Genomic DNA, 401834 nt, shown 5'->3' on the forward strand with positions numbered 1-401834 from the left:
CCCCGTCGAGCGCATGATGCGCGACGCCAAGATCACCCAGATCTACGAAGGCACCAACCAGGTCCAGCGCATCGTCATGGCCCGCAACCTCCCGTGATCAACCCCTCGTCGAAAGGAGACAGGCCGTGACCCTGAGGATCGCTGTCTGTGTGAAGTACGTGCCCGACGCGACCGGCGACCGCGGTTTCGCCGACGACCTGACCGTGGACCGCGACGAGGTCGACGGTCTGCTGTCGGAGCTCGACGAGTACGCGGTCGAGCAGGCGCTGCGGATCTCGGAGGAGGCCGACGACGCCGAGGTCACCGTCCTCACGGTCGGCCCGGACGACGCCAAGGACGCCCTGCGCAAGGCGCTGTCGATGGGCGCCGACAAGGCCGTCCACGTCAACGACGAGGCCATCCACGGCTCCGACGTCATCGCCACCTCCGCCGTCCTCGCCAAGGCACTGGAGAAGACCGGTTTCGACCTGGTCGTCTGCGGCATGGCCTCGACCGACGGCACCATGGGCGTGCTGCCCGCGCTCCTGGCCGAGCGGCTGAACCTGCCGCAGGCGACCCTCCTGTCGGAGGTCTCGGTGGAGGACGGCCTCGTGAAGGGCCGCCGTGACGGCGACGCCGCCACGGAGCTCCTTCAGGCCCCGCTGCCGGCCGTCGTGTCGGTCACCGACCAGTCCGGCGAGGCCCGTTACCCCTCCTTCAAGGGGATCATGGCCGCCAAGAAGAAGCCGGTCGAGGAGCTGGAGCTCGACGACCTGGACATCGACGAGGACGAGGTCGGCCTGGCCGGCTCCTGGACCCTGGTCGAGTCGGCCCACGCCCGCCCGGCCCGCACCCAGGGCACGATCGTCACCAACGAGGACGGTGACGGCGGCAAGCAGCTCGCCGCCTTCCTCGCGTCCCAGAAGTTCATCTGACCGCCCGTCACCCCACCTCAGGAGCAAGGAATCATGGCTGAGATCCTGGTTCTCGTGGACCACGCCGACGGTGCGGTCCGCAAGCCGGCCCTCGAACTGCTCACCCTGGCCCGCCGCCTCGGCGAGCCGTCCGCGGTCGTCCTGGGCGCCGGCGAGGCCGCCGCCTCCGTCGCCGCCACCGCCGCCGAGTACGGCGCGGCCACCGTCTACGTCGCGGACGGCGCCGAGTTCGCCGACCGGCTCGTCGTCCCCAAGGTCGACGCGCTCACCCAGATCGCGAAGGAGAAGCAGCCGGCCGCCGTGCTGCTCACCTCCTCCGGCGAGGGCAAGGAGATCGCGGCCCGCGTCGCGCTCCGCCTCGGCTCCGGCCTCATCACCGACGCCGTCGAGCTGGAGGCCGGCGACGAGGGCCCCATCGCCACGCAGTCGGTCTTCGCCGCCTCCTACACGGTGAAGTCCCGCGTCTCGCACGGCGTGCCGGTCATCACCGTCAAGCCGAACTCCGCCGCCCCCCAGGCCTCCCCGGCCGCCGGCACGGTCGAGGAGGTCACCGTCGCCTTCACCGGCAACGCGGCCACGGTCGTCTCCCGCACCGCGCGCGTCTCCACCGGCCGCCCGGAGCTGACCGAGTCCGCGATCGTGGTCTCCGGCGGCCGCGGCGTCAACGGCGCCGAGGGCTTCGAGGTCGTCGAGAAGCTGGCCGACTCGCTCGGCGCGGCCGTCGGCGCCTCCCGCGCCGCCGTGGACGCCGGCTGGTACCCGCACTCCAACCAGGTCGGCCAGACCGGCAAGCAGGTCTCCCCGCAGCTGTACGTCGCCGCGGGCATCTCCGGCGCCATCCAGCACCGCGCCGGCATGCAGACGTCCAAGACGATCGTCGCGGTCAACAAGGACCCCGAGGCCCCGATCTTCGACCTCGTCGACTACGGCGTGGTGGGCGACCTCTTCGAGGTGCTGCCGCAGCTCACCGACGAGATCGGCGCGCGCTGACACCACCGGAACGCGAGAGGGGGGTGGCACAGAGTGCCACCCCCCTCTCGCGTGGGCGCGTCTTCAGATCCAGCCGTCCAGCGGGACCTCCTCGCAGAGCCGGACGACCGGCCTGCGTCCGGTGTCGGCGGCGCTCTTGAGCTTGACCCGGACGCCGGGGCGCACGGCGTGCGGCGGTCCGTCGACCCGGCAGCGGACCACGAAGCCCTCGGCCATGTGGACCGGCCAGAGGTCCGCCTCCGCCGCGGTGTGGGCGCGGCGCACGGTGATGACGCCCTCGCCGTCGCTGAGCTGCGGCGCCAGGTCGGTCGACCCGCAGGTCGGACAGAGCAGGCGCTGGAAGGTGGTGGTGTGGCACCAGGCGCAGCGCTGGAAGTAGAGATCCGCGCCCTCGGCCGATTCCTCGGTCCGGACGGCGCCGGGGTTCCTCAGTCCCGTGTGGAACACGATGCCTTCTCCTCGCACTCGGCGGCTCGACCGTGCATGGAGCCCCAAGATATGGCACTGAGTGCCAGCAAAGAAAGACCTGAGTTCCCTCAATTTGAGATACTGAGGACCCTCAGCTCTCGCCGAGGCTCGACTCCACCTCGCGCACCACGCGCCACATCGGGGTGGAGCGCCTGGTGATGACGACGACCACGTCGTCGTCCCCCTCGGCGGAGGCGTCGCCGCCGGCGCCCGGCGCCGCGTCGGGGCTCCAGGTGGCGCGGACGAACTCCAGGGCCCGGTCGACCTCGTCCAGCGGGTCGCCCTCGCCGCCCGAGCGGAGCCAGTGCCGCAGGGCGTGGTTGTGGGCGGCGACGACGGCCGCGGCGGCCACGTTGGCGCGCAGGGTGCCGTCCCTGCGGTCGGCCCAGCGGGTCCGCAGGTAGTCGCCGAGGGTCTTCTCGTACCGCCAGACGACGGAGAGTTCGTACGCGCGCAGTCCCGCGACCTCACGGGTGAGGCGGTAGCGCTGGACGGAGAAGGTGGGGTTCTCGGCGTACATCCGCATGACCAGGCGGGCGGCACCGCAGACCCGGGTCATGGGGTCGTCGGTGTCGGCGCTCGCGGCGAGGAAGCGGGTCATGTCGTCGAGGCACTGGTCGTGGTCGGGGAAGACCACGTCCTCCTTCGACGGGAAGTAGCGGAAGAAGGAGCGGCGTCCGACCCCGGCGAGGGTGACGATGTCGTCGACGGTGGTCTGCTCGTAGCCCCGCTCCAGGAAGAGCTGGAAGGCCGCGGCGATGAGGGAGTCCCGCATCGCGGGCTTCGGGGGGGTCGGGGGGTTCGTCGCCGCTGCTGCCATGCCACGAACCTAACATCCGAACGCCCTTCGCGCGGCACTCGGTGCCGGAATTCTCCGGCACCGAGTGCTCTCACGCGGGAGCCCCGGAGGTCAGCGGGCGGCCATCCGCAGGGCGCCGTCCATCCGGATCGTCTCGCCGTTGAGGTAGTCGTGCTCGGCGATCATGGTGATCAGGCGGGCGTACTCCTCCGGCCGCGCGAGGCGCTGCGGGAAGGTGACGCTCGCGGCCAGCCCGGCCCGGACCTCCTCGCTGAAGCCGGCCATCATCGGGGTGTCGACGATCCCGGGGGCGACGGTGACGACCCGGATGCCGAACTGGGCGAGGTCGCGGGCGGCGGTGATGGTCATCCCGGCGACGCCGGCCTTGGAGGCGGCGTAGGCGATCTGCCCGACCTGGCCCTCGAAGGCGGCGATGGAGGCGGTGTTGACCACCAGACCGCGCTGCCCGTGCTCGTCGGGCTCGTGCCGGGCGATGGACTCGGCGGCGAGCCGCATCACGTTGAACGTGCCGATCAGGTTGACGTTCACGACCGCGCGGAAGAGGTCGAGGTCGTGCGGGCCCTTGCGGCCCAGCACGCGGGCCGAGGGGGCGATCCCCGCGCAGTTGACCGCGAGCCGCAGCTCGGCCCCGTCCGCGTCGGCGGCGGCGAGCGCGGCGCGAACCTGCTCCTCGTCGGTCACGTCGGCGGCGACCAGCCGGACGCCCTCGGGCACGCCCTCGGCGGCGGCGACGGCCTTGTCCAGGTCGAGGCCGTAGACCGTGGCGCCCCGGGCGGCGAGCGCGGCGGCGGTGGCGGCGCCGAGCCCGGAGGCGGCGCCGGTGACGAGAGCTGCGGAGCCGGCGATGTCCATGGAACTCCTCGTGTGTCGTGCGGGTGTCCCTGCCGGCGGGTTGGCCGCCGGGCCGGGGGCGCGTCCCCGCGGGGAAACCGCGCGGTCCGCGCGGTCTGCGCCGCTCACCATAGAACCCGGTCCGGCGCGGTCACGGGACGGGGGTCATCCGATCGGTGGACCCCGGGGTCGGCCGATCCGCCCGCGGCCCGCAGCCGGTGCGCCGACCACGGGGGCCCGGAGGCGGCCGGAGGATGAGGCGTCAGTCGATCTCTCATCCCCGACCCCGTGGAGCGACAGCCCTATGAAGCACGTGAAGAAGGCCGCCCGGACCCGTCTGATGACCGGCGGCGCGATCGTCGCCCTCGGCCTGGCCGGGGCCGGCGCCTACTCCGCGAGCGCCGGCGGTGAGGACACGGCCGCGGCCCCCGCGGCCGTCACCGAGGCGAAGAGCGGGAACACGGCCACCACCGGCCGTCTGACGATCGCGGCGGCGACGAAGGCGGCCGAGGCCGTGCTGGACGCCGCCGAGAAGGAGAACCAGCGCGTCTCCGTCGCGGTCGTCGACCGCGACGGCAACACGATCGTCACCCTGCGCGGCGACGGCGCGGGCCCGCAGTCCCACGAGTCGGCGGAGCGGAAGGCGTACACGGCCGTCTCCTGGAACGCCCCGACCTCCGAGCTGGCCGAGCGCCTGGAGCAGGCCCCGAACCTGAAGGACATCCCGGGCACCCTCTTCCTCGGCGGCGGCGCCCCCGTCACCGCCGGGAACGCCCCCGTCGCCGGCATCGGCGTCGCGGGCGCGCCCTCCGGCGACCTCGACGAGAAGTTCGCCCGCGCGGGCGTGGCGGCACTGGAGCGGTAGGCGGCAGGCGCTACCACACGCGGGCCGGCACGCGCGCGTACCGGCCCGGAGAGCGCCGAACCCCCCGGAGAACGCCGAACCCCGGTGCGCCTGAAACGGGGGAACACAGGCGAACCGGGGTGGCTGCTCCGATCATAGACCCGGTTTGGTTCAAAACGAAATCACCGGAAGTCCGTCAGGTCCGGGACGGTTCCGCGCCGGGCCTGGGCGCCTCGGCGTCCCGGCGTCCCGGCGTCCCGGCGTCCCGGCGTCCCGGCGTCCCGGCGTCCCGGCGCCTAGGAGGCGGCCGGCGGGGCGACGAGGAGGGTCGCCTTGCCGATCAGGACGCGGTGGTCGGAGCAGGGCGCGGTGGCCAGGGGGTCGAGGGCGCCGTCCTCCTTGACCTTGACGCAGTTCGGGACGGCCTTGGAGTCGGCGGAGTAGTCGGACGAGGCGAGCCGGTCGGCCCGGACGAAGATCATGTCGATCTTGGGCCTCTCCATGCCGCAGGGCAGCTCGGCCACGGGGTTCAGCGAGGTCTCCTCGCCGTGTCCCGGGCAGGAGGCGTCCATGTCGTCGAGCTCGCGGTGGTCCCCGGCGTTCGGTGCCTTCGCCCGGGTGCCGGAGGGCTCCGGGACCTCGGTCGAGTAGAAGCGGTTCAGACGGTCGTAGTCCGGCTGGGCGTTGAAGTCGCCGGCGATCATGTAGGTCTGCCCGGCGGCGGTGAACCCGTCCAGAACGGTGTCGAGTTCGACCAGCTGGCGGTAGCCGTACGGCTTCTCCGTGGTCGAGATCGGGCCTATGTGGACCGAGCAGAACCTCATGTTCGGCCGCTCGGTCAGCGGCGCGCAGAGCAGCCCGTTCGTCACCGGGTGCTCGACGCCGTCGGCGGACCGGTAGAACAGGCCGCTCTCCTGCGCGAACGTCCGGTACTCGGCGACTCCGAGCTGGTGGCGGCTGAAGAGGGCCTTGCCGAAGGACTCCCCGCCGCAGATCTCGCCGTCCCCGTTCGTGCTGCCCGCGGGGATGGACTCCTGGAAGCGGGCGTAGCTCGGGTTGTCCGGGTTCCAGGAGGCGAGCTGCGCCCTGATGGCCCGGTACTGGCTGTGGCAGATCTCGTTGAACGAGACGAAGTCGACGGCGTTCTCGGCCCGTCTGATCGAGCCCACCGCCTCCTCGACCAGACCGTTGTCCGTCCGCCCCCGGTTCATCTTGTGACCCGACACGTTCCAGGCCCACGCCGTGTACGGAACGGCCTCCGCCGTCGCCGTGACGGCCGTCGGCGTGACGGCCGTCGCGCCGGCCGTGTTCGTCAGCAGTGCCGCCAGCGCGAGCGCGCCTGCGACCAGTGCCTTCCTCATCGGTCCCCCCATGGAAAAGGACGGGCGCGTCCGCGCCCGCCAAAGACGATCAGTCTAGGAGCGGGCGGGTCCGGGCTGGCCCGGGGCAGCGCGCCTCTGGAAGGATCGGCCCTCCAGTACCGCGAACCCGGGGGAACCGTGCACGACTTGCAGCCGGAGGATCCGGCCTCGATCGGCCCGTACCGCCTGTCGGCGCGGCTCGGTGAGGGGGGCATGGGCCAGGTCTTCCTGGCGGTCTCCCGCAGCGGCCGGCGGCTCGCGGTGAAGGTGATCCGCCCCCAGATCGCCGCCGACCCGGGCTTCCGGGAGCGCTTCCGCCGCGAGGTGTCGGCGGCGCGGACGGTCGGCGGCTTCTGGACCGCGCCGATCGTGGACGCCGATCCGGACGGGCCGGTGCCGTGGGTGGCGAGCGACTACATCGACGCCCCCGATCTGGCGGAGCTCGTACGGGACCGGGGGCCGCTCCCCGAGGCGGCGGTGCGGTCCCTGGCCGCCGGCCTCGCCGAGGCCCTGGAGGCCGTCCACCGGGCCGGTCTGGTCCACCGGGACCTGAAGCCGTCGAACATCCTGGTCACCGGCGACGGGCCGCGCGTCATCGACTTCGGCATCTCGAAGGCGGTGGAGGGGGCCACGGCCCTGACCGACACGGGCCTGGTCGTCGGCACCCCCGGCTTCATGAGCCCGGAGCAGGCGATGGGCGAGCCGGTGGCCCCGTCGAGCGACGTCTTCTCGCTGGGCGCGGTCCTGGCCTTCGCCGCGACCGGCCGGGCCCCCTTCGGCGAGGGCCCCGTCCCCGCCCTCCTCTACCGGGTCGTCCACGACGAGCCGGACCTGGACGGGGTGCCGCCGGGGCTGTGTCCACTCGTCGCCGACTGCCTGGACAAGTCCCCGGACCTGCGCCCCACCCCCTCGGGGGTCCTGAACGTCCTGCTGGGTCCGGCGGCCGCGCCCCGGCCGGCTCCGCCCCGGTCCCACGCCGACGCGGTCCCGCGGGGCGACGGCGCGGCCGGGAGGATCGTGGAGGTCACCGCGGGGATCGTCGAGAAGCCGACCCGGCGCTCGGAGCGCGGCGGCTGCCTCGCGATGCTCGGGATCGCCGCCCCGTGCGTGGGCGTCCCCCTCGGTCTCGTCCTGTCGCTTCCGGTCGTCACCGCGACCGCGGCGCTGCTCGGCCTGGCGGCCTTCGTGGCCGGCGTCGTCCTCACCGGCGGCCAGCCGCTGGTGAGGCACACCGTCCAGCTGACCACCGACCATCTCCACTGCCGGGCTCACGACCGGCGGTGGTCCTCGCCGTGGGCCGACGTCTCCCGCGTCACGGTCCAGTGCACGAGGCCGGGGGCCCGGGGAGAGCGCCGGTGGCAGCTGGCCGTCTTCCTCCACGCGGGCGTCCCCGTCCCGAAGGGCTTCTCCGGCAAGGGCGGGCGGGAGGCCGTCATGGCACTCCACTTCGACCCCTCGGAGGACCCGGCCCCGGCGCTGCGGCACCTCGACGCCGGGCTGCGCCGCTTCGCCGGGGAGCGCTACGCCCCCGACGCCGTCCTCACCGCGTTCCTGGACCGGCCGCCGACCGCTACTTCTCCGGCCGGGCCAGCCCCCGGCTGATGACCAGCCGCTGGATCTGGTTGGTCCCCTCGAAGATCTGCATGATCTTGGCTTCCCTCATGTAGCGCTCGACGGGGAAGTCGCGGGTGTAGCCGTAGCCGCCGAGGACCTGGACCGCGTCCGTGGTGACCTTCATCGCCGTGTCCGTGGCGATCAGCTTGGCGGCGCTGGCCTGGCGGCTGAAGGGGCGGCCGAGGTCGCGGCGGCGGGCGGCGTCGAGGTAGGTGGCGCGGGCCGCGTCGACGGCGGCGGCCATGTCGGCGAGGAGGAAGCCGAGGCCCTGGTGGTCGACGATCCGGCGGCCGAAGGTGGTGCGCTCGTTGGCGTAGTCGACGGCGGCGTCCAGGGCGGCCTGGGCGAGGCCGGTGGCGCAGGCGGCGATGCCGAGGCGGCCGTTGTCGAGGGCGCTGAAGGCGATCTGGAGGCCCTGGCCCTCGGTGCCGACGAGCCGGTCCTCCTCGATGAGGGCGCCGTCCCAGTAGGCGGAGGTGGTGGGGACCGCCTGGAGGCCCATCTTGCGCTCGGGGGCGCCGAAGGAGAGGCCCTCGGTCTCGCCGGGGGCGAGGAAGCAGGAGATGCCGTGGCCGCCGGGCGCGGTGCGGGCGAAGAGGGCGTAGAAGCCGGCCTTGCCGCCGTGGGTGATCCACGCCTTGGTGCCGGTGATCCGGTAGCCGCCGTCCTCCTGGCGCTCCGCCTTGCAGGCGAGGGCGGCCGCGTCGGAGCCGGCCTGCGGCTCGGAGAGGCTGTAGCCGCCGACGAGGCGGCCCTCCAGCATCGAGGGGAGCCAGCGCTCCTTCTGCGCGTCGGTGCCGAAGGCGTACAGCGGGTGGCAGGCCAGCGTGTGGACGCTGGTGGCGACCGCGACGGCCGCCCAGCGGGCGGCCAGCTCCTCCAGGACCTGGAGGTAGACCTCGTACGGCTGGCCGCCGCCGCCGTACTCCTCGGGGTAGGCGAGGCCGAGCAGGCCGGCCCGGCCGAGCGTGGCGAAGAGACCCTCGGGATAGGTCTCGGCGGCCTCGTGTGCGTCCACCCGCGGAGAGAGCTCGTTGTTGGCGATCTCACGGGTGAGGGCGATGAGGTCCGCCGCCTCGGGGGTGGGAAGCAGGCGGTCGACATCCATGGCGACTCCATCGGCGCGCAAAGTGGTACTAGGACGGGTACTCCAGTACCGCTAAAAATAGCGCACAGCTCGCCGGGGGACATCCCCCCGGCCGGACGGCCCGGCATACTGTTCGGGTGATCGAGACCTCCGCCGCCGACGCCCCGAAGCTCACGGGCCGCGGAGCGGCACGCCGCTCCGCGCTCTTCGAGGAGCTGGTCGCCCTGCTCGTCGGCGAGGGCTTCGCCCGGCTGACCCTCGACGACCTCGCCGCCCGGCTGCACTGCTCCAAGCGCACCCTGTACGGCCTGGCGGGCAGCAAGGAACAGCTGGTCAGAGCGGCCGTCGTGTACTTCTTCCGGCGCGCCACGGCCCGGGTCGAGTCGGTCCTGGCCGCCGCGAGCGGACCCGCCGAGCGGCTCGCCGCCTATCTGCGGGCCGTCTCCGCCGAGCTGGCGCCGGTCTCCCCGCAGTTCTTCGACGACGTGGCCGCCTTCGAACCCGCCGCCGAGGTGTACGAGCGGAACACCCGGGCCGCCGCCGGCCGGGTCAAGGAGATCATCGAGGAGGGCGTCGCCGCCGGCGTCTTCCGGGAGGTCCACGTGGCCTTCGCCGCCGACGTCATCGCCTCCGTGATGGTCCGCATCCAGCGCCGGCAGGTGGCGTCGGCCACCGGGCTCGCGGACGCCGAAGCGTACGACCAGCTGGCCGAGCTGCTGCTCAGCGGGCTGCGCCGGGCCTGAGGCGGCCGCCGGATGAACCGCCCGAACCCGTCCCACCGCCCGATGGACCACGACCGCGAGGGGCCCCAGTGACCAGACCGAACGGCCGGACCGTGCGGGACCTGCGGCGCGAGAACCGCACCGCGGTCCTCCGGCGGCTCTACTTCGACGGCCCGATGAGCCGCTTCTCGCTCGGCCCCGCCACCGGACTCAGCTCCGGCTCCGTCAGCAACGTGGTCGCGGAACTGGTCGCCGAGGGGCTCGTCGAGGAGGCCGGCAGCGTCGACTCGGCCGGCGGCCGCCCCCGGATCCTGCTGCGGGTCGCCCCCGCCAGCGGCCGCATGATCGGCGTCGACGTGGGCGAGACCCGCGTCCGGATCGAGCTCTTCGACCTCACCCTCACCGAACTCGCCCGCGCCGAACGCCCCCTGTCCCCCTCGGCCGAGGGCGGCGAGCGGTACGAGGTCGGGGTCGTCGTCGACCACATCCGCGAGGGCATCGCCGAGGTGCTGCGCACGGCGGAGGTCCCCGCCGGATCGCTGCTCGGCGTCGGCGTCGGCGTCCCCGGCATCGTCGAGCACCCCCCCGAGAGCGGCCCGGACGGGCCGGGCGGGGGCGGCGGGGCGGTCGTGCACGGCCAGACCATCGGCTGGGACGCGGTGCCCCTGGAGCGGCTGCTGCGCGAGGCGGTCGACCTGCCGCCCGAGGTCCCGTACCGGATCGACAACGGTGCCCAGACCCTGGGCCAGGCCGAGATGTGGTTCGGCGCGGGCCGGGGCGCGGCCAGCGCGGTCGTGGTCCTCTTCGGCTCCGGCGTCGGCGCCTGCGTGACCACCGATCCGCTCGGCCCCGGCCGGGCGCTGGAGTGGGGCCATCTGAAGGTGCGGGTCAGGGGGCGGCGCTGCCGCTGCGGCGCCCAGGGCTGCCTGGAGGCGTACGCGGGAGCCGCCGCGCTGCTCGAACGGTGGCGGGAGGCGGGCGGGGAGCCGCCGGCCGGCGCCGGCGAGGAGGCCGCGCTCGCGGCGATGGCGGCGGCGGCGCGCCCCGCGGACGGCGGAGCGCCGGACCCGGCCGCGCTCGCCGTCCTGGAGGAGACCGCCGAGTACCTGGGCGCCGGTTTCGCCGACCTGATCAACCTCTTCCAGCCGGAGCGGATCCTCGTCGGCGGCTGGGCGGGGCTGCTGCTCGGCCCCCGTTTCCTGGAGTCCGTCGAGGAGCACGCGCGCGCGTACGCGCTGGCGTACCCGGCGGCCCGGGTCGTCCTCGGCATGGGCACGCTCGGCCCGGACGCGGTCACCGTCGGCGCGGCGATCCTCCCGCTGGCGGACTTCTTCGCCCGCGGCGGGCGCCGCGAGGAGCCCGGCCCCGTCGGGGAGGCGCCCGCCTGGGCGGAGACGGTGCGGGAGCGCACCGCGCGCCGACCGGGTGGCCCGCCCGGTCCCGTCTGAGTACCCGCACTCAGGCGGACCGGCCCGTGCCCGCCTACCGTCGGCTCCAGGACGCGCGGACGGCCGCGCGCGGCGGCGGGGGTGAGCCTCATGGCACGGTCACTGCGGGACGCGGCACGGCGGCTGGCGGGGGTGCTCGCCCTGGTCCTGGCGGGCGCCGGCCTCACGGGCTGCGGGACCTTCTCGACCGGCGACGACCGGAAGCGCGCGGAGGAGATCGCCGAGCGGGTCGCCCCCGGCGCGCTGGAGGTCGTCGGCGTCAGGAACCTCTTCCCGCAGACCGGCGGCGCCGAGGTCAGCTTCCGGATCAAGGGCGACGCGGACGCGGTGGTCCGGCTGCGGGTGGACGCCGGGAAGGACGACTGCGAGGGCAGGAGCTGCGACGAGCGGCTGACCGCCGCGATCGCCCGGGCCCGGCTCGCGGCCGGTGACTTCCGGGTCCTGCGGCGGGAGTTCGGGGCCTGCGGGTACGAGGTGCACGCGCTGTCCGCCGACGGCACCGGCCCGTGGATCTCGGCGCCCCTCGGGGCGGACACCGTACGGCCCCTGGTGGCGTCGGTCGGGGAGTGCCTGGACCGCCTGGCCCGGGCCCGGGGCGGCCCCGCGCCCGCGTACCTCTCCGTGAAGGTGGCGCCGCCGGACCGGGTGGCGGACCTGCCCGGCGACCCGGGGCAGCCCTCCCTGATGCGGCTCACCGGCGGCGAGCGGCTGGGCGCGCTGGCCGGGGGGACGTACCACCGGGTGGGGTTCCGGGCGGGCCCGGACGGCCGGGTCGACCGCGCCACCGGCGAGGTGGACCTCGTCCAGCCCTTCTCCGAGCGGCAGCGCTTCGGCGACGCGGTCCGCGCCTCGGCCGAGGAGTGGCTCCGCACGGAGGCCGACCCGCCGCTCCCCCGGGCGGTCGCCGCCGAGTACACCGGCGTCTGGAAGCTGCTCCCCGGCCGCGTCGACCGCGTCGGCGGCTGGGTCCTGTACTGCGAGCGGCCCGAGGGCCAACGCCCGGTCTGCCTCGGCCGGCACGCCCTGGCGGTCACCGCCGGCCTCGACGGCTCGCTGACCGCCGAACCGCGCGTCTTCCACGGCGTCCGCGAGGGCGACGGCCCCCTCGGCCTGCCGACCGAGGAGGACGGGGCCCCGTCGTACGCCTGGCCGCCGTCCTAGCCCCGGGGGCCGGAACCCCGGCTAGGCGACGGAGCCTATGCGGCCCGCCACCGGGGAGTCCGGGCCGTCGTGGTGGATGGGGGTGTGGGCGCCGGTGAGGGAGGCGCCGGTGCCGCCGCGGCGGTTGGCCACGATCTCGGCGCCGATCGACAGGGCGGTCTCCTCGGGGGTGCGGGCGCCGAGGTCGAGGCCGATCGGGGAGCGGAGGCGGGCGAGTTCGAGTTCGGTGACGCCGACCTCGCGGAGCCGCTCGTTGCGGTCCTCGTGGGTGCGGCGGGAGCCCATCGCGCCGACGTAGGCGACGGGAAGCCTCAGGGCGGCCCGGAGGAGGGGGACGTCGAACTTGGCGTCGTGGGTGAGCACGCACAGCACGGTCCGGGCGTCGACCTCCGTCGACTCCAGGTAGCGGTGGGGCCATTCGACGACGATCTCGTCGGCCTCGGGGAAGCGGAGCTTCGTCGCGAAGACGGGCCGGGCGTCGCAGACGGTGACGTGGTAGCCGAGGAACTTGCCGACCCGCACGAGGGCGGAGGCGAAGTCGATGGCACCGAAGACGATCATGCGGGGGGCCGGGACGGAGGACTCCACCAGCAGGGTCAGCGGCCGGCCGCAGCGGCTGCCGTCCTCGCCGATCTCCACCGTGCCGGTGCGGCCGGCGTCGAGCAGCGCGCGGGCCTCGGCGGCGGCGGTGCGGTCCAGCTCCGGGTGGCCGCCGAGCCTTCCCTCGTACGAGCCGTCCGGGCGGACCAGGAGCGCCGCGCCGAGCAGGTCGCCGGGGCCGGAGACGATCCGGGCGAGGGCCGCCGCCTCCCCCGAGGCGGCGGCGGCCAGAGCGGCGGGGAAGACCCCGCCGCGGACCGGGGTGACGAGGATGTCGATGATGCCTCCGCAGGTCAGGCCGACCGCGAAGGCGTCCTCGTCGCTGTAGCCGAAGCGTTCGACGACGACCTCGCCGTCGTCGAGCGCCGTCCGGCACAGCTCGTACACCGCCCCTTCCACACACCCGCCGGAGACCGAGCCGATCGCCGTGCCCTCGCTGTCGACGGCGAGGGCGGCGCCGGGCTGCCGGGGCGCGCTGCCGCCGACGGCCACCACGGTGGCCACGGCGAAGTCGCGTCCCTGCTCGACCCACCGGTGCAGCTCTTCGGCGATGTCCAGCATGTCGGTCTCCTTGGCTGTGGGAAGGGGGCGGGCGGGCGTCAGCTGACGCCCAGCCAGCCCTCGATCGGGTGGAGGGCGAAGAACACGATGAAGACGGCGGTCAGGCACCACATGAACGCGCCGACCTCCCGTGCCTTGCCCTGCGCCACCTTGATGACGGTGTAGGCGATGACGCCGGCCGCGACGCCCGGGGTGATGCTGTAGGTGAACGGCATCAGGACGACGGTCAGGAAGACCGGGATCGCGACGGAGCTGTCGCCCCAGTTCACGTGCTTGGCGTTCATCATCATCATCGCGCCGATGACGACCAGGGCGGCGGAGCCGACCTCGCGGGGCACGATCTGGGTGATCGGCGTGAAGAAGAGGCAGGCCGCGAAGAAGAGGCCGGTGATCACCGAGGAGAAGCCGGTGCGGGCGCCCTCGCCGACGCCGGTGGCGGACTCCACGAAGACGGTCTGGCCGGAGGCGCCGGAGACGCCGCCGATCGCGCCGCCCGCGCCGTCGATGAACAGCGCCTTGGACAGGCCGGGCATCCGGCCCTTGTCGTCGGCGAGGTTGGCCTCGGTGCCGACGCCGATGATGGTGGCCATGGCGTCGAAGAAGCCGGCCAGCACCAGGGTGAAGACGATGACGCCGACGGTGATGTAGCCGACGTCGCCCCAGCCGCCGAAGGAGACGTCGCCGAAGATCGAGAAGTCCGGGGCGGAGACCGCGCTGCCCTTGAGCTCGGGGGCGCCGTTGGCCCAGGCGCCGGGGCCCTTGGCCGGGACGTCGGCGACGGCGTTGACGATCAGCGAGATGACCGTGCCGCCGACGATGCCGATGAGGATGGCGCCGGGGACCTTGCGTGCCTGGAGGGCGAAGATCGCGAGGAGGGTGACCGCGAAGATCAGGACGGGCCAGCCGACGAGTTCGCCGCCGGAGCCCATGGTGACGGGCGGGCCGAACTGCGGGCCGGCGCCGACGAAGCCGGCCTTGTTGAAGCCGATGAGGGCGATGAAGAGGCCGATGCCGATGGTGATGCCGTGCTTGAGCGGCAGCGGGATGGCGTTCATGATCATCTCGCGGAGACCGGTGACCACCAGGAGGCAGATCACCAGGCCGTAGACGACACACATGCCCATCGCCTGCGCCCAGGTCATCTGCGGCACCACCTGGGTGGCGAGCACACCGGAGACGCTGAGGCCGGCCGCGAGGACCAGCGGCACCTTGCCGACGAAGCCCATCAGCAGGGTGGTCACCGCCGCGGCGAGCGCGGTCGCCGTGATGACGGCGGAGGAGGCGAGGACGTGCTTCTCGACGTCCGGGCCTCCGAGGAGGATCGGGTTGAGCAGGAGGATGTACGCCATCGCCATGAAGGTGGTGACGCCACCGCGGATCTCCGTGCCGACGGAGGATCCTCTCTCCGAGATGTGAAAGTACCGGTCGAGCCAAGACCGTCCGGCGGGGTTGCGCGAGCCGGAGCCCGCGTCTTCCGCGGCGGTCTTGGGCTCCACAGACGACTGGGTCATGGGGCCTACTCCCAAGGTTCAAAGGGGCACCCGCATCAGATGTCGGACTCTGACGGTGGAAACGCGGGATTTGGGATATTTCGTTGGCTGCACGACCCGGGGGACGGCCCGAGGCGAACGGGATACTGCGGGGCACTTCGGGTACTGCGGGTACTGCCGGTACTGCGGGGGGGTACGACTCCGGGCGGTGCGGGCGGGGGAAGGTGTGACGTTCCTGGGAGGCGCACACCGCCCGGAGGGTCCTACAGGGTGCCGGTGAGCGCCTCGGGGCGGACCGGCGTCTTGTTGAGCTCCAGGCCCGTCGCCGCCCGGATCGCCGCGAGGACGGCCGGGGTGGACGACAGGGTCGGGGCCTCGCCGATGCCCCGGACGCCGTACGGCGCGTTGGGGTCGGCCAGTTCGAGGTAGTCGACCGGGATGGTCGGCGTGTCGAGGATGGTGGGGATCAGGTAGTCCGTGAAGGAGGGGTTGCGCACCTTCGCGGTCTTCGGGTCGACGATGATCTCCTCCATCACCGCGACGCCCAGGCCCTGGGTGGTACCGCCCTGGATCTGGCCGACCACGGAGAGCGGGTTGACCGCCTTGCCGACGTCCTGCGCGCAGGCCAGCTCGATGACCTTGACGAGACCGAGCTCGGTGTCCACCTCGACCACCGCGCGGTGCGCGGCGAAGGCGTACTGCACGTGCCCGTCGCCCTGGCCGGTGACGAGGTCGAAGGCCTGGGTCGGACGGTGCCGCCACTCCTCCTCGATCTCGACGACCTGGTCCTCCAGGACGTCCGCGATGGTGGCGAGGGCCTCGCCGCCGTCGGTGACGACCTTGCCGCCCTCCAGGAGGAGTTCGGCGTTGGCCCACGCCGGGTGGTACGAGCCGAACTTGCGCCGGCCGATCTCCAGGACCTTCTCGCGGACGAGCTCGCAGGAGTTCTTGATGGCGCCGCCGGTCATGTACGTCTGGCGGCCCGCGGAGGTCGAACCGGCCGAGCCCACCTGGGTGTCGGCGGGGTGGATGGTGACCTGCTGGACGCCGAGCTCGGTGCGGGCGATCTGGGCGTGGATGGTGACGCCGCCCTGGCCGACCTCCGCCGCGGCGGTGTGGACGGTGGCGACGGCCTCGCCGTTGATGACCTCGATGCGGATCTTGGCGGTCGAGTAGTCGTCGAAGCCCTCGGAGAAGCCGACGTTCTTGATGCCGACGGCGTAGCCGACACCGCGCACGACGCCCTCGCCGTGCGAGGTGTTGGACAGGCCGCCCGGCAGCGCGCGGACGTCCGCGCCCTCGCCGGCGGTCTCCCACTGGCGCTCCGGCGGCATCGGGCGGGCCTTGACCCGGCGCAGCAGCTCGGCGACCGGGGCCGGCGAGTCCACGACCTGGCCGGTCGGCATGATCGTGCCCTGCTCCATGGCGTTGAGCTGGCGCAGCTCCACCGGGTCCATGTCCAGCTCGGCGGCGAGCTTGTCCATCTGGGCCTCGTAGGCGAAGCACGCCTGGACCGCGCCGAAGCCGCGCATGGCGCCGCAGGGCGGGTTGTTGGTGTAGAGGCCGATCGCCTCGATCTCCACGTCCTCGACGACGTAGGGGCCGATGGAGAGGGAGGAGGCGTTGCCGACGACCGAGGCGGTGGACGACGCGTACGCGCCGCCGTCCAGCACGATCTTGCACTTCACGTGCGTGAGCTTGCCGTCGCGGGTGGCGCCGTGCTCGTAGTAGAGCTTCGCCGGGTGGCGGTGGACGTGCCCGAAGAAGGACTCGTACCGGTTGTAGACCATCTTGACCGGCTTGCCGGTGCGCAGGGCGAGGACCGAGGCGAGGATCTGCATGGAGATGTCCTCGCGGCCGCCGAAGGCGCCGCCGACGCCGGCCATGGTCATCCGGACCTTCTCCTCGGGCAGGCCCAGGCAGGGGGCGATCTGCTTGAGGTCCGAGTGCAGCCACTGGGTGGCGACGTAGAGGTCGACGCCGCCGTCCTCGGCCGGCACGGCGAGGCCGGACTCGGGGCCGAGGAAGGCCTGGTCCTGCATGCCGAAGGTGTACTCGCCCTTGACGATCACGTCGGCGCGCTCGGCGGCGGCCGCCGCGTCGCCGCGGATGATCGGCTGGCGGTGCACGATGTTGGGGTGCGGGACGTGGCCGGAGTGGTGGTCGTCGCGGTTCTCGTGGACCAGGATCGCGTCCGGGGCGAGGGCGGAGGCCTCGTCCGTGATGACCGGGAGCTCCCGGTACTCGATCTTGATCTTGGCGGCGGCGCGGCGGGCGGTCTCCGGGTGGTCGGCGGCCACGAGGGCGACCGGCTCGCCGTGGTGGCGGACCTTGCCGTAGGCGAGGACCGGGGTGTCCTGGAACTCCATGCCGTAGTTCTTCGCGGCCGGCAGGTCCTCGTGGGTCAGCACGGCGTAGACGCCGTCCATCGTGAGGGCTTCGGAGGTGTCGATGGACACGATCTCGGCGTGCGCGACGGTGGAGCGCAGGATCTGGCCCCACAGCATGTCCTCGTGCCACATGTCCGAGGAGTAGGCGAACTCGCCGGTGACCTTGAGGGTGCCGTCCGGGCGGAGCGTGGACTCGCCGATGCCGCCCTTGACGTGGTTCTGGGTGACGTCGGTGGGCGTGCCCACCGGTACGGTACGCGTGTTCTGAGCCATCGTCAGACCGCCTCTCCCTGGCGCTCCTGACGCGCGGCCGCGAGGCGGACGGCGTCGAGGATCTTCTCGTAACCGGTGCAGCGGCAGAGGTTGCCGGAGAGCGCCTCGCGGATGTCCGCGTCCGTCGGGGACGGGTTGCGCTCCAGCATCTCGTCGGCCGCGACGAGCAGACCGGGGGTGCAGAAGCCGCACTGGACGGCTCCGGCGTCGATGAACGCCTGCTGGATCGGGGAGAGTTCGACGCCCTCACCGGTCTGCGAGTCCTGGGCGGGCTTCGCCTCCCACTTCCTGGCGGCGTCGACCGAGGTGCCGCCGCAGGCGCCGGAGGCGCAACCGCCGTGCTCCTCGCGCTGCTTCGCGTACTCCGCCAGGCCCTCGACGGTGACGACCTCGCGGCCCTCGACCTGACCGGCGGCGACCAGACAGGAACAGACCGGCACGCCGTCGAGACGGACCGTGCAGGAACCGCACTCGCCCTGCTCGCAGGCGTTCTTGGAGCCGGGCAGCCCCAGGCGCTCGCGCAGGACGTAGAGGAGGGACTCGCCCTCCCAGACGTCGTCGGCTTCCTGCGGACGACCGTTGACCGTGAAATTGACGCGCATGGTTATGCAGCTCCCTCAAGCGTGCGGCCGGCGCCGCGGTACTGCTCCCACGTCCAGCCGAGCTGGCGGCGAGCCATGATGCCGACGGCGTGGCGCCGGTACTTGGCGGTGCCGCGGACGTCGTCGATCGGGTTGGCGGCGGCCGAGCACAGGTCGGCGAACTGCTTCGCGATCGAGGGGGTGATGATCTTCCCGTTGTCCCAGAAGCCGCCCTCCTCCAGGGCCGCGTTCAGGAAGGCCTCGGCCTCCTTGGCGCGGATCGGGGTCGGCGCGGCCGAACCGATGCCGGTGCGCACGGTCCGGGTCTCCGGGTGGAGCGCCAGGCCGAAGGCGCAGACGGCGATGACCATCGCGTTGCGGGTGCCGACCTTGGAGTACTGCTGGGGGCCGTCCGCCTTCTTGACGTGGACGGTCTTGATGAGCTCGTCGGGCTGGAGCGCGTTGCGCTTCACGCCGGTGTAGAACTCGTCGATCGGGATGAAGCGGCTGCCGCGGACGGACTCCACCTCGACCTCGGCGCCGGCGGCGAGGAGGGCGGGGTGGGCGTCACCGGCCGGGGAGGCGGTGCCGAGGTTGCCGCCGACGCCGCCTCGGTTGCGGATCTGCGGGGAGGCGACCGTGTGGGAGGCGAGCGCCAGGCCGGGCAGCTCGGTCCGCAGGTTCTCCATGATCTGCGTGTACGGAACGGAAGCGCCGAGTCGGACGTTCTCCTCGCCGACCTCCCACTCGCGCAGCAGCTCGACGCGGTTCAGGTCCAGCAGGTACTCGGGGCGCCGGTGGTCGAAGTTGATCTCGACCATGACGTCGGTACCGCCGGCGATGGGCACGGCTGTGGGGTGCTCGGCCTTGGCGGCGAGCGCCTCCTCCCAGCTGGCGGGGCGAAGGAAGTCCATGGTGGCTCTCTTCTAGTGATTCTGGTGGGGGTCGGACGTCTGGGCCCTGGGGGACGTTCGGCCCTCGACTTCGGTGTTCATGTCCTGTTCACGCGGTGTGTGGCCTAGTACACAAGCCACGATGGCCGGGGTGTAGCCACCGAAAACATGAAGGAGTTGGCCGGTGCCCGTGCACGTCTTGTAGATTCGAACGAAAGGCGGGGAACGGAAACCTCGCCGTTTTCCCCTGGAAACGGTGGCACCACCCCCACCGGCCCCACCGTCGAATAACCGACAACCCCACCACCCACTCGAAGGAACGGCGGCGACACGATGCGGCTGCGCGCACTGCTGGAGAACGACGCGCTCGGGCTGCGCCTGCTGGGCGGCGAGGACGAGCTGGACCGCTCGGTCCGCGGCGTGATGACCACGGACCTCAAGGATCCCAGCCGGTACCTGTCCGGCGGCGAGCTGGTCCTCACCGGCCTGGCCTGGCTGCGGGAGCCCGCCGACGCCGAGCCCTTCGTGCGGATCCTCAGCCAGGCGGGGGTCGCCGCGCTGGCGGCGGGCGAGGCCGAGCTGGGCGACATTCCGGACGATCTGGTGGAGGCGTGTTCGCGCCACCGGCTGCCGCTCTTCGCGGTCAACGAATCGGTTGCGTTCGCGACGATCACCGAGCACGTCGTTCGACAGGTCTCCGGCGAGCGGGCCGGCGACCTGGCCGCCGTCGTGGACCGGCACCGGCGGCTGATGACCTCGGGACCGGCCGGCGGCGGCCCCGAGGCCGTCCTCGACCTGCTCGGCTCCGACCTGGACCTGCGGGCCTGGGTCCTGTCCCCCACCGGACGGCAGATCGCGGGCGCCGGAGAACCGCTGGACCCGGCCCTCGCCGCCGGCCTCGCGGGCGAGCACCTGGCCGCCACCCGGACCGGCCGGCGCGGCCCGCACCGGCTGACCGTGCACGGCACCGCGTACTCGCTCTTCCCCATCCGCAACACCGGCCGGGCCGCCGCCCCCGCCTCCCGGGACGTCCGCGAGACGGTCCTGTCCGACTGGCTGCTGGCCGTCGAGGCCGACGCCGGGGACTGGCCGGCCGCCCGGCTGGACCTGCTCCAGGGCGTCACCCAGCTGATCTCCGTCGAGCGCGACCGGCGCGACGCGGCCCGCACGGTGCGCCGCCGGCTCGCCCAGGAGGTGCTGGAGCTGGTGCAGACGGGCGCCGCTCCCGCCGAGATCGCGGCCCGGCTGCGGGTCGCCGCCCCGGTGCTGCTGCCCGGTCTGGGCGCGGCCCCGCACTGGCAGGTCGTCGTGGCCCGGGTCGAGTGGGACCAGGACGGCGGCCAGGCCCCGGTGGAGCCGGGACCGGTCACCCAGGCGCTCCTGGAGGAGATCCTGGTCGACCCGGCGACCGTCGGCGCCGAGTCCGCGGACCGGATCGCGGTGGCCCACACCGGCGACGAGGCCATCGCGCTGGTGCCGCTGGCCGCCGGACCGCTGCCGGAGAGCGAGGACGACGGCCCCGCGCCCGCCCTGGGCCTGCACGCGGACGCCCTGCTCGCGGCGGTACGGGCTCCGCTCTCGTCCGGCCTCGCCGACGACGGGCGGCTCACGCTGGGCGTCAGCGCCGCCGTGCACTCGGCGGAGGGGCTGCGCGGCGCCCTGGAGGAGGCCCGGCACGCCCGCCGGGTGGCCGCGGCCCGCCCCGGCCGGGTCTGCGCGGCCGGGCACCACGAGCTGGCCTCCCACGTCCTGCTGCTGCCCTTCGTCCCGGACGACGTGCGGCGCGCCTTCACGGCCCGGCTGCTGGACCCGCTGCGGGACTACGACCGGCGCCACCGGGCGGAGCTGATCCCGACCCTGGAGGCCTTCCTGGACTGCGACGGCTCCTGGACGCGCTGCGCGACCCGGCTGCACCTGCACGTGAACACGCTGCGCTACCGCGTCGGCCGGATCGAGCAGCTGACCGGCCGGGACCTCTCCCGCCTGGAGGACAAGCTCGACTTCTTCCTCGCCCTGCGGATGAGCTGACGTCCCCGCGGGGGTCCGCGCGCTTGCGGAATTCACTCCTTCGGTTGAGTCCGGAGGAGTGAGAGCGGACCCCTCGGACCGCCCCTCCGGCGCGGCCCGGCGAACCACCCCCCTCCCTGATCACCGCCGTGATCACGGGCCCCCGCGGCCCCCGGGGCCCCGCCGGACCCGGTCCCGGCGGGGCGTCACACCCGCCCCGCGGCTTTGTGAAATTTTTCACCCGACCCCTTGGCCGGGTACGGCCGTTCGTGCTGAGATGCCGTCCTACTCAACAGCTCGATGGCGCGCTCGGGGAGGGCAATGTGGCGGACACCGCCATGTCTGGTTCCGAATCAGGGGGCGGCGGAAGTCCGTCCCCCGCCTACGGCAAGGAGACTCCGGTGGAGACCGCCATATGGCGGCTCCGCTCCCGCGGCTGCTGGGCCGACGCGGCGGCACTGCTCGCCCCCCGCGCCCACGAACCGGCCGCCGCGCTCGAACGGGCCGCGCTGCTGATCGAGCGCTGCCTCTACACCGAACAGGGCTGGGCCGAGGCCGAGGAGGCGCTGCGCGCCGCCGAGGCGGTCGCGAGCAGCGACGAGGAACGCGGGGCGGCGGCCTGCGAACGCGGCTATCTCGCCTACGCCTCCACCCTGTTGGGCGTGCGGGACCGCGCCGACGAGGCCCGGATGGCGCTCGGCCGCGCGGCGGCCCTGATCGCCCCCTCCGAGCCGGGCCGCCCGCTGCTCGACTACCGGCGCGGGCTGATCGCCCAGAACCTCGGCGACTCCCCGCAGGCGGCCCGCGCCGCGTACCGCCGGGCGCACGCCGGTGCCACCGCGCAGGGCGACTCGCTGCTGCTCTCCTCCACCTGGCGCCATCTCGCCGGGCTCGCGCTGCGCGAGGGCGAGCTGGCGGAGGCCCGGCACGGCTTCGCCGAATCGCTGCGGATCCGCGAGGAGTTGGGCTATCTGATCGGTACGGCCCCGGCGCTCACCGCGCTGGCCGACACGGAGACGGAGCCGGAGGCGGGCCGGCTGCGCGCCGAGGCCCGGCGCCTCTTCCGCCTCCTCGGCGGCGTACCGACCTGGCTGGCGGGGCAGTTGACGCCCCGGACGGCCATGTGACGCCGGTGCGGGGCGGTAGGCGCGGGGCGGGGTCCGGTGACCGGAAGTCACCGGACCTTCCTCCAGGACGGTCCGTCAGTTCCCGTACGGCTCCAGGCAGATGAGGCTCTCGTCGGTGCCGACGAGGAGCGCCCCGGTGGCGGTGACCGCGACCGCGCGGACCGCGGGGCCCGGCCGGAAGGCCCGGCGCCGGCCCCCCTCCGCGGGGATCAGCTCGACCCGGCCGTCGGCCCAGGCGGCCGCGACGAGCGGGCCGCCGGGGGCGGGGGCCGCGTGCAGGGCGACGACCGGCGCCCGGCGCTCCGCGAGCGGTTCGGGGACCGGGGCGCGGCCCGGGGTCCAGAGCCGTACGGTGCCGTCGGCGCCGCCCGAGCAGACGAAGGGGGTCTCCGACTCCACCGCGGTCACGGCGGTGACCCGGCCGCTGTGCGGGGCGGCCTGGTGCAGTCCGGTGACCCCGAAGGCGTGGACCGAGCCGAGCCGGTCCCCCACCACCACCGAGCCCGCGATCGCCGCGAGCGCCGTGCCGGGATGCCGGGACAGGGTGGTGGAGACGGCGTCGGTGAGCCGTTCCAGGTACGGCGGGCGGGGCGCCGTGCCCCGCACCGTGTGCAGCCGGCCGCGCTCGTCGAGCAGCAGCACCGTCCCGTCGGCGGTCGGCGCGAGGGCGGTGATCCGGCCCTGGACCCGGTGGGCGAGCCGGCCCTCGACGGCGGCGTCGGCCTCCCGCAGCAGCCGGACGGTGCCGGTGCGGTCGCCCACCAGGAGGAGGTCGGCCGAGGGCCCGCCGGCCGTCGCGCCGAGCACCCCGACCGGCCCGGGCCACGGCGGGGAGACGTCGCCCCGGTGCCGGGCCCAGCGCATCCGCCACGGCGCCGGGGCCGCCTGCCCGGCGAGCGCGGGCCGCAGCCGGGGGTCGGCGGCGTCGCCGAGGGCGGTGAGCAGCGCCAGGGCCCGGCCGGCCGGGCCGTCCGCCGCGCACAGCGCCTGCCCGGCCCGCAGCCAGGCGTCGCGCAGCCCGCCGTGGTCGTCGGCGGGGTCCGTCGCGTATCCGGTGGTGACGAGGAGGGGATCGGCGGCGCAGACGGCGGCCGGGTCGGAGAGGTCGGGGAGGCCGGGGAGCGGCGGGGCCGGCGGCGGCGGGCCGGGGTCCGCGTCCCCTTCGAGGTCGACCACGGTGGTGCGGGCGGCCCTGGGGGCCCGGGTGCCGGTGCGGGTCTCCACCACGAGGCGGATCCGGCCGGTCTCGGCGAGCCCGGCGAGCAGCTCGGCCACGGCGTCCGGTTCGGCGGCGGCGTGCAGGTCGGTGAGGAGCAGCACGGTCCGGCCGGTGCGGCGGGCCTCGCTGGTGGCGAGCGCGTGGCCGAGGTCGGCCGGGGTGCGGGCGACGACGCCCAGGCGGTTCGCGAGCGTCCAGGCCAGGCCGAGGGCGCCCTGCCCGGCGAGCGGCACGAGGATCCGCTCGGTGCGGCCCCGTCCGCGCCGGCCCCGGGTCGCGTGGGCGGCGAGCCGGCCGAGGAGGGCGGTCTTGCCGCTGCCGGGGCCGCCGGTGACCAGGCACAGCCGGGGCGCGTCGGGGTCGGTGAGCCAGCCGAGGAGCGCGGCGGCCCCGCGTTCCGTGCCGGTGCGGGCCGTCCCCCGTTCGAGCGGGGCGGGGAGCCCGGTGGAGGGTCGGCGTCGGTCCGCGGGGGGCGGGGTCGCGGACGGCATGGGGCACCTCACGGGCGACGCGGTACGTACGAACGGCTGTCGCCCCCGACCTTAGTGGGCGCGGACCCGCCTGACCGCCCCCTCGTGGGGGTCAGGCGCCGGCGCCGGTGAAGTGCTCGCGGACCAGGGACTCGACGACCGGGAGGTCCTGGGCGCCGAGGGCGTCGAGGAGGGCTCCGTGCTCGGCGGCGTCGGCGACGAGGTCCGCGTGGCGCGGGACCGGGGCGCTCAGCAGCGGCCACTGGGAGCGCCGGTGGAGGTCGTCGGCGACGACGAGGAGCTGTTCGTTCCCGGCGAGGGCGAGGACCGCGCGGTGGAAGGCCCGGTCGGTCTCGGCGTAGTGCGCGCGGTCGCCGCGGGCGGCGGCGGCTCCGGTGGCCTCGGCGAGCGGGCGCAGCGCGGCCCACCGGCCGGCCGGGACGGTGCGGGCGAGCCGCAGCATGACCGGGACCTCGATCAGGGCGCGCACCTCGGCCAGCTCGGCCAGCTCGCGGGGGGTGCGGACGACGACGCGGAAGCCGCGGTTGGGGACGACCTCGACGGCGCCCTCGACGGCGAGGCGCTGCATGGCCTCGCGGACGGGGGTAGCGGAGACGCCGAAGCGCTCGCCGAGGACCGGGGCGGAGTACACCTCGCCGGGCCGCAGCTCGCCGGCGACGAGGGCGGTGCGCAGGGCGTCGAGGATCTGGCCCCGGACGGAGTGGCGCCGCACGGCGGCCGGGCCGCCGGGGAGGGGCAGGGGCGTCTCGCCGTGGGTGTGCTCGCCCCTGACCTGCTCGGGGACGCGCGCGCCGCCGGTGCCGTAGGGGTCGGACCCCGGGGCGTGCCGGCCCTTCCCGGCGCCGGTCCCGTACGGGTCGGTCCCGGGGTCGCCGAATCGCACGGACGATCCCTCCGTCGTCCGCTCGCGCGCTGCGCCCTGCTCCACCCGGGTCCTCCTGCGGCCTCGTGCCGGGCCCGGCTCGCGATACCGGGGTCCCCTGTGCACCATAGGCGAACGGACCGTTCCGTGGGACCGCGCCCACGATGCGCAGGTGGGAGCGGGTCCGCAGGTGGTGAGACGCGAGGCCGTTTCGGGTAAGGTAAGGCTAACCTGCTAACGATCGCGATTCGGTGGTCCCCATGACCGTCCCCGCCCTGCTGCCCACCCCCCTCGTCTCACCCGTCGCGGCCTCGTACGCCCGGCTGGCCGAGGCCTTCCCCGGCCTGCGGACCGAGGAGACGACCGGGGACGAACGGCTGCCGCACGGCGCCGGCTGGGTCCGCGCCGAGGAGCTGGCCGCCGGCGGCGCCGCCCTCGACGCCTTCCTCGCCTGGGACGACGCGCAGGTGCTCCGGGACTACGGACAGCAGGCCCGCCCCGACGTCGTCGCCGGCTTCGGCCTGCACCGCTACGCCTGGCCCGCCTGCCTCCTGGTGACCGTCCCCTGGTTCCTGCACCGCCGGGTCCCCCGCCTCCCCGTGGAGGCCGTCTCCTTCCAGCGGGCCCTGGGGCGGATGGCGGTCCGGGTCGAGGAGTTCGCCTGCCTGCCCGGCGACCCGGCCGCCGCCCTGCCCGGCGCCCGAGTGGTCTCCGGCGAGGACGCCCTGCGCGCGGAGGTCCGCGCCTCGCTCGCCGAGCACTTCGAGGCCCTCCTGGGCGGCTTCGGGCCGCGGATGCGACGGGGCAGGCGCGCCCTGTGGGGGATGGTGACGGACGAGATCGTGGAGAGCCTCTGGTACATCGGCGCCCTGCTCGGCGAGGAGGAGCGGGCCATGGCCGAGCTGGAGCTGCTGCTGCCGGGGAGCACCGGCAGGACGGAGAAGCCGTACGCGGGCGGGGCCGGCTTCCGGCCGCTGCCCGGGGCCGAGGCGCCGGACGGCACCCCCCGCGCCACCCGGGACCGGGTCGCCTGCTGCTTCTTCTACACGCTGCGCCCCGAGGACACCTGTCTCACCTGCCCGCGCACCTGTGACGCCGAGCGGGTCCAGCGGCTCGCCGCGACCGCCTGAGCCACCCCTCGCCCCGGACGGCTCACACCACCCTCACGAGTGACGTGAATCGAACGCAACTCCGGCCCCACTGGCCGCCGTTCGACCAGAAGGTACCTATTCGTATGCCGCGGGACCCCGTTGGCGTGCTCTTGCCCCGAAACCCCGTGGGCCCGCCGATCGGTCGGACAGTATGGGCGGCCAAACGCCCCACTGCGATGCGAGGGACACCGCATGAGACTGACCGACATATCGCTGGACTGGCTGCTTCCGGGCGGCGTGATGGTGGCCGGAGTCCTGACGGCGGTGGCGGTGCTCGCGCGCGGGAAGCGCGCCGGTGACCAGGCCGCGGCCGAGGACTCCTGGGAGCGCAGCGAGGAGCGGCGCAGACGCAAGGAGGCCATCTACGGGTTCGCCTCGTACGGGCTGCTGTTCTGCTGCGCCGCCGTCGCGGCGGCGCTCTCCTTCCACGGACTGGTCGGCTTCGGCCGGCAGAACCTCAACCTGACGGGCGGCTGGGAGTACCTGGTGCCGTTCGGCCTCGACGGCGCCGCCATGTTCTGCTCGGTGCTCGCCGTCCGCGAGGCCAGCCACGGCGACGCGGCCCTCGGCTCCCGCCTCCTGGTGTGGCTCTTCGCGGGCGCGGCGGCCTGGTTCAACTGGGTGCACGCGCCGCGCGGCCTGGGCCACGACGGGGCCCCGCAGTTCTTCGCGGGGATGTCCCTGTCGGCGGCGGTCCTCTTCGACCGGGCGCTGAAGCAGACCCGCCGGGCGGCGCTGCGCGAGCAGGGCCTGGTGCCCCGCCCGCTGCCGCAGATCCGGATCGTCCGGTGGATAAGGGCCCCGCGGGAGACCTTCGCCGCCTGGTCGCTGATGCTGCTGGAAGGCGTACGGACCCTGGACGAGGCCGTGGACGAGGTCCGCGAGGACCGGCGCGAGAAGGAGCAGAACCGGATCCGCCGGCGCGAGCAGGCCAAGCTCGACCGGGCGCAGATCAAGGCGCTCAACCGTCAGCACCGGGCCTTCGGCCGGGGCGGCGGGCGCCAGGTGGAGGTGGCGGCGCTGTCCGCCGCCACCGGGGCCGGCGGGGGCCAGGCCCCCGGGGCCGGGCCGGGTTCCGCGACGGCGGCGGTGACCGCCGCCGTCGCGGAACCCGCCATAGCGGACCCGGGACAACTGCCGCTTCGGCCCCGGCCCTCCCTGCAAGCCGTCAGGGGCAGTGAGTCGCGGACGGTGGACCTCACCGCCGAGGACGACACCCAGTCGATGCCCCGGTACGCGTTCGACTCCCTGGAGGCCAAGCTCTCCGAGATGGAGCGCAAGCTCGGCTAGCGGGACCGCACCACCCCCACGGCGGGGCCGCCCCTCAGGCGGCCCCGCCGTTCAGTTCGAACCAGACGACCTTGCCCGTGGCGCGCTCCTCGACGCCCCAGGAGTCGGCGAGTTCCCGCACCAGGAAGAGCCCCCGGCCGTGCGTACCGTCGTCGGCGGGCGGTACGGGCGGCGCGGTGAGACCGGGCTCGAAGTCGCGCACCTCGACCCGGAGTTGCCCCGGGTCGACGGTGGCGGTCACCACCGCTCCGTGGTCGGTGTGGACCAGCGCGTTGGTGACCAGTTCGCTGGTGAGCAGTTCGGCCACGGCCCCGGCATCCGGACCGCCCCAGGCGCCGAGGAGTTCGCGCAACGCGTGGCGGACCTCCGGCACCGCGGTCAGGTCGGCCCCTCCCACCTTTCTCAGCAGTTGAGTCGGCTGTCGTGCCTTCCCGGCCATAGCCCCCACCCACGCGGTCGCTTCGAACAGGCTCACGGAAGAGCCTGCCCCGCGAGCCGGTCCGCATGCGCCGCCCCCCGGCCCCCTCAGGGGCGGGGCACGTTGCGCAGGTTGGAACGGGCCATCTGGAGCATCCGGCCCACTCCCCCGTCCAGCACGATCTTGCTCGCGGAGAGGGCGAAGCCGCCCACCATCTCGGCGCTGATCTTCGGGGGGATGGAGAGGGCGTTGGGGTCGGTGACGACGTCCACGAGGGCGGGGCCCTTGTGCTTGAAGGCGTCCTTGAGGGCGCCCGCCAGGTGCTTGGGCTTCTCGACCCGGACCCCGTAGGCGCCGGCGGCGCGGGCGACGGCGGCGAAGTCGGGGTTGCGGTTGCCCGTGCCGTACGAGGGGAGGCCGGCGACCAGCATCTCCAGTTCGACCATGCCGAGCGAGGAGTTGTTGAACAGCACGATCTTCACCGGGAGTTCGTACTGGACGAGGGTGAGGAAGTCGCCCATGAGCATGCTGAAGCCGCCGTCGCCGGAGAGCGTGACGACCTGCCGTCCCCGGTCGGTGAACTGGGCGCCGATGGCCTGCGGCAGGGCGTTGGCCATGGAGCCGTGGCTGAAGGAGCCGATGATCCGGCGGCGCCCGTTCGGGGTGAGGTAGCGGGCCGCCCAGACGTTGCACATGCCGGTGTCGACGGTGAACACGGCGTCGTCGTCGGCGAGTTCGTCGAGGACGGAGGCGACGTACTCGGGGTGGATCGGGGTGTGCTTCTCGACCTTGCGGGTGTACGCCTTCACCACGCCCTCCAGGGCGTCGGCGTGCTTCTTGAGCATCTTGTCGAGGAAGCGGCGGTCGGTGCGGGCCCGGACCCGGGGCGTGACGCAGCGCAGGGTCTCCCGGACGTCGCCCCAGACGGCGAGGTCGAGCCGGGAGCGGCGGCCGAGGTGCTCGGGGCGGACGTCGACCTGCACGATCCGGACGTCGTCGGGGAGGAAGGCGTTGTACGGGAAGTCGGTGCCGAGCAGGATCAGCAGGTCGCACTCGTGGGTGGCCTCGTACGCGGCCCCGTAGCCGAGCAGTCCGCTCATGCCGACGTCGAAGGGGTTGTCGTACTGGATCCACTCCTTGCCCCGCAGGGCGTGTCCGACGGGGGCCTTGAGGCGCTCGGCGAACTGCATCACCTCGGGGTGGGCGCCGGCGGTGCCGCTGCCGCAGAACAGCGTCACCCGTTCGGCCGCGTCGATCATCCGGACCAGGGCGTCGATCTCGGAGTCGCCGGGGCGGACGGTGGGGCGCGCGGTGACGAGCGCGCTGCCGGCGGACTTCTCCGGGGCGGGCTGGTCGGCGATGTCGCCGGGGAGCGCGACCACCGAGACGCCGCGGCGGCCCACGGCGTGCTGGACGGCGGTGTGCAGCAGCCGGGGCATCTGCTTCGGGCTGGAGATGAGTTCGCTGTAGTGGCTGCACTCGCGGAACAGCTGGTCGGGGTGGGTCTCCTGGAAGTAGCCGAGCCCGATCTCGCTGGACGGGATGTGGGAGGCGAGGGCGAGGACGGGGGCCATCGACCGGTGGGCGTCGTACAGCCCGTTGATGAGGTGGAGGTTGCCCGGACCGCAGGAGCCCGCGCAGGCGGCGAGACCGCCGGTGATCTGCGCCTCGGCGCCCGCGGCGAAGGCGGCGGTCTCCTCGTGCCGCACCTGGACCCAGTCGATGGCGGGATTGCGCCGGATGGCGTCGACGACCGGGTTCAGGCTGTCGCCGACCACGCCGTACAGCCGCTGCACGCCGGCGCGGACGAGGATGTCGACGAACTGCTCCGCTACGTTCTGTTTGGCCATGGGTCCATCAACACACGACCCGGCCGCTCACGCCTCCCAGACCGCCGCCCCCGTACGGTCATCGGCGTACCCGGTCACCCTCAGCTGGGTGTCGGCGAGGAAGGCGGCGAGGCCGGGGGGTTCGGCGCCGGCCCAGCGCTCCGCCAGCTCGCGGGCGAGCTCGGGCTCGCCGCGCATCGGCTCCGCGAGCCCGGGCGAGGCGAGCAGCAGGGTGTCGCCGGGCCGGGCCACCGAGGCGCGGAAGCGGAAGGGTTCGGCGGGCGGCGGGACGGGCTCCTCGATGACCGGCCCGGGTGCGGTGGTGATGCCGAGGTCCATGGTGAGCCGGTCGCCCTCCTCGGTGGCCTCGGGCGTTCCGTGCGGCGGCGTCGAGCCGAAGCCGAGGACGGGCGCGCCGGTGACCGAGGCCGGGTCGGGCAGCAGCGGCTCGATGTCCTGCCAGGCGCCGTCGCGGAGCCGGAAGAGGCCGCCGCCGCCGATGCCGAAGAAGACCCGGGTGCGGCAGTCGGGATCGGCGGGGATGAGCAGGCAGCGCAGGGTGGCGGTGTACGTGTCGGGGGCCAGGCCCCGCTCGGCCGCGCGGGCCCGGAGCCGGCCGTAGGTGCGGTCGGTGAGCCGCTGGAGCCCTGACTTGAGGTCGCCGCGGCGGCCGGAGCGGATGTCCTCGGAGAGCCGGGCGTGGCTGCGGCCGACGGCCTCGCCGATCCAGCGGCAGACGTCGCCGGCCGCGAGGTGGGCCTCGTCGGCGGCGCGGGAGCCGGCCGCGACGGCGACCAGGACGAGCGCGGTCTCGTCGTGCCCGAAGCGGGCGGTGAGGAGGGCGTCCCTGCGGGGTTCGCCCCGGTAGCGGGCGGAGTCGCCGCGGACGGAGGCGGCGCGGAGGGTGGCGGTGCCGTAGCGGGCGCCGTCGAGGACGGTGTCGGCGACCAGGTCGGCGAGTTCGCCGGGGCGCGCGGTGGGCAGGGCGGTGGGCTCGGCCTCGTAGGTGGGCGGCCGGCTGCCGACGAAGCCGGTGCGCGGCCGGGGCACGGACGCGGGCAGCGGCACCCGGAGCGTCGGCTCGTGCCCGGCGGGCAGCCGCACCCGCACGGTGGCGTCCCCGGGTGCCGGCTCCGCACCGGCCGCCGGTGCGGGCTCCGGCTCGGGTTCCGTTTCCGGTTCCGGTGCGGGCGGCGGGGGCGGCGCCGGGAAGGTGCGGGGTCCGCTGACGGGGGCCTCCCAGGGGGCGGGCCCGAGGACCGCGGGCGGGGCGGCGGGGCGCACCGGCGGCGGCAGGACCGGTCGCGCGGGCGGGGGCGGGGGCGCGCCGGCCGCGGTGCCCGCGGGCGCCGGGGGCACGGCCGGGTGGGCCGGCGGCGGGGGCGCGCTCGGACGGGCCGGCGGGGGCGCGGACGCCTCGGGCGCGGACGGTGGCGGTGGCGGTGGGGCGGCGGGATCGGGCGCGGTGGCCCGGGTGACGGAGGCGAAGCGGGCGTCGAGGGTGTCACCCGAGGCCGTCGGGGCGGGATCCTCCGCCGCTTCGTCGTAGAGCGCGTCCCACCAGTTGTCCCCCTGCTGCGTCATGCCCTTATTGTCCACCGTGGGCGGCCCGGGAAAACGGGACACGAGGAAAACCGTCGCCTCGAATGGGTGGTCCGCCGGACGACCCCACCCCCCACGGGAAGGACGTCCGGCGGACCGGCGTGGTCAGCGCACGTCGTAGGCGCGGACCACGGTCTGGGTGACGGAGTTGCCGTTGGCGTCCGTCAGTTCGGTCCTCAGCGTGACCGGCTTGCCCGTCGCGCCCGTGTGGTCCACGGTCGCGGTCCAGGTGCCGTCCTGCCGGGAGACCTGCGCTTCGGTCCAGGTCGTACCGCCGTCATAGGAGTACGAGAGCGTGGCCGAGGTGAGCGCGGCGGGCTGGTAGCCCGCGTGTCCCGTCGCGGTCAGGCCGATCTTCTGGCCACCGGTCGCGGCGAGGGTCTTGAGTCCGTCCTCCGGCAGGTCGTACCGGGGGAAGAGAATCGGGATGCCCTGAGAATAGACGGTCTCGTCGAGCTGGGAGGTGAATTTCCAGACCGACCGCACGGAGGTCGAGCGGGCCCAGACCCTGCTGCCGATCTTCGTGGTGTTCTGCTCGATCTCGTAGGTGCCGCGCTCGGCGGGCACCTCGAAGGCTCCGAAGGGCCACGCGTTCTCGCCGATCAGCTCGCCGTCGCGGCGCAGCCGCAGGTTGCCGATGTCGCCGAAGGAGCCGGGCTCGGCGTGGTGGGAGTTGTCGCCCCACATGGCGGCGGCGAAGCCGATGAGGTTGCCCTGGCGCTCGGCGGCCAGCACCGGGGCGCCGGTGGTGTCGCGCGGGGCGGTGGGGGCGAGGACGCCGTCGTACCAGTTCTCGGTGCGCTTCTCGCCGGCGGTGTAGGCGTGCCGGGTGCCGGACATCAGCTCGCCGTACGGGAAGCTGCTGCCGACGTACTGGTGCCAGGTGGTGTCGCCGGGCGTGTAGTACTCGGTGCGGCGGCCGGGGGCTGGGGCGGCCTCCAGGCCGGAGAAGGAGACGGCGAGGCCGTTCGGGCGGTACGCGGCGGGGAAGTTCATGAAGTCCGCGGCGATGCCGGCCGAGCCGAAGGCGGCGTCGGTGCGGCCGAGACGGGCGTCCCGGGGGCGGTGGACCCGGTCGTCGTCGACCTCGCCGGTCTCCGGGTAGGCCAGGTTGTAGACGTACGCGGGCCGGGCCTCGGCCTTCCAGGCCAGGGTGACCTCTCCGGCGGCGAGCTCGCCGAGGAGCGCGGTGGCCTCGGCGGCCGGGATCCCGAGGACGGGCAGGCTGTTGCCCGTGAAGCCGCCGGTCGGGTACCAGCGGGCCGGCGAGGCGCGGTGGACGACGACCGCGACCGCGCCGGCGGCCTTGGCGTCGCGGGCCAGGGCCGAGACGTTGGTGGCGGTGTCGGGGAGCTTCACCAGGGCGAGGCGGCCCTGGACGCCGGCGGCCTTCAGCTCGTCGGGGGTGCCGGTGCCGGCGTCGACGAGCGCGGCGGAGCCGGTGCCGTCGAGGTTGTCGGAGCCGGTGGACGCGGTGACCGGGTGGAGCTCCAGGCCGTCGCCGGTGCGCAGCGAGGAGAGCTGCGGGGCGGCGGCGCGCCAGTAGCTGCCGGACTCGAAGGCGCCGTCGCGGGCCTCGCCCTCGACGGAGGCGTAGTAGGAGCGGATGGTGCGCGGTCCGGCGGCGGTGCCGGCGTGCGTCCAGACGTCGTCCCAGGAGCGGGCGAAGGCCAGGGTGGCGCCGCGCAGCTCGGACGGCCGCTCGGTGCGGACCGAGAGCTTCGACGCCCTGCGGGCGTCGAGGACGACGGTGGTGTCCTTGGTGATCTCCAGCTGCGGGCGGCCGAGGTAGCTGAGCGAGTCGGTCAGCGTGGCGCCCTCGCCCGCGTCGGGCGTGGTGACGAAGGAGGAGAGGAAGTAGCTGCCGGGGCGCACGCGGAAGACCTGGTCCGCCGAGCCCTCGTTGAAGCGGCGTTCGCCGGAGGCGGTGTCGGTGCCGATGACGTCGAGCGAGGAGGCGCCGTCGGCGGGCTTGCCCAGGCGGTCGATCAGCTTGACGCGGAGGGTGACCGTCTCGGGCTCCACGTAGAGCGAGAAGGGGGTGGAGACGTGGACGCCGCCGCGGGCGGTGGCGACGACCCTGCCCGTGACGTCGCCGTACTGCGCGCGCTGCAGGCGGGCGGTGGGGTCGACGGCCAGCGGGACCTCGACGGTCTGCCCGGCGGGGACGGTGACCGCGCGCCTGCCGAGGCGGGCGACGCCGGACCGCACGGCGGAGCCGTCGTTGCCGGTGACCTTCTCGACGGCGAGGTCGAGGGTGACGGGGGCGCCGGAGGTGTTGGTGTAGGGGATCGTGACCGTGGTGCGGTCGCTCTTCGCCTGCGGCCAGTGGAAGGTGCCGCCCTGGACGGCGGGGGCGGACAGGACCGTCTGGTCGATCGCGGCCTTGACGTCGAGCCGGCCGCCGCCGGTCTCCCGGACGTCGCCGGGGATGCCGGTCTCGGCGGAGGAGACGAGCGCGGCCTTCAACTGCTGGGCGGTCCAGTCGGGGTGACGCTGCTTCAGGATGGCGGCGGCACCGGCGACGTGCGGGGTGGCCATCGACGTGCCGGACATCGCCTGGTAGGCGTAGAGGCCCCGGCCGCCGGCCGCGGCGGCGGAGATGCCGACGCCGGGGGCGGCGATCTCCGGCTTGAGGGTGTGGGCCTCGTTGGCGACCGGGCTGCGGCTGGAGAACCACGCGGTGGAGTCGTCGCGGTCGGTGGCGCCGACGGTGAGGACGCTGGGCGCGCAGCCGGGCGAGGAGACCGAGTTGAGGGACGGGCCGGTGTTGCCCGCGGCGACCACGAACAACGTGCCCTCGTTCTGGGCGAGTTGTTCGGCGGCGGCGCTCATCGGGTCGTCGCAGTCGGTCTCGGAGGGGTTGCCGAGGCTCATGGAGACGACGTCGGCGCCCTGGGCGACGGCCCACTCCATGCCGGCGATGATCCACGAAGTGGCGCCGGATCCCGAGTCGTTGAGGACCTTGCCGTTGAGGAGTTCGGCGCCGGGGGCGACGCCCTTCTTCTTTCCGCCGCCGGCGGCACCCGAGCCGCCGACGGTGGAGATGGTGTGGGTGCCGTGGCCCTGGAGGTCGTCGGCGGTCGCGGAGTCGGTGAAGTTCTCCGAGGCGGCGATCCGGCCCTTGAGGTCGGGGTGGTCGGCGTCGGCGCCGGTGTCGAGGACGGCGACCTTGGTGCCGGTGCCGTCGTAGCCGGCGGCCCACGCCTCGGGGGCGCGCACCTGCCGGGTGGACTGCTCCAGGGTGGCCTCGACCTTGCGGTCCAGCCACAGCTTCTCGATGCCGGCGGAGGCGGAGCGGGCCGCCGGGGCGGAGACCTCGGACCAGAAGGTGGCGGCCTGCTTCTTGTCGGCCCGGAGGGCGACGCCGCCGATGGTCCTGAGGACCTGGCCGCGGCGGGCGCCGCGGGGGGCGGCCGGGGCGGTGCGGGCGGTGGCGCCGGGGCCGTAGACCGCGATGAGGGGGAGGGTGGTGGTGGAGGCGTCGTCGTAGCCCTGGCGGACCAGGCCTGTGACGTTGAACAGCTCCTCGTCGACCAGGTCGGCGGCGAGCGCGCCGGTGGCGCCCTCGGGGTACACGTAGAGGTCCTGGCCGGAGCGGCGGGTCTGGACCAGCGGGACGGTGCCGTCCTCGCGGGGCAGCACGGTGGCGGCGGGGTTGCCCCGCTCGTCCCTGCTGACCAGGACGCGGTCACCGGTGACCAGGGTCACCATGGCGGGCCTCCCCGAGCCTTCGGCCGGGGGGACCCCCGTCCCGCTTCGCTCCCCCGAGCGGGCGTGGGCCTCGCCGCCGACCAGCGGTCGTTCGGCGGAGCCGCCGGCCGGCGGCTGGGCCGCGACGGACGGCAGGGCCGCGGTGACGGCCAGGACGGCGGCGGTCGCCGCCCCCAGGGCCGTACGCGAAATCGGACGCATCGCTCTCCCCATCAGAATCCGGACAATGGGCACAAGTCGCCCTCATCCGGAGGCGGTTGGTGCTGCGGTGGCGCCACATTGGCAGAGGTGAGGGCGGTACAGGGATGATGGGAGAGGCGGGAATACGCCGTGGCCGTTTCCCGCCAGGTCACCAACGGAACGAATGCCTCCGGAGAACACCCGCGGAACGGCGCGCGGACCGCCGGAGGCACGGCGAGGGGCGGGAACCGATGCTGGGTGCGATAGGACTGGACGAGCGGCAGGAGTCCGCGTACCGGGCGCTGGTCGCGCTCGGGGCGGCGGAGGTCACCGACCTGGCGCACCGGCTCTCGCTGCCCGAGCAGGACACCGAGCGGGCGCTGCGCCGCCTGGAGGCGCAGGGCCTCGCCGCCCAGTCCTCGGCGCGCACCGGCCGCTGGGTGGCGGCCCCGCCCGGGGTCGCGCTCGGCGCGCTCCTCACCCAGCAGCGCCACGAGCTGGAGCAGGCCGAGCTGGCGGCGGCGCTGCTGGCGGAGGAGTACCGCGCGGAGGCGACCGAGCCGGCCGTCCACGACCTGGTCGAGGTGGTCACCGGCGCCGGCGCCGTCACCCACCGCTTCCTCCAGCTCCAGCTCGGCGCGACCGAGGAGGTCTGCGCGCTGGTCACGGGCAAGCCGATCGCCGTCTCCGGCCTGGAGAACGACGCCGAGGAGCTGGCCGCCGGGCGGGGCGTCGGCTACCGGGTGGTCGTCGAACGGGAGGTGCTCACCCTCCCCTCCGGGCTGCTCGAACTGTCCGCGGCGCTCGGCCGCGAGGAGCAGATCCGGGTCGTCGACCGGGTGCCGACCAAGCTGGTCGTCGCCGACCGCAGCCTCGCGATGGTCCCGCTCACCGGCCGGGGCGCCGAACCCGCCGCGCTCGTGGTGCACGCGAGCGGCCTCCTGGAGTCCCTGATGGGCCTCTTCGAGGCGGTCTGGCGGGAGGCGCTGCCGCTGCGGCTCGGCGCGGGCGCCCAGATCAGCGAGGACCAGGCCCCCGGCCCGGACGTCACCGACCTGGAGATCCTCTCCCTGCTGCTCGCCGGCATGACCGACGCGAGCGTGGCCAAGCAGCTGGACCTCGGCCTGCGGACCGTCCAGCGCCGGGTGAAGGGCCTGATGGAACTGGCCGCCGTGACGACCCGCCTCCAGCTCGGCTGGCACGCCTACGAGAAGGGCTGGGTGGCCCGCCGCTGACGGGCGGCCGTGGAGGCCGCGGGTTACGGGCTACGGGCTACGGGCTACGGGGCAGCTGGCCACGGCTCCTGGCTCCTGGCTCCTGGCTCCTGGATCCCGGCTCCCGGCTCCCGGCTCCCGGCTCCCGGCTCCCGGCTCCCGGCTCCCGGCTCCCGGCTCCCGGCTCCCGGCTCCCGGCTCCCGGCTCCCGGATCATGGATCATGGATCATGGATCATGGATCCAGGCTCATGGATCCATGATCTCAGCCACCAGCTTCTGGATCCCGGATCCCGGATCCCGGATCCCCGAATGGTCCTCGCGACCTGCGGGAACGGCCCGGGTGGGGGAGGCTGGGCCCGTGGGTGTGTGGCAGCTCCTGATGGTCGCGGCGGTCATGCTGCTCGGCCTGTTCGGGGTCCTGGCACCCGGAGTGCCGGGCAGTTGGCTGGTGTGGGCCGCCGTGCTGTGGTGGTCGCTGCACGAGCAGACCGGCCTCGCCTGGATCCTGCTCGTCTCCTCGACCGCCCTGCTGCTCCTCACCCAGGTGGTCGTCTGGCAGCTGCCGGCCCGTCGCTTCCGGGGCGTCGGCCTGACCCGCCGGACCATCGGCTACGCGGGCATCGGTGCCCTCCTGGGCTTCGTCCTGGTCCCCGTGCTGGGCGCGGTGCCCGGCTTCGTGGGCGGCGTCTACCTCTCCGAGCGGCGGCGCCTCGGCGGCCACGGCCAGGCCCGCGCCGCCACCCGCGCCCTGATGCGCGCCGCCGGCACCAGCGTCCTGGTGGAGCTGTTCGCCTGTCTGCTGATCGTGGGGGCGTGGGCGGGCGCGGTCATCTCCGGCTGATCTCCAGGTACCGTCGGGCGTACGACCTCCAGGGCGCCCACTCCGGCGCGTCCGGGCCGACCGGGGACGGCACGTCCGGGTCGGCGAGGGAGCGGGCCCGGATCAGGGCGGCGGCGCGGGCGTCGACGCCGGGTACGTCCGCGAGGGCGCGGGCCGCCTCGTCGCGGTCGGCGCCCGGGTCGAGGCGCAGGCCGCCGCCGTCGAGGGCGCGGGCGAGCGGGCCGGCGACGGGGTGCGCGGTGAGCGCCCCGGCGGCGGGGAAGAGCGCGCGGAGGGTGCCGTCCGGGGCGTCCAGCGGGGTGCCCAGCCCGGCGAGGACGCGGGCGGACTCCGCCGGGCCGAGGACGGTCCGCAGGGCGTACTCCTCCGGGTCGGCGGCGCCCGGCGAGCGGACGCCGGGCCGGGCGGCGACCGCGGCGGCGAGCCGGGGGTCGGCGCCGAGCCGCTCGGCGACCGCGTAGGGGTCGGCGTCGAGGTCGAGGAGGCGGCGCAGCCGGTGCACGGCGGTGGTGAGGTCGCGCAGCTCGGCGAGGTGCAGCCGGGCCTCAAGCCAGCGGCCGGGCGCCCGCTCGTCGACGGCGACGACCCCGGGGCCGTACGGCAGCCGCAGGGTGCGCCGGTAGGTGCGGGTGCCGGGCGGTCCGGTGACCTCCTCGACGCCCGGCAGCGCCTCGGCGGCCAGCAGGTCGAAGACCTCTGCGGCGGCGTACGGCCCCCGGTAGGCGAGGCGCAGCGGCACGCCGGTGGCGGGGGCGGTGCGCGGCCCGGAGGTCTCGGCGCGCAGCTCGGTGGGGGTGCGGGCGTAGACGGCCCGGATGGTGTCGTTGAACTGCCGCACGCTGCTGAATCCGGCGGCGAAGGCGATGTCGGTGACCGGCAGCGCGGTGGTCTGGAGCAGGACGCGGGCGGTGTGGGCCCGCTGGGCGCGGGCGAGCGCCACCGGTCCCGCGCCCAGCTCGGCGGTGAGCTGGCGCTGGACCTGGCGGGTGCTGTAGCCGAGGCGGACGGCGAGGCCGGGGACGCCCTCGCGGTCCACGACGCCGTCGCCGATCATCCGCACGGCGCGTCCGACGACGTCGGCCCGGACGTTCCACTCGGCGGAGCCGGGCACCGCGTCGGGCCGGCAGCGGCGGCAGGCGCGGAAGCCGTGTCCCTGGGCGGCGGCGGCCGTCGGGTAGAAGGCGACGTTCCGCCGCTTGGGGGTGATGGCCGGGCAGCTGGGCCGGCAGTAGATGCCGGTGGTCCGGACGGCGAAGAAGAACTCCCCGTCGAAGCGCGCGTCCCTGCTGCTCACCGCCTGGTAGAGGGTGTCGCCCTCGTCGTCCGTCATGCCTCCAGTGTGCGGCGGCGGACCGCCGCACACCGGCGGGATTCGGACACGGCGTCGGGGCTACCGCAGCCGGCCCTCGCGCTTGAAGGCCATCGCGGCCCGGCCCTCGGCGCCCTTGCGCTTCCAGTCCTTGCGGATCTCGTGGCGCATCCGGGCGTCGGTCTTGGCGACGAGCCGCTGGTTCTCGCGGAGCAGCTTGCGGTAGCTCTCCAGGCGGCGCGCGGAGAGGGTGTCGTCGTCGAGGGCGGCGGCCACCGCGCAGCCCGGCTCGGACTCGTGGGAGCAGTCGTGGAAGCGGCACTCGGCGGCCAGTTCCTCGATCTCCGCGAAGGTCTGGCCGACGCCGGCCTCCGCGTCCCACAGGCCGACGCCGCGCAGCCCCGGGGTGTCGATGAGGACCCCGCCGCCGGGCAGCACGAAGAGGTTGCGGGTGGTGGTGGTGTGCCGGCCCTTGCCGTCGACGTCACGGGCCGCCCGCACGGTCATGACGTCCTCGCCGACCAGCGCGTTCGCGAGGGTGGACTTGCCGGCGCCGGAGACGCCGAGCAGCACGGTGGTGCCGCCGGAGACGACGGCCGAGAGGACCTCGATCCCCTCCCCCGTCGCCGAGCTGAGCGGCAGTACCGTGACGCCGGGCGCGGCGGCCTCGACGTCCTCGACGAGGTGGGCCAGGACGACCGGGTCGCCGACCAGGTCGGCCTTGGAGAGCACCACGGTCGGCTGGGCGCCGGACTCCCAGGCGAGGGCGAGGAAGCGCTCGATCCGGCCGAGGTCCAGCTCGACGGCGAGCGAGACGGTGATGACGGCGTGGTCGACGTTGGCGGCGAGGATCTGGCCCTCGGAGCGCTTGGACGAGGTGGACCGGGCGAACGCGGTCCGCCGCGGCAGGCAGGCCCGTACGTACCGGGGGTCGGAGGCGCCCTCCGGGTCGACGGCGGCCCAGTCGCCGGTGCAGATGACGCGCAGCGGGTCGTGCGGCGTCACGAAGGCGGTGTCGGCGCGGACGGTGCCGTCGGCCGTGGCGACGTCGCACTGGCCGCGGTCGACCCGGACGACCCGCCCCGGGACGAGCCCCTGGGCGGCGTACGGCGCGAAGCTCTCGGCCCAGCCGGAGTCCCAGCCGTGGGCGTCGAGGACGGAGGAGACGGAAGAGGTGGTGGAGAGGGAGGACAGCGGGGAACGCGGGAAAGACAAGGGGAACCCTTCACAGGGGTGGCCCCGGCGATGCGGTGTTTTCCGGTGGGGTCAGCCGGTGGCCACGGAGGTGGTGTGAACGAACTTCTGCGTGCGGGCAAGGCCCTTCGTGACGACAGCCATCGGTCACACCTCCTGTGTCTTTCCCCGCGCACGGCGCGCGTGCGGGGTCCGGCGGTCCCGGACGTGCGCCACCCTAGCCGGGGCCCTTCGGGCGGCGCCACCGGTTTTCGCCGTGTCCGATCCGTACAAGACGGGGGCCCGCCGGCGGCCTAGCGTCGGGGGCATGAAGACACCTCGACTCGACCTCATCGGCCTGGTGGTCGCCGACATGGCCGCCTCGCTCGCCTTCTACCGGCTCCTGGGCCTCGACTTCCCGGAGGGCGCGGAGGAGGCCCCCCACGTGGAGACGGTGCTGCCCGGGGGGCTGCGGCTGGCCTGGGACACGGAGGACTCCGTCAGGTCCTTCGACCCGTCGTTCCGGCGGACGGAGGGGAGCCGGGCGGAGCTGGCCTTCCGGTGCGACACGGCCGGGGAGGTGGACGCGGCGTACGCGGAGCTGACGGGGGCCGGTCACGAGGGGCACCTGAAGCCGTGGGACGCGGTCTGGGGGCAGCGGTACGCCGTGGTGCGCGACCCGGACGGCTACGGGATCTCGCTGTTCGCCGACACCTCGGCCGACACGCGCGCGTAGGCGCCCGGCGTCGTCCCCGCCAGGGCGCGGGTGTCGCGGGTCAGGTGGGCCTGGTCCGCGTAGCCGGCGCGGGCGGCGACCTCGGTGAGCGGGAGGCCGGTGCGCACGAGTTCCAGGGCGCGCTGGAGGCGCAGGACGCGGGCCAGTGTCTTGGGGCCGTAGCCGAAGGCGTCCAGGGAGAGCCGGTGCAGGCGGCGGGCGCCGAGGCCGAGGGCTTCGGCGGTCTCGCCGACGGGGCGGCCCGCGCCGAGCCGGGCGGCGACCGCCCGGGTGAGCGGGTCGGCGGGTCCGGTGCGGGCCGCCCGGCGGAGCGCGTACGCCTCCAGGGCGGCGGCCGGGTCGGGGGCCGTGCCGATCCGCTCGGCGAGGCGGCGGGCCGTGCCGTCGCCCCACAGGTCGGCCGGGTCCACCCGGCGGTCGCGCAGTTCCGCGGCCGGGACGCCGAGGATGCGCGGGGCGTCGCCGGGCGCGAAGCGCAGCCCGGCGTAGCGGGCGACGGCCTCCGTCGAGCGGTGCGCGCGCGTGTCGGCGCCCGCGACGAGCAGCCGGCCGTCGGCCCAGATGAGGTCCATGCAGCCGTCGGGGACGACGAGGGCCTCGGAGACGACGGGGGCCGGGGCGGTCCGGGTCCACAGGACGGCGCCGTCGAGCCGGGCGGGGCGTTCCTCGTACACCATCCTCCCAGTCTCGCCGGTCCGTCAGTCCTTCTCCCAGCCGGTGTGGAGGCGGGACTTCACGTCGTCCGGGGGGAGGAACCTGGACCAGCGCTCGGGGAACTCGGAGGGCATGTCGGGGTCGTCCTCGTCGACGTCCTCCGCCTCCGCGCGGATGCGGGCGACGAGCTCGGCCGCCTGGACGGCGCGGGCCCGTTCGTTGGCCTCGCGGGCGGCGGCGGTGGCGACGGACGGCCAGACGCGGTCGATGGCCGCGTTCACGGCCGCGCCGACGAGGACGGCGAAGGCGGACACGCCGATCCACAGGAGGATGGCGATGGGGGCGGCGAGGGAGCCGTAGATGGTGGGGCCCTCGACCTGGCTCGTCAGGTAGATCCGCAGCAGGAAGCTCCCGAAGGCCCACATCGCGAGGGCGACGAGCGCGCCCGGGATGTCCTCGATCCACGGCGATCTGACGGGGACGGAGACGTGGTAGAGCGTGGTGAGGAAGGCGACGGAGAGCAGGATGACGGCCGGCCAGTAGAGGACGGCGACGAGGTCGGTGCCCCAGGGGACGAGTTCGACGACCCGGTCGGGGCCGACGACCGCGAGGGGCAGGACGACGGCTCCGATGAGCAGCGCCACGACGTAGAGGAGGAGGGCGAGCAGCCGGGTCTTGACGATGCCCCGGTGGCCGTCGAGGCCGTACATGACGGTGATGGTGTCGATGAAGACGTTCACCGCGCGGGAGCCGGACCACAGGGCGATGGCGAAGCCGATGGAGATCAGGTCGGGCCGTTTCGCGCGGGTGATGTCGTCGAGGATCGGCTGGGCGATCTCGCCGACGCCCCGCTCGGAGAGGATCGTGCCGGCGGCCCGGAGGATGTTCTCCTCGATGCTGGCGACGGTGTCGGTGTTGGTCCAGTCGTCGGCGTAGCCGAGGACGGCGATCAGGCCGAGCAGCAGGGGTGGCAGCGACAGCAGGGTGAAGAAGGCGGCCTCCGCGGCGAGGCCGAGGATCCGGTACTCGATGCACGAGTTGACGGTGTCCTTGAGGAGCAGCCAGACCATCTTCCGCTTGGAGACGTTGCGGTAGAGGACGCGGGCGCGGTGGAGCCTGCTCCAGGGGCGCCGCTCCGGCCGTTCGGGTGTTTCGCTTGCTGCCTGCACCTGCTTACCGTATCGGCATGGAAGCACGCTCCCGCACCGTGACCAATCAGGCTCCGCCCCTGGTGGGGTACGACGTCTTCAGCTGCGACCGGGCACTGTCGGAGGCGGTCGCCCGCCACCTGCCCGAGGAGCTCCTCGACGGGGTCCGCGAGGAGTTGCGGGGGCTGGGCCGGGCCTCCAGTTCGGACCAGGTGCGGGAGTGGGGAGAGCTGGCGAACGCCTTCCCGCCGCGGCTGCGGACGCACGACCGGTACGGGCGGCGGATCGACGAGGTGGACTTCCATCCGTCCTGGCACCGGCTGCTCGGCAAGGCGGTGGCGGCCGGGCTGACGGACGCGTGGGGGCGGCCGGGCGGGCACGTGCGGCGGGCCGCCGGGTTCCTGGTGGCCACGCAGGCGGAGGCGGGGCACGGCTGCCCGGTGTCGATGACGCACGCGGCGGTGCCGGCGCTGCGGGCCGAGCCGGAGCTGGCGGCGGTCTGGGAGCCGTTGGCGGCCTCCCGGGTGTACGAGCGGGAGCTGCGGCCGGCCGCGGAGAAGGCGGGGGTGCTGCTGGGGACCGGTCTGACGGAGAAGCAGGCCGGCAGCGACCTGGGGGCGGTCACGACCTCGGCGCGGCCGCTGGCGGAGGACGGCGGGTACCTGCTGACGGGGCACAAGTGGTTCTGCTCGGCGCCGATGTCGGACGCCTTCCTGGTGCTGGCGCGGGCGCCCGGCGGGCCGACGTGCTTCCTGGTGCCGCGGGTCCTGGACGACGGCTCCCGCAACGCGTTCGCGCTCCAGCGGCTCAAGGACAAGCTGGGCAACCGGTCGAACGCCTCCGCGGAGGTCGAGTTCGACGGGACGACGTGGGCCCGCCGGGTCGGCGAGGAGGGGCGGGGGCTGCGGACCGTGCGGGACGTGGTGGCGGCGGCCCGGCTGGACCGCGTGCTGGGGTCGGCGGCGCTGATGCGGCAGGCGGTGGCGCAGGCCGTGCACCACGCCTCGTACCGCTCCGCCTTCGGCGGTCTCCTCGTCGACAAGCCGCTGATGCGGAACGTGCTGGCGGACCTGGCGGTGGAGTCGGAGGCGGCGACCGTCCTCGGGATGCGGCTGGCGGCGGCGTACGACTCCGGTGCGGAGCGGGACCTGGCGCTGCTGCGGATCGCCGTGCCCGCGGCGAAGTACTGGGTGACCAAGCGGTGCGTGCCGGTGGTCGCGGAGGCCCTGGAGTGCCTGGGCGGGAACGGCTACGTGGAGGAGTCCGGTCTGCCGCGGCTGCTGCGGGAGTCGCCGCTGAACTCGGTGGGGGAGGGCGCGGGGAACCTCCAGGCGCTCGACGTGCTGCGGGTGCTGCGGACGGAGCCGGCGGCCCTGGACGCGTATCTGCGGGAGGTCGGGGAGGCGCGGGGCGCGGACCCCCGGCTCGACCGGGCGATCCGGGGCCTGCTCACCGAACTGGCCGACCTGGAGGGGGCCGAGGCCCGGGCGCGGCGGCTCGCGGAGCGGGTGGCGCTGGTGCTCCAGGGCGCGCTGCTGGTGCGCTGGGCCCCGCCGGAGGTGGCGGACGCGTTCTGCGCGGGCCGGCTGGGCGGGGACGCGGGCTCGGCCTTCGGGACGCTCCCCCACACGCTGGACCTGCGCGCGGTGGTGGAGCGGGCGCGGCCGGTGGAGTGAGCGGGTCCGGCCCGGCCGGGGGCACGAGCGGGTCGGGGAGGGCCGCGTGGGGACGCGTGCGGGAGGCCGGGAGGGGCGGCGCGGTGCGCGTCCGTGCGGGGGCGCCCGGGAGGGGCGCGGGAAGCTGGGCCGCGCGTACCAGGGGTGGACCTCGCGGCCCGCGGAGCGGGCGCGGGGACGGCACGCGCGGAAGGCGGGGGTGGTGCTGCGCCGACACGGCACCACCACCCGCCGTCACCACCCTCGCCCAGGGGGGCGGGACGGGGCCAGAGTTGCAAAGGGTTGCAGGATTACCCGAACCGGGCTCCGTGGAGGCCTTCCGGACGGCACGATGGACCCGCGACACTGCGCACCACGGCCCGGGATGACAATTCGGTCGGGGGCCGTACGGCGCTCACCACGCTCCGGTCATCCGCCCGGACACTGCAGAACCGATACAGCACACCGGGTGGCGGGGAGGGACCGATGAACAACACGCGGCTCGACATGAAGCGGCTGGCCACCATGGACGCCGCCCAGGCGGCCCGGCTGCTGCACCGCGTCCGCGAGGAGACCCTGGCGGGCCGGACGCCGCCGATCGCGCCCCGCGCGGAGATCGACGCCTCCTGGCAGCGGATGGCCCGGCTCGGGCTCGACCCCGACCAGGGCACCAGCAGCGTGCTGCTCCGCCGCGACGAGCTGGAGCGGCGCCGGCGGGGCACCCTGCTCGCCGAGGTGATGCAGACGCTGAGCTCCGGCCTGGCCGGGATCGCCGACGCCTCCCTCCAGATCATGGTCGTCACCGACGAGCAGGGCCGGGTGCTGTGGCGCGAGGGCCACCCCTCGGTGATGCGGCAGGCGAACGGCATCTGCCTGGAGGAGGGGGCGGCCTGGACGGAGCACACCACCGGCACCAACGCGGTCGGCACCGCGCTCGCCACCCACCGCGCGGTCCAGGTCCACTCGGCCGAGCACTACGTGCACGCGCTGCACAACTGGACCTGCGCCGCCGCCCCCGTCCACGACCCGCGCGACCAGCGGCTGCTCGGCGTCCTCGACGTCAGCGGACCCGCCTCCACCTTCCACCCCTCGATGCTGGCCCTGGTGGGTTCCGTCGCCCGGCTCGCGGAGGCCGAGCTGCGCGAGCGGCACCGGGGCACCGTCGAGCGGCTGCGGGCGGTGGCCGCGCCGATCCTGTGCCGGGTGGGCGGGCGGGCCGTCGCGGTGGACGCCCACGGCTGGACGGCCGCCGTGACCGGGCTCGCCCCGGTGGACCGGATCGTGCTGCCGAAGAGGCTGGGGGCCGGCCGGGTCTGGCTGCCCTCGCTGGGCCTGTGCGCGGTGGAGCCGCTGCCGGGCGGCTGGCTGCTGCGGGTCGAGGAGGACACCGCGCCGGCCGGTACGGAGTCGGGGGCGGCGAGCCGCGTGGTGCTGGACCTGAGCCGGCCGCGCCGCTGGACCGTGGCGGTCTCCGGGGCGGCCGGGAGCTGGCAGCAGGAGCTGAGCCCCCGCCACGCGGAGCTGCTCTACCTCCTCGCCCTGCACCCGGACGGGCGGACGGCCGCCGAGCTGGCCCAGGACGTCTTCGGGGACCGGACGAGGACGGTGACCGTCCGGGCCGAGATGTCCCGGGTGCGGCGCACCCTCGCGGGGGTCCTGGCCCACCGTCCGTACCGCTTCCGCGAGGAGATCGCGGTGGAGGTGCGGCGCCCGGAGTCCCCGGTCGACCTGCTGCCCCACTCGACGGCCCCGGCGATCCGGGCGAGCAGCCGGGTCTAGGGCGGGTGGCCGGGTCCGGGTCCGGGGCGGCAGCGGGCTGGTCCGGGGCGGCGCGGGGCGGGTCCGGGGCGGCGCCGGGCGGTCGGGCGGCACCGGGCAGGTCCCGGGTGGTCGGGCGGGTTCGGGCGGCGTCGGCGTCGGCTGTCCACATGTCGGACAGGGCGTCCGGCGGGGACGCCGGGGCGCGCCGTCGTGAGGGGTGAGGAGCAGGAGGCGGAGGAGAGCCGACGGAGCGGACGACGACGGGGGCGTCGGAGCACGCGCCGACGGGGGGCGTCGGAGCACGCGCCGACGGGAGACGGCGCGGGCGGCGGCGAGGGCGTCGGAGCGAGCGGCGACGGGGTGTCGGAGCGGGCGGCGGGGGGTGTCAGGGTGACGACCGCGACCTTCGTCCGGCCTGGGAATCCGTCGCTCCGCATGATGCGATAAGGGCATGAGCATCACTCTCACCACGTGGTCCCTGGAACAGACCTCGCCGGACGACCTGCGTCCGGCCCGGGTCCCCGAGGGCGACGACATCACCGTCCGCCGGGCCGGGGTCCCCTCCCCCGAGTTCAGCCGCTTCCTCTACACCGCGGTCGGCGGCGACATCCACTGGGGCGACCGGCTGCCGCTCACGTACGCGCAGTGGAAGGAGATAGCGGAGAAGCCGGGCGCCGAGGTCTGGGTGGCCTACGACCGGGGGACGCCGGCCGGCTACGTGGAGTTCGACCCGCAGGACGACGGCGTCGTCGAGATCGTCTACTTCGGCCTGATCCCCGCCTTCCGGGGCCGGGGCATCGGCGGCCACCTGCTCTCCGAGGGCGTCCGGCGCGCCTGGGACCTGGCCGAGCGCTGGCCGGACCGGGAGCCGACGAAGCGGGTGTGGCTGCACACCTGCTCCCTGGACGGGCCGCACGCGATGGCCAACTACGAGCGCCGCGGCTTCCGCCTCTTCGACACGAAGACGGAGACGGCCGAACAGGGCGAGACGCCCGGGCCGTGGCCCGGCGCACAGGCCTGAGCCACCGCCGGTTCGCCGCGAAGGGGCCCTGATCAGGGCCCCTTTTGCGTGACCCAGACCACACCGTCTCACTGAGCGAGACTTTCATGTCCACATAACGGACGATGCTGGACTGGGTCCAAAGTCCCGTGACACGCTTCCGCCATGCCTGGAACTGGAACTGCCTTGGTGAGTCGGCGGCACGTCGACCTCGGCCGCATGTCCAGCGCCATCTGTCCGGCGCGCTGAGCAAGCCCAGCACCGCCGCATTCCCTCTCTGCCCGACCCTGCTGCGCACCGCCGCGCCACTCTCTGTTCTGCGCGCGAGTGTGCAGGTCAGAGCCGCCCTCCAGCAGTCCCGAAGGACAAGACGCCATGGCCGCCACCCCGGAAAACCCCACTCCCGCCGCCGCCCGCCGCAAGACCGGGCGCCACCGCGGCGAGGGTCAGTGGGCCGTGGGGCACTTCACCCCGCTGAACGGCAATGAGCAGTTCAAGAAGGACGACGACGGTCTCAATGTGCGGACACGCATTGAGACGATCTACTCGAAGCGCGGATTCGACTCGATCGACCCCAACGACCTGCGCGGCCGCATGCGCTGGTGGGGCCTCTACACCCAGCGCAAGCAGGGCCTGGACGGCACCAAGACCGGGGTCCTGGAGCCGGAGGAGCTGGACGACGAGTACTTCATGCTCCGCGTCCGCATCGACGGCGGCCGGCTGACCACCCGGCAGCTGCGGGTGATCGGCGAGATCTCCGAGGAGTTCGGCCGCGGCACCGCCGACATCACGGACCGCCAGAACGTCCAGTACCACTGGATCCGCATCGAGGACGTCCCCGAGATCTGGAACCGCCTGGAGGCGGTCGGCCTCTCCACCACCGAGGCCTGCGGCGACACCCCGCGCGTCATCCTCGGCTCGCCGGTGGCCGGCATCGCCGCCGAGGAGATCATCGACGGCACCCCCGCCATCGACGAGATCCAGCGGCGGATCATCGGCAACCCGGAGTTCTCCAACCTGCCCCGCAAGTTCAAGTCCGCGGTCTCCGGCTCGCCGCTGCTCGACGTGGCGCACGAGATCAACGACATCTCCTTCGTCGGCGTCGTCCACCCGGAGCACGGCCCCGGCTTCGACGTCTGGGTCGGCGGCGGTCTCTCCACCAACCCCAAGCTCGGCGTCCGCCTGGGCACCTGGGTCTCCCTGGACGAGGTCCCCGACGTCTACGAGGGCGTCATCTCGATCTTCCGCGACTACGGCTACCGCCGGCTGCGCAACCGCGCCCGCCTGAAGTTCCTCGTCGCCGACTGGGGCCCGGAGAAGTTCCGCCGGGTCCTGGAGGACGAGTACCTGAAGCGGAAGCTGACCGACGGTCCCGCGCCCGCGCAGCCGGCCGGCCGCTGGCGCGACCACGTCGGCGTGCACCGGCAGAAGGACGGCAACTTCTACGTCGGCTTCGCCCCGCGCGTCGGCCGCGTGGACGGCCCCACCCTCGTCAAGATCGCCGCGATCGCGGAGGCCCACGGCTCCGGCCGGGTCCGCACCACCGCCGAGCAGAAGATGCTCGTCCTCGACGTCGAGGAGGCGCAGGTCGACTCGCTCGTCGCCGCCCTGGAGGCGCTGGACCTGCGGGTCACGCCGTCCCCCTTCCGGCGCGGCACGATGGCCTGCACCGGCATCGAGTTCTGCAAGCTGGCCATCGTCGAGACGAAGGGCCGCGGCTCCGCGCTCATCGACGAACTGGAGCGCCGCCTGCCGGAGTTCGACGAGCCGCTCACCATCAACATCAACGGCTGCCCCAACGCCTGCGCCCGCATCCAGGTCGCGGACATCGGCCTCAAGGGCCAGCTGGTCCTGGACGACGAGGGCAACCGCGTGGAGGGCTACCAGGTCCACCTGGGCGGCGCCCTCGGCCTGGAGGCCGGTTTCGGCCGCAAGGTCCGCGGCCTCAAGGTCACCTCCGCCGAACTGCCCGACTACGTGGAGCGGATCCTCACCCGCTACCAGGCGGAGCGCGCCGACGGCGAGCGGTTCGCCACCTGGGCGGCCCGGGCCTCGGAAGAGGCCCTGTCATGAGCGAGCGCGCCGCCCCGTTCTTCTGCCCCTACTGCGGGGACGAGGACCTGCGGCCCAGCGAGGAAGGGCACGGGGCCTGGGAGTGCGCCGCGTGCAGCCGAGCCTTCCAGCTGAAGTTCCTGGGGCTCCTGGCCCCCGGCGCTTCGAACGACACCAAGGGAGGGGAAGCGATATGACGGCCACTCAGGGAATCGAGCGGGCCACCGACGCGGAGCTGAAGGAGCTCGCCGAGCGGGCCGGCCGCGACCTGGAGGACGCCTCCGCGCTGGAGATCCTCCAGTGGGCCGCCGCCACCTTCGGCCCCCGGTTCTGCGTCACCTCCTCCATGGAGGACGCGGTCGTCGCCCACCTCGCCTCCCGCGCCATGCCCGGCGTGGACGTCGTCTTCCTCGACACCGGCTACCACTTCGAGGAGACGATCGGCACCCGTGACGCCGTCGAGGCCGTCATGGACGTCAACGTCATCACCCTGACCCCGCGTCAGACCGTGGCCGAGCAGGACGCCGAGTACGGTCCGGGGCTGCACGACCGCGACCCCGACCTGTGCTGCGCGCTGCGCAAGATCAAGCCGCTCCAGGAGGGGCTGACCGCGTACACCGCGTGGGCGACCGGACTGCGCCGCGACGAGTCCCCGACCCGGGCGAACACCCCGGTCGTCGGCTGGGACGAGAAGCGGCGGAAGGTGAAGGTCTCCCCGATCGCCCGCTGGACGCAGGACGACGTCGACGCGTACGTGGCGGAGCACGGAGTCCTCACCAACCCGCTCCTCATGGACGGTTACGCCTCCGTCGGCTGCGCCCCCTGCACCCGCCGCGTCGAGGCGGGCGAGGACGCCCGGGCCGGCCGCTGGGCCGGCCGCGCCAAGACCGAATGCGGGCTGCACGGCTGATGACCACCCCCGACACCCCCCTGGAGAATCACGTGACCGGTGCCACCGTCTGGCTCACCGGCCTGCCGAGCGCCGGCAAGACCACGATCGCCTACGAGCTGGCCGGCCGGCTGCGCGAGGAGGGCCGCCGCGTCGAGATCCTCGACGGCGACGAGATCCGCGAGTTCCTCTCCGCGGGCCTCGGCTTCTCCCGCGAGGACCGGTTCACCAACGTGCAGCGGATCGGCTTCGTCGCCGAGCTGCTCGCCTCGCACGGCGTGACCGTGCTGGTCCCGGTCATCGCCCCGTACGCCGACAGCCGCGAGGCGGTCCGCAAGCGGCACCTCGCCGAGGGCACCGCCTTCGTCGAGGTCCACGTGGCCACCCCGGTCGAGGTCTGCTCGGTCCGCGACGTCAAGGGCCTCTACGCCAAGCAGGCGGCGGGCGAGATCGCCGGCCTGACCGGCGTCGACGACCCGTACGAGGCGCCCGAGAGCCCCGATCTGCGGATCGAGTCCCAGAACCAGACCGTGCAGCAGTCCGCGGCGCAGCTCCACGCGCTGCTCACCGAGAGGGGCCTGGCATGACGACGACCGTCGCGCACACCCACGACACCACCGACAGCCCGTTCGCGCTGTCGCACCTCGACTCGCTGGAGTCCGAGGGCGTCCACATCTTCCGTGAGGTGGCGGGCGAGTTCGAGCGGCCGGTGATCCTCTTCTCCGGCGGCAAGGACTCCATCGTCATGCTGCACCTGGCGCTGAAGGCCTTCGCCCCGGCGCCGGTCCCCTTCACGCTGCTGCACGTCGACACGGGCCACAACTTCCCCGAGGTCATCGAGTACCGCGACCGCGTGGTCGCCGAGCACGGGCTGCGGCTGCACGTCGCCTCCGTGCAGGAGTACATCGACCGCGGCGCCCTCAAGGAGCGCCCGGACGGCACCCGCAACCCGCTCCAGACGGTGCCGCTGACCGAGGCGATCCAGCAGCACCGCTTCGACGCCGTCTTCGGCGGCGGCCGGCGCGACGAGGAGAAGGCCCGCGCCAAGGAGCGGGTGTTCAGCCTCCGCGACGAGTTCTCCCAGTGGGACCCGCGCCGTCAGCGCCCCGAGCTGTGGCAGCTGTACAACGGCCGGCACGCCCCCGGCGAGCACGTCCGGGTCTTCCCGCTCTCCAACTGGACCGAGCTGGACGTCTGGCAGTACATCCAGCGGGAGGGCATCGAGCTCCCGGAGATCTACTTCGCCCACGAGCGCGAGGTCTTCGCCCGCAACGGCATGTGGCTGACGGCCGGCGAGTGGGGCGGGCCGAAGGAGACCGAGCAGGTCGAGACGCGGCTGATCCGCTACCGCACGGTCGGCGACATGTCCTGCACCGGCGCCGTCGACTCCGACGCCACCACGCTGGACGCCGTCATCGCCGAGATCGCCGCCTCCCGGCTCACCGAGCGGGGCGCCACCCGGGCCGACGACAAGCTGTCCGAGGCCGCGATGGAAGACCGCAAGCGCGAAGGGTACTTCTAAAGATGAGCACGTCCACCGAGCAGCCGGCCGCCGAGCTGGCCGCCACCACCCTGCTGCGCTTCGCCACCGCCGGCTCCGTCGACGACGGCAAGTCCACCCTGGTCGGCCGCCTGCTGCACGACTCCAAGTCGGTCCTCGCCGACCAGCTGGAGGCCGTGGAGCACGCCTCGCGCTCGCGCGGCCAGGAGGCGCCCGACCTGGCGCTGCTCACCGACGGCCTGCGGGCCGAGCGGGAGCAGGGCATCACCATCGACGTGGCGTACCGCTACTTCGCGACCCCGCGCCGGCGGTTCATCCTCGCCGACACCCCCGGGCACGTGCAGTACACCCGGAACATGGTGACCGGCGCCTCGACGGCCGAGCTGGCCGTGGTCCTGGTCGACGCCCGCAACGGCGTCGTCGAGCAGACCCGCCGGCACGCCGCCGTCGCCGCGCTGCTCCGCGTCCCGCACGTGGTCCTGGCGGTGAACAAGATGGACCTGGTCGAGTACCGGGAGTCCGTCTTCGCCGCGATCGCCGAGGAGTTCACCACCTACGCCTCCGAGCTCGGCGTCCCGGAGATCACCGCGATCCCGATCTCGGCGCTCGCCGGCGACAACGTGGTGGAGCCGTCCGCGAACATGGACTGGTACGGCGGCCCGACCGTCCTGGAGCACCTGGAGACCGTGCCGGTCAGCCACGACCTGACGGCCTGCCACGCGCGCTTCCCGGTGCAGTACGTGATCCGCCCGCAGACCGCCGAGCACCCCGACTACCGGGGCTACGCCGGCCAGATCGCGGCCGGCGCCTTCCGGGTCGGCGAGCAGATCACCGTGCTCCCCTCCGGGAAGACCTCGACGATCACCGCGATCGACGCGCTGGGCGAGCCGGTGGACATCGCCTGGGCCCCGCAGTCGGTCACCATCCGGCTGGCCGACGACATCGACATCTCGCGCGGCGACCTGCTCGCCCCGAGCGCCGACGCCCCGGCCACCAGCCAGGACGTCGAGGCGACGGTCTGCCACGTGGCGGACCAGCCGCTCACCGTCGGCCAGCGGGTGCTGCTCAAGCACACCACCCGCACGGTCAAGGCGATCGTCAAGGAGATCCCGTCCCGGCTGACCCTGGACGACCTCTCCCAGCACCCGGAGCCCGGGCGGCTGGTCGCCAACGACATCGGCCGGGTGAAGGTCCGCACCGCGGAGCCGCTGGCGCTCGACGCGTACGCGGATTCCCGCCGTACCGGTTCGTTCCTGCTGATCGACCCGGCCGACGGCACTACGCTCGCGGCGGGCATGGCGGGCGAGTCGTTCGCCACCGCCAAGGCGGTCGTGTCCGTCGACGACGAAGAAGGGTGGGACTTCTGACCATGGGTCAGGACTTCTACGGCACCTTCGCGAAGGAAGGGGGCCGGGTGGGTTCCGGCGCCCTCGGCGCAGGCAGGGGAGGTGTCGCGCGATGTGCGTGCTGACCGCCTCCGCGCACGGCTGTCGCCGTGCGACGCCGCTCCACCCGCACCGTCGCAAACGCAGACTCCAGACCCAGTGAACCGAGGGGAAGACCTCCCGTGCCTGCCACCACCCGTACCACCCCGCTCCGCGGCCTCGCCGCCGCCGCCACGCTGCCGCTGCTGATCGGCGCACTCGCGTCGTGCGGCTACGGCTCCGAGGCCAAGAACGACGAGAAGAAGGTGGCGGCGACGGGCGAGAAGCTCTCCGTCGACACCGTACGGCTCGGGTACTTCCCCAACCTGACGCACGCCACGGCCCTGGTGGGCCACCAGGAGGGCATCTTCCAGAAGGAGCTCGGCGGCACCGAGCTGAACGTCTCCACGTTCAACGCAGGCCCCTCCGAGATCGAGGCGCTCAACGCGGGCTCGATCGACATCGGCTTCATCGGTCCCTCGCCGTCCATCAACGGCTACACCAAGTCCAAGGGCACCAACCTCCGCATCGTCGGCGGCTCCGCCTCCGGCGGCGTGAAGCTGGTCGTGAACCCGGACAAGATCAAGACCCTGGACGACGTCAAGGGCAAGCGGATCGCCACCCCGCAGCTCGGCAACACCCAGGACGTGGCCTTCCTCAACTGGGTCTCCGAGAAGGGCTGGAAGGTCGACGCCCAGAGCGGCAAGGGCGACGTCTCCGTCTTCCGCACCGACAACAAGGTGACCCCGGACGCCTACAAGTCCGGTTCCATCGACGGCGCCTGGGTCCCGGAGCCGACCGCCTCCAAGCTCGTCAGCGAGGGCGCCAAGGTGCTCCTCGACGAGTCGACGCTGTGGCCGGACGACAAGTTCGTCATCACCAACATCATCGTGTCGCAGAAGTTCCTCACGGAGCACCCGGACGTGGTGGAGGCCGTGCTGCGCGGCTCGGTGAAGACCAACGCCTGGATCAACGCCAACCCGGACAAGGCGAAGGAGTCGGCCAACTCCAAGCTGAAGGAGCTGTCCGGCAAGCCGCTCGGCGCCGAGGTCATCGACGGCGCCTGGCCCTCGATCGGGTTCACCGACGACCCGCTGGCCGCCACCCTGCAGGCCCAGGCGGACCACGCGGTGAAGGCCGGTCTCCTGGAGAAGCCCGACCTCAAGGGCATCTACGACCTCACGCTGCTCAACAAGGTCCTCAAGGCCGAGGGACAGCCCGAGGTCTCCGACGCCGGTCTCGGCGTGAAGTAACCGACCCGAACCAGGAGGTGACGACCATGGCCACGCCCACGACGCTCGCCAAGGCCGAGGACCGCGCGACCCCGACCGGTCACGCCGCGCGCCTCGCGCACGTATCCAAGTCCTTCGGCGGTCCCGCCGGCGGCCAGCTCGTCCTGGACGACATCTCGCTCGATGTCGCCCCCGGCGAGTTCGTCACCCTCCTGGGAGCCTCCGGCTGCGGGAAGTCGACGCTGCTCAATCTGGTCGCGGGGCTCGACCGGCCGTCCGCGGGGTCCATCGAGACCCCCGGCGGCCGGCCGGCCCTGATGTTCCAGGAGCACGCCCTCTTCCCGTGGCTCACCGCCGGCAAGAACATCGAGCTGGCGCTCAAGCTGCGCGGGCTGCCGAAGGCGGAGCGCCGCCCCGAGGCCGAGCGGCTGCTCGAACTCGTGCGGCTCGGCGGCTCGTACGGCAAGCGGGTGCACGAGCTGTCCGGCGGCATGCGGCAGCGCGTGGCGCTGGCCCGCGCCCTCGCGCAGGCCAGCGACCTGCTCCTGATGGACGAGCCGTTCGCCGCGCTCGACGCCATCACCCGGGACGTCCTCCACGACGAACTCACCCGGATCTGGCGGGAGACGAACCTCTCCGTCCTCTTCGTCACCCACAACGTGCGCGAGGCCGTGCGGCTGGCCGAGCGCGTCGTCCTCCTCTCCTCCCGGCCCGGCCGGATCGCCCGGGAGTGGACCATCGACATCCCGCAGCCGCGCCGCATCGAGGACGCCGCCGTGGCGGAACTGTCCGTCGAGATCACCGAAGAACTGCGTGGGGAGATCCGCCGCCATGGCCAGCACTGAGACCACCGTCCGCAAGGGCGACGACCTCGCGGGCCTGGAGGCCGGGCTCGACGCGCTGGACAGCGTGCAGATCCGCCGCACCCCGCTGCGCGAGGTGCTGCTGAAGAAGGTCCTGCCGCCGGTCCTGGCGATCGTGCTGGTCCTCGCGGTCTGGCAGCTGCTCGTCACCCTGGAGGTCACCGACGCGGGCAAGCTGCCCTCGCCCGGCGCGGTCTGGCACAGCCTGGAGACGATGTGGCTGCAGGGCACCCTCCTGGAGGTGCTGTGGACCAGCGTCTCCCGCGCGCTCCTCGGCTTCCTCCTCGCCCTGGCGATCGGCACCCCGCTGGGGCTGCTGGTCGCCCGGGTGGGCGTGATCCGCACGGCGATCGGCCCGATCCTGGCCGGTCTCCAGTCGCTGCCGTCGGTGGCCTGGGTGGCCCCCGCGGTGCTGTGGCTGGGCCTCAACGACTCGATGATGTTCGCGGTGATCCTGCTCGGCGCCGTCCCGTCCATCGCCAACGGCCTGGTGGCCGGCGTGGACCAGGTGCCGCCGCTCTTCCTGCGGGCCGGGCGGACGCTCGGCGCGACGGGGCTCAAGGGCGCCTGGCACATCGTGATGCCGGCCGCGCTGCCCGGCTACCTCGCGGGCCTCAAGCAGGGCTGGGCGTTCTCCTGGCGCTCGCTGATGGCCGCCGAGATCATCGCCTCCTCCCCCGACCTGGGCCTCGGCCTCGGCCAGCTCCTGGAGAACGGCCGCAACAACTTCGACATGCCGGGGATCTTCCTCGCGATCTTCCTCATCCTGCTCGTCGGCATCGCCATCGACCTGCTCTTCTTCAGCCCGCTGGAGCGCGCGGTGCTCCGCCGCCGCGGCCTGCTCGTGAAGGCCTGATCCGATGACCGCGTCCCCGGCCCTCCTCGTCGTCGCCCACGGCAGCCGCGACCCGCGGCACGCGGCGACCGTCCAGGCGCTGGTGCGCCGGGCCGGCGCGCTGCGGCCGGGGCTGCGGGTGGAGACCGCGTTCCTGGACTTCAACCTGCCCTCCGTGGCGGGCGTCCTGGACCGGCTCGCGGCCGAGGGGGTGCGGGACGTGGTGGCGCTCCCGCTGCTGCTGACCCGGGCCTTCCACGCGAAGGCCGACATCCCCGCCGTCCTGCGCCGGGCGCCCGCGACCCTGCGGATCCGCCGGGCGGAGGTCCTCGGCCCGTCCCCGCTGCTGCGCGCGACGGTGGAACGGCGCCTGTACGAGGCCGGGCTCACGCCCGGCGACAAGAGCACCACCGGGGTCGTCCTGGCCTCGGCGGGCTCCTCCGACCCGGAGGCGATCGCGGCGATCGCAGAAACGGCGCGGGAGCTGCGGCGCACCGGTTGGTGCTCCGTGCGACCCGCGTTCGCCTCCGCTGTGACCGCAGGGAGCTTCCCCCGGACCGAGGACGCGGTACGGGCGCTGCGCGCCGAACCGGGCGTCCGCCGGGTGGCGGTGGCGCCGTACGTCATCGCCCCGGGCCGGCTGCCGGACCGCATCGCGGCCGGCGCGGCGGACGCGGACGTCCTCGCGGACGTCCTCGGCCCCTCACCGGAGCTGGCCCGGCTCCTCGTGGAGCGCCACGCCGAGGCGGTCCGCGCCCCGGAGCGGGTGACGGTCGCGGCCGGCTAGCCGGCGGCGGTCATCTCGACCAGCTTGCGGACCGTGTTCCAGTTGCGGGCGGTGGCCACGACGCCCTTGTTCAGGGACGGGCGCATCACGGCCTCGGCGAGCTTGGAGCGGCCGAGGCCGTCCGGCGTGTAGAGGTACAGGACGCGGTCGCCGAGGGCGAAGGACTCGGGGCGGTGCGCCTCGGCGTCGACGGCGGCGAAGCGGTCGGGGGCGACCGGCGCGGAGTAGTAGACGGCGTGCAGCTGCCTTCCCTCCAGTTCCGCGGCGGGGAAGGGGCAGGCCTCGGCGACGGCGGCCAGGTAGGCGCCGTCGCGGACGAGGCAGTCGCAGCGGAAGCCGAAGCGCCGCTCGATCGCCTCCTCGACGGCGGCGGCGAGGGTGTCCTCCGGGGCGTCCCCGTCGGTCGAGAAGACGGCGTTGCCGCTCTGGAGGTAGGTGCGCACGTCTCCGTGGCCCAGGCCTTCGAGGAGGGCGCGCAGGTCGGCCATGGGGACCTTGCGGTGGCCGCTCACGTTGATGCCGCGGAGGAGGAGCGCGTACGTCGTCGTCATGCGGCCACCTTAGGCAGCCACCGCGCCTCGTGGGGGGTGGCGCGGTGGCTGGTTGGAACCCTCTCCGATGGACGACGGGCAGCGGAAGGGTCTTCACCCATCTGTGACTTATTGAACAACCCTTCGTAATGCCGGGGGGTGTGTCCGGGGGTGGGAGACTGCTTCACGCACACGGACCACCGGGCAGGGAGAGAGTGATGGACGAGGCGCGGGCGCGGGAGATCCTGGCCGCGGCGGGGCTGCCGGCCGGCGGGGCACGGCTCCTCGCCCTGGGCGAGAACGCGGTCTTCGCCGTGGACGGGCTGGTCGTCAAGGTCGGCCGGTCCGCCGAACTCTTCGAGCGGGCCCGGCGGGAGGTGGCGCTGGCCGCCCTGCTCGCGGAGGCCGGGGTGCCGGCCGTGCGGGCGGCGGAGAAGGAGCCGCGGCTGGTCGAGGGGCATCCGCTGACCTTCTGGCATCCGCTGCCGGAGGCGGTCCGCCCGGCCGAGCCGCGGGACCTGGCCCCGCTGCTGCGCGCGGTGCACGCGCTGCCCGAGCCGGTGGACCTCGCCCTGCCGCGGCGGGAGCTGCTCGGCGGGGTGGAGCGGTGGCTGCGGCTGGCCGGGGAGGCGATCGACCCGGCGGACGCGGCCTTCCTGCGGGAGCGGCGGGACGCCTTCGCCCCGGCGGCGGCCGCGCTCACCCCGCGCCTGGCGCCCGGGCCGATCCACGGCGACGCCCTGCCGCGCAACGTCCAGGTGGGCCCGGACGGGCCGGTCCTGATGGACCTGGAGACCTTCTCCTCCGACCTGCGCGAGCACGACCTGGTGGTGCTGGCGCTCTCCCGGGACCGGTACGGCCTGGACCCGGCGGCCTACGACGCCTTCACCGAGGCGTACGGCTGGGACGTGCGGGAGTGGGAGGGGTGCGCGGTGCTGCGCGGGGCGCGGGAGACCGCGAGCTGCGCCTGGGTGGCCCAGCACGCGCCGCACGACCCGAAGGCGCTGGCGGAGTTCGAGCGGCGGGTGGCGTCGCTGCGGGACGGCGACCCCGAGGTCCGCTGGTACCCCTTCTGACCGGCGCCCGCGCCCTACCGGCTGGTACGCCCTCCGGCCGGGCTGCCATCATGAGCCGCGTCGAACCGGCCGGCGGGAACGGGGTGTCGTGATGCGCGTGCAGCTGTCCGAAGTGGGTCTGGACGTCGAGGTGAGCGGCGAGGGACCGGTGGTCCTGCTGCTCCACGGCTTCCCCGACAGCCACGCGCTGTGGCGCCATCAGGTCCCGGCGCTGAACGCGGCCGGCTTCCGGACGGTCGCCCCGACCCTGCGCGGCTTCGGCGGCTCGGACCGTCCGGAGGGCGGCCCGGAGGCGTACCACCCGGGCAGGCACGTCGGCGACCTGCTCGAACTCCTCGCCGGGCTCGGCGTGGACCGCTTCCACCTGGTCGGGCACGACTGGGGGGCGGGCATCGCCCAGGGCCTGGCGTCGGTGGTGCCGGACCGGGTGCGGAGCCTGAGCCTGCTCTCGGTCGGGCACCTGGCGTCGATCCTGTCCTCGGGCTGGGAGCAGAAGCAGCGCTCCTGGTACATGCTCCTCTTCCAGATCGCCGGGGTCGCCGAGGAGTGGCTGGCGCGGGACGACTTCGCGGGGCTGCGGGAGATGCTGGCCGGGCACCCGGACGCGGAGGCAGCGATCGAGCCGCTGCGCGCTCCCGGGGCGCTGACGGCGGCCCTGAACATCTACCGGGCGGGGCTCCCGCCGGAGGTCCAGTTCGGGGCGGCGGTGCCGGTGGCGCCGCTGCCGGAGCCGGTCCCGGTCATGGGGGTGTGGTCCACCGGGGACCGCTTCCTCACCGAGGACTCGATGTCCGGCACCCACGCGCACGTCCTCGGGCGGTGGCGGTACGAGCGGCTGGAGGACACCGGGCACTGGATCCCGCTGGAGCGGCCGGAGGCCGTCAACGGCCTGCTGCTCTCCTTCTTCGAGGAGCACTGACCCACCGGGAGGCGCCGGGCGGGCGGCCGCGGGGCCGGGGCGGCTGACGGGGGCAGCCGGCCCCGGCCACGGCCGCCCGGCGGGACCGGTGTGTGCCGGGGCCGCCCGGGCGGGCCGCGGGACGGCGCGGCGGAAGGCCGCCGGCGCCGGGCGCCGTCCCACACGGGGATCGTCCGGCCCGCCGCGCGGGGCGCTCAACCGGCGGCGCGGGAGTGTGTCACAAGCGCCGGGCCGCTTTGAGCCCCCTTTGACCGCCCGTCCGCGCAACCCCTCGGACGCTCCCGCCCACGCTGCGCTTTTGTCCGGGATTTGTGCGTCCGTTGAGCGGCGTCGCGGATGATGGTGCGGACCGGCCCCGCGGCAGGGGACGGCGTACGAGGGAGACGGGGGTGGGCCGCGTGGACAGCGAGTGGCTTCGGAGGTTCGCCGTTCCCGGTGGGGACTCCGCGGCGGCGGGCGGCACCGCCCTGGTGTGCTTCCCGCACGCCGGCGGCGCGGCGAGCGCCTACGTGCCGCTGGCCCGGGCGCTCGCGCCGGACGTCGCGGTGCTGGCCGCGCAGTACCCGGGCCGTCAGGACCGCAGGCACGAGGCTCCGCTCGACGACATCGGCGAACTGGCCGACGCCCTCGCCGCCGAGGTGCGGCGCGGAACGGAGGGTCCGTACGCCTTCTTCGGGCACAGCATGGGCGCGGTCCTCGCCTACGAGACCGCCAGACGGCTGCGGGCGGCCGGACAGGCCGGTCCCCGCCACCTGTTCCTCTCCGGCCGGCGGGCGCCGGCCCTGGACCCCAGCCCGCACGACCGGATGCTCACCGACGCCGACGTGATGGCGGCGGTACGGCGGCTGGGCGGGACGACCCCGGCGGTCCTGGACGACCCGGAGCTGCGGGAGATGGTGATGCCCGCGCTGCGTGCCGACTACCGGGCGGTCGGGAGGTACGCCTGGCGGCCGGGGGCGCCGCTGGACGTGCCCATCGGGGTGTTCGTCGGCGACGGCGACCCGGTGGTGACCGTGGAACAGGCCGGTGCCTGGCGGGACTTCACCACCGCGGCCACCACCCTGGAGGTCTTCCAGGGGGGCCACTTCTACCTCGACCGGCACCTGCCGGCGATCGCCCGGTCCGTGACCGGCGCCCTGGCGGCCCCGGCCGGCGGGCCGGCGGCGCGCCCGGGCGTCCGTTCCTGACGCCGCCGGCTCCCGGGACGGCCGGCTCCCGGGACGGGGGCCTTCCGAGGGCGGGGGCCTTCCGAGGGCGGGGGCGAGGCGATCGCCGCCGCCCTCCCCCGTGCCGTGACCGAACCCCGCGTCGCGCGGGTCCTCGGCCGGGTTCCGGCCGGGTTCCGGCCGGGCACACGGCCGTCACCGAGGGTTCTCCCGCCATCACTCGGCGTTCCGCTGCCGTGCGCGCGGTGGCGGTAACCTCTGCCGTGCGTCCTCTCACGTGACTTGGTCGAGAATTGGTCCGACCTGGGCCGAGTCCTTGCGACACCGACCAGAAGGATCTTGGCGAATATGTGACGCAGCGGAAGTACCGGGCGTCCGCCGGCAGGGCGGGTCGCGGTACGGGTTGCCTGATGGGGGAGTTCGATGCAGTTCCGATTACTCGGTCCGATGGAAGTGCTGGACGACGGCAGGCCGGTGGGGCTCGGGGGCGCCAAACAGCGCGCCACGCTCGGCTTCCTGCTCCTCCACCCGAACAAGGTGGTGCCGACGAGCAGACTCCTGAGCGCGCTCTGGGAGGGCGACGAGGCACCGGTGACGGCGCGGAAGATCCTCCAGAACGCCGTCTACGGACTCCGCGGCGCCCTCGCCTCCGGCCGCGGCGCGAACGGCCCGGCCGCCCCCGCGCTGCTGACCCGGCCCCCCGGCTACATGATGCGGGTCGATCCCGGACAGGTCGACCTGCACCACTTCCACGCGCTCGCCGGCCGGGGCCGCGACCGGCTGGCCGCGGGCGCCCCGGAAGCGGCGGTGGCCCTGCTGCGCGACGCGCTGGCGCTGTGGCGCGGGCCCGCCCTCGCCGACCTCGTGGAGAAGGACGTCGCCTGGCCGGAGCTGGCCGCCGTGGAGAGCGCCCGGCTCGACGCGATGGAGGACTACGTCGAGGCCCAGCTGGCCTGCGGCCGCCACCACGGGATCCTCGCGGAGCTGGAGGCGATGGTGCGGGCCGAGCCGCTGCGCGAGCGCGGGTGCGGCCAGCTGATGCTGGCGCTGTACCGCTGCGGCAGGCAGGCCGACGCCCTCTCCGTCTACAGCCGGGTGCGGGCCGTGCTGGTCGAGAGCCTGGGCCTGGAACCGGGGCACGGCCTCCAGGCGCTCCAGCAGCGGATCCTCACCCAGGACCCCTCGCTGCTGCTCCCCCGCGCCCCGGCCCGGCCCGGCGCCGCCGAGGACGGGGGAGCGCGGGACCGGCTCGTCCTCGCCCCGGCCGCGCCCGGCCGCCCGGCCGGCGGACGGGAGTCCGGGGAGCGCGGGACGGCGGGCGGGAGGACGGCGGAGGGAAGGGCCGCGGACGGGAGGACGGCGGGGCGGGGGGCGGACGGCCGGGGGGCCGAGGGCCGGGGACCCGGCACCGAACGCCGCCAGGTCAGCGTGGTGTCCGTACGGACCCGGATCGCCTCCTCGCTCGGCGGAGGCGCCGGCGACCGGGAGCTCGACGACCTGCTGGACGGAGCCGAACTGCTGGTCCGGGAGCAGATCGAACGGTTCGGCGGCGTCGTGACCGCCGCCATCGGCTCCATCTCCGTGGGCCTGTTCGGGCTCGAAGCCCCCCGCCCGGACGACGCGCACCAGGACGACGCCCGGCGGGCCGTGCTCGCGGCGCTCGCCATCCGCGACGTCCTCGACGTGCCCGACCCGGCCGACACCGGGACGGAGCGGTCGACGGTGCACGTCGTGGTGACCACGGGCGAGGTGATGCTCCGCAGGCGCGGACGGGACGCGGTCCCCGCGGTCTTCGGCGACATCCTCGACGAGTCCCAGGAGCTGCTGTGCGAGTCCCCCGCGGGTGAGGTCCGGGTCAGCGACGAGGTCCACCGGGCGAGCGAGCACACCGTCCGCTACCGCCGCTCCGACGCCCACGCGCTGGAGTGGCAGGCCGTGGCGGTCCGGGACGACGGGCGCGGCGGTACCGGCGGGGGCGAGCTCTCCGTCGAACTCGACGTGCTGCGCGGCCTGGTGAAGCGCACCCGGCAGCGGGCCGTGCCCCACCTGGTCACGGTGATCGGCGAGCCCGGCACCGGGAAGACCCGGCTGCTGGCCGAGCTGCGCCGCTCGGTGACCGAGGAGGCCGACGGGCCGCTCGTGCTGTCGGCGCGGGCGTCCGGGAGCCCCGGCGAGTCCCCGCTGGCCGTCCCGGGCCGGCTCCTCGCCGCCTACTGCGGCACCGGTCCCGAGGACTCGCCGGAGGCCGTGCGGGCGGCCCTGGAGCACGCCTCGCGCGACCTGTACCGCTCCGAGGCCGTGCGGGAGCGGCGGCTGCCGCTCCTGTGGCCCCTGCTCGACCCCGGGGGCGAGCCCGCCCCCGGCACCGTCCGCCAGACCGAGGTCCTGGACGGCTGGCGGGAGTTCCTGCTGCTCGCCGTCCAGCGGCGCCCCCTCGTGCTGTGCCTCGACGACCTGCACCTCTCCCCCGACATGGCCCTGGACGCGGTGGGCGACCTGGTCGAGTCCGCGGGCGAGGGACCGCTGTTCGTGATCGCCGCCGCCCGGCCGGAGCTGCTGGAGCGGCGCCCCTCCTGGGCCGGCGGGAAGAGCCACACCATGACGGTGACGCTGGCCCGGCCCGAACGGATCACCAACGAACAGCTGGTGGAGTTCCTGCTGTCGGCGGTGCGCAACGAGAGCCTCCACCGGCTCGACGGCTCCCGCGCCGGCTGACCCCCGGCCCCCGGTGACGGCCCCCCCACGCGGGTGCGCGGGGGGGGCCGTCACCGCTTCCGGACCGGGGACCGTCACTCGAACTCGTCCACCAGGGCGAACAGTTCCTCGTCGGCCGCCGCGTCCAGATCGCCGTCGAACAGCGTCTCCGGCACCTGGCCGGCCCGGCCGCCGTCCGGCGCGCCGCCGACCAGCTCCCGGAGCCTGCCGATCGCCTCCGGCTCCAGCCGCCCGTCCCGGATCAGCGTCTCCAGCTGGTCCAGGAGGGGAGCGGTCCTGGCCGCCGCCAGCACGCCCCGCACGTACCCGGCCAGGGCCGCCGGGGTCGGGTGGTCGAACACCAGGGTGGTGGGCAGCCGTTCACCGGTGGCCGCCGCCATCCGGTTGCGCAGCTCGACCGCGGTCAGCGAGTCGAAGCCCAGCTCGGTGAACGATGCCTCCGAGGCGATCGCGGAGGGGTCCTCGTGCCCGAGCGCCGCGGCGACCTCCCGGCGGACCAGGTCGAGCACCGCGCCCGGCTGCTCCCAGGCGAGGGCGGCGCCCGCCGCCTCCGGCCGCCCGGTCGCCGGCGAGGGCGCCCCGGCGGGCGCGGTCCGGGGCGCGAGGTCCCGGAGCAGCGCGGGCGGCCGGGGGGAGGCCGCGAGGGCCGCCCGGTCGACGCCCGTCACGGCGAGCACGGTGCCGTCGGACCCGCCGGCCGCCGGGGCGGCGAGCGGCGCGGTCGCGAGGTCGAAGGCGGCGAGCGCCTCCGGCTCCGCCAGGGCGCGCAGCCCGAGGCCCCGGATCCGCCGCAGGTCCGCCTCGGCGAGAGCGCCGCCCATGCCGGTCTCCCACAGGCCCCAGGCCAGCGAGACGGCGGGCAGACCGAGCGCGCCGCGGTGGGCGGCGAGGGCGTCCAGGAAGGTGTTGCCGGCCGCGTAGTTCGCCTGGCCCGCCGTGCCGAGCAGGCCGGCGATCGACGAGAACAGCACCAGCGGCTTGTCCCCGGCCAGTTCGTGCAGGTGCCAGGCCGCGTCGACCTTGGGCCGGAGCACCGTGTCGAGCTGGTCGGGGGTGAGCCCGGCCAGCGTGCCGTCGGCGAGGGTGCCGGCGACGTGGACGAAGGCGACGGGGCGGTGCCGGGCGACGACCGCCGCCAGCGCGTCGCGGTCGGTGGCGTCGCACGCCTCCGCGAGCAGCCGGACGCCGTCGTCCAGGTCCTCGACGGCCGGGGCCGTACCGCTCCGGCTGAGCAGCAGCAGCGAGCGGGCGCCGTGCCGCTCCACCAGGTGGCGGACGAGCGCCGTCCCCAGCGCCCCGCTCGCGCCGGTGACCAGGACGGTGCCCTCCGCCCAGGGGACGGAACCGCTCCCCCGGTCGTCGGGCCCGGCGACGGCCGGGCGGTGCCGGACCAGCCTCCGGGCCAGCGGCCTCCCGTCGGCGATCCGCACCTGCGGTTCGGCGGCGAGCGCGGCTCCGGCCTGGGCCAGGGCCGCGGCGACCTCGTCGCGGACGTCGCCGGTGCCGTCCCAGTCGGGACGGTCCACCAGGAGGAACCGGTCGGGGTGCTCGGCGGCGGCGCTCAGGACCAGGCCCCGGACGCCGGCGTGGGCGAGGTCGGCGCCGACCACGACGGCGAGCCGTCCGGCGGTGTCGGCGGCGAGCCGCTCCCGCAGCACGCCGAGGGTGTGGTGGACGGCCCGCCGGGCGCGCTCGGGCAGCTCGCCCGGGCCGGCGTCGACCTGGGTCACCTCAAGGGCCCGGTCCGGCGCGGTCGTTCCGGCCGGTGCCCCGTCGAGGGGCCGCCAGACCGGTGCGTACAGCAGGTTCGCGCCGGCCGAGGCGGCGGTCGGGAGGCCGGTGAGCGGGCGGAGGACCAGCTCCTCGGCCTCGAAGCGGACGGTTCCGTCGGCGTCGCTCACGACCAGGCGCACCGACTCGGGTCCGGTGGGGGTGATCCGGGCCCGCAGGACCGTGCCGCCCGGCGCTCCGGGTCCGGCGTGGAAGCGGACGCCCGACCAGGAGAACGGCAGCATGGCCGGCCGGTTGTCGTCGGCGACGCCGGGGAGCAGCGGGTGCAGGGCCGCGTCGAGGAGCGCGGGGTGGACGGCGAAGCCCTCCGCGTCCTGGTCGGCGGCGATCTCGGCGAACAGCTCCTCGCCGTGCCGGTGCAGCGAGCGCAGGCCCCGGAAGGCGGGGCCGTAGCCGTAGCCGTGGCCGGCGACCCGGTCGTACAGGCCGTCGAGGTCGATCCGGGTCAGGTCCTCCGGCCAGGGGGCGTCCCCGGCGGGGGCGCCGCGGTCGGCGGCGAGGGTGCCGACGGCGTGCCGGGTCCACGGGAGGCCGTCGGAGTCCGGGTCGTCGCTCCGGGAGTGGAGCGTGAGGTCGGAGCCGTCCACCGTCAGCTGGAGCACGAGCCCGCCGGTCTCCGGGACGACCACCGGTTCCCCGAGGGTGAACCGCTCCAGCGGTCCGGCGGTGGCGGCCAGTTCGACCAGGGCGGTGCCGGGCACGACCACGGCGCCGCCCACCCGGTGGTCGGCCAGCCACGGGTGGCCGGCCAGGGAGATCCGGCCGGTGGACACGGTCGTGCCCCGGCCGCCGTCCTCCCCGGTGCCGCCGCCGCTTCCGGTGGCGGTGCTTCCGGTGCTTCCGGTGCTTCCGGCGGCGAGGTCGACCGCCGCCCCCAGCAGGGGGTGGCGCGTGGCGCGCAGTCCGGCGCCGGTCACGTCGCTCCCGCCGACCGGGGTGAGCCAGAACCGCTTGCGCCGGAAGGCGTAGGTGGGCGCGTCGACCGGGCGCGCGCCGGGCAGGACGGCGCTCCAGTCGGGCTCGGTGCCCCGGGTGAACAGGGTGCCGACGGCCTCCGCGAGGGTCTCCGGCTCGGGCCGGCCCTCCCGCCGCAGCGGCACGCCGACCGGGCTGTCGGCCTCCTCGGCGGGGAAGGCCGCCGCGATCATGCCGGTGAGGACCGCGTCGGGTCCCACTTCGAGCACCGTGCGCACGCCCCCGTCCCGGGCGGTGAGCAGCGCCTCGTGGAAGCGGACGGTCGCCCGGACCTGGTCGACCCAGTACTCGGGGTCGGTCCACCGCTCGGCGGGGCCGCCGGTGACGGTGGAGAGCGCGGGGATCACCGGCGGGTGGTAGGAGAGCTCCCGGGCGACCGCCCGGAAGTCCTCCAGCATCGGCTCCATCAGCGGCGAGTGGAAGGCGTGGCTGACGGCGAGCCGCTTGGTGCGCCGACCCCGGGCCGCGAACTCCTCGGCGGCGAAGGCCAGTACGGGCTCCTCCGCGCCGGAGAGCACCAGCGAGGCCGGGCCGTTGACGGCGGCGACCGTGACGCCGGGCGGCAGTTCCCGCCCGTCCAGCTCGGCGGCGGTCGCCTCGACGGCGACCATCGCGCCGCCGCGCGGCAGCGCCTGCATCAGAGCGCCCCGGGCGGCGACCAGCCGGGCGGCGTCGGGCAGCGTCAGGACGCCCGATGCGTGCGCGGCGGCCAGTTCGCCGATCGAGTGGCCGAGCACCAGGTCGGGCCGGACGCCCCAGGACTCCACGAGCCGGAAGAGCGCGACCTCGACGGCGAACAGCGCGGGCTGCGCCGTACCGGTCTCGTCCAGGTCCCGTCCGGTGGCGATCGCCTCCCGGACGGCCGTGCCGAGCGCGTCGCCGAACTCCGCGCAGACCGCGTCGAAGGCGGCGGCGAAGACGGGGTGGGCGGCGGCCAGTTCGCGGCCCATGCCGACGCGCTGCGCGCCCTGGCCGGTGAAGGCGAAGGCGAGGCCGCCGCCGGCCGGGCGCACCGGGACGGCGTCCCGCAGCCCGGCCGCGCTGGTCGCGGCGATCCGGTACGGCAGCGCGGAACGGGTCGCCAGGGTGTACGCCTCGTCCGGCGTCCGCAGGCCGGCGACGCGCTCCGCCTGGTCGGCGAGGGCCTGCTCGCCGCGGGCGGAGAGCACCCACGGGAGCGGGACCCCCGGGAGCGGCGCCGGGGCGGTCTCCGTCTTCGTCCCGGGCTCCGGCTCCGCCTCCTCGACGATCACGTGGGCGTTGGTGCCGCCGAAGCCGAAGGAGGAGACGCCGGCCCGGCGGGGGCGCTCCCCGCGCGGCCAGGGGCGGGCCCGGTCGAGCAGTTCGACCTTGCCCTCCGCCCAGTCGACGTGCCGGGACGGGGTGCCCAGGTGCAGGGTGGCCGGGGCGAGCTCGTGGCGCAGGGCCTGCACGACCTTGATGATGCCGCCGACTCCGGCGGCCGCCTGGGCGTGTCCGATGTTCGACTTCAGCGAGCCCATCAGGACGGGGTGTTCCCGGTCGGAGCCGTAGGTGGCCATGACGGCCTGGGCCTCGATGGGGTCGCCCAGCCGGGTGCCGGTGCCGTGCGCCTCGACCAGGTCGACGTCGGACGGGGCCAGCCGCGCGGAGTCGAGCGCGGCCCGGATCACCCGTTCCTGGGCGGGGCCGTTGGGGGCGGTGAGTCCGTTCGACGCGCCGTCGGAGTTCACCGCGGAGCCGCGCAGGACGGCGAGGACCCGGTGGCCGTTGCGGCGGGCGTCCGACAGCTTCTCCAGCAGCAGCATGCCCGCGCCCTCGGCCCAGCCGGTGCCGTCGGCGTCGTCCGAGAAGGACTTGCAGCGGCCGTCTTCGGAGAGTCCGCGCAGCCGGGAGAACTCGATGAACGGCGTCGGCGTGGACATCACCGTCGCGCCGCCCGCCACCGCGAGCTCGCACTCCCCTCTCCGCAGCGCGCCTGCCGCGAGGTGCACGGCGACCAGCGAGGACGAGCAGGCGGTGTCGACGGTGAGGGTCGGCCCCTCGAAGCCGAAGGTGTAGGCGAGGCGGCCGGAGGCGATGGAGCCGGCGCTGCCGCTGTAGAGGTAGCCCTGCACGCCGTCGGAGGGCAGGCCGGGCCGGGAGCCGTAGTCGCTGTACATGACGCCCACGTAGACGCCGGTCCGGGTGCCGCGCAGGGCGCCCGGCTCCAGGCCGGCGTTCTCCACCGCCTCCCAGGTGGTCTCCAGGAGCTGGCGCTGCTGCGGGTCGAGCGCGGACGCCTCGCGGGGCGAGAGGCCGAAGAACTCGGCGTCGAAGAGGTCGGCGTCGTGCAGGAAGCCGCCGCGGCGGGTGGTGGAGGTGCCGGGGTGGTCGGCGTCGGGGTGGTACAGGTCGCCCGGCCAGCCCCGGTTGACGGGGAAGTCCGAGGTGGCGTCGCGTCCTTCGGCGACCAGCCGCCACAGGTCCTGCGGGGAGGCGACGCCGCCCGGGTAGCGGCAGGCCATGCCGACGATCGCGATCGGCTCGTCGTCGCCGTCCGTCGCGGGGCGCCGCCCGGCCGGGGCCGCCGCGTCGCGCGCCGGGGACGCGCCGTCGGCCTCGGCCAGGCTCCACAGGTGGGCGGCGAGCGCGTCGGGGGTGGGGTGGTCGAAGACGACGGTGGCGGACAGCCGCCGTCCGAGCGCGGCGCCGAGCTGGTTGCGCAGCTCCACGGCGGTCAGCGAGTCGAAGCCGAGCTCGCTGAAGGAGCGCCCCCCGTCGACCTCGCCGGGGTCGGCGTACCCGAGGACGGCGGCCACCTGGCGGCGGACGGCGTCCTGGAGTCCGGCCCGGTCGAGGACCGGGGCGGTGTCGGCGTCCGGTCCGGGGCGGCCGGCGGCGCGGCCGGTCCCGGGGGCGGCGGCCGGTCCGGCCAGGTCGCGCAGGAGCGCGGGCAGTCCGGTCCGGCCGCGCAGGGCGGGGCGGTCGACGCGGGTCAGCGCGAAGACCGGGGTGCCGGTGCCGCCGAGCCGTTCGACGGCGGCGTCGAAGAGGCCGAGCGCCTCGGCGGTGTCGAGCGGGCGCAGCCCGGTCCTGGCCAGGCGCTGGAGGTCGACCTCGGTGAGGTCGCCGGAGATGCCGCTGCTCTCGGCCCACAGTCCCCAGGCGAGGGAGACGGCGGGCAGGCCGAGGGCGTGGCGGTGGGCGGCGAGGGCGTCCAGGAAGGTGTTGCCCGCGGCGTAGTTCGCCTGGCCCGCCGTGCCGAGGAGGCCGGCGACGGAGGAGTAGAGCACCAGCGGCTTGTCCCCGGCCAGTTCGTGCAGGTGCCAGGCCGCGTCGGCCTTGGGCAGCAGGACGGAGTCGAGCTGTTCGGCGGTGAGGCCGGCCAGGGTGGCGTCGGCGTTCACGCCCGCCGTGTGCACGACGGCGGCGGGCCGGTGGGCGGCGAAGACCGCCTCCAGGGCCGTGCGGTCGCTGACGTCGGCGGCGACGAGGACGGCCTCGGCGCCCAGTCCGGCCAGCTCGGCGCGGAGTTCGGCGGCGCCGGGCGCGGTCTCGCCGCGGCGGCTGACCAGCACCAGGTGCCGGGCGCCGTGGCGGACGACCAGGTGGCGGGCGAGGAGCGCGCCGAGGGTCCCGGTCGCGCCGGTGATCAGCACCGGGCCCGCGCTCCAGTCGACGGCGGTGCCGGTGCCGGCCGCGGCGGGGCGGCCGAGCCGGGGCAGCAGGAGGACGCCGTCCCGGATCGCGAGCTCCGGCTCCGGGGAGCGCAGGGCCGCGTCGAGGAGCTCCCCGGTCGCCGTGGCGTCGGCCTCGACGAGCTGGATCCTGCCGGGGTTCTCCGCCTGGGCGCTGCGGAGCAGGCCGCGGACGGCGGCGTGCCGCAGGCCGGGGGCGAGCACGAAGGCGTGGCGGCGCTCGTCGTCCTCGGCCAGGACCCGGCGGAGCAGGCCGAGCACGGAGTGGACGGCGGCCCGGGCCCGCGCGCCGACGTCGCCGGTGCTGCCGGTGCTGCCGGTGTGTTCGGTGCCGCCGTCGCCGTCGGCCGTGGCCGCGGTGAGGTCGTGCGCCACGGACGGTTCGGCGGCCGGCGGGGCGTCGGTGCCCGCCGGGCGCCAGACGACCGCGTGCAGCCCGGCCGGCGTCCCGCCCTGGCCGAGCGGCAGCAGGGCCAGCTCGTCGACGGTCAGGACGGGCTCGCCGTTCCCGTCGTGGGCGGTCAGCCGGGCCGTGCCGCCGCTCACGGTGACCGTGGCGGTCAGCGCCGCGGCGCCGGTGGCGTGGCGGGTGACGCCGCTCCAGGAGAAGGGCAGCACGGCCGGGGCGGCGGGATCGACGACACCCGGGAGCAGGACGTGCAGGACGGCGTCGAGCAGGGCCGGGTGGAGGCCGAAGCGGCTCGCCTCGGCCCGCTGCCGCTCGGGGAGCGCGACCTCCACGAAGCGGTCGTCGCCGTCGCGGCGGACCGTGCGGAGGTTGCGGAAGGCGGGGCCGTAGTCGTAGCCGTGTTCGCTCAGCCGCTCGTACGCCCCGGTCAGGTCGACCTCGGCGCCGGCCGGTGCGGCGGCGGCGGGCGGGGCGGCCCGGCCGGGCACCAGGACGCCGTGGGCGTGCGCGGTCCAGCCGCGGTCCTCGCCGCCGTCGGCGCCGTCCCCGCCGTACCCGTCGCCCTCGCCCGGTGCGGGGCGGGAGTGGACGACGACGGTACGGGCTCCGGCGCCGTCCGGCGCCTCGACCCTGACCTGCACCGCGGCGGGCCCGTCGGCGGGCAGCACCAGCGGGGCGGTGAGGGTGAGTTCGGCGACGGTCGGGCAGTCCAGCAGCTCGCCGGCGTACAGCGCCATCTCCAGCAGCGCCGTGCCGGGCACCACTGCCTCGCCGCGGATCCGGTGCTCGCCGGCCCAGCCGGAGGCGGAGGTCTCGCCGGTCAGCAGCGTCGTGCCGTCGGCGAGTTCCACGACCGTGCCCAGCAGCGGATGTCCGGAGGACGGGGCCTCCAGCCAGTAGCGGCGGTGCTGGAAGGGGTAGCGCGGGAGGGGGACCTGACGGGTCGCCGGGAGCAGCGCGGTCCAGTCGACCGCCGCGCCCCGCACGTGCAGGGCGGCGAGGGCCGCGTAGGCGGTCTCCACGTCGTCGCGGCCGGAGCGGAGCATCGCGACCCGGGCGCCACCGGTGGTGCCGGGGGCGTCGTCGTCGGCGAGGGCCTGGGCGACCATCGCGGTCAGCACGGCGTGCGGGCCGAGTTCGACGAACTCGGTGACGCCGTGGTCGCGCAGGGTCCGCACGCCGTCGGAGAAGCGGACGGCCCGGCGGACGTGGGCGACCCAGTAGTCGGGCGAGGTGAGCTGCCCCTCCTCGGCCAGGGCCCCGGTGACGTTGGAGACGACCGGGACGGCGGGCTCGTGGAAGGTGACGGCGTCCAGCGCGGCCCGGAAGCCGTCCAGGGCCTCGTCCATGTGCGCCGAGTGGAAGGCGTGGCTGACCACGAGCCGCCGGGTGCGCCGGCCGAGGGCCGCCCAGTGCCCGCTCGCCGCGGTGACCGCGGCCTCGTCGCCGGAGACCACCACGGAGCGGGGGCCGTTGACGGCGGCGATCTCCGCGCCGGCCGGCAGCGCGTCCAGGACCTCGGCCTCGGTGGCCTCCAGGGCGGCCATCGCCCCGTCGTCGCGGGCCGACCGCATGGCGGCGCCGCGGGCGGCGACCAGGCGGCAGGCGTCGGGCAGGTCGAACACCCCGGCCACGTGGGCCGCGGCCACCTCGCCGACGGAGTGCCCGAGGAGGTAGTCGGCGGTGAGGCCGTGGTGCGCGGCGAAGCGGTACAGCGCCACCTCGACGGCGAACAGCGCGGCCTGGGTGTGGTCGGTCTGGTCGAGCAGCACGGCGTCCGCGCTGTCCGGCTCGGCGAAGACGACCCCGGTCAGCGGGTGGCCGAGCAGCGGGTCGAGGTGCGCGCAGACCTCGTCGAACGCGGCCCGGTAGACGGCGGAGCGCTCGTACAGTCCGCGTCCCATGCCGAGCCGCTGTGCGCCCTGGCCGGTGAAGAGGAAGGCGGTCGCGCCGCGTCCGGTGCCGTCGCCGCGCACCACTCCGGGTGCCGTGGCGGTGCCCTGGGCGAGGGCGTCCAGGCCGCGCAGCAGGGCTTCCCGGTCGGTGCCGAGGACGACGGCCCGCCGGTCGAGCCGGGCCCGCCGGGTGAGCAGGGTGCCGGCGACGTCGGCCGGGTCGAGGCCGGGGTGGGCGTCGAGGTGGGCGCGCAGCTCGGCGGCCCGGGTCCGCAGGGCGTCCTCGCCGCGCGCGGAGAGCGCCAGCGGCAGGACCGGCGGTGCGGCGGGGTCCGGCGCGCCCGGGGCGGTGGGCGCGGCCGGGGTGCGGGGGGCGGTGGCGGGGGTCTCGGCCTGCTCCAGGATCACGTGGGCGTTGGTGCCGCTGATGCCGAAGGCGGAGACGGCGGCGCGGCGGGGCCGGCCGAGCTCCGGCCAGTCCTGCCGCTCGGTGAGCAGCTCGACCGCTCCGGCCGACCAGTCCACGTGCGGGGACGGCTCGTCGAGGTGCAGGGTGCGGGGCTGGACGCCGTGGCGCAGCGCCTGGACCGCCTTGATCACGCCGCCGACGCCGGCGGCGGCCTGGGCGTGTCCGATGTTCGACTTCAGCGAGCCGAGCCGGACGGGCTCCTCGCGGTCCTGGCCGTAGGTGGCGAGCAGGGCCTGGGCCTCGATGGGGTCGCCGAGGCGGGTGCCGGTGCCGTGCGCCTCGACGAGGTCGACGTCGCGGCCGGACAGGCCGGCGTCGGCGAGGGCGGAGCGGATCACCCGTTCCTGCGAGGGGCCGTTGGGGGCGGTCAGGCCGTTGGAGGCGCCGTCCGAGTTGACGGCCGAGCCGCGGAGCACGGCGAGGACCCGGTGGCCGTTGCGGCGGGCGTCGGAGAGCCGCTCGACGAGGAGCAGGCCGACCCCCTCCGACCAGCCCGTGCCGTCGGCGGCGGCCGAGAAGGACTTGCAGCGGCCGTCGGTGGAGAGGCCCTTCTGGCGGGAGAACTCCACGAAGGTGCTCGGGCCCGTCATCACGGTGACGCCGCCGGCCAGGGCGAGGTCCACCTCGCCCTGCCGCAGCGCGTTCGCGGCCAGGTGCAGGGCGACGAGCGAGGAGGAGCAGGCGGTGTCGACGGTGATCGCCGGGCCCTCCAGGCCGTAGACGTACGCCAGCCGGCCGGAGACGACGCTGGAGGTGTTGCCCGCCAGGAGGAAGCCCTCCACCTCGCGGGGGGTGGCGGGCAGCCGGGCGGCGTAGTCGTCGTACATGACGCCGGCGAAGACGCCGGTGCGGCTGCCGCGCAGACCGGTCGGGTCGATGCCGGCGTCCTCGAAGGTCTCCCAGGCCGTTTCGAGGAGCAGGCGCTGCTGCGGGTCGGTGGCGAGGGCCTCGCGCGGCGACATGTCGAAGAAGGGCGCGTCGAAGAGGTCGGCGTCGTGCAGGAAGCCGCCGTGCCGGGTGTAGCTGGTGGCGGGGTGGTCCGGGTCGGGGTGGTAGAGGCCGTCCAGGTCCCAGCCCCGGTTGACGGGGAACTCGGAGACGGCGTCCCGGCCTTCGAGGACGAGCCGCCACAGGTCGTCGGCGGAGCGGACCCCGCCGGGGAAGCGGCAGGCCATGCCGACGATGGCGATGGGCTCGTCGGAGCGGGTGCCGGTCCGGCGGGCGGCGGGCTTCCGCTCCCCGGCGGCCCGGGCCGAGGACTCGGCCAGGAAGAGGGCCAGTGCCTCCGGTGTGGGGTGGTCGAAGACCAGGGTGGCGGGCAGCCGGCGTCCGGTGGCGGCGCCCAGGCGGTTGCGCAGGTCGACGGCGGCGAGCGAGTCGAAGCCCTGCTCGCGGAAGGCCTTGGAGAGGTCGAGCAGGTGCGGGGCGGGCAGGGCGAGGACGGCGGCGGTGTGCGTCCGGACGAGGTCCCGGGCCTGCTTCTCGGTGAGGGCGGCGCCGTCCGGTCCGGCGGGGGCCGGGGCGGCGGGCTCGCGGCGCCGCCTGACCAGGCCGCTCAGCAGGGCCGGCACCGGCGCGGCGGCGGGGATCCCGGAGAGCCGGAGGGCGGCGGGGACCGGCAGGGCCGTCGCGGCGGTCACCGCGCGGTCGAAGAGGTCGAGGCCCTGGGCGGCGGTGAGCGGCGCGAAGCCGGAGCGGGTCCAGCGGTCGAGGTCGGCCGCGCCGAGGGAGTGGCCCATGCCCTCCTGCCACAGGCCCCAGGCGAGCGAGCTGCCGGGCAGGCCCTGGGCGCGGCGGTGCGCGGCGAGGGCGTCCAGGTAGGCGTTGGCGGCCGCGTAGTTGGCCTGGCCGGCGGTGCCGAGCAGGCCGGAGACGGAGGAGAAGAGGACGAAGGCGTCGAGCGGGAGGTGGGCGGTCAGTTCGTGGAGGTGGCGCGCCGCGTCGGCCTTGACGCCCATGACGGTGCGGACGCGTTCCTCGGTGAGCGCGGTGATCGTGGCGTCGTCGAGGACGCCGGCGGTGTGGACGACGGCGGTGAGCGGGGCGTCGGCGGGGAGGCCGTCGATCAGTTCGGCGAGCGCGGCGCGGTCGGTGACGTCGAGGGCGACCACGCGGGCGCCGTCGAGTTCCGCCCGGAGTTCGGCGGCGCCGGGCGCGGCGGGGCCCCGGCGGCTGACCAGCAGGAGGTTGCGCAGGCCGTGCCGGTGGTGGAGGTGCCGGGCGACCAGCGCGCCGAGGCCGCCGGTGCCGCCGGTGACGAGGACGGTGCCGCGGGGGTCCCAGCCGAGGCCGGTTGCGGGGTCGGTGGAGCCGGTGGCGGGGCCAGTGGCGGCGCCGCCGCCGGGACCGGTGGTGGTACCGGGCTCGGCTGCGGGCGCGGTGGCCGGGGCCGTCCTGGTCAGTCGGGGGACGAGGAACACGCCGTCGCGCAGGGCGAGTTGCGGCTCTCCGGTGCGTACGGCCGCGTCGGCGGCGGCCCGCACGTCCCGGCCGCCCTCCGGGTCGACGTCGAGGACCACGATCTGGTCCGGGTACTCGCTCTGGGCGGTGCGCGCCAGGCCCCAGACGGTGGCGGCGGCCGGGTCGGCGAGCGCCGCGTCCGGGGCGGCGGCCACGGCGTCGCGGGTGACGAGGACGAGCCGTTCGGCCGGGTCGTGATCGCCGGTGACCCACTCCTGGACGGCGCCGAGCGCCCGGCCGGCGGCGGCGGTCGGGTCCCCGCCCGGGTCGATCTCCACGACCGTGGGCGCCGCGGCGCCGTCGGCGGGCGCGGGGGCGGGCCGCCAGGCCACCTCGTAGAGCGGTTCGGTGCCGGTGCCGCCGGAGGCGGCCGCCCGCAGGGTCAGCGCGTCGACGGTGGCGACGGGGGCGCCCGTCGCGTCGGCGAGCAGCAGCTCGTAGGTGTCGGGGCCGACGGGGGTGATCCTGGCCCGCAGTTCGGTGCCGCCGGCGACGGCCCGATGGGTCCGCACGCCGCTCCAGACGAACGGCAGGCGGGTGCCCTGCGCGCCGTCGGCCAGGCCGAGGACGACGGGGTGGAGCACGGCGTCCGTCAGGGCCGGGTGCAGCAGGAACCCGTCGGCGGCGCCGAGGTGCTCCTCCGGGAGCCGGAGCTCGGCGTACAGCGTCTCGCCGTCCCGGTGGACCGCCCGCAGGCCGCGGAAGGCCCCGGCGTAGGCGTAGCCGCGGCCGGCGAGGAGCTCGTAGGCGTCCTCCACCGGGACCGGCTCGCCGGCCGGCGGCCACGCGCCCGGGTCGTCCGCCGCGGGCTCCGGCGCGAGGCCGGGCGCCTGGAGCAGGCCGGAGGCGTGCCGGGTCCACTCCCGCTCGCCGTCGCGCCGCGAGTGGACGGTCAGCCGCCGCTCGCGGACGGTCACCTGCACGGTGACGGAGCCGGTGGCCGGGAGGGCCAGCGGGGACTCCAAGGTCAGGTCCGCCACCTCGGGCAGGCCGACCCGCTCGCCCGCGAAGAGGGCGAGTTCCAGGAAGGCGGTGCCGGGCAGCAGGACGGCGTCGCCGACGACGTGGCCGGCGAGCCACGGGTGGCCGGCCAGCGAGACGGTGCCGGCCAGCACGACCTCGTCGCGGTCGACGAGTTCGACGACGGAGTCGAGCAGCGGGTGCTCGGAGGCGGCGCGCGCGGGGCGGGGCGGCAGCCAGTACCGGTCGCGGAGGAAGGGGTGGGTCGGCTCGGCGCCGTGGATCCGCTCCAGGGCGGCCCGCAGGACGTCCGGCTCGGAGCCGGTGGAGCGGCCGAGCGGGACGACCCGGGCGACGCCGGCGGAGCGGATGAGCGGGGTGAGGGCGGCGGACGGGCCCGCCTCGACGAACAGCGCGGCCCCGGCCTCCCGCAGGGCGAGGACGGCGTCGTGGAAGCGCACGGTGCCGCGGATCTGCTCGGCCCAGTGGTCGGCGTAGCCGTCGGGGTCGGCGGGCAGCGGGCGGCCGGTGACCGTGGAGACGACCGGGACGGCCGGCGGCCGGTGCTCGACGGTCCTGGCCACCGCGCGGAACTCGTCGAGGACCTCGTCCATGTGCGGGGAGTGGAAGGCGTGGCTGACGGTCAGCCGGGTCGCCCTGCGGCCCCGCTCCCGCCAGCCGGCGGCCACGGTCTCGGCGGCCTCGGCGTCGCCGGCGATCACCACCGACACCGGTCCGTTGACGGCGGCGACCACGACGCCGTCGACCAGGCTCGCGGTGATCTCGGCCTCGGTGGCCTCGACGGCGATCATCGCGCCGCCGGAACGGGCCCGCTGCATCAGCCGGCCGCGCGCGGCGACCAGCTTGGCGGCGTCGGGCAGCGAGAGGACCCCGGCCAGGTGCGCGGCCGTCAGCTCGCCGATGGAGTGCCCGGCGAGCAGGTCGGGGACGAGGCCGTGCTCCATGGCGGTGCGGGCCAGCGCCACCTCGTGGGCGAAGAGGGCGGGCTGGGTGTAGCGGGTCTGGTGCAGCGCCGGGTCGTCGCCGAACATCAGCTCCTTGAGCGGCCGGTCCAGGTGCGGTTCGAAGGCGGCGCACACCTCGTCGAGGACGCGGGCGAAGACCGGGGAGGAGGCGTGGAGTTCGCGGCCCATGCCGGCGCGCTGGGCGCCCTGTCCGGTGAAGACCAGGGCGGTGGGGGTCCGTTCGCCCTGTTCGAGGACGAGGTGGGCGTTGGTGCCGCTGATGCCGAAGGCGGAGACGGCGGCGCGGCGGGGCCGGCCGGCCTCCGGCCAGGGCCGCTCCTCGGAGAGCAGCTCGACCCGGCCCGAGGTCCAGTCCACCCGGGGGGTGGGGACGTCGGCGTGGAGGCTGCGGGGCAGCACCTCGTGGCGCATGGCCTGGACGACCTTGATGACGCCGGCGACGCCGGCGGCGGCCTGGGTGTGGCCGATGTTGGACTTCAGCGAGCCCAGCAGGAGCGGGGCCTCGCGGTCCTGCCCGTAGGTGGCGAGGACGGCCTCGGCCTCGATGGGGTCGCCGAGGGAGGTGCCGGTGCCGTGGGCCTCCAGGAGGTCCACGTCGGCGCCGGTCAGTCCGGCGTCGGCGAGGGCGGTGGTGATGAGGCGCTGCTGGGAGAGGCCGCTGGGGGCGGTCAGTCCGTTGGAGGAGCCGTCGGAGTTGACCGCGCTGCCCCGGATCACGGCGAGCACCGTGTGGCCGTTGGCGCGGGCGTCGGAGAGGCGTTCGAGGACCAGCATGCCGACGCCCTCGGCCCAGCCGGTGCCGTCGGCGGCGTCCGAGAAGGGCTTGCACCGTCCGTCGGCGGCCAGTCCGTGCTGCCGGGAGAACTCCTCGAACATGCCGGGGGTCGCCATGACGGTCACGCCGCCGGCCAGCGCCGCCGACGCCTCGCCGGACCGCAGGGCGCGGACGGCGAGGTGCAGGGCGACGAGCGAGGAGGAGCAGGCGGTGTCGACGGTGAGGGTGGGGCCGACGAGGCCGAGCTGGTAGGCGATGCGGCCGGACAGGACGCTGGTCGTGGTGCCGGTGAGGACGTAGCCGGCGACCTCGTCGCCCGCCTCGTGCATCCGGGGGCCGTAGTCGGAGGCGGTGCCGCCGACGAAGACGCCGGTACGGCTGCCGCGCAGGGCCTTCGGGTCGATTCCGGCCCGCTCCAGGGCCTCCCAGGAGGTCTGGAGCAGCAGCCGCTGCTGCGGGTCCATGGCCAGCGCCTCGCGGGGCGAGATGCCGAAGAAGGCGGGGTCGAACTCGGCGGCGCCGGTGAGGAAGCCGCCGACCGGGGAGTAGCCCTCGCCCGCCGTCCAGCCGCGGTCGTGCGGGAACGGGCCGATGACGTCGCGCTGTTCGGCGACCACCCGCCACAGGTCCTCGGGCGAGGCGATGCCGCCGGGGTAGCGGCAGGCCATGCCGACGATGGCGACGGCGTCCTCGTCGGCGGCGCCGGTCCGCGCGGGGGCGGCCGGGCCGGTGCGGGACGGGCGGCGGGCGGCGGGGCCGGTGCCGGTCGCGGTCGCGGCGAGGTGGGCGGTGAGTTCCCGGGGCGTGGGGTGGTCGAAGAGCAGGCCGCTGGAGAGGTTCCGGCCGGTGGCGGCGGAGAGGCCCTCGATGAGTTCGACGGTCATCAGGGACGAGAAGCCGAGGTCCCGGAAGTTGGTGTCCTGGTCGACGGCGTCGGGGTCGGTGGCGCCGAGGGCCGCCGCGATCTCCGCCTTGACCAGGGCGGCGGTACCGGTGTCCGTACCGGCCGCGCCGGTGGTCCCGGCGCCGTCCCGGGGGGCCGGGTCGGTGCCCGTCCAGTACCGCTCGCGCTGGAAGGGGTAGCCCGGCAGCCGCACCCGCCGGGCTCCGGGCGCCGCGTAGAGCACCGTCCAGTCGACGTCCTCGCCGCGGACGAACGCGGCGGCGAGCCGGGCGGGTTCGCCCGCGTCGCCGGAGTCCTCGGCGGGCGCCCCGGCTCCGTCGGCCGCCGCCTCCGGAACCGTCCCCGAATCCGGCTCCGCCCCCGCCCCCGGCTCCGTCTCCGGATCCGTCTCCGTCCCCGGATCCGGCTCCGGGCGGGTGATCACGTGGGGGGCCGGGGTGTCCGTCGCGAGGGCGTCGAGGCCGGTGCGCAGCTCCTCGGCGTCCGAGGCGAGGACGACGGCCCGGTGCCGGAAGGCCGTCCGGGTCGTCGCCAGGGAGTGCCCGAGGTCGTACGGGGCGATCCCGGCGTCCCTGAGCAGCGCGGCGTGCGCCCGCAGGGCCTCCGGGGTCCGGCCCGAGACGGGGACGGCGACGGGGAGGGACGGGGCGGCGGGTTCCGCGGCCGGGCGCTCCGCGGGGGCCGGCGGTTCGGCGAGGACCACGTGGGCGTTGGTGCCGCCCATGCCGAAGGAGGAGACGCCGGCGACGAGCGGGCGGTCGGGGCGCGGCCAGTCGGCCAGGGCCGTGTGGACGCGGAGCCCGAGGTCGTCGAAGGGGATCGCGGGGTTGGGGGTCTCGAAGTCCAGGCTCGCCGGGAGGCGGCGGTGGCGGATGGCCAGGACGGTCTTGAGCAGGCCGGTGATGCCGGCGGCGCCTTCGAGGTGTCCGACGTTGGTCTTGACCGAGCCGACGAGCAGCGGGTCCTCGCGGCCGGTCCCGTCCGCGGCGCGGTCCGCGAAGACGGCGCCGAGGGAGGCCGCCTCGACCGGGTCGCCGACCGGGGTGCCGGTGCCGTGCAGCTCCACGTACTGCACCTGGCCGGGGGCGGTGCCGGCGCGCCGCAGCGCGGCCCGGATCACGCGCTCCTGGGCCTGGGGGCTGGGCACGGTCAGGCCGGGGGTGGCGCCGTCGTTGTTGACGGCGCTGCCGCGGATGACCGCGTAGACGTCGTCGCCGTCGGCGAGGGCGGCCGTGAGCGGTTTGAGGACCAGCACGACGGCGCCCTCGCCCCGGACGTATCCGTTGGCGCGGGCGTCGAAGACGTAGCTGTGGCCGTCGGGCGAGAGGCCGCCGAAGCGCTTCGCGCCGAGCGCGCCCTCGGCGAGGAGGTTGAGGTTGACTCCGGCGGCGAGGGCGACGGGCGACTCGCCCGAGCGGACGCTCTGGGCGGCCAGGTGGACCGCGACGAGCGAGGAGGACTGTGCCGTGTCGACCACGACGCTCGGCCCGCGCAGGTCCAGGGCGTAGGAGACGCGGTTGGCGATGACCGCCCGGTGGGTGCCGGTGTTGGTGTGCTGGGTGATGGCGGCGTCGCCGCCGCTCAGGACCAGGCCGGCGTAGTCGTCGCGGAGCGAGCCGACGAAGACGGAGGCGGCGCTGCCCGCCAGGGCGGCGGGGACGATGCCGGCGTCCTCCAGGGCGGACCAGGCGAGTTCGAGGACCAGCCGCTGCTGCGGGTCCATGGCGGCGGCTTCCCGCGGGGAGATCCCGAAGAAGGCGGCGTCGAAGTCGCCGACCGCGTCCAGGAACGCCCCGAAGCGGGCCCCGCCGTCGAAACCGACCGAGCCCGATATTCCGTCCCGCCGGTCCTCCGGTATTTCGGTGACGGCGGTGCGTCCGTTTCTCAGGAGCTCCCAGAATTCCTTCGTCCCGGCCGCTTCGGGCAACCGGCAAGACATTCCGACGATCGCGACGGAATCGTCGCGAACATCCCCGTGACCGTCATGTCCTGTCGTCATGTGAGAGCTCTTTCCTTGATGAGAGTTCAGACAACCGCGTTGCAGTTCCGGGCGCGTTCCCCCGCGCCCGGAATTCCCCACCGGTCCATGGATCCGCCGGGCGGCGGCTAGCCCGCCGCAGGCGGCAGGAGCGCGTCCCCGTCCTGGTTCCTCAGGAGCGTGAGCAGGGCGCGCAGCCCGGTCTCCAGGCGGTCGGTCTCGGCGTCGGTGAGGTGGACGGAGGGTTCGAGGCGCAGCGTGTCCGTGGCGCTGGCCGTCGGGAGGATCCGCAGGTCGTGGACGCGCAGCAGATAGCCGGCGAGCGCGTATCCGAGGAGGCCCGCGCGGGACTGCTCGGCGATCGGGGCGGAGGAGGAGCCGGACTGGTCGTGGAGGGCGAGGCCGATCATCAGGCCCCGGCCGCGGACCTCCCTGACGACGTCGGGGAACTCCTCCTGGAGGCGGCGCAGCATGGCCGTGAGGTGGGCGCCGCGCTCGGCGGCCCTGCGGTAGACCGCGCCGCCGTCCGCTTCGAGGAGTTCCACGGTGCGGCCGGCGATCAGGGTGGAGAAGGCGTCCTTGGCGAAGGTCGAGCTGTGCACCAGCTCGAACTCCTTGCGGTAGCGGGAGGTGCGGACCAGGGTGAGGGCCGCCTTGACCAGGCCGCCGCCGAGGCTCTTGGCCAGCGTGATGTAGTCGCCGCGCAGGCCCAGCGGGGCGGCGGCGAAGAAGGTGCCGGTACGGCCCATGCCGCTCTGGACCTCGTCGACGATGACCGGGCAGTCCGCCGCTGCGCAGGCGTCCTGGATCCGCCGGACGGTCTCCCGGTCGAACGGCCTGATGCCCGCCTCGCCCTGGACCGGTTCGAGGACGAAGGCGGCGATGACCGGCAGTTCGTGCTCGACGACCCGCACGCCGGCGGTGTCGGACACGAGGCCGAAGAGCGTCCCGCGCTCCGCTTCGAGGGCCTTGGCCACCGCGTCCGGCTCGTGCACCGGGACGAACCTGCACTGCGCGGCGAGCGCGCCGAAGGGGGTGCGGAAGCCGGCGTTGTGGGTGAGCTGGACGCTGCCGACGAGCTTGCCGTGGAAGGAGCCCTCGGGGGCGAGGAAGACGGGGGCGGCACCGGCCGTGCGGGCGGCGTTGATCCGCCGGATCCCGTCGATCAGCTCGTCGGCGCCGGCGCCGGGGGGCAGTCCCGCCTCGGTGGTGAGCCGGCGGTGGGTGTCGTCGGCGACGAACGGCGTGCCGCCGGCCGCGGCCGCGCGCGCCCGCTCGACGGAGGCGTCGATCTGCGCCGTCAGCTCGCCGAGCCTCATGATCCGGTCGAGCTCGGCGTGCTTCATGGCGATCTCGACGGCCTCGGCGCCGCTGTTCGCGAAGATCGCGGCGTACTCCTCGGCGGGGCCGAGCTCGCGCTTGACGATCGCGTCGATCCGCAGGGCGAGGTCGTTGGCGTAGGGGTGCCGGGAGAACTGCGCGTGCACCGGGACGCCCCGGTCGAGGAGCTCCTTGGCGTAGGCCACGAGCTCGGGGGCGTTGTGCCCGAGGATCGTCGAGCCGTAGCCGCCGACCAGGTCGAGGACCGCCCTCTCGCGGCCCTCCCCGTCCAGGCGGAAGAGCGTGTCCTTCTCCGCCCTGACGTATTCGACGTTCAGTCCGAGCGAGGCGAGCAGGCCCCCGAGGTACGCCTCGGCGAGGTCGCGCTCTTCTGCTTCCGGTGCTTCCGGGCTCATATTCAATCCGATCCCCACCTGAGACGGTCCACTGTGCCTGGAACCGTATCGGCGGGCCGTAACGGCTCCGTAATCCGTCACCCACTGGCACATAAGCCGACGGTCACCGGATTCTTTCCGGCGGCCGGCGACCGGGTAATTACTGGCCGACGGCGGGGACCGGGCGAGAATGCCGAGGAATATGGACTGCATGAATTTTTCTCCGGGAAAGGAAATGACGACCGTGCATGGTGCAGAGGAGTCGGCGGCCACCTCCCCCGAGGCGATCCGGGGAGCTGAGGGCGCATGAGCACCGACGAGAACCAGCTCCGCCAGTACCTCAAGCGCGCCGTCGCCGAGGCGCACGCCGGCCGCAGGAGGCTGCGCGAGATCGAGGAGAAGGAGCGCGAGCCCATCGCCGTCATCGGGATGGCCTGCCGCTACCCCGGCGGCGTCGACTCGCCGGAGCGCCTGTGGCAGCTGGTCGCCGGGGGCGTGGACGCGGTGTCCCCCTTCCCCGAGCACCGAGGCTGGCCGCTGGACCGGCTGTACGACGCGGACCCCGACCGGGTGGGCACGTCCTACACCGACCAGGGCGGGTTCCTGCACGACGCCGACCGCTTCGACCCGGAGTTCTTCGGCATGTCGCCGCGGGAGGCGCTGGCCACCGATCCGCAGCAGCGGCTGCTCCTGGAGACGGCCTGGGAGAGCTTCGAACGGGCCGGCATACCCGCCGACTCCGTGCGCGGCAGCAGGACCGGCGTGTTCGTCGGTTCGATGTACCACGACTACGGGGCCCGCCCCCACCTGCCGCCGGAGGAGTTCGAGGGCTACCTGTACAGCGGCAGCGCGGGCAGCGTGGCCTCGGGCCGGCTGTCGTACGTGTTCGGCCTGGAGGGCCCGGCCGTCACGGTCGACACGGCCTGCTCCTCCTCGCTGGTCGCGCTCCACCTGGCGGCCACGGCGCTGCGCCGGGGCGAGTGCGACCTCGCCCTGGCCGGCGGCGTGACCGTGATGTCCACGCCCCAGGCGTTCATCGAGTTCTCCCGGCTGCGCGGCCTGTCGGCCGACGGGCGGTGCAAGTCCTTCGCGGCCTCGGCCGACGGCACCGGCTGGGCCGAGGGCGCCGGCCTGCTCCTCGTGGAGCGGCTCTCCGACGCCCGCCGCAACGGCCACCGGGTGCTGGCGGTGATCTCGGGCTCGGCGGTCAACCAGGACGGCGCGAGCAACGGGCTCAGCGCCCCCAACGGCCCCGCCCAGGAGCGGGTGATCCGTCAGGCGCTCGCCAACGCGGGCCTGTCGGCCGACGACGTCGACGTCGTCGAGGCGCACGGCACCGGCACCCCGCTCGGCGACCCGATCGAGGCCAACGCCCTGCTCGCCACCTACGGGCGGTCCCGGCCGGACGGCCGGCCGCTGCGGCTGGGCTCCCTCAAGTCGAACATCGGCCACACCCAGGCCGCCGCCGGCGTCGGCGGCGTCATCAAGATGGTCCAGGCCATCCGGCACGGTCTGATGCCGAAGACGCTGCACGCCGAGGACGCCACCCCGCACGTCGACTGGGACACCGGCGCCCTGGCACTGCTCACCGAGGCCCAGGAGTGGCCGGACCTCGACCGGCCGCGCCGCGGCGCCGTCTCCGCCTTCGGGTTCAGCGGCACGAACGCGCACGTCATCGTCGAGCAGCCGCCGCTGCCCGTCCCCGAGGAGGGCCGGGAGGAGGCCCCGGTGGCGGCGCCCGCCGGGCGGCGGAGCCCGATACCGCCCGCGCCGGTCCTGCCGTACGTGCTGTCGGCCCGCTCCCCCGAGGCGCTGCGGGCCCAGGCCCGCCGGCTCTGCGCCTTCCTCGCCGAGCGGCCGGAGCTCGACCTCACCGACCTGTCCCGCTCGCTCGCGACGACCCGCACGGCGCTGCGGCACCGGGCCGTGACGCTCGCCGGGGACCGGGACGAACTCCTGGCCGGTCTCGGCGCGTTCGCCGAGGAGGGCACCGGGGCCGTCCTGGGCGCCAAGGGCGAGGGAAAGCTCGCCTTCATGTTCACCGGCGGCGGCGCCCAGCGCGTCGGCATGGCCCGCGAACTGTGCGCCACCTTCCCGGCGTTCGCGGCGGCCTTCGACGAGGTCTGCGACGCGCTGGACGAGCACCTGCCCCGGCCGCTGCGGGAGGTGATCGCCACCGGCGACGAACTGGACCAGATCGACTACACCCTCGCCGCCCTCTTCGCCGTGGGCGTGGCGCTCTTCCGCCTCCTGGAGACCTGGGGGGTGCGCCCGGACCATCTGGTGGGCCACTCCACGGGCGAGCTGATCGCCGCGCACCTCGGCGGCGTGCTGTCGCTCCCCGACGCCGCCGTGCTGGTGACCGCGCGCGGCCGGCTGATGCGCGCGCTGCCCGAGGGCGGCGCCATGGTCGCCGTCGAGGCCACCGAGGAGGAGGTGCGCGAGACCCTGGACGCCGAGGGACGCGCGGTCATCGGCACGGTCAACGGCCCGCGCGCCGTGGTGCTCTCGGGCGACGAGGACGCCGTGCACGCGGTCGCGGCCGTCTGGAAGGAGCGCGGCCGGTCCGTCAAGGTCCTGCCGATCCTCCGCGCCTCGCACTCGCACCGGATGGACCCGATGCTCGACGAGTTCCGGTCCATCACCCGGGAACTGACCTTCCACCGGCCGAAGTTCGGGATCGTCTCCACGGTGACCGGCGAGGTCGAGAACGGCGACCGCTGGACCTCCGCCGAGTACTGGGTGGAGCAGATCCGCAACCCCGTGCGCTTCCTCGACGCGGTCCGCACCCTGGAGTCCGAGGGCGTGACCACGCTCCTGGAGCTGGGCCCCGACGGCGTCCTGTCGGCCATGGCCGCGGCCGGCGCGGAGCGCGAGGAGACGCTGGCGATCGCCGCGCTGCGCCGCAACAAGCCGGAGCCGCAGACCCTGGTCGCCGCCCTCGGCACCCTGCACGCGCGGGGCGTCCCGGTCGACTGGACGGCCTTCTTCGCCGATTCCGGGGCGGAGCCGGTCGAGCTGCCGACGTACCCCTTCCAGCGCGAGCGGTACTGGCTGGAGCCGCTGGCGGGCACCGCGGCCGGGCCGGGCGCCGACGGCCCGGGCCCGCTCGCCGCCCTCCACCGGCTCGACTGGGTCCCGGACGAGGTCCGGCCGGCCGACGGCCCGGCGGCGTGGGCGCGGCTCGGAGCGGCGCCCGGCGGCGGGGCGGACGGCGTGCCCGTCCACGAGGACCTGCCGGCCTTCGCGGACGCGCTCGCGGCCGGCCGCTCGTACGACGCCCTCGTCGTGCCGCTGGACGGCGGCGGGCCGGGTGCCGGGGACGCGCGCGGGCCGGTGCTGCGGACGGCGCGGCTGCTGCGCGACTGGCTGGCCGACGACCGGTTCGCCGGCGTCCGCCTGGTCCTGGTCACCCGGGGCTCGGTCACCGCGGCCGGCACCGGGACGACCGACCCGGCCGCCGCCGCGGCGTGGGGCTTCGTCCGCTCCGTCCAGGCGGAGGCGCCGGACCGCGTCCTGCTCGTCGACGCGGACCCCGCCGCCGGCCCGGACGCGGAGCCGGTGCCCCCGGCGCTCCTGGCGGCGCTGCTCGCCGCCGACGAACCGCAGGCCGCCGTCCGCGACGGGCACCTCTGGGTGCCGCGCCTGCTCCGGATCCGCCCCTCCGCCCTGCGCGGCGGGGCCGGGCAGCCGGTGTGGGACCCGGAGGGCACCGTCCTGATCACCGGCGGCACCGGGGCGCTCGGCGCCGCCGTGGCCCGCCGGCTGGTGACCGGACACGGCGTCACCCACCTGCTGCTCGCGAGCCGTTCCGGCCCCGGGGCGGCGGGCGCCGGGGCCCTGCGGGAGGAACTGACCGCCCTCGGCGCGACCGTCACCGTGGCCGCCTGCGACGTCGCCGACCGGGACGCGCTCGCCGCGCTGCTCGCGGGCGTCCCGGCCGGCCGGCCGCTGCGCGGCGTCGTGCACGCCGCCGGCGTCCTGGACAACGGCCTGGCCGCGGACCTGACCGAGGAGCAGGTGAACGCCGTGCTGCGGCCCAAGGCCGACGGCGCCCGCCACCTGCACGAGCTGACCGGGGGGACGGACCTCACGGCCTTCGTGCTGTTCTCCTCCTCCGTCGGGCTCCTCGGCGGCCCCGGGCAGGCGAACCACGCCGCCGCGAGCGCCTACCTCGACGGGCTCGCCCAGCACCGGCGCGAGCTCGGCCTGCCGGCCACCTCGGTCGCCTGGGGGCCGTGGGACGCCGAGGGCGGCATCAACGCGGGCCTGGGCGCCGTCGACCGCGCCCGCCTCGCCCGCGACGGCTTCGGCACGCTGGACGTCGCCGGGGGCACGGAGCTGTTCGACGCGGCCGTCGCCGCGGAGCCGGCCCTGCTGGCGGCGACGCCGCTGGACCCGGAGGTCCTGCGGGACCTCGACCGGGTGCCCCCGCTGCTGCGGGCGCTGGTCCCCGCCCGCGACCGGGCGACGGCCTCCCGGGGCGAGCCGTCGATGGCCGAGCGGCTGGCCGGCATGGCCGGTTCCGAGCGCGCGGACTTCGTCCTGGACCTGGTCCGCGGCCGGGTCGCCGCGGTCCTCGGGCTGGGCGACCCGACGGCGGTCGACCCCGGCCAGCCGTTCCGGGAGCTGGGCTTCGACTCCCTGACGGCGGTCGAGATGCGCAACCGGCTGGGCGCCCTCACCGGGCTGCGGCTGCCGGCCACCTCGGTCTTCGACCACCCCACCCCGGCGAAGCTGGCGGCGTTCCTGCTCGGGCTCCTCGGCCCGCGGGACGAGGAGCCCGGGCGGCCCGCCGCGCTCGTCGCCCTGGACGGCCTGGAGGAGGCGCTCGCGGACGGCGGGGCGGCCGCCGGCGCGGACCGCGACGCGATCACCGTCCGGCTGCAGACCCTGCTGTCCCGGTGGCTGGAGACCGGCGCGGCCCCGGCGGACCCGGACGGCGCGCCCGCGGCCGACGCCCTGGAGGCGGCGTCGACCGCCGAACTCCTCGCCTTCATCGACAACGAGCTCGGTCGCGGCCGGGACTGATCCCGCCCGATCCCAGAACAGGTGGACCTTCCGATGGTGGATGAGAACAAACTCGCTGAATATCTGAAATGGGTCACCGCCGACCTGCACAAGGCCCGGCAGCGGATCGCGGAGCTGGAGTCCGGCCGGTCGGAGCCGATCGCGATCATCGGCATGGCCTGCCGCTACCCCGGCGGCGTCCGCTCCGCCGACGACCTGTGGCGGCTCGCCGCGGAGGGCCGCGACGCCGTCACCGGCTTCCCCTCCGACCGGGGCTGGGACGTCGAGGCGCTGTACGACCCCGACCCGGACGTGCCGGGCACGACGTACGCCCGCGAGGGCGGCTTCCTCGACGGGGCGGCCGAGTTCGACGCCGGGTTCTTCGGGATCTCCCCGCGCGAGGCGCTCGCCATGGACCCCCAGCAGCGGGTGCTCCTGGAGACCGCCTGGGAGACCTTCGAGCACGCGCGGATCGCCCCGGCCTCCGTCGAGGGCTCCGGCGTGGGCGTGTTCGTCGGCGCCGTGGAGCAGTCCTACCTCGGGCTCGACGGGCCCCGGGAGCTGGAGGGGTACCTCCTCACGGGGAAGCTGGGCGCCGTCGCCTCGGGCCGGCTCTCGTACTCCTTCGGCTTCGAGGGCCCCTCGATGACCGTGGACACGGCCTGCTCGTCGTCGCTGGTCGCCCTGCACCTCGCCGCGCAGTCGCTGCGCTCCGGCGAGTCGTCCCTGGCGCTGGCGGGCGGGGTGATGGTCGCCGGCACCCCCGGCGGCTTCGTCGACTTCTCGCGGCAGCGCGGCCTGGCCCCCGACGGCCGGTGCAAGTCCTTCGCGGCGGCCGCCGACGGCACCAGCTGGTCGGAGGGGGCCGGGCTGCTCCTGCTGGAGCGCCTCGGCGACGCGGTGCGCAACGGGCACCGGGTGCTGGCGGTGCTGCGCGGCTCGGCGGTCAACTCCGACGGCGCCTCCAACGGCCTGACCGCGCCGAGCGGCCCCTCCCAGGAGCGGGTGATCAGGGCCGCGCTCGCCGGCGCCCGCGTCGACGCCGCCGACGTGGACGCCGTCGAGGCGCACGGCACGGGGACCCGGCTCGGCGACCCCATCGAGGCCCAGGCGCTGCTGGCCACCTACGGGGCCGCGCACACCAGGGAACGCCCGCTGTACCTGGGCTCGCTGAAGTCGAACATCGGCCACTCGGTGGCCGCGGCCGGCGTGGGCGGGGTGATCAAGATGGTGCAGGCGATCCGCCACGGCGAGCTGCCGCGCACCCTGCACCTCGACGAGCCGACCCCGCTGGTCGACTGGTCGGAGGGGACGGTCGAACTGCTCGCCGAGGCGCGGCCGTGGCCGGAGACGGGCGGCCGGCCCCGCCGGGCGGCGGTCTCCTCCTTCGGCGTCAGCGGCACCAACGCGCACGTCATCATCGAGCAGGCCCCGGACGCCGGCCGGGAGCCGGACCCGGAGCCGGCCGGGGGCGCGGCGCCGCCGTTCCTGGCGCTGCCGCTGTCGGCCGCCTCGCCGGCCGCGCTCGCCGCGCGGGCCCGCGGTCTGCTCCCGCTCCTCGCGGACGGCGCCGGGCCGTCCCCGGCCGACCTGGCCCTCTCCCTGGCCACCACCCGCGCGGCGCTCCCCCACCGGGCCGTGGCCGTGGGGGCGGACGCCGGGTCCCTGCGCGACGCGCTCGGACGGCTCGCCGGGGACGGGGCGCGCACCGCGCCGCCGGTGGCCGCCGAGGGCGGCCGGCTCGGCTTCCTCTTCACCGGCCAGGGCGCCCAGCGGGCCGCGATGGGCCTGGGGCTGTACCGGGAGTTCCCGGTGTACGCCGCCGCCTTCGACGCCGTGTGCGCGGAGCTCGACCCCTACCTGGACGCGCCGCTGCGCGAGGTGATCGAGGACGAGGACGCGCTGGCCGGGACCGGTGTCGCCCAGCCCGCCCTGTTCGCGATGGAGGTCGCGCTCTTCCGGCTCTTCGAGTCGTGGGGGGTGGTCCCGGACGTCCTGGTGGGGCACTCGATCGGCGAACTCGCCGCCGCCCACGTGGCCGGGGTGCTCTCGCTGCCCGACGCGGCGGCCGTGGTCGCCGCCCGGGGCGGGCTGATGCAGGCGCTGCCCGGGGGCGGTGCGATGGTCGCGCTCCAGGCCACCGAGGAGGAGCTGGAGCGCCTGCTGCGGGACCACGGCACGGTGGCGCTCGCCGCGGTCAACGGCCCGGTGTCCACGGTGGTGTCCGGCGAGCGCGCGGCGGTCCGCGAGATCGCGGCGACGGTACGGTCCTGGGGCCGCCGCACCAAGGAGCTGCCGGTCGGGCACGCCTTCCACTCGCCGCTCATGGACCCGATGCTGGAGGAGTTCGGGCAGGTGCTGCGGAAGGTCACCTTCCGCCCACCGGCCGTTCCGATCGTGTCCACGCTCACCGGACGGCCCGTCACGGCGGAGGAGCTGTGCGCGCCGGAGTACTGGACGGCCCAGGTGCGCCGGCCGGTCCGGTTCCACGACGCGGTCCGCGCCCTCGCCGGGCAGAACGTGGCCGTCACGCTGGAGCTGGGCCCGGCCGGGGTGCTCTCGGCGCTGGTCGCCGAGGCCTCCCCCATCACGCCCGTGCCGGCCGTGCGCAAGGGCCCGGACGAGGCCCGGGACGTGGTCACGGCGCTGGGCGGGCTCTGGTCCGCCGGGGTGCCGGTGGACTGGACGGCGTTCCTCTCCGGCACCGGGGCGCGGCCGGTGGACCTCCCGACGTACCCCTTCCAGCGGGAGCGGTACTGGGTGACGCACACGGCCCCGGCCGGGACGGCGCTCGGGGAGGCGGCCGGGGAGCCGGTCGAGGAGGCGGTGTTCGGGGTCGGCTGGACGGCGCCCGGCCCGTCCGGAGCGGCCGCCCCGCCGGTCCTGGCGGCCCTGGACCCGGCCGGCACCGCTCCGGCGGGCCTGCCGGAGCCCGCCGGCGGCGTCTTCGCCGGGGTCGCCGAGGCGCTGGCCGCGCTGGACGGGCCGGAGCCGTACGACGCGCTGCTCGTGCCCGTGCTCTCCCCGCCGGACGCGCCGGACGGCGACCTGCCGGCCCGGGCCGAGGAGACCGCGGGGCGGGTGCTCGCGCTGGCCCGGACGTGGCTGGCGGACGAGCGGACCGCCGGCACCCCGCTGGTCGTCCTGACCCGCGGGGCGGTCTCCGCCCTGCCGGACGGCTCGGACGTCACGGACCTGGTGGCGGCCCCCGCGTGGGGACTGCTGCGGTCCGCCCAGTCGGAGGCGCCCGACCGGATCGTGCTGGTCGACGTGGACGACGACGAGCGTTCCGCGGCGGCCGTGCCCGCCGCCCTGACGACCGGTCAGGGCCAGCTCGCCGTCCGCTCCGGGCAGGTGCTCGTCCCCGGCCTGACCACCCTCCCGCGCGCCGGCACCCCGCCGCGCGGCAACGGGTGGCGCCCCGGCGGCACCGTGCTGATCACCGGCGGGACCGGGGCGCTCGGCGCCCTCTTCGCCCGCCATCTGGTCCGCGCCCACGGGGTGACCCGGCTGCTGCTGGTCAGCCGCCGGGGGCCCGCCGCGCCCGGCGCGGACGCGCTGGCCGAGGAGCTCACCGGACTCGGCGCCGAGGTGCGGATCGAGGCCCGCGACCTCGCCGACCGGGCGGAGGTCGCCGCGCTCCTGGCCGGCGTACCGGCGGAGCACCCGCTCAGCGCGGTCGTGCACGCCGCCGGCGTGCTCGACGACGGCCTGGTCCAGGACCTCACCCCGGAGCGGCTCGCCACCGTGCTGGGGCCGAAGGCGCACGCCGCCTGGCACCTGCACGAGCTGACCCTCGGTCAGGAGCTGGACGCCTTCGTCCTGTTCTCCTCCGTGGCGGGCGTGGTCGGCGGCACCGGCCAGGCCAACTACGCGGCGGCCAACACCTTCCTCGACGCCCTCGCCGGCCACCGCGCCGGACTCGGCCTGCCGGCGGCCTCGCTGGCGTGGGGGCTGTGGGCGCACGAGGACGGCATGAGCGGCCACCTGACCCGTACCGAACTCGACCGCATCGCCCGGTCCGGCCTGGGCACCATCTCCGACGGGGCCGGCCCCGCGCTGATGGACCGGGCCCTGCTGGCCGGCCGGCCCGCGCTGGTGGTCACCCCGCTCGACCTGGCGGCGCTGCGCTCCCGCGCCGGCCGGGCGCCGCTGCTGCTGCGCCGGCTGGTCGCCCCCGCCGACGGGGCCGCCCCGGCCGGCGGGGAGCTGCTGCCCGAGCGGCTGGCGGGGCTGACGCCGGAGGGCCGGAGCGAGGCGGTGGCGGAGTTCCTCCGCCGCGAGGTCGCGCTGGTGCTCGGCCACTCCGCCCCGGGCGCGGTCGACCCCCGGCAGCGGTTCGCCGCGATCGGCTTCGACTCGCTCACCTCGGTGGAGCTGCGCAACCGGCTCGCGGAGGCCACCGGGCTCAGGCTGCCGCCCTCGCTGGTCTTCGAGCACCCGACGCCGGGGGAACTGGCGGACCACCTGGGCGCGCTCCTGGCGGCCACGGCCGACGGCGCCGCCGGGCCCGCCGGGGTCGACTTCGCCGCCGAGGTCCGCCTCGACGAGGACGTCCGCCCGGCCGGAAGGACCGACCTCGTGGCCACCGACCCCGGGGAGGTGCTGCTCACGGGTGCCACCGGCTTCCTGGGGGCCTTCCTGCTGCGCGACCTGATGCGCTCGACCCGGGCGGTGGTCCACTGCCTGGTGCGGGGCGACGACCCGGAGGCGGCGGCCGCCCGGCTGTGGGAGGGCCTGGCGTGGTACCGGGTGGCGGACGAGATCGACCCGGACCGGGTCCGCGTCGTCGTCGGCGACCTCTCGGCGCCCCGTCTCGGCCTGTCCGAGGAGGAGTTCGACGGGCTCGCCCGGCGGGCCGACGCCGTCTACCACGCCGGCGCGACGGTCAGCTGGGTCCGGCCGTACGCCGCGCTCGCGGCGGGGAACGTGGGCGGGACCCGGGAGGTGCTGCGGCTGGCCGCGGCCCACCGCACCGTGCCGGTGCACTACGTCTCGACGACCGGCGTCTTCCCCGCGCCGGGTCCCGGCGCCGCCCCGGCGGCCGTCACGGACCCGACCGGCCCCGGTCACCTGCTGCACAACGGCTACCTGCAGAGCAAGTGGGTGGCCGAGCAGGTCATCGGACTCGCCCGGGAGCGCGGCGTGCCGGTGTCGGTCTACCGCGTGGACGTGGTCTGCGGCGACCGCGAGACGGGCGCCTGCCAGACCAAGGACTTCGTCTGGCTGAGCCTCAAGGGGCTGCTGGAGACCGGCGCGGTGCCGGACGGCCTGGCCGGCGTCCTCCACATGGTGCCGGTGGACTACGTCAGCGGGGCGATCGTGACGCTGTCCCGCCGGAGCGACGCGGCGAACCGCACCTTCCACCTCTACAACCGGCAGGACCAGACGTTCACCGACTTCGTCGGCCACCTCCGGTCCTTCGGCTACGAGCTGCCCGAGCTGGACTGGGAGTCGTGGTCGGCGCGGGTCCGCGCGGACCGGAGGAACGCGGTGGCCCCGCTGCTCGACTCGTTCGAGGGCATGAACGCGGGTGCGGGCACGACCACCTATCCGCCGATCGACGTCTCGGAGACCGAGCGGGCCCTGGCGGACACCGGTCTGGTCTGCCCGCCGGTCGACCGGGCGCTGTTCGCCACCTACGTGGACTTCTTCGTCCGGGCCGGGTATTTCCCGCCCCCGGGCCCCGCGGGGGACCGCGCTTCGGAATGACCTCATGAATTCGGCCGCCTTCCGGACAATCGTCCGGGAGGCGGCCGAATTCTTTCCCGTTGATTCCGGGCACACCTGACGAAGGGCCACGAAGAATCCCGCGGGCCGATTCCCGGCCCTTGTCCCTGTTGTAGCCTGCGGATATGGACAAGAAGGCCGCGACCCTACTGGTCGAGAAGTACATCGCGATGTGGAACGAGACGGACCAGGGACTCCGGCGGGCCCTGGTCGCCGAGGTCTTCACCCCGGAGGGCACCTACACCGACCCGGTGGCGGACGCCGCCGGGCACGCCGAGGTCGACGCCTATCTGGCGTCGGCGCAGAAGAACTTCCGGGGCATGGGCTTCACCTTCGGCACCGTCCTGGCCCACCACGACGCCGTGCACTTCACCTGGCGGGTCGGCCCGGCCGGCCGGCCGCCGGTGGCCAGCGGCTCCGACGTCGCCTGGGTGGCGCAGGACGGCCGGATCGGCCGGCTGTACGGCTTCTTCGACGGCTTCTGACGGACGGCGGACGGTTTCCGGCGGACGGTTTCCGACGGACGCGGCCCCGGCCGACGGACGCGGCCCCGGAGCTCTGGTGAGCTCCGGGGCCGCGCGCGTGCCGGGACGGGACCGGCGGGTCAGGAACCGGGGGTCCGCGGGGGACCGGACCGCAGCGCCGCGAGGACGCCGGCCGCGGTGGCGGCCAGGACCAGGCCGGCCGCCGCCAGCGTGGTCCCGTCCGGGTCGAGCAGCGCCTGGCCGCGCAGCGCCTGCCAGAGGATCAGCGCGAAGACCGCCGCGTACGCCCCGGCGGCGACCAGCACCAGCCGCAGCCGCACCCGGTCGTCGGCGAGCCGCGCGAAGCGCGGGGCCAGCACCGCGAGCAGCAGCACCAGCAGCGGCAGCAGCTGGAGCGCGTGCATGCCGAAGAAGTGCGGCACCCGCAGGTCCCCGCCGGCCGTCGACCAGCCGGTCAGCGCCATGCCGGGGCCGCCGTCCGGCACGCCGACGCTGTGCGCGCCCACCACGTCGGTGACGCCCGCCTCCTGTCCCGGCGCCGGCCGGTCCATCAGGAAGCCGACGGCGGTCCCGGCCAGCGCCAGCACGATGCCGCAGCGCATCGCCCAGGCCGAGGCCCGGTCGGCGAGCCGGGCCCGGACCAGCAGCACCGCGAGGGTGAGGGTGGCCAGCCACAGCAGGATGACCGTCCCTCCCATCACGTTGTAGAGCGTCGCGTCGAGCGGGGTGGCGTAGTTGAAGTGGCTGCGCCTGCCCCGCGCCGCCTGCCCCGAGATGATCACGATCTCGATGACGCTGCCCGCCGCGACGACCGTCCCCGCCCACCGGACGAGGCGCCGGCGCCCGGGGACGAAGGCCACCATCCAGGCCAGGGTGAGGCAGAAGGCGGCGAAGGAGAGCGAGAACTTGAACGGCTTGAGCCAGATCGGGGCGTCGAGCAGGACGCGGTCGTCGACGACGAGACCCACGGCGGAGACGACCGCCGCGGGCACCATCACCGCCGCCGCCAGCAGGAGCGGCCGGTGCCACGACCGCCACCCGGCCGGCGCCTCCCCCTCCGCGGGGGGCGCGGAGGGGGTCACGGACGCGGAGGGCTTCGATGACAAGGACATGACTTCCTCGGATGCGGTCGGCCGGCTCAGCCGGAGACTCGTACGGGCAGCCGCCGGGGGCAGATGATCTGCATCGGGTCCTCGAACTCGACGCCGGCGGCGTGGTCCACGGTGATGCTCTCGAAGCGGTCGAACAGCGCGTCGAGCGCGATCCTGGCCTGGAGCCGGGCCAGCGGGGCCCCCAGGCAGAAGTGCGCGCCGAGCCCGAAGGCGATGTGCCCGCTGGTGTCGCGGTGGATGTCGAAGCGGTCCGGGTCCGGGAAGCGCCGCGGGTCGCGGTTGGCCGCGCCCGACCAGAGCGTCACCAGCTCGCCCTCGCCGATCGTCCGCCCGCACAGCTCGGTCTCGGCGGTGGTGACGCGCACCAGGCGGGCGAAGGGCGGGTAGAGCCGCGTCAGTTCCTCGACGGCGTTGGGCAGCAGCGTGCGGTCGGCGCGCAGGGCGGCGAACGCCTCGGGGTCGCGGTCGAAGGTGAGGACCGCGTTGCCGAGCAGCGCCATCGAGGCGGCGTGGCCGGCGAAGAGGGTGAGTCCGATCAGGCCGATCAGGTCGCCGTCCCGCAGGGGCGCGTCGTCGATGGTGGCGCGGGTGAGCATGGTGATCACGTCGTCGCCGGGGTTCTCCCGGCGCCTGCGCACGTGTTCCAGGATGTAGGCGTTCATCTCCCGCAGGGCGGGGACGATCTCGCCGGCCATCACCTCGGGCGGCACCGTGGCGGCGTCGAGCGCGCCCAGCGCGTCGCCCCAGCCCCGGTACATCGGGACGTCCTCGGCCGGCAGTCCGAGCATCTCGGCGACGACCAGGATCGGCAGCGGGTAGGCCACCTCCCCGATGAGGTCGAAGCCGTCCGAGTCGGACACGGCGTCGAGCAGTCCGGCCATGGTCCGCTCGATCCGCCCGGCGAGCCCCGCCACGGCGCGCGGGGTGAAGGCGCCGCTGATCGCGCGGCGCAGCTTCTTGTGGTGGGGGGCGTCGCTGGTGACCAGGTTGCCCATGAGGAAGAGGTCGAAGTCGGGCTGGGGGTCGTTGTACAGCCGGACCGTGTCCGAGGAGAAGGTGGTCGGGTCGGTGAGCACGCGGGTGATGTCCGCGTGGCGGAAGAGCTGCCAGCCGTAGGTGTCGTCGTGGTGGACCGGGTGCTTCTCGTGCATCTCGCGGAACCAGGCGAACACCTCGTCCACCGGTTCGGTGACGGATCGCTGGGACGTCGTCATGGTCACCCCTGTGGTGAGGTCGTGGACGGTCAGAGGCCGATCATCGAGCGGTAGACCCTGCGGTCGACGCGCGGCACCGCGATGCCGTGGGTGGCGGGGGCGGCGGCCGGCAGCGGGGCCAGGGTGGGCGAGCCGGCGACCCGCAGGCCGGACTCGATGGCGCCGTCCATGTAGCCGGTCCAGCCGAGGGCCAGGTCGTCGCCGCAGAACTTGATCCTGCCGAGCGGCTGGGCGATCGCCCGGTGCAGCGCGGTCAGCTGGCCGGGGCTGCGGTAGGTGGGGCCGCCGAGGGAGAACTCGTCGGCCTGCCAGTCGCAGGCGGTGTACGAGCGCAGCGTCGCCGAGGGGACGACGCGGCGGACGGCGGCCTCCACGGCGGCGTGGCTGGCGAGGTCCAGGGTGGGGTCGACGGTGAAGGCGACGACGGGGGCGTCGTCGTTCATCCGGCCCATGATGACGAAGGGGTGGTCCTCGGGGGCCTCGGCGAGGAAGCGGTCGGTGGGCGTCGCCAGGTCGAGCCAGACCTTCTTCTGCCGGGGGACGCCGTAGCCCTGCTGGGTGGCCGTCCGGTGGGCCTGCGGGAGGCCGGGGCTGAAGGTGATCCGCTTCCAGACGTTGACGGGGACGGCCATGACGACCTCGTCAGCGCGGTAGGAGAGGCCGGCCCGGGTGACGACGGTGACCCGGCCGTTCGCCTCGGTGACGGAGGCGACCGGGGAGTTCAGCTTGAGGTCGGGGCGGCCCTCCGCGAGGATCGCGCCGGCCAGCGCGGCGGTGCCCCGCTCCATGCGGTAGGTGTTGATCCCGGAGAAGCCGGTGTAGTTCCAGCCCGCCAGCGCCCACCACTGGGCCAGCTGGAGCAGGGAGCCGCGCGCGGTCGGCGCGCCGTACAGGCCGGTGGTGCTGGTCATCCGGATCTCGTCCTCGGGCGCGTAGGCCAGCTGGTCGAGCCGGTCGCGCAACGAGAAGCCGTCGAGCGGGGTGATCAGGTCCTCGCGGGTGAAGGGCGCGTAGGGCCGGGGGAAGTACTCGCGCGCACCGTCGAAGAAGGGCGTGAACAGCTCGCCCTGCCGGGTGTAGGCGGTGACCGGGTCGGACTCGGCGAAGCCCGTGGTGGTCGGCATGAGGACCCGCTCGGGGCCGGCGTCGGCGACGACGTTCAGCCGGTAGCGGGATATCTCGCGCCAGACGTGCGGCTGGAGCGGGTCGACCCAGGCGCCGCCGCGCTCGATCTCGTAGTCGTTGAAGCGGTCGGTCCAGGTGCGGCCGCCGATCCGGTCGCGGGCCTCCAGGAGGAGGACGCGGCGGCCCTTGGCCCGCAGTTCGCGGGCGGCGACGAGGCCGGCCAGGCCGGCGCCGACGACGATGCTGTCGTAGGTGGTGCGGGCGGTGAGGTCGGCGCCTTCGGCGGCCTCGGCGAGCGTGGGCAGGCCGGTGGCGAGCGCCGTGCCGGCGATGGCGAGGCCGCCGGACCTCAGCGCGGCTCTGCGGGATATCGCCGAGCGGGAGGTGGCCTTCGGGCCACGGTCGGTGAACATGGATGGATCCCCCGTGAACATGTCGGTTGCGGTGTGGGTGTCGGACGGACGTGGGCACGGCGGAGCCGGGAATCCGGGGCGCGGCGGGGCGTCGACGGGTTCCCGGCTCGTGGTGCCGGTGTGCGGTTCGGGATCAGGCGGAGGGCTTGCGGAACTGCTTGATCAGCGCGGCGTAGCTGTTCTCCGCGTCGCCGGCGGCGACGGCGCGCTTGGCCAGCTCCAGGAAGAAGCGGGGCATCTCGGCGTTGACGCCGAGGGTCTCGCTCTCCTCCACCAGGTGCGTCATGCCGCCCACGTGGACGTTGACGGTGGCGTCGGTGGCCGGGTACTCGCCGGCGTCGATCTGCTGGGCGTAGGCGGAGGCGTACTCGGCGGTCACGTTGATCGCGGTGACGGCCAGCTCCGCGAAGGTGGACGCCTTGACGTTCGCGGTGCCGAGCAGCGCGGCGCCGTGGAGGAAGCTGTTGAGGACGCCCCACATGATGCTGAGCACGGACAGGTCGTAGAGGGCGGACAGGCCGTGGTCCTCGTCCAGGTAGACGGTCGCCTCGGCGCCGAGCACCTCCAGGGTGGCCCGGTGCTCCTCGAACGCGGCCTGCGGGCCGGCGTACAGCAGGGTGGCCTCTTCGGTGCCGATCGCGTGCGGCAGGGCCAGGATGGCGCCGTCGAGGTAGGCGGCGTCGAGCTTCTTCGCCCACTCGGCGGTCTCGCGCGCCTGGGTGGAGCTGGCCGTGGTCAGGTTGACCAGGGTGCGGCCGGCGAGCGAGCCGCCGACCGGGCCGAGGAGCTGGTGCACGGCGTCGTAGTCGGAGACGCAGACGACGACGAGCGGGCTCGCCTCGACCGCGCTCTCGACCGAGTCGGCGAGGACGGCGCCGCGGGCGACGAGCTCGTCGGCCTTGGCGGCGGACCGGTTCCAGACGGTGGTGGGGTGGCCCTTGGCCAGGAAGGCGCCGGCGAGGGCCTGGCCCATGAGGCCCAGGCCGATGACGGTGACCGGGGTGCCGGAGGCGGGAAGGGTGGACACAGGGGTACTCCGTACGTCGTGCGGCGGGGTGCGCCGCGTCGGTTCTGATCGGTGGTGGGGTTCGCTCCCCGGCGGGCGTCCGGGCGGGCGGTCAGCCCTGGGCCGCGCCCTCGGCGTCCCAGGGGCCGCTGACGCCGAACGGGTTGTCGACGACGTAGCGCCAGTAGCCGTCCTCGCCGCGGTGCAGGACGTCGATGGCCACGCCCTTGAGGAGCTCCGGACGGCCGTCCTCGTCGAGCGCGGCCATCTGCCACTCGACCACCAGCTGGGCGGTGTCGCCGACCACCAGCTGCTGGCGGACCGTCGCGTCGACGGTGGGCCTGCGCTTCTTCAGGAACTCGACCACGTACTCCCGCCGGGCATCGCCGTAGAGCGGAAACCCGGGCTCCCACATTCCGAGCGCATTGTCGACGTACATGGCATTGACCGCGTCCGCGTCGCCGGAGTTGAACGCTATTCCGAAAGCCTCCTGGTGCTTTTCTATGTCGGTCACCAGCGTGTAATTGGCATCGGTCACGGCGCATTCACTCCATTCATGTCTGCAACACCTGCGGAAATCCGATCCGGACGATACCAGCGGTCCCTTCCCACCCCGGTCTCCTGCCAGTAATCGCCCTTCCTCCCGTCATCGGGGTTTCCGATTACCGGGGAATGACCACCGGTCGGGTTCGGTGGGAACCGGGTTCGCCGAAAGCGGTTCGGCGAACCGTCGGCAGACGAATGCGCGGGGGCGTAGGGGAAATGCCAGGCCGAACGGGGGACCACGCGGAGGGGGCGGGCGCGGGGGCGACGGCGCTCGGGCGGAGCTTCGCGGCGGCGTTGTCCGAGGGGCTGTCGCGGTCGGTGGCGTCGCGCGCGTACGCGCTGCCCGGGAGGCCCGCCGCCGGCCCCGCGCTGCCCGACCCCTACGCGGACGCGGTCCTGCGCCGCTTCGTGGAGGCGCTGCCCGCGGTCGCCGCCGGGGACGGCCGGTACGGCTCCGGGGCGCGGGCCGCGTCGGTGCGCCGGGCCCGGGAACTGCTGCGGGGCGCCTTCGGGCTCGCCGCGCCGGGCGGGCACCCGGGTCCGTCCGCGCCGGAGGGGACGGCCGCCCCGGACGGGGCCCCGGCCGCCGGGGACGAGGCGGCGGTGGTCACGCTGCTGCTGGAGTGCGCGGTGCGGGCGGTGCTGGAGGAGGGGCCGTTCGAGGGGTCGGCGCGGCGGCCGCCGGAGCTGGTGCGGGCGCTCGGGCGCCGGCTGCGCGAGGTGTCGCGGGAGCCGGTGCGGGGCGGCTGAACGGCTCCTCGGGCCGGCGGCGGGTCAGCTGGCGGCGGCGGACGGCCACAGCGGGGTGACGTGCGGCTGCGGCCCCACTCCCCGGCGGGCGACCGTCCGGCTGCCGTCCTGGTCGGCGGAGTGCAGGATCTCGGCCTGCAGGCGCCGCAGCTCGGCGGAGGGTTCGAGGCCGAGCTCGCTCTTGAGGATCGTGTAGAGGCGCCGGTACGCGTCGAGGGCCTCGCCCCGGCGGCCGGCCCGGTGCAGGGCCGAGATGAGCTGGCCGTGGAACCACTCGTGCAGCGGGTGGTCGTTGACGAGGGTGCGCAGTTCGGGGAGGAGCTCGCGGTGGCGTCCGAGCCGTATCTCGGACTCGACCCACAGTTCCAGGGCGCGGATCCGCAGCTCCTCCATGCGGGCGACGCGGCCGGTGAGCACCGGTCCGACCTGGACGTTGGACAGCAGGGGGCCGCGCCACAGCCTCCTGGCCTCGACGAGGCGTTCGGCGGCGGTCTCCGGGAAGCCCTGGGAGAGTTCCCGCTGGGCCTGCCGCACGAGCCGTTCGAAGACGTGCGCGTCGGTCCGGCCGCCGTCGATGTCGAGCCGGTAGCCGGGGACCTGGGTGAGGAGCGGCCGGTGGTCGGCGGCGGGCAGGGCCTCGTCCAGCATGCGGCGGGCGTGGTAGACGTGGGTCTGCAGGATCTTGGGGGCGTTCCCCGGCGCGTTCTCGCCCCACAGCTCTCTGATCAGCGTGTCGGTGGCCACGGCCTCGCCCGGCTGGAGGGCGAGCACGGCGAGCATCTGGCAGATCTTCGGGGCCTTCGGCGTGTGGGTCCGGCCGTCACCGGTCACGATCTCGAAGGGGCCGATGAGGTTGAACTGCACGGAGCGCTCCTACTCCGGCGCCTGGGCGCCTGGTGGGGGTCCCGGCATCGTAGGAACGGTTCGCGCGCCGGCACGGGCGCTCCGGACCGAGAATGTCACCTTGCCGGACGGGCAGTGGGCGGTCGTCCGCGCGCCTCTCCGGTCCGGCCCCCTTCCGCCCCTGAGCCGCAGGTCAGCGGGTGCGCACCGGCTCGCCGCGCAGCGGCCACACCGGGTCGACGACGGCGTCCGGGTCGCCCTTGCGCCGCAGGAAGTCCTGGAAGTCCTCGGCCCAGGCGCGGTACCAGCCGATCTGCCGCTCGTGCAGTTCGGCCGGGGAGAGGGCGGCCACCTTCGGGTGGCGCCCGGCTATCGCGAGGGCGACCCGGACGGCGGCGAGGGCGTCGGCGGAGGCCTGGTGGGCGCTGGTGAGCTCCACGCCGTACTCGCCGCAGACCGCTTCCAGGGTGCGCTTGCCGCGCCGGTAGCGGTCGACGGCCCGGTCGATGGTGTACGGGTCGAGGACGGGGCCGATGCCGGTGCCGCCCAGCCGCTCGGCGAGCGAGGGCAGTCCGTGCCGGCGCAGCTCGGCGGAGAGCAGGGTGAGGTCGAAGGAGGCGTTGTACGCGACGACGGGGACGCCCTGGGACCAGTAGCCGGTCAGGGTCTCGGCGATCTCGTCGGCGACCTCGCGGACCGGGCGGCCCTCGGCGGCGGCGCGCTCGCCGCTGATGCCGTGGATGGCCGCGGCCTGCTCGGGGATGGGGACGCCGGGGTCGGCGAGCCAGTCCCGCTGCCGGACCACCTCGCCGCGGTGGACGCCGACGACCGACGCGGTGACGATGCGGGATTCGAGCGGGTCCGTCCCCGTCGTCTCCAGGTCGAAGCCGACCAGTGGTTCCCCATGCCAGGCCATCGGGTCCTCCTTACGTGATCTCCCCCGTTGGTGTTGACACCTTCGCACGCGCCACTGACAACGTCGCCGCGGGGTGCGGGGCGGGGGGTCAGGAAACGGGGCGGGAGTCGAGCCAGACGGACTCGAACTCCTCCCGGTAGGTCTCGAAGAGCCCGTGGTCCGCGTCGCGTCCGGGGGCGTCCTGGCGGACGACGGTCCGGCCGCCGCCGCGCAGCACCAGGACGGGCGCCTCCATGCCGCGGGCCCTGCGGAGGTAGGACTGGACGACGCCGACGCCGTCGGGGCCGTCGCCGTCGACGAGGTAGGCGGTGAAGCGGGGGGTCTCGTCGAAGACGTGGATCTGGAAGGCGTCGGGGTCGCGGAGCTTGGAGCGGACCCGGCGCATGTGCAGGATGTTCATCTCGACGGAGCGGCTCAGCTCGCCCTTGCGGATGCCGAGCTCCCGCTCCCGGCGCTTGACGGCGCTGCTGGCGGGGTTGAGGAAGAGGAGCCGTATCCGGCAGCCGGACTCGGCGAGGCGGACCATGCGGCGGCCGGAGAAGTTCTGCACGAGCAGGTTCAGGCCTATGCCGGTGGCGTCGAGGCGGCGGGCGCCGCCGAAGAGGTCCTCGGCGGGCAGCTGGCGCTGGAGCCGGACGCGGTCGGGGTGGACGGAGACGACGTCGGCGTACCGGTCGCCGACGAGGTCCTCGACGGCGTCGACGGGGAGCCTGTCGGCGGAGGGGACGCCGGCGCCGCTGCCGAGGATCTCCAGGATGCGGGCGGAGGCCCGTTCGGCCTGGGCGAGCACGGTGGGCGACAGGGCCCGGTTGCGGGAGACGACGTTGCGGGTCACCTCCAGCTCGTCGAGGGCGAGCTCGACCTCGCGCCGGTCGTCGAAGTAGGGCTCGAAGCAGGGCCAGTGCTGGACCATCAGCTCGCGGAGCTGGGGCAGGGTGAGGAAGGAGAGGACGTTGTCGTCGGCGGGGTCGAGGAGGTAGCCCTTGCGGCGGGAGACCTCGCGGACGGCGACGGCCCGGCGGACCCATTCCTGGCCCGCCGGACCGGCGGCGGCGACGACCCACTCGTCGCCGTGGACGGGTTCGTAGACGGGTCTGAGGACGGCGGCGACGACGGCCCGCATCCGCTGTTCGACGAGGTTGAGCCAGATGTAGGCGCGGCCGGCGCGCTGGGCGCGGGTGCGGACCTCGCTCCACGCCTCGGCGCCCCAGTCGAGCTCGGCGCCGATCTCCACGGGGCGGGCCACCGGGACCGCGCCGGGGGGTGCGGCCGGGCCCGCGGGGAGGATCACCGTGGGCGGCGCCTCCCCGGGGTCGGCCGGTCCCCCCTCGTGACCCGCGTCACCTGGGGGCAGCTCAAGACCTCCCGAGCCCACCCGCGCACCGCCTTCTGCTCCGGACCCTCGTACCGATTCTTCCGACAAGATCAAGGAAGGGTACTCCGCGAGCGGGAGGCGGTGCAGCAGGATCGGTCGTCGGAATGTTCAACTCCGGTTGTCGGGCTGTCCGTTCTGCGAGGCGAGATCGGCCGGAGTGAGGGGATTCATAGCGGTTGCGTCCCTGGGGGCGAGCTGGAAGCCCTGCCAGTGGACGGGCATGGGCTGCTGGTCCTCGTCCCGGGCGATGTGGTGGAACCCGATGTTGACCCACACGGTCGGTTTGGCCAGAGTCTCCCCGTTGACCCATTTGTCCACGCTGTCGCCGGCACCGGCCGGGCAGTTGCCGATGTTGTCGCTGGCGTACTGCTCGCAGGCGCGGGACTGGGTGAAGTAGACGTCGTGCTTGGTGAAGCCGCGGCCGGCGTGGGTGTCGGTGCGGCCGGGGACGATCTCGTAGCTGCGGGCGTGGCCGTCGGCGTTCTTGCCGGTGCCGCTGACCACCCGCCACCAGCGCATGTTCTTCGCGTCGCCGGCGAGCTCCTTGGTGACGGCGGTGCGCCGGGTCTTCACCGTGGGGCTGCCGTCGCCGGTGGGCGGGGTGACGGTGGAGTCGTACTGCTCGATGCGGTCCTTGCCGCCGTCGAGGCCGAAGTCGAGCTTCCAGAAGACGTTGTGGGCGTGGCTGGTGGCGTAGCCCCGGGCGCCCTTGCCGATGGGCCAGCCGCGGCCGTCGGTGGCGTTGTAGTCGACGGGCGAGAGGCTGCCGGTGGCGCCGACGTTGGCGCCGATCGTGCCGTCGGAGGAGAAGCGCCACTCGGAGATGTACTCGTACCAGCCGACCTTGTTGACGGTGTAGACGAGCAGGTCCTTGGCCTGGGCCTGGTAGACGCCGGAGCCGCTGTCGCTGGCCATCCGGTAGGCGTGGCCGCGGGCGCGGGTGGTGGTGCAGAGGCCCTTGACCGTGCCGGCCTCGGGGACCTTGACGGAGGAGAGGGTGCCGCCGGGGCATTCGGCGGGCTTGAGGTCCTGCAGGCCCCAGCCGAAGCCGGCGCCGGTGAGGTCGTCGTACTCGGCGCCGCCGTCGTCGTAGGGCACGTGGATCTGGGCGAGCCGGGCGGTGCTGAGGACGCGGACGGGGGCGCCGCCGGGCGGCTGGTAGGTGACCCGGTCGAGGATCAGGCCCGCGTCGGTGCTGTAGCGCCAGCACATGTCCCAGGACGCGCCGCCGTCGAGCTTCTTGGTGATGCGGTACGCGGGCGAGCAGGCGGGCTGCTGGGGCCGGGCGGTGGGGCCGGGGGCCGGCGCGGCGGGCGCGGCGGGCGCGGCCGCGGCGGTGGCGGTGCCGAGGAAGGCGGTGGCGGCGAGGGCGGCGAGGATCCCCCTGGCTCGCCGGTGGTGCCGGTCGGTCATGCGGACGTGCTCCTTGCGTACGGGCCCCGCGGACGGGGCGGGTGACGACGGCGGGCGGCGGTGGTCAGCCGACGCGGACGACGTTCTTCGCGGAGAGGTCGACGATCAGGTTGCGGGTGTCGATCCAGGCGCCGTTGCGCACCTTGGTGACGAGCCGGACGCAGCGGTGCTCGCCGCAGCGGGAGAGCGCCTCGGGGACGTTCCTCTCGCGGTGGGTGCGGTAGACGTCGCCGTTGAACCAGAGCTGGTCGGGGCTCTTGAGTTCGGTGCCGGTGGCGTCCCGGTAGTCCTCCGCGACGCCCTTGCCGAGGGGGCTCGCGAGGATGAGGCCGAGGGCGGCGCGCAGTTCCTCGGGGTGGGCCGAGGGCTGCACCCCCCGGCTGGTGGCGGTGGCCACGACCTTGCCGGTGGTCAGGTCGACGGTCCGGGTGACGAGCTCGTCGCGCGCGTAGTCGTAGGAGCGGACCTGGGCGCGGCGGTCGCCCTCCCGGCCGGGGACCGGGTCGGCGAGTTCGGTGCCGAGGTGCTGCGGCCGGCCGCGGTCGCCGTCGACGTCCTGCCGGGCGGCGGTGTCGGACGGGCCGAGGGCGAGCGTCCGGGCCCGGGCCAGTTCGGTGTCGGTGAGCGGATCGGTGCCGGTGCCCCGGTCGCCCTCGGCCGCGGCCGGGGCGACGGTGGCGGGGGCGAGCGCGGCGGCCCCCCGGCCGCCCGTTCCCTCCGCGCCCCCGGCGCCTTCCGTCCCCCGCGCGCCGGCCGGCGCGCCGGTGCCGGGCGCTGCGGCCGGGCCGGCCGCGCCGCCGGCGGGGGTGTCCTCCGCCCCGGCCGTGCCCGGCAGGCTGATCGCGACCGCGGCGGCGGTGCCGGTCACCGCCATGGCCGCTCCGGCCACCACCTTCCCCAGGTGGCGGCGCACTATTTCGTACACATTTCCCCCTCTATCCCCCGCTTGGTCTGCGGTCACCCGGTAGGACGGGGCGAAATCCCGGGAGGTTGCGCCTCTTTCGGGCAGGATCTGGCCGAAGAGCACCCCCGTACCCGGACAGAAGAGGAAGATTCCATTCATGCAGGTCTGGCCGGGACAGGCGTACCCCCTGGGCGCCACCTACGACGGAGCGGGCACCAACTTCGCGGTCTTCTCGGAGGCGGCGCACCGCATCGAACTGTGTCTGATCGACGACGACGGCGCGGAGACGTCCGTCGAACTGCGCGAGACGGACGCCTTCGTCCGGCACGCGTACCTGCCGGGCGTGATGCCCGGGCAGCGGTACGGCTTCCGCGTGCACGGGCCGTACGCGCCGGAGCGCGGGCTGCGCTGCAATCCGGCGAAGCTCCTCCTCGATCCGTACGCGCGGGCCATGTCGGGCTCGGTCGCCTGGGGCGAGGCGGTGTACGGCTACCCCTTCGGCCGGCCGGACGCGCGCAACGACGCGGACTCGGCCCCGCACACGATGACCTCGGTGGTGGTGAACCCGTACTTCGACTGGGGCGACGACCGGCGGCCGCGCACCGAGTACCACCACACGGTGATCTACGAGGCCCACGTGAAGGGCCTGACGATGCTCCACCCGGACCTCCCGGAGGAGCTGCGGGGCACCTACGCGGGGCTCGCGCACCCCTCGGTGATCGGGCACCTGAAGGAGCTCGGCGTCACCGCGCTGGAACTGATGCCGGTGCACCAGTTCGTGCACGACCACCGGCTGGTGGACGCGGGGCTGTCGAACTACTGGGGCTACAACACGATCGGCTTCTTCGCCCCGCACAACGCCTACGCGTCCTGGGGCGACCGGGGCCAGCAGGTCCTGGAGTTCAAGTCGGCGGTACGGGCGCTGCACCAGGCGGGCATCGAGGTCATCCTCGACGTCGTCTACAACCACACGGCCGAGGGCAACCACCTGGGCCCGACGCTCTCCTTCCGCGGCCTGGACAACCCCTCGTACTACCGGCTGGCCGACGACCCCCGCTACTACATGGACACCACCGGCACCGGGAACTCGCTGCTCATGCGGTCCCCGCACGTGCTCCAGATGATCATGGACAGCCTGCGGTACTGGGTGACCGAGATGCACGTGGACGGCTTCCGCTTCGACCTGGCGGCCACCCTGGCACGGCAGTTCCACGAGGTGGACCGGCTGTCGTCCTTCTTCGACCTGGTGCAGCAGGACCCGGTGGTGAGCCAGGTGAAGCTGATCGCCGAGCCGTGGGACGTCGGCGAGGGCGGCTACCAGGTGGGCAACTTCCCGCCGCTGTGGACCGAGTGGAACGGCAAGTACCGGGACTGCGTACGGGACCTGTGGCGGGGCGAGCCGCGCACGCTGGCCGAGTTCGCCTCCCGGCTCACCGGCTCCTCCGACCTGTACCAGGACGACGGCCGGCGCCCGCTCGCCTCGGTCAACTTCGTGACCTGCCACGACGGCTTCACCCTGCGCGACCTCGTGTCGTACAACGAGAAGCGCAACGAGGCCAACGGCGAGGGCAACCGGGACGGCGAGAGCCACAACCGCTCGTGGAACTGCGGCGCGGAGGGCGAGACCGACGACGTCGGGATCAACGAACTGCGGGCCCGCCAGATGCGCAACTTCCTCGCCACGCTGATGCTGTCGCAGGGCGTGCCGATGCTCAGCCACGGCGACGAGTTCGGGCGGACCCAGGAGGGCAACAACAACGCCTACTGCCAGGACGGCGAGCTGTCCTGGGTGCGGTGGCCGAAGGAGAACAGCGAGGCGGAGGCGACCCTGCTGCGCTTCACCCGGGCGATGGTGCGGCTCCGCCGCGAGCACCCGGTCTTCCGGCGGCGGCGCTTCTTCCACGGCCGGCCGGTGGAGGGCACGCACGACGAGCTCACCGACATCGCCTGGTTCACCCCCGAGGGCGAGGAGATGACGGCCCGCGACTGGCAGGCCGCGCACGCCCGCGCGCTGACCGTCTTCCTCAACGGCAACGCGATCTCCGAACCGGGCACGCAGGGCGAGCGGATCGCCGACGACTCCTTCCTGCTGATGTTCAACGCCTCGTCGCAGGAGCTGGAGTTCGCGGTGCCGGACAGCCACGGCCGGTGCTGGCGGACGGTGGTGGACACCGCGGAGCCGGAGGGGATGCCGCCCCGGGAGGGGCCGGAGATCGCGGCGGGCGAGCGCGTCACCCTCGCGCCGCTGAGCCTGGCGGTGCTGCGCCGTCCGGCGTGAGCGCCCCGCGCGGCGCCTTCGGACGTGCGGTCCGCACCGTCCAGGAGAGCGCCGCGCAGGCCGCGGCCGCCCCCACCGCCACCGCGAAGGCGGCGGGGGCGCCGTGCTGTTCGGCCAGCCGTCCGGAGAGCGCCAGGGCGAGGGCCTGGCCGCCGACGATCCCGCTGGTGAGGAAGGCCATGGACTCGGCGAGCCGGCCGGCCGGGACGGCCCGCTCGGTGAGGGCGAAGACCGTGATGAGGTGCGGGGCGTAGGCGGCGCCGAGCACGGTCACCACCGCGTACAGGCCGACGAGGGAGTCGACGGCGAGCAGCGGCAGGGAGAGCAGGACGAGCCCGGCGGTCGCGGCCCGCCAGCGGGCCGTGAGTCCGATCCGGGCGGGCAGGGCGGCGAGCGAGAGGCCGACGGCGGCGCTCATCACGCCCATCGCGGCGTAGACGAGCCCGGCCTGAGAGGGGGCGCCGAGGCCGGCGGTGAGGGCGGTGATCCCGGCCTGGGAGGCGCCGAACATGGCGCCCTGGAGGACCATCGTCACCCGGAGGGCGTAGGCGGAGGCGGGCAGCCGGGGCCGTTCGGCGGCGCCCGTACGGGTGGTGGACGCGCCGGCTCCGGTCGCGGCGGCGCGGGCGGTCGGGTGGAGCGCGAAGCCGGTGCCGCAGACGGCGAGCAGCAGGGACGCGCCGAGCAGGGCGGTCCCCGGGTGGGCGAGGGCGGCGGCGAGGCCGACGAGGGCCGGGCCGAGGACGAAGGACACCTCGTCGAGGGTGCCCTCGAAGGAGAGGACGGCGCCCACGGTCCGGTCGTCGGCCCCGGCCCGGCGGGCGAGGGCCACCGAGCGGGTCCGGGCGAGCGGCCCGATCTGCGGGACGGTCGCCCCGGCGAGCAGGGCCGCCGGCACGAGGAGCGCGGTGGGGGCCTCGGCGACGGCGGCGAGGACCAGGACGGCGACGGCCACGGCGTTGGCGAGGGAGGCGGCGAGGACGGGTCCGCGCTGGCCGCGCCGGTCCGCGAGCCGGCCGAGGAGCGGCCCCGCGACGGTCTGCCCGGCGGCCAGCGCGCCTCCGGCGAGCCCCGCCGTGGCGAGGGAGCCGCTGGTCTCGGCGACCAGCAGGACGCTGCCGAGCTGGCACATCGCGGTGGGCAGCCGGCCGAGGAAGGAGAGGACCGGCAGGGCGGGGCCGAGCAGCGAGAGGGTGTCGCGGTACGTCCGGAGCATCGGCCGAAAGTAACCCGATGCACCCGAACGGGTGCATCGGGCGATGACACGGAAGCTTCCGTACGGGGTACGTACGTTCGCATGACGTCCAACCGGTCCGCCCGCCCGCCGTCCCCCGCCGACCCCGCCGTCGCCTCCGTCCCCGCCGTCCCGGTGGTGCCCACCGCCACCTACCGGCTCCAGCTCCAGCCCGCCTTCCCCTTCGCCGCCGCCGAGCGGGCCGTGCCGCACCTCGCCGGGCTCGGCGTCTCGCACCTGCACCTCTCCCCCGTCCTGGAGGCGGTGCCCGGCTCCCTCCACGGGTACGACGTCACCGACCACCGGTCGGTCCGGGCGGAGCTGGGCGGCGAGGCGGGGCTGCGGGCGCTGGCCGCGACGGCCCGCGCGCACGGCCTCGGCCTGGTGGTGGACCTGGTGCCCAACCACATGGCGGCCTCGCCCCGGCACAACCACGCGCTGCGGGAGGTGCTGCGGCACGGCCCGGACTCGCCGTACGGCCGCTGGTTCGACATCGAGTGGGACGCCGGGGACGGCCGGGTGCTGCTGCCGGTGCTGCCCGCCCGGCTGCACGAGGTGAAGGACCGGCTGCGGGTCGAGGACGGCGTACTGCGCCTGGACGGGCAGGAGTTCCCGCTCCGCGAGGGCACCGAGGGGCTGCCGCTCGACGCGCTCCTGGACGCCCAGTGGTACCGGCTCGGCTGGTGGCGGCTCGCCCGCACCGAGCTGGACTACCGGCGCTTCTTCACCGTCTCCGACCTCATCGGGGTGCGGGTGGAGGACCCGGAGGTCTTCGCCGGGAGCCACGCGAAGATCCTGGAGCTGGTCGCCGACGGGGTGATCGAGGGGCTGCGCATCGACCACCCCGACGGCCTCGCCGACCCCCAGGGCTATCTGGAGCGGCTGGCGGAGGCGACCGGCGGCCGGTGCTGGACGGTGGTCGAGAAGATCCTCACCGGGGACGAGACGCTGCCGGACGCGTGGCCGGTGGCGGGCACCACCGGGTACGACGCGCTGCGGCTGGTCGACGGCGTCCTGACCGAAGCCGCCGGTGCCCAGGAACTCACGCGCCTCTACCGGGAGTTCGCCGGACGCTCCGCCGACCGGGGCGGCGACTGGGAGGCGACCGCCCGGCGCGCCGCGTACGAGGTGGTGCGGCACGACCTGGCGGCGGAGACGGCCGCGCTGACCCGGGCGGCGGTACGGCTCTGCGCCGCCGACCCCGCGCTCCGGGACCACGCGCCCTGGGCGCTGCGGACGGCGGTCGAGGAGCTCCTCGTCCGCGTGCCGGTCTACCGGCCCTACCGGACCGGCGTCGAGCGGGTGCTCACCGCCGAGGCCGCCCGGGGCGCCCGGGCCGCCTTCGCGGTGCCGGAGGAGGCCGCCGCCGTGGACACCGTCCGGGGGCTCCTGCTCGGCACGCTCGGCGACTCCCCCGGCCACCGGGCCTTCCGGGCCCGGTTCGCGCAGACCTCCTCGGCGCTGCGGGCCAAGTCCACCGAGGACACCGCCTTCTACCGGTACGCCCCGCTGCTCTCGGCCAACGAGGTCGGCGGCGATCCGGGACGGCCGGCCGTCGGCGTCGCGGAGTTCCACGCCGCCTGCGCCCGGCTCGTCCGCGACTGGCCGGCCACCGGCACGGTCCTCACCACCCACGACACCAAGCGCAGCGCGGACGTGCGGGCCGCGATCGCGGTCCTCGCGCAGTGCCCGGAGGTGTGGGCGGGGCTGCTGTCCGAGACCGCCTCGGTGCCGGCGCCCGACCCGCACCTCGCCTGGACGGCCTGGCAGACCGCCTTCGGCTTCGGCACGCCGGACCCGGAGCGGATCGGACCGGCCGTCCTCAAGGCCGCGCGGGAGGAGGGGCTGCGGACCTCGTGGACCGAGCAGGACCCGGCGTACGAGCGGGCGGTGGCCGACTTCGTGGCGGCCGGGCCCGGGCGGGTGCCGCTGCGGGCCGCGTCCGAGGCGGCGTTCGCGCTGGAGCCGCACATCCGGGCCCAGGCGGACGGCGCGGCGCTGGTCCAGCTGACCATGCCGGGGGTGCCGGAGCTGTACCAGAACACCGAGCGGGAGTACCGGGCGCTGGTCGACCCCGACAACCGGGCGCCGTTCGCGCCGGGCCCGGACGACGGCCGGACCGCGCTGGTCCGGGCGGCGCTGCGGCTGCGCCGGGAGCGCCCGGCGGCCTTCGGCCCCGGCTCCGGGTACGAACCGCTGGCCGCCGAGGGGCCGGCCGCCGCGCACTGCCTGGCCTTCGCCCGCTCCGGCGAGGTGGTCACCGCGGTGACCCGGCTGTCGCTGCGGCTCGCGGAGGCGGGCGGCTGGCGGGACACCGAGCTGGTGCTGCCGGACGGGCGCTGGGCCGATGTCCTGGACGGGGTCCGGGAGTTCACCGGTGGCGCGGCGAGCGAGCTGAAACTGGCGGAGCTGTTCGCCGACCGGCCGGTCGCCCTCCTCGCGCGGATCGGGGACTGACCGCATACTGGGCGGCACCACGCCCGGGGGCGAGGAAGAACAGACGAACGGGCGAACGGGCGGACAAGGGGGGAAGACATGACGCTGTGGGTGTTCTTCGGAGTCCTGGGGGGACTCGTCGTGCTCCTGGTGGGGGTGCTGCTGCGCCGGGGCTGGACCCGCACCGAGCACGCGGAGGGCCTGCGCATCGAGGAGCGGGCCCGTGTCCAGGCGGCCCAGGACCGGACCTCGTACAACTCCTGGGCGGTGCACAACGCCCCGCCGAACCAGACCGACGCCTACCAGAGGCGCCGCTGAGGGAGGGGGGCCGGGCGGGGCGGTCCGTCGGACCGCGCCGCCCGGCCCCCGTCCGCGGGTCAGATCCGGCTGGCGCGCGTGACCTCGCACTTGGTGTACTCGGAGCCGTCGCCGGTGCCCGGGTACGGGGTGGTGAGCTCGGTGCTGACGGAGGCGCCCGCGGTGACCGCGATGCCGGTCTTCACGGCCGTCGCCGAAGTGGCGCCGGTGCCGGTGAACTTCATCGTGACGCTGTAGTCGTAGTCGAGCGCGCCGTCGTTCTTCACCGTGATCTTGGCGGTGAGCTTCTTCGTCGCCGCGTCGTAGGCGCACTTGTCGATGGTCACGTCGCGGGCGGCCTTGTCGGCGCTGCCACCGCCACCGGGCAGGGAGCCGCCCGAACTCGCGTTGCTGTCGCTGTCGTTGTCGCTGTGGCTGCCGCTGCCGCCGGAGCTGGAACTGGAGCTGGAACCGGAGCTGCTGTTGTCGCAGCCGCCGCCGCCCGAACCGCGGGCACCGGTGAGGGCGATGACGGCGATGCCGAAGACGGCGATCGCGCGGGCATGACGAAGCTTCACGTGTCTGATTCCCCGTTGGACTTGACTCGAATGAACGGCTCGTTTGACGAGCGCACGTCACCCTAGCAGCGGGGCGGAGCCGCTCGTCTCAGCCGTTCGGCCGGACGACGAGCGCGCGCGGGGCACGCGTGATCAGACCGGTCGGCACCGGACGGAAGCCGTCCGCCAGGCGCAGCCGGGGCATCGCGCGGAAGAGCGCGCGGAGCGCGTACTCCGCCTCCAGACCGGCCAGGATCACCGCGGGGCAGAAGCCTGGGCCGTACGTGAGCTGACCGGGGTCGTCGCGGAGCGGATCGAAGCGGTCCGGGTCGCGGAACCGCTCCGGGTCCCGCCCGGCCGCGCCGACCAGCAGCGCCACCGAGGAGCCTCCCGGCAGGATCCCGCCGCTCACCGGCACGTCCTCCCGGGTGCGCCGGACGGCGATCTGCACCGGCGGATCGCGGCGCAGCGACTCCGTCCACGCCCGGGCCACCAGGCCCGCCGGGGCGTCGCGCAGGGCGGCGGTCTGGTCGGGGTCGGCGAGGACGTTGCCGAGGAAGGAGGCGAGCGCCTTCTCCCGCACGGCGATCTGGCCGCCGCACTCGCCGGCGAGCGCCGTGGCGGCCCGGCCCCTGACCAGCCGCATCATGTCCCGGTAGGGGACGCCGACGGCGGCGGCGACGGTGCCCGCGGGCAGCCAGTGGCAGAAGTCGGCGACCAGGTCGGCCTGCGGGCGGTCGGCGATGCGGCGGGCCAGGACGTGGGCGGTGCGCTCCGCGACGGCCCGCAGTTCGGCGAGGTTCACGTCGGTGTGGGCGCGGGCGCAGGGCGGGTCGCCGGGCCGGTGGCCGTGGGTGAAGCGGGGGTCGGTGAGCGCGCCGGCCACGTCCGCGTACCGGCTGAGCACCCAGGCGCGCAGCAGCGGGTCGTAGGTGAGCGGGAACTCCTCGCGCAGCCGGCGGTGCACGGGGTGCGGGTCGAGGGCGGCGCCGGGGTCCAGGGGGCTGGGGGCGACGGTCCGTCCGCCGGGCGGCGCGGGCGGTCCCGCGGCCGGGTCGGCGACGGGCCGCACCCGGCCGGGGGCGGGGGCGGCGGTGGCCCCGGCGGGGGCCATGGCGGGCAGTCGCCGCCAGGGGTCGTCCGCGCCGGGGGTCCCGGCGGGTCCCGTCCCGCGGTTCGGCTCGTCGCGCATCGCGCCCCCTGTCGTTCGGCCGGTTCGCCTCGTCGGCGGTGATTGCCGCGGCCGGGATCCTGGCGCGCGTCCCCCCAGCCCACCATCCAGCGCCCGCCGCCGCCCGCCACGTACGGCCGAACGGGTGAGGGCGCACCGCGCTGACCTCGAAGGACCCGCCGGCGGAAGGCCCGGTCAGCCGAGGCGGAGGAGCCGGTCAGTCCAGGGAGAGCCGGAAGCTCATCTCGCCGAAGCCGACGACGTCACCGGCGCGGACCACGACCGCGCCGGTGACCCGGCGGCCGTTGACGGTGGTGCCGTTGGTGGAGCCGAGGTCGCGCAGCACCCAGAGGCCGCTCTGGAGGGAGAGCTCGGCGTGCAGCCGGGAGGCCGTCTCGTGGCTGAGCCGCAGCCCGTTCACCGGGTCACGGCCGATGCGCAGCGGGTACGGCCCCGGCTGCGGCAGCAGCAGCTTCGGGAGCCGCTCGGAGTGCCAGGCCCTGCCGATGCGCGCGGTGAACGCCGACACGCGCTCGACCGCGCCCACCACCCGCCGGGTCCAGGTGCCCTCGCCGCGCAGGTCGGCGGTGAGCACGGCGAGTTCGTCGGGGCGGCGGGCCTGGAGGGCCCGCTCCATCCGGAAGAGGAAGGTGTCGTGCGAGAGACGGCCCTGCGCCGCGCCCTCCCGGAGCATGCCCAGCGCGCGGTCCCGCTCGGCGTCGGTCAGCCGGGGGGAGTGCGCCGGGGGCTCGTACGGGGTCGGGGTCGTCACACGGTGATTGTCCGGGTGTCCGGGCCGGGCTGTCCAGAAGCCTCCTGTACCGGGCCTGTACCAGCTCCGACGGCCCGTCGCCGCCCGTCGCCGCCCATCGCCGCTAATTGCCGCGCCCGCCCCGGAAGATCGCTGCTACGGTCTGCGGGCTTCGACCGACCGTACCCCTGGGGGAACCACCGTATGACCGACGACCTCGTCGTCCGCCCGCTCGCCGGGCCCGAGGAGCTGGACCTGTTCCTCGGCCTCCGCTACACGCTCGACCACGAACTCGCCGACGACCTCGGCACCGGCCGCCGCCGCCCCGAGTGGCTGTGGGTGGCCCTCCGCGACGGCCGGCCGCTCGGCCGGATCGCCTGGTGGACCAACAAGGAGGGGGGCGAGCCGCTGGCCCTCGACTTCTTCGACCTCGACCCGGAGCTCCCGGCCGGGGAGGCGGCGGAGGTGGGCCGGCGGCTGCTGGCCGCCGCCGTGCCCGCCGTCGTGCCGGCGGGCACCGTGCCGCCGGAGTACAACCGCTACCTGCCCGCCGACTGGCGCGAGGTCCCGGAGACCCGCGAGCGGGTGGAGCTGTTGTTCTCCCTGCTGGCGGAGACGGGCGCCCGGCCGCTGGTCGAGCGGCTGCGCCTGGAGTGGCTGCCCGGCACCCCGGTCGCGGAGCCGACGGGCCGGCTGGTCTTCCGTCCGGTGCGGGACCGCGAGGACCTGGTCACCCTGATGACGCCGGTGATGGAGGGCACGCTCGACGCGCACGGCCGGGCCGACCTCGCCGAGGGGCTGACCCCCCGGGAGGCCGCCGAACGGCACTACGACGAGGAGTTCCCGCACTACACCTCGCCGCGCGAGTGGTGGCGGGTGGCCGAACTCCCGGACACGGGCGAGGCGGTCGGCTTCGTCGTCCCGGCCCGCAACAACTACAACCCGATCATCGCCTACATCGGGGTGCTCCCCGCCCACCGGGGCCACGGGTACATCGACGAGATCCTCGCCGAGGGCACCCGGATCCTCGCGGAGGCCGGGATGCCGCGGGTCCGCGCCGCGACCGACCTGGGGAACGTCCCGATGGCGGCGGCCTTCGCCCGCGCCGGGTACGTGAACTTCCAGCGTCAGGTCGACTACGTGTGGGACGCGCCGGGCGCGTCGCGGTCCTGACTGCCAGGATGGGACCGAGGTAGCCGACCGTACCGACGTCTGCGAGGAGAACCGCCGTGCTCTTCGAGGTCTGGGCGCCGCACGCCCGCGACCGGGTGACCCTGGAGCTGAACGGCACCGGGCACCCCCTCGACCGGGACCCCCTGAGGGACGGCTGGTGGACCGGCACCGTGCCGGCCTCCGACGGCGACCGGTACGGCTTCCGTCTCGACGAGGGGCCCGTCCTGCCCGATCCGCGCGGCCGCAGGCTGCCGGACGGGCCGGACGGGCTCAGCGCCGTCGTCGACCACGGGGCCCACACCTGGCTCCACGAGCCGCCCCGGCTGCGGCTGCGGAACGGGGTCCTGTACGAGCTCCACGTCGGCACCTTCACCCCGGAGGGCACCCTCGACGCGGCCGCCGCCCGGCTCGGGGAGCTCGCCGGGCTCGGCGTCACCCACGTGGAGCTGATGCCGCTCTGCCCGTTCCCCGGGGTGAACGGCTGGGGGTACGACGGGGTGGCCCCCTGGGCGGTGCACGAGCCGTACGGCGGCCCGGCGGCGCTCAAGCGCTTCACGGACGCCGCGCACGGACTCGGCATGGGCGTGGTCCTCGACGTGGTCCACAACCACCTGGGCCCCTCCGGGAACCACCTCCCGCCCTTCGGGCCGTACTTCACCGACACCCACCACACCCCGTGGGGCGCGGCGGTGAACCTCGACGCGCCCGGCTCGGACGAGGTGCGGGCGTACTTCCTCGGCAGCGCGCTCGCCTGGCTGCGGGACTACCGGATCGACGGACTGCGGCTCGACGCGGTGCACGCCCTCGCCGACGACCGGGCCCTCACCTTCCTGGAGGAACTCTCCGCCGCCGTCGACGAGTTGGCGAAGGAGCAGGACCGCCGGCACTTCCTGATCGCCGAGTCCGACCTGGCCGACCCGCGCACCACGGCGCCGCGCGCGCTCGGCGGCCTCGGCCTGCACGCGCAGTGGAACGACGACTTCCACCACGCCCTGCACACCGCGCTGACCGGCGAGTCGCAGGGCTACTACGCGGACTTCGCGCGCGCCCCGATGGCCGCGCTCGCCAAGACCCTCACCCGGGTCTTCTTCCACGACGGCACCTGGTCGTCCTTCCGGGGCCGGCACCACGGCCGCCCGGTCGACCGGGAGCGCACCCCGGCCCACCGCTTCCTGGGCTACGCCCAGACCCACGACCAGATCGGCAACCGGGCTCTGGGGGACCGCCTTTCGGCCTCCCTCTCCCCCGGCCTGCTGGCCTGCGCGGCGGCGCTCGTCCTCACCGGGCCGTCGGTGCCGATGCTCTTCATGGGCGAGGAGTGGGGCGCCCGCACCCCCTGGCAGTACTTCACCGACCACACCGACCCCGAGCTGGCGGAGGCCGTACGGCGGGGCAGGCGGCGGGAGTTCGCGGAGCACGGCTGGGACGAGGGCGAGGTGCCCGATCCGCAGGACCCGGCGACCCGCGACCGCTCGGTCCTCGACCGCGCGGAGCGCGAGCGCGACCCGCACCGCCGGATCCTCGCCTGGCACCGCGAGCTGATCGCCCTGCGCCGCACCCTGCCGGACCTCACCGACCCGGACCTCGGCGGCGTGCGGGCCGCCTTCGACGAGGAGGCCCGCTGGCTGGTCTTCCGGCGCGGCGACGTGCGGGTGGCGGTCAACCTGGGGAAGGAGCCGGCGGAGATCCCCCTGGGCTCCAACGGCCGCGACCGCGTCCTGGCCGCCTGGGAGCCCACCGAACCCCCCGCCCGGGACGGCCTGCTGCGCCTGGCCGCCGAGTCGGCGGTGGTGCTGTCCGACGGGTGAGGGCGGCGACGGCTACTCGACGATCGCCATCTCGTGCGGGGTGGCGTTGAAGCGCCGGCCGGTGCCGTCCTCGGCCATGGTCACGATGTCCTCGATGCGGACGCCGAAGCGGCCCGGGAGGTAGACGCCCGGCTCGATCGAGAAGCACATGCCGGGGACGACGGGCCGCTCCTCGCCCTCGATCATGTAGGGCGGTTCGTGGGTGGTGACGCCGATGCCGTGGCCGGTGCGGTGGATGAAGTACTCGCCGTAGCCGGCGTCCGCGATGACCTTCCGGGCCGCGCGGTCCACGTCCTGGCAGGCGATGCCGGGCCTCACGGCCTCGAAGCCGGCCTGCTGGGCCTCGCGGACGAGGTCGTGGACCCGGCGCTCCTCGTCGGTCGGCTCGCCGACGTGGACGGTGCGGGTGGTGTCGGAGCCGTAGCCGTGCTTGAGGCCGCCGAAGTCGAGGACGACCATGTCGCCGCGCTCGATGACCCGCTCGCCGGCCTCGTGGTGCGGGTCGGCGCCGTTGGGGCCCGAGCCGACGACGGTGAAGTCGACCTGGGAGTGGCCGAAGTCCATGAGCAGCCGGGCCAGGTCGGCGGCGACCTCGGTCTCCCTGCGCCCCGCGAAGCGGACCTTGAGGATCTCCTCGTACGCCCGGTCGGCGGCGGCCCCGGCGGCGGCGATCCGGGCCAGCTCGTGCGCGTCCTTCACGGCCCGCAGCATGGGCAGGGCCTCGGTGAGGGAGACGTACGAGGTGGAGGGCAGGGCCTGCTGGAGGCCGAGGAGGTGCATGGCCCAGGTGTTGTCGCTGACGCCGAAGCGGCCGGTGACGTCCAGCAGGGGCGCGGTGACGGCGTACGGGTCCTTGCCGTCGGTCCAGTCCCGCAGGGTGAGCGCGGGGGCGCCGACGGCCTTCCGCGCGTCCGGCGCCTCCAGGGTGGGGACGACGAGGACGGGGTCCTGGCCGGGGGCGACGACCAGGACGGTGAGCCGTTCGGTGATCGCGGTCGGCTGGTAGCCGGTGAGGTAGACCAGGTCGGGGCCGGGGGCGACGAGCACTCCGGCGAGGCCGGCGTCGGCGGCGGAGGCGGCCGCCCGGTCCATCCGGGCCCGGTAGTCGTCGGCGGTGAAGGGCGTGGGGGCGTCGCCGGAGGCTTCGGAGGCTTCGGCGGGGGTGCTCGGCATGGGGTCTCTCCTTCGCGGCGGCGGCCGGACGGCGGGCGGTCCGTGGTCGGGCGTCCTTCAGCATCCTGCCCGCCGGGCCCGGCCGTCGCGACCGCTCGGCGGCCCGTCAGCGCGGTCCCGGCCCCTGGGCGATCAGCCGTTCGAGCAGGTCCTGGAAGTCGTCGCCGACGACGATCCGCAGCTCGCCGCCGTCCTCGTCGTGCTCGCTGAGCTGGGTGAGCGTGCCGCCCCGCCACCAGAAGACGTAGGGGCTGATGGCGCCCGGGGTGTCCTCGTACTCGGAGGCGGCGAAGGAGGCCATGGCACCGAGCGCCGGGATGATCGTGGTGTCCCGGATGGGGTGGAAGGCGATCTGGTGCCGGAAGGGGAGGGCGACCAGGGCTCCGTGCTCGCCGAGCGGCAGTCCGGTGACCCGCTGGGCCAGGGCGTCGAGGTCGAGGACGCGGCTGGCGGTGTAGAAGGAGTCGCCGACGACGACCTCGAAGGACATGCCGTCGGCGTCCCGTACGGTCTCGTGCTCCTCGACGGGCAGTCCGCGCAGGTTCTTCAGCGCGCGGTCGCGCAGCTGCGCGGGGTCGCCGAGCCGGTCGAGGGCGTCGTCGGTGAGCATCATGACGCTCTCGGGCAGGTCGAGCGCCAGCACCTCGTACAGGCCGGGGGCGAGGGTCCTGGCGTAGCCGAAGGCGCCGGGGTCGATGCCCTCGCCGTTGACGACCCGGGGGTAGAGCTGGGCGCGGATCTGGTCCGGCGGCAGCGTGTCGAGGGCCGAGGGCCCGTCCAGGGTCCGCACCACCAGGGTGACGTGACGGCGGATCAGGTCGGGCCAGACGCGGGGTCCGCGCCGGTCCCGGTGGCAGACGGCGGCGAGGTTGCCGAGGCCGAAGCGGCGCTGCTTGTCGTCCTGGACGGAGGAGGCGTAGACGGTGACCTCCAGGCCGAGTTCCGCGAAGGCCTCGCGGACGGTGGCCCGGAAGAACGCGGCCTCGCGCTCGGAGAAGTAGGCGAACTCCGGGTCCCTCGGCGCGTCCTCGCCGTCCCGCCTGGGCCTCCTGCGCAGCCACCCCACGTCGCCCGCCTTCCGTCGCCGTTGCGTTCAGCCTAGCGAGTGGGGCGGGCCCCCCACCGGCCCCCCGGCGAAGTCACCGGCCCGGGCGCGGCCGGAGACCGCCGGGCACGATCGGAAGCCGCCGGACGCACGGCCGGAGACCGCCGGACGCGGCCGGAAGCCGCCGGACGCGCGGCCCGAGACCGCCGGACGCCACCGGAAGCCGCCGGACGCGCGGCCCGAGACCGCCGGACGCGACCGGAGACCGCCGGACGCGGGGTCAGGAGCCGTCGGGCGCGGTGAGGAGGGCGCGGGCGTAGTGGGCGAGGGAGCGGTTGTAGCGGGGCAGCAGCGGGGCGAGCGCGCCGAGGGCCAGCGAGGCGGCCTCCCGGTCGCGGCCGGTGTCGGCCAGCGCGAGCGCGAGGAAGGCGTCCACGGCCGGGGCGAGCGCCAGCTCGTCGGCGTCGAGCCGCTCGGCGGGCAGGTCCCGCTCGGCGGTGAGCAGGTCCACGCTCCGGTCGGGCCGGCCGAGGTTCCGCAGACTGCTCGCCAGCTGGATGACGGCCCGCCGCCGGCGCAGCCCGCTCAGCCCGAGGTCGAGGGCCCGCCGGTAGTGCCGGACGGCCTCCACGGGCTGCCCGGTGGAGTCGTGGGCGGCCCCCAGCTCGAACACGGCGGCGGCGTCCTCGCCGCCCCGCTCCCCTGCGAGCGCCGCGATCCGCTCCCGGAACTCCTCGGGGCCGTACGCGTCGATCCGCTCCCAGAGGGCGGCGACCCGCTCCTCCCACCCGCCGTCCATGCCCGCCTCGTCGCTCATGCCGCCACCCTACTCACCGGCCGGAAGGCGCTCCACGGACGGGAGACCGGGCGTCCGTCAGTCCCCGCCGCCCCCGCCGCCGCCGTCGCCTCCTCCGCCGCCGTCCCCGCCGCCGTCGCCGCCGGAGTCGCCGCCCGCGCCGCCGTCGGAGCCCCAGCCGTCGCCGCCGCCGGACTCGTTGTCGGCGCCGGAGAAGCCGAGGTTGCTGAACCAGGGGCGGGCCCAGTCGGTGTCCAGGGCGGCGGGTTCGAAGCCCTCCCGGGGACGCCACTGGGCGGGGAAGCGGGCCAGGCCCGTGGTGTCGCCGAGGCCGAAGGCGGTGGCGAAGGCGTGGGCCATGACGGCGTCGAGCGGGTCGACGGTCTCCAGGGCGACGGGGGCCAGCGGCAGCAGGAGCTCGTCGGCGCCCGGCGCCCGGCGGCGCGGCGGGCGGGCCAGGAGGGCGACCCTGCGGCCGTCGCGGAGCAGCCAGGAACTGGTGGCGCCGTGCCGGCGCAGCTCCCACCGGCTGCCGGGGAGCTCCGCCTCGACCGCGCTCTTGGACCTGCGCAGTTTCCGGTGCGTCAGCCGGAGGGCCGCCGCGTCCCCGCCGAGGGTGAGGGTGAGCCCCCGGGACGGGTCGGGCTCGTCGGGGTGGAAGCCGTACGGCGCCCGTATCCGGACGGCGGGCGCGCCCGGGCCCCAGGCGTCGACCCGGACCAGGCGCCGGTCCACGGCGACGGCGACGTCCCCGGCGGGGCCGGGCGCGGTGCGGCGGGCCAGCCACAGCGGCACGTCCTCGGCAGCGGCCCGGCGCCGCAGCTCCTCGACCCGCGCGGGGCCGCCGCTCAGCCGTACCGCCAGCTCGCCCAGCTGCCGGGCGAAGTCGGCGGCGCGCCGGACCTTGACCGGGGTGCTGGTGCCGGAGGCGCGGACGACGGGGACGACGCCCGGCCCCTCCTCCAGCCGGTCCAGCGGCCGCTCGGACCCGCCGCCGCCGAGCCACCGCCCGCGCAGGTACGCCTCCGCGGTCGCGGCCAGGTTCAGCTCGGCGAGCGGGGTGGACCGGCCGCCCCGCCGCAGCTCCCGCTCCGTCAGCCGCACCGTCCGGGCCAGCGGGTTCCACGACTGTTCGTCGTACAGGACCTCGCTCACGTCTCCCCCTGTCGTCCTCGCGGCCATGACGACCGCGCCTCGTGGTGACCGACCGGTCAGCCCATGTTCACCACGCGGTCGGCGCGGTCGCGGTTGCGGGCGATCAGCCGGGCGTTGGCCTCGTCGGAGCGGGACACCCACGCCTCGGCGTCGGGGCGGGCACGGCCGAAGGCGACGTGCCGGGCGACCAGGCGGGGGACGCGGAGGCGGTCGGGGAGGTCGAGGTACCAGACCTCGTCGAGGAGCGGGCGGACCGCCGCCCAGGCGCCGGAGTCGTGGAGGAGGTAGTTGCCCTCGGTGACGACGAGCGGGGTCCCGGGCGGGACGGGGACCGAGCCGGCGACCGGCTCCTCCAGGGCGCGGTCGAAGGCGGGGGCGTAGACGACGGTGCCGGGTTCGGCGGCGCGGAGGCGGGCGAGGAGGGCCGCGTATCCGGCGGCGTCGAAGGTGTCGGGCGCGCCCTTGCGGTCCGCCCGGCCGAGCCGGTCCAGCTCGGCGCCGGCCAGGTGGAAGCCGTCCATCGGCACCAGGACGGCCAGTCCGTCGAGCCGCTCGACGAGGCGCGCGGCGAGCGTGGACTTCCCGGCCCCGGGCGGCCCGGCGAGCCCCAGGAGCCGCCGCCGGCCGGAGAGGGCGAGCTCCCGCGCGCGGCCGGCCAGGTCCTCGAACCCCTGTGCGTCCATGCGGGGCATTGTCCCACTGGGCCGGGCAGGACAGGACAGGCCGGGCAGGACAGGGCAGGCCGGGCCGGGCAGGCCGGGCCGGGCAGGCCGGGCCGGGCAGGCCGGGCCGGGCAGGCCGGGCCGGGCAGGCCGGGGCGAGCAGGGCGGGGCAGGACCGAGCAGGCCGGGCAGGGCCGGGCCGAGCTGGGCCGGCCGGCCCGGTGGCCTCGCCCCTCGCGCCACCCCTCCCCCGACCCTCGTACCGACCCTCGCCGTGTCGAGGGTCGGTACGCCGCCGACGCGGGTCCACGCGGGTGGGTTCCCGTCCTTTGCGCGTATTACGTTGGGGTTATGCCGTCCATCGCACTCGTCACGCTCGTCGTCCATGACTACGACGAGGCCATCGCCTTCTACACCGACGCCCTCGGCTTCGCCCTCGTCGAGGACACCGACCGGGGCAACGGCACCCGCTGGGTCGTCGTCCGGCCGCGGGGCTCCGGCGGCGTCGGCGGGCTCGGGAACGCCGGTCTGCTGCTCGCCCGCCCCAAGAACGAGGAGGAGGCGGCAGCCGTCGGCAACCAGACCGGCGGCCGGGTCGGCTTCTTCCTCCACACCGAGGACTTCGCCCGCGACCACGCGCGGATGACGGCCGCCGGAGTGAAGTTCCTGGAGGAGCCGCGGCACGAGCCGTACGGCTCCGTCGCCGTCTTCGAGGACCTGTACGGCAACCGCTGGGACCTCCTCCAGCCGGCCGGGACCATCGCGGGGACCCCCGCGGACGACACGGCGGACGGCGCCGCGGACGCCGCCTGAAATTCGCTGTCGGCCGGACGGGGCGGCTCCCTAGACTCGCGGCACCGCGCACCACCCGGTGTGCGGTGCCGTTTCCGTGCCCGACCGAACCGAGGGGAGCCGACCGTGCGTCATCCGTACGCCGCCGTCGCCGTCTCCCCCCGCGCCCGCCGCCGGTACGACGTGATCCTCGCCTCTCCCTCCTGCCGGTGACGGCTGCGCGCCCGTCACCGCAGGCCCGCTGACGCACGTCCGCGTCCGGGAATCGCGCTGCCCCGTTCCTCCGGTACAGCAGCGAAAGGCACGACACCGTGCGCGTCTCCCAGAACCCCCGCGTCCGCAACCTCGGCATCCTCGCCCACGTCGACGCGGGCAAGACCACCGTCACCGAGCGGATCCTGTTCCTGACCGGCGCCGTCCACAAGCGGGGCGAGGTCCACGACGGCACCACCGTCACCGACTTCGACCCGCAGGAGCGGGAGCGGGGCATCACCATCTCCGCCGCCGCCGTCAGCTGCTCGTGGGCGGACCACCGGATCGCCCTGATCGACACGCCCGGCCACGTCGACTTCTCCGACGAGGTCGAGCGCGCGCTCCGCGTCCTCGACGGCGCCGTGGCCGTCTTCGACGCGGTCGCGGGCGTCGAGCCGCAGAGCGAGACCGTGTGGCGGCAGGCCGACCGGCACGGCGTGCCCCGGATCGCCTTCGTCAACAAGATGGACCGGGCGGGCGCCGACCTCGACGCCACGGTCGCGTCGATCCGCTCCCGGCTCGGCGCCGTCACGCTCCCCGTCCAGCTGCCCGTCGGGCGCGAGGACGGCTTCCGGGGCGTGGTGGACCTGGTCCGGATGCGGGCGTACGTGTGGGACGACGGCGGCGGTCGTGAGGAGACCGGCGTCCCGCCCGGGCTGGGGGACGAGGCGGTACGCCGCCGGCGCGCCCTGGAGGAGGCCGTGGCGGAGCTGCACCCGGAGGCCCTGGAGGAGTTCTGCGCGGACGGGAAGCTGTCCGACGGAACGCTCGAACGGGCCCTGCGGGCCCTCACGCTGGCCGGTGCGGCCGTCGTGGTGCTGTGCGGCTCGGCGTACCGCGACCGGGGGGTGGAACCGCTCCTGGACGCGATCGTCGCCTATCTGCCCGCCCCCGCCGACCGGCCCCCGGTCGGCGGCGGGGAGCGGGCGGCCGACCCGCGGGCGCCGCTCGTCGCGCTCGCCTTCAAGGTGAACGCGACGCCGACCGGCCGCATGACGTACGTCCGCGTCTACGCGGGCACGCTCGGGAAGGGGGACACCGTGCTCGACACCGCGACCGGACGCACGGAGCGGATCTCACGTGTGCTGCGCGTGCAGGCCGACCGCACGGCCGAGGTGCCCGCCGCCGTCGCCGGTGACATCGTCGCCGTCGTCGGGCCGAAGACCGTCCGCGCCGGAGCCACCCTGTGCGTCCCGGGCGCGCCGGTCGTCCTCGAACCGTCCGTGACCGCCGCCCCGGTGGTCTCGGTGGCGGTCGAGGCGCGCCGGAGCACCGACACCGGCCGGCTGGCGGCCGGGCTCGCCCGGCTCGCCGAGGAGGACCCGTCGCTGGTGGTGCGGACCGACCCGGAGACGGGCCAGACCGTGCTGTCGGGCCTCGGCGAGCTGCACCTGGAGGTCGCCGTGGAGCGGCTGCGGCGCGACCGGGACCTTGAGGTCACGGTGGGGCGCCCGCAGGTCGCGTACCGCGAGACGGTGGTGAAGGGCGTCACCGGACTGCTCCACCGGCACGTCAAACAGGACGGCGGCGCGGGCCAGTTCGCCCATGTCGTCCTCGACGTCGAACCGCTCGGAGGGCTCGAAGGGATCGATGGGCTCGGAGCAGAGGAGGAGTTCGCGTTCGCCTCGGCGGTGACGGGCGGGCGGGTGCCGCAGGAGTACGTCCGGGCGGTCGAGGCCGGCTGCCGGGACGCGCTCGCCGACGGCCCGCTGGGCGGGCACCCGGTGACGGGCGTCCGGGTCACGCTCACGGACGGCGCCACGCATCCGAAGGACTCCTCGGAGCTCGCCTTCCGCACGGCGGGCCGCAACGCCCTGCGCGAGGCGCTGCGCGCGAGCGTGCTGACGCTCCTGGAGCCGGTGGCCGAGGTGACGGTCACCGTCCCGGCGGAGTCCGTCGGCACGGTCCTCGGCGACCTCGCGGCCCGCCGGGGCCGGGTCACGGACTCGCAGGTCAGGGGCGGCACGTCGGTGGTGACGGCGACGGTCCCGCTGGCCGAGCTCTTCGGCTACGCGACCCGCCTCCGCAGCCGCACCCAGGGCCGGGGCACCTTCACCACCCGTCCGGCCGGCTACGAGGCCCTCACGGCCTGAGGTCCAGCTCGGCCCGTACCGTCTTCCCGACCGGTACGCGGTCGAGCACCTCCCACCGCGTCGCCAGCGCCCCGACGACCAGCAGGCCCCGCCCGCCCTCGTCCAGCGGCCCCGGCGACGCGGCGGGCACGGGCCGGCACTCGCCCCGGGTGTCGGTGACGTCGATCCGCAGGTGCAGCCCGGGCGCGTACAGGAGCCCCAGCTCGCAGTCGCGCCCGGGCACCCGCCCGTGCGTCACGGCGTTGGCGGCGAGCTCGGCGGCGATCAGCGCGGCGGTGTCGGCCAGCGGGGAGTCGTACGGGACGCCCCACTGGTGCAGTTGGTGGAGCGCCAGTCTGCGGGCGAGGCGGGCACCGCGCGGCGTGGAACTGAAACGCTGTGCGAACAGATGCACGGTCACGGGTCGTTTGCGCGTCAGCGGGGTCGTCATGTGGCCAATTTCGCCTGGCTCATGGCGAGTTACCAGCTACCCGACTCGTACGCTGCGCTTGTACCAGTCCACTCGCTGGACTGTACCGGTCACTATCAGTGACGCTGATCCCGTTCAGTGCGAGCACACGGGTGTGGGAGGTGGCGTGGTGGCCGACGAGATCCCCAAGGGAAGCGAGCCCGAAGCGTCGGAAAGTTTGAAGACTTTCGGTGAGGTGGTCAAGGCCTTTCGCAGACGGGCCGGCCTGACGCAGGAACAGTTCGCGCCACTGGTGGGCTACTCGGTCCCGATGATCGCCTCGATCGAACAGGGGCGCCGCCTGCCGTCGAAGGAGTTCGTGGACCGCGCGGAGGAGAAGCTGGACGCGTTCGGGGTGATCCGGGCGGCGGCGAAGCACCTGACGCGGAAGGCGGGGCTCGCGAAGTGGCTCGAGGAGTGGGCGGACCTGGAGCCGCTGGCGGTGACGCTGTACACGTTCGAGACCCGAATGGTGCCGGGTCTGCTCCAGACACCCGCGTACGCCCGGACGCTCTTCGAGAAGCAGATCCCGGCGATGAGTGACGACAAGATCGAGTCGAACCTGGTCACCCGCATGGAACGGGCGAGCATCCTCACGGACCGCCCGGAAACGATCTACAGCTTCATCATCGAGGAACACGCCCTGCGCCGCCAAGTGGCCGACGCGGAGGTCATGCGTGGGCAGATCGACCATATCCTCGACCTTGGCGAACGCCGCAACATCGACATTCAGATCATGCCGCAGGCACGCGGTTATCACGCTGGCCTCGGAGGCCCCTTGTGTCTCCTGGAGACCGAGGAGAACGTCTGGTACGCGTACTGCGAAGGCCAAGGAACTGGCCAGCTCAGCTCCGACGCCAAAGAGGTCAGCATGCTCCAGCAGCGGTATGCCAGGATGCGGACACAGGCTCTGTCTGTCGAGGCATCCGTGGGCCTGTTGCGGGAGATCCGAGGAGCACTATGAGCACGACTGAACTGGCCTGGTTCAAGAGCAGCTACAGCAGCGGCAGCGGCGACGACTGCGTCGAGGTCGCCCTCTCCTGGCACAAGTCCAGCTACAGCAGTGGCGACGGCGACAACTGTGTCGAGGTCGCCGCCTGCCCCTCCACCGTCCACGTCCGTGACTCCAAGGTTCCGGACGGGCCGCAGTTCGCCGTGGCGTCCGCCGCCTGGACGGAGTTCGTCGCCCGGCTCGTCTGACCGCCGCGCCCCTCACGGAACCCGGTGCCCCGGCGCCGGGTTCCGCCGTGTGCCAGGATGCATGGCATGCACACCGATCCCGCCGCCACGTACCTCTCCGGCCTCTTCTCCCTCGAAGGCCGCACCGCGCTCGTCACCGGGGGCAGCTCCGGAATCGGGCGGGCGATCGCCGGGGCGCTGGCCCGGGCGGGGGCGAGCGTGGTGGTGCTGGCGCGCGGGGAGGCGGAGCTGGTCGCGACCGTCGAGGAGCTGACGGCCGACGGGTGCCGGGCGGCCTGGGTGAGCGCGGACCTGAGCACCCGGGTGGGGATCCGGGCGGGCGCGGAGGAGGCGGCCGGGATCTTCGGCGAGCCGGACGTCCTGGTCAACTGCGCCGGGATCAACCTCCGCCCGCCCTTCGGCGAGCTGGGCGAGGACGTGTGGGACACGACGATGACCGTGAACCTGGAGGCGCCGTTCCTCCTCGGGCAGCGGTTCGGGCCGGGGATGGCCGAGCGGGGCTACGGGCGGATCATCCACGTCACCTCCCAGCAGGCGCACCGCGCGTTCGTGCAGAGCGGGGCGTACGGCGTGTCCAAGGGCGCGCTGGAGTCGCTGGCCCGCTCGCAGGCCGAGGCGTGGTCCGCGTACGGCGTCACCGCCAACACCCTGGTGCCCGGCTTCGTGATGACCCCGCTGAACCGGCGGCTCTCCTCCGACCCGGAGAAGGTCGCCGCGCTGGCGGCCCGGACGATGACGGGCCGCAACGGCCTCCCCGGCGACTTCGCCGGCGCGGCCGTCTTCCTGGCGAGTCCCGCCTCCGCCTATGTGACGGGCCACTCCCTCTTCGTGGACGGCGGATTCTCCGTCCACTAGTCCGCCGGGACCGTGCGCGGCATACGCTGACCGGGGCCACGAGCGAGGCCGGACGAGGGGGCACGCCATGCCGTACGAGACCGGTGCGAAGGTGCGACTGACCAGGGACGTGCGGGTCACGGGGGAAGGCTCTCCCGGTTCGCTGTCGCCGGCCGAGGGCCTGGAGGGTTTCGTCGAGGGGTCCGCGAAGGGCGCGCCGGCCGGCGGGTTCGGCCAGAGCGCGATCGCGGAGGCCGAACGGCTCGCCCGGGGCAGTCAGCTGACGGGGTTCTCCGCCGCGCTGATGGATCAGGTCCGTCAGCAGGTCACCCGGCACGCGGCGGCGTACGACGCCGGGGCGGGGGCGGGGGCCGCGGGCCGGGTCAGGTACAAGGTGCGGTTCGTCAACGGGTTCGTCCTCGAAGGTCTCGACGAGGACGTGCTGACCCGGGCCTGACCGCCCGTCACCGTCAACGCCGCCGCTCTGCCCCGGCCCGGCCTCCTCAGGCCGGGTAGGCGATCGAGCCCAGCGGCGGGCAGGGCAGCGGCACGGCGCCGGCGCCCGGGCGTTCGACGAAGGCCCGGGCCTCGGCGGCCCGCTGCCGCCGGGAGTCCAGCGCGTCGGCGTCCCAGGCGTCGCGCCGGGCGCGCGCGGGGTCCCGGGGGCCGTCGATGAGATCGAGGGCGGTGTTGCCGGCGCTGCGCTGGAACTGGGCCCTGAGGGCGGCCTGTTGGAGCGCGGTCCGGGTGACGGACAGGTCGAGGCGGGTGACCAGGACACCGGGGGCGTGCGGCGCGCGGGTCGGCATGGGGGCCTGCGGGAGGGGCGACACCCCGGTGTCGAGGCGGCCGATGTCGTCGACGCCCGCGTCCTGCGCCTCCCGCGTCATGGTCTCCATCTCCCGGTGCAGCCAGAAGACTTCGTCGAGGTCTCCCTCCGTGATCCGCATGCGCTGGTAGAGGGCCTGGAAGCGGGGATCGGGGTGCAGCGGGCGCAGCGGGGCGGAGTGGAGCATCACGCAGTCGTTGAAGCCGTACGCCACCGCGGCGTCGAGCCGGAGGACCGCCTGGTCCGCCCGCCCGTGCGCGAGGTCCAGGACGCCGAGGCACGTGTGGCCCGCGGCGACGAGCCACGCCCCGTCGGGCCCCAGCGCCGTGCCGCGCGCGACGACGTCCTGGAGGCCCGCGGCCCCCGCCGGGGACGGGCCTTCGGTGAGCATCGCCACCAGCAGGTCGTGCGCGCGGGCGGCCAGCGAGCGGACGGTGTCGGCCATGGATCTCCTCGGACCTCGGCGGTGAAGAGCGGCGGGACGCCGGGACTCCGGCGCCCCGTGGACAGGACGGGCGGGCGGGACGGGCGGTTGCGGCCCGGACACGGCCGCGTCAAGCGAAGGAGAGGCTTCCGGTCCGCTCGCGCTTCAGCTCGAAGAAGCGGGGCTGGCGGGCCAGGACCCGGACCGCGTCGAAGAGCTCCGCGGCCTCCTCGCCGCGCGGGATCGCGTCGAGGACGGGGCCGAAGAACGGGGTGCCGTCGAGGTGGAGGGTGGGCGTGCCGACGTAGCGGCCCGAGGCGGGGTCCGCACCGGCGTCGTGCCGGCGCCGCAGGGCCTCGTCGTACGCGTCGTCGTGCGCGGCCCCGGCCAGCCCGGCGGGCAGTCCCAGCTCCTCCAGCGCCTCGGCGACCACCCGGTCGAAGTCCTTGTCCCCGCGCTGGTGGATGCGGGTGCCGTAAGCGGTGTAGAGCTCGCGCAGGACCTCGTCGCCGTGCCGTTCGGCGGCGGCCACGGCGACCCGCACGGGGCCGATCGACCGGTCCACCAGTTCCCGGTACCAGCCGGGCAGTTCGTTGCCCTCGTTGTGCAGGTACAGGCTCATCACGTGGAACCGGAGGTCGAGGTCGCGGAGCCGTTCCGCCTCCAGGATCCAGCGGGAGGTGATCCAGGCGAAGGGGCAGGCGGGGTCGAACCAGAAGTCGACCCGGGTGCGGGTGGGTTCGGCGGCGGGGCCGGTGGCGCGGGGGCGCGGGGCGTGGTCGATCGTCATGGCGCCAGCCTGCCGGGCGGGCGGCCCGGGGGCATGGGCAACTCGGGGTCCGTCTTCCTGGGCCAATCCGGTGTGCTTCGATGCCCCGGTGACGAACGAGAACGCGCGCCCCGCCGTCCGGCGGCGGGCCGGGGACGACCTGGACGCCTGCGTGCGGCTCCTGCGGGAGGTCCACGAGCACGACGGCTATCCGGCGAACTGGCCCGAGCGGCCGGCCGCCTGGCTCACGCCCCCGGCCTTCCTCGGCGCGTGGGTGGCGGAGCTGGACGGGCGGATCGTCGGACACGCGGGCCTGGCGGGGGCGCGCCCGGACGACGGCGCACCCGGCGCGTGGAGCGCCCGCACGGGGCGGGACGCCGCCGGGGCCGCCGTGGTCAACCGGCTGTACGTGTCCCCGTCGGCACGCGGCCGCGGCCTCGGCGCGCTGCTGCTGGCGGAGGCCGTCGCGGCGGCCCGGGACCGGGATCTGCACGCCGTGCTGGACGTGGCCGCCCACGACACCTCGGCGGCGGCGCTGTACGAGCGGCTCGGCTGGCAACTGCTCGCCACGGTCGAACAGGACTGGGGTCCGCACGGCCGGGTGCCCGTCCACTGCTACGCGAGCCCGGACTGACGGGCCCTCGCCTCCCTTCTCGCCTTCCCGGCGTCCCCTCCCCTCTCGCCTCCCCTCCCCTCTCGCCTCTCCGGCGTCCCCTCCCCCTCGCTCCCCCTCACCCCTCCCCCTCGCCCACCCTCCGCACCCGCCCCGGCACCCTGGGTGATCTCCGTAAAGGGCCTGCGCGCGGCGGTTTCTTCTGCTGGGATGTATCCCTGCTGGAGACGCCACGAGCACGAAGGACGGGGGATGCGACGGGGCTTCGGTGAACGACTCGGCCTGCCCGGCGCCCTCGGACCCTTACCCCTCGCCCCGCTCGCGCGCGAGTACAAGGAACTGATGGAGAGTCAGCTGACTGCGGGGTTACGCTACGCGGGCGAGGCTCTGACGGATCCTCAGGAAGCCGCCTCCGGAGACGCGTTCGTCTCCGTCCTGGACGGCGTCACCCTGTGCACCCCGCGCCGGCGGCGCCTCGTCGACGAGGCCGCCCTGCTCTCGCTCGCCGACGCGCGGCCCGCGCACGCACCGGTGCTGCGCCTCCTCGCCGGGATCCGGCGGCACGACCCGGCACTGCTCCGCCGGGTCCTCCTCTACCAGCTCCTCCCCCTCCTCCGGCAGGGCGCCACCGGCCTCGGACTCGACCCCGCCGAACTCGGCCTCCTCGCCAAGGCCGCGCGGACGCTCCCGGTCCTCGACGACCACCGGCGGACCGCCGCCGAGGCACTGGCCCCGCTCTGGTCACGGCGCCGGCTGCGGGCCTGCGCCCACGCCCTCGCCGCCCTGGGGCCGGACGTCCTGCGCGCCGACCCCCGGCTCGCCGACCTCGACGCCCGGCTGCGCCGCGTCCTGGACGACTGCGACCGGACCCTCGCCTCGGCGGCGGCGGCGGCCGGCACCGACCCCGCCCGCGCCGAGGCCGGCTACCTACGGGTCCTGTCCGCCGCCTCCGACGACGACGAGGCCGTGCGGGGCCTGATCCGGCTCGGCACCCCGCCCGCCGGCACCGACGCCCCGCTGGCCGCCCGGCCCGCCGACGGCGGCCGGGTGGCCCTCTCCTGGCCCGGCAGGACCGGCGTCCACTGGCGCGTCCTGCGCGACGGCCCCGGCCGCCCCGGCCCGGTGCCCGGCGCCACCGGGACCGCGTCCACCGCGACCGACACCGACCCGCCGGTCGGGCTCCGGGTGCGGTACGCCGCCTTCCCCGTACGGGACGGGCGGCCGACCGGCGTCCCGCTCGTGTCGCACCCGCTGCTGGTGGCGCCCGACGCCGAGGAACCCGCCCTGGACGACGGGCCCGGCCGGATCGCCGTCCGGTGGCGGCGGCCCCGTACCGCCACCGCCACCGTCCTCACCCTGACCGGCCCCGGCACCGGGCCCGGCGCCGCGTCGCTCCACCACACCGCCGACCACGCCGGGACGCACGTCTTCACCGGCCTCGAACCCGGCGCCTACACCCTCCTGCTGACGGCACGTCACCCCTCCCCCGACGGCGGGACGGTGGACTCGCCGGGCGTCCGGCTCACCGGCACCGTCCACGCCTGGCCCCGCCCGCTCACCGCGCTCACCGCCGAACCCGGCCCCGAGGACGGCGTGCGGTTCACCGGACGCGGCGGCGAGGGCTCCGAAGTGCGGCTCGTGACCTGGCCCGAGGGGACGGCCCCCGCCCCCGGCACCGAACTGCGCACCGCCGAACTGCCCGCCCCGCTGCCCTGGGCCCGCTACGGCGACCCCGGCCGCACCACGCCCCACGAGGCCTTCGCCGGCCTCGTCAGCGCCGTCACCGTGCTCGGCGAGCGGGCCCTCGCCGGTCCCGGCGTCCGCCTCGACGTGCCGGGCCCGGTCGGCGCGCCCCGGGCCGTGCGCGAGGCCGGCGGACAGGTGCGGCTGCTCTTCGACTGGCCGGCCGGCGCGGGCGCCGTGCACGCCGCCTGGGACGGCGGCGAGCTGCGGACCAGCCGCAGCCGCTACGTCCGCGAGGGCCTGAGGCTCCCCCTCGGCCCCGGCCCCCGGCACGTCACGCTCCGGCCCCTCGCCCCCGGGTCGCGGCCCGCCGACGGCACGGCCGCGACCGTCGTCGGCGTCCCCCGCGCCCCCGTCGGCGTGGACGTGCCCCCGGAGGCCGTCGTGCGCTACCGGCTGCTCACCCGGCGGCGCGGACTCGGCCGGCGGGCGCCGTACGCCGTGGAGGTCGGCGCGCACGGACACGACCCGGCCGTACCGCTGCCCGACCTCGTCCTCGTCCACCGGGACTCCGTGCGGCCCCGGCACCCCGAGGACGGCACCGTCCTGCTCAGGATCGACGGCGCGGCGCTCGCCGCCGCCCCGCTCCAGACCCGCGAACTCCCCCCGGCCCCCGACCTGTCCCGCCCGCCGTACGCGCTCCGCGCGTTCCTGCTGGGCGACGCGGCCGGAGCCGTACGCCTCGAAGAACCCGCCCTCACGACCCTGGTGGTGCGCTGACATGACGACGGTGATCTGCCCCTACTGCTTTCACCGCACGCAGGCCGCCCGGCTGCCCTACCGCTGCCTGATGGCGCGGACCGGGCTGCGCGGCGGCACCCCCTGCGACCCCGAACGGGACGACCGGTGGGCCGGCTTCACCGGGTCGACCCGCGCCCCCGCCGCGTACATGCGGGGGCCCGTCTTCACCGTGCCCCGCACCCTCGCCGGACTGCGCGGCCCGGGACCGCGCGCCGAATGCCCGCACTGCGGGGTGCCCACCCCCGTCCGGGTCTGCGCCAACTGCCACAGCGACCTGCCCAGCGACTACTGCGAGCAGGACAGCCGGATCATCGCCCTGGTCGGCGCCAAGGCGTCCGGCAAGAGCACCTACGTCTCCGTCCTCGTCAACGAGCTGCGCCACCGGGTCGGACAGGCCTACGGCGCGGCGCTCGCCGCCATGGGCGACGAGAGCCAGCGGCGCGACCGCGAGATGGCCGAGGACCTGTACGACCGCATGCGGCTGCCCGACGCCACCGTCCCCTCGGCGGCCGGCTTCAACGACCCGCTGCTCTACCGGCTCAGCCTGCCCCGCAGGGGCTTCGGCCGGGACGGCAGCCGGCACACCGCGCTGGTCTTCTTCGACGCGGCCGGCGAGGACCTCAAGTCCGCCGAGTCCATGACCCGCTACACCCGCTACCTGGGCGCCGCCGACGGGATCGTGCTGCTCGTCGACCCGCTCCAGCTGGGCGCCGTCCGCGACACCGTCGGCGACCGGGGCGGCCCGATGCCCGCCCGGGACACCCCCGCCCTCCAGATCGCCGCCGAACTCGCCACCCAGCTCCGCTCGCACGGCCGCGGCGGCTCCCGGGGCCGGGTCGACACCCCGCTCGCCGTCGCCGTCACCAAGACGGACACCGTGCGCGGACTGCTCGACCCGCACTCGCCGCTGCACGGCAACGCCCCCCACTCCGGCGGCAGGTTCGACGCCGCCGACCGGCTCGCCGTCCACGAGGAGACCCGCTCGCTCCTGGAGGGCTGGGGCTCCGGATCGCTCTGGCGGCAGCTGGAACGGGACTTCTCCGACGTGTCCCTCTTCGGCGTCTCCGCGCTCGGCGCCCCGCCGCCCGACGAGGCCCCCGCCGACGCGCCCGCCGCCGGACCCCAGCCGATACGCGTCGAGGACCCGCTGCTGTGGCTGCTCGCCCGGCGCGGCCTCGTGCCGGTCGCCAAACCGCCGCGCGAGAACGGCAAGGGGGTGCCGGTCGCGTGAGCCTCCTCCAGATGCACTACACCTCGGCACCGCCGGGACCCGACGGCTCCGGCTTCCGCTTCACCGCCGTCAGCCCCGGCGTGCCCCACGCGGTGCTCCGCGAGGCCGAACAGCTCGTCGGCTACGAACCGCCCCGCGACGCCCCGGCCCGTCCCACCGAGGCCGAACTCGGCCTCTTCCCCGAGATGTTCGGCTTCACCCGGCTGTCGGACGGCAGCGGACTGCTCAGCCGCACCGTCTACACCGGCGCCGACTACAGCGGCCGCTGGGGCAACTTCCACGCCCACGCCGTCCTCGTCCCCGCCGGCGAGACGCTCCCCGGCGACCGGCCCCCGATCGCGCTGTGGGGAGCCGCCGAATGGACGGACCGCACCCCCCAGGGCGGCCCCCCGCCGCCCCTGCCCCGGCTCACCCCCCGGCTCCCGCGCGGCCTCGGACCCGCCCTCGCCGCCTTCGCCGCCGAGGCGGGCCCCCGGCTCGCCGCCGTCCTCGCCGACCTGCGGCGCCTCACCGAGGACCCGCAGGCCCCGCAGGTCGTGCTCGCCGAGGAGGACACCCGGGACGTCGCCCACTGGCTGCTCCTCGCCTGCGCCGCCCTGCCCCGGGACGCCGCCCGGAGCCTCACCTTCACCACCTACACCCGGCGGCCCCAGCACGCCCGCCAGCAGGTCGTCGGCGTCCGCCCCGAGGACGCCCGGTCGGTGACCGGACAGCCGCACCGCTACGCCGTCCACGACCGCGCCGACACCCGCGCCGCACCGCCCGCCACCGGCGACCCGTGGGCGCTGACCGCCGCCGCCGTCTGGGCGGCCGGCGCCGAAGGGCTCTTCGAGCGGGCGCGGGGGCTGCCGGGCGCCGAGCCCTTCGGCACCGGACCGCTCGCCGCGCTCGCGCTCACCAGGGGCGTCCCCGTCCCGGCCGGCGCGGTCGCCCCGGCCGCCGACTGGGCCGCCGCCCACCCCCGCGCCCTGGACGAGGCCGAACTGGAGACCTTCCTGCGGGCCGTCTGCGACGAGGACCGCCCCGGCGCCCTCGCCCCCGACGCCCTCGCCGCCCTGCTCACCGCCTTCCGCGACACCGTCCCGCTCGCCGTCACCGCCCCCGTCACCGCCCGGCTCCTCGCCGCGGCCGTCCGCGACCCCGCCGCCGTCCCGCCGGCCCTGCCCCCGGGCGCGCTCCCGGAGCCGTACCGCGACCGGCTCGCCTCCGGCCTCGGCGAACCCGTCCGGGCCGGCCTCGCCACCCCCGCCACCCCGCACCGGCGCACCGCCGGACTGCTGCGCACCGCGCGGGCCCTGCGCGTCGAACACGACGACCTGCTGCCCGGACTCGCCGAACGGCTCTGCCGGCAGGTCCTGGACCCGGCCGGGACGGACCCCGACGCCGTGCGCGAGGTGCTGGCCGGCTCCGAACCACTGCGGCTGCGCTTCCTCGACCTCCTGGAGACCCGGGCCGCCGGCCACCCGACGGCCGTGGCCGGCGCGCTGCGCACCGTCCGGCCGCCGCTCGACGCCCCCGGGGACCGGCCCCACCTGCGCCTGTGCGCGGCCGCCGCGCCCCCGCCGGCCGGCCCCGCGAACCGGACCCCCGTCCTGCACGAGCTGCTCCGGCGGGCCGGCCTGGACGGCGGCCCCGTCACCCCGCTGACGCTGGGCACCGCGATGGACCTCGTCTGGCCGGACCGCCCCCCGACGGCGGCGGAGGCCTCCGCCCTCCTCCGCCGGGGGGCCGCCGTCCACCAGGCGGCCGGCACCTGGGACCGCCTGGTGAGCGCGGCCGTCGACGCGCCCGCGGACGACACCGACGCCCCGCTCCTCGCCCGGCAGCTGCTCGCCGAGGGCCCCGAGGCCCTCGGCCGGGCCGCCCTCGGCGACCTCAAGCTCCTCTCCCTCGTCCAGGCCCTCCAGCACCCCGACGGCGACCCCACCGTCCCCCACGGGAACCTGGTCCACCGCGTGCAGGCCCTCTCCCACGACGCCCGGCCCGCCGTCCGCAAACGCGCCGAGCACGCCCTGGCACTGCTGCTGCTGCGGCCGACCCGGCCGGCCGGAGAGGTCCGGGCACTCGCCGAGAGCAACGACCCCGGCCTGATCGACGCCTACGACAAGGCCGCCCGCTCCCCCGTCCTGACCGACTTCCTCACCGCCCCGCACCGGCTGGCCGACTGCTACCTCCAGTGGACCTCCCACCAGGGCGTCGGCCCCGTCTGGGAACTGACCCGCCTGGCCCTCCTCGACGAGGTGCTGCGGCCCGTCGTCCGCCGGCTGCCCGAGGAGCGGCTGCGGGCGGCGGCGGACGCCCTCGCCCGCACGGCACCGGCGCGCCGCGCCTCCTTCGAGGAGTGGTGCCGCCCGCCCGGCGGGGTCAAGCAGATCTTCCGCCGCCTCACCGCCCGCAAGCCGGACAGGGCGCCGGAGCCCCGCTGGGGCGACGTCCGGCCGCCCCGCGACGAGAAGAGGTGACCGGCTCCATGGACGGCGGAGAACTGACCCGGCTGATCCTCACCGTGCTCCTCGCGCTGTGGGCCGTCACGGCCCTCGCGGTCTGCGCCGGACGCGCCTTCTGGACCCTGCTGCGCACCACCGCCCGGGCGGCCGTGACCGCGCTCGGCCCCTTCGACGCGGGCCGCTCGGACCAGCGGGTGATCCCCGTCGACGCCGAGCCCGCGCTCCCCTCGTACTGGGCGCGCCAGCTGTGGACCGACACGGCGGCCGTCCTCGGCGCCGGACTGCGGACCCCCTGGCGGACCTGGCGGGACCACTGGATGAGGAAGGTCGTCCTGCGGCTCCTCCAGCGGCGCCGGCCCTCCACCGGGCGGCGCGGCGCCAACCCCCTGACCCGGCTGTGGCTGTGGCTGACGGCCCCCGGCACCGCGCTCGGCGCCACCGTCGCCGTGCTGCTCGTCGCCGTGCTGCACGGGGCGGCGCTGCTCGTCTTCGGCGTGCTCGTCACCCTCGTGTGGACCGGCTGGCTGCTCGCCGTCGGGCTGCTGCGCGGGACGGAGCGGGCCTGGCTGTCACTCCGCCGGGTCCGGCCGGTCTGCCCGCACCCCGGCTGCCACCGCCCGGTGCCGCTGGCCGTCCACCGCTGCCCGCAGTGCACCACCGAGACCCACCGGGAGCTGCGGCCCGGACGGTACGGCGTCTTCCGGCACGCCTGCCGGTGCGGCGCCCGGCTGCCGTGCTCGCTGTTCACCGGCCGGGCGCTGGTCGCCGCCGAATGCCCCTCCTGCGACCGGCCGCTGCCGCCGTCGCTGGCCACCACCCGGGTCGTGCACGTCCCGCTGGTCGGCGCCTCCTCCTCCGGCAAGACGATGCTGATGGCCGCCGTGGTGACCGGACTGCGGTCCTGGGCCGTCGGCGGCCGGCTCACCCTCGACTACGCCTCCGACGCCGACCGGCACGACAGCGCCCTCCTCGACCAGCGGCTGCGGGACGACGACTGGGCGCTGAAGACCCAGGGCGACCAGCGGGCCTGGATGCTCCTCGTCGGCAAGGGCCCGCGCCGCCGGCTGCTCTACCTGTACGACCCGATGGGCGAGGCCCTCCAGGGCGCCGACCGGCTGCGCGAACAGCAGTACCTCGCCCACGCCGACGGGGTGCTCTTCGTCGTCGACGTCCTCGCCGACCGGGCCGTGCGGCAGCGGATCGCCGACGGCGACGCCGCCGTCGCCGCCGACGCCAGGCCCGCCGCCCAGGGGCCCACCGAGACCTTCGACGGGCTCAGCGGCGAGCTCACCGCGCTCGTCGGACGGAGAGGAAAACTGCCCGTGGCCGTCGTCGTCACCAAGCGGGACGTGCTCGACCGGATCGCCTCCCTGCCGCCCGCGGGGGCGCAGGTCGACACCTGGCTGACCACCCTCGGCCTCGGCGGCCTCGTCCGCAACCTCACCCACCAGTTCGCGACCGCCCGCTACTGGTCGGTCAGCGCCTTCACCGCCACCGGCACCGGCGCCCTCGACCCCGAGGGCCGCCGGGCCGCCGAGCCCGTCCTGTGGCTGCTCGCCCGGTCCGGGCTGCGGGTCGGCGCGCTCGTCGACGCGCGGACCGGCGGGACGGGGGTGCGGGGCCGATGACCGTGGTCACCCCCCGGGTCGCCCGCTCCCGGAAGGCCGTACGCGCCCTGCTGACGACCGCCACCTGGCTGGTCCTCGCGGCGGCGGCCCTCGGCGCCGTGTACGGGGCGCCCGGTCTCCTCGACGCGGTCCTGCGCTTCGCCGAGGAGGTCCCCGCCCGCTGGGAGGAGCTGACGGCCACCGGCACCACCCCCTGAACCCGCTGCCCCTCCGCCCCCGGACCACCCGCTCCCCGAACCACCCGTCCCCACTCCCCGACTCCCCGACTCCCCAGGAGGAAATCGTGACCGACCTCCCCGGCGGCGCCATGGCGAACCGCCCGGTGCACTTCATCTGGCTGCTCGACACCTCGTACTCGATGTCCGGCGAGAAGATCGGCCAGCTCAACTACGCGATCCGGGAGGCCATCCCGGAGATGCGCTCGGTGGCCGACGACAACCCGGCCGCCCAGCTGCTGCTGCGCACCATCACCTTCTCCACCACCGCCCGCTGGCACCACAAGGACCCGGTGGGGGTGCACGACTTCACCTGGCAGGACGTGGCGCCCGACGGCACCACCAACCTCGGCGAGGCGCTGACCCTGGTCGCCGGCGAGCTCCAGACCCCGCCCATGCCGGAGCGGGCCCTCAAGCCGGTGATCGCGCTGGTCTCCGACGGCGCGCCCACCGACGACTGGCGGGCCGGACTGCGGGCGATCGAGGCGACGCCGTGGGGCCGCAAGGCGGTCCGGGTGGCCATCGCGATCGGCGCGGACGCCGACCGGGGCGTGCTCCAGGAGTTCCTGGCCAACCCGGAGCTGCGGCCGCTGGACGCCAACAGCCCCAAGCAGCTGGCCGCCGCGATCCGCTGGGCGTCGACGGCCGCGGTGAAGGCCGCCTCGCAGCCCGTCGCCGGGGGCAACGGCTCGGGCGACGGCCCGACGAAGCCGGCCGCGCCGTACGCGCCGCCGGTGCTCGCCACCGACGACGACGACGTGTGGTGAGCGCCCTGCCGATCTGGGAAACCCTCGGCACGAGCGTCATGGGGCTCGGCAAGAAGCTCAACCAGGACTGGGGCGTCGCCGAGGGCACGGGAACGGCGGACGACCCGCTGGTCCTCGCCGTGGCCGACGGCCACGGCTCCGTCTCGTACCCGCGCAGCGACCTCGGGGCGCGCTTCGCCGCCGACCTCTTCGCCGCCAGGGCGCGGGAGTTCGGCGCGCTCGTCCGCCCGGGCCGGCTGCCCCGGCTGCGCGACTACGCCCGCTACGAGCTGCCGGAGCGGCTGGTGCGGGACTGGCAGACCAGGGTGTGGGAGCACTGGGGCCGCCAGCCAGGCCCCGAGGGGGCCGACGCGCCCCGCGAGGACGTCCTGCGGCTGTACGGCTCCACGCTGATCGGCGCCGTCCTGGCCCCCGGTCTGCTCGTCGCCTGGCAGCTGGGCGACGGCGAGCTGACCGTGGTGGACGAGGACGGGCGGGTACGGCTGCCGCTCGCGCCCGAACGGGCCGAACTCGGCGACGAGACCGCCTCCCTGTGCATGCGGAAGGCCTGGCACCTGGTCCGGGTGCACTGGGAACCGCTGCCCGAACCGGACCGGGCGCCCCGGCTGGTGGCGCTGTCCACGGACGGCCTGTCGAAGAGCTTCGCCTCGGACGAGGGCTTCACCGAGTTCGCGGCCGGGCTGTACGAGCGGCTGGCCGACCGGGGCGTGCCCGGCATCGCGGAGGACGTGCCGCGCTGGCTGACGGAGGCGTCCCGCCACTCCGGCGACGACACCACCCTGGCCCTCGCCCACCGCGCGGACCGCGCCTGCGGGGCGTCGGGGCCCGACCCCCGGGCGGCGTGGTCCACGGCTCCGGAGCCCGCGGCGCCGTGGGGCCCGGGGGCGGGCGTGGATCCAGTGTCCAAAGCATTGGATCCATCATCCGGGCTGCCGGATCCAGCATCCAGCCCGCCGGATCCACCGCTCAGCCCGCCGGATCCAACATCCCGCCTATCGGATCCAACATCCGGGCTGCCGGATCCCGCATCCGGCCTATCGGATCCATCCGCCGGCACGAGGCACGACGACGAGGAGACCGAACGACCATGAGCGGCATGCTCGACAACGGGGACACGCTGACGACTGGCACCGGGGAGACGTTCGTCGTCGACCGGCTGCTCGGCTCGGGCGGCCAGGGCGAGGTGTACCGGGTGACGCTTCCCGACGGCTCCGCCAAGGCGCTCAAGTGGTACTACCCGGAGAGCGCGACCTCGCAGCAGCGGCGGGTCGTCCTGGACCTGGTGGACCGGGACTTCGACGACGACCGGTTCCTGTGGCCGACCGCGTTCGTCGAGGCGGCGCCGGACCGCTTCGGCTATCTGATGGACGTGCGGCCGGACCGCTTCCGGGGGCTGCCCGAGCTGTTCCGGCGGACGGTCTCCACCACCTTCCGGGAGCTGCTGACCGCCTGCCTGTACACGGTGGAGGCCTACCAGGCGCTGCACTCGCGCGGCATCGCCTACCGGGACATCTCCTGGGGCAACATCTTCTTCGACCCCGCCACCGGTGACGTGCTGGTCTGCGACAACGACAACGCGGTGGTGGAGGGCGACCAGAGCGGCATCTCCGGCACCATGGGCTTCATGGCCCCGGAGCTGGTGCGCGGCGACCCGGGCGCCATGCCCGGCACCCAGAGCGACCTGCACTCGCTGTCGGTGCTGCTCTTCATGTTCCTGGTGAACCACCACCCCTTCAAGGGGGCCAGGGAGCTGGCGATCCGCTGCCTGGACGAGCACGCCGAGCGCAGGCTGTACGGCCGGGACCCGCTGTTCGTCTTCGACCCGGACAACCGGGAGAACCGCCCGGACCCGGTGGAGCACACGACGGTGCGGGCGCTGTGGCCGCTGGTGCCGCGCTCGCTCCAGAAGCTGTTCACGCAGAACTTCACCGTGGGGCTGCGGGAGCCCTCGGCCCGGGTCCGCGAGTCCCAGTGGCGGGACGCCCTCCGGGCGGCCCGGGACGCGGTCGTGGAGTGCCCGAACTGCGGCCGGCAGAACATGACCGAGCCGGGCGCGGCCACGCCAGGCACCTGCTGGAAGGACGGGACCCCGCTCGTGCTGCCGCCCCGGCTCGTGGTGACCACCCCGCCGCCCCGGACGGAGCGGCACATCATGCTGGGGCGGGCGGCGCGGATCCACCGCCACCACCTGACGGCCGAGCCGACCCGGCACGACTACTCGGACGGCAGCCTCGTCGCCGAGCTGGTCGAGCACCCGCAGAAGCCGGGCCGGTACGGTCTCGCCAACCGCTCCGGGGAGGCGTGGACCGGCACCCGCTCGGACGGCACCGGCCAGCGGATCGCGCCGGGCCAGACGGTGCCGCTGCGCTCCGGCCTCGCCCTCGAACTGGCCGACGGCGCCCGGGCCGAGGTCCGGGCCCGCTGATCCCGCCCGGCCCCCGCCGACCCCGGCCGGTCAGCCGCCGAGCACCGCGAGGATCCCCTGGAGCAGGGCCATGCCGCCGCTGCCGACCGTCACGTACGGCTCGACGGCGGCGAGCGCGGTGCGCACCCTGCCCTGGTCGACGGGGCGCCCCTCCTGCTCGGCGGCGGCGAGTTCGTCCCGTACGGCCTGCGCGCGGGTGACGGCGGCGGTGTCGGCGGGCAGTTCGCGCAGCAGGGTCACCAGCCGCTCGGCGAGCTCGCGGGCGCCGGCCGGCTCGCCGGCCCCGTGGTGGTGGTGGTTGGTGACGGTGTTGTCGTTGCCGAAGGCGTTGCCGCTCACCGGGCCGTTGAAGTTGAAGGTGTTCACGGGGTCCCCTTTCCTTGTGCCCACTGGCCGCCGGGGCCGGGCTGCGCGCCGCCCGCGCCGGGCTGGCCGGGCGCGTTGTGGACGACGTTCTGGTGGCCGAAGGCGTTGCCCTGGACGATCCCGTTGAAGTTGTACGTCGGGTTCGAGTTGATGATCTGCTTCGTCGAGTCGAAGGAGGCGCTGTCGATGTGATGGGCCTTCAGGAAGCGTTCGGTGGCGATGAGGATGCCGCCCTGGAGGCGCTGGAGGTAGTCCTGCGCGTCGGCCGAGTCGCCGAAGAGCATCCGCTCCCCGTCCGAGATCCGTTCGCGGACGCTGTCGGTCGCGCCGTGGTCGTACAGCACGTTCCGCTTGAAGATGTCCCGGCGGGCGCGCTCCAGGGCCCGGGCGCGGGCGCGCCGGTCCGCGCGGCGGCGGGCGGTGCGGGACCAGGAGCCGGTGAGGCAGCGCCACCAGATGCCGTTGGTGCCGCCGAGCAGCGTGCGGAACCGGTCGAAGCCCTGGGTGGGGAGGGTGGTGACGGTGGAGTAGCGCGCGGCGGGCGGCGGGATGACGAAGACCATCACCTCCCAGGAGAGGCTGGGGTGGTGCAGCCGGGCCCGCATGTGGACGGAGACGACGACCCGGCCGCCGTCGCTGATCCGCTCCAGGCTGAGGTAGGTGCGCATGCCGGCGCCCGAGCGGATCAGGCCGGTGCGGACGAGGTCGGGGGAGATCTGGGCGCGGGGGCGGCCGAGGCGCGATTCGAGGAGCTCGTCGGCGAGGTACGGCAGGTGGTCGCCGGAGACGTAGAGCCGGTTGCGGGCGCGCAGGCCCTCCAGGCCGGAGATGTTGCCCATCTCGCGGGCGACGAAGGTGTGCAGGTCGACGGCGTCGAAGGGCTTGATGGTGAGCTTGTGTCCGGGCCGGGCCGGGTCGTCGGCGGGCTGGGAGACGTCGATGGGGTGCCAGACGACGTCCTTGAGCTTCTCGCCGTGGCCGACGAAGGGGTCGTCGTGGGCGGCGGCCGCGGTGTAGGGGAGGACGTTGGCCTTGGCGAGGGCCCGCAGCCGGTCCTCGGCGGCGGCCTCGACCGGCGGGGCATGGTCCTCGGGGCGGGTGTCGTCCTGGAAGACCCGCTGGGCGTCCCGCCAGGAGACCGAGAGGTCGCGCCGGGTGACCCACCAGCCGCCCGCGGCGGCGGCGAGGGCGAGGCCGGCTCCGGCGGCGGCCGCGACGGGCCCGGTGGCGAGGCCGTAGGGCACCAGCCCGGCGCCGGTCCAGAAGGCGAGGTACAGCAGGGACAGGGCGCGGTCCCGGGCGTGCAGCCGGCGGGCGGCGACCCGCGCGTGCCGGGCGAGGGCGACCAGGTTGATCCCGAGCGGCAGCCCGAGGGCGGTGAGCCGGTCCCCGGTGAGCTCGACGTCCGTGCGGTGCGCGAAGGAGTCGTCGAGGTAGACGTGCGCGCACAGCTTCCGGGTCACCGCGTCCCTGCGGTAGGTGGGAAGCGGTGCTAAGTGCCTGCCGGCCATGCGGTCCCCCTAATCCGTCTCCGGACACCCTAGGGGGGACCGCACATCCGTGTCAGGACTCCTCGGGCGCCAGCCGCAGGGAGATCGAGTTGATGCAGTAGCGCTGGTCCGTGGGGGTGGGGTAGCCCTCGCCCTCGAAGACGTGGCCCAGGTGCGAGCCGCAGCGGGCGCAGCGGACCTCGGTGCGGACCATCCCGTGGGAGGTGTCCGCGACCAGCTCGACGGCCTCGCTGTCCTTCGGGTCGAAGAAGGACGGCCAGCCGCAGTGCGACTCGAACTTCTCGTTCGACGTGAAGAGCTCGGCCCCGCAGGCGCGGCAGGAGTACACGCCCTTCGTCTTCGTGTCCGTGTACTCGCCGCGGAAGGCGGGCTCGGTGCCGGCCAGCCGGAGCACCTGGTACTCCGACGGGGTCAGCTCCGCCTGCCACTCCGCGTCCGACTTCTCGACCTCGTACGCCATCGTCCGTCCACTCCCTCAGTTCGCCAGGCGGGCCAGGATCGCCGGACCGAGGTCCGTGACGTCGCCCGCGCCCATGGTCAGAACGAAGTCGCCGGGGCGGGTCATTCCCGCGATCACGTCGGGGACGGTGTCCTTGTCGTGGACGGGGGTGACCTCGGCGCCGGCGGCGCGGGCCGCGTCGAGGATCAGCTCGCTGGTGACGCCGGGGACCGGGTCCTCGCGGGCCGGGTAGATGTCGAGGACGACGGAGCCGTCGGCGAGCGCCAGGGCCTGGCCCATCTCCTTGCCGAGCTCCTGGGTGCGGGAGAAGAGGTGCGGCTGGAAGACGACGAGGAGGCGGGAGCCGCCCGCGGCGCCGCGCATGGCCTCCAGGTCGGCGGTCATCTCGGTGGGGTGGTGGGCGTAGGAGTCGATGACCTGGACGCCCGCGGCCTCGCCCTTGAGCTGGAGGCGGCGGCCGACGCCGGTGTAGGCGGTGAGGGCCTGGGCGAGGGCGGCCGGGTCGAGGCCGGCGCGGGCGCCGGCGGCGAGGGCCGCGGCGGCGTTGTGCGCGTAGTGGCGGCCGGGGACGGAGACGGTGAAGGTGTGCTCGGTGCCGTCGAGGGCGACGGTGACCTCGCTCTTCATCCCGTTCGGGACGATCTTGAGGATGTGGGCGTCGGAGCCCTCTTCCTCGCCGACGGTGACGATCCGGAGGTCGTCGCGGCCCTGGCCGGCGACGCGGCGGGCCAGCTCGCGGGCGCCGGAGTGCTCGCCGACGACGAGGGTGCCGCCGGGGCGGAGCTTGGCGGCGAACTTCTCGAAGGACTCGTAGATCTCGTCCATGGAGGCGTAGTTCGCGTGGTGGTCGAGCTCGACGTTGAGGACGATCGCGACCTGGGGGTCGTACTTCTGGAAGCTGCGGTCGCTCTCGTCGGCCTCGGCGACGAAGACCTCGCCGGCGCCGTGCCGGGCGTTGGTGCCGGGGCCCGCGAGGTCGCCGCCGATGGCGTAGGAGGGGTCGAGGCCCAGCTCGGTGAGGGCGACGGCCAGCATCGAGGTGGTGGTGGTCTTGCCGTGGGTGCCGGCGACGGCGATCGCGGTCAGGCCGTCCATGAGGGAGGCGAGCGCGTCGGAGCGGTGCACGACGGGGATGCCGAGTTCGGCGGCGCGGGCCAGCTCGGGGTTGTCGGCGCGGATGGCGCTGGAGACGACGACGGCGGAGGCGTCGTCGGCGAGGTGCTCGGCGGCGTGGCCGAGGTGCACGGTGACGCCGTGGGCGCGCAGCGCCTCGGCGGTCGGGGAGTCCTTGGCGTCGCTGCCCGCGACCTTGGCTCCGCGCTGGGCGAGGATCTTCGCGATGCCCGACATTCCGGCACCGCCGATGCCGATGAAGTGCGGCCGTTCCATGGCGGCAGGGATGGCGGGTGCCATGCGGATCTCTCCCCGGGTGTGCGTACGACGTGTCGGCTCCAGCCTAGTGGCTGTGGCCGGGGGGCCCGGGGAGGCGGCGTCCCTCCCCGGGCCGTACGCGGGCGGCTACTCGCTGTGGGCGAAGAGCTTCAGGACGGGGACGCCGACCTTGTGGCGGGCCCGGGAGGCCCAGTCCCGGTGGAAGAACTCCTCGACGTAGTGGGGGGCGGTGAGGACGATGACCTCGTCCGCCTCCGATTCCTCGACGACCGCCTTCATCTTGTTCAGGGGGTGGTCCTCGACCACCTGTCCGACCGCCTCGCAGCCTGCCTCTCTCAGGGCCCGGAGCGAGTGCTCCAGGGCGAGCTCGGCGGGCTCGCGGGCCGCCTTGCCCTCCGGTTCGTCGCCCTCGCGGGCCGCTTCCTTGAGTTCGCCCAGGGCGACGTCGTCGATGGCGCGCAGCAGTACATCGGCCTGATCACCGCGCGGCTGCATCAGCACGATGAAGGACACGCCCTCGTCGCCGTGCAGGGTGGTGACGAATTCCACGTCCACGGACGTCAGGGGCTTCTCGATCATCAGAACGCTTGTGAACACCTCAGGAGCCCTTCTGCGGAAACCATCCTTCCCCGTGACCGCACGGGGACTGCGACTGTGATTGTGCCCAGCCGACGCTAAGCGGAACGGGAAATTCCGCCGATTGTCAGATCCGACGGTAGCGGGTGAAGAGGAAGCCGTCCTGCTCCAGCAGAGAAGCCAGCCCAAAGCGTGTCGGAAGCGCGAGCGAAGGGCCGTGGGCGATCCGCTGGGCGTCACCCGCCGTCATCGTCGGGGAGAGCGTCAGGCACAGCTCGTCGAGCGCCTCCGCGGCCGTGAACTGGCCGAGCAGCCGGGGCCCGCCCTCGGTGAGCTGGCGGCGCAGCCCCCGCTCGGCGAGGAGGGCGACGGCGCGGGCCGGGTCGACGGCGGCACCGTCGCCGGCCAGGAGCACCTCGACGCCCGCGTTCCGGGCCGCCGCGATCCGGTCGGCGGGGGCTCCGGCCCCGGTCAGGACCAGGGTGGGGACCAGCGGGGAGGTGAAGAGCGGAAGGGCGAGGTCCAGGTCGAGGGAGGCGGTGACGATCGCGATGGCGGGGGCGGGGCCCTGCCCGGCGGCGGCCCGGCGCTCCGCGAAGGCCTCCCGGGCGCGGGCGGGCCGGTACCCCTCCAGGCGTACCGTTTCCGCACCCACGATCACCACGTCCGCGAGCCCCCGGAGCGTGCCGAAGATCCGCATGTCGGTGTCGGAGGAGAGCGGCTGCGAGCGCCCTTCGTGCTGTCCGGCCCCGTCGAGGGAGGAGACCATGTTGGCCCGCAGCCAGACCTCGGCCCCCACCGGATAGGCATAGGAGTCGGCCAGCTCGTCGAGGGACCACTCCCGGTCCCCGCCGTTGACCTGGGCGTTCTGGGCTGTCATGTCCGTCACAGGGAAGAGCTGTCGCATTCTCGCAGTCTGACACGGCGCTTACAGTGGGGAACTGTGTCGACCCGTGCCCCGAATGAAGCCGCCTCCGCAGCGGCGGCCCCGCTCTCGCTGTGCTCGCGCGAGCCCCACGTCCCCGCCGACCGCCTGGTCGCGGAGATGATCCCGCCGCCGCGCTTCGACTCGGTGCGCTTCGACACCTACCTCCCCGATCCGAACCAGCCCAGCCAGTGCGAGGCCGTCAAGGCGCTCGCCGGCTTCGCCGAGACGCTGGGCGGGGCGCACGCGACCGGCGCCGGGAAGCGCCGCTGGTTCGCCCGGAAGCCCGCCGCCCCGGCCGGCCCGCGCGGGGTCTACCTCGACGGCGGCTACGGCGTCGGCAAGACCCACCTGCTCGCCTCGCTGTGGCACGCCACCCCCGCCGAGCCCGCGCTGAAGGCCTTCGGCACCTTCGTGGAGCTGACCAACCTGGTCGGCGCGCTCGGCTTCCAGCAGACCGTGCGGACCCTGAGCGGGCACCGCCTCCTGTGCATCGACGAGTTCGAGCTGGACGACCCGGGCGACACCGTCCTCGTCTCCAGCCTGCTCGGGAAGCTGGTCGAGGCGGGCGTGGCGCTCGCCGCGACCTCGAACACGCTTCCGGGCAAGCTCGGTGAGGGCCGCTTCGCCGCCGCCGACTTCCTCCGCGAGATCCAGGGCCTCTCCGCACACTTCAGGCCGCTGCGGATCGACGGCGAGGACTACCGCCACCGGGGCCTGCCCGAGGCTCCCGCGCCCCACTCCGACCAGGTCGTCACCCAGACCGCGTACCGCGTCCCCGGCGCCTCCCTGGACGACTTCCCGCACCTTCTCGAACACCTGGCCAGGGTTCACCCGAGCCGGTACGGCGCCCTCACCGACGACCTGACGGCGGTCTGCCTCACCGGCGTCGGCCCGGTCCCCGACCAGTCGACCGCGCTGCGGCTCGTCGTCCTCGCCGACCGGCTCTACGACCGCGAGATACCGGTGCTCGCCTCCGGGCTCCCGTTCGACAAGCTGTTCAGTGACGAGATGCTGAACGGCGGCTACAAGAAGAAGTACTTCCGCGCCATCTCCCGGCTCACCGCCCTGGCACGGGACGCAAAGGGGCTCGTCGCGCAGTAGGTTGGGGCCACAGCCGATCGAAAGGGATTCACCATGGCCACCGTCCGTCACGCCCACACCGTCTGGCAGGGCGACCTGCTCAAGGGTTCCGGCGTCGTCACCCTCGACTCCTCCGGTCTCGGCTCCTACGACGTCTCCTGGCCGGCCCGCACCGAGGAGCCGAACGGCAAGACGAGCCCCGAGGAGCTCATCGCCGCCGCGCACTCCTCCTGCTTCTCGATGGCCTTCTCGCACGGCCTGGCCGGCGCGGGCACCCCGCCCACCCGTCTGGAGACCAAGGCGGACGTCACGTTCCAGCCGGGCGAGGGCATCACCGGGATCCACCTCACCGTGCGCGGCGAGGTCCCCGGTCTCGACGCCGAGGGCTTCGCGTCGGCCGCCGAGGACGCCAAGAAGAACTGCCCGGTCAGCCAGGCGCTCACGGGCACGACGATCACGCTGACGGCCGAGCTCGTCTGACTCCGCGTCACCCCGTCCGGGAACGGGCGGGATTAGGCCATTCGAGGCGTCGTGGACCCGCGTGACGGCATCACCCACTCCGGTGCGTGGTACATACAGCGGGTCCACACCTGTCCTCGGCGGGAAGGCCCCCCATGTCCGCGACACGACGTCAGATCCTGGCCCGCGGCGGCGCCACCGTCGCCGGGATCGCCTTCACCGGCGCCCTGGCCGACCTCTTCGCCGGATCCCCGGCCGGCGCCGAGCCGCGCGGCGGCTACGGCCCCCTCCTGCCCGACCCGGCCGGCCTGCTCGACCTCCCGGCCGGCTTCTCCTACCGGGTCCTGTCCCGCGAGGGCGACCGGCTCCGCTCCGGAGAGGGCCGGGTCCCGAGCCACTGCGACGGCATGAGCGCCTTCGCGGGCCCGCACGGCGGCGTCCGCCTCGTCCGCAACCACGAGAACCGCCCCGAAGCCCGCCACGCCGTCCCCCTCGTGCCCGGCCTCGTCTACGACCGGGGCGGCAAGGGCGGCTGCACCGTCCTCGGCCTCGACGCCGGCGGCGAGGTGCGCTCCGAGCGGGTCGGCGTCGCCGGCACCGCCGTCAACTGCGCGGGCGGACCCACCCCCTGGGGGACCTGGCTGACCTGCGAGGAGACCGAGGACAAGGCGGGGACCAAGGGGTACGAGAAGGACCACGGCTTCGTCTTCGAGGTCGACCCGGCCGACCCGCACCGCACCGGGGCCGTCCCGCTCACCGCGCTGGGCCGCTTCGCGCACGAGGCCGTCGCCGTGGACCCGTACACCGGGATCGTCTACGAGACGGAGGACGCCTTCGAGCACCCCTTCGGCCTCTTCTACCGCTTCCTGCCCGAGCGGCCGCTCGGCGGCACCGGCGCGCTGCGCGCGGGCGGCACCCTTCAGGCCATGCGGGTGCCCGGCGTCCCCGACCTGTCGGAGGTGCGGGAGACCGGGACGGTCTTCGAGGGCGTCGAGTGGGTGCCGGTGCCGGACCCGCAGGCGGCCGGCACCCCCATCCGCTTCCAGGACTTCGGGCGGGGCGGGATCACCCACGCGCAGAAGCTGGAGGGCTGCTACTGGGGCGGGCGGTCCGTCTACTTCGTCTCCTCCTTCGCCCGCGCCTCGGACGGCTCCGGCGCCACCCACTTCGGGCAGGTCTGGCGGTACGACCCGCGCGGCCGGCGGCTCACGCTCGCCGTCTCCTTCGGCCCGGACACCGACGTCCGGCTCCCCGGCGAGTCCCCCGACAACATCTGCCTGTCCCCCGCCGGCGGCCTGATGGTGTGCGAGGACGGCGGCGGCGCGCAGCACGTCTTCGGCGTGAGCCGGCGGGGCGAGGTGTACGCCGTCGCCCGGGGCGCCCAGGACGTGGGGAAGCCCGGGGCGCCGGAGTGGGGCGAGTTCGCCGGGGTCACCTTCTCCCCCGACGGCTCCACGATGTACGTCAACTGCTACGAGCCGGGGACGACGTTCGCCGTGACGGGGCCCTGGCAGTGAGCCCCGCCGCCGGACGCCGGCTCAGGCCAGGGTGACGGCGCTGCCCCACCAGTAGCCGGCGGGGACGTTCCAGGAGCGCAGCGGGGTGCCGAAGGCGCCCGCCGCGTCCGGCTCGAAGGTGTAGAAGGCGGCGCGGCCGTCGCTGTAGCCGTAGAAGGCGGAGACGTCGGACCGGCCGTTGCCGTCGTAGTCGCCGGAGGCGATCCGGACGTTCTCGATCCACCAGTTGCCGGGTGCCGTGGTCCAGGACTTCACCGGGCTCCCGAAGGTGCCGTCCGCCCGGGTGGTGAAGGTGAACAGGGAGATGCCTCCGTCCTCGTAGCCGTACATCGCGGCCACGTCGGCGCGGCCGTTCCCGTCGTAGTCCCCGGCGGTGAGCTTCACGTTCTCGCCCCACCAGTGGTTCTCGGGCACGTTCCAGGACCTCACCGGGTCGGAGAAGCCGCCGTCGGTACGGGACTTGAAGGTGTAGAGCGCGGCGCGTCCGTCGTTGTAGCCGTAGAAGGCGGCGACGTCGTCCCGGCCGTTGCCGTCGAAGTCGCCCGAGGCCAGCTTGACGTTCTCGCCCCACCAGTAGTTCTCGGGCACGTTCCAGGAGCGCAGCGGGGTGCCGAAGCCGCCCGAGGCGTCGGACGCGAAGGTGTAGAGCGCGGCCCGGCCGTCGCTGTACCCGTAGAACGCCGCCACGTCGTCCCGGCCGTTGCCGTCGAAGTCACCGGAGGCCAGCTTCACGTTCTCCGGCCACCAGTTGCCCGGGGCGGTCGTCCACGTCTTCACCGGGGCGGCGAAGCCGCCGTCGGGCCTGGCGAGGAAGGTGAAGAGGGCGACCGAGCCGTCCGCGTAGTCGTACATGGCCGCGAGGTCGGCGCGGCCGTCGCCGTTGAAATCGCCGGCGACGGGCTTGATGCTGCGGTGGGTCCAGTTCCCGGGGGTCACGTTCCAGGACTTCACCGGGGCGGCGAGGCCGCCGTCGGACTTGCCGAGGAAGGTGAAGAGGGCGACCGAGCCGTCCGCGTAGCCGTAGAAGGCGGCGTTGTCGTCGCGGCCGTCGCCGTTGAAGTCGGCGCTCACCCGGGAGGCGGCGTCGTCGCGCCAGGCGGCCTCGACGGGCGGGGCGGGCTCGTCGGGGTAGGGGTCGGCGTGGTCGGCGCCGAGGCCCGCGCGGGGGCCGCAGGTGGGCCAGGCGCCCTCGCCCTGCCCGGCGAGGACCTTCTCGCCGATGAGGATCTGCTCCTGCTTGGTGGCCAGGTGCGGGTAGGTCGCGTAGTTGCTGCCGCCGAACTCCCGCCAGGTGCTGAGCTTGAACTGCAGTCCGCCGTAGAAGCCGTTGCCGGTGTTGATGGACCAGTTCCCGCCGCTCTCGCACTGGGCGACCTTGTCCCAGGTGGCGACGGAGGCGGCCGTGGCCGGGGCCGTCGGGAGCAGGGCCGTGCCGGCGGCGACCAGGGCCGCCGCGAGGGCGGCGCGGGCGGCGGTGAGGGGGGTCTTGCGTGCCATGGGGACTCTCTCGTCTCGTGGGAGAGGGCGGCGGCACCGGGGTGCCGCCGCCCTCGGGGACCGGAGCGGGATCAGCCGAGCTTCACGTGGTCGCCCCACCAGTAGTCGGCGGGGACGTTCCAGGAGCGCAGCGGGGTGCCGAAGGTGCCGGCGGCGTCGGAGGCGAAGGTGTAGAGGGCGGCACGGCCGTCGCTGTAGCCGTAGAAGGCCGCCACGTCGCCGCGGCCGTTGCCGTCGAAGTCGCCGGAGGCGATCTGGACGTTCTCGATCCACCAGTTGCCGGGGGCCGTGTTCCAGGACTTCACCGGGTTCCCGAAGGTGCCGTCCGTCCGGGTGGTGAAGGTGAACAGGGCGACGGAGCCGTCCTCGTAGCCGTACATCGCGGCCACGTCGGCGCGGCCGTTGCCGTCGTAGTCGGCGGCGGTGAGCTTGACGTTCTCGCCCCACCAGTAGTTCTCGGGCACGTTCCAGGAGCGCACGGGGTCCGAGAAGCCGCCGTCGGTGCGGGACTTGAAGGTGTAGAGGGCGGCGCGTCCGTCGCTGTAGCCGTAGAACGCCGCCACGTCGTCGCGGCCGTTGCCGTCGAAGTCACCGGAGGCCAGCTTCACGTTCTTGCCCCACCAGTAGTTCTCGGGGACGTTCCAGGAGCGCAGGGGGGTGCCGAAGCCGCCCGAGGCGTCGGACGCGAAGGTGTAGAGCGCGGCCCGGCCGTCGCTGTAGCCGTAGAAGGCGGCGACGTCGTCGCGGCCGTTGCCGTCGAAGTCGCCCGAGGCGAGCTGGACGTTCTCGGGCCACCAGTTGCCCGGGGCGGTCGTCCAGGTCTTCACGGGGTCGGAGAAGCCGCCGTCGGTACGGGACTTGAAGGTGAACAGCGACACCGAGCCGTCGGCGTAGTCGTACATCGCGGCCAGGTCCGCCCGGCCGTTGCCGTCGTAGTCGCCTGCCGTCAGCTTGACGCTCTTGAAGGTCCAGTTGCCCGGCGGGCGGGTCCACGACTTCAGCGGCGCGTCGAAGCCGCCGTCGGGACGGGCGAGGAAGGTGAAGAGCGCGACGGAGCCGTCGCCGTAGCCGTAGAGGGCCGCCACGTCGTCGCGGCCGTCGCCGTCGAAGTCCGCGTTCACCCGGGAGGCGGCGTCCTCGCGCCAGGCCTCGGGCTCGGGCTCGGGGGCGGTGGCGGGGGCGACGTCCATGTAGTTGCGGTCGATGTTGAGGGTCGCTCCGCCGTACGTCTCGGTGGAGTTGCCCTTGTACTGGTGCACCCGCCGCTTGCCCTGCCAGTAGGTGCTGCCGGGCAGGCCCATCGAGCTGTTGGAGACGTCCGCCGCGCCGTTCCAGTTGGCGACCCACAGCACGTCGGGCCTGGTGTAGCGGGAGTTGTTGTGCAGGGCCGCCATGTCGCCGGAGTTCGAGACGTTCGCGTACACGCCGGCGCGGAAGCCGAGTTCGCGGACGCGCGCGCCGTAGGCGGAGAGGTAGTCGAGGACCCGGGTGCGGTAGAGGGAGGAGTCGTAGTCCTCCATGTCGGTGTAGAGCACGGTCTGGGCCGGGAAGCCGAGGCCCTTGGCCTTGGCCACCGCGTCGTCGGCGGAGGCCCTGCCCTGCGCGGCGGCCTCGCCGGCCGTGATCCCGCCGGCCTGGCGGCCCGCGTAGATCGGGATCATGTGCCAGCCCTCGGCCGTGCGGTCGGAGACCCATCCGGCCGTCAGGTTGGGCTGGGCGCAGACCCGGGTGGGGCCGCCGATGTAGACGCCGACGCCGTCGTAGGGCGAGTTCGCCTTCCACGCCTGCATGAGGCTCGCGGACGGGGCCGTACAGGCGTCGAAGGCCTTGCCGGTGTATCCGGTGGTGGGCTCCGCGGCCAGTGCCCTCGCGGTTCCGGCGGTGTCCCCGGCCCCGGTGCCGGCCCGGGGGGCGGGCAGCGTGCCCGGGACGGCGGCGGGTCCGACGCGCCCGGAGCCGACCACCCGGGAGACGGTGTCGGCGCCGGCGCCCCGGACGGCCGTGACGAGCAGCCCGGCGCCCTCGACGGAGAGGACGGCCTCGCGGTCCACGTCGTCCCCGACGCGGGTCGGGAGGGGGCGGCCGGCCGGCACGCGGAGGACGGAGGCGGGGTCCTGGACGGCGGCCCCGGCGAGGGGCTCCACCACCAGGGCGTCGGTCCGCTCGCCGACCGCGTCGGCGGGGCAGGACTGCCCGGAGCCGGGGTGGCCCAGGTAGAGGGTGGGGGCGTCGAAGCGGACGCAGGTCCCGGGTGACTCCTCCAGGTCGACGACGCGCCAGTCGGCGGGGACGTCCAGGCGCAGTCCCCGGTACTCGACGGGCCTGGTGTCCCCGGCCGCGGCGGCCGTACCGGAGGCCGCGGGGAGGGCGGAGGCCGCCGGGGCGGTCACGCCGGCCAGGGCCAGGGCGGTCAGCGCGGCGGCGACGGCCCGGCCGGCGCGGGCGCTTCTCGGGGGGCGGACAGGGGGTGACGCGTGCATGGGCGGGGCTCGCTTCCGGTGTACGGGGCCGCTGGGCGGACGGGCGGGCGGGGAGGGGCGGAGGCGGGGGCCGGCCGCGCGCGGGCAGGGCGGGGGCCGGGGCCGCCCGGCGGGTGCCGGGCGGCCCCGTTCTGTGCGCGGGGGCCTTCGGGGCGCGGGGCCGGGCCGGTCCTCGGGGACCGGCCGGGCCCGGGTCAGCCGAGCTTCACGTGCTCGCCCCACCAGTAGTCCGCGGGCACGTTCCAGGAGCGCAGCGGGGAGGCGAACTTGCCCGTGGTGTCGGGCTTGAAGGTGTAGAGCGCGGCGCGGCCGTCGCTGTAGCCGTAGAAGGCGGCCACGTCCGAGCGTCCGTTGCCGTCGTAGTCGCCGGAGGCGATCTGCACGTTCTCGCCCCACCAGTAGTCCGCGGGCACGTTCCAGGACCGCACCGGGGCGTTGAAGGTCCCGTCGGTCCTCGTGAGGAAGGTGTAGAGCGCGGCGCGGCCGTCGCTGTAGCCGTAGAAGGCGGCGGCGTCGGCGCGGCCGTCACCGTCGTAGTCGCCGGCGGTCAGCTTGACGTTGGAGAAGTTCCAGTTGCCGGGCTCCGTGGTCCAGGACTTCACGGGCGCCACGAAGCCGCCGTCCGTCTGGGACTTGAAGGTGAACATCGAGACGGTGCCGTCCTCGTAGCCGTACATGGCGGCGAGGTCGTCGCGTCCGTTGCCGTCGAAGTCGCCGACGGCGAGCTCGACGTTCTCGCCCCACCAGTAGTTCTCGGGGACGTTCCAGGAGCGCAGCGGCGTTCCGAACGCGCCGGTGGCGTCGGGCTTGAAGGTGTAGAGCGCGGCCCGGCCGTCGCTGTAGCCGTAGAACGCCCCCACGTCGTCGCGGCCGTTGCCGTCGAAGTCACCGGAGGCCAGCTTCACGTTCTCGGGCCACCAGTTGCCCGGGGCGGTCGTCCAGGACTTCACGGGGTCGGAGAAGCCGCCGTCGGTGCGGGACTTGAAGGTGAACAGCGACACCGAGCCGTCGGCGTAGTCGTACATGGCGGCCAGGTCCGCCCGGCCGTTGCCGTCGTAGTCGCCGGCCGTCAGCTTGACGCTCTTGAAGGTCCAGTTGCCCGGCGGGCGGGTCCACGACTTCAGCGGCGCGTCGAAGCCGCCGTCGGGACGGGCGAGGAAGGTGAAGAGCGCGACGGAGCCGTCGCCGTAGCCGTAGAGGGCCGCCACGTCGTCGCGGCCGTCGCCGTTGAAGTCCGCGTTCACCCGGGAGGAGGTGTCCTCCTTCGGGGCCTGCGCCTCCGGGATCGGGTCGTCCACGATGTTCTTCAGACGGACCGGCGCGAAGGGTCCCTTACCCGCGTAGTAGGGGTAGGGGAGGATGCGGTGGTGGACACCGCTCGGGGTGAACTCGTAGCCCCAGTAGGAGGTCTTGTCGGCGGTGGCCCACTCCTCGAAGAGGACGATGTGGCCGTCGGCGCCGGAGTCGTCGTCCAGCAGCGCGTCACCGGCCTTGAGTTCGGCCTTCGTTATCCATTCGGCCGTGCCGGGGACGAAGTTGGGGGTGGCCAGCGAGCTGCCGAGTCCCCAGGCCATCGAGACGTAGCCGGAGCAGTCCATCCGGTAGCCCTGGTGGTAGTTCGTCCAGCTGTAGTCCAGGCCCTTGCCGACCCAGGACTTCGCCCGGGCGATGACCTCGCTCCGGGTGATCCCCTCGGCCGCGGTCAGACCGCGCGCACCCGCTCCCGTGCGGTACTCGTCGGGCACCGGGGTGACCTTGCCCTGGCCGGCGCCCGGGTACTCGTGCCCGCCGGCCCGCGCGGCCGGGTGGCCGCCGGCCGGCCCGGACTGCTCGGCGAACGCGGCCCCGGTGGCGCCGAGTCCGAGCGCCGTGGCCGCGCAGAGGGCGACGGCGACGCGGCGGGTCCTTCTGATCCTGCTCATTTTTCGCCTTTCAAGGAATATGGGTTCTTCCGCACGGGATCTCCGGCCCGGTGAGGCCGGGGAATTCACTCACTGCCAGCCGAGCGTGGCCTTGACGACCGGGCTGTCCGCCATCGCCGTGGTGCTGATTCCGGCGAAGACGAACGCGAGCGTCAGGATGGCGGCGACGCGGGCACGCAGCATGGCGAAGTCCTTTGCGGTGGAGGGGAATTCGTCGGACCGGAGATCCGGATGACTGAAGCGTGCACCAGGCCCGTATTCCGGTGAAGCGATCCGCCCTGTCAGCATCGGGACACGGCCGGTTCGGGACACGGCCGGCGCCGGGCCGGGATCCTACGGTTCCGGGAACGGCGTCATCAGCACCGCCTCGCAGGAGACGGCCTCGAATCCCCACGAGGCGTGCCGGATCAGCACGCGCGCGCACACCGCCGCGGCCGCGCGTTCCGCGGCGGCGAGGCTCTCCCGCCGGAGGAAGAGACCGACGACGGTCTCCCGGCCGGAGACGTGGTGCACCACGGCGTGCTCCACGCCCTCGTCCGGAGCCGCCGCCGCGCGGAACTCCCGCGCCAACTCCCGGGACGGCGCGCCGTCGACGGCGCGGCACAACCACACGTGGACCAGATACATCCCCCGATGTTCCCGGGCCGCCCCGCGCATTCCCCGGCTCGGCGGAGTCCCCTAGCGGACATGGCCGGAACCTGCCAGAACCCTCGTTTCTTCCGTACCGGCAGGAAAGCGGGGCCACAGGGCGTGTGATGATTCGTACACGTATCTATGGGGGGTACACACATGCTGGACGCACTGGGAATCGACACCCGAACGGAAAGCATCTACCGGATGTTGCTTCAGCACTCCGACTGGGGGGTCGCGGAGCTGGCCGCCTCGCTCTCGCTGCCCGAGGCGGACGTCCGGAAGGCGCTCGGACGGCTCAGCGAACTCTCGCTGCTGCGCCCGTCCGCCACGGAGCGCACCCGGCTCCACGCGGTCAGCCCGGAGCTGGCGATGGAGTCGTTACTCGCCCGCCAGCAGGCGGAACTGCTCGCCCAGCAGCAGAAGCTGGAGGCGTCCAGAGCGGCGGCGGCCCAGCTGATCGCGGACTGGGTCGGCTTCCAGCCGGTGGGGGACTCCTCCGGGGTGGAGACGCTCGTCGGCGTGGACCGGATCCGCGACCGGCTGGCCGAGCTGAGCCGTCACGTCGACCACGAGATCATGGCGTTCGTCCCGGACGCGCCCGACGAGAGCAACATCGAGTCGGCCAAGCCGCTGGACGCGAGGACGCTCGCCCGCGGCATCCGGATGCGCACCCTCTATCCCGAGTCGATCCGCAACAGCCCGGCGGGCATGGAGTACGCGAACTGGCTCGCGTCCAAGGGGGGCGAGGTCCGCACCACCCCCGACGTCCCGGTCCGCATGACGGTCCTCGACCGCCGGGTCGCCGTCCTGCCGGTGTACGGCGAGAACAGCGGGCACAGCGCCGTGCTGCTCAGCGGCGACGGCACGCTCACCGCGCTGTGCACCCTGTTCGACCTCGCCTGGGACCGGGCCGACCGGCTCGGCGCGGCGCGCACGCGCGACCAGCGGGGGCTCACCTCCCAGGAGCGCGAGACCCTGCGGCTCCTGGAGCACGGCCACACCGACGAGACCATCGCGAAGCGGCTCGGCGTCTCCACCCGCACCACCCGCCGGACCGTGGCCGCGATCATGGACATGCTGGGGGCGCGGAGCCGCTTCCAGGCCGGGGCGATGGCCTCGCAGCGGGGCTGGATCGGCACCCCGGGGCACGCGCCGGACGGCCTTTCCCGCACCCGGGACGCCCCCGCCGACGGGCCCTCCGGCTGAGGGCCGCCCGGCTCCCCCGGGCGACGGCGAGTCAGCTCGGCGCGTGGACTCGGGCGTTGCCGCTGCCGCGTCGCGAGCGTTCGACACTTTGGTCGTATAGCTTCCGTTCGTGAACATTCCTGTACGAAAATTGGCGGTGTTCGGTCTCCTGGGCGCCGTTCTCGTCGGCTGCGGCGACGGGGCCGCCGCCCCGTCCCCCGCCCCCGCTTCCGCGACGAAGACCGGCACCGCCTCCCGCGCCCCCGCGCTCCCCGCGCCCTCCGCGAGCGCCGCCGCCCGGCCGAAGCCCGGCGCGGGACCCGCCGCGGCCCCGACCCTGGCGCCGGGGGCCGGCGGGCTCACCCCCGTCTACGAACGCCGGACGGGCCGGAGCGCGGAGAAGGTCGTCGCGCTCACTTTTGATGCCGACATGACCGCCGACCAGGGGCCCCGGGCGGCACGCGGCGAGCGCTTCGACAATCCGGAGCTCATCGCCACCCTGCGCCGGCTGGAGGTGGACGCGACGATCTTCATGACGGGCCGCTGGGCGGAGGAGTACCCCGACCAGGCCCGGTCGATCGGCCGCGACCCCCGCTTCGAGATCGCCAACCACTCCTACAGCCACTACGCCTTCGCCGAGCCCTGCTACGGCCTGCCGACGGTCGCCGCACCGGACATGGCGGCCGACGTGCGGCGCGCCTTCGACTCCTTCCGCGACGCCGGCGCGGTCCACGTCGTGCCGTACTTCCGCTTCCCGGGCGGCTGCTACGACGACACCGCCCGCCACGCGCTCGCCCCCGCCCGCGTCACCGCCGTCCAGTGGGACGTGGTCGGCGGGGACGCCTTCGCGAAGGACCCCGACGCGGTGGCCGAGCAGGTGCTCTCCGGCGTCCGCCCCGGCTCCGTGGTCGTGCTCCACTGCACCCGCAGCGCCGCCCCCGCCACGGAGCGCGCGATCCGCCGCGTGGTCCCCGAACTCCGGGCCCGCGGCTACCGCTTCGTGAAGGTGTCCGAGCTGATGCGCGCGGGCTGACCGGGGGCGGCGGCTCAGCCGGAGCAGGCGTTGCGCTGGGCCTCCTGCCACTCGCAGACCGGGCACAGCACGATGCCCTTGGCCGACTCCGCGTACTCGGTCGGCTCCAGGCACAGCACGCAGCGCGCGTACGGCCCCTCGGTGGCCTTCGGCGGCCGGGGCGCGGGCTCGGGGGCGCAGGAGGCCCCGGATTCCATGGTCATGCCATCGAGGTTACTGCGGCGGCTCCGGGCCCTCACTCCAGGCGGGCGCCGGCCCGGCCGGACACGGCCGCCGTCACGACGGCCAGAAGGACGGCGGCGGCGCAGGCGGCCCACGGCGGCCGGGCCCCGCCGTCGGCCGCGACCAGGGCGGTGACCGCGTGCTTCGCCGGCGACCCCGTGGTCACCAGCGCGAGCAGGGAGCCGAGGAGCAGCACCGCGACCGACCAGCCCGGCGCCGCGACGAACGGCCGGGAGGCGAGCGCGCCGACGGCCCCGCCGGTGAGCGCGCAGGCGGTGGTGGCGAGGAGGCCGGCGAGCAGCGCGGCCGGGCCGCTCGTCCCCGCCGGATCGCCCGTGCCGGTCACCGCGCCGACCGCGACCGCGCCCACGAGCACCGGCCAGCCGGCGCCGGTGAGGAGGGCGGCCCGGTGCGCGCGGGACCGGCCGCCGGCCGCGGCGGTCACCGCCCGGGCCGCGGCCGGCTCCTGCGTCAGGCAGATCCGCACCGACCAGGCGGAAACCGGTACGAGGGCCGCCGCCGCGATGCCGAGCGAGCCGAGGACGGGATCGCCCGGGCGGACGCCGACCGCCACCAGGGCCGCGTACAGGAGCAGCGGGGCGAGCCACCGCTGGGAGCGGAGGAGGAGCGCGGAGTGGTACCGCAGGAGCGCCGTCACACCCGCTCCCCGACGGTCGCCGCCTCGGTCTCGACGCGGTGGACGTGCCAGTCCGCGCCGAGCAGGACCCGCAGCAGCGCGTCGGAGTCCGCCCCGCCGACCCGGAACAGCACGCCGCCGCCGTCCGCGAGCGGCACCCCGGCGGCCCCGCCCGGCAGGGAGCCGGGCAGCGCCCGGCCCCCGGAGGCCACGATCCGCACGGACACGGAGACGGACGCGGGACCCGACGCGGGACCCGGCACGGACCCCGACGCGAAGCCCGGCACGGACCCCGGCACAGATCCCGGCAGAGACCCCGACGCGGGACCCGACACGGCCCCCGATGCGGGACCCGACACGGCCCCCGACACGGCCCCCGACACAGACCCCGACACGGACCCCGACACGGCCCCCGACACAGACCGCGACGCGAAGCCCGACGCGGACCCCGGCGCGGACTCCTCCGCCCGGACCCGGCCGTCCGCGACCCGCAGGACCGTGTCGGCCTCGCCCGCGAGCCGGCGCGGGTCGTGGTCGACGAAGAGGACGGCGGCACCGGCGGCGACCCGCTCCCGCACCGCCCGGTCGAGCTCGGTGCGGGCCTCCGGGTCGAGCCCCGTCCACGCCTCGTCGAGCACGAGGAGCCCGGGCCCGGCGAGCAGGGCCTGGGCGACGGCCACCTTCTGCGCGGTGCCCTTGGAGAGCCCGGCGAGGGCGGTGCCGGCGTACGCGCCCGCGCCGAACCGTTCCAGCCACTCCCCCGCCCGGGCCCGGGCCGCGCCGGCGCGCAGGCCCTGGAGCCGGCCGAGGTGCGCCAGGTAGCCGAGGGCCGTGAACGGCAGGGCGGGCGGGAAGCGCTCGGGGACGTACGCGGTCCGGGGCGGGCGGCCGGTGATCCGGCCCTCGGCGGGGGCGTCGACCCCGGCGACCAGCCGCAGCAGCGTCGACTTGCCGGCCCCGTTCGGCCCGCCGGCCCGGACGAGCCGGCCGGGCGGCAGTTCCAGGTCGACGCCGCGCAGCACCCACGGGCCGCGCGGACCGTACCGGCGCCCGACACCCGCGAGCCGCACGGGCTCCCGCTCTCCGACGTACGCGCTCATGGACGCGATCCTCGCCCGGCCGCACCCCCGGCCACAAGATCCCCCGGTGCCGGGCGGTGGCAGACTGACCGGGTGAGCAGCGACGACACCGAGCCCCGCACCGATCCGCGCGCCGAGCCCCGAGCCGAGCCGCGCACCGACCCCCGCGCCGATCCCCGCGACGGGAAGCCGCAGTTCGTCCTGCCCCTGGTGGTGCGCATCGAGAAGGACGCGCCCCCGGCCCGCACCGACGCCCTGGAGACCGCGGCCCGCGCCGTGCTCCGGCTGCTGACCGACGAGCGGGCGCACGGCGAGGGGGAGTGGGCGCGGGCCGTCGCCGACTGGGAGGACGCCCGGATCCGCAAGGTCGTCCGGCGGGCGCGCGGTGCGGAGTGGCGGCGGGCCGGCGGCCTGCCCGGCATCACCGAGACCGGCGCGGAGGCGCAGGTGCGGGTCTTCCCGCCGATCCCGCTGGACGGCTGGCCCAAGGACCTGGCCAAGCTCCAGGTGTCGGGCACCGACCTCGACGACCCGGCGGAGCCCGGTCCGGTCCCGGAGGGCGCGGCGGTGCTCTGGATGAACCCGGGGCTCGGCATGTCGGCGGGCAAGGCGATGGCGCAGGCCGGGCACGGCGCGCAGCTGCTCTGGTGGGCCCTGGACGGGGCCGCCCGGGCGGCCTGGCGGGAGGCCGGTTTCCCGCTCGCCGTCCGCACGGCGCCGGAGGCCGAGTGGCCCGCCCTCGCCGCGAGCGGCCTGCCGGTCGTGCGGGACGCGGGCTTCACGGAGATCGCGCCGGGCAGCGCGACGGTGGTGTCGGCCTACCCCGGGGTCCTGGCGGTTCCGGGCGCCCGGTGACCGGGAACCTCAAATGAAGCTCTGAACCTCCTCCCCTTCGGGTTCGACCGGCGCCGCCGGGGTCATCACGTGGGTGACTGAGGACCGAAGGAGGGGGACATGACGGAACTCGGCATCGGCATCGGCTGGCGTCCCGAGATCGCGGACGCGGTCGAGGAGCTGTCCGGGGTCGACTGGGTGGAGGTCGTCGCGGAGAACGTGTGCGCCGGCCACCTGCCCGAGTCGCTGGCCCGGCTGCGGGCCCGGGGCGTCACGGTCGTGCCGCACGGGGTGTCGCTGGGGCTCGGCGGGGCGGACCGGCCGGACCCGGAGCGGCTGGCCTCGCTCGCGGCGAAGGCGGAGGCGCTGGGGGCGCCGCTCGTCACCGAGCACATCGCGTTCGTCCGGGCCGGGGGGCCGCTGACCGCGAGCCCGCCCCTGGAGGCCGGGCACCTGCTGCCGGTCCCCCGCACCCGGGACGCCCTGGACGTGCTCTGCGAGAACGTGCGGATCGCGCAGGAGTCGCTGCCGGTGCCGCTGGCCCTGGAGAACATAGCCGCGCTCTTCTCCTGGCCGGGCGAGGAGCTGTCGGAGGGGCGGTTCCTGGCGGAGCTGGTGGAGCGCACGGGGGTGCGGCTCCTCATCGACGTCGCCAACCTGCACACCAACCACCGCAACCGCGGCGAGGACCCGGCACGGGCGCTCGCCGAACTGCCGGTGGAGGCCATCGCCTACGTCCACGTGGCGGGCGGCGTCGAGCGGGACGGCGTCTGGCACGACACCCACGCCCACCCGGTCCCGCCGCCGGTCCTCGACATCCTGGCGGACCTCGCCGGGCGGGTCGCCCCGCCGGGCGTCCTGCTGGAGCGCGACGACCGCTTCCCGCCCGCCGCCGAGCTGGCCGCCGAGCTGACGGCGATCCGCGCGACGGTGGCGGCGGCCCGCCGCCGTCCGGCGCCCGCCGCCGCGCCGCGCGGCCGGCCGGCGCCGCGGCACGGGGCCGGCGCCGCCCTGCGGGCCGGCCGGGCCCTGGCGGGCGGCGACCCGCTCCTCATCGGCGCGGGCGCCCGCGTCTCCGGCGGGCTGATGCCGGCCGGGGCCCTCGCGGCGGCCGGGACCCCGCCGGTGTCCGCAGCCGTGCCGGCGCCGCCGGACCGGGCCGCGGCGCCGGCCGGGCCGGAGGGCGGGGCCCCGGTGACCGCCGGGGACGAGGCACGGCAGAGAGTGGGGGTGGGGCAGGTGGCGGTGCTGTCGGCACTGGTCGCGGGGACTCCGGTGCCCGAGGGCTTCGACGTGCGGCGGATGCGGGTGCAGAGCCGGGCGCTCGCGGCGAAGCGGGCCTCGGTCGTGGCGCGGATCGCGCCCGAGCTGCCGGAGATCCTCGGCGCGGGGTTCCGGCCCGCGTTCCTCGCCTACGCCCGGACCCGGCCCATGCCGGGGAGCTACCGGCGGGACGCGCTCGACTTCGTCGAGTCGCTGCTCCTGGACGAGCGGCCCGAGCGGCGGGAACTGACCCGCTGGTGGCGGGAGCGGGCCGAGGACCGGCCGGCCGGGCTCGTGGGGCGGCTGGCCCGGCGCGTGTTCGGGGGGCGGTGACCGGCATGGACCCTCTCCTCCTGACGCTCCACCTGGCGGCCGCCGCCGTGTTCGTCCGCCTCTTCGTACTGGCCCGGCGTGTCCGGGGCGGGCCCAGCGGGCCGGTCCGGGACGTCCACGAGGCCGCGTTCCTCGCCGGCGGCCCCGGACGCGTCGCCGACACGGCGCTCGCCGCCATGCACCTGGACGGCCGGATCGTCATCGGCGGCCCCGGGGTCGTCGCGGTCGTCCACCGGATCGTCCACGACCCGGTGGAGCGGGCGGTCCTGGACAGCCACGCGTCCGCCCCCAGCGGCTCGCTGCGCGCCCTGCGCCTCGCGGTGATGACCCACCCGGCGGTGCAGGAGATCGGCGACGACCTCGCCGCACGGGGCCTGGTGACCCTGCCGGGTCCCCGCCGCACCCTGCGCCGGTGGTGCGTCGGCCTCCTCATCGGAGCCGTCCTGCTGCTCCCGGTCGGCATCGTGGCCACCTTCGCCGAGTTCACGGCGGACGGGCCCACCGTGCCGTTCTTCGTGAAGCTGCTGCCGCTCTTCTTCGTCTGCTTCGTCACGGGGCTGATCTGCGGCACCACCTACACGCGCCAGGTGAGCACGGCGGGACTCGCGGCGCTCGCCGCCTACCGGAGCGCCCACGGCTACGGGGGCGTCCACGCCGTCGCCCTCGGCGGGATCCGGGCGCTGCCCGACCGCGACCTGTGGGAGCGGCTGCGGGACGCGGCCCGGCCCGGCGGGGCGGTACGGGGGAGCCGGAGCCGTACCGGGTCGTGGTCCTCCTCCGACACGACGGCCGCCGCGGCCGTGGTGGTGTGGTGCGCGGGAGCGGCGACGGGCGGCGGGGACGGCTGGGGCTCGGACTCCGGGTCGGGCTCCGGGTCGGGCGGCTCGTCCTGCTCGTCCTCCTCGTCGTGCGGTTCCTCCTCGTCCTGCGGTTCCTCCTCGTCGTCGTGCGGCTCCTCGTCGTCCTCGTCGTGCGGGGGCGGCGGCTCCTCCTGCGGGTCCAGCGGTTGAGCCGTTCGGGTGGCGGGGCCGGGGGCCCTGACGTACAACTCGATCATGGTGTGGATCCCGCTGCTCCTCGTCGCCGGCGTCGTGACCGCCGTCGCCTGCGCCCGGCTCTGCCGGGCCTCGATCGCCGCCGGCGGGTCCCCCGCGGGGACGGCCGGGGGCGGTGAACTGACCCTGGGCGAGGCGGCGTTCCTCGCCGGGGGTCCCGGGCGGGTCACGGAGCTGACGCTGGTGTCGATGCACCGGGCCCGGCGGCTGCTGCTCGCGCACACCGGCTGGGCCACCGTCGTCGACGGCTCCGGCGGCGGGGACGAGCTGGAGCGGGCGGTGCTCGGCGCGATCGGTCCGGGCGGCCAGGCGCCGGTGCCGGGGCTGCGGCCCGCCGTCGCCGCCGCCCCGTGCGTACGCCGGATCGAGGAGGGGCTGGTGGCGCGGGGGCTCGCGGTGCCGGCGCCGGGCCGGCGGGAGGTCGCGGCGGGGCTGCGGGCGGTGCGGGGGGCGTTCCTGCTGGCGCTGGCGCTGGGGGCGGTCGCGGTGCCGCTGGTGCCGGAGGCGGAGCGGGTGCGGGCGCTCGCCGGGTTCGCGCTGCCGCTGACGGCCTCGGGGCTCTGTCTGCTGATCGGGCGGACGGAGTCGTATCCGTACGGCCCGTGGGCCTCGCACGCCGGTCAGCGGCTGCTCGCGGGGCTGTCGGCGGAGGATCTGCTCACGGCGCTCGCCACCCGGGGGCCGGCGGTGCTGGAGCCGGAGCTGCGGGCCGCGCTGGGGGCCCCGTAGGGGACCGGGGGGGGAGGGAGGGGACGCCGGTGCGGCGCGCTCGCGCGCGCCGCACCCGGTGCCGGACCCGGTGTCGCTGGAGCGGCCTGCCATGGCGTGGCGGCCGTCTGATCTTCCGGGTCGAGGGGCGAACGCCCCGGCTGGGAGCCGGGGCGCCACCAGGTCGTGGGGCGGCCGTCAGGCCAGGCCCGCCACCAGGTCCGCGACGCTCTTGCGGCGGCCGGTGTAGAAGGGGACCTCCTCGCGGACGTGCATCCGGGCCTCGGAGGCGCGCAGGTGGCGCATGAGGTCCACGATGCGGTGCAGCTCGTCGGCCTCGAAGGCGAGGAGCCACTCGTAGTCGCCGAGCGAGAAGGAGGCGACGGTGTTGGCCCGGACGTCGGGGTAGCCGCGGGCCATCTTGCCGTGGTCGGCGAGCATCCGGCGGCGGTCCTCGTCCGGCAGCAGGTACCAGTCGTAGGAGCGGACGAAGGGGTAGACCGAGACGTAGTCGCGCGGGGTCTCGTCGGCCAGGAAGGCCGGGATGTGCGACTTGTTGAACTCGGCCGGGCGGTGCAGCGCCATGTTCGACCAGACCGGCTCCAGGGCGCGGCCCAGCTTCGTGCGGCGGAAGAGGTTGTACGCCGTCTGGAGCTCGTCGCTCGTCTCGGCGTGCCACCAGATCATGACGTCGGCGTCGGCGCGCAGACCGGAGAGGTCGTACGTGCCGCGGACGGTGACGTCCTCCGCCGCCAGCTTGTCGAAGAGCTCCTGGACCTCGTCGGCGTAGCCGGTCCGGTCGGCGGGCAGGACGTCGCGCAGCTTGAAGACGGACCACAGGGTGTAGCGGATGACCTCGTTGAGGTCCTTCGCCTTCTTACCGGCGTTCGGGATCTTTTCGGGCGCACTCATACGCCTATTCTCGCCCGTCACGAGGAGTGCCCCGCACCGGGGTGCCCCGTTTCCGACGTGGCGATCATCTCGTCGGCCACGGCGTCCGCCGCGCGGTGCGCCGAGGCGACGCAGGCGGGGATGCCGACGCCGTCGTAGGCGGCGCCCGCGAGGCGCAGTCCGGGCAGGCCGGCGAGGGCGGCGCGGGCCCGGGCGACCCGCTCCAGGTGCCCGACGGGGTACTGCGGCAGGCCGCCGGCCCAGCGGGTGACGGTGGTGGCGACGGGCCGGGCGGTGAGGCCGGTGGCGGCGCCGAGGTCCTTGAGGGAGGCGGCGGTCAGGTCCTCGTCGTCGCGGTGGAACTGCGCCTCCTCGCCGTGCCGGCCGACGGAGGTGCGGAGCACGAAGAGCTCGGGGGCGGCCTCGCCGACCCAGCGCCACTTCTGGCTGGAGAAGGTGGACGCCTTGATGGTGTGGCCGTCGACGGGCGGGACGAGGAAGCCGGAGCCGGGCAGCTCCGGCAGGTCGGCGCGGCGGAAGGCGAGCGTGACCAGGGCCATGGAGGCGTAGTCGATCCCGTCGAGGAGCGCGGCGGCCTCGGGGGCGTGCCCGCCGAGGAGGCCGGCGGCGACGGGGGCGGGGACGGCGAGGACGACGGCGTCCGCGTCGAGGGTCCGCTCCCGGGTGACGACCCGCCAGCCGGTGGCGCCGGAGCGGAGCAGCGCGGTGGCGGGGGTGCCGGTGAGGAGGGTGCCGCCGGCGGCGCGGACGGCGTCGGCGACGGCGCCGGGGAGGGTGCCGACGCCGCCGTCGAGGCCGGCGAAGGCGGATCCGCCGAGGCCGGTGGCGGCGCCCGCGGCGTCGGCGGGGACTGCCGCGCCCGCGGCCTGCACGGCGCGGACGGCGGCGGTGAGGCTGGGGTGGCGGCGGGCGGCCTCGAAGAGCGCGGGGACGGCGGCCTTCATCGAGATGCGGTAGGCGTCGCCGGCGTAGACGCCGCCGAGGAGGGGTTCGACGAGCCGGTCGACGACCTCGTGGCCCATCCGCTCGGCGACGTACGCGCCGATGGCGGTGTCGTCGCCCAGCTCGGTGGGCGGGAGCTCCTGGTCGTGGCCGATCCTGCGCAGGGCCTCCTCGGAGAGGAGTCCGGCGACGGCGTCGGCGGTGCCGGGGACGCCCATGACGTGGCCCTTGGGCATGGGGACGAGCCGGCCGCGGGACCAGACGGAGGCGGTGGTGGTGGCGGGCGGCTGGAGCCGGTCGCCGAGGCCGACGGCCTCGGCGAGGGCGACGGCCTCGGGGCGGCGGGCGAGCAGGGACTCGGCGCCGAGGTCCACGGGGGCGCCGGCGATCTCCCCGGCGAGCAGCTTGCCGCCGAGCCGGCCGTCGGCCTCCAGGAGGGTGACGCGCGCGCCGGCGGCGAGCAGCCGGAGGGCGGCGGCGAGGCCGGTGATGCCGCCGCCGACGACGACGGCGTGGGGTCCGGCGTGGGGTCCCGTGGTGTCCGCGTTCATGGCACCACTCTCTCAAACCGCCCCCGTCGTCCCGTTCCGAGGCCGGACCGTGACCGCATCGCTACCCCGGGGGGCAAACCGGCGGCGGGTCCCGCACGTCCTAGGGACGTCGGTTCCAACGGCCCCAGGGGGACGCGGTGCGCAAGTCGGACAGGACGGTCGGGACAGTCGGGCGGAGACGGGCGGGGGCGGCGCTGCTGCTCGCGGCCTCGCTGCTGGTGGCGGGCTGCGCGGGCGGCGGCCCGGACGGGGCCGCCGACGCCAAGGGCGCGGCGGCGGAGGCCGCGCCGGACGCGGCCCGGCAGGAGGGGAGCACCGGCGGCGCGGGGAGTGCGGCGGGCTCGAAGGCGGATCCGTCCGCCGCGGCGGCCTCGAAGGCGGACGCGTCGAAGCCGGGCGCGTCGGAGGCGCCGGCCGCGCAGCACGTGATCCGTACCGCCTCGCTCTCGGTGGAGGTGGACCGCGTGGCGCCCGCCGCCGACCGGGTGCGGGCGGTGGTGGCCGCCGCCGGGGGCCGGGTGCAGTCGGAGACGACGCAGCGCGTGGACGACCGGTACGACGGCGCGAACATGGTGCTGCGGGTGCCGCAGGACCGGTACGACGGGGTTCTCTCCGACCTGGCCGGCACCGGGAAGGTGCTGGCCCGCCGGGCGGAGGCACAGGACGTCACCGACCAGGTCGTCGACGTGGAGAGCCGGATCGCCACTCAGCGGGCCAGCGTGGCGCGGGTCCGGGCGCTGATGGACCGGGCGGAGCGGCTGGCCGACGTGGTGACCCTGGAGGGGGAGCTGAGCCGGCGGCAGGCGGACCTGGAGGCGCTGCTGGCCCGGCAGGCGTCGCTGAAGGACCGGACCTCGCTGGCGACGATCACCCTGGACCTGCGCGAGAAGGAGCGGGTGACGGTCGGGGACGAGGTGACCGACGACAGCCGCCCGGCCGTCGGCGACGCCCTCGGGGGCGGCTGGGACGCGCTGGTCGCGGTGGTCGCCTGGACCCTGGTGGTGCTCGCGGCGCTCGCGCCGTGGCTGGCGGTGGCGCTGGGCGGGTACGCGGTGTGGCGGTGGGTCGTGCGCCCGCGCCGCGCGGCCCGGTCCTCCCGTACGGCTCCGGTGCCGGCGCCCGTCCCCGCCTCCGTACCGGGGCAGCCGGGGCGGACGGACGCGGCGGGGCCGCCGCTGTCCGACGGGGAGCCGGACGAGGCGGCCCCGGCGCCGTAGCGTGGACGCATGAGCGAACGACTGGTGGTCATCGGCGGCGACGCGGCGGGCATGTCCGCCGCGTCGCAGGCGCGCAGGCTCAAGGGGCCGGAAGAGCTGGAGATCACGGCCTTCGAGCGGGGCCGGTTCTCCTCGTACTCGGCCTGCGGGATCCCGTACTGGGTCGGGGGCGACGTGGCGGGGCGGGAGGAGCTGGTCGCCCGCTCCCCCGAGGAGCACCGGGCGCGCGGGATCGGCCTGCGGACGCGGACCGAGGTGACGGAGATCGACCTGGCCGGGCAGCGCGTTCTGGCCAGGGACCTGGAGGCCGGGACGGAGACGTGGACGGACTTCGACAAGCTGGTGATCGCGACCGGCGCGCGGCCGGCCCGGCCGGCGGTGCCGGGGATCGACGCGGCGGGCGTGCACGGGGTGCAGACGCTGGAGGACGGGCAGGCGCTGCTGGACTCGCTGGCCGGGGCGGCGGGGCGGCGGGCGGTGGTGGTCGGCGCCGGGTACATCGGCGTGGAGATGGCCGAGGCGCTGCTGAACCGGGGCTACGAGGTGACGGTCCTCAACCGGGGCGAGCAGCCGATGGCCACGCTCGACCCGGACATGGGCCGGCTGGTGCGCGAGGCGATGGACGGGCTGGGGATCCGGACGGTCGGCTCCGCGGCGGTGACGAAGGTCCTCACCGACGACGCGGGGCGGGTCCGGGCGGTGGCCACGGACACGGACGAGTACCCGGCGGACGTGGTGGTGCTGGGGACGGGCGTGGTGCCGGAGACCTCGCTGGCGGAGGCGGCGGGGCTGCCGCTCGGCGCGCACGGCGGGCTGCTGACCGACCTGGCGATGCGGGTGCGGGGGCACGAGAACGTGTGGGCGGGCGGGGACTGCGTGGAGGTGCTGGACCTGGTGTCGGGCCGCGAGCGGCACGTGCCGCTGGGGACGCACGCCAACAAGCAGGGGCAGGTCATCGGCTCGAACGTGGGCGGTGACTACGCGACCTTCCCCGGGGTGGTGGGGACGGCGGTGTCGAAGGTCTGCGACCTGGAGATCGCCCGGACGGGGTTGCGCGAGAAGGAGGCCCGGGAGGCCGGGCTGCGGTACGTGACGGTGACCGTGGAGTCGACGAGCCGGGCGGGCTACTACCCGGGGGCGGCGCCGATGACGGTGAAGATGCTGGCCGAGCGGCGGACCGGGCGGCTGCTCGGGACGCAGATCGTGGGCCGGGAGGGCGCGGCGAAGCGGGTGGACGTCGCGGCGGTGGCGCTGACCGCCGGGATGACGGTGGAGCGGATGGCGGCGCTGGACCTGGGGTACGCGCCGCCGTTCTCGCCGGTGTGGGACCCGGTGCTGGTCGCGGCCCGCAAGGCGGTGGCGGCGGTGCGGGCGGCGGGCTGACCCCGCCGCCGCGCCGAGGGGGCCTCAGACCGCCGTGCGCTCGTGCACGTACGCGACGAGGCGGCTGAGGGCGTCCGGGTCCATCGACGGCATGACGCCGTGGCCCAGGTTGAAGACGTGTCCCTCCAGGCCCTTCGCGGCGGCCAGGACCTCGTCGGTCTTGGCCTCGACGACCTCGGTGGAGGCGAAGAGGACGGCCGGGTCCAGGTTGCCCTGGAGGGCCTTGCCGGGGCCGACGCGGCGGGCGGCCTCGTCGAGCGGGACGCGCCAGTCGACGCCGACGACGTCCGCGCCGGCCTCGCCCATGAGGCCGAGGAGCTCGCCGGTGCCGACGCCGAAGTGGATGCGCGGGACGCCGTAGCCGGCGACCGCGTCGAAGACCTTGGCGGACGCCGGGAGGATCGAGCGGCGGTAGTCGGCGGGGGCGAGGGCGCCGACCCAGGAGTCGAAGAGCTGGATCGCGGAGGCACCGGCCTCGATCTGCACCTTGAGGAAGGCGGAGGTGATCCCGGCGAGGCGGTCCAGGAGGTCGGCCCAGAGCTGCGGGTCGCCGTACATGAGCGCCTTGGTGTGCTCGTGGTTGCGGGACGGGCCGCCCTCGACGAGGTAGCTCGCGAGGGTGAAGGGCGCGCCGGCGAAGCCGATGAGCGGGGTGTCTCCGAGTTCCTCGGTGAGCATGCCGATGGCCTCGGTGACGTAGCGCACGTCGTCGGGGGTGAGGTCGCGCAGCCGGTCGAGGTCGGCGCGGGTGCGGATCGGCTCGGCGACGACGGGCCCGACGCCGGGCTTGATGTCGAGGTCGACGCCGATGGCCTTGAGCGGGACGACGATGTCGCTGAAGAAGATCGCGGCGTCGACCCCGTGGCGGCGGACGGGCTGGAGGGTGATCTCCTTGACCAGCTCGGGCCGCATGCAGGACTCCAGCATGGGGATGCCCTCGCGGACCTTCAGGTACTCGGGGAGGGAGCGCCCCGCCTGCCGCATGAACCAGACCGGGGTGTGGGGCACGGGCTCGCGCCGGCACGCCTTGAGGAACGCGGAGTCGTACGTCCGCGACTGCTGCTTCGTCTGCTGGCCCGTCGGGCTGTTGATGGCGCTCACGCCCAAATCTTCGCATGTGGCCGGAAGCCGCTCGTGCCGGGCGGGTGTCCCTCCCCGCATGGCGGCCCCGTTCCGCCTACTCTTCCCCGCATGGCTGCGGCTCAGGGACATTTTTCCGATCATTCCGACGGCATTCGAGGGACGGGCGACGAGGCGGACAGTACGGCGGGGACACCGGTGCCGCCGGCGTTCCGGCGGGCGGTGGACGCCTTGCGGACGGCACGGCTGCGGTCCGAGATGGAGGTCGAGCCGACCCGGCCGCCGCAGCGGCTCGCGCCGTACGCGTACGCGGTGGAGGCCGCGGTCGTCGACGGCGAGGAGGACCTCGCGGACGGGCGGCTCGTGCTGCTGCACGATCCGGCGGGCCACGAGGCGTGGAAGGGCACCTTCCGGCTGGTGACGCTGGTGCGGGCGGAGCTGGAGCCGGAGATGGCGGCGGACCCGCTGCTGCCGGAGGTGTGCTGGTCGTGGCTGACCGGGGCGCTGGAGGCGCGCGGGCTCGCGTACGGGGAGGCGAGCGGGACGGTGACGATGGCGGGCTCGCACTACTTCGGCGGGCTCGCGGAGCGGCGGCCCGCCACCCAGATCGAGATCCGGGCGTCCTGGACGCCCAGGGAGGGGCTGGGCGGGGTGCCGGACGCGGCGGCGCACCTGGCGGCCTGGTCCGACCTGCTGTGCCAGATCGCGGGCCTGCCGCCGGCCCCGGCCGACCCGCCGGGCGCGACGGGCCCGGCGGGGCCGCCGGGTCCGACGGGGACGGTGTCGGGGGCGGGGGTCGTCTCGCTGCCCCAGCGCCGGGGGCCGCAGGGGGCCTGAGCGGGGTGCGGACAGGTGTGTGAGAGGGGCCCTCCGGGGCCCCTTCTCGCATTCGTACGGGGTCCCCCGTGGGGGTGAGAGAGCGGGGGCCGCTCGTAGGATGATCGATCGCCCGTCCGAATTGCCCTAATTGTTACTCACTAAATCGTGATCTTTCCCTAAAGGCGGGCGGCCCCGCTGCCGAAAGAGTCATTGACCCCTTCGGCAGCGGGGTCCACCCCCGGCTTCTTCCCCGAGCCGACTCCGTCCCCTCCCCTTCACCCTCAGGAGGCCGAGTGTCCGTTCTGCTCGAGCAGCCCGCCAGCCTGGTCGCCTACCGCCCGAACAAGCCGACGGCCATGGTCGTCGTGGCCGACCCGCGCGTCCGCTCCACCGTCACCCGTCACCTGTGGGCGCTCGGCGTACGGGACGTGATCGAGGCGTCGTCCATCGCGGAGGCCCGTCCCCGCGTCGGCAACCCGCGCGACATCTGCGTGGCCGACGTCCACCTTCCCGACGGCAGCGGCCTCACCCTGCTGTCCGAGACCCGCGCCGCCGGCTGGCCCAACGGCCTCGCCCTCTCGGCCGCCGACGACATCGGCGCGGTGCGCAACGCGCTCGCCGGCGGCGTGAAGGGCTACGTCGTCACCGGCACGCGGACCAATATCGGCCACCCGACGCGTCCCGGCGCCGCGCCCATCGGCGCCGCGGCCGCCCGGCTCGGCCACCGCCGCCCCCCGGGTGCCCCGAGCCACCCGGGCGGCTACCGCGAGCTCTCCGGCCGCGAGGTCGAGGTGCTCCGGCTGGTCGCGGAGGGCCAGTCCAACAAGGCCATCGGCGTCTCCATGGGCCTCTCGGCGCTCACCGTGAAGAGCCACCTCGCCCGGATCGCCCGCAAGCTGGGCACCGGCGACCGGGCCGGCATGGTCGCCGTGGCGCTGCGGACCGGGATCATCCACTGACACCGGCCTGACGGAAACATGGCGCCTGTCGACGGAACGTTCCGTCGGCAGGCGCCCGCCGTCGGAACGTTCCGACGGCGGGCGCTTGCCGTCGGCGGATACCCTTGACAGGTGACCGACGCCCAAGAGACCGCAGCAGACACCGCACTGCGCACCACCGGGGGCGGCCCCCCGGACGACGACGTCCCTGTGAATGGGCTTCCGATCCCGTTGCTGGAGCCCCGGGAGGGCATCCCGCCGGTCGTCGCGAGCGACGAGGCCCTGGCCGGGGTGATCGCCGCCTTCGCCGCCGGGCGCGGGCCCGTCGCCGTCGACGCCGAGCGCGCCTCCGGGTACCGCTACGGCCAGCGCGCCTATCTCGTCCAGCTCCGCCGCGAGGGCGCGGGCTCCGCGCTGATCGACCCCGTCGGCTGCCCCGACCTCTCCGGTCTCGGCGAGGCCCTCGGCGGGACCGAGTGGATCCTGCACGCCGCCACCCAGGACCTGCCCTGCCTGCGCGACATAGGCATGCGCCCCTCCTCGCTCTTCGACACCGAGCTGGCCGGCCGGCTCGCGGGCTTCCCCCGCGTCGGCCTCGGCGCGATGGTCGAGTCCGTCCTCGGCTACGCCCTGGAGAAGGGCCACTCCGCGGTGGACTGGTCGACCCGCCCGCTCCCCGACCCGTGGCTGCGCTACGCCGCCCTCGACGTCGAACTCCTGGTCGACCTGCGCGACGCGCTGGAGGAGGAGCTGGACCGGCAGGGGAAGCTGGAGTGGGCCCACGAGGAGTTCGAGGCCATCGCCGCCGCCCCGCCCGCCCCGCCGCGCAAGGACCCGTGGCGCCGCACCTCCGGCATGCACAAGGTGCGCCGCCGCCGCCAGATGGCGATCGTGCGGGAGCTGTGGACGGCCCGCGACCGGATCGCCCAGCGGCGCGACGTCTCCCCCGGCAAGGTGCTGAGCGACGCGGCGATCATCGAGGCCGCGCTCGCCGTGCCGGGGAACGTGGCCGCGCTCACCGCCCTGCCCGGCTTCGGGCACCGGATGGGCCGACGCCAGCTGGAGCAGTGGCAGGCCGCCGTCGACCGCGCCCGGGCGCTGCCCGAGAGCGAGCTGCCGCAGCCGGGCCAGCAGCCGGCCGGACCTCCGCCGCCGCGCGCCTGGGCCGACAAGGACCCGGCCGCCGCCGCCCGCCTCGCCGCCGCCCGGACCGGAGTCACGGGCCTCGCCGAGCGGCTGCGCCTCCCGCAGGAGAACCTGATCACCCCGGACACCGTCCGCCGGATCTGCTGGGAGCCGCCCGCCGCGGCGGACCCGGACGCCGTCGCCGCCGCCCTCACCTCCCACGGCGCCCGCCGCTGGCAGGTCGGCCTGGTGACGCCGCTGCTGGTGGAGGCGCTGGCGGCGAAGGGCTGAGCCCGTGTCCCGCCGCGTACCCGAAGCCCCCGGCACCCCCTCGGCGCCGGGGGCTTCGGCCTGCCCGGGGATGTGACCTTCGCCGCTTGGCCCTCAGGGGGTGGGCAGCCTGGTTACCCACAAGTAGCATGGAGGAAGCAAGCGCACGCTTAGTGGTGTGCGCCGCAGCAGTGCCGTCCCGCACCTGGAGGAGAGCCATCGTGCCTCGTACCGTCAGGGACGTCGTCTTCGTCGACGGCGTCCGCACCCCGTTCGGCAAGGCGGGCCCGAAGGGCATCTACCACGAGACCCGCGCCGACGACCTCGTCGTGAAGGCCATCCGGGAGCTGCTGCGCCGCAACCCGGCCCTCGACCCGGCGAAGATCGACGAGGTCGCGATCGCCGCGACGACCCAGATCGGCGACCAGGGCCTCACCCTCGGCCGTACCGCCGGCATCCTCGCGGGCCTCCCGCAGTCGGTGCCCGGCTACTCCATCGACCGCATGTGCGCCGGTGCCCTCACCGCCGTCACCTCGGTCGCCGGCTCCATCGCCTTCGGCGCCTACGACGCCGTCATCGCCGGCGGTGTCGAGCACATGGGCCGTCACCCCATGGGCGAGGGCGTCGACCCGAACCCGCGCTTCGTCAGCGAGAAGCTGGTCGACGAGTCCGCCCTCTTCATGGGCATGACCGCCGAGAACCTGCACGACCGCTACCCGAGCATCACCAAGCGGCGCGCCGACGAGTACGCCGTGCGCTCGCAGGAGAAGGCCGCCAAGGCGTACGCCGACGGCAAGATCCAGCAGGACCTGGTGCCGATCTCGGTGCGCCGCACCGACCCGGCGGGCGGGGAGACCGGCTGGGGCCTGGTCACCGCCGACGAGCCGATGCGCCCGGGCACCACCCTGGAGTCGCTGGCCGGCCTGAAGACGCCGTTCCGCGTCCACGGCAACGTCACCGCGGGCAACGCGGCCGGTCTCAACGACGGCGCCACCGCCTCGATCATCGCCTCCGAGGACTTCGCCCGGGAGAACGGTCTCCCGGTCAAGATGCGCCTCGTCTCCTACGCCTTCGCCGGCGTGGAGCCCGAGGTCATGGGCTACGGCCCGATCCCGGCGACCGAGAAGGCCCTCGCCCAGGCCGGTCTGTCCATCGAGGACATCGGCCTCTTCGAGATCAACGAGGCGTTCGCGGTCCAGGTGCTCGCCTTCCTGGAGCACTACGGCATCGCCGACGACGACGCCCGCGTGAACCAGTACGGCGGCGCGATCGCCTACGGTCACCCGCTCGCCTCCTCCGGCGTCCGTCTGATGACGCAGCTGGCCCGCCAGTTCGAGGAGCACCCGGAGGTCCGCTACGGCCTCAACACGATGTGCGTCGGCTTCGGCATGGGCGCCACGGTCATCTGGGAAAACCCCCACTGGGAGGGCAAGTGAGCACCACCGCCGAGCTTCTGAAGGGCGCCGCCGAGCTCTTCCCGGACGAGGTCGTGACCTCGGCCCACGTCCGGCACTTCGAACTGCCCGCGGGTGCGGGCCGGTTCGCGCTGATCACGCTGGACAACGGCTTCGACCACACCAAGCCGACCACCTTCGGCCCGCAGTCGCTGGCCAACCTGAACACGGCGATCGACCAGGTCGAGGCCGAGGCCGCGAACGGTGAGATCGTCGCCGCCGGCATCACCGGCAAGCCGTTCATCTTCGCGGTCGGCGCCGACCTCAAGGGCGTCGAGCTGCTGAGGAAGCACGACGAGGCGCTCGCCATCGGCAAGGGCGGCCACGACGTCTTCAAGCGCCTGTCCGCGCTCGCCGTGCCGACCTTCGCGTACTACAACGGCGCGGCCATGGGCGGCGGCGTCGAGGTCGGTCTGCACTGCACCTACCGCACCGTGTCGAAGGCCCTCCCGGCCTTCTCGCTCCCCGAGGTCTTCCTCGGCCTGGTGCCCGGCTGGGGCGGCTGCGCGATCCTCCCGAACCTGATCGGCGCCGAGAAGGCCGTCCAGGTCATCATCGAGAACTCGCTGAACCAGAACCGCCAGCTCAAGGGCAAGCAGGTCTTCGAGCTCGGCATCGCCGACGCGCTCTTCGAGGGCGCCGACTTCCTGGAGCAGTCGCTCGTCTGGACGGCCGGCGTGCTGAACGGCTCCGTCGCCGTCGAGCGCCCGGAGATCGACCGGGGCGAGGGCTGGGACGCCGCCGTCGCCAAGGGCCGCGCGATCGCCGACTCCAAGGTGCACGGCGCCGCCCCCGCCGCCTACCGCGCCCTCGCCATCATCGAGGCCGCCAAGGACGGCGACCTCCAGAAGGGCTTCGACGCCGAGGACCAGGCCCTCGCGGACCTGATCATGGGCGGCGAGCTCCGCTCCGGCATCTACGCCTTCAACCTGGTGCAGAAGCGCGGCAAGCGCCCCGCCGGCGCCCCGGACAAGTCCCTGGCGCGCCCGGTCACCAAGGTCGGCGTCGTCGGCGCCGGTCTGATGGCCTCGCAGCTCGCCCTGCTCTTCCTGCGCCGCCTGGAGGTGCCGGTCGTCCTGACCGACATCGACCAGGAGCGCGTCGACAAGGGCGTGGGCTACGTCCACGGCGAGATCGACAAGCTGCTCGGCAAGGGCCGCATCAACCAGGACAAGGCCAACCGTCTCAAGGGCCTGGTCTCCGGCGTCCTCGACAAGGCCGAGGGCTTCGCGGACGCGGACTTCGTCATCGAGGCCGTGTTCGAGGAGATGTCCGTCAAGCAGAAGGTGTTCGCGGAGGTCGAGGCGGTCGCCCCGGCGCACGCGATCCTCGCCACCAACACCTCCTCGCTGTCGGTCTCCGAGATGGCGTCCAAGCTCCGGCACCCGGAGCGCGTGGTCGGCTTCCACTTCTTCAACCCGGTCGCCGTCCTGCCGCTCCTGGAGATCGTCAAGGGCGAGCGGACCGACGACGCCTCCCTCGCCACCGCCTTCGGCGTGGCGAAGAAGCTGAAGAAGACCGCGGTCCTCACCAAGGACGCCCCGGCGTTCGTCGTGAACCGCATCCTCACCCGCTTCATGGGCGAGATCCAGAACGTCATCGACGAGGGCACCTCGGTGGAGACGGCGGAGAAGGCGGTCGAGCCGCTGGGCCTGCCGATGTCCCCGCTGGTCCTCCTGGAGCTCGTGGGCCCCGCCATCGGCCTGCACGTCTCCGAGACCCTGAACCGCGCCTTCCCGGAGCGCTTCACCGTCTCCCCCAACCTGAAGGCGGTCGTCGAGGCCGGCAAGCGCGGCTTCTACGTCTACAAGCCGGAGAACGGCTTCAAGCCGGAGCTCGACCCCGAGGTCGCCGCGCTGCTCAAGCAGGGCGACACCGTCCTCACCGAGCAGCAGGTCCGCGACCGCGTCCTCGACGCGGTGGCGCAGGAGATCGGCCTCATGCTGGAGGAGGGCGTCGTCGCCGAGGCGCAGGACATCGACCTCTGCCTGATCACCGGTGCGGGCTGGCCCTTCCACCTGGGCGGCATCACGCCGTACCTGGACCGCGAGGGCGTCTCCGAGCGCGTCAACGGCAAGCGTTTCCTGGCGCAGGGCGTGGCGAGCGTCCCGGCGTAAGCGGTAGCGCGCACGAGTGAAGGGGCCGGTGGCGACAGCCACCGGCCCCTTCCGCGCGTCCCCCGGCTACCGGGTCACCAGCGCCCGGCGAAGGGGAAGTGCTCGCACTTCTCCCCGCACTCGTGGCGGGCCGCCAGCGCGGACCGCCGGATCCAGTGGTCCTCGGGCACGCCGTGCACCCGCAGGGTGTACGACGCGGGCTCGGAGTGCAGCGCGCTGAAGATCGCCACGAACTGGACGGTGTAGGTGCCCGGCCGCCAGTCGTGCTCGTGCGTCACCTTCCAGGTGCCGTCCTTCGCGACCGGGGCGGCCGCGATCAGGCGGTCGCCCTCCAGGACGATCACCTGGGAGACCCCCGGCGTCGCCGTCCCGGAGAACCGGGGCCGGGGGCCGCTGATCCTGCCCTCGCGCGGCCCGAGGACGACCGGCGGGTCGACGTGGCCCCGTACCGCGAAGGGGTGGGACGCCGAGGCGGTCAGCCCCTCGTCCGTGAAGCCCACGGCCTGGATCACGTGGTCGCCGACGGTCCACTTGAGCGCACGCCGCCAGGTCCACTTGCCCTCGGCGTTGACGCGGGTGCCGCCCAGGTACTCGCCCTGCTCGAAGAAGGCCAGGTAGGTGGTGCCGGGCTCGGCCGTGCCCCAGAACTTCTGCATCGCGCTGACCGCCTGCCCGGCCCGCGGGCCGGTGAAGACCGGCGCGGCGGTGGGACCCGGGGCGGTCCGCAGGATCCGCTCGGGCGATTCCACGGTGAACTCGGTCAGCGGCGGCGGGTACTGCGGGGCGACCGCGATCGCGTCCTGGTTCACCATGCCGAAGGGCATGGCGCCCGTGTGGTGGAGGCCGATGGCGACCAGCCGGGCGACCTCGTGGGCGCCGGCCGCGTTGAAGTGCGAGGCGTCGATCAGCCCGTCGGGGTGGTTGGGGTGCTCCCCGGCGTCGACCCAGCGGTAGTACTGGCGGGCCCGCTGGGGGCCCAGCTCCTGGAGCATCCGCGTGGTCATCGCGTTGAGGTCGACGAGGGGGGCGCCCGTCTCCGCGGCGACCTCGCGCACCACCCGGGGGTAGTCGTCGCGGGTGTCGGCGACCGTGCCGTCCGCCTCGAAGACGCAGCGCGCCGCCGGGGTCAGCAGGACCGGGAGGGCCCCCTCCCCCCGGATGCCGTCGACGTACAGGTGGAGGTACTCCCGCAGCTCGCGGTGGGTGTGGTACAGCCCCGGCTTGTCGATGCGCTGCTCGACCCCGCCGAAGTCCACGAGCACGATGTCGTCGGGCTCCAGCAGGTTGAGCAGCGTCAGGAACCGCTCGGTGTAGTACGCCCGCGCGGTCATCGCGTCGCGCGCGTAGTTGCGCACGTCGTGGTAGATGCCGACGTACTCCTTGAGGAACTGCCCCCAGCCGGCGAAGGGCGCCTCCTTCTCGGTGCGCGAGGCCGCGACCGAGTTGCCGATGATGCAGATCTTGCTCACGAACTCTCCTCTGTCGTACGGGGCGACGGGGTCACAGCGGCCACTCGGGAAGCAGGCCGGAGTGGTAGCGCCGGCTGCGCGGCGACCCGTACTCGAACTGGCTCGCGATCGGGAAGTAGCTCGGCAGGAACGCCGCGAGGATCGCGTCCTGCTCGTCCGCCGACACGTCCCCGTCGTGGAAGTCGTTCAGGCAGAAGACGTCGTTCGGCCGGGTGATCAGCAGCCGGTTGAGCCGTGCCCGGTGCTCGCTCAGGCCCACGTTGACGAAGCCGCAGGAGATGCTCCCCGGCACCGAGAAGCCGGTGTGGTACCCGTGGTAGTGGTGCAGCGAGGACGCGATGGACACGTCCGTGTGGCTGCGCAGCCGGCTCGCGGCCGTCCCCGCCACCCACTCCGGGTACGACTCCGTCAGGTCCTCCATGACGCTGCGCCGCAGCGCGTACGGGGCGTGCAGGAAGGCGTGCGTGAGGACCTGGCCGAAGCTGTCGTAGATCAGCGCGCGGTTGTTCTTGGCGGCGCTGATGTTGAAGTCGTCCTGGGCGTTCGGCGGCACCATCGGGATCGCCGTCGGCGACTGGAAGTGCTTGGCCTGCCCGTTGGCCGCGAAGAAGAGGCTGGGCAGGACCGTGCGACCGATGAAGAAGTCGTCGTTGAAGTAGAGGAAGTGCTCGGAGAGGCCCTCGATGTTGTGGAGCTGGCTCTCGATGGCGTGCGAGTTGAAGGTGGGCAGCGCGCCGCGGTCGCCGAAGATCTCGGTGTGGTCGACGACGCGTATCCGGTGGTGCGACTGGTCGAGCCAGGCGGGCGCCTGACGGTCCGTCACGATGTAGATGTTCCGGATCCACGGGGCGTACATGTCGATGGACCGCAGCGAGTAGCGGAGTTCGTCGCGGCTGCGGAAGCGGGCGGCGCTCGCCGCCGCGTCGACGGTCTCCAGGCCCAGCTGGGAGAGGACCTGGTTCTTGCGCTCCAGCCAGGCGACGTCGGAGCCGTCCACCCAGGTGTAGACGGCGTCGACGGGGAAGGTCACCTCGCCGTGCAGCGGGTGCGCGAACGGCTTGATGGTCGGGAACACCCGGCCGGAGTGGGTCGTCGAGGCCGGCGTCATCGCGGCCTTGGGGATCCGGTCGCCGATGAGCGTGCGGTTCGGCGAGACGAAGACGTCCGGGTCCTCGGGGTCGACGTCCCAGAAGGCGATGGTGCAGCCGTACACGGCGCCGAAGCGGGCGGTGCGCGAGAGCGACACCGCGCTGCCGTACACCCGCAGGGCGGCGTGCGGCTGCTCGGCGACCCGCTCCAGCAGCCCGGCGAGCACCGTGCTCACCGCGGTGTCCCGCTCGTTGAGCAGCGCGACGTACACCGGCTCGTCGCGGTACCGCTCGGTGAGCGCCTTGACGACCGTCTCGCGGTACGAGGCGTGCACGGCGACCGAGTTGCGGACCTTGGTGTCGCGCACCACCAGGTACGGCACGCCGGCCGCCTCCAGGGCGTCGGCGGCCAGCGCGAGGTTGGCGTGGACGATGTCGAAGGGCGACTCGGCCTCGGTCACCCGGCAGAGCTGCCCGCCGTCCCGGACGAGCTGGGGGAACCGCTTGGCGATCCGCTGTTCGAGGCCGCGCTGCTCGCCGGTGCGGAGCTGGCTGGCCGGGGCGGGCGTGGCGGGCGTGGCCGTGCCCTGGAGTCCGCTGGTGACGGCGTGGACGGCCTGGCGGTCGGCCTTCCGGACCGCCCGGGCACCGCTGTCCCGTTCGGCGACGAGCTCCCGGAAGATCGACTCCCACTGCGCGGTGACGGCGTCGGGCGCGAAGCGGGTGATCGAGGAGTGGGCCGTGGCGCCCATCCGGTGCCGCAGCTCGCGGTCGGACATGAGCAGGCTGAGCCGGCGGGCGAGCGCCTCGACGTCCCCGGGCGGGACGAGGATGCCCGACTCGCCGTCGAGGATGATCTCGCGCGGGCCGTTGGGGCAGTCGTACGAGACGATCGGCACGCCCGCCGCCTGGGCCTCCATGAGGACGAGGGGGAAGGCCTCGTTGCGGGAGGTCATCAGGGCGATGCTGGACTTGGCCCATTCCTCGGCGAGGTGCGGCGAGTTGCCGTTGAGCTGCACGGAGTCGTAGAGGCCGAGCTGGGCGACCTGCCGGCGCAGCGCGCCGCTGAGCGGGCCGTCGCCGAAGATCCGCAGGCTCCAGTCCGGGTGGTGCGGGGCGAGCAGCGCCCAGGCCTCCAGGGCGTGGTCGATCTGCTTCTCGCCGACGAGCCGGCCGGCCATCACGACCGTGCGGGTCTCCAGGGTGGAGCGGGGGCGGAAGCCGGCGGGGAGGGCGTTGGGGACGACGTCGATCCGGGGGGCGCCGGCGCCGAGGGTCTCGGCGAACCAGTCGCGGGTCCGGCCGCTGAGCACGGCGAGGGCGTCGAGCCGGGAGGCGTACCGGAGCAGGGGCTCGCCGCTGGTGCCGCGCAGCTCGGAGACGCGGTGCTCCTGGTGCAGGGTGATGACGCGGGCCGGGGCGAGCTGGACCGCCAGGGCCATCAGGGCCGGGGTGGTCGTGATGAGGACGTCGGTGTCGGTGCCCTGGAGGTGCAGCTCCAGTTCGAGGTCCGACAGGCGGTTGAACGCCGCCTCCCAGGCGCGGTCGACGAGCGCGCTGGGCTGGGCGGCCAGCCCGGCGTAGACGGTGCCGTCGAGGCCGGCGGCGCGCACCGGCCGCGGGGCCGGGCCGGTCTGGTCGACGAGGTAGTCGACGCGGACCCGCTCGTCGAGCGGGAAGAAGAGCTCCGGCTCGCTGCGGAAGACGCTCAGGATCCGGACGTCGTGGCGCCCGGCCAGTTCGGCGGCCTGGTTGAAGACCGCTCGTTCCGTCCCTCCCACGGCGTCCGCGGTGGTCAGGAGAAAGGTGATCTTCATTCAGTCACTCCGCCCGGCTTCGGGCATGCGGCTGCAGGTGACCCGGAAGTTTCCGGCAGCGGTGTATCGGGGGTGCACGATCATGGGGTCGAGGCCGCGCGGGGCGACCACCGTCTCCTTGATCGCGAAGACGCGCAGCGGGTTGCGCACGTCGTGCAGGCGCCGGCCGAAGCGCATCGGCCGGACGTCGGCGTCGCAGAGCGAGACGTCCCAGTGGTCGACCCCGCGGCGCAGCCGCATCTGCTCCAGCGGGACGACGACGCGCCAGGTGGCGGGGCCGATCCGGTCGAGCGGCATCGAGATGCGGCGCCGCTTCTCCTTGAACTCGGCCCAGGGCTCGCCGACCTCGGTGCCGAGGACCCGGATGTCGACGACGAGCCCGGAGTGCGAGAGGTCGACCCGGGTGATCTCGGCGGCGGGCCTGGCCTCGGCGGAGACCACGCGGGCGTTGCCGGTGAGGGTGCGGCCGATGCGGTGCCGGTCGCCGGTGATCGGCGACGCCTTCATGGGCTTGGTGGGGCCGCCGTAGGGGACGGGCGGTTCGAGGAGGAGCAGCGGCAGCCGCTGGGACCTGCGGTCGTGCAGCAGGAGCCGGAGCTTCCAGCGGCCGGTCTCGATCGGGAGGCCGCCGACCTCGTCGCCGAGGAGCACGGCCGCGTCCATGAGCACGGAGCCGTCGCGGTCCTGGTACACCCGGGCGGGGACGCGGTGCCGGCCGCGCAGCCCCCGGCGCAGCTCGATCTCGGCCTCGCGCGGGACGGCGGCGGAGGCGGGCAGCTCGGCGTGCAGGTTCACGGTCTGGCCGTCCAGCAGGGCGGCGTACCGGAGCTTGGCCCCGCTGTTGCGGCGCACGGGCAGGAAGAAGCTCTGCATGAGCCAGGCCCTGCGGACCACGGCCCAGGTGATGAGGGCGCGGCGCAGCCGCCCGAGTCGATAGCGGACTGAAGTCATGGCTGCGTACGTCCCAGGTCGGTGGTTCGGCGGGTGGGGAGCCCCACGGCGTCCGTGCGCTCGTACGGGCTCGGCACCGGGAAGTAGTCGTCGAGGAAGCGCCGCACCATGCGCTCCTGCGCGGCGGGGTCCTCGGGCACGACGGTGTCGTTGATGCAGAAGGTGTCGAAGTCGCGCCGTGCGACGAGCCGGTCGAGGCGCTGCTGGGCCCCCCGGTCGCCGATGTCGATGTAGACGTAGCGCAGGTCGCCGACGGTGGCGCGGGCCGAGTGGTAGGCGAAGTAGTGGTGCAGCGAGGAGGCGATGGGCACGTCCTGCGGCGAGCGGAAGCGCGCGTGCTGGGTGGTCCAGTGGGCGCGCGGGTAGGTGTGCTCGATCTCGGCGAGGACGGAGCGGCGCAGGGCGTGCGGGGTGTGCTTCATCTTCTGCGAGACGAAGGTGCCGAACTGCTGGGCGATCAGGCCGCGGCTGTTCTTGCCGGCGGCGTTGACCGGGAGGTCGCCGGGGAGGGCGCGGCCGGTCGGGATGAGCGCCTTGGACATGAAGAACTTGCTGAGTCCGTTGGCGTGGAAGAAGTGCCCGAGGCTGGTCGGCCGGGCGAAGAACACGTCGTCGTTGAGGTAGAGGAAGTGTTCCGACAGGTCGTGGATGTGGTGGAGCTGGCTCTCGATGGCGTGCGAGTTGAAGGTCGGCAGCGCCGAGGGGTCGGAGAAGATCTCCTGGTGGTCGACGACCCTCAGGCCGGGGTGGTCGAGGTCGAGCCAGCCGGGCACCTGCCCGGCCGTCACCAGGAAGACGTTGCGCACCCAGGGCGCGTACTGGTGGATCGAGCGCAGTGAGTAGCGCAGCTCGTCGCGGCTGGTGAAGCGGGCGTCGTTGGCGGCCTGCTCGTGCAGGGCGGGGCCGCCGGCCGTCTCCAGGCCGAGGAGGCGGCGGGTGCTGTCCTTGGTGCCGCGCCAGACCGGGTCGTCGGCGTCCACCCAGGTGTAGACGACGTCCACCGGGAAGGTGTGGTCCTCGGGCAGGTGGGCGGTGAACTCGGGCAGGGTGCGGGCCGTGCCGGTGGTGTACTGCGCGGGCACCGGGCTGAAGAGGGCCTGCGGCGCCTCGACGGTGTGCGGCTCGGCGGCGGTCTCGGTGACCACCCGGTTGGGGCGGGGGGCGATCAGCTCGCCGTCCTCCTCGGCCCAGAACTCCAGGTCGCAGCCGTGCTTGGCGCCGAAGACGAGGCGGCCGGTCGGGTCGCAGACGATCCAGGCGACCCGCAGGACCTTCGAGGAGCGCAGCCGCCGCCAGGTCGCGGCGGCCTCGCCGGGGCGGATGTCGCCGGGACCGGCGCCGACGTAGCCGGGCTCCTGTCCGAAGGCGTACGCGAGCAGGTCCTCGGTCTCCTCGCGGAGCCGGGCGGGGACGGCGACGGCGGGCACGCCCTGGGCGGTGCCGCGGACGCAGAAGTACTCGATGCCGGCGTCCTCCAGGAGGCCGACGAGGAGGTGGAGGTTGCGGGCGCGGGCGGCCCAGGCGGTGATGCCGGGGACCTCCAGGGCGCGCAGGTGGCGGCCGCCGTCCTGGATCACCCGCAGGGCGCCGCGCTCGGTGTCCGAGCCGCCCCGGCGTCCGCCGATGGCGCGGGCGACGACGGCGGAGCGGGCGGAGTCGACGCCGGCCAGGGTGCGGGCCACCGACTGGCGGACGGGCTGGGGGATGCCGGCGACGATGCGGCGGCGCGCTCGCGCGGGCACGAGGGTGCGGTAGGCGGAGACGAGCGCACTGGACTCGGGGTTGCGAGAGGTCGCCACCGTGTTCAGCCCACCATTTCCACACCCAACGCATGCGAGACATGCGCCCGGAACCACGCGCGTGCCCGGATCTGTTTCAGTCCGGACTCAACGCTGAACTCCGGCCCCCCGAAGTCTCCGGACCACGGCAGGCCCGGAAGAACGTTTCTCTCGATGCAAACCACATCGAGGTTCGTTCGCACCGGATCTTCACATCCGAGCCACCCCTCAGACAACTTACCGAAGGCTTATTCGACCAGCTGTTATGCAGCTGAGATGTGAACGGCGCCCCCGGCCCGGCCGGCCCGGCGGAACGCCGCCCGCCGTCTCCGGGAGTCCCCGCGCGCTCACCCCGCGTCGTACACCCGTCCGATCTTCTGCCTATACTCCACGCTCTACCCGCGCGCCACCGTGCCCGCGTTACCGGAGGCGGGGGGGCGCCGACGAAGGCGGGGACGCCGAGGAGCGTCCCGAACGGTCACCAGGATTCGAGGAACCGCACACGATGAGCCAGGACACCCGCACGCCCGAGGCCGTCGGCGGACGCCGTGGCGCCGCCACCCCGCGCAAGCGCCGCAGGACCGGACGGATCGTCCTCCTGACGCTCCTGGCCCTGCTCCTGGCGGCGGGCGGCACGCTGTACTGGATGTACAGCAGCATCGACGGCAACATCAAGGCCGTCGACATCGACAAGGCGCTCGGCGACGACCGTCCGGAGAAGCTCCCCACCAGCGGCCAGAACCTGCTGGTCCTCGGCTCCGACTCGCGCGCCGGCGACAACGGCGACCTGGCCGGCGGCGCGGTCGGCGGCGGCCGCTCCGACACCACCCTCGTGGTGCACATACCCGAGGGCCGCACCCAGGCCGTCGCCGTCAGCATCCCGCGCGACACCCTGGTCACCCGCCCCGAGTGCGTCCGCGGCGACGGCACCACCGCCCCCTCGGCCAAGCGCGTCATGTTCAACTCCATCTACGCCCAGTACGGCTCCGCCTGCGTGGCCAAGACCGTGGAGTCGATCTCCGGCGTCCGCCTCGACCACTTCATGGAGATCGACTTCTCCGGCTTCAAGGACCTGGTCGACACCATCGGCGGCGTCACCGTCGACGTGAAGGAGCCGATCGACGACAAGCAGTCCGGCCTCCACCTCGAAGCCGGCCCGCAGAAGCTCGACGGCACCCAGTCCCTCGCCTTCGTCCGGACCCGCCACGGCGTCGGCGACGGCTCCGACCTGGGCCGGATCTCGCTCCAGCAGCAGTTCCTCACCTCGCTGCTCGCCGAGGTCAAGAAGCAGGACCTGCTCGGCAGCCCCGCCAAGAGCTACAAGATCGCCGACTCGGCGACCAAGGCGCTCACCACCGACTCCGAGCTCGCCTCGCTGACCGCGCTCGGCGACTTCGGCCGCAGCCTCAACGGCGTCGACCCGCAGAACATGGAGACGATCATGCTGCCGGTCGCCTACGACAAGATCGACGGCAACCGCGTCGTCGCCTACGAGCCCAACGCCTCCCAGCTGTGGAAGGCGATCCGCGAGGACACCGAGATCCCGGCCTCCGCGAAGAAGTCCCCCGCGACCGGCGGCTGATCCCCGCCGGCTCCCCCGGACGCACGCGTGCCCCGGTCCCCTTCCGAGGGGGCCGGGGCACCGGTCCGTCTAGAGGCGCGTCCAGGGCGCCAGGGCCAGACCCTGCTCCGCCTTCTGGCGGGTGACCACCACTCCCCCGTCGGGCGTCAGCGCCGCGAGGACCGCCGCGCCGTCGCGGTCCGTGGTCAGGGCCGGCGGGCCCAGCACCGGCGGGCCCGAGGGGCTCCAGTACAGGCCCATGTCCTCGCGCTCCGCCATGAAGGCGCCGAGCGAGACGACGCCCGCCGCGTCGCACTGGGCGACGAGGGTGCACGCGTACCCGTCGATCAGGCAGCCGGTGGCCGTCAGCGGGCCCTCGCCGACGCCCTGGGCGAGCGGGGTCGGGGCCAGTCCGCGGCCCGGCGACCAGACGCAGACCCGGCCGTGGCCGTCCACGTAGTAGAGCGTCACGTGCCCGGAGGGGCCGGTCACCGCGGCGAGCGTGCCCTGCGTCACCGAGGCCGGCACCGGGTCCTCGGCGACCGGCTTGGCCCCCGGGTCGTGCTGGACGTAGCGCCGCAGCCCGCGGTCGGTGGAGGTGTAGAGCTCGACGAGCCCCTTCCCGGTCACCGCCGCCACCGGGTTCTGGTCGGAGCGGCCGCCCCGCAGGTCCCACCAGGGGTGCCAGCCGCCGGCGTCCTTCTGGATCCGCGCGCTGACGCCGCCGCCGCGGTTGCGGACGAAGACGTGCAACCGGCCCTGGGCGTCCACGGCCACCGCGGGGTTGCCGAACCACTCGGCGTGGTTGTTGGAGTGCCCGATGGACTTCCACTCCACGTTGGGCCGGCCGGTCTGGTACTGGATGCTGTGCACCAGTTCGACGTGCTGCTCCCCCGCCTCCGCGCCGGTGGCGGTGGGCCGGATGCCGATCAGGTGCACGTACCGGTCCGGGCCCTGCGCGACCGCGAGGAACGGCAGCAGCCCGCCGCCGCCGACGTCGACCGGGCCGGTGAAGCGGTGCCCGGCGCCCTCGGTCCAGCGGGCCACCTCGCCGCCCCGGGGGACGAACACGCTGAAACGCCCCTCGGTCCCCCGGGCCAGCCAGTCGCCGTGCATTTTCGGGGCGCGCGGGGAGCCGTGGGCGGGGTCGGCGGGGGCCTGGGGTCGGTTCACCATGAAAGGATTCCAGCACTCCGGATCGTGGGGACACGTACGATCCGACTGTATCCGGCCCCTCCGGCCCGCCACCCCCCGCCGTCCGCTTCCGGCGGCCGCCCCGGCCGCCGGCGGATCAGGAACGGATGCCCGTGTCCCGCCGGCCCAACCGGCTGTGTCCGCGCCCGTACGCGAAGTACACGACGATGCCGATCGCCATCCAGACCGCGAAGCGGAACCAGGTCTCGCCCGGCAGGTTGAGCATCAGCCACAGCGAGGCGGCGATGGAGACGATCGGCAGCACCGGCACCCACGGGGTGCGGAAGGCGCGGTGCAGGTCGGGGCGGGTGCGGCGGAGGATGATCACGCCGACGGCGACCATCACGAAGGCGAAGAGGGTGCCGATGTTCACCAGGGTCGCCAGCTCGTTGATGCTGGTGAAGCCGGCCACGATCGCGATGATCACACCGAGCAGGATGGTCGGGCGGTACGGGGTCTTGAACCGGGGGTGCGTCTTCGAGAAGAAGCGCGGCAGCAGCCCGTCGCGGCTCATCGCGAAGAAGACGCGGGTCTGACCGAGCAGCAGGATCAGACAGACCGTGGTGAGGCCGACGGCCGCGCCGAAGCTGATCACGCCCGCGTAGAAGGGATGGCCGGCGGCTTTGAAGGCGTCGGCGAGCGGGGCGCTCACGGACAGCTCGGTGTAGTGCTGCATGCCGGTGACGACCAGGGCGACCGCCACGTACAGCACGGTGCAGATGAGCAGCGAGCCCAGGATGCCCCGGGGCATGTCCCGCTGCGGCAGCTTGGTCTCCTCGGCGGCGGTGGCGACCACGTCGAAGCCGATGAAGGCGAAGAAGACGATGGACGCGGCCGTGAAGATGCCCATGACGCCGAAGTTGGTGGGCTCGTACCCGAAGAGCAGCTGGACGAGCGGGGAGTCCCAGTTGGAACCGCCGCCCTCCGGGGTCACGGCCGGCGGGATGAACGGCTCGTAGTTGTCGCCGACGATGAAGAACAGGCCCGCGACGATCACGATCATGACGACGGTGACCTTGATCGCCACCACGACGGCGGTGATCCGGGCGGACAGCTTCATGCCGACGACCAGGATCGCGGTGAGGACCAGGACCAGCAGGAAGGCGAGGATGTCGAAGGTGCCGCCCGGCACGTCCGGGCCCTCCAGCGAGGCGGGCAGGTGCCAGCCGATGTTGTCCATCAGCGAGCGCACGTACCCGGACCAGCCGACCGCCACCACCGCCGTGCCCAGCGCGAACTCCAGGACCAGGTCCCAGCCGATGATCCAGGCCGGCAGCTCGCCGATGGAGGCGTACGCGAAGGTGTACGCCGATCCCGCCACCGGCACCGTCGAGGCGAACTCGGCGTAGCACAGGGCGGCCAGGGCGCAGACGATGCCGGCCGCGACGAAGGCCAGGGCGGTGGCCGGGCCGGCGTTCTCCTTGGCGACCTTGCCCGTCAGGACGAAGATGCCGGTGCCGATGATGACGCCGACGCCGAAGACCGTGAGGTCCCAGGCGGAGAGGGATTTGCGGAGCGCGTGCTCCGGTTCCTCGGTGTCCCTGATGGACTGCTCGACCGACTTTGTCCGGAAGACTCCGGAGCTGGCCCTGGGGGGGCGCTGGTCCGTGCTCACCGTCGTACCTCCGCGCCGTCTTGACGTCGGGTATCGGGGCCCCCGCGGAAGGGGGTCGAGGGGACGCTTGCCCGCATTGAAGCCAGGATGCACGCGAAAGGGCCGGTCGGCACCCGGGAGGGTGAACCGACCGGCCCAATGCTGACGCGGAGTGACCGTTCCGCCGGGGGCGGGGATCAGTCGCGGGCGGGCTCCACGGCCTGCCGCGCGGCCTCGAACCGTCCGTCGAGACGCGAGACCAGGCCGGTGACCTGGCGCGCGATGTCGGGGGCGGTCAGCCCGATCTCGGCCAGGACCTCGCCGCGGGAGGCGTGGTCCAGGAAGACCGGCGGGATGCCGAAGTCACGCAGCGGCACGTCGACGCCGGCGTCGCGCAGCGCCTGGGCGACGGCCGAGCCGACACCGCCGACGCGGCTGTTGTCCTCGACGGTGACGACGACCCGGTGGCCGGCGGCGAGCGGCGCGAGGGCCTCGTCGACCGGCTTGACCCAGCGGGGGTCGACCACGGTGGTGGAGATGCCCTGCTTGTCGAGCAGGTCGGCGATCTCCAGGCACATCGGCGCGAGGGCGCCCACGGAGACCAGGAGGACGTCCGGCCTGTCGCTGTCGGCCTCGCGGAGCACGTCCATGCCGCCGACCCGGCCGACGGCGGGGACGGCGGGGCCGACCGCGCCCTTGGAGAAGCGGACCACGGTGGGCGCGTCGGTGACCTCGACGGCCTCGCGGAGCTGGGCGCGGACCTGGTCGGCGTCGCGCGGGGCGGCGAGCCGCAGGCCGGGCACGACCTGGAGGATCGACATGTCCCACATGCCGTTGTGGGAGGCGCCGTCGGTGCCGGTGACGCCGGCCCGGTCGAGGACGAAGGTGACGCCGCACTTGTGCAGGGCCACGTCCATCAGGACCTGGTCGAAGGCGCGGTTGAGGAAGGTCGCGTAGACCGCGAAGACCGGGTGGAGACCGCCGGTGGCGAGGCCGGCCGCGGAGACGGCGGCGTGCTGCTCGGCGATGCCGACGTCGAAGACCCGCTCGGGGAAGGCCTTGGCGAACTTGTCGAGGCCGACGGGCTGGAGCATGGCCGCGGTGATGGCGACGATGTCCTCGCGCTCCTTGCCGAGCGCCACCATCTCCTCGCCGAAGACGCTGGTCCAGTCGGCTCCGGAGGAGGCGATGGGCAGACCGGTGTCGGGGTGGATCTTGCCGACGGCGTGGAAGCGGTCGGCCTCGTCCTGGAGGGCGGGCTGGTAGCCGCGGCCCTTCTCGGTGAGGCAGTGGACGATCACCGGGCCGCCGAAGCGCTTGGCGCGCGTCAGGGCGGACTCCAGGGCCTCGATGTCGTGCCCGTCGATGGGGCCGACGTACTTGAGGCCGAGGTCCTCGAACATGCCCTGGGGGGCGATGAAGTCCTTCAGGCCCTTCTTGGCGCCGTGCAGCGTCTCGTACAGCGGCTTCCCGACGACCGGGGTGCGCTCCAGGATGTCCTTGCCGCGGGCGAGGAAGCGCTCGTAGCCGTCGGTGGTGCGCAGGGTCGCCAGGTGGTTGGCGAGGCCGCCGATGGTGGGCGCGTAGGAGCGCTCGTTGTCGTTGACGACGATGACGAGCGGGCGGTCCTTGGCGGCCGCGATGTTGTTGAGCGCCTCCCAGGCCATGCCGCCGGTGAGGGCCCCGTCGCCGATGACGGCGACGACGTGGTCGTCCTTCTTCAGGACCTGGTTCGCCTTGGCGAGGCCGTCGGCCCAGCCGAGGACGGTCGAGGCGTGCGAGTTCTCGATCACGTCGTGCTCGGACTCGGCCTGCGAGGGGTAGCCGGAGAGGCCGCCCTTCATCTTGAGCTTCGAGAAGTCCTGGCGGCCGGTGAGCAGCTTGTGCACGTAGCTCTGGTGGCCGGTGTCCCAGAGGACCTTGTCCTTCGGTGAGTCGAAGACGCGGTGCAGGGCGATGGTCAGCTCGACCACGCCGAGGTTGGGGCCGAGGTGGCCACCGGTCTTGGAGACGGCGTCGACGAGGAAGGTCCGGACCTCCGCGGCCAGCTGGTCCAGCTGTTCCGGGGAGAGCCGGTCCAGGTCGCGCGGTGTCCTGATACGGGTCAGCAGGGCCACCCGTGCCTCCTTGCGTTCTGAGCTGGTCGAGCTTGCCGATTTTGCCGAGTCTAATGTTCCGTCTTGGATCGTGGGCATCGGGCCGGGCGGAGCGGCATCACCCTCATGGGGGATGTACTGCTCCGGACGCGACGGTGCCCGGCACCGGTTTCCCGGTGCCGGGCGATGTGGCCCGTGCCTCACTCGCCCCCGCCGGGGGCGGCGCGTCAGGCGCGTCCCGCGGACTTCTGGGTCTTGCGGGAGACGGAGTCGATGATCACCGCGATGAGGAGCACCGCGCCGGTGATCATGTACTGGATCGCGTTGGACTCCAGGTTGAGCTGGTTGAGGCCCTGGACGATCGACTGGAGCACCAGGATGCCCAGGAGCGCCGACCAGACCTTGCCGCGGCCGCCGAAGAGGGACGTGCCGCCGATGACCGCCGCGGCGATGCACATCATGAGCTGGTTGCCGCCGCCCAGCGAGCGGTCGGCGCCGCCGGTGGCGGAGGCCAGGAAGAGGCCGCCGACGGCGCCCAGGGTGCCGGAGATCATGAAGACCGAGGTCCGGATCCAGGCGACGTTGATGCCGGCCCGGCGGGCCGCCTCGATGCCGCCGCCGACCGCGAAGACCTGGCGGCCGTAGGTGGTGCGGCGCAGGACGAAGTCGGTGACCAGCAGGATCACCAGGAAGATCACCAGGGAGAGGGGCAGGCCCTTCTCCTGGTTGAAGCCGTATGCGGCGACCAGGACGAGGACCGCGAGGACGCCGGTGCGCAGCAGGATCTCGCTGTGCGGGCGGTGCGGCAGCTCGGCCGCCCTGCGGCGGGAGGAGTCGCGCAGCTGGGCGAGGTAGAAGGCGGCGATCACCACGACGGCGAGGCCGTAGGCGGCGATGACGTCGGAGAAGTAGTACTTGGTGAGGTCGCCGACGAAGCTGCCGATGGGCGTCGGGATGGTGGAGCGCTCGCCCATCACCCAGGTCTGGAGGCCGGCCCAGCCGAGGAAGCCGGCGAGGGTGACGACGAAGGCGGGGACGCCGATCTTGGCGAAGACCAGGCCGTGGAAGGCGCCGAGGAGGGTGCCGGAGAGGATGCCCAGGAGGATCGCGAGGGAGTCCGGCATGTCGGTGGCGAGGACGCCCCAGACGGAGCCCGCGAGGCCGGCGACGGAGCCGACGGCGAGGTCGATCTCGCCGAGCAGCAGCACGAAGACGATGCCGACGGCCATGATGCCGGGGCCGGCCGCGTACAGCGTGATCTGGTCGAGGTTGTACGAGGTGATGAAGTTGCCGGTCAGCGCCTGGAAGACGATGCCGATGACGATCAGGCCGATGACGACCGGCAGGGAGCCGATCTCGCCGGAGCGGATCTTGCGCTTGAACTCGTCGGCGTAGCCCTTGAAGCCCTGCTCGCGGACGAGGAGGCGGGGGTCGACGGCGGGGATCGCGGCGGCGGCCGGGGTCTCGGTCGCCGCGTCCTCGGAGGCGCGGGGCTCGGGCACGGGCGCCTCGTCGGTCGCCTTGGGGGTCGTGCTCACTGGGCTACCTCCGCGGTGCGGGCCTGCCGGCGGGTCACGGCGTTGTCCGTGGCGCCGGTGATCGCCGCGATGATCTCTTCGTGCGTGGTGGTGGCGACCGGGAAGGTGCCGTTGTTGCGGCCGAGGCGCAGCACGGCGACGGTGTCGGCGACGGCCTTCACGTCGGCCATGTTGTGGCTGATGAGGATGACGCCGAGGCCCTGCTCGCGGAGCCGCTCGACCAGGTCGAGGACCTGGGCGGTCTGCTCGACGCCGAGCGCGGCGGTCGGCTCGTCCAGGATGACGATCTTGGGGTCGCCGACCAGGGCGCGGGCGATGGCGACGACCTGCCGCTGGCCGCCGGAGAGGGCGGCAACGGGGATGCGGACGCTGGGGATGCGGATGGAGAGCGTGGAGAGGAGGTCCTTGGCCCGCTTCTCCATGGCGACCTCGTCGAGGACGCCGCCCTTCTTGAGCTCGCGGCCGAGGAAGAGGTTGGCGACGACGTCGAGGTTGTCGCAGAGGGCGAGGTCCTGGTAGACGGTGGCCACGCCGAGGTGCTGGGAGTCCTGCGGGCGGGCGATCTCGACCGGGCGGCCCTCCCACTCGATGACGCCCTCGTCGATCGGGTGGACGCCGGCGATCGTCTTGACCAGGGTGGACTTTCCGGCGCCGTTGTCGCCGACCAGGGCGACGACCTCACCGGCGTGGACTTCGAGGTCGACACCGGAGAGGACCTGGACCGCTCCGAATCGCTTGAAGATCCCGCGCAACGCCAGGACAGGCGTCTGGGACACGTGAACCAACTCCTTCGCCGCCCGTGGACGGGGGCAGCGGCATGTCGCGCCGTACGGCGCCGAGTTCGAGGGGGGCTGTGCTCGTCCGGCCCCGGACCGACAGCGGGGTCTGGGTCGGCCGGGGCCGGACGGGTCTGGGGGCGGAGCCGCGTCACGGGGACGGGCGCGTTCCGCGTCCTGCCGGGGCTGACGGTCCGGCAGGGGTGGTGCGGGGTCCGGGAGCCGGGGCTCCCGGGGGCCTGTCCGCCGGACAGGCCCTCAGGGGCTTACTTGATGCCCAGCTCGGCGCACTTGGCGGCGAGGTCCGCGGTGCAGATGTCGGCGGCGGCGTAGATGCCGTCCTTGATCACCGTGGACTGGATGTTGGTCTTGTCGACGACCACCGGCGGGAAGAGGGTGGACTTCACGCCGTCCGTCTCGCCCTGGGCGCCGAGGTCCTTGCCCTGGAGCAGGTTGACCGCGAACTTGGCGGCCTCGGGGGCCAGCTGGAGCGGCGACTTGTAGATGGTGAAGGTCTGGGTGCCGGCGACGATGCGCTGGATGCCCGCGACCTCGGCGTCCTGGCCGCCGACCGGGATGTTCTTGATGCCGGCGTTCTCCAGGGAGGTGATGATGCCGCCCGCCATGCCGTCGTTGGCGGAGTAGACGGCGCCGATCTTGTCCTTGCCGACGGAGGAGACGGCGGCGGCCATCTTCTCGCCCGCGACCTTCGGGTCCCACTCGCCGGAGGCCTCGTAGGCGATCTTGCCGACCTTGCCGTCGAGGGCGGCGTGGGCGCCCTTCTTGAAGAGGGCGGCGTTCGGGTCCTTCTCGTCGCCGTTGATCATGACGACCTGGGCGGTGGCGGCCTTGGCGCCGAGGGCGGCGAGGAGCGCCTGGCCCTGGAGCTCGCCGACCTTGTTGTTGTCGTGGCTGACGTAGGCGTCCGCGCCCTCGATCGCGCGGTCGTAGGCGACGACCTTGACGCCCTTGCCCTGCGCCTCCTTGACCCAGGCGGCCGACTTGGCGGCGTCGACCGAGCCGAGCGCGATGACCTTCACGCCGTCGGCGATGAGCTGGTCGAACTGCTGCTTCTGCTTCACGACGTCGGAGACGGCGTTGTTGTACACGACCTCGCAGTCGCCGCAGGCGGCCTTGACGGCCTTCTCGAACTGCGGCTTGTCCAGCGACTCGTAGCGCGCGGTCTTGTTCTCCGGGAGGAGCAGACCGATCTTGGTCGAGCTTCCCTTGTCCTCGCTGTCGCCGCCGCCGGCCTGGCCACAGGCGGAGAGCGCGAGGGCCATCGAGACCGCGGCCGAGCCTATGACGACACGGCGAGTCATTGCGTTCATGTGGGGTTGCCTCCCTGACGAGGCCGCGACGGTGCGGCCGAGGTGTCACGAAGTCAACTCGGCCGCAACACCGTCGTCAAGAAGTGAAAACTTAACGAGATGACAACGGTGGTTATTGTTTTCTAAGTGAAGGCAGGCACGGCCACCGGACCGGCCGCCTGAAATGCACCTTCTGTCCCGTTGAGCAGGGTCGAATCGCCCATCTCGCTCAGCACCAGGGCCAGCGCGCCGAGCACCTCGGCCCGGCCGCCCAGGGCCCCCTGCGCCAAGGAGAGCCGGCGGGCGGCGCTCGGGATCGCGTACCGGCCCACCGAGTCCCGGATGGGCGCGAGCACCAGCTCCCCCGCCTCCGCGAGGTCGCCGCCGAGCACGACCCGGCTCGGGTTCAAGAGATTGCAAAGATTGGCGACGCCGCTGCCGATGTGGCGGCCCACGTCGGCGACGACCCGGCGGCAGCCCGGGTCGCCCTCGCGGGCCAGCTGCACCACCCGCTCCATGGTGAGGTCCGGCCCGTGGCTCGGCTGGAGCAGCGGCAGCACGTACCGCGCGGCCGTGAAGGTCTCCAGGCAGCCGCGGTTGCCGCAGCGGCAGACCGGGCCCGACTCGTCGAGGGTGATGTGGCCGATCTCGCCGGCCGTGCCGCCCGGGCCCCGGTAGACCCGCCCGTCGATCACCAGACCGGCGCCGACGCCGCTCGCCACCTTGATGTACGCCAGGTCCTTGACGCCCCGGCCGCTCCCCCACACCAGCTCGCCGAGCGCGCCCAGGTTGGCGTCGTTGTCGACGTGGACGGGGACCCCGAGCCGGGCGGACAGCTCCTCGGCCGGGTTGATTCCGCTCCAGCCCGGCAGGATCGAGGTCGAGCCGAGCGTCCCGGAGGCGACGTCGATGGGGCCGGGCACGCCGAGGCCGACGCCGATCACCTTGTCCCGGCCGATGCCGGTGGCCGCGATCAGCCGGTTGACCAGCTGCTCCGCCCGGTCGAAGCCCTCCGCGGCGGAGGCGTCCACGTCGAGCGGCTCGGCCTCCTCGGCGAGCACCTGGTGGGCGAGGTTGCCGACCGCGACCCGCAGGTGGGTGTGGCCGAAGTCGACGCCGATGACGATGCCCGCGTCGCCGGAGAGCGACACGCTGCGGGCCCGCCGGCCGCCCGCCGAGGTGGGGGTCACCTCGACCGTGCCGCCGTCCTTCAGCTCCCGGACGATGTTGGAGACGGTCGCCGCCGACAGTCCCGTCGCCCGGGCGATCTCCGCCTGGGTCAGCGAACCGGCCATCCGGACGGCCCGCACGACCCGCTCGAGGTTGGCCCTGTGCAGAGACGTCTGCGACCCCGGAGTCTCCATCGACTCTTTCACTCCCACCGTTTTCTCCAACATGTGAACTCTAAGGGGACGCTTTCGCCTTCACTCCCGTCAAGACCCGGAACAGCCGAAGGCCCCCGCACGCGGACGCGTGCGGGGGCCTTCGGGAGCGTGGGAGCGCTCCAGCCGTTCCGGGCGCTACTTCACGGCGCCGGCGGTGAGTCCGGCCACCACCTGCCGCTGGAAGACGACGTACGCGGCGAGCACCGGCAGCATCGCCATCACCAGTCCGGCGAAGAGCCCGGACCAGTCGCCCTTGTAGCCCTGGCTGACCGCGAGCTGCACCAGGCCCTGCGAGAGCACCTTGTGGTCGGGGTCGGTGTTGAGCACCGTCGGCAGCAGGTACTGGTTCCACTGGCCCAGGAAGTTGAAGATGCCGACGCTGATCAGGCCCGGCTTGGCCATCGGCAGCATCACCTGGAAGAAGGTGCGGGTGTGCGAGGCCCCGTCGATGCAGGCCGCCTCCGCCACCGAGGTGGGCAGCGTCCGGAAGAAGGCGGTGAGGAAGAAGACGGTGAAGGGCAGCGAGTACGCGATGTAGACCAGGATCAGCCCGTGGATCGTGTCCAGCAGGGCCATGTTCTGCATCACGTAGAAGAGCGGCACCAGCGCCAGGATGATCGGGAAGCTCATCCCCCCGATGAAGAGGAAGTAGAGGAAGCGGTTCCCGGGGAACTCGAAGCGGGCCAGCACGTACGCCGCCATCGAGCCGAAGAGCAGGGTGCCGACCAGCGAGCCGCCGACCACCACGACGGTGTTCAGGAAGTACTCGCTCATGTGGGCCTGGGTCCAGGCGCGCGACCAGTTCTCGAAGTGGAGCGCGTCCGGCAGCGACCAGGGCGAGGTGAAGATCGCCCGGTCGGTCTTGAAGGAGGTCATCACCGCCCAGAGCAGCGGCAGCACCACCATGATCGCCCAGATGATCAGCACGCCGTGCGAGAAGACGTTGAGGACGGCGCCCTCGCGCTTCTCCCCGGCGGGGGCCGCCGCCTTGCGGACGACCGGGACCTGGTCCGTGCGGATCGCGGGCATCTGCGCGTCCCCGGCGGGCGGGGTGTCGGTGGTCTTCATCAGAACTCCAGCCGCTCGCGCCGGCCCAGCTTCATCACGACCGCCGCGAAGGCGAGCGTGACGAGGAGGAGCGCGACGCCGATGGTCGTGGCGTAGGCGGCCTGACCGTCCCGGAACGCCTTCTGGTACACGTACAGCGGCAGGACGATGGTCGAGTAGTCAGGCCCGCCGCCGCTCGGCCCGACGGTCATGATCTGCACCACCGCGAAGGACTCCGCGCCGAGCGCGAGGATGCCCATGTAGATCCACCCCGACTGCACGGTGTCCCAGAGCAGCGGCAGGGTGATCTTGAAGAAGGTGGTGAAACGGCTGGCGCCGTCCAGCAGCGCGGCCTCGTAGAAGTCGCGCGGAATGGACGCCATACCCGCCGAGAAGAGCACCACGAAGAAGCCGACCGTCGACCAGACGAGCACGACCATCACGCAGATGAGGGCGAGGTCCGGATCGCCGAGCCAGTCCGGCTGGAGACCGCCGAGACCGACCGCCCTGAGGAACGAATTGATGGCCCCGCTGTTCGGGTTGTACGCGAACTGGAAGAGCAGCGCCACGATCACGATCGACAGGACCTGCGGGAAGAAATAGACGATCTTGTAGAAGGACGAGCCGCGGACGCCCGTGACCGCCGCGCCCTTACGCCGCCGGCCCCCGACATTCAGCATGAACGCCAGGAAGAGCGCGAATCCCACCGTCACCAGGGGAAGGACGACGGCGAAGGTCAGGCTGTGCTGGAGCGATTTCCAGAAGATCTCGTCGTCGAGCAGTCTCGTGTAGTTGTCGAGACCGACGAACCCGAATTCGGGACTCAGACCGGACCAGTCCGTGAGCGAGTAGTAGATGGACTGGATGAACGGCCAGATGACGAAGAGCGCGTAGAGCGCCAGGGGGACCACCAGGAACCCCACGATGAAACGGTACTTGCCGTGCTGCATTCCGAACCGACCCCGATCTCCGGCGAAGGGCGCGCGCCGCGGCGCCGCGCGCCGAGGGGCCGGGGCCCGCTCCCGGTCGGCGGGAAGGGGCCCCGGCACTGCTCACTGGTGCTTGTAGTGCTTGATGTTCGGGTCCTTGGCCGCCTCGTCGGCGAACTTCTGGATCTTCTTGATCGTCTCGGCGGGGGTGGCGCGGCCGGCCATCATCTCGCCGATGCCGGCGACGCCGATCTTCTCCTTCTGGAGCGCGACGTACCAGTCCTGGAGACGGGGGTTGACCACGTTGGTGCCGGCCTTCTCCAGGGCCGCCACACCGGACTTGAGGCCCGGGGACAGCTCGATGCCGGTGGTGCCGCCGTTGAGCGCGCTGAGCGACTTCACGGACTGGGTGAAGCTCTTGGAGGACGCCTCGCTGAGCATGATGCGCAGCTGCTCCATGGCGGCCTCGGGGTTCTTCGCCTTCGCCGGGACGATGAAGGGCTCGCCGCCGGCCGCCCAGATGGTGCCGAAGGGCATCTTGTCGGAGGAGTCCAGGCCGGTCGGGGCGGAGACGGCGAGGCCGAAGTCGGCCGGCATGGTCTTCGCGGCCTCGTTCTCGACCCAGGAGCCGTTCGGGATGAAGAGCGCCTTGCCCTCGGTCCAGGCGGTCTGCGACTGGATGTGGTCGAGGCCGGGGGTGCCCTGGAGGATGTAGCCCTTCTTGAAGAGCTCGTAGTACGCCTCGAAACAGGCCTTGACGGCCGGGTGCTCCCAGGCCTTCGGCTCCAGGTTGTCGATGGCGTCCAGGACCTCGCGGCCGCCGACCTTGGCGATCATCGGGTAGAGCGAGAAGGGCAGGTAGTACGGGTGCTTGCCCGCGTACGTCCAGGGCGCGATGCCCTTCTTCTTGGCCTTCTCGCAGACGGCCAGCATCTCGTCCCAGGTCTCGGGGTACTTCGCGTCGAGCGAGTCGAGCGCCTTCTGCGAGTACCACACGCCGTAGACGGTGTAGGCGTAGTTCAGCATCCAGCAGGGCTCGCCGTCGAACTGGCCCATCTCGATGATGCCGGGGCGCAGGGTGTCGCGGACCTTCTTGGCCGGGTCGTCCACGGAGGGCGCGTCGAGGAGCGGGGTCAGGTCGGTCAGCTGCTTCTGTCCGACGAGGACGCCCATGTCCATCTGCTCGGCGCCGGAGTTGTCGATCAGGTCCGGCGGGGTGCCGCCGTTGAACCGGGGCTGGAGCTCGGTGGTGATCTTCTGCGTCGGGGTGAACTTGACCTTGGCCTTCGGGTAGCTCGCCTCGAAGAGCTTGATCGCGTCCTTGGCGTACTGCTGGCCGAAACCACCGTCGAAGAGGACGAAGTCGAGCTCGGCCGACTCATTCACCCCGAGCGGGTTCTTGTCGGACTTGACGCCCTTCTCGACCTTTTCGTTGTTGCTGCCGCCGCCGCTGGCGCAGGCGGAGAGGAAGCCCATCGCCGGGACGGAGATCAGACCGACAGCGGTGGAACGCTTGATCAGGTCGCGACGGCCGAGGCCGCCCTCGTTCGAGCGGGCGGAGGTGGATCCCATGCTCAAGTCCTCGCCTTCATTCAGGACTCAGGCGGTGTACCGGTCACCCGTACTTCGTCTCGCCACCGGCGAAGGGCCCCGCCACCGCGGTCATTTGCAGCTGGGTCGTGCAGGCGTCGGGCCGTCGCCGGAGGTTTCCGACGGGCTGGACGCCGACAGGTATAGTCCACTTCCCGCAGCGGTAGCAAGATCGAAAGCAGCATTCGTCAGGCATCTTTCCCGAGTTGAGACCTCGGGGATTTCCCCGGGGCTTCGCACGGATGCCTGCCCGGTCCGACAGGAACACATCCCTCCGGGATGCCTTCACAACCTGAATGGTCCATTCGCAATCCGGCGAAACGGACCGGCCCGGAAGGAAGTTGCGGGATGGCTGGAACCGCGGGGGCGCGACTGCCGTCTTCCTGTCATGTACGGAGTCGCTGCCGGGCGGGCGGAAACGGGGGAAAACCCGCCGAACCGGGCCGAGTTCGGTGGTGCTTCGTACCTTTCTGTTCCCACATCTGATCTGGAGATCACGTGGCCAAGACTTCTGGCCTGAATCGCACGGGTGTGCTCGCCCGTGTCACGGTCGCCGCGGTGACCGCCGCCCTGGTGGGCACCACGACGGCCGCGGTGGCGGCGGAGCCGGGCCCGGCCTTCAAGCCCGCTCCCGTGCCCGCGCCGGCGCCGGCGCAGCAGTCGGACCGCGCGTCCGCCTTCGCGGCGACCGCGACCACCGGGGCCCCGCTCAACAACCTGTACGGCGTGAACAGCGCCGGCACCATCTGGGGGTACACCCCCGTCAGCGGGGGCGGCATCCAGCGGCTCGCGAACGAGTCGGGCACCGGCTGGACCTCGTACAAGCACTTCAACCAGTCCGACGTTGACGCGCGCGTCAACGAGTACGGCTACAAGTCGTCCGACGGCTTCTACGCCGTCCGCAGCGACGGTCGGCTGAACTACACGGACGGCGGCCCGCTCCGTGACCTCGGCGGCGGCTGGAACATTTACAACAAGGTCCTCTCCGCCGGCAACACGGGCGGCGGCGCGCCCGAGGACATCCTGGCCCGCGACAGCGCGGGCGTCCTGTGGCACTACCTGGGCTACAGCAACGCGGGCCTGACCGGCCGCTACCGCGTCGGCTCGGGCTGGAACGCCTACACCCAGCTCGCGGGCAAGGGCGACATCACCGGCGACGGCCGGGCCGACCTCGTCGCCCGCGACCGCAACGGCGTCCTGTGGCTGTACAAGGGCACCGGCCTCAACAACGCGCCCTTCACCGCCCGCACCCGGATCGGCAGCGGTTGGAACACCTACAACTACATCTTCTCCCCCGGTGACCTGACCGGTGACGGCCGGGCGGACCTGGTGGCCCGCGACGGCTCCGGCGCGCTGTGGCTGTACAAGGGCCGGGGCAGCTCCAGCGCCCCGTACACGGCCCGCGTGAAGATCGGCACCTCGGGCTGGAACAGCTTCCGCGCGATGTTCTGATCCTCCCGGTACGACGGAAGGGCCCCGCTCCTCGTGAAGAGGAGCGGGGCCCTTCCCGCTTGCTACCGGATCAGGGGCGTCAGCCGCGGATCAGGTTGCGGAGCACGTACTGCATGATGCCGCCGTTGCGGTAGTAGTCCGCCTCGCCGGGGGTGTCGATGCGGACGACCGCGTCGAACTCGACACCGGTGTCGGTGGTGACCTTCACCGTGCTGGGGGTGGTGCCCTCGTTCAGCTCGGTGATGCCGGTGATGGAGAAGGTCTCCTCGCCGGTCAGGCCCAGCGAGTCGGCCGACTGGCCGGCCGGGAACTGGAGCGGGAGGACGCCCATGCCGATGAGGTTCGAGCGGTGGATGCGCTCGTACGACTCGGTGATGACGGCCTTGACACCGAGGAGCGCGGTGCCCTTGGCGGCCCAGTCGCGGGACGAGCCGGAGCCGTACTCCTTGCCGCCCAGGATGACCAGCGGGGTGCCGGCGGCCTGGTAGTTCTGCGAGGCGTCGTAGATGAACGACACCGGGCCGTCGGCCTGGGTGAAGTCGCGGGTGTAGCCGCCCTCGGTGCCCGGCGCGATCTGGTTGCGCAGGCGGATGTTGGCGAAGGTGCCGCGGATCATGACCTCGTGGTTGCCCCGGCGCGAGCCGTAGGAGTTGAAGTCACGACGCTCCACACCGTGCTCGGTGAGGTACTTGCCGGCCGGGGTGTCGGCCTTGATGGCGCCGGCCGGGGAGATGTGGTCGGTGGTGACCGAGTCGCCGAGCTTCGCGAGCACGCGGGCGCCCGTGATGTCGGTGACCGGGGTGGTCTCCATCGTCATGCCCTCGAAGTACGGGGGCTTGCGGACGTAGGTCGACTCGGCGTCCCACTCGAAGGTGTTGCCGGTCGGGATCGACAGCGCCTGCCACTGGGCGTCGCCGGCGAAGACGTCCTGGTAGGACTTGGCGAACATGTCCTCGCCGATCGCGTTGGCGACGACGTCGTTCACCTCGGCCTCGGAGGGCCAGATGTCCTTGAGGAAGACCGGGTTGCCCTCGGTGTCGACACCCAGCGCGTCCTTGGTGATGTCCACCTTCATGGAGCCCGCGATGGCGTACGCGACGACCAGCGGCGGGGAGGCCAGGTAGTTCATCTTGACGTCGGGGTTGATGCGGCCCTCGAAGTTGCGGTTGCCCGAGAGGACCGAGGTCACGGCCAGGTCGTGCTCGTTGACCGCCTTGGAGACCTCCTCCGGCAGCGGGCCGGAGTTGCCGATGCAGGTGGTGCAGCCGTAGCCGACGAGGTTGAAGCCGACCTTGTCGAGGTACGGGGTGAGGCCCGCCTTGTCGAAGTAGTCGGTGACGACCTTCGAGCCCGGGGCGAGGGTGGTCTTGACCCACGGCTTGCGGGTCAGGCCCTTCTCCACGGCCTTCTTCGCGACGAGCGCGGCGGCGACCATGACGTACGGGTTCGACGTGTTGGTGCAGGAGGTGATGGCCGCGACCGTCACCGCACCGTGGTCGAGGGTGTAGGTCGAGCCGTCGGGGGCGGTGACCTCGACCGGGTTCGACGGGACCGTGCTGGAGACGGCCGGGGCGTCGGAGGCCGGGAAGGACTCCTTGCCCGCCTCGTCGACCGAGTCGACGTAGTTGCGCACGTCCTGGGCGAACTGCGCGGCGGCGTTCGCGAGGATGATGCGGTCCTGCGGGCGCTTCGGGCCGGCGATCGACGGGACGACCGTGGAGAGGTCGAGCTCCAGCTTCTCGGAGAAGTCGGGCTCGGCCTTCGGGTCCAGCCAGAGGCCCTGCTCCTTGGCGTACGCCTCGACGAGCGCGACCTGCTGCTCGGAGCGGCCGGTGAGCTTGAGGTAGTTCAGGGTCTCGTCGTCGATCGGGAAGACCGCGGCGGTGGAGCCGAACTCGGGCGACATGTTGCCGATGGTGGCGCGGTTCGCGAGGGAGGTGGCGGCGACGCCCTCACCGTAGAACTCGACGAACTTGCCGACGACGCCGTGCTTGCGCAGCATCTCGGTGATGGTCAGCACCAGGTCGGTGGCGGTGGTGCCGGTGGGCAGCTCGCCGGTCAGCTTGAAGCCGACGACGCGCGGGATCAGCATGGAGACCGGCTGGCCGAGCATGGCGGCCTCGGCCTCGATGCCGCCGACGCCCCAGCCGAGCACACCGAGGCCGTTGACCATGGTGGTGTGGGAGTCGGTGCCGACGAGGGTGTCGGGGTACGCCTGGCCGTTGCGGACCATGACGGTGCGGGCCAGGTGCTCGATGTTCACCTGGTGGACGATGCCGGTGCCCGGGGGGACGACCTTGAAGTCGTCGAAGGCGGTCTGGCCCCAGCGCAGGAACTGGTAGCGCTCCTTGTTGCGGCCGTACTCCAGCTCGACGTTCTGCGCGAAGGCGTCGTTGGTGCCGAACTTGTCGGCGATGACGGAGTGGTCGATGACCATCTCGGCCGGGGAGAGCGGGTTGATCTTCGCCGGGTCGCCGCCGAGCGCGGCGACGGCCTCACGCATGGTGGCGAGGTCGACGACGCAGGGGACACCGGTGAAGTCCTGCATGATCACGCGCGCCGGCGTGAACTGGATCTCCTGGCTCGGCTGGGCCTGGGAGTCCCAGTTGCCGAGGGCCCGGATGTGGTCGGCGGTGATGTTCGCGCCGTCCTCGGTGCGGAGCAGGTTCTCCAGGAGGACCTTCAGGCTGTAAGGGAGGCGCGCGGAGCCCTCGACCTTGTCCAGCTTGAAGATCTCGTACGACTCGTCGCCCACGCGCAGCGTGCTGCGGGCGTCGAAGCTGTTCGCCGACACGACAGTCTCCTTCATCAATGTGCGCGTACTACCGTCATGCTGCCGCCACGGCTTCTCGCCGATCCGCTAAGGTAAGGCTAAGTTAGGTAACCCTTACCGGGGAGGCGGCCGCAGTGCGCCGTCAGCAGTTATCTCGATATCGAGATAACTCTAGTGCATCCCCGGCCTTCGGTCATGCCCGGCCGCCCCGCGATCTCACGTGGCGGGCCGGGCGGGCGCGTACGCTCACCGCCATGGGCGACGGCGTGGTGGGGGCGATCCGGGGGCTGTTCCGCGGACGCGGGGAGCGTGGGTCCGGGCCCGGCGCGGGTGACGAGGGCGGCCGGGCACGGGGCGAGGCGGACGACCGGGCACGGGGCGACGGGGACGGCCGGGCGCGGGGCGGCAGGGACGACCGGGCACGGGGCGACGCGGACGGGCTCGCCCGGGTCGACGCGGAGATCACCGCGTTCGGGGAGGCGCTCGCCGCGCACCCCTTCGTACCGGACCACGGGGCGCACGGCCCGGACGTCCTCGCCGACTACCAGCGGGCGCTGGACGCCTACGAGCGGGCCAAACGGGACTTCGCCGGCGACCGGACCCCTCGGGACACCGCCGACGTGCTGCGCGCCCTGGACACCGGGCGGCACGCGCTGACCTGCGTGGACGCGGCCGTCGAGGGTCGGCCCCGCCCGCACCGGCTCCCGCTCTGCTTCTTCGACCCCCGGCACGGACGCGCCGCCGAGGAGGTCCGCTGGGCACCCGCCGGCGGCACGGCCCGGACGGTCGCGGTGTGCGCGGCCGACGCCGTACGCCTGGCGGAGGGCAGGCCGCCGATCGAGAGCGGACTGCGGGAGCCGGAGCCGGAGGCCGTGCCCCGCGCCCGGCGCCGTACCGCTCCGGCGTCCGGGCCGCTCCCGGCCGCACCGGGCGGCGTCGACGTGGGCGCGGACGCCGACGCCTACGCGGCCCGGCCCGGCAGGACCGGGCCGCGGCAGTGGCGGGAGGGCCGGGGCAACGCGGGGGTAGCGCTGTTCCGCACCGGGCCGGACCGGCCCGCGGTGCTGGTGGTCCACCTCGACCGGGCGGACGGCTCCTGGGTCGAGCTGACCGAACCGCCGGTCGACGGTCCGGACCGCCAGCCGCTCACCCACGCCTCCGCGCTGACCCGGGCGGTGGTCCCGGTCCCGTCCGGCGGCGGGGAGGCCGTCCGCCTCCAGCTGCACACCAGGAAGGGGTGGCGGGTCTGGCTGCACCCGCCGGAGGAGGTCCCCCACCTGGACGACGAGCTCGCGTCGACGGGTTCGTACGTCCTGCGCCACTCCGGCGGGCGGGAACCGCTGCGGGTGACCCAGCACGCCGGCTCCGCCTTCACCCTCCACGCCCTGCGGTCGGACCACCGCGCCGGGGAGCTGCTGTGCGAGGGGACGGGCGCGTTCACGGCCGGGGCCGTCCTGCCGAAGAAGCCGGGGCTGCTGTACGTACGGTCGCGCGGCACCTGGACGCTGACGCCCACCGGGGAGCCGAAGCGGCCCTGAGCCGGGATGCCGAAGCGGCCCGAGCCGGGGTGCCGAAGCAGCCCGAGCCAGGATGCCGAAGCGATCCGAGCCGGGGCGTTCCCGCGTCTCCGTTCGGACGCGCGCGCGTTGCCGCGGGGACGGGGCGGGGCGACGATCGGTCCATGTTCAGCGGCGCGCACGTCATCCTCTACACCCGCGACGCGGAGGCCGACCGGGCCTTCCTGCGGGACGTCGTCGGCTTCCCGCACGTGGACGCGGGGCGGGGCTGGCTGGTCTTCCGGCTGCCGCCCGCCGAGATCGCGGTCCACCCGGCCGAGGGCGAGCCGAAGCACGAGGTCTATCTGATGTGCGAGGACCTCACCCGCACCCTCACCGCCCTGGAGGACAAGGGCGCGGAGATCTCACGGGCCATCACCGACCAGGGATGGGGGCTGCTCGCGGCGGTACGGCTGCCGAGCGGCACGGAGCTTCCGCTGTACGAACCGCGACACCCCACGGCCATCGACCTCCCCACCTAGCCCAAATCGGTCATATAACCTCATACGTAACGACACGTCACCCGAATGCCGCACCCCGGTGATCGACTCATCTCATATCTGAGATAACGTGACGGCATGGCAGACGACTACCTCGTACGCATCGGCAAGCTCATCCGTGACGCACGGCAGCACCGCGGCTGGACCCAGACGCAGCTCGCCGAAGCCCTGGCCACCAGTCAGAGCGCGGTCAACCGGATCGAACGCGGCAACCAGAACATCAGCCTTGAGATGATCGCCCGCATCGGGGAGGCCCTCGACAGCGAGATCGTCTCCCTCGGCTACGCCGGCCCGATGCACCTCCGCGTCGTCGGCCGCCGCCGCCTCTCCGGCTCCATCGACGTCAAGACCAGCAAGAACGCCTGCGTCGCGCTGCTGTGCGCCACCCTCCTCAACAAGGGCCGCACGGTGCTGCGCCGGGTCGCCCGGATCGAGGAGGTCTTCCGCCTCCTCGAAGTGCTCAACTCCATCGGCGTCCGCACCCGCTGGATCAACGACGGCGTGGACCTGGAGATCGTGCCGCCGGCCGAGCTGGACATGGAGTCCATCGACGCCGAGGCCGCCATCCGCACCCGCTCCATCATCATGTTCCTCGGCCCGCTGCTGCACCGCCTGGACCGCTTCAAGCTGCCCTACGCCGGCGGCTGCGACCTCGGTACGCGCACGATCGAGCCGCACATGATCGCGCTGCGCCGCTTCGGCCTGGACATCACCGCCACCGAGGGCCTCTACCACGCGCAGGTCGAGCGGGCCGTCTCCCCCGACCGCCCGATCGTCCTGACCGAGCGCGGCGACACCGTGACCGAGAACGCGCTCCTGGCGGCCGCCCGCCACGACGGCGTCACCGTCATCCGCAACGCCTCCTCCAACTACATGGTCCAGGACCTGTGCTTCTTCCTGGAGGCGCTGGGCGTGCGCGTCGACGGCGTCGGCACCACCACCCTGACCGTGCACGGCGTCCCGGAGATCGACGCCGACGTCGACTACTCCCCCTCCGAGGACCCGGTCGAGGCCATGAGCCTCCTCGCCGCGGCCGTCGTCACCGAGTCCGAGCTGACGATCCGCCGGGTCCCGATCGAGTTCCTGGAGATCGAGCTCGCGGTCCTGGAGGAGATGGGCCTCGACCACGACCGCTCCGCCGAGTACGCCGCCGACAACGGCCGCACCCGCCTGGTCGACCTGACGGTCCGCCCCTCCAAGCTGGAGGCGCCGATCGACAAGATCCACCCGATGCCCTTCCCGGGCCTCAACATCGACAACGTCCCCTTCTTCGCGGCCATCGCGGCCACCGCCCAGGGCCAGACCCTCATCCACGACTGGGTCTACGACAACCGCGCCATCTACCTCACGGACCTCAACCGCCTCGGCGGCCGCCTCCAGCTCCTGGACCCCCACCGCGTCCTGGTCGAGGGCCCCACCCGCTGGCGCGCCGCCGAGATGATGTGCCCGCCCGCCCTCCGCCCCGCCGTCGTCGTCCTCCTGGCGATGATGGCCGCCGAAGGCACCTCCGTCCTCCGCAACGTCTACGTCATCAACCGCGGCTACGAGGACCTCGCGGAACGCCTGAACTCGGTGGGCGCGCAGATCGAGATCTTCAGGGACATCTAGGAAGGCGGGCCCGGTGTTTCTTCGCCGGGTCCGCTCCGAAACGGGTCGGGGCTGCCGGACGTCAGATCCGGCAGCCCCGACCCGTACCCGGACGGCTCAGGAATCCCGCAGCGCCGCTGCCGCGTCCTGTAGCTCACAGATCGCGGACAGGCCCTTCAGCAGGGACTCGATGGACGAGGTGATGCGCCGGGTGGGGCGGCGCAGCCGGCGGCTGGCGCTGCCGAACAGACGGATCGTCTCCATCCCTTCCCTCATGGATGCCTCTGCGGCAGCCGCGCCCCAGGGGGCCGACACGAGCTGCTCCAGCACCGCGTCCGCGCCCTCCGGCCACCGGGAGCGAGGAGTCTTGGCCGCCCATTCCATGAACGCCCCGAACGCGCCTGCGCTGGCGCCCAAGTGCTCCTCGAAGCGCCCCGTCGCGTCCTCCAGGTCGCCGGCCGGGCCGTCGAGGGCCTTGGCGAGGCGGTTCAGCACGGCCACCTTCTCGCTCGACGACGTTCCCGGTCGGCCCATGCGGGTCATGTCCTTGGCGAACAGTTCGAGCATCGCTTTGAGGTCCGTCATGGCGGCGTCCACGTCGTCCATGTCTCCGGAGAGCGCCTCCATCTGGGATTCCGATTCCATCACCAGATCGAACAGCCCGGGCACGTCGTCAGAGGCATCCGTGTCCGCGTCCGGCGGAAAGGCCGGCGGCGGGGACGGGGACGACGCGAGCACCCCGTTCTGCGACTCCGCTCCGAGCAGGATCGTCAGCCGCTGCCGAGCGGTGACGATATCGGCGGAACACGACGGGAACGCGATGCGGAATGCCGTACTGGACGGCAGGAAAGTGCCCGCCTTCTCCGTGACGTGGAGGGTACGGCGACCGAGCGCGTGCCGGGCTCCGAGTGCGAAGACGAGTTCCTCGTCTCCCCCTTCAAGGTCCGCCACGACGATCTCCGCCTCGCCCAGCAGGTGCAGCAGTCGGTCCATGGGCATGCCGCTTTCGGCAAGCCTGTCCACGTGCAGGGCGTCGAACCCCATGGACTCGCACACAGGCCTCACGACCTCCTCGTAGAGGACCGTGGACCGGCGCCGCTCGTCGGGGAGGTGAGGGCCGGCAGCGGGAGCAGGGGGCGTATTCCTGCCGATGACAAGGCAAGTGGGCATGGTGGTTTCCTTTCGCGCGGTCGGTGATGCGGAGTTCCGTCCCGCCGACGGCGAGGCGATCGGCGGGGCGATGTCCGGTCAGTCGAAGAGGGTGAGCGCCACTCCGTCGGCGATCTCGTCGGCGAAAACCGGCCGCTCCTCGATGCCGAGCGCGGCCAGCAAATCGACGGTGCGCACCCGGTGACGGCTGCCGACACGGACGGTGGGACAGGGGAAGGCGTTTCGGGCGATCAGCCGGTAGGCAGTGCCCAGGCACATGCCGAACGCCCTGGCCGCCGTACGCAGATCGACGCTCACCGGCAGGTCGAAGATCTCTCGAAAGGTGAGGGGAGTGTCGGGACGGTCGCTCATCCGTTCCTCCGTGCACGTCGCAGGGAGAGCGTGGCGACCTGGCGGCCCCGGCCCGAGTGACCGACGCTCGTGGCCGTGCCGGCGATGCCCCAGGCACGGGCGAGCGCGCCGAGCCGTACCCCTTCGACACGATGCGCGGGTACGGAGATCCGCAGGGGCGCGGAGAGGCCAGGGCCGCGCGGGCCAGGGTCGTAGTCGGCGTGCCAGACCCCTTCTCCGCCCTCGTCGAGGGGGATGCCACCCACGAGGTCCACGTCGTCCACGGCGTTCTCCCGGCGCGCTTCGCGCCAGACTTCCCACGTGCGGGAACAGGCCGATCTCAGCACCGCCGCACCGGGGTCGGAGACGTGTGGGCCAAGCTCTGCCAGTCCTTCGAGATAGCAGGTGACGAGTTCCGCCTCGACGTCCTCGCGATCGACGCGGCAGCACCGGGCGATGTTGAAGGCGGTGCGACACAGTCCGGGGAGTCCGAGCCACACCACCGCCATCGGCCAGTCGGGGCCTCCGGTCCGGGCGCGCTCGGCGATCTGGCGCCACAGAGAAGCCTTCACCGTGGAGCATGCGGTGCGGTCGTACAGCAGCGCGCGAGCCTGGAGGAGGGTGAGGGGCGCCGGTTCCGTACCGTCGAACAAGCGCAGCGGGGGTGCGGGGTCACTGTCCGCGCAGTGGCGCTCGACGGTGGTGAAGAGGCCGGGACGAGAAGGAAACCACATCGGTTCTCCTGGTCAATCGGTTTTCGGGAAAGGGGTCTTGTCGCGCCATGTCTTCAGCGCGCGGGCAGCGAGCTCCTTGCCCGGCATCGTGTCCGGGCCTCTTTCCACGGCCAGGAGCCAGCGGAGAAAGCCGGGTTCCTGAGCGGTCACCAGGCTGTCGAGAAGCGGGGGGACCGCCTGGGGGCGACCGTCGGCGCCGGCCTCTTCCGCACACCAGGCAAGCAGGGTGTCCCGCATGACCACGAAGGCAGCCGCCTCGTTCAGGGACCATCCGACGAAGTGCGTCACGGTCCTCGCCGATTCGGGATCGGCCAGGGCCCACTCGCTCCACCAGGCGAACTCCGCGCGCAGCAGGAGAGGGAAGACCAGGGCGACCGTCAGGCCGGGTACACCATCGGTCTCCGTCCAGGCGCGCATCCGTTTCAGCAGCACCGCCCTGGCCGCGTGGTCTCCGGCGTCGAACCGCCGCGCGAGCGCAGTTGCGACCACCCTCCAAACAGAGAGGTCGTCCGGGCCGTCCCCCGATGTCGCCATGAGCCGTTCCAGCAACCGCAGCGCCTCTCCGTCCGCGATCCCTTCGTGCTCCTGACAGGCGTACGCCACGGCCTGGCGCTGAGAAAGCTGGGACGTGACGCTCCACAGATCGAGCAGCTCGGCCGCCTTCCGGGCTGCCCTCCGGTCGCGGAAAGCCGTCGTCAAGCACCGCGCGATCATCTTCGGGGCGGCGAACGAAGGGGACGACGCCAGTGCGGGCAGGAGATCCAGGGACTGTCCGCCCGTGGCCTCCGCCATGGCGGCCACAGCCCGGCCGGCCCGCTCGACCTCCTCCTCGTGACCGGGGTCGGCCAGCCACGTGTGCACCACGGGGACGAGATCCGCGTGGTCGCGGCACAGTCCCTCCCACACGGCTCCTGCCACGGCGGGCCAGAAGAAGGTCATCGTGTCGATGGCCTCGCTGTCGACGTGGCGCACTCGGTGGGCCCCGAGGATCCGCAGGACGTCGGCCGATGGCCACTGCCGGAATCCCTCGCCCGCACGGCCGTGCGGAGCGTTCGGGCCGGGTTCTCGCTCCCCGTACGGTCCCATCAGCCGCAGCAATTGCCGCGCGCGTTCCGTCACGAGGGTGCGGTGCAGCCCCCCGTAGGCGCTGAGGGAGAGCAGGCAGGCCAGAAGGGCGGGGTCGTTCTGGGTCCGGGCTAGAATCTCGGCGCCCTCGGTCCGGGCGAGGCGGAGCGGAAGCTCCTCGGGAGCGCGGCCGCCCTCTGCGCCCAGGCGGCACAAGGCGTCCGCGGCCTGGGCGGCGTAGCGGGGCGGCAGCCCGTCCGGCAGCAACTCGTCGAGCGTGCCGGGTAGCAGGTTCCGCAACCACCGGGCTCGTGTCGCCTCGTCGGGGCAACCGTCCGCAAGGTGGGCGGCGAAGACCTGCCCGGGGGCCGGCGGGCGGTGGCGCAGGACCGGCATTCCGAGGTGGTCCTCCAAGGCGCTCACCAGGCCGGGGGCCTCCGCCAGCACGATGACCAGACGTGCGCCCGCTTCTGTCAGGAGTCCTTCGAGGCGGCCCAGGTACCACTCCCGGAGGGCGAACGGGTCCGCGGGTTCCGTCATCAGGTACCCGTCGACTCCCTGGGCGCGCGGCGACCACCGGGAGAGGTTGACGGTCCCGTCGATCTGGACGAGCACGGGTTCCCGACGGCCGTGCGCGAGGAGATTGAGGGCGTGCGTCTCCCGCCCCGTCCCGGTCTCGCCCACGAGTACCGCGACACCGGATTCGAGTACGGCGAGGGCGTCCTCGAATCCGGGCGGCGGCACGAAGCGTCGTCGCACCGTTTCCAGGTACCTCGCCCGCACAGGGCCTTGTCGCATCGGCCCCGGCGCCGCACCGCCCTCCGACGAGGGCGCGAGGACCTGCTGCTGGCCACCGGTCACCACTCCGGTGTTGACGGTGCCGTGCGGAGCCACGACCACCATCTCCCGGCCCGTCAGGGCCGCCATGAACCCTTCGAAGTCGCTTCGCTCACCGGCGGGTTCAGCGGTCGCCATCGGTTCCTCCGTCGGTACGGCCGGAGAACTCGACAGTGGTGACGTGCTGGCCGCCGTGGACGATGCCGGTGTTGATGATCCCGCGCTCCGCGCTCAGGACCGTCACGGGCGGGCTCGCCGTCTCGGGGCCGGCGACCGGGGCCGCACGGGGCGCGCGCCCCGGGGCGTCGTCCCCTCGCGTCCGACGGAACGCGAGGACGTTGTCCGGATCGCGGGTCTCTTCTGCTCGCATGTCGCCTTCCTGCCGTGGATGCCCGGGAATTCTTCGGGCGCACTTCGTTCGGACGTTTCGAGACTCCCGTGGATCCGGCTGCGACGCTGTTCCGGAGGACCAGAAAAAGCGTGTCCGGCGTCACGTTTGAAAGGAGCTCCCGGGAGTGCGGGAAAAGAGAAGCGAGCGCGCTACCCCAAGGCAGCACGCTCGCACGTGAACTCGATATTCGAGTATCTAATTGATTCAGATGAAATCGCCGGGAACCCGCCGTCCCAGCGCCCCGATCCGGTCGCGCAGCAGACGGGAGAGCTCCTGGCGTTCCTGAACGGGCAACGTGCCCAGCAGTACGGCCAGCTCCTCCTGCCAGTCGGAGCGCGGCGGGGCCAGCAGGTCCCGGTGATCGACCGCCCAGTCCAGCACCTGCCGCACTTCCCCCGGGTGTCGGAGCAGCCACAGTGCCGCCAGTGAGACCGGGCCCGCCTGGAGGGCTTGGAGGCAGAACTCGTACTCCCCCCGGCGGCTGGTCGTCCAGGAGTAGCGAACCCCTTCGCCCTCCTGGCCGAGCCTCAGCTCTTCACCGCTCTCCCGGAGCCGCACATCGAACACCCGGTAGCTCAGGCCGTATTCCTCCAGGCGCTGGGGAAGACCGAGCCGGCTCATGATCTCCGGTGCGCCCAGTCCGCTGCCCGTGACCTCCTGTGCTTCCGCCAAGTGCCGCAGGGCGGAGGTGAGGTGGGCGCGCACCGTGTGCCAGCCGTATCGGCTCTTCGTCCGTACGACGCGTACGGGATCGTGAACCCACCAGGAGATCCAGAGGTCGACGGATTCCGTGCCGTACACCGTGGGGAGGCCGACCGCCCGGGTGTCCACGTGCTCGGTCGCATCCACCCGGAAGGCGTCGGTGTACCTGCCGGCCAGCCGGGGAGGACCGGCCGCGTCCAAGAGGGGCAGGTGCGCCTCGGTGTCGTCCGGGTCCCCTCGGCGGCCGAGGAGAAAATACTCTCCCTCCTCGTCCCTGAGCACCAGCGACCACTCTTTCGAAGCGAACCAGCGGTGGCCGAGAATTTCCCTCCAGGGCGGCCTCTCCAGCCGATGGAAGAGATCCTCGGGGCTCTCTTCGCTCATGCCACCCTCCTGTATTCACCCTTGCGCCACCGGTGCAGCGCATGACGCGCGGCGGCGAGGCCGGGCCATCCGTCCGCACCCGCCCGGTCCATTTCCACGAAAAGACGGAACTCGCCGGATCTCATGGATTGGGAAAGGGCCGCGAAAAGTTTCTCGACCGCCTTGGACTGCTCCTCGTCCCATCGGCTCGCCTCCGCCCAGTACAGGAGGGCCGTGCACGCACCGCCGAAAGAGCCCTCCTCGTTCAGCGCCCGGCCGGCGAGTTCGACCAGGGCCTGTGCTCCCAGCGTCCACCGGGCGAGGTTCCACATGAACCACTGTGGAGACCAGAGCATCCCGTTGAAGAGCGACAGCACCCGCTCCTGGTCGCAGTGGTCGTCGTCCAGCCACTCCAAGAGCCGACCGAAGACCTTCTCCTCGTTGCCGGCCCGGAACAGGCTCAGGACCGCGGCGTCCACGGCCACCCGCACCTCTAGCTCCTTGGTGTCATGGCTCTGCGACCCGAGGAAGAGCTTGTGGAGAAGGTTCAGGGCGACGTCAGGGCGGGCGAGCCCGAATTCGGCGCCGCAGGCATGGGCCACCGTCGCCCTGAGGCAGGGGTTCGCCGCCGTGCTCCACCGGTCGAGGCGGTACCGGACCTCCGCGACGAGTACAGGGTCCTCGGCCGCGACGCTCAGTGCGTTCGCCGCGACGATCCTGCTGGTCGCCCGCTCTGATCCCGCGAGTTCCTTCAGGTGTCCCAGGGCGTTCCGTCCACCGCCCCAACTCGCGGCCCTCCCCATGGTCCGACCCGCCGCTCCGGCCAGCCCGTCGAAGCGGGGCACGTCCCGCAGCCACTCGACGAGAAGTTCCGACAGCCGCCCGTACTCCCGCCACACGTGTCTGAGCACGGCCTCGGCCTGCCGGTGCCTGACGAACGCCACGGCCTCCACACTGTGCGTGTAGGTGCCCTCCGCGCAGATCTCGCGTTCCTGACGGACCGCGCGCACCGCGTGCAGCCGCTCGGTCAGAGAGCGCCGGAAGACGAACTCCGGATTGGGTCGGTCGCCCCTGGTGGCCCCGTCGGCGTCCGTGCCGGGCAGCACAGCCGTGAACCGATCGCCCGCCAGCTTCGCCAGCCGGTCCGCCTCGTCCCTGACGACCCTCTGGTCCAGCCCTTCGTACACCGAGGCGGCCAGCAGGAAGGCCAGCGAATCCGGATCCTCGTGCAAGCTCCGGATGAGTTCCGGAACCTCCTGCTCGGCCCGGTAACTCAGCCGGAGACCCAGGTCTCCGAGGGCTTCCGGATCACCGTCCGCGGCGACGAGTGCCGTCACCAGTTCCGCCACTTCGGCGGGCGTCAGCTCCGGAACCAGAAGGTCTGCCAGATCGTGGTGGTGGCTCAGTGCGGCCAGCAGCCGGTCCCGTTCCGCCCGGTCCGGCACCATCGCCTCGAAACGGCTGTCGAACACCTGGGAGGGGGGAGGCGGGACGCACACGACGGGATCGATGCGGAGGTCCCGTTCGAGGCGGCGCAGCAGGGCCGCGTCGTCCGGCAGCACGATCACCATGCGTGCGCGGGCCTTCCGGAGCAGCTCGCGCACATGCATCAGAACGACCCGGGAGAGGGGGCGGGCCGGGAAGAGGCCGTCCATCAGATAGCCCCGCGCCGAAGCGTCTGCGGGTTTCCAGCGATCCAGTTCGGTGACGCCGTCCAGCGCCCGCAACGGCGCGTCCGCTCCGCAGCCTGCGCGCAGCAGGTTGAGCGCCACGGTGCGGCGTCCGGCCCCCGGCCGGCCCCCGGCCGGCCCACCAGAAAAAGGGGTCCCTCCCCCAGTCGCCCCAGGGCCGCTTCGAACCATTCCGGCCGTACGAACCCGAACTCGGCGTCCTTCAGTTCCGCGGCCGGGATCGGGCCCTCGCGCACCCTGCCCTCCCTCTGCCGCCCTCCTTCTCGCCCGAGCTCGTTGCGCACGCCTTGCCCACCGCGCATGAAGCCGGTGTTGACGTTCCCTTGGGGGGCGTACACGAACGAGGCCGGAATTCCGCCGAACAGCTCGGCGATGTTCTCCGCCTCGCTCTGCGGCGGCGCTCCCTCCGGCGGTGGCTGCGCCCCTTCCTCCGGCGTCACCGGTGGCCCTCGTACTTGTCACCGCGGACCTGGTCACCCTGGAAACTGCGGATCCGGCCGATCTTGTGGCCCTCCACGTGGTCGCCGGCCACGTGATGGTTGTTCACGCTCTGCCCTCCGTGGACGGTACCGGTGTTGATGTTGCCGCGCGGGGCGCTGTTGTTCGTCGGCCGGGCCGGCGCGTCGTCGCTCCCGGCCGCGTCGGCGGCCTTCCTCCCGGCGGTCGGGGAAGGCTCCCGTCCCGGCTCCCGGCCGAGGACCGGCGTGCCCTCGTAGAGGGGCCCGGACGGCTGCGGAACGTAGATCCACGCCCGCTGGGAGAACGGCTTGCCCTCGACCGTCGCGGCCACCTCGACGAAATGGTCGGGGTGACGCCCGGTGTATCCGCCCGCGACCGCGTCCTCGTAGCACCGCTCGGAGAGGATGGCCGCGACGTGGGTGATGTTCTCGTTGTGGGACGTGAGAACGGCCTTGACGGGACGCGAGTCGAGCAGACGGTGGGTGTCGTTGCGCGCCGTGCCGTTGCCGCCGAACTCGTCCTCGGTCTCCGGCAGCGGACCGACGTTCACGCTCACCCGGAGCCGGATCGGCACCGCCCCGTGGGACAGGACGTTGAAGTCGGTCAGAACCTCCTGGAGCGTGAGCAGGAGGGGGTGGATCACGAAGGGCATGCGCACCGGGTCGAACCCGAGGACGTAGCCGTCCCCGGTGGTCGCGGGAAACGCGCGGTCTTCCCACAGGTCCCCGAGACCGGACCTGACCAGGGCGGTCTTGAGGAGTTCGGGAACGACCCGGCTGACGGCCTCGTGCTCGATCGCCGGACGCCCCGTGAAGTCCTTGGCGTCGACGGCCAGGATGCCCCGATAGGGCGGCAGCGGCCGGCTGCGGGTGTACGGGGCGGCGATCCGCTGGGGCAGCGAACTGCTGAGATCGGACATGTCACTCCTCCGTGAAGTCCGCCCGGTCGCTCTCGGATCGGGCGGGACGTCCCTGTGGGCGGTTCGGACACGTCGAGCTTCACAGCGGGCGCGAAACCGTTCCGTTCCGCAGGACCAGAAAAGGAGTGACGCGGGTCACACGATTCGGTCGCCGACCATCCGGCGCAGACTTTCCGCACCGACCACCTTGATCCGGCGGTTGCCCACCTCCACGCACTCCGGCCCGAGCAGTTCGAGGGCTTTGCTGACGGCTTTGCGCCCCACGTCGATGTGCTGGGCCAACTCCTCCCTGGTCAGGCAGAAGTGGGACTCCTCGCTTCCGGCGACCTCGACGAGGCGGAGCAGAGCCCGGGCGAGACGCTCGTGGACGGCCCCCTCACAGAGCGCCGCCTGTTCACGCATACGATTCCACGCCAATTCGAAAATAGGGCGAGCGAGTCGGTTCTCCTGCACGAATCGACGAAAATCCTGGGCCGGAACAATGTGCGCCCTGCTGTCTCGCAACGCCCACACGTCAGCCATACGGACGCTTCCGTCCTGGAGCGCCATCTCGCCCAGAATCTCGCCCTCCCCCCGGAACCCGAGCAGCCGCTGCCGTCCGTCGGGTTCGGTCCTGACGACTTTCACCAGGCCCTCGACCAGGGCAAGCACATGTGTCCCCTGGTCTCCCTGCCGCAGCAGGGCGCGTCCTGCGAGATAGGTCTGCGGCCGGTACCGCGTCAGTCGCTCCCACTCCTCGCGCGGCACCAGGGAGCGCAGGGGAGGCGAGTGAAGGGAATTTTCTTCGCTCATGCGGACACGCTAGAGGAGGAGCGTTCTGGATAACTCTGAACTCTCCATTTCAGCGCGCTACACGGAGAAAGCGGCCGATTTCTTTCCCTCACCCGCCCGGCATCATGCCGCCGCCCTTCAGGCGTTCGATGTCGGAGGGGCGGACCTTGATGACGAAGAGGGCTATCAGGAAGGAGACGATGGCGAAGGCGGCGGCGACGATGAAGCCGGCGGAGACGCCGGAGGTGAGGACCTCGTCGCCCCAGGGGGGCGGGAGCTGGCCGGTCTCGGCGAAGCGGGCCTTCTCCAGGGGGCCCGCCTGGGCGAGGAAGGCGGGGACCTGTTCGTCGGCCTCGTTGCGGCTGGCGGTGCCGAAGACGGTGACCAGGATGGAGAGGCCGAGCGAACCGCCGACCTGCTGGGTGGCGTTGAGGAGGCCGGAGGCGGCGCCGGACTCGGCGGGCCGGACGTTGGAGAGGGCCATCAGGGTCAGCGAGACGAACATGAAGCCCATGCCGGCGCTGAAGACCAGCATCGGTCCGAGGATCGAGCCCGCGTAGGTGGAGTGGACGTCCGTCAGGGTCAGCCAGGAGAGGCCCACCGCGAGGCAGAGGGAACCGAGGACCATGAAGGGCTTCGGGCCGTATTTCGGCAGGAACTGGGAGGTGAGGCCGGCCACGACCGCGATCACGGCGCTGACCGGCAGGAAGGCCAGCCCCGCCTCCAGCGGGCTGAAGCCGAGCACCTGCTGCACGAAGAGGGTCAGGAAGAAGAACATCCCGAAGATCGCCGCCGCCAGGCAGAGCATCATGCCGTACGTGCCCGCCCTGTTGCGGTCGGCGAACATGTGCAGCGGGGTGATCGGCTGCCGGCTCCGGCGCTCCACCAGGACGAAGCCCACGAGGAGCACCACCGCCGCGCAGAACGAGGCGATCGTCCAGGGATCGCTCCAGCCCTCCTGCGCGGCGCGGATGAAGCCGTACACCAGCGCCACCATGCCGAGGGTCGACGTCAGCGCGCCCGCCAGGTCGAAGTGGCCCGGATGGCGTTCGGACTCCCTGACGTGACGGGGGGTCAGGACGGCGATCATCACCGCGATCGGCACGTTCACGAAGAAGATCCAGCGCCAGTCGAGCCATTCGACGAGCACGCCGCCCGCGAGCAGTCCGATCGCGCCTCCGGCCGCCGACACGCCCGCGAACACGCCGAAGGCCCGGTTGCGTTCGGGTCCTTCCTCGAAGGTGGTCGTGATCAGGGAGAGCGAGGTCGGCGAGGCGATCGCGCCGCCGACGCCCTGGAGGGCGCGGGCCGCGAGGAGTTGCCACCCCTCCTGCGCGAACCCGCCGAGCAGGGAGGCGAATCCGAAGAGCAGCACGCCGAAGATGAAGACGCGGCGCCTGCCGAGGATGTCGCCGGCCCGCCCGCCGAGCAGGAGGAGACCGCCGAAGGTCAGCGTGTAGGCGTTGACCACCCAGGAGAGGCTGGTGGTCGAGAAGTCGAGATCGCTCTGGATGTGTGGCAGCGCGATGTTGACGATGGTGATGTCGAGGACGACCATCAGCTGGCAGGAGGCGATGACGAACAGGGCGATGCCCTTGCCGTCGCCCTTGCTGGTGGGAGTGGGGTCCACCGCCGGGGTCGTCGGCTTCGGTGTACTACTCATGATTCGTTCATGGCGCGTCGCGCCCTCACCGCAGGAGCCGTGGGCCGGTCGGTCCACCTTTCGACCCTAAGCCCGGCCCCCCGGGGCGACCAGTCGATCAAGCACCGCCCGGTTCCTCCAGCACGGCGATCCCGTCGAGTTCGACGAGCGCCCCCTCCTCCCGGAGCCGTACGACCTCGACGACCGTCATCGCCGGATAGTCACGGCCCGCCATCCGGCGCCAGATCCGGCCCAGTTCGGCGGAGTCCGCGTCGTGGGCGGCCAGGTCGGTCGTGTACACCGTGACGCGGGTCAGGTCGGCGGGGCCTCCGCCCGCGTGCCGCAGGGCGGTGAGGAGATTGCCGAGCGCCGTGGCGAACTGCTCGGCCGGCGTCGTGCCGACGACGGCGCCAGTGCTGTCGAGCGCCATCTGCCCCGAGAGGAAGACCAGCCGGGCGCCGTTGGCGGTGACCGCGTGCGAGAAGCCGGCCGGCGGGGCGAGTTCCGCGGGGTTGTGGCGGTGCAGGCTCATCGGGGCGGCTCCTCACGGGGTCGGGAGTCCTATGGGGGCGGGAGTCCTATGGGGGGCGGAGTACTCACGGGGGCGGAGTCCTCATCGGCTGGGAGTCCTCGCGGGTCGGGAGTCCTCACGGGCTGGGGTCGTCACGGCCGGGAGTTCTCACGGCCGGGAGGGGTGGCCGTGCTTCTCCCCTGTTTCCCGCCGTCTCTGTTTCCCACCGTGCCGCCTGGCCGCCCCGGCCGCACGCCGGGGACCTCGGGCGGTACGCCGGGGCGCGGCCGGGGCCCGGCGTCGCGCGGCGGGCCGCGTCCCCTGCCGTACGCCGGGTCGCGGCGGCCGGATCGGGTGAGAATGCGGGCATGTGGGCCCTCTCCGACGCCCCCGGGCGTCCCGGTCACCGTCACCCTCGCCGTCGCCGTCGCCTTAGCTGTCCCCTTTGCCATCGCCGTCCCCTTCGCCGGACCGGGCCAGGTGGTGCGACGAAACCCGGTTATGGCGAATCCGTGATGATCGTCACCGAAACGACAATCCTTCAGGTCGGAGGGCCGGGACCGTGGAGCTGACGCCCTCGGGGCACGTCGACGGCTTCGCCCGCGAGCGGCTGCCACCGGCCGCCCAGTGGCCTCGGCTGGTCTTCGAGCTGCCCGGGCTCGACTACCCCGAACGGCTCAACTGCGCCGCCGAACTCCTCGACCGGACGGCGGAGCGGTTCGGCGCCGGGCGGCCAGCCTTCCACGACGGGGAGGGCGGCACCTGGAGCTACGGGGAGCTGCGCGGGCGCGTGGACCGGATCGCCCGGGTGCTCACCGGCGAGCTGGGGCTGCGTCCCGGCAACCGCGTGCTGCTGCGCGGGCCCACCACGCCGTGGCTCGCCGCCTGCTGGCTCGCCGTCGTGAAGGCCGGCGGGATCGCCGTCACCGTCCCGGCCCAGCAGCGGGCCGCCGAGCTCGCCGTCGTCGCGGGGACGGCCGCCTGCTCCCTCGCCCTGTGCGACGACGGCGCGCTCGGCGAGCTGCGGGCCGCCCGCGTCCCGGGCCTGGCGGTCGTCCCGTACGGCGGCGAGGGGCCCGACGACCTCCTCGCCCGCGCCGGGCGCCTGCCCGCCTGCCCCTACCGCGCGGCGGACACCGCCGCCGACGACGTGGCCCTGATCGCCTTCACCTCCGGCACCACCGGCCGCCCCAAGGGCTGCGTCCACTTCCACCGGGACGTCCTGGCCGCCGCCGACACCTTCTCCGCGCAGGTGCTGCGGCCCCGCCCGGACGACGTCTTCGCCGGCTCCCCGCAGCTCGCCTTCACCTTCGGCCTCGGCGGGCTGCTGGTCTTCCCGCTCCGCGCGGGCGCCAGCGCCCTCCTGCTGGACCGGGCCGGGCCCCAGCAGCTGCTCGCGGCGATCGGCCGGCACCGGGTCTCGGTGCTCTTCACCGCGCCCACCGCCTACCGGGTGATGCTCGGCCTCCTCGACGGCGGCTCCGCCGGCGACCTGTCCTCGCTGCGCCGCTGCGTCTCGGCCGGCGAGAACCTCCCGGACGCCGTCTGGACCGGCTGGTACGCCCGGACCGGGCTCCGGCTCATCAATGGCATCGGCGCCACCGAGCTCCTCCACATCTTCGTCGCCGCCGCCGACGCCGACAGCCGCCCCGGCACCACCGGCCGCCCGGTGCCGGGCTGGCAGGCCGCCGTCCTCGGCCCGGACGGCCGGCCCGTCCCCGACGGCCGGGAGGGGCTGCTCGCCGTGCGCGGCCCGGTCGGCTGCCGCTATCTGGCCGACTCCCACCGGACCGGCCCCCACCGGACGGGCCCCCGCGCGGCCGACCCCCGCCAGACGGAGTACGTGCGGAACGGCTGGAACGTCACCGGTGACCGGTACGTCCGGGAGCCCGACGGCAGGTTCCGGTACGTCTCCCGCGCCGACGACATGATCATCTCGGCCGGGTACACGATCGCCGGGCCCCAGGTGGAGGAGGTGCTCCTCGGCCATCCGGACGTCGTCGAGACGGCGGTCGTGGGCCGCCCCGACCCGTTGCGCGGCCAGGTCGTCGTCGCCTACGCGGTGGTGCGGGACGGGGTCCCGCGCGACGCGGCCACCGCCGCCGCGCTGCGCTCCTTCGTGCGCGCCCGCCTCGCCCCGTACAAGTCGCCCCGCGCGGTCGTCTTCGTGGACGCGCTCCCCCGCACCGCCACCGGCAAGCTCCAGCGCCACCGGCTGCGCGGCTGACCCGGACCGGACCAGGAGGCCCCGGACCGGACCAGGAGGCCCCGGACCCAGCCTGACCGGGCCGGGCCGGGCCTGACTGGACCGGGCAGCACCTGACCGGGCCGGAACAGGCCGGACCAGATCCGGCCGCCGGGGCCGCGCGGCACGGCCTAAAGTGATCACGTGGCCGAGCAGCACACCCCCCGTTCCCTGATCGTCTCGCTCTACGGCGCCTACGGCCGACCGTCGGAGGAGACGCCTATGCCGGTGGCCGCGCTCATCCGGCTGCTCGCCGCGGTCGGCGTGGACGCCCCCTCGGTGCGCTCCTCCGTTTCGCGGCTCAAGCGGCGCGGGCTGCTGCTCTCCCGCCGGACCCCGGACGGCTCGGCGGGCTACGCGCTCTCCCACGACGCCCGCCGGCTCCTGGAGGACGGCGACCGGCGGATCTACGCCCGGACGGAGCCGTCCCTGGCGGACGGCTGGGTCCTCGCCGTCTTCTCCGTCCCCGAGCAGGAGCGGCACAAGCGGCACCTGCTGCGCTCCCGGCTCGGACGGCTGGGCTTCGGCACGGCGGCGCCGGGCGTCTGGATCGCGCCGGCCCGGCTGTACGAGGAGACCCGCCACGCCCTGGAACGCCTGGAGCTCTCCCCGTACGTGGACTTCTTCCGCGGCGACCACCTCGGCTACACGGCGACGGCGGAGGCGGTGGCCCGCTGGTGGGACCTGCCGGCGATCGCGCGGCTGCACGAGGAGTTCCTGACCGGTCACGAGCCGGTCCTCGCGGCCTGGCGGGCGGCCCCCGGCACGGTGGAGGACGCCTACCGGGACTACCTCCTCACCCTCGACGCCTGGCGCCGGCTGCCGTACGCGGACCCGGTCCTGCCGCCCGAGCTGCTCCCTCCCGACTGGCCCGGACAGCGCTCGGCGGAGGTCTTCGCCGAGCTGCACGCCCTGCTGTGGGAGCGGGGCGCGGAGTACGTACGGGCGGTGGAGAAGGACCTGTAGGGCCCGGGAGCGCGCCCGCGCCGTTCCGTTCCGCACGACGGAGCGGCGGAGCGGCGGAGCGACAGGGCAACGGGGCGGCGGAGTGGCCGGCCGCTCTTCCAAGGTCCCGCGCCGGAGGGGACCTGGGTCCCGCGAAGCCGGGCGGGGGGCCTCTGTGGCCGGTATTCGCCCCCCGATAGTGTTGAAACCAGGACGTCTCGCTCCACCCTCCCCCTCCGCCCGGACACCCGCCGCCGCCCGGGCGCCCGCCCTGCCACCGCCCTGTGAAGGGATCCGCCCCCATGTCCGACCTCGCCGGCCCCATACCCGAGCCCCGGGTCGCCCCCTCTTCCGCCTCCGCCCCGCCTTCCGCGTCCGCCACATCCTCCGCCCCGCCCTCCGCCTCCGGCGCGCCCGCGCGCGCCTGGCGCGTCCACCTCCCCCGTACCACCGCCGCCGTCCCGCTGGCCCGCGCCCTGATCCGTACCGCGCTCGGCGAGATCGGCCCCGGCGGGCCCGACCGCGACACGGCGGAGCTGCTCACCGCCGAGCTGGTGGCCAACGCGGTGGAGCACACCTCGGGCGAGGGGCCGATCGAGCTGGTCGTGGAGCTGCTCGCGGCGCCGGACGGCTGTCAGATCGAGGTGCACGACCCCGATCCGGCCCGCCCCGGGCAGCTGGTCTGTCCGGATCCGGACGCCGAGGTCGACCCCTGGCAGGAGCACGGCCGCGGGCTGCTGCTGATCCGGGCGCTCAGCAGCGACTGCGGCCACCGTCCGACCGCGCACGGCAAGGCGGTCTGGTTCACGCTCCCCCGGGTGCCCGCCCAGCGGTGTCCGTCGCGGGCGTGAGCGCGAGGCGGGAGTGGCGGCGCCCGTAGACCGCGTACAGCACGGCCCCGGCGGCGAGGAAGCAGGCGAAGACCAGCCAGGTCCGCCAGCCGGTGCCCCAGATGAGGTAGAGGCAGAAGCCGATGCCGAGGACCGGGCTCAGCGGGTAGAGCGGCACCTTGAAGGAGCGGCCGAGGCCGGGCTCCCGACGGCGCAGCACCATCACCGCGAGGTTGACCACGGCCATGATCGCGAGGGTGCCGATGGTGGTGAGGTCCACGACCACGTCGAGCGGGGCGAAGGCGGCCGGGACGGCGAAGACCGCGGCGACGATCCAGGTGTTGGCGACGGGGGTGGAGGTCTTCGGGGAGACCCGTTCCAGGATCCGGGGCATCAGGCCGTCGCGGGACATCGCCATGAGGACGCGGGTCTGGCCGTACATCACGGCGAGGACGACGGAGGCGATGGCGACGACCGCGCCGAAGGCGATGACGCCGCCGCCGGCGGCGGAGCCGGTGACCCGGTCGACGACGAGGGAGAGCGCGGCGGGCTTGTCCGCGACCTCGCCGGCGCCGATCGCGCCGATCGCGGCGAGGGCGACCGCGCAGTACAGCACGGTGACGAGGCCGATGCAGATGAGGATCGCGAGCGGGATGTTCCGGCGCGGGTCCTTCACCTCCTCGCCGGCGGTGGTGATGGCGTCGAAGCCGATGTACGAGAAGAAGGCGACCGAGGCGCCGGCCGTGATGCCGGCCATGCCCTCGGTGGCGAACGGCGAGAGGTGCCCGGCCTCGAAGGCGGAGAAGCCGATCGCGCAGAAGACGACCAGGATGCCGATCTTCAGGACCGCCATGGCGGCGGTGGCGCGGGCGCTCTCGCGGACGCCGCGGACCAGGAGGGTCGCGGCCATCAGGATGACGGCCACGGCGGGGAGGTTGATCACGCCGCCCTCGGCGGGCCCGGCGGCGAGCGCCTCGGGCAGCCGCAGGCCGGTGAGGCTGTGGAGGAGTTCGTCGAGGTACTGGCTCCAGCCGACGGCGACCGCCGAGACGGAGACGCCGTACTCCAGGAGCAGGCACCAGCCGACGAGGAAGGCGGCCCGCTCGCCGAGGCTCGCGTAGGCGAAGGAGTAGGACGATCCGGAGACCGGGATCGCGCCGCCGAGCTCCGCGAAGGAGAAGGCGGTGAAGACGCAGGTGATCGCGGCGAGGACGAAGGAGACGACCACCGCGGGGCCCGCCTCGGCGACGCTGTCGGCGAGGCCGACGAAGATGCCGGTGCCGACGATCGCGCCGATGCCGAAGCACACCAGCTGGAAGAGGCCCATGGTGCGCTTGAGGCCGTGTCCCTCCAGGTCGGCGCCGGATTCGGCGATCAGCTGCTGGGGGGACTTGATCCGCGAGAACATGCGGCGCTTCTCATCTCTGGTCATGCGGGTCCGGTCGTGCACGCGTCAGGGGGGTCCGGGCATGTGTGCCCGGACCCCCCTGAACGATGCGATCGTAGACCGTACGCCGCATATTCACCCAATCGGGCGTAAAGCTATGCCCCGGCGGTCTGCGGCGCGGGGCCGGCCAGGGTGGCGACGAGGACGGCCTTGATGGTGTGGAGCCGGTTCTCGGCCTCGTCGAAGACGACCGAGTGGGCCGATTCGAAGACCTCGTCGGAGACCTCCAGCTCGGTCAGGCCGTGCCGGTCGTGGACCTCGCGGGCGACCTTGGTGCCGAGGTCGTGGTAGGCGGGCAGGCAGTGCAGGAACTTGACGTCCGGGTTCCCGGTGGCGCGCAGCACGTCCATGGTGACGGAGTACGGGGCGAGGGCGGCGATCCGCTCGTCCCACACCTCCTTGGGCTCACCCATCGACACCCACACGTCGGTGACGACGAAGTCGGCGCCCCGGACGCCCTCGGCGACGGACTCGGTGAGGGTGAGCCGGGCGCCGCTCGCCCCGGCCAGCTCGCGGGCGGCGGCGACGACCTCCTCGGCCGGCCAGTACGCCTCGGGCGCGACGATCCGCACGTCCATGCCGAGCAGGGCGCCGGTGACGAGGTAGGAGTTGCCCATGTTGAAGCGGGCGTCGCCGAGGTAGGCGAAGGTGACGGACTCCAGCGGCTTGTCGCTGTGCTCGGTCATGGTGAGCACGTCGGCGAGCATCTGGGTGGGGTGCCAGTCGTCGGTCAGGCCGTTGAAGACGGGGACGCCGGCGAACTCGGCCAGCTCGTCCACGGTGGCCTGGCTGTCGCCCCGGTACTCGATGCCGTCGAACATGCGGCCGAGGACGCGGGCGGTGTCCTTCACCGACTCCTTGTGCCCCATCTGGGAGCCGGAGGGGTCGAGGTAGGTGGTGGAGGCGCCCTGGTCGGCGGCGGCGACCTCGAAGGCGCAGCGGGTGCGGGTGGAGGTCTTCTCGAAGATCAGGGCGATGTTCTTGCCGGAGAGCCGGCGCACCTCGGTGCCGGCCTTCTTGGCGGCCTTCAGCTCGGCGGCGAGGTCGACCAGGCCGCGGAACTCCTCGGCGGTGAAGTCCAGCTCCTTGAGGAAGTGGCGGCCGGAGAGGTCAGGGGCCATGGCGGGCGCTCCTCGGGTGGGTGGGTACGGGCGGGGACGAGCCGTACGGGACGCTGGAAGTGTATACGTACATCAGCATGCTTATACAGCCCCTCCGTCCTTCCGGCCCCCGTGCCCACACCGCGTCCCCCGCCTCACACCGCGTCCCGCACCACCGGGCAGCTCATGCAGCGCGGGCCGCCCCGCCCCCGCCCCAGCTCGCTCCCCGGGATCTCGATCACCTCGATGCCCCGCTTCCGCAGATGCGTGTTGGTCGTCACGTTCCGCTCGTACGCCACCACCACCCCCGGCTCCACCGCCAGCACGTTGCAGCCGTCGTCCCACTGCTCCCGCTCCGCCGCGTGCACGTCCTGCGTCGCCGTCAGCACCCGCACGTCCTGGAGCCCCAGCGCGGCGGCGATCGCGCTGTGCATCTGCTCCGGCGGATGGTCCGTCACCCGCAGCGCCTGCCCCTCGTCACCCGGCTCGATCGTGTACGAGCGCAGCATCCCGAGCCCCGCGTACTGGGTGAAGGTGTCCCCGTCCACCATCGTCATCACCGTGTCCAGGTGCATGAACGCCCGCCGCTTCGGCATGTCGAGCGCCACGATCGTCCGCGCCGAGCCCGCCGCGAACAGCCCCCGCGCCAGCATCTCCACGGCCTGCGGCGTCGTCCGCTCGCTCATCCCGATGAGCACCGCGCCGTTGCCGATGACGAGCACGTCGCCGCCCTCGATCGTCGACGGGTAGTCCGCCTGCCCCTCCGACCAGTGGTGGAACGGCCCCGCCTCCGGCCCCGTGAAGAGCGGATGGTGCTTGTAGATCGCCTCGAAGTGCACCGTCTCGCGCTGCCGCGCCGGCCACTTCATCGCGTTGATCGACACCCCGTCGTAGATCCACGCCGAGGTGTCCCGGGTGAAGAGGTGGTTCGGCAGCGGACCGAGCACGAAGTCGTCCAGCTCCAGCGCGTGGAAGCGGACCGACGTCGGCTCCCGGTGCGCCGCCAGGAACTCCCGCTTCGTCATCCCGCCCACCAGCGCCTCCACCAGCGCGCCGGTGTCCAGCGAGTCGAACGCCGCCCGCAGGTGGTCGGCGGCGAGCGGCCCGTACTCCTTCTCGTCGAAGACCCGGTCCAGGACCAGCGCCCGCGCCGCCGGCACCTCCAGCGCCTCCCCCAGCAGATCGCCGAAGAGGTGCACCTCCACGCCCCGGTCCCGCAGCACGTCCGCGAAGCCGTCGTGCTCCTGGCGGGCCCGCCGCACCCACAGCACGTCGTCGAAGAGCAGGGCGTCCTTGTTGGACGGGGTCAGCCGCTTCAGCTCCAGATCGGGACGGTGGAGGATCACGCGGCGGAGCCGGCCGGTCTCTGAGTCGACATGGAATCCCATGCGCCCATCCTGACGGAGCGGACGGCCGTGCGCGTGGGACGCGCACGGCCGAATTCCGCACCGGGCCCCGCCCTTACGGGTCTGCCGGCGTACGGGGCTGCCGGTGTACGGGGGGCTTGCCAGCGTACGGGCTGCCGGCGTACGGGGCTGCCGGTGTACGGGGGGGGCTTGCCAGCGTACGGGCTGCCGGCGTACGGGCCTGCCGGCATGGGTCCTGCCGACCCGGGGCCTTCCGGCACCGGCCCTGCCGACACGAGCAGGACCCACACCGGCAGGCCCCGGGGGGCGCCGCCCCGCCGGCCCCTCCCCCGCCAGCCCCCGCTACAGCCTCGGGTCCACCGGCTCCGACTCCAGGGCCAGCACCGCGAAGACCGCCTCGTGGACCCGCCACAGCGGCTCCCCGGCCGCAAGCCGCTCCAGCGCCTCCAGCCCGAGCGCGTACTCGCGCAGGGCGAGCGAGCGCTTGTGGCCGAGGAAGCGCTGCCGCAGCCGCGCCAGGTTCTCCGGACGGGTGTACTCGGGGCCGTACACGATCCGCAGGTACTCCCGGCCCCGCACCTTCACGCCCGGCTGCACCGGGCGGCCCGAGCCGTCCCTGACCAGCGCGGCGAGCGGCTTGACGACCATGCCCTCGCCGCCGGCACCGGTCAGTTCCAGCCACCAGTCGGTGCCCGCGCGGACGGACTCCTCGTCGCCGGTGTCGACGACGATCCGCCGCGTCACCTGGAGCAGGCCCGTCGGATCGTGCTCCACGAGCCGGTCCAGCCACCCCAGCTGCGTGTCGTGCGGGACCTCCGCGAGCGAGCGCCCCCGCACGCCGAGCAGCTGGAAGGGCGCGAACCGCACCCCGTCCAGGCCGTCCGTCGGCCAGCAGTACCGCCGGTAGGCCTCGGTGAACGCGCCCGCGTCGGCCGCCCGCTCCCGCTGCGCCGCGAGCAGCCCGTCGAGCCCCTCGACCCCGCGCGCGGCCGCCGACTCCAGCGCCCGCACGGCCTCCGGGAGGACGGCTCCCGACGCCGCGCCGACCGCCGCGTACTGGTGCCGCAGCAGTCCGCCCGACTTGAGCGACCACGGCATCAGCTCGCCGTCCAGCAGCAGCCAGTCGGTGTCCAGTTCCTCCCACAGGCCGGCCGCACCGATCGCCGTCCGCAGTCGCGCGAGGACCTCCTCGGTGGCGGCGTCGTCGTCGAGGAACGGACGGCCGGTGCGGGTGTGCAGCGCGCCCGTCGGCCCGTCCACGCCGAACCGCTCCCGGGCCGCGTCCGCGTCCCGGCAGACGAGCGCCACCGCCCGCGAACCCATGTGCTTCTCCTCGCACACGACCCGCTCGACTCCGTCCGCCCGGTACTGCGCGAACGCCTCCGCCGGGTGCTCCAGATAACCCTCGGCCCTCGCGGTCGGCGTCGGCGCCATCGTCGGCGGCAGGTAGGCGAGCAGCCGGGGATCGACCGCGAAGCGGCTCATGACCTCCAGGGCCGCCGCCGCGTTCTCCTCGCGGACGGTCACCCGGCCCAGGTGCCGGGTCTCCACCGTCCGCCGCCCGTGCACGTCGGCGAGGTCCAGCGGCCGGCCCTCGTGCCCGCCGGGCGCCTCGGACGACAGCGGCCGGGCCGGCTCGTACCAGACCCGCTCGGCCGGTACGTCGACGAGCTCGCGCTCCGGCCAGCGCAGCGCGGTCATCCGCCCGCCGAACACCGCGCCGGTGTCCAGGCAGATGGTGTTGTTGATCCAGGACGTCGTCGGCACCGGCGTGTGGCCGTACACGACCGTCGCCCGCCCCCGGTAGTCCTCCGCCCACGGATAGCGCACCGGCAGCCCGAACTCGTCGGTCTCGCCGGTGGTGTCGCCGTACAGCGCGTGCGAGCGGACCCGGCCCGAGGTGCGGCCGTGGTACTTCTCCGGCAGACCGGCGTGGCACACCACCAGGCCGCCGCCGTCGAGGACGTAGTGGCTGACGAGTCCGTCGATGAACTTCCCCACCCGCTCGCGGAATTCGGCGGGCTCGCGCTCCAGCTGCTCGACCGTCTCGGCCAGGCCGTGCGTCAGCTGGACCTTCCTGCCCTTGAGCCAGCGCCCCAGCTTGTTCTCGTGGTTGCCCGGCACGCAGAGCGCGTTCCCGGCCGCCACCATGCCCATCACCCGGCGCAGCACGCCCGGCGAGTCCGGCCCCCGGTCGACCAGGTCGCCGACGAAGACCGCCGTACGTCCCTCCGGGTGCGCGCCGTCCACATAGCCGAGCCGCCCGAGCAGCGTCTCCAGCTCGCTCCGGCACCCGTGGACGTCTCCGATGATGTCGAACGGGCCGGTGAGGTGGCGCAGGTCGTTGAAGCGGCGCTCCAGGACCACCTCCGCCGCGTCCGCCTCCGCGGCCGACCTGAGGACGTGGACCTTGCGGAAGCCCTCCCGCTCCAAGCCCCTCAACCCCCGGTGCAGCTCACGCCGGTGACGGGGAATCACGTGATCGGGCATGCCGGCCCGGTCGGCCCGCAGGGCGTTGCGCTCCCGGCACACCGACTCCGGCAGGTCGAGCACGATCGCGATCGGCAGCACGTCGTGCTCGCGGGCCAGCGCCACCAGCTGACGGCGCGCCTCGCGCTGCACGTTGGTGGCGTCGACGACGGTCAGCCGGCCGGCCGCGAGCCGCTTGCCCACGATGTAGTGGAGCACGTCGAAGGCGTCCTTCGACGCCGACTGGTCGTTCTCGTCGTCCGCGACGAGCCCCCGGCAGAAGTCCGAGGACACCACCTCGGTCGGCTTGAAGTGCCGTCGCGCGAACGACGACTTGCCGGAACCGGTGGCCCCCACGAGCACCACGAGGGACAGGTCGGTGACGGGCAGCCGCCGCTTCTCCGCGGTGTCCGTGGTGGTGGTGACGGTCGTGTCGGCACTCATGCCCGGTCCTCCTTCTCCCTCTCGTCGTTCCCGGCCTCCGCGCCGGTCCGGGTGAACACGCCCATCTGCGTGGGCGCCCCCACCTCGGGGTCGTCCGCCCCGACGGGCGCGAACTCCACCCCGTATCCGTACCGCTCGGCCACCCCCGCCGCCCAGGCGCGGAACTCCGCCCGGGTCCACTCGAAGCGGTGGTCGCCGTGCCGGACGTGCCCGGCGGGCAGCGACTCCCAGCGCACGTTGTACTCGACGTTCGGCGTGGTCACCACGACCGTACGGGGCCGGGCCGCGCCGAACACCGCGTACTCCAGGGCCGGCAGCCGCGGCAGGTCCAGGTGCTCGATCACCTCGCTCAGCACGGCCGCGTCATAACCGCCGAGCCGCTTGTCCGTGTACGCGAGCGAGCCCTGCACCAGCTTCACCCGGGCCGCCTGCCGCTCGCCCATCCGGTCCAGCCGCAGCCGGCGCGCGGCGACGGTCAGCGCCCGTACCGAGACGTCCACGCCCACGATCTCCGTGAACCGGACGTCCTTCAGCAGCTCCTGCACCAACTGGCCCTGCCCGCAGCCCAGATCGAGGACCCGGGCCGCGCCGGCGGACCGCAGCGCGGCCAGGATCGCCGCCCGCCGGTGCTCGGCGAGCGGCACCGGCCGCTCCTCGGTGTCGCTCGCCTCGTCCACGGCGTTGTCGACGTCCTCGACGTCCAGCCCGTCGGCCTCGGCCAGCCGCACCAGTTCGAGCCGCTCCGACGCCTCGCGGGCGAGGCTCCGGCGGCGCGACAGGTAGCGGGTGGTGATCAGCTCGCGCCGCGGGTGGGACGCCAGCCAGCCCTCACCGGCCCGCAGCAGCTTGTCCACCTCGTCGGGCGCCACCCAGTAGTGCTTGGCGTCGTCGAGGACCGGCAGCAGCACGTACAGCTGGTTCAGGGCGTCCGCGAGCCGCAGCCCCTCGCCCTCCAGGACCAGCCGCACGTACCGCGAGTCGCCCCACTCGGGGAACTCCGCGTCCAGCGCCAGCGGCTCGGCGTCCACCGTCGTCCAGCCCAGCGGCCCGAACAGCTCCCGGACCAGCGCCGCACCGCCCCGCGCCGGCAGCACCGGCACCTCGATCCGCAACGGCATCGGCCCCGCCGCCCGCTCGGGCAGCGCCCGGCACACCCCGTGCAGCGCCGTCTTGAAGACCTGCGCGAGGGCGACCGCGAGCAGCGAGGACGCGGCGTAGGGCCGGTCGTTCACGTACTGCGCGAGCGCCGCGTCCGGGGCGCCGCCCCGCCCCTTGCCCTTGCCGCGGCGCACCAGCGCCACGGGGTCCACCTCCAGGAGCAGGGCCGCGGTGCACCGCTCCGCGGTGGCCTCGGGATAGAGCACGTGCGCGACGCCGTGCGAGGTCGAGAACGCCTGCGCCCGCCCGGGATGCTTGTGCAGCAGGAATCCGAGATCGGTAGCGGGTCGCTCCGGGTTGCCGGTGGTGCTGATCGTCAGGAACACACGCCCGAGTATGAGCGCCCCCGCCCCCGCCCACCAGGAATTTTCCCCGCCCTCCCCGTCCCCCTCCCCCACCCTCTCCCCCTCCTCCGTTCCCCTCCCCTCCCTACCCCTCCCCCCGCCACCCGGCCAAGGCGGCGATCGTCCCGGGGCCGACGCGGCAGCAGCCGCCGATCAGACGGGCACCGGCCGCCGCCCAGGCTTCGGCGAGGCCGGGGGCCTCGGCGGGGCCGAAGGCCGTGCCGCCGCGCCACGCGCGGGAACGGGCGTCCCAGCGCTCGCCGCTGTTGGGATAGACGACACCGGGCTTTCCGGTCGTCTCCGCGGAGACCGCCAGCGCCCCGAGCGCCTCGGCCGGGTCGCAGCAGTTCACCCCGACCGCCACCACCTGGTCGTTCCCCGCCGCCACCGCGAAGGCCTCGGCCAGGCCCTGCCCCGCCCGGGTCCGGCCGCCCGCCACCGTGTACGAGAGCCAGACCGGCACCCCGCACCCGGCGACCGCCCGCAGCAGCGCCTCCGCCTCGTCGGCGTCCGGCACCGTCTCCAGTGCCAGCACGTCCGGCCCCGCCGCCGCGAGGGCCTCCACCCTCGGGCGGTGGAAGCGCTCCAGCTCCCGGACCGAGAGCCCGTACCGCCCCCGGTACTCGCTCCCGTCCGCCAGCATCGCCCCGTACGGCCCCACGGAGGCCGCCACCCAGCCGCTCCCCCACCCGGCCTGCCCGGCCAGCGACACGCTCCGGCGCAGGAGCGCCGTCGTGGCCGCCCGGTCCAGGCCCGGCGGGCGAAGCCCTCGTAGGTGGCCTGGTAGCCGGCCGTGATCAGCACCTCGGCGCCGGCCCGGACGTAGGCGGTGTGGGCCGCCTCGACCTGTTCGGGCGCGTCGGCGAGCAGCCGCGCCGACCAGAGCGCGTCCGACAGGTCGCAGCCCTGGTCCTCCAGCTGGTTGGAGAGCCCGCCGTCGAGGACCAGCACCCCGTCGGCGAGCGCCTGGGCGAACGTCCGGGCCGGTGCCATCGGCTCAGCCCAGCTGCGGCGCGACCTGGGCGGAGATCAGCTCCAGGTGGTCCAGGTCGTCCAGGTCCAGGACCTGGAGGTAGACCCGGGAGGAGCCGACCGCCGCGTAGCGGCCGAGCTTGTCGGCGACCTCGGCGGGCGAACCCGCGAGGCCGTTGGCCTTCAGTTCCTCCACGTCCCGGCCGATGGCGGCCGCGCGGCGCGCCACCTCGGCGTCGTCCTTGCCGACGCAGACGACCAGCGCGTTGGAGTACACGAGGTCGCCGGCCGACCGGCCCGCCTCCTCGGCCGCGGCGCGGACGCGGCCGAACTGCCGCTCGGTGTCCTCCAGGGACGCGAACGGGATGTTGAACTCGTCCGCGTACCGCGCCGCCAGCCTCGGCGTGCGGGTCGCGCCGTGGCCGCCGACCAGCACCGGGATCTTCCGCTGGGCGGGCTTGGGCAGGGCGGGCGAGTCGGCGAGACGGTAGTGCCTCCCCTCGTAGGAGAAGGTCTTGCCCGTCCCGGTCTCCCACAGGCCCGTGACGATCGCCAGCTGCTCCTCCAGCCGGCCGAACTTCTCCTTGGGGAACGGGATGCCGTAGGCGGTGTGCTCCTCCTCGAACCACCCGGCGCCGAGGCCGAGTTCGATCCGCCCGCCGGACATCTGGTCGACCTGGGCCACCTGGATGGCGAGGACGCCCGGCAGCCGGAAGGTGGCGGCGGTCATCAGGGTGCCGAGGCGGATCCGCGAGGTCTCCCGGGCGAGGCCCGCGAGCGTGATCCAGGCGTCGGTCGGTCCGGGCAGACCGTCGCCCGAGCCCATGCGCAGATAGTGGTCGGAGCGGAAGAAGGCGTCGAAGCCGAGCTCCTCGGTGGCGCGGGCCACCCTGAGGAGGGTGTCGTAGTCGGCGCCCTGCTGGGGTTCCGTGAAGATACGAAGATCCATGCCTCCATCCTGCACCTTCGGTGCGTGTCGAGCCGTTCGTGTCAAGCCGCGCGTCAAGTCGCGCGTCAGCGTGCGGGTCCGTCCGGCACGGTCGGGTGAATATCCGTCCCCCTGGCGGGACGCGTCACCGCTGGCCAGTGACCGTGACCGGGCGCCGTCGTTGGCTCGGGCGGAGCCGGACCGCCCGGCCCGCGTGCCGGCGGCCGCAGCCGGTGCGTCGTTCTTCTCCCGTGGTCCCGTCCGAGCCGGCCGGGGTCCGGGTCGAGGAGGCCGCGATGTCCCAGGAAGCCGCGTCGGAGCAGGCACTGCCCGAACAGCACGTGCCGCAGTCCGTGCCCGAGCAGCAGGCTCCGGGAGCCCCGAAGGGGCTGCTCCAGCAGATGGAGGAGCTGATGGCCGCCCTCTCCGCCGACCTCTCCCAGCTGGACGCCGACCTCCAGTCCACGGCGGAGCGCCTGGAGCCGGAAGCCGCAGCCGACGCGTACGACAACGGCCGGAACCACGGACACGGGCACGGCGGGCACGATGGGCACGGCCACGGTGACAGCCCCGCCGGTGACCCCAGCAGCGGCCACGAAGCCCGCTGACCGACCGCTCCTCTCTCCCCTCTGCCCTTTCTCCCCTCTCCCCTCACCCCTCTCTTCCCCTCGCTCCCCGATCGCCGTTCCCGTCTCCGCTCCCCGGCCCGGGCCCGGGACCGTCACCGGTCCCGGGCCCTGTCGCGTTCCTGGTCCCGTTCCCGTCCCGGCTCCCGTTCCCGTCCCGGCTCCTGCTCGCGCTCCGCCTCCCGCCTCCGCTCCGGCTCCCGGCCGGGCTCGGGGGCCGGGCGGGGGGTGGAGGGCCTGGGGCGCGGGGTGGTCGGCAGGGGGCCCGCCCGGCCCCGGGGCGGGTCGGGAGGACGGGCCCGGCCCTGTTCTCGGACGTCGAGGCGGCGGAGCATGCCCCGGACCCGGTCGCCGGCCTCGTCGGCGGCGTCGATCGCCTCCATGCACTGCCAGTACAGCCCCTCGTCGTCGGTGACCGAGGCCACCCCGACGAGGGCGATGCCGACCTCCCCGAGGAGCTCCCCGAGGGCGGTGAGCGCCGAGCGCGGGTCACCGACCTCGGTCAGCCGGGCGGCGCGCGGTCCGGCCGCGCCCCATGCCGGGTACTCCCCCGCCTCGCTCAGCCCCCGCGCCTCGCCCCGCAGTTCCAGCGGCCCGCAGAGCGCGAGGTGACTCCCTATGGCCTGGGCGAGGGCCCGGGCCTGCCAGGCTTCCGCCACGATGTCGTGTGCCGTCCCGCTCTCGGCCAGCGCGTGCAGGCCGGCCTGGACGAGCCGCTCCGCTTCCATCAACTCCGCCCCCGTTCTTACGACTTGCCGTCCCTCAATCCACTACCCAGAGTGAGGCCGCCTGAGCCCCGGCACCAGAGGAATTCGGAAATCTGTGGACAGGCATCTCGATCAGGATGAAGCGATCACTCCGAAGAGTGACGATCCCCCTCGGCGGCGCCCGACTCGTCCGTTCCGTCCCGTCTGCGGGGTGGGAAGCGGAGCTCGTTCCGGTCGATCTTGGCGGCGAGCGCGGCCAGCGGGTCGATCCCCAGCACTTCGCAGAACTGGAGGAGATAGGCGAGGACGTCGGCCACTTCGTCCGCGACGCGGTGGGCCGAGTCCGGGTCCTCCATCACCTTCTCCGCCTGCTCGGGGGTCAGCCACTGGAAGATCTCCAGGAGTTCGGCCGCCTCGACGCTGAGCGCCGCCGCCAGGTTCTTGGGCGTGTGGTAGGGCTGCCAGTCGCGCGCCGCCGCGAAGGCGGCGAGGCGGCGCTGGAGCCCCGCCACGTCGTGTTCGGTGTCCGTCACGGGGTCAGGTCTACCACCGTCACCCCCGGTGTCCGCCGGGCTTCCGCCGCGGTGCCCTCGCGGACCGACCCCGCGAGCCGGATGTGGCCGTCGGCGGCGATGGCGGCGGCCAGGCCGAGGAGGGCGGAGCACTGGCGGGCGTCGAGCCCCCGGTCGAGGTCGTCGGTGAGGAGGGCGAGGCACTGCATGGCGTCCGGGACCTCCGCGATGCGGTCCATGGCGAGGACGCCGGGGCCGGTCAGGAGGGTCAGCGCGAGGGCGAGGTAACGGAGTTCGCCGTCGCCGAGGCGGCCGAGCGGGGTGGCGGGCCGGGTGCCCCGGGCGAGGAGGGCGCGGACGGTGCCGTCGGCGAGTTCCTGCGTCCCGACGCCGGTGACGGGCCCGGCGCAGCCCGCGCCGGCGACGGAGGCGAGGCGCTGGTGGCGGCGCGGGCAGGCGGTGTGGGTGCGGTGCAGCACCTCGGCGAGGTTGGCGCAGTCGCGCAGGAGCCGGCCCTCGCCGGCCGGGACGGGGGCGCGCATCCTGCCCGATTCGGGGGCGCAGGGGAAGAGGGAACGCAGGCCGACCACCGCCTGTTCGGCCGCGGCGAGCACCTCGCGCTGCCCTTCGGTCGCGCCCGCGACCCGCAGCGGGAGGAGGGCGGTGCCGAGGAGGTCGTCGGGCAGCGGGGCGCGGGTGACGGGGGTGGCGCCCGCGGTGAGCCAGGCGGCCTGGACGGTGGCGCGGCCGGGGTCCCGGAGAGCGGTGGTGAGGAGGGTGCGGCCGTGCCGGGTGAGGCGTTCGCCGACGATGCGGAGCTGCGGTTCGGCCTGGACGGCGAGGTCCAGCCGGACCGGGCCGACGGGCCCGTCGACGGTGCAGCCGATGCGGAAGCCGCGGCGTCCCTGGGAGTCGGGCTGGGCGCTGTCGGGGACGCGGGCGCCGGGATCGGGGAAGACCTCGGCGAGCGGATCCCCCGCGCCGAGCCGCGCGAGCGCCTCGTAGGCGCCGAGGACGGTGGACTTGCCGCTGCCGCTGGGGCCGGTGAAGAGGGTGACGGGCCCGAGGCGGTACGCGGCCCGCTGCCGTCCGGCGTATGCGGAGAGCCGCAGTTCCGTCACGACGGGCCGCGGCGCCTCCGACGGCCCGGCCCCCGCGGTGCCCCCGTCGGTACGCGGACGGGGGCGGGCCCGGGAGCCGGTGCGGGCCCCGGAGCCGTCACCCGCGCCGCCGCCCCTGCGGGACTGCGGAACGGTGCTCGGACCCGTACTCGGGGCCGGGTCCGTACCCGCGCCGGGGCCCGGTTCCGCACTCGCACCCGCACCCGCACCCGCACCCATACGAGCTCCGCCGTCACCGCCGTCACCACCGCCACCTGGCTTCGAGGCCGAAACCGAAGTCGTAGCCGGAGCCGGAGCCGGAGCCGAAGTCGCGGCCGGAGTCGTAGCCGGTGGTGGGGTCGGGCGGGGGTGGGGCACGGTGTCCGGGCGAGGGGCCGGGGGTGCGGGCGTGCGGGAGTCGGGCGTGCGGGCGAGGGCGGGGCCGCCGGTGAGGTCCATGATCGGACCGTACGCAGGGGCCGGGCTGACGAACCGTTACGCCGAGATGACCTTCCTACGATCGGGGGACGCCCGCGCGCGGGGCGCCGACGGGCTCGTCGTCCTCGTCGCCGGCCGGACCGTCGCCGGTGCTCTCGACCTCGGTCCCGGGAGGGGCCAGCAGGAAGACGTTGCGGTCGACGCGGTGCATGCCGCTGCCGAGGCCGAAGACGACGCCGCTGCTGAAGTCGAGGACGCGCTTGGCGACTTCGGGGTCGGCACTGGTGAGGTCGAGCAGGACCGGGATCTGGGCGATGAGGTACTCGGCGACCTCGCGGGCGTCGGCGAAGACCTGGACCCGCAGCACGACCATGCGGCGCTGTTCGGCTGACTCGTACTGCTCGGGGATCGTGCGGTGGTCGACCCTGGACGGCCATTCGTCACGGCCGCGCAGTGGGAGGACCTGGGCCAGACCCTCCCACTGCTCGTCGGTGACGTCGTACCTCTCGTACCTACTCATGGACCCATCCTCCCGCCCCTCACCCGTTCGGCCCAACAACGACACGGGCGAACGGGTGACGGGCGGGCCGCGGCACGGTCACGGGCGCCCTGGCCTCACGTGAAGACCATGGCCAGGCGGCGCAGGCCCTCGGCGATCTCGGCGGGGGTGTGGGTGGTGAAGGAGAGGCGGAGGGAGGCCGGGTCCGGGGTGCCGGAGAAGAAGGGGGCGCCGGGGACGTAGGCGACGTTGCGGTCGACGGCGGCCGGGAGGAGGGCGGTGGCGTCGCGGCCCTCGGGGAGGGTGGCCCAGACGAACATGCCGCCCTCGGGCCGGTTCCAGCGGCTGCCCTCGGGGAGGGCGGCGGGCAGGCCGTCGAGCATGGCGTCGCGGCGGGCGCGGTACGCGGCGCGCATGCCGGCGACGTGGGCGTCGAGGTCGCGGTCCCGGAGGTAGCGGGCGACGGCGGCCTGGTCGACGGTGGAGGTGTGCAGGTCGGCGGCCTGCTTGGCGATGACACAGGCGCGCCGGAGCACGGCGGGGGCGCGCAGGTACCCGAGGCGCAGACCGGGAGCCATGACCTTGGAGAAGGAGCCGAGGAGGACCGTGCGGTCGGCGGCGGCGGGGAGCCCGGCGAGGAGGGGCACGGGCTCGCCGTCGAAGCGGAGTTCGCCGTACGGGTCGTCCTCGGCGATCCAGAAGCCGTGCCGGGCGGCGGCCTCGGCGACGGCGGTGCGGCGCGCGAGGGGCAGGGTCCGGCCGGTGGGGTTCTGGAAGGTCGGGATGACGTAGAGCAGGACGGGCTTCTCGCGGGCGGCGATCTCGTCGAGGGCCTCGGGGATGATGCCGTCCTCGTCGGTGGGGACGGGGACGACGCGGGCGCCGGCGAAGCCGAAGCACTGGAGGGCGGCGAGGTAGCAGGGGTCCTCGACGAGGACGACGGCGCCCGGTTCGAGGAGCGCCGTGGCGAGCAGGGTGAGGGCCTGCTGGGAGCCGGTGGTGACGAGCAGGTCGTCGGCGGCGGTGGCCAGCCCCCGGGTGGTCAGCCGGGCGGCGACGGCCTCGCGCAGGCTCGGGTCGCCCTCGGTGGTGGAGTACTGGAGGGCGGAGCCCGGGGCGTCCGTGAGGACGGCCTCGTAGGCGGCCTTGATGCCCTCCATGTCGAAGAGTTCGGGGGCGGGCAGGCCACCGGCGAACGAGATGACCTCGGGGCGTGCCGTGAGCGCCAGGATCTCCCGCACCGGGGAGGAGGCGACGTTGCCCAGCCGGGCGGCGAGGGGAGGCGTGGGCGCGACGTCGGCGGCGGACCGGGAGGCGGCGGGCCGGGAGGTGGCGGGCTGCGCGGCGGCAGGCTGGGCGGCGGGCTCGGGCACCAGGGCGACAGGAGGCATGCGCTTCAGTGTAGGGAGCATCCTTTCGCTGTCCAGAAGCATCCGACCCTCGGACTCCCACTGCCACAAGGGGAGTTGGAGGCTCCGCTGACGGCGAACGTGCGGGTGTACGGAATGCGGTGGGCGTCGAGCGCGCGCCGGGTGGCGTCGGCGCGGGCCCCGGCGCCCGGGAGGGCCGGATCGTGGAGGACACCGGCGACGGAACCGCTGTGCGAGATCTGCACGCCGACCGCGCCGGTGCGGCGCGCCAGGACCACGAGCGCCTCGAACTCCGGGTGCCGCAGCACGCGTTGGGCCCTCCGGGCGCTGGCGGTGGCGACCCGGCCGAGGAGCGCGGCGTCACCGTCGGCGACGGCGCGCCGGAGCCGGTCGCGGAGCCTGGCGTAGGCGCGCAGTTCGGCGCCGGTGGCCGCGGGGGCGGGCAGGCCGAGCGTGTCGACGGCCGCGCCCCCGCCGAGCAGGCACCCGACGACGAGGAGCGGCGGGAGGGCCGGCCCGAGGACTTCGAGGACCCGGCCCTCCCGCTGGGCGAAGAGGACGGGCCGCGCGCCGAGCATGAGCGGGTCGCTGGCACGCTCGGCGCGGACGGCGAGCCGGGCGGTGGTACCGGGGTCGAGGCGGAGCCCGTACGCGTCGGCGACGGCGCGCACGCTCGCGAGGACGTCGCTGGTGGAGCTGCCCATGCCGAGCCCGAGCGGGACGTCACCGGTCAGCCGGAGGGTGCCGCCGTGCGCGGGCCGCCCGGTGCGTTCCGCGCACAGGGCGACGGCGAACCGCGCGGCCCGGGCCGCCTTGGTACGGCCGCCGGGGACGACGGCGACGGCGTCGGGCGGGGTGCCGGGGCGGGGGGTGAAGTCGGCCCGGGTGCCGGGGGTGTCCACGGGGAGGGTGACGAGGCCGGCGCGGGGGCGCCCGTCGGTGTCGAGGAAGACGCCCTGGAGGAGTTCGCCGTGGTGGGAGGGGGCGTGACCGGTGCCGGGGGTGGGGACGGTGCCGGGGGTGGGGACGGTGCTCGTGCTCGTGCCCGTGCTCGTGCCGAGGGCGTGCGTGGGGGCGGAGGTGGAGGAGGAGGCGGAGGTGCTTGTGGTCACGGAGGAGAGTCTGGCCTCCGGGGCGGGACGGTGGGGCGGTGGGGGCGTGACGCCCGGGGGCGGAGGAACCCACAGCCGCGTGCCGCTCGGAGGCCGCGTGGCGGCCAGGGGCGGAGGAACCCACAGCCGCGTGGCGCTCGGAGGCCGCGTGGCGCTCAGGGGCGGTACGGGTCTCCTCCGCCGGCGGTCGCGTCAGCCGGCCGGCCACCATTCCGGGCCCTCGGGGGCGTCCTTGACGTAGAGGAGCGCGTCCTTGCGGGTCAGGTGGGCCGGGTCCAGCGGGGCGTAACCGTACCAGGGGGACCGGCGGGGCTCGGGGCGTGCGTCGCCGAACGCGGCGGCCAGCCGGCGGACGTCGACGGCGTACCGGTCGCCGGGGAGCGCGTGGAGGAGCCCTTCGACGGTGTCCGGCGGCGGGTCCTGGACGCCCCGGTGGCGGATGGTGCCGAGGGCGGTCGCCACAAAGGCGTACGCCTCGCCCAGCCGGGAGTGGGCAACGGCGCCGGCGCTCCACCACTCCACCCGCCGCCCGTCCAAGGTGAGGGCGCTCCGCTCGCGCTGGAGGTGGGCGTTGTGGGCGAACGCCAGGGTGGGGCCGCGTTCGGTGAGGGCGAGCAGGTTGGCGGCCATCATGGAGGCGCGCAGGGTCAGCAGCCGGCCGAGGCGGGCGGGCGAGGTGTCGGCCGTCCCGGCGTGGTAGCGGAGGAGGCCGGTGGCGGTGCGCGCGTAGAGCAGCGCCCGGTACCGCTCCTCGCGTTCCCGCTCGTCCTCCGGGTCCGGGGCCTCCGCGTCGAGCAGGACGGTCAGGTCGTCGGCGATCAGCCGCAGCCGTTCGGCTCCGGCCGTCCGGCCCACGGAACGGGAGGGGTCCCGCATCGCGGCGGGTTCGGTCCAGCGGGCGTCGTCGCCGAGCAGGTCGTCGAGCTCACGGGCGGTGCAGGGCAGGAGGGCGGCGTCGGTCCGGTCGGAGAGGTGGGCGTGGAGGGCGGTGAGGGCCGCGCGGGGGCTCTCCGCGCCGCTCATCTCCAGCGGCCCGTCGAAGCCGGCGAACCGCACCCGTTCCGCCACCGGACGGCCGGCGTTGTGGGCGCGCATCCAGGCGACCAGGGCGCGGTTGGCCAGGGAGCGGCCGAAGCCGTGGCTGAAGCCGCGCTCCATGACCTCGTCGAGGTCGCCGGTCCCGGAGGTGACGTAGTCGTCGACGATCAGGCCCGCCAGGCAGTCGCTCTCGATCGCGACGGTCCGGTACCCCTCTTCCTCGACGAGCTGCCGGAAGAGGACGTTCCGCGCGTCGAGGAGGACGTCCTCGCCGTGGGTGGGCTCGCCCAGGGCGAGGAGGCGCGGACGGGTGCCGAGCATCTCCATGACGTTTCTCGCGTCGACGGGCCGGGCGACGGCCTCGACCGCGGGGGCGGCTGGGCCGGCGGGCCGGCCGGCAACCGCGCCGGTGAGCCGATCGGCGACTGCGCCGGTGAGCCGATCGACGGATCGGTCGGTGGATGGGTCGGTGGATCGGTCGGTGGCAGCCATGTTCTCGGCCCCTTTCCAGGGTTCCGGCCCGTCCGTCTCCGGGCGCCTCGACCATGGAACGTATACCTGAACATCCCGTTGAACTTTTGCACGGAGAACACCGGCGTCCACGCCCTATAGTCTCAAACATGGCATATCTCCGACCGGCCGATCTCGCCCGGGAGCACGGGATCTCCCCGCAGGCCGTACGCAATTACGAGCGCGACGGCCTCCTCCCTCCGGCCGAGCGCACGGACAGCGGCCACCGCCGCTACACCGAGCGGCACGCGGCGGCGCTGCGGGCGTACCGGGCACTCGTCCCGGCGCACGGATACGCCGAGGGCGGGGCCATCATGCGGGCGGTCGTCGCGGGGCGGCTGGACGACGCGCTGGCCGCCGTCGACCGGAGCCATGCCGAACTCCTCAGGGACCGGGGCACCCTGGACGCGGTGGGCGAGGTCGTATCCCGCCTGGCGAAGCGCCCGGACGGCAGCGGGCGCGCGCCGGGGACCAACCGGCCCTTCACCGTCGGCGACGTGGCCCACCGCCTCGGCGTCAGCGTGGCGACCGTCCGGAAATGGGAGGCGGCGGGGGTACTGAACCCTCGGCGCGACCCCGGCACCGGACACCGCGCCTACGACGCCGACGACGTCCGCGACGCGGAACTGGCCCACTTCCTCCGGCGCGGCCGTCACCCCCTGGAGCTGATCGCCACCGTCGTCCGGCAGGTCCGGGCGGCCGGGGACACCCCGGCCCTGGAGGCGACCCTCGCCGACTGGCGCCGCCGCGTCACCGCCCGGGGCCTAGCGATGCTGACGGCGGCCTCCCTCCTATCCGACTACCTTTCCTCCGAAAAGAATTGACGCTCTATCAATTACAAGTCATGCGTCAGGCGCCTCTGACGGCCGCGGTCCTGGCATGCCGGCGTCAGCCCCGAACCTCACCGGGAGACGAACGCCGATCTGACCCCGCCCGCCCACGACCTGGTGCGCACACCGCACAGCACCACCCCGCGCAGGAACCGGGCCGACCGGAAGAGCCGACACCTCCACCAGGAGACCCGGTTCCTGCGCGGGATGGTCCACAGCGCGCACGAGCGTCTGGACGAACAGCAGGCTCGGTCCGGCAGCGGGAACACTCCGGCGCCGCCGACCGGCTCGTGTACCGCGCCGAGATCGACCGGTGGCCCTCGGACTTCGGCTCCCTGCGGGCGGAGCAGGACGAGCCCCCAGAAACACTCGCCCGGCTGACGACTGACGGCGGAGCCAACAAACGCCGAACGCCGAACGCCACGTCCACGACGCGCCTTCCGGCTCCTCGCGCAGTCCCTTGGAGACTCCTGCCAGATCAGCACGCTCAAGGGCTACGCACTCGCCCACCAGGAACACACTGAGTACCCCACCCCCTCCGCTACTACCAACGGCGAGGGCGCACGCAACGCCTGACGACCAGACGACGGCGAACCGCCGCCCAGCCCCGGCCAGACGTCAGCCCTGAAGGGCCACGCACTCCCCGATCAGCGGCTCCAGGCGCAACCGGGTCTCCTCCCGGTCGAACCCCTGGAGGGCGTCAAGGCAGACGACAGCCCAGCGGGCCTCGTCCTGATCCTCGTGCCGGTCCTCGGCCTCGTCCTCAATCCCGACCGCCACGGCGGTAGCAGGGGCGGCCCAGCGCCGGTTGGACGGCGCCGAGCGGAGGGCAGCGAACCGAGCAGCCCGTCGTCGGCCGGCCACCACTGCCCACCGCTTCGCGCTCTCCGTGGCCCGCGCGAAAACCACAGCTCCGACACCCGTCCCGGTCAGGCGTCCTTCTTCACCGGCTCCAGGATCGCGACGCACTCCACATGGTGGGTCATCGGGAACAGGTCGAAAGCCCGCAGTGTCCGGACCCGGTAGCCGCGCTCCGCGAAGTAGGAGATGTCGCGGGCGAGGGCGGCCGGGTCGCAGGCGACGTAGGCGATGCGGCGGGCGCCGAGGGAGGCGAGGTGGTGGACGGTCTGCTTGCCGGCGCCGGCGCGCGGGGGGTCGAGGACGATGAGGTCGACCTCGGTGATGCCGGTGCGGGGGAGGACGGACTCGACCTTGCCCTGTTCGACGCGGACGCGCGGGAAGGCGGCCAGGTTGTGGCGGGCGTCCTCGACGGCGCGCTTGCCGGACTCGATGCCGAGGACGGCGCCCGCCTCGCCGACGCGGTCGGCGAGGGCGCCGGCGAAGAGGCCGACGCCGCAGTAGAGGTCGAGGGCGGTGTCGCCCTTGCGCGGGAGGAGGCCCTGCATGACGGCCTTCATGAGGGTGTCGGCGGCCTTCGGGTGGACCTGCCAGAAGCCGCCGCTGCCGACGCGGTGGGTGCGCTCGTCGGCGCGCTCGCGGACGAAGGCGCGGCCGTGGACGCGGTGGACGCCGCCGTCCTTCTCGTCGACGCGCAAGACGGAGACCGGCTTGTCGAGCTCGACGAGCGGGAGGCGGGCGCCGGGGCGGGGGGTGAGGATGACCTGGCGGTCGTTCGAGCCGGAGGCGGCGATGGCCTCGACGGTGGCCATGCCCTCCCAGGTGCGGGATTCGACGCCCAGCTCGGAGACGCCCTGTGCGGCGATCATGCAGTGGTCGATGACCTCGACCTCGTGCGAGCGGTGCTTGCGCAGGCCCGCGCGGCCTTCGGTGTCGATGGCGTACTGGACGCGGGTGCGCCACTGCGGGACCTCGCCCGCCGGGAGCTTGTCGCCCTCCGCGGGGACGACGGTGCCGTCCCAGCCGGCCTCCTCCGGGGTGAGGCCAGCGAGCCGCTTGAGCTGCTCGGCGATCACCTCGCCCTTGAGGCGGCGCTGGGCGCCCGGCTTGGCGTGCTGCCAGTCGCAGCCGCCGCACTTGCCGGGGCCGGCGAAGGGGCACGGCGCCTCGATGCGGTCCTTGGACGCCTCCAGGATCTCGACGGCGTCGGCGCGCAGGAAGCGGCTGCTCTCGTCGCCCTCCGTGACGCGGGTACGGACGCGCTCGCCCGGCAGCGCGTGGCGGACGAAGAGGACGCGGCCCTCCTCCGTGCGGGCGATGCAGTGGCCGCCGTGGGCGACCGGGCCGACCTCGACCTCGTACTCCTCCCCGATCAGGGACTTCACAGGGGTGTTCTGCATGATCGGGGGCTCCAGTGACAGAAGGGAGGAAAAGAAAGGGGGCCGCTGTTCGCACAGCAGCCCACCAGTCTAGTTGCTCTTCGCGGTCGGTTCCTTCTTGGCCTTCTCGACGGGGCCGCGGCGGACCGAGCCCGGCGCGTTCCACTCCTGGCGCTTCCTCGCCCGCTTCTTCGCGGCCTCGGAGGACTGGAGCTGGTAGGGGACGGAGGTGACCATCACGCCGGGGGTGAAGAGGAGCCGGCCCTTGAGGCGGAGCGCGGACTGGTTGTGGAGCAGGTGCTCGTACCAGTGGCCGACGACGTACTCGGGGATGTACACCGAGACGGCGTCGCGCGGGCTCTCCTTGCGGAGGTTCTTCACGTACTCGATGACCGGCCGGGTGATCTCGCGGTACGGCGAGTCGAGGATCTTCAGCGGCACGTTGATGCCGCGCCGCTCCCACTCCTCCTTGAGCGCCCTGGTCTCCGCCGGGTCGACGTTGACGGTCAGCGCCTCCAGCTCGTGGGCGTGCAGCAGCTTGGCGTAGGCGAGGGCCCGGAGGGTGGGCTTGTGGAGCTTGGAGACGAGGACGACGGACCGGACCCGGGAGGGGCGGACGTACTCGTCGGGGCGCTCCTCGGCGGCGGCGATCTCCGCGGCGACGGAGTCGTAGTGGCGGCGGATCGCGGTCATCGTCACGTAGAAGATCACCATGCCGAGCAGGGCGACCCAGGCGCCGTGGGTGAACTTGGTGGCGAGGACGACGACGAGGACGAGGCCGGTGAAGAAGGCGCCGAAGGCGTTGATCGCGCGGGAGCGGATCATGTGGCGGCGCTTGGCGGGGTTCTTCTCGGTCCGCAGGTGGCGGTTCCAGTGCCGGACCATGCCGATCTGGCTGAGCGTGAAGGAGACGAAGACGCCCACGATGTACAGCTGGATGAGGCGGGTGGAGTCCGCGCCGTAGACCCAGACGAGGAGGGCGGCGGCGCCGGCGAGGAGCACGATGCCGTTGGAGAAGGCGAGCCGGTCGCCGCGGGTGTGCAGCTGGCGCGGCAGGTAGCGGTCCTGGGCGAGGATCGAGCCGAGGAGCGGGAAGCCGTTGTACGCCGTGTTGGCGGCCAGGAAGAGGACGAGCGCGGTGGCGGCGGCGAGCAGGACGAAGAAGAACGTTCCGTCGCCGAAGACGGCGGCCGCGACCTGGGAGATGACCGGGTCCTGGACGTAGCCCTCGCCGGCCGGGACGCCGTTCACCAGCAGGTCCTCGGCGGGCTTCTCGGCCATCCGGACGTCGGTGGCCTGGGCGAGGAAGATGATGCCGCAGAACATGGTGACGGCGAGGCCGCCCATGAGCGCGAGGGTGGTGGCGGCGTTCTTCGACTTCGGCTTGCGGAAGGCGGGGACGCCGTTGGAGATGGCCTCGACGCCGGTGAGGGCGGCACAGCCGGAGGAGAAGGCGCGCAGCAGCAGGAAGACCAGGGCGAAGCCCGCGAGTCCCGGGTGCTCCGGCTTGATCTCGAAGTCGGCGGTGGGGGCCTTCATGGTGTCGTCGAGGACGAGACCGCGCCAGGCTCCCCAGGCGATCATGCAGAAGACGCCGAAGACGAAGACGTACGTCGGGATGGCGAAGAGGCTGCCGGACTCCTTCACGCCCCGGAGGTTCATCAGGGTGAGGAGGACGATCACGCCGACGGCGCAGGCGACCTTGTGCTCGACGACGAAGGGGATGGCGGAGCCGAGGTTCTCGATGCCGGAGGAGATCGAGACGGCGACGGTGAGGACGTAGTCGACGAGCAGGGCGCTCGCGACGGTGAGTCCGGCCTTCGGCCCGAGGTTGGTGGTGGCGACCTCGTAGTCGCCACCACCGCTCGGGTACGCGTGGACGTTCTGGCGGTACGAGGCGACGACCGTGAACATCAGGACGACGACGGCCAGCGCGATCCACGGGCTGAAGTGGTAGGCCGACAGACCGGCGGCGGAGAGGACGAGGAGGACCTCGCCCGGTGCGTACGCCACCGAGGAGAGCGGGTCGGAGGCGAAGACGGGGAGGGCGATCCGCTTGGAGAGCAGGGTCTCCCCGAGCTTGTCGCTTCGCAGGGCCCTCCCGATCAGGATCCGTTTGGGCACGTCGGTCAGTTTGGACACAACAGAGGATCGTAAGCGTTCGAAAACAGCCATTCGCACCGCGACCCCCAATCCATACGGAATCTTTCCGGCTGCCCCTCGGATGCAGTCCGGTTCCGCGTTGCGGCTTAAGCTCGGACCGGGCAACCCGGCAGGGTGTTGTCCGCCACGGCCCGGGCCGATCGGGCGAGGAAAGTTGTGAGCAAGGTGTTTGCGCAGGTCAGCAAGGCGATCAGGAGTGCGGGGTAGCGGGGACGTGCACATCGTCATCATGGGCTGCGGGCGAGTGGGAGCCGCTCTCGCGCAGACCCTGGAGCAGCAGGGGCACACCGTCGCCGTCGTGGACCAGGACCCGACGGCTTTCCGCCGTCTGGGCTCCGGCTTCGGCGGCCGGCGGGTCACCGGCGTGGGCTTCGACCAGGACACGCTGCGTGAGGCGGGGATCGAGGAGGCCGGTGCCTTCGCCGCGGTGAGCAGCGGCGACAACTCCAACATCATCGCGGCCCGGGTGGCGCGCGAGATGTTCGGCATCGAGAACGTGGCGGCGCGGATCTACGACCCCCGGCGCGCCGAGGTCTACCAGCGCCTGGGCATCCCGACGGTGGCGACGGTCCGCTGGACCGCCGACCAGATGCTGCGCCGGCTGCTGCCCTCGGGCGCGGAGCCGCTGTGGAGCGACCCGAGCGGGGGCGTCCAGCTCGCCGAGGTGCACACCTCCCCGGCGTGGATCGGCCACAAGATCAGTCGGCTCCAGGACGAGACCGGCGTGCGGGTCGCCTTCCTCACCCGGCTGGGCGAGGCGGTCATCCCGAGTTCGCAGACGGTGCTCCAGGAAGGCGATCTGGTGCACGTGATGATGCGGACGGACGAGATCGCGAAGGTCGAGGCGGCCTTCGCGGAGGGCCCCGAGGAGGGCGGTCACTGATGCGTGTCGCGATTGCGGGCGCGGGCGCGGTGGGCCGTTCCATCGCGGGCGAGCTCCTGGAGAACGGCCACGAGATCCTGCTCATCGACAAGGCGCCGACCGCCATCTCGGTGGAGCGGGTGCCGCAGGCGGAGTGGCTGCTGGCCGACGCCTGTGAGATCACCTCGCTGGACGAGGCGGCGCTCCAGCGCTGCAACGTGGTCATCGCGGCCACCGGTGACGACAAGGTGAACCTGGTCGTCTCGCTGCTCGCGAAGACCGAGTACGGCGTGCCGCGGGTGGTCGCCCGGGTGAACAACCCGAAGAACGAGTGGCTGTTCAACGAGGCGTGGGGCGTGGACGTGGCCGTCTCCACCCCGCGTCTGATGTCGGCCCTGGTGGAGGAGGCGGTGAGCGTCGGCGACCTCGTGCGGCTGCTCCGCTTCAGCCACGGCGACGCCAACCTGGTGGAGCTGACGCTGCCGCCGGAGTCGGCGGTGGCCGGTACGCAGGTGGGCGAGGTCGCCTGGCCGCAGGACACCTCGCTGGTGACGATCATCCGCGGTTCGCGGGTGCTGACGCCGAGCCCCGAGGAGACCCTGGAGGCCGGCGACGAGCTGCTGTTCGTGGCGGCGCAGGCGCGGGAGGAGCAGCTGGAGGAGCTGCTCCAGGTCCGCCGGGAGCCCACGGAGTAGAAGCCGGTACCGCCCACGGAGCGATACGCACGCGGAGCGGTACGCACACGAGGCGGTACGCGCACGGGGCGGAGCCGCACAGAAGGCGGAGCCGCACGGTACGCGGAAGGGCCCGGGACCATCGCAGGTCCCGGGCCCTTCCGCGTACCTCCGCGCGCTCCTAGGAGGCGTCCGGTCCCCCGGCGGCGCGGGCCGCGGCGGCCTTGCGCTCCTCCTCGGCCTTCTCCTCGGCCTCCATCTCGGCGAAGACGTCGATCGGCGGCGGCGCCTTGGCGAGGAAGACCCAGGTGAGGTAGACGGCGAGCAGGAAGGGCGGGATCTTCAGCGCGACGAGGACCCAGCCGAGCTGGGTGGTGTCGGCCCACCAGTAGAGCGGGAAGAGGATCGCGCACTTGGCGAGGAGGATCAGGCCCCAGGCCCAGCTGGCCTTGGCGTAGGCCTTCTTCCGTCCCGGGTTCCGGGTCCGCCAGGAGAGGTTCTCCTTGAAGACCGGGCCGAGGATGAGGCCGATCAGCGGGACGCCGGCGAGCGTGGTGACGATGTACGCGAGGGCGAGGCCCAGGGTGTACAGCATGCCGGGGAGGTAGAAGTCCTTGGCGTTCCCGGTCATCATCGCGAAGACGACGCCGAAGGCGACGCCGAAGACGCCGCTGAAGGCGTGCTTGACGGTGTCGCGGCGGACGAGCCGGACGGCGACCAGGAGCAGGGAGACGCCGAGGGCGGCGATGGCCGAGCCCTGCAGGTTCTTGTTGATCGTGTAGATCGTGACGAAGAGCAGTCCGGGCAGGACCGTCTCGACCATGCCCCGGACGCCGCCGAACGCCTCGAAGAGCGCGGCCTCGGTCACCGCCTTGTCGGTCCGGGCGTCCTGGTCCGGGATCGGCGGTGCGGTGGTCGGCTTGTCGACGGACGTCACCGGCTACTCCTGTCCGAGCGGTCGGAGCTCGTATTTGGGGTTGAAGAGGACCCGCCGGCCGTGGCTCATGGAGATCCGGCCGGAGGCGATCAGCTTGCGGCCCGGCTCGATGCCCACGATGGAGCGCCGGCCCAGCCAGACGACGTCCAGCGGCGCGGTGCCGTCGAACAGCTCGGCCTCCAGGGCGGGGACACCGGCCCGGGGGCGCAGCGTGACCGTGCGCAAGGTACCAGTCACCTTGACGATCTGGCGGTCGGAACAGTCGGAGATCCGCGTGCAGCCCGAGGCCGCCGTGTCCTCCTGGAGCTCCTCCGACTCCAGGTCCTCCGGCGAGGAGGAGAGCCGGTCGAGCATCCGGCGGAACCGGCCTGCCGGCTTGTCGGTACGGGGTGCAGCACTCATACCCAAAAGCGTACCGGCCGCGGCGGACGCGGGAGGAGGCTCGTCTCAACGTTCGAAGCGGTAGCCCATCCCCGGCTCGGTGACGAAGTGGCGGGGGTGCGAGGGGTCGGCCTCCAGCTTGCGGCGCAGCTGCGCCATGTACACCCGCAGGTAGTTGGTCTCGGTGCCGTAGGAGGGTCCCCAGACCTCCTGGAGGAGCTGCTTCTGGCTGACCAGGCGGCCGCCGTTGCGGACCAGGACCTCCAGGAGGTGCCACTCGGTGGGGGTGAGCCTGACGTCCCGTCCGTCGCGGTGCACCTTCTTGGCGGCGAGGTCGACGGTGAAGTCCTCGGTCTCGACCACGACGGCCCCGTCCTCGGCGCCGCCGACGGGCTCGGCGCGGCGGACGGCGGCGCGCAGCCGGGCGAGGAGCTCGTCCATGCCGAAGGGCTTGGTGACGTAGTCGTCGGCGCCGGCGTCGAGCGCCTCGACCTTCTCGTCGGAGGTGTGCCGGGCGGAGAGGACGATGATCGGGATCCGGGTCCAGCCGCGCAGCCCCTTGATGACGTCGACGCCGTCGAGGTCCGGCAGGCCGAGGTCGAGGACGACGACGTCGGGGTGGCGCTCGGCGGCGAGCCTGAGGGCGGTGGCGCCGTCGGGGGCGGAGTCGACCTCGTACTTCCGCGCCTTGAGGTTGATCACCAGGGCGCGGACGATCTGCGGCTCGTCGTCGACCACGAGGACCCGGGTCATGTCGGGGGCCTTCCTTCTGCTGTACGGGGACGGGTGCGGGGTGCTGGTACGGGTGCGGGCCCCGGGCGCGGGGGCGGGCGCCGCCGTACGGAACGGGGTGCGGGCCCCGGCGCGGGGGCCGGGCTCGGGTCAGGTCACCGCGTGGGCCGGCAGGTCGGCCGGGGGCGCCGGGGGGCCTCCGGCGGCGGCGCGCAGGGTGAGGACCATGGTGAGCCCGCCGCCCGGGGTGTCCTCGGCGCTGATGGTGCCGCCCATGGCCTCCACGAAGCCGCGGGCGACCGCGAGGCCGAGGCCGACGCCGGAGCCGCGCGGGGCGTCGCCGAAGCGCTGGAACGGCTCGAAGATGCCGTCCTTGGAGTCCTCGGGGACGCCGGGGCCACGGTCCACCACCCGGAGCTCGACGCGGTCGCCCAGGGCGCTGGCGCCGACGGCGACGGGCACGCCGTCGGGACTGTACTTGACGGCGTTCTCGACGATGTTGGCGACGGCCCGTTCCAGGAGGCCCTTGTCGACCTCGACCATGGGCAGGGTCTCGGGGACGTCGGCCTCGGCGCTGCCGTCCGGCACTCCGCCGAGGGCCATGGGGACGACCTCGTCGAGGTCGACGGCGCGGATGAGCGGGGTGACCGTGCCGGTCTGGAGGCGGGACATGTCGAGGAGGTTGCCGACGAGGTGGTCGAGGCGGTCGGCGCCCGCCTCGATGCCCGCCAGGAGTTCGGCGCGGTCCTCCTCGGACCATTCGACGTCGTCGGAGCGGAGCGAGGAGACGGAGGCCTTGATGCCGGCGAGCGGGGTGCGCAGGTCGTGGCTGACGGCGGCCAGGAGGGAGGTGCGGATCTTGTTGCCCTCGGCGAGCTTGCGGGCCTCCTCGGCCTCGCCGACGAGGCGCTGCCGGTCGAGGACGACGGCGGCCTGAGCGGCGAAGGCGCCGAGCACCCGGCGGTCCTCGGCGGGCAGCACCCGTCCGCTCAGGGCGAGGGCCAGGTGGTCGCCGACGGGCATGTCCACGTCGGCGTCCTCGGGACGCGCCGCCGGATGGGGGCCGACGGCGGCGGCCCGGGTCCAGGGCTCGCCGCCGTCCGCCCGCTCCAGCAGGGCGGCGGACTCCATGGAGAAGGTCTCCCGGACCCGTTCCAGGAGGGCGTCGAGGCTGGTCTCGCCGCGCAGCACGCTGCCCGCGAGGTAGGAGAGCACCTCGGACTCGGCGCGCAGCCGGGCGGCCTGGTGGGTGCGGCGGGCGGCGAGGTCGACGACGGAGGCGACGGCCATGGCGACGCCGAAGAAGACCGCGATGGCCACGATGTTCATCGGGTCGGCGATGGTGATCCGGTGGATCGGCGGGGTGAAGAACCAGTTGAGCAGCAGCGAGCCGACGGCGGCCGAGGCGACCGCCGGCAGGAAGCCGCCGAGCAGCGCCGAGCCGACGGTGAGCGCCAGGAAGAGCAGCATGTCGTTGGCGAGCCCGAGGTCCGCGTCGGTGTGGGTGAGGACCAGGGCGAGCCCGATCGGGGCGGCGACGCCGACGAGCCAGCCGCCGATGAGCCGCGAGCGGCCGAGCCGGGCGCCGCGGGCGACCGGGAGGCCGCGGCCCTTGGCGACCTCGCCGTGGGTGACGATGTGGACGTCGAGGTCGGGGCCCGATTCGCGGGCGACGGTCTGGCCGACGCCGGGGCCGAGGACGTACTGCCAGGAGCGGCGGCGGCTGGAGCCGAGGACGATCTGGGTGGCGTTCACGCCCCGGGCGAAGTCCAGGAGGGCGTCCGGTATGTCGTCGCCGACGACGTGGTGGAAGGTGCCGCCGAGGTCCTCGACGAGGGTCCGCTGGACCGCCAGCTCCTTGGGCGAGGCCGAGGTGAGGCCGTCGCTGCGGGAGATGTAGACGGCCAGGACCTCGCCGCCGGCGCCCTTCTCGGCGAGCCGGGTGGCGCGCCGTATCAGGGTCCGGCCCTCGGGGCCGCCGGTGAGACCGACGACGATCCGCTCGCGGGCCTGCCAGGTGGAGCGGATGTTGTGCTCGCCGCGGTACTGGCGGAGGTACTCGTCGACCCGGTCGGCGGTCCACAGCAGGGCCAGCTCGCGCAGGGCGGTGAGGTTGCCGGGGCGGAAGTAGTTGGAGAGGGCCGCGTCGACCTTGTCGGGGGTGTAGACGTTGCCGTGGGCCATGCGGCGGCGGAGCGCCTCGGGCGACATGTCGACCAGTTCGATCTGGTCGGCCCGCCGGACGATCTCGTCGGGGACGGTCTCGCGCTGCCGGACGCCGGTGATCGCCTCGACGACGTCGCCGAGCGATTCGAGGTGCTGGATGTTGACGGTCGAGACGACGTCGATGCCGGCGGCGAGGAGTTCGGCCACGTCCTGCCAGCGCTTGGGGTTGCGGGAGCCGGGGACGTTGGTGTGGGCGAGTTCGTCGACGAGGGCGACGGCGGGACGGCGGGCGAGGACGGCGTCGACGTCCATCTCGGTGAAGACGCCGCCGCGGTACTCCAGCTCGCGGCGGGGCAGCTGCTCCAGGCCGTGCAGCAGGACCTCGGTGCGCGGCCGGCCGTGGTGCTCGACGAAGCCGACGGCGCAGTCGGTGCCGCGCTCGACCCTGCGGTGGGCCTCGGCGAGCATGGCGTAGGTCTTGCCGACGCCGGGTGCCGCGCCGAGGTAGATCCGAAGCTTGCCACGTCCCATGGACCGACCATACGTCCGGCCGATCGGACATTCCGCACCCGGAGGAACACCCCGGTGCGGTATTGACGTGATTCTGATGCGCGATCTCCGCGTCAGGGGGCGGCGCCGTGTCGAGAACGCGGATCCGGCTCCGACCCATGGGTGACGGCGGGCCGCGGGGCCCGTCGCGACACGCACGAGGAGCACTCCATGAAGTACATGCTGCTGATGCAGTCCGGCCCGCGGACCCTTGACGTCCCCTCGATCGCCGAGTGGGCGCCGGAGGACGTCCGGGCCCACGTCGACTTCATGATCACCACGAACGGGAAGCTGACGGCGTCGGGTGAGCTCGACCGGGCGGAGGGGCTGGCGGCGCCGGAGACGGCGCGGATCGTCCGGGCGGGTGCGGACGGCGCGCCGCCGGTGGTGACCGACGGCCCCTTCGCGGAGACCAAGGAGTTCCTGGCCGGCTGGTGGATCGTGGAGGTCGGGTCCGAGGAGCGGGCCCTGGAGATCGCCGCCGAGGTGTCGGCGGCGCCCGGCCCGCGCGGGGTGCCGCTGAACATGCCGATCGAGGTCCGCGGGATCCCCGCGGGCCCGCCGGAGGTCTGAGCCCGGCGGCCCGGCCTGGGACCGGCTCAGGCCTCGATCATCTCGCCGTCGCGCAGTTCGAGGACCCGGTCGGCCAGGCCGAGGAGCTGGTGGTCGTGGGTGGCGACGAGGGCGGTGCAGCCCTCGCTGCGGACCACGGCCCGGAGCAGCTCCATCACGGCGAGGCCGGTCTCGGCGTCGAGCTGGCCGGTCGGCTCGTCGGCGATGAGCAGGGCCGGCTTGTTGGCGAGGGCGCGGGCGATGGCGACGCGCTGCTGCTGGCCGCCGGAGAGCTCTCCGGGGCGCTGGGCGGCGTGGTCGGCGAGGCCGACGAGGGCGAGGAGCAGGGCGACCCGCTCCTCGCGCTCGTCGGGGTCCGCCTTGCGCAGCCGCAGCGGGACGCCGACGTTCTCGGCGGCGGAGAGGATGGGCAGCAGTCCGAAGGACTGGAAGATGAAGCCGATCCGGTCCCGGCGCAGCTCCAGGAGGCCCTCCTCGCCGAGCGTGGAGAGGTCGGTGCCGTCGATGACGATCCTGCCGCCGTCGGCGCTGTCGAGGCCTCCGACGAGGTTGAGCAGGGTGGTCTTGCCGGAGCCGGAGCGGCCCTTGAGGGCGACCAGCTCGCCGCGCGGGATGTCGAAGGAGACGCCCTTGAGGGCGTGGACGGCGGCCTCGCCCTCGCCGAAGGACCGGCGCAGGTCCTCCACCCGGATCATCGGGCCCCCGGCGGGGTCCTCGACGACGGCCGTCACGGACTGCGTGCTGTTCTCGCTCACCCTGCGCTCCCCCTCCTCGAACACGTGCGCTGGCCAGTATGGTCGGCCGCCGCCGCCGAGACCAGAGTCCGGCCCCCGGAGGAGACCCCGATCTTCGGACGGGCGGCCCCGGTCTCCGGACGGGTGTGGACCCGGTCTCCGGACGGGTGTGGAGCCGGTCTCCGGACGGGTGGAGCCGGTCTCCGGACGGGTGGAGCCCGTAGGGGCCCGCTCGGGGCCGCGTACGGGCCTTCCGGCCGCCGGCCACCGCGCGCCCGCAGAGAAGGCCGGCGGGGTCTCGCCGCGCGCCGGCGGAAGAAGACCGGTGGGTCTCGCCGCGCGTCCGCGGCAGAAGACCGGTGGGATCACCTCGCACCGGCGGAAAAGACCGACGGGACCACTTCGTCCCTGCGGAAAAAGGCCGGTGGAACCACCTCGCCCCTGCGGAAAAGACCGGCGGGACCGCCTCGCGCCCGTGGGAAAAGGCCGGTGGGCCGCCGTCCGTACGTCGTGCGTACGGACGGCGGCCCACCGGGCCGGGTGTCCCGAAGGGTTGCCCGGTGCGTCAGCGGATCTCGGAGATCTCCGGGCCGCGCTGGAGCTGGCCCATGCCGCCGGAGAAGCGGGACCCGGCCTGCTCCTCCTGCTGGACGCCGTCCGGCACCATCTGCGCGTCGTTCGGCAGCTTGAGGACGATCGGGTCGCGCGGGGCCATCGGGCCCTCGCCGCGGGCGACCACGGTGTCCCGGACGATCTGCTCCAGCAGACCGGCCGCCTCGGGCTGGACCGCGCCCTGGCCGGAGATGACACCGCGCAGGAACCAGCGCGGGCCGTCGACGCCGACGAAGCGCACGATCTGCACGCCGCGGTTGCCGTCGGGCAGCTGGACGGGGACCTGCGCGCGCAGCTCCCAGCCGAGGGGGCCCTCGACCTCGTCGATGGCGCCGCCCTGCTGGACGATGCCGGTGGCGATCTCCTCGCGGACCTCGCCCCAGATGCCCTCCTTCTTGGGCGCCGCGAACGCCTGGAGCTGCACGGCGCTGTCGCGCAGCACGATGGTCGCGGCGACGATCGCGTCCCCGGCCACCTCCACGCGGAGTTCCATGCCCTCGACACCGGGCACGTAGAGGCCGCCGAGGTCGACGCGGCCCTCTTCGGGCTTGGCGACCTCGGAGATGTCCCAGGGCCCGTCGGGCCTGGGCGCCGGCGGAAGGTTCACCTTGCGCGGCCGGTCGGCCGCGTCCGCGGCGTCCTCGCCGTCCACGGCGTCGACGACCTGCTCGGCCTCGCCCGCCGTGTCGGCGGCACCGCTCTTCTTGCGACGTCCGAACACGTCACTGTCCTTCCCGGTCGGATACGACCGAAGCGTATCGATTCCCACCCGTCGTGCCGTCCACGGCGGCATGACCGCCGGTGGACCCGAAGCCCCCTTCGGCCCGCGCCGAGCCGGGAAGCTCCGCCACCTCGTGGAAGCGCACCTTCTCGACCTGCTGGACGACCAGTTGGGCAATCCGGTCGAACCGTTCGAACCGGACGCTCTCGCGCGGGTCGAGATTGACCACGATCACCTTGATCTCTCCACGGTACCCGGCATCCACCGTCCCCGGGGCATTCACGAGCGCGACTCCGCAGCGGGCGGCCAGTCCCGAGCGGGGGTGGACGAAGGCGGCGTAGCCGTCGGGGAGGGCGATCGAGACCCCGGTGGGCAGCACGGCGCGCTCGCCGGGGGCCAGCACGGCGGCCTCGGTGGTGACGAGGTCGGCGCCGGCGTCGCCGGGGTGGCCGTAGGCCGGGATCGGCACGTCCGGGTCCACCCGGCGGATCAGCACGTCGACGGGAGGGCGCATCAGGGGTTCACCTCGAAGGCGCGGGCGCGCCGGACCTGGTCGGGATCGGACATGGCGGCCTGGATCTCCTCCGGCCTGCCGTTGTCGATGAAGTGCTCGACCTTGACCTCGACGAACATGGCGTCGGCACGGACGGCGACGGGGCCGTCGGGGCCGCCGATGCGGCCGGTGGCGGTCGAGTAGATCTTGCGGCCGTGGACCGCGGTGACCTCGGCCTGGAGGTGGAGGACGGTGCCGACCGGTACGGGCCGGCGGAAGTCGGTCTCCAGGCGGCCGGTCACGGCGATGACGCGGAGCAGCCAGTTCAGGGAGCCGAGGGTCTCGTCGAGCGCGGTGGCGAGGACGCCTCCGTGGGCGAGGCCGGGGGCGCCCTGGTGGTCGGCGGTCACGGTGAACTCGGCGGTGACGGTCACGCCGTCGCCCGCGCGGGCGTCCAGGTGGAGCCCGTGGGGCTGTCCGTCGCCGCACCCGAAGCAGTGGCCGTAGTGCGAGCCGAGCGGCTCGCCGGGGGCGGGCGCGTCGGGGTGGCGGGTGGGCGCCACGGCGTCGGCCGGGGGGGTGAGGGCGGCAGATGTTGCAGTCACAGGCGCAGACCTTACCCGCGCGGCCGGGCGCGGGTCTCGCCGTGCCAAGCTTGGACGCATGCAGCCTTCCGCACCGTCCTCGCCCTCCGGAGTCCCCGCCCCCGGGTCGTCCGCGTCGCCCTCCGCGTCCCCGGCTGCGCCGGGTTTCGACGAGCGGCTGACCGTGCCCGGTTCGTGGTGGTTGATCGTCGGACTGCTGGCGGTCTCCGGCGGGCTGGTCACCCTCCCGCTGGGGACGGTGCCGATGCTGGGCGGTCTGATCGTGGCGGGAGTGGCGGCCGGTGTGGCGGTGTCCTCGTACGGCTCGGCCCGGATCCGCGTGGTGGCCGGTTCGCTGGTGGCGGGCGACGCCCGGGTGCCGGTGTCGGCGCTCGGCGCGGTCGAGGTACTGGACGAGGAGGAGGCGCGCGCCTGGCGCATGCACAAGGCGGATCCGCGCGCCTTCATGCTGATGCGCAGCTACGTGCCGCGGGCGGTGCGGATCGTGGTCACGGACCCGGCGGACCCGACGCCGTACCTGTACCTGTCGAGCCGTGACCCGGAGGGCCTGGCTGCCGCCGTGGAGGCGGTACGGGGCGAGGGCTGAGCCCCCGGGGGCCGCGAGGTCCGTCCCGGAGCCGCTCCGGCGGCCCGGGGCGGTCTAGAAGCCGAGCTCCTTGGGGTTCTCAGGCTGCTCCAGCGGGGGGAGCTCCACGAGCCTGTCCCAGGGGACCTGGCGGGCTCTGAGGTCCTTGCGGATGTGTCCGGCGAGCTTCTTGGTGTCGCGCCGGTTCATGACCGCGCCGACGGCCGCGCCCACCATGAACGGGGTGAGGTTCGGCAGGTTGCGCACCATGCGCTTCATGATCTGCTGGCGCAGTTCGCGCTTGAGCTGCCCGCCGAGGGCCGCGTTGACCGTCGTGGGCTTGGTGGGGTCGATGCCCCGCTCCTCGGCCCAGGAGGTCAGGTAGGCGGCCGAGCGCTGGGGCAGGGTGCCGGGCGGCCGCAGGCCGTAGACCTCGTGGAGTTCGGCGATGAGCTTGAGCTCGATCGCGGCGACGCCGGTGATCTCCGCGGCCAGTTCGGCCGGCATGGCCGGCGGGACGGGGAGCATGGCGGCGGCGCCGATGCCCGCGCCGACGGTCGAGCTCGCGTTGGCCGCGCCGAAGACCAGCTTGTCGGCCAGCTCCTCGGGGCCGAGCCCGGGGAACTGTTTGCGCAGGGTCGCGAGGTCGCGGACGGGGACGCGCGGGGCCAGGTCGATCAGGCGGTCGGCGAGATAGCCGATGCCCGCCTTGGCTCCGTCGCCGCTCCGCTTCACGCCCTGCTTGACGCCTTCCACGCTGCGGCGGACGGCGTCGATGCGCGAGGCGTCGATCCTGATGCGGTCGAGCTGCGCGCGGGCCGGGTTGGCCAGCCGCCTGACGGCGTCCAGCCTGCCGTGACGGCCGTCGTCACGGCCCTCGGGCGCCTCGGGGTCCGAGGAGCCTTCGGGGTCCCGCTCCGCGGGGAGCGGTGCCTCGCCCCGCCCCGGGACGACGGCAGCTTCGAGCGAGGCCGTGGGGCCTCGCTCGTCGTCCGCCACGCCGAGGGAGGGCAGGGGGGCGGCCTGCTCGGCGTCGGGAGCCTCCTGGGCACCCTCCGTCGGGCCTGTGCCGCCCTTGTACGTCCGGGGCTTCACGGGAAGCCTCAGACGCCGCTTCCGGGACGGTGTGTCGCCTGCCACGGCCGCGCCTGACTCAGTCGCAGTCGCGGCAGATCGGCTGGCCGTTCTTCTCGCGCGCCAGCTGGCTGCGGTGGTGCACGAGGAAGCAGCTCATGCAGGTGAACTCGTCGGCCTGCTTGGGCAGGACCCGGACGGCGAGCTCTTCGTTCGAGAGATCGGCGCCCGGGAGTTCCAGGCCCTCGGCGGCCTCGAACTCATCGACGTCGACGGTCGAGGTCGACTTGTCGTTCCGACGAGCCTTGAGCTCCTCGAGGCTGTCCGAGTCGACGTCGTCGTCGGTCTTGCGTGGGGTGTCGTAATCCGTTGCCATGTCGCTCTCCCCCTCTGGGTGGTTGCGGTGTCTCAGCGCACGTAACGCGTGAGAGGTCGGACTTGTGCCCGACCTGAGGCGCAGATTTTGCCTCACATCAAGGTCTGTTACTCAATCGACACCCGTCCCGGGCACTTCGCGAGTGATCGGGTACGAGTGGCGAAGCGGACCGTACACGGTCCTCGGGGCGTTCGTGTGGAGCGCCACCCCGTGTACTTTCCGCCGGTCCACGCCCGGGAAACCCGGACTTTTCCGGGTTTTCCCCCGGAATTCCCGGTCACGGAGCGCGATCCTTCGGGTACACACGCTTGTGATCGATCACACACGGCCGTCTCAGGGCGGGAGTCCCGGAATTCCGCTCAAAGCGAACAGATCGGGCTTCGTCCCTGCAGTCTGTCAGATCGGCAGAGTGACACGCATCACCAGACCGCCGCCCTCACGGGGCTCCGCGCTGATGCGTCCGCCGTGCGCCCGGGCCACCGAGCGCGCGATCGACAGGCCGAGGCCGACGCCCTTGTCGCTGCCGGTGCGCTCCTGGCGGAGTCTGCGGAACGGCTCGAAGAGGTTGTCGATCTCGTACGCGGGGACCACGGGGCCCGTGTTGGACACCGTGAGCACCGCCTGGCCTCGCTGGACCTCGGTGGCGACCTCGACCCAGCCCCCGTCCGGGACGTTGTACCGCACGGCGTTCTGGAGCAGGTTCAGGGCGATCCGCTCCAGCAGCACGCCGTTGCCCTGGACGACGACCGGGGAGCGCTCGCCGCGGATCTCCACGCCCTTCGTCGCGGCCTCGCCGTGCACCTGGTCGACGGCCCGCTCGGCGACCTCGGCGAGGTCGACGGGTTTGCGCTCGACGATCTGGTTGTCGCTGCGGGCGAGCAGCAGCAGGCCCTCGACCAGCTGCTCGCTGCGCTCGTTGGTGGCCAGCAGCGTCTTGCCGAGCTGCTGGAGCTCCACCGGCGCCCCGGGGTCGGAGAGGTGGACCTCCAGGAGCGTGCGGTTGATCGCCAGCGGGGTGCGCAGCTCGTGCGAGGCGTTGGCGACGAAGCGCTGCTGGGCGGTGAAGGCGCGCTCCAGCCGTTCCAGCATCTCGTCGAAGGTGTCCGCCAGCTCCTTCAGCTCGTCGTCCGGGCCGTCCAGCTCGATCCGGCGGGCGAGGTCGGAGCCGGCCACCTGGCGGGCGGTCCGGGTGATCCGGCCGAGCGGCGAGAGCACCCGGCCGGCCATGGCGTAGCCGAAGGCGAAGGCGATGATGCTCAGCCCGAGCAGGGCGAAGAGCGAGCGGCGCAGGAGGTCCTCCAGCGCCCGGTCCGACTGCTGGTGCAGGCAGACGGAGACGGCTTCGTTGAACTGCTCGCCGGTGCCCTTGTCGGGCAGCACGCACCACGAGGTGGTGGGCTGGATCTCGCCCCTGACGATCCGGAACGGCAGCTGGGCCGCGCTGTCGCCGAGGGCCTGCGCGGTGAAGAGGTAGATGATCGACAGCAGCAGGATGCCGGCGATCAGGAACATGCCGCCGTAGAGCAGCGTGAGCCGTATCCGGATGGTCGGCCGGAGCAGCGGCCTGACCGGGTCCCGGGGGTCCCAGGTGGGCTTCGGTGGCGCCTGCGGGTGCGGCGCCGGGGTCGCGGCCACCGGGTCAGATCCGGTAGCCGGAGCCGGGGACGGTGACGATGACGGGCGGCTCGCCCAGCTTGCGGCGCAGGGTCATGACGGTGACCCGGACGACGTTGGTGAACGGGTCGGTGTTCTCGTCCCAGGCCTTCTCCAGGAGCTGTTCCGCCGAGACGACGGCGCCTTCGGAGCGCATCAGCACCTCCAGGACGGCGAACTCCTTGGGGGCCAGCTGGACCTCCCGGCCGTCCCGGAAGACCTCGCGGCGGTTGGGGTCGAGCTTGATCCCGGCGCGCTCCAGGACGGGCGGCAGCGGCACGGAGGTGCGGCGGCCGAGGGCGCGCACGCGCGCGGTGAGCTCGGTGAAGGCGAAGGGCTTGGGGAGGTAGTCGTCGGCGCCCAGCTCCAGGCCCTCGACCCGGTCGCTGACGTCGCCGGAGGCGGTGAGCATCAGGATGCGGGTGGGCATCCCGAGCTCGACGATCTTGCGGCAGACGTCGTCGCCGTGGACCAGGGGGAGGTCGCGGTCGAGGACGACGACGTCGTAGTCGTTGACCCCGACGCGCTCCAGGGCGGCGGCGCCGTCGTACACGACGTCGACGGCCATGGCCTCCCGGCGCAGTCCGGTGGCCACCGCATCGGCGAGCAGCTGCTCGTCCTCGACGACGAGTACGCGCACGTCGTTCTTCCTTCCCTCGGGGCTCCGGTCCGGGTGGACCGGTGGGCGATTCTGAGCACTGACTGTGCGTGTCCATCCTGCCCCGTACGCGCGTAAACCGGCTGTAAGACGGCGGTGCGCGGGCTTCCTCCGGAGCGTCCCGCGGCCTCCGGCGGGGCGGCGCGGAAGGCCACGCGGAAGGTCACGCGAAAGGCCGTGTGGAAGCCCGCGCGGAAGCCGGGGGGAAGCCGCGTGGGAGCCCGCCCGGAAGGCGGCACGAAGAATTCACCTGATTCGGGAGTCAGTTGAGGTTTCCGTGCGAGGAGGGTTGGGGAGGAGGTTTCCACACCCCGCGATCACGCCCTGTCTGTGGCACGCCCACGGCTCTTCCGTCCCCCGGGAGCGACACAGAGCGTGATCCATCCATCCTCGGCACACCCCCGTGCCGCCGGACCCACGAGGAGGGGCGCATGGACGCGTTCACCGCAGGACTGCTGCACCGCATCAGGACCACGCAGTCGGACCTCACGCGGGCCCGCGAGACCGGCGACGAGTACCTCGCGGAGGTCGAGCAGGCCGAGCTGGAGGACCTGCACCGACTGGCCGCGGAGCACGGCGTGGAGGTCGCGACGGTCTGCGCGCAGAGCGCCTGAGCGGCGGCACTCCCCCGGGAGTGCCGCGGCGGTGCCCCGGAACCGTCCCGGTTCCGGGGCACCGCCGTGTCGGGGGCCGGTCTCAGTCGTGCCAGGCGCCCAGCCGGTCGAGCAGGTCCTGGAGGGGTTCGAAAAGCCCCTCGGGGGCCGCTACGGCCAGTTCGCCGGACTCGGGCTCTCCGGGACGCCCGCCGGTGCGCGCGCCCGCCTCGCGGGCGATCAGGGCCCCCGCGGCGTGGTCCCAGGGGTTGAGCCCGCGCTCGTAGTACGCGTCGAGCCGGCCGGCCGCCACGTCGCAGAGGTCGATGGCGGCCGAGCCGCCGCGCCGGATGTCGCGGACCAGCGGCAGGACCTCGCGGACGACCTCGGCCTGGCGGGCACGGCGCTCCTGGACGTAGCCGAAGCCGGTGCCGAGCAGGGCCTGGTCGAAGGGGGGCGCGGTGCGGACCGCGAGCCGGCGCTCGCCCAGGTACGCGCCGCGGCCGAGGACGGCGTGGCAGGTCTCACCGCGCAGCGGGGCCTCGACGACGCCGACGACGGTCTCGCCGTCCAGTTCGGCGGCGATGGAGACCGCCCAGGACGGCAGGCCGTAGAGGTAGTTCACGGTGCCGTCGAGGGGGTCGATGACCCAGCGGACGCCGCTGGTGCCGGGGGAGGCCGCGCCCTCCTCCCCGAGGAGGCCGTCCTGAGGGCGGTGCTCGGAGAGGAAGCCGGTGATCAGCTTCTCGGCGGCGATGTCCATCTCGGTGACGACGTCGATGGCGCTGGTCTTGGTGGCGGCGACGGCCAGGTCGTCGGGCCGGCCGTCGCGCAGCAGGGCGCCGGCCCGGCGCGCGGCCTCCAGGGCCAGGGCGAGCAGTTCGTCGAGCAGGGGTGCGGGGGCGGGGGTCACGGCGTGGCTCCTCAGGCGTAGGGGCTGTCGGCGCCGGCGGCGGCGGGGCGTTCGGTGCGGGCCGGGCAGCAGCCGATCGGGCAGAGGTCATGGGAGGGGCCGAGGGCGCCCAGCGCGCACCGCTCCGGGCGCGTGCCGCGCTCGGCGGCGGCCCGTTCCAGGAGCAGCTCGCGGACGGCGGCGGCGAAGCGGGGGTCGGCGCCGACGGTGGCGGAGCGGCGGACGGGGAGGCCGAGCTCGGCGGCCTTGGCGGTGGCCTCGGTGTCGAGGTCGTACAGGACCTCCATGTGGTCGGAGACGAAACCGATCGGCACCATGACGGCGGCGGGGGCCCCGGCGGCGTGCAGCTCCTCCAGGTGGTCGCAGATGTCCGGTTCCAGCCACGGGATGTGCGGGGCGCCGCTGCGGGACTGGTAGACGAGCTTCCAGGGGTGGTCGGTGCCGGTCCGCTCGCGCACCGCGTCGGCGACGGTCCGGGCGGTGTCGAGGTGCTGGCGCACGTAGGCGCCGCCGTCGCCGTGGTCGGCGAGGGGGCCCGAGGAGTCGGCGGCGGAGTCCGGGATGGAGTGGGTGGTGAAGGCGAGGTGGGCGCCGGCCCGGAGGGGTTCGTCGAGCTCGGCGAGCGAGGCGAGGACGCCCTCGACCACGGGCTCCACGAAGCCGGGGTGGTTGAAGTAGTGGCGGAGCTTGTCGACCCGGGGCAGCGGCAGGCCCTCGGCCTCCAGGGCGGCGAGCGCGTCGGCCAGGTTCTCGCGGTACTGGCGGCAGCCCGAGTAGGAGGCGTAGGCGCTGGTGGTGAGGACGGCGATGTGGCGGCGTCCGTCGCGGACCATCTCGCGCAGGGTGTCGGTGAGGTAGGGCGCCCAGTTCCGGTTGCCCCAGTAGACCGGCAGACGCAGGCCGGCCGCCTCGAAGTCGGCCCGCAGCGCGTCGAGCAGCGCGCGGTTCTGGCCGTTGATCGGGCTGACGCCGCCGAAGAGGAAGTAGTGCTGCCCCACCTCCTTGAGGCGCTCCTTGGGGATGCCTCGGCCGCGCGTCACGTTCTCCAGGAACGGGACGACGTCGTCCGGGCCCTCGGGGCCGCCGAAGGAGAGCAGCAGCAGGGCGTCGTACGGGGCGGGATCGTGCTGATCGGACATGGCACCGATCCTGCCACCCGGCTCCGGCCTGCCGGGGCGCGGCCCGTCGGGAATTCGGGGATGACCCCGGCGCTTCGAACCCTTAGGCTTTAGCCGTAAATTACACGTGTTGACCGCGACGTCGGCCGGCACCCGCGTCGCAGAGCCGGAGAACCCCTTGCCCAGTCCCTACCGCGCGATCTTCGCGGCGCCCGGTACCGCCTCGTTCTCCGTCGCCGGCTTCCTGGGCCGGATGCCGCTGTCCATGATGGGCATCGGCATCGTCACGATGATCTCCCAGGTCACCGGCCGGTACGGGCTGGCCGGCGCCCTCTCGGCGACGCTCGCGATGTCCGCCGCCGTGCTCGGCCCGCAGGTCTCGCGGATGGTCGACCGGTACGGCCAGCGCCGGGTGCTCCGCCCGGTCACCCTGATCTCCATGGTCGCCGCCGCCGGCCTGCTGCTCTGCGTGCAGCAGGGGGCGCCGGACTGGACGCTCTTCGCGTTCACGGCCGTGATCGGCGTCGTGCCGAGCGTCGGGGCGATGACCCGGGCCCGCTGGGCGGGCATCTACCGGGGCGACGCGCGCTCGCTGCACACCGCGTACTCGTGGGAGTCGATCGTCGACGAGGTGTGCTTCATCTTCGGCCCGATCATCTCGATCGGCCTGTCGACCACCTGGTTCCCGGAGGCCGGTCCGCTGCTGGCGGGCGTCTTCCTCGCGATCGGCGTCTTCTGGCTGACCGCCCAGCGGGACACCGAGCCGGAGCCGCACCCGCGGTCCGCCGCCAAGGCCGGTTCGGCGCTCCGCTCCCCCGGCCTCCAGGTCCTCGCCCTGGCCTTCGTGGCGACCGGCGCGATCTTCGGCTCGGTGGACGTGGTGACCGTGGCCTTCGCCGAGGAGCGGGGCCAGAAGGCCGCCGCCAGCCTGGTCCTCGCGGTCTACGCGCTGGGCTCCTGCCTGGCCGGCGCGGTCTTCGGACTGCTGCACCTCAAGGGCGATCCGTCCCGCCGGTGGCTGCTGGGCGTCTGTGCGATGGCCGTGAGTATGATCCCCCTCCTACTGGCCGGGAACCTGCCGTTGCTGGCCGTGGCGCTCTTTGTCGCGGGCCTCTCCATCGCGCCGACGATGGTGACCACCATGGCCCTCGTCGAGAAGCACGTACCGCACACCCAGCTGACCGAGGGCATGACCTGGACGGGCACCGGCCTCGCGGTCGGCGTGGCGCTGGGCTCCTCGGCCGCCGGCTGGGTGGTCGACGCCTCGGGGGCGGAGGCGGCGTACGTGGTGCCCGTCGTCTCGGGCGCGCTCGCGGTCGTGGTGGCCCTCCTCGGCCACCGCCGGCTGCGCAGGCCGGTGCCGAACCGGGAGGGGCGAGATGAGCACGAGGACAGCGGGACCGACGGGGCCGGGGAGCGCCGGGACGGGCAGCCCGTGGCGTAACTGGGCGGGGAACGTCACCTCCCGTCCGGTGCGGGAGGTGAGCCCCGCCTCGGCCGAGGAGCTGGCCGCCGAACTCCGCCGGGCCGGCAGGGACGGGCTGCGGGTGAAGACGGTCGGCACCGGCCACTCCTTCACCTCGATCGCGGCCACCGACGGCGTGCTGATCCGCCCCGACCTGCTCACCGGGATCCGGCGGATCGACCGCGGGGCGATGACGGTGACCGTGGAGTCGGGCACCCCGCTGAAGCGGCTCAACGTGGCGCTGGCCCGGGAGGGCCTGTCGCTCACGAACATGGGCGACATCATGGAGCAGACCGTCGCCGGGGCCACCTCGACCGGCACCCACGGCACCGGCCGCGACTCCGCCTCCATAGCGGCCCAGATCCGAGCCCTGGAGCTGGTCACGGCCGACGGGACGCTGATGACCTGCTCGGAGAAGGAGAACCCGGAGGTCTTCGCGGCGGCCCGGATCGGCCTGGGCGCGCTCGGCGTGGTCACCGCGATCACCTTCGCGGTGGAGCCGGTCTTCCTGCTCACCGCGCGGGAGGAGCCGATGCGCTTCGACCGGGTGATCGCCGAGTTCGACCAGCTGCACGCGGAGAACGAGCACTTCGAGTTCTACTGGTTCCCGCACACGGACAACTGCAACACCAAGCGCAACAACCGCAGCGTCGGCCCCGCCGCCCCGCTGCCGCGCCTCGGCGGCTGGTTCGAGGACGAGTTCCTCTCCAACGGGGTGTTCCAGGCGGCCTGCTCGCTCGGCCGCGCGGTGCCGCCGGTCATCCCGGCGATCGCCCGGATCTCCAGCCGCGCGCTCTCCGCCCGCACGTACACCGACATCCCGTACAAGGTCTTCACCTCGCCGCGCCGGGTCCGCTTCCTGGAGATGGAGTACGCGCTGCCGCGGGAGGCCGCGACGGCGGCGCTGCGGGAGCTGAAGGCGATGGTGGAGGGCTCGCCGCTGAAGGTGAGCTTCCCCGTGGAGGTGCGCACCGCGCCCGCCGACGACATCGCGCTCTCCACGGCCTCCGGCCGGGAGACGGCCTACGTCGCCGTGCACCTGTACAGGGGGACGCCCCACCGCGGGTACTTCACCGCGGTGGAGCGCATCATGACCGCCCACGGGGGCCGGCCGCACTGGGGCAAGGTCCACACCCGGGACGCCGCCCACCTGGCGGAGGCGTATCCGCGCTTCGCCGAGTTCACGGCCCTGCGCGACCGGCTGGACCCGGACCGGCTCTTCGCCAACGACTACCTGCGCCGGGTCCTGGGCGACTGACGGGGGCTCACTCCGCCGCGCCGCCGGACGGGGTGGCCGCGGGGGCGTCCCCGGGGGCCGGGTCGGCGGTGGGGGTCCCGGCGGGCGCGGGCGGCGTCTCCGGGGCCGTCGGATCCGTCGCGTCCGTCGGGGGCGCCACGGGCTCCCGCGTGGGGTCCGTGCCGCCGTCGGCGGAGCCGGTCGGGTCCGGGGCCGGCGCGGTCGTGGGGTCGCCGGAGGGCGTCGTGCCCCCGGAGCCGGGAGTGGCGCCGGTGGACGGGGTGCCGGCGTCCGTGCCGGTCTCCTGTCCGGTCTCCCCCGGCGCGTCCCCGTCGGGGGTGCCGGTCGGCGCGGGGGCCCGCGGGTCCTGCCCCTCCTCCTGCTGCCCGGGGGCGTCCTGCCGGCCGGTGTCGCCGCCGCCGCGGACCACGGAGCCGAAGGTGGTGGTGCCCTTGGTGCCGCTGAAGTCCTCGCCGGAGACCAGCTCGTAGGTGGTGATGCCGCCCATGGTGACGCCGAAGACGAGCGCGGCGGCGAGCACCGGGCGCCTCCAGCCGCGCAGCCGGGTGCCGTGGGTGGTGGCGTCGCCGAACTCCTCGTCGTACGGGAACGGTCCGGCGGTCCCGGGGACGGTGCCGAGCATCAGGGTGTGGCGGTCGCCCGCCGGGGGTGCCACGGGGACCTGACGCGCCCTCGGCTTGGCCGCGACGGTCACGTCCCGCACCTGCTCGCCGGTGCGCTTGAAGAGCTGCTGGAAGAGCGGGCCGCCGCAGGTCGCGACGACGCTGATCACGCCGGCGCCCAGGATCGTCCCGTAGACGCCGAGGGTGGAGGCGAGTTTGGCGGCGATGACGGCGGCGAGGGCGCTGCCGGCGACCTGAGGCACGCTCAGGTCGATCTTCCGCTTCGCCTCGGCCCCGGGCTCCGGAGACCCGCTCCCGGGGTCCGGCGTCCGTATCTCCGGCTCGTCCGTGTCGGTCGGCTGCCTGTGGCGCATCTCCACCCTCTGCTTGCTCATCTGTTCCACCGTGCACCCAGAAGGGACACCTGAGCGAAGCGAATAGTTCCGGTTCAGGGGGTTCTGTGAAGAGTGCCACGCGAGAGGATTGAGGAGGGGGGCCCAACTCCCGCGCACCCCGAGAAGTTGGGCGGCGCGCCGGTCCACCCGAGTGGCCCGAATGGAGTACATTGACGAACCCTGGGTCCGAACGCCTTCAGGGCGCCCGGAAACAGAGCCGCTACACAGTGTGACACCCAGTCACTATGGGTAGTGAACAGGTAACCGTGCCATAACGGCGGACCAGGGTCCACGCCCGACACGCCGGGCAACTCGGCAAGGTAGTGGCAGGCTGCACCCGGGCAGGCCACACTCGACTAGCGGAAGCAGCGACGCACGTGACGTCGGCAGGCACCACCCGGGAGGTCCCCATGCCCGAACTGCGTGTCGTGGCCGTCTCCAACGACGGCACACGACTGGTGCTCAAGGCTGCCGACAGCACGGAGTACACACTTCCGATCGACGAGCGGCTGCGGGCCGCCGTGCGCAACGACCGCGCGCGCCTCGGCCAGATCGAGATCGAGGTCGAGAGCCACCTCCGCCCCCGCGACATCCAGGCGCGGATACGAGCCGGTGCCTCCGCGGAGGAGGTCGCCCAGCTCGCCGGCATCCCCGTCGACCGCGTCCGCCGCTTCGAGGGCCCCGTGCTCGCCGAGCGCGCCTTCATGGCCGAGCGCGCCCGCAAGACCCCCGTGCGCCGGCCCGGCGAGAACAGCGGCCCCCAGCTCGGCGAGGCGGTGCAGGAGCGACTGCTGCTGCGCGGCGCCGACAAGGACACCGTGCAGTGGGACTCCTGGCGGCGCGACGACGGCACCTGGGAGGTGCTGCTCGTCTACCGGGTCGCCGGCGAGGTGCACACCGCCAGCTGGACCTACGACCCGCCGCGCCGGCTCGTCCAGGCCGTGGACGACGAGGCGCGGGCGCTGATCGGCGAGACCGACGACACCCTCGCCGCCGCGCCGGAGCCCAGCTTCCCCTTCGTGCCGCGCATCGCCCGGCTCCCCCGGGACCGGCCGCTGGACCGCACCCTGGACCGGCCGCTCGACCGCGCCCTGGACCGGCAGCTCGACCGGACCCCGCTGACGGCCTCGGCGGAGCCGGAGGAGGAGCGGGACTCGCTCACCAGCCTCCTGGAGGCGGTGCCGAGCTTCCGCGGCGACCTGGTCGTCCCCGAGCAGCCCGACACCGAGCCGTCCGACGAGGCCGAGGCGGAGGAGCCGCCGGCTCCCGCCGCCTCCGCCGGGGCGGGCGCGGCCTACGCCGACGTCCTCATGCCCCGCGCCGTCTCCGGCCACCGCGACCGGCTGCACGGCGCCACCGACCGGCAGGCGGAGGCCGACGGCGTCCGCCCGGGCCGCCGCGCGGCGGTCCCCAGCTGGGACGAGATCGTCTTCGGGACGCGCCGGAAGAAGCAGGAGTAGTCCCCGTACGGAAGCGGGGCCCGCTCCGAGCGGATCGGCGCGGGCCCCGCTTCCGCGTCCTACCGCGGGTCCGGACCCGTGGCGACCGGGCGGGACGGGTCCGAGGACCACTCCGACCAGGAGCCGGCGTAGAGCGCCGCCGGAATGCCGGCCAGCTCCAGGGCCAGCACCTCGTGGGCGCCGGAGACTCCCGAGCCGCAGTAGACGCCGACCTCCGGCGCCTCGGCCGCGCCCAGCGCCGCGAACCGCTCGCGGAGCGCGCCGGCGGCGAGGAAGAGGCCGTCACCCGCCACGTTCTCCGTCGTCGGGGCCGAGTGGGCGCCGGGGATGTGGCCGCCGACCCGGTCGATGGGCTCCACGTCGCCGCGGTACCGCTCGGCGGCCCGGGCGTCCAGGAGCAGCCCCGAACGGGCCAGCGCCGCCGCCTCGTCCGCGTCGAGCAGCCGCAGCCCGCCGGGCTTCGGCGCGAAGTCGCCCGGCTCGGGCTCCGGGACCGCCGTCGACAGCTCCCCCGTCCAGGCCGCCAGGCCGCCGTCGAGCACCCGCACGTCCGGGTGGCCCGTCCAGCGCAGCAGCCACCAGGCACGGGCGGCGCCCCAGCCGAGCCCGCCGTCGTAGACCACCACCGGGCGGTCGGCACGGACCCCCGCCCCGCGCATGACGGCCCCGAAGGCGTCCGGGTCCGGCAGCGGGTGCCGGCCGCCCTCGCCGGGCGGTCCGGCCAGTTCGGCGTCGAGGTCCACGTAGACCGCGCCGGGCAGGTGCCCTGCCTCGTACGCGGGGCGTCCGGGCGGGCCCCCGAGGGTCCAGCGCACGTCCAGGAGGACCGGCGGCCGGGCTCCCGCCGACTCGCTCACGAGTTCGCTTGCGGAGATGATGGGCTTCATGGGGCCATCCTCGCGCAGCCGCGCGCGTGCCGGGGACGGACCCGGCGTCCTCCCGGAGGATCGCGCCAGACGGGGCGCGACCGGGGCGCGCCGTGCGCGGCCCGGCGAGGCCACCGGCGGCGGGGCACGGTCCCGACCAGGTCCGAGGAGAGGGTGACGATGACCGAGGCGGCTCGGCGCAGCCCGGGGACACCCTGCTGGGTGAGTCTGATGGTGCACGGGATCGACGCGACGCAGGAGTTCTACCAGGCGCTCTTCGGCTGGCGGTTCGTCCCCGGCCCGCAGCAGCTCGGCCCCTACGTGCGTGCCCTGCTGGGCGGGCGCGAGGTGGCCGGCATCGGACAGCTGCCCCCCGACCGGCACCTCGACACGGCCTGGACCACCTATCTGGCCACCCCGGACGCCGACGAGACCGCCGAGTCCGTCCGCTCCTGCGGCGGGACGGTCGCGGTGGGGCCGCTGGACGCGGGCGAGGCGGGCCGGCTGGTCATCTGCGCCGACCCCGCCGGGGCGGTCTTCGGCGTCTGGGAGGCGGAGGCCCACCACGGCACCGCGCTCGCCGGGCCGGCCGGGACGCCGGTGTGGAACGAGCTGCTCACCTACGAGACGGCCACGGTCGGCAAGTTCTACCGCTCGGTCTTCGGGTACGAGGTCGAGCCGGTGGTCTCGGCCGACTCCGACTACGCGACCCTGCACGTGGACGGGCGCCCGGTCGCCTCGCTGCACGGGGTGGGCGAGGCGCTGCCCCGGGACCGGGGCCCGCACTGGATGACGTACTTCGAGGTCGACGACACGGACGCGGCGGCCGGGCTGGTGGCGGAGCTGGGCGGCAGGGTGCTGCGGCCGCCCCGGGACGGCACGGCCGGGCGGCTCGCCCTGGTCGCGGACCCGGAGGGCGCGGTCTTCACCCTCGTGAGGTCCCGCGCGCGTTGACGGCGCTCCCGGCCGCCGATGACCGCCGGGCCGTCACGGACGGCCCCGGTCGCGCCCCCGGCCCCGGTCGCGCCCTCAGCGCCGGGTGCGGGCGAAGCCCCGGCGGACCCGGGACGGGCCGGCCGTGACGGGCTCGCCGCCCGGGAGGCCGAGCTGGGTGAGCCGGGCGGTGCCGAAGTGGTGGGCGACCCCCGGGTCGGCGTGGTGCGCGGCCAGGTACAGCTCGGTCTCGGCCCGCAGGCCGGGGTGGCTCTTGTGCCGCATGCAGTAGCTCACCGCCCTGACCAGCGGGGCGAGCGAGTCCGGGGCGGGTCCGGGCACGGCCGGCGCGCCGCCGTCCTCCAGGGCGGGGACGAGGTGGTCGACCACCGTGAGCGGGATCCGGTTGCTGTTCTCGAAGGGGGTCAGCCGCTCCAGGAGCTCTTCGGTGCCGACCCGGGCGACGGGGATCCCGTAGTAGACGGCGGCGGTGAGCATCGCCGTGGAGAAGCAGCCGACGACGAGCCGCGGCCGGCAGCGCTCGTAGAAGGTCTCGGCGAGCAGCGGCACGTCGAGGACGGTGAGCCGCACCCCGGTCTCCTTGGCCGCCTGGCGCAGGGCGGTGGAGTAGCCGGCGGGGGCGGTGGGGTGGGGCTTGAAGACGATGCTGCGGTGGCCGAGGGCGGCGGCGCCGCGGAGCATCCGCACGTGCAGTTCCTCCTCCTCCTCGACGGTGAGGAGGCCGAGCGCGGCGAGGTACTGGCCGAGGAGCAGCGCGCCGGGCCGGGCGGCGACGGCCTCGGCGACGGCGGGGTCCTCGCCGGCCTCGGCGGCGATCTCCGCGAGGACCGCGCGGAAGGCGGCGTCGGGGACCAGCTCGGACGGGGTGCCGTACTCGGTGAGGAGCATCGGGGTCAGGCCGGGCACCAGGTCGAGGTGGAGGAGCCGGCGGATGCGGCAGGCAAGCGACTGGGCGACGTCCGTGCGGGTGGGGCCGTAGCTCATCAGCCCGTCGGCGTAGACCTCGACGGAGCTCTCGGCGAAGCAGGCGCCGAGCGCCTTGGCCGGGTTGACCTGGATGGACTCCACGATCAGCTCGACGCGGGCGGCGCCCAGGTCCCAGGCGGTGCGCAGCACGCGCTGCCAGAGGGGGGTCTCCTCGGGGCGGGGGGCCCAGGCGGCCGGGTGGTACGGGTGGATCGTCTCGTTCCAGTCGAGGACGCCGTCGAAGCGGGCGGCGATCCGGGCGTAGCCGGTCATCGTCTCCAGGCGGAGCGCGGTCTCCGGGATCTCGGCGTTGTGCGAGAGCAGCAGGAGGCGGCGGGCGTCGCCGGGGGCGCCGTACAGTCCGGCGTCGATCGCGGCGGCGACGGTCGCGGCGCCGTAGAGGGTGGAGACCTGGAAGATCTGGACCGGGCGCGGGCCGGTGGCCGTGTCGGTGGTCATGGTCAGAGGGTCCTTCCGGTCTCGCGCAGGCTCCGCAGGAGGGTGGCGCGGGGGGTGTCCATGGTGGCGAGGGTCTCCTCGAGGACGTCCTGCGGCATGCGGTGCAGGGCGTCGGCGACGTCGGCGCGCAGCCGCTCGGCGACCTCGGGCTCGTACTTCCCGGCCTTGTTCACGTGGAAGGCGATCATGGCGCAGTAGGTGCGGACGGCCTTGGGCAGGAAGCGGCCGGCGTCGCGGTCCTGGGAGACCTCCTCCAGGAGGAGGTCGTAGGAGGGGATGAAGTCCAGCTGGCGGTTGTCGCTGATCTGGGTGAGCGAGGTGGTGACGCCGCGCCGGTAGAAGACGCCGTGCAGGGAGAGGGCGGCGTAGGTGCGGGCCCTGAGGTGGAGGCGCCAGACCCAGAGCCGGTCCTCGGCGGTGCGCAGCCTGGTCTCGAAGCGGGACGCGCCGTCCTCGAAGAGGGTGCGGCCGTAGACGCCGAAGGGGACGAAGGGGTAGTCGACCATCGTGATCATGCTGGCCGGGGCGATGCCGTCGCGGGGGTCCATGACGGCGTCGCGGACCTTGGCGGGGGCGTACTTGATGTTCCGCTTGCGGCCCTCGGCGAGGACGTGGTCGGTGCGGGCGAAGTCGACGCCGAGGCGCTCGGTGCCGTCGACGGCGGCGCGGAGGTGGCCGGGGGCGTACCAGTCGTCGCCGTCGAGGAAGGTGACGTAGTCGCCGGTGGAGGCGTCGATGCCGGTGTTGCGGGCCTGGGCGACGCCGAGGTTGGTCTCGTGGCGGATGACCCGGGCGTTCGGGATCCGGTCCTGCCAGCGGTCGAGGACGTCCGGGGTCTCGTCGGTGGAGCAGTCGTCGATCAGGAGGAACTCGAAGTCCGGGTCCGCGTTGAGGGCGAGGCTGCGCACGGTGTCGGGGGCGTACGGCCCGACGTTGTGGAAGGGGACGACGACGGAGAGTTTGGGCACGCGGAGAATCCCCACACTGGATCGGAGGCGGACACGGATGGAATCGGGGTGTCTTCCGGCTGTCAGGCGCCGGTACGGCGGGGAGCGTAATCGGCGTCCTGAGCACCCGGACGAGCCTCGTGTGGACGGCCGGTGAACTCTTGCCGTCCCGGGTGCGAACCGCTCCGGGTCCGCCGTGCGCGGCGCCGGGCGAGGAGCGCGGTGGCGAGCAGGGCGAACAGCGCGGCGCCTCCGGCGGCGGCGCCGAGCCGGACGCCGGGGGGCCGGAAGGAGCAGCTCACGCGGGTCGCGCGGCCGTCCAGGGGGACGGCGAGCAGGCCCCGGTGGGAGCGGGCGGAGACGGGTTCGGCGTCGCCGGCCGCGCACCGCCAGCCGGTGGCGCGGGGGACGGCGACGACGGCGGTGCCGGTGCTGCCGGGGGGCAGTTCGGCGGTGAGGCCGTGGCCGGTGGTGGTGACGCGGGTGGCGCCGGTGGCGGTGAGCCGGGTGACGGCGGCGGCGAGGCGGGAGCGGTCGAGGCAGCCGACGGACTGGCGGGGCAGCGTGGTGCGCCCCTCGGGCAGCAGCTCGACGCGGACCCGGCCGCCGGGCGGGACGGTGCCGAGGGCGCGCATCGGGGCGCGGACGGCGGGCGGACGGCCGTCGTAGTCGGCGGGGGCGGCGCCGGCGAGGGCGGCGGTGCCCTTGAACTCGGGCGCCCAGAACCAGACTTCGGAGCCGGCCGGGCAGCGGGCGGTCAGGGTGGTGCCGGTGCGGCGGACGGCGGGCAGCGCGTAGACGGAGGAGCCGAGGAGGAGTTCCTGGTTGCGGAAGGCGGAGTCCGCGGGGTCCACGGTCGCGTTCCTGGCCGGGTGGACGGTGACGAGCGGCGGTACGGGGGTGAGGGTGGCGGTCGCGCCGCCGCGGGGCGCGGCGTCCTGGCGCACCGGCTCGGTGGCCTCGGAGCGGATCCGGGCGCCGATGGAGAAGATCGCGTCGGTGACGGGGTTGTCGAGGGTCTCGGGGTGGCGGCCCTTGGCGTAGTGGCCGAAGCCGAGGGAGTCGAGGGTGCGGGAGGTGTTCTCGGTGGTGAGGCTGGAGTAGGCGTCGGCGCCCTCGCCGCCGAGGAGCAGGGGTTCGTTGCCGCCGGGCAGCGGGCCGGGGTCGGTGCGGTACGCGGGCCAGGCGTCGGCGCGGGCCACCTCGGCGGCCACCGCCCGCTGCCAGGCGCCGATCCGGGGCGCCCAGGCGACGTCGGCGCGCTGCTGCCACTCGGTGCGCATCCCGCTGACGGCGCTCTCCCCCGCCTGGGCGGCGAGCAGGAGGACGGCTCCGGCGACGGGCAGCGCCCGGGAGGCGGCGGGCCGGCCGGCGCGCGGGGCGAGGGCGCAGGCGGCGAGGGCGAGCAGCAGGGCGGCGGCCGCGGCCGGGTAGCTCCAGGCGTCGATGTCGGCGCTGCTCCGGGCGGCGAGGGCGAGCGCCCCGAGCAGGGCGGCGGCACCGAGCAGGGCGGCCGGGCGGGGCACGCCGGGGGCGGCGGAGAACCAGGCGGCGATCAGCAGCAGCCCGCAGAGCACGAAGGCCTGGCGGTACGGATTGCCGTTGGGCGAGGCGCCGGCGTGCCAGAGGAGGTGGGTCGGGCCCCACTGGAGGGAGAGCGTCACCAGGACGGCCGGCGCCGTCCAGCCGAGCCGCACGCGCGGGGCGACCGCCCGGTTGAAGGGCAGTGTGAGGGCGAGGAGGAGGGCGGGCGTGCCGATGAAGAGCGCCGGGGTGTCCACGTTGGCGGTGGCGGGCAGGAAGCGGCCGAGCAGCTCGGGCCAGGAGGCGGGCGCGAAGACCGTCTCGGGCGTCGGGTCGGCGTACTTGGTCCCGCTGAAGACGACGAGGACGAGCGGGGCGGCGAGCCCGATGCCCAGGCCCACGGTCCACCCGGCCCGCAGGAGGGCGGCGAGCCGCCGCCGGGCGGTGGTCCCGGAGGCGCCGGGGGTCTCCGGGCCACCGGCGGTCCGTGGGGCGGGGGCGGTCTCCGGGTCGGCGGTGAGCAGCCGGACCGCGAGGAAGAGGGCCGCGCCGAGGGTGGCCATGTAGGCGGTGTAGAAGTTGGCGGTCCACGCGGCGGCGACGACCAGCGGTCCGAGCACCGGCCGGCGGCCGGCGCGGGCCCACTCCGCGACCAGGCAGAGCAGCGGGAAGGCGATCAGCCCGTCGAGCCACATGGGCACGGAGGCGCCGTGGTTGAAGGTCCATCCGGAGAGCGCGTAGGCGGCTCCGAGGAGCGCGGCGAGCGGCCACGGGCCGCCGGGCCGTCCGGCCGGGCGGAGCCGGATCAGCAGGGCGGCCATCGCCGCGCCCGCCGAGGTGATCTTGAGTGCGGTGATGACGTACAGCGCGAGTTCCGGCCGGTCGGCCGGGAAGAGGACGACGAGGAGCGAGAAGGGGCTGCTCAGATAGGTGCCGATGTCGCCGAGGAAGCCCGCGCCGAAGCCGGAGTTCCAGTTGAGGAAGGCGTCGCCGTGGGTGTCGCCGAGCAGGAAGGCCCGCCAGTAGGCGTGGTACGGCAGGTACTGCTGGCCGAGGTCGACGACGTTCCGGGTGTACGGGCCGAGGGGGTGGCTGCGGGCGAGCGCGGTGGCCAGGACGAAGACGGCGGCCGTGAGCGCCCCGGCGCCCGCGGGCGCGAGGAGCAGCGGGTTCCGGGAGGGGCGGGGGCCGCCGCGTACCCCGTCCCGGGCGGGGGCGGGCACGGGTGGGGCGGCGGGTGGCACTGGTCCTCCAGGGAGCACGCGGCTCGTCGGTCACCCGCGGCGAGCGCACGGCGGGACGAACCCATTACTCCTGGTTCGAGCGTCCCGAAGTGGATCACCGGACGTTCTCCCGGCAGCCTCCGGGTGAACACCCGGTGTCGTCGGCGCCGTTCGGGTGACCCCCGGAGCCGGGCACGACCGTCCGGGGCCCGGGGGCTCAGTGGGGGGTGACCGGCAGCACGTCCGGGGAGAGGGACGCGGCGCGGGAGCTCGCGCTCGTCATCCGGCGCCGGTGGTGGCGCCGGCACAGCACCTCGTACCCGACGACCTCCGCCGCGGTGTTCACGTCGCCGACGACGACCTGCTCGCCCTCGACGACCATGTGGCCGCCGACGGTCCGGGCGTTGTGGGTGGCGCGGGCGCCGCACCAGCACAGCGCCTCCACCTGGAGCTGCTCGATCCGGTCGGCGAGTTCTATGAGCCGCTGCGAGCCGGGGAAGAGCTTGGTGCGGAAATCGGTCGTGATGCCGAAGGCGTACACGTCGAGCCCGAGGTCGTCGACGATCCTGGCGAGCTGGTCGATCTGGACCGGGGCGAGGAACTGCGCCTCGTCGACGATCACGTAGTCGGCCTTGCCGCCCTGGGAGAGCTGGTCGACGAGGTACGCGTAGAGGTCCATGCCCTCCGGCGCCTCGACCGCCTCGGTCACCAGGCCGAGGCGGGAGGACAGCTTCCCGGCGCCCGCCCGGTCGTCCCGGGTGAAGATGACGCCCTGGAGGCCGCGCGCGTCCCGGTTGTGCGCGATCTGGAGAGCCAGCGTGCTCTTTCCGCAGTCCATCGTTCCGGAGAAGAACACCAGCTCGGGCATGACGGGTCGGGGACCTTTCGGGTCGGGGTACGGGAGGATCGGGTTGCGGGAGGGGGTGGCGGGGCTGCGGCTGCGGACGTCAGGTGCGGACTTCGAGGAGCGGCACGAACTGCTCGGCGGGGGTCATCGAGCCGTGCATGCCGGCCATCCGGGTCTCCAGCGGCTCGCCGACGGACGCGACGAGCGCCACGTCCTCGTGGGCGGCGGCGACGACGTCGCCGATCCGGCCGTACACCCGCTCGTCGACCGTGTCGCCGAACCAGCCGAGGGCGATCGCCTCGTCGCGGCCCGCCACCCAGAACTGCTCGCCGAGGACCTCGCGCCAGCAGGTGAGGACGTCGGCCTCGGCGCCGGGGACGGCGTAGACGTGCCGGGCCCGGCCCTCGCCGCCGAGGAGGGCGACGCCGGCGCGCAGCTCCCAGTCCTCGTCGACGTCGATCCGGTGCTCCTCGTCGAAGGGGACGTCGACCATGCCGTGGTCGGCGGTGACGTACAGCGCCGAGCGGGCGGGCAGCTGCTCGGCGAGCCGCCGCACCAGCCGGTCGACGAGCATCAGCTGGCCGCGCCAGGCGTCGGAGTCGAGGCCGAAGCGGTGCCCGGCGCCGTCGAGCTCGCTGTAGTACGTGTAGACCAGCGAGCGGTCGCCGCCGGCCAGCTGCTCGGCCGCCAGGTCCATCCGCTCCTCGCCGGAGAGGCGCCCGTGGAAGGTGCCGCCGCTGAGCGCGATCTGGGTGAGCGGGGTCTGCTCGAAGATCGGGGAGGACACCTGCGCGGTGTGGATCCCGGCCTCGTGGGCCTGCTGGAAGACCGTCGGGTACGGCTGCCAGACCTTCGGCGGGGTCCAGGGGCGCCACTTGAGCTGGTTCATCAGCTCGCCGGTCTCCGGGTTGCGGACCATGTAGCCGCCGAGGCCGTGGGCGCCGGGGGCGCGGCCGGTGCCGACGGAGGCCAGCGAGGTCGCGGTGGTGGCGGGGAAGCCGGCGGTGATCGGCCGGCCGGTGCAGCCGCGCGAGGTGCCGAGCAGCGAGGTCAGGTACGGGGCCTCGTCCGGGTGGGCCAGGATCTGCTCCCAGCCGAGCCCGTCGACGAGGAAGACGCAGACGCGGTCGGCCGGGGTCAGCTCGGCGATCCGCGCGTCGAAGCCGGGCACGCCCTGGCCGGCGACGAGGGTGGGCAGCAGGTCGCCGAGGGAGCCGGAGCCGTACTCGGGCACCGGCGCGGTCTCGGGGGCGAGCGGGACCGGGTCGTCCGGCCAGCCGTGGGCGACGGAGGTGGGCTGGGCCATCAGCGGCCGGCCGTCGGGGCGGTGCCGGCGGTGGCCTCGGAGAGCGCCTGGGCGAAGGTGAGGGTCTGCCGGACGGTGTCCGGGCCGTCGCCGGCCTCGCTGACGCGCAGGCTGAGGTCGTCGGCGGTGGCGTTGCCGGTGTAGCCGTGGTCGGCGTCGCAGTTCGGGTCGCCGCAGGCGGCCGGCTCCAGGTCGATCCGGGAGACGGCCCCCCAGCCGATGGTGAGGACGACCTCGCGGGGCACGGTGCCCGGGGTGTACGACTCCGGGTTGGCGACGACCCGGCTGACCACGACCGACGAGATCCGGTCCAGCTTCACGGACTCGGTGGACGTGGTGGCGTACGGGCTCGGCGAGCTGTTGTCGGCCGCCTGCTCGTCGGTGTGGCTGACGATGAAGCGGCTCGGGGTCAGCACGAGGACGGTGACGTGGCGCCGGACCTCGTTGGCGTCGAAGGTGGTCTCCTGGTGGACCACGTACGACGCGACGTCCTCGCCGCCGACGGCGGCCTCCACCGCCTCGGCCACGAGTGCCGGGTAGTAGCCGCTGCGCTCGATCGCCGCGCGCAGCCCCTGGGTCGTCGTACCGCTCTTCACCATGGACTCCATCCTACGGGGCCGGAGGCACCCCCCGGCCCTTCAGTAGCTGGGCAGGCGGCGGGGGCCGAGGTCGGTGGTGGGCGGGGGCGGGGCGAGCCGGACCGCGGCTCCGAGGACGGAGACGCCGGTGGGGGCGACCACGGCCGGTTCGAGCGCGACGGAGACGATCTCCGGATGGTCGTCGACCAGCCGGGAGACCCGGAGCAGCAGCTCCTCCAGGGCCGGGGTGTCGACGGGGGCCGAGCCGCGCCAGCCGAAGAGCAGCGGGGCGGTGCGGATGGAGCGGACCAGCTCGGCGGCGTCCCGGTCGGTGGCCGGGACCAGCCGGTGGGCGGTGTCGCCGAGCAGCTCGGAGGCGGCGCCGGCGAGCCCGAAGGAGAGCACGGCTCCGACGGCGGGGTCGATGGCGGCGCGCACGACGGTGTCGACGCCGCGGGGCACCATCGCCTGGACGACGGGCTGGAGCTCCTCGGGCTTGCCGAGGGCCTCGGTCAGCTCGGCGTAGGCGGTGCGCAGCTGCTCCTCGGTCGCCAGGTCGAGCCGGACGCCGCCGAGGTCCGGGCGGTGGCGCAGGTGCGGGGCGGTGGTCTTGAGCGCGACCGGGTAGCCGAGCCGGGCGGCGGCCAGGGCGGCCTCGTCGGGCCCGGGCGCGGGCAGGGTGGGGCGGACGGCGATGCCGTACCGGCCGAGCAGTTCGCCGGCCTCGTCGGTGGTGAGGGTCACTCCGCGGGACTCCTGCCCGGCGCCCCGCTCGCCGAGCACGCGGTCGATGAGCGCGGCGGCGCCGGCCTCGTCGATGGCGTCGTACTCCGGGACCCGCCCCGGGTCGGCGGCCTGTCGCCGCCACTGCCCGTACCGCACGGCCTCGGCGAGCGCCCGGACGGCCCGCTCGGCGGCGGGGTAGGCGGGGATGTTCCGGACGGGGGCGGCCTGCTCCGGCGCCTCCTGCGCCTCTCCCGCTCCTCTTGCCTCCTGCGCCTCCGGTGCCTCCGGTGCCCTTGGTGTCCCCGGCGCCTCCTGCGGTACGGGGACGGGCGCGGCGGCGGTCGGGCGGCGGGTGCGGGAGGGGACGGGGCGGGTGCTGGTGGCGGCGGACAGGGCCTCGGCGAGGCCGCCCATCTCGACGTGCACGACGACGACCGGCTTGGCGGCGCCCGCGGCCCCGCTGCCGGCGACGGCCTCGCGGAGGGAGGCGGCCAGCACCTCGGTGGTGCCCTCGATGCCGACCCAGGGGATGGCGGTGACGACGACCGCGTCGCAGGCGTCGTCGGCGAGGGCGGCGGCGAGCGCGTCCCTGAAGTCGGCGGGGGTGGCGGCGGTCGTCAGGTCGAGGGGCCGCTGCGGGCGCAGCCCCTCGGTGAGGCAGGCGTCGTACGCGAGGAGGCCGAGGGACTCGGAGTTGCCGAGGATCGCGACGCGCGGTCCGGCGGGGAGCGGCTGGCCGGCGAGCAGCACCCCGGCGTCGACGAGTTCGGTGACGGTGTCGACGCGGATGACGCCGGCCTGGCGGAGCAGCGCGTCGACGGTGGCGTGCGGGACGCGGGTGACGGGGACGCGGTGGCCGGGCGGGGCGCTGCCGCTGTGGCGGGCGCCCTTGACCACGACGACCGGTTTGACGGCGGCGGTGCGGCGGGCGAGCCGGGTGAACTTGCGGGGGTTGCCGATCGACTCCAGGTAGAGGAGGACGACGTCGGTCGCGGGGTCGTCGTACCAGTGCTGGAGGACGTCGTTGCCGGAGACGTCCGCGCGGTTGCCGGCGGAGATGAAGGAGGAGAGGCCGGCTCCGCGCCGGTGCAGCCGGGCGAGGAGGGCGACGCCGATGGCGGCGGACTGGGTGAAGAGGCCGATGCGGCCGGCGGCGGGCATCTCGGGGGCGAGGGAGGCGTTGAGGCGGACGTCGTCGGCGGTGTCGATGATGCCGAAGGCGTTGGGGCCGATGATCCGCATGCCGTACGAGCGGGCCTGGCGGACCAGGGCCCGCTGCCGCGCGCGGCCCTCGGTGCCGCTCTCGGCGTATCCGGCGGAGAGGACGACCAGGCCCCGCACGCCGTGTTCGCCGCAGTCGGCGACGACCTCGGGGACCCGCTCGGCCGGGACGGCGACGACCGCGAGGTCGACGGGGGCGCCGACGGCCGCGACGGAGGGGAAGGCGGGCACGCCGTCGAGCTCGCCCTCCCCGGCGCCGAGCCCGGGGTTGACCGCGTACACCCGTCCCTTGAAGCCGGCGTCCAGCAGGTTCCGCAGCACGGTCCTGCCGACTCCGCCGGGGGTGCGTCCGGCGCCGACGACGGCGACCGAGGCGGGGGCGAGGAGCCGCTGGACGGAGCGGGCCTCGGCGCGCTGTTCGCGGGCGCGCTGGACGGCGAGGGAGCGGTCGGTCGGCTCCAGGTCGAGGTGGAGGCGGACGGAGCCGTCCTCGAAGCTGCGCTTCTGGGTGTACCCGGCGTCCGTGAACACCTTGATCATCTTGGTGTTGGCGGGGAGCACCTCGGCGGCGAAGCGGCGGATCCCGCGCTCGCGGGCGACGGCCGCGATGTGTTCGAGGAGGGCGGAGGCGACGCCGCGGCCCTGGTGGGCGTCCTGGACGAGGAAGGCGACCTCGGCCTCGTCGGCCGGGGAGGAGGCCGGCCTGCCCCGGTCGTCGATCCGGTCGTAGCGGACGGTGGCGATGAACTCGCCGCCGACGGTGGCGGCGAGGCCGACCCGGTCGACGAAGTCGTGGTGGGTGAAGCGGTGGACGTCCTTGGCGGAGAGCCGGGGGTAGGGGGCGAAGAAGCGGTAGTACTTCGACTCGTCCGAGACCTGCTCGTAGAAGCTGACGAGCCGGTCGGCGTCGTCGGCGGTGATGGGCCGGACGCGCGCGGTGCCGCCGTCGCGGAGCACGACGTCGGCCTCCCAGTGGTCGGGGTAGGCGTGCTCCTCCGGGGCCGGGCGGCCGCCCGCTCCCCCGCCCGCTCCGCCGCCCCGTCCGTCCGGTCCGTCCGCCTGCTCCGACGTGCTCCGCATGGGGCAAAGCCTACGGCCGGGGTGCGACAGCGGCACCGCTCGCGCGCCCACTCCTCTGCGGTGCACGGCTCGCGCGCCCTCCGCGCCGCGTGCAAGGTAAGGAGGGCCGAACGTCGCACGGATGCGGGACGAAGGTCGGCAGGAGCACGCCGCACGCCGTGAGAGACTGGTCTAGACAACCGCTGAAGACCTGAAGGGCAACACCATGGCTGAGCGCCGCGTCAACGTCGGCTGGGCCGAGGGCCTGCACGCCCGCCCCGCCTCCATCTTCGTCCGTGCCGCCACGGCCTCCGGTGTCCCCGTGACCATCGCCAAGGCCGACGGCAACCCGGTCAACGCCGCGTCGATGCTCGCGGTGCTCGGCCTGGGCGCGCAGGGCGGCGAGGAGATCGTGCTCGCTTCGGACGCCGAGGGCGCCGAGGCCGCGCTGGAGCGCCTCGCCAAGCTCGTGGCCGAGGGCCTCGACGAGCTCCCCGAGACGGTCTGACTCCCCGAGGCGGTCCGACCCGGCGGGTCGATCCACGGCTTCTCCTGACGGCCGTGTTCCCGGAATTCCCGGCGGACACGGCCGTCCGGCATTTCCAGAGCCATCCCTTTCCCTTTTCGGGCAGCACGAAAAGCGCCTCGGAATAGCCATTCTTTGTATACGGTGTCCGTGTTAATTCCGGACGCTCGCCGTGTTGACGGCATGTTGCGAAACCCTCACACGGCCCCGCTCGGGCCTTTTCAGCCGGTGCAGCGGGAGGGCGTGCTCGGCGTGCAGGGCGGTCAGCGCGCGGGCCCGCTCGGCGTCCCCGCGCGCGACGGCGTCGACGATCGCCCCGTGCTCGGCCCAGGCGTCCACCGGCCGCTCCGGCAGGTCCACCGCGTACATCCAGGCGATCTTGTGGCGCAGCTGGGTGAGCAGCGCGGCGAGCGCCGGGCTGCCGGAGGCCTGCGCGAGGGTCTCGTGGAACCAGCCGCCGAGCGCCCCGAGGTCCTCGCCCCGGCCCCGGCGGGCCCGCTCCTGCCCCAGCCTGACCAGGCCGCGCAGCACCTTGAGGTGGGCGTCGGTGCGCCGCTGGGCGGCCCTGGCGGCGCCGAGCGGTTCGAGCAGCGCCCGGACGTCGAGGAGGTCGGCGGCCTCCTGGTCGGTGGGTTCGGCGACCTGGGCGCCCGCGTGCCGTCGGCTGACGACGAAGCCCTCGGACTCCAGGGTGCGCAGGGCCTCGCGGACCGGGACGCGGGAGACGCCGTAGCGGCGGGCGAGCTGGTCCTCGGTCAGCCGGCTGCCGCGCTCGAAGATCCCCGAGACGATGTCGTCCCGGATCGCCGTGCATACCGATTGCGCGGGAACCCGCATGTCCGACCTCCGTTTTCGCTCCGTGCGCACCGAATTCGAGCGGCGCTGTTTCCGCGACTCTATTGCAGTGCGCCGGAAATTCCGATGCCCCCTCGGAATTCGGCCGGTCCCGGAGGGCGGCCGTACCGGTCACCGGGCGACGAAAAGGCCCCGGCTCGTGGGAGCCGGGGCCGTTTCGGAGCGGGGTGGCGGGTCAGAGGCTGACGCCGCGGGCGCGGAGGTACGCGACGGGGTTGATGTCGGAGCCGTAGTCGGCGGTCGTCCGGGCCTCGAAGTGGAGGTGCGGACCGGTCGAGTTGCCGGTCGAGCCGGAGACGCCTATCTGCTGGCCGGGCTCGACGGACTGGCCGACGTAGACGCCGATGGACGACAGGTGGCCGTACTGGGTGTACGTGCCGTCGTTCATCCGGATCACGATGTTGTTGCCGTACGCGCCGCCCCAGCCGGCCTCGACGACGGTGCCGGAGCCGACGGAGACGACCGAGCTGCCGTAGGCGGCGTGGAAGTCGACGCCGGAGTGGCTGCCGGAGGACCAGAGGGAGCCGCCGGTCTTGTAGCCGGTGGAGACGTACGAACCGGCGACCGGGAGGTTGAAGGAGGCGAGGCGGCGGCGCTCGGCCTCGCGGGCCGCGCGCTCCTTGGCCTCGCGGATCTCCTGGGCGCGGGCCTCGGCCTTGCGCTTCGCCTCGGCGCGCGCCTTGGCCCGGGCCTCGGCCTCGGCGGCCTCCTGCTCCTGGGCGGCGGCCTGCGCGCTGACCTGGTCGGCGAGGGAGTCGTCGGCGATCACCTGGGTGAGGCCGGTGTCCTCGGCGGAACGGTTGTCCGTGTCGGCGGCGAGCGCCGGGGAGGCGAGGGAGCCGACGACGCCGGTGGTGGCGAGGGCGGCCACGCCGGCGATGCCGGCGCTGCGGCGAGCCAGTCGGCTCGCACCACGGTGCTTCCCGGTGGCACGGGTGAACGCCAAGACGGTTCCTTTCCTTCCTTCTCGCCTACCGGGTTAGCTGACGGGTTCGGAGCAGGAAGGTCTCCTACGGGCCCCTCCGCACGGCGAAGGCGTCCGATTCACCCCAGGGACTGCGTGGGTCCCCGGCTCCCCAGGCTCGCGCCTGACGGGGACTCGGCGATGCTGTCCGGGTGCCGCGGGTGCGGCGCGTGCGTCGGGTCGGACAGACGGACCGACGCTAGGCCGGGCGGATGTCAATCGCCAAACAGACTCGCCTTTTTGTAAGACATGCCACAGGGCATACGATCATCCTTGACTTCATAACGGACAAAGCGGAGGTCTCCGGTGCTTCCACGCATCGGAGACCTCCGCCGGAGCCGACGGGGGGTCAGCTCACCACGGTCACCTCGCCGATGCCGAGGGCCCGCACGGGCTCCTCGATCTGCGCCGCGTCGCCCACCAGGACGGTGACGAGCCGGTCCGCCGGGAAGGCGCTGACGACCGCGGCCGTGACCTCGACCGTGCCGGTCTCGGCCAGCCGCGCGTACAGCCGGGCCTGGTAGTCGTCCGGGAGGTGCTGCTCGACCTGGTCGGACAGCGTCGCGGCGACCGAGGCCGCCGTCTCGTACTTGAGCGGGGCCACGCCCACCAGGTTCTGCACGGCGACGTCCCGCTCGGCGTCCGTCAGACCGCCCTCGGCCAGCGTCCGGAGCACCTTCCACAGGTCGTCGAGGGCCGGACCGGTGTTGGGGGTGTCGACCGAGCCGCTGATCGCGAGCATCGAGGCGCCGTGCCCCTCGCCGTCCGAGCGGAGCACCTGCCCGAAGGCGCGCACGCCGTACGTGTACCCCTTCTCCTCGCGCAGGACGGCGTCCAGACGGGACGTCAGGGTGCCGCCGAGGCAGTAGACGCCGAGGACCTGCGCGGCCCAGACGGCGTCGTGGCGGTCGGGGCCGATCCGGCCGATGAGCAGCTGGGTCTGGACGGCCCCGGGGCGGTCGACGATGACGACCCGTCCGGTGTCGTCGGCGGTGATCGGCGGCATCGGGCGCGGCGCGGCCGGCTTGCCGGTCCAGCCGCCGAGGGTCTCGGCGAGGACCTCGTCGAGGTCGACGCCGGTGAGGTCGCCGACGACGACCGCCGTGGCGGCGGCGGGGCGCACGTGCGCGTCGTAGAACGCGCGGACGGCCTCGGCGTCGATGGCCTCCACCGTCTCCTTGGTGCCCTGGCGCGGCCGGGACATCCGGGCGGTGGCCGGGAACAGCTCCTTGTAGAGCTGCTTGGCCGCGCGCCTGCTGGGGTTGGCGGCCTCGTGCGGGATCTCGTCGAGCCGGTTGTCCACCAGGCGCTTGACCTCGTCGGCGTCGAAGGCCGGGGAGACCAGCGCCTCGGCGACCAGCCCGAGGGCCTTGCGGAGCCGGGAGACCGGGACCTCCAGGGAGACCCGGACGCCGGGGTGGTCCGCGTGCGCGTCGAGGGTGGCGCCGCAGCGCTCCAGCTCGGCCGCGAACTCCTCGGCGCCGCGCTCGGTGGTCCCCTCGGAGAGGGCGCGCGCCATGATGGTGGCGACGCCGTCCAGCCCCTCGGGCTCGGCGTCCAGCGGCGCGTCGACGAAGATCTCGACGGCGACGACCTGCTGGCCGGGGCGGTGGCAGCGCAGCACGGTCAGGCCGTTGTCGAGCGCGCCGCGCTCGGGGGCCGGGAAGGCCCACGGCCTGGCCGCGCCGGCCTGCGGCTGCGGGTGGAAATCCATGCTGGTCAGAGACACGGCGGCGTCGGTCACTGGTCCGCTCCCTCTTCCTCGTCGCTGTTCTCGTCGGCCTCCGCGCCCTCCACGGGCTCGTAGACCAGCACCGCGCGGTTGTCCGGGCGCAGCCGGGCCGCGGCCACCTCGCGCACCTCGTCGGCGGTGACGGCGAGGACGCGGTCGACCGCGGTGAGGGCGAGCTGCGGGTCGCCGAACAGCACGGCGAAGCGGCACAGTTCGTCGGCGCGGCCGGCCACGGTGCCGAGCCGGTCCAGCCACTCGCGCTCCAGCTGGGCCTGGGCGCGCTCCATCTCCTCGGCGGTCGGGCCCTCGGCCGCGAAGCGGGCGAGCTCCTCGTCGACGGCCGCCTCGATGGCGGGGACCTCGACGCCGCCGGAGGTCTTGACGTCCAGCCAGCCGAGGGAGGGGGCGCCGGCGAGCCGGAGCAGGCCGAAGCCGGCGGCGACGGCGGTGCGGTCGCGGCGGACCAGCCGGTTGTGCAGGCGGGAGGACTCGCCGCCGCCGAGCACGGTGAGGGCGAGGTCGGCGGCGTCGCACGCGCGCGTGCCGTCCTCCGGCAGCCGGTAGGCGGCCATCAGGGCGCGGGCCGGGACGTCCTCGACGACGACCTCGCGCAGCTGCTCGCCGATGACCTCGGGCAGGCCGCCGTCGCGCGGGGCGGGCTTGCCGTCGTGGCCGGGGATGGAGCCGAAGTACTTCTCGACCCAGGCGAGCGTCTGCTCCGGGTCGATGTCGCCGACGACCGACAGGACCGCGTTGTTGGGCGCGTAGTAGGTGCGGAAGAAGGCCCGCGCGTCCTCCAGGGTGGCCGCGTCCAGGTCCGCCATCGAGCCGATGGGGGTGTGGTGGTACGGGTGGCCCTCGGGGTACGCGAGCGCGGTGAGCTTCTCGAAGGCGGTGCCGTACGGCACGTTGTCGTACCGCTGGCGGCGCTCGTTCTTCACGACGTCGCGCTGGTTCTCCATCGACTCGTCGTCGAGGGCGGCGAGCAGCGAGCCCATCCGGTCGGCCTCCAGCCAGAGCGCGAGCTCCAGCTGGTGCGTCGGCATGGTCTCGAAGTAGTTGGTGCGCTCGAAGCTGGTCGTGCCGTTGAGCGAGCCGCCGGCGCCCTGCACCAGCTCGAAGTGTCCGTTCCCGTGCACCTGCTTCGAGCCCTGGAACATCAGGTGCTCGAAGAGGTGGGCGAGACCCGTGCGGCCCTCGACCTCGTGGCGCGAGCCGACGTCGTACCAGAGGCAGACCGCGGCGACCGGGGTCAGGTGGTCCTCGGAGAGGACCACCCGCAGGCCGTTCGCCAGCCGGTGCTCGGTCGCTGTCAGGCCGCCGGAGCCGGCCTCGGCCGTGGCCGTGTGACCCATGGGCATGTACGTCCCTTCGATCGCGATCTGAAAAGTCCTGCCACTGTATGCAAGCGCGCCGACACCTGGCGAAGTTCCCGCGCCCCCGAGATGTCCCTCGTCCGGGTCGCGGTCCACGTTGTCGGTGGCACGGTCCACAATGGTCCGCGTCAGATCAAGCTTTGTCGGAGAAGGAGCCGCAGCCGCGATGGCCCGCCGCAGCACGAAGACACCGCCGCCGGACGACGCGTACGAGGAGAGGATCCTCGACATCGACGTCGTCGACGAGATGCAGGGCTCCTTCCTCGAGTACGCCTACTCGGTCATCTACTCGCGCGCCCTGCCGGACGCCCGCGACGGCATGAAGCCGGTCCAGCGGCGCATCGTCTACCAGATGAACGAGATGGGCCTGCGCCCCGACCGGGGCTTCGTCAAGTGCGCCCGCGTGGTCGGCGAGGTCATGGGCAAGCTGCACCCGCACGGCGACGCCTCGATCTACGACGCCATGGTGCGCATGGCGCAGCCCTTCTCCATGCGCCTGCCGCTGGTCGACGGCCACGGCAACTTCGGCTCGCTCGGCAACGACGACCCGCCGGCCGCCATGCGGTACACCGAGTCGCGGATGGCCCCGGCCGCCCTGCTGATGACCGAGTCCATCGACGAGGACACGGTCGACTTCGGGCCCAACTACGACGGCCAGGAGCAGGAGCCGGTCGCGCTCCCCGCCGCGTACCCGAACCTGCTGGTGAACGGCGCTTCGGGCATCGCGGTCGGCATGGCGACCAACATGCCCCCGCACAACCTGGGCGAGGTGATCGCGGCCGCCCGCCACCTGATCCGCTACCCGAACGCGGACCTGGACGCCCTGATGCGCTTCGTCCCGGGCCCCGACCTGCCGACGGGCGGCCGGATCGTCGGCCTGAACGGCATCCGGGACGCGTACGAGTCGGGCCGCGGCACCTTCAAGATCCGGGCCACCACCGCGGTGGAGACCGTGACGGCCCGCCGCAAGGGCATCATCGTCACCGAACTGCCCTTCACGGTCGGCCCCGAGAAGGTCATCTCCAAGATCAAGGACCTGGTCGGCTCGAAGAAGCTCCAGGGCATCGCCGACGTCAAGGACCTCACCGACCGGGCCCACGGACTCCGCCTGGTCATCGAGATCAAGAACGGCTTCGTGCCCGAGGCCGTCCTGGAGCAGCTCTACAAGCTGACGCCGATGGAGGAGTCCTTCGGCATCAACAACGTGGCCCTGGTGGACGGCCAGCCGCTCACCCTCGGCCTCAAGGAGCTCCTGGAGGTCTACCTCGACCACCGCTTCGCGGTGGTCCGCCGCCGCTCCGAGTACCGCCGCGGCAAGAAGCGCGACCGGCTCCACCTGGTCGAGGGCCTGCTCGTCGCCCTCCTCGACATCGACGAGGTCATCCGCCTCATCCGGGAGAGCGACAACTCGGCGCAGGCGAAGGAGCGCCTGATGGAGCGCTTCTCGCTGAGCGAGATCCAGACCCAGTACATCCTGGACACCCCGCTGCGCCGGCTCACGAAGTTCGACCGCCTGGAGCTGGAGACCGAGCGCGACCGGCTGACCGGCGAGATCGACGAGCTGACCGGCATCCTGGACTCCGACTCCGAGCTGCGCAAGCTGGTCTCGGCCGAGCTGGCGGCGGTCGCGAAGAAGTTCGCCACCGACCGGCGCACGGTCCTCCTGGAGTCGGCGGGCGCCCCGGTCACGGCCGTCCCGCTGGAGGTCGCCGACGACCCGTGCCGGGTGCTCCTCTCCTCGACCGGTCTGCTGGCCCGCACGGTCTCGGCCGAGCTGCCGCCGGCCGATCCGGACGCGAAGCGGACCAAGCACGACGTGATCGTCTCGTCGGTGGCGGCCACCCAGCGCGGCGACGTGGGCGCGGTGACCTCGACGGGCCGCCTGCTGCGGATCGCGGTCATCGACCTGCCGCAGCTGCCCGACACGGCCGCCGCGCCGAACCTGGCGGGCGGCGCGCCGCTGAGCGAGTTCCTGTCGCTCGACGGGGACGAGACGGTGGTCTGCCTGACCACGCTGGACGAGTCCTCCCCCGGCCTGGCGCTGGGCACCCTCCAGGGCGTGGTCAAGCGGGTGGTGCCGGACTATCCGGCGAACAAGGACGAGCTGGAGGTCATCACCCTCAAGGACGGTGACCGGATCGTGGGCGCGACCGAGCTGCGGACGGGCGACGAGGACCTGGTCTTCATCACCTCCGACGCGCAGCTGCTGCGCTACCCGGCCTCCCAGGTGCGCCCGCAGGGCCGCCCGGCCGGCGGCATGGCGGGCATCAAGCTGACGGCCGGCGCCGAGGTGCTGTCCTTCGGCGCGGTGGACCCCGCGGCGGACGCGGCCGTCTTCACGGTGGCGGGCTCGACCGGCACCCTGGACGGCTCCGCGGCGACCTCGGCGAAGCTGACGCCGTTCGACCAGTACCCGCGCAAGGGCCGGGCGACCGGCGGCGTGCGCTGCCAGCGCTTCCTGAAGGGCGAGGACGCCCTGCTCCTGGCCTGGGCGGGCGCCCTGCCGGCCCGTGCCGCGCAGAAGAACGGCACCCCGGCCCAGCTGCCGGAGCCGGACCCGCGCCGCGACGGCTCGGGCACCCCGCTGCCGACGACGGTGGACGTGGTGGCGGGCCCGGCGGTCTGATCCGGCCCCGCACGGCACCGCGTGACGACGCGAAGCCCCCGCTCCTGACCGGAGCGGGGGCTTCGTCGTGTGCGCCCGGCCGCGGGCCGCGTGCTCGGGCGCCGCGCCGGGCACCGGGATCCGTGCCCGGGCGCGGCGCCCGGCGCCCGTCAGGCGCGGGCGGCCTCGGAGGCGGCTCCGGGGGCGTACACCGCCTCGATGCCGGCGAGGATCAGCCGCAGTCCCTCCTCGAACCGCTCGTCGTAGCCGGCGAAGATCTCCGCGCCCGCCGCCGCCGCGAGCGGGTACGCGGCCAGGCGCCGGGCCCGCTCCTCGATGTCGAAGCCCTCGCGGAGCTCGCCCGGCCGGTCCTCGGTGCCCTGCTCCTCGGTGACGAACCCGAGCGTGTACATGTACGCCGTCGTGCTGGCCCGCACCGCCTCGCGCAGCGAGAACCCGGCGTCGACGAGGGCGCCGAGCTGGCGCTCCATGTCCTGGGCGTGGTCGCTGCCGGTGAACCGGGCGCCGCTGTAGACCTTGGCGCCGTCGCGGTAGCGCAGCAGCCCGGCGCGCAGGCCCCGGTTGGCGGTGAGCATCAGCTCCTGCCAGCTCTGCCCGGCGGCCGGGCGGGCGGCCGGATCGGCGACCATCCGGCGGTACATGACGGTCGCCATCTCGTCGAGCAGCGCCTGCTTGTTCTTGAAGTGCCAGTACAGGGCGGGGGCCTGGACGTGCAGCTCCTGGGCGATGGCGCGGAGCGTGAGTCCCTCCAGGCCCCGCTCGTTCAGCAGCCGCAGGGCGGTCTCCGCCACCAGGCCGGGGTCCAGCTTGCTCGTCTTCTTGGTCACCACCCCGTCACGGTATCCCCTTGACTCCTTAACGCCGTTAAGGCAATGCTGTGGGCACCGGAGTTTAACGACGTTAAGGAATGGAGGCGGTCAGCCATGGCAGCACGCGGGGACACGGACGTCCTCATCACCGGAGCGGGCCCGACGGGGCTCGTCCTCGCCCTCGACCTCGCCCGCCGGGGCGTCCGGACGCTCCTCCTGGAGCGGGCCGGCGGGCTCTTCCCCGGCTCCCGCGGCAAGGGGCTCCAGCCGCGCAGCCAGGAGGTCCTGGACGACCTCGGCGTCCTCCCCGGAGTGCTGGCGGCCGGGGGCCCGTACCCCCGGATGCTGGCCTGGGAGGGCACCGAGCGGCGGGGCGAGTGGGACATGATCGAGCGTTCCGAGCCCACCGAGCGGGTGCCGTACGCGAACACCCTGCTGATCCCGCAGTCGCGCACCCAGGAGCTGCTGTACGCCCGGCTGGCGGAGCTCGGCGGCGGCGTCCGGTTCGGGGCCGCGCTCACCGGTCTGCGCCAGGACGACGAGGGCGTGGAGGCGCTGCTGGGCACCGGGGAGACCGTCCGGGCCGCCTTCCTCGTCGGCGCGGACGGGGGCCGCTCCACGGTCCGCCGGGCGCTCGGCATCGGCATGACCGGCGAGACCGTCGACCCGCGCCCGATGCTCGTCGCCGACGTGCGGATCTCCCCCGGGGCGGTGGCCGACCGGGACCACTGGCACGTCTGGCGGGCCGCGGACGGCGGCGTGGCCCTCTGCCCGCTGCCGGGCGGTGACGGCCTGTTCCAGCTCGCCGCCACCTTCGAGGACGCGGCCGCCGGCGTGGACACCACCCCGGAGGGCGTCCGCGCGCTGCTGGCCGCCCGGACGCCGCTCGCGGCGGAGGAGATCACGGAGGTGCCCTGGGCCTCCGACTACCGTGCCCGGGCGGCGCTGGCGGACCGGTTCCGGGAGGGCCGGGTCTTCCTCGCGGGCGACGCGGCCCACGTCCACTCCCCCGCCGGCGGCCAGGGCCTCAACACGGGCCTCCAGGACGCGTACAACCTGGGCTGGAAGCTCGCGCAGGTGCTGCTGCACGGCGCCCCGGCCGCGCTCCTGGACAGCTACGAGGCCGAGCGCCGCCCGGTCGCGGCGGACGTCCTGGGGCTCAGCACCCGCCTCCACCGGGAGACCGCCGACGGCGACGCCCCCCAGCGGGGCGAGGAGGTCCAGCAGCTCGGCGTCGGCTACCGCGGCTCGGCGCTCGCGGTGGACACCCGCCCGAACACGCCGGGGGACGGCGTGCGCGCCGGCGACCGCGCCCCGGACGGCCCGTACGGCGAGGGGCGCCTCTTCGACCTCTTCCGGGGGCCGCACTTCACCCTGCTCGCGGTCGGGGCCGCGGAGCCCCCGACGGCCCTGCCCGAGCCGGTCCGCGCGGCCCGGCTCACGGCCTACGAGCCGTACGGCACCGGCGTCTTCCTGATCCGCCCGGACGGGTACGTGGGCTGGGCGGGCCCGCGCGCCGACGCGAGCTTCGACGCCTACCTGGCCTCGGTCGGCCTGGCCCCCGCGGGGGTGCCCGCCTGAGCCGGGGCTACGCCTCCGCCGGCGGCTCGTCGCCCTGCGGCACGTACCGGAGGACGCCCCACATGCTGTGCTCGTCCGGGGCGTCCCCGGGGCCGTCGACCTCGCAGCCCGCGAGCTCCTTGCGCAGGGCGGCCGCGTCGACGACGGAGCCGATCAGGACCAGCTGCGAGAGGCGCTCCTCGCCGGCCGGCCAGGGCTCCGGGTAGAAGCGCAGGAAGCGGCCGACCGCGTGCACCAGATAGCGGTGGTCGGGGTCGGCCGCGCCGAAGTCCACGAAGCCCTTGAGGCGGTACAGCCCCTCGGGACGGGAGTCGAGGAAGGCCATCAGCCGCCGGGGGTGCAGCGGCACCGCCGTGCTCAGGGAGACGGTGTCGTAGGCCGCGTGCGCGTGGGCGTGGCCGTCCTCGTCGGCGTGGAGGATGTCCTCGATCGACATCTGGCCGGCGATCTCGTCCTCCGGGACGACCCGGTCGAAGAGCAGCTCGGGATCGATCCGCCCGTGCGCCGCCTCGATCACCGCCGCCCGGTCCGCGAGCCCCGCGACGGTCTCCCGGACGGCCCTCAGCTCCTCCCCGGAGACCCGGTCGGCCTTGTTGACCACGACCAGGTCGGCGAGGGCGAGGTGGCGGTCGGTCTCGGGGTGCCGCCGCCGGGTGGCGTCGAACTCGGCGGCGTCGACGACCTCGACGAGACCGCCGTAGACCGTCCGCCGGTTCTCGCTGGCGAGCACCATCCGGACCAGCTCCTGCGGCTCGGCGAGCCCGCTGGCCTCGATGACGATCACGTCCAGCCGCAGCTCGGGCCGGGTCAGCACCTCCAGGTACTCGTCCAGCTCGCTCGCGTCCACCGCGCAGCACAGACAGCCGTTCCCGAGGGAGACCGTCGAGCCCACCTGTCCGGCCACCGTCATCGCGTCGATCCCGATGTCGCCGAAGTCGTTGACCATGACCCCGATCCGGGTCCCCCGCGCGCCGCGCAGCAGCTGGTTCAGGAGCGTGGTCTTCCCCGCCCCGAGAAACCCGGCGAGGACGACGACGGGGATCTGCTGCGCGCTCAAGAAACAAGCCTTTCGCTGGGCGGTACGGGACACGGCTCCCCGGCCGGCTCCCCAGGAGCGGCCGGCCCTCCAGGATAGGCAGCCCGCCTCCCCGGAACCCCTGCCCCACGCGCGCGTGGACATTCCCCGGAAGCCCCCGCGGCCCCTCCCCGGCGCGGGAACCGTCCCCCACGCGCGCGTGCCGCGCTCCGGGGCCTCCCGGCCCCCCGCCCCCGCCGCGTTTCCGGTCGCGCGTGCCACCCCCGTACCGTTTCGGGCATGACCGGCACCGCTTCGCTCCCCTCCGCACGCCCCGACGGGCGCCGGCGGCCACGGCTGGGGTGGCCGCGGCGGGTGTTCTCGCAGGTGCTGCTGATGCAGCTGGCCGTCGCCACCGGCGTCACGGTGCTGGCCACCGGCTTCTTCCTGGCCCCGCTGAGCGCCCAGCTCGACGACCAGGCCATGCGGCGCGCCCTCGCCATCGCGGAGACCATGGCCTCCACCCGCACGGCCGCCGACCTGGCCGGCGGGCCCCCGTCGGCGACCGGGCCGGTGCAGCGCGAGGCGGAACGGGTCCGGGCGGCGACCGGCGCCGAGTACGTGGTCGTCATGGACACCCGCGGCGTGCGCTGGTCGCACCCCGACCCCGTCCAGATCGGCCGGACCGTCTCCACCGACCCGAGCGAGGCCCTGGCCGGCCGCGAGGTCATGGAGATCGACAGCGGCACCCTCGGCCGCTCGGCGCGCGGCAAGGCGCCGCTGCGGAACGCCGACGGCGGGATCGTCGGCGCGGTCTCCGTCGGCATCGCGTACGACAGCGTCCGCGACCGGCTCCTCTCCGCGATCCCCGGCCTCCTGGCCTATGCGGGCGGCGCGCTCGCGGCCGGCGCGCTGGCCGCGTACCTGATCTCCCGGCGGATCCAGCGGCAGACCCGTGACCTGGCCTTCTCCGACATCTCGGCGCTGCTCGCCGAGCGCGAGGCGATGCTGCACGGCATCCGCGAGGGCGTGGTGGCCCTCGACCGGAGGGGTTCCGTACGGCTCCTCAACGACGAGGCCCAGCGCCTGCTCGGCCTCGGCCCCGAGGCCGCCGGGCGGCCGCTCGACGCGCTCCTCGGCCCGGGCCGCACCGCGGACGTGCTGACCGGCCGGGTGACCGGCGCCGACCTGGTGACCGTCCAGGGGCACCGGGTGCTGATCGCCAACCGGATGCCCACGGACGACGGCGGCGCCGTGGCGACCCTGCGCGACCGCACCGAGCTGGAACGGCTCGGCCGGGAGCTGGACTCCACGCGCGGCCTGATCGACGCCCTGCGGGCCCAGGACCACGAGCACGCCAACCGTCTGCACACCCTCCTGGGCCTCCTGGAGCTGGAGCTGTACGAGGAGGCGGCCGACTTCGTCACCGAGGTCGTCGGGGTCCACCGGGCGACCGCCGAGCAGGTCACCGAGAAGGTCCACGACCCGCTGCTCGCCGCCCTCCTTGTCGGCAAGGCGACGGTCGCCGCCGAGCGCGGCGTCCCGCTGCGGATCGCCTCCGACTCCCTGCTCCCCGACCGGCTGGTCGACCCGCGCGAACTGGTCACCGTCGTCGGCAACCTCGTCGACAACGCCCTGGACGCCGCCGCCGGCACCCCGGACGCCCGGGTCGAGGTGGCGCTGCGCGCCGAGGGCCGGACGGTGGTCCTGCGGGTCGCCGACAGCGGCGCCGGCGTCCCCGAGGAGCGCCGGGAGCTGATCTTCACCGAGGGGTGGACGACCAAGGAACCGCCCGCCCACGGCCGGCGCGGCCTCGGCCTGGCGCTGGTGCGGCGGCTCGCCGAACGGCGCGGCGGCACCGCGCGCGTGGCGGCCGGCCCTGCCGGCGGGGCGGAGTTCACCGTGGTCCTGCCGGACGCCCTGACGGACACCGCGCCGCCCGCGCCGCGCGGACCGGCGGACCCGACCACGGCCGAGGAGCTCTCCCGGTGATCGACGTGCTGGTCGTCGACGACGACGCCCGCGTGGCGCAGGTGAACGCCGCGTACGTGACCAGACTGCCCGGCTTCAGGGTCGCCGCCACCGCGCACTCGACGGCGGAGGCCCTGGCCGTCCTGGACGGCCGGCCGGTGGACCTGGTCCTCCTCGACCACTACCTCCCCGACGAGAACGGTCTCGCCGCCATCCGCGAGCTGAGGGCCCGCGGCCACCAGTGCGACGTGATCATGGTGACCGCGGCCCGGGACGTGGCGACCGTGCGGGCGGCGATGCGGCACGGCGCCCTCCAGTACCTGGTCAAGCCGTTCGACTTCGCCGGCCTGCGGTCCAAGCTGGAGGCGTACGCCACGCTCCGCCGCACCCTGGAGGGCGGCGGCGAGGCGGAGCAGGCCGAGGTCGACCGCATCTTCGGCACCCTGGCGGCGGGCTCCGCCGCCCCCGGCCTGCCCAAGGGGCACTCCCCGACCACCGCCGAGCTGGTCCGCCAGGTGCTGCTGGCGGCCGGGGGCCCGCTCTCCACCCAGGAGCTCGCCGAGCGGGCCGGCGTCAGCCGCCAGACCGCCCAGCGCTACCTCAAGCTCCTCGAACGCTCCGGGCGGGTGCGGCTCTCCCTCCGGTACGGCGAGACCGGCCGCCCCGAGCACCGCTACACCTGGGTCTCCTCGCCCTGAGCCCCCGTGCCGAGCCCCGGTGCCCGGTGCGCGTCAGACGGCGCCGGCCCCGGTGAGCGCCCGCACCTCGGTCTCGGCGTGCCGCGCCTCGTCGGGCGGCTCGGGCGAGGTGACGGTGCCGAGCCAGCCGGCGAGGAAGCCGAGCGGGATGGAGACCACGCCCGGGTTCTGCAGCGGGAAGACCTGGAAGTCGACGCCCGGGAAGAGCGCGTCCGGGCTGCCGGAGACCACCGGTGACAGCAGCACCAGGAGCACCGCCGGGACGAGTCCGCCGTAGACGGACCACACCGCGCCCCGGGTGGTGAAGCGGCGCCAGAAGAGCGAGTACAGCAGCACCGGCAGGTTGGCCGAGGCGGCGACCGCGAAGGCGAGGCCGACGAGGAAGGCCACGTTGAGGTCGCTGGCCAGCAGCCCGAGCCCGATCGCGGCGGCCCCGATGACGGCGGCGGCCACCCGGGCGACCGCGACCTCGCTGTACTGCCTGCCGCCGGGCCTGCGCAGCGAGGCGTAGAGGTCGTGGGCGACGGAGGCCGAGGAGGCCAGGGTGATCCCGGCGACGACGGCGAGGATGGTCGCGAAGGCGACGGCCGCGACGACCGCGAAGAGCACCGTGCCGCCGGTGGAGCCCGCTCCCCCGCCGAGGTCGAGCGCGAGCAGCGGGACGGCCGTGTTCCCCGAGGCGTTGGAGGCGCGGACCTCGTCGGAGCCGATGAGGGCGGCGGCGCCGAAGCCGAGGACGATCGTCATCAGGTAGAAGCCGCCGATGAGGCCGATGGACCAGACGACGGAGCGCCGGGCGGCCCGCGCGGTGGGCACGGTGTAGAAGCGGGACAGGATGTGGGGCAGTCCCGCGGTGCCGAGGACGAGCGCGAGGCCGAGGCTGATGAAGTCGAGCCGGGCCGTCCAGTCGCCGCCGTAGCGCAGTCCGGGGCCGAGGAAGGCGGCGCCGTGCCCGCTGCGCTCCGCGGCGGTGCTGAGCAGGCTGTCGATGTCGCCGTGGAAGCGGATCAGGACGAGCACGGTGAGCGTGACGGTGCCCGCCATCAGCAGCACCGCCTTGACGATCTGGATCCAGGTGGTGGCCCGCATCCCGCCCAGCGACACGTAGATCACCATCAGCGCGCCGACGCCGATGACCGTCCAGGTGCGGGCCGCCTCTCCGGTGCCGCCGAGGAGGAGGGCCACCAGACTGCCGGCGCCGACCATCTGGGCCACCAGGTAGAGCACCGACACGGCCACCGAGGAGGTGCCGGCCGCGATGCGGACGGGCCGTTCGGCCATCCGCGCGGCGACGACGTCGGCGAGGGTGAACCGGCCGCAGTTGCGGACGAGTTCGGCGACCAGGAGCAGCACGACCAGCCAGGCGACCAGGAAGCCGACCGAGTAGAGCATGCCGTCGTAGCCGTAGAGCGCGATGAGGCCGGAGATGCCGAGGAAGGAGGCCGCGGACATGTAGTCGCCGGCGATGGCGAAGCCGTTCTCCATCGGCGAGAAGAGCCGGCCGCCCGCGTAGAACTCCTCGGCCGAGCCGTGCCGGTTGCGGCTCACCCAGGTGGTGATGCCGAGGGTCACGGCGACGAAGGCGCTGAAGAGCAGCAGGGCGAGGGTCTGGTGGTCTCCGGTCACCACTGTCCGGCCCCCCTCGTCATCTCCTGGGTGTCCCAGCGCAGTTCGAGCGCGGCCCGGTCCCGGCGCAGCCGGGCGTGGCGCGCGTAGGCCCAGGTGAGGAGGAAGGTGGTGAGGAACTGGCCGAGGCCCGCGATCATCGCCACGTTGACCGCGCCGGCCACCGGGCGGGCCATCAGGCCGGGGACGGCCGTGGCGGCGACGACGTAGGCGAGGTACCAGAGGAGGAAGGCCGCGCTCGCGGGGAAGGCGAAGCGGCGGTAGCGGCGGCGCACCTCCTGGAAGGCGGGGCTGCGCTGGACCTCCAGGTAGATCTCGGCCGCCCCGGGCGCGCGGTGCGCGGCCTCGTCGTACCGCTGCCGCGGCACCCCTTCCGCCGCCCCGTCGTCCCGCGCCCCCGCGCGCTCCTGTTCGTCCAGCTGTTCCACCGGTCAACTCTCCTTGTCAGCGAACCGTTTCGGCCGCGTGCCCAAGGATGGACAGAGTGGGCAGATCCCGGACTCTTCTCCCTTCGCTCTTCACCCCATCAGGTGATCCTGTGGTCCGGCGCCTGACCGGACCGGGCCGATATGCGTATGGACGCCGAACGGCCCGGCCCCGAGGAGCGGGGCCGGGCCGGTGCGGCACGCGGGTCAGGCCGTGGTGCGGGTCAGGCGTCGATGCGCGAGCGGTCGAGCGTCGCCGCCGAGCTGGTGATGAACTCCTTGCGGGGCGCCACGTCGTTGCCCATCAGCAGGTCGAAGACCGTCTCGGCCGCGTCCAGGTCGCCGATGTTGATCCGGCGCAGGGTGCGGTGGCGCGGGTCCATCGTGGTCTCCGCGAGCTGGTCGGCGTCCATCTCGCCGAGGCCCTTGTAGCGCTGGATGGCGTCCTTGTAGCGGACCCCCTTGCGCTGGAACTCCAGGAGCGTCTGCCGCAGCTCGTTGTCGGAGTACGTGTAGACGTACTTGTCCTGGCCCCTCTTGGGCTGGACCAGCTCGATCCGGTGCAGCGGCGGCACGGCGGCGAAGACCCGGCCGGCCTCGACCATCGGGCGCATGTAGCGCTGGAAGAGGGTCAGCAGCAGCGTCCGGATGTGCGAGCCGTCGACGTCGGCGTCGGTCATCATGATGACCTTGCCGTAGCGGGCCGCGTCGATGTCGAAGGTGCGGCCGGAGCCCGCTCCTATGACCTGGATGATCGCGCCGCACTCGGCGTTCTTGAGCATGTCCGAGACGGACGACTTCTGGACGTTGAGGATCTTGCCGCGGATCGGCAGCAGGGCCTGGAACTCGCTGTTGCGCGCGAGCTTGGCGGTGCCGAGCGCGGAGTCCCCCTCGACGATGAAGAGCTCGCTGCGCTCCACGTCGTCGCTGCGGCAGTCGGCCAGCTTGGCCGGCAGCGAGGAGGTCTCCAGGGCGGTCTTCCGGCGCTGCGCCTCCTTGTGCTGGCGGGCGGCGATCCGGGTGCGGGCCGCGGCGACGGCCTTCTCCAGGACGGCCCGGGCCTGGGCCTTGGCGTCCCGCTTGGTGGAGGTCAGGAAGGCCTTGAGCTCGCGGGCCACCACGGTGGCGACGATCCGGCGGGCGGCCGAGGTGCCGAGGACCTCCTTGGTCTGGCCCTCGAACTGCGGCTCGGCGAGGCGGACGGTGACGACTGCGGTCATGCCCTCCAGGGCGTCGTCCTTGACGATGTCGTCCTCGGCGACGCGCAGCAGCTTGGCCGAGCGCAGCACCTCGTTCACGGTCTTGGTGATGGCCTGCTCGAAGCCGGAGACGTGGGTGCCGCCCTTGGGGGTGGCGATGATGTTCACGAAGGACCGGACGGTGGTGTCGTAGCCGGTGCCCCAGCGCAGGGCGACGTCGACGCCGAGCTCGCGGGTGACCTCGGTGGGGGTCATGTGGCCCCGGTCGTCGAGGACCGGCACGGTCTCCTTGAAGGTGCCCTGACCCGTGAGGCGCAGCACGTCGCAGACGGCCTTGTCCTGGGCGAGGTACTCGCAGAACTCGCTGATGCCGCCGTCGAAGCGGAAGACCTCCTCGCTCTTGCCGATCCCCTCCAGGTCCCGCTGGTCGCGGACGACGATGGTGAGGCCGGGCACGAGGAAGGCGGTCTGGCGGGCGCGCTGGTGCAGCGTCTCCAGGGCGAGCTTGGCGTCCTTGAGGAAGATCTGGCGGTCGGCCCAGTAGCGGACGCGGGTGCCGGTGCGGGTCTTGGGCGCCCGCTTGCCCTTGACCAGCCCGCTCGACGGGTCGAAGGGGCTGTCCGGGCCCTGCTCGGTGAAGATGCCCGGGACACCGCGCCGGAAGCTGATCGCGTGCGTGGCGCCGTTGCGGTCGACCTCGACGTCGAGGCGGGCCGAGAGCGCGTTGACCACGGAGGCGCCGACGCCGTGCAGACCGCCGGAGGCGGCGTACGAGCCGCCTCCGAACTTTCCGCCGGCGTGCAGCTTGGTCATGACGACCTCGATGCCGGACAGGCCGGTCTTGGGCTCGACGTCGACCGGGATGCCACGGCCGTTGTCCCGGACCTCGACGGACCCGTCGTCGTGCAGGATGACGTCGATGTGGTCGCAGTAGCCGCCCAGGGCCTCGTCGACCGAGTTGTCGATGATCTCCCAGAGGCAGTGCATCAGGCCACGGCTGTCCGTGGACCCGATGTACATTCCGGGACGTTTGCGGACCGCTTCGAGCCCTTCGAGGACGAGCAGGTGCCGCGCGGTGTAGTTGGAACCGTCACGGTCTGCGGTCAGCAGCGCACTGGACGGCACGGACGTTTCGGCGGTCACGCGGTTCGCTCCTCGCTGAATTTGGAATCTTGCCCGATGGGGTGAGTACCGGGGTCGCTCACCGCTCAGAGGGTACCGATGCCTGGTGGGGCCGCTGAAACGCCACCCTCCCGGTTTCCTCATGCTAGTCCAGACTCGTATAGATGTTCGATCCCTCGAAGGGGTGACGCGAACATCACGTTCCCTTCCCGGCATGAACCATCTAGGCTCCGGGCACGTCCTCATCAACAACCGGCAACCCCGCCGGGAGGGCAACCGACACACCACAGCAATGCGAAACCCGTAGAGCGACGCAATACGGCTCATTCGCCGCCAACCGGCAGCAGACAGCCACCTTGGGAAAAAGTTTCAAGGAAAAGCCACGAGCGGGAACGTTTTCGGCCTGGTTGGATGTTGACCCTGGTACGACAGCTCGTCGAGCTAGAGAAGAGGCGACGTGACTACTGTTCTGACCCCCGCGAGCCCCCTGACGGCCGCTGACCGCTGCGACCGCTGCGGCGCCCAGGCTTACCTGCGTGTCGTCCTGGCCAGCGGAGGTGACTTGCTCTTCTGCGCCCACCACGGTCGCAAGTTCGAGCCGGAACTCAAGAAGATCGCCGTTGAGATACAGGATGAGACGGACCGGCTGACCGATGTGCCGGCCCGCACGGTGGGCGACGAGCACTGACGCCGCGCGGCCCCGACGAGCTCAGGACCGGTCCCTGACGACCGGCCGACGGGCGGTCATCCCTCGACCAGGGATGACCGCCCGTTCTCGTACCCGGACGCCGCTCTCGGACCCCCGGCACTTCCGCGGCCACGGGGCTCCCGCCGTCGTGAGGTTCCCGCCGTCGTGAGGTTCCCGCCGTCGTGAGGCTCTCGATGTCGTAGTGCTCTCGATGCGATCGGAGCCTGATGCGGTCGGAAGCTCGATGCGGGCGGGCTCCCGATGCGGGCGGGCTCCCGATGCGGGCGGGCTCCCGGTATGGGCGGGCTCACGTTTTCGGCGCGCTCCAGCCTCGTGACGCCGCCGTGCCCCGGTGCTCCCGCGCCGTAACGCCGGGGAGGAAGCCTTTCCCGTCACGGCCTCCTCCCCCGGCCCGCGAAGGGGCGGCGCGGTCCCTCAGAGCCGCTCGGGCAGCACCGCGGACACCCGTGTGTAGACCCCGGGGTTCTCGGCCTGCCCGCAGCCGCTGCCCCAGGACACGAGCCCCACCAGCACCCCGCGCGCCACCAGCGGGCCCCCGCTGTCGCCCTGGCAGGCGTCCCGGCCGCCCCTGGGGTCGCCGGCGCACAGCATGGTCTCCTCGCGGTACGAGACCCCGCCGAAGCCGCCCGGGTACGCCCGCTCGCAGGCCGCGTCCGGGAGCACCTGGACGTGCGCCGAGCGGAGCGAGGAGGCGTAGTTGCCGTTCCCGCTCGTGTCGCCCCAGCCGTACACCTCGGCCGCCGTCCCGGGGTCCTCCGCCGGGTCTGCGCGCGCCGCCACCTCGATGACGGAGGACCGCGGCAGGGACTCGGCGAGCGTGAGCACGGCGAGGTCGCCCGAGTTGGTCGTCGGGTCGTAGTCGGGGTTCACCCAGGTGCCCGCGATCCGCACCTCCTGTCCGCCCTGCCCGCGCAGCGCCGCCCGGCCCGTGATCACCGAGAGGTCCCGCAGCTGCCAGGGTTCGCCGCCGAGCACCTCGCGCCCCAGGCAGTGGGCCGCCGTGAGCACCTTCGTGGGCGCCACGACGACACCGCCGCAGAACTGGCCCGCCCGCGTACCTCCGAACCGGTCACGGCTGGACAGGGCCACCACCCAGGGCGCGTCGGTGATCGCGGCCGGGCTGCCGCCCACCACGACGCTGTCCGCGACGGCCGGGGCGGCCCCGGCCACCGGTCCGGCCATTGCCGTGACCAGACCCAGGGCACCCGTCAAAGCTCGGGCGAAGGGACCACGCATGGAGCCTCCTGACTCTCCGCTGATGTACCTTCACCCAGCGTCCAGCACGGAGGGGTCCCCTGCACCGCGAACGGCCGAAGGGCCCGGCCCCCGAGCGGGGAACCGGACCCTTCGTCCACTGTCGTGCGCCCCGGACGGGCCGTACCGGTCAGTCGAGGTAGTCGCGCAGGACCTGCGAGCGCGACGGGTGGCGCAGCTTCGACATCGTCTTCGACTCGATCTGGCGGATCCGCTCGCGGGTCACGCCGTAGACCTTGCCGATCTCGTCGAGCGTCTTCGGCTGGCCGTCGGTGAGGCCGAAGCGCATGGAGACCACGCCGGCCTCACGCTCGGAGAGCGTGTCGAGGACCGAGTGCAGCTGCTCCTGGAGGAGCGTGAAACTGACCGCGTCGGCCGGGACGACCGCCTCGGAGTCCTCGATGAGGTCACCGAACTCGCTGTCGCCGTCCTCACCCAGGGGGGTGTGGAGGGAGATCGGCTCACGGCCGTACTTCTGGACCTCGATGACCTTCTCGGGGGTCATGTCGAGCTCCTTGGCCAGCTCCTCCGGGGTGGGCTCGCGGCCCAGGTCCTGGAGCATCTGGCGCTGGACGCGCGCGAGCTTGTTGATGACCTCGACCATGTGCACCGGGATACGGATGGTGCGGGCCTGGTCGGCCATGGCGCGGGTGATCGCCTGACGGATCCACCAGGTGGCGTACGTGGAGAACTTGTAGCCCTTGGTGTAGTCGAACTTCTCCACCGCGCGGATCAGACCCAGGTTGCCCTCCTGGATCAGGTCCAGGAAGAGCATGCCGCGGCCGGTGTAGCGCTTGGCCAGCGAGACCACCAGACGGAGGTTGGCCTCCAGGAGGTGGTTCTTGGCGCGGCGGCCGTCCTCGGCGATGATCTCCAGCTCGCGCTTGAGCTTGGGAGCGATCTTGTCCGAGTTGGCGAGCTTGTCCTCGGCGAAGAGACCGGCCTCGATGCGCTTGGCGAGCTCGACCTCCTGCTCGGCGTTGAGCAGCGGGACCTTGCCGATCTGCTTCAGGTAGTCCTTGACCGGGTCCGCGGTGGCACCGGCGACGGCGACCTGCTGGGCGGGCGCGTCGTCCTCGTCCTCGTCGGACAGGACGAAGCCCTTGGTCTCGCCCTCGGTCTCCTCCTCGTCCTTGCCCGGCGCGACGTCCTCGAGCAGCTCCTCGCCCTCGATCAGTTCGTCGTCGGACTTCTTGGACGCGGTCTTCTTGGCCGCCGTCTTCTTGGCGACGGTCTTCTTGGCCGCCGTCTTCTTGACGGCGGTCTTCTTCGCGGCCGCCTTCTTGGCGGGCGACGCGGCCTCGTCGGCCGGGTCGGCGCTCTCGGCCGCGGGGGCCGCCGAGCCGGTCGCGACGCTGGTCCTCGTCACCGTCGTCGCCCTGGCGGTGACGGTGGTCTTGGCGGCGGTGCGCTTGGCCGGGCTCTTCGCTGCTGCGCTCTTGCGGGCGCGCTTCGGCGACTCCGCTGCACTGACCATCAGCGTCACACCCTCTTCCTCGAGGATCTGATTGAGGCTGCGCAGAACATTCTTCCACTGGGTTGGCGGAATCTGGTCAGCCTCGAAGGCCCGACGCACGTCATCGCCGGCGATCTGCCCATCAGCCTTTCCCCGCTCGATGAGCGCCATCACAGACTCGGACTCGGCGATCTCCGGCGGGAGCGTACGGGATGTGCTGGCCGACACGAACAACCTCTCGGAACGATGGAAACGGCTTCCGGCCCCGCCCGAAGGATCGGGCCGGAGCCGACGACCGTCGACGGGGAATGTGCCGACGGCGCGGGCTGGACCGGGGAACTGCACAGCGCCTGCACCGGCTGCTGTATTCCTTCCTCGGCTGTCACCTCTTAGGTCATCGCACGGCTCGGAGGAGTGTTACGCCCAATCTTCGTGTCCCGAGTCACACCGCATCCGCGACGAACAGGACGAAAGGGTGATCAAGCGTACATTCGGCGCCGCCGGCACCCTGGCGCGGTCCGGGGAACCCGGTCGGGCTCCCCGGACCGCGCTCGGATCCGGCGGCTCTCCCTGCGTACGCGCCCGTGCGCTTCCGGCCACGGTCCGCGGATCAGTGTTCGCGGGGGGCGGGGACGACGCGCGGCTCCACCTCGGGGTGGACCGTGAGCAGTTGGCGCATGGCGGTCTCGGCGGCCACCGCGTCCCCCGCGCCGAGGGCGTCGACGATCCGGCCGTGGTGCGCCAGGCAGCTCTCGCTGGGGCGGTCACAGGCGGTGACCGGCCCGCCCGAGACCTGGAGGGCGGCGCCGACGATGCCGGAGAGGTGCTCCAGCATGCGGTTGCCGGCGAGCTGGATGAGCAGGGAGTGGAACTCGGTGTCGGCGCGGGAGAAGGTGATGCCGTCACCCTGCGCGTACGCGTGCCCCATGATCTCGACCATGTCGGCGAGGCGCTGCTGCACGTCCTCGCGGCCGTGACCGGCGGCGAGACGGGCGGCCAGCGGCTCGATCGTCCAGCGCAGCTCGTTGAGCTCGCGCCGCTGGTCGTCGCGCTGCGGACCGAAGGCGCGCCACTCGATGATGTCGGGGTCCAGCAGGTTCCAGTCGCTGACCGGGCGGACCCTGGTGCCGACGTTGGGGCGGGCACTGACGAGGCCCTTGGCCTCCAGGACGCGGAGGGACTCGCGCACGACGGTGCGCGAGACCTCGAAGCGCTGGCCGATCTCCTCGGGGACGAGCGGGCGGTCCGCGCCGAGGTCGCCGGAGACGATCATCTGGCCGAGCTGCTGGACGAGCTGGCCGTGCAGTCCACGGCCGCGGCTGCCGGCGGTGCGGCGGCCGACGCGACCGAGGTCCGTGTCCACCCCCTCCCAGGAGGGCGGACCCACGCGGTCGGCGACGGAGGCCTCCCCGTAGGGGTAGCGGTCGAGATCGCCCGGGGCGCCGAGGCCGGAGTCGACGGAGCGGGCGGCGGTCATCATCGTATGCGCAAGGGTACTCACGCATCCTTTGTCGGCGTGGCCTCCGTGGCCCTTGAGGTCTTTGGTGAAAAGCACACGAAAGGGTGATCGGCACCCCCTACACAATTGACAATTATTCGGACATAAGCGGCATTACGCAAGGGAGTTGCGGCCCGAGCGGAACATACCGATCCGGAAGCGGTCACCAACGGGCCTGCCGGCGAAGCCCGGTGAGCACATAGGCGCAGAGCAGGACCGTCAACGTGAGCAGGAGTGCCACTCCGGCGGGCTGCGCCACCACATCCAGCGCCCCGGCGATCCACCGGTCGAGGGGCGGCGCCCACCGGGGGCCGGCGAACTCTCCCAGCCGGGCGGGAAGTCCGGCGACGGAACGGACGGCGGGACCGCTCATCACCTGCCGCAGCAGCGGGACGAAGGCGACCGGGACGAAGAGGACCGCCGCCACCCCGGCCGCCGCGGCCCGGAACACCCCGGCCCCCAGCACCCCCGCCCAGGCGCAGCCGACCGAGAGCCCCAGCCAACTCGCCGTCATCTCCTGCCAGTCGTCCGGCACGGCGGTCAATTCGGCGCCGTAGAAGAGGCGGAGGGCGGCCAGGTCGGCACCCGCCACGAGCGTCCCGAGGAGCAGGGCGACGGCCGCGGAGACGACGAGCTTGGCGAGGAGCAGCGCGAGCCGGCGGGGCGCGGCGCCGCGCCCCGCGGCGAGCGCGGGGTAGCGGTACTCCTCGCCGAAGGAGAGCGAACCGATCAGCCCGGCACCGAGCGCCGCGGGCGGCAGCGGCAGGAGGTCGGGCCAGGCGGCGAGCACCGCCGGGAGCGGGGTGCCGCCGCCCCGGCCGAGGAGCGTCGCGAGCACGGCCGACACCGCCAGGGTTCCCGCCAGGATCAGCCCCGTGGACGGTACGCCGGCGATCCGGCGCAGCTCGTAGCGGAGCGGGCGCAGCGGCGAGCGGACCGGCCGGCGCGCCCCGGCGGCCCGGTCCGGAGCGGCGCCGTCCGCCTCCGGGAGGGAGTCGCGCGCCTCCTCCGCCCGGGCCCCGGCGGGGCCGCTGTCGCCGGTCTCGTCCACGAGCCGGTGGACCGGCACGCCGTGCCGGAAGGCGGTGTCCCCCACCTGTGCGCAGTCGCCGCCGTACACGAGGAGGAGGGTGCCGTCCTCCGTGTCGACCTCGACCGGACGGCGTGCGGCCCTGGCCTCCTGGGTCAGGGCGGCGGCGAGCCGGGCGGCGTGCGGGGTGCGGACGGCGACCCTGGGCCGCAGCCGGGTGCGGGCGAAGTCGCCGGCGTCCTGGGCGGCGACGAGGCGGCCGCCGTCGAGGGTGACGACACGGTCGGCGTTCCGCGCCGCGTCCTTGGCGTCCCGGGTGGTGTAGAGGACGGTGCCGCCGGCCTCCGCGTGCGCGCGCAGCAGGGCGTGCAGCCGGACCCGCTCGTCCGGGGACAGCCCCGCCCCCGGGGCGTCCAGGAGCAGCGTGTGCGGCTCCCCCAACAGGGCGGCCGCCAGAGCGAGTCGGCGCTCGGCCCCGCGCGGCAGGGTGCCGAGTCTTCGCCCTTCCAGTCCGCCGAGTCCCACGGCGCGGATCACCTCGTCGGCCCGGGCGACCGGAACTCCCGCGCCTGCCGCGAGCATCCGCAGCTGGCCGCGGACGGTACGGGAGGGGTGTCCCGGTACGTCACCGAGGGCGATCCCGAGCTCGCGCGCGGGCTGGGCGATCCGGCGCAGCGGCCGGCCCCGGAAGTAGGAGAGTCCGCGCCCCGGCTCGAGTTCGAGCAGAAGGCGCAGGGCGGTCGTCTTGCCGGAGCCCGGGGGGCCGACGAGGGCGGTCACGGCCCCGGACGGGGCCTCGAAGGTCAGATCGTCCACGGCGGGCGGGCGATCGCGGCGGGGGGTGCTGGTCAGTCCGATGGCCTGGAGCATCGCTTCTCTCGCGGTAGGAGTCACCGCTCCGCGGCAGGGCGGCGCTACCGCAGCAAGATAACGCCATATTTCGGACTTTTGGCGCAGGGTTGTCGCCCCGGGGGCGGCGGGGGCGTGCTCCCCTCAGACCTCGGGGCGCAGCATGGGCGGGTTGAGCAGGGTCGCGCCGCCGGCCCTGAACAGCTGGGCGGGGCGGCCTCCCTGACGGGTGGTGGTCCCGCCGGTCGGCACGAGGAAGCCCGGGGTGCCGGTGACCTTGCGGTGGAAGTTGCGCGGGTCGAGCGATACGCCCCAGACGGCCTCGTAGACGCGGCGCAGTTCTCCGACGGTGAACTCCGGCGGGCAGAACGCCGTCGCGAGCGAGGAGTACTCGATCTTGGAACGGGCCCGCTCCACCCCGTCGGAGAGGATCTGGGCGTGGTCGAAGGCGAGCGCCTCCGGGGAGTCGGGCCCGGCGGCCCGCGCCTGGTCGAGCAGTTCCTCCACGGGGGCCCAGCGCGCGCTGTTGGCGTCGCCGCCGGGCCTGGGGGCGGGCAGGTCGGGGGCGAGCGCGAGGTGCGCGACGCTCACCACCCGCATCCGCGGGTCGCGCTTGGGCGCTCCGTAGGTCGCGAGCTGTTCCAGGTGCGCGCCGTTGTCGGGAACCGGCGGGGCCGCCGACGGGTCGTGGGCGCGCAGTCCGGTCTCCTCGGCCAGTTCGCGCGCGGCGGCGGCACCGAGGTCCTCGTCGTCACGGACGAAGCCTCCGGGCAGCGCCCACCGCCCCTGGAAGGGTGCTTCTCCCCTGCGGACGACCAGGGTGCACAGTGCGTGGCTCCGCACGGTGAGGACGACCAGATCGACGGTGACAGCGAAGGGCGGGAAGGCCGACGGGTCGTAGGGAGGCATGCCGTGATCATAGTCGTCTTCCTGACGATAAGCACGCCCCTCGCGTTCTCCGTCCCCGACGACCCCACCCTGTGGCGAGGGCTTCCTCGTCTCCGTGTCCGGCATCCGTCACACCCCCAGCTGCAGGCCCTCGGCGGCCTCCTCGACCATACCGAGTCCGAGACGGCTCACCCGCACGGCGAAGGGTTCCCCGGCGACCACGAGCCCCGAGAGCCGGAGCTCCCCCAGCGGTGCCGAGGCCATCGGCTGCACCGCGACGCTCCGGCCGGGGGCGTCGGGGCGGATGCCGGCCAGGGCGGCGAGCGCGTGGACCGCTCCGGCGGCCGCGACGGCGGCGGGCCGGCAGGCGGCCGGGTGCGGCACCGGGCGCGCGCCCGAGGTCCGCTGCTCGCCCGCGTACATCTCGGGAAGCCGGTGGCCGAAGTGCTCGGCGGCGTCGAGGAGGCCCCGCAGCAGGGACGCGGCCTCCTTCTCGTATCCGGCGACGGCCAGCCCGGCGACGGCGACGGCCGTCTCGTGGACGCGGACGGCTCCGGCCCGGTGGCCGAAGGGGTTGTGGCCGGGCTCCTTGGCGCCGAGGCCGCGCAGCCCCCAGCCGGAATCGAGCGCGGGGGTGCCGAGCAGCCGCGCGACCTGTTCGGTATCCGTCCGGTCGAGCAGCCCCTGGGCGTACCTGCCGCCGTCGAGGAGCCCGGTGTCGAGGAGGTGGGCCGCCCACCCTCCGAGCTGGGGCCAAGAGCGCCCCTCCGGTGCCCGGGCGGCGGCGGGGCGGCCGCCCGAGGGGTCGTCGAGCCAGAAGGTGCTCCGGAACCGCTCGCGCAGGGCGCGGGCCGCGGCCCGGAGTTCGGCCCCGCCGGGCCGCCCGCAGGCGTCGAGGAGGTCGGCCCCGAGCACGGCGGCCCGGTGGGCGTGGGCCTGGGTCTCGGCCCGCCAGGGACCGCCGGGCGCCGGGTCCGGCAGGAGCCCGTCCGCGCCGAGCCCGCGGCGCAGCCAGCCGAGACAGCGCTCCGCCACCGGAAGGAGCTCGTCCAGGTCGGCGGCGGGGAGGCCCCACCGCCGGGCCTCGGCGAGGACGACGGGGAAGGCGAGGGTGGCCTCGACTCCGGTGCAGCGGGGCGGGAGGTGCGGTCCCGCGTCCCGCAGCGGGCCGGGCAGGCGCCCGGCCTCGGCTCCGCCGGTGACCTGGGTACGGCCGAGGGCGCGGAGGGTGCCGGCGGCGAGCCGGGTGCCGAGCGGCAGGGCCATGCGGGCCGCCCAGAGCGCCTCCGCGGTGACCGGTCCGCAGCGCCACGGGACGCCGGCCGCGAGGTGGACGTCGGCGGGGTGCGCCGGGTCGCGCTGGAGGAGGGCCCGCAGGTCCTCGACACAGGTGCGGAGCAGTGCGCCGGTCCTGCGGTCGTCGCCCTCCGCCTGGGCATCCGGGAGCAGGCGCCCGCCGGGGCGGCCGCCCCCACCGGGCGGGGCGGCGCCGGGGGGCCGGCCGGCGTGGACGCGGAGGTGGAGGGTGGTGGCGGTACCGGGGGCGAGGTCGGTTTCCCAGCGGAGGACGCCGACCGCCGCCAGAAAGTCCGCGGGCGCCGGGTCGGCCGTGACGGCGACGGAGCGGCCGTCGGGTGCGGTCCAGCGGAGTCCGGTGCCGTGGACGCTGGGCCTGAGTTCGGGGCAGGGGCGGCCGGACGCGACCGCGCCCAGCTCCGCGAGATCCGTGCCCAGAGCGAGCTCCACCGGGACCCGGACGGGCCGGGGGACGGCGCTGCGGAGGGTGATCCGCTCGGTTCCGTCGGCACCGCGGGAGCGCTCCACGGTGATCCCGGGGTCGGGTCCGGTGTCGCCGGGGACGCGGAGAACGCCGACGAACACGGCCCGGTCGGCGGCGGCGAGCCGGCCCTGGAGGGGGACGGGCTCGCGTCCGGCGACCCGCAGGACGCTGCGGGAGAGGAGGCGTCTCCCCGACGCGTACACGCCTTCCGGTCCGTTTCCGGTGAGCTGGCCGTGCTCGGGAGAGACGGCGAAGGCCGGCAGGGCGACGCAGAGGAGGGCGTCGTGGACCGGGGGGAGTTCGCCGGGGCGGGGGCTGGGGGCGGGGACGCCGCCCACGGCCGGGTGCCGGGCGGGGTGTTCCGTCGGATGTCCGGGGGCCGGGACGGGGCTGAGGACCATGGGAGGTGTGGCGTGCTCTCTGTGCGATCCGGACGGCCGGCGGGGCCTCGGCGGCACGGCTCGCCCGGTTCCGCCACAGAGGTGAACGGTCCGGTGGCGGGCGGGGTCACGGTCGTCATCGGCCGCTCCTCGTCCCGCGTCGCCCGCCGTGCTGCGGGGCGGGGTTCCCCGGCCGGGTCGCGGCCCGGCCCGCGGGCCGTACGCCCGGCGTCCCCCGGCCCCGCCGGGGAGCGCCGTGCTCCGCCCGCGGGAGCGCCGGCCGCGGCCCTCCGGGTCGGACTCCCCGCGTGCGGGCCCGGGTCCGTGTCCGGGTGCGGATGCGTGAGGCGGGCGCGACGGCCTCCTTCCGGGCCGTGGCACGGCTCTCCCGTCCCTGCCGCAGGCAGGAGCGCAGCGACTCGGGATCGAGGCCCTCGTTGCACGCCTGGTGCAGGAGACGTGCGAAGACGTACTCGGGATCCGCCTGGAGCGCGAGACCGAGGGCGACGCGGGCGGTCGGTTCGTCACCGGTCGACCAGGCCGTCCAGCCGGCGAGGGCCAGCGGCGCCGCCGCGTACTCCTCGTAGGGGGCGACACAGCGCCGGGCGAGGACGCGCCAGAGCCGTACGGCCGCGGCGCCTTCCGCTCCCTCCATCCATTCGGCGAGGCGGTCGCGGGTGATGCGGTCCTGGAGCCCCACGATCACGGCCGCCGCTTCGCCGGGGTCGACTCGGGCGTCGTCGCCCGCCTCGACCGCGGCCCGGCCGCGGCGGGCCCCGTCCTTTCCGATCCGGCGCGGCGGTTCGGCGAACCTGCCCAGGAGCCGGCCGGCGAGGGCCACGGTCGCCTCGCGCAGTCGCGCCCTGCCGTGCTCCTCCGCGCCCTCCACGACGAGGGGGACGATCTCGGCCGCGGCGGCGTCGAGAGCGGCGCGCTGCTGTGCGTCACCGGGTGCGCCGGTGGGCCTGAAGCTCGCCTCCATCTCCCGCAGCGAGCCCCGCACCTCGATTCCCGCGTACACCGCGGCCGCCGCCATGGCCGAGGTGCCGCCGAGCGAGAGCGGGGTGCCGTCGGGCGGGCAGCAGCGGATGTCGGGGCAGCAGTAGGAGAAGTGGCGTCCGTCGGAGATGCACAGCACCTCGTAGACGGGGATGTCGAGGGCTCCGCAGGCGGTCCGGAGACGCTGGGCGAAGGGCCGCAGCCGCTCGTGGACCTCGCGGGCGGTCTCGCCGGGGTTCGGGTCCTGGCAGAGGAAGCCGACGATGCCGTCGGGCGGCGCGGTGCGCCGGGCGGACGTCTCGACGAGGCATTCGGCGAGGTGGTCCGCGGTGGAGTCCCACTCGTCGGGCGAGCGGGGGATGCCGAGCCTGATCCGGCCGCCGAAGCGTCCGCTCTCGCCGTGCAGGGCGACGAGCACGACCGAGTCGGTCGGGTGGAAGCCGAGCACGAACGGCAGGGCGTCGGCGAGTTCGGACGGGCTGCGCAGGGTGATCTGGCGGCCTTGAGCGGATGCGCTGGTCTCGTGGTGATTCGCGTTCATGGCGAGGACCGTCTCGTGATCTCACGTTTCCGACAACCCCTGTGGATAACTCCATTAATACGGTGTGATGATGCGATTTGCTCTGTCCACAGATCGCAGCCTCGTTCGCCGAATGTCCGAGGCATCGGGTTGCATGGAGGCATGACCCACGCAGACCGCCCGGAAGACCGCGCCGCGCTCCGCACCGCCGCCGACGCCGTACTGGCCCGACTCGTCGGGGACCCGACTGGCAAGGCGAGACTGCGCGAGGACCAGTGGCGCGCCATCGAGGCGCTGGTCGCCGACCGCCGTCGGGCGCTGGTCGTCCAGCGGACCGGCTGGGGCAAGTCGGCCGTGTACTTCGTGGCGACCTCCCTGCTGCGCGGGCGCGGCAGCGGGCCGACCGTCATCGTCTCGCCGCTGCTCGCCCTCATGCGCAACCAGGTGGACGCGGCGGCGCGGGCGGGCATCCGGGCCCGCACGATCAACTCGTCGAACACCGAGGAGTGGGAGAGCGTCAACGAGGAGGTCGCCGCCGGCGAGGTCGACGTCCTGCTCGTCTCCCCCGAGCGGCTGAACAACCCCGACTTCCGCGACCGGGTCCTGCCGCGGCTCGCGGCCGCCACGGGGCTGCTGGTGGTGGACGAGGCGCACTGCATCTCGGACTGGGGGCACGACTTCCGTCCCGACTACCGACGGCTGCGCACGATGCTGGCCGATCTTCCGGCCGGTGTTCCGGTCCTCGCCACCACCGCCACGGCCAACGCCCGGGTAACCGCCGACGTCGCCGAACAGCTCGGCACCGGCGCGGGCACCGACGCCCTCGTGCTGCGCGGTCCGCTGGACCGCGAGTCCCTCAGTCTCGGCGTGGTCGCGCTGCCCGACGCGGCCCATCGCCTGGCCTGGCTCGCCGACCGCCTCGACGAGCTGCCGGGCTCCGGGATCGTCTACACCCTGACCGTCGCGGCCGCCGAAGAGGTCACCGCCCATCTCCGTCAGTGCGGGCACACGGTCGCCTCGTACACCGGGCGGACGGAGAACGCGGACCGCCAGCAGGCCGAGGACGACCTGCTGGCGAACCGGGTGAAGGCCCTGGTGGCGACCTCGGCGCTGGGCATGGGCTTCGACAAGCCGGACCTCGGGTTCGTCGTGCACCTCGGCTCGCCCTCCTCGCCGATCGCGTACTACCAGCAGGTCGGCCGCGCCGGGCGCGGTGTGGAGCACGCGGAGGTGCTGCTGCTGCCCGGCAAGGAGGACGAGGCGATCTGGCAGTACTTCGCCTCCGTGGCCTTCCCGCCGGAGGAGCAGGTTCGCCGGACCCTCGACGTCCTCGCCTCCGCGGGCCGGCCGATGTCGCTGCCGGCGCTGGAACCGCTGGTGGAACTGCGCAGGACCCGTCTGGAGACGATGCTCAAGGTCCTCGACGTGGACGGGGCGGTGCGCCGGGTCAAGGGCGGCTGGGAGAGCACGGGGCAGCCGTGGGTCTACGACACCGAGCGGTACGCCTGGGTGGCCAGGCAGCGGTCCGCCGAGCAGCAGGCGATGCGCGAGTACGCCACCACGACCGGATGCCGGATGGAGTTCCTGCGGCGCCGGCTGGACGACGAGGAGGCCGCTCCCTGCGGCCGCTGCGACAACTGCGCGGGCCCTCGCTTCGACCCGAAGGTGACCGACGCGGCGCTGGACGCGGCCCGCGGCGAGCTGGGCCGCCCGGGCGTGGAGGTGGAGCCGCGCCGGATGTGGCCGACGGGGCTGGCCGCCGCCGGGGTCGACCTGAAGGGCCGGATCCCGGCCGGTGAGCAGACGTTCGGCGGCCGTGCCCTCGGGCGCCTGTCGGACATCGGCTGGGGCAACCGGCTCCGGCCGCTGCTCGCCGAGACGGCGCCGGACGGCCCGGTGCCGGACGACGTGGTGCAGGCGGTGGTCCAGGTGCTCGCCGACTGGGCGAAGGGGCCCGGCGGTTGGGCGTCCGGCGGCGCCGACGCGCCGCCCCGGCCGGCCGGGGTGGTCACGGTGGCCTCGCGGCGGCGGCCGGTACTGGTCGGCTCGCTCGGCACGCGGATCGCCGAGATCGGGCGGATGCCGCTGCTCGGAGCGGTGGAGTACGCACCCGAGGCGGAGGACGTGCGCCTGTCCCGGACCAACAGCGCCCAGCGCGTGATCGGACTGCATCGGGCGCTGGAGGTCCCGCCCGGGCTCGCGGAGCGGGTGGCCTCGGCGGGCGGCCCGGTCCTCCTGGTCGACGACCTGTCCGACACGGGCTGGACCCTGGCCGTGGCGGCGCGGCTCCTGCGGCGGTCCGGAGCGGAAGGAGTCTTTCCACTGGTGCTCGCCGTCCAGGGGTGAGAAGAGCTGGGAAACGGCGAGTGAATACTGGGTAACTGGGCAGGGATATCAGTGGCATAACGGTTCATTACCGTCAGCCGCTCCAATTGCTCGTTGCCGCCCCGCTCGGGCCAAGCAAGAATTGGGGAACCGCCCCACACGGCTTCAAGCGGTCCGGAAGGACTGTGCCGTGCTGCGCCCTCACCCGACCTTGCCCGCCTCGCGGGCGCGTATCCGAAGGGAGGACCGTGACCCTCGGATTCGCTCCGTCCACCGCCTCGCTCGGCTCGAGTTCCGCCTCTGCGAGCCGTCTCGCCCGGATGCTGGAGCCCGCCGATTGGGCCGCGGCCGGAATTCCCTTGCTGCGCAGTCCCCGTGAGGTCGTGAGCGGACTGCACTCCCGTCACCGTCCGCTGCCCACGACCGCGGTCGTGGCGGTGCTCGACCACGAGGAGCGCCTCACCGCGAGCGCCTCGTTCGTGCGCCGTCCCGGCCCCGCCGACGGCTGGGAGTTCCGGAACGCGCTCCTGGCCCATCTTCGGCGGGTGGTCCCGCACGACCTCCGGCGGCGCGCTCCCGTCCGGACGGCGGTGCTCGTCTACTGCCGCGACGGCGACGAGCGCTGGACGGAGGAGGACGGGGCCTGGATGTGGGGGCTCCGTGACGCCTGCACGCTCCACGGACTGCGCTGCGGCGCGTACATCACCCTGACCAAGGCCGGCTGGCAGGTCTTCGGCGAGGGCCGGGGCGGCCGCCGGCCGAGCTCGGACTCCACACCGCTCGCGCTGGGAGAGCCGACCGGCGAACTGGGTCACCTCGTGCCGCGGACGGCGGGCGGGGCGGCCGAACCGCTCCGCAGGGTCGCGGCGCGCTGAGCGGGCCGGCCGCTCCGCCGGGCCGTTTCCGGTCCGGCGGAGGCGCGACCGGTCAGACTCCGGCGCCGAGGACCGCGCCGACCCGTTCGGGGTCTCCGCAGACCACGAGCAGGGCGCCCGCGCGGGACAGGGCGACCGGCAGGGCCCGGGCGGCCACGTCGTCGCCGCCGTTGACGGCGACGATCACCACGGGCCGGGCGGTGACCCGGTCCACGGCGGCGGCCTCCGCGAAGAACACGTCCTCGCCGGCCTCCTGCTGGGCCCAGTAGGCGGACTCGCCGAAGGACAGCTCGTGCGCGGTCCAGGGGTGGCGTTCGCCGGTGGTGAGCACCAGGACCTCGCCGGGTGCCCTGCCACTGTCCAGAAGCAGGTCGAGGGCCTCCTCGGCGGCGTCGAGGGCGCCTTCGGCGGAAGCCGGGATGAGCTGGAGCTGCGGGCTGCCATGGCCGGAACGATTCACCGGACGGCTCTTGGGTGCGGGCGGGCCCGGGACGGGGCGCGGGGCCGGCGGTCCGGGACGGGCCGGCGCACCGGGACGTGGGGAGGCCGCGGAACGCGGGCCGGGGACGGGACGGGGGGTCGACGCGGGGCGGCCGGCGGCCGCGGTGGCGCTAGGACCCTGGGCGCTCTCGTGAATCTGAGGCTCCTCGGGAGGGAGAGGCATGGGTGGATGTCTATCAAATGCCGTTTCGGACGGCACCGTCGGGTGGGCGCACAGGTGCGCCCCCGGTCCTTCGGAGCCTCGTCGGTGAGGTTCCGCGGCCGGAAGATCAGAAGTCGAAGCCGAGTTGGCCCCCGCTCTCCAGAGCGGCCGCCTCCACGGAGAGGCGGACCTTCTTGAGATGGCGCCATCGGGGCATGGCGTCCAGGTAGGACCAGGAGAGCCGGTGGTACGGGGTGGGTCCCAGCTCTTCGAGGGCGGCCTTGTGGACGGGCGAAGGGTAGCCCGCGTTGGCCGCGAAGCCGAAGCCGGTGCAGTCGGGGCCGGAATCCAGCTCGGCCATCATGGCGTCCCGCCGCACCTTGGCGATCACCGAGGCCGCGGCGACGGCGATGCAGGACTGGTCACCCTTGATCACCGTACGCACCCGCCAGGGGCTGCCGAGGTAGTCGTGCTTGCCGTCGAGGATCACCGCGTCCGGGCGGACCGGGAGGCCGTCGAGGGCCCGGCAGGCCGCGAGGCGCAGGGCGGCGGTCATCCCGAGTTCGTCGATCTCCTGCGGGGACGCCTCGCCGAGCGCATAGGCGGTGACCCAGCGTTCCAGCTCGGCGGCGAGGGCGGTACGCCGCTTCGGGGTGATCAGCTTGGAGTCGGTTAGGCCCTCGGGGGGACGGCGCAGGCCGGTGACGGCCGCGCAGACGGTGACGGGCCCGGCCCATGCCCCGCGTCCGACCTCGTCGACCCCGGCGACGATCTTGGCGCCGGTGGTGGCTCGGAGCGACCGCTCGACGGTGTGGGTGGGAGGTTCGTACGGCATGGCGCCTGACAGGTTACGCCGCCGGGTGCCGCGTGCGGTACCCGGATTCCCGTCAGGCGCTCCTCCTCCGCTCCGGGACCCGGTCAGGACGGCCCCGAGCGCACCAGCGGCACCATGATCCGGTCGATCACATCGGCCATCTCCTCGTCCGTCCATTCGCTGCCGCACACCTTCGACCGGTACATCATCATCGCGGGGATGACGTCGAGGACGAGGTCGTCGAGGGCGTCGGGGCGCACCTCTCCACGGGCGATCCCACGCTCCAGAACCTGTCCGAAGAGCTGCTTCGAAGGGCCTATGACGCCCGTATCGATCAGGGCGCGGAGGCGCACGGCCGCTTCCTCGTCGCACTCGTGAAGGACCGCGCGCAGAGCGAGGCCGGGGCGCGAGTTCATCACGTCGCGGACGCGGCGACAGAGCTCGTACAGCTCGTCGCGGAAGCCGCCGAGGTCGGGGGCCTCGTCGAAGCGGGGCAGTCCGGCGCGGAGGGCGTCGGCGACCAGGTCTTCCTTGGACGGCCAGCGCCGGTACACCGCGGCTTTACCCGTCTGCGCGCCGAGCGCGACACCCTCCATGGTCAGACCGTTCCATCCGACGCTGCTCAACTGGTCGAGTGCCGCCTCCAGGATGGCGCGTTCGAGCACCGGTCCGCGTCTGCGGGAGGCCGCTCCGTCCGGCCGGGCGGCGGCCGTGGAGCGCGAAGTCATCATCAGGGTCTCTCCGTTGGGGCCGAGGCGAACCACCGGCAGCGCCCAGTGAACGGTTGCGTTCACTGAGAGGGACTCACTACCGTGAAGGCCAGTGAACGGTCACGTTCACTAATTCTTCCGTGGGGGGTCCATAGTGACAACAACTCCGGTCGACACACAGGCCGGGAAAGGCCTCGCCGGCTCCGGAGGCCGGCCTGGAATCGCACTGACGGTCATCGCCGCCTGCCAGCTGATGGTCGTCCTCGACGCCACGATCGTGAACATCGCGCTCCCGCACATCCAGGACGCGCTCTCCTTCTCCACCACCGATCTGTCCTGGGTGCTCAGCGCCTACACGCTGACCTTCGGCGGTCTGCTGCTCCTCGGCGGCCGGGCCGGCGACATCCTCGGCCGCCGCCGGGTCTTCATGGCCGGCATTCTGCTCTTCACCTTCGCCTCGCTGCTCGGCGGCTTCGCGCAGGAACCCTGGCACCTGCTCGCCGCCCGGGCCCTGCAGGGCGTGGGGGGCGCGATCGCCTCGCCGACCTCGCTCGCCCTGATCACCACCACGTTCCCCGAAGGGCCGGAGCGGAACCGGGCGTTCGGCGTCTTCGCGGCGGTCTCGGCCGGCGGCGGCGCCATCGGACTGCTCGCCGGCGGCATGCTCACGGAATGGCTGGACTGGCGCTGGGTGCTCTTCGTCAACGTGCCGATCGGCCTGCTGATCGCGTTCCTGGCACCCCGGTACATCAACGAGTCGGAGCGCCACCCCGGCCGGTTCGACATCGCGGGGGCGGCGACCTCGACGCTCGGCATGGCGGCGCTGGTCTACGGCTTCATCCGCGCCTCGGAGAACGGCTGGAAGGACTCGCTGACGGTCGGTTCGTTCGTCGCAGCGGTCGTACTGCTCGTCGCCTTCGCCCTGGTCGAGTCGCGTGCGAAGGAACCGATCACGCCCCTGCGGATGTTCGCCGACCGGAACCGCTCCGGGACGTACGTGATCATGCTGAGCCTCGCGGCCGCCATGTTCGGCATGTTCTTCTTCATCGTCCTGTGGGTGCAGGGCGTGCTGGGGTACTCCCCGATCGCGTCCGGCCTCGCCTTCCTCCCGGTCACGGTGGCGATCGTGACGGGTGCCGGGCTGTCACAGCGGTTCCTGCCCGCGCTGGGCCCGAAGCCCTTCATGGTGACCGGTTCCACGATCACGGGTGTCGGCCTGTTCTGGCTGACGTTCATCGAGGCGGACAGCGGCTACGCCGACGGGGTCCTGGGCCCGATGGTCCTCTTCGGCTTCGGCATGGGCCTCAACTTCGTCACCCTGACGCTGACGGCCGTCTCGGGGGTGGCCCCGCACGAGGCCGGCGCCGCGTCCGGCCTGCTCAACGCGACGCAGCAGGTGGGCGGCTCGCTGGGCCTCTCCATACTGGTGACGGTCTTCGGCACGGCGAGCCGCACCGAGGGCGAGAAGCAGGCGGCGGACTTCCTCGCCCACGCGACCCCGGAGCAGCGGGCCGAGTTCCTGCGGACGAAGGAACTCCCGGCTCCGTGGAGCCACGAGGTGCTGACCTCGGGCATCTCGACCGCCTTCACCGCGGCGGTGGCCATGGTCGCGGTCGCGCTGCTCACCGCGGTCCTGGTGATTCGGGTCCGCAGGAGCGACCTGGAAGCCCTCAGCGGCAAGGCCGCGGGTCCCGTGGCCTGACGGCAGATGCGGATGCCCGGGCCCCGAGGGGTCCGGGCATCCGTGGCGTTCAGCTCCGGGCCGGAGCCTGCGGCACCCAGGCGGGAAGCGCCTCGGTGCGGTCCAGCCATGCGGCCGGGGGCGCGCCGGCGGCCCCGGAGGCCACCACGCCGCCGGCGATGGCGCAGGTCGTGTCGACGTCCCCGCCGACCTGCGCCGTCGTCCAGAACGTCGTCTCGAAGTCACCCAGGCTCCGGGCCGCCGACCAGAGGGCGAACGGCACCGTGTCGTGCGCGCTGGTCCGCCTGCCGCTGCCGAGCACCGCCGCGACGGTCCCGGCGTCGCCGTAGTCCAGCATGTCGCGGGCCCGGCGCAGCCCCGCGCCGACCGCGCTGCGCGGGACCAGGGCGATGACGCCGTCGAGCAGCGCCTCGGGCGTGGGAGGACCGGCCGGGTCGGCCGCGAGGGCGGCCGCCGCGGCGACGGCCATCGAACCGACCACCGCCTCCCGGTGCTGGTGGGTGGGGTAGGCGGAGATCTCGGCCTGGTGGGTGGCCTGCTCGGGGTCGTCGGCGTACCAGGCGCCGAGCGGGGCGATGCGCATCGCGGCGCCGTTGCCCCAGGATCCCTGTCCGTTGAAGAGGGCGGCGGACAGTTCGCGCCAGTCGCCGCCCTCCCGGATCAGCCGGAGCATCCGGTTGACGGCGGGGCCGTAGCCCCGGTCGAAGTCGTGGTGGTCGGCGAAGGAGGCGGCCAGGGCGTCCTGGTCGATGCGGTCGTGTCGGGCGAGGACGGCCAGGACGGAACAGGCCATCTCCGTGTCGTCGGTCCACTGCCAGGGGCCGGGCGGCAGCTCGCGCCGCTTCAGCAGGGGGTAGTGCGCGGGGACGAAGAACTGGGAGCCCAGTGCGTCCCCCACGGCCAGTCCGCGCAGACTGGCGAGGGCGCGGTCGAAGCGCCGGTCGAATGAGGAGTCAGCGATCATCGGTGCGCCACTCTATCCGGTGGGGCCGTACGGTTCCGGGGTACACCAGCGTTCGAAGGGGCGGTCCAGCCGGTAGCGCCCGTCCTCCCCGAGCAGCAGGACCCGGGTTTCCGCGTTGCCCGGATTCGACAGTGACTCGAATTCGGCCACGCTCCAGTGGAACCAGCGCATGCAGAAGAGCCGCATGGTCAGCCCGTGGGTGACGATCAGGACGTTCGGCGGGTGGTCGGGGGCCTCGAAGCTGCGGTAGAGACTCTCCAGGAACGCCCCCACGCGGTCGTACACGTCGGCCCCCGACTCCCCTTGCGCGAAGCGGTAGAAGAAGTGCCCGTACGCGTCCCGGTAGACCTTCTGGAGGCGTACGTCCTCCCGGTCCTGCCAGTTGCCCCAGTCCTGCTCCCGCAGCCGTGGCTCCTCACGGATCCTGAGCCGTCCCGGTGGCAGCTTGAAGGCGTGGAGGGTCTCGTGGGTCCGCCGGTAGGGCGAGACGTACACGCTGACCGCCTCGTCGCCGAAGAGTTCCCTCAGCCGCTCCCCCGTCTCCTCCGCCTGCCGCCGGCCGGTCCCGGTGAGCCGGAGGGCGTGGTCGGGCTCCCGTTCGTAGACGGTGTCGTCGACATTGCCTTCGGATTCTCCGTGCCGTACGAGAACGATGCGCCGCGGTCGTGCCATGCTCCGACCCTAGAGGGAGACGCCCCGTTCGGCTCAGTCGAGGAGGCGGCCGGAATCCATCCGGCGTATTCGTCCGGTGAACGCGCGCCGCAGTCCGCGGTCGTGCGAGACCACCACGAGGGCGCCCGGCCACTCCTCCAGGGCCCGCTCCAGCTCCTCGACCAAACCCAGGGCGAGGTGGTTGGCGGGCTCGTCGAGGAGCAGCAGGTCTGCGGGACGGGCGAGCAGCCGTGCGAGTGCGAGTCGGCGCAGCTGTCCCGCCGAGAGGTTTCCCACGGGCACCATGAGATCGTCCGTCCGGAACAGTCCGTACGACAGGAGCCGTTCGGCGAGGCCGTCGTCGTCGAGCCCGAGCCCCAGCCCGTCGCCGAAGGCGGTGAGCAGGGGTTCGGCCGGTCGCCGGACGGTCACCTCCTGGGACAGGAGGCCGATCGCGCCCCGGCGCCGGACCTCTCCCCGGTCGGGGGCGAGCCGGCCCGCCATGACGCGCAGCAGAGTGGACTTGCCCGCCCCGTTCTCCCCGTGGACGAGGAGCCGTTCACCGACCCGGAGGGTGAGCGTGTCGACGGCGAGCCGCTCACCGACCCGGACGCCGTGCAGGGCGAGCAGTTCGCCGTGGGCCGCTCCGGCCTGGGGGCGGGCGGCGAAGGCGAGGGGCGGCGCCGGTTCGGACACCGGTTCCGCCTTGAGCCTGCGCAGCCGCTCCCGGGCATTGCGCACGCGGCCGGACACGGAGGCCTGGACACGGCCGCCGGCCCGGTCGTAGGCCATCTTGTTGTTGTCCTTCATGACTCGGCCCGCGGCGACGGCATGGGCCGTGCCCTCCGCGTAGGTCTCCAGGCGCTCGGTCTCGGCGCGCCATTCCTCGTACTCCTGCTGCCGACGGCGGCGGGTGGCCTCGTGCGCGGCGCGGAAGCCCGCGTATCCCTCGCCGTGCCGGACGAGGGCCTTCCGGTCGGTGTCCACCTCGACGAGGGCGGTGGTGACCCCTTCCAGGAAGACGCGGTCGTGGGAGACGGCGACGACGGTCCCCGGGTGGCCGCGGAGGGACTCCTCCAGCCAGTCGAGCGCCGCGGCGTCGAGGTGGTTGGTGGGTTCGTCGAGCAGGAGGACCTCGGGCGCGGCGGCGACGGCGCAGGCGATGCCGAGCCGGGCCTGTTCCCCTCCGGAGAGACCGCCGAGCCGGCGGTCCCGGGCGATGCGGGCGATCCCGAGGGCGTGCAGCGCCTTGTCGACGCGGGCGTCGGCCTCGTACCCCCCGCGGAGTTCGTAGGCGGTGAGCAGCTCCCCGTACGCGGCGAGATCGTCGGCGGCCCCGCGGTCCAGGCGGGCCTCGAGGGCGCGCAGTCGCGCCTCCATGGCGCGGAAGTCGGCGAGCGCCGAGTCGACGGCGTCGGCCACCGTTTTCTCCGGCGGCAGCTCGGGGGTCTGGCGCACGAGCCGCAGGCCGCCGTCGGTCAGGACGGTGACCCGCCCCTCGTCCGGCGTGACCGTGCCGGCGAGCAGGTGGAGGAGCGTGGATTTGCCCGCGCCGTTCTCCCCCACGATCCCGACCCGCTCGCCGGGACGGACGGAGAGCGAGACGCGGTCGAGGAGTATCCGCTCCCCACGGGAGACGGTCACGTCGTGGAGCGAGATCTGTGCGGGCATGGCACCTCCCGGGGCAACGGCAAACACAACCCTTGTTGCGTTAATGATGAGTGTGGCACACTCGGAGGCACTAATGCAACGGGAGTAGCAATTGAACGAGACGAGCGAGGCCCCCGCACCCGGCAGCCGGCGCCCCGGCGGACGGACCGCCCGCACCCGGGCCGCCGTCCGCGACGCCGTCCTGACCGGACTGACCGAACACGGCTACCCCGCCCTGACGGTGGAGTACGTGGCGGAGCACTCCGGCGTGCACAAGACGACGCTCTACCGCCGCTGGGGCGGAGTGGAGGGGATGGTGGCCGACGCCCTCGACCTCGCCGGGGAGGACGACTGGACTCCGCCCGACACCGGCAGCCTCGCCGGGGATCTGCGCGCCCTCGCCCACGAGGTCGTCGAGGGGTTCCGGGAGCCGGCGGACGCCGCGGCACCCACCGCCTTCGTCGGCGCCGCGTTCCAGTCGCCGCGCGCCGCCGACGCCCTGCGCTCCTTCTACGCGGAGCGCTTCCGCCGCTGCGAGGAGGTCGTGACCAGGGCGGTGCACCGGGGCGAGGCGCCCGCCGCCACGGACGCCGGAGCCGTGGTCCGGGCCGTCTCCGCCCCTCTCTTCCTCCGCCTCTTCGTCACCCGCGAACCCATCGACGAGGAACTGGCGGACCAAGCCGCGGACGCGGCTCTGAGGGCCACGACGGCAGGCGTCTTCGACAGACGGACCGGGGGCCCGGCCCCGGCCGGGAGCCCCGCCCCGCCCGGCACCGCTCCCGCCACCGAGAGCTGAACCGTCAGACGGTCCAGGTCGGTTCGAGCCGCACCACGTCACCGGTGAGCGCGGCCACGTCGGCCTCGGTCTGCGCCCGCAGACCGAGGCGCTCCACCCGCTCCTCGCGGTACTTGCCGTGCTCCGCGGCGGAGTTCCAGAGCGAGAGCACCAGGAACTCGTGGCCCGACGACTCGCCGAAGAGCCCCCGCAGCATGCCCGGGGAACCGGCCATCGCCGGGTTCCACACCTTCTCCTGCATGAGGGCGAAGTGCTCCACCCGCTCCTCGTGGACACGACAGTGCGCCACCCGCGCCACATCGGCGTCGGCGAACTTCGGCTCGAAGCCGGTCTTCACGTCGAAGCGGTGGTCGAAGAGCTTGATCTGCGCGTCCTTGTACGTGCCGGACTGCGCGGCGGCCAGCCGGTCGTGCGAGCGGGCCATGAAGGAGTCGTAGAAGGCCCGGCTCTCCCAGAAGGAGAAGACGTGCGCGATCTCGGGGCGGGCCCGGCTCCAGCCACCGCCCTGCCCCCGGAAGCCCGGCTCCCCGAGCAGCCCCGCCCACTTCCGCTGCCCCCGCTCGAAACCTCGACGGTCCACGACGGCGCAGCGAATCCACTTGACCAGCACCGCGCCATCGTACGGGCCCGAGGGGCACCCCGGCAGACCGTCATCACAGAGGGGCGAACCCGTGTGAGACGCCGTCAGCGCCCCTTCCTTTCAGGCCAGTCGGGCGTCGACTTCCGGCACTACCCGCCCGGGAACGGCACTCGGATGCCTCGGCAGACCCAACTGTCGTACGTGCGTGACACCATGAAGGAGGACACGGAGCGACGGGTCCTCGCAGGGGAACGGGAAAGGGGAAGCAGCGTGAGCGGACTCAACAAGGGCGTCGGCAAGGTCGAGGTGGCGCTCAAGTGGGACCCGGCGCCGGCGGGCGCGCCCGCGCACGACCTCGATCTCGTCGCCGCCGTCTTCACCGCCGAGGACCCCCACGGGACGCCCGCCCAGCTGGTCCACTTCGGCAGCCGCTCCGCCGACGGGACGATCACCCTCCACCGCGACAGCCGCACGGGGCAGGGCTTCGGCTACGACGAGGCGATGACCCTGGAGCTCGACCGGCTCGCGCCGCGTTACGTCCGCGTCGTGGTCGGCGTCGCGATACAGCAGACCGGGGGCCGCGTCGTCTTCGGCTCCATAACCCAGACCGCCGTGCGGGTCAGCGAGGGCTACACCGAGCTGCTCGGCGACGACCTCTCGGCAGCCGCCGGCGCGACCGCGGCGACCGTCGTCGAGTTCACCCGGGACGGCGCGGCGGGCTGGACCTTCCGGCGCCTGTCCCAGGGGTTCGACACCGACCCGCAGACCTTCGGCTCGCTCATGGGCTCCGCGCGCGCCTGACCCCTCCGCCCGTCGGAACGGTCCGGACATGACGAAGGGCGGTGGAACCGGCATCCGGTTCCACCGCCCGCCCGCCGGGATCACTCCCGGCGGGTCATCGCCTCAGGTCAGCTGCAGCCGCTGGTGGAGCCGCAGCCCTCGCAGATGTAGCAGGAGCCGGCGCGCTGCATCTTCGTACCGCAGGAGAAGCAGAGCGGGGCGTCGGCGCTGATGCCGAGCTGCATCTCGACGAGCTCCGCCGAGGTGTGCGCCTGCTTCGGGGCCGGGACCTCCGCCTTGACGACGGGGGCCGGGGCCGCGACGGCCTTCAGCTCCGTGGCGACCGGGGCGGACTGGGCCAGGCCCTCGACGTCGACCTCGTCGTCGGCCTGCTCGTAGGAGCCGGTCTCCAGGTGACGCTGGCGCTCCTCGGCGGAGTGGATGCCGAGCGCGGAGCGGGTCTCGAAGGGCAGGAAGTCCAGCGCCAGGCGACGGAAGATGTAGTCGACGATCGACTGCGCCATCCGCACGTCCGGGTCGTCGGTCATGCCGGCCGGCTCGAAGCGCATGTTGGTGAACTTCGAGACGTAGGTCTCCAGCGGGACGCCGTACTGCAGACCGACGGAGACGGCGATGGAGAAGGCGTCCATCATGCCCGCGAGGGTCGAACCCTGCTTCGACATCTTCAGGAAGACCTCGCCGAGACCGTCGTCCGGGTAGGAGTTGGCGGTCATGTAGCCCTCGGCGCCGCCGACGGTGAAGGAGGTGGTGATCCCCGGGCGGCCCTTCGGAAGGCGCTTGCGGACCGGGCGGTACTCGACGACCTTCTCGACGGCCTCGCGGATCGTCGCCTCGGTCTTCGCGGTCACCTCGGCCTTCTCGTCCTCCTTCTTCTTGGCGGAGAGCGGCTGGCCGACCTTGCAGTTGTCGCGGTAGATCGCGAGCGCCTTGACGCCCATCTTCCACGCCTCGAAGTAGACCTCCTCGACGTCCTCGACCGTGGCCGTCTCCGGCAGGTTCACGGTCTTGGAGAGGGCGCCGGAGATCCAGGGCTGGATGGCGGCCATCATGCGGACGTGGCCCATCGCGGAGATGGAGCGCTCACCCATGGCGCAGTCGAAGACCTCGTAGTGCTCGGTCTTCAGGCCCGGGGCGTCGATCACATTGCCGTGCTCGGCGATGTGGGCGACGATCGCCTCGATCTGCTCCTCCTGGTAACCCAGGCGGCGCAGGGCCTGCGGGACGGTGCCGTTGACGATCTGCATCGAGCCGCCGCCGACGAGCTTCTTGAACTTCACCAGGGCGAGGTCCGGCTCCAGGCCGGTGGTGTCGCAGGACATCGCGAGACCGATGGTGCCGGTCGGGGCGATGACCGACGCCTGGGCGTTGCGGAAGCCGTTCTTGGCGCCGAGGCGGATCACGTCCTGCCAGGCCTCCGTGGCGGCGGCCCAGATCGGCGAGTCCAGGTCGTCCATGCGGACGGCCGTCTCGTTGGCGTCGGCGTGCTGCTTCATGACGCGCTGGTGCGGCTCGGCGTTGCGGGCGTAGCCGTCGTAGGCGCCGACGACCGCGGCGAGTTCGGCGGAGCGCTTGTACGAAGTGCCGGTCATCAGGGAGGAGATGGCACCGGCGAGGGCACGGCCGCCGTCGGAGTCGTACGCGTGGCCGGTCGCCATCAGCAGGGCGCCGAGGTTGGCGTAGCCGATGCCGAGCTGGCGGTAGGCGCGGGTGTTCTCGCCGATCTTCTGGGTCGGGAAGTCGGCGAAGCAGATGGAGATGTCCATCGCGGTGATGACGAGCTCGACGACCTTGGCGAAGCGCTCGACCTCGAAGGACTGGTTGCCCTTGCCGTCGTCCTTGAGGAACTTCATGAGGTTCAGCGAGGCGAGGTTGCAGGACGTGTTGTCCAGGTGCATGTACTCGCTGCACGGGTTCGAGCCGTTGATGCGGCCGGACTCGGGGCAGGTGTGCCAGTGGTTGATCGTGTCGTCGTACTGGATGCCCGGGTCGGCGCAGGCCCACGCGGCCTCGGCCATCTTGCGGAAGAGCGACTTGGCGTCGACCTTCTCGATGACCTCGCCGGTCATGCGGGCACGGAGGCCGAAGGTGCCGCCGGACTCCACGGCCTTCATGAACTCGTCGTTCACGCGCACGGAGTTGTTGGCGTTCTGGTACTGGACGGACGTGATGTCGTCGCCGCCCAGGTCCATGTCGAAGCCCGCGTCACGGAGGGCGCGGATCTTCTCCTCCTCCTTGACCTTGGTCTCGATGAAGTTCTCGATGTCGGGGTGGTCGACGTCGAGGATGACCATCTTGGCGGCGCGGCGGGTGGCACCACCGGACTTGATGGTTCCCGCGGAGGCGTCGGCGCCGCGCATGAAGGAGACCGGACCGGAGGCGTTGCCGCCGGAGGAGAGCAGCTCCTTGGAGGAGCGGATGCGGGAGAGGTTCAGGCCGGCGCCGGAACCGCCCTTGAAGATCATGCCCTCTTCCTTGTACCAGTCGAGGATCGACTCCATGGAGTCGTCGACGGACAGGATGAAGCAGGCGGAGACCTGCTGGGGCTGGGGCGTGCCGACGTTGAACCAGACCGGCGAGTTGAAGCTGAAGATCTGGTGGAGGAGGGCGTAGGTGAGCTCGTGCTCGAAGATCTCCGCGTCGGCGGGCGAGGCGAAGTAGCCGTAGTCCTCGCCGGCCTTCGTGTAGGTCTTCACGATGCGGTCGATGAGCTGCTTCAGACCGGTCTCGCGCTGCGGGGTGCCGACGGCCCCGCGGAAGTACTTGCTGGTGACGATGTTGACCGCGTTCACCGACCAGAAGTCGGGGAACTCGACGCCGCGCTGCTCGAAGTTGATCGAGCCGTCGCGCCAGTTGGTCATGACGACGTCACGGCGCTCCCAGTTCACCTCGTCGTACGGATGCACGCCGGGGGTGGTGTGGATGCGCTCGATCCGCAGGCCCTTGCTCGCCGCCTTGGCTCCCTTGGTGCGGGAACCACGTGCCGGGCCGCTCGCCGTCTCTGTCATGCCGCCTCCCATATATGGGCAAAACACCCTTTGGCGCCCAGATAATCCCAGAGCACCGTCTTCTGTACTACGTTCTGTACTGCTTGACCCGCGGGCACCACGGAGGCCGCCCGGGGCAGGTCTTCACGGCCGGTGTCGCGGCCGGTCGCCGGGCCGCGGGGGCCCGGACCGCCGTCAGTCGGCGGCGCCGGCGGGAACGGGCACCTCGGAGGCACCGGTCCCGCCCTGCTCAGCGGGAGGCCGCACGCGGAGTTCCGCGATGGCGGCCTCGAAGTCTTCGAGTCCCTCGAAAGCCCGGTACACGGACGCGAAGCGCAGGTAGGCGACGAGGTCGAGCTCCTGCAGCGGTCCCAGGATGGCCATGCCCACGTCGTGCGTGGTCAGCTCGGCGCTGCCGGTGGCGCGCACCGCCTCCTCGACCCGCTGGCCGAGCTTGGCGAGGGCGTCCTCGGTGACCGGCCGCCCCTGGCACGCCTTGCGGACGCCGGAGATGACCTTGGTGCGACTGAAGGGCTCGGTGACGCCGGAGCGCTTGACCACCATGAGCGAACAGGTCTCCACCGTGGTGAAGCGGCGGGCGCAGTCGGTGCACTGGCGGCGGCGTCGGATCGACGTGCCGTCATCGGTGGTGCGGCTGTCGACGACCCTGCTGTCGGGGTGCCTGCAGAAGGGGCAGTGCATCGGTTACGACCCTCTCCTCACGGCACGACTGAACAGCCTCGCCGGGCTCGTCAGGCCCCTCGAAGCGACCACCAGCATAGGCGATGGAGGCTGCCCCGGCGGACCGGGGACCACTATCCCTGGGTGGCCGGTGACATCCAACCACTAGATCTAGGGTTGAGAGCGTTGCGACACCCCCGCGTGTCGCGAGACCCCCGGAGCCGCGTCCGCACTCCGCGAATGGGAGACTGGGAGGGCGCGCCGGGGCCGGAGAACCCAGCGGCGAAGGCTACCGTAAGGGCGGGATCGACCCCCCGAAGCCCCCTTGAAGCCCTCCGAGGTCGGACTCCCATACACCCCCACCCGCACACGCGTAAGGCAATCTGCGGATTTTCACTCGAACGTGTGTTTGGCGCAACCTTTCGAAAGCTACTACCGTTGTGCCAGCCAGGGAGACCAATCGAGAGGGGCCGACGACGTGACCACCACCGCAGACAGCGCCACCATCACCGCCCAGGACCGCTCCCAGGGCCGACTCGAGCCGGTGCACGCCATGAACGACACAGCCATGAACGGCGAGGAGCCCGGGCGTCCCGCCCGAGCCCTCCCCGGAAGGCCTCCAGGCATCAGGGCCGACAGCTCCGGCCTCACCGACCGCCAGCGCCGGGTCATCGAAGTCATCCGCGACTCGGTCCAGCGGCGGGGCTACCCGCCGTCGATGCGCGAGATCGGTCAGGCGGTGGGGCTCTCCAGCACGTCGTCGGTGGCCCACCAGTTGATGGCCCTGGAGCGCAAGGGCTTCCTCCGCCGCGACCCGCACCGCCCCCGGGCGTACGAGGTGCGCGGCTCGGACCAGCCCAGCACTCAGCCGACCGACACCACCGGCAAGCCCGCCGCGTCGTACGTGCCGCTGGTCGGCCGGATCGCGGCCGGCGGCCCCATCCTGGCCGAGGAGTCCGTCGAGGACGTGTTCCCGCTCCCCCGGCAGCTGGTCGGCGACGGCGAGCTCTTCGTCCTCAAGGTCGTGGGCGACTCCATGATCGAGGCCGCCATCTGTGACGGCGACTGGGTCACGGTCCGCCGCCAGCCCGTCGCGGAGAACGGCGACATCGTCGCCGCCATGCTCGACGGCGAGGCCACCGTGAAGCGCTTCAAGCGCGAGGACGGCCACGTCTGGCTGCTGCCGCACAACGCCGCGTACCAGCCCATCCCCGGCGACGAGGCGACGATCCTCGGCAAGGTGGTCGCCGTACTGCGGCGGGTCTGACCGGACCCGCCGGCCCGGACCGGGCCCCGGAACCCACTGCGCCGGTTCCGGGGCCCGCTGTACGGCCCCCTCTCCTGGCTCGCATCCGGCCCCGGCTTCCCGCCGGGGCCGGACGTGTGTCCGGACCTCGGCTCAGACGCCGTCCGCCTTCGCCTTCGCGTCGATCGCCGCCAGCGACCTGCGTACCTGATTGCGGTCGGTCGTGTACCAGAAGTCGGGCATCGAGGCCTTCAGGTAGCTGCCGTACCGCGCGGTGGCGAGCCGCTGGTCCAGGACGGCCACCACACCCCGGTCGCCGGTCGCCCGGACCAGGCGGCCCGCGCCCTGGGCCATCAGCAGCGCCGCGTGCGTCGCCGCCACGGCCATGAAGCCGTTCCCCCCGGCCTCCTCGACCGCCTTCTGGCGCGCGCTCATCAGTGGGTCGTCGGGGCGGGGGAACGGAATCTTGTCCATGACGACCAGCTGACAGCTGGGACCCGGCACGTCCACGCCCTGCCACAGCGACAGCGTGCCGAACAGACAGGTCTGCGGATCCGCCGAGAAGTTCTTGATCAACTCGCCCAGGGTGTCCTCGCCCTGGAGCAGGATCGGGAACTCCGGAATACGGCTCCGCAGCTCCTCCGCCGCCAGCTGGGCCGCCCGCATCGAGGAGAACAACCCCAGGGTCCGCCCGCCGGCCGCCTGGATCAGCTCGGTGAGCTCGTCCAGCATGTCGCCGCGGTCGCCGTCCCTGGCCGGCTTGGCCAGGTGCTTGGCGACGTACATGATGCCCTGCTTGGGATAGTCGAACGGGGAGCCGACGTCGATGCCCTTCCACACGGGCAGGTCGTCCCCGGCGATGCCCTCGGGGGCCAGACCCAGCGAGGCTCCCACCCCGTTGAAGTCGCCGCCCAGCTTGAGCGTGGCCGAGGCGAGGACGACGGACCGCTCGGTGAAGAGCTTCTCCCGCAGCAGCCCGGAGACCGAGAGCGGCGCGACCCGCAGCGAGGCGCCGAAGCGGTCGTGGCGCTCGTACCAGACGACGTCGTACTCGGAGCCCTGGGTGATCCGCTCGGCGACGCCGTGCACGGTCTCGACCGAGGCCATCGCCTGCTTGCGGACCGCGTCCTCGTCCTGCACCGAGCGGTCGCGGGTGTTCCCCAGCGCGGTGATCACCGCGCGGGCCGCGTCGCGCAGGGCCATCAGCGCGTACGCCAGGTCCTCCGGGATCTTCTCCAGGCGGCCCGGCAGGGCCAGCTCCATGACCCGCTCGAAGCCCTCGGCAGCGGTCTGGAGCTGGTCGGCGACCTTCTCGTCCACGAGCTTGGCGGACCGGCGCACCGCCCGGTTCACCTGGCCGGGGGTGAGCTCGCCGGTGGCCACGCCGGTGACCCGGGAGACCAGCTCGTGGGCCTCGTCGACGATCAGGACCTCGTGCTGCGGCAGCACGGGGGCGCCCTCGATCGCGTCGATGGCGAGCAGGGCGTGGTTGGTGACGACGACGTCGGCGAGTTTGGCGCGCTCGCGGGCCGCCTCGGCGAAGCACTCCGCACCGTAGGCGCACTTGCTCGCGCCGAGGCACTCCCGGGAGGAGACCGAGACCTGGGCCCAGGCCCGGTCGGAGACGCCGGGCGTCAGGTCGTCCCGGTCGCCGGTCTCCGTCTCGTCCGACCAGTCGCGCAGCCGGATCAGGTCCTGGCCGAGCTTGCTGGTGGGCGCGGCCGCCTCGAAGGGGTCGAACAGGCCGTCCTCCTCGTCCTGCGGGACCCCCTCGTGGAGACGGTGCAGGCACAGGTAGTTCGACCGGCCCTTGAGCATGGCGAACTGGGGGCGGCGGCGCAGCTGCGGGTGGAGCGCGTCGACCGTCCGCGGCAGGTCGCGCTCGACGAGCTGGCGCTGGAGCGCCAGGGTGGCGGTGGCCACCACCACCCGCTCCCCGTGCGCGAGCGCCGGCACGAGATAGCCGAGCGACTTTCCGGTGCCGGTGCCCGCCTGGACGAGCAGGTGGGAATTGTCGTCGATGGCCTCGGCCACGGCCTCGGCCATGGTGACCTGGCCGGGCCGCTCCGTGCCGCCGACGGCGGCGACGGCGGCGTGGAGGAGCTCGGGGAGGGATGGCTTCGTCATAGCGTTCCCAGCCTAAGGGGCCGCGCTGACAGCGGAGGCACTCCTCCGGATCACGCGAGGGGGTTGGGGACGGTGCCGTGGACGGCGGCGTGCGGGCGGTCGGAGCGGTCCCGGTAGCCGTCCATGTGCAGTCGGTTGCGGTTGAGACAGAGGCGTTCGATCCGGGGGGTGAGCAGGTCGAAGAGCTCGAACCGGTCCTTCAGCTCGGGGAAGCGCTCCTGGTGGCGGATGATCTCGGCCCGGACGAGGGACCAGAAGTCCGTCTCCGGGACGTCGAGTTGTTCTTCGCACAGCGGGGCGAGGTAGCGGAAGACGCCGACGAAGAGCCCCGAATGGATGAACTGGGTGAGGAAGCCCGGTTCCTCGGTGAGGAGGACGGCCCGGACGTCCTCGGGCATCGTCGCGTGCTCGGGGAGCGGGTGGGCGCTGATGTTGACGTCGTCGACGAAGTCCTTGATCGCCAGACGGACGGGGACGTCCTGCTCGTCGTAGACGACGATCGCGTTCTCTCCGTGCGGGGAGAAGACGGTGCCGTAGCGGTAGAGGAAGTGGAGCAGCGGCGGCAGCAGGGCGGCGAAGAGGCGGCGGAGCCAGACGGTGGGGGCCAGGCCTGAGCGCTCGACGAGTTCGGCGACGAAGGCGCGGCCCTCGGGGTCGGTGTGGAGCAGGGAGGCGAGGGTGCGGGCGCGCTCGCCGGGCGGGAGGCGGAGCGGTTCGCGCCAGATCGCGCCGAGCAGTTCCTTGTACTGGTACGGGACTTCGGGCAGCCGGTCGTAGAGGGGGTGCTCGACGGTGACCGAGGCGACCTCGCCGAGGAGGATCACGCCGCACTCCTCGCGGAGGAAGGGGTCGGCGTCGCGCAGGCCGTGGACCCAGGCGGTGACGGCGGGGGCGGCGAGGGTGCGCTCGGTGGGGAGGCCTCGCCAGACGAGGGTGTTGAGCACGGAGAGCGGCAGTTTGACGGTGAGCCGGTCGGGTCGGCCGGTGTTGAGGAAGGTGCGGATGGACTGCTGCGGCAGGCGGAGGTCGCCGTCGGCGGAGAGCGGTACGAGGGCGCCGGAGGCGATGGCGGGGGCGTAGAGCGGGAGCAGGATCTCGTCCCACTGCCAGGGGTGGACGGGCAGCAGCAGGTACGTGTCGGGGTCGAGGCCGCGGGCGGTGAGCTCGGCACGGAACGCGTCGAGGACGGGCGGGTCGAGTTCGCCCGCGTAGAGCTTGTCGGGGGTGTCGAGTCCTTCGACGCCGCGGTAGGCGGCGATGCGTTCGCTGACCGCGATCCACGGGAGGCGGGTGGCGCGGCGGGCCTCGGGGGCCCAGCGGGCGGCGTCGCCGGCGGAGAAGCCGATGCGGCCCTTGTTGAGGACCAGCCAGGGATGTCCGGTCTGGTGGCCTTCGAGTTCGGCGTAGGGCAGGTCGGCGAGGCGGTCGGCGGTGAGGGCGGTGTGGTGGAGGCGGGCCTCGGCGGCGAGGGTGGTGGAGAGCTCGCGGATGAGGTGGCCGAGGGTGGCGCCGTCGAGGCCGAGGAGTCGGCGGGCGCGGACGAGCAGGTCGAGGGGGTCGGTCAGCGGGCGGCCGTCGCAGGTGATCGTGCCGGGATCGACGCGCCAGCCGCCGTAGGCGCCGCGGCGGGCGGTGAAGGCGAGGGCGGCGCCGTCGTCGAGGGCGAGGGAGTAGCGGTCGGGGGCGTCCGCGCCGGCGGGGAGGGGTTCGAGGATCTCCTCGTAGGCGAACTCGCCGAGGGCTTTGGCGAGGGTGCGGGCGGAGGCGCGGGCCCAGGCGGTGGGATTGAGCTCGGGGGGCGCGAGCAGTTCGGAGGCGGGGGCGGTGGTCGCCGCGGGTCGTGCGGAGTCGTGGGGTGCTGGGGACGTCGTCACAAAGACTCCTCGAAGTGGGAACCGCTGTGGGTCGAGCGGTGTATCAAAAGCAGAGGGTGGTCACAGAACGTGACGGAGGGCCCGGTCACGGATCATGAGGGCGGCTCGTTTGTCGGGAAGGTCGATTTCCGCCGCGTAGCGGAAGCCGGCGCTGAGGAAGGCCGAGACGGAGGGGGTGTTGCGGATGTCGGGTTCGGCGACGACGCGGGTGCAGCGGGGACGGTGGTCGAGGACGAGATCGGCCACGGCTCGCAGGAGTGCGGTGCCGACGCCCCTCCCCCGGTCCGCGGCGCCTCCGAGGAGGAGATGGATGCCCGTGTCGTGCGGGCGGGCCGGGTAGGCGCGGGAGAGCGGGTCGAGGTCGGCGCGGTAGAGCTCGAAGTAGCTCATCGGTGTGGAGTCGAGGACGCCGAGGCAGGGGACGCTGCGGCCGTCGCCTTCGAGCTGGGCGCGGACGTGGTCGGCGGTGACCGTGTCGGGTCCGGCGAGTTCCCAGAAGGCGGCGACGGCGGGGTCGTTCATCCACCGCGCGAGCAGGGGGAGGTCGCGCGCCAGGCGGACGGGGGCGAGGCGGAAGCGGCCGAGACGGGTGTCCGCCGGTGCCCAGGAGGCGACGGAGTCGAGCAGGTCGCCGTCGAGTCGTCGGTCGGCGGACTCGCTCGGGGAGTCGCTCGCGGCGTCGGGCGTGGCCGAGGGTGCCGGCTGTCCGCCGGTGAGGAGGGCGACGAGGTCGCCGACGCGGAGGTCGAGGGTGTCGTCGCCCGTCGGATCGGCCGGCGGCCGGTCGGCAGCGGCAGCGGTTCTGGTGCCGGTGTCGGGTCTGTGGTCCGGATGTATGGACATGCGGCGGGTCTTCCATGGGTCGTGGGCGTCCCCGCGGTGGGTGGGCGGGGGACGCGCCGGTGGACGCGGGCCGTGGGCGACGGTGGGCGGGCCGCCCGGGGACTCAGGCGCGGAGCGGGTTGGTGATGGTGACGTAGACGGACTGGGTGTCGACGGGGCCGACGAGTTCGTCGAGGCCGTGGAGGCGGGTGAGGAGGTTGGCCTTGCTGCGGAGGGTGGCGGCTTCGAGGAGGCGGTGCGGGAGGGGCGAGCCGAGACCGGTGGCGGAGGTGAGGAAGGAGCGGAAGGCGGCGAGCAGGATGCGCTCGTCGGCGAGGTGCTGGGCGCCGAAGGCGCCGATCAGGCCGAGGACGTTGTTGATGCCGAGGTAGTAGGCGAAGCGCTCGTCGGTGACCTGGTCGGAGACGAAGGTGTCGCTGTGGGTGCCGATGCCGGGGAGGCGGCTCTCCAGTTCGGCCCGGTGGGACTCGCGGAAGTAGTAGCCCTGGTTGTCGCGGTAGCGGCCGCCGGCGGGCCAGCCGTCGGCGTCGAGGAGGACCAGGGTGTTCTGCTGGTGGGCTTCCAGGGCGATGCCCGCGTGGCCGTCGAGCCAGAGGACGGGGCGGACGACCTGGTCGAGGTAGCGGAGGAACCACTCGGCGGAGACGGCGGCGACGGGGCGGCCGGTGCGGGCGGACAGGCGGTGGACGAGGTCGGCGAGCCGGGAGCTCATGCCGGGGGTCCCGGTCCAGGGGCGGGGGGAGGTGAGGGCCGCGAGGCAGACGGCGTCGTCGCCGGGGCCGAAGGGGTTGTGCCGGATCATCAGGTCGAGTCCGGGGACCGGGGTGCCGTCGGGGGCGTCGACGGCGAGCCAGGCGGGGTCCCGGACGATGTCGAAGCCCGGGTGGGCGGCCTGCCACTCGTCGACGAGGCCGGTGCGCAGGAGGCGGTGGACCTCGACGCCGCGGTGGAGTTCCTTGCGGAGGTTCTCGCGGCGGGAGTTGGTGATGCGCAGGCCGAGGGAGAGCTTGAGCATGGCGCGGGCACCGGGGCGGTGGACGGTGCGGACGGAGGAGGTGGGGTGCCAGCGGCTGCCGTGGGGGCCCAGGTCGTGGAGGAGGCCCTGGTCGAGGAGGGCCCGGATGTCGGGGCGGTGGAGGAGTTCGCGGGCCTGCCAGGGGTGCAGGGGCAGGGGGGTGGTGCCGGCGGGGTGGGCGAGTCCTTCGGCGAGGCCGGTGGCGAGCTGTTCGGCGGTGACGGGGCGGCCCTGCTCGGTCCAGGCGGAGTCGGAGGCGAGGAGCGAGGCGTCGACGGCGAACCAGTGGAGGGGGAAGGAGCCGTGGAGTTCGGGCGAGTAGAGGCGGGACTCGGCCTCGGAGAGTCCTTCGCGGCTCTTGGGAGTGGGGTGGAGCGGGTGGCCGAGGAGGAGGGACTGCTCGGCGGCGAGAAAGGGATCGGCGCCGGGGTGGGGCCGGGGGTCGCGGCGGCAGGCGGTGAGGAAGTCGGCGGTGCGGCGGGCCGAGTCGGCGACCCGGCCGACGAGTTCGGTGGCCTCGGTGCGGCCGGTCTCCCGGCTGAGGAGGGCGGCGAGGGTGACGGCGTCGACGGCGGGGGCCGAGGAGGGGAGGCCCTCCAGGGTGGGGGTGCCGAAGCGGTGCCAGCCGGTGGGCGACCAGTACGGGACGGGGACGAGGAGGGCGGTGCCGCTGGCGTCGAGGGGGATGCGGAGGGTGGTGGTGTCGGGAGCGGGGAGGTTCTTCTCCCGGACCCAGCAGCGGAGGAGGTTCTCGACGGCGGCGGTGTCGGCGGCCCGCTGGGGGTCGGGGTCGTCGAGCGGGTCGGCGGCGGGGGTGCCGGGCCGGTGCGGGTCGGTGGCCTGCGTGGCTCCCGGGCGGGGCGTCCTCGGGAGGCTGGGGCCGGTGTGCTGGCGCGGGACCGTGGGTTCCTCCGCGTCGGGGTGGGGCTCGGTCTCGGGCAGCTGGGAGGTGGGGGTGGCGTTCACGCGGGTTTCCTTGGAGAGGGGGCCGTGGGCGGTCCGGTTCAGTGGGACGGTCCGGGGGCGGGCCGGTGGGGGGCGGGCGGCCGGGGGACGTGGGCCCGTTCGGCGGCGGCGAGGGCGTCGGCGAAGCGGTCCAGGACGGCGGTGGCCTGCTCGTCGGTGAGGGTGAGCGGGGGGAGGAGGCGCACGACGGCGGAGTGGCGGCCGCCGAGCTCGACGATGAGGCCGCGGGCGAGGCACTCCTGCCGGACGGTCCGGGCGAGGGCCGGGGCGGCGGGCGGGGTGGGGTCGTCGGGGCCGGCGGCCTCGGGGTCGACGAGTTCGACGCCGATCATGAGGCCGCGGCCCCGGACGTCGCCGACGCAGGGGTGGGCGGCCTGGAGGCCCTGGAGCCGGCCGAGCATCCGGGCGCCGAGGGCGGCGGCCCGGTCGGCGAGGCGGTTCTCGCGGACGTACGCGAGGGTGGCCGTGCCGGCGGCCATGGCGAGCTGGTTGCCGCGGAAGGTCCCGGCGTGGGCGCCGGGTTCCCAGGCGTCGAGTCCGGAGCGGTACACGATGACGGCGAGCGGGAGGGAGCCGCCGATGGCCTTGGAGAGGATCATCACGTCGGGGACGACGCCGCTGTGCTCGACGGCCCAGAAGGCGCCGGTGCGGCCGACGCCGGTCTGGACCTCGTCGACGACGAGGGGGACGGAGTGCCGGGCGGTGATGCTCCGCATGCGGCGCATCCAGGCGTCGGGGGCGGGGAGGACGCCGCCCTCGCCCTGGACGGCCTCGACGATCATTCCGGCGGGGGTGGTGACGCCGCTCTTGGGGTCGTCGAGGAGGGTCTCGGTCCAGCGGGCGGAGAGTTCGGCGCCGCGCTCGCCGCCGATGCCGTAGGGGCAGCGGTACGACTGGGGGTACGGGAGCCGGGTGACGCGGACGTCGTCGGCGCCGCCGGAGACGGCGAGGGCCCCTGCGGTCATGCCGTGGTAGGCGCCCGTGAAGGCGAACAGGCCGCGGCGGCCGGTGGCGGTGCGGACCAGGGTGAGGGCGGCCTCGACGGCGTCGGTGCCGGCGGGCCCGCAGAACTGGATCCGGGCGTCGGCGGCGAGCTCCGGGGGGAGGGTGGCGAACAGTTCGGAGGTGAAGGCGTCCTTGACCGGGGTGGCGAGGTCGAGGACGTGGAGGGGGGCGCCGGAGTCGAGGACCTTGCGGATGGCTTCGAGGACGACCGGGTGGTTGTGGCCGAGCGCGAGGGTGCCGGCTCCGGAGAGGCAGTCGAGGTAGCGCCGGCCGTCGGCGCCCTCGATGGTCAGGCCGCGGGCCCGGACCGGGACGATCGGCAGCGAGCGGGCGTAGGTGCGGGCGGCGGACTCGCGCTGGGTCTGGCGCCGCAGGATGGCCTCGTACCCGCCGGCCGCCGTGCCGTATCCCCGCCGGGTGGACGCGGCGGGACCGGGCACGGCGGGATCCGACGCGGCGGGACCGGGGGCGGCCGGAGCAGCCGCCGCCGGACCGGCCGGGGGGCCTTCACCGGGGGCCGGGGCCGCGCCGGGGGCCGGGGGCCGGGTGGTGGCGGTGGCTGGAGCTGATTCGGTCACGGCCACGGCTCGGTGTCCTCCCGCGATAACAGTTGCGTTGCACATCGGCGGACCGCCCGGCCGCACCCAAAGGCCGCTCCGAGCGCCGCCGTTGTGTCCCCCGCACGTACCAACGACGGGAACTGCCGGGGAACACGGTCGGGAGGCAAGATCCTTGGCGTGTCCCGGATCACGGCATGACAACGGCCGCACCGGCTCCGGAACCACCGGCGGGGCGCGTACCGTCCCCTCCGGCACCGGCATAGTGGGGGCCGTCGTTCTCGCGTCCGTCCGGACGTGAGTGCGACCGAAGCTCAGACATGTACCAGTTGACGTAGTCCCAGGGGGATCACGAGATGCGATCGATTCGTCCGCTGCTGATGGCGGCGTCCGCCGTCGCGGCGCTGACGCTCACCGCGACGGCCTGTGGCCCGACCGAGGAGAACGCAGGAGACAAGCCCAGTGCGCCGGTGAGCGAGAACCCGGTCGACAAGATCAAGATTCCGGAGGACCTGAAGAAGCGCCTGCAGGACCACGGCATCGATCTCGACAAGTGGCGCGACGGCGAGTGGCGGAACTGGGACAAGGACAAGTGGCTTCGTGAGGCGAAGGACTTCGTCAACCCGATCATCGAGGACCTCTGGGACCCGGACCGGATGCGGGACGCCGAGCGTCCCGAGCGTCCGGTCGAGGAGGAGGACATCTCGGGTGACGAGGGTGTCACCGACCCGACGCCGAAGCCGGTGAAGGCGAAGGCGGTGCCGGCGAAGTACCACGCCAACTCGCCCGCCTCCGGCAAGGTCTTCTTCGACGGTCCCGATGGTTCGATGGTCTGCTCGGCCACCGTGGTGAAGGACCCGGCCCACCCCGGCAAGTCCAACCTGGTGTGGACCGCCGGCCACTGCGTACACAAGGGCAAGGAGGGCGGCTGGTACCGGAACATCGCCTTCGTCCCCTCCTACAACGACTCCGCGCTGCCCACCTCCGACCTGGAGAAGGCGACGCGCGAGCAGATCGCGCCGTACGGCGTGTGGTGGGCGGACTGGGTGAAGACCTCCGACCAGTGGATCGCGCAGGGCGCGTCCACCGGCGGCGCGGGCGCCCCGTACGACTTCGCGGTCATCCAGGTGACCCCGGAGAAGGGTTCGTCCGGCAAGTCGCTGGAGGAGACGGTCGGCACGGCCCTGCCGGTCGAGTTCAACGCCCCGGCGGTGCCGAAGATCGCGAGCATGACGGCGACGGGCTACCCGGCGGCGCCGCCGTTCGACGGCCAGAAGATGTTCCGGTGCGCGGACGAGCCGGGCCGTCTGTCGCTCAAGGCGGAGCAGCCGACGATGTACCGCATCGGCTGCACGATGACGGCCGGTTCCTCCGGTGGCGGCTGGGTCGCGCAGGGCCAGGACGGTCAGCCGGCTCTGGTGTCGAACACCTCGATCGGCCCGTCGACGGCCGGCTGGCTGGCCGGCCCGCGCTTCGGCCCCGAGGCCAAGGCCATCTTCGACGAGGTCAGCAAGAAATACGCCGGCCGGTAGCCCGCCGGCGGTGCGCATCCGAGGGAGGCGGGGCCGGACGGTCCCGCCTCCCTCCGCTCGCTCAGGACACTTTCCAGGGGGAAACCACCACATGCGTTCCGTACGACTCATACCCGCGGCCCTCGGCGTGGCGACGGCGCTCGCGCTGACCGTCACGGCCTGCGGGCCGACCGAGACGCCGGCGGCGGGCGGGGCGAGCGGCTCCGCGTCCGCGTCCGCGTCCGCGTCCTCGCCCGCGCCTTCCGAGGGGGCCGGCGGCGCGGACGGCCTCGCGGGCGACCTCGCCGACAAGCTCAAGAAGCACGGTGTCGACCTCGACGCGTGGAAGCGGGGCGGGTGGCGGGACTGGGACACCGGCACCTGGCTGCGCGAGGCCGAGGACTTCGTCAATCCGGTCATCGAGGACCTGTGGGACCCGGCGCGCATGCAGTCGGCGAAGAGCCCGGACCCGACGATCACCGCGCAGGCCGGGGCCTCCGGCTCGGACCCGGTGCCGCGGCCGGTGACGGCGCAGCGCGAGAAGACGCCGTACCACCGCCACGCCGCCCCCGTGGGCAAGATCTTCTTCGACTCGCCGCAGGGCTCGATGGTCTGCTCGGGCACGATCGTGCAGGACCCGCGCCGGCCCGGGAAGTCCAACCTGGTCTGGACGGCCGGCCACTGCGTCCATGCCGGGCAGCGCGGCGGCTGGTACCGCAACATCACCTTCGTCCCGGCCTTCAACGACCTGGGCAAGTCCCCCGCGGCGCTGCGGAACGCCCGGTCGCACGAGGTCCACCCGTACGGCCAGTACTGGGCCGACTGGGCGGTGACGTCGGGCGAGTGGCTCCAGCGGGGCGGCACCGCACAGGCCTGGCCGTACGACTACGCCGTCCTGCACGTGCAGCCCCGGCGCGGCGGCAAGTCGCTGGAGGAGACCGTCGGCGCGGCGCTGCCGGTCGACTTCTCGGCCCCCGCACCGGCCCGGGCGGGGACCGTGGGCGCCTGGGGCTACCCGCAGGCCGCCCCGTACAACGGCGTGATCATGCACAAGTGCCTGGACCGGCCGTCCCGGCTCACCACGGCTCCGGCGACGCCGGTCATGTACCGGATCGGCTGCACGATGACGGCGGGTTCGTCGGGCGGCGGCTGGTTCCGGGCGTTGCCGGGCGGGCGGACCGCACTGGTGTCGAACACCTCGATCGGCCCGGCGGGCGGCCGGGGCTGGCTGGCCGGCCCGCAGCTCGGCCGCGGGGCCCGGGCCGCGTACGACATGGTCAGCAAGAAGTTCGCCCGCTGACCGCTCCTCGGAGAACGGCTCCGGCCCCCCTCCCGGTCGGGAGGGGGGCCGGAGCCCCGGTGCCTCGTGCGGTCCGCGCTCAGTGCGCGGCGGGGACGTACGGCGCGAGTGCCGCCGCCAGTTCCTCGTGCACCCGGGCCTTGACCAGGGTGCCCTCCGGGGTGTGCTCCTCGGAGAGCATCTCGCCCTCGGCGTGGACGCGGGAGACGAGGCCGCCCTGCGTGTACGGCAGCAGGACCTCGATCTCCACCTCCGGGCGCGGCAGCTCGCGGTCGATCAGGGCGAGCAGCTCCTCGATGCCCTCGCCCGAGCGGGCGGAGACGGCCATGGAGTGCTTCTCGACGCGGAGCAGTCGCTGGAGGACCAGCGGGTCGGCCGCGTCGGCCTTGTTGATGATCACGATCTCCGGCACGTTCACCGCGCCGACGTCGCGGAAGACCTCGCGCACGGCGGCCAGCTGCTCCTCCGGGACGGGGTGCGAGCCGTCCACCACGTGCAGGATGAGGTCGGCGTCGGCGACCTCCTCCATGGTGGAGCGGAACGCCTCGACCAGGTGGTGCGGCAGGTGCCGGACGAAGCCGACGGTGTCGGCCAGGGTGTAGACCCGGCCGGACGGCGTCTCGGCCCGGCGGACGGTCGGGTCGAGGGTGGCGAACAGCGCGTTCTCCACCAGGACGCCGGCGCCCGTGAGGCGGTTGAGCAGGGAGGACTTGCCCGCGTTGGTGTATCCGGCGATGGCGACCGACGGCACCTTGTTCCGGCGCCGCTCCTGCCGCTTGATGTCACGGCCGGTCTTCATCTCCGCGATCTCCCGGCGCATCTTCGCCATCTTCTCGCGGATGCGGCGCCGGTCGGTCTCGATCTTGGTCTCACCGGGACCGCGGGTGGCCATGCCGCCACCGCCGCCGCCGCCCATCTGCCGGGAGAGCGACTGACCCCAGCCGCGCAGTCGCGGCAGCATGTACTGCATCTGCGCGAGGGCGACCTGGGCCTTGCCCTCTCGGGACTTGGCGTGCTGGGCGAAGATGTCGAGGATCAGGGCGGTCCGGTCGACCACCTTGACCTTGACGACGTCTTCGAGGGCGATGAGCTGGCCGGGGCTGAGCTCGCCGTCGCAGACGACGGTGTCGGCGCCGGTCTCGACGACGATGTCCCGCAGCTCCTGGGCCTTGCCGGAACCGATGAAGGTGGCCGGGTCGGGCTTGTCGCGGCGCTGGATCACGCCGTCGAGGACGAGGGCGCCCGCCGTCTCGGCCAGGGCCGCGAGCTCCGCGAGGGAGTTCTCGGCGTCCTGTACGGTCCCCGAGGTCCAGACGCCGACGAGCACGACGCGCTCCAGGCGCAGCTGTCGGTACTCGACCTCGGTGACGTCCTCGAGCTCGGTGGAGAGGCCCACGACGCGGCGCAGGGCCGCGCGCTCGGAGCGGTCGAACTGCTCGCCGTCCCGCTCTCCGTCGATCTCGTGGCTCCAGGCGACGTCCTCTTCCATCAGGGCATCGGCCCGAAGGCTCTCGGTGCGGCGCGACTGCGCGAAGCTCTGCTCGTCCTGGGAAGGGGAAGAAGAGGAGGTCATTGGATCCTTACGTCGATTGAAACGATGGTGTCGGGTACAACGTGCGACCGCTCCGGAAGATTCCCGGGGGAACTCCCGGCCGGCCGCGTCGCCGACCTGAAAATGGTGACACGGCCGCCCCGCGCCCGTCACGCGGGTTTCCTCAGCGGTCCGCGTCCGCGGGCGGGAGGCCGCGCCAGTCCGGGTGCCCGGGCATCGGCGGGGTCTTCTCGCCGTACAGCCAGCCGGCGAAGAAGGCGTCGAGGTCCCGGCCGGAGACCCGTTCCGCCAGGGCGGTGAAGTCGGCGGTCGAGGCGGTGCCGTCCCGGTGCTCGACGACCCAGCGCCGTTCCAGGCGGTCGAAGGCGGCGGTGCCGATCGTCTCCCGGAGGGCGTAGAGGACGAGGGCGCCGCCGTCGTAGACGACGGGCCGGAAGAGGCTGATCTTCTGTCCGGGCGCGGGCGGGCGGGGGGCGGCGGGCGGTCCGCCGTCGGCGCGCCAGCCGTCGGAGGAGGCGTACGCGGCCTTCATCCGCCGCTCCATGGACCTGCCGGCCGTCTCGTCGGCGTACAGCGCCTCGTACCAGCTGGCGTGTCCCTCGTTGAGCCACAGGTCGGACCAGGCGCGGGGGGAGACGCTGTCGCCGAACCACTGGTGGGCCAGTTCGTGGACCATGACCGCGTCGACGTACCACTCGGGGAAGCGGGTGTCGGTGAAGAGCCGCCGCTCGAAGAGGGACAGGGTCTGGGTCTCCAGCTCGAAGCCGGTGGTGGCGTCGGCGATCAGCACGCCGTACGTCTCGAAGGGGTACGGGCCGACCTTGCCCTCCATCCACTCCAGGTGGCCGGGGGTCCTGCGCAGCCAGGGCTCCATCGCCTCCCGGTCCTGGGCTCGGACCACGTCCCGGACGGGGAGGCCGCGCGGCCCGGTGCGGTGCAGGACGGCGGAGCGGCCGATGGAGACCTGGGCGAGTTCGGTGGCCATGGGGTGGCGGGTGCGGTAGGTCCAGGTGGTGGTGGCGCCGTGCTCGGCGCGGCCGGCGGGCAGGCCGTTGGCGACGGCGGTCAGGTCGCTCGGGGCGGTGATCCGGAAGGTGAAGGCGGCCTTGTCGGAGGGGTGGTCGTTGGAGGGGAAGACCCGGTGGGCGGCGTCGGCCTGGTTGGCCATGGCGAGGCCGTCGGAGGTGCGGACCCAGCCGCCGTTGGAGGCGGGGCCGCGCGGGTCGCTGGTGTGGCGGACGGTGACGGTGACGGGCTCGCCCGCGTGGATCGGTGCGGCAGGCGTGACGACGAGGTCCTCGCCGCTGGTCCGGTGGGCGGCGGGCACGCCGTCGACGGTGACGCCGGAGACCGTGCCGTGGGTGAAGTCGAGGTGCAGCCGGTCGAGGTCGGCGGTGGCGAGGGCGTCGACGCGGGTGACGGCGGCGAGCGGCTCGGTGTTCACGCCGGAGTAGGTGAGGTCGATGTCGTAGGCGAGGACGTCGTAGCCGGGGTTGCCGAGGTGCGGGAAGAGCGGGTCGCCGATGCCGAGGGGCGCGGGGGCGGGCAGCGCGGCGGCGATCAGCCCCGCGGTGGCGGCGACGAGGACGGCGGACCGGAGCCGGGCCCCGCGGGCCCGCCGCGCGGGGCCGCCCGCGGGCGGGGTGGCGGCGGCCGGGGGGCGGGGCGGCGGCACCGCGGTCGCGGGGGAGGACGGCGCGGGCGACCGGGAAGTGAACGGCATGGGCCAGGGCTACCAGGGCCCTGCCCCGCGCCCCGCGCCGACGCGCGCACCCGCCACCCGAAGGAGTCACGCGCGCGTGGACGCCGCCCCCTCCCTGAGCGCGAGCCGGTGGGGGAGGCACCGGGCGTCGGCGACGGCGGGTGCCGGACGCGGCGAGGGTCGGACACGGCGGATGCCGCAGGCCGCGAGGGCCGGGCGCGCCGGGTGCCGGAGGCGGTGGGTGTCAGAGGCGCCGGGTGTTAGAGGCGGTGAGTGCCAGAGGCGCCGGGTGCCGGAGGCGGTGAGTGCCAGAGGCGGCGGGTGTCAGAGGCGCCGGGTGCCGGAGGCGCCGGGTGTCAGAGGCGGTGGGTGCGGCCGACGTCGTAGACGCCGGGGACGTCGCGCATGGCGCGCATGAGGTTCGGGAGTTCGGCGGCGTCGGTGAGCTGGAGGGTGTACGTGTGGCGGACCCGTTGCTCGTTCGGCGGCTCGACGGTGGCGGAGACGACCTCGACGCCGGCGGCGGCGATGGCCTCGGTGAGGTCGGCGAGCAGACCCGGCCGGCCGAACGATTCGGCGACCAGGGTGACCCGGCAGTGGGCGGCGTCGCCCCACCGTACGGGGACGACGGCCCGGCCGAGCCGGAGCATGACGTCGACGGCCGGACAGCCGGTGCGGTGGGCCGTGACGGCGCCGCCCCGGACCCGGAAGCCGGTGATCGTGTCGGGGGGCACGGGGGTGCAGCAGCCGGCCGGCCGGACCGGGGCGGGCGGGGCGCCGTCGAGGTCGGCGTGGAGCTCGGCGCCCGAGCTGCGGTCGGCGGCGACGCTGAGCGGCGGCCGGGGGGCGGCGGCCGGCTGGTGGGCGGCCTCCGGGTGCGCCTGGAGCCAGCGGGTGATGGCGATCCGGGCGGCCGGGGTGCGGGCGTGGTCCAGCCATTCCGGGGAGGGCCCCGAGTGGCTGTCCTGGGCGAGGAGCAGCTGCACGGTGTCGCCGTCGGAGAGGACGGTGCTCAGCGGGGCGAGCCGGCCGTTGACGCGCGCGCCGAGGCAGGTGTGGGCGGCCTCGCCGTGCTGGGCGTAGGCGGCGTCGACGCAGGTGGAGCCGGCGGGCAGCCCGAGGGTGCCCGCGTCGGCGCGGAAGACGGTGATCTCGTGGTCTTCGGCGAGGTCGGCGCGGAGCGAGCTCCAGAAGGTGTCGGGGTCGGGGGCGGACTCCTGCCAGTCGAGGAGGCGGGCGAGCCAGCCGGGCCGGGTCGGGTCGGTGCGCTCGCCGTCCTCGGCGGCCTCGGGGCCTTCGGGGAGGTCGGCCTGGTCGGGGGCGGTGCCGTGCGGGCTGCCGAGGGCGACGACGCCCGCCTCGGCGACCTTGTGCATGCGGTGGGTGCGGATGAGCACCTCGGCGACGGCCCCGTCGGGGGCGGCGATCGCGGTGTGCAGCGACTGGTACAGGTTGAACTTGGGGGCCGCGATGAAGTCCTTGAACTCCGAGATCAGCGGGGTGAAACAGGTGTGCAGCTCGCCGAGGACCGCGTAGCAGTCGGCGTCCTCGGCGACGAGGACGAGGAGCCGTCCGAAGTCGCAGCCGCGCAGGTCTCCGCGCTTGAGGCGGACGCGGTGGACGGAGACGAAGTGGCGGGGGCGGACGAGGACTTCGGCGGCGATGTCCGCCTCCCGCAGCACGGTGGCGACGTGCTCGGCGACCGCGGCGAGCGCGTCCGGGGAGCCGGAGCCGGTGGCGTCCGCGATGAGCGCGCGGGTGGCCTCGTACTCCTCGGGGTGGAGGATGGCGAAGACCAGGTCCTCCAGCTCGGTCTTGAGCGCCTGGACGCCGAGCCGTTCGGCGAGGGGGATGAGGACGTCCCGGGTGACCTTGGCGATGCGGGCCTGCTTCTCGGGCCGCATCACGCCGAGCGTGCGCATGTTGTGGAGCCGGTCGGCGAGTTTGATCGACATGACCCGGACGTCGTCGCCGGTGGCGACGAGCATCTTGCGGAAGGTCTCGGGTTCGGCGGCGGCGCCGTAGTCGATCTTCTCCACCTTGGTGACGCCGTCGACGAGGTACGCCACCTCGTCGCCGAACTCCCGGCGCACCTGATCGAGCGTCACCTCGGTGTCCTCGACCGTGTCGTGGAGGAGGGAGGCGGTGAGGGTGACGGTCTCGGCGCCCAGCTCGGCGAGGATGAGCGTGACGGCGAGCGGATGGGTGATGTACGGCTCGCCGCTCTTGCGGAACTGTCCCCGGTGCGAGGACTCGGCCAGGACGTAGGCCCGGCGCAGCACCGACAGGTCGGCCTCGGGATGGTGCGCCCGGTGCGCCTCGGCGACGTGGCTGATGGCGTCGGGCAGCCGGTCTCGTGGGGCGGGGCCCGCGGTGGCGCCGAGCAGGGCGGCGCGGCCGATCCTCCGCAGCTCCAGCCGGGCGCGCCCGCGCCTGCGGACGCCCGTGTCGGTGACTGCGGCCTCGGCCGCGCTCACGGGGTTCGTGGCCTCTGCGCTCATGGGGCACCTCCGGCGACGTCGACCGGCGGTGGACGGGCGGGGGGAGCCCGGGGGGCCGGTGCTTGATGCTACCGACCCCACCACGTGGCGCAGTCCCCCTCTCGCCCAGCGTGAATCGGATCACCCATTCGAGCGACGCGGGAGTCGTTGACCGTTTCGATTACGCCGCCCGGCGGAGCCCCCCGGCAGGGGCGCCGCGGGCGACCGCGGGGCCGGGCTCAGCCCTGGGCGAGCCAGGAGGGCTCCAGGGTGCCTTCGGCGACGATGACGGCCGGTCCGGTCATCTCGATCTCCCCGTCGGGGTGCTCGGTGATGACCAGGGTGCCGCCGAGGACGTCCACGGTGTACGTGACGGGGGCGCCGGTCGCGGCCGGGTCGGCGCCGTCGCGGCGGGCGGTGGCGACGGCGACGGCGCAGGCGCCTGTGCCACAGGAGCGGGTCTCGGCGGCGCCCCGCTCGTGGACGCGCATGGCGACGTGGCGGGGGCCCCGGTCGGCGACGAACTCGATGTTGACCCCGTCCGGGTAGACGGACGCGGGCTCGTAGGGCGGCTCGTCGTAGAGCGTGCCCGCGTGGGCGAGGTCCTCGACGAAGGCGACCGCGTGCGGATTGCCCATGTTCACGTTGCGCGCGGGCCAGCTGCGTCCGTCGACGGCGACCGTGACGCCGGCCTCGGGAAGGACGGCGCGGCCCATGGAGACGGTGACGGAGCCGTCCTTGTCGAGGTGGACGCGCTTGACGCCGCCGCGGGTGGCGACGGCGACCTCGCCGGCGGTGACGTGGCCGGCGTGCTCCAGGTAGCGGGCGAAGACCCGGACCCCGTTCCCGCACATCTCGGCGACGGTGCCGTCGGCGTTGCGGTAGTCCATGAACCATTCGGCCTCGCCGGCCATGGCGCGGGCCTCGGGGTGGGCGGCGCTGCGCACGACGTGCAGCACGCCGTCGCCGCCGAGTCCGGCGCGGCGGTCGCAGAGCCGGGCGACGAGCGCGGGGGGCAGGTCGATCTCGTTCTCCGCGTCGGGGACGATCACGAAGTCGTTCTCGGTGCCGTGGCCCTTGAGGTAACGGAGCGGGGTGGTCTGCGTGCTGGTCACGAGATCAACTGTACGGTGCCGCCCGGACACCCGTTCCGTTTGTCCACGGGGCGGGCCCGCGTCGTCTGTCCGCGGGGCGTGCCCGTGAGGACCCGCCGGGCTCAGCGGAGGCGGGCGACGCGCCAGACCGCGAGGGCGACGAGGGCCGCGATGGTGATCGCGTAGAGGGCCAGGACCCGCCAGTCCGGCCGCTCGCCGGAGCCGCGCTTCGGCAGTCCCGGCCAGGTGTAGCCGACCTTGCGGGCGGCCATCACGCCCCAGCCGGCGGCGCAGAAGCTGATGAGCAGTCCGAGCATGGCGACGACCGCGCCGCCGTCGCCGGAGCCGAAGGCGAGGGGGAAGGCGAACATCAGGGAGCCGACGGCGGCGAGCCCCACGATCGGGGCGAGCTGCCAGATCCTCAGCAGGCGCCGCGGGCGCAGCTCGACCTCGACCTCATCGGCGGCGATCTCGACCGCGGTGCCCTCCGCGTCGTCGGGACCGTCGGGGGTCAGCCCCGGGGCGTCCCCGGGGACCGACTCGTGCTGTTCTCTGTCGCGAGGGCCGGCCTCCATCGCCACGCGCCCTCCCCACTCGGACTCCACTTGGTCGATCGATGCTCGATGATGGCACGCTCCCGACCGCCGAAATGACGGCCAGAGCGTCCCGATGCCATCACGTGATCAGGCTGTAACCGCTCGTTCGACCAACGACAGCGCCTCCCGCGGGAGTTCCCCGCGGTGATCGGCGGCCCCGCTGAGCCAGTGGACGCGCGGGTCGCGGCGGAACCACGAGTCCTGGCGGCGGGCGAAGCGCTTGGTGGCGCGCACGGTCTCGGCGCGCGCCTCGTCCTCGGTGCACTCCCCCGCGAGCGCCGCGAGCACCTGCTGGTAGCCGAGCGCGCGGGAGGCCGTGCGCCCCTCGCGCAGCCCCAGCACCTCCAGGGCGCGGACCTCGTCGACGAGGCCCGCCTCCCACATGCGGTCCACGCGGGTGGCGATCCGCTCGTCGAGCTCGGGGCGGGCGACGTCGACGCCGATCTGGACCGTGTCGTAGACGGACTCGTGGCCGGGGAGGTTGGCCGTGAAGGGCTTGCCGGTGATCTCGATGACCTCCAGGGCGCGGACGATCCGGCGCCCGTTGCTGGGGAGGATCGCCCGGGCCGCCCCGGGGTCGGCGGCGGCGAGCCGGGCGTGCAGGACGCCGGAGCCGCGCTCCTCCAGCTCCGCCTCCAGACGGGCCCGGACCCCGGGGTCCGTACCGGGGAACTCCAGGGCGTCCACGGCGCCGCGCACGTACAGGCCGGAGCCGCCGACGAGGACGGGGGTGCGGCCCTCGGCGAGCAGCCGGTCGATCTCGGCGCGGGCGAGGCGCTGGTACTCGGCGACGCTGGCGGCCTCGGTGACGTCCCAGATGTCGAGGAGGTGGTGGGGGACGCCGCCGCGTTCCCCGGGCGTCAGTTTGGCGGTCCCGATGTCCATCCCGCAGTAGAGCTGCATCGAGTCGGCGTTGACGACCTCGCCGCCGAGCTGCTGGGCCAGGAACACACCCAGATCGGACTTTCCGGCTGCCGTGGGGCCGACGACGGCGATGACCCGCGGTGCGGGAGCTGCACTTCTCACCGCCCCAGTCTCGCAAACCCCGGAGGGCGTCCCCGAACGAGCGACGTGACAGGGGGGTGGGGGGTTCGTTGCCCGTTGCGTGGTTCCGGCCGTGCCGCGTGGTGTTCCGGCCGTGTTCCGGCCGTCGCTCCCCCGCGCGGCACCCCCCGACAAGTAGGCTTGGAGTGAATATGGGCGTTTTCGCAATGTTTCGCCGGAAGAGGAAGGGTGCCGCGGAGGTCTCGGCCGGGACGGCCGGGGTGATCGAGGTGACCGAAGCGACCGAAGCGACCGAAGCGACCGAAGCGACCGAGACCGATGTCACGGAGGACGGCGGCGTGACGCGGGTGACGGTCGCGGGGCTGACCGCCCCGGAGCCGGTCCCGGCGGGGTCCGCTTCGGAGGAGCCCGCTTCGAAGGCTCCTTCCGGGGAAGGCGTTCCGGAGGCGGAGTCCGAGGAGGCGGTCGCCGAGGTCGTGGAGATCCCGCGGCAGCAGTCGGCCGGTACGGCCGCCGACGCGGACAGCGAAACGGGCGGGACCGCCCGCAGGTAGGCAGGACACGGACACGGAGAGGTGCCCCATGGGTCTCCTGGATTCACTGAAGGCCAAGCTGGGCCCGGCCAAGGACAAGGTCTCGGACCTCGCGCATCAGCACGGGGACAAGATCGACCAGGGTCTGGACAAGGCCGCGAGGATGGTCGACGAGAAGACCAAGGGGAAGTACAGCGACAAGATCCAGTCCGGCACCGGCAAGGCCAAGGAGGCCATCGACCGGATCGGGCACAAGGGCGACGGCACACCCGGCACCGACGGCACGCCGGGGACGCCTGGCGCTCCGGGCGCTCCGGGCACGCCGGGCCCCGGCGGCACTCCCCCGCCGCCGCCCGCCGCCTAGGGACCCGGCCCGCCCGTACGGCGAGGCGTGACGAGGGCCGCGGAGCACGTGCTCCGCGGCCCTCGTCACGCCTCGTCATGTCACATCGCGCCGCGCGCGGAGGCCCGCCGCTCAGGACCAGACGGCGACCAGGTACTCGACGCCGTACGGCGCGTCCTCGTGGAGGAGGCGGCCGGCCAGGTCCGCGCCCTCGGCGGCGCCCGCGAGGACCTGCCAGGGGGCCCGTCCGGCCGCCTTCAGCTCGTACGCGAGACCGGCGTCGAGCGCGAGGACGCCGGGCACGTCGGCGGAGCCCAGGGCACGGGCGGCCTCGGCGTCGAAGCCGGCGGCGCGCTCGTCGAAGTAGCCGGGGGCCTTCACGGTCCGGCAGGCGCTGCCGTCGCCCAGGACCAGCAGGGCGACCCGCTCGGCCGAGGCGGCGAGCCGGCGGCCGGCCGCGGCGCACTCCTCCGCCGTGGCCCGCTCGTCGACCCCGAGCCCCTCGACCGGGACGTCGGACCGGGCGGTACGGGAGAGCAGCCAGGCGCCCACGGCGAGCGGGGCCGGCAACGGGCGGGCGCCCCCGGGGCCTTCGCCGAGGCGCACGGAGAGGTCGACGCCGAAGCCGGCGAAGGAACCGGTGGAACCGGCCGGGAAGACGCCCGGGGCGTCCCCGGACGCCGGCCCGACGACGTACAGCCGGTCGGGCCGGGCGGCGGCGAGCACCCCGAGGGCGTCCGCGCAGTGCGCCCGCGCGTCCTCCAGCTCGGGGGCGGCACCGCTCGCGACCTCGGGCACGAGGAGCGGCGGGCAGGGGCACACGGCTGCGGCGACAAGCATGATCCGCAGCCTACTGCCCCACGGCCCCGGACAACGGCCGGACAACGGCCGGTCAGCGGCCTGCCGGCGGCTTCGCCGTGGCCGGCCGACGGCTTCCCGCGGCGGCCAGGCCCGGCAGCTCCCGCGGCGGTGTGCGGCGGCCTCTCAGTGTCCGGCGCCGCAGGCCGGGACCTCGGCCGCCGGGAGCGGCTCGGGGACGCCGATCTTCGGCAGGCCGAGCAGGACGCCGGCCGGCTTGGCGGCGGCCGCGGCGGTGCGCTTCTCCCAGGCGTCGCCCGCGCGGGTGCGGCGGACGGCGGTGGTCGGGCCCTCGGCGAGCAGGTGGTGGGGGGCGGCGTAGGTGATCTCGACGGTCACCACGTCGCCGGGGCGGACGTCCTGGTCCGGCTTGGTGAAGTGGACGAGCCGGTTGTCGGGCGCGCGGCCGGACAGGCGGTGCGTGGCGCCGTCCTTGCGGCCCTCGCCCTCGGCGACCATGACCTCCAGGGTGCGGCCGACCTGCTTCTTGTTCTCGTCCCAGGAGATCTCCTCCTGGAGGGCGACCAGGCGCTCGTAGCGGGCCTGCACGACCTCCTTGGGGATCTGGCCGTCCATCTCGGCGGCCGGGGTCCCGGGGCGCTTGGAGTACTGGAAGGTGAAGGCGTTGGCGAAGCGGGCCTCGCGGACCACGTGCATGGTCTGCTCGAAGTCCTCCTCGGTCTCGCCGGGGAAGCCGACGATGATGTCGGTGGAGATGGCGGCGTGCGGGATCGCGGCGCGCACCTTCTCGATGATCCCGAGGAAGCGCTCCTGCCGGTAGGAGCGGCGCATGGCCTTGAGGACCGGGTCCGAACCGGACTGGAGCGGCATGTGCAGCTGCGGCATCACGTTGGGCGTCTCGGCCATGGCGGCGATGACGTCGTCGGTGAAGTCGCGCGGGTGCGGGGAGGTGAAGCGGACGCGCTCCAGGCCCTCGATGGCGCCGCAGGCGCGGAGCAGCTTGCTGAAGGCCTCGCGGTCGCCGAGGTCGGAGCCGTACGCGTTGACGTTCTGGCCGAGCAGGGTGATCTCGGAGACGCCCTCGGCGACCAGCGCCTCGATCTCGGCGAGGATGTCGCCGGGCCGGCGGTCCTCCTCCTTGCCGCGCAGGGCGGGGACGATGCAGAAGGTGCAGGTGTTGTTGCAGCCGACCGAGATCGAGACCCAGGCCGCGTACGCCGACTCGCGGCGGGTCGGCAGGGTGGAGGGGAAGGCCTCCAGGGACTCGGCGATCTCGACCTGCGCCTCCTGCTGGACGCGGGCGCGCTCCAGCAGGACCGGCAGCTTGCCGATGTTGTGCGTGCCGAAGACCACGTCGACCCAGGGGGCCCGCTGGACGATCGTGTCGCGGTCCTTCTGGGCGAGGCAGCCGCCGACGGCGATCTGCATGCCGGGGCGGGCGGTCTTCATCGGGGCGAGGTGGCCGAGGTTGCCGTACAGCTTGTTGTCGGCGTTCTCACGGACCGCGCAGGTGTTGAAGACGACGACGTCCGCGCCGTCGGCCTCCTTGGGGGCGCGGACGTAGCCCGCCTCTTCCAGCAGACCGGAGAGCCGCTCGGAGTCGTGGACGTTCATCTGACACCCGTAGGTGCGAATGTCGTAGGTCTTCGGTCCTTCGATGCCCACTGTGAGACTCCGGTCGCTGCTGCTGGTCATGACATCCAAGAGTAGGCGGTCGCCGAAGGGGTCCCGGCCGGACGCGGGAGCCGGCCCGGTGTCCGGATGTGACAGGGAATCGTCATTGCCGTCATGCGGCGGGGCGGGCGAGGGTGGGGACATGTCCGAGACGCCCTCCACCACGGCCCCCGCGGCGCACCCCGTCCACCGGGTCGTCGTCGCGGTCTTCCCCGACGTGGACCTCCTCGACGTCACCGGGCCGGCCGAGGTCTTCGCGCTGGCCAACCGGGAGACGGGCGCCGCCCGCTACCGGGTGCGGCTGGCCGCGCCGGGCGGCGCCGGGGAGGTGCGGACCTCGGCGGGGGTGCGGCTGGTCGCCGACCTCGGCTTCGACGAGGTCGGCGCGGACGTGGACACGCTGCTCGTCCCCGGGGCGGTGGACCCGGCTCCGGACGGCGGGGTCGTCGCCCGGCTCGACCCCGAGGTCGTGCGGTGGGTGCGGGAGACCGCGCCGCACGCCCGGCGGGTGGCGTCGGTCTGCGTCGGCGCGCACGTCCTCGCGGCGGCCGGTCTGCTCGACGGGAAGTCCGCGACGACCCACTGGTCGACGGCCGCGCAGCTGGCGGCCGACCACCCGGAGGTCACCGTCGACCCCGATCCGATCTTCGTGCGGACCGACCGGGGCCGGCTGTGGACCGGAGCCGGGATCAGCGCCTGCCTCGACCTCTCCCTCGCCCTGGTGGCGGAGGACCTGGGCGAGGGGACCGCGCTGGCGGTGGCCCGGCAGCTCGTCATGTACCTGAAGCGGCAGGGCGGCCAGAGCCAGTTCTCGGTGCCGCTGAGCCGTCCGGCGGCCGGCCGGAGGGACATCGACGAGCTGCGGCTCTGGATCGCGGACCACCTCGACGAGGACCTGTCCGCGGAGCGGCTCGCCGGCCGGATGTGCCTGAGCGAGCGGCACTTCGCCCGGGTCTTCGCGCAGGAGACGGGTTCGAGCCCCGCCGCCTACGTGGAGGCGGCCCGGATCGAGGTGGCCAGGCGCCATCTGGAGACCTCGGACGCGCCGCTCGCCGAGGTGGCGGCGCGGGCGGGGCTCGGCTCGGTGGAGACCCTGCACCGGGCGTTCCGCCGGCAGCTCGCGACCACCCCGGCGGCCTATCGCCGCCGGTTCCGCACCGGGACGGGCTGAGCCCCGTCCCTCGATCGCCCCACCGCCCCGGCGGGGCCGGTGGCCCCGCCACGCCTTCAACCAGTCCGATTCCTTACGAAAGGTACCGACATGAGCATCACCCCCTCCACCCCCCTCCGCGCCCTCTCCGGTCTGACCGACGAGCCGGCCCGCCTCTCCGAGGCGGTCCTGGTCCTCATCGACCTCCAGAACACCTACCGCTCCGGCGTCATGGCACTGGAGGGCGCGGAGGAGGCCGTCGCCGAGGCGGCGCGGCTGCTCGCCCGCGCCCGGGCGGCCGGCGCCCCGGTCGTGCACGTCCAGCACGACAGCGGCGAGGGCTCCCCGTACGACCTCACGGCGCACGTCGGCGCGATCAGCGACGAGGTGGCTCCGGCCAAGGGCGAGCCGGTCGTGGTGAAGAACTTCCCGAACGCCTTCCACGCCACCGACCTGGAGAAGGTCCTGACGGGCCTCGGTTTCGCGGCGGGCGCCGGGAAGGACCTGGTCCTGGCCGGGTTCATGACCCACATGTGCGTGAACTACACCGCCCAGGCCGCGTTCAACCTGGGCTACCGGCCGACCGTCGTCGCCGGGGCCACCGCCACCCGCTCCCTCACCGCGCCGGACGGGACGGTCGTGCCGGCCGCCGAGCTCAAGCGGGCCGCGCTGACCGGCCTGACCGACGTCTTCGCGGTCGTGGTGCCGACGGCGGCGGACCTGCCGGCCTGACCACCGCGCCCCGCGGCTCGGCGGCCGGGCCGGCGGGCCGAGCGAGGACCGGGCGAGGACCGGGCGAGGACCGGGCGAGGACCGGGCGAGGACCGGGCGAGGACCGGTACCCCGCGGTTTTCCGCAGGGGGACCGGACGGGAACGCGCATACCGGCTCCGAGCCGCGCTCCCTGGGCCGGGGAGGGGTCCGGCGAGCCCGCCGCTCCTCGCCGGGGTCCCGCTCGGCGCCTTCCTGCTGTGGCCGCGGACGTGCGCCTCAGGCGGGGGCGCCGGTCAGCAGGGCGTGGAGGCGGACGAGGGTCCGTTCGTCGCCGAAGCCGCCCGCCTTGATGACGACGGGGACCCGGGGCGCGTCCGCCGGGCCCGCGAGGGTGCCGCGCGCGATGCCCGGTTCGGGCTCGTCGTGGAGGTCGATGCCGTGGGCGCCGAGCGCGCGCAGCACGGCCTCGGCGGTCTCCCCGCCGGTGAGCACGAGCCCGTCGAAGGGGGCGCGGCCGGCGAGGGCGGCCACGGACGCGGCGAGCGCCCTGGTCGGCTCGCCCGGGTCCGCCCGCCGTTCGTGGGGCGTGTGGAGGATGCGTACGGGGGTGTCGGCGGCGCACAGCGGGCCGGCGGCGACGGCGCTGACCGCGCCCGGCTCGGCGGCCAGCAGGGCGAGCTGCCTGCGGGTGGCGGGGTTGGCGCTTCCGACCGCGACCAAAGGGCGTGTGGCGAGCGGGAGTTCACCCTCGCCGTACGTCCTTGCGCGCGTGTGGCGGCGGGCGAGGGCGGCGGCCAGGCCCGGGGAGCCGACCCACAGGACGGCCCGGTGGTCGGGCACGGCGGCGACGATCCGGTCCAGGTCCGCGTCGGTGGCGGCGGAGCAGACGAAGAGGCCGCCGTCCGGGAGGAGACCGGACAGGAGCTCCGGCCGTCCGGAGTCGACGAGGACGGCCTCCGGGAGGATGCGGGCGAGGTCGGCGGTACGGACGGGGTGCGCGGGGTCGCGGGCGAACTCGCTCTCGTCGACGCGGACTCCGCGGACGTACTGCACGCCGTCGCGGGTGGTCCTGCCCTCGGCGGGGAAGGCGGGCGCGATCACGACCGCCCGCCGCCCCGAGCCCTCCCGCGCGGCGCGGATCTCGGCGGCCACGTGGCCCCGGAGCGTCGAGTCGACGGTCTTGAGGAGCAGCCCCGCGCCGGCGAGGGCCCGGGCCGCCTCCCGGGTGCGGGCGACCGCTCCGGTCTCGTCCAGGAGCCGGCTGCCGAGGTCGACGGCGAGGACCCCGTCCTCCCGTCCGTGGCCGTGGAACGGACTGCCGGAGAGGAGCACCCGGGCCGGGTGACCGGCCCGGCGGAAGGGCGCCGCCCCGTCCCCCGCACTGGTCAGGTCGTCGGCGAGGACGGCGACGCGCGGCGGGGTGACGGGCGGGGCGGGGCGCATCGGCGGCTTCCTCGGGGTCGTACGGGCGCGGGCGGCGCGCGGCACTCGGCGCGTGCGCTCGCCCCACCCTCACCCGCGCGGCCCGCTCAGTCCAGCGCCCGCCGGGCGCCGCCGCTTCCGGTGCGGCCCGGAGGACGGGGCCGGGCGGGGACGGCCGACGCGGCGACGGCGCGGCGGCAGACGGGTGCCGTGGTCACGGGCATGCGGAAACTCCCTTGGGACAGGGGCGAGTTGTCGGCTCGGCGGGGGCCAGGGGCGGGCAGAGGGGACTGCCCTCAAGATCACCGAGCCGTGCCCGACGCTAGCCGGACACCCCCCGGCGCCACGACAGGACACACGGCACGGCACCCCTCCCGACGCCCACTCACCGCTTCGGCGGAGCGCACACGCGCCGACCGGGGCGGGTGGGGTGGGGCGGGGCGGGGGGGGGAGAGACGGGGGGCGGGCGGGGGCAGCTGGGGGGCTGAGGCAGCCGGGCGGGCGCCGCCCTGTCCGTACGGGTCCCGGCGTACGGGTCCCGGCGTACGAGCCACGACGTACGCGTCCCGGCGCGCGGCGGACGCTCAGGCCCCCGAGGCGGCCGGAAGGACCGGAACGGCCGGAAGGACCGGAAGGACCGGAGGAGCCGGGGCACGGGCGACCGGCGCCCCGGTCGTGGCTGCCCGTGGTCCCGTCGCCACCGGGAGCCACGGCGCAGTGGAGGTCACAGCCGGCCGCGCCGGTTCTCCCTGGCCAGCGGCGGCGGCCACCTGGCAGGATCGACGGCATGTTCACCTCGCTCACCCGTGCCGCCCGCCGCCGCGCCCTCGCGCTCGCGGCCGCGCTGCTCGCGGTCGGCGGGGTGCTGCTGTGGTGGCTGGCGCCGTTCGGGGCCTCGACGCCCAGGGGCTCCGTCACGTTCAGCACCGGGGTCCGCAGCGGCGTCTACGAGCACTACGGCGAGCTGCTGAAGCAGGCGATGGCCAAGGACCTCCCCGAGGTCTCGATCACCCTCAAGGAGAGCGAGGGCTCCCAGCAGAACCTGGCGAGGGTCGCCTCCGGCGAGGCCGACTTCACGGTGGCGACCGCCGACGCCGTGGCGCAGTACATCCGCGACCGCCGGCCGGGATTCGAGCGGCTGCGCGGCTGCGCACGGCTCTACGACGACTACGTGCAGCTCGTCGTGCGCAAGGGCGCGTCCGCCCAGAGCGTGGCCGACCTGCGCGGGCTGCGGGTCGGCGTCGGCCAGGACGGCTCGGGCGTCCGGCTGATAGCGGACCGGGTCCTCGCGGCGGCCGGGCTCACCCCGTCCCGGGACGTGACGGCGGTGCCGGTCGGCATCGACTCGATGCCGGAGATGCTGGAGAACGGCAGCCTGGACGCCTTCTTCTGGTCCGGCGGGCTGCCGACCCGGGCCGTGCAGACGCTGTCGGAGCGGACTTCGGTCCGGCTGATCCCGGTGGACGACGCGCTGGTGGAGGCGCTGCGGGACGTGGGCGAGTCGACCTGGCACTACCGCTCGGCCGTGATCCCGGCCGACGCGTACGAGGCCGCGCAGGACGGGCAGCGGGTGAGGACCCTGGCGGTGGCGAACCTGATGGTGACGACCGCCGAGGCCGATCCGGACCTGGTGGAGGGTTTCACCCGGTCGGTGATCGACAGCCGGGACACCATCGGCAGCCGGGTGCACCCGGCGCAGCTGGTGGACCTGCGGACGGCCGTCTACACGGAGCCGCTCACCCTCCACGACGGCGCCCGCCGCTACTACCGCTCGGTCAAGCCCTGAGCCGTACGGGCTCCGCCGCCACCGGCCGGCCAGAGCGCACCCCACCACCCGGGGGCGTACCGGCTCCACCGCCACCGGCCGCCCGACGCGCACCCCCGCCACCCGGCCACACCCTGGGACGCACCGGCTCCGCACCCACCGATCGCCCGACGCGCACCCCCGCCGCCACCCCACGCCCCAGGCGGTACCGGCTCCGTCCTCACCGGTCGGCCGGGGCGTGCCGTGGCACGGTGACCGTCACGCGCAGTCCGTGCGGCTCGTTCGGGGCGAAGGCGATCCCGCCGCCGGTGGCGGCCAGCAGGACGCGGGCGATGGAGAGGCCGAGCCCCGAGCCCTTGACGTTCTGGTGGCGTCCGGAGCGCCAGAAGCGGTCGCCGACCCGGCCCAGCTCCTCCTCGGTGAGGCCGGGGCCGAGGTCGGCGACGACGACCTCCACGGAGTCCTTCCCGGGGAGGACCCGGACCGTGACCCGCTCGCCCGCCGGGGTGAACTTCAGCGCGTTGTCGACGACCGCGTCGAGCGCGCTGGACAGCGCCACCGGGTCGGCCCAGCCCGTGGCCGCCCCGCACTCCCCGGTCAGCCCGACGCCCTTGTCGTCGGCGACCGGGCGCCAGGAGGCGATCCGCTCGGCGGTGAGCGCGCCGACGTCGGTCAACCGCAGGTCGGCTTCGGCGTGTTCGGCGAGGGCCAGGTCGAGGAGGTCGTCGAGGACCCGGGCGAGCCGCTTGCCCTCAGTGCGCACGGAGGCGATCTCCTCGTTGTCCTCGGGGAGTTCGAGGGCGAGCAGCTCGATGCGGAGCAGCAGTGCGGCGAGCGGGTTGCGCAGCTGGTGCGAGGCGTCGGCGACGAACGCCCGCTGCTGCTCCAGGGATTCCTCGACGTGGTCGGCCATCTCGTTGAACGAGCGGGCCAGGCGGCGCAGTTCGGGCGGGCCGCCGGCCTCGGCGACCCGGGAGTTCATCCGGCCGGTGGCGATGTCGTGGGTGACGCCGTCCAGGACGCGGACCGGGCGCAGCACCCAGCCGGTGAGGCGGACGGCGGCGCCGACGGCGAGGAGCATGGCGGCGGCCTCGCCGGCGAAGATCACCAGCCAGCCGCGCAGGATGCGGGCGCGGAGGTCGCCGGTGGGCGAGTCGGTGACGACGACGGCGACGACGTCGCCGTCGCGGACCACCGGGGAGGCGATGGTGAGGCGGGCGTGCGGCTGCCAGGGCCAGACCTGCGGCGGGTCGTGGCTGCGGCGGCCGAGCAGGGCCTCGTTGAAGGCCCGGCGGCCCTCGCCGTCGTAGGGGACGACCCAGTCCTCGGGGGCGGCGGCCATGGCGCGGTTGTCGCGGTAAAAGATGCCGGCCCGGATGCCGTAGACGTCGTGGTAGCTGGCGAGCTCGCCGCCGAGGGTGGTGCGGCGCTCGTCGCTGATGGCGGCGGGGTCGTCGACGAACTGGGCGAGCGCGGCGAAGCGGGCTCCGTCGTCGAGGCGGTCGACGACGACCCGCTGCTGCTGGGCGGCGGCGAGGCTGGCGGCGAGCGGGAAGCCGAGGGCGAGGAGGACCCCGGCCATCAGGACGATGAGCAGGGGGAGGAGTCGGGTGCGCACGGGCGGGGCGGCCGGGGGTTACGCGGCCGGGGGGACCAGGCGGTAGCCGACGCCCCGCACGGTCTCGATCAGGGCGGGCATCCGCAGCTTGGAGCGGAGCGAGGCGACGTGCACCTCCAGGGTGCGGCCGGTCCCCTCCCAACTGGTCTGCCAGACATCGGAGATGATCTGCTCGCGGCGGAAGACGACGCCGGGCCGCTGGGCGAGGAGGGCGAGCAGGTCGAACTCCTTGCGGGTGAGGGCGACGGGCTCGCCGTCGACGCTGACGCGCCGGGTGGGCAGCTCGACGGCGACGGCGCCGAGGCGGAGCACGGCGGCTTCGGCGGCGGAGCCCGTACCGCCGGCGGTCTCGTCGGGGCCGGGTCCCGCGGTGCGCCGGGAGACGGCGTGGATGCGGGCGAGCAGTTCGCCGGTGTCGTAGGGCTTGACCACGTAGTCGTCGGCGCCGAGGTTGAGGCCGTGGATCCGGGAGCGCACGTCGGCACGGGCGGTCACCATGATCACCGGGGTGGTGGTGAGCTTCCGGACGCGGGCGCAGACCTGGTAGCCGTCCTGGTCGGGGAGGCCGAGGTCGAGCAGGATCACGCCGTACGAGGGCCGGTCGCCCTGCGCGGTGGGGAGGACGGCCTGGAGGGCCTCCTCGCCGTTGCGCGCGTGGGTGACGGCGAAGCCGTGCTTGGCGAGGATCGCGGAGAGGGCCGCGGCGACGTGGTCGTCGTCCTCGACGAGCAGCAGGCGCATGGTCTTCTCCTCTCGTTCGCCCGGGGTGCCCCGGATCGGGGCATGAACGCCCATGAACGCCGATCACCGACGTCACAGTCAAGTGTCCCCCGGCGGACCGTCCGCTTCCGTTACCCACCCGGTACGGCTCCGCGGGCCACCTTCACACAGGGTGGCCGCCCGTGGCCCTATCGTTATCCTCAATTTCCGCTCAGATGTGATGACGGTCATCCGGACGTGTCTCTAGTGTCCTCCCAACCGAGGAGGACGGAGCAAGAGGCCGATGAGCGGAGTGGCAGTGTCCAAGGACCACGAGGACTCCCCGCGGGCCCAGGAGGACCTGGTCGTCCTGTCCGGGGTGAACAAGCACTTCGGCGCGCTGCACGTGCTGCAGGACATCGACCTCACGATCGGCCGCGGTGAAGTCGTCGTCGTCATCGGGCCGTCGGGATCCGGCAAGTCGACGCTGTGCCGCACGATCAACCGCCTGGAGACCATCGACGCGGGAACGATCACGATCGACGGCAAGCCGCTGCCCGCGGAGGGCAGGGAGCTGGCCCGGCTGCGGTCGGACGTCGGCATGGTCTTCCAGTCGTTCAATCTCTTCGCGCACAAGACCGTGATCGAGAACGTGATGCTGGGTCAGATCAAGGTGCGCGGCACGGAGAAGAAGGCGGCGGAGGCCAAGGCCCGCACCCTGCTGGAGCGGGTGGGCGTGGCCGCACAGGCCGAGAAGTACCCGGCACAGCTCTCCGGCGGCCAGCAGCAGCGCGTGGCGATCGCCCGCGCGCTCGCCATGGACCCCAAGGTCATGCTCTTCGACGAGCCGACCTCGGCCCTGGACCCCGAGATGATCAACGAGGTCCTGGAGGTCATGCAGCAGCTGGCCCGGGAGGGCATGACGATGGTGGTCGTGACGCACGAGATGGGCTTCGCCCGCTCGGCAGCGGACCGGGTCGTCTTCATGGCCGACGGCAGGATCGTCGAACAGGCCACCCCCGAGGAGTTCTTCAGCAACCCGCGCAGCGACCGGGCGAAGGACTTCCTCTCCAAAATCCTGCACCACTGAGCGAGTCGACGATCTAGTCTTCGCAACTCACCGCTACCCAAGGGACGTTCACCCATGAAGCTTCGCAACGCCTCCGCGGCTGCCGCGGCCGCCGTCGTCCTCGCCCTGACCGCCACCGCCTGCGGCTCCGGCTCGGACTCGGGCAGCAACGGCGACAAGATCACCATCGGCATCAAGTTCGACCAGCCGGGTCTCGGCCTGAAGACCCCGGACGGCTCGTACGCGGGCTTCGACGTCGACGTCGCCAAGTACGTCGCCAAGGAGCTCGGCTTCGCCGAGGACAAGATCAACTGGAAGCAGGCCCCGTCGGCCGAGCGCGAGAACCTCATCAAGAACGGCGACGTGAAGTTCGTCGTCGCGAGCTACTCGATCAACGAGAAGCGCCTCAAGGAGGTCGACTTCGCGGGTCCGTACTTCCTGACCCACCAGGACCTGCTGGTCCGCGCCGACGACACGTCGATCACCAAGGTCGAGGACCTCAACTCCAAGAAGCTCTGCTCGGTCACCGGCTCGACCTCCGCGCAGAACGTCAAGGAGAAGCTGGCCCCGCAGGCCGACCTCCAGCAGCTCGGCGGCTACTCCGAGTGCCTGACCGGCCTGGAGAACAAGGCCGTCGACGCCCTCACCACGGACGCCTCCATCCTCGCGGGCTACGCCTCGCAGAAGGAGCACCAGGGCAAGTTCAAGCTCGCGGGCCTGTCGATGAGCGACGAGAACTACGGCATCGGCATCAAGAAGGGCGACTCCGAGCTCAAGGGCAAGATCAACAAGGCCCTGGAGAAGATGGTGTCCGACGGCACCTGGGACAAGCTCGTGAAGACGCACTTCGGCCCCTCGGGCTACAAGAACGAGCCGGCCCCGAAGATCGCGGGCTGACCTCGCCCCTCGCCGTGACGGCCGCCCCTCCGGGGCGCGGCCGCCACGGCACCACCGGCCGCTGCCGACGCACCGGCCGTCCGACCGACCGACCACCAGGGGAGAGCGCGGGGCATCGTGTTCGACTTTCTTGATTCCGGGCAGTACGACCTGCTCGGCGCCTTCTGGGTGACGGCGCAGCTCGCCCTCTACTCGGCGATCGGATCGCTGGTCTGGGGCACCGCCCTGGTCGCCATGCGGGTCAGCCCGGTCCCGCTGATGCGCGGCTTCGGCACCGCGTACGTGAACCTCGTCCGCAACACCCCGCTGACCGTGGTCATCGTGGCCTGCTCCTTCGGCCTCAACCAGACCCTCCAGGTCACGCTCGGCGGCGACGACTTCAAGGAGATCGGCTTCCGGCTCGCGGTCCTCGGACTCACCGCGTACACCGGCACCTTCGTCTGCGAGGCGCTGCGCTCCGGCATCAACACGGTCCCGGCCGGCCAGGCCGAGGCGGCCCGCGCCCTGGGCATGAGCTTCACCCAGGTCCTGACGCTGGTGGTCCTGCCGCAGGCGTTCCGCGCGGCGATCACCCCGCTCGCCAACGTGCTCATCGCCCTCACCAAGAACACGACGGTGGCGGCGGCGATCGGCGCGACCGAGGCGGCCCTCCTGATGAAGGAGATGATCGAGAACGAGGCCCAGGCGCTCTTCACCGTCTTCGGGATCTTCGCCTTCGGCTTCATCGTCCTGACCCTCCCCACCGGCCTGGTCCTGGGCTGGGCGGCCAAGCGACTGGCGGTGAAGCGGTGAACTCCGTCCTCTACGACGTCCCCGGCCCCAAGGCCAAGGCGCGCAACGTCGTCTACACGATCGCCTTCCTCGCCGTCCTGGGCCTGGTGGCCTTCTGGGTGCTCTCCGCCATGGCGGACAAGCACCAGCTGGACGCCGCCAAGTGGAGCCCGTTCGTCACCGACTCCCAGGTCTGGACGACGTACCTGCTGCCCGGCCTGGTCGAGACCCTGAAGGCCGCCGCGCTCTCCATCCTCATCGCGCTGCCGCTCGGCGCGGCCCTGGGCATCGGCCGGCTCTCCGACCACCGCTGGGTGCGCGTCCCGGTCGGCGTCGTCGTCGAGTTCTTCCGGGCCATCCCGGTGCTGCTCCTGATGATGTTCGCGAGCCAGGTCTACGCCCAGTTCACGCCCGTCAGTTCCGACTTCCGCCCGCTGTACGCGGTCGTCACCGGCCTGGTGCTCTACAACGCCTCCGTCATCGCCGAGGTCGTCCGCGCCGGTGTCCTCTCGCTCCCCCGGGGCCAGGGCGACGCGGCCGTCGCGCTCGGCATGCGCAAGGGCCAGACCATGCTGTACGTGCTGCTGCCGCAGGCCGTCACGGTCATGCTCCCCGCCCTGGTCAGCCAGCTCGTCGTCATCGTGAAGGACACCGCGCTCGGCGGCGCGCTCCTCGGCTTCGGCGAACTGCTCAGCCAGAACCGGCAGATCACCGCGAACTACGGCGCCAACACGATCGCCGCCTTCACGGTCATCGCCCTGATCTACATCGCGCTCAACTCCCTCCTCACCTACCTCGCCGCCCGCCTGGAGCAGCGGCTCCGGCAGGGCCGGAAGGCCGCCGCGGTGAAGGACGTCGCCCCCGTCGTGAACGTCGAGATGGGCGGGGCGAGCACCGGCGGCGCCTGAGCCCCGCCCGTACGACCACCACCCCGACGGCCCGGTTTCCCCCAAGTTCCGCGCCCGTCCACTTCCGGCCCCGTCGCCTTCCCCCGGACCGCCCGCTTCCGGTGAAAGCGCCGGGGCCGGAGGTCCTGGTGGGGCCGGAAGGGGTGCGCGGGGCCGTCCGGAGCCCCCGGAACCGGCCCTTCCCCCATGCCGTCCGCACCACTCCCCTCGCGTCACTTGACGCAAAACACCCTGACTGAGTTGCATACGGTCTGTGATCAAGCACCGGGCTCGTGCCACACTCTGCTGTGCTGCCCCCATGACTTTCCGGCCTTTTGGAGCCGCGCCGTGGACCCGGTGATCATCGTGGGCGCGGGGCCGGTCGGCCTCGCGCTCTCCCTCGCGCTCGCCGCGCAGGGCGTGCCCAGCGTCGTCCTCGACGAGACCTCCGGCAAGGAGGATCCGCGCCCCGCGCGGACCGTCGTGCTGCGCGCCGACATGGCCGCCCTGGTCGAGCGGCTGGGCTGCGCCACCGTCCGCGACGAGGGGCTGCGCTGGGTCGGCTGGCGCGGCATGCGGCGGCGCCAGCAGCTCCGCCGGGTCGCCTTCGACCTGGGGCTCGGCGGCACCGAGGAGTGGTCCGAGGACCCGGACTCCCCCGCCGCGCCGGCCGCCCCCCTGCACATCCCCCAGCACGCGCTCGCCCGCGGCCTGCGCGACGCCATCGCCCGCGAACCCCTCGTCCGGCTCGTCACCGACGCCCGTCTGGACACCGTCGAGCAGGACCGCACCGGGGTCACCGCCCACACCCGCGGCCCGGACGGCACCTGGTGGCGCGGCAGCCATCTCGTCGGCTGCGACGGCGCCCGCTCGACCGTCCGCAAGCTGCTCGGCGTCCGCTTCCCCGGCCGCACCGCCGTCGAGCGGCACGCGGTCGCCGCCCTGCGCACCGAACTCCCCTGGCCCGGCCAGTCCCTGCTGCACCGTCAGCCCCCGTGGCGCGGGGTCGGCGAGGAGATCACCGCCCGGCCGCTGCCCGACGGGGTGTGGCGGATCGACTGGCTGCTGCCGCCGCGCGGCGAGCTCGTCACGCCGGACGCCCTGGTGACCCGGATCCGCGAGACCCTGGCCGGCTGGTGCGAGGGCACCACTCCCCCGTACGAGCTCCTCGACACCGGCGTCCACACCCTGCACCACCGGCTCGCCCGCCGGTGGCGCGTCGACCGGGTGCTGCTCGCCGGGGACGCGGCCCATCTGCTGGGCGCGGTCGGCACCCAGGGCCTCGACGAGGGCCTCCGGGACGTCGACAACCTCGCCTGGAAGCTCGCCCTCACCTGGCACCGGGCCGCCCCGGACACCCTGCTCGACAGCTACCAGAGCGAGCGTCGCACGGCGATCGCCGCACGGCTGCGCGCCGCCGACCAGGCCCTGCCGGCGCTGCGCGGCGGCGGGGGTCTGCGGACGTACCTGCCGGGCGTGATGCGCGGTCACGACGCCCTGCTGACCGACGGGCACCTGGGCCGGGGCCCGCTGGGCGCCTCCCCCGCCTACCCGCACTCGCCGCTGGCCGCGCCCTACAGCGAGGGCATGGTCCCGGTGGGCACCCCGCTCGGCGCGCCCGTCGAGGACGTGCGGGTCACCGCACCCGACGACACGACGGTACGGCTCCGGGACCGGCTGGGGCAGGCCCGCTTCCTGGTCCTGCTCGTCGCCCCCGGCTCCGGGGTGTGGGAGCGCAGGCACTGGCGGACGGCCGGCCTGATGCCCCGTCTGGAGGAGGCCGCCGAGGCGCTTCCGGTGGCCTCCGAGGTGCTGGTGACCGACGCCTACCCGGGCGCCCCCGCCCACGCCGTCCTGCTCGTCCGCCCCGACGGCCACCTGGTCGCCGCCTTCGCGGGCGTACGCCCCGAGGAGCTCCACGCGGCGGCGGAGGCCGCCCGCGGCAACGCCCCTGGGGACGGCCCGGAAGAAGCCCCGGAGAAAGCCCCGAAGGCGGCTCCGGAGGAGACCGGACGGCCCGGGGCCGCGGCCTCCGGGCCGGTGATCCCGGTGGAGGTCCCCGCACCGGCCGAGGCGTCGCTGGGACACGACCGGACCGTGGACGTCCATTGATTCGCGCGGGCGCGCATGGTGTACTCCGGAACGTGACCGACACCGATGTGCGCCTGTGGCGGAGGGTCCATATGGACCTGATCCGCTACGCGGGCTGCGTGTGTCGCCCGTCCTTCTGAACTCGCTTCCCTTCCCCTCGCGCGCCCGGCCGCCCGGCTGCCCGGCCGACCGATCCGCCCCGGACGCCCGTCCGGCGCGGTGTCCTCGGTGATCCGCCGGGCCTCCCCGTCGGTCCCCGGCGGCGCGCGCACCCCAGCGACTCCAGGACGGTCACCCGTGCCCGCGTCTTCTGTCATCCCTTCCCCTTCCCCCGCCCGGGCGGCCTCCGGTCCGCCGACCGCGGCCGAACTTCTCGACTTCGTCCGCCGCACCGCCGCCGACCGGACCCTCGTCGACTCCCTGCCGCTCGATCCCGAGGGCCGCACCTGGGTACGTCTGGACGGCCCCGGCGGCAGTGAGGCGTGGCTCATCGGCTGGCCGCCCGGCACCGGAACCGGCTGGCACGACCACGCCGAGTCCTTCGGCGCCTTCGCCACCGCCCGCGGCAGCCTGACCGAGCACGCGCTCGCCGTCCGCCTCCCGGCGGGCGGCTGGAAGACCCTGGAGCTGGCCGAGGGACTCGACCGCTCCCGCCGGCTCGACGCGGGCGCCGGGCGCGCCTTCGGCCGTGACCACGTCCACGAGGTGCTGAACGCCTCCCCCGACGCCCATGCGGTCTCGGTGCACGCCTACTACCCGCCGCTCCCGCTGATCCGGCGCTTCAGCCGGACGGGTCCGGTGCTCCGTCTGGAGCAGGTCGAGCGTCCGGAGGACTGGCAGTGAGCGCCGACCGCGTCGGCATCGACGAGCTTCTGGAGCGGGTCCGGTCCGGCCTCGACCGGGTCGACGCCCGCACCGCGTACGAGGAGTACGCGTCGGGCGCGGCGCTCCTGGTCGACACCCGCTACGCGGCCCTGCGCGAACGGGACGGCCTGGTCCCGGGCGCGCTGGTCGTGGAACGCAACGAGCTGGAGTGGCGGCTCGACCCCCTGGGCAGCCACCGCTCCCCGCGCGCCACCGGCCATGACCTGCGGGTGGTGGTCTTCTGCAACGAGGGCTACGCCTCCTCCCTGGCCGCGGAATCGCTCCGTCGCCTGGGCCTGCACCGGGCGACCGACCTGATCGGCGGCTTCCAGGCGTGGAAGGCGGCGGGCCTCCCAGTCCTCCTGCCGGCCGGCCGGACGGCGCCCTGACGCCCGGGGGTCCCCAGGCGCTGGGACGCGGCTCGCCGGAGGGCCCTAGTAGCCCTCCTCCAGGCCGTCGGTGGACTCGCCCTCCTCCTCCAGCGCCTGGCGGACCACCCGCAGGGCCATGCCCTCCGGGTAGCCCTTGCGGGCGAGCATCCCGGCGAGGCGTCTGAGCCGGCGGTCGCGCTCGAGACCGCGGGTGGCACGGAGCTTGCGCTCCACCAGCTCGCGCGCGGTGGCCTCCTCCCGCTCGGAGTCCAGCCGGCCGACGGCCTCCTGCACGAGGCCCGGGTCGACGCCCTTGGTGCGCAGCTCGCGGGCGAGGGCGCGGCGGGCGAGGCCCCGTCCGTGGTGGCGGGACTCCACCCAGGCGCCGGCGAAGGCGGCGTCGTCGATGAGGCCGACGTCCTCGAAGCGGGCGAGGACCTCCTCGGCGATGTCGTCGGGGACCTCCCGCTTGCGCAGGGCGTCGGCCAGTTGCTTGCGCGTGCGGGGGGTTCCGGTGAGCAGGCGCAGGCAGATCGCCCGCGCCCGCTCAGCCGGATCCTGGGGTGACAGCTCCTTCTCGGCCCTCGACGAGTCGGGGCTGTCACCCGGCCATTCGGTGCGACCGGTCACCGGTTCAGCTCTTGGCCGCGGTGGCCTTGGTCGCCTTGGCGGTCTTGGCCGCGACGGCCGGAGCGGCCTTGGCGTCGTCCGCGCCGGCCGGGTCCGCCGCGTCCGCCGTGTCGGTGGCCGTCTCGGCCGTGGCGGCCTCGGGACGGACGCCGACGCCCAGCTTCTCCTTGATCTTCTTCTCGATCTCGTTGGCGAGGTCGGGGTTGTCCTTCAGGAAGTTGCGGGCGTTCTCCTTGCCCTGGCCGAGCTGGTCGCCCTCGTACGTGTACCAGGCGCCGGCCTTGCGGACGAAGCCGTGCTCCACGCCCATGTCGATCAGGCCGCCCTCGCGGCTGATGCCCTGGCCGTAGAGGATGTCGAACTCGGCCTGCTTGAAGGGGGGCGCGACCTTGTTCTTCACGACCTTGCAGCGGGTGCGGTTGCCGACCGCCTCCGTGCCGTCCTTGAGCGTCTCGATGCGGCGGATGTCGATGCGCACCGAGGCGTAGAACTTGAGCGCGCGGCCACCGGTCGTGGTCTCCGGCGAGCCGAACATCACGCCGATCTTCTCGCGGAGCTGGTTGATGAAGATCGCCGTGGTCTTGGACTGGTTGAGGGCGCTGGTGATCTTCCGGAGGGCCTGGCTCATCAGTCGGGCCTGGAGACCCACGTGGGAGTCGCCCATCTCGCCCTCGATCTCCGCACGCGGGACGAGCGCGGCGACGGAGTCGATGACGATGAGGTCGAGCGCGCCGGAGCGCACCAGCATGTCGACGATCTCGAGGGCCTGCTCGCCGTTGTCCGGCTGGGACAGGATGAGGTTGTCGATGTCGACGCCCAGCTTGCGGGCGTACTCGGGGTCGAGGGCGTGCTCGGCGTCGATGAAGGCGACCTGTCCGCCGCTCTTCTGCGCGTTGGCCACGGCGTGCAGGGTCAGGGTCGTCTTGCCGGAGGACTCCGGGCCGTAGATCTCCACGACACGGCCACGCGGCAGACCGCCGACGCCCAGGGCGACGTCGAGGGCGGTCGATCCGGTGGAGATCACCTCGATCGGCTCCTGGGTACGGTCGCCCATGCGCATCACGGCGCCCTTGCCGAATTGGCGTTCAATCTGTGCGAGCGCGGCGTCGAGCGCCTTCTCGCGGTCGGTTCCTGCCATGGGTTCCACCCGGGGTGCTTGAGTCGATCGCTTCATGTGAAAGACGCTAACCCCTGCCACTGACAATGGGTCCTCGCGTCTCTCCGACCTGTGGACAACTCGCCGAGATGCCCGCGATTCCAAGGGCCGGAACCTTCATGAGAATAGATGTTCGATTTTCGTGTCAAGCGTGCCACGCCCGGCCTGTGGACAAGCTCCGGGCCGTCGGCGAGGCCGGGCCGCTCCGGCCTCACCGCCCCCGCCTCCCGCCCGCCCCGTCCTCTACCTCCCGCCCGCCCCGTCCCCGTTCCACGCCTCGTCGTGGCCCGGGCCCGCCTCCCGGTCGGCCCGCGACAGCGTCTCGCCGATCATGCGGGTGGCGAAGTCTCGGTCGCCGGCGATCCGGTTGATGTGCTCGGCCAGCAGGAGGGCGGTGGCCTCCAGGGCGGTCATCTCCTCCTTCGTCCAGTCCCCGTACTGCCGGCGCCAGAGGCTGGGGCTGAGGCCGGTGCCCGCCGCGATCACCAGCCCGGCCATGGTGGGGATCGCCTCGGGGCGGACGCTCCGGGGCATCATGCGCAGCGTGGCCACGAGGCTGGGGACCACGTACTCGATGACGTCCCGGTCGTGCTCCTCGTGGACCTGGCGCAGCCACTTCATGTAGATGAAGACGAGCGTGCAGGCGCCGTCCAGGAGGTCGTGGACGCCCTGCAGGTCCAGGGAAGCGGTGAGCTGGTCGAGCAGCTTCTGCTGCTCGGGGTCGGTCCCGGTCCTGCCGTCCTGGACGGCCCGGAGCCGGGAGTCGATCACCATGAGCGCCCCGTCCACATCACCGGCGGGGGCGTAGCGGGGGTCGCAGGGCGATGACACAGGCTTCCTCCTCGTAGGACCGCGTCGGCACGGTCAGTCCGTACGTTAGGAGGCTCATCGGACGGCTTCCGGCAGATCACCGGAAACGACCTTCAGACGACTGAAACCGCACCCGGCGCGTTGACCGGCGGAACCGCCGGGCACCCCACCCTCCCCGGCTCGCGGAGAGGCCCCGGGGACAGTCCTTCGGGGCGGTTCCCGGGGATCAGTTCCCGGCCGGCCCGACGGGCAGCAGTTCCGGGCGCTTGGCGGCCCGGCCGTCGCCGGAGGACCGGCCGCGCACGCGGCGGGCGATCCAGGGTCCGAGGAAGGATCCGGCCCAGGCGAGTTCGCCGGCGACGGCGCGCAGGCGTGGGGGAGCCGGGCGGGGCGGCAGCGGCCGGGCCCAGCCGCCGTCGCTGCCCGGGAGGGCGAGCGCGTCGGCGACGGCCGCGGCGATGCGCGCGTGTCCGAGCGGGGAGGCGTGCAGCCGGTCGGCGCTCCACAGCCGGGGGTCGGTGACGACGTCGTGGTGGGCGGTCTCGGCGACGGTCACCCCGTGCCGGCGGGCGGCCTCCCGGATCCGGTCGTTGAGGGCGTGGACACGGGGCGCGAGGGGCCGGGCCAGCGGGGTGATGCGGCCGACGTCGGGGAACGTGAGAGTGGCCACCCGGGCGCCCTGACCGGTCAGGGCGGCGAAGACGGCCTCCAGGTGCCCGGCGGTCTCGTCGGCGTCGAAGCCCGGCCGGAGCAGGTCGTTCACGCCGGCGACGACGGTGGCGAGGTCGGGCCGCAGGGCGAGGGCCGCAGGGAGCTGTTCCGCCCGCACGGCGCCGGCCAGGCGGCCCCGCACGGCGAGGTTGGCGTACCGGACGCCGGGGTCGGTCCGGGCGAGGTGCTCGGCCAGCCGGTCGGCCCAGCCGCGCAGCCCGGAGAGGTCGTCCCCGTCCCCGACGCCCTCGGTCTGGCTGTCGCCGAGGGCCACGTACCGCCGGTATTCCTGCACGCTCATCCGCCGGCCACCTTCTCCTGTTTCCTTACCCAACCCGCTACCTATTCAACTCTTTTACTATAAGGGGAGCGGGCGGCCCGCGGGCCCCCTCCCGCCTATCCTTCGTCCCATGCGCCTCCCGCCCCGGACCGCCGACGCCCTGATCGCGGGCCTGGTCCTCCTCCTGGTGACGGCCTGGACGCTGATCTCGGGGTGGCACGTCCACGAGTCCGCCCCGCGCGCCGCGCTCGGCTGGGCCCTCGTGCTCGTCGGCTGCGGCGCCCTCGCCCTCCGGCGCGCGTGGCCCGTCGCCGTCGCCGTCGTCACCCTCCTCGCGTGCGTGGCCTACTACCCGCTCTCCGAGCAGGACGGGCCGCTCATGATCGCCTTCGCGCTGGCGCTCTACACCACGGCCGCGGAGGGCCGTTTCGCCGCCGCCGTGGCGCTCGCCGCGGTCACCCTGCTCGCGGTCGGCCTCGGCGAGGCCCGCCAGCGGCCGGGCCACCGCCAGATCGACGAGACCGCGCTCGTGATGCTCGCCGGCTGGCTGATCAGCCTGGTCGCGGTCGGCCGCGCCCAGCGCACCCGGATCGCGTACCTCCACGAGGTGGAGCAGCGCGCCCTCGCCGCCGAGCGCGAGCAGGAGGCCCGGGCCCGGCAGAGCGCCACCGAGGAGCGGCTGCGGATCGCCCGCGAACTCCACGACGTCCTCGGTCACACCGTCTCCCTCATCAACGTGCAGTCCGGCGCCGCCCTGCACCGGCTCGCCAAGCGCCCCGACCCCGAGAGCGCGCTGACGACCGCTACGGAGGCCCTGACGGCGGTCCGCACCACCAGCAAGGACGCCCTGCGGGAGCTGCGCGCCACGCTCGGAGTGCTGCGCGGGGCCGACGGGGCCGCGCCCACCGCCCCGCCCGCCTCCGGCCTGGCCCTCCTCGGCGACCTGACGGCCCGGGCCCGCGCCGCCGGACTGGACGTGCGCGTCCGCGTCACCGGCACGGCCGTCCCGCTGCCGCCGCCCGTGGACCTCGCCGCGTACCGCATCGTGCAGGAGTCGCTCACGAACGTGACCCGCCACTCGGGCGCCTCGGTCGTCACCGTCACCCTGGACTGGGCGGCGGAGACCGGCACCGTACGGATCCGGATCGCGGACGACGGCGGCGGCGCGCGGCCGGACCCCGTCGCCCCCGGCGGCTCCGGGACGTCCGGCGGCAGCGGCGTGCGGGGGATGGCCGAGCGGGCCCGCGCCCTCGGCGGGACGCTCACCGCCGGACCGGCCGGCGGCGGCTTCGCCGTCGACGCCGAGCTCCCCACGACCCTCGCCCCGCAGGAAGGGAAGCAGCGATGATCCGCGTCGTGCTCGCCGACGACCAGACCCTCGTCCGGGCCGGCTTCCGGTCGATCCTCTCCGACGAGGAGGACATCGAGGTCGTCGGCGAGGCCGGGGACGGCGCGCAGGCCGTCGCCCTCGCCGCCGGACTCAGGCCGGACGTCGTCCTCATGGACATCCGGATGCCCGTGCTCGACGGCCTGGAGGCCACCCGCCGCATCACCGCCGATCCCCGGCTCGACGCCGTGAAGGTCGTCATCCTCACCACCTTCGACGAGGACGAGCACGTGTACGGGGCGCTGCGCGCCGGGGCGTCCGGGTTCCTCGTCAAGGACACCGAGCCGATGGAACTGCTGCACGCGGTGCGGGTCGTGGCCCGCGGCGACGCGCTCATCGCGCCGGCGGTGACCCGTCGGCTGATCGCCGAGTTCGCGGGGCGCGCCGACCCGTCCGGCCGCCGGCCGGACCCCGCCGGGCGCCTGGACGCGCTCACCGAACGCGAGCGGGAGGTCCTGGGCCTGGTCGGGGCGGGGCTGTCGAACGACGAGATCGCGGGCCGCCTGGTCCTCTCCCCCGCCACCGCCAAGACCCACGTCAGCCGGATCATGACCAAGCTCGGGGTCCGGGACCGGGCCCAACTGGTCGTCCTGGCCTACGAAACGGGGATGATCACCCCCGGCTGGCTGGCCTGACGGACCCGTACGGACGCCCCCGCCCCGGGGTCACCCCTAAGGGGCCGGGGCCGCCCGGATCAACTTTCGTGGTACTCCGGGGAGGCACCTGTCACCCGAGGATGTACGGCACCGGCCGGCGATTGTCACCCCTGGTCAGATGTGGGGCAGGGGGCCGTCCGCGCATGCTGGCGGAGTGCATCAGGACGTACTCGATCTCGCGCGGCTGCAGTTCGGCCTCACCGCCGCAGGCCACTTCCTCTTCGTCGCCCTCACCCTGGGCCTCGGCACGATCGTCGCCGTCCTCCAGACCCGCGCCACGCTCGGCCGACGCCCGGAGGACGCCCGTCAGGTCCGCTTCTGGGGCCAGCTGTACGTGATCAACTACGCGGTCGGGATCGTCACCGGCCTGGTCATGGAGTTCCAGTTCGGCATGGCCTGGAGCGGCCTCACCCACGAGGCGGGCAACATACTCGGCGCCTCCCTGGCCGTGGAGACGCTCGTCGCGTTCTTCGTCGAGTCCACCTTCCTCGGCCTGTGGATCTTCGGCTGGCACCGGCTCGGCCGCTGGGCGCACCTCGCGACGATCTGGGTCGTGGTGCTGACCGCCTACCTCTCCGCGTACTGGATCCTCGTCTCCAACGGCTTCCTCAACCATCCGGTGGGGTATGGCTCCGAGGACGGCGCGCTCGTCCTGACCGACCCCGCCGCGGTCCTCACCAACCCGGCCGCGCTCCTCCCGCTCGCCCACATCCTGTCGGGAGCCCTCCTCACCGCGGGCTTCCTCATGGCGGGGATCAGCGCCCACCACCTCTTCCGGCGGACGGCGGAGGCGGACTTCTTCCGGCGGAGCCTGCGGACCGGGGTGTACGTCGCGGCGCCGGCACTGCTGGCGGCGGCGGTCAGCGGCGGGCTCCAGTTCTCCGCCCTCGCTTCGTTCCAGCCGATGAAATCGGCCGTCTTCGGAGGACAGGCCGCCGAGGTGGCCCGGGTGCAGGCCGAGTTGACGACCCGGTTCGGCCCCGGCGACTACATACCGCCGGAGGGCTGGACCCGGGGCGGCGGCCTGGTGATGCTGATCTCCTTCGGCCTGATGATGTACCTCTGCTTCGCCGGAGTGATCCTGGCCGCCTTCCGGAAGGCCGTCCTGCGCTTCCGGCTCTGGCACCTGGTCCTGATGGCCTCCGTGCCGCTGCCTTACCTCGCCATGACCGGCGGCTGGGTCTTCCGCGAGGCCGGCCGTCAGCCCTGGGTGGTGTACGGCCTGCTGCGGACCGAGGACGCCGTCTCGGACCTCTCCCCCGGCACGATGCGGCTCTCGCTGGCCGTGTTCGCCACGCTCTTCCTGCTCCTCGCCGTCCTCAACGGCTGGCTGATCGCCCGGCACGCCCGCCGGGGCCCCTCCGATCCGGGCCTCGGCCGGGACGAGCGCGCCGTGGAGGAGCCCCCGCCGACCCCGGCCGCGCCCCTGACCCGCTACTGACCCGCCCCGCCCCGCTCCGCCCCGTCTTCGGCACGAGGAGAACCGTGGAAACCCTGGCCGTCTTCCTGCTCGCCTGCTGTGCCACCGGCTGGTTCGTCCTCGCCGGCACGGACATCGGCAGCGGCATGCTGCTGCCCTGGCTCGGCCGCGGCGACGCCGAGCGCAGACTCGTCCTCGCCTCCTTCGCCCCCTTCTTCCTGGGGAACGAGGTCTGGCTGGTCGCCACCGCCGGCGTCCTCGTCGGCTGCTTCCCCGCGCTGGAGGGCGAGCTCCTGAGCGGTCAGGCGCCCGTCCTCGTGGTGCTGCTGGCCGGGTGGATCGTGCGGGACGCGGGGCTGTGGTCACGGGGCCGGGGGCCGGGGCCCCGCTGGCGGGCGGCCTGCGACACCGCCGTCACGGCCGGCAGCTGGGCGGTCGCGCTGTCCTGGGGCCTGCTGCTCGCGGCCCTCCTCGCCGGCAGACCGTACGAGCCCGCGACCGGGCCCGTCGCCGTGGTGGCCGCGCCGGCCGTCGCCGCCCTGTTCGCGGCGCACGGCCTCGGCTTCGCCTCGCTGCGGCTCACCGGCGCCCCGTACCAGCGGGCCCGCCGGCTGGTCGGGCGGGCCGGGCGGCCCTGGCATCCGCTCGCCCTCACCGCCGTCCTGCTGGGCGGACTGCCGCTCTGGGCGGGTGCGGCGCTGCCGCTGGCCGAGCGGGCGGCGGCGCCCGGGACGCTGGCCCTGCTCGTCCCTGCGCTGGCCGTGGTGACCCCGCTGCTCGTCGCGGTCCAGGCGTGGGTCTGGTACCTGTTCAGGGGCCGCGTCACCGGCCCCTCGTACCTGTGAGCCGGGCCGTCACGCCTCCTCGGAGCCGCCCGAGGCGTCCTTCTTGTGCTGGAGGGCCTTCTGGAGCCGTGCCACGACCGCCTCGCCGTACCGCCGGTGACCGTGCACCCGCGGGTCGTCCATGACGTCGTACCGCTTCACGTACGCCCCGAGGAACGCCTGGAGGGTGGCCACGGCGGGGATGGCGATCAGCGCGCCGACCGCGCCGAGCAGGGCCGTGCCCGCGATCACCGAACCGAAGGCCACCGCCGGGTGGATGTCGACCGTCTTGGAGGTGAGCTTCGGCTGGAGGACGTAGTTCTCGAACTGCTGGTAGACCACGACGAAACCGAGCACCCACAGGGCGTACCAGGGGTTCACGGTGAAGGCGATCAGCATCGGCAGCGCACCGGCCAGATAGGTGCCGATGGTGGGGATGAACTGCGAGACCAGACCGACCCAGACCGCGAGCGCGGGGGCGTAGGGCACGTCCAGGATCTCGAAGAGGACGAAGTGCGCGACGCCGGAGATGAGGGCCATCAGGCCGCGCGAGTAGAGGTAGCCGCCGGTCTTGTCGACCGCGATCTCCCAGGCGCGCAGCACCTCGGCCTGCCGGGCGGGCGGCAGGACGGAGCAGAGCGCGCGGCGCAGGCGGGGACCGTCGGCGGCGAAGTAGAAGGCGAAGAGGAAGATCGTCAGGAGCCGGAAGAGCCCGCCGAGGACGGTGGCCGAGACGTCGAGGACCCCGGTGGCACTGTTCTGCACGTACTTCTGCAGCCAGTCCGAATTGAGCACGCTGTCCTGGACCTCGACCCGGGAGAGCTCGGTGTGGAAGGTCTGGTTGATCCAGTTGATCAGCGAGTCGAGGTACTTGGGGAAGTTCTCGACCATGTCGACGATCTGGCCGGCGAGCATCGAGCCGAGCAGCACGACGAAGCCGATGCCGAAGACGAGGACGCCGAAGAAGACGAGGAAGGTGGCGAGCCCCCGGCGCATCCCGCGCGCCGCCATGCGGCCGACGGCGGGCTCGATGGCGAGCGCGAGGAAGAAGGCGAGCAGGATGTTGACGAGCAGGCCGACGAGTTGGTGGAAGGCCCAGTCGCCGAGCTGGAAACAGGCGTAGAGGGCGAGGGCGAGGACCATCGCGCGGGGCAGCCAGCGAGGCATGCGCGCCCCGGGCGCCGCGGGGGTGGCGGGGAGCTCGGAGGGCGGCTGCCCTCCGGAGCCGGCGGCGGGGACGCCGGGCGACGCGCTCGCGTCGGGCGTCGTGCTCCGGGCGGCGGGCGTCGCGGGTGTCTTCCGGGCGGTCTTCTCGGAGGTGTCGTCAGTCGGGGCCACCCCGCCAGTCTCGCGCACCCGGCGGGCGATCCGCCCGGGTCCCGGCGGATCGCCCCAGGAGGGCGGTCAGCGCTTCTCGGCCGGGACGTCCATGGCGCCGCAGACCACCCGCCACACGTCCTTCGCCTCCCAGCCGGCGTCCAGCGCCTCGTGGACGGTCCGGCCGCCCAGTTCGGACAGGACGTGGTCCCGGGCGAAGGAGTCCGCGTACCCGGAGCCGAAGTGGTCGGCCATCCGCTGCCAGAAAATCGTCAACCGCATGACATCAGTATCCCGCTCCCAAGAGTGCAGCCCGGCCGCCGGGGCTTGCCACCGCGCGGTTCCGCCCTACGGTCGGAACATGGCCGAAAAACCCCTCCTTTCCCCGCCCTCTCCCCCGGCGGCCCCCGGGTCGCCGCTGGCCCGCGCCGAGCGGTTCGTCTGGCTGACGGCCCGCGTGCTCGAACAGCGCCGTTTCGCCTACCACTTCCTGCGCGGCGGCGCGGACCCGGTGGAGGCCGCCCTGACCGCGTACCTCGACGAGGACGGCGGTTACGGCCACGGCCTCGAACCGGACCTGCGGGGCCCGGTCAGCCAGCCGCTGCACACCGCGCACGCGCTGCGGGTGCTGGACTCCATCGGGCGCTGCGGCGGACTGCGGGTGGAGCGGATCTGCCGCTATCTGACGGCGGTCTCCACGCACGAGGGGGCGCTGCCGGCGATCCACCCCTCCCAGCGCGCCTATCCGTCGGCGCCGTTCGTGCCGGTCGTCGACGATCCGCCCGGGGAGCTGCTCTCGACCGGCCCGGTGGTCGGCACGCTCCACCGCAACCAGGTCTGGCACGCCTGGCTGTTCCGGGCCACCGAGTTCTGCTGGACGGCGGTGGAGTCGCTGGAGAAGTCCCATCCCTACGAGGTGCAGGCGGCGGTCGCCTTCCTCGACTCGGCGCCGGACCGGCCACGGGCCGAGGCGGCGGCCGACCGGCTCGGCCGGCTGGTGCGCGAGCAGCGGCTCGCCGTCCTGGACCCGGACCGCCCGGAGGATTTCCCGGTGGCCGACGGGTACGCGCCGGGCGAGCACCACTATCCGCACGACTACGCGCGCGTGCCGGACTCGCTCGCCCGGGGCTGGTTCACCGACGAGGAGCTGTCCCGCTCGCTGGACCACCTCGCCGCGGAGCAGGCCGAGGACGGGGGCTGGCCGATCCGGTGGCGGGCCTGGGCCCCGGGCTCGTCCCTGGAGTGGCGGCCGATCGTCACGATCGAGGCGCTGCGCACCCTGCGCGCCTACGGACGTCCCCTGGACGGCTGATCCCGGTCCCCCGCGCGCGGGGGACCGGTCGGCCGGCTTCCGTGCGCCTCCGGCTCAGCCGCCCAGGGCCCGTACCCCCGCGGTCACCACGACGGCGGCGCCCACGACGACCAGGAAGGGCGCGCGCAGGACGAGGGCGAGCGCGGCGGCGGCCACGCCGGCGGCCCGGGCGTCCACGGCGAGGGACGTGCCGGTGGCGAAGGTCTGCTGCGCGGTGAGTGCCGCGAGCAGGGCGACGGGAAGGAGGGCGGCGAGCCGCTGGACGAGCGGCCGCTCCAGGGTCTGGGCCGGGACGAGCAGACCGGTCAGCTTGACCAGGTAGCAGCCGGCGACGGTGAGGCCGATCGCGATCCAGACGTGGGTGCTGTCCATGCCGTTCACCGGGTCGCCTCCTCGTCCGTGGCCCGTTCCTGCCGCGCCCTGCGCCCCTGGAACCAGAGGACGGCCGGGGCGGCGAGCGCCGCGACCAGCACGGGGACGCCTGCCGGGAGCACGGGCAGCAGGCCGAGGCCGAGGACGACGGCGATCCCGGCGGTGGCCCGCTCGGTCGCGGTCCTCAGCATCGGGGCGAGCAGCGCGAGGAAGACGGCCGGACCCGCGGCGTCCAGTCCCCAGGCGGCGGTGTCGCCGATGGCCTCGGCGCCGAGTGCCCCGAGCAGCGTGGTGAGGTTCCACAGGACGTAGAGGGTGAGCCCGGTGACGGTGAAGCCGATCCGGGCGGACCTGCGGTCCGGCTGGGCGAGGGCGACGGCGGTGGTCTCGTCGATGACCCACTGCGCGGCGAAGGGCTTCGCGGACCTCGGCAGGGCGAGGAGCTGGGAGAGGCGCAGTCCGTAGAAGGCGTTGCGGGTGCCGAGGAAGAAGGCGCCGGCGGCGGCCGTGAACGGGTTCCCTCCGCCGGCCAGGGCGCCGACGAGGGCGAACTGCGAGGCGCCCGTGAAGACGAGCAGGCTGAGCGCGCAGGTCTGGAGGAGGGTGAGTCCGGCGCCGGCCGAGGTCACGCCGAAGGCGAAGCCGGAGAGCCCGACGGCGATGCCGACGCCGAGCGCGTCCCGGACCACGGCCGAGTCGGGCTTCCGCGCTCCGGCGGCACCGGCCGGGCCGCTCCCGGCCGTACCGGCGGGCGGGTCCTCACGTATGCCCCGCGTGGCGGGGTGTGCTGTCTGTTCTGCCACGCGTCCGACGTTACGGAGCGGCCGGCGGCGGGTCTTGTACGTTCTTGCGCACCAGGCCCCGGGCCCGCTGGTAGGCGCCGGGCGGGACGCCGACGCTGCGGGTGAAGTGGCGGTTCAGGTGGGGCTGGTCCGTGAAGCCGACGGCCACGGCTGCCTCGGCCGGCGGCGTCCCGGCGTCCAGGAGCCGCCGGGCCCGTCGCACGCGCGCGTCCGTGAGCCAGGTGTGCGGCGGCATGCCGTACTCGGCGCGGAAGGCCCGCAGCAGGGCGAAGGGGCTGGTGCCGAGGTCGGCGGCGAGCCGTTCCAGGGTGGGCGGCCGGTCCATCCGCTCCTCCAGGACGGCACGCGCGCGTGCCACGTCCCGGGCCCCCGCGCCGCGGGGCGTGAGCGGGCGCAGCCGGCCGCCGTGGCTGCGCAGCATCCGCGCGGTGACCAGCCTCAGCAGGCTGTCGGCGGCGAGCGCGTTGCCCTCCTCGGCGGCACGGTGCACGCCGATGACGAGCTGGGCGGCGCGGGGGTCGTCGACGACGGGCTGGGTGAAGCCGACCGGGCCGCGGACGGCGAGGACGTCGGCGGCGATGGACCGGATGAGCTCCGGGTCCGGGTAGATCGTGCGGTAGGTCCAGCCCTCGGGGACGCCGGCGTGCCCGGTGTGCATGGTGTCCGGGTTCACCAGGGCGATCTGTCCCGGGCCCGCCTGTACCAGCTCGTTCCGGTAGTGGAACGCCTCGACGCCCTCGGTGATCGCGGCGTAGACGAAGGTCTCGTGGGTGTGGCGGGAGAAGGTCTTCTCGATGTAGTGGGCGTGCAGCAAGTCGACCCCGGGCAGCTCGGCGTACTGCCAGTACCGTGCCCGCTCGCCCCTCGCCATGTCTCCATTCTGCGTCGGCCCCGCACCGGCGACGACCGGGTGTCCACAGGCCAGGACGGCGCGGGCCGCGGTTTTCCACAGGTCCCGGCGGTTGTCGGTGGCCGGGTGCACGATGGGGGGCATGGTCACGTCCGCGCTCGAAGACTTCTCCCCGGCCACCCGCGGGTGGTTCACCGGGGCGTTCACCGCGCCCACCGCCGCCCAGGAGGGCGCCTGGCGGGCCATCGGCGCGGGTTCGGACGTGCTCGTCGTGGCGCCGACCGGTTCGGGCAAGACCCTCGCCGCCTTCCTCGCCTCCCTGGACCGGCTGGCGTCCGCGCCCGCCCCGGCCGAGCCGAGGAAGCGCTGCCGGGTGCTGTACGTCTCCCCGCTGAAGGCGCTCGCCGTGGACGTGGAGCGCAATCTCCGCTCGCCGCTGACCGGCATCCGCCAGGAGTCCGTCCGCCTCGGGCTCCCCGAGCCGGACGTCCGGGTGGGCATCCGGTCCGGCGACACCCCGGCCGCCGAGCGCCGTGCGCTCGCCACCAAGCCCCCGGACATTCTGATCACCACCCCGGAGTCGCTCTTCCTCATGCTGACCTCGGCCGCCCGGGAGGCGCTGGCCGGCGTGGAGACGGTCATCCTGGACGAGGTCCACGCGGTCGCCGGCACCAAGCGCGGCGCGCACCTGGCCCTCACCCTGGAGCGGCTCGACGAGCTGCTGCCCCGCCCCGCGCGCCGGATCGGCCTGTCGGCCACGGTCCGCCCGGTCGACGAGGTCGCCCGCTTCCTCTCCCCCGGCCGCCAGGTGGAGATCGTGCAGCCGCCCTCGGGCAAGGAGTTCGACCTCTCCGTCGTGGTGCCCGTGGAGGACATGGGCGAGCTGGGCGGCTCCCCCGCCTCCGAGGGCGAGAGCGGCGGCGACAAGCCGTCGATCTGGCCGCACGTCGAGGAGCGGATCGCGGACCTCGTCCAGTCCCACCGCTCCACGATCGTCTTCGCCAACTCCCGGCGCCTCGCCGAGCGGCTCTGCAACCGGTTGAACGAGATCGCCTACGAGCGGGCGACCGGGGAGCCCGCCCCCGAGGGGGCCCCACCCGCCGAGATCATGGCCCAGTCGGGCGCGGCCAAGGGCGCGCCGCCGCTGCTCGCCCGCGCCCACCACGGCTCGGTGTCCAAGGAGCAGCGCGCCCAGGTCGAGGAGGACCTGAAGGCGGGCCGGCTGCCCGCGGTGGTCGCCACCTCCAGCCTGGAGCTCGGCATCGACATGGGCGCCGTCGACCTGGTCGTGCAGGTCGAGTCCCCGCCGTCGGTGGCCTCCGGCCTCCAGCGCGTGGGCCGCGCGGGGCACCAGGTCGGCGCCGTCTCGACGGGCGTGGTCTTCCCCAAGTACCGCGGCGACCTGGTGCAGGCGGCCGTGGTCACCGAGCGGATGCGCTCGGGCTCCATCGAGTCGCTGCGGATCCCGGCCAACCCGCTGGACGTGCTGGCCCAGCAGCTGGTCGCGATGGTCGCCCTCGACACCTGGCAGGTGGACGACCTGCTGACGGTGGTGCGCCGGGCCGCGCCCTTCGCCTCCCTGCCCGAGTCGGCCTTCACGGCCGTCCTCGACATGCTCGCGGGGCGCTATCCCTCGGACGCCTTCGCCGAGCTGCGCCCGCGCGTGGTGTGGGACCGGGTCGCGGGGACGGTCACCGGCCGGCCGGGCGCGCAGCGGCTCGCGGTCACCTCCGGCGGCACCATCCCCGACCGGGGCCTGTTCGGGGTGTTCCTGGCCGGCGCGGACCCGAAGAAGGGCGGTGGCCGGGTCGGCGAGCTCGACGAGGAGATGGTGTACGAGTCGCGGGTCGGCGACGTCTTCACGCTGGGCACCACCTCCTGGCGGATCGAGGACATCACCCGCGACCGGGTCCTGGTGTCACCGGCGCCCGGGGCGCCGGGCCGGCTGCCGTTCTGGAAGGGCGACCAGCTGGGCCGTCCGCTCGAACTGGGGCGCGCGGTCGGCGCGTTCCTGCGCGAGCTGGGCGCGCTCGGCGAGGAGGACGCCCGGCTGCGGCTGCGCGCGGCGGGTCTGGACTCCTGGGCCGCGGACAACGTCCTGGCGTACCTGGGGGAGCAGCGAGAGGCCTGCGGCCACGTGCCGGACGACCGCACGATCCTGGTGGAGCGGTTCCGCGACGAGCTGGGGGACTGGCGGGTCGTCGTCCACTCCCCCTTCGGGGCGCAGGTGCACGCGCCGTGGGCGCTGGCGCTGGGCGCCCGGCTGGCCGAGCGGTACGGCATGGACGCGCAGGTGATGCACGCGGACGACGGCATCGTGCTGCGCCTGCCCGACGCCGACCTGATGGGCCTCGACATGGGGCTCGACCTGCTGGACCACGAGCCGGTCGACCCGGGCCGCCACCAGGACGCCGCGTACGACGCCGACCAGGCGCCGGTGGGCGCGGCGGACGCGGTCTTCGACAAGGGCGAGGTGGCGCAGATCGTCACCGACCAGGTGGGCGGCTCCGCGCTGTTCGCCTCCCGTTTCCGGGAGTGCGCCGCCCGCGCCCTGCTGCTGCCGAAGCGGAACCCGGGGAAGCGGACCCCGCTCTGGCAGCAGCGCCAGCGGGCCGCCCAGCTGCTCCAGGTGGCGAGTGAGTTCGGCTCGTTCCCGATCGTCCTGGAGGCCGTCCGCGAGTGCCTCCAGGACGTCTTCGACGTCCCCGGCCTGACCGAGCTCATGGGCGACATCGAGGCCCGCCGGGTCCGCCTCGTCGAGGTCACCACCCCCGAGCCGTCCCCCTTCGCCCGCTCCCTGCTCTTCGGCTACGTGGCGCAGTTCCTGTACGAGGGCGACTCCCCGCTCGCCGAGCGCCGGGCGGCCGCGCTCTCCCTGGACTCCCGGCTCCTGGCGGAGCTGCTGGGCCAGGCGGAGCTGCGCGAGCTGCTCGACCCCGAGGTGCTGGCCGAGCTGGAGCGGGAGCTCCAGTGGCTCACCGAGGACCGGCGGATCAAGGACTCCGAGGGCGTCGCGGACCTGCTGCGGGTCCTCGGGCCGCTGACCGGCGCCGAGCTGGCCGCTCGGGGCGCCGAGGAGGGCTGGGCGCGCGAGCTGGCCCGGTCCCGGCGCGCGATCGCGGTGCGGATCGCGGGCACCGAGCACTGGGCGGCGATCGAGGACGCCGGCCGGCTGCGGGACGCGCTGGGCACGGCGCTGCCGGTCGGCGTCCCGGAGGCGTTCACCGAACCGGTGAAGGACCCGCTCGGCGATCTCCTCGCCCGGTACGCGCGCACCCACGGCCCCTTCACCTCCTCCCAGGCCGCCGCCCGCTTCGGTCTCGGCGCCGCCGTCACGGACGGCGCGCTCCAGCGGCTCGCCGCGGCGGGCCGGGTCGTCCAGGGCGAGTTCCACCCCTCGGGCATCGGCCAGGAGTGGTGCGACGCGGCCGTCCTGCGCCGGCTGCGCCGCCGCTCCCTGGCGGCCCTGCGCCACGAGCTGGAGCCGGTGCCCCCGGCGGCCCTGGCCACCTTCCTGCCCCAGTGGCAGCACCTGGGCGGCAGCGGTCTGCGCGGGATCGACGGCCTGGCGCGCGCGGTGGAGCAGCTCCAGGGCGCGCCCGTGCCGGCGTCGGCCCTGGAGAAGCTGGTCCTGCCGTCCCGGGTCCGGGACTACTCCCCGGCGATGCTCGACGAGCTGACGACCACCGGCGAGCTCGTCTGGGCCGGGGCGGGCTCGCTTCCCGGCAAGGACGGCTGGGTCTCGCTCTACCTCGCGGACGCGGCCCCGCTGCTGCTGCCCCCGCCGCACCCGCTGGAGCTCACCGCGCTCCACGAGTCGGTGCTGACGGCCCTGGCCGGGGGGTACGGCCTCTTCTTCCGGCAGATCGCCGACCAGGTCCGGATCACCACCCACCCGGACGCGACCGACCCGCAGCTCGCCGACGCCCTGTGGGACCTGGCCTGGTCGGGCCGGCTCACCAACGACACCCTGGCGCCGCTGCGCTCCCTCCTCGGCTCGGGCCGCACCGCGGGCTCGACCGCCCACCGGGCCCGGCGCACGGTGCCGCGCGGCCGGTTCGGGGCGCTGGGCACCACCCGCCCGGCCTCCCGGTCTGGCCCGCCGACGGTCTCGGGCCGCTGGGCGCTGCTGCCGCCCGCCGAGCCCGAGCCGACCCATCGGGCGCACGCGCTGGCCCGCACGCTCCTGGACCGGCACGGCGTGGTGACCCGCGGCGCCGTGGCCGCCGAGGGCGTGGAGGGCGGTTTCTCGGCGGTCTACCGGATCCTGTCCGCCTTCGAGGACAGCGGCCAGGCGCGGCGCGGCTATGTGGTGGAGGGGCTGGGCGCGGCCCAGTTCGCGATGGACGGGGCCGTGGACCGGCTGCGGGCGGCGGCGACCGCCCGGGACCGGGGAGCGGAGGCGGGAGCCGGTCCGCGCGCGGTGGTGCTGGCCGCCGCCGACCCGGCGAACGCGTACGGCGCCGCCCTGCCGTGGCCGGAGTCGCCGGCCGGCGCCGGTCACAAGCCGGGCCGCAAGGCGGGCGCCCTGGTGGTCCTGGTCGACGGCGAGCTGACCCTGTACGTGGAGCGCGGCGGCAAGTCGGTGCTGTCGTGGCCGACGGAGCCGGACGCGCCCGCGCTGACGGCGGCGGCCGGAGCCCTGGCCGAGGCCGCGCGGGCGGGCGCCCTGGGCACGGTCACGGTCGAGCGCCTCAACGGCGCGACGGCCCTGACCTCTCCCCTCGCCCGCCCCCTGGAGGCCGCCGGTTTCCTGGCCACCCCGCGCGGCCTGCGCCTGAGACCCTGATGAACGGCCCCACCACGAACGGACCCCCGACGGACGGGCTCACTACCTACGGAAGGACCCCCGACGGCCGGACCCACCAGGAACGGACGACCCGCCGAACGGGCCCCCGACGAACGCACCCACTACCTGCGGAAGGACCCCTGACGGCCGGACCCACCACGAACGGGCGACCCCCGGCGAACGGCCCCACCGCGGCGGGCTCCCGGAAAGCGGCATGATGGCTCCATGCCCGAAGGAGACACCGTCTGGCAGGCCGCCCGTCGGCTGCACGCCGCACTCGCCGGGCGGGTGCTGACCCGCGCGGACCTGCGGGTGCCCCGCTTCGCGACCGCCGACCTCACCGGCCGCGCGGTCCTGGACGTCACCCCGCGCGGCAAGCACCTCCTGACCCGGATCGACGGCGGGCTCACCCTCCACTCGCACCTGCGGATGGACGGCGCCTGGAAGGTGTACGCGACCGGGGAGCGCCCGCGCGGCGGCCCCGAGCACCAGATCCGCGCCGTCCTCGGGAACGAGGAGCACACCGCGTACGGCTACCGCCTGCCGGTCCTGGAGCTGATCCGTACCGCCGAGGAGTCCAAGGTGGTGGGGCACCTCGGCCCGGACCTCCTGGGTCCGGACTGGGACCCGGCCGAGGCGGTCCGCCGGCTCCTGGCCGACCCGGGCCGCACCCTCGGCGAGGCCCTGCTCGACCAGCGGAACCTGGCCGGCATCGGCAACGTGTACAAGTCGGAGCTGGCCTTCCTGGCGGCCTTCACCCCGTGGCTGCCGGTCGGCGAGCTGCCCGCCGACGTGCCACCCCGCCTGATGGCGACCGCCCACCGCCTCCTGGAGGCGAACAAGGAGCGGCCCGACCGGCGCACCACGACGACCCGGCGCCCCCGCACCCCGCTGTACGTCTACGGGCGCGAGGGCCGTCCCTGCCTGCGGTGCGGGGCCGCCGTCCGCAAGGCGGAGCTGGGCGACCGGGTCACCTACTGGTGCCCGGGCTGCCAGACCGGCCCGGCGGCGGAGTCCTCCGATCCGCCCCCGCACCACAATTGACGATCCGTCAGATCCAGTCGTACGGTCCCGGCATGGACCTCTCGGCGTACGACCTCACCGGCCGCACCGCGTTCGTGACCGGCGCCGCGAGCGGCATCGGCCGCGCCAGCGCCGTCCTCCTCGCCCGGGCGGGCGCGTCCCTCCACCTGGCGGACCGCGACGAGCCGGGCCTCGACGAGACGGCCGCCCTGATCTCCCGCGAGGGCGGCACGGCCCGCGTCCACCCCCTCGACGTGACCGACCGGTCCGCGCTCGCCACCGCCGTCGACGCGGCCGGCCCGCTCCACGTGATGGCGGCGGTCGCCGGGATCATGCACACCGGCACCGTCCTGGAGACCCGCGAGGAGGACCTCGACCGGGTCCTCGCCGTCAACTTCAAGGGCGTGCTCCACGCCTGCCAGGAGGCGGTCCGGTCGATGATCGCCTCCGGCACCCCGGGGTCCATCGTCACCATGGCCTCGGGCGCGATGGACACCGCGAGCCCCGGACTGCTCTGCTACAGCGTCGCCAAGGCGGCCGTCGTCCAGCTCACCAAGACGCTCGCGGTCGAGGCGGGCCCGCACGGCATCCGGGTCAACGCGGTCGCGCCCGGCTGGATCCGGACCCCCATGACGGACCGTCACGAGCCGGCCGCACAGGAGCAGGCCGAGGCCGCGATGGTCCGTCACTCACCGCTGCGGAGGGTCGGCGAGCCCGAGGACATCGCCCACGCGGTCCTCCATCTCGCCTGCGACGCCTCCTCGTTCACGACGGGGCAGATCCTGCGCCCGAACGGCGGCGTCGCCATGCCCTGGTGAGGCGCGCCGGCCGGGAGGAGGCGGCCACGTGCACCGGCAACAGGCTCAGCCCCCAGCCGCCCGCGGCCACCGCCCCCTCGACCGGTCCGGCCTCACCCGGAACCAGCAGCAGGCGCAGCACCGCCCACCACCAGAGCCCCCCGACCACCAGCCCGACCGCGATCAGCGTGAGCGTCACCAGCGGAACCCGTCGCCGTACCATGGCCGCCTCCTGCGTTCGACGCTAGACCGGCAGGATCACCCTGCGGGAGGGCGCACCGGTGTCAGCCCCGGCGCGCACCCCGCGCACGATCCGGCGGACGCCCCCGCGCGCGGGACACCGCGCGCCCCGGACGCCACCCCGGGGACCGCCGCGGGGCTCGCCGCCGCGCACCCCGCACGTCACCTCGCCCCCGGATCCGGGCATCGCCACGCCGGCCGCCTAGGCGCTCTCGGCCTGGAACATCCAGGAGTGCTTCTCGAGGTCGGCCGTGAGGGAGATGAGGATGTCCTGGCTGACGGGGTCGGGGTCACCGGTGGCCTCGATCCGCTCCCGCATCCGGGTGATGACCGCGTCGAGCGAGGTCACCAGGATCCCGACGGCCTCCGCGTCCTTGATCCAGCCCTCCGGCACCGTGCCGATCGCGCTGGTGGAGGCCACCGTCGCCGCCCGTCCGTCGGGGTTCACCCCCATCGCGGAAGCCCTCTCGGCCACCGTGTCGGAGTGCAGCCGGGCGGTGTCCACCACCTCGTCCAGCTGCAGGTGGACGGAGCGGAAGCGCGGCCCCACGACGTTCCAGTGCACCTGCTTGGCGACCAGCGCCAGGTCGAGGAGGTCGACCAGGGCGCCCTGGAGCGCGTTGCCGACCGTCTTGAGGTCGGCGTCGGACAGCGAGCTCTTCACGACAGACATACAGGTTCTCCCACCAGTCGTACGTATCCCCCACCATGGCACGCCTGTCCGGAAACCGACATCTCAAACAAAAAGCCCCAAAATCCTGACGACCTCACGGCGAAGCCCCGGTCGGCACCCCCTGCGGGGCATCGACCGGGGCTTCGTCCCGTTCGGAATTTCAGGCGGCGACGACGTCCACGGCCTCCGCGGGCGCCTTGATGGTCACCCGCTCGGTGGGCACACCGGCCACCGACGTCACCGACACCGAATTGAGCATCGGACGGACCGGCGACGGCACCGGTTCGCTGGAAGCTGCCGACTCGGCCAGTTCGGCCAGTGACAGCTCGTCGCTCACTTCGCGCATGAGCTCGGACATCCGTACGTCCAACGCGTCGCAGATCGCGGAGAGCAGCTCGGAGGAAGCCTCCTTCTGCCCCCGCTCCACCTCGGAGAGATAGCCGAGCGAGACTCGGGCGGACGAGGAGACTTCGCGCAGAGTACGGCCCTGGCGCTGGCGCTGCCGACGCAGCACGTCACCCAGCAGGCGACGGAGCAGAATCATCGGTGGCTCCCTCCTCGGACCGCGTAGCCGCATCCTTCACGCCCCACCGTACCGCCTCGCGCCGCGGCCGTGCGGGGAGCGATGTCGTGTTCACTCAGGGCTGCAAACATCAATTCCCCCCGTTCTGTTCCGTATCCTGTGCCCGCGCATTTCCCGAGAGTTCCGCGTGGAGCAGTTCCAGTACGCTCCGCACACTCTCTCTACGAATGTCCGCGCGGTCGCCGTTCAATCTCAACGACACCACTTTCCCGGCCGCCGCGCCTGTCGTGGCGGGCCCGGCCACCGCCACGTAGACGGTCCCGACGGGCTGCCCGTCCTGCGGATCGGGCCCCGCGACCCCGGTCGTCGCGATCCCCCAGTCGGCGCCGAGCCGGTCGCGCACACCCCGCGCCATCTGCACCGCGACCTCGGGATCCACCGCCCCGCGCTCGCGCAGCAGGCCGGCCTCCACCCCGAGCAGCCGGTGCTTGAGGGGGGTCGCGTAGGCGGTCACCGAGCCGAGGAAACCGCGGGAGGCCCCGGGCACCCCGGTCAGCTCTGCGGCCACCAGTCCCCCGGTGAGCGACTCGGCGGCGGCCAGCGTCTGCCCGCGCTCCGCGAGCAGGCCGAGGACCCGGGCCGCCACGCTCATCGCGCCGAAGCCTCCGGCGCCTCCGCGCGGGCGGCGGCCCGCTCGGCCGCGAGCCCCCGCCGTCTCAGCACGACCGCCTGTCGCACATAATCCAGACCGGTGACGACGGTCAGCACGACCGCCACCGCCATCACCCAGAAGCGCAGCGTCGCCAGCGGGCCGGTGAGCATCAGCACGTACATGCCGACCGCCGTGCCCTGGGCGAGCGTCTTCATCTTGCCGCCCCGGCTGGCGGGGATCACCCCGTGCCGGATCACCCAGAAGCGCATCAGCGTGATCCCCAGCTCACGCGCGAGGATCACTCCGGTGACCCACCAGGGCAGGTCGCCGAGGCCCGAGAGGCAGATCAGCCCGGCCGCCATGATCGCCTTGTCGGCGATCGGGTCGGCGATCTTCCCGAAGTCGGTGACCAGGTTGTACGTTCGGGCCAGATGTCCGTCGAAGACGTCCGTGATCATGGCGACGGCGAACGCCGCCCACGCCCAGGCCCGCCAGGCCGGGTCGTGCCCGCCGTCCTGGAGCAGCAGCACCACGAAGGCCGGCACGAGGACGAGCCTGATCATGGTGAGGATGTTGGCGATGTTCCACACGCTGACGGGGTTCACGGCCGCCACGCCCAGCTTGCCGCGAGGCGCCGGCCTGCCGGTCCCGCCCGTCGCGGATGCCGGGACTCCGGTCATCTGCCCACCTCCTCGACACACTCCGCCACGAGGTCGACGCCCTCGGTGTCCACGACCTTCGCCCTGACCATACGGCCCGGGGCCAGGCCGGGGCCCGCGCCACCACCGTCGACGAGGTAGACCTGTCCGTCCGTCTCCGGAGCCTGGTGGGCGGCGCGGCCGATCCAGCCGTCCTCCTCGTCCTCGGACTCCACCAGTACCTCCAGCATCTCCCCGATCCGCTCCTCCGCGCGCTGCGCGGTGAGCTCCTCGGCGAGCCGGGAGAGGTGGGCGAGACGCGCGTCCACGACCTCCTGGTCGAGCTTGTGCTCGTACGTGGCGGCCTCGGTGCCGTCCTCGTCGGAGTAGCCGAAGACGCCGATGGCGTCGAGCCGGGCGTGGGTGATGAAGCGTTCCAGCTCGGCGAAGTCGGCCTCGGTCTCGCCGGGGAATCCGACGATGAAGTTGGACCGGGCACCGGCCGTCGGGGCCTTCTCGCGGATGGTGGCGAGCAGGTCGAGGAAGCGGTCGGTGTCACCGAAGCGGCGCATGGCGCGCAGCACGTCGGGGGCGCTGTGCTGGAACGACAGGTCGAAGTAGGGCACGACCTTGTCGGTGGAGGTCAGCACGTCGATCAGGCCGGGCCGCATCTCGGCCGGCTGGAGGTAGCTGACCCGGACGCGCTCGATGCCGTCGACGGCCGCGAGCTCGGGCAGCAGGCCCTCCAGGAGGCGGATGTCGCCGAGGTCCTTGCCGTACGAGGTGTTGTTCTCGGAGACCAGCATGACCTCCTTCACTCCCTGCTCGGCGAGCCAGCGCGTCTCGTTCAGCACGTCCGAGGGACGGCGGGAGACGAAGCTGCCGCGGAAGGACGGGATGGCGCAGAAGGAGCAGCGGCGGTCGCAGCCGGAGGCCAGCTTCACGGAGGCGACGGGGCTGCGGTCCAGACGGCGGCGGAGGGGGGCGCGCGGGCCGGAGGCGGGGGCGAGGCCGTCGGGCAGGTCGCCCGGGACGTTCTGCGGCTCCTCGACGGCTCCGTGGCCCGGCAGGGCGACCTCGGCGGCGGCCTGCTGGCGGTCGACCGGGGAGAGCGGGAGGAGCTTGCGCCGGTCGCGCGGGGTGTGCGCCTCGACGCTGCCACCGCTGAGGATGGTCTGGAGGCGGTTGGAGATGTCGGAGTAGTCGTCGAAGCCGAGCACTCCGTCGGCCTCCGGGAGGGCCTCGGCCAGCTCCTTGCCGTAGCGCTCGGCCATGCAGCCGACGGCGACGACGGCCTGGGTGCGGCCGTGGTCCTTCAGGTCATTGGCTTCGAGGAGCGCGTCGACGGAGTCCTTCTTGGCGGCTTCGACGAAGCCACAGGTGTTGACGACGGCGACGTCTGCGTCCTCGGCGTTCTCGACGAGCTCCCAGCCGTCCGCTGCCAAGCGGCCTGCGAGCTCCTCCGAGTCCACCTCGTTACGGGCGCAGCCGAGAGTGACAAGGGCGACGGTACGGCGTTCGGGCATGGGCTCAAGACTACTTCGTCCCGGACGCGACCCCGTCGCTCAGGGTTCACCTGCGCGACGGAGGTCACACCGGGCGCTCCCGTCCCGGGACGGGTCAGCCCGCCTCGGGGTCGCCCTGGGTGTAGCTGAGGCGCTCCACCTGGCCGTCCTCGAACTTCTCGGAGACCTTCTTGCCGTTCACGTAGAGCTCGATCGCGCCCGCGTTGCCGAGGACGAGGTCGACCTGCTCGTCGTCCTGGAAGGTCTTGGTGTCGCCTTCCTGGAGGAAGCCGTCGAAGAGCATCTTGCCGTCGGAGGCCTTGGCCGAGATCCAGCTCTTGCCGTCGGCGGTGAGCCGGACGGTGACCTTGTCCGCCGGGACCGCCGCGATGGCGCTCCCGGTCGGCTTGGGGGCGGGCTTGACCGGCTTCGGCTTGGCGGCGGAGGTCGCCTTCTCCGGGGCGGGTGCCGGACCGCCCTCGGCGGCCGTGGTCCCCTTCGGCTCCTCGGCGCCGTTGAACATCGTGAAGCCGACGAACCCGACGACGGCGACGATCGCCGCGACCATGGCCGCGGTCCAGTTGGGCCGCCGGGGCTCGGGGCGGATACGTTCCGCCTCGAAGAGCGGCGCGGCGGGGGTGGGCGAGGGACGGCCGCCGTGCTCGGCGTCGTACCGCTCGATCAGCGGCGCCGGATCGAGCCCGACGGCACGGGCGAGCGTGCGGATGTGACCGCGCGCGTAGACGTCTCCGCCGCAGCGCGAGAAGTCCTCCTCCTCGATGCCGTGCACGATCGGGATCCGGACACGGGTGGAGGCGCTGACCTCTTCGACGCTGAGGCCGGCGGCGATGCGGGCCTGCTGGAGGGTACGGCCGATCGGTTCCCGGTCGTCTGACGGGAACGTCCGGTCGTCTTCGGGGGAGTTGCCGATGGACACGAGAGCGCCTTTCGAGCGTGTAGCCACCTGCTGGACGTTCAGTCTATGGGTGGTACGAAAGGGTGGGGCAACCGGGCGGGTGCGGTTTGTACGCCATGAGGTTGTACATCAGGGCGGGGAGACATCTTCCGGGGGGACATCCTCTTCCCCTCCGTCCAACTTGACGTACGGCCAGGGGAAACGGTTGCCCTCGTTTCCCTTACGAGTGAGTCTCGGCCGGGTCTCGAACGGATACCCCGCCCCCGCCGCCCCACGCCCGGTCACTCCGCCGATTCGCCGCGGATCACCGCGAGCACCCCGTCCAGCTCGTCCGGCTTGACGAGCACGTCCCGCGCCTTGGAGCCCTCGCTCGGCCCCACGATGTTCCGCGACTCCATCAGGTCCATCAGCCGGCCGGCCTTCGCGAAGCCGACCCGCAGCTTCCGCTGGAGCATCGAGGTCGAACCGAACTGGGTCGACACGACCAGCTCGGCCGCCTGGCACAGCAGGTCGAGGTCGTCGCCGATCTCCTCGTCGATCTCCTTCTTCTGCTTGGTGCCGACGGTGACGTCGTCCCGGAAGACCGGCGTCATCTGGTCCTTGCAGTGCTGCACGACGGCCGCGACCTCGGCCTCGGTGACGAACGCGCCCTGCATGCGGACCGGTTTGTTCGCGCCCATCGGCAGGAAGAGGCCGTCGCCCTTGCCGATGAGCTTCTCCGCGCCGGGCTGGTCGAGGATGACCCGGCTGTCGGCGAGCGAGGAGGTCGCGAAGGCGAGCCGGGACGGCACGTTCGCCTTGATCAGACCGGTGACGACGTCCACCGAGGGCCGCTGGGTGGCGAGCACCAGGTGGATGCCGGCCGCGCGGGCCAGCTGGGTGATGCGGACGATCGCGTCCTCGACGTCCCGGGGGGCCACCATCATCAGGTCGGCGAGCTCGTCGACGATGACCAGGAGGTACGGGTAGGTCTTGAGCTCGCGCTCGCTGCCGGGCGGCAGCTGCACCTTGCCGTCGCGGATCGCCTGGTTGAAGTCGTCGATGTGCCGGAAGCCGAAGGCCGCCAGGTCGTCGTAGCGGAGGTCCATCTCCTTCACCACCCACTGCAGGGCCTCGGCGGCCCGCTTGGGGTTGGTGATGATCGGGGTGATCAGGTGCGGGATGCCCTCGTAGGCGGTCAGCTCGACCCGCTTGGGGTCGACGAGCACCATCCGGACGTCCTCGGGGGTCGCCCTTATCATGATCGAAGTGATCAGGCAGTTGATGCACGAGGACTTGCCGGAGCCGGTGGCGCCCGCGACGAGGACGTGCGGCATCTTCGCCAGGTTGGCCATCTCGTAGCCGCCCTCGACGTTCTTGCCGAGCGCCACCAGCATCGGGTGGTCGTCCTCGGCCGCGGCCGCGAGCCGCAGCACGTCCCCGAGGTTCACCATCTCCCGGTCGCTGTTCGGGATCTCGATGCCGACGGCGGACTTGCCGGGGATCGGCGAGATGATCCGCACGTCCGGCGAGGCCACCGCGTAGGCGATGTTCTTCGTCAGGGCGGTGATCTTCTCGACCTTCACGGCGGGCCCGAGCTCGACCTCGTAGCGGGTGACCGTCGGCCCCCGGGTGAAGCCGGTGACGGCCGCGTCCACCTTGAACTCGGTGAAGACGTTCGACAGCGCGTCCACGACGGCGTCGTTCGCCGCCGACCGGGTCTTGCCGGGACCGCCCCGCTCCAGCAGGTCCAGCGAGGGCAGCGAGTAGGTGACGTCCCCGGAGAGCTGGAGCTGCTCGGCCCGCGCCGGCAGGTCCGTCGGCTCCGGCGCCGGCTTGGTCAGATCGGGTACGGGACCCCCCGCCGGGCGCTTGTCCCCGCCGCGCGCGGTCGGCACGTTCGGCGGCGCCTTCGGCATCGGCGGTACGGACCCGGTGGCCTCGTCCGCCGCACCGCCGGCCCCTTCGGCCAGGGCCGCCGCCCGCTCGGCGGTCACGTCCCTGGTCAGGTCGGCGACCAACGGCGACGGCGGCATCCCGTTCAGCACCGCGCCGTCGAGCGCGGCGGCCGCGGCGGCGGCCACGTCGACCGGGTCCAGGCCGTGCTCGTGGCCGGCCGCGGCCGGGCGGGGCCGGGCCGTGCGGCCGCGCCGCCGCAGCGCCTCGGCCTCGGCCCGGTCCACGTCGTACGGATCGGCGGGGCCGCCGCTCCGGCGCCGGGCCGGCCGGGCGGCGCGCGGCGGCGCCTCCCGCCAGTCGTCCTCGTACGGCTCCTGGCCCGCGTACTCCTCGGCGGTCTCCTCGTACGGCGGCTCGACCAGGCCGAGCCGGACGCCGAGGGCGCGCAGCCGCTGCGGGATCGCGTTGACCGGGGTGGCCGTCACGACCAGCAGCCCGAAGAGCGTGAGCAGCACCAGCAGGGGGACGGCCAGGGCCTCCCCCGTCATGAAGACCAGCGGCTGGGAGGAGGCCCAGCCGATCAGCCCGCCCGCGTCCTGCATCGCCTCGGAGCCGGCGTCCCGGCCGGGCGCGCCGCAGGCGATGTGGACCTGTCCGAGGACGCCGATGACCAGCGCGGAGAGCCCGATGACGATCCGGCCGTTGGCCTCGGGACGCTCCGGATAGCAGAAGAGCCGGAAGGAGATGGCGCCCAGCAGCAGCGGGACGAGCAGGTCGAGCCGGCCGAACGCGCCGGTGACCAGCATCTCGACGAGGTCGCCGACCGGGTTTTCCAGGTGGGACCAGGTGCCGGCGGCGACGATCAGCGCGGCGCCGAGCAGCAGCAGGGCGAGCCCGTCCTTGCGGTGGGCGGGGTCGAGCCCCTTGGCACCGCGCCCTATCCCCCGGAACATCGCGCCGACGCCGTGCGCGGCACCCCGCGCCACCTTGTACACGCCTCCGGTGGGGGACGGCGCCGGCCGGGGCGCGGGCCGCTTCGCCGCGGCCTTCTTCGCGGGCGCGCGTTTGGCGGGCGCGGCCTTCTTGGCCGCCGCCTTCTTCGCGGGCGGCTTGGCCGGGGACTTCGCCGCGGACTTGGCGGCGGCCTTCTTCGCGGCGCCCGTGGTCCGTCCGGCGCGCGATGGTGCGGTGCCCTGTGAGCCCTTGCCGGACGTACGTGAAGCCATGGTGCCGAGGTTACCGGTGAGCGGCCGGGCTGTCCGCCTCACCCGAACGTGTCGTCCTTGCCCCGGCACGAGGCTGACGGCCGGTCAGCGGGATCCGGCCGTCGGGTGACGGGGCCTCAGCTCTGCGCGGGAAGCGAGGGCGCGCCCCCGGTGCCGGGCTCCAGCGCGTCCAGCGCCCGCCGCAGTCCGGTGAGCTTGCGCTCCAGGTGGGCGGCGGTGGCGACGGCGGCCGCGTCGGCGGACTCGTCGTCGAGCTGCTTGGACAGCGCCTCGGCCTGCTCCTCGACGGCGGCGAGCCGGGCGGACAGCTCGGCGAGCAGCCCGGCGGCCTCCTTGCCCTGACCGCCCTCGCCGCCGCCCTCCAGCTGGAGCCGCAGCAGCGCCGCCTGCTCGCGCAGCTTGCAGTTCTTCATGTAGAGCTCGACGAAGACGGAGACCTTGGCGCGCAGCACCCACGGGTCGAACGGCTTCGAGATGTAGTCGACCGCGCCGGCGGCGTATCCCCGGAAGGTGTGGTGGGGGCCGTGGTTGATCGCGGTCAGGAAGATGATCGGGATGTCCCGGGTCCGCTCGCGGCGCTTGATGTGCGCGGCGGTCTCGAAGCCGTCCATGCCGGGCATCTGGACGTCGAGCAGGATGACCGCGAAGTCGTCCGTCAGCAGCGCCTTGAGCGCTTCCTCCCCGGACGATGCCCGCACCAGCGTCTGATCGAGCGCGGAGAGAATGGCCTCCAGCGCCAGCAGATTCTCCGGCCGGTCATCGACCAGGAGGATCTTGGCCTTCTGCACCATGCCCCGTCCTCCTCGTCCCGGCAACGGCTCGACCCGGCTTCCGGAACCACTGCCGGAACCGGGGAAAGCACCGGGCGCCGCCCCAGAGGACGGCTTCCTGGCGCCGTCCGTCCTTGTGCCGGTCATCGTAGCCGCACCCCACCCGTCGCCACACCCTGTCACCGTGATGTCACTGTGCACATCGCGGTAACGGAGCGCGGGTCCAGAAGGTTCCCCGTATCCGGCCTCCTCACACGTGGACGGCGACGGTACGCCACCCGGTGCGGTGCCGGGCCCGCCCGGGCCCGGCACCGCACCCCGGCCTCACTCCCCCCGCATCCACTGCTCCATGACGGACAGCAGGTAGTCGGGGTCGACCGGCTTGGTGACGTAGTCGGAGGCACCCGACTCGATCGCCTTCTCCCGGTCGCCCTTCATCGCCTTCGCGGTGAGCGCGATGATCGGCAGCCCGGCGAACTGCGGCATCCGCCGGATCGCGGTCGTCGTCGCGTACCCGTCCATCTCCGGCATCATGATGTCCATCAGGACGACCGTCACGTCGTCGTTCTGCTCCAGGACCTCGATGCCCTCCCGCCCGTTCTCCGCGTACAGCACCGCGAGCCCGTGCTGCTCCAGCACGCTGGTGAGGGCGAAGACGTTGCGGATGTCGTCGTCGACGATGAGGACCTTCTCGCCGGCGAAGGAGTAGGTGCGGCGCGGCTCCGCGGCGCCCTCCGGCTCCGCTCCGGCACTCTCCCCGAAGGCCTCCGGCAGCCCTTGCGGACCCGGCTGCCCGGGCACCCCGCCCCGGGCCTCGCCCGCGCCGGCCGGGTCCGGCGCCTCCGCCGCCGCGCCCGTCTTGCGCCGGTGCCGGAAGAGCGCCCCGGCCCCCGAGCGCGCCTCGCCGCGCACCGGCGCGGGCGGGAAGTGCGGGAAGGCGTGCCCGGGCCGGCCGTCCCCGGCGTCCTGCCCGGGGTCGCCCGTCTCGCCCTGCCCGTAGCCGTGCTGCGGCACCTCGGTCGGGTTCAGCGCCAGGTAGAGGGTGAAGGTGGAGCCGCGGCCGGGCTCGCTCACCGCGAAGATCTCGCCGCCGAGCAGCCGCGCGATCTCCCGGCTGATCGACAGGCCGAGACCGGTGCCGCCGTACTTGCGGCTGGTGGTGCCGTCGGCCTGCTTGAACGCCTCGAAGATGACCCGCATCTTGCTGGCCGCGATGCCGATCCCGGTGTCGGTGACCGAGAAGGCGATCAGCTCCGCGTCGGCGTCGCGCAGCGAACCGGCCTCCAGGAGCTGTTCCCGGATGGACTGGGGCACGTCCGCGCCGGCCGGCCGGATCACCAGCTCCACCGCGCCGGAGTCGGTGAACTTCACCGCGTTGGACAGCAGGTTGCGCAGCACCTGGAGGAGCCGCTGCTCGTCGGTGTGGAGGGTGGCGGGCAGCTCGGGCGAGACCCGGACCGAGAAGTCCAGGCCCTTCTCCGCGGTGAGCGGCCGGAAGGTCGCCTCCACGTAGTCGACGAGCTGGACGAGGGCGATCCGGGTCGGGGAGACGTCCATCTTGCCCGCCTCGACCTTCGACAGGTCGAGGATGTCGTTGATGAGCTGGAGCAGGTCGGAGCCGGCGCCGTGGATGGTCTCGGCGAACTCGACCTGCTTCGGGGTGAGGTTGGTCTCCGCGTTGTCCGCGAGCAGCTTGGCCAGGATGAGCAGCGAGTTGAGCGGGGTGCGCAGCTCGTGCGACATGTTGGCCAGGAACTCGGACTTGTAGCGCATGGAGACGGCGAGCTGCTCGGCGCGCTCCTCCAGGACCTGCCGGGCCTCCTCGATCTCGGTGTTCTTGACCTCGATGTCGCGGTTCTGGCGGGCCAGCAGCTCGGCCTTGTCCTCCAGTTCGGCGTTGGAGTTCTGCAGCTCCTTCTGCCGGTGCTCCAGCTCGGCCGAGCGCTCCTTGAGCTGTTCGGTCAGCTCCTGCGACTGCTGGAGCAGCACCTCGGTCTTGGTGTTGACGCTGATGGTGTTGACCGTGGTCGCGATCAGCTCGGCGATCTGGTTGAGGAAGTCCCGCTGGATCTGGGTGAAGGGCTGGAAGGAGGCCAGCTCGATGACGCCGAGGACCTTCCCCTCGAAGAGGACGGGCAGCACGATCACGTGCGCGGGGGCGGCCTCGCCGAGCCCGGACGAGATCTTGAGGTAGCCCGGCGGCACGTTGACCTGGATCGTCCGCTTCTCCTCGGCCGCCGTCCCGATGAGCGTCTCGCCGGGGCGGAAGGAGGTCGGCATGGAGCCGGCGGAGTATCCGTAACTCCCGCGCATGCGCAGCTCGTACGAGCCGTCGCCCTCGCCGACGAGTTCGGCGTCGTGGTTGGCGGAGCCGGTCGGCGTCGCCACGAAGAAGGCGCCGTGCTGGGCGGAGACCACCGGCGTCAGCTCGCTCATGATGAGCGAGGCGACGTCGTCGAGGTCCCGGCGGCCCTGCATGAGGCCGGAGATGCGGGCCAGGTTGGACTTCAGCCAGTCCTGCTCGTCGTTGGCGAGGGTGGTGTCGCGCAGGTTGGCGATCATCGTGTTGATGTTGTCCTGCAGGGCCTGGATCTCGCCGGCCGCGTCGACACCGTCGATCTTGACGTTGAGGTCGCCGCGGGTCACCGCGGTGGCGACGGCCGCGATGGCCCGCACCTGCCGGGTGAGGTTCCCGGCCATCTCGTTCACGGAGAGGGTGAGGTCGCTCCAGGTGCCCTCCACGTCCCGGACCCGGGCCTGGCCGCCGAGCTGTCCGTCGGTGCCCACCTCGCGGGCGACGCGGGTGACCTCCTCGGCGAAGTTCGAGAGCTGGTCGACCATCGTGTTGATGGTGTTCTTCAGCTCCTGGATCTCGCCCCGGGCGTCGATGTCGATCTTCCGGGTGAGGTCGCCCTTGGCGATGGCCGTGGTGACCGCGGCGATCTGCCGCACCTGACCGGTCAGGTTGTCGGCCATGCTGTTCACCGAGTCGGTGAGGTCCTTCCAGGTGCCGGAACCGCCGGGCACCCGGGCCTGGCCGCCGAGGATGCCGTCGGTGCCCACCTCGCGGGCCACCCGGGTCACCTCGTCGGCGAACGCGGACAGGGTCGTCACCATCGTGTTGACGGTCTCGGCGAGCTCGGCGACCTCGCCGCGCGCCTCGACCGTGACCTTCTTCGTCAGATCGCCGTTGGCGACCGCCGAGGAGACCCGGGCGATGTTCCGCACCTGGCTGGTCAGGTTGTTGGCCATCAGGTTGACGTTGTCGCTGAGGTCCTTCCAGATGCCGGTCACCCCGCGCACCCGGGCCTGCCCGCCGAGGATGCCCTCGGTGCCCACCTCGCGGGCCACCCGGGTCACCTCGTCGGCGAAGTTCGACAGCTGGTCCACCATCGTGTTGACGGTGGTGACGAGCTCCAGGATCTCGCCCTTGGCGTCGACGGTGATCTTCTTCGACAGGTCGCCCCGGGCGACGGCGGTGGTGACCTCGGCGATGTTCCGGACCTGGAAGGTCAGGTTGTTCGCCATGAAGTTCACCGACTGGGTCAGGTCCTTCCAGGTGCCGGAGACCCCCTGCACCTCGGCCTGGCCGCCCAGGATGCCCTCCGTGCCCACCTCGCGGGCGACCCGGGTCACCTGGTCGGCGAAGGAGGACAGCTGGTCGACCATCGTGTTGAGGGTGTTCTTCAGCTCCAGGATCTCGCCCCGGGCGTCCACGTCGATCTTCTGCGACAGGTCACCGCGCGCGACCGCGGTGGCGACCTGCGCGATGTTGCGCACCTGGGCCGTCAGGTTCCCGGCCATGCCGTTCACCGAGTCGGTCAGGTCCCGCCACACACCGGCGACGCCCGGCACCTGCGCCTGACCGCCGAGGCGCCCGTCGGTACCCACCTCGCGGGCGACCCGGGTCACCTGGTCGGCGAAGGCGGAGAGCTGGTCGACCATCGTGTTGATGGTGTTCTTCAGCTCCAGGATCTCGCCGCGCGCGTCCACGTCGATCTTCTGCGACAGGTCACCGCGCGCCACGGCCGTCGTCACCTGCGCGATCTGCCGCACCTGCGAGGTGAGGTTCCCGGCCATGAAGTTCACCGAGTCGGTCAGCTCGCGCCAGCGGCCGGAGACGCCGTCCACCCGCGCCTGACCGCCCAGCCGGCCCTCGGTGCCCACGTCCCGCGCCATCCGCGTGACCTGGTCGGCGAAGGAGGACAGCTGCGACACCATCGTGTTGACGGTGTTCTTGAGCTCCAGCATCTCGCCGGCGACGTCCACGGTGACCTTCTGCGACAGGTCGCCGTTCGCCACCGCCGTCGTCACCTGCGCGATGTCCCGCACCTGGCCGGTGAGGTTGTGGAAGGCCGTGTTCACCGAGTCGGTGAGGTCCTTCCAGGTGCCGGCCGCGCCCTGTACCTGCGCCTGCCCGCCGAGCCGGCCCTCGACGCCGACCTCCCGGGCCACCCGGGTCACCTCGGAACCGAAGGCGGACAGCTGGTCCACCATGGTGTTGACGGTGTTCTTGAGCTCCAGCATCTCGCCGGCGACGTCCACGGTGACCTTCTGCGACAGGTCGCCGTTCGCCACCGCCGTCGTCACCTGGGCGATGTCCCGCACCTGCGTGGTGATGTTCCGGAAGACGGTGTTGACCGAGTCCGTCAGGTCCTTCCAGGTGCCCGCCGCGCCCGGCACCTGCGCCTGCCCGCCGAGCAGGCCCTCGGCGCCCACCTCGCCGGACACCCGGGTCACCTCGTCGGCGAAGGTCCGCAGGGTCTCGGTCATCTGGTTGATGGTGTCGGCGAGTTGGGCGATCTCGCCGCGCGCGCTCACGGTGACCTTCTGCGACAGGTCGCCGTTGGCGACCGCCGTCGTCACCTCCGCGATCCCCCTCACCTGATTGGTGAGGTTGCCCGCCATCGTGTTGACGGAGTCGGTGAGGTCCTTCCACACGCCGGCGACCCCGGCGACCTCGGCCTGGCCGCCGAGCTCGCCCTCGGTGCCCACCTCGCGGGCGACCCGGGTCACCTCGGACGAGAACGACGACAGCTGGTCCACCATCGTGTTGACGGTGTTCTTCAGCGAGAGCATCTCGCCGGCCACGTTCGCCGTGACCTTCTGCGACAGGTCGCCGTTGGCCACCGCCGTCGTCACCAGCGCGATGTCCCGCACCTGCGCCGTCAGCTGGTTCGCCATGGTGTTGACGGAGTCCGTGAGGTCCTTCCAGGACCCGGACACCCCCCGGACGTGCGCCTGCCCGCCGAGGATGCCCTCGGTGCCCACCTCGACGGCCACCCGCGTCACCTCGGACGCGAAGACCGACAGCTGGTCCACGAGGTGGTTGACGGTCCGCGCGACCTTCAGGAACTCCCCGCGGAGCGGCCGCACCGTCCCGTCGGAACCCTCCGAACGCAAGTCCATCCGCTGTTCGAGGTCGCCCTCGGCGACCGCCGTCAGCACCCGGCTGACCTCGGACACCGGCCGCGCCAGGTCGTCGACCAGCGCGTTCGCCGCCTCGATCGCCGCCGCCCAGGCGCCCTCGGTCGCCCCGGCCTCCAGCCGCTCGGACAGCTTGCCCTCGCGCCCGACCACCCGCCGCACCCGCGACAGCTCGCCGGTCACGTGCATCTGCCGGTCCGCGACCTCGTTGAAGACGGCCGCGATCTCGGCCATCACCCCGTCGCCGGAGACGGTCAGCCGCCTCCGCAGGTTTCCGTCGCGCATCGACACCAGCGCGGACAGCAACCGCTCGAGCGCGGCCACGTCCACCTGCACCGTCCCCCCACGGGAACGCCCGCCCCTCGCGCGCGTGCTGCTGCCGCCGCCGCGCCGCGCCGCCGTGCCAGACTCCACCGTGACCCTCCCGAAAGGGGTTCGACCGTTCCGCTCCGGCTCCCGCCGAAGCATTCCCAGTGTTTCACCGCGACCGGACCGGGCGATAACAGTTCGGCAGCTTCGCACAGCGTCCCCGCCCTCGGAGGGCGGAAACAGCGGAGACCGGCATCCGCGGGGACGGCGAAGGTAAGTAATCTGGCATCCGGCTGTCCAGCCGCCCCGGTCCGCCCGGCGGGGGCGGTGTGGCACGCGTAAGACCACCGGGCAGTGGGAGGGTCAGACCGAGCATGGCAGAGCCGGGCGTCGAGACGCGTACGAGGAGTGCTGTGATCACCGCGCGGGCGACTGCCAGTTTCGAGCCCGTAGGCCGGTCCGTCGCCGCCGCCCGGGCCTTCGTCCGGGACACCCTCCAGGGCTGGGGCCACCCCGAGCTCGTGGACGACGCCGTCGTCCTCACCAGCGAGCTGGTCACCAACGCCGTGGTGCACGCGGGCACCGCCGCCGACGTCCTGTGCCTGCGCTCCGAGGACAGCGTCCGCGTCGAGGTCGCCGACCGCTATCCGGAGCGCGAGATCCCGGTCCAGAGCGGCCGTGCGATCGCGAGCCCCGACCGGGAGAACGGCCGCGGCCTGCTCCTGTGCGCCGCCCTCGCCGACCGCTGGGGCGTCGACTACTCCCCCACCCGCAAGCACGTCTGGTTCCACCTGGACCTCCCCCAGCGCCCCGTCGGCACCCGCTCCGCCGGCCCGGTCCTCCCCGACGCCCTCCTCCCGGTCGCCGACAGCCGCGTCCGCGTCGCCGTCGTCCAGATCGACCGCGGCGGCGCGATCACCTCCTGGAACGAGGACGCCGAGGAGCTCTTCGGGTACGCCCCCGAGCAGGTCACCGGCAAGCCCCTGGGCGACCTCGCCGCCTGGCCGCACACCCCCGGCATCGGCACCGGTCTCGCCGAGGCACTCCGCCTCTCCCGCTGGGAGGGCAGTTACGGGCTCCGCTGCGCAGACGGCCGCGTCATCCCGGTGTACGCCTCCCACCTGCGGGTACGCGACGCCTCGGGCGAGCCCTCGACGGTCTGCCTGCTGGTGCGGGAGGACGAGCGCGCGGTCCTGCAGACCCCGCAGCGCCCCGCCGCGGACCCGGGCGCGGAGAGCCGCGCCACGGACCCGTTCGAGGTCTTCATCGGCTCCCCCGCCCCCGACGACCTGGACGGCCTGCTCCAGCGCACGGTCGAGCGGGCCCGGGACATGCTCGACGGCGACTCCGCCTTCCTGCTCCTCGCCACGGACGACGAGACGGAGCTGGAGGTGCGGGCGACGACGGGCCTCCCGGCGGCCCGCCAGCGCTTCGCCCGCGTCCCGGTGGAGACCGGCGCCAGCCGCTACGGCTCCGCCCGCATGCCCGCGGTCCACGAGGACCTGTCCGCCGTCCCCGGCGCCGTGCCGCTCCTGGAGGGCACCGGCATGCGCTCGGTCGTCACGGTTCCGCTCAAGGTCGAGGGGCGTCTCACCGGCTCCCTCGGCGTCGCGGCCGAGGCCGCGAACCGCTATTCGAACGAGGAGGCCCTCCGCCTCCAGTTCGCCGCCGACCGCATCGCCCTGGCCGTGGAGTCGGCCCGCCTGGGCGAGCTGGAGCGGCTCCGCCGCGGCTCCCTCAGCTTCCTCGTCGAGGCCTCCGACCTGCTGGCCGGCACCCTCGACCGGGACCAGACCCTGGCCCTGATGGCCCAGATGACGGTCCCCACCCTGGCCACCTGGTGCGCGGTCTACACGATCGCCGACCCGACCTCGGACCCGTACCTCTCCTACGTGCTCCACGAGGACGAGGACCGCATCGACGGCCTGAAGGCCCTGCTGGCCTCCATCGCCCCGCCCGACCCGGTGCCGTCCCCCGGCGCCCGCCTCTGGACGGCTCCCGGCGACGCGGCCCACCGGGCGGCGCTGACCGCGTCGGCCCGCGAGCTGGAGCACCTGGGCAGCCCGCTCTCCTCCGGCATCGACGGCACGCTGGCCACGGCCGGCGCGGTCGCCGGCGAGACGGTCGTGCTGCCCCTGGTGGCCCGCAACCGCGTGATCGGCATGCTGACCCTCGGCCGCCCGGCCGAGGACCACTTCCGCCAGGAGATCCTGGAGCTCGCCGAGGACCTCTCGCGCCGGGCCGCCCTGGCCCTGGACAACGCCCGCCTGTACTCCGAGCGCAACGCCATCAGCCAGTCCCTCCAGCGCAGCCTCCTCCCTCCGGAGCTCCCCAAGATCCCCGGTGTCGAGGTGGACGTCATCTACCGCGCGGCCGGCGAGGGCAACGAGGTCGGCGGTGACTTCTACGACGTCTTCCCGATCAGCGAGGACGTGTACGGCTTCGCCATCGGCGACGTGTGCGGTACGGGCCCGGAGGCCGCGGCCGTCACGGGCCTGGCCCGGCACGCCCTGCGCCTGCTGGCCCGCGAGGGCTTCGGCGGCCCGGCCGTCCTGGAGCGCCTGAACGCGGCCATCCTCGACGAGGGCGCCCGCAGCCGCTTCCTGACCCTGCTGTACGGCGAGCTCCGCCCGCAGCCGGACGGTTCGGCCCTCCTGAAGGTCGTCTGCGCGGGCCATCCGCTCCCGCTGCGCCTCCGTCCCGACGGCACCGTCACCCCGGCCGCCGAGCCGCAGCCGCTGCTCGGCGTGATGGACGATCTGGAGCTGTACGAGGAGACGTTCACGCTCGACCCGGGCGATGTCCTCCTCTGTGTCACGGACGGCGTCACGGAGCGCCGCGAGGGCACTCGCATGCTGGGCGACGACGGTCTGGCCGACGCCCTGAAGACGTGTACGGGCCTGACGGCCGGCGCGGTCGGCGGCCGTATCCTCCGCGCGGTCGAACGCTTCGCCCACGCTCCCGCCTCCGACGACATGGCCATCCTGACCATGCGCTTGAGGGAGCCGGACCCCAGCTGACGACGACGGGCCGGCGTCCCTGCGAGGGGACGCCGGCCCCTGTCCGTTCTTCCGTCCTGCCCGGAAACGCAAGAAGGCCCCCGCCATCAGGCGGGGGCCTTCTTTTCTCTGAGCCCTTTAACGGAATCGAACCGTTGACCTTCTCCTTACCATGGAGACGCTCTACCGACTGAGCTAAAAGGGCGGGTTGTTCGGCGGTGTCCTACTCTCCCACAGGGTCCCCCCTGCAGTACCATCGGCGCTGAAAGGCTTAGCTTCCGGGTTCGGAATGTAACCGGGCGT

At 74.0% G+C, this 401834-nt stretch carries 311 protein-coding genes, 1 tRNA gene, 1 rRNA gene, 4 pseudogenes and 1 riboswitch; of the genes and pseudogenes, 128 read left to right on the forward strand and 189 right to left on the reverse strand.

Going from position 1 to position 401834, the window contains the following annotated elements:
- The 3 genes from ACF1ED_RS16000 to ACF1ED_RS16010 all read left to right on the forward strand — a co-directional run.
- A partial coding sequence (locus ACF1ED_RS16000) for an acyl-CoA dehydrogenase family protein (RefSeq protein WP_157849844.1) occupies positions 1–97 on the forward strand: 97 nt, incomplete at its 5' end.
- Between the two features lie 28 nt (positions 98–125).
- Positions 126–914 (forward strand): electron transfer flavoprotein subunit beta/FixA family protein, encoded by a 789-nt coding sequence (locus ACF1ED_RS16005; protein ID WP_391760757.1) that lies wholly within the window; start codon positions 126–128, stop codon positions 912–914.
- 33 nt (positions 915–947) lie between these two features.
- Positions 948–1904, forward strand: a complete 957-nt coding sequence (locus tag ACF1ED_RS16010) for an electron transfer flavoprotein subunit alpha/FixB family protein (RefSeq protein WP_391760759.1) — start codon at positions 948–950, stop codon at positions 1902–1904.
- Between the two features lie 63 nt (positions 1905–1967).
- Here the strand turns inward: ACF1ED_RS16010 and ACF1ED_RS16015 are convergent, their stop codons facing one another.
- The 3 genes from ACF1ED_RS16015 to ACF1ED_RS16025 form a co-directional block, all read right to left on the reverse strand.
- Positions 1968–2351, reverse strand: a complete 384-nt coding sequence (locus ACF1ED_RS16015; RefSeq protein WP_391760761.1) for a Zn-ribbon domain-containing OB-fold protein — start codon at positions 2349–2351, stop codon at positions 1968–1970.
- A 112-nt stretch (positions 2352–2463) separates the two neighbouring features.
- Positions 2464–3192: a TetR family transcriptional regulator gene (locus tag ACF1ED_RS16020; protein ID WP_391760763.1), complete on the reverse strand. Its 729-nt coding sequence runs from the start codon at positions 3190–3192 to the stop codon at positions 2464–2466.
- 90 nt (positions 3193–3282) lie between these two features.
- Positions 3283–4044, reverse strand: a complete 762-nt coding sequence (locus ACF1ED_RS16025; protein WP_391760765.1) for an SDR family NAD(P)-dependent oxidoreductase — start codon at positions 4042–4044, stop codon at positions 3283–3285.
- A 283-nt stretch (positions 4045–4327) separates the two neighbouring features.
- Between ACF1ED_RS16025 and ACF1ED_RS16030 the strand changes: the two genes are divergently transcribed.
- Positions 4328–4888: a heme-binding protein gene (locus ACF1ED_RS16030; RefSeq protein ID WP_391760767.1), complete on the forward strand. Its 561-nt coding sequence runs from the start codon at positions 4328–4330 to the stop codon at positions 4886–4888.
- Between the two features lie 275 nt (positions 4889–5163).
- Here the strand turns inward: ACF1ED_RS16030 and ACF1ED_RS16035 are convergent, their stop codons facing one another.
- Positions 5164–6228, reverse strand: a complete 1065-nt coding sequence (locus tag ACF1ED_RS16035; protein WP_391760769.1) for an endonuclease/exonuclease/phosphatase family protein — start codon at positions 6226–6228, stop codon at positions 5164–5166.
- Positions 6229–6366: 138 nt separating this feature from the next.
- Between ACF1ED_RS16035 and ACF1ED_RS16040 the strand changes: the two genes are divergently transcribed.
- Positions 6367–7830 (forward strand): serine/threonine-protein kinase, encoded by a 1464-nt coding sequence (locus tag ACF1ED_RS16040; protein WP_391760771.1) that lies wholly within the window; start codon positions 6367–6369, stop codon positions 7828–7830.
- Here ACF1ED_RS16040 and ACF1ED_RS16045 read toward each other — a convergent pair.
- On the reverse strand, positions 7799–8950 hold the full coding sequence (locus tag ACF1ED_RS16045; RefSeq protein ID WP_391760773.1) for an acyl-CoA dehydrogenase family protein: 1152 nt from the start codon (positions 8948–8950) through the stop codon (positions 7799–7801). The genes ACF1ED_RS16040 and ACF1ED_RS16045 overlap by 32 nt on opposite strands.
- A 116-nt stretch (positions 8951–9066) precedes the next feature.
- On the opposite strand from ACF1ED_RS16045, the gene ACF1ED_RS16050 reads away from it, so the two are divergent.
- From ACF1ED_RS16050 to ACF1ED_RS16060, 3 genes are all read left to right on the forward strand, one after another.
- Positions 9067–9672, forward strand: a complete 606-nt coding sequence (locus ACF1ED_RS16050; RefSeq protein ID WP_391760775.1) for a TetR/AcrR family transcriptional regulator — start codon at positions 9067–9069, stop codon at positions 9670–9672.
- Between the two features lie 68 nt (positions 9673–9740).
- Complete coding sequence (locus ACF1ED_RS16055) at positions 9741–11099, forward strand: ROK family protein (protein ID WP_391760777.1); 1359 nt, start codon at positions 9741–9743, stop codon at positions 11097–11099.
- A gap of 90 nt (positions 11100–11189) precedes the next feature.
- Entirely contained in the window at positions 11190–12260 is a 1071-nt protein-coding gene (locus tag ACF1ED_RS16060; protein ID WP_391760779.1) for an SCO7460 family lipoprotein, read from the forward strand.
- A gap of 21 nt (positions 12261–12281) precedes the next feature.
- Here the strand turns inward: ACF1ED_RS16060 and ACF1ED_RS16065 are convergent, their stop codons facing one another.
- The 5 genes from ACF1ED_RS16065 to ACF1ED_RS16085 form a co-directional block, all read right to left on the reverse strand.
- The gene (locus ACF1ED_RS16065) at positions 12282–13421 is read right to left on the reverse strand and encodes an XdhC family protein (RefSeq protein WP_391760781.1); all 1140 of its coding nucleotides are present in this window, start codon (positions 13419–13421) and stop codon (positions 12282–12284) included.
- A gap of 38 nt (positions 13422–13459) precedes the next feature.
- Entirely contained in the window at positions 13460–14932 is a 1473-nt protein-coding gene (locus ACF1ED_RS16070; RefSeq protein ID WP_391760783.1) for an NCS2 family permease, read from the reverse strand.
- Positions 14933–15174: 242 nt separating this feature from the next.
- Positions 15175–17574 carry a xanthine dehydrogenase family protein molybdopterin-binding subunit gene (locus tag ACF1ED_RS16075; RefSeq protein ID WP_391760785.1) on the reverse strand — a complete coding sequence of 800 codons (2400 nt, stop codon included), beginning with the start codon at positions 17572–17574 and terminating at the stop codon, positions 15175–15177.
- A gap of 2 nt (positions 17575–17576) precedes the next feature.
- Positions 17577–18176, reverse strand: a complete 600-nt coding sequence (locus ACF1ED_RS16080) for a (2Fe-2S)-binding protein (protein ID WP_391760787.1) — start codon at positions 18174–18176, stop codon at positions 17577–17579.
- A 2-nt stretch (positions 18177–18178) separates the two neighbouring features.
- On the reverse strand, positions 18179–19069 hold the full coding sequence (locus ACF1ED_RS16085; RefSeq protein ID WP_391760789.1) for an FAD binding domain-containing protein: 891 nt from the start codon (positions 19067–19069) through the stop codon (positions 18179–18181).
- A 312-nt stretch (positions 19070–19381) separates the two neighbouring features.
- Here ACF1ED_RS16085 and ACF1ED_RS16090 point away from each other — a divergent pair, with 312 nt between their 5' ends.
- Both ACF1ED_RS16090 and ACF1ED_RS16095 read left to right on the forward strand, forming a co-directional pair.
- Positions 19382–21076 (forward strand): PucR family transcriptional regulator, encoded by a 1695-nt coding sequence (locus ACF1ED_RS16090; protein ID WP_391760791.1) that lies wholly within the window; start codon positions 19382–19384, stop codon positions 21074–21076.
- Between the two features lie 317 nt (positions 21077–21393).
- Complete coding sequence (locus tag ACF1ED_RS16095) at positions 21394–22182, forward strand: hypothetical protein (RefSeq protein WP_391760793.1); 789 nt, start codon at positions 21394–21396, stop codon at positions 22180–22182.
- Between the two features lie 75 nt (positions 22183–22257).
- Here ACF1ED_RS16095 and ACF1ED_RS16100 read toward each other — a convergent pair whose 3' ends face one another.
- Both ACF1ED_RS16100 and ACF1ED_RS16105 read right to left on the reverse strand, forming a co-directional pair.
- On the reverse strand, positions 22258–23892 hold the full coding sequence (locus ACF1ED_RS16100; RefSeq protein WP_391760795.1) for a hypothetical protein: 1635 nt from the start codon (positions 23890–23892) through the stop codon (positions 22258–22260).
- Positions 23893–23983: 91 nt separating this feature from the next.
- Complete coding sequence (locus tag ACF1ED_RS16105) at positions 23984–24820, reverse strand: GntR family transcriptional regulator (protein ID WP_391760797.1); 837 nt, start codon at positions 24818–24820, stop codon at positions 23984–23986.
- Between the two features lie 194 nt (positions 24821–25014).
- On the opposite strand from ACF1ED_RS16105, the gene ACF1ED_RS16110 reads away from it, so the two are divergent.
- Positions 25015–25884 (forward strand): (2Fe-2S)-binding protein, encoded by an 870-nt coding sequence (locus ACF1ED_RS16110; protein ID WP_391760799.1) that lies wholly within the window; start codon positions 25015–25017, stop codon positions 25882–25884.
- 213 nt (positions 25885–26097) lie between these two features.
- Entirely contained in the window at positions 26098–27195 is a 1098-nt protein-coding gene (locus ACF1ED_RS16115; RefSeq protein ID WP_391760801.1) for a DUF2637 domain-containing protein, read from the forward strand.
- A gap of 34 nt (positions 27196–27229) precedes the next feature.
- On the opposite strand, the gene ACF1ED_RS16120 is transcribed toward ACF1ED_RS16115, so the two are convergent.
- The 4 genes from ACF1ED_RS16120 to ACF1ED_RS16135 form a co-directional block, all read right to left on the reverse strand.
- Positions 27230–27634, reverse strand: coding sequence for an ATP-binding protein (locus ACF1ED_RS16120; RefSeq protein ID WP_391760803.1), 405 nt, complete (start codon positions 27632–27634; stop codon positions 27230–27232).
- Positions 27635–27720: 86 nt separating this feature from the next.
- Complete coding sequence (locus ACF1ED_RS16125; protein ID WP_391760805.1) at positions 27721–29463, reverse strand: pyruvate dehydrogenase; 1743 nt, start codon at positions 29461–29463, stop codon at positions 27721–27723.
- 27 nt (positions 29464–29490) lie between these two features.
- Positions 29491–31026 (reverse strand): protein phosphatase 2C domain-containing protein, encoded by a 1536-nt coding sequence (locus tag ACF1ED_RS16130; RefSeq protein ID WP_391760807.1) that lies wholly within the window; start codon positions 31024–31026, stop codon positions 29491–29493.
- 123 nt (positions 31027–31149) lie between these two features.
- On the reverse strand, positions 31150–34959 hold the full coding sequence (locus ACF1ED_RS16135) for a S8 family serine peptidase (protein ID WP_391760809.1): 3810 nt from the start codon (positions 34957–34959) through the stop codon (positions 31150–31152).
- Between the two features lie 230 nt (positions 34960–35189).
- Between ACF1ED_RS16135 and ACF1ED_RS16140 the strand changes: the two genes are divergently transcribed.
- A complete protein-coding gene (locus tag ACF1ED_RS16140; RefSeq protein ID WP_391760811.1) occupies positions 35190–36173 on the forward strand; it encodes a helix-turn-helix domain-containing protein in 984 nt (327 codons plus the stop codon).
- Positions 36174–36512: 339 nt separating this feature from the next.
- A complete protein-coding gene (locus ACF1ED_RS16145; RefSeq protein ID WP_391760813.1) occupies positions 36513–36995 on the forward strand; it encodes a DUF456 domain-containing protein in 483 nt (160 codons plus the stop codon).
- Here ACF1ED_RS16145 and ACF1ED_RS16150 read toward each other — a convergent pair.
- On the reverse strand, positions 36982–38325 hold the full coding sequence (locus ACF1ED_RS16150; protein WP_391760815.1) for a bifunctional transcriptional activator/DNA repair enzyme AdaA: 1344 nt from the start codon (positions 38323–38325) through the stop codon (positions 36982–36984). The two genes, ACF1ED_RS16145 and ACF1ED_RS16150, sit on opposite strands and share 14 nt — an antisense overlap.
- Positions 38326–38385: 60 nt before the next feature.
- Positions 38386–39519 carry a ribosome small subunit-dependent GTPase A gene (gene rsgA / locus ACF1ED_RS16155; RefSeq protein WP_391760817.1) on the reverse strand — a complete coding sequence of 378 codons (1134 nt, stop codon included), beginning with the start codon at positions 39517–39519 and terminating at the stop codon, positions 38386–38388.
- A gap of 286 nt (positions 39520–39805) precedes the next feature.
- Between rsgA and ACF1ED_RS16160 the strand changes: the two genes are divergently transcribed.
- Positions 39806–40213 carry a VOC family protein gene (locus tag ACF1ED_RS16160; protein WP_391760819.1) on the forward strand — a complete coding sequence of 136 codons (408 nt, stop codon included), beginning with the start codon at positions 39806–39808 and terminating at the stop codon, positions 40211–40213.
- Here ACF1ED_RS16160 and ACF1ED_RS16165 read toward each other — a convergent pair.
- Complete coding sequence (locus tag ACF1ED_RS16165) at positions 40165–40887, reverse strand: helix-turn-helix domain-containing protein (RefSeq protein WP_391761325.1); 723 nt, start codon at positions 40885–40887, stop codon at positions 40165–40167. The genes ACF1ED_RS16160 and ACF1ED_RS16165 overlap by 49 nt on opposite strands.
- Positions 40888–40911: 24 nt before the next feature.
- Positions 40912–42036: a YihY/virulence factor BrkB family protein gene (locus ACF1ED_RS16170; protein WP_391760821.1), complete on the reverse strand. Its 1125-nt coding sequence runs from the start codon at positions 42034–42036 to the stop codon at positions 40912–40914.
- 17 nt (positions 42037–42053) lie between these two features.
- Here ACF1ED_RS16170 and ACF1ED_RS16175 point away from each other — a divergent pair, with 17 nt between their 5' ends.
- The 14 genes from ACF1ED_RS16175 (at position 42054) to ACF1ED_RS16240 (ending at position 56014) form a co-directional block, all read left to right on the forward strand.
- The gene (locus tag ACF1ED_RS16175; RefSeq protein WP_391760823.1) at positions 42054–43691 is read left to right on the forward strand and encodes an acyl-CoA dehydrogenase family protein; all 1638 of its coding nucleotides are present in this window, start codon (positions 42054–42056) and stop codon (positions 43689–43691) included.
- A gap of 465 nt (positions 43692–44156) precedes the next feature.
- The gene (locus ACF1ED_RS16180; protein ID WP_391760825.1) at positions 44157–45449 is read left to right on the forward strand and encodes a GAF domain-containing protein; all 1293 of its coding nucleotides are present in this window, start codon (positions 44157–44159) and stop codon (positions 45447–45449) included.
- Between the two features lie 433 nt (positions 45450–45882).
- Complete coding sequence (locus ACF1ED_RS16185; protein ID WP_391760827.1) at positions 45883–46452, forward strand: GNAT family N-acetyltransferase; 570 nt, start codon at positions 45883–45885, stop codon at positions 46450–46452.
- Positions 46453–46596: 144 nt separating this feature from the next.
- Positions 46597–46680, forward strand: coding sequence for a putative leader peptide (locus ACF1ED_RS16190; protein ID WP_311136957.1), 84 nt, complete (start codon positions 46597–46599; stop codon positions 46678–46680).
- A 126-nt stretch (positions 46681–46806) separates the two neighbouring features.
- Positions 46807–48504, forward strand: a complete 1698-nt coding sequence (locus ACF1ED_RS16195; RefSeq protein ID WP_391760829.1) for a nitrite/sulfite reductase — start codon at positions 46807–46809, stop codon at positions 48502–48504.
- A complete protein-coding gene (locus ACF1ED_RS16200; protein ID WP_391760831.1) occupies positions 48501–48680 on the forward strand; it encodes a hypothetical protein in 180 nt (59 codons plus the stop codon). Before ACF1ED_RS16195 ends, ACF1ED_RS16200 begins: the two co-directional genes overlap by 4 nt.
- The gene (locus ACF1ED_RS16205; RefSeq protein ID WP_391760833.1) at positions 48677–49393 is read left to right on the forward strand and encodes a phosphoadenylyl-sulfate reductase; all 717 of its coding nucleotides are present in this window, start codon (positions 48677–48679) and stop codon (positions 49391–49393) included. The genes ACF1ED_RS16200 and ACF1ED_RS16205 overlap by 4 nt, the downstream gene beginning before the upstream one ends.
- On the forward strand, positions 49393–49959 hold the full coding sequence (cysC, locus tag ACF1ED_RS16210; RefSeq protein ID WP_391760835.1) for an adenylyl-sulfate kinase: 567 nt from the start codon (positions 49393–49395) through the stop codon (positions 49957–49959). The genes ACF1ED_RS16205 and cysC overlap by 1 nt, the downstream gene beginning before the upstream one ends.
- A complete protein-coding gene (cysD, locus tag ACF1ED_RS16215) occupies positions 49956–50894 on the forward strand; it encodes a sulfate adenylyltransferase subunit CysD (protein ID WP_391760837.1) in 939 nt (312 codons plus the stop codon). Before cysC ends, cysD begins: the two co-directional genes overlap by 4 nt.
- A gap of 2 nt (positions 50895–50896) precedes the next feature.
- The gene (locus ACF1ED_RS16220; protein ID WP_391760839.1) at positions 50897–52240 is read left to right on the forward strand and encodes a sulfate adenylyltransferase subunit 1; all 1344 of its coding nucleotides are present in this window, start codon (positions 50897–50899) and stop codon (positions 52238–52240) included.
- A gap of 200 nt (positions 52241–52440) precedes the next feature.
- Complete coding sequence (locus tag ACF1ED_RS16225; protein WP_391760841.1) at positions 52441–53550, forward strand: aliphatic sulfonate ABC transporter substrate-binding protein; 1110 nt, start codon at positions 52441–52443, stop codon at positions 53548–53550.
- A 26-nt stretch (positions 53551–53576) separates the two neighbouring features.
- On the forward strand, positions 53577–54374 hold the full coding sequence (locus tag ACF1ED_RS16230; RefSeq protein ID WP_391760843.1) for an ABC transporter ATP-binding protein: 798 nt from the start codon (positions 53577–53579) through the stop codon (positions 54372–54374).
- Positions 54361–55248 carry an ABC transporter permease gene (locus tag ACF1ED_RS16235; RefSeq protein ID WP_391760845.1) on the forward strand — a complete coding sequence of 296 codons (888 nt, stop codon included), beginning with the start codon at positions 54361–54363 and terminating at the stop codon, positions 55246–55248. The genes ACF1ED_RS16230 and ACF1ED_RS16235 overlap by 14 nt, the downstream gene beginning before the upstream one ends.
- 4 nt (positions 55249–55252) lie before the next feature.
- A complete protein-coding gene (locus ACF1ED_RS16240; protein ID WP_391760847.1) occupies positions 55253–56014 on the forward strand; it encodes a sirohydrochlorin chelatase in 762 nt (253 codons plus the stop codon).
- Here the strand turns inward: ACF1ED_RS16240 and ACF1ED_RS16245 are convergent.
- Entirely contained in the window at positions 56011–56565 is a 555-nt protein-coding gene (locus ACF1ED_RS16245; protein ID WP_391760849.1) for a DUF1697 domain-containing protein, read from the reverse strand. The two genes, ACF1ED_RS16240 and ACF1ED_RS16245, sit on opposite strands and share 4 nt — an antisense overlap.
- A 197-nt stretch (positions 56566–56762) precedes the next feature.
- Between ACF1ED_RS16245 and ACF1ED_RS16250 the strand changes: the two genes are divergently transcribed.
- The 4 genes from ACF1ED_RS16250 (at position 56763) to ACF1ED_RS16265 (ending at position 62420) form a co-directional block, all read left to right on the forward strand.
- On the forward strand, positions 56763–57620 hold the full coding sequence (locus ACF1ED_RS16250) for a phosphotransferase (RefSeq protein ID WP_391760851.1): 858 nt from the start codon (positions 56763–56765) through the stop codon (positions 57618–57620).
- A gap of 91 nt (positions 57621–57711) precedes the next feature.
- A complete protein-coding gene (locus ACF1ED_RS16255) occupies positions 57712–58539 on the forward strand; it encodes an alpha/beta fold hydrolase (RefSeq protein WP_391760853.1) in 828 nt (275 codons plus the stop codon).
- 398 nt (positions 58540–58937) lie between these two features.
- On the forward strand, positions 58938–59726 hold the full coding sequence (locus ACF1ED_RS16260; protein WP_391760855.1) for a thioesterase II family protein: 789 nt from the start codon (positions 58938–58940) through the stop codon (positions 59724–59726).
- Positions 59727–60152: 426 nt separating this feature from the next.
- Entirely contained in the window at positions 60153–62420 is a 2268-nt protein-coding gene (locus ACF1ED_RS16265) for a BTAD domain-containing putative transcriptional regulator (protein WP_391760857.1), read from the forward strand.
- A gap of 74 nt (positions 62421–62494) precedes the next feature.
- Here ACF1ED_RS16265 and ACF1ED_RS16270 read toward each other — a convergent pair whose 3' ends face one another.
- Both ACF1ED_RS16270 and ACF1ED_RS16275 read right to left on the reverse strand, forming a co-directional pair.
- Entirely contained in the window at positions 62495–79702 is a 17208-nt protein-coding gene (locus ACF1ED_RS16270; protein WP_391760859.1) for an SDR family NAD(P)-dependent oxidoreductase, read from the reverse strand.
- 107 nt (positions 79703–79809) lie between these two features.
- Complete coding sequence (locus ACF1ED_RS16275; RefSeq protein WP_391760861.1) at positions 79810–81417, reverse strand: aspartate aminotransferase family protein; 1608 nt, start codon at positions 81415–81417, stop codon at positions 79810–79812.
- A 309-nt stretch (positions 81418–81726) separates the two neighbouring features.
- Here ACF1ED_RS16275 and ACF1ED_RS16280 point away from each other — a divergent pair.
- From ACF1ED_RS16280 to ACF1ED_RS16290, 3 genes and pseudogenes are all read left to right on the forward strand, one after another.
- A pseudogene (locus tag ACF1ED_RS16280) lies at positions 81727–86427 on the forward strand (SDR family NAD(P)-dependent oxidoreductase); the annotation flags it as partial.
- Positions 86428–86463: 36 nt separating this feature from the next.
- Positions 86464–92118, forward strand: coding sequence for a thioester reductase domain-containing protein (locus ACF1ED_RS16285; protein ID WP_391761328.1), 5655 nt, complete (start codon positions 86464–86466; stop codon positions 92116–92118).
- 143 nt (positions 92119–92261) lie between these two features.
- Positions 92262–92621, forward strand: a complete 360-nt coding sequence (locus tag ACF1ED_RS16290; protein ID WP_391760863.1) for a nuclear transport factor 2 family protein — start codon at positions 92262–92264, stop codon at positions 92619–92621.
- 119 nt (positions 92622–92740) lie between these two features.
- Here ACF1ED_RS16290 and ACF1ED_RS16295 read toward each other — a convergent pair whose 3' ends face one another.
- The 5 genes from ACF1ED_RS16295 to ACF1ED_RS16315 all read right to left on the reverse strand — a co-directional run bounded on the left by ACF1ED_RS16295 (position 92741) and on the right by ACF1ED_RS16315 (position 98029).
- Entirely contained in the window at positions 92741–93616 is an 876-nt protein-coding gene (locus tag ACF1ED_RS16295; protein WP_391761330.1) for a hypothetical protein, read from the reverse strand.
- A gap of 143 nt (positions 93617–93759) precedes the next feature.
- Entirely contained in the window at positions 93760–94947 is a 1188-nt protein-coding gene (locus ACF1ED_RS16300; protein WP_391760865.1) for a cytochrome P450, read from the reverse strand.
- Positions 94948–94976: 29 nt separating this feature from the next.
- Positions 94977–96485 (reverse strand): flavin monoamine oxidase family protein, encoded by a 1509-nt coding sequence (locus tag ACF1ED_RS16305; protein ID WP_391760867.1) that lies wholly within the window; start codon positions 96483–96485, stop codon positions 94977–94979.
- 133 nt (positions 96486–96618) lie between these two features.
- Positions 96619–97512, reverse strand: coding sequence for an NAD(P)-dependent oxidoreductase (locus ACF1ED_RS16310; protein WP_391760869.1), 894 nt, complete (start codon positions 97510–97512; stop codon positions 96619–96621).
- Between the two features lie 91 nt (positions 97513–97603).
- Positions 97604–98029 carry a YybH family protein gene (locus tag ACF1ED_RS16315; protein WP_391760871.1) on the reverse strand — a complete coding sequence of 142 codons (426 nt, stop codon included), beginning with the start codon at positions 98027–98029 and terminating at the stop codon, positions 97604–97606.
- Positions 98030–98253: 224 nt separating this feature from the next.
- On the opposite strand from ACF1ED_RS16315, the gene ACF1ED_RS16320 reads away from it, so the two are divergent.
- Positions 98254–98787, forward strand: a complete 534-nt coding sequence (locus ACF1ED_RS16320; RefSeq protein ID WP_391760873.1) for a hypothetical protein — start codon at positions 98254–98256, stop codon at positions 98785–98787.
- A gap of 24 nt (positions 98788–98811) precedes the next feature.
- Here the strand turns inward: ACF1ED_RS16320 and ACF1ED_RS16325 are convergent, their stop codons facing one another.
- From ACF1ED_RS16325 to ACF1ED_RS16345, 5 genes are all read right to left on the reverse strand, one after another.
- The gene (locus tag ACF1ED_RS16325) at positions 98812–99651 is read right to left on the reverse strand and encodes a BTAD domain-containing putative transcriptional regulator (protein WP_391760875.1); all 840 of its coding nucleotides are present in this window, start codon (positions 99649–99651) and stop codon (positions 98812–98814) included.
- A gap of 172 nt (positions 99652–99823) precedes the next feature.
- Positions 99824–100546 carry a 3'-5' exonuclease gene (locus ACF1ED_RS16330; protein ID WP_391760877.1) on the reverse strand — a complete coding sequence of 241 codons (723 nt, stop codon included), beginning with the start codon at positions 100544–100546 and terminating at the stop codon, positions 99824–99826.
- Between the two features lie 88 nt (positions 100547–100634).
- Positions 100635–101921, reverse strand: a complete 1287-nt coding sequence (locus tag ACF1ED_RS16335) for an SAV2148 family HEPN domain-containing protein (RefSeq protein WP_391760879.1) — start codon at positions 101919–101921, stop codon at positions 100635–100637.
- Positions 101922–102029: 108 nt separating this feature from the next.
- Positions 102030–103334, reverse strand: coding sequence for a copper amine oxidase (locus tag ACF1ED_RS16340; protein WP_391760881.1), 1305 nt, complete (start codon positions 103332–103334; stop codon positions 102030–102032).
- Between the two features lie 64 nt (positions 103335–103398).
- Positions 103399–104259 (reverse strand): Tat pathway signal sequence domain protein, encoded by an 861-nt coding sequence (locus tag ACF1ED_RS16345; protein WP_391760883.1) that lies wholly within the window; start codon positions 104257–104259, stop codon positions 103399–103401.
- Between the two features lie 136 nt (positions 104260–104395).
- Between ACF1ED_RS16345 and glgX the strand changes: the two genes are divergently transcribed.
- Positions 104396–106516, forward strand: a complete 2121-nt coding sequence (glgX, locus tag ACF1ED_RS16350; protein WP_391760885.1) for a glycogen debranching protein GlgX — start codon at positions 104396–104398, stop codon at positions 106514–106516.
- Here glgX and ACF1ED_RS16355 read toward each other — a convergent pair.
- A complete protein-coding gene (locus tag ACF1ED_RS16355; protein ID WP_391760887.1) occupies positions 106470–107732 on the reverse strand; it encodes an MFS transporter in 1263 nt (420 codons plus the stop codon). The genes glgX and ACF1ED_RS16355 overlap by 47 nt on opposite strands.
- Before the next feature lie 153 nt (positions 107733–107885).
- Between ACF1ED_RS16355 and treY the strand changes: the two genes are divergently transcribed.
- Positions 107886–110207, forward strand: a complete 2322-nt coding sequence (gene treY, locus ACF1ED_RS16360; protein ID WP_391761332.1) for a malto-oligosyltrehalose synthase — start codon at positions 107886–107888, stop codon at positions 110205–110207.
- Between the two features lie 78 nt (positions 110208–110285).
- Positions 110286–110504, forward strand: a complete 219-nt coding sequence (locus tag ACF1ED_RS16365) for a hypothetical protein (RefSeq protein ID WP_391760889.1) — start codon at positions 110286–110288, stop codon at positions 110502–110504.
- Positions 110505–110563: 59 nt separating this feature from the next.
- Here ACF1ED_RS16365 and ACF1ED_RS16370 read toward each other — a convergent pair whose 3' ends face one another.
- From ACF1ED_RS16370 to ACF1ED_RS16380, 3 genes are all read right to left on the reverse strand, one after another.
- On the reverse strand, positions 110564–111061 hold the full coding sequence (locus ACF1ED_RS16370; protein ID WP_391760891.1) for a hypothetical protein: 498 nt from the start codon (positions 111059–111061) through the stop codon (positions 110564–110566).
- Between the two features lie 88 nt (positions 111062–111149).
- Positions 111150–112232, reverse strand: coding sequence for a cytochrome P450 (locus tag ACF1ED_RS16375; RefSeq protein WP_391760893.1), 1083 nt, complete (start codon positions 112230–112232; stop codon positions 111150–111152).
- Positions 112233–112428: 196 nt separating this feature from the next.
- Entirely contained in the window at positions 112429–112983 is a 555-nt protein-coding gene (locus ACF1ED_RS16380) for an FHA domain-containing protein (protein ID WP_391760895.1), read from the reverse strand.
- A 183-nt stretch (positions 112984–113166) separates the two neighbouring features.
- Here ACF1ED_RS16380 and ACF1ED_RS16385 point away from each other — a divergent pair, with 183 nt between their 5' ends.
- Positions 113167–114135 (forward strand): GNAT family N-acetyltransferase, encoded by a 969-nt coding sequence (locus tag ACF1ED_RS16385; protein ID WP_391760897.1) that lies wholly within the window; start codon positions 113167–113169, stop codon positions 114133–114135.
- Between the two features lie 56 nt (positions 114136–114191).
- On the forward strand, positions 114192–115943 hold the full coding sequence (gene treZ / locus ACF1ED_RS16390; RefSeq protein ID WP_391760899.1) for a malto-oligosyltrehalose trehalohydrolase: 1752 nt from the start codon (positions 114192–114194) through the stop codon (positions 115941–115943).
- A gap of 12 nt (positions 115944–115955) precedes the next feature.
- Here treZ and ACF1ED_RS16395 read toward each other — a convergent pair whose 3' ends face one another.
- From ACF1ED_RS16395 to ACF1ED_RS16415, 5 genes are all read right to left on the reverse strand, one after another.
- Positions 115956–117116, reverse strand: a complete 1161-nt coding sequence (locus ACF1ED_RS16395; protein ID WP_391760901.1) for an aminopeptidase P family protein — start codon at positions 117114–117116, stop codon at positions 115956–115958.
- A 106-nt stretch (positions 117117–117222) separates the two neighbouring features.
- Complete coding sequence (locus ACF1ED_RS16400) at positions 117223–118182, reverse strand: hypothetical protein (protein ID WP_391760903.1); 960 nt, start codon at positions 118180–118182, stop codon at positions 117223–117225.
- A 259-nt stretch (positions 118183–118441) separates the two neighbouring features.
- Positions 118442–118978, reverse strand: a complete 537-nt coding sequence (locus ACF1ED_RS16405; RefSeq protein WP_391760905.1) for a tetratricopeptide repeat protein — start codon at positions 118976–118978, stop codon at positions 118442–118444.
- Positions 118979–119035: 57 nt separating this feature from the next.
- A complete protein-coding gene (locus ACF1ED_RS16410) occupies positions 119036–120112 on the reverse strand; it encodes a hypothetical protein (RefSeq protein ID WP_391760907.1) in 1077 nt (358 codons plus the stop codon).
- Between the two features lie 56 nt (positions 120113–120168).
- Positions 120169–120804 (reverse strand): nucleoside/nucleotide kinase family protein, encoded by a 636-nt coding sequence (locus ACF1ED_RS16415; protein ID WP_391760909.1) that lies wholly within the window; start codon positions 120802–120804, stop codon positions 120169–120171.
- Between the two features lie 321 nt (positions 120805–121125).
- On the opposite strand from ACF1ED_RS16415, the gene ACF1ED_RS16420 reads away from it, so the two are divergent.
- Together ACF1ED_RS16420 and fusA are read left to right on the forward strand one after the other, a co-directional pair.
- Positions 121126–121587, forward strand: coding sequence for a VOC family protein (locus ACF1ED_RS16420; protein WP_391760911.1), 462 nt, complete (start codon positions 121126–121128; stop codon positions 121585–121587).
- Positions 121588–121877: 290 nt separating this feature from the next.
- Entirely contained in the window at positions 121878–123911 is a 2034-nt protein-coding gene (gene fusA / locus ACF1ED_RS16425; RefSeq protein ID WP_391760913.1) for an elongation factor G, read from the forward strand.
- Here the strand turns inward: fusA and ACF1ED_RS16430 are convergent.
- The gene (locus ACF1ED_RS16430) at positions 123901–124341 is read right to left on the reverse strand and encodes an ATP-binding protein (protein WP_391760915.1); all 441 of its coding nucleotides are present in this window, start codon (positions 124339–124341) and stop codon (positions 123901–123903) included. The genes fusA and ACF1ED_RS16430 overlap by 11 nt on opposite strands.
- 148 nt (positions 124342–124489) lie before the next feature.
- Here ACF1ED_RS16430 and ACF1ED_RS16435 point away from each other — a divergent pair, with 148 nt between their 5' ends.
- From ACF1ED_RS16435 to ACF1ED_RS16450, 4 genes are all read left to right on the forward strand, one after another.
- Positions 124490–125323 (forward strand): Scr1 family TA system antitoxin-like transcriptional regulator, encoded by an 834-nt coding sequence (locus ACF1ED_RS16435; RefSeq protein ID WP_391760917.1) that lies wholly within the window; start codon positions 124490–124492, stop codon positions 125321–125323.
- Positions 125320–125559: a DUF397 domain-containing protein gene (locus tag ACF1ED_RS16440; RefSeq protein ID WP_391760919.1), complete on the forward strand. Its 240-nt coding sequence runs from the start codon at positions 125320–125322 to the stop codon at positions 125557–125559. The genes ACF1ED_RS16435 and ACF1ED_RS16440 overlap by 4 nt, the downstream gene beginning before the upstream one ends.
- Before the next feature lie 66 nt (positions 125560–125625).
- Complete coding sequence (locus tag ACF1ED_RS16445; protein WP_391760921.1) at positions 125626–126414, forward strand: SDR family NAD(P)-dependent oxidoreductase; 789 nt, start codon at positions 125626–125628, stop codon at positions 126412–126414.
- 67 nt (positions 126415–126481) lie between these two features.
- Positions 126482–126850, forward strand: coding sequence for a hypothetical protein (locus ACF1ED_RS16450; RefSeq protein ID WP_391760923.1), 369 nt, complete (start codon positions 126482–126484; stop codon positions 126848–126850).
- A 46-nt stretch (positions 126851–126896) separates the two neighbouring features.
- Here the strand turns inward: ACF1ED_RS16450 and ACF1ED_RS16455 are convergent, their stop codons facing one another.
- Positions 126897–127667 carry a hypothetical protein gene (locus ACF1ED_RS16455; RefSeq protein ID WP_391760925.1) on the reverse strand — a complete coding sequence of 257 codons (771 nt, stop codon included), beginning with the start codon at positions 127665–127667 and terminating at the stop codon, positions 126897–126899.
- A 109-nt stretch (positions 127668–127776) separates the two neighbouring features.
- Positions 127777–128436, reverse strand: a complete 660-nt coding sequence (locus tag ACF1ED_RS16460) for a DsbA family protein (RefSeq protein WP_391760927.1) — start codon at positions 128434–128436, stop codon at positions 127777–127779.
- Between the two features lie 88 nt (positions 128437–128524).
- On the opposite strand from ACF1ED_RS16460, the gene ACF1ED_RS16465 reads away from it, so the two are divergent.
- From ACF1ED_RS16465 to ACF1ED_RS16505, 9 genes are all read left to right on the forward strand, one after another.
- Positions 128525–129049: a GNAT family N-acetyltransferase gene (locus ACF1ED_RS16465; protein ID WP_391760929.1), complete on the forward strand. Its 525-nt coding sequence runs from the start codon at positions 128525–128527 to the stop codon at positions 129047–129049.
- 231 nt (positions 129050–129280) lie between these two features.
- The gene (locus tag ACF1ED_RS16470) at positions 129281–131491 is read left to right on the forward strand and encodes a hypothetical protein (RefSeq protein ID WP_391760931.1); all 2211 of its coding nucleotides are present in this window, start codon (positions 129281–129283) and stop codon (positions 131489–131491) included.
- A gap of 1 nt (position 131492) precedes the next feature.
- Positions 131493–132743: a hypothetical protein gene (locus ACF1ED_RS16475; protein ID WP_391760933.1), complete on the forward strand. Its 1251-nt coding sequence runs from the start codon at positions 131493–131495 to the stop codon at positions 132741–132743.
- A complete protein-coding gene (locus ACF1ED_RS16480; RefSeq protein ID WP_391760935.1) occupies positions 132740–135205 on the forward strand; it encodes a GTPase-associated protein 1-related protein in 2466 nt (821 codons plus the stop codon). Before ACF1ED_RS16475 ends, ACF1ED_RS16480 begins: the two co-directional genes overlap by 4 nt.
- A gap of 8 nt (positions 135206–135213) precedes the next feature.
- Positions 135214–136818, forward strand: a complete 1605-nt coding sequence (locus tag ACF1ED_RS16485) for a hypothetical protein (protein WP_391760937.1) — start codon at positions 135214–135216, stop codon at positions 136816–136818.
- Positions 136815–137015 (forward strand): hypothetical protein, encoded by a 201-nt coding sequence (locus tag ACF1ED_RS16490; protein ID WP_391760939.1) that lies wholly within the window; start codon positions 136815–136817, stop codon positions 137013–137015. Before ACF1ED_RS16485 ends, ACF1ED_RS16490 begins: the two co-directional genes overlap by 4 nt.
- A gap of 110 nt (positions 137016–137125) precedes the next feature.
- Positions 137126–137800 (forward strand): tellurium resistance protein, encoded by a 675-nt coding sequence (locus ACF1ED_RS16495; protein WP_391761334.1) that lies wholly within the window; start codon positions 137126–137128, stop codon positions 137798–137800.
- The gene (locus ACF1ED_RS16500; RefSeq protein ID WP_391760941.1) at positions 137797–138891 is read left to right on the forward strand and encodes a PP2C family serine/threonine-protein phosphatase; all 1095 of its coding nucleotides are present in this window, start codon (positions 137797–137799) and stop codon (positions 138889–138891) included. Before ACF1ED_RS16495 ends, ACF1ED_RS16500 begins: the two co-directional genes overlap by 4 nt.
- Complete coding sequence (locus tag ACF1ED_RS16505; protein ID WP_391760943.1) at positions 138888–140225, forward strand: protein kinase; 1338 nt, start codon at positions 138888–138890, stop codon at positions 140223–140225. Before ACF1ED_RS16500 ends, ACF1ED_RS16505 begins: the two co-directional genes overlap by 4 nt.
- A gap of 30 nt (positions 140226–140255) precedes the next feature.
- Here ACF1ED_RS16505 and ACF1ED_RS16510 read toward each other — a convergent pair whose 3' ends face one another.
- From ACF1ED_RS16510 to ACF1ED_RS16535, 6 genes are all read right to left on the reverse strand, one after another.
- Complete coding sequence (locus ACF1ED_RS16510) at positions 140256–140591, reverse strand: hypothetical protein (RefSeq protein ID WP_391760945.1); 336 nt, start codon at positions 140589–140591, stop codon at positions 140256–140258.
- Positions 140588–142102 (reverse strand): hypothetical protein, encoded by a 1515-nt coding sequence (locus ACF1ED_RS16515; RefSeq protein ID WP_391760947.1) that lies wholly within the window; start codon positions 142100–142102, stop codon positions 140588–140590. The genes ACF1ED_RS16510 and ACF1ED_RS16515 overlap by 4 nt, the downstream gene beginning before the upstream one ends.
- 52 nt (positions 142103–142154) lie before the next feature.
- A complete protein-coding gene (gene msrB / locus ACF1ED_RS16520) occupies positions 142155–142562 on the reverse strand; it encodes a peptide-methionine (R)-S-oxide reductase MsrB (RefSeq protein WP_391760949.1) in 408 nt (135 codons plus the stop codon).
- 15 nt (positions 142563–142577) lie between these two features.
- Complete coding sequence (murC, locus tag ACF1ED_RS16525) at positions 142578–143975, reverse strand: UDP-N-acetylmuramate--L-alanine ligase (protein WP_391760951.1); 1398 nt, start codon at positions 143973–143975, stop codon at positions 142578–142580.
- Between the two features lie 105 nt (positions 143976–144080).
- Positions 144081–144551, reverse strand: a complete 471-nt coding sequence (locus ACF1ED_RS16530; protein WP_391760953.1) for an indole-3-glycerol phosphate synthase — start codon at positions 144549–144551, stop codon at positions 144081–144083.
- 106 nt (positions 144552–144657) lie between these two features.
- Positions 144658–145437 (reverse strand): pyrimidine reductase family protein, encoded by a 780-nt coding sequence (locus tag ACF1ED_RS16535; protein WP_391760955.1) that lies wholly within the window; start codon positions 145435–145437, stop codon positions 144658–144660.
- 36 nt (positions 145438–145473) lie between these two features.
- Here ACF1ED_RS16535 and zapE point away from each other — a divergent pair, with 36 nt between their 5' ends.
- From zapE to ACF1ED_RS16550, 3 genes are all read left to right on the forward strand, one after another.
- Complete coding sequence (gene zapE, locus ACF1ED_RS16540; RefSeq protein WP_391760957.1) at positions 145474–146559, forward strand: cell division protein ZapE; 1086 nt, start codon at positions 145474–145476, stop codon at positions 146557–146559.
- Positions 146560–146592: 33 nt separating this feature from the next.
- Entirely contained in the window at positions 146593–147018 is a 426-nt protein-coding gene (locus tag ACF1ED_RS16545; RefSeq protein ID WP_391760959.1) for an OsmC family protein, read from the forward strand.
- A gap of 134 nt (positions 147019–147152) precedes the next feature.
- Positions 147153–148514 (forward strand): alkaline phosphatase PhoX, encoded by a 1362-nt coding sequence (locus ACF1ED_RS16550; RefSeq protein WP_391760961.1) that lies wholly within the window; start codon positions 147153–147155, stop codon positions 148512–148514.
- Between the two features lie 21 nt (positions 148515–148535).
- Here ACF1ED_RS16550 and ACF1ED_RS16555 read toward each other — a convergent pair whose 3' ends face one another.
- From ACF1ED_RS16555 to ACF1ED_RS16570, 4 genes are all read right to left on the reverse strand, one after another.
- Complete coding sequence (locus ACF1ED_RS16555; RefSeq protein WP_391760963.1) at positions 148536–150011, reverse strand: transglycosylase family protein; 1476 nt, start codon at positions 150009–150011, stop codon at positions 148536–148538.
- Between the two features lie 71 nt (positions 150012–150082).
- On the reverse strand, positions 150083–152491 hold the full coding sequence (locus tag ACF1ED_RS16560; protein ID WP_391760965.1) for a glycoside hydrolase domain-containing protein: 2409 nt from the start codon (positions 152489–152491) through the stop codon (positions 150083–150085).
- Between the two features lie 194 nt (positions 152492–152685).
- On the reverse strand, positions 152686–154413 hold the full coding sequence (locus ACF1ED_RS16565; RefSeq protein WP_391760967.1) for an FG-GAP-like repeat-containing protein: 1728 nt from the start codon (positions 154411–154413) through the stop codon (positions 152686–152688).
- Between the two features lie 333 nt (positions 154414–154746).
- Positions 154747–155040, reverse strand: a complete 294-nt coding sequence (locus tag ACF1ED_RS16570) for a hypothetical protein (RefSeq protein WP_391760969.1) — start codon at positions 155038–155040, stop codon at positions 154747–154749.
- A gap of 210 nt (positions 155041–155250) precedes the next feature.
- On the opposite strand from ACF1ED_RS16570, the gene ACF1ED_RS16575 reads away from it, so the two are divergent.
- A complete protein-coding gene (locus ACF1ED_RS16575) occupies positions 155251–156252 on the forward strand; it encodes a LuxR C-terminal-related transcriptional regulator (RefSeq protein WP_391760971.1) in 1002 nt (333 codons plus the stop codon).
- Positions 156253–156382: 130 nt separating this feature from the next.
- On the forward strand, positions 156383–157264 hold the full coding sequence (locus ACF1ED_RS16580) for a polysaccharide deacetylase family protein (RefSeq protein WP_391760973.1): 882 nt from the start codon (positions 156383–156385) through the stop codon (positions 157262–157264).
- Positions 157265–157278: 14 nt separating this feature from the next.
- On the opposite strand, the gene ACF1ED_RS16585 is transcribed toward ACF1ED_RS16580, so the two are convergent.
- The 3 genes and pseudogenes from ACF1ED_RS16585 to ACF1ED_RS16595 all read right to left on the reverse strand — a co-directional run.
- Positions 157279–157467: a hypothetical protein gene (locus tag ACF1ED_RS16585; RefSeq protein WP_391760975.1), complete on the reverse strand. Its 189-nt coding sequence runs from the start codon at positions 157465–157467 to the stop codon at positions 157279–157281.
- A 32-nt stretch (positions 157468–157499) separates the two neighbouring features.
- Positions 157500–158144, reverse strand: coding sequence for an ABC transporter (locus ACF1ED_RS16590; RefSeq protein ID WP_391760977.1), 645 nt, complete (start codon positions 158142–158144; stop codon positions 157500–157502).
- A 440-nt stretch (positions 158145–158584) separates the two neighbouring features.
- Positions 158585–159223: pseudogene (locus tag ACF1ED_RS16595) on the reverse strand (ATP-binding cassette domain-containing protein); the annotation flags it as partial.
- A 72-nt stretch (positions 159224–159295) separates the two neighbouring features.
- Here ACF1ED_RS16595 and ACF1ED_RS16600 point away from each other — a divergent pair.
- The 4 genes from ACF1ED_RS16600 to ACF1ED_RS16615 all read left to right on the forward strand — a co-directional run bounded on the left by ACF1ED_RS16600 (position 159296) and on the right by ACF1ED_RS16615 (position 163416).
- Positions 159296–160057 (forward strand): peptidyl-tRNA hydrolase, encoded by a 762-nt coding sequence (locus tag ACF1ED_RS16600; RefSeq protein ID WP_391760979.1) that lies wholly within the window; start codon positions 159296–159298, stop codon positions 160055–160057.
- Positions 160058–160156: 99 nt separating this feature from the next.
- Positions 160157–161632, forward strand: a complete 1476-nt coding sequence (locus ACF1ED_RS16605; protein WP_391760981.1) for a DUF692 domain-containing protein — start codon at positions 160157–160159, stop codon at positions 161630–161632.
- Positions 161633–161637: 5 nt separating this feature from the next.
- Entirely contained in the window at positions 161638–162642 is a 1005-nt protein-coding gene (locus ACF1ED_RS16610) for a TIGR04222 domain-containing membrane protein (RefSeq protein ID WP_391760983.1), read from the forward strand.
- A 45-nt stretch (positions 162643–162687) separates the two neighbouring features.
- Complete coding sequence (locus tag ACF1ED_RS16615) at positions 162688–163416, forward strand: TIGR04222 domain-containing membrane protein (protein ID WP_391760985.1); 729 nt, start codon at positions 162688–162690, stop codon at positions 163414–163416.
- A 177-nt stretch (positions 163417–163593) separates the two neighbouring features.
- Here ACF1ED_RS16615 and hemQ read toward each other — a convergent pair whose 3' ends face one another.
- Together hemQ and hemG are read right to left on the reverse strand one after the other, a co-directional pair.
- Positions 163594–164307, reverse strand: coding sequence for a hydrogen peroxide-dependent heme synthase (hemQ, locus tag ACF1ED_RS16620; protein WP_360309326.1), 714 nt, complete (start codon positions 164305–164307; stop codon positions 163594–163596).
- Positions 164308–164324: 17 nt separating this feature from the next.
- On the reverse strand, positions 164325–165800 hold the full coding sequence (gene hemG, locus ACF1ED_RS16625) for a protoporphyrinogen oxidase (RefSeq protein WP_391760988.1): 1476 nt from the start codon (positions 165798–165800) through the stop codon (positions 164325–164327).
- A 137-nt stretch (positions 165801–165937) separates the two neighbouring features.
- Here hemG and ACF1ED_RS16630 point away from each other — a divergent pair, with 137 nt between their 5' ends.
- Together ACF1ED_RS16630 and ACF1ED_RS16635 are read left to right on the forward strand one after the other, a co-directional pair.
- Complete coding sequence (locus tag ACF1ED_RS16630; RefSeq protein WP_391760990.1) at positions 165938–167017, forward strand: DUF4349 domain-containing protein; 1080 nt, start codon at positions 165938–165940, stop codon at positions 167015–167017.
- A gap of 9 nt (positions 167018–167026) precedes the next feature.
- Complete coding sequence (locus ACF1ED_RS16635) at positions 167027–168400, forward strand: FAD-dependent oxidoreductase (protein WP_391760992.1); 1374 nt, start codon at positions 167027–167029, stop codon at positions 168398–168400.
- Positions 168401–168424: 24 nt separating this feature from the next.
- Here ACF1ED_RS16635 and hemE read toward each other — a convergent pair whose 3' ends face one another.
- Positions 168425–169501: a uroporphyrinogen decarboxylase gene (gene hemE / locus ACF1ED_RS16640; RefSeq protein WP_391760994.1), complete on the reverse strand. Its 1077-nt coding sequence runs from the start codon at positions 169499–169501 to the stop codon at positions 168425–168427.
- A gap of 90 nt (positions 169502–169591) precedes the next feature.
- Between hemE and ACF1ED_RS16645 the strand changes: the two genes are divergently transcribed.
- The 5 genes from ACF1ED_RS16645 to ACF1ED_RS16665 all read left to right on the forward strand — a co-directional run bounded on the left by ACF1ED_RS16645 (position 169592) and on the right by ACF1ED_RS16665 (position 176203).
- Positions 169592–170317, forward strand: coding sequence for a DUF3000 domain-containing protein (locus ACF1ED_RS16645; protein ID WP_391760995.1), 726 nt, complete (start codon positions 169592–169594; stop codon positions 170315–170317).
- Positions 170318–170592: 275 nt separating this feature from the next.
- On the forward strand, positions 170593–171258 hold the full coding sequence (locus tag ACF1ED_RS16650; RefSeq protein WP_015037008.1) for a response regulator transcription factor: 666 nt from the start codon (positions 170593–170595) through the stop codon (positions 171256–171258).
- Positions 171259–171369: 111 nt separating this feature from the next.
- Positions 171370–172653, forward strand: coding sequence for an HRDC domain-containing protein (locus tag ACF1ED_RS16655; protein WP_391760996.1), 1284 nt, complete (start codon positions 171370–171372; stop codon positions 172651–172653).
- Between the two features lie 200 nt (positions 172654–172853).
- Complete coding sequence (locus tag ACF1ED_RS16660) at positions 172854–174068, forward strand: thiolase family protein (RefSeq protein WP_391760997.1); 1215 nt, start codon at positions 172854–172856, stop codon at positions 174066–174068.
- Entirely contained in the window at positions 174065–176203 is a 2139-nt protein-coding gene (locus ACF1ED_RS16665) for a 3-hydroxyacyl-CoA dehydrogenase NAD-binding domain-containing protein (RefSeq protein ID WP_391760999.1), read from the forward strand. The genes ACF1ED_RS16660 and ACF1ED_RS16665 overlap by 4 nt, the downstream gene beginning before the upstream one ends.
- Positions 176204–176277: 74 nt before the next feature.
- On the opposite strand, the gene ACF1ED_RS16670 is transcribed toward ACF1ED_RS16665, so the two are convergent.
- From ACF1ED_RS16670 to ACF1ED_RS16685, 4 genes are read right to left on the reverse strand one after another with little or no spacing between them, the layout of a single operon-like run.
- On the reverse strand, positions 176278–177672 hold the full coding sequence (locus ACF1ED_RS16670) for a GDSL-type esterase/lipase family protein (protein WP_391761001.1): 1395 nt from the start codon (positions 177670–177672) through the stop codon (positions 176278–176280).
- 31 nt (positions 177673–177703) lie between these two features.
- Positions 177704–180577, reverse strand: coding sequence for a stealth conserved region 3 domain-containing protein (locus ACF1ED_RS16675; protein ID WP_391761003.1), 2874 nt, complete (start codon positions 180575–180577; stop codon positions 177704–177706).
- Positions 180578–181528 (reverse strand): hypothetical protein, encoded by a 951-nt coding sequence (locus ACF1ED_RS16680; RefSeq protein WP_391761005.1) that lies wholly within the window; start codon positions 181526–181528, stop codon positions 180578–180580.
- Positions 181525–183327, reverse strand: a complete 1803-nt coding sequence (locus ACF1ED_RS16685) for a stealth family protein (protein WP_391761007.1) — start codon at positions 183325–183327, stop codon at positions 181525–181527. Before ACF1ED_RS16685 ends, ACF1ED_RS16680 begins: the two co-directional genes overlap by 4 nt.
- 484 nt (positions 183328–183811) lie before the next feature.
- Here ACF1ED_RS16685 and ACF1ED_RS16690 point away from each other — a divergent pair, with 484 nt between their 5' ends.
- Complete coding sequence (locus ACF1ED_RS16690) at positions 183812–184888, forward strand: LCP family protein (protein ID WP_391761009.1); 1077 nt, start codon at positions 183812–183814, stop codon at positions 184886–184888.
- A 69-nt stretch (positions 184889–184957) separates the two neighbouring features.
- Here ACF1ED_RS16690 and ACF1ED_RS16695 read toward each other — a convergent pair whose 3' ends face one another.
- The 10 genes from ACF1ED_RS16695 to ngcE all read right to left on the reverse strand — a co-directional run bounded on the left by ACF1ED_RS16695 (position 184958) and on the right by ngcE (position 198308).
- Positions 184958–186043: a hypothetical protein gene (locus ACF1ED_RS16695; protein WP_391761011.1), complete on the reverse strand. Its 1086-nt coding sequence runs from the start codon at positions 186041–186043 to the stop codon at positions 184958–184960.
- A gap of 115 nt (positions 186044–186158) precedes the next feature.
- On the reverse strand, positions 186159–187676 hold the full coding sequence (locus ACF1ED_RS16700) for an amino acid permease (RefSeq protein WP_391761013.1): 1518 nt from the start codon (positions 187674–187676) through the stop codon (positions 186159–186161).
- 176 nt (positions 187677–187852) lie between these two features.
- Positions 187853–189772, reverse strand: a complete 1920-nt coding sequence (dxs, locus tag ACF1ED_RS16705) for a 1-deoxy-D-xylulose-5-phosphate synthase (RefSeq protein ID WP_391761015.1) — start codon at positions 189770–189772, stop codon at positions 187853–187855.
- A 206-nt stretch (positions 189773–189978) separates the two neighbouring features.
- Positions 189979–191289 carry a sugar ABC transporter permease gene (locus tag ACF1ED_RS16710; protein WP_391761017.1) on the reverse strand — a complete coding sequence of 437 codons (1311 nt, stop codon included), beginning with the start codon at positions 191287–191289 and terminating at the stop codon, positions 189979–189981.
- Complete coding sequence (locus tag ACF1ED_RS16715) at positions 191286–192065, reverse strand: ATP-binding cassette domain-containing protein (RefSeq protein WP_391761019.1); 780 nt, start codon at positions 192063–192065, stop codon at positions 191286–191288. Before ACF1ED_RS16715 ends, ACF1ED_RS16710 begins: the two co-directional genes overlap by 4 nt.
- 266 nt (positions 192066–192331) lie before the next feature.
- Positions 192332–193396 carry a sugar ABC transporter substrate-binding protein gene (locus tag ACF1ED_RS16720; protein ID WP_391761021.1) on the reverse strand — a complete coding sequence of 355 codons (1065 nt, stop codon included), beginning with the start codon at positions 193394–193396 and terminating at the stop codon, positions 192332–192334.
- A gap of 122 nt (positions 193397–193518) precedes the next feature.
- The gene (locus tag ACF1ED_RS16725) at positions 193519–194739 is read right to left on the reverse strand and encodes an ROK family protein (protein WP_391761023.1); all 1221 of its coding nucleotides are present in this window, start codon (positions 194737–194739) and stop codon (positions 193519–193521) included.
- A gap of 156 nt (positions 194740–194895) precedes the next feature.
- The gene (locus tag ACF1ED_RS16730; RefSeq protein WP_391761025.1) at positions 194896–195828 is read right to left on the reverse strand and encodes a carbohydrate ABC transporter permease; all 933 of its coding nucleotides are present in this window, start codon (positions 195826–195828) and stop codon (positions 194896–194898) included.
- Positions 195828–196757, reverse strand: a complete 930-nt coding sequence (locus ACF1ED_RS16735; RefSeq protein WP_391761027.1) for a carbohydrate ABC transporter permease — start codon at positions 196755–196757, stop codon at positions 195828–195830. The genes ACF1ED_RS16730 and ACF1ED_RS16735 overlap by 1 nt, the downstream gene beginning before the upstream one ends.
- 102 nt (positions 196758–196859) lie before the next feature.
- Positions 196860–198308, reverse strand: coding sequence for an N-acetylglucosamine/diacetylchitobiose ABC transporter substrate-binding protein (gene ngcE / locus ACF1ED_RS16740; RefSeq protein WP_391761029.1), 1449 nt, complete (start codon positions 198306–198308; stop codon positions 196860–196862).
- A gap of 516 nt (positions 198309–198824) precedes the next feature.
- Here ngcE and ACF1ED_RS16745 point away from each other — a divergent pair.
- On the forward strand, positions 198825–199778 hold the full coding sequence (locus ACF1ED_RS16745) for an FG-GAP repeat domain-containing protein (protein ID WP_391761031.1): 954 nt from the start codon (positions 198825–198827) through the stop codon (positions 199776–199778).
- A 79-nt stretch (positions 199779–199857) separates the two neighbouring features.
- On the opposite strand, the gene acnA is transcribed toward ACF1ED_RS16745, so the two are convergent.
- Complete coding sequence (gene acnA, locus ACF1ED_RS16750) at positions 199858–202572, reverse strand: aconitate hydratase AcnA (RefSeq protein WP_391761033.1); 2715 nt, start codon at positions 202570–202572, stop codon at positions 199858–199860.
- Between the two features lie 233 nt (positions 202573–202805).
- On the opposite strand from acnA, the gene ACF1ED_RS16755 reads away from it, so the two are divergent.
- From ACF1ED_RS16755 to ACF1ED_RS16765, 3 genes are all read left to right on the forward strand, one after another.
- Entirely contained in the window at positions 202806–204089 is a 1284-nt protein-coding gene (locus ACF1ED_RS16755; RefSeq protein WP_391761035.1) for a hypothetical protein, read from the forward strand.
- Between the two features lie 143 nt (positions 204090–204232).
- Positions 204233–204589, forward strand: a complete 357-nt coding sequence (locus ACF1ED_RS16760) for a VOC family protein (protein WP_391761037.1) — start codon at positions 204233–204235, stop codon at positions 204587–204589.
- A 96-nt stretch (positions 204590–204685) separates the two neighbouring features.
- The gene (locus ACF1ED_RS16765) at positions 204686–206215 is read left to right on the forward strand and encodes a helix-turn-helix domain-containing protein (protein ID WP_391761039.1); all 1530 of its coding nucleotides are present in this window, start codon (positions 204686–204688) and stop codon (positions 206213–206215) included.
- Between the two features lie 96 nt (positions 206216–206311).
- Here ACF1ED_RS16765 and ACF1ED_RS16770 read toward each other — a convergent pair whose 3' ends face one another.
- From ACF1ED_RS16770 to ACF1ED_RS16820, 11 genes are all read right to left on the reverse strand, one after another.
- Positions 206312–207238, reverse strand: a complete 927-nt coding sequence (locus tag ACF1ED_RS16770) for a hypothetical protein (protein WP_391761041.1) — start codon at positions 207236–207238, stop codon at positions 206312–206314.
- Positions 207239–207442: 204 nt separating this feature from the next.
- The gene (locus ACF1ED_RS16775) at positions 207443–207715 is read right to left on the reverse strand and encodes a DNA-binding protein (RefSeq protein ID WP_391761043.1); all 273 of its coding nucleotides are present in this window, start codon (positions 207713–207715) and stop codon (positions 207443–207445) included.
- A complete protein-coding gene (locus ACF1ED_RS16780) occupies positions 207712–208428 on the reverse strand; it encodes a hypothetical protein (protein ID WP_391761044.1) in 717 nt (238 codons plus the stop codon). The genes ACF1ED_RS16775 and ACF1ED_RS16780 overlap by 4 nt, the downstream gene beginning before the upstream one ends.
- Before the next feature lie 12 nt (positions 208429–208440).
- On the reverse strand, positions 208441–210468 hold the full coding sequence (locus ACF1ED_RS16785) for a hypothetical protein (RefSeq protein WP_391761046.1): 2028 nt from the start codon (positions 210466–210468) through the stop codon (positions 208441–208443).
- On the reverse strand, positions 210455–210700 hold the full coding sequence (locus tag ACF1ED_RS16790) for an S-type pyocin domain-containing protein (RefSeq protein ID WP_391761048.1): 246 nt from the start codon (positions 210698–210700) through the stop codon (positions 210455–210457). Before ACF1ED_RS16790 ends, ACF1ED_RS16785 begins: the two co-directional genes overlap by 14 nt.
- A gap of 225 nt (positions 210701–210925) precedes the next feature.
- On the reverse strand, positions 210926–211807 hold the full coding sequence (locus ACF1ED_RS16795; RefSeq protein ID WP_391761050.1) for a hypothetical protein: 882 nt from the start codon (positions 211805–211807) through the stop codon (positions 210926–210928).
- Entirely contained in the window at positions 211804–213558 is a 1755-nt protein-coding gene (locus ACF1ED_RS16800) for a hypothetical protein (RefSeq protein WP_391761052.1), read from the reverse strand. The genes ACF1ED_RS16795 and ACF1ED_RS16800 overlap by 4 nt, the downstream gene beginning before the upstream one ends.
- 355 nt (positions 213559–213913) lie before the next feature.
- The gene (locus tag ACF1ED_RS16805; RefSeq protein ID WP_391761054.1) at positions 213914–214855 is read right to left on the reverse strand and encodes a hypothetical protein; all 942 of its coding nucleotides are present in this window, start codon (positions 214853–214855) and stop codon (positions 213914–213916) included.
- 135 nt (positions 214856–214990) lie between these two features.
- On the reverse strand, positions 214991–215647 hold the full coding sequence (locus tag ACF1ED_RS16810; RefSeq protein ID WP_391761056.1) for a Crp/Fnr family transcriptional regulator: 657 nt from the start codon (positions 215645–215647) through the stop codon (positions 214991–214993).
- A gap of 88 nt (positions 215648–215735) precedes the next feature.
- Positions 215736–217289, reverse strand: coding sequence for an MFS transporter (locus ACF1ED_RS16815; protein WP_391761058.1), 1554 nt, complete (start codon positions 217287–217289; stop codon positions 215736–215738).
- 97 nt (positions 217290–217386) lie between these two features.
- Positions 217387–217800: a RidA family protein gene (locus ACF1ED_RS16820; protein ID WP_391761060.1), complete on the reverse strand. Its 414-nt coding sequence runs from the start codon at positions 217798–217800 to the stop codon at positions 217387–217389.
- Positions 217801–218341: 541 nt separating this feature from the next.
- On the opposite strand from ACF1ED_RS16820, the gene ACF1ED_RS16825 reads away from it, so the two are divergent.
- The 3 genes from ACF1ED_RS16825 (at position 218342) to ACF1ED_RS16835 (ending at position 221820) form a co-directional block, all read left to right on the forward strand.
- Complete coding sequence (locus tag ACF1ED_RS16825) at positions 218342–220006, forward strand: AMP-binding protein (RefSeq protein WP_391761062.1); 1665 nt, start codon at positions 218342–218344, stop codon at positions 220004–220006.
- Between the two features lie 162 nt (positions 220007–220168).
- A complete protein-coding gene (locus tag ACF1ED_RS16830; protein WP_391761064.1) occupies positions 220169–220990 on the forward strand; it encodes a PaaX family transcriptional regulator C-terminal domain-containing protein in 822 nt (273 codons plus the stop codon).
- 281 nt (positions 220991–221271) lie between these two features.
- A complete protein-coding gene (locus ACF1ED_RS16835; RefSeq protein WP_391761066.1) occupies positions 221272–221820 on the forward strand; it encodes an ATP-binding protein in 549 nt (182 codons plus the stop codon).
- Here ACF1ED_RS16835 and ACF1ED_RS16840 read toward each other — a convergent pair.
- The 7 genes and pseudogenes from ACF1ED_RS16840 to ACF1ED_RS16870 all read right to left on the reverse strand — a co-directional run bounded on the left by ACF1ED_RS16840 (position 221774) and on the right by ACF1ED_RS16870 (position 232049).
- Complete coding sequence (locus ACF1ED_RS16840) at positions 221774–223231, reverse strand: amino acid permease (RefSeq protein ID WP_391761068.1); 1458 nt, start codon at positions 223229–223231, stop codon at positions 221774–221776. The genes ACF1ED_RS16835 and ACF1ED_RS16840 overlap by 47 nt on opposite strands.
- Before the next feature lie 110 nt (positions 223232–223341).
- Positions 223342–224367: an ornithine carbamoyltransferase gene (argF, locus tag ACF1ED_RS16845; protein WP_391761070.1), complete on the reverse strand. Its 1026-nt coding sequence runs from the start codon at positions 224365–224367 to the stop codon at positions 223342–223344.
- A 134-nt stretch (positions 224368–224501) separates the two neighbouring features.
- Positions 224502–225734, reverse strand: coding sequence for an arginine deiminase (locus ACF1ED_RS16850; protein ID WP_391761072.1), 1233 nt, complete (start codon positions 225732–225734; stop codon positions 224502–224504).
- Positions 225735–226055: 321 nt separating this feature from the next.
- A complete protein-coding gene (locus tag ACF1ED_RS16855) occupies positions 226056–228626 on the reverse strand; it encodes a polynucleotide kinase-phosphatase (RefSeq protein ID WP_391761074.1) in 2571 nt (856 codons plus the stop codon).
- Complete coding sequence (locus ACF1ED_RS16860) at positions 228623–230110, reverse strand: 3' terminal RNA ribose 2'-O-methyltransferase Hen1 (protein WP_391761076.1); 1488 nt, start codon at positions 230108–230110, stop codon at positions 228623–228625. The genes ACF1ED_RS16855 and ACF1ED_RS16860 overlap by 4 nt, the downstream gene beginning before the upstream one ends.
- A 103-nt stretch (positions 230111–230213) precedes the next feature.
- A pseudogene (gene mmuM, locus ACF1ED_RS16865) lies at positions 230214–231121 on the reverse strand (homocysteine S-methyltransferase).
- A gap of 4 nt (positions 231122–231125) precedes the next feature.
- Positions 231126–232049 (reverse strand): LLM class F420-dependent oxidoreductase, encoded by a 924-nt coding sequence (locus tag ACF1ED_RS16870; RefSeq protein ID WP_391761078.1) that lies wholly within the window; start codon positions 232047–232049, stop codon positions 231126–231128.
- Between the two features lie 275 nt (positions 232050–232324).
- On the opposite strand from ACF1ED_RS16870, the gene ACF1ED_RS16875 reads away from it, so the two are divergent.
- Positions 232325–232636 carry a hypothetical protein gene (locus ACF1ED_RS16875; RefSeq protein WP_391761080.1) on the forward strand — a complete coding sequence of 104 codons (312 nt, stop codon included), beginning with the start codon at positions 232325–232327 and terminating at the stop codon, positions 232634–232636.
- A gap of 278 nt (positions 232637–232914) precedes the next feature.
- Here ACF1ED_RS16875 and ACF1ED_RS16880 read toward each other — a convergent pair.
- From ACF1ED_RS16880 to ACF1ED_RS16910, 7 genes and pseudogenes are all read right to left on the reverse strand, one after another.
- Positions 232915–233382, reverse strand: a pseudogene (locus tag ACF1ED_RS16880) (DUF6099 family protein); the annotation flags it as partial.
- Positions 233383–233507: 125 nt separating this feature from the next.
- On the reverse strand, positions 233508–233894 hold the full coding sequence (locus tag ACF1ED_RS16885; RefSeq protein ID WP_391761082.1) for a nucleotide pyrophosphohydrolase: 387 nt from the start codon (positions 233892–233894) through the stop codon (positions 233508–233510).
- Complete coding sequence (locus ACF1ED_RS16890) at positions 233891–235213, reverse strand: ATP-binding protein (RefSeq protein WP_391761084.1); 1323 nt, start codon at positions 235211–235213, stop codon at positions 233891–233893. The genes ACF1ED_RS16885 and ACF1ED_RS16890 overlap by 4 nt, the downstream gene beginning before the upstream one ends.
- 274 nt (positions 235214–235487) lie before the next feature.
- Positions 235488–235931: a cell division protein SepF gene (locus ACF1ED_RS16895; RefSeq protein ID WP_391761086.1), complete on the reverse strand. Its 444-nt coding sequence runs from the start codon at positions 235929–235931 to the stop codon at positions 235488–235490.
- A gap of 95 nt (positions 235932–236026) precedes the next feature.
- On the reverse strand, positions 236027–237301 hold the full coding sequence (locus ACF1ED_RS16900) for a PLP-dependent aminotransferase family protein (protein WP_391761088.1): 1275 nt from the start codon (positions 237299–237301) through the stop codon (positions 236027–236029).
- A 5-nt stretch (positions 237302–237306) separates the two neighbouring features.
- Positions 237307–238392, reverse strand: a complete 1086-nt coding sequence (locus ACF1ED_RS16905) for a GHMP kinase (RefSeq protein ID WP_391761090.1) — start codon at positions 238390–238392, stop codon at positions 237307–237309.
- Positions 238393–238584: 192 nt separating this feature from the next.
- Positions 238585–239757, reverse strand: coding sequence for an erythromycin esterase family protein (locus tag ACF1ED_RS16910; protein WP_391761336.1), 1173 nt, complete (start codon positions 239755–239757; stop codon positions 238585–238587).
- Between the two features lie 293 nt (positions 239758–240050).
- On the opposite strand from ACF1ED_RS16910, the gene ACF1ED_RS16915 reads away from it, so the two are divergent.
- Entirely contained in the window at positions 240051–240764 is a 714-nt protein-coding gene (locus tag ACF1ED_RS16915; protein WP_391761092.1) for a TioE family transcriptional regulator, read from the forward strand.
- Between the two features lie 624 nt (positions 240765–241388).
- Here ACF1ED_RS16915 and ACF1ED_RS16920 read toward each other — a convergent pair.
- From ACF1ED_RS16920 to ACF1ED_RS16930, 3 genes are all read right to left on the reverse strand, one after another.
- A complete protein-coding gene (locus ACF1ED_RS16920) occupies positions 241389–241550 on the reverse strand; it encodes a hypothetical protein (RefSeq protein WP_391761094.1) in 162 nt (53 codons plus the stop codon).
- A gap of 149 nt (positions 241551–241699) precedes the next feature.
- Positions 241700–243028: a class I SAM-dependent RNA methyltransferase gene (locus ACF1ED_RS16925; RefSeq protein WP_391761096.1), complete on the reverse strand. Its 1329-nt coding sequence runs from the start codon at positions 243026–243028 to the stop codon at positions 241700–241702.
- Positions 243029–243097: 69 nt separating this feature from the next.
- A complete protein-coding gene (locus ACF1ED_RS16930) occupies positions 243098–245149 on the reverse strand; it encodes an APC family permease (RefSeq protein ID WP_391761098.1) in 2052 nt (683 codons plus the stop codon).
- A gap of 235 nt (positions 245150–245384) precedes the next feature.
- On the opposite strand from ACF1ED_RS16930, the gene ACF1ED_RS16935 reads away from it, so the two are divergent.
- Positions 245385–246053 carry a TrkA family potassium uptake protein gene (locus ACF1ED_RS16935; protein WP_189852669.1) on the forward strand — a complete coding sequence of 223 codons (669 nt, stop codon included), beginning with the start codon at positions 245385–245387 and terminating at the stop codon, positions 246051–246053.
- Complete coding sequence (locus tag ACF1ED_RS16940; protein WP_391761100.1) at positions 246053–246727, forward strand: potassium channel family protein; 675 nt, start codon at positions 246053–246055, stop codon at positions 246725–246727. The genes ACF1ED_RS16935 and ACF1ED_RS16940 overlap by 1 nt, the downstream gene beginning before the upstream one ends.
- Positions 246728–246887: 160 nt before the next feature.
- Here ACF1ED_RS16940 and ACF1ED_RS16945 read toward each other — a convergent pair whose 3' ends face one another.
- The 4 genes from ACF1ED_RS16945 to ACF1ED_RS16960 all read right to left on the reverse strand — a co-directional run bounded on the left by ACF1ED_RS16945 (position 246888) and on the right by ACF1ED_RS16960 (position 251453).
- The gene (locus ACF1ED_RS16945; RefSeq protein WP_391761102.1) at positions 246888–247643 is read right to left on the reverse strand and encodes a DUF3159 domain-containing protein; all 756 of its coding nucleotides are present in this window, start codon (positions 247641–247643) and stop codon (positions 246888–246890) included.
- Between the two features lie 3 nt (positions 247644–247646).
- Positions 247647–248045: an OB-fold nucleic acid binding domain-containing protein gene (locus tag ACF1ED_RS16950; protein WP_078868359.1), complete on the reverse strand. Its 399-nt coding sequence runs from the start codon at positions 248043–248045 to the stop codon at positions 247647–247649.
- 45 nt (positions 248046–248090) lie between these two features.
- Positions 248091–248777, reverse strand: a complete 687-nt coding sequence (locus tag ACF1ED_RS16955; protein ID WP_391761104.1) for a response regulator — start codon at positions 248775–248777, stop codon at positions 248091–248093.
- Positions 248778–248906: 129 nt separating this feature from the next.
- Entirely contained in the window at positions 248907–251453 is a 2547-nt protein-coding gene (locus ACF1ED_RS16960) for an ATP-binding protein (RefSeq protein WP_391761106.1), read from the reverse strand.
- Between the two features lie 189 nt (positions 251454–251642).
- On the opposite strand from ACF1ED_RS16960, the gene ACF1ED_RS16965 reads away from it, so the two are divergent.
- Positions 251643–252044: a YciI family protein gene (locus ACF1ED_RS16965; protein ID WP_391761108.1), complete on the forward strand. Its 402-nt coding sequence runs from the start codon at positions 251643–251645 to the stop codon at positions 252042–252044.
- A gap of 26 nt (positions 252045–252070) precedes the next feature.
- Here the strand turns inward: ACF1ED_RS16965 and ACF1ED_RS16970 are convergent, their stop codons facing one another.
- The 4 genes from ACF1ED_RS16970 to ACF1ED_RS16985 all read right to left on the reverse strand — a co-directional run bounded on the left by ACF1ED_RS16970 (position 252071) and on the right by ACF1ED_RS16985 (position 255209).
- Positions 252071–252739 carry an ABC transporter ATP-binding protein gene (locus ACF1ED_RS16970; RefSeq protein ID WP_391761337.1) on the reverse strand — a complete coding sequence of 223 codons (669 nt, stop codon included), beginning with the start codon at positions 252737–252739 and terminating at the stop codon, positions 252071–252073.
- Positions 252740–253343: 604 nt separating this feature from the next.
- Positions 253344–254111 carry a DUF3710 domain-containing protein gene (locus ACF1ED_RS16975; protein WP_391761110.1) on the reverse strand — a complete coding sequence of 256 codons (768 nt, stop codon included), beginning with the start codon at positions 254109–254111 and terminating at the stop codon, positions 253344–253346.
- A 1-nt stretch (position 254112) separates the two neighbouring features.
- Complete coding sequence (gene dut, locus ACF1ED_RS16980) at positions 254113–254625, reverse strand: dUTP diphosphatase (protein ID WP_043230240.1); 513 nt, start codon at positions 254623–254625, stop codon at positions 254113–254115.
- Positions 254625–255209: a PaaI family thioesterase gene (locus ACF1ED_RS16985; protein WP_391761113.1), complete on the reverse strand. Its 585-nt coding sequence runs from the start codon at positions 255207–255209 to the stop codon at positions 254625–254627. Before ACF1ED_RS16985 ends, dut begins: the two co-directional genes overlap by 1 nt.
- A 58-nt stretch (positions 255210–255267) precedes the next feature.
- On the opposite strand from ACF1ED_RS16985, the gene ACF1ED_RS16990 reads away from it, so the two are divergent.
- Positions 255268–255795, forward strand: coding sequence for a DUF3093 domain-containing protein (locus tag ACF1ED_RS16990; RefSeq protein WP_391761115.1), 528 nt, complete (start codon positions 255268–255270; stop codon positions 255793–255795).
- 54 nt (positions 255796–255849) lie between these two features.
- On the opposite strand, the gene ACF1ED_RS16995 is transcribed toward ACF1ED_RS16990, so the two are convergent.
- From ACF1ED_RS16995 to ACF1ED_RS17010, 4 genes are all read right to left on the reverse strand, one after another.
- A complete protein-coding gene (locus ACF1ED_RS16995) occupies positions 255850–256914 on the reverse strand; it encodes a hypothetical protein (RefSeq protein WP_391761117.1) in 1065 nt (354 codons plus the stop codon).
- A 13-nt stretch (positions 256915–256927) separates the two neighbouring features.
- Positions 256928–257224 (reverse strand): DUF4193 domain-containing protein, encoded by a 297-nt coding sequence (locus ACF1ED_RS17000; RefSeq protein WP_003955561.1) that lies wholly within the window; start codon positions 257222–257224, stop codon positions 256928–256930.
- A gap of 396 nt (positions 257225–257620) precedes the next feature.
- Positions 257621–258859, reverse strand: coding sequence for a sensor histidine kinase (locus tag ACF1ED_RS17005; RefSeq protein ID WP_391761119.1), 1239 nt, complete (start codon positions 258857–258859; stop codon positions 257621–257623).
- A gap of 4 nt (positions 258860–258863) precedes the next feature.
- Positions 258864–259517, reverse strand: coding sequence for a response regulator transcription factor (locus tag ACF1ED_RS17010; RefSeq protein ID WP_030496297.1), 654 nt, complete (start codon positions 259515–259517; stop codon positions 258864–258866).
- 449 nt (positions 259518–259966) lie between these two features.
- Between ACF1ED_RS17010 and ACF1ED_RS17015 the strand changes: the two genes are divergently transcribed.
- Complete coding sequence (locus ACF1ED_RS17015) at positions 259967–260149, forward strand: hypothetical protein (RefSeq protein ID WP_043230249.1); 183 nt, start codon at positions 259967–259969, stop codon at positions 260147–260149.
- 82 nt (positions 260150–260231) lie between these two features.
- Here ACF1ED_RS17015 and ACF1ED_RS17020 read toward each other — a convergent pair whose 3' ends face one another.
- Together ACF1ED_RS17020 and ACF1ED_RS17025 are read right to left on the reverse strand one after the other, a co-directional pair.
- Positions 260232–261041 carry an inositol monophosphatase family protein gene (locus ACF1ED_RS17020; protein WP_391761122.1) on the reverse strand — a complete coding sequence of 270 codons (810 nt, stop codon included), beginning with the start codon at positions 261039–261041 and terminating at the stop codon, positions 260232–260234.
- An 11-nt stretch (positions 261042–261052) separates the two neighbouring features.
- Positions 261053–262180: a ferrochelatase gene (locus ACF1ED_RS17025; protein WP_391761124.1), complete on the reverse strand. Its 1128-nt coding sequence runs from the start codon at positions 262178–262180 to the stop codon at positions 261053–261055.
- 157 nt (positions 262181–262337) lie between these two features.
- Here ACF1ED_RS17025 and ACF1ED_RS17030 point away from each other — a divergent pair, with 157 nt between their 5' ends.
- Together ACF1ED_RS17030 and ACF1ED_RS17035 are read left to right on the forward strand one after the other, a co-directional pair.
- Complete coding sequence (locus tag ACF1ED_RS17030) at positions 262338–263603, forward strand: MFS transporter (RefSeq protein ID WP_391761126.1); 1266 nt, start codon at positions 262338–262340, stop codon at positions 263601–263603.
- Positions 263539–264882, forward strand: a complete 1344-nt coding sequence (locus tag ACF1ED_RS17035) for a D-arabinono-1,4-lactone oxidase (protein WP_391761128.1) — start codon at positions 263539–263541, stop codon at positions 264880–264882. The genes ACF1ED_RS17030 and ACF1ED_RS17035 overlap by 65 nt, the downstream gene beginning before the upstream one ends.
- A 7-nt stretch (positions 264883–264889) precedes the next feature.
- Here ACF1ED_RS17035 and ACF1ED_RS17040 read toward each other — a convergent pair whose 3' ends face one another.
- Positions 264890–265879 carry a hypothetical protein gene (locus tag ACF1ED_RS17040; RefSeq protein ID WP_391761130.1) on the reverse strand — a complete coding sequence of 330 codons (990 nt, stop codon included), beginning with the start codon at positions 265877–265879 and terminating at the stop codon, positions 264890–264892.
- Between the two features lie 410 nt (positions 265880–266289).
- Between ACF1ED_RS17040 and sepH the strand changes: the two genes are divergently transcribed.
- Positions 266290–267339, forward strand: a complete 1050-nt coding sequence (gene sepH / locus ACF1ED_RS17045; protein ID WP_391761132.1) for a septation protein SepH — start codon at positions 266290–266292, stop codon at positions 267337–267339.
- A 59-nt stretch (positions 267340–267398) separates the two neighbouring features.
- Here sepH and ACF1ED_RS17050 read toward each other — a convergent pair whose 3' ends face one another.
- Positions 267399–268226 carry a sulfurtransferase gene (locus tag ACF1ED_RS17050; protein ID WP_391761134.1) on the reverse strand — a complete coding sequence of 276 codons (828 nt, stop codon included), beginning with the start codon at positions 268224–268226 and terminating at the stop codon, positions 267399–267401.
- Positions 268227–268385: 159 nt separating this feature from the next.
- Between ACF1ED_RS17050 and ACF1ED_RS17055 the strand changes: the two genes are divergently transcribed.
- Positions 268386–269159, forward strand: coding sequence for a VOC family protein (locus ACF1ED_RS17055; RefSeq protein ID WP_391761136.1), 774 nt, complete (start codon positions 268386–268388; stop codon positions 269157–269159).
- 75 nt (positions 269160–269234) lie between these two features.
- Here ACF1ED_RS17055 and ACF1ED_RS17060 read toward each other — a convergent pair whose 3' ends face one another.
- From ACF1ED_RS17060 to ACF1ED_RS17090, 7 genes are all read right to left on the reverse strand, one after another.
- Entirely contained in the window at positions 269235–270584 is a 1350-nt protein-coding gene (locus tag ACF1ED_RS17060; RefSeq protein ID WP_391761138.1) for a polysialyltransferase family glycosyltransferase, read from the reverse strand.
- A gap of 2 nt (positions 270585–270586) precedes the next feature.
- On the reverse strand, positions 270587–271552 hold the full coding sequence (locus ACF1ED_RS17065; RefSeq protein WP_391761140.1) for a glycosyltransferase family 2 protein: 966 nt from the start codon (positions 271550–271552) through the stop codon (positions 270587–270589).
- A 62-nt stretch (positions 271553–271614) separates the two neighbouring features.
- A complete protein-coding gene (locus ACF1ED_RS17070; protein WP_391761142.1) occupies positions 271615–274299 on the reverse strand; it encodes a YfhO family protein in 2685 nt (894 codons plus the stop codon).
- A 196-nt stretch (positions 274300–274495) separates the two neighbouring features.
- Entirely contained in the window at positions 274496–275146 is a 651-nt protein-coding gene (locus ACF1ED_RS17075) for a thymidine kinase (protein WP_391761144.1), read from the reverse strand.
- Between the two features lie 79 nt (positions 275147–275225).
- Positions 275226–276431: an alkaline phosphatase family protein gene (locus ACF1ED_RS17080; protein WP_391761146.1), complete on the reverse strand. Its 1206-nt coding sequence runs from the start codon at positions 276429–276431 to the stop codon at positions 275226–275228.
- Positions 276431–277030, reverse strand: a complete 600-nt coding sequence (locus ACF1ED_RS17085; protein ID WP_391761148.1) for a DUF5998 family protein — start codon at positions 277028–277030, stop codon at positions 276431–276433. The genes ACF1ED_RS17080 and ACF1ED_RS17085 overlap by 1 nt, the downstream gene beginning before the upstream one ends.
- Positions 277031–277069: 39 nt before the next feature.
- Positions 277070–280036, reverse strand: coding sequence for a GNAT family N-acetyltransferase (locus ACF1ED_RS17090; protein WP_391761150.1), 2967 nt, complete (start codon positions 280034–280036; stop codon positions 277070–277072).
- Positions 280037–280241: 205 nt separating this feature from the next.
- On the opposite strand from ACF1ED_RS17090, the gene ACF1ED_RS17095 reads away from it, so the two are divergent.
- Positions 280242–280523, forward strand: coding sequence for an HPr family phosphocarrier protein (locus ACF1ED_RS17095; protein WP_043227291.1), 282 nt, complete (start codon positions 280242–280244; stop codon positions 280521–280523).
- A gap of 171 nt (positions 280524–280694) precedes the next feature.
- On the opposite strand, the gene ACF1ED_RS17100 is transcribed toward ACF1ED_RS17095, so the two are convergent.
- The 4 genes from ACF1ED_RS17100 to ACF1ED_RS17115 all read right to left on the reverse strand — a co-directional run bounded on the left by ACF1ED_RS17100 (position 280695) and on the right by ACF1ED_RS17115 (position 285453).
- A complete protein-coding gene (locus ACF1ED_RS17100; RefSeq protein ID WP_391761152.1) occupies positions 280695–281378 on the reverse strand; it encodes a GntR family transcriptional regulator in 684 nt (227 codons plus the stop codon).
- A gap of 193 nt (positions 281379–281571) precedes the next feature.
- Positions 281572–282342, reverse strand: coding sequence for a M23 family metallopeptidase (locus ACF1ED_RS17105; protein ID WP_391761154.1), 771 nt, complete (start codon positions 282340–282342; stop codon positions 281572–281574).
- Positions 282343–282350: 8 nt separating this feature from the next.
- Positions 282351–282511, reverse strand: a riboswitch (cyclic di-AMP (ydaO/yuaA leader).
- Positions 282512–282709: 198 nt separating this feature from the next.
- Entirely contained in the window at positions 282710–284074 is a 1365-nt protein-coding gene (locus ACF1ED_RS17110) for a M16 family metallopeptidase (RefSeq protein ID WP_391761339.1), read from the reverse strand.
- A gap of 26 nt (positions 284075–284100) precedes the next feature.
- A complete protein-coding gene (locus ACF1ED_RS17115) occupies positions 284101–285453 on the reverse strand; it encodes a M16 family metallopeptidase (protein ID WP_391761156.1) in 1353 nt (450 codons plus the stop codon).
- 181 nt (positions 285454–285634) lie between these two features.
- Here ACF1ED_RS17115 and ACF1ED_RS17120 point away from each other — a divergent pair, with 181 nt between their 5' ends.
- On the forward strand, positions 285635–288094 hold the full coding sequence (locus ACF1ED_RS17120; RefSeq protein WP_391761158.1) for a DNA topoisomerase (ATP-hydrolyzing) subunit A: 2460 nt from the start codon (positions 285635–285637) through the stop codon (positions 288092–288094).
- A gap of 149 nt (positions 288095–288243) precedes the next feature.
- Here ACF1ED_RS17120 and ACF1ED_RS17125 read toward each other — a convergent pair whose 3' ends face one another.
- Positions 288244–288924: a TetR/AcrR family transcriptional regulator C-terminal domain-containing protein gene (locus tag ACF1ED_RS17125; RefSeq protein WP_391761160.1), complete on the reverse strand. Its 681-nt coding sequence runs from the start codon at positions 288922–288924 to the stop codon at positions 288244–288246.
- A gap of 93 nt (positions 288925–289017) precedes the next feature.
- On the opposite strand from ACF1ED_RS17125, the gene ACF1ED_RS17130 reads away from it, so the two are divergent.
- Positions 289018–290484, forward strand: coding sequence for an FAD-dependent monooxygenase (locus ACF1ED_RS17130; protein WP_391761162.1), 1467 nt, complete (start codon positions 289018–289020; stop codon positions 290482–290484).
- 7 nt (positions 290485–290491) lie between these two features.
- Here the strand turns inward: ACF1ED_RS17130 and ACF1ED_RS17135 are convergent, their stop codons facing one another.
- Positions 290492–291541, reverse strand: coding sequence for a CobW family GTP-binding protein (locus ACF1ED_RS17135; protein WP_391761164.1), 1050 nt, complete (start codon positions 291539–291541; stop codon positions 290492–290494).
- 258 nt (positions 291542–291799) lie between these two features.
- On the opposite strand from ACF1ED_RS17135, the gene ACF1ED_RS17140 reads away from it, so the two are divergent.
- Positions 291800–293491, forward strand: coding sequence for an ATP-binding protein (locus ACF1ED_RS17140; protein ID WP_391761166.1), 1692 nt, complete (start codon positions 291800–291802; stop codon positions 293489–293491).
- Positions 293488–294168, forward strand: coding sequence for a response regulator (locus ACF1ED_RS17145; RefSeq protein ID WP_391761168.1), 681 nt, complete (start codon positions 293488–293490; stop codon positions 294166–294168). Before ACF1ED_RS17140 ends, ACF1ED_RS17145 begins: the two co-directional genes overlap by 4 nt.
- Before the next feature lie 33 nt (positions 294169–294201).
- Here ACF1ED_RS17145 and ACF1ED_RS17150 read toward each other — a convergent pair whose 3' ends face one another.
- The 3 genes from ACF1ED_RS17150 to ACF1ED_RS17160 form a co-directional block, all read right to left on the reverse strand.
- Complete coding sequence (locus tag ACF1ED_RS17150) at positions 294202–295794, reverse strand: cation acetate symporter (protein WP_391761170.1); 1593 nt, start codon at positions 295792–295794, stop codon at positions 294202–294204.
- Positions 295791–296222, reverse strand: a complete 432-nt coding sequence (locus ACF1ED_RS17155; protein WP_391761172.1) for a DUF485 domain-containing protein — start codon at positions 296220–296222, stop codon at positions 295791–295793. The genes ACF1ED_RS17150 and ACF1ED_RS17155 overlap by 4 nt, the downstream gene beginning before the upstream one ends.
- A gap of 221 nt (positions 296223–296443) precedes the next feature.
- Entirely contained in the window at positions 296444–298561 is a 2118-nt protein-coding gene (locus ACF1ED_RS17160) for a type IIA DNA topoisomerase subunit B (protein ID WP_391761174.1), read from the reverse strand.
- 436 nt (positions 298562–298997) lie between these two features.
- Between ACF1ED_RS17160 and ACF1ED_RS17165 the strand changes: the two genes are divergently transcribed.
- Complete coding sequence (locus tag ACF1ED_RS17165) at positions 298998–299228, forward strand: hypothetical protein (RefSeq protein WP_030495106.1); 231 nt, start codon at positions 298998–299000, stop codon at positions 299226–299228.
- A 435-nt stretch (positions 299229–299663) separates the two neighbouring features.
- Here the strand turns inward: ACF1ED_RS17165 and ACF1ED_RS17170 are convergent, their stop codons facing one another.
- The 7 genes from ACF1ED_RS17170 to ACF1ED_RS17200 form a co-directional block, all read right to left on the reverse strand.
- Entirely contained in the window at positions 299664–300485 is an 822-nt protein-coding gene (locus tag ACF1ED_RS17170; RefSeq protein ID WP_391761177.1) for a serine protease, read from the reverse strand.
- A 148-nt stretch (positions 300486–300633) separates the two neighbouring features.
- Positions 300634–302187, reverse strand: coding sequence for an RNA polymerase sigma factor (locus tag ACF1ED_RS17175; RefSeq protein WP_391761179.1), 1554 nt, complete (start codon positions 302185–302187; stop codon positions 300634–300636).
- Between the two features lie 382 nt (positions 302188–302569).
- A complete protein-coding gene (locus ACF1ED_RS17180) occupies positions 302570–303460 on the reverse strand; it encodes a FadR/GntR family transcriptional regulator (RefSeq protein WP_391761181.1) in 891 nt (296 codons plus the stop codon).
- Positions 303461–303620: 160 nt separating this feature from the next.
- The gene (locus ACF1ED_RS17185) at positions 303621–305357 is read right to left on the reverse strand and encodes an ATP-binding cassette domain-containing protein (protein ID WP_391761183.1); all 1737 of its coding nucleotides are present in this window, start codon (positions 305355–305357) and stop codon (positions 303621–303623) included.
- Between the two features lie 123 nt (positions 305358–305480).
- Positions 305481–306245 carry an NUDIX domain-containing protein gene (locus ACF1ED_RS17190; RefSeq protein WP_391761185.1) on the reverse strand — a complete coding sequence of 255 codons (765 nt, stop codon included), beginning with the start codon at positions 306243–306245 and terminating at the stop codon, positions 305481–305483.
- Between the two features lie 108 nt (positions 306246–306353).
- Complete coding sequence (locus tag ACF1ED_RS17195; RefSeq protein ID WP_391761187.1) at positions 306354–308405, reverse strand: glycogen debranching N-terminal domain-containing protein; 2052 nt, start codon at positions 308403–308405, stop codon at positions 306354–306356.
- Between the two features lie 115 nt (positions 308406–308520).
- Positions 308521–309924, reverse strand: coding sequence for a DUF4192 domain-containing protein (locus ACF1ED_RS17200; protein WP_391761189.1), 1404 nt, complete (start codon positions 309922–309924; stop codon positions 308521–308523).
- Positions 309925–310065: 141 nt separating this feature from the next.
- On the opposite strand from ACF1ED_RS17200, the gene ACF1ED_RS17205 reads away from it, so the two are divergent.
- Together ACF1ED_RS17205 and ACF1ED_RS17210 are read left to right on the forward strand one after the other, a co-directional pair.
- Positions 310066–312249: a RecQ family ATP-dependent DNA helicase gene (locus tag ACF1ED_RS17205; RefSeq protein ID WP_391761191.1), complete on the forward strand. Its 2184-nt coding sequence runs from the start codon at positions 310066–310068 to the stop codon at positions 312247–312249.
- Positions 312250–312476: 227 nt separating this feature from the next.
- The gene (locus ACF1ED_RS17210) at positions 312477–313103 is read left to right on the forward strand and encodes a hypothetical protein (RefSeq protein ID WP_391761193.1); all 627 of its coding nucleotides are present in this window, start codon (positions 312477–312479) and stop codon (positions 313101–313103) included.
- Positions 313104–313155: 52 nt separating this feature from the next.
- Here ACF1ED_RS17210 and ACF1ED_RS17215 read toward each other — a convergent pair whose 3' ends face one another.
- From ACF1ED_RS17215 to ACF1ED_RS17225, 3 genes are all read right to left on the reverse strand, one after another.
- The gene (locus tag ACF1ED_RS17215; RefSeq protein WP_391761195.1) at positions 313156–313767 is read right to left on the reverse strand and encodes a hypothetical protein; all 612 of its coding nucleotides are present in this window, start codon (positions 313765–313767) and stop codon (positions 313156–313158) included.
- A 106-nt stretch (positions 313768–313873) separates the two neighbouring features.
- Positions 313874–314581 (reverse strand): ribonuclease HII, encoded by a 708-nt coding sequence (locus ACF1ED_RS17220; protein WP_391761197.1) that lies wholly within the window; start codon positions 314579–314581, stop codon positions 313874–313876.
- Between the two features lie 83 nt (positions 314582–314664).
- On the reverse strand, positions 314665–315291 hold the full coding sequence (locus tag ACF1ED_RS17225) for a TetR/AcrR family transcriptional regulator (RefSeq protein WP_391761199.1): 627 nt from the start codon (positions 315289–315291) through the stop codon (positions 314665–314667).
- Between the two features lie 133 nt (positions 315292–315424).
- Here ACF1ED_RS17225 and ACF1ED_RS17230 point away from each other — a divergent pair, with 133 nt between their 5' ends.
- The gene (locus ACF1ED_RS17230; RefSeq protein WP_391761201.1) at positions 315425–316972 is read left to right on the forward strand and encodes an MFS transporter; all 1548 of its coding nucleotides are present in this window, start codon (positions 315425–315427) and stop codon (positions 316970–316972) included.
- Positions 316973–317021: 49 nt separating this feature from the next.
- Here ACF1ED_RS17230 and ACF1ED_RS17235 read toward each other — a convergent pair whose 3' ends face one another.
- The 3 genes from ACF1ED_RS17235 to ACF1ED_RS17245 are packed head-to-tail and all read right to left on the reverse strand — an operon-like array spanning position 317022 to position 320258.
- A complete protein-coding gene (locus ACF1ED_RS17235; RefSeq protein ID WP_391761203.1) occupies positions 317022–317936 on the reverse strand; it encodes an ADP-ribosylglycohydrolase family protein in 915 nt (304 codons plus the stop codon).
- Positions 317937–317948: 12 nt separating this feature from the next.
- On the reverse strand, positions 317949–318608 hold the full coding sequence (locus ACF1ED_RS17240; protein ID WP_391761204.1) for a histidine phosphatase family protein: 660 nt from the start codon (positions 318606–318608) through the stop codon (positions 317949–317951).
- 33 nt (positions 318609–318641) lie between these two features.
- Complete coding sequence (locus ACF1ED_RS17245; RefSeq protein ID WP_391761206.1) at positions 318642–320258, reverse strand: ABC-F family ATP-binding cassette domain-containing protein; 1617 nt, start codon at positions 320256–320258, stop codon at positions 318642–318644.
- 91 nt (positions 320259–320349) lie between these two features.
- Between ACF1ED_RS17245 and ACF1ED_RS17250 the strand changes: the two genes are divergently transcribed.
- Positions 320350–321033 carry a TetR/AcrR family transcriptional regulator C-terminal ligand-binding domain-containing protein gene (locus tag ACF1ED_RS17250; protein ID WP_391761208.1) on the forward strand — a complete coding sequence of 228 codons (684 nt, stop codon included), beginning with the start codon at positions 320350–320352 and terminating at the stop codon, positions 321031–321033.
- Between the two features lie 4 nt (positions 321034–321037).
- Here the strand turns inward: ACF1ED_RS17250 and ACF1ED_RS17255 are convergent, their stop codons facing one another.
- Positions 321038–321643 (reverse strand): YdbC family protein, encoded by a 606-nt coding sequence (locus tag ACF1ED_RS17255; protein ID WP_391761210.1) that lies wholly within the window; start codon positions 321641–321643, stop codon positions 321038–321040.
- A gap of 240 nt (positions 321644–321883) precedes the next feature.
- On the opposite strand from ACF1ED_RS17255, the gene ACF1ED_RS17260 reads away from it, so the two are divergent.
- On the forward strand, positions 321884–322414 hold the full coding sequence (locus ACF1ED_RS17260; RefSeq protein ID WP_391761212.1) for a TerD family protein: 531 nt from the start codon (positions 321884–321886) through the stop codon (positions 322412–322414).
- 107 nt (positions 322415–322521) lie between these two features.
- On the opposite strand, the gene ACF1ED_RS17265 is transcribed toward ACF1ED_RS17260, so the two are convergent.
- On the reverse strand, positions 322522–325419 hold the full coding sequence (locus ACF1ED_RS17265) for a vitamin B12-dependent ribonucleotide reductase (RefSeq protein ID WP_391761214.1): 2898 nt from the start codon (positions 325417–325419) through the stop codon (positions 322522–322524).
- Between the two features lie 174 nt (positions 325420–325593).
- Positions 325594–326100 carry a transcriptional regulator NrdR gene (gene nrdR, locus ACF1ED_RS17270; protein ID WP_391761216.1) on the reverse strand — a complete coding sequence of 169 codons (507 nt, stop codon included), beginning with the start codon at positions 326098–326100 and terminating at the stop codon, positions 325594–325596.
- Between the two features lie 457 nt (positions 326101–326557).
- Here nrdR and lexA point away from each other — a divergent pair, with 457 nt between their 5' ends.
- Positions 326558–327346, forward strand: a complete 789-nt coding sequence (lexA, locus tag ACF1ED_RS17275) for a transcriptional repressor LexA (RefSeq protein ID WP_031010805.1) — start codon at positions 326558–326560, stop codon at positions 327344–327346.
- A gap of 132 nt (positions 327347–327478) precedes the next feature.
- Here the strand turns inward: lexA and ACF1ED_RS17280 are convergent, their stop codons facing one another.
- From ACF1ED_RS17280 to ACF1ED_RS17300, 5 genes are all read right to left on the reverse strand, one after another.
- Complete coding sequence (locus ACF1ED_RS17280; protein ID WP_391761219.1) at positions 327479–329452, reverse strand: ATP-dependent DNA helicase; 1974 nt, start codon at positions 329450–329452, stop codon at positions 327479–327481.
- Positions 329453–329502: 50 nt separating this feature from the next.
- Positions 329503–331326 carry an IucA/IucC family protein gene (locus tag ACF1ED_RS17285; RefSeq protein WP_391761221.1) on the reverse strand — a complete coding sequence of 608 codons (1824 nt, stop codon included), beginning with the start codon at positions 331324–331326 and terminating at the stop codon, positions 329503–329505.
- Positions 331327–331386: 60 nt separating this feature from the next.
- Positions 331387–332169 carry a GNAT family N-acetyltransferase gene (locus ACF1ED_RS17290; RefSeq protein WP_391761223.1) on the reverse strand — a complete coding sequence of 261 codons (783 nt, stop codon included), beginning with the start codon at positions 332167–332169 and terminating at the stop codon, positions 331387–331389.
- Between the two features lie 103 nt (positions 332170–332272).
- On the reverse strand, positions 332273–334150 hold the full coding sequence (locus tag ACF1ED_RS17295) for an IucA/IucC family protein (RefSeq protein ID WP_391761225.1): 1878 nt from the start codon (positions 334148–334150) through the stop codon (positions 332273–332275).
- Positions 334151–334188: 38 nt separating this feature from the next.
- The gene (locus ACF1ED_RS17300) at positions 334189–335595 is read right to left on the reverse strand and encodes a diaminobutyrate--2-oxoglutarate transaminase family protein (RefSeq protein WP_391761227.1); all 1407 of its coding nucleotides are present in this window, start codon (positions 335593–335595) and stop codon (positions 334189–334191) included.
- Between the two features lie 473 nt (positions 335596–336068).
- On the opposite strand from ACF1ED_RS17300, the gene ACF1ED_RS17305 reads away from it, so the two are divergent.
- Together ACF1ED_RS17305 and ACF1ED_RS17310 are read left to right on the forward strand one after the other, a co-directional pair.
- Positions 336069–337244 (forward strand): trypsin-like serine peptidase, encoded by a 1176-nt coding sequence (locus ACF1ED_RS17305; RefSeq protein ID WP_391761229.1) that lies wholly within the window; start codon positions 336069–336071, stop codon positions 337242–337244.
- Between the two features lie 91 nt (positions 337245–337335).
- Positions 337336–338523 carry a trypsin-like serine peptidase gene (locus ACF1ED_RS17310; RefSeq protein WP_391761231.1) on the forward strand — a complete coding sequence of 396 codons (1188 nt, stop codon included), beginning with the start codon at positions 337336–337338 and terminating at the stop codon, positions 338521–338523.
- A gap of 79 nt (positions 338524–338602) precedes the next feature.
- On the opposite strand, the gene hflX is transcribed toward ACF1ED_RS17310, so the two are convergent.
- From hflX to miaA, 6 genes are all read right to left on the reverse strand, one after another.
- On the reverse strand, positions 338603–340096 hold the full coding sequence (gene hflX, locus ACF1ED_RS17315; RefSeq protein WP_391761233.1) for a GTPase HflX: 1494 nt from the start codon (positions 340094–340096) through the stop codon (positions 338603–338605).
- A 142-nt stretch (positions 340097–340238) separates the two neighbouring features.
- Entirely contained in the window at positions 340239–341798 is a 1560-nt protein-coding gene (locus ACF1ED_RS17320) for a M1 family metallopeptidase (RefSeq protein ID WP_391761235.1), read from the reverse strand.
- Between the two features lie 335 nt (positions 341799–342133).
- Positions 342134–344278 carry a RelA/SpoT family protein gene (locus tag ACF1ED_RS17325; protein WP_391761237.1) on the reverse strand — a complete coding sequence of 715 codons (2145 nt, stop codon included), beginning with the start codon at positions 344276–344278 and terminating at the stop codon, positions 342134–342136.
- A 218-nt stretch (positions 344279–344496) separates the two neighbouring features.
- Entirely contained in the window at positions 344497–345372 is an 876-nt protein-coding gene (dapF, locus tag ACF1ED_RS17330; protein WP_391761239.1) for a diaminopimelate epimerase, read from the reverse strand.
- Between the two features lie 101 nt (positions 345373–345473).
- Positions 345474–345926, reverse strand: a complete 453-nt coding sequence (locus ACF1ED_RS17335) for a hypothetical protein (protein WP_391761341.1) — start codon at positions 345924–345926, stop codon at positions 345474–345476.
- A 108-nt stretch (positions 345927–346034) separates the two neighbouring features.
- A complete protein-coding gene (gene miaA / locus ACF1ED_RS17340) occupies positions 346035–346973 on the reverse strand; it encodes a tRNA (adenosine(37)-N6)-dimethylallyltransferase MiaA (protein ID WP_391761241.1) in 939 nt (312 codons plus the stop codon).
- A gap of 248 nt (positions 346974–347221) precedes the next feature.
- Between miaA and ACF1ED_RS17345 the strand changes: the two genes are divergently transcribed.
- Both ACF1ED_RS17345 and ACF1ED_RS17350 read left to right on the forward strand, forming a co-directional pair.
- A complete protein-coding gene (locus ACF1ED_RS17345) occupies positions 347222–347506 on the forward strand; it encodes a hypothetical protein (protein ID WP_391761243.1) in 285 nt (94 codons plus the stop codon).
- Positions 347507–347534: 28 nt separating this feature from the next.
- On the forward strand, positions 347535–347849 hold the full coding sequence (locus ACF1ED_RS17350; RefSeq protein WP_391761245.1) for an antitoxin: 315 nt from the start codon (positions 347535–347537) through the stop codon (positions 347847–347849).
- Positions 347850–347960: 111 nt separating this feature from the next.
- Here the strand turns inward: ACF1ED_RS17350 and ACF1ED_RS17355 are convergent, their stop codons facing one another.
- Together ACF1ED_RS17355 and miaB are read right to left on the reverse strand one after the other, a co-directional pair.
- On the reverse strand, positions 347961–348668 hold the full coding sequence (locus tag ACF1ED_RS17355; RefSeq protein ID WP_391761247.1) for a class III extradiol dioxygenase subunit B-like domain-containing protein: 708 nt from the start codon (positions 348666–348668) through the stop codon (positions 347961–347963).
- 144 nt (positions 348669–348812) lie between these two features.
- Positions 348813–350342, reverse strand: coding sequence for a tRNA (N6-isopentenyl adenosine(37)-C2)-methylthiotransferase MiaB (gene miaB / locus ACF1ED_RS17360; protein ID WP_391761249.1), 1530 nt, complete (start codon positions 350340–350342; stop codon positions 348813–348815).
- Positions 350343–350463: 121 nt separating this feature from the next.
- Between miaB and ACF1ED_RS17365 the strand changes: the two genes are divergently transcribed.
- Positions 350464–351492 carry a GlxA family transcriptional regulator gene (locus ACF1ED_RS17365; protein WP_391761251.1) on the forward strand — a complete coding sequence of 343 codons (1029 nt, stop codon included), beginning with the start codon at positions 350464–350466 and terminating at the stop codon, positions 351490–351492.
- Positions 351493–351582: 90 nt separating this feature from the next.
- Positions 351583–352203 carry an isochorismatase family protein gene (locus ACF1ED_RS17370; protein WP_391761253.1) on the forward strand — a complete coding sequence of 207 codons (621 nt, stop codon included), beginning with the start codon at positions 351583–351585 and terminating at the stop codon, positions 352201–352203.
- A 257-nt stretch (positions 352204–352460) separates the two neighbouring features.
- Here the strand turns inward: ACF1ED_RS17370 and ACF1ED_RS17375 are convergent, their stop codons facing one another.
- Positions 352461–353627 carry a four-carbon acid sugar kinase family protein gene (locus ACF1ED_RS17375; protein ID WP_391761255.1) on the reverse strand — a complete coding sequence of 389 codons (1167 nt, stop codon included), beginning with the start codon at positions 353625–353627 and terminating at the stop codon, positions 352461–352463.
- 766 nt (positions 353628–354393) lie between these two features.
- On the opposite strand from ACF1ED_RS17375, the gene ACF1ED_RS17380 reads away from it, so the two are divergent.
- A complete protein-coding gene (locus tag ACF1ED_RS17380; RefSeq protein WP_391761257.1) occupies positions 354394–355392 on the forward strand; it encodes a TAXI family TRAP transporter solute-binding subunit in 999 nt (332 codons plus the stop codon).
- Positions 355393–355591: 199 nt separating this feature from the next.
- On the opposite strand, the gene ACF1ED_RS17385 is transcribed toward ACF1ED_RS17380, so the two are convergent.
- Together ACF1ED_RS17385 and ACF1ED_RS17390 are read right to left on the reverse strand one after the other, a co-directional pair.
- A complete protein-coding gene (locus ACF1ED_RS17385; RefSeq protein ID WP_391761259.1) occupies positions 355592–356989 on the reverse strand; it encodes an ATP-binding protein in 1398 nt (465 codons plus the stop codon).
- A gap of 18 nt (positions 356990–357007) precedes the next feature.
- The gene (locus ACF1ED_RS17390; RefSeq protein ID WP_391761261.1) at positions 357008–357730 is read right to left on the reverse strand and encodes a response regulator transcription factor; all 723 of its coding nucleotides are present in this window, start codon (positions 357728–357730) and stop codon (positions 357008–357010) included.
- Between the two features lie 262 nt (positions 357731–357992).
- On the opposite strand from ACF1ED_RS17390, the gene ACF1ED_RS17395 reads away from it, so the two are divergent.
- From ACF1ED_RS17395 to ACF1ED_RS17430, 8 genes are all read left to right on the forward strand, one after another.
- A complete protein-coding gene (locus ACF1ED_RS17395; protein ID WP_391761263.1) occupies positions 357993–358778 on the forward strand; it encodes an amino acid ABC transporter ATP-binding protein in 786 nt (261 codons plus the stop codon).
- A gap of 54 nt (positions 358779–358832) precedes the next feature.
- Positions 358833–359654, forward strand: coding sequence for a glutamate ABC transporter substrate-binding protein (locus ACF1ED_RS17400; protein WP_391761265.1), 822 nt, complete (start codon positions 358833–358835; stop codon positions 359652–359654).
- A gap of 117 nt (positions 359655–359771) precedes the next feature.
- Positions 359772–360446 (forward strand): amino acid ABC transporter permease, encoded by a 675-nt coding sequence (locus tag ACF1ED_RS17405; RefSeq protein WP_391761267.1) that lies wholly within the window; start codon positions 359772–359774, stop codon positions 360444–360446.
- A complete protein-coding gene (locus ACF1ED_RS17410; protein ID WP_391761269.1) occupies positions 360443–361333 on the forward strand; it encodes an amino acid ABC transporter permease in 891 nt (296 codons plus the stop codon). Before ACF1ED_RS17405 ends, ACF1ED_RS17410 begins: the two co-directional genes overlap by 4 nt.
- A gap of 327 nt (positions 361334–361660) precedes the next feature.
- Positions 361661–363424 carry an FAD-dependent monooxygenase gene (locus tag ACF1ED_RS17415; protein WP_391761271.1) on the forward strand — a complete coding sequence of 588 codons (1764 nt, stop codon included), beginning with the start codon at positions 361661–361663 and terminating at the stop codon, positions 363422–363424.
- Positions 363425–363471: 47 nt separating this feature from the next.
- Complete coding sequence (locus ACF1ED_RS17420; RefSeq protein WP_350813796.1) at positions 363472–363543, forward strand: putative leader peptide; 72 nt, start codon at positions 363472–363474, stop codon at positions 363541–363543.
- A gap of 157 nt (positions 363544–363700) precedes the next feature.
- Positions 363701–364246, forward strand: coding sequence for a cysteine dioxygenase (locus ACF1ED_RS17425; protein ID WP_391761273.1), 546 nt, complete (start codon positions 363701–363703; stop codon positions 364244–364246).
- Positions 364243–364656 (forward strand): rhodanese-like domain-containing protein, encoded by a 414-nt coding sequence (locus ACF1ED_RS17430; protein ID WP_391761275.1) that lies wholly within the window; start codon positions 364243–364245, stop codon positions 364654–364656. Before ACF1ED_RS17425 ends, ACF1ED_RS17430 begins: the two co-directional genes overlap by 4 nt.
- A 45-nt stretch (positions 364657–364701) precedes the next feature.
- On the opposite strand, the gene recX is transcribed toward ACF1ED_RS17430, so the two are convergent.
- The 4 genes from recX to ACF1ED_RS17450 form a co-directional block, all read right to left on the reverse strand.
- Entirely contained in the window at positions 364702–365268 is a 567-nt protein-coding gene (recX, locus tag ACF1ED_RS17435; RefSeq protein ID WP_391761277.1) for a recombination regulator RecX, read from the reverse strand.
- A 4-nt stretch (positions 365269–365272) separates the two neighbouring features.
- Positions 365273–366406: a recombinase RecA gene (gene recA, locus ACF1ED_RS17440; protein WP_391761279.1), complete on the reverse strand. Its 1134-nt coding sequence runs from the start codon at positions 366404–366406 to the stop codon at positions 365273–365275.
- A 261-nt stretch (positions 366407–366667) separates the two neighbouring features.
- Positions 366668–367255 carry a hypothetical protein gene (locus ACF1ED_RS17445; RefSeq protein ID WP_391761281.1) on the reverse strand — a complete coding sequence of 196 codons (588 nt, stop codon included), beginning with the start codon at positions 367253–367255 and terminating at the stop codon, positions 366668–366670.
- A gap of 205 nt (positions 367256–367460) precedes the next feature.
- Complete coding sequence (locus tag ACF1ED_RS17450; RefSeq protein WP_391761283.1) at positions 367461–368246, reverse strand: SGNH/GDSL hydrolase family protein; 786 nt, start codon at positions 368244–368246, stop codon at positions 367461–367463.
- A 109-nt stretch (positions 368247–368355) separates the two neighbouring features.
- Between ACF1ED_RS17450 and ACF1ED_RS17455 the strand changes: the two genes are divergently transcribed.
- From ACF1ED_RS17455 to ACF1ED_RS17470, 4 genes are all read left to right on the forward strand, one after another.
- On the forward strand, positions 368356–369573 hold the full coding sequence (locus tag ACF1ED_RS17455) for a sensor histidine kinase (protein ID WP_391761285.1): 1218 nt from the start codon (positions 368356–368358) through the stop codon (positions 369571–369573).
- A complete protein-coding gene (locus ACF1ED_RS17460; protein WP_391761287.1) occupies positions 369570–370247 on the forward strand; it encodes a response regulator in 678 nt (225 codons plus the stop codon). The genes ACF1ED_RS17455 and ACF1ED_RS17460 overlap by 4 nt, the downstream gene beginning before the upstream one ends.
- A 175-nt stretch (positions 370248–370422) precedes the next feature.
- Positions 370423–371709 (forward strand): cytochrome ubiquinol oxidase subunit I, encoded by a 1287-nt coding sequence (locus tag ACF1ED_RS17465; protein WP_391761289.1) that lies wholly within the window; start codon positions 370423–370425, stop codon positions 371707–371709.
- A 44-nt stretch (positions 371710–371753) separates the two neighbouring features.
- A complete protein-coding gene (locus ACF1ED_RS17470; RefSeq protein ID WP_391761291.1) occupies positions 371754–372533 on the forward strand; it encodes a cytochrome d ubiquinol oxidase subunit II in 780 nt (259 codons plus the stop codon).
- 9 nt (positions 372534–372542) lie between these two features.
- On the opposite strand, the gene ACF1ED_RS17475 is transcribed toward ACF1ED_RS17470, so the two are convergent.
- A complete protein-coding gene (locus tag ACF1ED_RS17475) occupies positions 372543–373679 on the reverse strand; it encodes an AI-2E family transporter (RefSeq protein ID WP_391761344.1) in 1137 nt (378 codons plus the stop codon).
- A gap of 237 nt (positions 373680–373916) precedes the next feature.
- Positions 373917–374111: a DUF3046 domain-containing protein gene (locus ACF1ED_RS17480; RefSeq protein WP_391761293.1), complete on the reverse strand. Its 195-nt coding sequence runs from the start codon at positions 374109–374111 to the stop codon at positions 373917–373919.
- A 79-nt stretch (positions 374112–374190) separates the two neighbouring features.
- On the opposite strand from ACF1ED_RS17480, the gene ACF1ED_RS17485 reads away from it, so the two are divergent.
- Positions 374191–375141 (forward strand): hypothetical protein, encoded by a 951-nt coding sequence (locus ACF1ED_RS17485; protein ID WP_391761295.1) that lies wholly within the window; start codon positions 374191–374193, stop codon positions 375139–375141.
- 54 nt (positions 375142–375195) lie between these two features.
- Here the strand turns inward: ACF1ED_RS17485 and ACF1ED_RS17490 are convergent, their stop codons facing one another.
- The 3 genes from ACF1ED_RS17490 to ACF1ED_RS17500 are packed head-to-tail and all read right to left on the reverse strand — an operon-like array spanning position 375196 to position 377310.
- Entirely contained in the window at positions 375196–375513 is a 318-nt protein-coding gene (locus ACF1ED_RS17490) for an AzlD domain-containing protein (RefSeq protein WP_391761346.1), read from the reverse strand.
- Between the two features lie 5 nt (positions 375514–375518).
- The gene (locus ACF1ED_RS17495; RefSeq protein WP_391761297.1) at positions 375519–376316 is read right to left on the reverse strand and encodes an AzlC family ABC transporter permease; all 798 of its coding nucleotides are present in this window, start codon (positions 376314–376316) and stop codon (positions 375519–375521) included.
- Positions 376317–376326: 10 nt separating this feature from the next.
- The gene (locus ACF1ED_RS17500) at positions 376327–377310 is read right to left on the reverse strand and encodes an AraC family ligand binding domain-containing protein (protein ID WP_391761299.1); all 984 of its coding nucleotides are present in this window, start codon (positions 377308–377310) and stop codon (positions 376327–376329) included.
- Here ACF1ED_RS17500 and ACF1ED_RS17505 point away from each other — a divergent pair.
- The 3 genes from ACF1ED_RS17505 (at position 377309) to ACF1ED_RS17515 (ending at position 383796) form a co-directional block, all read left to right on the forward strand.
- Positions 377309–381955 carry a DEAD/DEAH box helicase gene (locus ACF1ED_RS17505; protein WP_391761301.1) on the forward strand — a complete coding sequence of 1549 codons (4647 nt, stop codon included), beginning with the start codon at positions 377309–377311 and terminating at the stop codon, positions 381953–381955. The two genes, ACF1ED_RS17500 and ACF1ED_RS17505, sit on opposite strands and share 2 nt — an antisense overlap.
- Before the next feature lie 225 nt (positions 381956–382180).
- A complete protein-coding gene (locus tag ACF1ED_RS17510) occupies positions 382181–382999 on the forward strand; it encodes a DNA-formamidopyrimidine glycosylase family protein (protein ID WP_391761303.1) in 819 nt (272 codons plus the stop codon).
- A gap of 32 nt (positions 383000–383031) precedes the next feature.
- Complete coding sequence (locus ACF1ED_RS17515; protein ID WP_391761305.1) at positions 383032–383796, forward strand: SDR family NAD(P)-dependent oxidoreductase; 765 nt, start codon at positions 383032–383034, stop codon at positions 383794–383796.
- Here ACF1ED_RS17515 and ACF1ED_RS17520 read toward each other — a convergent pair.
- The 10 genes from ACF1ED_RS17520 to ACF1ED_RS17565 all read right to left on the reverse strand — a co-directional run bounded on the left by ACF1ED_RS17520 (position 383744) and on the right by ACF1ED_RS17565 (position 398637).
- A complete protein-coding gene (locus tag ACF1ED_RS17520; RefSeq protein WP_391761307.1) occupies positions 383744–383998 on the reverse strand; it encodes a hypothetical protein in 255 nt (84 codons plus the stop codon). The genes ACF1ED_RS17515 and ACF1ED_RS17520 overlap by 53 nt on opposite strands.
- A 219-nt stretch (positions 383999–384217) precedes the next feature.
- On the reverse strand, positions 384218–384688 hold the full coding sequence (locus ACF1ED_RS17525) for a DNA starvation/stationary phase protection protein (protein ID WP_391761309.1): 471 nt from the start codon (positions 384686–384688) through the stop codon (positions 384218–384220).
- 160 nt (positions 384689–384848) lie between these two features.
- Complete coding sequence (locus ACF1ED_RS17530; protein ID WP_200428463.1) at positions 384849–385232, reverse strand: helix-turn-helix domain-containing protein; 384 nt, start codon at positions 385230–385232, stop codon at positions 384849–384851.
- Positions 385233–385341: 109 nt separating this feature from the next.
- A complete protein-coding gene (locus ACF1ED_RS17535) occupies positions 385342–385863 on the reverse strand; it encodes a CinA family protein (protein WP_391761311.1) in 522 nt (173 codons plus the stop codon).
- Positions 385860–386543 (reverse strand): CDP-diacylglycerol--glycerol-3-phosphate 3-phosphatidyltransferase, encoded by a 684-nt coding sequence (pgsA, locus tag ACF1ED_RS17540; RefSeq protein WP_391761313.1) that lies wholly within the window; start codon positions 386541–386543, stop codon positions 385860–385862. The genes ACF1ED_RS17535 and pgsA overlap by 4 nt, the downstream gene beginning before the upstream one ends.
- Positions 386540–388027, reverse strand: coding sequence for a 30S ribosomal protein S12 methylthiotransferase RimO (gene rimO, locus ACF1ED_RS17545; RefSeq protein WP_391761315.1), 1488 nt, complete (start codon positions 388025–388027; stop codon positions 386540–386542). Before rimO ends, pgsA begins: the two co-directional genes overlap by 4 nt.
- 94 nt (positions 388028–388121) lie before the next feature.
- Positions 388122–388943: a helix-turn-helix domain-containing protein gene (locus ACF1ED_RS17550; protein WP_391761317.1), complete on the reverse strand. Its 822-nt coding sequence runs from the start codon at positions 388941–388943 to the stop codon at positions 388122–388124.
- A 260-nt stretch (positions 388944–389203) separates the two neighbouring features.
- On the reverse strand, positions 389204–392026 hold the full coding sequence (locus ACF1ED_RS17555; protein WP_391761319.1) for a DNA translocase FtsK: 2823 nt from the start codon (positions 392024–392026) through the stop codon (positions 389204–389206).
- 116 nt (positions 392027–392142) lie between these two features.
- Positions 392143–392817: a two-component system response regulator gene (locus tag ACF1ED_RS17560; RefSeq protein ID WP_031015299.1), complete on the reverse strand. Its 675-nt coding sequence runs from the start codon at positions 392815–392817 to the stop codon at positions 392143–392145.
- A gap of 303 nt (positions 392818–393120) precedes the next feature.
- Complete coding sequence (locus ACF1ED_RS17565) at positions 393121–398637, reverse strand: HAMP domain-containing protein (RefSeq protein WP_391761321.1); 5517 nt, start codon at positions 398635–398637, stop codon at positions 393121–393123.
- A 269-nt stretch (positions 398638–398906) separates the two neighbouring features.
- On the opposite strand from ACF1ED_RS17565, the gene ACF1ED_RS17570 reads away from it, so the two are divergent.
- A complete protein-coding gene (locus ACF1ED_RS17570) occupies positions 398907–401552 on the forward strand; it encodes a SpoIIE family protein phosphatase (protein WP_391761323.1) in 2646 nt (881 codons plus the stop codon).
- Positions 401553–401663: 111 nt separating this feature from the next.
- On the opposite strand, the gene ACF1ED_RS17575 is transcribed toward ACF1ED_RS17570, so the two are convergent.
- Both ACF1ED_RS17575 and rrf read right to left on the reverse strand, forming a co-directional pair.
- Positions 401664–401736: transfer RNA gene (locus tag ACF1ED_RS17575), tRNA-Thr, on the reverse strand.
- 5 nt (positions 401737–401741) lie between these two features.
- Positions 401742–401834 (reverse strand): 5S ribosomal RNA (gene rrf / locus ACF1ED_RS17580); the annotation flags it as partial.

This window comes from Streptomyces sp. NPDC014656 (assembly GCF_043084305.1).
Classification (GTDB): domain Bacteria; phylum Actinomycetota; class Actinomycetes; order Streptomycetales; family Streptomycetaceae; genus Streptomyces.

Excerpts from the sequence above, each read along its gene's own strand:
- ACF1ED_RS16010 (WP_391760759.1), top strand. The coding sequence starts at position 948 with ATGGCTGAGATCCTGGTTCTCGTGGACCACGCCGACGGTGCGGTCCGC.
- ACF1ED_RS16020 (WP_391760763.1), bottom strand. The coding sequence starts at position 3,192 with ATGGCAGCAGCGGCGACGAACCCCCCGACCCCCCCGAAGCCCGCGATG.
- ACF1ED_RS16025 (WP_391760765.1), bottom strand. The coding sequence starts at position 4,044 with ATGGACATCGCCGGCTCCGCAGCTCTCGTCACCGGCGCCGCCTCCGGG.
- ACF1ED_RS16030 (WP_391760767.1), top strand. The coding sequence starts at position 4,328 with ATGAAGCACGTGAAGAAGGCCGCCCGGACCCGTCTGATGACCGGCGGC.
- ACF1ED_RS16035 (WP_391760769.1), bottom strand. The coding sequence starts at position 6,228 with ATGAGGAAGGCACTGGTCGCAGGCGCGCTCGCGCTGGCGGCACTGCTG.
- ACF1ED_RS16045 (WP_391760773.1), bottom strand. The coding sequence starts at position 8,950 with ATGGATGTCGACCGCCTGCTTCCCACCCCCGAGGCGGCGGACCTCATC.
- ACF1ED_RS16060 (WP_391760779.1), top strand. The coding sequence starts at position 11,190 with ATGGCACGGTCACTGCGGGACGCGGCACGGCGGCTGGCGGGGGTGCTC.
- ACF1ED_RS16065 (WP_391760781.1), bottom strand. The coding sequence starts at position 13,421 with ATGCTGGACATCGCCGAAGAGCTGCACCGGTGGGTCGAGCAGGGACGC.
- ACF1ED_RS16070 (WP_391760783.1), bottom strand. The coding sequence starts at position 14,932 with ATGACCCAGTCGTCTGTGGAGCCCAAGACCGCCGCGGAAGACGCGGGC.
- ACF1ED_RS16075 (WP_391760785.1), bottom strand. The coding sequence starts at position 17,574 with ATGGCTCAGAACACGCGTACCGTACCGGTGGGCACGCCCACCGACGTC.
- ACF1ED_RS16080 (WP_391760787.1), bottom strand. The coding sequence starts at position 18,176 with ATGCGCGTCAATTTCACGGTCAACGGTCGTCCGCAGGAAGCCGACGAC.
- ACF1ED_RS16085 (WP_391760789.1), bottom strand. The coding sequence starts at position 19,069 with ATGGACTTCCTTCGCCCCGCCAGCTGGGAGGAGGCGCTCGCCGCCAAG.
- ACF1ED_RS16090 (WP_391760791.1), top strand. The coding sequence starts at position 19,382 with ATGCGGCTGCGCGCACTGCTGGAGAACGACGCGCTCGGGCTGCGCCTG.
- ACF1ED_RS16095 (WP_391760793.1), top strand. The coding sequence starts at position 21,394 with ATGTCTGGTTCCGAATCAGGGGGCGGCGGAAGTCCGTCCCCCGCCTAC.
- ACF1ED_RS16100 (WP_391760795.1), bottom strand. The coding sequence starts at position 23,892 with ATGCCGTCCGCGACCCCGCCCCCCGCGGACCGACGCCGACCCTCCACC.
- ACF1ED_RS16110 (WP_391760799.1), top strand. The coding sequence starts at position 25,015 with ATGACCGTCCCCGCCCTGCTGCCCACCCCCCTCGTCTCACCCGTCGCG.
- ACF1ED_RS16115 (WP_391760801.1), top strand. The coding sequence starts at position 26,098 with ATGAGACTGACCGACATATCGCTGGACTGGCTGCTTCCGGGCGGCGTG.
- ACF1ED_RS16120 (WP_391760803.1), bottom strand. The coding sequence starts at position 27,634 with ATGGCCGGGAAGGCACGACAGCCGACTCAACTGCTGAGAAAGGTGGGA.
- ACF1ED_RS16125 (WP_391760805.1), bottom strand. The coding sequence starts at position 29,463 with ATGGCCAAACAGAACGTAGCGGAGCAGTTCGTCGACATCCTCGTCCGC.
- ACF1ED_RS16130 (WP_391760807.1), bottom strand. The coding sequence starts at position 31,026 with ATGACGCAGCAGGGGGACAACTGGTGGGACGCGCTCTACGACGAAGCG.
- ACF1ED_RS16135 (WP_391760809.1), bottom strand. The coding sequence starts at position 34,959 with ATGCGTCCGATTTCGCGTACGGCCCTGGGGGCGGCGACCGCCGCCGTC.
- ACF1ED_RS16140 (WP_391760811.1), top strand. The coding sequence starts at position 35,190 with ATGCTGGGTGCGATAGGACTGGACGAGCGGCAGGAGTCCGCGTACCGG.
- ACF1ED_RS16150 (WP_391760815.1), bottom strand. The coding sequence starts at position 38,325 with ATGACGGACGACGAGGGCGACACCCTCTACCAGGCGGTGAGCAGCAGG.
- ACF1ED_RS16160 (WP_391760819.1), top strand. The coding sequence starts at position 39,806 with ATGAAGACACCTCGACTCGACCTCATCGGCCTGGTGGTCGCCGACATG.
- ACF1ED_RS16175 (WP_391760823.1), top strand. The coding sequence starts at position 42,054 with ATGGAAGCACGCTCCCGCACCGTGACCAATCAGGCTCCGCCCCTGGTG.
- ACF1ED_RS16180 (WP_391760825.1), top strand. The coding sequence starts at position 44,157 with ATGAACAACACGCGGCTCGACATGAAGCGGCTGGCCACCATGGACGCC.
- ACF1ED_RS16185 (WP_391760827.1), top strand. The coding sequence starts at position 45,883 with ATGAGCATCACTCTCACCACGTGGTCCCTGGAACAGACCTCGCCGGAC.
- ACF1ED_RS16190 (WP_311136957.1), top strand. The coding sequence starts at position 46,597 with ATGCCTGGAACTGGAACTGCCTTGGTGAGTCGGCGGCACGTCGACCTC.
- ACF1ED_RS16195 (WP_391760829.1), top strand. The coding sequence starts at position 46,807 with ATGGCCGCCACCCCGGAAAACCCCACTCCCGCCGCCGCCCGCCGCAAG.
- ACF1ED_RS16200 (WP_391760831.1), top strand. The coding sequence starts at position 48,501 with ATGAGCGAGCGCGCCGCCCCGTTCTTCTGCCCCTACTGCGGGGACGAG.
- ACF1ED_RS16205 (WP_391760833.1), top strand. The coding sequence starts at position 48,677 with ATGACGGCCACTCAGGGAATCGAGCGGGCCACCGACGCGGAGCTGAAG.
- cysC (WP_391760835.1), top strand. The coding sequence starts at position 49,393 with ATGACCACCCCCGACACCCCCCTGGAGAATCACGTGACCGGTGCCACC.
- cysD (WP_391760837.1), top strand. The coding sequence starts at position 49,956 with ATGACGACGACCGTCGCGCACACCCACGACACCACCGACAGCCCGTTC.
- ACF1ED_RS16220 (WP_391760839.1), top strand. The coding sequence starts at position 50,897 with ATGAGCACGTCCACCGAGCAGCCGGCCGCCGAGCTGGCCGCCACCACC.
- ACF1ED_RS16230 (WP_391760843.1), top strand. The coding sequence starts at position 53,577 with ATGGCCACGCCCACGACGCTCGCCAAGGCCGAGGACCGCGCGACCCCG.
- ACF1ED_RS16235 (WP_391760845.1), top strand. The coding sequence starts at position 54,361 with ATGGCCAGCACTGAGACCACCGTCCGCAAGGGCGACGACCTCGCGGGC.
- ACF1ED_RS16240 (WP_391760847.1), top strand. The coding sequence starts at position 55,253 with ATGACCGCGTCCCCGGCCCTCCTCGTCGTCGCCCACGGCAGCCGCGAC.
- ACF1ED_RS16245 (WP_391760849.1), bottom strand. The coding sequence starts at position 56,565 with ATGACGACGACGTACGCGCTCCTCCTCCGCGGCATCAACGTGAGCGGC.
- ACF1ED_RS16250 (WP_391760851.1), top strand. The coding sequence starts at position 56,763 with ATGGACGAGGCGCGGGCGCGGGAGATCCTGGCCGCGGCGGGGCTGCCG.
- ACF1ED_RS16255 (WP_391760853.1), top strand. The coding sequence starts at position 57,712 with ATGCGCGTGCAGCTGTCCGAAGTGGGTCTGGACGTCGAGGTGAGCGGC.
- ACF1ED_RS16265 (WP_391760857.1), top strand. The coding sequence starts at position 60,153 with ATGGAAGTGCTGGACGACGGCAGGCCGGTGGGGCTCGGGGGCGCCAAA.
- ACF1ED_RS16270 (WP_391760859.1), bottom strand. The coding sequence starts at position 79,702 with ATGACGACAGGACATGACGGTCACGGGGATGTTCGCGACGATTCCGTC.
- ACF1ED_RS16275 (WP_391760861.1), bottom strand. The coding sequence starts at position 81,417 with ATGAGCCCGGAAGCACCGGAAGCAGAAGAGCGCGACCTCGCCGAGGCG.
- ACF1ED_RS16290 (WP_391760863.1), top strand. The coding sequence starts at position 92,262 with ATGGACAAGAAGGCCGCGACCCTACTGGTCGAGAAGTACATCGCGATG.
- ACF1ED_RS16295 (WP_391761330.1), bottom strand. The coding sequence starts at position 93,616 with ATGGTGCCCGCGGCGGTCGTCTCCGCCGTGGGTCTCGTCGTCGACGAC.
- ACF1ED_RS16300 (WP_391760865.1), bottom strand. The coding sequence starts at position 94,947 with ATGACGACGTCCCAGCGATCCGTCACCGAACCGGTGGACGAGGTGTTC.
- ACF1ED_RS16305 (WP_391760867.1), bottom strand. The coding sequence starts at position 96,485 with ATGTTCACCGACCGTGGCCCGAAGGCCACCTCCCGCTCGGCGATATCC.
- ACF1ED_RS16320 (WP_391760873.1), top strand. The coding sequence starts at position 98,254 with ATGCCAGGCCGAACGGGGGACCACGCGGAGGGGGCGGGCGCGGGGGCG.
- ACF1ED_RS16330 (WP_391760877.1), bottom strand. The coding sequence starts at position 100,546 with ATGGCCTGGCATGGGGAACCACTGGTCGGCTTCGACCTGGAGACGACG.
- ACF1ED_RS16340 (WP_391760881.1), bottom strand. The coding sequence starts at position 103,334 with ATGACCGACCGGCACCACCGGCGAGCCAGGGGGATCCTCGCCGCCCTC.
- glgX (WP_391760885.1), top strand. The coding sequence starts at position 104,396 with ATGCAGGTCTGGCCGGGACAGGCGTACCCCCTGGGCGCCACCTACGAC.
- ACF1ED_RS16355 (WP_391760887.1), bottom strand. The coding sequence starts at position 107,732 with ATGCTCCGGACGTACCGCGACACCCTCTCGCTGCTCGGCCCCGCCCTG.
- ACF1ED_RS16365 (WP_391760889.1), top strand. The coding sequence starts at position 110,286 with ATGACGCTGTGGGTGTTCTTCGGAGTCCTGGGGGGACTCGTCGTGCTC.
- ACF1ED_RS16375 (WP_391760893.1), bottom strand. The coding sequence starts at position 112,232 with ATGCGCGACGAGCCGAACCGCGGGACGGGACCCGCCGGGACCCCCGGC.
- ACF1ED_RS16385 (WP_391760897.1), top strand. The coding sequence starts at position 113,167 with ATGACCGACGACCTCGTCGTCCGCCCGCTCGCCGGGCCCGAGGAGCTG.
- ACF1ED_RS16395 (WP_391760901.1), bottom strand. The coding sequence starts at position 117,116 with ATGCCGAGCACCCCCGCCGAAGCCTCCGAAGCCTCCGGCGACGCCCCC.
- ACF1ED_RS16405 (WP_391760905.1), bottom strand. The coding sequence starts at position 118,978 with ATGAGCGACGAGGCGGGCATGGACGGCGGGTGGGAGGAGCGGGTCGCC.
- ACF1ED_RS16415 (WP_391760909.1), bottom strand. The coding sequence starts at position 120,804 with ATGCCCCGCATGGACGCACAGGGGTTCGAGGACCTGGCCGGCCGCGCG.
- ACF1ED_RS16420 (WP_391760911.1), top strand. The coding sequence starts at position 121,126 with ATGCCGTCCATCGCACTCGTCACGCTCGTCGTCCATGACTACGACGAG.
- ACF1ED_RS16430 (WP_391760915.1), bottom strand. The coding sequence starts at position 124,341 with ATGACGACCCCGCTGACGCGCAAACGACCCGTGACCGTGCATCTGTTC.
- ACF1ED_RS16440 (WP_391760919.1), top strand. The coding sequence starts at position 125,320 with ATGAGCACGACTGAACTGGCCTGGTTCAAGAGCAGCTACAGCAGCGGC.
- ACF1ED_RS16445 (WP_391760921.1), top strand. The coding sequence starts at position 125,626 with ATGCACACCGATCCCGCCGCCACGTACCTCTCCGGCCTCTTCTCCCTC.
- ACF1ED_RS16450 (WP_391760923.1), top strand. The coding sequence starts at position 126,482 with ATGCCGTACGAGACCGGTGCGAAGGTGCGACTGACCAGGGACGTGCGG.
- ACF1ED_RS16455 (WP_391760925.1), bottom strand. The coding sequence starts at position 127,667 with ATGGCCGACACCGTCCGCTCGCTGGCCGCCCGCGCGCACGACCTGCTG.
- ACF1ED_RS16460 (WP_391760927.1), bottom strand. The coding sequence starts at position 128,436 with ATGACGATCGACCACGCCCCGCGCCCCCGCGCCACCGGCCCCGCCGCC.
- ACF1ED_RS16470 (WP_391760931.1), top strand. The coding sequence starts at position 129,281 with ATGCGACGGGGCTTCGGTGAACGACTCGGCCTGCCCGGCGCCCTCGGA.
- ACF1ED_RS16475 (WP_391760933.1), top strand. The coding sequence starts at position 131,493 with ATGACGACGGTGATCTGCCCCTACTGCTTTCACCGCACGCAGGCCGCC.
- ACF1ED_RS16485 (WP_391760937.1), top strand. The coding sequence starts at position 135,214 with ATGGACGGCGGAGAACTGACCCGGCTGATCCTCACCGTGCTCCTCGCG.
- ACF1ED_RS16490 (WP_391760939.1), top strand. The coding sequence starts at position 136,815 with ATGACCGTGGTCACCCCCCGGGTCGCCCGCTCCCGGAAGGCCGTACGC.
- ACF1ED_RS16495 (WP_391761334.1), top strand. The coding sequence starts at position 137,126 with ATGGCGAACCGCCCGGTGCACTTCATCTGGCTGCTCGACACCTCGTAC.
- ACF1ED_RS16505 (WP_391760943.1), top strand. The coding sequence starts at position 138,888 with ATGAGCGGCATGCTCGACAACGGGGACACGCTGACGACTGGCACCGGG.
- ACF1ED_RS16515 (WP_391760947.1), bottom strand. The coding sequence starts at position 142,102 with ATGGCCGGCAGGCACTTAGCACCGCTTCCCACCTACCGCAGGGACGCG.
- msrB (WP_391760949.1), bottom strand. The coding sequence starts at position 142,562 with ATGGCGTACGAGGTCGAGAAGTCGGACGCGGAGTGGCAGGCGGAGCTG.
- murC (WP_391760951.1), bottom strand. The coding sequence starts at position 143,975 with ATGGCACCCGCCATCCCTGCCGCCATGGAACGGCCGCACTTCATCGGC.
- ACF1ED_RS16535 (WP_391760955.1), bottom strand. The coding sequence starts at position 145,437 with ATGCGACAGCTCTTCCCTGTGACGGACATGACAGCCCAGAACGCCCAG.
- ACF1ED_RS16545 (WP_391760959.1), top strand. The coding sequence starts at position 146,593 with ATGGCCACCGTCCGTCACGCCCACACCGTCTGGCAGGGCGACCTGCTC.
- ACF1ED_RS16550 (WP_391760961.1), top strand. The coding sequence starts at position 147,153 with ATGTCCGCGACACGACGTCAGATCCTGGCCCGCGGCGGCGCCACCGTC.
- ACF1ED_RS16555 (WP_391760963.1), bottom strand. The coding sequence starts at position 150,011 with ATGGCACGCAAGACCCCCCTCACCGCCGCCCGCGCCGCCCTCGCGGCG.
- ACF1ED_RS16560 (WP_391760965.1), bottom strand. The coding sequence starts at position 152,491 with ATGCACGCGTCACCCCCTGTCCGCCCCCCGAGAAGCGCCCGCGCCGGC.
- ACF1ED_RS16565 (WP_391760967.1), bottom strand. The coding sequence starts at position 154,413 with ATGAGCAGGATCAGAAGGACCCGCCGCGTCGCCGTCGCCCTCTGCGCG.
- ACF1ED_RS16570 (WP_391760969.1), bottom strand. The coding sequence starts at position 155,040 with ATGTATCTGGTCCACGTGTGGTTGTGCCGCGCCGTCGACGGCGCGCCG.
- ACF1ED_RS16575 (WP_391760971.1), top strand. The coding sequence starts at position 155,251 with ATGTTGCTTCAGCACTCCGACTGGGGGGTCGCGGAGCTGGCCGCCTCG.
- ACF1ED_RS16585 (WP_391760975.1), bottom strand. The coding sequence starts at position 157,467 with ATGACCATGGAATCCGGGGCCTCCTGCGCCCCCGAGCCCGCGCCCCGG.
- ACF1ED_RS16605 (WP_391760981.1), top strand. The coding sequence starts at position 160,157 with ATGACGGAACTCGGCATCGGCATCGGCTGGCGTCCCGAGATCGCGGAC.
- ACF1ED_RS16610 (WP_391760983.1), top strand. The coding sequence starts at position 161,638 with ATGGACCCTCTCCTCCTGACGCTCCACCTGGCGGCCGCCGCCGTGTTC.
- ACF1ED_RS16615 (WP_391760985.1), top strand. The coding sequence starts at position 162,688 with ATGGTGTGGATCCCGCTGCTCCTCGTCGCCGGCGTCGTGACCGCCGTC.
- hemQ (WP_360309326.1), bottom strand. The coding sequence starts at position 164,307 with ATGAGTGCGCCCGAAAAGATCCCGAACGCCGGTAAGAAGGCGAAGGAC.
- hemG (WP_391760988.1), bottom strand. The coding sequence starts at position 165,800 with ATGAACGCGGACACCACGGGACCCCACGCCGGACCCCACGCCGTCGTC.
- ACF1ED_RS16635 (WP_391760992.1), top strand. The coding sequence starts at position 167,027 with ATGAGCGAACGACTGGTGGTCATCGGCGGCGACGCGGCGGGCATGTCC.
- ACF1ED_RS16645 (WP_391760995.1), top strand. The coding sequence starts at position 169,592 with ATGGCTGCGGCTCAGGGACATTTTTCCGATCATTCCGACGGCATTCGA.
- ACF1ED_RS16675 (WP_391761003.1), bottom strand. The coding sequence starts at position 180,577 with ATGAAGATCACCTTTCTCCTGACCACCGCGGACGCCGTGGGAGGGACG.
- ACF1ED_RS16680 (WP_391761005.1), bottom strand. The coding sequence starts at position 181,528 with ATGACTTCAGTCCGCTATCGACTCGGGCGGCTGCGCCGCGCCCTCATC.
- ACF1ED_RS16690 (WP_391761009.1), top strand. The coding sequence starts at position 183,812 with ATGAGCCAGGACACCCGCACGCCCGAGGCCGTCGGCGGACGCCGTGGC.
- ACF1ED_RS16695 (WP_391761011.1), bottom strand. The coding sequence starts at position 186,043 with ATGGTGAACCGACCCCAGGCCCCCGCCGACCCCGCCCACGGCTCCCCG.
- ACF1ED_RS16720 (WP_391761021.1), bottom strand. The coding sequence starts at position 193,396 with ATGAACGCAATGACTCGCCGTGTCGTCATAGGCTCGGCCGCGGTCTCG.
- ACF1ED_RS16725 (WP_391761023.1), bottom strand. The coding sequence starts at position 194,739 with ATGGAGACTCCGGGGTCGCAGACGTCTCTGCACAGGGCCAACCTCGAG.
- ACF1ED_RS16730 (WP_391761025.1), bottom strand. The coding sequence starts at position 195,828 with ATGAAGACCACCGACACCCCGCCCGCCGGGGACGCGCAGATGCCCGCG.
- ACF1ED_RS16735 (WP_391761027.1), bottom strand. The coding sequence starts at position 196,757 with ATGCAGCACGGCAAGTACCGTTTCATCGTGGGGTTCCTGGTGGTCCCC.
- ngcE (WP_391761029.1), bottom strand. The coding sequence starts at position 198,308 with ATGGGATCCACCTCCGCCCGCTCGAACGAGGGCGGCCTCGGCCGTCGC.
- ACF1ED_RS16755 (WP_391761035.1), top strand. The coding sequence starts at position 202,806 with ATGGGCGACGGCGTGGTGGGGGCGATCCGGGGGCTGTTCCGCGGACGC.
- ACF1ED_RS16760 (WP_391761037.1), top strand. The coding sequence starts at position 204,233 with ATGTTCAGCGGCGCGCACGTCATCCTCTACACCCGCGACGCGGAGGCC.
- ACF1ED_RS16765 (WP_391761039.1), top strand. The coding sequence starts at position 204,686 with ATGGCAGACGACTACCTCGTACGCATCGGCAAGCTCATCCGTGACGCA.
- ACF1ED_RS16770 (WP_391761041.1), bottom strand. The coding sequence starts at position 207,238 with ATGGGGTTCGACGCCCTGCACGTGGACAGGCTTGCCGAAAGCGGCATG.
- ACF1ED_RS16775 (WP_391761043.1), bottom strand. The coding sequence starts at position 207,715 with ATGAGCGACCGTCCCGACACTCCCCTCACCTTTCGAGAGATCTTCGAC.
- ACF1ED_RS16780 (WP_391761044.1), bottom strand. The coding sequence starts at position 208,428 with ATGTGGTTTCCTTCTCGTCCCGGCCTCTTCACCACCGTCGAGCGCCAC.
- ACF1ED_RS16785 (WP_391761046.1), bottom strand. The coding sequence starts at position 210,468 with ATGGCGACCGCTGAACCCGCCGGTGAGCGAAGCGACTTCGAAGGGTTC.
- ACF1ED_RS16790 (WP_391761048.1), bottom strand. The coding sequence starts at position 210,700 with ATGCGAGCAGAAGAGACCCGCGATCCGGACAACGTCCTCGCGTTCCGT.
- ACF1ED_RS16795 (WP_391761050.1), bottom strand. The coding sequence starts at position 211,807 with ATGAGCGAAGAGAGCCCCGAGGATCTCTTCCATCGGCTGGAGAGGCCG.
- ACF1ED_RS16805 (WP_391761054.1), bottom strand. The coding sequence starts at position 214,855 with ATGTCCGATCTCAGCAGTTCGCTGCCCCAGCGGATCGCCGCCCCGTAC.
- ACF1ED_RS16810 (WP_391761056.1), bottom strand. The coding sequence starts at position 215,647 with ATGAGCGAAGAAAATTCCCTTCACTCGCCTCCCCTGCGCTCCCTGGTG.
- ACF1ED_RS16815 (WP_391761058.1), bottom strand. The coding sequence starts at position 217,289 with ATGAGTAGTACACCGAAGCCGACGACCCCGGCGGTGGACCCCACTCCC.
- ACF1ED_RS16820 (WP_391761060.1), bottom strand. The coding sequence starts at position 217,800 with ATGAGCCTGCACCGCCACAACCCCGCGGAACTCGCCCCGCCGGCCGGC.
- ACF1ED_RS16835 (WP_391761066.1), top strand. The coding sequence starts at position 221,272 with ATGTCCGACCTCGCCGGCCCCATACCCGAGCCCCGGGTCGCCCCCTCT.
- ACF1ED_RS16840 (WP_391761068.1), bottom strand. The coding sequence starts at position 223,231 with ATGACCAGAGATGAGAAGCGCCGCATGTTCTCGCGGATCAAGTCCCCC.
- argF (WP_391761070.1), bottom strand. The coding sequence starts at position 224,367 with ATGGCCCCTGACCTCTCCGGCCGCCACTTCCTCAAGGAGCTGGACTTC.
- ACF1ED_RS16850 (WP_391761072.1), bottom strand. The coding sequence starts at position 225,734 with ATGGGATTCCATGTCGACTCAGAGACCGGCCGGCTCCGCCGCGTGATC.
- ACF1ED_RS16855 (WP_391761074.1), bottom strand. The coding sequence starts at position 228,626 with ATGAGTGCCGACACGACCGTCACCACCACCACGGACACCGCGGAGAAG.
- ACF1ED_RS16870 (WP_391761078.1), bottom strand. The coding sequence starts at position 232,049 with ATGGATCTTCGTATCTTCACGGAACCCCAGCAGGGCGCCGACTACGAC.
- ACF1ED_RS16875 (WP_391761080.1), top strand. The coding sequence starts at position 232,325 with ATGTCCCAGGAAGCCGCGTCGGAGCAGGCACTGCCCGAACAGCACGTG.
- ACF1ED_RS16890 (WP_391761084.1), bottom strand. The coding sequence starts at position 235,213 with ATGGGTGCGGGTGCGGGTGCGGGTGCGAGTGCGGAACCGGGCCCCGGC.
- ACF1ED_RS16895 (WP_391761086.1), bottom strand. The coding sequence starts at position 235,931 with ATGAGTAGGTACGAGAGGTACGACGTCACCGACGAGCAGTGGGAGGGT.
- ACF1ED_RS16900 (WP_391761088.1), bottom strand. The coding sequence starts at position 237,301 with ATGCCTCCTGTCGCCCTGGTGCCCGAGCCCGCCGCCCAGCCTGCCGCC.
- ACF1ED_RS16910 (WP_391761336.1), bottom strand. The coding sequence starts at position 239,757 with ATGGAGATGCTCGGCACCCGTCCGCGCCTCCTCGCCCTGGGCGAGCCC.
- ACF1ED_RS16915 (WP_391761092.1), top strand. The coding sequence starts at position 240,051 with ATGGCATATCTCCGACCGGCCGATCTCGCCCGGGAGCACGGGATCTCC.
- ACF1ED_RS16925 (WP_391761096.1), bottom strand. The coding sequence starts at position 243,028 with ATGCAGAACACCCCTGTGAAGTCCCTGATCGGGGAGGAGTACGAGGTC.
- ACF1ED_RS16940 (WP_391761100.1), top strand. The coding sequence starts at position 246,053 with ATGCGTGTCGCGATTGCGGGCGCGGGCGCGGTGGGCCGTTCCATCGCG.
- ACF1ED_RS16950 (WP_078868359.1), bottom strand. The coding sequence starts at position 248,045 with ATGAGTGCTGCACCCCGTACCGACAAGCCGGCAGGCCGGTTCCGCCGG.
- ACF1ED_RS16955 (WP_391761104.1), bottom strand. The coding sequence starts at position 248,777 with ATGACCCGGGTCCTCGTGGTCGACGACGAGCCGCAGATCGTCCGCGCC.
- ACF1ED_RS16960 (WP_391761106.1), bottom strand. The coding sequence starts at position 251,453 with ATGGGACGTGGCAAGCTTCGGATCTACCTCGGCGCGGCACCCGGCGTC.
- ACF1ED_RS16965 (WP_391761108.1), top strand. The coding sequence starts at position 251,643 with ATGAAGTACATGCTGCTGATGCAGTCCGGCCCGCGGACCCTTGACGTC.
- ACF1ED_RS16970 (WP_391761337.1), bottom strand. The coding sequence starts at position 252,739 with ATGATCCGGGTGGAGGACCTGCGCCGGTCCTTCGGCGAGGGCGAGGCC.
- dut (WP_043230240.1), bottom strand. The coding sequence starts at position 254,625 with ATGCGCCCTCCCGTCGACGTGCTGATCCGCCGGGTGGACCCGGACGTG.
- ACF1ED_RS16990 (WP_391761115.1), top strand. The coding sequence starts at position 255,268 with ATGCAGCCTTCCGCACCGTCCTCGCCCTCCGGAGTCCCCGCCCCCGGG.
- ACF1ED_RS17000 (WP_003955561.1), bottom strand. The coding sequence starts at position 257,224 with ATGGCAACGGATTACGACACCCCACGCAAGACCGACGACGACGTCGAC.
- ACF1ED_RS17015 (WP_043230249.1), top strand. The coding sequence starts at position 259,967 with ATGGACGCGTTCACCGCAGGACTGCTGCACCGCATCAGGACCACGCAG.
- ACF1ED_RS17025 (WP_391761124.1), bottom strand. The coding sequence starts at position 262,180 with ATGTCCGATCAGCACGATCCCGCCCCGTACGACGCCCTGCTGCTGCTC.
- ACF1ED_RS17035 (WP_391761128.1), top strand. The coding sequence starts at position 263,539 with ATGAGCACGAGGACAGCGGGACCGACGGGGCCGGGGAGCGCCGGGACG.
- ACF1ED_RS17040 (WP_391761130.1), bottom strand. The coding sequence starts at position 265,879 with ATGAGCAAGCAGAGGGTGGAGATGCGCCACAGGCAGCCGACCGACACG.
- sepH (WP_391761132.1), top strand. The coding sequence starts at position 266,290 with ATGCCCGAACTGCGTGTCGTGGCCGTCTCCAACGACGGCACACGACTG.
- ACF1ED_RS17050 (WP_391761134.1), bottom strand. The coding sequence starts at position 268,226 with ATGAAGCCCATCATCTCCGCAAGCGAACTCGTGAGCGAGTCGGCGGGA.
- ACF1ED_RS17055 (WP_391761136.1), top strand. The coding sequence starts at position 268,386 with ATGACCGAGGCGGCTCGGCGCAGCCCGGGGACACCCTGCTGGGTGAGT.
- ACF1ED_RS17060 (WP_391761138.1), bottom strand. The coding sequence starts at position 270,584 with ATGACCACCGACACGGCCACCGGCCCGCGCCCGGTCCAGATCTTCCAG.
- ACF1ED_RS17075 (WP_391761144.1), bottom strand. The coding sequence starts at position 275,146 with ATGCCCGAGCTGGTGTTCTTCTCCGGAACGATGGACTGCGGAAAGAGC.
- ACF1ED_RS17080 (WP_391761146.1), bottom strand. The coding sequence starts at position 276,431 with ATGGCCCAGCCCACCTCCGTCGCCCACGGCTGGCCGGACGACCCGGTC.
- ACF1ED_RS17085 (WP_391761148.1), bottom strand. The coding sequence starts at position 277,030 with ATGGTGAAGAGCGGTACGACGACCCAGGGGCTGCGCGCGGCGATCGAG.
- ACF1ED_RS17090 (WP_391761150.1), bottom strand. The coding sequence starts at position 280,036 with ATGCGGAGCACGTCGGAGCAGGCGGACGGACCGGACGGACGGGGCGGC.
- ACF1ED_RS17095 (WP_043227291.1), top strand. The coding sequence starts at position 280,242 with ATGGCTGAGCGCCGCGTCAACGTCGGCTGGGCCGAGGGCCTGCACGCC.
- ACF1ED_RS17100 (WP_391761152.1), bottom strand. The coding sequence starts at position 281,378 with ATGCGGGTTCCCGCGCAATCGGTATGCACGGCGATCCGGGACGACATC.
- ACF1ED_RS17110 (WP_391761339.1), bottom strand. The coding sequence starts at position 284,074 with ATGGATTTCCACCCGCAGCCGCAGGCCGGCGCGGCCAGGCCGTGGGCC.
- ACF1ED_RS17115 (WP_391761156.1), bottom strand. The coding sequence starts at position 285,453 with ATGCCCATGGGTCACACGGCCACGGCCGAGGCCGGCTCCGGCGGCCTG.
- ACF1ED_RS17120 (WP_391761158.1), top strand. The coding sequence starts at position 285,635 with ATGGCCCGCCGCAGCACGAAGACACCGCCGCCGGACGACGCGTACGAG.
- ACF1ED_RS17130 (WP_391761162.1), top strand. The coding sequence starts at position 289,018 with ATGGCAGCACGCGGGGACACGGACGTCCTCATCACCGGAGCGGGCCCG.
- ACF1ED_RS17140 (WP_391761166.1), top strand. The coding sequence starts at position 291,800 with ATGACCGGCACCGCTTCGCTCCCCTCCGCACGCCCCGACGGGCGCCGG.
- ACF1ED_RS17170 (WP_391761177.1), bottom strand. The coding sequence starts at position 300,485 with ATGCGTGGTCCCTTCGCCCGAGCTTTGACGGGTGCCCTGGGTCTGGTC.
- ACF1ED_RS17185 (WP_391761183.1), bottom strand. The coding sequence starts at position 305,357 with ATGCTCCAGGCCATCGGACTGACCAGCACCCCCCGCCGCGATCGCCCG.
- ACF1ED_RS17190 (WP_391761185.1), bottom strand. The coding sequence starts at position 306,245 with ATGCCTCCCTACGACCCGTCGGCCTTCCCGCCCTTCGCTGTCACCGTC.
- ACF1ED_RS17195 (WP_391761187.1), bottom strand. The coding sequence starts at position 308,405 with ATGGTCCTCAGCCCCGTCCCGGCCCCCGGACATCCGACGGAACACCCC.
- ACF1ED_RS17200 (WP_391761189.1), bottom strand. The coding sequence starts at position 309,924 with ATGAACGCGAATCACCACGAGACCAGCGCATCCGCTCAAGGCCGCCAG.
- ACF1ED_RS17205 (WP_391761191.1), top strand. The coding sequence starts at position 310,066 with ATGACCCACGCAGACCGCCCGGAAGACCGCGCCGCGCTCCGCACCGCC.
- ACF1ED_RS17215 (WP_391761195.1), bottom strand. The coding sequence starts at position 313,767 with ATGCCTCTCCCTCCCGAGGAGCCTCAGATTCACGAGAGCGCCCAGGGT.
- ACF1ED_RS17220 (WP_391761197.1), bottom strand. The coding sequence starts at position 314,581 with ATGCCGTACGAACCTCCCACCCACACCGTCGAGCGGTCGCTCCGAGCC.
- ACF1ED_RS17225 (WP_391761199.1), bottom strand. The coding sequence starts at position 315,291 with ATGATGACTTCGCGCTCCACGGCCGCCGCCCGGCCGGACGGAGCGGCC.
- ACF1ED_RS17235 (WP_391761203.1), bottom strand. The coding sequence starts at position 317,936 with ATGATCGCTGACTCCTCATTCGACCGGCGCTTCGACCGCGCCCTCGCC.
- ACF1ED_RS17240 (WP_391761204.1), bottom strand. The coding sequence starts at position 318,608 with ATGGCACGACCGCGGCGCATCGTTCTCGTACGGCACGGAGAATCCGAA.
- ACF1ED_RS17245 (WP_391761206.1), bottom strand. The coding sequence starts at position 320,258 with ATGCCCGCACAGATCTCGCTCCACGACGTGACCGTCTCCCGTGGGGAG.
- ACF1ED_RS17265 (WP_391761214.1), bottom strand. The coding sequence starts at position 325,419 with ATGACAGAGACGGCGAGCGGCCCGGCACGTGGTTCCCGCACCAAGGGA.
- nrdR (WP_391761216.1), bottom strand. The coding sequence starts at position 326,100 with ATGCACTGCCCCTTCTGCAGGCACCCCGACAGCAGGGTCGTCGACAGC.
- ACF1ED_RS17280 (WP_391761219.1), bottom strand. The coding sequence starts at position 329,452 with ATGACGAAGCCATCCCTCCCCGAGCTCCTCCACGCCGCCGTCGCCGCC.
- ACF1ED_RS17290 (WP_391761223.1), bottom strand. The coding sequence starts at position 332,169 with ATGTCCATACATCCGGACCACAGACCCGACACCGGCACCAGAACCGCT.
- ACF1ED_RS17305 (WP_391761229.1), top strand. The coding sequence starts at position 336,069 with ATGCGATCGATTCGTCCGCTGCTGATGGCGGCGTCCGCCGTCGCGGCG.
- ACF1ED_RS17310 (WP_391761231.1), top strand. The coding sequence starts at position 337,336 with ATGCGTTCCGTACGACTCATACCCGCGGCCCTCGGCGTGGCGACGGCG.
- hflX (WP_391761233.1), bottom strand. The coding sequence starts at position 340,096 with ATGACCTCCTCTTCTTCCCCTTCCCAGGACGAGCAGAGCTTCGCGCAG.
- ACF1ED_RS17320 (WP_391761235.1), bottom strand. The coding sequence starts at position 341,798 with ATGCCGTTCACTTCCCGGTCGCCCGCGCCGTCCTCCCCCGCGACCGCG.
- ACF1ED_RS17325 (WP_391761237.1), bottom strand. The coding sequence starts at position 344,278 with ATGAGCGCAGAGGCCACGAACCCCGTGAGCGCGGCCGAGGCCGCAGTC.
- ACF1ED_RS17335 (WP_391761341.1), bottom strand. The coding sequence starts at position 345,926 with ATGGAGGCCGGCCCTCGCGACAGAGAACAGCACGAGTCGGTCCCCGGG.
- ACF1ED_RS17350 (WP_391761245.1), top strand. The coding sequence starts at position 347,535 with ATGGGTCTCCTGGATTCACTGAAGGCCAAGCTGGGCCCGGCCAAGGAC.
- ACF1ED_RS17355 (WP_391761247.1), bottom strand. The coding sequence starts at position 348,668 with ATGCTTGTCGCCGCAGCCGTGTGCCCCTGCCCGCCGCTCCTCGTGCCC.
- miaB (WP_391761249.1), bottom strand. The coding sequence starts at position 350,342 with ATGACCAGCAGCAGCGACCGGAGTCTCACAGTGGGCATCGAAGGACCG.
- ACF1ED_RS17365 (WP_391761251.1), top strand. The coding sequence starts at position 350,464 with ATGTCCGAGACGCCCTCCACCACGGCCCCCGCGGCGCACCCCGTCCAC.
- ACF1ED_RS17370 (WP_391761253.1), top strand. The coding sequence starts at position 351,583 with ATGAGCATCACCCCCTCCACCCCCCTCCGCGCCCTCTCCGGTCTGACC.
- ACF1ED_RS17375 (WP_391761255.1), bottom strand. The coding sequence starts at position 353,627 with ATGCGCCCCGCCCCGCCCGTCACCCCGCCGCGCGTCGCCGTCCTCGCC.
- ACF1ED_RS17380 (WP_391761257.1), top strand. The coding sequence starts at position 354,394 with ATGTTCACCTCGCTCACCCGTGCCGCCCGCCGCCGCGCCCTCGCGCTC.
- ACF1ED_RS17390 (WP_391761261.1), bottom strand. The coding sequence starts at position 357,730 with ATGCGCCTGCTGCTCGTCGAGGACGACGACCACGTCGCCGCGGCCCTC.
- ACF1ED_RS17395 (WP_391761263.1), top strand. The coding sequence starts at position 357,993 with ATGAGCGGAGTGGCAGTGTCCAAGGACCACGAGGACTCCCCGCGGGCC.
- ACF1ED_RS17400 (WP_391761265.1), top strand. The coding sequence starts at position 358,833 with ATGAAGCTTCGCAACGCCTCCGCGGCTGCCGCGGCCGCCGTCGTCCTC.
- recA (WP_391761279.1), bottom strand. The coding sequence starts at position 366,406 with ATGGCAGGAACCGACCGCGAGAAGGCGCTCGACGCCGCGCTCGCACAG.
- ACF1ED_RS17450 (WP_391761283.1), bottom strand. The coding sequence starts at position 368,246 with ATGAGCGTGCAGGAATACCGGCGGTACGTGGCCCTCGGCGACAGCCAG.
- ACF1ED_RS17455 (WP_391761285.1), top strand. The coding sequence starts at position 368,356 with ATGCGCCTCCCGCCCCGGACCGCCGACGCCCTGATCGCGGGCCTGGTC.
- ACF1ED_RS17460 (WP_391761287.1), top strand. The coding sequence starts at position 369,570 with ATGATCCGCGTCGTGCTCGCCGACGACCAGACCCTCGTCCGGGCCGGC.
- ACF1ED_RS17475 (WP_391761344.1), bottom strand. The coding sequence starts at position 373,679 with ATGCCTCGCTGGCTGCCCCGCGCGATGGTCCTCGCCCTCGCCCTCTAC.
- ACF1ED_RS17480 (WP_391761293.1), bottom strand. The coding sequence starts at position 374,111 with ATGCGGTTGACGATTTTCTGGCAGCGGATGGCCGACCACTTCGGCTCC.
- ACF1ED_RS17485 (WP_391761295.1), top strand. The coding sequence starts at position 374,191 with ATGGCCGAAAAACCCCTCCTTTCCCCGCCCTCTCCCCCGGCGGCCCCC.
- ACF1ED_RS17490 (WP_391761346.1), bottom strand. The coding sequence starts at position 375,513 with ATGGACAGCACCCACGTCTGGATCGCGATCGGCCTCACCGTCGCCGGC.
- ACF1ED_RS17505 (WP_391761301.1), top strand. The coding sequence starts at position 377,309 with ATGGTCACGTCCGCGCTCGAAGACTTCTCCCCGGCCACCCGCGGGTGG.
- ACF1ED_RS17500 (WP_391761299.1), bottom strand. The coding sequence starts at position 377,310 with ATGCCCCCCATCGTGCACCCGGCCACCGACAACCGCCGGGACCTGTGG.
- ACF1ED_RS17510 (WP_391761303.1), top strand. The coding sequence starts at position 382,181 with ATGCCCGAAGGAGACACCGTCTGGCAGGCCGCCCGTCGGCTGCACGCC.
- ACF1ED_RS17515 (WP_391761305.1), top strand. The coding sequence starts at position 383,032 with ATGGACCTCTCGGCGTACGACCTCACCGGCCGCACCGCGTTCGTGACC.
- ACF1ED_RS17520 (WP_391761307.1), bottom strand. The coding sequence starts at position 383,998 with ATGGTACGGCGACGGGTTCCGCTGGTGACGCTCACGCTGATCGCGGTC.
- ACF1ED_RS17525 (WP_391761309.1), bottom strand. The coding sequence starts at position 384,688 with ATGTCTGTCGTGAAGAGCTCGCTGTCCGACGCCGACCTCAAGACGGTC.
- ACF1ED_RS17530 (WP_200428463.1), bottom strand. The coding sequence starts at position 385,232 with ATGATTCTGCTCCGTCGCCTGCTGGGTGACGTGCTGCGTCGGCAGCGC.
- ACF1ED_RS17535 (WP_391761311.1), bottom strand. The coding sequence starts at position 385,863 with ATGAGCGTGGCGGCCCGGGTCCTCGGCCTGCTCGCGGAGCGCGGGCAG.
- pgsA (WP_391761313.1), bottom strand. The coding sequence starts at position 386,543 with ATGACCGGAGTCCCGGCATCCGCGACGGGCGGGACCGGCAGGCCGGCG.
- rimO (WP_391761315.1), bottom strand. The coding sequence starts at position 388,027 with ATGCCCGAACGCCGTACCGTCGCCCTTGTCACTCTCGGCTGCGCCCGT.
- ACF1ED_RS17555 (WP_391761319.1), bottom strand. The coding sequence starts at position 392,026 with ATGGCTTCACGTACGTCCGGCAAGGGCTCACAGGGCACCGCACCATCG.
- ACF1ED_RS17560 (WP_031015299.1), bottom strand. The coding sequence starts at position 392,817 with ATGGTGCAGAAGGCCAAGATCCTCCTGGTCGATGACCGGCCGGAGAAT.
- ACF1ED_RS17570 (WP_391761323.1), top strand. The coding sequence starts at position 398,907 with ATGGCAGAGCCGGGCGTCGAGACGCGTACGAGGAGTGCTGTGATCACC.